This is a genomic window from Roseibium sp. M-1 (genome assembly GCF_054515675.1).
Window position 1 is genome coordinate 3041468 of sequence record NZ_CM137257.1, and the last position, 461373, is coordinate 3502840.

The 461373-nt window shown below is 60.7% G+C and carries 406 protein-coding genes, 3 tRNA genes and 3 pseudogenes (2 of these 412 only partly in view); 193 read left to right on the forward strand and 219 right to left on the reverse strand.

Annotated features, from left to right (window positions below):
* The 3 genes from ACX3M4_RS13710 to ACX3M4_RS13720 all read right to left on the reverse strand — a co-directional run.
* Positions 1 to 255, reverse strand: the 5' portion of a protein-coding gene (locus ACX3M4_RS13710; RefSeq protein WP_459359107.1) for an ABC transporter ATP-binding protein. 807 nt of this gene lie to the left of the window's left edge; only the first 255 of its 1062 coding nucleotides appear in the window; it begins with the start codon at positions 253 to 255; the stop codon falls past the left edge of the window.
* A 17-nt stretch (positions 256 to 272) separates the two neighbouring features.
* Positions 273 to 2459 carry an ABC transporter permease gene (locus ACX3M4_RS13715; protein WP_459359108.1) on the reverse strand — a complete coding sequence of 729 codons (2187 nt, stop codon included), beginning with the start codon at positions 2457 to 2459 and terminating at the stop codon, positions 273 to 275.
* A gap of 85 nt (positions 2460 to 2544) precedes the next feature.
* Positions 2545 to 3570, reverse strand: a complete 1026-nt coding sequence (locus ACX3M4_RS13720) for an ABC transporter substrate-binding protein (protein ID WP_459359109.1) — start codon at positions 3568 to 3570, stop codon at positions 2545 to 2547.
* A gap of 421 nt (positions 3571 to 3991) precedes the next feature.
* On the opposite strand from ACX3M4_RS13720, the gene ACX3M4_RS13725 reads away from it, so the two are divergent.
* The 4 genes from ACX3M4_RS13725 to ACX3M4_RS13740 all read left to right on the forward strand — a co-directional run bounded on the left by ACX3M4_RS13725 (position 3992) and on the right by ACX3M4_RS13740 (position 12166).
* Entirely contained in the window at positions 3992 to 4723 is a 732-nt protein-coding gene (locus ACX3M4_RS13725; protein ID WP_459359110.1) for a response regulator, read from the forward strand.
* The gene (locus tag ACX3M4_RS13730; protein WP_459359111.1) at positions 4714 to 7278 is read left to right on the forward strand and encodes an ATP-binding protein; all 2565 of its coding nucleotides are present in this window, start codon (positions 4714 to 4716) and stop codon (positions 7276 to 7278) included. Before ACX3M4_RS13725 ends, ACX3M4_RS13730 begins: the two co-directional genes overlap by 10 nt.
* 185 nt (positions 7279 to 7463) lie before the next feature.
* On the forward strand, positions 7464 to 9359 hold the full coding sequence (locus tag ACX3M4_RS13735) for a methyl-accepting chemotaxis protein (RefSeq protein WP_459359112.1): 1896 nt from the start codon (positions 7464 to 7466) through the stop codon (positions 9357 to 9359).
* Between the two features lie 440 nt (positions 9360 to 9799).
* The gene (locus ACX3M4_RS13740) at positions 9800 to 12166 is read left to right on the forward strand and encodes a methyl-accepting chemotaxis protein (protein WP_459359113.1); all 2367 of its coding nucleotides are present in this window, start codon (positions 9800 to 9802) and stop codon (positions 12164 to 12166) included.
* A gap of 80 nt (positions 12167 to 12246) precedes the next feature.
* Here the strand turns inward: ACX3M4_RS13740 and ACX3M4_RS13745 are convergent, their stop codons facing one another.
* The 3 genes from ACX3M4_RS13745 to ACX3M4_RS13755 all read right to left on the reverse strand — a co-directional run bounded on the left by ACX3M4_RS13745 (position 12247) and on the right by ACX3M4_RS13755 (position 14560).
* Complete coding sequence (locus ACX3M4_RS13745; protein ID WP_459359114.1) at positions 12247 to 12981, reverse strand: TetR/AcrR family transcriptional regulator; 735 nt, start codon at positions 12979 to 12981, stop codon at positions 12247 to 12249.
* 77 nt (positions 12982 to 13058) lie between these two features.
* Complete coding sequence (locus ACX3M4_RS13750) at positions 13059 to 14096, reverse strand: aldo/keto reductase (protein ID WP_459359115.1); 1038 nt, start codon at positions 14094 to 14096, stop codon at positions 13059 to 13061.
* Between the two features lie 2 nt (positions 14097 to 14098).
* On the reverse strand, positions 14099 to 14560 hold the full coding sequence (locus ACX3M4_RS13755; protein ID WP_459359116.1) for a MaoC/PaaZ C-terminal domain-containing protein: 462 nt from the start codon (positions 14558 to 14560) through the stop codon (positions 14099 to 14101).
* 107 nt (positions 14561 to 14667) lie between these two features.
* Here ACX3M4_RS13755 and ACX3M4_RS13760 point away from each other — a divergent pair, with 107 nt between their 5' ends.
* Positions 14668 to 16293 carry a GMC family oxidoreductase gene (locus tag ACX3M4_RS13760; protein ID WP_459359117.1) on the forward strand — a complete coding sequence of 542 codons (1626 nt, stop codon included), beginning with the start codon at positions 14668 to 14670 and terminating at the stop codon, positions 16291 to 16293.
* A 10-nt stretch (positions 16294 to 16303) separates the two neighbouring features.
* On the opposite strand, the gene ACX3M4_RS13765 is transcribed toward ACX3M4_RS13760, so the two are convergent.
* The 3 genes from ACX3M4_RS13765 to ACX3M4_RS13775 all read right to left on the reverse strand — a co-directional run bounded on the left by ACX3M4_RS13765 (position 16304) and on the right by ACX3M4_RS13775 (position 19648).
* A complete protein-coding gene (locus ACX3M4_RS13765) occupies positions 16304 to 17179 on the reverse strand; it encodes a sugar phosphate isomerase/epimerase family protein (RefSeq protein WP_459359118.1) in 876 nt (291 codons plus the stop codon).
* 12 nt (positions 17180 to 17191) lie between these two features.
* On the reverse strand, positions 17192 to 17959 hold the full coding sequence (locus ACX3M4_RS13770; protein ID WP_459359119.1) for a 3-ketoacyl-ACP reductase: 768 nt from the start codon (positions 17957 to 17959) through the stop codon (positions 17192 to 17194).
* Positions 17960 to 18160: 201 nt separating this feature from the next.
* Complete coding sequence (locus ACX3M4_RS13775; RefSeq protein WP_459359120.1) at positions 18161 to 19648, reverse strand: aldehyde dehydrogenase family protein; 1488 nt, start codon at positions 19646 to 19648, stop codon at positions 18161 to 18163.
* Between the two features lie 36 nt (positions 19649 to 19684).
* Between ACX3M4_RS13775 and ACX3M4_RS13780 the strand changes: the two genes are divergently transcribed.
* Together ACX3M4_RS13780 and ACX3M4_RS13785 are read left to right on the forward strand one after the other, a co-directional pair.
* Entirely contained in the window at positions 19685 to 21364 is a 1680-nt protein-coding gene (locus ACX3M4_RS13780; RefSeq protein ID WP_459359121.1) for an acyl CoA:acetate/3-ketoacid CoA transferase, read from the forward strand.
* Between the two features lie 22 nt (positions 21365 to 21386).
* Positions 21387 to 22679, forward strand: coding sequence for a glycerate kinase type-2 family protein (locus tag ACX3M4_RS13785; protein WP_459359122.1), 1293 nt, complete (start codon positions 21387 to 21389; stop codon positions 22677 to 22679).
* A 76-nt stretch (positions 22680 to 22755) separates the two neighbouring features.
* Here ACX3M4_RS13785 and ACX3M4_RS13790 read toward each other — a convergent pair whose 3' ends face one another.
* Complete coding sequence (locus tag ACX3M4_RS13790) at positions 22756 to 23610, reverse strand: hypothetical protein (RefSeq protein ID WP_459359123.1); 855 nt, start codon at positions 23608 to 23610, stop codon at positions 22756 to 22758.
* Between the two features lie 455 nt (positions 23611 to 24065).
* Between ACX3M4_RS13790 and ACX3M4_RS13795 the strand changes: the two genes are divergently transcribed.
* Positions 24066 to 24710, forward strand: coding sequence for a TetR family transcriptional regulator (locus ACX3M4_RS13795; protein ID WP_459359124.1), 645 nt, complete (start codon positions 24066 to 24068; stop codon positions 24708 to 24710).
* A gap of 229 nt (positions 24711 to 24939) precedes the next feature.
* Here the strand turns inward: ACX3M4_RS13795 and ACX3M4_RS13800 are convergent, their stop codons facing one another.
* Together ACX3M4_RS13800 and ACX3M4_RS13805 are read right to left on the reverse strand one after the other, a co-directional pair.
* Positions 24940 to 26106 (reverse strand): dihydrodipicolinate synthase family protein, encoded by a 1167-nt coding sequence (locus tag ACX3M4_RS13800; RefSeq protein ID WP_459359125.1) that lies wholly within the window; start codon positions 26104 to 26106, stop codon positions 24940 to 24942.
* A gap of 29 nt (positions 26107 to 26135) precedes the next feature.
* Entirely contained in the window at positions 26136 to 27734 is a 1599-nt protein-coding gene (locus tag ACX3M4_RS13805) for a GMC family oxidoreductase (protein ID WP_459359126.1), read from the reverse strand.
* Between the two features lie 217 nt (positions 27735 to 27951).
* On the opposite strand from ACX3M4_RS13805, the gene ACX3M4_RS13810 reads away from it, so the two are divergent.
* The 3 genes from ACX3M4_RS13810 (at position 27952) to ACX3M4_RS13820 (ending at position 31443) form a co-directional block, all read left to right on the forward strand.
* A complete protein-coding gene (locus ACX3M4_RS13810; protein WP_459359127.1) occupies positions 27952 to 28857 on the forward strand; it encodes a sugar ABC transporter substrate-binding protein in 906 nt (301 codons plus the stop codon).
* 52 nt (positions 28858 to 28909) lie between these two features.
* Positions 28910 to 30388 carry a sugar ABC transporter ATP-binding protein gene (locus tag ACX3M4_RS13815; RefSeq protein ID WP_459359128.1) on the forward strand — a complete coding sequence of 493 codons (1479 nt, stop codon included), beginning with the start codon at positions 28910 to 28912 and terminating at the stop codon, positions 30386 to 30388.
* Positions 30389 to 30456: 68 nt separating this feature from the next.
* The gene (locus ACX3M4_RS13820; RefSeq protein WP_459359129.1) at positions 30457 to 31443 is read left to right on the forward strand and encodes an ABC transporter permease; all 987 of its coding nucleotides are present in this window, start codon (positions 30457 to 30459) and stop codon (positions 31441 to 31443) included.
* Positions 31444 to 32876: 1433 nt separating this feature from the next.
* Here ACX3M4_RS13820 and ACX3M4_RS13825 read toward each other — a convergent pair.
* The 3 genes from ACX3M4_RS13825 to ACX3M4_RS13835 all read right to left on the reverse strand — a co-directional run bounded on the left by ACX3M4_RS13825 (position 32877) and on the right by ACX3M4_RS13835 (position 37280).
* A complete protein-coding gene (locus tag ACX3M4_RS13825; RefSeq protein ID WP_459359130.1) occupies positions 32877 to 34862 on the reverse strand; it encodes a methyl-accepting chemotaxis protein in 1986 nt (661 codons plus the stop codon).
* 772 nt (positions 34863 to 35634) lie between these two features.
* Positions 35635 to 36321 (reverse strand): HAD family hydrolase, encoded by a 687-nt coding sequence (locus ACX3M4_RS13830; RefSeq protein ID WP_459359131.1) that lies wholly within the window; start codon positions 36319 to 36321, stop codon positions 35635 to 35637.
* Entirely contained in the window at positions 36321 to 37280 is a 960-nt protein-coding gene (locus ACX3M4_RS13835) for a sugar-binding transcriptional regulator (protein ID WP_459359132.1), read from the reverse strand. The genes ACX3M4_RS13830 and ACX3M4_RS13835 overlap by 1 nt, the downstream gene beginning before the upstream one ends.
* A 203-nt stretch (positions 37281 to 37483) precedes the next feature.
* Between ACX3M4_RS13835 and ACX3M4_RS13840 the strand changes: the two genes are divergently transcribed.
* The 9 genes from ACX3M4_RS13840 to xylB all read left to right on the forward strand — a co-directional run bounded on the left by ACX3M4_RS13840 (position 37484) and on the right by xylB (position 46327).
* Positions 37484 to 38896, forward strand: coding sequence for an ABC transporter substrate-binding protein (locus ACX3M4_RS13840; RefSeq protein WP_459359133.1), 1413 nt, complete (start codon positions 37484 to 37486; stop codon positions 38894 to 38896).
* Positions 38897 to 38970: 74 nt separating this feature from the next.
* Positions 38971 to 39846, forward strand: a complete 876-nt coding sequence (locus ACX3M4_RS13845) for a carbohydrate ABC transporter permease (protein WP_459359134.1) — start codon at positions 38971 to 38973, stop codon at positions 39844 to 39846.
* A complete protein-coding gene (locus tag ACX3M4_RS13850) occupies positions 39843 to 40694 on the forward strand; it encodes a carbohydrate ABC transporter permease (RefSeq protein WP_459359135.1) in 852 nt (283 codons plus the stop codon). The genes ACX3M4_RS13845 and ACX3M4_RS13850 overlap by 4 nt, the downstream gene beginning before the upstream one ends.
* A 4-nt stretch (positions 40695 to 40698) precedes the next feature.
* Positions 40699 to 40884, forward strand: coding sequence for a DUF2160 family membrane protein (locus ACX3M4_RS13855; protein WP_459359136.1), 186 nt, complete (start codon positions 40699 to 40701; stop codon positions 40882 to 40884).
* Between the two features lie 3 nt (positions 40885 to 40887).
* A complete protein-coding gene (locus ACX3M4_RS13860) occupies positions 40888 to 41934 on the forward strand; it encodes an ABC transporter ATP-binding protein (protein ID WP_459359137.1) in 1047 nt (348 codons plus the stop codon).
* Positions 41934 to 42701, forward strand: coding sequence for an SDR family NAD(P)-dependent oxidoreductase (locus tag ACX3M4_RS13865; RefSeq protein ID WP_459359138.1), 768 nt, complete (start codon positions 41934 to 41936; stop codon positions 42699 to 42701). The genes ACX3M4_RS13860 and ACX3M4_RS13865 overlap by 1 nt, the downstream gene beginning before the upstream one ends.
* A 12-nt stretch (positions 42702 to 42713) precedes the next feature.
* On the forward strand, positions 42714 to 43805 hold the full coding sequence (locus ACX3M4_RS13870; RefSeq protein WP_459359139.1) for an alcohol dehydrogenase catalytic domain-containing protein: 1092 nt from the start codon (positions 42714 to 42716) through the stop codon (positions 43803 to 43805).
* The gene (locus ACX3M4_RS13875) at positions 43805 to 44836 is read left to right on the forward strand and encodes an NAD(P)-dependent alcohol dehydrogenase (protein ID WP_459359140.1); all 1032 of its coding nucleotides are present in this window, start codon (positions 43805 to 43807) and stop codon (positions 44834 to 44836) included. The genes ACX3M4_RS13870 and ACX3M4_RS13875 overlap by 1 nt, the downstream gene beginning before the upstream one ends.
* 18 nt (positions 44837 to 44854) lie before the next feature.
* Complete coding sequence (gene xylB / locus ACX3M4_RS13880) at positions 44855 to 46327, forward strand: xylulokinase (RefSeq protein WP_459359141.1); 1473 nt, start codon at positions 44855 to 44857, stop codon at positions 46325 to 46327.
* A gap of 41 nt (positions 46328 to 46368) precedes the next feature.
* On the opposite strand, the gene ACX3M4_RS13885 is transcribed toward xylB, so the two are convergent.
* The 9 genes from ACX3M4_RS13885 to ybaK all read right to left on the reverse strand — a co-directional run bounded on the left by ACX3M4_RS13885 (position 46369) and on the right by ybaK (position 56000).
* Entirely contained in the window at positions 46369 to 46968 is a 600-nt protein-coding gene (locus ACX3M4_RS13885; RefSeq protein ID WP_459359142.1) for an ANTAR domain-containing response regulator, read from the reverse strand.
* The gene (locus tag ACX3M4_RS13890) at positions 46968 to 48098 is read right to left on the reverse strand and encodes a transporter substrate-binding domain-containing protein (protein ID WP_459359143.1); all 1131 of its coding nucleotides are present in this window, start codon (positions 48096 to 48098) and stop codon (positions 46968 to 46970) included. Before ACX3M4_RS13890 ends, ACX3M4_RS13885 begins: the two co-directional genes overlap by 1 nt.
* Positions 48091 to 49452 carry an amidase gene (locus ACX3M4_RS13895; RefSeq protein WP_459359144.1) on the reverse strand — a complete coding sequence of 454 codons (1362 nt, stop codon included), beginning with the start codon at positions 49450 to 49452 and terminating at the stop codon, positions 48091 to 48093. Before ACX3M4_RS13895 ends, ACX3M4_RS13890 begins: the two co-directional genes overlap by 8 nt.
* Positions 49436 to 49591 carry a hypothetical protein gene (locus tag ACX3M4_RS13900; RefSeq protein WP_459359145.1) on the reverse strand — a complete coding sequence of 52 codons (156 nt, stop codon included), beginning with the start codon at positions 49589 to 49591 and terminating at the stop codon, positions 49436 to 49438. The genes ACX3M4_RS13895 and ACX3M4_RS13900 overlap by 17 nt, the downstream gene beginning before the upstream one ends.
* Before the next feature lies 1 nt (position 49592).
* Positions 49593 to 50291, reverse strand: a complete 699-nt coding sequence (locus tag ACX3M4_RS13905) for an ABC transporter ATP-binding protein (RefSeq protein WP_459359146.1) — start codon at positions 50289 to 50291, stop codon at positions 49593 to 49595.
* Positions 50284 to 52101 carry an ABC transporter permease subunit gene (locus tag ACX3M4_RS13910; protein WP_459359147.1) on the reverse strand — a complete coding sequence of 606 codons (1818 nt, stop codon included), beginning with the start codon at positions 52099 to 52101 and terminating at the stop codon, positions 50284 to 50286. Before ACX3M4_RS13910 ends, ACX3M4_RS13905 begins: the two co-directional genes overlap by 8 nt.
* 9 nt (positions 52102 to 52110) lie before the next feature.
* Positions 52111 to 52977, reverse strand: a complete 867-nt coding sequence (locus ACX3M4_RS13915; protein ID WP_459359148.1) for an ABC transporter permease subunit — start codon at positions 52975 to 52977, stop codon at positions 52111 to 52113.
* A 52-nt stretch (positions 52978 to 53029) separates the two neighbouring features.
* The gene (locus ACX3M4_RS13920) at positions 53030 to 54235 is read right to left on the reverse strand and encodes an urea ABC transporter substrate-binding protein (RefSeq protein WP_459359149.1); all 1206 of its coding nucleotides are present in this window, start codon (positions 54233 to 54235) and stop codon (positions 53030 to 53032) included.
* A 1294-nt stretch (positions 54236 to 55529) separates the two neighbouring features.
* Entirely contained in the window at positions 55530 to 56000 is a 471-nt protein-coding gene (gene ybaK / locus ACX3M4_RS13925; protein WP_459359150.1) for a Cys-tRNA(Pro) deacylase, read from the reverse strand.
* A 109-nt stretch (positions 56001 to 56109) separates the two neighbouring features.
* Here ybaK and ACX3M4_RS13930 point away from each other — a divergent pair, with 109 nt between their 5' ends.
* The 8 genes from ACX3M4_RS13930 to ACX3M4_RS13965 all read left to right on the forward strand — a co-directional run bounded on the left by ACX3M4_RS13930 (position 56110) and on the right by ACX3M4_RS13965 (position 64356).
* Positions 56110 to 56793, forward strand: a complete 684-nt coding sequence (locus ACX3M4_RS13930; protein WP_459359151.1) for a GntR family transcriptional regulator — start codon at positions 56110 to 56112, stop codon at positions 56791 to 56793.
* 233 nt (positions 56794 to 57026) lie between these two features.
* Positions 57027 to 58319, forward strand: a complete 1293-nt coding sequence (locus ACX3M4_RS13935) for an ABC transporter substrate-binding protein (protein WP_459359152.1) — start codon at positions 57027 to 57029, stop codon at positions 58317 to 58319.
* Positions 58320 to 58396: 77 nt separating this feature from the next.
* Complete coding sequence (locus ACX3M4_RS13940) at positions 58397 to 59290, forward strand: branched-chain amino acid ABC transporter permease (RefSeq protein ID WP_459359153.1); 894 nt, start codon at positions 58397 to 58399, stop codon at positions 59288 to 59290.
* The gene (locus tag ACX3M4_RS13945) at positions 59287 to 60327 is read left to right on the forward strand and encodes a branched-chain amino acid ABC transporter permease (protein WP_459359154.1); all 1041 of its coding nucleotides are present in this window, start codon (positions 59287 to 59289) and stop codon (positions 60325 to 60327) included. Before ACX3M4_RS13940 ends, ACX3M4_RS13945 begins: the two co-directional genes overlap by 4 nt.
* Complete coding sequence (locus ACX3M4_RS13950) at positions 60324 to 61073, forward strand: ABC transporter ATP-binding protein (protein WP_459359155.1); 750 nt, start codon at positions 60324 to 60326, stop codon at positions 61071 to 61073. The genes ACX3M4_RS13945 and ACX3M4_RS13950 overlap by 4 nt, the downstream gene beginning before the upstream one ends.
* The gene (locus ACX3M4_RS13955; RefSeq protein WP_459359156.1) at positions 61073 to 61786 is read left to right on the forward strand and encodes an ABC transporter ATP-binding protein; all 714 of its coding nucleotides are present in this window, start codon (positions 61073 to 61075) and stop codon (positions 61784 to 61786) included. Before ACX3M4_RS13950 ends, ACX3M4_RS13955 begins: the two co-directional genes overlap by 1 nt.
* Before the next feature lie 100 nt (positions 61787 to 61886).
* The gene (gene ilvD / locus ACX3M4_RS13960; protein ID WP_459359157.1) at positions 61887 to 63545 is read left to right on the forward strand and encodes a dihydroxy-acid dehydratase; all 1659 of its coding nucleotides are present in this window, start codon (positions 61887 to 61889) and stop codon (positions 63543 to 63545) included.
* 106 nt (positions 63546 to 63651) lie between these two features.
* Entirely contained in the window at positions 63652 to 64356 is a 705-nt protein-coding gene (locus ACX3M4_RS13965; RefSeq protein WP_459359158.1) for a haloacid dehalogenase type II, read from the forward strand.
* 423 nt (positions 64357 to 64779) lie between these two features.
* Here ACX3M4_RS13965 and ACX3M4_RS13970 read toward each other — a convergent pair whose 3' ends face one another.
* The 5 genes from ACX3M4_RS13970 to ACX3M4_RS13990 all read right to left on the reverse strand — a co-directional run bounded on the left by ACX3M4_RS13970 (position 64780) and on the right by ACX3M4_RS13990 (position 69793).
* The gene (locus ACX3M4_RS13970) at positions 64780 to 65175 is read right to left on the reverse strand and encodes a DUF4365 domain-containing protein (protein WP_459359159.1); all 396 of its coding nucleotides are present in this window, start codon (positions 65173 to 65175) and stop codon (positions 64780 to 64782) included.
* Positions 65176 to 65640: 465 nt separating this feature from the next.
* Positions 65641 to 65717, reverse strand: a tRNA-Arg gene (locus tag ACX3M4_RS13975).
* A gap of 221 nt (positions 65718 to 65938) precedes the next feature.
* The gene (locus tag ACX3M4_RS13980) at positions 65939 to 67411 is read right to left on the reverse strand and encodes a sensor histidine kinase (protein WP_459359160.1); all 1473 of its coding nucleotides are present in this window, start codon (positions 67409 to 67411) and stop codon (positions 65939 to 65941) included.
* A 95-nt stretch (positions 67412 to 67506) separates the two neighbouring features.
* Complete coding sequence (locus tag ACX3M4_RS13985) at positions 67507 to 68937, reverse strand: dihydrolipoyl dehydrogenase family protein (RefSeq protein WP_459359161.1); 1431 nt, start codon at positions 68935 to 68937, stop codon at positions 67507 to 67509.
* A gap of 34 nt (positions 68938 to 68971) precedes the next feature.
* Positions 68972 to 69793, reverse strand: coding sequence for a TVP38/TMEM64 family protein (locus ACX3M4_RS13990; RefSeq protein ID WP_459359162.1), 822 nt, complete (start codon positions 69791 to 69793; stop codon positions 68972 to 68974).
* Between the two features lie 324 nt (positions 69794 to 70117).
* Between ACX3M4_RS13990 and rpmH the strand changes: the two genes are divergently transcribed.
* The 3 genes from rpmH to yidC are packed head-to-tail and all read left to right on the forward strand — an operon-like array spanning position 70118 to position 72585.
* Positions 70118 to 70252 carry a 50S ribosomal protein L34 gene (gene rpmH, locus ACX3M4_RS13995; protein WP_006934271.1) on the forward strand — a complete coding sequence of 45 codons (135 nt, stop codon included), beginning with the start codon at positions 70118 to 70120 and terminating at the stop codon, positions 70250 to 70252.
* Between the two features lie 59 nt (positions 70253 to 70311).
* Positions 70312 to 70713, forward strand: a complete 402-nt coding sequence (rnpA, locus tag ACX3M4_RS14000; RefSeq protein ID WP_459359163.1) for a ribonuclease P protein component — start codon at positions 70312 to 70314, stop codon at positions 70711 to 70713.
* 9 nt (positions 70714 to 70722) lie between these two features.
* Positions 70723 to 72585, forward strand: coding sequence for a membrane protein insertase YidC (gene yidC / locus ACX3M4_RS14005; RefSeq protein ID WP_459359164.1), 1863 nt, complete (start codon positions 70723 to 70725; stop codon positions 72583 to 72585).
* Between the two features lie 87 nt (positions 72586 to 72672).
* On the opposite strand, the gene ACX3M4_RS14010 is transcribed toward yidC, so the two are convergent.
* A complete protein-coding gene (locus tag ACX3M4_RS14010; protein ID WP_459359165.1) occupies positions 72673 to 73668 on the reverse strand; it encodes a hypothetical protein in 996 nt (331 codons plus the stop codon).
* A gap of 411 nt (positions 73669 to 74079) precedes the next feature.
* On the opposite strand from ACX3M4_RS14010, the gene ACX3M4_RS14015 reads away from it, so the two are divergent.
* The 7 genes from ACX3M4_RS14015 (at position 74080) to ACX3M4_RS14045 (ending at position 80240) form a co-directional block, all read left to right on the forward strand.
* Entirely contained in the window at positions 74080 to 74766 is a 687-nt protein-coding gene (locus tag ACX3M4_RS14015) for a CatB-related O-acetyltransferase (RefSeq protein WP_459359166.1), read from the forward strand.
* Between the two features lie 9 nt (positions 74767 to 74775).
* Complete coding sequence (gene yihA / locus ACX3M4_RS14020; RefSeq protein WP_459359167.1) at positions 74776 to 75423, forward strand: ribosome biogenesis GTP-binding protein YihA/YsxC; 648 nt, start codon at positions 74776 to 74778, stop codon at positions 75421 to 75423.
* 515 nt (positions 75424 to 75938) lie between these two features.
* Positions 75939 to 76826, forward strand: coding sequence for an acetylglutamate kinase (argB, locus tag ACX3M4_RS14025; RefSeq protein WP_459359168.1), 888 nt, complete (start codon positions 75939 to 75941; stop codon positions 76824 to 76826).
* Positions 76823 to 77566: a pyrimidine 5'-nucleotidase gene (locus ACX3M4_RS14030; RefSeq protein WP_459359169.1), complete on the forward strand. Its 744-nt coding sequence runs from the start codon at positions 76823 to 76825 to the stop codon at positions 77564 to 77566. The genes argB and ACX3M4_RS14030 overlap by 4 nt, the downstream gene beginning before the upstream one ends.
* 575 nt (positions 77567 to 78141) lie before the next feature.
* Positions 78142 to 79005: a LysR substrate-binding domain-containing protein gene (locus ACX3M4_RS14035; RefSeq protein ID WP_459359170.1), complete on the forward strand. Its 864-nt coding sequence runs from the start codon at positions 78142 to 78144 to the stop codon at positions 79003 to 79005.
* A gap of 52 nt (positions 79006 to 79057) precedes the next feature.
* Positions 79058 to 79681 (forward strand): LysE family translocator, encoded by a 624-nt coding sequence (locus ACX3M4_RS14040; protein WP_459359171.1) that lies wholly within the window; start codon positions 79058 to 79060, stop codon positions 79679 to 79681.
* A gap of 178 nt (positions 79682 to 79859) precedes the next feature.
* Positions 79860 to 80240, forward strand: a complete 381-nt coding sequence (locus ACX3M4_RS14045) for a hypothetical protein (RefSeq protein ID WP_459359172.1) — start codon at positions 79860 to 79862, stop codon at positions 80238 to 80240.
* 305 nt (positions 80241 to 80545) lie between these two features.
* On the opposite strand, the gene rimK is transcribed toward ACX3M4_RS14045, so the two are convergent.
* Together rimK and mgtE are read right to left on the reverse strand one after the other, a co-directional pair.
* A complete protein-coding gene (rimK, locus tag ACX3M4_RS14050; RefSeq protein WP_459359173.1) occupies positions 80546 to 81451 on the reverse strand; it encodes a 30S ribosomal protein S6--L-glutamate ligase in 906 nt (301 codons plus the stop codon).
* A 279-nt stretch (positions 81452 to 81730) separates the two neighbouring features.
* Positions 81731 to 83104, reverse strand: a complete 1374-nt coding sequence (gene mgtE / locus ACX3M4_RS14055) for a magnesium transporter (protein WP_459359174.1) — start codon at positions 83102 to 83104, stop codon at positions 81731 to 81733.
* Positions 83105 to 83189: 85 nt separating this feature from the next.
* Between mgtE and ACX3M4_RS14060 the strand changes: the two genes are divergently transcribed.
* The 3 genes from ACX3M4_RS14060 (at position 83190) to ACX3M4_RS14070 (ending at position 86248) form a co-directional block, all read left to right on the forward strand.
* Positions 83190 to 83456, forward strand: a complete 267-nt coding sequence (locus tag ACX3M4_RS14060) for a hypothetical protein (protein WP_459359175.1) — start codon at positions 83190 to 83192, stop codon at positions 83454 to 83456.
* 208 nt (positions 83457 to 83664) lie between these two features.
* A complete protein-coding gene (locus ACX3M4_RS14065; protein WP_459359176.1) occupies positions 83665 to 84957 on the forward strand; it encodes an MFS transporter in 1293 nt (430 codons plus the stop codon).
* A gap of 76 nt (positions 84958 to 85033) precedes the next feature.
* A complete protein-coding gene (locus ACX3M4_RS14070) occupies positions 85034 to 86248 on the forward strand; it encodes a GGDEF domain-containing protein (RefSeq protein ID WP_459359177.1) in 1215 nt (404 codons plus the stop codon).
* A gap of 35 nt (positions 86249 to 86283) precedes the next feature.
* On the opposite strand, the gene ACX3M4_RS14075 is transcribed toward ACX3M4_RS14070, so the two are convergent.
* The 4 genes from ACX3M4_RS14075 to ACX3M4_RS14090 form a co-directional block, all read right to left on the reverse strand.
* Positions 86284 to 87795 (reverse strand): TIGR01777 family oxidoreductase, encoded by a 1512-nt coding sequence (locus ACX3M4_RS14075; RefSeq protein ID WP_459359431.1) that lies wholly within the window; start codon positions 87793 to 87795, stop codon positions 86284 to 86286.
* Positions 87796 to 87849: 54 nt separating this feature from the next.
* Positions 87850 to 88497 carry a DUF4166 domain-containing protein gene (locus ACX3M4_RS14080; protein ID WP_459359178.1) on the reverse strand — a complete coding sequence of 216 codons (648 nt, stop codon included), beginning with the start codon at positions 88495 to 88497 and terminating at the stop codon, positions 87850 to 87852.
* Between the two features lie 266 nt (positions 88498 to 88763).
* Entirely contained in the window at positions 88764 to 89324 is a 561-nt protein-coding gene (locus tag ACX3M4_RS14085) for a GbsR/MarR family transcriptional regulator (protein WP_459359179.1), read from the reverse strand.
* A gap of 188 nt (positions 89325 to 89512) precedes the next feature.
* Positions 89513 to 89896 carry an ArsR/SmtB family transcription factor gene (locus ACX3M4_RS14090; protein ID WP_459359180.1) on the reverse strand — a complete coding sequence of 128 codons (384 nt, stop codon included), beginning with the start codon at positions 89894 to 89896 and terminating at the stop codon, positions 89513 to 89515.
* Positions 89897 to 89945: 49 nt separating this feature from the next.
* On the opposite strand from ACX3M4_RS14090, the gene ACX3M4_RS14095 reads away from it, so the two are divergent.
* From ACX3M4_RS14095 to ACX3M4_RS14115, 5 genes are all read left to right on the forward strand, one after another.
* On the forward strand, positions 89946 to 90392 hold the full coding sequence (locus ACX3M4_RS14095) for an SRPBCC family protein (RefSeq protein ID WP_459359181.1): 447 nt from the start codon (positions 89946 to 89948) through the stop codon (positions 90390 to 90392).
* A 26-nt stretch (positions 90393 to 90418) separates the two neighbouring features.
* A complete protein-coding gene (locus ACX3M4_RS14100; RefSeq protein ID WP_459359182.1) occupies positions 90419 to 90757 on the forward strand; it encodes a hypothetical protein in 339 nt (112 codons plus the stop codon).
* A gap of 799 nt (positions 90758 to 91556) precedes the next feature.
* Entirely contained in the window at positions 91557 to 92174 is a 618-nt protein-coding gene (locus ACX3M4_RS14105) for a hypothetical protein (RefSeq protein WP_459359183.1), read from the forward strand.
* Positions 92171 to 94690, forward strand: coding sequence for an AAA domain-containing protein (locus tag ACX3M4_RS14110; protein ID WP_459359184.1), 2520 nt, complete (start codon positions 92171 to 92173; stop codon positions 94688 to 94690). The genes ACX3M4_RS14105 and ACX3M4_RS14110 overlap by 4 nt, the downstream gene beginning before the upstream one ends.
* 292 nt (positions 94691 to 94982) lie before the next feature.
* Positions 94983 to 95117 carry a hypothetical protein gene (locus ACX3M4_RS14115; protein WP_459359185.1) on the forward strand — a complete coding sequence of 45 codons (135 nt, stop codon included), beginning with the start codon at positions 94983 to 94985 and terminating at the stop codon, positions 95115 to 95117.
* Positions 95118 to 96021: 904 nt separating this feature from the next.
* Here ACX3M4_RS14115 and ACX3M4_RS14120 read toward each other — a convergent pair.
* Both ACX3M4_RS14120 and ACX3M4_RS14125 read right to left on the reverse strand, forming a co-directional pair.
* The gene (locus ACX3M4_RS14120; protein WP_459359186.1) at positions 96022 to 96360 is read right to left on the reverse strand and encodes a hypothetical protein; all 339 of its coding nucleotides are present in this window, start codon (positions 96358 to 96360) and stop codon (positions 96022 to 96024) included.
* Between the two features lie 484 nt (positions 96361 to 96844).
* Positions 96845 to 97378, reverse strand: coding sequence for a Crp/Fnr family transcriptional regulator (locus ACX3M4_RS14125; RefSeq protein ID WP_459359187.1), 534 nt, complete (start codon positions 97376 to 97378; stop codon positions 96845 to 96847).
* 68 nt (positions 97379 to 97446) lie between these two features.
* Here ACX3M4_RS14125 and ACX3M4_RS14130 point away from each other — a divergent pair, with 68 nt between their 5' ends.
* Entirely contained in the window at positions 97447 to 98031 is a 585-nt protein-coding gene (locus tag ACX3M4_RS14130) for a hypothetical protein (protein ID WP_459359188.1), read from the forward strand.
* A 464-nt stretch (positions 98032 to 98495) separates the two neighbouring features.
* On the opposite strand, the gene ACX3M4_RS14135 is transcribed toward ACX3M4_RS14130, so the two are convergent.
* From ACX3M4_RS14135 to ACX3M4_RS14145, 3 genes are all read right to left on the reverse strand, one after another.
* Positions 98496 to 98660 (reverse strand): hypothetical protein, encoded by a 165-nt coding sequence (locus ACX3M4_RS14135; RefSeq protein ID WP_459359189.1) that lies wholly within the window; start codon positions 98658 to 98660, stop codon positions 98496 to 98498.
* A 5-nt stretch (positions 98661 to 98665) separates the two neighbouring features.
* Entirely contained in the window at positions 98666 to 99538 is an 873-nt protein-coding gene (locus ACX3M4_RS14140; RefSeq protein ID WP_459359190.1) for a DUF305 domain-containing protein, read from the reverse strand.
* A 322-nt stretch (positions 99539 to 99860) separates the two neighbouring features.
* A complete protein-coding gene (locus tag ACX3M4_RS14145; RefSeq protein ID WP_459359191.1) occupies positions 99861 to 100067 on the reverse strand; it encodes a heavy-metal-associated domain-containing protein in 207 nt (68 codons plus the stop codon).
* A gap of 161 nt (positions 100068 to 100228) precedes the next feature.
* Between ACX3M4_RS14145 and ACX3M4_RS14150 the strand changes: the two genes are divergently transcribed.
* The 14 genes and pseudogenes from ACX3M4_RS14150 (at position 100229) to ACX3M4_RS14215 (ending at position 111923) form a co-directional block, all read left to right on the forward strand.
* A complete protein-coding gene (locus tag ACX3M4_RS14150) occupies positions 100229 to 102736 on the forward strand; it encodes a heavy metal translocating P-type ATPase (RefSeq protein ID WP_459359192.1) in 2508 nt (835 codons plus the stop codon).
* 10 nt (positions 102737 to 102746) lie between these two features.
* Entirely contained in the window at positions 102747 to 103142 is a 396-nt protein-coding gene (cueR, locus tag ACX3M4_RS14155) for a Cu(I)-responsive transcriptional regulator (RefSeq protein ID WP_459359193.1), read from the forward strand.
* On the forward strand, positions 103139 to 103558 hold the full coding sequence (locus ACX3M4_RS14160; protein ID WP_459359194.1) for a c-type cytochrome: 420 nt from the start codon (positions 103139 to 103141) through the stop codon (positions 103556 to 103558). Before cueR ends, ACX3M4_RS14160 begins: the two co-directional genes overlap by 4 nt.
* Positions 103559 to 103568: 10 nt before the next feature.
* Positions 103569 to 103922: a hypothetical protein gene (locus ACX3M4_RS14165; protein WP_459359195.1), complete on the forward strand. Its 354-nt coding sequence runs from the start codon at positions 103569 to 103571 to the stop codon at positions 103920 to 103922.
* Between the two features lie 53 nt (positions 103923 to 103975).
* On the forward strand, positions 103976 to 104575 hold the full coding sequence (locus ACX3M4_RS14170; protein WP_459359196.1) for a c-type cytochrome: 600 nt from the start codon (positions 103976 to 103978) through the stop codon (positions 104573 to 104575).
* Between the two features lie 3 nt (positions 104576 to 104578).
* A complete protein-coding gene (locus ACX3M4_RS14175) occupies positions 104579 to 105469 on the forward strand; it encodes a c-type cytochrome (RefSeq protein ID WP_459359197.1) in 891 nt (296 codons plus the stop codon).
* 166 nt (positions 105470 to 105635) lie between these two features.
* A complete protein-coding gene (locus ACX3M4_RS14180; protein WP_459359198.1) occupies positions 105636 to 105983 on the forward strand; it encodes a hypothetical protein in 348 nt (115 codons plus the stop codon).
* A 214-nt stretch (positions 105984 to 106197) separates the two neighbouring features.
* The gene (locus ACX3M4_RS14185) at positions 106198 to 106419 is read left to right on the forward strand and encodes a DUF2933 domain-containing protein (RefSeq protein WP_459359199.1); all 222 of its coding nucleotides are present in this window, start codon (positions 106198 to 106200) and stop codon (positions 106417 to 106419) included.
* Complete coding sequence (locus ACX3M4_RS14190; protein WP_459359200.1) at positions 106412 to 106876, forward strand: DUF411 domain-containing protein; 465 nt, start codon at positions 106412 to 106414, stop codon at positions 106874 to 106876. Before ACX3M4_RS14185 ends, ACX3M4_RS14190 begins: the two co-directional genes overlap by 8 nt.
* A gap of 261 nt (positions 106877 to 107137) precedes the next feature.
* Positions 107138 to 107512: a hypothetical protein gene (locus tag ACX3M4_RS14195; protein WP_459359201.1), complete on the forward strand. Its 375-nt coding sequence runs from the start codon at positions 107138 to 107140 to the stop codon at positions 107510 to 107512.
* Positions 107513 to 107821: 309 nt separating this feature from the next.
* Entirely contained in the window at positions 107822 to 109333 is a 1512-nt protein-coding gene (locus tag ACX3M4_RS14200; protein WP_459359202.1) for a TolC family protein, read from the forward strand.
* A gap of 26 nt (positions 109334 to 109359) precedes the next feature.
* A complete protein-coding gene (locus tag ACX3M4_RS14205) occupies positions 109360 to 110763 on the forward strand; it encodes a multicopper oxidase family protein (RefSeq protein WP_459359203.1) in 1404 nt (467 codons plus the stop codon).
* 31 nt (positions 110764 to 110794) lie between these two features.
* The gene (locus tag ACX3M4_RS14210) at positions 110795 to 111082 is read left to right on the forward strand and encodes a copper-binding protein (protein WP_459359204.1); all 288 of its coding nucleotides are present in this window, start codon (positions 110795 to 110797) and stop codon (positions 111080 to 111082) included.
* Between the two features lie 208 nt (positions 111083 to 111290).
* A pseudogene (locus ACX3M4_RS14215) lies at positions 111291 to 111923 on the forward strand (tyrosine-type recombinase/integrase).
* A 261-nt stretch (positions 111924 to 112184) separates the two neighbouring features.
* Here the strand turns inward: ACX3M4_RS14215 and ACX3M4_RS14220 are convergent.
* From ACX3M4_RS14220 to ACX3M4_RS14230, 3 genes are all read right to left on the reverse strand, one after another.
* Positions 112185 to 113348 carry a mandelate racemase/muconate lactonizing enzyme family protein gene (locus tag ACX3M4_RS14220; protein WP_459359205.1) on the reverse strand — a complete coding sequence of 388 codons (1164 nt, stop codon included), beginning with the start codon at positions 113346 to 113348 and terminating at the stop codon, positions 112185 to 112187.
* 111 nt (positions 113349 to 113459) lie between these two features.
* Positions 113460 to 114362: a LysR family transcriptional regulator gene (locus tag ACX3M4_RS14225; RefSeq protein ID WP_459359206.1), complete on the reverse strand. Its 903-nt coding sequence runs from the start codon at positions 114360 to 114362 to the stop codon at positions 113460 to 113462.
* A 68-nt stretch (positions 114363 to 114430) separates the two neighbouring features.
* On the reverse strand, positions 114431 to 115369 hold the full coding sequence (locus ACX3M4_RS14230) for a LysR family transcriptional regulator (protein WP_459359207.1): 939 nt from the start codon (positions 115367 to 115369) through the stop codon (positions 114431 to 114433).
* 221 nt (positions 115370 to 115590) lie between these two features.
* Between ACX3M4_RS14230 and ACX3M4_RS14235 the strand changes: the two genes are divergently transcribed.
* The 5 genes from ACX3M4_RS14235 to ACX3M4_RS14255 are packed head-to-tail and all read left to right on the forward strand — an operon-like array spanning position 115591 to position 122017.
* The gene (locus ACX3M4_RS14235; RefSeq protein WP_459359208.1) at positions 115591 to 116547 is read left to right on the forward strand and encodes a Bug family tripartite tricarboxylate transporter substrate binding protein; all 957 of its coding nucleotides are present in this window, start codon (positions 115591 to 115593) and stop codon (positions 116545 to 116547) included.
* A gap of 12 nt (positions 116548 to 116559) precedes the next feature.
* Complete coding sequence (locus ACX3M4_RS14240; protein ID WP_459359209.1) at positions 116560 to 118563, forward strand: tripartite tricarboxylate transporter permease; 2004 nt, start codon at positions 116560 to 116562, stop codon at positions 118561 to 118563.
* A 13-nt stretch (positions 118564 to 118576) separates the two neighbouring features.
* Positions 118577 to 119659 carry a tartrate dehydrogenase gene (locus ACX3M4_RS14245; RefSeq protein ID WP_459359210.1) on the forward strand — a complete coding sequence of 361 codons (1083 nt, stop codon included), beginning with the start codon at positions 118577 to 118579 and terminating at the stop codon, positions 119657 to 119659.
* Between the two features lie 8 nt (positions 119660 to 119667).
* Positions 119668 to 120738 (forward strand): tartrate dehydrogenase, encoded by a 1071-nt coding sequence (locus ACX3M4_RS14250; protein ID WP_459359211.1) that lies wholly within the window; start codon positions 119668 to 119670, stop codon positions 120736 to 120738.
* A complete protein-coding gene (locus tag ACX3M4_RS14255) occupies positions 120725 to 122017 on the forward strand; it encodes a glycerate kinase type-2 family protein (protein ID WP_459359212.1) in 1293 nt (430 codons plus the stop codon). Before ACX3M4_RS14250 ends, ACX3M4_RS14255 begins: the two co-directional genes overlap by 14 nt.
* 323 nt (positions 122018 to 122340) lie before the next feature.
* Here the strand turns inward: ACX3M4_RS14255 and ACX3M4_RS14260 are convergent, their stop codons facing one another.
* The 10 genes from ACX3M4_RS14260 to ACX3M4_RS14305 are packed head-to-tail and all read right to left on the reverse strand — an operon-like array spanning position 122341 to position 130963.
* Positions 122341 to 123276, reverse strand: a complete 936-nt coding sequence (locus tag ACX3M4_RS14260) for a beta-keto acid cleavage family enzyme (RefSeq protein WP_459359213.1) — start codon at positions 123274 to 123276, stop codon at positions 122341 to 122343.
* A gap of 15 nt (positions 123277 to 123291) precedes the next feature.
* Positions 123292 to 124314: a branched-chain amino acid ABC transporter permease gene (locus ACX3M4_RS14265; protein WP_459359214.1), complete on the reverse strand. Its 1023-nt coding sequence runs from the start codon at positions 124312 to 124314 to the stop codon at positions 123292 to 123294.
* Entirely contained in the window at positions 124314 to 125177 is an 864-nt protein-coding gene (locus ACX3M4_RS14270; RefSeq protein WP_459359215.1) for a branched-chain amino acid ABC transporter permease, read from the reverse strand. Before ACX3M4_RS14270 ends, ACX3M4_RS14265 begins: the two co-directional genes overlap by 1 nt.
* A 1-nt stretch (position 125178) precedes the next feature.
* The gene (locus ACX3M4_RS14275; protein ID WP_459359216.1) at positions 125179 to 125889 is read right to left on the reverse strand and encodes an ABC transporter ATP-binding protein; all 711 of its coding nucleotides are present in this window, start codon (positions 125887 to 125889) and stop codon (positions 125179 to 125181) included.
* Positions 125876 to 126604, reverse strand: coding sequence for an ABC transporter ATP-binding protein (locus ACX3M4_RS14280; protein ID WP_459359217.1), 729 nt, complete (start codon positions 126602 to 126604; stop codon positions 125876 to 125878). Before ACX3M4_RS14280 ends, ACX3M4_RS14275 begins: the two co-directional genes overlap by 14 nt.
* 57 nt (positions 126605 to 126661) lie before the next feature.
* Positions 126662 to 127948, reverse strand: coding sequence for an ABC transporter substrate-binding protein (locus ACX3M4_RS14285; protein WP_459359218.1), 1287 nt, complete (start codon positions 127946 to 127948; stop codon positions 126662 to 126664).
* A gap of 37 nt (positions 127949 to 127985) precedes the next feature.
* Complete coding sequence (locus ACX3M4_RS14290; protein WP_459359219.1) at positions 127986 to 128912, reverse strand: 3-hydroxyacyl-CoA dehydrogenase family protein; 927 nt, start codon at positions 128910 to 128912, stop codon at positions 127986 to 127988.
* Positions 128913 to 128915: 3 nt separating this feature from the next.
* The gene (locus tag ACX3M4_RS14295; protein ID WP_459359220.1) at positions 128916 to 129716 is read right to left on the reverse strand and encodes an SDR family NAD(P)-dependent oxidoreductase; all 801 of its coding nucleotides are present in this window, start codon (positions 129714 to 129716) and stop codon (positions 128916 to 128918) included.
* The gene (locus tag ACX3M4_RS14300; protein ID WP_459359221.1) at positions 129713 to 130063 is read right to left on the reverse strand and encodes a cupin domain-containing protein; all 351 of its coding nucleotides are present in this window, start codon (positions 130061 to 130063) and stop codon (positions 129713 to 129715) included. The genes ACX3M4_RS14295 and ACX3M4_RS14300 overlap by 4 nt, the downstream gene beginning before the upstream one ends.
* 60 nt (positions 130064 to 130123) lie before the next feature.
* The gene (locus ACX3M4_RS14305; protein WP_459359222.1) at positions 130124 to 130963 is read right to left on the reverse strand and encodes a cyclase family protein; all 840 of its coding nucleotides are present in this window, start codon (positions 130961 to 130963) and stop codon (positions 130124 to 130126) included.
* A 160-nt stretch (positions 130964 to 131123) separates the two neighbouring features.
* Here ACX3M4_RS14305 and ACX3M4_RS14310 point away from each other — a divergent pair, with 160 nt between their 5' ends.
* The 8 genes from ACX3M4_RS14310 to ACX3M4_RS14345 all read left to right on the forward strand — a co-directional run bounded on the left by ACX3M4_RS14310 (position 131124) and on the right by ACX3M4_RS14345 (position 139710).
* The gene (locus ACX3M4_RS14310; protein ID WP_459359223.1) at positions 131124 to 131894 is read left to right on the forward strand and encodes an IclR family transcriptional regulator; all 771 of its coding nucleotides are present in this window, start codon (positions 131124 to 131126) and stop codon (positions 131892 to 131894) included.
* Between the two features lie 981 nt (positions 131895 to 132875).
* Complete coding sequence (locus tag ACX3M4_RS14315; RefSeq protein WP_459359224.1) at positions 132876 to 133877, forward strand: helix-turn-helix transcriptional regulator; 1002 nt, start codon at positions 132876 to 132878, stop codon at positions 133875 to 133877.
* A gap of 476 nt (positions 133878 to 134353) precedes the next feature.
* On the forward strand, positions 134354 to 135088 hold the full coding sequence (locus ACX3M4_RS14320; RefSeq protein WP_459359225.1) for a hypothetical protein: 735 nt from the start codon (positions 134354 to 134356) through the stop codon (positions 135086 to 135088).
* 87 nt (positions 135089 to 135175) lie between these two features.
* On the forward strand, positions 135176 to 135709 hold the full coding sequence (locus ACX3M4_RS14325; protein ID WP_459359226.1) for a hypothetical protein: 534 nt from the start codon (positions 135176 to 135178) through the stop codon (positions 135707 to 135709).
* 87 nt (positions 135710 to 135796) lie between these two features.
* A complete protein-coding gene (locus ACX3M4_RS14330) occupies positions 135797 to 136810 on the forward strand; it encodes a DUF1214 domain-containing protein (RefSeq protein WP_459359227.1) in 1014 nt (337 codons plus the stop codon).
* Between the two features lie 144 nt (positions 136811 to 136954).
* Positions 136955 to 138595, forward strand: coding sequence for a DUF1254 domain-containing protein (locus ACX3M4_RS14335; protein WP_459359228.1), 1641 nt, complete (start codon positions 136955 to 136957; stop codon positions 138593 to 138595).
* Between the two features lie 93 nt (positions 138596 to 138688).
* Positions 138689 to 139108, forward strand: coding sequence for a hypothetical protein (locus ACX3M4_RS14340; RefSeq protein WP_459359229.1), 420 nt, complete (start codon positions 138689 to 138691; stop codon positions 139106 to 139108).
* 23 nt (positions 139109 to 139131) lie between these two features.
* Positions 139132 to 139710, forward strand: a complete 579-nt coding sequence (locus ACX3M4_RS14345; protein ID WP_459359230.1) for an OmpA family protein — start codon at positions 139132 to 139134, stop codon at positions 139708 to 139710.
* A gap of 516 nt (positions 139711 to 140226) precedes the next feature.
* On the opposite strand, the gene ACX3M4_RS14350 is transcribed toward ACX3M4_RS14345, so the two are convergent.
* The gene (locus tag ACX3M4_RS14350; RefSeq protein ID WP_459359231.1) at positions 140227 to 142902 is read right to left on the reverse strand and encodes a bifunctional diguanylate cyclase/phosphodiesterase; all 2676 of its coding nucleotides are present in this window, start codon (positions 142900 to 142902) and stop codon (positions 140227 to 140229) included.
* Between the two features lie 180 nt (positions 142903 to 143082).
* On the reverse strand, positions 143083 to 143988 hold the full coding sequence (locus ACX3M4_RS14355; RefSeq protein ID WP_459359232.1) for an EamA family transporter: 906 nt from the start codon (positions 143986 to 143988) through the stop codon (positions 143083 to 143085).
* 266 nt (positions 143989 to 144254) lie between these two features.
* Here ACX3M4_RS14355 and dapD point away from each other — a divergent pair, with 266 nt between their 5' ends.
* Complete coding sequence (gene dapD, locus ACX3M4_RS14360; protein ID WP_459359233.1) at positions 144255 to 145109, forward strand: 2,3,4,5-tetrahydropyridine-2,6-dicarboxylate N-succinyltransferase; 855 nt, start codon at positions 144255 to 144257, stop codon at positions 145107 to 145109.
* Positions 145110 to 145341: 232 nt separating this feature from the next.
* Here the strand turns inward: dapD and ACX3M4_RS14365 are convergent, their stop codons facing one another.
* From ACX3M4_RS14365 to ACX3M4_RS14375, 3 genes are all read right to left on the reverse strand, one after another.
* Entirely contained in the window at positions 145342 to 145938 is a 597-nt protein-coding gene (locus ACX3M4_RS14365) for a hypothetical protein (RefSeq protein WP_459359234.1), read from the reverse strand.
* Positions 145935 to 147101: a succinyl-diaminopimelate desuccinylase gene (gene dapE, locus ACX3M4_RS14370; protein ID WP_459359235.1), complete on the reverse strand. Its 1167-nt coding sequence runs from the start codon at positions 147099 to 147101 to the stop codon at positions 145935 to 145937. Before dapE ends, ACX3M4_RS14365 begins: the two co-directional genes overlap by 4 nt.
* Before the next feature lie 68 nt (positions 147102 to 147169).
* Complete coding sequence (locus ACX3M4_RS14375; RefSeq protein WP_459359236.1) at positions 147170 to 147595, reverse strand: DUF805 domain-containing protein; 426 nt, start codon at positions 147593 to 147595, stop codon at positions 147170 to 147172.
* 225 nt (positions 147596 to 147820) lie between these two features.
* Between ACX3M4_RS14375 and ACX3M4_RS14380 the strand changes: the two genes are divergently transcribed.
* Together ACX3M4_RS14380 and ACX3M4_RS14385 are read left to right on the forward strand one after the other, a co-directional pair.
* The gene (locus tag ACX3M4_RS14380; protein ID WP_459359237.1) at positions 147821 to 150079 is read left to right on the forward strand and encodes a mechanosensitive ion channel family protein; all 2259 of its coding nucleotides are present in this window, start codon (positions 147821 to 147823) and stop codon (positions 150077 to 150079) included.
* 371 nt (positions 150080 to 150450) lie between these two features.
* Positions 150451 to 151278, forward strand: coding sequence for a DUF2189 domain-containing protein (locus tag ACX3M4_RS14385; protein ID WP_459359238.1), 828 nt, complete (start codon positions 150451 to 150453; stop codon positions 151276 to 151278).
* A gap of 80 nt (positions 151279 to 151358) precedes the next feature.
* Here the strand turns inward: ACX3M4_RS14385 and truA are convergent, their stop codons facing one another.
* Genes truA through fmt form a run of 3 tightly spaced genes read right to left on the reverse strand, consistent with a single transcriptional unit; the run spans position 151359 to position 153690 of the window.
* Complete coding sequence (gene truA / locus ACX3M4_RS14390) at positions 151359 to 152180, reverse strand: tRNA pseudouridine(38-40) synthase TruA (RefSeq protein WP_459359239.1); 822 nt, start codon at positions 152178 to 152180, stop codon at positions 151359 to 151361.
* A gap of 8 nt (positions 152181 to 152188) precedes the next feature.
* Positions 152189 to 152728: a GNAT family N-acetyltransferase gene (locus ACX3M4_RS14395; protein ID WP_459359240.1), complete on the reverse strand. Its 540-nt coding sequence runs from the start codon at positions 152726 to 152728 to the stop codon at positions 152189 to 152191.
* Positions 152729 to 152751: 23 nt separating this feature from the next.
* Positions 152752 to 153690: a methionyl-tRNA formyltransferase gene (fmt, locus tag ACX3M4_RS14400; RefSeq protein WP_459359241.1), complete on the reverse strand. Its 939-nt coding sequence runs from the start codon at positions 153688 to 153690 to the stop codon at positions 152752 to 152754.
* A 363-nt stretch (positions 153691 to 154053) separates the two neighbouring features.
* On the opposite strand from fmt, the gene ACX3M4_RS14405 reads away from it, so the two are divergent.
* On the forward strand, positions 154054 to 155001 hold the full coding sequence (locus tag ACX3M4_RS14405; protein WP_459358795.1) for an IS110 family RNA-guided transposase: 948 nt from the start codon (positions 154054 to 154056) through the stop codon (positions 154999 to 155001).
* Between the two features lie 69 nt (positions 155002 to 155070).
* On the opposite strand, the gene ACX3M4_RS14410 is transcribed toward ACX3M4_RS14405, so the two are convergent.
* Together ACX3M4_RS14410 and def are read right to left on the reverse strand one after the other, a co-directional pair.
* Positions 155071 to 155703 (reverse strand): MarC family protein, encoded by a 633-nt coding sequence (locus ACX3M4_RS14410; RefSeq protein ID WP_459359242.1) that lies wholly within the window; start codon positions 155701 to 155703, stop codon positions 155071 to 155073.
* Between the two features lie 41 nt (positions 155704 to 155744).
* Entirely contained in the window at positions 155745 to 156263 is a 519-nt protein-coding gene (gene def, locus ACX3M4_RS14415) for a peptide deformylase (protein WP_459359243.1), read from the reverse strand.
* A 125-nt stretch (positions 156264 to 156388) separates the two neighbouring features.
* Between def and ACX3M4_RS14420 the strand changes: the two genes are divergently transcribed.
* Together ACX3M4_RS14420 and ACX3M4_RS14425 are read left to right on the forward strand one after the other, a co-directional pair.
* Positions 156389 to 157576 (forward strand): DNA recombination protein RmuC, encoded by a 1188-nt coding sequence (locus tag ACX3M4_RS14420; RefSeq protein ID WP_459359244.1) that lies wholly within the window; start codon positions 156389 to 156391, stop codon positions 157574 to 157576.
* Positions 157577 to 157656: 80 nt separating this feature from the next.
* Entirely contained in the window at positions 157657 to 158211 is a 555-nt protein-coding gene (locus tag ACX3M4_RS14425) for a hypothetical protein (protein WP_459359245.1), read from the forward strand.
* Between the two features lie 196 nt (positions 158212 to 158407).
* On the opposite strand, the gene ACX3M4_RS14430 is transcribed toward ACX3M4_RS14425, so the two are convergent.
* From ACX3M4_RS14430 to ACX3M4_RS14440, 3 genes are read right to left on the reverse strand one after another with little or no spacing between them, the layout of a single operon-like run.
* On the reverse strand, positions 158408 to 159289 hold the full coding sequence (locus ACX3M4_RS14430) for a C40 family peptidase (RefSeq protein ID WP_459359246.1): 882 nt from the start codon (positions 159287 to 159289) through the stop codon (positions 158408 to 158410).
* A 32-nt stretch (positions 159290 to 159321) separates the two neighbouring features.
* Positions 159322 to 159672, reverse strand: a complete 351-nt coding sequence (locus ACX3M4_RS14435) for a MarR family transcriptional regulator (RefSeq protein ID WP_459359247.1) — start codon at positions 159670 to 159672, stop codon at positions 159322 to 159324.
* A gap of 60 nt (positions 159673 to 159732) precedes the next feature.
* Positions 159733 to 161124: a leucyl aminopeptidase family protein gene (locus tag ACX3M4_RS14440; protein ID WP_459359248.1), complete on the reverse strand. Its 1392-nt coding sequence runs from the start codon at positions 161122 to 161124 to the stop codon at positions 159733 to 159735.
* A gap of 187 nt (positions 161125 to 161311) precedes the next feature.
* Between ACX3M4_RS14440 and ACX3M4_RS14445 the strand changes: the two genes are divergently transcribed.
* A complete protein-coding gene (locus ACX3M4_RS14445; RefSeq protein ID WP_459359249.1) occupies positions 161312 to 162085 on the forward strand; it encodes a tetratricopeptide repeat protein in 774 nt (257 codons plus the stop codon).
* A 205-nt stretch (positions 162086 to 162290) separates the two neighbouring features.
* Here the strand turns inward: ACX3M4_RS14445 and ACX3M4_RS14450 are convergent, their stop codons facing one another.
* The 5 genes from ACX3M4_RS14450 to ACX3M4_RS14470 all read right to left on the reverse strand — a co-directional run bounded on the left by ACX3M4_RS14450 (position 162291) and on the right by ACX3M4_RS14470 (position 169330).
* Positions 162291 to 163121: a TolB family protein gene (locus ACX3M4_RS14450; RefSeq protein WP_459359250.1), complete on the reverse strand. Its 831-nt coding sequence runs from the start codon at positions 163119 to 163121 to the stop codon at positions 162291 to 162293.
* A gap of 95 nt (positions 163122 to 163216) precedes the next feature.
* A complete protein-coding gene (locus tag ACX3M4_RS14455; protein WP_459359251.1) occupies positions 163217 to 164668 on the reverse strand; it encodes a YcaO-like family protein in 1452 nt (483 codons plus the stop codon).
* A 68-nt stretch (positions 164669 to 164736) separates the two neighbouring features.
* On the reverse strand, positions 164737 to 168117 hold the full coding sequence (locus tag ACX3M4_RS14460; protein WP_459359252.1) for a radical SAM protein: 3381 nt from the start codon (positions 168115 to 168117) through the stop codon (positions 164737 to 164739).
* 65 nt (positions 168118 to 168182) lie between these two features.
* Positions 168183 to 168413, reverse strand: coding sequence for a hypothetical protein (locus ACX3M4_RS14465; protein WP_459359253.1), 231 nt, complete (start codon positions 168411 to 168413; stop codon positions 168183 to 168185).
* A 323-nt stretch (positions 168414 to 168736) separates the two neighbouring features.
* Complete coding sequence (locus tag ACX3M4_RS14470; RefSeq protein ID WP_459359254.1) at positions 168737 to 169330, reverse strand: TetR/AcrR family transcriptional regulator; 594 nt, start codon at positions 169328 to 169330, stop codon at positions 168737 to 168739.
* 72 nt (positions 169331 to 169402) lie between these two features.
* Between ACX3M4_RS14470 and bdcA the strand changes: the two genes are divergently transcribed.
* Entirely contained in the window at positions 169403 to 170116 is a 714-nt protein-coding gene (gene bdcA / locus ACX3M4_RS14475; RefSeq protein WP_459359255.1) for an SDR family oxidoreductase, read from the forward strand.
* Positions 170117 to 170235: 119 nt separating this feature from the next.
* On the opposite strand, the gene ACX3M4_RS14480 is transcribed toward bdcA, so the two are convergent.
* From ACX3M4_RS14480 to ACX3M4_RS14495, 4 genes are all read right to left on the reverse strand, one after another.
* Positions 170236 to 171540: a TRAP transporter large permease gene (locus tag ACX3M4_RS14480; protein ID WP_459359256.1), complete on the reverse strand. Its 1305-nt coding sequence runs from the start codon at positions 171538 to 171540 to the stop codon at positions 170236 to 170238.
* The gene (locus ACX3M4_RS14485; protein ID WP_459359257.1) at positions 171537 to 172043 is read right to left on the reverse strand and encodes a TRAP transporter small permease; all 507 of its coding nucleotides are present in this window, start codon (positions 172041 to 172043) and stop codon (positions 171537 to 171539) included. The genes ACX3M4_RS14480 and ACX3M4_RS14485 overlap by 4 nt, the downstream gene beginning before the upstream one ends.
* 5 nt (positions 172044 to 172048) lie before the next feature.
* On the reverse strand, positions 172049 to 173038 hold the full coding sequence (locus ACX3M4_RS14490) for a TRAP transporter substrate-binding protein (protein ID WP_459359258.1): 990 nt from the start codon (positions 173036 to 173038) through the stop codon (positions 172049 to 172051).
* A 168-nt stretch (positions 173039 to 173206) separates the two neighbouring features.
* Entirely contained in the window at positions 173207 to 174373 is a 1167-nt protein-coding gene (locus ACX3M4_RS14495) for a LysR family transcriptional regulator (RefSeq protein WP_459359259.1), read from the reverse strand.
* A gap of 201 nt (positions 174374 to 174574) precedes the next feature.
* Between ACX3M4_RS14495 and ACX3M4_RS14500 the strand changes: the two genes are divergently transcribed.
* The 4 genes from ACX3M4_RS14500 (at position 174575) to ACX3M4_RS14515 (ending at position 178086) form a co-directional block, all read left to right on the forward strand.
* Positions 174575 to 175309 (forward strand): PIG-L deacetylase family protein, encoded by a 735-nt coding sequence (locus ACX3M4_RS14500; RefSeq protein ID WP_459359260.1) that lies wholly within the window; start codon positions 174575 to 174577, stop codon positions 175307 to 175309.
* A gap of 61 nt (positions 175310 to 175370) precedes the next feature.
* On the forward strand, positions 175371 to 176324 hold the full coding sequence (locus ACX3M4_RS14505; protein WP_459359261.1) for a VOC family protein: 954 nt from the start codon (positions 175371 to 175373) through the stop codon (positions 176322 to 176324).
* 9 nt (positions 176325 to 176333) lie between these two features.
* A complete protein-coding gene (locus tag ACX3M4_RS14510; RefSeq protein ID WP_459359262.1) occupies positions 176334 to 177005 on the forward strand; it encodes a 4-carboxy-4-hydroxy-2-oxoadipate aldolase/oxaloacetate decarboxylase in 672 nt (223 codons plus the stop codon).
* Positions 176998 to 178086 carry a 4-oxalomesaconate tautomerase gene (locus ACX3M4_RS14515; RefSeq protein ID WP_459359263.1) on the forward strand — a complete coding sequence of 363 codons (1089 nt, stop codon included), beginning with the start codon at positions 176998 to 177000 and terminating at the stop codon, positions 178084 to 178086. Before ACX3M4_RS14510 ends, ACX3M4_RS14515 begins: the two co-directional genes overlap by 8 nt.
* 109 nt (positions 178087 to 178195) lie before the next feature.
* Here the strand turns inward: ACX3M4_RS14515 and ACX3M4_RS14520 are convergent, their stop codons facing one another.
* The 9 genes from ACX3M4_RS14520 to ACX3M4_RS14560 all read right to left on the reverse strand — a co-directional run bounded on the left by ACX3M4_RS14520 (position 178196) and on the right by ACX3M4_RS14560 (position 187205).
* Positions 178196 to 179179, reverse strand: coding sequence for a type II secretion system F family protein (locus tag ACX3M4_RS14520; RefSeq protein WP_459359264.1), 984 nt, complete (start codon positions 179177 to 179179; stop codon positions 178196 to 178198).
* An 11-nt stretch (positions 179180 to 179190) separates the two neighbouring features.
* Positions 179191 to 180213 carry a type II secretion system F family protein gene (locus tag ACX3M4_RS14525; RefSeq protein WP_459359265.1) on the reverse strand — a complete coding sequence of 341 codons (1023 nt, stop codon included), beginning with the start codon at positions 180211 to 180213 and terminating at the stop codon, positions 179191 to 179193.
* Positions 180214 to 180220: 7 nt separating this feature from the next.
* On the reverse strand, positions 180221 to 181732 hold the full coding sequence (locus tag ACX3M4_RS14530) for a CpaF family protein (protein WP_459359266.1): 1512 nt from the start codon (positions 181730 to 181732) through the stop codon (positions 180221 to 180223).
* A 30-nt stretch (positions 181733 to 181762) separates the two neighbouring features.
* Entirely contained in the window at positions 181763 to 183070 is a 1308-nt protein-coding gene (locus ACX3M4_RS14535) for an AAA family ATPase (protein WP_459359267.1), read from the reverse strand.
* Between the two features lie 8 nt (positions 183071 to 183078).
* Positions 183079 to 183795: a CpaD family pilus assembly protein gene (locus tag ACX3M4_RS14540; RefSeq protein WP_459359268.1), complete on the reverse strand. Its 717-nt coding sequence runs from the start codon at positions 183793 to 183795 to the stop codon at positions 183079 to 183081.
* Positions 183796 to 183805: 10 nt separating this feature from the next.
* Complete coding sequence (locus ACX3M4_RS14545; protein WP_459359269.1) at positions 183806 to 185215, reverse strand: type II and III secretion system protein family protein; 1410 nt, start codon at positions 185213 to 185215, stop codon at positions 183806 to 183808.
* A 38-nt stretch (positions 185216 to 185253) separates the two neighbouring features.
* The gene (gene cpaB / locus ACX3M4_RS14550) at positions 185254 to 186018 is read right to left on the reverse strand and encodes a Flp pilus assembly protein CpaB (protein ID WP_459359270.1); all 765 of its coding nucleotides are present in this window, start codon (positions 186016 to 186018) and stop codon (positions 185254 to 185256) included.
* A 235-nt stretch (positions 186019 to 186253) separates the two neighbouring features.
* On the reverse strand, positions 186254 to 186769 hold the full coding sequence (locus tag ACX3M4_RS14555; protein WP_459359271.1) for an A24 family peptidase: 516 nt from the start codon (positions 186767 to 186769) through the stop codon (positions 186254 to 186256).
* Positions 186770 to 187022: 253 nt separating this feature from the next.
* A complete protein-coding gene (locus tag ACX3M4_RS14560; RefSeq protein WP_459359272.1) occupies positions 187023 to 187205 on the reverse strand; it encodes a Flp family type IVb pilin in 183 nt (60 codons plus the stop codon).
* Between the two features lie 528 nt (positions 187206 to 187733).
* Here ACX3M4_RS14560 and ACX3M4_RS14565 point away from each other — a divergent pair.
* From ACX3M4_RS14565 to ACX3M4_RS14585, 5 genes are all read left to right on the forward strand, one after another.
* Positions 187734 to 188195 (forward strand): pilus assembly protein N-terminal domain-containing protein, encoded by a 462-nt coding sequence (locus tag ACX3M4_RS14565; RefSeq protein WP_459359273.1) that lies wholly within the window; start codon positions 187734 to 187736, stop codon positions 188193 to 188195.
* Between the two features lie 103 nt (positions 188196 to 188298).
* Complete coding sequence (locus ACX3M4_RS14570) at positions 188299 to 188772, forward strand: TadE family protein (protein ID WP_459359274.1); 474 nt, start codon at positions 188299 to 188301, stop codon at positions 188770 to 188772.
* Positions 188773 to 188776: 4 nt separating this feature from the next.
* Positions 188777 to 189355, forward strand: a complete 579-nt coding sequence (locus ACX3M4_RS14575; protein ID WP_459359432.1) for a TadE/TadG family type IV pilus assembly protein — start codon at positions 188777 to 188779, stop codon at positions 189353 to 189355.
* Positions 189356 to 189554: 199 nt separating this feature from the next.
* Positions 189555 to 190970, forward strand: coding sequence for a bifunctional enoyl-CoA hydratase/phosphate acetyltransferase (locus ACX3M4_RS14580; RefSeq protein WP_459359275.1), 1416 nt, complete (start codon positions 189555 to 189557; stop codon positions 190968 to 190970).
* A gap of 2 nt (positions 190971 to 190972) precedes the next feature.
* On the forward strand, positions 190973 to 192157 hold the full coding sequence (locus ACX3M4_RS14585; protein ID WP_459359276.1) for an acetate/propionate family kinase: 1185 nt from the start codon (positions 190973 to 190975) through the stop codon (positions 192155 to 192157).
* A gap of 16 nt (positions 192158 to 192173) precedes the next feature.
* On the opposite strand, the gene ACX3M4_RS14590 is transcribed toward ACX3M4_RS14585, so the two are convergent.
* Complete coding sequence (locus ACX3M4_RS14590) at positions 192174 to 193139, reverse strand: phosphate/phosphite/phosphonate ABC transporter substrate-binding protein (RefSeq protein ID WP_459359277.1); 966 nt, start codon at positions 193137 to 193139, stop codon at positions 192174 to 192176.
* Between the two features lie 85 nt (positions 193140 to 193224).
* Between ACX3M4_RS14590 and ACX3M4_RS14595 the strand changes: the two genes are divergently transcribed.
* Positions 193225 to 193857, forward strand: a complete 633-nt coding sequence (locus ACX3M4_RS14595) for an HAD family hydrolase (RefSeq protein ID WP_459359278.1) — start codon at positions 193225 to 193227, stop codon at positions 193855 to 193857.
* 153 nt (positions 193858 to 194010) lie between these two features.
* Here ACX3M4_RS14595 and ACX3M4_RS14600 read toward each other — a convergent pair whose 3' ends face one another.
* The 7 genes from ACX3M4_RS14600 to ACX3M4_RS14630 form a co-directional block, all read right to left on the reverse strand.
* Entirely contained in the window at positions 194011 to 195039 is a 1029-nt protein-coding gene (locus ACX3M4_RS14600) for a histone deacetylase family protein (RefSeq protein WP_459359279.1), read from the reverse strand.
* A gap of 55 nt (positions 195040 to 195094) precedes the next feature.
* Positions 195095 to 196093 carry an aldose epimerase family protein gene (locus tag ACX3M4_RS14605; protein ID WP_459359280.1) on the reverse strand — a complete coding sequence of 333 codons (999 nt, stop codon included), beginning with the start codon at positions 196091 to 196093 and terminating at the stop codon, positions 195095 to 195097.
* An 89-nt stretch (positions 196094 to 196182) separates the two neighbouring features.
* Complete coding sequence (locus tag ACX3M4_RS14610; protein WP_459359281.1) at positions 196183 to 197682, reverse strand: phosphomannomutase/phosphoglucomutase; 1500 nt, start codon at positions 197680 to 197682, stop codon at positions 196183 to 196185.
* 63 nt (positions 197683 to 197745) lie between these two features.
* On the reverse strand, positions 197746 to 198258 hold the full coding sequence (locus tag ACX3M4_RS14615) for a retropepsin-like aspartic protease family protein (RefSeq protein WP_459359282.1): 513 nt from the start codon (positions 198256 to 198258) through the stop codon (positions 197746 to 197748).
* Positions 198259 to 198340: 82 nt separating this feature from the next.
* Positions 198341 to 199240 carry a ribokinase gene (locus tag ACX3M4_RS14620; RefSeq protein ID WP_459359283.1) on the reverse strand — a complete coding sequence of 300 codons (900 nt, stop codon included), beginning with the start codon at positions 199238 to 199240 and terminating at the stop codon, positions 198341 to 198343.
* Between the two features lie 254 nt (positions 199241 to 199494).
* A complete protein-coding gene (upp, locus tag ACX3M4_RS14625; RefSeq protein WP_459359284.1) occupies positions 199495 to 200124 on the reverse strand; it encodes a uracil phosphoribosyltransferase in 630 nt (209 codons plus the stop codon).
* Between the two features lie 63 nt (positions 200125 to 200187).
* On the reverse strand, positions 200188 to 201429 hold the full coding sequence (locus tag ACX3M4_RS14630) for a DUF1688 family protein (protein ID WP_459359285.1): 1242 nt from the start codon (positions 201427 to 201429) through the stop codon (positions 200188 to 200190).
* Positions 201430 to 201587: 158 nt separating this feature from the next.
* On the opposite strand from ACX3M4_RS14630, the gene ACX3M4_RS14635 reads away from it, so the two are divergent.
* Positions 201588 to 202844, forward strand: coding sequence for an MFS transporter (locus ACX3M4_RS14635; RefSeq protein ID WP_459359286.1), 1257 nt, complete (start codon positions 201588 to 201590; stop codon positions 202842 to 202844).
* Between the two features lie 343 nt (positions 202845 to 203187).
* Positions 203188 to 204225: an acyltransferase family protein gene (locus ACX3M4_RS14640; protein WP_459359287.1), complete on the forward strand. Its 1038-nt coding sequence runs from the start codon at positions 203188 to 203190 to the stop codon at positions 204223 to 204225.
* Positions 204226 to 204379: 154 nt separating this feature from the next.
* Here the strand turns inward: ACX3M4_RS14640 and ACX3M4_RS14645 are convergent, their stop codons facing one another.
* From ACX3M4_RS14645 to ACX3M4_RS14700, 12 genes are all read right to left on the reverse strand, one after another.
* A complete protein-coding gene (locus ACX3M4_RS14645) occupies positions 204380 to 205390 on the reverse strand; it encodes an adenosine deaminase (RefSeq protein WP_459359288.1) in 1011 nt (336 codons plus the stop codon).
* A 109-nt stretch (positions 205391 to 205499) separates the two neighbouring features.
* Entirely contained in the window at positions 205500 to 206720 is a 1221-nt protein-coding gene (locus ACX3M4_RS14650) for a phosphopentomutase (RefSeq protein ID WP_459359289.1), read from the reverse strand.
* Between the two features lie 79 nt (positions 206721 to 206799).
* Positions 206800 to 208116, reverse strand: coding sequence for a thymidine phosphorylase (gene deoA, locus ACX3M4_RS14655; RefSeq protein WP_459359290.1), 1317 nt, complete (start codon positions 208114 to 208116; stop codon positions 206800 to 206802).
* Between the two features lie 23 nt (positions 208117 to 208139).
* Complete coding sequence (gene deoC, locus ACX3M4_RS14660) at positions 208140 to 208922, reverse strand: deoxyribose-phosphate aldolase (RefSeq protein ID WP_459359291.1); 783 nt, start codon at positions 208920 to 208922, stop codon at positions 208140 to 208142.
* Entirely contained in the window at positions 208919 to 209728 is an 810-nt protein-coding gene (locus ACX3M4_RS14665) for a purine-nucleoside phosphorylase (protein ID WP_459359292.1), read from the reverse strand. The genes deoC and ACX3M4_RS14665 overlap by 4 nt, the downstream gene beginning before the upstream one ends.
* Positions 209729 to 209742: 14 nt before the next feature.
* Positions 209743 to 210141, reverse strand: coding sequence for a cytidine deaminase (locus ACX3M4_RS14670; protein WP_459359293.1), 399 nt, complete (start codon positions 210139 to 210141; stop codon positions 209743 to 209745).
* Positions 210138 to 211106, reverse strand: coding sequence for an ABC transporter permease (locus ACX3M4_RS14675; RefSeq protein ID WP_459359294.1), 969 nt, complete (start codon positions 211104 to 211106; stop codon positions 210138 to 210140). The genes ACX3M4_RS14670 and ACX3M4_RS14675 overlap by 4 nt, the downstream gene beginning before the upstream one ends.
* A 2-nt stretch (positions 211107 to 211108) precedes the next feature.
* Positions 211109 to 212215, reverse strand: a complete 1107-nt coding sequence (locus tag ACX3M4_RS14680) for an ABC transporter permease (protein WP_459359295.1) — start codon at positions 212213 to 212215, stop codon at positions 211109 to 211111.
* The gene (locus ACX3M4_RS14685) at positions 212212 to 213765 is read right to left on the reverse strand and encodes an ABC transporter ATP-binding protein (protein WP_459359296.1); all 1554 of its coding nucleotides are present in this window, start codon (positions 213763 to 213765) and stop codon (positions 212212 to 212214) included. The genes ACX3M4_RS14680 and ACX3M4_RS14685 overlap by 4 nt, the downstream gene beginning before the upstream one ends.
* A 75-nt stretch (positions 213766 to 213840) precedes the next feature.
* Positions 213841 to 214836 carry a BMP family lipoprotein gene (locus ACX3M4_RS14690; protein ID WP_459359297.1) on the reverse strand — a complete coding sequence of 332 codons (996 nt, stop codon included), beginning with the start codon at positions 214834 to 214836 and terminating at the stop codon, positions 213841 to 213843.
* 84 nt (positions 214837 to 214920) lie between these two features.
* A complete protein-coding gene (locus ACX3M4_RS14695) occupies positions 214921 to 215922 on the reverse strand; it encodes a BMP family lipoprotein (protein ID WP_459359298.1) in 1002 nt (333 codons plus the stop codon).
* Between the two features lie 68 nt (positions 215923 to 215990).
* On the reverse strand, positions 215991 to 216974 hold the full coding sequence (locus ACX3M4_RS14700; RefSeq protein ID WP_459359299.1) for a sugar-binding transcriptional regulator: 984 nt from the start codon (positions 216972 to 216974) through the stop codon (positions 215991 to 215993).
* A gap of 847 nt (positions 216975 to 217821) precedes the next feature.
* Between ACX3M4_RS14700 and ACX3M4_RS14705 the strand changes: the two genes are divergently transcribed.
* The 4 genes from ACX3M4_RS14705 to hrpB all read left to right on the forward strand — a co-directional run bounded on the left by ACX3M4_RS14705 (position 217822) and on the right by hrpB (position 222906).
* Entirely contained in the window at positions 217822 to 218673 is an 852-nt protein-coding gene (locus tag ACX3M4_RS14705; protein ID WP_459359300.1) for a DUF1194 domain-containing protein, read from the forward strand.
* A gap of 290 nt (positions 218674 to 218963) precedes the next feature.
* Entirely contained in the window at positions 218964 to 219395 is a 432-nt protein-coding gene (locus tag ACX3M4_RS14710; protein ID WP_459359301.1) for a methylglyoxal synthase, read from the forward strand.
* The gene (locus ACX3M4_RS14715; protein ID WP_459359302.1) at positions 219392 to 220423 is read left to right on the forward strand and encodes an ROK family protein; all 1032 of its coding nucleotides are present in this window, start codon (positions 219392 to 219394) and stop codon (positions 220421 to 220423) included. Before ACX3M4_RS14710 ends, ACX3M4_RS14715 begins: the two co-directional genes overlap by 4 nt.
* Before the next feature lie 11 nt (positions 220424 to 220434).
* Entirely contained in the window at positions 220435 to 222906 is a 2472-nt protein-coding gene (hrpB, locus tag ACX3M4_RS14720) for an ATP-dependent helicase HrpB (protein WP_459359303.1), read from the forward strand.
* A gap of 203 nt (positions 222907 to 223109) precedes the next feature.
* On the opposite strand, the gene putA is transcribed toward hrpB, so the two are convergent.
* Entirely contained in the window at positions 223110 to 226250 is a 3141-nt protein-coding gene (putA, locus tag ACX3M4_RS14725) for a bifunctional proline dehydrogenase/L-glutamate gamma-semialdehyde dehydrogenase PutA (protein ID WP_459359304.1), read from the reverse strand.
* A 141-nt stretch (positions 226251 to 226391) separates the two neighbouring features.
* Here putA and ACX3M4_RS14730 point away from each other — a divergent pair, with 141 nt between their 5' ends.
* From ACX3M4_RS14730 to ACX3M4_RS14745, 4 genes are all read left to right on the forward strand, one after another.
* Positions 226392 to 226847: a winged helix-turn-helix transcriptional regulator gene (locus tag ACX3M4_RS14730; protein WP_459359305.1), complete on the forward strand. Its 456-nt coding sequence runs from the start codon at positions 226392 to 226394 to the stop codon at positions 226845 to 226847.
* A gap of 139 nt (positions 226848 to 226986) precedes the next feature.
* Positions 226987 to 228201: an ABC transporter substrate-binding protein gene (locus tag ACX3M4_RS14735; protein WP_459359433.1), complete on the forward strand. Its 1215-nt coding sequence runs from the start codon at positions 226987 to 226989 to the stop codon at positions 228199 to 228201.
* Positions 228202 to 228211: 10 nt separating this feature from the next.
* On the forward strand, positions 228212 to 229915 hold the full coding sequence (locus ACX3M4_RS14740; RefSeq protein WP_459359306.1) for an ABC transporter permease: 1704 nt from the start codon (positions 228212 to 228214) through the stop codon (positions 229913 to 229915).
* Between the two features lie 8 nt (positions 229916 to 229923).
* Positions 229924 to 230601, forward strand: coding sequence for an ATP-binding cassette domain-containing protein (locus ACX3M4_RS14745; RefSeq protein WP_459359307.1), 678 nt, complete (start codon positions 229924 to 229926; stop codon positions 230599 to 230601).
* Positions 230602 to 230673: 72 nt separating this feature from the next.
* Here ACX3M4_RS14745 and bfr read toward each other — a convergent pair whose 3' ends face one another.
* The gene (bfr, locus tag ACX3M4_RS14750; RefSeq protein WP_459359308.1) at positions 230674 to 231159 is read right to left on the reverse strand and encodes a bacterioferritin; all 486 of its coding nucleotides are present in this window, start codon (positions 231157 to 231159) and stop codon (positions 230674 to 230676) included.
* 28 nt (positions 231160 to 231187) lie between these two features.
* Positions 231188 to 231430 (reverse strand): (2Fe-2S)-binding protein, encoded by a 243-nt coding sequence (locus ACX3M4_RS14755; protein WP_459359309.1) that lies wholly within the window; start codon positions 231428 to 231430, stop codon positions 231188 to 231190.
* A 134-nt stretch (positions 231431 to 231564) separates the two neighbouring features.
* Here ACX3M4_RS14755 and ACX3M4_RS14760 point away from each other — a divergent pair, with 134 nt between their 5' ends.
* The 12 genes from ACX3M4_RS14760 to ACX3M4_RS14815 all read left to right on the forward strand — a co-directional run bounded on the left by ACX3M4_RS14760 (position 231565) and on the right by ACX3M4_RS14815 (position 244969).
* The gene (locus tag ACX3M4_RS14760) at positions 231565 to 232314 is read left to right on the forward strand and encodes an SDR family NAD(P)-dependent oxidoreductase (protein WP_459359434.1); all 750 of its coding nucleotides are present in this window, start codon (positions 231565 to 231567) and stop codon (positions 232312 to 232314) included.
* 192 nt (positions 232315 to 232506) lie between these two features.
* On the forward strand, positions 232507 to 234942 hold the full coding sequence (locus ACX3M4_RS14765; protein ID WP_459359310.1) for a methyl-accepting chemotaxis protein: 2436 nt from the start codon (positions 232507 to 232509) through the stop codon (positions 234940 to 234942).
* Between the two features lie 143 nt (positions 234943 to 235085).
* On the forward strand, positions 235086 to 236039 hold the full coding sequence (locus tag ACX3M4_RS14770) for a class I SAM-dependent methyltransferase (protein ID WP_459359311.1): 954 nt from the start codon (positions 235086 to 235088) through the stop codon (positions 236037 to 236039).
* The gene (locus tag ACX3M4_RS14775) at positions 236036 to 236863 is read left to right on the forward strand and encodes a TrmH family RNA methyltransferase (protein ID WP_459359312.1); all 828 of its coding nucleotides are present in this window, start codon (positions 236036 to 236038) and stop codon (positions 236861 to 236863) included. Before ACX3M4_RS14770 ends, ACX3M4_RS14775 begins: the two co-directional genes overlap by 4 nt.
* A gap of 5 nt (positions 236864 to 236868) precedes the next feature.
* Positions 236869 to 237726: an SDR family oxidoreductase gene (locus ACX3M4_RS14780; RefSeq protein WP_459359313.1), complete on the forward strand. Its 858-nt coding sequence runs from the start codon at positions 236869 to 236871 to the stop codon at positions 237724 to 237726.
* A gap of 359 nt (positions 237727 to 238085) precedes the next feature.
* Entirely contained in the window at positions 238086 to 238556 is a 471-nt protein-coding gene (locus ACX3M4_RS14785; RefSeq protein WP_459359314.1) for a YtoQ family protein, read from the forward strand.
* A 257-nt stretch (positions 238557 to 238813) separates the two neighbouring features.
* On the forward strand, positions 238814 to 239014 hold the full coding sequence (locus ACX3M4_RS14790; RefSeq protein WP_459359315.1) for a cold-shock protein: 201 nt from the start codon (positions 238814 to 238816) through the stop codon (positions 239012 to 239014).
* A 79-nt stretch (positions 239015 to 239093) separates the two neighbouring features.
* Entirely contained in the window at positions 239094 to 240407 is a 1314-nt protein-coding gene (locus tag ACX3M4_RS14795) for a tetratricopeptide repeat protein (protein ID WP_459359316.1), read from the forward strand.
* 256 nt (positions 240408 to 240663) lie between these two features.
* The gene (locus ACX3M4_RS14800) at positions 240664 to 242265 is read left to right on the forward strand and encodes a B12-binding domain-containing radical SAM protein (protein ID WP_459359317.1); all 1602 of its coding nucleotides are present in this window, start codon (positions 240664 to 240666) and stop codon (positions 242263 to 242265) included.
* A 60-nt stretch (positions 242266 to 242325) separates the two neighbouring features.
* Positions 242326 to 243591: a TCR/Tet family MFS transporter gene (locus ACX3M4_RS14805; protein ID WP_459359318.1), complete on the forward strand. Its 1266-nt coding sequence runs from the start codon at positions 242326 to 242328 to the stop codon at positions 243589 to 243591.
* A gap of 15 nt (positions 243592 to 243606) precedes the next feature.
* Positions 243607 to 244275 (forward strand): alpha/beta hydrolase, encoded by a 669-nt coding sequence (locus ACX3M4_RS14810; protein ID WP_459359319.1) that lies wholly within the window; start codon positions 243607 to 243609, stop codon positions 244273 to 244275.
* 100 nt (positions 244276 to 244375) lie between these two features.
* Positions 244376 to 244969 (forward strand): hypothetical protein, encoded by a 594-nt coding sequence (locus ACX3M4_RS14815; protein ID WP_459359320.1) that lies wholly within the window; start codon positions 244376 to 244378, stop codon positions 244967 to 244969.
* 105 nt (positions 244970 to 245074) lie between these two features.
* On the opposite strand, the gene ACX3M4_RS14820 is transcribed toward ACX3M4_RS14815, so the two are convergent.
* On the reverse strand, positions 245075 to 245488 hold the full coding sequence (locus tag ACX3M4_RS14820) for a hypothetical protein (RefSeq protein ID WP_459359321.1): 414 nt from the start codon (positions 245486 to 245488) through the stop codon (positions 245075 to 245077).
* A 108-nt stretch (positions 245489 to 245596) separates the two neighbouring features.
* A complete protein-coding gene (locus ACX3M4_RS14825) occupies positions 245597 to 246655 on the reverse strand; it encodes a M42 family metallopeptidase (RefSeq protein WP_459359322.1) in 1059 nt (352 codons plus the stop codon).
* 269 nt (positions 246656 to 246924) lie between these two features.
* Here ACX3M4_RS14825 and ACX3M4_RS14830 point away from each other — a divergent pair, with 269 nt between their 5' ends.
* Both ACX3M4_RS14830 and mepA read left to right on the forward strand, forming a co-directional pair.
* Positions 246925 to 248010, forward strand: a complete 1086-nt coding sequence (locus ACX3M4_RS14830; protein ID WP_459359323.1) for a patatin-like phospholipase family protein — start codon at positions 246925 to 246927, stop codon at positions 248008 to 248010.
* Between the two features lie 110 nt (positions 248011 to 248120).
* Positions 248121 to 249251 (forward strand): penicillin-insensitive murein endopeptidase, encoded by a 1131-nt coding sequence (gene mepA, locus ACX3M4_RS14835; protein ID WP_459359324.1) that lies wholly within the window; start codon positions 248121 to 248123, stop codon positions 249249 to 249251.
* Positions 249252 to 249437: 186 nt separating this feature from the next.
* Here mepA and ACX3M4_RS14840 read toward each other — a convergent pair whose 3' ends face one another.
* Positions 249438 to 249953, reverse strand: a complete 516-nt coding sequence (locus ACX3M4_RS14840) for a GNAT family N-acetyltransferase (RefSeq protein WP_459359325.1) — start codon at positions 249951 to 249953, stop codon at positions 249438 to 249440.
* Positions 249954 to 250237: 284 nt separating this feature from the next.
* On the opposite strand from ACX3M4_RS14840, the gene lepA reads away from it, so the two are divergent.
* From lepA to ACX3M4_RS14860, 4 genes and pseudogenes are all read left to right on the forward strand, one after another.
* A complete protein-coding gene (gene lepA / locus ACX3M4_RS14845) occupies positions 250238 to 252043 on the forward strand; it encodes a translation elongation factor 4 (protein WP_459359326.1) in 1806 nt (601 codons plus the stop codon).
* 426 nt (positions 252044 to 252469) lie between these two features.
* Positions 252470 to 253054, forward strand: a complete 585-nt coding sequence (locus tag ACX3M4_RS14850) for a PhnA domain-containing protein (protein WP_459359327.1) — start codon at positions 252470 to 252472, stop codon at positions 253052 to 253054.
* Between the two features lie 260 nt (positions 253055 to 253314).
* Positions 253315 to 253539 (forward strand): type II toxin-antitoxin system CcdA family antitoxin, encoded by a 225-nt coding sequence (locus ACX3M4_RS14855; protein WP_459359328.1) that lies wholly within the window; start codon positions 253315 to 253317, stop codon positions 253537 to 253539.
* Between the two features lie 65 nt (positions 253540 to 253604).
* Positions 253605 to 253837 (forward strand): annotated as a pseudogene (locus ACX3M4_RS14860) (CcdB family protein).
* On the opposite strand, the gene ACX3M4_RS14865 reads toward ACX3M4_RS14860, so the two are convergent.
* Positions 253834 to 254673, reverse strand: a complete 840-nt coding sequence (locus ACX3M4_RS14865) for a LysR family transcriptional regulator (protein WP_459359329.1) — start codon at positions 254671 to 254673, stop codon at positions 253834 to 253836. The pseudogene ACX3M4_RS14860 and the gene ACX3M4_RS14865 overlap by 4 nt on opposite strands.
* Before the next feature lie 266 nt (positions 254674 to 254939).
* On the opposite strand from ACX3M4_RS14865, the gene ACX3M4_RS14870 reads away from it, so the two are divergent.
* Positions 254940 to 255344, forward strand: a complete 405-nt coding sequence (locus tag ACX3M4_RS14870; protein ID WP_459359330.1) for a tautomerase family protein — start codon at positions 254940 to 254942, stop codon at positions 255342 to 255344.
* A 151-nt stretch (positions 255345 to 255495) separates the two neighbouring features.
* On the opposite strand, the gene ACX3M4_RS14875 is transcribed toward ACX3M4_RS14870, so the two are convergent.
* Complete coding sequence (locus ACX3M4_RS14875; RefSeq protein WP_459359331.1) at positions 255496 to 255633, reverse strand: hypothetical protein; 138 nt, start codon at positions 255631 to 255633, stop codon at positions 255496 to 255498.
* Between the two features lie 135 nt (positions 255634 to 255768).
* Between ACX3M4_RS14875 and ACX3M4_RS14880 the strand changes: the two genes are divergently transcribed.
* The 4 genes from ACX3M4_RS14880 (at position 255769) to pheT (ending at position 261479) form a co-directional block, all read left to right on the forward strand.
* Positions 255769 to 256686, forward strand: a complete 918-nt coding sequence (locus ACX3M4_RS14880) for a LysR substrate-binding domain-containing protein (RefSeq protein ID WP_459359332.1) — start codon at positions 255769 to 255771, stop codon at positions 256684 to 256686.
* Between the two features lie 553 nt (positions 256687 to 257239).
* A complete protein-coding gene (gene pheS, locus ACX3M4_RS14885; protein ID WP_459359333.1) occupies positions 257240 to 258322 on the forward strand; it encodes a phenylalanine--tRNA ligase subunit alpha in 1083 nt (360 codons plus the stop codon).
* Positions 258323 to 258347: 25 nt separating this feature from the next.
* Entirely contained in the window at positions 258348 to 259001 is a 654-nt protein-coding gene (locus ACX3M4_RS14890; RefSeq protein WP_459359334.1) for a phenylalanyl-tRNA synthetase subunit alpha, read from the forward strand.
* Between the two features lie 60 nt (positions 259002 to 259061).
* Entirely contained in the window at positions 259062 to 261479 is a 2418-nt protein-coding gene (pheT, locus tag ACX3M4_RS14895; RefSeq protein ID WP_459359335.1) for a phenylalanine--tRNA ligase subunit beta, read from the forward strand.
* A 120-nt stretch (positions 261480 to 261599) separates the two neighbouring features.
* Here pheT and ACX3M4_RS14900 read toward each other — a convergent pair whose 3' ends face one another.
* The 3 genes from ACX3M4_RS14900 to ACX3M4_RS14910 all read right to left on the reverse strand — a co-directional run bounded on the left by ACX3M4_RS14900 (position 261600) and on the right by ACX3M4_RS14910 (position 262840).
* Positions 261600 to 261938, reverse strand: a complete 339-nt coding sequence (locus ACX3M4_RS14900; RefSeq protein WP_459359336.1) for a hypothetical protein — start codon at positions 261936 to 261938, stop codon at positions 261600 to 261602.
* Positions 261939 to 262140: 202 nt separating this feature from the next.
* The gene (locus ACX3M4_RS14905; protein ID WP_459359337.1) at positions 262141 to 262473 is read right to left on the reverse strand and encodes a hypothetical protein; all 333 of its coding nucleotides are present in this window, start codon (positions 262471 to 262473) and stop codon (positions 262141 to 262143) included.
* A 58-nt stretch (positions 262474 to 262531) separates the two neighbouring features.
* On the reverse strand, positions 262532 to 262840 hold the full coding sequence (locus tag ACX3M4_RS14910) for a hypothetical protein (protein ID WP_459359338.1): 309 nt from the start codon (positions 262838 to 262840) through the stop codon (positions 262532 to 262534).
* A gap of 138 nt (positions 262841 to 262978) precedes the next feature.
* Between ACX3M4_RS14910 and ACX3M4_RS14915 the strand changes: the two genes are divergently transcribed.
* Positions 262979 to 263626 carry a nucleotidyltransferase family protein gene (locus ACX3M4_RS14915; protein WP_459359339.1) on the forward strand — a complete coding sequence of 216 codons (648 nt, stop codon included), beginning with the start codon at positions 262979 to 262981 and terminating at the stop codon, positions 263624 to 263626.
* Positions 263627 to 263971: 345 nt separating this feature from the next.
* Positions 263972 to 264787 carry a substrate-binding periplasmic protein gene (locus tag ACX3M4_RS14920; protein ID WP_459359340.1) on the forward strand — a complete coding sequence of 272 codons (816 nt, stop codon included), beginning with the start codon at positions 263972 to 263974 and terminating at the stop codon, positions 264785 to 264787.
* A gap of 95 nt (positions 264788 to 264882) precedes the next feature.
* On the opposite strand, the gene ACX3M4_RS14925 is transcribed toward ACX3M4_RS14920, so the two are convergent.
* From ACX3M4_RS14925 to ACX3M4_RS14945, 5 genes are read right to left on the reverse strand one after another with little or no spacing between them, the layout of a single operon-like run.
* Complete coding sequence (locus ACX3M4_RS14925) at positions 264883 to 265875, reverse strand: HpcH/HpaI aldolase/citrate lyase family protein (RefSeq protein ID WP_459359341.1); 993 nt, start codon at positions 265873 to 265875, stop codon at positions 264883 to 264885.
* Between the two features lie 54 nt (positions 265876 to 265929).
* Complete coding sequence (locus tag ACX3M4_RS14930) at positions 265930 to 266901, reverse strand: 2-hydroxyacid dehydrogenase (protein ID WP_459359342.1); 972 nt, start codon at positions 266899 to 266901, stop codon at positions 265930 to 265932.
* Positions 266901 to 267791 carry a succinate--CoA ligase subunit alpha gene (gene sucD / locus ACX3M4_RS14935; protein WP_459359343.1) on the reverse strand — a complete coding sequence of 297 codons (891 nt, stop codon included), beginning with the start codon at positions 267789 to 267791 and terminating at the stop codon, positions 266901 to 266903. Before sucD (ACX3M4_RS14935) ends, ACX3M4_RS14930 begins: the two co-directional genes overlap by 1 nt.
* Positions 267788 to 268987 carry a malate--CoA ligase subunit beta gene (locus tag ACX3M4_RS14940; protein WP_459353798.1) on the reverse strand — a complete coding sequence of 400 codons (1200 nt, stop codon included), beginning with the start codon at positions 268985 to 268987 and terminating at the stop codon, positions 267788 to 267790. The genes sucD (ACX3M4_RS14935) and ACX3M4_RS14940 overlap by 4 nt, the downstream gene beginning before the upstream one ends.
* Before the next feature lie 48 nt (positions 268988 to 269035).
* Positions 269036 to 270280 carry an aminotransferase gene (locus tag ACX3M4_RS14945; protein WP_459353799.1) on the reverse strand — a complete coding sequence of 415 codons (1245 nt, stop codon included), beginning with the start codon at positions 270278 to 270280 and terminating at the stop codon, positions 269036 to 269038.
* 253 nt (positions 270281 to 270533) lie between these two features.
* Between ACX3M4_RS14945 and ACX3M4_RS14950 the strand changes: the two genes are divergently transcribed.
* Entirely contained in the window at positions 270534 to 271142 is a 609-nt protein-coding gene (locus tag ACX3M4_RS14950) for a response regulator transcription factor (RefSeq protein WP_459353800.1), read from the forward strand.
* 328 nt (positions 271143 to 271470) lie between these two features.
* Here ACX3M4_RS14950 and ACX3M4_RS14955 read toward each other — a convergent pair whose 3' ends face one another.
* The gene (locus ACX3M4_RS14955) at positions 271471 to 272169 is read right to left on the reverse strand and encodes a response regulator transcription factor (protein ID WP_459353801.1); all 699 of its coding nucleotides are present in this window, start codon (positions 272167 to 272169) and stop codon (positions 271471 to 271473) included.
* Entirely contained in the window at positions 272166 to 273626 is a 1461-nt protein-coding gene (locus ACX3M4_RS14960; RefSeq protein ID WP_459353802.1) for a sensor histidine kinase, read from the reverse strand. Before ACX3M4_RS14960 ends, ACX3M4_RS14955 begins: the two co-directional genes overlap by 4 nt.
* Positions 273627 to 274173: 547 nt before the next feature.
* Between ACX3M4_RS14960 and ACX3M4_RS14965 the strand changes: the two genes are divergently transcribed.
* Positions 274174 to 280938: an autotransporter outer membrane beta-barrel domain-containing protein gene (locus ACX3M4_RS14965; RefSeq protein ID WP_459353803.1), complete on the forward strand. Its 6765-nt coding sequence runs from the start codon at positions 274174 to 274176 to the stop codon at positions 280936 to 280938.
* Positions 280939 to 281017: 79 nt separating this feature from the next.
* On the opposite strand, the gene pabB is transcribed toward ACX3M4_RS14965, so the two are convergent.
* The 5 genes from pabB to ACX3M4_RS14990 form a co-directional block, all read right to left on the reverse strand.
* Positions 281018 to 282874, reverse strand: coding sequence for an aminodeoxychorismate synthase component I (gene pabB / locus ACX3M4_RS14970; protein ID WP_459353804.1), 1857 nt, complete (start codon positions 282872 to 282874; stop codon positions 281018 to 281020).
* A gap of 194 nt (positions 282875 to 283068) precedes the next feature.
* Complete coding sequence (locus ACX3M4_RS14975) at positions 283069 to 284556, reverse strand: methyl-accepting chemotaxis protein (RefSeq protein ID WP_459353805.1); 1488 nt, start codon at positions 284554 to 284556, stop codon at positions 283069 to 283071.
* Positions 284553 to 284876 (reverse strand): hypothetical protein, encoded by a 324-nt coding sequence (locus ACX3M4_RS14980; protein WP_459353806.1) that lies wholly within the window; start codon positions 284874 to 284876, stop codon positions 284553 to 284555. The genes ACX3M4_RS14975 and ACX3M4_RS14980 overlap by 4 nt, the downstream gene beginning before the upstream one ends.
* A 291-nt stretch (positions 284877 to 285167) precedes the next feature.
* Positions 285168 to 285833, reverse strand: a complete 666-nt coding sequence (msrA, locus tag ACX3M4_RS14985) for a peptide-methionine (S)-S-oxide reductase MsrA (RefSeq protein ID WP_459353807.1) — start codon at positions 285831 to 285833, stop codon at positions 285168 to 285170.
* Positions 285834 to 286004: 171 nt separating this feature from the next.
* The gene (locus ACX3M4_RS14990; RefSeq protein ID WP_459353808.1) at positions 286005 to 286331 is read right to left on the reverse strand and encodes a hypothetical protein; all 327 of its coding nucleotides are present in this window, start codon (positions 286329 to 286331) and stop codon (positions 286005 to 286007) included.
* A gap of 426 nt (positions 286332 to 286757) precedes the next feature.
* On the opposite strand from ACX3M4_RS14990, the gene ACX3M4_RS14995 reads away from it, so the two are divergent.
* Positions 286758 to 286847 (forward strand) — tRNA-Ser (locus ACX3M4_RS14995).
* 112 nt (positions 286848 to 286959) lie between these two features.
* On the opposite strand, the gene ACX3M4_RS15000 is transcribed toward ACX3M4_RS14995, so the two are convergent.
* Both ACX3M4_RS15000 and ACX3M4_RS15005 read right to left on the reverse strand, forming a co-directional pair.
* On the reverse strand, positions 286960 to 287934 hold the full coding sequence (locus ACX3M4_RS15000; protein ID WP_459353809.1) for a class 1 fructose-bisphosphatase: 975 nt from the start codon (positions 287932 to 287934) through the stop codon (positions 286960 to 286962).
* 280 nt (positions 287935 to 288214) lie between these two features.
* Positions 288215 to 289165, reverse strand: a complete 951-nt coding sequence (locus tag ACX3M4_RS15005; RefSeq protein ID WP_459353810.1) for an asparaginase — start codon at positions 289163 to 289165, stop codon at positions 288215 to 288217.
* Positions 289166 to 289485: 320 nt separating this feature from the next.
* On the opposite strand from ACX3M4_RS15005, the gene ACX3M4_RS15010 reads away from it, so the two are divergent.
* Entirely contained in the window at positions 289486 to 290088 is a 603-nt protein-coding gene (locus ACX3M4_RS15010; RefSeq protein WP_459353811.1) for a hypothetical protein, read from the forward strand.
* Positions 290089 to 290115: 27 nt separating this feature from the next.
* Here the strand turns inward: ACX3M4_RS15010 and ACX3M4_RS15015 are convergent, their stop codons facing one another.
* From ACX3M4_RS15015 to panC, 3 genes are all read right to left on the reverse strand, one after another.
* Entirely contained in the window at positions 290116 to 291180 is a 1065-nt protein-coding gene (locus ACX3M4_RS15015; RefSeq protein ID WP_459353812.1) for a bifunctional transcriptional activator/DNA repair enzyme AdaA, read from the reverse strand.
* Between the two features lie 179 nt (positions 291181 to 291359).
* Positions 291360 to 292169: a 3-methyl-2-oxobutanoate hydroxymethyltransferase gene (gene panB / locus ACX3M4_RS15020; RefSeq protein WP_459353813.1), complete on the reverse strand. Its 810-nt coding sequence runs from the start codon at positions 292167 to 292169 to the stop codon at positions 291360 to 291362.
* A 52-nt stretch (positions 292170 to 292221) separates the two neighbouring features.
* A complete protein-coding gene (gene panC, locus ACX3M4_RS15025; RefSeq protein WP_459353814.1) occupies positions 292222 to 293073 on the reverse strand; it encodes a pantoate--beta-alanine ligase in 852 nt (283 codons plus the stop codon).
* Positions 293074 to 293384: 311 nt separating this feature from the next.
* On the opposite strand from panC, the gene ACX3M4_RS15030 reads away from it, so the two are divergent.
* The 6 genes from ACX3M4_RS15030 to ACX3M4_RS15055 all read left to right on the forward strand — a co-directional run bounded on the left by ACX3M4_RS15030 (position 293385) and on the right by ACX3M4_RS15055 (position 302874).
* Entirely contained in the window at positions 293385 to 295178 is a 1794-nt protein-coding gene (locus tag ACX3M4_RS15030; RefSeq protein WP_459353815.1) for an FAD-dependent oxidoreductase, read from the forward strand.
* The gene (locus tag ACX3M4_RS15035; RefSeq protein ID WP_459353816.1) at positions 295175 to 297055 is read left to right on the forward strand and encodes a 2-oxoacid:acceptor oxidoreductase subunit alpha; all 1881 of its coding nucleotides are present in this window, start codon (positions 295175 to 295177) and stop codon (positions 297053 to 297055) included. The genes ACX3M4_RS15030 and ACX3M4_RS15035 overlap by 4 nt, the downstream gene beginning before the upstream one ends.
* Complete coding sequence (locus ACX3M4_RS15040; RefSeq protein WP_459353817.1) at positions 297055 to 298104, forward strand: 2-oxoacid:ferredoxin oxidoreductase subunit beta; 1050 nt, start codon at positions 297055 to 297057, stop codon at positions 298102 to 298104. Before ACX3M4_RS15035 ends, ACX3M4_RS15040 begins: the two co-directional genes overlap by 1 nt.
* Positions 298105 to 298271: 167 nt before the next feature.
* A complete protein-coding gene (locus ACX3M4_RS15045; protein ID WP_459353818.1) occupies positions 298272 to 299489 on the forward strand; it encodes a hypothetical protein in 1218 nt (405 codons plus the stop codon).
* 322 nt (positions 299490 to 299811) lie between these two features.
* A complete protein-coding gene (locus ACX3M4_RS15050; RefSeq protein ID WP_459353819.1) occupies positions 299812 to 300504 on the forward strand; it encodes a glycine-rich domain-containing protein in 693 nt (230 codons plus the stop codon).
* A gap of 522 nt (positions 300505 to 301026) precedes the next feature.
* Positions 301027 to 302874: an ABC transporter ATP-binding protein gene (locus tag ACX3M4_RS15055; RefSeq protein WP_459353820.1), complete on the forward strand. Its 1848-nt coding sequence runs from the start codon at positions 301027 to 301029 to the stop codon at positions 302872 to 302874.
* 407 nt (positions 302875 to 303281) lie between these two features.
* On the opposite strand, the gene ACX3M4_RS15060 is transcribed toward ACX3M4_RS15055, so the two are convergent.
* The 4 genes from ACX3M4_RS15060 to ACX3M4_RS15075 form a co-directional block, all read right to left on the reverse strand.
* Positions 303282 to 304898, reverse strand: a complete 1617-nt coding sequence (locus ACX3M4_RS15060; RefSeq protein ID WP_459353821.1) for a thiamine pyrophosphate-binding protein — start codon at positions 304896 to 304898, stop codon at positions 303282 to 303284.
* Complete coding sequence (locus ACX3M4_RS15065) at positions 304895 to 306184, reverse strand: CaiB/BaiF CoA transferase family protein (RefSeq protein ID WP_459353822.1); 1290 nt, start codon at positions 306182 to 306184, stop codon at positions 304895 to 304897. Before ACX3M4_RS15065 ends, ACX3M4_RS15060 begins: the two co-directional genes overlap by 4 nt.
* A 381-nt stretch (positions 306185 to 306565) precedes the next feature.
* A complete protein-coding gene (locus ACX3M4_RS15070; RefSeq protein ID WP_459353823.1) occupies positions 306566 to 307453 on the reverse strand; it encodes a CE1 family esterase in 888 nt (295 codons plus the stop codon).
* A gap of 118 nt (positions 307454 to 307571) precedes the next feature.
* Positions 307572 to 308357 carry an ion channel gene (locus tag ACX3M4_RS15075; protein ID WP_459353824.1) on the reverse strand — a complete coding sequence of 262 codons (786 nt, stop codon included), beginning with the start codon at positions 308355 to 308357 and terminating at the stop codon, positions 307572 to 307574.
* Positions 308358 to 308526: 169 nt separating this feature from the next.
* Between ACX3M4_RS15075 and ACX3M4_RS15080 the strand changes: the two genes are divergently transcribed.
* A complete protein-coding gene (locus ACX3M4_RS15080) occupies positions 308527 to 309288 on the forward strand; it encodes an SDR family NAD(P)-dependent oxidoreductase (protein WP_459353825.1) in 762 nt (253 codons plus the stop codon).
* 493 nt (positions 309289 to 309781) lie between these two features.
* On the opposite strand, the gene ACX3M4_RS15085 is transcribed toward ACX3M4_RS15080, so the two are convergent.
* The 3 genes from ACX3M4_RS15085 to ACX3M4_RS15095 form a co-directional block, all read right to left on the reverse strand.
* Positions 309782 to 314254 carry an ExeM/NucH family extracellular endonuclease gene (locus tag ACX3M4_RS15085; protein WP_459353826.1) on the reverse strand — a complete coding sequence of 1491 codons (4473 nt, stop codon included), beginning with the start codon at positions 314252 to 314254 and terminating at the stop codon, positions 309782 to 309784.
* A gap of 608 nt (positions 314255 to 314862) precedes the next feature.
* Positions 314863 to 315342 (reverse strand): DUF302 domain-containing protein, encoded by a 480-nt coding sequence (locus ACX3M4_RS15090; RefSeq protein ID WP_459353827.1) that lies wholly within the window; start codon positions 315340 to 315342, stop codon positions 314863 to 314865.
* 116 nt (positions 315343 to 315458) lie between these two features.
* Positions 315459 to 316628 (reverse strand): YeeE/YedE family protein, encoded by a 1170-nt coding sequence (locus tag ACX3M4_RS15095; RefSeq protein WP_459353828.1) that lies wholly within the window; start codon positions 316626 to 316628, stop codon positions 315459 to 315461.
* A gap of 256 nt (positions 316629 to 316884) precedes the next feature.
* Between ACX3M4_RS15095 and ACX3M4_RS15100 the strand changes: the two genes are divergently transcribed.
* Together ACX3M4_RS15100 and ACX3M4_RS15105 are read left to right on the forward strand one after the other, a co-directional pair.
* On the forward strand, positions 316885 to 318270 hold the full coding sequence (locus ACX3M4_RS15100) for a tetratricopeptide repeat protein (protein WP_459353829.1): 1386 nt from the start codon (positions 316885 to 316887) through the stop codon (positions 318268 to 318270).
* A 56-nt stretch (positions 318271 to 318326) separates the two neighbouring features.
* A complete protein-coding gene (locus ACX3M4_RS15105; RefSeq protein ID WP_459353830.1) occupies positions 318327 to 319607 on the forward strand; it encodes an OpgC family protein in 1281 nt (426 codons plus the stop codon).
* 296 nt (positions 319608 to 319903) lie between these two features.
* Here ACX3M4_RS15105 and ACX3M4_RS15110 read toward each other — a convergent pair whose 3' ends face one another.
* From ACX3M4_RS15110 to ACX3M4_RS15120, 3 genes are all read right to left on the reverse strand, one after another.
* The gene (locus ACX3M4_RS15110; RefSeq protein ID WP_459353831.1) at positions 319904 to 320188 is read right to left on the reverse strand and encodes a BQ00720 family protein; all 285 of its coding nucleotides are present in this window, start codon (positions 320186 to 320188) and stop codon (positions 319904 to 319906) included.
* Between the two features lie 31 nt (positions 320189 to 320219).
* Positions 320220 to 320648 carry an Hsp20 family protein gene (locus tag ACX3M4_RS15115; RefSeq protein WP_459353832.1) on the reverse strand — a complete coding sequence of 143 codons (429 nt, stop codon included), beginning with the start codon at positions 320646 to 320648 and terminating at the stop codon, positions 320220 to 320222.
* Between the two features lie 167 nt (positions 320649 to 320815).
* Entirely contained in the window at positions 320816 to 321670 is an 855-nt protein-coding gene (locus ACX3M4_RS15120; RefSeq protein ID WP_459353833.1) for a LysR family transcriptional regulator, read from the reverse strand.
* A gap of 103 nt (positions 321671 to 321773) precedes the next feature.
* Here ACX3M4_RS15120 and ACX3M4_RS15125 point away from each other — a divergent pair, with 103 nt between their 5' ends.
* The gene (locus tag ACX3M4_RS15125; protein WP_459353834.1) at positions 321774 to 322100 is read left to right on the forward strand and encodes a hypothetical protein; all 327 of its coding nucleotides are present in this window, start codon (positions 321774 to 321776) and stop codon (positions 322098 to 322100) included.
* Here ACX3M4_RS15125 and ACX3M4_RS15130 read toward each other — a convergent pair.
* Together ACX3M4_RS15130 and ACX3M4_RS15135 are read right to left on the reverse strand one after the other, a co-directional pair.
* Positions 322054 to 322542, reverse strand: coding sequence for a YybH family protein (locus tag ACX3M4_RS15130; RefSeq protein ID WP_459353835.1), 489 nt, complete (start codon positions 322540 to 322542; stop codon positions 322054 to 322056). The two genes, ACX3M4_RS15125 and ACX3M4_RS15130, sit on opposite strands and share 47 nt — an antisense overlap.
* Positions 322543 to 322633: 91 nt before the next feature.
* Positions 322634 to 323452, reverse strand: coding sequence for an RNA polymerase sigma factor (locus ACX3M4_RS15135; RefSeq protein WP_459353836.1), 819 nt, complete (start codon positions 323450 to 323452; stop codon positions 322634 to 322636).
* A gap of 169 nt (positions 323453 to 323621) precedes the next feature.
* On the opposite strand from ACX3M4_RS15135, the gene ACX3M4_RS15140 reads away from it, so the two are divergent.
* The gene (locus ACX3M4_RS15140) at positions 323622 to 323981 is read left to right on the forward strand and encodes an MmcQ/YjbR family DNA-binding protein (protein ID WP_459353837.1); all 360 of its coding nucleotides are present in this window, start codon (positions 323622 to 323624) and stop codon (positions 323979 to 323981) included.
* On the forward strand, positions 323971 to 325155 hold the full coding sequence (locus ACX3M4_RS15145; protein ID WP_459353838.1) for an MFS transporter: 1185 nt from the start codon (positions 323971 to 323973) through the stop codon (positions 325153 to 325155). Before ACX3M4_RS15140 ends, ACX3M4_RS15145 begins: the two co-directional genes overlap by 11 nt.
* A 12-nt stretch (positions 325156 to 325167) precedes the next feature.
* On the opposite strand, the gene ACX3M4_RS15150 is transcribed toward ACX3M4_RS15145, so the two are convergent.
* From ACX3M4_RS15150 to ACX3M4_RS15175, 6 genes are all read right to left on the reverse strand, one after another.
* Positions 325168 to 326913: a methyl-accepting chemotaxis protein gene (locus tag ACX3M4_RS15150; RefSeq protein ID WP_459353839.1), complete on the reverse strand. Its 1746-nt coding sequence runs from the start codon at positions 326911 to 326913 to the stop codon at positions 325168 to 325170.
* A gap of 287 nt (positions 326914 to 327200) precedes the next feature.
* Entirely contained in the window at positions 327201 to 328334 is a 1134-nt protein-coding gene (locus ACX3M4_RS15155; RefSeq protein WP_459353840.1) for a DNA alkylation repair protein, read from the reverse strand.
* A gap of 481 nt (positions 328335 to 328815) precedes the next feature.
* Complete coding sequence (locus ACX3M4_RS15160; RefSeq protein ID WP_459353841.1) at positions 328816 to 329892, reverse strand: sn-glycerol-3-phosphate import ATP-binding protein UgpC; 1077 nt, start codon at positions 329890 to 329892, stop codon at positions 328816 to 328818.
* Positions 329893 to 329905: 13 nt separating this feature from the next.
* Positions 329906 to 330748, reverse strand: coding sequence for a sn-glycerol-3-phosphate ABC transporter permease UgpE (gene ugpE, locus ACX3M4_RS15165; protein WP_459353842.1), 843 nt, complete (start codon positions 330746 to 330748; stop codon positions 329906 to 329908).
* An 11-nt stretch (positions 330749 to 330759) separates the two neighbouring features.
* Complete coding sequence (locus tag ACX3M4_RS15170; RefSeq protein WP_459353843.1) at positions 330760 to 331641, reverse strand: ABC transporter permease subunit; 882 nt, start codon at positions 331639 to 331641, stop codon at positions 330760 to 330762.
* Positions 331642 to 331926: 285 nt separating this feature from the next.
* Positions 331927 to 333237, reverse strand: a complete 1311-nt coding sequence (locus ACX3M4_RS15175; protein ID WP_459353844.1) for an extracellular solute-binding protein — start codon at positions 333235 to 333237, stop codon at positions 331927 to 331929.
* Positions 333238 to 333795: 558 nt separating this feature from the next.
* Here ACX3M4_RS15175 and ACX3M4_RS15180 point away from each other — a divergent pair.
* The 3 genes from ACX3M4_RS15180 to ACX3M4_RS15190 all read left to right on the forward strand — a co-directional run bounded on the left by ACX3M4_RS15180 (position 333796) and on the right by ACX3M4_RS15190 (position 339824).
* Positions 333796 to 334416, forward strand: a complete 621-nt coding sequence (locus ACX3M4_RS15180) for an ImuA family protein (protein ID WP_459353845.1) — start codon at positions 333796 to 333798, stop codon at positions 334414 to 334416.
* Positions 334385 to 335836 carry a Y-family DNA polymerase gene (locus ACX3M4_RS15185; RefSeq protein ID WP_459353846.1) on the forward strand — a complete coding sequence of 484 codons (1452 nt, stop codon included), beginning with the start codon at positions 334385 to 334387 and terminating at the stop codon, positions 335834 to 335836. The genes ACX3M4_RS15180 and ACX3M4_RS15185 overlap by 32 nt, the downstream gene beginning before the upstream one ends.
* 598 nt (positions 335837 to 336434) lie before the next feature.
* The gene (locus ACX3M4_RS15190; protein ID WP_459353847.1) at positions 336435 to 339824 is read left to right on the forward strand and encodes an error-prone DNA polymerase; all 3390 of its coding nucleotides are present in this window, start codon (positions 336435 to 336437) and stop codon (positions 339822 to 339824) included.
* Between the two features lie 60 nt (positions 339825 to 339884).
* On the opposite strand, the gene ACX3M4_RS15195 is transcribed toward ACX3M4_RS15190, so the two are convergent.
* From ACX3M4_RS15195 to ACX3M4_RS15210, 4 genes are all read right to left on the reverse strand, one after another.
* A complete protein-coding gene (locus ACX3M4_RS15195) occupies positions 339885 to 340439 on the reverse strand; it encodes a PRC-barrel domain-containing protein (protein WP_459353848.1) in 555 nt (184 codons plus the stop codon).
* Between the two features lie 194 nt (positions 340440 to 340633).
* Complete coding sequence (locus ACX3M4_RS15200) at positions 340634 to 341404, reverse strand: matrixin family metalloprotease (protein ID WP_459353849.1); 771 nt, start codon at positions 341402 to 341404, stop codon at positions 340634 to 340636.
* 236 nt (positions 341405 to 341640) lie between these two features.
* Positions 341641 to 342315, reverse strand: a complete 675-nt coding sequence (locus ACX3M4_RS15205) for a DUF2161 domain-containing phosphodiesterase (protein ID WP_459353850.1) — start codon at positions 342313 to 342315, stop codon at positions 341641 to 341643.
* A 184-nt stretch (positions 342316 to 342499) separates the two neighbouring features.
* Positions 342500 to 343210 (reverse strand): helix-turn-helix transcriptional regulator, encoded by a 711-nt coding sequence (locus ACX3M4_RS15210; protein ID WP_459353851.1) that lies wholly within the window; start codon positions 343208 to 343210, stop codon positions 342500 to 342502.
* 114 nt (positions 343211 to 343324) lie between these two features.
* Between ACX3M4_RS15210 and ACX3M4_RS15215 the strand changes: the two genes are divergently transcribed.
* A complete protein-coding gene (locus ACX3M4_RS15215) occupies positions 343325 to 343819 on the forward strand; it encodes a VOC family protein (protein ID WP_459353852.1) in 495 nt (164 codons plus the stop codon).
* 36 nt (positions 343820 to 343855) lie between these two features.
* Here ACX3M4_RS15215 and ACX3M4_RS15220 read toward each other — a convergent pair whose 3' ends face one another.
* On the reverse strand, positions 343856 to 344296 hold the full coding sequence (locus tag ACX3M4_RS15220) for a YHS domain-containing (seleno)protein (RefSeq protein WP_459353853.1): 441 nt from the start codon (positions 344294 to 344296) through the stop codon (positions 343856 to 343858).
* A gap of 256 nt (positions 344297 to 344552) precedes the next feature.
* On the opposite strand from ACX3M4_RS15220, the gene ACX3M4_RS15225 reads away from it, so the two are divergent.
* From ACX3M4_RS15225 to ACX3M4_RS15240, 4 genes are all read left to right on the forward strand, one after another.
* On the forward strand, positions 344553 to 345053 hold the full coding sequence (locus ACX3M4_RS15225; RefSeq protein WP_459353854.1) for a twin-arginine translocation pathway signal: 501 nt from the start codon (positions 344553 to 344555) through the stop codon (positions 345051 to 345053).
* A 38-nt stretch (positions 345054 to 345091) separates the two neighbouring features.
* The gene (locus tag ACX3M4_RS15230) at positions 345092 to 345718 is read left to right on the forward strand and encodes a ferric reductase-like transmembrane domain-containing protein (RefSeq protein ID WP_459353855.1); all 627 of its coding nucleotides are present in this window, start codon (positions 345092 to 345094) and stop codon (positions 345716 to 345718) included.
* Positions 345719 to 346113: 395 nt separating this feature from the next.
* Positions 346114 to 347280 (forward strand): GGDEF domain-containing protein, encoded by a 1167-nt coding sequence (locus ACX3M4_RS15235; protein ID WP_459353856.1) that lies wholly within the window; start codon positions 346114 to 346116, stop codon positions 347278 to 347280.
* A 182-nt stretch (positions 347281 to 347462) separates the two neighbouring features.
* Positions 347463 to 347963, forward strand: a complete 501-nt coding sequence (locus tag ACX3M4_RS15240; RefSeq protein ID WP_459353857.1) for a hypothetical protein — start codon at positions 347463 to 347465, stop codon at positions 347961 to 347963.
* Between the two features lie 52 nt (positions 347964 to 348015).
* Here ACX3M4_RS15240 and ACX3M4_RS15245 read toward each other — a convergent pair whose 3' ends face one another.
* Positions 348016 to 348378 carry a YciI family protein gene (locus ACX3M4_RS15245; RefSeq protein WP_459353858.1) on the reverse strand — a complete coding sequence of 121 codons (363 nt, stop codon included), beginning with the start codon at positions 348376 to 348378 and terminating at the stop codon, positions 348016 to 348018.
* Positions 348379 to 348566: 188 nt separating this feature from the next.
* Positions 348567 to 349400 carry a hypothetical protein gene (locus ACX3M4_RS15250; protein ID WP_459353859.1) on the reverse strand — a complete coding sequence of 278 codons (834 nt, stop codon included), beginning with the start codon at positions 349398 to 349400 and terminating at the stop codon, positions 348567 to 348569.
* A gap of 316 nt (positions 349401 to 349716) precedes the next feature.
* Here ACX3M4_RS15250 and ACX3M4_RS15255 point away from each other — a divergent pair, with 316 nt between their 5' ends.
* Positions 349717 to 349944, forward strand: coding sequence for a DUF4287 domain-containing protein (locus ACX3M4_RS15255; protein WP_459353860.1), 228 nt, complete (start codon positions 349717 to 349719; stop codon positions 349942 to 349944).
* A gap of 476 nt (positions 349945 to 350420) precedes the next feature.
* Here the strand turns inward: ACX3M4_RS15255 and ACX3M4_RS15260 are convergent, their stop codons facing one another.
* Positions 350421 to 352046 carry a thiamine pyrophosphate-binding protein gene (locus ACX3M4_RS15260; RefSeq protein WP_459353861.1) on the reverse strand — a complete coding sequence of 542 codons (1626 nt, stop codon included), beginning with the start codon at positions 352044 to 352046 and terminating at the stop codon, positions 350421 to 350423.
* A 364-nt stretch (positions 352047 to 352410) separates the two neighbouring features.
* The gene (locus ACX3M4_RS15265; RefSeq protein ID WP_459353862.1) at positions 352411 to 353358 is read right to left on the reverse strand and encodes a helix-turn-helix transcriptional regulator; all 948 of its coding nucleotides are present in this window, start codon (positions 353356 to 353358) and stop codon (positions 352411 to 352413) included.
* Positions 353359 to 353442: 84 nt separating this feature from the next.
* On the opposite strand from ACX3M4_RS15265, the gene ACX3M4_RS15270 reads away from it, so the two are divergent.
* On the forward strand, positions 353443 to 353928 hold the full coding sequence (locus ACX3M4_RS15270; RefSeq protein WP_459353863.1) for a DUF1579 domain-containing protein: 486 nt from the start codon (positions 353443 to 353445) through the stop codon (positions 353926 to 353928).
* Positions 353929 to 353980: 52 nt separating this feature from the next.
* Here the strand turns inward: ACX3M4_RS15270 and ACX3M4_RS15275 are convergent, their stop codons facing one another.
* On the reverse strand, positions 353981 to 355759 hold the full coding sequence (locus ACX3M4_RS15275) for an SLC13 family permease (RefSeq protein ID WP_459353864.1): 1779 nt from the start codon (positions 355757 to 355759) through the stop codon (positions 353981 to 353983).
* A gap of 317 nt (positions 355760 to 356076) precedes the next feature.
* Here ACX3M4_RS15275 and ACX3M4_RS15280 point away from each other — a divergent pair, with 317 nt between their 5' ends.
* Positions 356077 to 356475, forward strand: a complete 399-nt coding sequence (locus ACX3M4_RS15280; RefSeq protein ID WP_459353865.1) for a hypothetical protein — start codon at positions 356077 to 356079, stop codon at positions 356473 to 356475.
* A 21-nt stretch (positions 356476 to 356496) separates the two neighbouring features.
* Here the strand turns inward: ACX3M4_RS15280 and ACX3M4_RS15285 are convergent, their stop codons facing one another.
* Entirely contained in the window at positions 356497 to 356997 is a 501-nt protein-coding gene (locus tag ACX3M4_RS15285; RefSeq protein ID WP_459353866.1) for a GNAT family N-acetyltransferase, read from the reverse strand.
* Positions 356998 to 357190: 193 nt separating this feature from the next.
* Between ACX3M4_RS15285 and ACX3M4_RS15290 the strand changes: the two genes are divergently transcribed.
* The 3 genes from ACX3M4_RS15290 to ACX3M4_RS15300 all read left to right on the forward strand — a co-directional run bounded on the left by ACX3M4_RS15290 (position 357191) and on the right by ACX3M4_RS15300 (position 358801).
* The gene (locus ACX3M4_RS15290; RefSeq protein WP_459353867.1) at positions 357191 to 357373 is read left to right on the forward strand and encodes a hypothetical protein; all 183 of its coding nucleotides are present in this window, start codon (positions 357191 to 357193) and stop codon (positions 357371 to 357373) included.
* 340 nt (positions 357374 to 357713) lie between these two features.
* Positions 357714 to 358316, forward strand: a complete 603-nt coding sequence (locus tag ACX3M4_RS15295) for a glutathione peroxidase (protein WP_459353868.1) — start codon at positions 357714 to 357716, stop codon at positions 358314 to 358316.
* 134 nt (positions 358317 to 358450) lie between these two features.
* Positions 358451 to 358801 carry a carboxymuconolactone decarboxylase family protein gene (locus ACX3M4_RS15300; protein ID WP_459353869.1) on the forward strand — a complete coding sequence of 117 codons (351 nt, stop codon included), beginning with the start codon at positions 358451 to 358453 and terminating at the stop codon, positions 358799 to 358801.
* Positions 358802 to 358839: 38 nt separating this feature from the next.
* Here the strand turns inward: ACX3M4_RS15300 and ACX3M4_RS15305 are convergent, their stop codons facing one another.
* Positions 358840 to 359691: a LysR substrate-binding domain-containing protein gene (locus ACX3M4_RS15305; protein WP_459353870.1), complete on the reverse strand. Its 852-nt coding sequence runs from the start codon at positions 359689 to 359691 to the stop codon at positions 358840 to 358842.
* A 126-nt stretch (positions 359692 to 359817) separates the two neighbouring features.
* Here ACX3M4_RS15305 and ACX3M4_RS15310 point away from each other — a divergent pair, with 126 nt between their 5' ends.
* The 4 genes from ACX3M4_RS15310 (at position 359818) to ACX3M4_RS15325 (ending at position 363430) form a co-directional block, all read left to right on the forward strand.
* Positions 359818 to 360714: a DMT family transporter gene (locus tag ACX3M4_RS15310; protein ID WP_459353871.1), complete on the forward strand. Its 897-nt coding sequence runs from the start codon at positions 359818 to 359820 to the stop codon at positions 360712 to 360714.
* A gap of 54 nt (positions 360715 to 360768) precedes the next feature.
* On the forward strand, positions 360769 to 360972 hold the full coding sequence (locus ACX3M4_RS15315) for a hypothetical protein (RefSeq protein WP_459353872.1): 204 nt from the start codon (positions 360769 to 360771) through the stop codon (positions 360970 to 360972).
* Positions 360973 to 361240: 268 nt separating this feature from the next.
* A complete protein-coding gene (locus ACX3M4_RS15320) occupies positions 361241 to 362977 on the forward strand; it encodes a peroxidase family protein (protein ID WP_459353873.1) in 1737 nt (578 codons plus the stop codon).
* A gap of 15 nt (positions 362978 to 362992) precedes the next feature.
* The gene (locus tag ACX3M4_RS15325) at positions 362993 to 363430 is read left to right on the forward strand and encodes a hypothetical protein (protein ID WP_459353874.1); all 438 of its coding nucleotides are present in this window, start codon (positions 362993 to 362995) and stop codon (positions 363428 to 363430) included.
* A 140-nt stretch (positions 363431 to 363570) separates the two neighbouring features.
* On the opposite strand, the gene ACX3M4_RS15330 is transcribed toward ACX3M4_RS15325, so the two are convergent.
* The 4 genes from ACX3M4_RS15330 to ACX3M4_RS15345 form a co-directional block, all read right to left on the reverse strand.
* Positions 363571 to 365517, reverse strand: a complete 1947-nt coding sequence (locus ACX3M4_RS15330) for a BTAD domain-containing putative transcriptional regulator (protein WP_459353875.1) — start codon at positions 365515 to 365517, stop codon at positions 363571 to 363573.
* Positions 365518 to 365611: 94 nt separating this feature from the next.
* A complete protein-coding gene (locus ACX3M4_RS15335) occupies positions 365612 to 366796 on the reverse strand; it encodes a YcaO-like family protein (protein ID WP_459353876.1) in 1185 nt (394 codons plus the stop codon).
* A 299-nt stretch (positions 366797 to 367095) separates the two neighbouring features.
* Positions 367096 to 367171: transfer RNA gene (locus tag ACX3M4_RS15340), tRNA-Ala, on the reverse strand.
* A 151-nt stretch (positions 367172 to 367322) separates the two neighbouring features.
* Positions 367323 to 367715, reverse strand: coding sequence for a TIGR02300 family protein (locus tag ACX3M4_RS15345; protein WP_459353877.1), 393 nt, complete (start codon positions 367713 to 367715; stop codon positions 367323 to 367325).
* Positions 367716 to 368061: 346 nt separating this feature from the next.
* Between ACX3M4_RS15345 and aroA the strand changes: the two genes are divergently transcribed.
* From aroA to rpsA, 3 genes are all read left to right on the forward strand, one after another.
* The gene (aroA, locus tag ACX3M4_RS15350) at positions 368062 to 369417 is read left to right on the forward strand and encodes a 3-phosphoshikimate 1-carboxyvinyltransferase (protein ID WP_459353878.1); all 1356 of its coding nucleotides are present in this window, start codon (positions 368062 to 368064) and stop codon (positions 369415 to 369417) included.
* Positions 369414 to 370040: a (d)CMP kinase gene (gene cmk / locus ACX3M4_RS15355; protein ID WP_459353879.1), complete on the forward strand. Its 627-nt coding sequence runs from the start codon at positions 369414 to 369416 to the stop codon at positions 370038 to 370040. Before aroA ends, cmk begins: the two co-directional genes overlap by 4 nt.
* Before the next feature lie 267 nt (positions 370041 to 370307).
* On the forward strand, positions 370308 to 372005 hold the full coding sequence (rpsA, locus tag ACX3M4_RS15360) for a 30S ribosomal protein S1 (RefSeq protein ID WP_459353880.1): 1698 nt from the start codon (positions 370308 to 370310) through the stop codon (positions 372003 to 372005).
* Positions 372006 to 372200: 195 nt separating this feature from the next.
* Here rpsA and ACX3M4_RS15365 read toward each other — a convergent pair whose 3' ends face one another.
* Both ACX3M4_RS15365 and ACX3M4_RS15370 read right to left on the reverse strand, forming a co-directional pair.
* Entirely contained in the window at positions 372201 to 372866 is a 666-nt protein-coding gene (locus ACX3M4_RS15365; protein ID WP_459353881.1) for a hypothetical protein, read from the reverse strand.
* Between the two features lie 484 nt (positions 372867 to 373350).
* Positions 373351 to 375285, reverse strand: a complete 1935-nt coding sequence (locus tag ACX3M4_RS15370) for an FAD-binding monooxygenase (protein WP_459353882.1) — start codon at positions 375283 to 375285, stop codon at positions 373351 to 373353.
* A 296-nt stretch (positions 375286 to 375581) separates the two neighbouring features.
* Here ACX3M4_RS15370 and ACX3M4_RS15375 point away from each other — a divergent pair, with 296 nt between their 5' ends.
* On the forward strand, positions 375582 to 376049 hold the full coding sequence (locus ACX3M4_RS15375; protein ID WP_459353883.1) for a MarR family winged helix-turn-helix transcriptional regulator: 468 nt from the start codon (positions 375582 to 375584) through the stop codon (positions 376047 to 376049).
* 141 nt (positions 376050 to 376190) lie between these two features.
* Positions 376191 to 376619 (forward strand): FKBP-type peptidyl-prolyl cis-trans isomerase, encoded by a 429-nt coding sequence (locus ACX3M4_RS15380; protein WP_459353884.1) that lies wholly within the window; start codon positions 376191 to 376193, stop codon positions 376617 to 376619.
* A 53-nt stretch (positions 376620 to 376672) separates the two neighbouring features.
* Here the strand turns inward: ACX3M4_RS15380 and ACX3M4_RS15385 are convergent, their stop codons facing one another.
* The 5 genes and pseudogenes from ACX3M4_RS15385 to ACX3M4_RS15405 form a co-directional block, all read right to left on the reverse strand.
* Complete coding sequence (locus tag ACX3M4_RS15385; RefSeq protein ID WP_459353885.1) at positions 376673 to 377170, reverse strand: RES family NAD+ phosphorylase; 498 nt, start codon at positions 377168 to 377170, stop codon at positions 376673 to 376675.
* Positions 377167 to 377673, reverse strand: coding sequence for a type II RES/Xre toxin-antitoxin system antitoxin (gene parS, locus ACX3M4_RS15390; RefSeq protein WP_459353886.1), 507 nt, complete (start codon positions 377671 to 377673; stop codon positions 377167 to 377169). The genes ACX3M4_RS15385 and parS overlap by 4 nt, the downstream gene beginning before the upstream one ends.
* Before the next feature lie 219 nt (positions 377674 to 377892).
* Complete coding sequence (locus tag ACX3M4_RS15395) at positions 377893 to 378939, reverse strand: TRAP transporter substrate-binding protein (RefSeq protein WP_459353887.1); 1047 nt, start codon at positions 378937 to 378939, stop codon at positions 377893 to 377895.
* Positions 378940 to 378981: 42 nt separating this feature from the next.
* Positions 378982 to 380264 (reverse strand): annotated as a pseudogene (locus tag ACX3M4_RS15400) (TRAP transporter large permease).
* Positions 380261 to 380770 carry a TRAP transporter small permease gene (locus ACX3M4_RS15405; RefSeq protein ID WP_459353888.1) on the reverse strand — a complete coding sequence of 170 codons (510 nt, stop codon included), beginning with the start codon at positions 380768 to 380770 and terminating at the stop codon, positions 380261 to 380263. Before ACX3M4_RS15405 ends, ACX3M4_RS15400 begins: the two are co-directional and overlap by 4 nt.
* A 170-nt stretch (positions 380771 to 380940) precedes the next feature.
* On the opposite strand from ACX3M4_RS15405, the gene ACX3M4_RS15410 reads away from it, so the two are divergent.
* From ACX3M4_RS15410 to ACX3M4_RS15430, 5 genes are all read left to right on the forward strand, one after another.
* Positions 380941 to 381864, forward strand: coding sequence for a MurR/RpiR family transcriptional regulator (locus ACX3M4_RS15410; protein WP_459353889.1), 924 nt, complete (start codon positions 380941 to 380943; stop codon positions 381862 to 381864).
* 147 nt (positions 381865 to 382011) lie between these two features.
* Positions 382012 to 382998: a signal peptide peptidase SppA gene (gene sppA / locus ACX3M4_RS15415; RefSeq protein ID WP_459353890.1), complete on the forward strand. Its 987-nt coding sequence runs from the start codon at positions 382012 to 382014 to the stop codon at positions 382996 to 382998.
* A gap of 15 nt (positions 382999 to 383013) precedes the next feature.
* Entirely contained in the window at positions 383014 to 383313 is a 300-nt protein-coding gene (gene ihfB / locus ACX3M4_RS15420) for an integration host factor subunit beta (RefSeq protein WP_006940254.1), read from the forward strand.
* Between the two features lie 63 nt (positions 383314 to 383376).
* Complete coding sequence (locus ACX3M4_RS15425) at positions 383377 to 383742, forward strand: lipopolysaccharide assembly protein LapA domain-containing protein (protein WP_459353891.1); 366 nt, start codon at positions 383377 to 383379, stop codon at positions 383740 to 383742.
* Between the two features lie 12 nt (positions 383743 to 383754).
* Positions 383755 to 384663, forward strand: a complete 909-nt coding sequence (locus tag ACX3M4_RS15430; RefSeq protein WP_459353892.1) for an ornithine cyclodeaminase — start codon at positions 383755 to 383757, stop codon at positions 384661 to 384663.
* Between the two features lie 383 nt (positions 384664 to 385046).
* Here the strand turns inward: ACX3M4_RS15430 and ACX3M4_RS15435 are convergent, their stop codons facing one another.
* The 16 genes from ACX3M4_RS15435 to ACX3M4_RS15510 all read right to left on the reverse strand — a co-directional run bounded on the left by ACX3M4_RS15435 (position 385047) and on the right by ACX3M4_RS15510 (position 406475).
* Entirely contained in the window at positions 385047 to 385430 is a 384-nt protein-coding gene (locus ACX3M4_RS15435) for a VOC family protein (RefSeq protein WP_459353893.1), read from the reverse strand.
* Positions 385431 to 385512: 82 nt separating this feature from the next.
* Positions 385513 to 386124 (reverse strand): trimeric intracellular cation channel family protein, encoded by a 612-nt coding sequence (locus ACX3M4_RS15440; protein WP_459353894.1) that lies wholly within the window; start codon positions 386122 to 386124, stop codon positions 385513 to 385515.
* Between the two features lie 520 nt (positions 386125 to 386644).
* Positions 386645 to 387271 (reverse strand): nucleotide exchange factor GrpE, encoded by a 627-nt coding sequence (gene grpE / locus ACX3M4_RS15445; RefSeq protein ID WP_459353895.1) that lies wholly within the window; start codon positions 387269 to 387271, stop codon positions 386645 to 386647.
* 150 nt (positions 387272 to 387421) lie between these two features.
* Positions 387422 to 387742, reverse strand: coding sequence for a thioredoxin (trxA, locus tag ACX3M4_RS15450; RefSeq protein WP_459353896.1), 321 nt, complete (start codon positions 387740 to 387742; stop codon positions 387422 to 387424).
* 85 nt (positions 387743 to 387827) lie between these two features.
* Positions 387828 to 391337, reverse strand: a complete 3510-nt coding sequence (gene addA, locus ACX3M4_RS15455; protein WP_459353897.1) for a double-strand break repair helicase AddA — start codon at positions 391335 to 391337, stop codon at positions 387828 to 387830.
* The gene (gene addB / locus ACX3M4_RS15460) at positions 391334 to 394480 is read right to left on the reverse strand and encodes a double-strand break repair protein AddB (RefSeq protein ID WP_459353898.1); all 3147 of its coding nucleotides are present in this window, start codon (positions 394478 to 394480) and stop codon (positions 391334 to 391336) included. The genes addA and addB overlap by 4 nt, the downstream gene beginning before the upstream one ends.
* A 2-nt stretch (positions 394481 to 394482) precedes the next feature.
* A complete protein-coding gene (locus tag ACX3M4_RS15465) occupies positions 394483 to 395217 on the reverse strand; it encodes a nucleotidyltransferase family protein (RefSeq protein ID WP_459353899.1) in 735 nt (244 codons plus the stop codon).
* A 52-nt stretch (positions 395218 to 395269) separates the two neighbouring features.
* Complete coding sequence (gene tsaE / locus ACX3M4_RS15470; RefSeq protein WP_459353900.1) at positions 395270 to 396796, reverse strand: tRNA (adenosine(37)-N6)-threonylcarbamoyltransferase complex ATPase subunit type 1 TsaE; 1527 nt, start codon at positions 396794 to 396796, stop codon at positions 395270 to 395272.
* Between the two features lie 7 nt (positions 396797 to 396803).
* Positions 396804 to 399314: a PAS domain-containing sensor histidine kinase gene (locus ACX3M4_RS15475; protein WP_459353901.1), complete on the reverse strand. Its 2511-nt coding sequence runs from the start codon at positions 399312 to 399314 to the stop codon at positions 396804 to 396806.
* A gap of 246 nt (positions 399315 to 399560) precedes the next feature.
* Positions 399561 to 400949, reverse strand: a complete 1389-nt coding sequence (gene ahcY / locus ACX3M4_RS15480) for an adenosylhomocysteinase (protein ID WP_459353902.1) — start codon at positions 400947 to 400949, stop codon at positions 399561 to 399563.
* A 201-nt stretch (positions 400950 to 401150) separates the two neighbouring features.
* Entirely contained in the window at positions 401151 to 402461 is a 1311-nt protein-coding gene (locus ACX3M4_RS15485) for a class I SAM-dependent methyltransferase (protein ID WP_459353903.1), read from the reverse strand.
* 104 nt (positions 402462 to 402565) lie between these two features.
* Complete coding sequence (locus tag ACX3M4_RS15490; RefSeq protein ID WP_459353904.1) at positions 402566 to 402850, reverse strand: HPr family phosphocarrier protein; 285 nt, start codon at positions 402848 to 402850, stop codon at positions 402566 to 402568.
* 6 nt (positions 402851 to 402856) lie between these two features.
* The gene (locus ACX3M4_RS15495; protein WP_459353905.1) at positions 402857 to 403261 is read right to left on the reverse strand and encodes a PTS sugar transporter subunit IIA; all 405 of its coding nucleotides are present in this window, start codon (positions 403259 to 403261) and stop codon (positions 402857 to 402859) included.
* A gap of 140 nt (positions 403262 to 403401) precedes the next feature.
* Entirely contained in the window at positions 403402 to 403881 is a 480-nt protein-coding gene (locus tag ACX3M4_RS15500) for an HPr kinase/phosphorylase (protein ID WP_459353906.1), read from the reverse strand.
* Positions 403878 to 405692 carry a stimulus-sensing domain-containing protein gene (locus ACX3M4_RS15505; protein WP_459353907.1) on the reverse strand — a complete coding sequence of 605 codons (1815 nt, stop codon included), beginning with the start codon at positions 405690 to 405692 and terminating at the stop codon, positions 403878 to 403880. The genes ACX3M4_RS15500 and ACX3M4_RS15505 overlap by 4 nt, the downstream gene beginning before the upstream one ends.
* 84 nt (positions 405693 to 405776) lie before the next feature.
* The gene (locus ACX3M4_RS15510) at positions 405777 to 406475 is read right to left on the reverse strand and encodes a response regulator transcription factor (RefSeq protein ID WP_459353908.1); all 699 of its coding nucleotides are present in this window, start codon (positions 406473 to 406475) and stop codon (positions 405777 to 405779) included.
* A 602-nt stretch (positions 406476 to 407077) separates the two neighbouring features.
* On the opposite strand from ACX3M4_RS15510, the gene ACX3M4_RS15515 reads away from it, so the two are divergent.
* From ACX3M4_RS15515 to ACX3M4_RS15545, 7 genes are all read left to right on the forward strand, one after another.
* A complete protein-coding gene (locus ACX3M4_RS15515; RefSeq protein ID WP_459353909.1) occupies positions 407078 to 408688 on the forward strand; it encodes a phosphoenolpyruvate carboxykinase in 1611 nt (536 codons plus the stop codon).
* Between the two features lie 129 nt (positions 408689 to 408817).
* Positions 408818 to 409153, forward strand: a complete 336-nt coding sequence (locus ACX3M4_RS15520; protein WP_459353910.1) for an XdhC family protein — start codon at positions 408818 to 408820, stop codon at positions 409151 to 409153.
* Between the two features lie 6 nt (positions 409154 to 409159).
* A complete protein-coding gene (locus ACX3M4_RS15525) occupies positions 409160 to 409789 on the forward strand; it encodes a LysE family translocator (protein ID WP_459353911.1) in 630 nt (209 codons plus the stop codon).
* 5 nt (positions 409790 to 409794) lie between these two features.
* Positions 409795 to 410490, forward strand: a complete 696-nt coding sequence (locus tag ACX3M4_RS15530; protein ID WP_459359435.1) for an XdhC family protein — start codon at positions 409795 to 409797, stop codon at positions 410488 to 410490.
* Complete coding sequence (locus tag ACX3M4_RS15535) at positions 410487 to 412115, forward strand: NTP transferase domain-containing protein (protein ID WP_459353912.1); 1629 nt, start codon at positions 410487 to 410489, stop codon at positions 412113 to 412115. Before ACX3M4_RS15530 ends, ACX3M4_RS15535 begins: the two co-directional genes overlap by 4 nt.
* Before the next feature lie 289 nt (positions 412116 to 412404).
* On the forward strand, positions 412405 to 412611 hold the full coding sequence (locus ACX3M4_RS15540) for a hypothetical protein (RefSeq protein ID WP_459353913.1): 207 nt from the start codon (positions 412405 to 412407) through the stop codon (positions 412609 to 412611).
* A gap of 628 nt (positions 412612 to 413239) precedes the next feature.
* Entirely contained in the window at positions 413240 to 416608 is a 3369-nt protein-coding gene (locus ACX3M4_RS15545) for a PAS-domain containing protein (protein WP_459353914.1), read from the forward strand.
* 181 nt (positions 416609 to 416789) lie between these two features.
* Here the strand turns inward: ACX3M4_RS15545 and ACX3M4_RS15550 are convergent, their stop codons facing one another.
* The 7 genes from ACX3M4_RS15550 to ACX3M4_RS15580 form a co-directional block, all read right to left on the reverse strand.
* The gene (locus ACX3M4_RS15550; RefSeq protein ID WP_459353915.1) at positions 416790 to 417197 is read right to left on the reverse strand and encodes a F0F1 ATP synthase subunit epsilon; all 408 of its coding nucleotides are present in this window, start codon (positions 417195 to 417197) and stop codon (positions 416790 to 416792) included.
* A 93-nt stretch (positions 417198 to 417290) separates the two neighbouring features.
* Positions 417291 to 418715 (reverse strand): F0F1 ATP synthase subunit beta, encoded by a 1425-nt coding sequence (atpD, locus tag ACX3M4_RS15555; RefSeq protein ID WP_459353916.1) that lies wholly within the window; start codon positions 418713 to 418715, stop codon positions 417291 to 417293.
* Between the two features lie 120 nt (positions 418716 to 418835).
* Positions 418836 to 419720 carry a F0F1 ATP synthase subunit gamma gene (locus ACX3M4_RS15560; protein WP_459353917.1) on the reverse strand — a complete coding sequence of 295 codons (885 nt, stop codon included), beginning with the start codon at positions 419718 to 419720 and terminating at the stop codon, positions 418836 to 418838.
* A 31-nt stretch (positions 419721 to 419751) separates the two neighbouring features.
* Positions 419752 to 421281: a F0F1 ATP synthase subunit alpha gene (atpA, locus tag ACX3M4_RS15565; RefSeq protein ID WP_459353918.1), complete on the reverse strand. Its 1530-nt coding sequence runs from the start codon at positions 421279 to 421281 to the stop codon at positions 419752 to 419754.
* The gene (locus ACX3M4_RS15570; RefSeq protein WP_459353919.1) at positions 421281 to 421841 is read right to left on the reverse strand and encodes a F0F1 ATP synthase subunit delta; all 561 of its coding nucleotides are present in this window, start codon (positions 421839 to 421841) and stop codon (positions 421281 to 421283) included. Before ACX3M4_RS15570 ends, atpA begins: the two co-directional genes overlap by 1 nt.
* Before the next feature lie 325 nt (positions 421842 to 422166).
* Entirely contained in the window at positions 422167 to 422526 is a 360-nt protein-coding gene (locus ACX3M4_RS15575; RefSeq protein ID WP_459353920.1) for a DUF1428 domain-containing protein, read from the reverse strand.
* Positions 422527 to 422670: 144 nt separating this feature from the next.
* A complete protein-coding gene (locus ACX3M4_RS15580; RefSeq protein WP_459353921.1) occupies positions 422671 to 424866 on the reverse strand; it encodes a primosomal protein N' in 2196 nt (731 codons plus the stop codon).
* Between the two features lie 276 nt (positions 424867 to 425142).
* Between ACX3M4_RS15580 and fsa the strand changes: the two genes are divergently transcribed.
* Positions 425143 to 425796 carry a fructose-6-phosphate aldolase gene (fsa, locus tag ACX3M4_RS15585; protein WP_459353922.1) on the forward strand — a complete coding sequence of 218 codons (654 nt, stop codon included), beginning with the start codon at positions 425143 to 425145 and terminating at the stop codon, positions 425794 to 425796.
* Positions 425797 to 426061: 265 nt separating this feature from the next.
* Here the strand turns inward: fsa and ACX3M4_RS15590 are convergent, their stop codons facing one another.
* On the reverse strand, positions 426062 to 426577 hold the full coding sequence (locus ACX3M4_RS15590) for an Hcp family type VI secretion system effector (RefSeq protein WP_459353923.1): 516 nt from the start codon (positions 426575 to 426577) through the stop codon (positions 426062 to 426064).
* Positions 426578 to 427116: 539 nt separating this feature from the next.
* Between ACX3M4_RS15590 and ACX3M4_RS15595 the strand changes: the two genes are divergently transcribed.
* The 4 genes from ACX3M4_RS15595 (at position 427117) to ACX3M4_RS15610 (ending at position 430432) form a co-directional block, all read left to right on the forward strand.
* Entirely contained in the window at positions 427117 to 428076 is a 960-nt protein-coding gene (locus tag ACX3M4_RS15595) for a tyrosine recombinase XerC (RefSeq protein ID WP_459353924.1), read from the forward strand.
* A gap of 386 nt (positions 428077 to 428462) precedes the next feature.
* Positions 428463 to 428867: a serine/threonine protein kinase gene (locus tag ACX3M4_RS15600; protein WP_459353925.1), complete on the forward strand. Its 405-nt coding sequence runs from the start codon at positions 428463 to 428465 to the stop codon at positions 428865 to 428867.
* A 116-nt stretch (positions 428868 to 428983) separates the two neighbouring features.
* Positions 428984 to 429220, forward strand: a complete 237-nt coding sequence (locus tag ACX3M4_RS15605; protein WP_459353926.1) for a hypothetical protein — start codon at positions 428984 to 428986, stop codon at positions 429218 to 429220.
* A 267-nt stretch (positions 429221 to 429487) separates the two neighbouring features.
* Complete coding sequence (locus ACX3M4_RS15610) at positions 429488 to 430432, forward strand: metallophosphoesterase (protein WP_459353927.1); 945 nt, start codon at positions 429488 to 429490, stop codon at positions 430430 to 430432.
* 47 nt (positions 430433 to 430479) lie between these two features.
* Here ACX3M4_RS15610 and ACX3M4_RS15615 read toward each other — a convergent pair whose 3' ends face one another.
* Positions 430480 to 431118: a cation transporter gene (locus ACX3M4_RS15615; RefSeq protein ID WP_459353928.1), complete on the reverse strand. Its 639-nt coding sequence runs from the start codon at positions 431116 to 431118 to the stop codon at positions 430480 to 430482.
* A gap of 90 nt (positions 431119 to 431208) precedes the next feature.
* Between ACX3M4_RS15615 and ACX3M4_RS15620 the strand changes: the two genes are divergently transcribed.
* Both ACX3M4_RS15620 and ACX3M4_RS15625 read left to right on the forward strand, forming a co-directional pair.
* Positions 431209 to 431628, forward strand: coding sequence for a MerR family transcriptional regulator (locus tag ACX3M4_RS15620; protein ID WP_459353929.1), 420 nt, complete (start codon positions 431209 to 431211; stop codon positions 431626 to 431628).
* Positions 431629 to 431687: 59 nt separating this feature from the next.
* Entirely contained in the window at positions 431688 to 431984 is a 297-nt protein-coding gene (locus ACX3M4_RS15625; RefSeq protein WP_459353930.1) for an antibiotic biosynthesis monooxygenase family protein, read from the forward strand.
* A 49-nt stretch (positions 431985 to 432033) separates the two neighbouring features.
* Here the strand turns inward: ACX3M4_RS15625 and ACX3M4_RS15630 are convergent, their stop codons facing one another.
* The 11 genes from ACX3M4_RS15630 to zapE form a co-directional block, all read right to left on the reverse strand.
* On the reverse strand, positions 432034 to 433572 hold the full coding sequence (locus tag ACX3M4_RS15630) for a hypothetical protein (protein WP_459353931.1): 1539 nt from the start codon (positions 433570 to 433572) through the stop codon (positions 432034 to 432036).
* Positions 433573 to 433848: 276 nt separating this feature from the next.
* A complete protein-coding gene (gene lpdA, locus ACX3M4_RS15635) occupies positions 433849 to 435252 on the reverse strand; it encodes a dihydrolipoyl dehydrogenase (protein WP_459353932.1) in 1404 nt (467 codons plus the stop codon).
* 48 nt (positions 435253 to 435300) lie between these two features.
* Complete coding sequence (locus ACX3M4_RS15640; RefSeq protein WP_459353933.1) at positions 435301 to 436059, reverse strand: SDR family oxidoreductase; 759 nt, start codon at positions 436057 to 436059, stop codon at positions 435301 to 435303.
* Positions 436060 to 436069: 10 nt separating this feature from the next.
* Positions 436070 to 437491: an LIC10280 family protein gene (lfb1, locus tag ACX3M4_RS15645; protein ID WP_459353934.1), complete on the reverse strand. Its 1422-nt coding sequence runs from the start codon at positions 437489 to 437491 to the stop codon at positions 436070 to 436072.
* A 50-nt stretch (positions 437492 to 437541) separates the two neighbouring features.
* The gene (locus tag ACX3M4_RS15650) at positions 437542 to 438156 is read right to left on the reverse strand and encodes a LysE family translocator (protein WP_459353935.1); all 615 of its coding nucleotides are present in this window, start codon (positions 438154 to 438156) and stop codon (positions 437542 to 437544) included.
* A gap of 39 nt (positions 438157 to 438195) precedes the next feature.
* Positions 438196 to 439701 (reverse strand): 2-oxoglutarate dehydrogenase complex dihydrolipoyllysine-residue succinyltransferase, encoded by a 1506-nt coding sequence (odhB, locus tag ACX3M4_RS15655; RefSeq protein WP_459353936.1) that lies wholly within the window; start codon positions 439699 to 439701, stop codon positions 438196 to 438198.
* 72 nt (positions 439702 to 439773) lie between these two features.
* Positions 439774 to 442761, reverse strand: coding sequence for a 2-oxoglutarate dehydrogenase E1 component (locus tag ACX3M4_RS15660; protein WP_459353937.1), 2988 nt, complete (start codon positions 442759 to 442761; stop codon positions 439774 to 439776).
* A gap of 220 nt (positions 442762 to 442981) precedes the next feature.
* Entirely contained in the window at positions 442982 to 443887 is a 906-nt protein-coding gene (sucD, locus tag ACX3M4_RS15665; RefSeq protein ID WP_459353938.1) for a succinate--CoA ligase subunit alpha, read from the reverse strand.
* A complete protein-coding gene (gene sucC / locus ACX3M4_RS15670) occupies positions 443888 to 445087 on the reverse strand; it encodes an ADP-forming succinate--CoA ligase subunit beta (RefSeq protein WP_459353939.1) in 1200 nt (399 codons plus the stop codon).
* A 70-nt stretch (positions 445088 to 445157) separates the two neighbouring features.
* Positions 445158 to 446120 carry a malate dehydrogenase gene (gene mdh / locus ACX3M4_RS15675; RefSeq protein WP_459353940.1) on the reverse strand — a complete coding sequence of 321 codons (963 nt, stop codon included), beginning with the start codon at positions 446118 to 446120 and terminating at the stop codon, positions 445158 to 445160.
* Between the two features lie 173 nt (positions 446121 to 446293).
* Entirely contained in the window at positions 446294 to 447451 is a 1158-nt protein-coding gene (zapE, locus tag ACX3M4_RS15680) for a cell division protein ZapE (RefSeq protein WP_459359436.1), read from the reverse strand.
* Positions 447452 to 447635: 184 nt separating this feature from the next.
* Between zapE and ACX3M4_RS15685 the strand changes: the two genes are divergently transcribed.
* Positions 447636 to 448166 carry a GrpB family protein gene (locus ACX3M4_RS15685; RefSeq protein ID WP_459353941.1) on the forward strand — a complete coding sequence of 177 codons (531 nt, stop codon included), beginning with the start codon at positions 447636 to 447638 and terminating at the stop codon, positions 448164 to 448166.
* Between the two features lie 285 nt (positions 448167 to 448451).
* Here ACX3M4_RS15685 and ACX3M4_RS15690 read toward each other — a convergent pair whose 3' ends face one another.
* The 3 genes from ACX3M4_RS15690 to ACX3M4_RS15700 all read right to left on the reverse strand — a co-directional run bounded on the left by ACX3M4_RS15690 (position 448452) and on the right by ACX3M4_RS15700 (position 450407).
* A complete protein-coding gene (locus tag ACX3M4_RS15690; RefSeq protein ID WP_459353942.1) occupies positions 448452 to 449234 on the reverse strand; it encodes a DUF7662 domain-containing protein in 783 nt (260 codons plus the stop codon).
* Positions 449235 to 449308: 74 nt separating this feature from the next.
* Positions 449309 to 449833 carry a protease inhibitor Inh/omp19 family protein gene (locus tag ACX3M4_RS15695; RefSeq protein WP_459353943.1) on the reverse strand — a complete coding sequence of 175 codons (525 nt, stop codon included), beginning with the start codon at positions 449831 to 449833 and terminating at the stop codon, positions 449309 to 449311.
* Between the two features lie 118 nt (positions 449834 to 449951).
* Positions 449952 to 450407: an arsenate-mycothiol transferase ArsC gene (locus ACX3M4_RS15700; RefSeq protein WP_459353944.1), complete on the reverse strand. Its 456-nt coding sequence runs from the start codon at positions 450405 to 450407 to the stop codon at positions 449952 to 449954.
* Between the two features lie 229 nt (positions 450408 to 450636).
* Here ACX3M4_RS15700 and ACX3M4_RS15705 point away from each other — a divergent pair, with 229 nt between their 5' ends.
* The 3 genes from ACX3M4_RS15705 (at position 450637) to recQ (ending at position 454064) form a co-directional block, all read left to right on the forward strand.
* Positions 450637 to 451014, forward strand: a complete 378-nt coding sequence (locus ACX3M4_RS15705) for an MAPEG family protein (RefSeq protein ID WP_459353945.1) — start codon at positions 450637 to 450639, stop codon at positions 451012 to 451014.
* A gap of 140 nt (positions 451015 to 451154) precedes the next feature.
* Positions 451155 to 452048 (forward strand): GNAT family N-acetyltransferase, encoded by an 894-nt coding sequence (locus ACX3M4_RS15710; RefSeq protein ID WP_459353946.1) that lies wholly within the window; start codon positions 451155 to 451157, stop codon positions 452046 to 452048.
* Between the two features lie 114 nt (positions 452049 to 452162).
* Positions 452163 to 454064: a DNA helicase RecQ gene (recQ, locus tag ACX3M4_RS15715; RefSeq protein WP_459353947.1), complete on the forward strand. Its 1902-nt coding sequence runs from the start codon at positions 452163 to 452165 to the stop codon at positions 454062 to 454064.
* Positions 454065 to 454104: 40 nt separating this feature from the next.
* Here recQ and ACX3M4_RS15720 read toward each other — a convergent pair whose 3' ends face one another.
* Positions 454105 to 454626, reverse strand: coding sequence for a hypothetical protein (locus ACX3M4_RS15720; protein WP_459353948.1), 522 nt, complete (start codon positions 454624 to 454626; stop codon positions 454105 to 454107).
* Positions 454627 to 454753: 127 nt separating this feature from the next.
* Positions 454754 to 455410 carry a peptide-methionine (S)-S-oxide reductase MsrA gene (gene msrA, locus ACX3M4_RS15725; protein ID WP_459353949.1) on the reverse strand — a complete coding sequence of 219 codons (657 nt, stop codon included), beginning with the start codon at positions 455408 to 455410 and terminating at the stop codon, positions 454754 to 454756.
* Between the two features lie 99 nt (positions 455411 to 455509).
* Between msrA (ACX3M4_RS15725) and ACX3M4_RS15730 the strand changes: the two genes are divergently transcribed.
* Positions 455510 to 455995 (forward strand): hypothetical protein, encoded by a 486-nt coding sequence (locus tag ACX3M4_RS15730; protein WP_459353950.1) that lies wholly within the window; start codon positions 455510 to 455512, stop codon positions 455993 to 455995.
* A 67-nt stretch (positions 455996 to 456062) separates the two neighbouring features.
* Here the strand turns inward: ACX3M4_RS15730 and ACX3M4_RS15735 are convergent, their stop codons facing one another.
* The 3 genes from ACX3M4_RS15735 to creD form a co-directional block, all read right to left on the reverse strand.
* On the reverse strand, positions 456063 to 456440 hold the full coding sequence (locus tag ACX3M4_RS15735; RefSeq protein ID WP_459353951.1) for a VOC family protein: 378 nt from the start codon (positions 456438 to 456440) through the stop codon (positions 456063 to 456065).
* A gap of 42 nt (positions 456441 to 456482) precedes the next feature.
* Positions 456483 to 456866, reverse strand: coding sequence for a VOC family protein (locus tag ACX3M4_RS15740; protein WP_459359437.1), 384 nt, complete (start codon positions 456864 to 456866; stop codon positions 456483 to 456485).
* Between the two features lie 153 nt (positions 456867 to 457019).
* Positions 457020 to 458378, reverse strand: coding sequence for a cell envelope integrity protein CreD (creD, locus tag ACX3M4_RS15745; RefSeq protein WP_459353952.1), 1359 nt, complete (start codon positions 458376 to 458378; stop codon positions 457020 to 457022).
* 26 nt (positions 458379 to 458404) lie between these two features.
* Between creD and ACX3M4_RS15750 the strand changes: the two genes are divergently transcribed.
* From ACX3M4_RS15750 to ACX3M4_RS15760, 3 genes are read left to right on the forward strand one after another with little or no spacing between them, the layout of a single operon-like run.
* Positions 458405 to 458686, forward strand: a complete 282-nt coding sequence (locus ACX3M4_RS15750; RefSeq protein ID WP_459353953.1) for a hypothetical protein — start codon at positions 458405 to 458407, stop codon at positions 458684 to 458686.
* A gap of 20 nt (positions 458687 to 458706) precedes the next feature.
* Positions 458707 to 459897: a Rossmann-fold NAD(P)-binding domain-containing protein gene (locus tag ACX3M4_RS15755; protein ID WP_459353954.1), complete on the forward strand. Its 1191-nt coding sequence runs from the start codon at positions 458707 to 458709 to the stop codon at positions 459895 to 459897.
* Positions 459894 to 460682: a class I SAM-dependent methyltransferase gene (locus ACX3M4_RS15760; protein ID WP_459353955.1), complete on the forward strand. Its 789-nt coding sequence runs from the start codon at positions 459894 to 459896 to the stop codon at positions 460680 to 460682. The genes ACX3M4_RS15755 and ACX3M4_RS15760 overlap by 4 nt, the downstream gene beginning before the upstream one ends.
* A gap of 262 nt (positions 460683 to 460944) precedes the next feature.
* Here ACX3M4_RS15760 and ACX3M4_RS15765 read toward each other — a convergent pair whose 3' ends face one another.
* Positions 460945 to 461373 carry the 3' portion of a succinate dehydrogenase iron-sulfur subunit gene (locus ACX3M4_RS15765; protein ID WP_459353956.1) on the reverse strand. It continues 354 nt past the right edge of the window, so 429 of the gene's 783 nt are visible here — the last part of the coding sequence; the start codon falls outside the window, past its right edge; the stop codon is at positions 460945 to 460947.

A 461373-nucleotide genomic window follows, 5' to 3' on the forward strand; every position in this document is an offset into this window, starting at 1 on the left:
CACCATCGAAACCTTGCGGTAAGTGGCGCTAAGATGCGTTACATCTTTTCCTCCGATCAGGATCGTTCCCTCAGATGCCCCCTCCAATCCCGCAATTAAGCGTAAGGTGGTAGTCTTTCCGCAGCCGCTTGGCCCGAGCAGTGTTACGAGTTTGCCAGCATCGATCTTCAAGGACAGTTCTTTCAACGCGACAACCGGACCATATCTCTTGACGACATTGCGGAACTCCACGGTTCCCTTGACCACGTTGTCCATTTTCCACTCCGAGATATTCATGCAACCACAGCGCCTTCCACGCGGTTCGTGCGGCGCAGCCGGCGCTGGCCGACTACAAGCTGAAGCAAGAGTATCGCCGCGAGCATTGTAATGATCAGGACAGTCGAATAGGCGATCGCGAAACCGAACTCGCCGGCCTCGACGCGCCCAACGATGAAAGAAGTCGCCATGTTGTGTTTGGCGCTGACCAAAAAGATGACGGCGCTGACCGAGGTTATCGCTCGGACGAAGCTGTAGGTTAGCGCGGCCAGCAATGCCGGACCGAGCAGTGGTGCAATCACCCGTTTGACAGTCGTGAAGCTATTCGCGCCCAACATGATCGACGCCTCATCCAGGCTCTTGTCGAGCTGCGACATTGCCGCCACACCGCCCCGTACACCCACGGGCATGTTGCGGAACACAAAGACGATGATCAGTATGATGCTAGTCCCGGTCAGTTCGATCGGAGGAAAGTTGAATGCCATGATGTAGCTGACACCGATCACCGTGCCTGGAATGGCGAAGCTGAGCATTGTCCCGAACTCGAACACGCTCTTGCCGACAAAGCGCTGTCGGACAAGAAGATACGCAGTTGCTAGACCTATTAAGGCCGTTAAGGGTGCTGCGACGGTAGAAATGGTCAGCGTTGTGAAATAGCTGTCCCAGGCTGCTCCGGCAAAGCGAATACCTTGATCGAGCTCAATCCTAAAGGCCCGCACATAGTGTTCGAGAGTAAAGCTGTGGTCGTACCCCCAGAGTTTCACGAAGCTGCCGAAAACGATCATGGAATAGACAACCGCTGTCAGAGCCGCCCAAGGTAAGGTAAGACCGTAGCAAAAGCTTTTGACCAGCGGACTAAGGCCTGCGTGGCGGCCGGAATCCGCTTTGCCGGTCACGGTCGCATAGGATTTCTTGCCGAGCCAGGTCCGCTGCGCGAGAAACGCGCAGAGTGTCAGCAGGAGCAAGGTGAAGGCCAGTACAGCGGCTTTTGCAGGGTCTGCAACCGAGCCCACAATCGCATAATAGATGTCGGTAGAAAGAACGTCGAAATTGCCGCCCAAAACAAGAGGGTTGCCGAAGTCCGCGAGACTTTCGATGAAACCAAGAAGAAATGCGTTGGCAAGACCTGGTCGCATTAGTGGCAAAGATACATACCGGAAAGTCTGCCAACGGTCAGCGTCAAGAGTCTGGGAAGCTTCTTCCATCGACGGACAGACACCTTCCACGACACCGATGAGAACAAGGAAGGCAATCGGCGTGAAGGACAGCACTTGGGCGAAATAAACTCCCCAGAAACCGTAAAGCCAGCGCGATCTTTCCATTCCCGTCCAGTCCGCGACGAATTCGGTTACTGTTCCAGTCCGTCCAAAAAGCAAGATGAGCGCCAGCCCGATCACAAAAGGAGGCGTGATAATGGGGATAATTGTAAGGACACGCAGAAGTTTTTTTGCGGGAAAGTCCGTTCTCGTAAAAACCAGCGCGAATGACAAGCCAAGCACCGTTGTGCCGATGCCCGTAGCCGTTGCCAGAAAAATAGAATTGATTGCAACCCCGCAGGGATCCGTCCCCGTCAAGCACGCAAGGCTCCAGAGATCGACGGAAAAAAATTCGCTGACAAAGACGACAAGCGAATATCCACCTTCTGGAAGCTGAAATGCTCGAACGAGAATATGGAGCACCGGATAAAAGACGAAGACAAGGACAAGAGCCACAATCAGGCCGATCATCGATGTGATGAAGGCATCTCCTCGCCCCTTACTCACCTGGGAGATGGACGTCGTAAGCACGATTAGCGCGGAAAGTGCGAATATGGCAGCACCCGCCCCCATGCCGGCTTGTCCCGTTTGAGCGGGAAGACTATCGAAAAGACCATTCAGAAAGACCGGACCATAGCGCGTGAGAGCAAGCCCCTGCAGCGCGAACACAAACAGGGCTGAACCGGACAAAGTAGCGACTATCTTAGCTTTTCCAACATCATGCAGAGGCATGCACTGAACCGGCATCACGATCGCCAAAAGCACGAGGGGCGGAAGAAGCCACCAGTGTCCGTCGAAAAAAGCGCTCACGATACCCGAGGCATAATCCCCGGCAAGAGGTCCAGTTAGCAATGCTCCAGAGAACATCCCTTTATCTGTCATGTACCAGGGCAGCAGGCAAAAGCCTGCCAAGCCGGCCACCACCCACAGTGTTACCGTCCGTTCCATTTTAGGTTTTCCAGAGTTTATCGTTTGAGTTTCGACGGGCGGGGCTTCCGCCGCACGCTCCGCCCGCCTACTCAGAGAAGCCGCATCAATTGGCCGCCGGCTTCACTTCCTCATCCCATCGCGCCAGCAAACGCTTGCGGGTTTCGCTCGATCCGTATGTCGCAAAGTCGTAATCGATCAGCTTGATAAGAGACAATTCGGGAGAATTTTCCGATACTTCGGCATTGGAGTTGGAGGGAACTTGAAATTCTCCCGCCTCTGCTGAACGTGACTGAACTTCCGGGCGCAAGGCAAATTCCACCCACTTTCGAGCTTCTTCGAAGTTCTTGGCATCTTTGATAATGCTGACTGCGCCGACCTCGTAGCCGGTACCTTCACACGGGGCTACAATCTTGAGCGGAAAACCTTCGTTTGCCAATGCGACCATGCCATGCATAAAGGAAATCGTGATGCCGGTCTCACCTCGCGCAGCAGCTTTGGAAGGTGCCGAACCGGATTTGGTATACGAATTCACATTCTTGCCGATTTCCGCCAGCAACCGGAATGCCTCGTCCTCACCGAATAGCTGAACGAAAGTTGCCAATTCGGTGTAGGCTGTTCCGGAACTGTTTGGATTTGCGACCTGAATTTCACCGGCGTAGACAGGATCCACAAGGTCTTTCCAGCAAGCGGGAGGTTTAATGCCTTTGCTCTCGAAGATGTCGGAATTGTAACCGATACCGAGAGCACCCGCATAAATGCCGACGGTATTTCCGCCGGATATCTCGCTCATGTTCTGCGCCCAGCCAAGCAGTTGGCTCGTGTCAACGCCGGAAGGCTGCAGCAACCCCTCTTCCGCTGCGATCAGATGTGGGTCGCCAGTACCACCCCACCAGACATCAATCTTTGGATTCCCCGCCTCTGCACGAATTTGCGCAAGTGTTTCTCCTGTGCTCTTTCGCACCATCAGCACTTTCGTATCGGGATATTCTTTCTCGAAAGCGTTCGCCATCAGATCGCACCATGGCTGCTCTGTGCTGCAAACAACGTTCAACTCACCCGCCGATGCCGAACTTGCTAACCCCGCAGTGACAACAATTGCAAGAAGTATTCCTTTCCTGAGCGATGACATACTTTCCTCCCATTCCGTCGACCACTACCACTTCTCACCATTGAGGTGGCAGCCGTCATCTTGATAACAGGCAAGAATAAGAATTTCTTCGGATATTGTATTTTAAATACTAAAAATCGAAAGATTTATATCAAATATATTCAAAATATTACAAATATTTAAACTGGTATTTACAATTGAAATTTTAAAGACCGAGACCTTTCAATTTCAAACATCTAAAACTCCACAAATGGAGGAACGCTGTAAAGTAAGTGCCAATCTCGCGGTATCCATGTTGCGAGTAGGAAAATCTGACCTATGGTAAGTTGATTAGCCGTTGCCTGCAAATTGACTCTAAGGTCCGGCAATAACGTTTGCTCAACTATGCAGCAAGAGTCTTGCAGCTGTCGGCAAGTGTTGTTTCATTGGTAGGGGGAGATTAGTGGAGAAGAAACCGAAAATCGCCATAATCGACGACGATGCAGAGATTCGAGCCTCTCTTATAGACTTGATGACCGATAATGGGTTCGAAGCAGCCGCCTTTGAAGGCGGCAGCGACTTCGCGGAGTCTTTGTCACAAGGCAACCTAGCTCTTGCGGTAATCGATCTCAAATTGCGCGGGGAATCCGGGCTCGCGCTCGCTCAGCAAATCCGGATTACTCACGACTTGCCGATTGTGATGTTGACTGGCGTCGGTGACGATCTAGACAAGATTGTTGGCCTGGAGGCCGGCGCTGACGACTACATCATGAAACCTTATAATCCTCGAGAGCTTGTCGCGAGAATCCGGGCAGTATTAAGACGTTATGATATTTCGAAAGCAACAGAACCTAGATTACCAGTACCACCGTCTCATTCCATAGGTTTTGGTGATTTTTTTTTAGACCTGGAAAAGTGCGAATTGTCGCGCACCACAGGAGAGAAAATACCTCTCACAAATGCTGAGTTTCGTATTCTCGAATTCTTTGTGAGCAATCCAAATCACGTGATTACGCGACCCGAACTTCTTCAGACGCTTGGATCAGATTTGGATCGTTTTCTCGATCGCACAATCGACGTTCTCATATTGAGGATTAGGAGAAAGATCGAGAAGGCACCGTCAAAACCGCGCCACCTTCAAACACGTCGCAATGCAGGATATATTTTTGTAGCGGAAACGAAGCAGTGTTCGTGACGCGGCAATACAGGCTAGACGCGATTTCCATTCGCTCAAGACTCTGGGTTGCTTTGGCATTGCTCGCCTTGTCTACGATGCTGGTCGGTGGTGTCGCGTGGCTGACGCTAGACGAAACTGACCACGAACTGGAAAATCTACACAGTCAAACTCTTGCAGGTGTTGCAACCGCCATCAGGCTGTCCACTCGTTCGGCAGACATGGCTTCTTCAGCCCCCTTTCTACTGAATTTTGGATCTGTCGAACGAATTAGACAGGAAGGTGAAGTCCTCGTTGCGGCAATTTCGGAATCCATCGATCGTTGGAAATCCGCCTCCCAGGCACCATCCTCCGAAACAGTGATTTCGACGGTCTTTTCCGATGCTATGATTGCCATGCGGCAGTCGATACGCGAGTTGATCGAAGTTGCGATCACACTTGAGATGGCTCAAGAGAATGTTGTCAGGGTGAACACTGTGACGACTGCCCTACGTGACCGAATTTCTAATAAAATCGAAGATTCCAATGTAGATAGAAACATTAGACTGAATTGGATTTCTCTGCAATTCATTGCCAATACTTCAATATCCGCTGGATATTCCAGAAATCATCTAGATCTTGGCGAAATTAAACGAAGCTACAACAAGCGAATCCGTGAAATAAGAGCTTCCAGATTGACTGCCGAGCAAGAACTTCTTCTTCAGGATATTCGGACAAGCTCTGAAGGGGTGGGTGGAATTTTTTCACTAAGAAGCCAAGAACTAAAATTGACATTGGTTGCCAAGAACGCCCTGTTTTTAATCCGTCAGAATGCCAATGCAATTACCGATCTCACCGGTACGTTCGCGAGGGAAGCGGAAGAACATCTTAGCTTACGCCGGAAAGAGACTGTTGCTGCGATTAATTTCGCAAAATCGACAATACTCATTCTTGGTGTCGTCAGCATTGTGCTTGCTGCTTGTTCAGCATTTCATGTCGCCTCATATGTCACAGGCAATATCAGCCGTGTGGCCTCCGCTATGAAGCGTCTGGCAGAAGGGGACCGGAAGTCCACATTGCCACGCAGCTTTCGCAAGCGGGATGAAATTGGAGATCTCTTCAGATCGTTCCGGACCTTCCGGGCAAACGCGCTGCGCCTCGATCGATCCAATTCCCAACTTCATCAGCGAAATGCGCTCCTGGAAAAAGTATTCAACAACATGAGCGATGGTGTCGCGGTAACCGATGAGACAGGGAAAATTCGCTATCTCAACCAGAAATTCAGTCAGGTGTTGGGGAACGATGGCGATTTATTCGCAAGAGGTACAATATGCGATGCACTTCGAACCTACGGCATCTTGCGAGAGCCGGACACAGATCTCGACGTGCACTTCCAAGGCTCCGCTGAGTTGCGAAGTGGCGATGGTCAGGTCCTGACCCTCAGGGCAAACCAGCTGCCTGAAAACGGACGGGTCTGGCTTCTAACGGATATTACCGAAAGCCGGAAAGTCGACGAACGGCTGAACCAAATCCGCCGCATCGAGGCACTTGGAAAGGTGACGGGCGAAGTTGCACATGATTTCGGAAATATCCTGTCGTCCATATCAACCAATCTCCATCTGTTGGAAACGCGCGATGACGCGCAAAATGCCGCCTGTGTCCGGACGCGGATTGCCAATGCGGTGGAAATCGGAACATCCCTTACACAGCGTCTGCTGGCATTCGCTAAAAAGCAGCAACTTGTTCCGGAAATTGTTGAACTCAACAGCCTCGTAGAAGGCGTGCTCGACCTCATCAGCATTGGACTAAAGGACGGGGTTCAACTTGAAACCGACTGCGGTAGAGAGCCAGTCTACGTGAAAGCGGATCCCGGCCAACTTGAAAGTGCAATATTTAATCTTTGCTTGAATGCGAACCAGGCGATTTCGGAGACCGGTGAAATCAGGGTCAAGGTTCACGTCGACATGCCGGCAAGTGCCTCGATCACCGTCGCCGATAATGGCTCGGGAATGGACGAGGTGACTTTGACACAAGCGATGGAGCCGTTCTTCACGTCCCGGGATGATGGTGAAGGTACCGGCCTCGGACTTTCCATGGTCTACGGATTTATCAAACAGACCGGCGGTGACATTAAGATTAAGAGCCAGTTGGGCAAAGGCACGAGCGTCCAGATTTCCCTTCCAATCTGCTCTCCTCCGGTAACTGAGCGGTGGACGAATGATAGGGTTATGCGCGCACTTGTCATCGACGATGACAGTCACATACTGAAAAGCATCGGCAGAGATCTGGAACAGCTGTCCTTCTCCACGACGCTTGCCGCAAGCTTTGACAGTGCCCGAAAGGCACTGGCGGAAAATGCTCCGTTTGATCTTGTGTGCACAGACCTTCAACTGGAGAACGGCACATCCGGATGGGATCTGGCCGAACAGGCACTCAAGGCCAACATGTCAACGCATGTGTGTGTCATCTCCGGAAGATTGCCGGGACATCATCCAATCCTCACGGGTTATCCCAGCCGTGTCACCTGTTTCTCAAAACCCGCTTCCTTCGAAGATATACAGAAGCTTAACATTAGATTAAGAGCCTCTCAGAATTAGAATTCCGCAACGATACGTAGAGCATCAGAAATAATTCGAAGTTTGAAATTTAGTAAATATTATTAACAATTGAAATTTTTGTAATCATTTACTTTTAAATACATAAAAAGATTAACCAGTTTAAAATTAAGCCCAAGGAAAATTGGCCGCATCGACCTCATAACGATTAATGAAAGCCAACAGAAATGAAACTTCGCGGCAAATTTTTACTACCCTGCATGGGAATACTTGTTATTTGCATGACCGCTATGTCAAGTTTGGCGATCTACAGAGCGTCATCCTCCCTGCAAGACGCAACAATCGCGCAGTTCGAACAGACCGCAAGGCTACTGGCTTCCGCCGGCAACGACTGGATCCGCTCCCGTATTGCAGACACGGAAGCGTGGGCGGCAGATGAACTGCTTGCCAAAGCTGCCGGCAGTACTTTTTCAGCGGAGGCAGCCAGAACCGCCGCCGGAAAGAACTTTGAAAAATTCCTGAAAAGCTACGCCTATCTCAATCAGATTTCACTGTACAGCCCGGACGGTACGCCGGTGCTACAGAAGGCGAGAGACGGGATCGAGCGGCCTTTCCTCTCCGCGTCGTTCAAGTCCGGCCAACCTGAGGTGACAGCGGAAGTCATCCTGATTTGCCAACCGATCCTGAACAGGAGTGGTGATATGATCGCCTCAGTTGTTGCCGTCTTCGATCCGGCGGTGCTCGTGGATGAGAAATTCGCGCCCATCAACTTCGGCCAAACCTGCACGGCTTTGTTGCTCTCGGCTGACGGGATTTCGCTTAAGGACGGGAGCGCCGATTTCGCCGAATTTGCAAGTATCCCGGATGGCGCGACCGCAGGTCATTTTACCGCAAGCTTCGGCGACGAAGACGTGATTGCTGCCTATTCCTCCTTAACCGAGCTGGACTGGTATGCGTTGGTGCTGATGAACCGGGACGAAGTCATTGCCAAAACGAGCAACTTGACCTGGGAAATCCTGCTGATTTGCGCAACGACATTGCTGTTTGTCGGGGCGGCAATCCTCTATCTTGTTCAGAAATTGGTTCGACCTATAAACCGCATAACCGGACTGATGGGGTTATTGGCGGAGGGAAATGTCGACTTCTCGCTGCAGGAGTACCGTAGATCCGACGAAATCGGCGACATGGCAAGAGCCGTCGGGGTATTTCGGAATAACACCTGCGAAAAGAACCGGCTGAACGAGGAGCAACAGATGATCTTCGCCCAGGAGGAAAAAGAACGAGAACGGGTTACCCAGTTGATAGAGTCCTTCCGGCTGGAGACCCGCGAAAAGCTGCAAAGTGTCAGACGGCAGACCGAGGCCATGCGCCAGTCGGCTCAATCGTTGAACGACATAGCCTATGAGAGCACCGCCAATGCCAAGCAGACGGTTACCGCCACCGATCAATCGAAGGAAAACATTGGGTTGATCGCCGGCAGCGCGGCCGAACTCTCGGCATCTTTCGAGGAAATCGGCAATCAGGTCCTCAGAACCATCGAAGTTGTTTCAGAGGCCAACAGACATGCCATCGATACCAACAAGCGCGTCGACCGGTTGGCGGTCGTCGCGGATGAAATCGGCAACGTGGTCGGCCTCATTTCGGAGATCGCAGAACAGACCAATCTTCTCGCTCTGAACGCGACCATCGAAGCTGCACGGGCAGGTGAAGCCGGAAAAGGCTTTGCTGTCGTTGCCAGCGAGGTCAAGTCCCTTGCTGAACAAACAGCCAGGGCAACGGAGAGCATTGCCTCGCAGGTCGGCGAAATACAGGCCACCACGAAAGAATCTGTCGCAGCAATCGGATACATTACAGAAACGATGCAAGCCATTACGGAGCACACCGAATTCATTTCCAGCTCTGTGGAGCAGCAAACCGTCGCCACATATGAAATACACAAGAGTGTCTCTGAGGTTCTAAGCGGGACGGGTGTCGTTGCGACGACGATCGACAAACTCAATGCAGGCGTCGAAAAAACTCTGGCATCTGCTGGGACCGTCATGGATGCGGCCAACAACGTTGACAGCGAAGTGGGCACGCTCAACACTTGCTTTGAACACTTCATCGCACAAGTTTCGCGATAGTTTCCGTCAGCGTTGAGTGTTCAGCGGCGATGGATTGCCCAACGCAGTGCGGCCATTGCCGCTGACTTGGCTCTTTGGACGGTCTCCGAACGCCACGCCGGCGCAGCGTCAGACCGTGTCTCCGGTCAACCGGCAACGCTTTAATCGCTCGCAGACGTGCACTTTTTCTCGGCATTCATATTGGCCGAAATGCGCTGGATTACGTCATTTTTGGCTTGACCGGCCGTATCCTTCGACAGACTCGCAAGACCTTTGGCTACCTCACCCAACCATCTGCTAGGCGAGGCAGTTTCGTGCCGGACAGCAAGCTCGCAACTAGTTACACGCATCCCAACTTTCAATGTTAATCATTTTTTCAAATAAGTAATAATATTGTTATTTAAGTCCTCAACGAACCAGGTGCGCTCACAATGCAAGGCTTGATACGCTTTTTCGAAAACATGAAATTTGGCTTCAAACTCGGCGGCGGACTCGCCCTCATTCTGATGCTCACTATTGCAGTAGGAGCGGCCGGGCTCATCGCAACAACAGTCCTTGGCGGCCGTATTTCCGCGACCGAACGATCCTCCCAGGTGCTCGCGAAGCTGCAGGATGTCATGTCCGCACAGGATGCATTCCTCAGCGCGAGGACAAAACCCGAGGCGGACGAAGCTCTTGAAGAGATTTCCAGCCTGTCGGAACGGATCAAGTCGGCGGCCGATGTGTCGGACGGCACGAGCGGAGCGGCAACGGACAAAAGTGTTGCCGAGTACAGGACGTCCTTTTCGGAAATTGTCCGGGCGGTCGCAAGCGAGGATGCGGAGATAAACAAGATCGTTCGTGCTTCGGACGCGCTGAACGGTGTCGCGGGGGGTATCGGCACAGCCGCCGAAGATCAGAAAACCAAATCCACCCTCGTCCTACAGTCGAGCCGCCTCAAGATGGAAAAGGCCCGGGAAGCCAACGCCATCACTTCAGCCATTAAGAAACAACTCGGCCTCGTCAACGAAGAGCTGAATGCAAGTTACCGGGATGTTTCCAAAACAGTGTCCGTCAAGGCCAATATGTCCGAAACGCTGAACCTTTCCAAAAAACTCAAATACAAGAGCCTCGACGGCGTGAGCCCCAGGAAGCTTGCGCAGCTTCACGATCTGGCAAAAGACATCTCCAAGATAGCGGACCAGACCGAGGGAACCAGAAACAATCTTTCCTCTCTCAAGAATGCCCTTATCTCCATGACGTCCGCCATCGAAGACCTCGAAAAGCTGGTTGCCTCGAGTGTCGAGGCTGCCCAGGATACGATTGAGAACGCCCAAAGTCAGTTCATTCTGGTGTCCAGGCTTGCCGATACTGCCGCGCAACTGCAAACCCTGTCGGCCGAGGCCAAGGCCAATGCTTTCTACTTTGTCATGGGGGAGGAAAGCCTTGGCCGTGAGAATACCTACCGGCAAATCGAGGCGCTCCACACCGCCGTTGGAAACCTTGCCGCACAGGCACCTTCCGCTGGCATGACAGATGTGGACGAGAGCGTGCTGAAGGAAGAAATCGAGCGTTTCCGGAATTCGTTCGACGCGCTGGTGGCAAGCCGGACCGAATTTCAGGCGAAGAAACAGATCCTCGCCGGAACCTCGGCGTCGATCAGATCGGCGGTCATTACCGCGGTTGACGAAGAAGCTGCGGTTGCCAGGAAAGCCAAGACACTGGCTGACTATGTCATCTACGTCTCGATCCTGTTGACGGCGCTGGCCGGCGTTTGTGTCGCTTTCATTCTCACGCACGTAATCACCCGGCCCATCCGTCACCTGACATCGGTGATGTCGGAACTCGCAGGCGGTAACGTGGCGGTTGCGATCCCCTATGCGGGCCGGCGGGACGAAGTCGGCGATATGAGCGACACGCTGCGGGTCTTCAAGGAGAACGCGGAGGAAAAGCAGGCTCTGCAAGTAAGTCAGCAGGCTGAGGAGCTTGCTCGCCATGATCGCCAGCAGAAAATGGAACGCCTTATTGAAACCTTCCGGCCCGCCGCCCTGGAAGTACTGACCTCAGTGGAAAGCACCGCATCCGCGCTGGATAGCACGGCGCATTCGCTGACAACTGTCGCAAACAACAGTTCAGAACGGGCGATCAAGACGCTCGGAATGACGGAAGACACGACCCAAAGCGTCCAGACCGTCGCCAGCGCTTCGGAGGAACTGGCCGCATCGATAAATGAAATCAGCCGTCAGGTGTCGCGTACTTCGGAAATTGTACAACAGGCCGGAGAACGTACGGAACGTACCAACTGTAAGATCGAAGAGCTTGCAGCAACGGCCACCCGCATCGGAGAGGTCGTACGTCTTATCCAGGATATCGCCGAACAGACAAACCTGCTGGCGCTCAATGCTACGATCGAGGCGGCCCGCGCCGGCGAAGCTGGAAAAGGGTTTGCTGTCGTTGCAGCGGAGGTGAAAGGGTTGGCAAACCAGACGGCCAGGGCAACCGAAGACATCAGCGAACAAATCACTTCGATCCAGGGAGCGACATCGGACTCTGTTCTAGCTATCGAGGAAATCACGAAAATCATGGAAGAAATCGAGGCCCACACCTCTGCGATCGCATCGGCCGTCACCCAGCAGACGGCCGCCACGGAAGAAATCTCCAAGAACGTCTTGACGGCGGCAAACTCGACAAACCATGTCCTCGACGACGTGAGAGAACTCTCTGGAGCGGTCGATAAGACCAACGGCTCAGCTGGTGAAGTCCTTTCCGCCTCCACTCGCCTGAGCGACGACACTCACAGACTCAGAGACGAGGTCAATAGCTTTCTCGAAGGTGTTGCGGCGCTCTGACGAACTTGAGGGCCCGGTAGCCAGCATAAAAAATGCGCCGCAGACAGACCTGCGGCGCATGCAAATTAGAGAAAAGTCCTTTAGCTGGCAGTGGTTCCGGCTTTCAGATATCCGAGCACCATTTCCTTCATCAGCCTGCGTCTGGCGTCCAGGGCCTCCGGCTTCATATGGTCGTAGTTGTAGATGACGGTGTTCGTGAACCTGTTGTTCAGATAATAATATCCCATACCCGCAATGGCGTGATTGAGCTGGACGACATCGACATCGTTTCGGAAGATCCCTTGCGCTGCTCCCCGCTTCAAAATCGTATCCATCGTCTTGAAAAGCTGACCAGTTTCTCTGCGAACCAGGGATGACTTCTGTAGGTATCTTGCCTTCATCAGGTTTTCCTGGTTGATCAGCGCAAGAAAACTCGGATGCTCGATGAAATACTGCCAGGTCGCCTCAATGAATTTTTCTATCGCGTCCACAGGCTCGAGATCCAGAAGAGACATCTCCTCTTCCATGTGGCGGATGCCATGATAGGCGTTCTCCAGAACCGCTATGTAGAGCCCTTCCTTTGAACCGAAATAGTGGTAGATCATCTTCTTGTTGAGACCCGCCTTGTCAGCGATCTCGTCCACTTTGGCGGCGCTGAAACCGTGATCGGCAAAGACCTGTTCGGCCACGGCGATCAGGTCATTGGTTGCCGCTTCCGCGTTTCGGATCTGCTTTTTCGATTTTTTCCGGGCAACGATTGTTGGCGTCGCCGACGTCGCGGTCTTCTGCGTCCGACGGGATGATGGGGCTGTAAGCTTCTCGGTTCCGGTACTCATGTCTCAAATCTTCTCGATCTACCCAAGCCACACATCGTTGCAGACACTCTGCAACCTCGTTGACCGGCTCCGAAACTTCAGGACGACAGCATATGATCCATGCTCACCTGAATCAGGTTTTTATCATATAAGCACTTCCAGAGTTCTACCGGGATATCAACTTTGGCCAGCGCTACAGTTTCCGAAAGCTGCTTTGCCCTGCTTGCCCCTACGACGGCACTGGCGACAGCCGGGTGCCTGGTGACGTATTGTATGGCCACTGCGGCCAAAGGTGTCGCGAACTTTTCGCAGACAAGCTGAATAGCTTTGACCCGCTCCAGCACCGCCGGTTCCGCCGGCCGGTAGTTGTAAACCGCGTTCGACTTGGCTCCGGTTGCCAGAATACCTCCGTTGAAGACACCGCCGGCTATCAGGGAAACGCTTCTCGCCAGGCATCGATTGAGAAAAGGCTCAACGGATCTGGATCCGAGCAACGAGAATTCTCGTGCAAGCAGAAAACAATCGACCTCACCGAAATTCAGCAACGCGTCGCAGACCCTCCATTCGTTCACGCCCAGTCCGACCGCGCCGACAACACCGGCTTTCTTCAGATCGCGCAACGCTCGAAAGGCCCCTTCTGCGGCCTGCATGAAAACGGCAGGTTGATTTCTGCCATGGGTTACCACGTCACAATCATGGATCAGCGCTATGTCGATATAGTTCGTGCCAAGGCGTTGGAGACTGTCCTCTATCGACCGGACTGCGCCTTCGTAGCTGTAGTCGAAACGAATGTTGAAGGGCAGCGGATCGACATGGTCCGGCAGCGAGTTCGATATCTCGTTCTGCGGCTCGAGCAACCGGCCGACCTTTGTCGAAACAATATAGTCGGGCCGGTGCTGCCCTCTCAAAAACTCTCCCACGCGGTGCTCTGCCAAGCCCTGGCCGTACATGGGAGCCGTGTCGACATAACTGACAGCGAGCTGCGGTAAAAGCTCGCAAATATCTCGCGCATCGTTAGCGGAGATAGCCTTGAACCGATTGCCCAGAGGAGCAGTCCCGAACCCGATTTCGGATACGAAAAGATCCGTTTCTCCCAACTGGGTAAGCGACAACCGTTCTTCCTGCTCGACCGACATCGTCAAACTCGCATCAGGAGAAGGTTGTCGCCCTCCTGCAGCACTTCGCCGGCAGCGTCACGAAGCGAGAAGCCGAGACCAACGATGCCGCGATCGCCCTTGGAAGTCAGGCGCTTGCTAACGATTTCCACACGCGCTTGAATGCTGGTGCCGATATAAATGGGTTTGCGGAAGGCCCAGTTGTTCCAGCCGAGCGATGCGATCGCCGCCAATTGGGTCTTGGCCCGGTTTTTCAAACCGTCGGTTAAGATCAAACCGAGCAGTCCGTGGGCGACACGGCCTTCGAAACCGTCGTCGATTGCGAACTGGTCGTCCATATGCACATCGAAAAAGTCACCCGACAGTCCAGCGAACTGGACGATGTGACTTTCGGTCACGACCAGTCTTCCGGTTTCAAACCAGTTTCCAACCGCGACCTCTTCATAGTGATACCGGCCCGCCGGAAGCTGCATTTTTTCTGACATCGAACAACCCTTGTTGTAAGTAACTCACCAGTGAGTTATTTAAGTAACAATCTGGTCCGGTTGTCAATCCCGGCATTTGGGAACTTACTGCGTATGGAGGAGGAAAAATGATGTCGAGCGATCAGGGCAATCTGAATACCGGTACATTCGATTTTGTCATTGTCGGAGGCGGATCAGCGGGTTGCGTCCTGGCTGCGCGTTTGACCGAAAATCCGGGATTCAGTGTCTTGTTGCTCGAGGCAGGCCCGAGCGACTGGGATCCCTTTATTCACATGCCCGGAGGCTTCTACAAGGTGGCGCGCGGCCGGTTGACCTGGGGTTATGAAACCGTCGCGCAGGAGAGTTGCGGTAATCGGACAATCCCCCTTGCCCAAGGCAGGGTCCTTGGCGGTGGAAGCGCGATCAACGCGCAGGTCTATATCCGCGGCCATGCCTCTGACTACGACCGTTGGGCGAGCGAGTTCGGATGCCATGGCTGGAGTTATGAAGACATCCTGCCCTATTTCGTGGGTTCGGAAAAAAACGACACGTTCTCGAACCGCTTTCACGGCACCCGAGGCGAACTGGGTGTTTCCTCCGGCTCTCCCATCCGGATTTCGCGCAAGTTCGTGCAGGCCTGCCAGGAAGCGGGACTGCCTTTCAACCCGGACTTTAACGGCGAGCGTCAGACCGGCAGCGGATTTTATCAGACGACGACCTGGAACGGTGTCCGCAGTTCCACCGCAAAAGCTTTTCTGAAGACAGCAAGATCCCGCAGGAATCTGACGGTGATCACCCACGCTGTTTGCAGGAAAATCAATATCCGAGACAACCGCGCTGAAACCGTTGTGTTTGAACGCGGTGGAAAGCTCCATCAGGCGACCGCCTCGAAGGAAATCATTCTGTCCGCCGGAGCGATCAACAGCCCGAGATTACTGATGCTGTCGGGCGTCGGCCCGGCCGAGGACCTGAAGGCACTCGGAATTGACGTTCAACTCGCAAACGCCCGTGTCGGGGCGAACCTTCAGGACCACGTCAACGTTGACGTGGTCTATCAGCTCCGCAGTCCCGTGAGTTACGACCGATACAAGAAGCTACATGCCAAGGCGCTGGCAGGTATGCAGTACCTGTTGTTCCGGCAGGGACCGGCGGCGTCTAATATTGTCGAGGCAGGCGCGTTTTTTGCACTCGACGGTTCTTCTGACCTTCCGGATATCCAGATCCATTTTCTGGCGGGTGCCGGTGTAGAGGAAGGCATCGGTGACACGGGTACCGAAGCCGGAATAACCCTGAACTGCTACTACGTGCGCCCCAAAAGCCGGGGACATGTGAAGCTGATGAGCCGGGAGCCCGAAGACGGCATTCATCTGGATCCCGCGTTTTTCCAGAATCCCCATGACCTTGCCGTAACCGCCCAAGGACTCCGGACAATGGCCCGGATCATGCAGATGCCTTCAATCGCCCCGGAGATCAAGAAGCAGATCTCGGGCCTTGGCGACCTTGAGAACGATGCGGAGCTGGAGGCATATTGCCGGAGGAACGGCAGAACCGGATATCACCCTGTTGGTACTTGCAGCATGGGCTCGGACAACGGCATGTCAGTCGTCGGCCCCGACCTTTTGGTCCATGCGATGAACGGTCTGCGGGTTTGCGACAGTTCCGTCATGCCGACGCTTGTCAGCGGCAACACCAACGCGCCAACGATCATGATCGCCGAAAAGGCGGCGGACATGATCAAGGCTCACTGGAAATAGCAGCTGCGTTTCAGCAGCAGCTCAGAAAGCGGTCGACGCAGGTCTCCAGCACGGTGTTAGGATCCTGCTGCCACCAGTTTCGCGATGAGAAGATCTCGACTTCCTCGTATCCGCAGAAACCGTGCTCGTAGAGAATGTTTCTGAGGTTGCGGATGTCTGCCACACCGTCCCCCATCATACCGCGATCAAGCAGCATATCGCGTGTATCTGGCAGCCAGTCGCAAAGATGAAAGGCTTCGATCTTTTCCGGTGCGATACCAGTGATGCTTTGCGCAAGCTTCTGATCCCACCACACATGATAGACATCGATGGCCAGTGAAAGTGCGTGATGATCGATTTTTGCGATAAGTGAAATGGCATCTTGCGTAGTCACAATGCAGGACCTGCTGCCCGCATACATCGGATGAAGCGGTTCCAATGCCAGCCTTATACCCATTTCCGAAGCAAATTCGGCTGCGGTGGAGAGTTGCTCCTCAAGGACCGAGAAGGAATACGACATCCCCTTCGTCCCCGTGATTACGCCTCCGACGCAGACAGTAAGTGAGGGAGCTCCAATGGAAGCGGCGTTTTCGATGGATGCTCGGAATTCCTGATCGGTCAGCTCTCTGTCGGAAGCCAGTGGGCCAATCAGGAAAGGCGACCGGCATAGTCCGGAAACCTTCAATCCCGCAGCATTTACTGCATCGACGACCTTTCGAACGCCACCACGCAAATCGTTTCGCCAGAGAGTGATCGCGGAAAACCCCTTTTCGGCGCAGGCGTCAGTCAACTGGGCGATTTCCCAGTCATGCAGTGGTTGTTCCTGATTGTTGCCGATCGTCGCGGTATTGAATGAGAAGCGGTCAAGACAGTGCCTCGGCGAAAAATCCTTCGTTGAGCGTGTCATGCGAATGCGGGCTCAAAATCTTTGAACATGCATGCCGCCGTCGACCATGACGGCCTGACCGGTGCAGTAGGGAAACTGGCCGTCGGCAAGAACGGCAACTACTTCGGCAACTTCGCCAGAGCCGCCCATTCTAGGCATCAAGGTCAGACCGCGTTTGATACGCTGCTGATATTCGGACGTCACCGAGGACGTCATCGGCGTCTCGATAATTCCTGGACGGATGTCGTAGGTCGCAATTCCTTCCTCACCCAGACGGACTGCGAATAGTTTCGATATCATCGCGGTTCCGGCTTTTGAAATGCAATATTCACCTCGGGAAACAGAGGCGAACTCCGCATTGATCGAGCTGATGTTGACGACGGAGTAATGCAGGTCTTCGCGCTCTTCCACCGCGAGCACCCTTTTCGCCCAGGTCTGCGTGAGGAAGAAAGCTCCGCGCGTGTTCACCGATTGGCAGCGGTCATAGCTCTCCACTGACACATCGAGAAGGTCTCCTCGCGACAGGACCGAGACCCCCGCGTTGTTCACCAGCGTTGTCGGAACGCCGAACGCGTTTTCGGCAGCAGCTAGAATGCCCTGATGACTGTCCAGATCCGAAACGTCCGCAACATGGGGGACTGCCGCGACGCCGTTGCCGGCTGCAAGCGAGACGACGTCCCGAAGTTCGTCATTGTCTTCCACTGAGTTCAGCAGCAGATCAAAGCCGCGTTCGGACAACGCGATCGCGATGGAACGACCGATGCCTCGGCCGGCGCCGGTCACAATTGCACTTTTCCCCATTTTCTGGCCCTTTCAAAGCAGTGGCCGGCACTTCAGAGACTATGTAACTCACTGTAGAGTTACTTAATCCTAGAAAAATGTCAAACCATTTGCTGTTTCACTTGTATTGCGTTGCGGCATCGCCGGAACCGGCGACTTGCGCCTGGTCCGAGGCAGACTGCTGCGTTTGGATAGTCGTTGAGGGATACGGACAACCGCCGCTCAAACCCAGGGTGTACGATTGCCCAGGTCGACGATGACGGACTTGGTTTCAGTATATTCTGCAACCCCCACCAATCCGGTTTCGCGTCCAAGACCTGACTGCTTGAATCCGCCGATAGGCATCTCCGGCCCGCCGGTTATGGTGGTATTGACCCAGACACGTCCCGCTTTCAGCTTTCTCATGAAAAGTGCTGCCGACTGCAGACCGCTGGTCCAGACGGTTGCGGAAAGGCCGTATTCGGTGGCATTCGCAAGCCGCAGCGCCTCACAATCCTCCTCGTAGGAGAACACCGACAGGACCGGACCGAAGATCTCCTCCGAAGCGATCCGCATTCCTTCCCGGACGTCACGGAAAACTGTCGGTTCAATAAAGTGGCCGAGCCGGGCCCCGCCGGTCTCCCCGCCGCAGACCAAGCTTGCCCCCTCGTTCTTGCCTGATGCTATCAGGTCAAGGATCCGCGACTTTTGCGCAGGATTGACGATCGGCCCCATGTGCGTCTCCGGATCGAAGGGATCCCCAACCCGTATCTTGCGCAACAGAGATTCGATGCGTGCCAAGAGGTCGTCCCGGATGCTTCTGTGCACGATCAGCCGGCTGCCGGAGACGCAGCATTGGCCCGCATTGAAGCAAATACCGTAGACAATGCCGTCTGCGGCCTTGTCGAGATCAGCGTCGGGCAAGACGACGACCGGGTTCTTGCCGCCGAGTTCGAGACTGAGTTTCTTGATGTTGCGCGACGCGGCCTGCATGGCCAACTGACCGACGCGCGTCGATCCGGTGAAGGAAATCATCTCGACATCAGGATGCTCAAGCAGTGTTGAGCCAACGGGATCTCCCAACCCGGTCACGACGTTCACGACACCGTCTGGAAGACCCGCATTCTGAAGGATCTTTGCGGTCATCAGCGTCGTTGTAGAGGTGAATTCACTCGGCTTGACGACAACACTGTTGCCAGATGCAAGGATGAAAGGCAGTCGCTCGGAAAGAATGAATAGCGGGAAATTCCAGGGGGTTATCAGACCGACGACACCGAGCGGTTCGCGGAGTACTAGGCCGAGACTGCCCTCCCCGAGATTGTTGAACGTTTCCCCATGAAGCGTCTGTGCCTGGCCGGCAGCGTAGTTCCAAAGTTCGACCGATCCGTCGATCTCGTTCAGAGATTGCCGGTAGGGCTTGCCCGTTTCAAGCGTCTCCCAATAGGCAAGCTCCTCACGCTTTTTCGCGATCCCGCCGGCCGTGCGCCTCAGCAGGGCGGCGCGGCACGCTGCCGGTAATCCAGACCATCCGCCAGCGTCAAACGCCTTGCGTGCGGCGATCACCGCCCGTTCCACATCCTCCTTCGTTCCTGCCTGAATGGAACTTACGGGAATGCCATGTGACGGGCTTTCGCGAACGATCCGCTTGCCGTTTTCCCCCGTCCATTTGCCGTCGATAAATTGCCTGTTGTGCAGCACATCAGCGGGCACGCCCTTCACCCAGTAGTCCAAAACTCGTCCTCCGGTTAGTGCAACGGTCCAACAGGATTGTTGCAATCATACTCACATTTAATTATACAATTTTATTACTTAAGGCTCTTAGAGCGAAATTGCAACTTCAATCGCACCCCGGCGGCAAGGCGCCCAACCAAAGGCAAAACCATGACAGCTCGTTTCGTCGACAACGCTCAGCTGCTTAAAGAGATTTCGAACATCAGGAACGATGCGGTCATCGCCACGACCGGTTCAGGCGGAGGATTGTTGGAGCCAGATAAAATTCTGGCGGCCTTCGAAACTGCCTTTCTGGAGCGCCAAGCTCCCTGTGGGCTCACGCTCGTCCATGCGCTTGGCCTTGGAAACAAGAAGGATTCAGGCACCAATCACTTTGCCCATGAAGGCATGACCAAACGGGTGATCGGCGGGCATTGGACCTGGTCTCCAGCAATGCTTCGGCTCGCTAGGGACAACAAGATTGAAGCTTACAGTCTTCCAAGCGGGGTCATCGTTCATCTCATGCGTGAGATCGGCGCCAAACGCCCCGGACTGATCACAAAGGTCGGGCTGGGAACGTTTGTCGATCCGCACCAGGAAGGCGGCAAATGTAATGCGCGAGCGCAAGCCGACATCGTGGAACACATGCAGATTGGAGAAGAAGATTATCTGCGTTACCTGCCATTTCCGGTTGATATCGGCGTAATCCGGGGAACCTTCGCAGACGAATTCGGTAATATCTGCACGACGGAAGAAGCTGCGGATCTCGATATCTACAACATTGCGCTCGCGGCGCGGAATTCGGGTGGAAAGGTTTTTGCGCAAGTTCGAGAGATGCGGAAGAACAGTCAACTCAAGGCTCGCGAGGTGGCCGTGCCGGGCAGCCTAGTCGACTTCGTGCACGTCGTTCCCGACCAGCCGCAAACCTACCATGGCAGTTACGACCTGAGCCTAGCGGGACTGCAGAAGGCCACCGCCTCAAACGGCTTGCAGGCGAACAAGGACATCGCCCGCCACATTATCGCCAATCGGGCCGCGCTCGAGATGCGCAAGGACGCAATCGTCAATTTCGGATTTGGTGTCTCTGCCGACGTTGCAGGCATAACCAGCCAGAAACATGCGGATCTGAGGTACTGGGCGACCATCGAGCAGGGAATTCACAACGGTACGCTGATGGAAGGCGATCTTTTCGGCATCGCCAGAAATCCCATGGCAATCGTCTCTTCCTCCGAACAGTTTGATTTCTATTCAGGCGGCGGGCTCGACCAGACCTTTCTGGGAATGGCGGAATTCGATGCCGATGGGAATGTGAATGTTTCGCATATAGGCGCGTCGATCAGCGGGCCTGGCGGCTTCATCGACATTTCACAGGGCGCAAAATCGGTCATCTTCTGCGGCACGCTGACAACGAAGGGAATGACACTCGACTACCGGGCTGGACAGGTTATCGTGAACTGCGAGGGGCAGATAAGGAAGGCGGTCGGCAAGGTTGCAGGCATCACCTTCAGCGGCCGCGAAGCGCTTCGCCGCGGCCAGGACGTCACCTATGTCACGGACCGCGCAGTCTTCAAACTTACAGCAGCCGGTCTCACACTCGTCGAAATCGCCCCTGGGCTCGACCTGCAAAGGGATGTGCTCGACCAGATGGATTTCATGCCAGTCTTCGACACTGTCTGCTTGATGCCGGACATCGTATTCGCGGATCTTGCTACTCCAGCAACAGCAGCTGCTATCTGATCTCTACGAACGAAAGACATACATGGACGTCGCACACTCATATTCCGGCGAACCGACGCAGTTTCTCACCGAGTTGTTTCTGGAATCGCTGGCGCAAATGCAGCCCGACAATTGCCTGCCTGCGCATCTGCCCGAGAAACCCGCCGGGCGTACGCTTGTGATCGGGGCGGGCAAGGCGGCCGCATCTATGGCCGCCGCCTTCGAAAAGGCCTGGTCCTGGGATTATTCAGGGGCAGTCGTCACACGATACGGATATGGCCAGCCAACCAGCCGACTGAGGGTTTACGAGGCAGCGCATCCTGTGCCTGACGGGGCTAGTGTCAGGGCATCGGAAGAAATGCTCGCGATTGCGCGCTCTGGTTCTGCCGCCGATCTCGTGATCTGCCTGCTGTCGGGCGGCGGTTCCTCCCTCCTCTGCTTACCGGCCCCCGGAATTTCGCTGGAAGACAAGATCCAGCTCAATCGGCAGCTCCTGGCAAGCGGGGCATCCATTCAGGAAATCAACTGCGTCAGAAAACACCTTTCCGCTATCAAGGGCGGCAAACTCGCCCAGGCGGCCGCACCTGCTCGCATCGTGACGCTGGCAATTTCGGACGTACCTGGCGACGATCCGCATGTCGTTGCCTCCGGTCCTACGATCGCGGACGCATCCTCTTCTTACGACGCGCTACGCATCCTGAGAAAATACGAACTGAAACCCTCCGACACAGCTGTGAGGTTGCTTGAGCGGCAAATCCGTGACCAAAAGGACAGTCACCCCACGACTTTCGAAAACGCTTCATTCACGTTCATCGCAACCCCAGGAATGATGCTTGGGTTCACACGGAAACGCTTGGAAGCCAAGGGATACTACGTTGTCGATCTGGGAGACAGCATTGAGGGAGAGGCTCGTGAGGTAGCCCGTGCGCATGCCTTAATCGGCCAGGAGGCTGCCAGCCACGGCCGGCCGGTTGCAATTCTGTCAGGAGGCGAGCTCACTGTATCCATTCGGGGAAGCGGCCAGGGTGGCCCGAATCGCGAATATGCGCTGGCTCTGGCGATGGCATTCAATGGCGACAGCAGGTTTTATGCTATTGCCTGTGATAGCGACGGCGCCGACGGAGCAATGAATTCGAAGGGGCTCGATGTTGCAGGAGCAATTGTTACACCCGAAACGCTCATAGAAGCCGTTGCGCTCGCCAGAAATCCGGCGGATTTTCTTGAGGATAATGACGCGGGCGGATTTTTTGAGGGCTCGACGGGTGAAGTCATCACCGGTCCGACGCGAAATAATCTGAACGATTTCCGGTGTATACTGGTGAACCCGATCACTTAAAACTCATGAGGCATCCGGCTTGCCCCGAACAAGGCTGCGTCCTGCTAGGCCGCCGCGGAGCAGAGGTCCTGCGACCTTACCGGAGACTTTTTTGCTGCCAGTCTCCGCGCATGTCAGCGGCCTTTCTGAGACTGAAATTCTCAAAAAAACTCATATCGGCAATGCCTGCCGCTTTCGACAGGCAAACATGAAAATCATCTCTCCACACCTCCTGGAGGAAAAGGGATCTTGCCTTGATGCCTTGAAGTTCTGGACTTTCAAAGCCAGAGCCATATGCAATAACCGCATCGAGGCGCCCCAGATGCAGCATCTTCATAGCGGATTCGTTGCTGTCCAGAGGAAGTATGTAGTCAGCGCCAATCAGTTCCATTCTTTCCACAAAGGCGGTGTCCTGCAGCACCGCCCCAACGGCAAGTCCGGCAACAAGGAGTTTCCGCTGCGGGAAGGCTTTGACCTTTGTAAAGCCCTTCTCGGACGTTAAAATTCGAACTGAAGCCTGTGCCAGTCGGTCTGAAAAATGGAGCCCGTTTTCAATAGCTCTGGCTTTCGAACAGGCGCACAGCCCCTGGTATAAGCCGTCCTTGAGGCCTACCTTGGCCCGTTCCCACGGAACGGACACGAGTCTGGCCGACACGCCTATACCGGCGAACAAGTCTTGAACTGTGTTCAGATAGTCGGTTCTGCCCAGCCTTCGGCCGGCGCTATCCCGGAACTCGTCAGGGAGTGGACCACAAGCGATCTGTAGCTCGGGCGCTTGTAACTGTGAGACTGGTTCGAAGACCGGTCCTCCGGCCCCGTGCACTTGAACGGGCCAACAAGCAGCCAGGAAAAGCAATGCCCATTGTCGCACACAGCTTCTGCCCAAAGTCCCATCGCTAGTTAGTACCTGCGTGAAAACTTGGATCGGCAACTTGCCGGGAAACCCGAACATTCAGCACTCCTAGGCTCATTGAAATCACTCGATCAGTCTAACCGATCATTCGATGTAACTCTACAGTGAGTTAATTCTTTTGTTATATTCGACAATAATTTACGAAAGTCTTCTGCAAGCAAGAACACTCATTGCGATAATTTTTGAGAGATGCATCTAGAGGGAAATTTTTTAATTTACTTGCCAACAATTGCCGAGCCTGATCTAGGCGAATATCACTCGTTCTTCCGCGACACTTAGGAGGCATCTCCACGCATATATGGCCTTGACACCGAAGGCTCTAAACCGGGACGACAAAGTGGACACAGGAACGTAGTTTCAGGCGTGGCTCCATGACAGAAGTGCGAATAGAGCCTGCAGAAAATAGAATCTCGGGAAATCACTGTTTGATTCTTGATTACACAAAAATGTATAATTAAGTTGGAAAAATTGTTCACAGGTATTTGGCAATCAATATGGCGCGCGAAGAAGAAAAAATAAAACGACGAAATCCATTGGAAAGCAGAAACAAGATCCTGAGATCTGCAATGGTCCATTTCGGACGGGCAGGCCTCGATGGCGCCCGAGTGGTCGACATCATCAAGGATGCGGGCCTCTCGCACAGGATGCTCTACCACTATTTCGACAGCAAGGAATCGCTCTATCTGGCGACACTCGAATATGCCTACCAGTCCATTCGCTCCTCAGAAATGCAGCTGAGGCTCAGCCACCTGGAACCGGTCGATGCAATTGAGCGCTTCATTAATTTTACCTTTGACTACTACATCGAGAATCCGGAGTTCATGGGACTTCTGAACCAGGAGAACCTGAACGGTGGCGAGTTTGTGAAACAGATCCCGCATATCGAAGAACTGCAACGCCCCCTGCTGCTTCTCATCGACGATATCTTCCGTAGAGGCAAGGAGACAGGTGCCTTTCAGCACAACACGCCGAATCCCATGCACTTTTACTTCGACATTGTCGGCATGTGCTACTTCGCAATCGCCCACCGGCATACCCTTGCAACCGTATTCGACCCTTTGATCGCCGGGGACAGTTTCCTAGTCGAAAGGAAGAAACACATTATCGACTTCACTCTGAGTACGCTTGTCGCTGCGTAGCAACGTATCAGCCAGCTGAAGAAAGACGTGGTGATTGGGAAACGTCACGATTTCGCGGATAAGCGGATCCGGGGTGGAAATTGGCCGTCTGACCTTCGGGACGCTCGGGACTTTTCGACTCTACTACTCGGTCTGAGAGCGCCCAGTCGAATACGACCGAGCGCTCACAAGTAGGTTATTGCTCCCTTGTTTGAGCAACTTTTGCGTACTCTACGGTTCGCACGTTTCCTTAGGCGACCTGTGCAAAATTTACGTTGAGATAGGCTTTCATGCGGGCTGCCGCCAGGTCCGGGTCAGTGAAGAGATCGGCTTGATCCGCCAACTGGAACACTTCGCTGAAATGGACGACGCTCCGCGTAGTCTGGAAACCGTCCAGCATATCGAAATGGGCCTGCTGGCCGTTCAACCACGCCAGGAATACAACGCCGGCCTTATAGTATTGCGTTGGCGCTTCAAAAATCTTGCGAGCGAGCGGCAGGGTTGGGTTCATCAGCTGGAAATATGTTTCATCTTCGCCCCTTGCGAGATGTTCCAGCGCCCGGGAGGCAACGGGGGCAATCGGATCCAGAACGCCCAGAAGCGCATCGGAATAGCCCAATTCGTCGCCATGGATCAGATCCGGATAATTGAAATCGTCGCCGGTATAGAGTCTGACGCTGCCGGGCAACCGTCGCCGGAAGGCAATTTCATGATCCTTGTCGAGCAACGAGATCTTTATGCCGTCGACCTTGCTCTCGTGCCGTGAAATCAGGCTCAGGACAGTCTCATTCGCTTGGCCGATGTCGGGGCTGCCCCAATAGCCCTCAAGCATCGGATCGAAAGCCGCCCCAAGCCAGTGCAAAATCACCTGTTGCGGACAATTGGCGAGAAGGCGTTCGTACACAAACAGATAATCGTTCGCTGACGTTGCAATGTGGCGCAAGGCCCGGCTGGCCATGATGATTGGCGTCGCCCCCTGCCCCGCAACATAATCCAGCTGTTCCTCGTAGGCTTTTAGAACCTCGCTCAATGTTTCCGGCGCTTCACGCAGATGATCGGTTCCGACACCGCAGGCAACCGGCGCATTTCCGGTCAACTTTGATGCCGCGACCGTGTTCGAGATGATGATTTTCGCATCTTCCCAGCCGAGCCCCATACCGCGCTGTGCCGTATCCATCACTTCCGCGATACCGAAACCGAGCGACCAGAGGTGCTTGCGGAATGCGAGCGTTGCCTCGAAGTCGATCGGGGCCGCCCGGTCACCCGTTTTCCTTTTACCGGGATCCGCAACAACGTGGGCTGCAGCGTAGGCAACCCGATTGAAGACGGGCACATGATCCGGCTTTTCACAGGTATGTCCGCGGAGCTGGTAATCGAACAGGTTGCCGTTGACATTCGGCAAGCGGATGCTGGTCATTTTTTATCCTTTTCGAAACGGGGAAGAAATCAGCCGGCTGTATCCGACTTGATCAGGTCTGCGCCTTTTTCGGCAATCATGATCGTGGCGGCATTCGTGTTGGAGGATATAACTTCGGGCATCACGGAGCTGTCGCAGACCCGTAGCCCCTCCAGACCGCGAACCTTCAGGCTCGCCTGAGACACGACGCTGTCCCTGTCGCCTCCCATCCGGCAGGTGCCGACCGGGTGGTAATCGGTTTTTGAAAAAGTCCCTGCCAGACGCGCGATGTCGTCGTCCGTCTCCACCTTTGGTCCGGGCAGGTGTTCTCTTTTGAGGAAGCGGGAAATCGCGGATTGTTCGAGGATCTTTCTTCCCAGACGGAACCCGGCGATGGACGCATCTATGTCGTCCGGATGTCCCCAGAAGTTCGGATCGATTATCGGAGCGTCCTCTACCTGATTTGAGATCAGCCGGACACTGCCTCGCGCTTTCGGACGCATCACTGCGGTGTTGAGCGTCAATCCGCAGTTCCTGAGTTTGTCTGCGCCCGAATTGATGCCCGACCCGAGCATCAGGTGGAACTGGATTTCCGGATAGTCCTCCTGTCCGGAAACTGTCCAGAACCCGCCTGCTTCGCACAGGTTCGAGGTCACAGGACCGGTCTTGAAGAAAACATATTGCAGGCCGGCGACCAGCTTCTTGTACAGCCGATTATGCTTGTCATAGGTCAGGTCGCCATTGCATTCGCACACAATGTAAAGATCGAAGTGGTCGTGAAAGTTTCTACCGACGCCGGGAAGATGGCACTTCACCGGAATATCCAGCTTCTGCAGATCGTCGCCATCGCCAATGCCAGACAGCATCAGCATGCGTGGCGACCCGATTGCTCCGGCGCTGAGGATGACCTCGCGCCGGCAGCGGATCTGTTCCGGACGGCCGCTGCGGCCGGCGATCTCGATGCCTACTGCCTTTTTGTTCTCGATCAGGATCCTGCGAGTGAGGAAGCTTGTCCTGACCTCGAGATTGCTCCTGCCCCGCGCCTGTTTGAGATAGGAGGACGCCGTGGAGGACCTGCGGGCGTTGCGCGTCGTCGTCTGGTAGAGCCCCATGCCCTGCTGATGCAGCCCGTTGAAATCCCTGTTGTAGCGGATACCGGCCTGCTGGGCCGCCCGGATAAAAGCTTTGGAAATGGGGAGCGGATTGATCGGGTCGGAGACACCGAGCGGGCCGTCCATCCCGTGGAATTCGTCAAATAAAACCTCGTTGTCTTCCGCTTTCCTGAAATAGGGAAGCACGTCCTCGTAACCCCATTCGACACAACCATGTCGCTGCTTCCAGCCGTCGTAGTCGCGTCTGTTTCCGCGCGTATAGACTTGCGCGTTGATCGAGGAGCCTCCGCCGAGGATCTTGCCCTGCGGATACCAATAGACAGTGTCGTCGAGATGTTCCTGCGGCGCCGTCGACCAGCCCCAGGTGGTTTTCTCGCCAATCAGGTCCGCAAAGCCGGCCGGCATGTGGACGAGCGGATGCCGGTCTTGCTGCCCAGCTTCAACGAGCAGGACATTCACTCCCGGATCTTCACTCAGCCGGGCGGCAAGCACGCACCCCGCTGACCCTGCTCCCACGACTATGTAGTCGAATTCCATTCCGGCCAACTCCTCCACTATTTCATTTCACAAAGCGCTTGACATTCATTCAAGTCGAGTTTTAAGTGAACAAAATTATTACTTACATAGAATTCACGGTGCTGCAAGGAGGAAATTGCAGTCCGTCGAATAGGTCCACGAAATGGGCCACTTGTGGAGGAACCCTGGAACTGGGCTTGTGCCGGTTCCAATTACGACCGTCTCAACGGGAGGAGAAATGTTGAAAAACTCTTTGAAAACTCTGGTATTTGCCGGAGCGATGATGCTCGCAACCGGCGTAAAAGCCGAAGAGCCGAAAATCTGCGTAAGCACCTTTGATCTCACCAACCCCTATTGGGTAAATCTGGTGAACGGTGCAAAGGAGCGTGCAGCGGAAGTCGGGGCCGAATTGGTTGTGAACGACCCGGCGAACGACAACACGAAACAGATCGCCGCTCTTGAAAACTTCATCACCATCGGCTGCAAGGCAATCATCGTTGCCTCTTTGGATCCCGCGTCAACCGAAGGTGTTCTGACCGATGCGCGGAACGCTGGTGTCAAGGTAATCGCGCAGTCGATGGAGACACCCGTCGCCGATATTTGGGCCTCTGCTGACGAGTACGACATGGGCTACACCATCGGTGTCGAAGCCGGCAAGTGGATTGCCGAAAAGCTTGGTGGCGAAGCCAACGTCCTGGTGCTGAACAACGACCGGATCCCGCAGATGATCGCCCGCAAGGAAGGCATCGTCGCCGGCATCAAGGAAAACGCGCCGAACGCCAAAGTCGTTGCCGACCAGGCAGCCATCAACACCGCGGAAGCCATGGCCGTCACGGAATCGGTTTTGCAAGCCAATCCCGATCTCAACGTCATTGTAAGCATCAACGACGCGTCCGCGCTCGGTGCCTTGGCCGCGGTCGAATCCGCCGGCACGGACACGACCAACATGTTCATCGGTGGTGTCGATGCCACCCCTGAAGCGCGCGAAAAAATCGAATCCGATACCGCGTTCCGTGCCAGCGTGGACAATGTTCCTTATGAGAACGGAATTCTGGACGTAGACTTCGCCATGAAGCTGATCAATGGCGAGGAGCTCGAATACCGGCAGGTCATTCCCGTGAAGAACTACACCGGCGAAGAATAAGGAACTCAAGACGCCTGGCCGGGGCGGACCCGGCCGGGCGTGGAGCAGTGCTATGTCGACGACGATTTTGGAAATGCGGGGTATTTCGAAATACTACCCCGGGGTGAACGCGCTGGAAGGCGTGCATCTGAAAGTGGAAAAGGGTGAGGTGCACGGTCTCATGGGTGAGAACGGCGCCGGAAAATCCACGCTGATCAAAGTATTGGCCGGTGCGATCGAGCCTGACGAAGGCAAGTTGGTCATCGATGGACGAGAATTCACCTCTCTCGACCCGAGACAGGCCATCGACCTGGGGATCGGCGTCATCTACCAGGAACTCAACCTCGTTCCGTTTATGACCGTTGCCGACAATATCTTCCTTGGCTGCGAACACGCTTTCGGCCTGTTCACGCGCCCCTCGGCAACCAATCGCGCGGCCAAGGAAATACTTGACAGCCTGGGCATGGACATCGATCCGACCGCACAGGTCAGCGAACTGACCGTTGCCTACCAGCAGATGGTGGAGATCGCCAAGGTCGTATCGAAGAATGTGAAAATCCTGGTGATGGACGAGCCGACAGCGCCCCTGTCCTCCAAGGAAGTCGCTCAACTCTACAGGCTGATCGAGCGCCTGAAGAGCAGAGGGATCACGATCATTTACATCTCTCACCGCATGGAAGAGATTTTCGAACTCACCAACAAGATCACAGTTCTTCGGGATGGACGCTACATCCAGACGGTCGGCACCCAGGAGACAACTCGTGCCCAACTCATCTCCGCGATGGTCGGGCGTGAGATCAACGAAACCATTCAGAAGAACCACACCAGGCGCGGCTCACCGATCCTGGATGTGAAGAACCTGTCGGGACAGAAGTTCTGGGATGTTTCCTTTACCGCATATGAAGGGGAAATCCTCGGCTTCGGAGGACTGGTCGGAGCCGGCAGAACCGAAGTCGCCCGGGCGATCTTCGGCGCCGACGACATCAAGTCCGGCGAAATGTGGATCGGTCAGTCCAGGTACGCGCCGCGCTCGCCGAAGCATGCCACCCATCGGGGCGTCGCGCTCATACCCGAAGACAGGAAGCAGCAGGGTTTGCTGTTGTCGATGAGCGTCAGGGAAAACGCAACGTTGGCGTCGCTTCCTGACTATCAGAACCTCGGGCTCATCAGCTCCCGCCGGGAAGATACCGCGGTACAGACGAGTGTCGATAGACTCGGAATCCGCACTCCGACCATGGAAAAGGCTGTCCGGCTCCTGAGCGGCGGCAACCAGCAGAAGGTGGTCCTGGCCAAGTGGCTGCTGACAAATGCCCGCATCCTTATTCTGGATGAACCCACACGCGGCATCGATGTCGGTGCAAAGCAGGAAATCTACGGACTCATGCGGGAACTGACCGCCCAGGGACTGTCCATCATCATGATCTCTTCCGACATGCCGGAACTCATCGGCGTTTCGGACCGGATCCTTGTCATGGCGCGCGGACGCATCACCGGAGAACTCGAAAGAGACGCGTTTTCCCAGGAGCGTGTTCTGGATCTCGCCGCACAGTAAGAGGCACCAAAATGCAAATAACCGAGACAAAAGAAGAAATGCCCTTGCCGGTACCGAAGGTAGGAAACATGATCAATATTCAAGGTTTCGTCACCAGATACGGAATGGCCGTCGTTCTGGTCGGACTGGTGATTTTCTTCTCGATCTTCTCCGAAGTCTTTCTCACGCAGCAGAACCTCACGAACGTCTTCAGGCAGGTCGCAATGCTTGGCATTGCCTCGGTCGGGATGACCCTTGTGGTGCTCACCGGCGGCATCGACCTATCCGTCGGCTCGACGATCGCTCTCGTCGGCGTCGTCGTTGCCATAGCCATGACGGCACTCGGGCTCGATGTTTATTCCGCGGGAGCCCTCGGACTGGTTGTCGGAGCCGGGGTCGGCCTCATCAACGGCACTGCCGTTGCGCTCTTCTCCATCCCGCCCTTGATCGCCACTCTAGCGATGCTGACAGCGGTCCGCGGCGTTGCCTATATCCTCACTGGTGGTTTGCCTGTCTTCGGTTTTCCAAAGGAGTTCAGCTTTCTCGGTCGCGGTATGGTCGGTTTCGTGCCGGTTCCCGTCATCATCATGTTCGCTGTCATCGCGATAGGCTGGCTGATCCTCAACCGCACAAGATACGGCCGCTTTATCTATGCAATCGGAGGCAACATGGAAGCCGCGCGCCTCTCCGGCATTTCGGTAAAGCTCAATCTGATTGTCACTTATGTCATTGCTGGGATTTTCTCGGCGGTCGCCGGCATCATCATGCTGTCGCGGCTTAACTCTGCCCAACCCAATGTCGCGACTGGCTTTGAAATGGACGTGATCACCGCGGTCGTTCTGGGAGGCATCAGCATATCGGGAGGTGAAGGCCGCTTCACCGGCGTCGTGTTCGGGATATTTGTCATTGGTGTCCTGAGCAATGGCATGATCCTGCTGAATGTTCAGGACTACTGGCAACTGGTGATCAAGGGCATGGTTCTGATGTTTGCTGTTGGTCTCGACCAGTACTACACGCGCCTCAGCCACCGGGCAGCGCAAAAGGCACAGGCAGCAGCCCTCGCACAAGGAAAATAGGAAACTTTCAAGCTTCCTACCCGGTTGATGCAGCGGGCCTAACCTCCCCAACTTGCCGCGGCTCTTTAGCCGCGGCCTCTTTTTTGCCGACGAAAGTCAGGAACTGAGACCCTGTTGGCAATCACTTCTGAAACCGGAAAGCAGTCGTAAATTGTCGTCTGAATGTGGGAAAACTGGTCTAGGTCTATCTTATGAGCCCTTCAGATGACTGAAATCGCCTGGAAACAAAACACCCGCCTAGCACCGCAATTTTGATCGCTCACCTCGCTACAAGCGCCGCACGTGAGCTGTCATTCGTTGCAAACTTTTTGAATGACTAATTTAGGAGGGACGCCGGCGTTCGCTGCACGGTAACTGAATTCCGTTCGGCGAACTTTCAAGGCATTCGCTTTGCTAGCTCCCACGACACGTCTTTGAACTGCATCAGGTTCGCCCGATGCTCCGGCTCCTTGAGTAACATGGAATATGATGAGAAAATCGGCGAATACGTTCTCGCCTGAAATACGCAAACAAGAGTTTCTTCCTGCTCTGGTGATTTAGATCCAACTTGTATCCCGCCGGCAGGCGACTGTTTCGATACCCCCGGCTTTCAACTGGGACAAAGGGCGCTGCTTCGGGAATGTCATGCAGAAAAAATCCCTGGCCTTCCGGCCAGGGATAAGTGTGACGGCATTCTGCCGGTATGGGGAGATATCGATTGAGCACCCATCTGCTTCAATCAGATTGAGTTTACTACATATCAAAACATATGTGAAAATCTTTTTACATATGTTTTGATATGCAGGAGAGCTGAAAAGCCCTATCGACCCTAACGCATCCCGGCAGGCCGATCCCTACCCTTTTTTTGTTCGAACCTCGCTGACGTGTTCCACAGTCATTGGCGAGAAACTCACTTTGCATTATCTGCGCTTTTTTAGACCCTGTCCTTTCAGTTGCAAGTGGGCCCGGTGATTTTCCGCTTTGACAAGAACGTGTTTGCCGCGTCGCAAAAAGGCAATCTTCGAAAACAAGGAACAGCATAATCAAATAAACAATACTCGACCAAGAAATCAAAAAAACCAGTACTATCCCCCTAAAAAGCTTCACCTCTCCACCAAGAACGCAGAAAATAGCCTCTGGGACAATCAAACATCCGAATGGATGCAGAATAATCCAAAACAGGACAAAGATTACTTTTAGCACGCAACGTAGCATTGGCGCGTCCAGTATTTCGATTGAATAGAATTTCTACGCTGCACTTCTGAACGAGGTGCAAATTAATACTATCAGAAATGTAACTTTTGTAAAATTAAAAATACTTTTGTAAAATGCGGTAGAGTCCTTATTCGGTACTTGTGGCGAGGACCCGCCGCTGCAAATACTTTCTGCCAGTGAGGCTGGGAGTTTTTGTTCCGTGCCCCCAATTGTCTGCATCCGCAGTCGTCTATCAGATCCTATGCATGGGAGACTTCAGCAAGGAAGTTTGCGACCCGGTCTTTGAGTCTCACGGTATTCGAGTTCAGCTCCGACGCGGTCGTCAGCACCAGTTCGGCGGCAGAACTGGTTTGTTCGACCGTGCTGGAAACGGTGGACATTGCATTTGAGATCGACACTGTCCGCTCTGCAGCTGACCCTGCGTTGTGCGAGATTTCCTGTGTCGCTGCACCTTGCTGCTCGACCGCGGAGGCAATCGCGGAGGTAAACTGGTTCACCTCGCCCATGATCTGGGTGATCTCAAAAATAGCATCTACCGACTCCCTGGTGGATGCCTGGATCATTGAGATCTGCCGGGTGATCTCCTCGGTCGCCTTGGCTGTCTGTTGCGCAAGACCCTTGACCTCCGCAGCGACAACATTGAACCCCTTGCCTGCCTCTCCTGCCCGCGCGGCTTCGATAGTGGCATTGAGTGCAAGCAGATCTGTCTGTTCGGCGATTTCCTTAATGAGCGAAATGACTTCACCGATCTTGGAAGCAGACTCGGCCAGCGACTCGATTTTCGCGTTGGTCGAAATCGTCCTGTCATTGGCCTGTTCGACTACGGACAAGGTCTTGCTGACTTGCCGGGAAATCTCCGAGATCGACGCGGACAATTCTTCTGCGGCCACAGCGACCGTTTGAACGTTCTGCGAAGCTTCGGTCACTCTGTCCAGGGCGTCTACGGACTGAGCAGCACTATCGCGCGCTGAGACATTGAGCTCATTTGCCGTGTGGTCCAGTTGATGCGCGGTCATTGCAACTGCGGACAGAACATCCTCCGCCGCGGCTTCAAACTCGCTGATCAACGCCTCAACCTTCTGCTGCCTCTGCACACGGTTCTGAAACTCCGTCTCGCTTTCGGCCTGAAGCCGCAATCGTTCAACAGCGTTGTCCTTGAAAACCTTGACGCTTCGGTTCATTGCACCTATCTCGTCGCCCCGGTCCGTCCCTGGGATCTCCAGATCCGTCTCTCCACCGGCAAGCCGGTTCATCACGGAAGTGATCATTCGAATTGGCTTTGAGATCGCGATCGTAAGACCGAACGCGAGGAGCCCTCCCAGAATGACTGCGACCACAAGGCAAGTACCAATCGCCACATAGGCGCTCCATCCCGCCAGGCGCGCCCGTTCAGATTGTTCCGTGGAAAGGTTTTGGACGAGCGAACGCACGTTGCCCGAGAACACCGCCAGTTGCGCCTTCTTTGTCGTCAGGTCATTCGAAACCGCCTCCATGGACGAGAAGGTCTGTCGAAGTTTTGCAAGGCTCACACCGGCAATGTCGGTTTTCAGCGAGATTGCACCAAAGTCCTGCGAAAGCGCCTTGAGGTTTTCAATATTGGTTGCAAGGGCGTCAAACCGGTCAAGGATAACGTTTCGGGATCGCGCTTCGAAGCCGCTAAAAAACCCGATGATGTCCGAGCCCGCCGCAACAGCGAGCGTTCGCATCTGGCCTGTGGCGTCGGAAATTCGGCTCAAATGCAGCAGGCGATCTTCTGCGTCCTGGAGTTCGACGACCACACGGTCGACTGCTTCATAGGACTTGACCCGTGTTGCCGTGGTGATGTCCGTAATGTCTTTCAGAGCCTTTTCGATGCTGTTTCGCGCGATGTAGATCTCTCGAATGTCGCTTTGTTTCAGCAACCTGCCCATCTGCGCCGACAGGTCGGCAATCTTCAGGAGCAAGTTGTTCACGTCCTGAGGAGAAATTTCGTCGAGCGTAACATCCTTGAGCTTTCTGGCCCGCGCCGTCATCCCGCGCGTCAGCACCAGCAGTTCCTTCAGCTCAGCCGGCTTGTAGTCCTTGACCGATTGCGAGATGTACTGCTGGATGGTTTGCACCTCTTCCTGAAGTTCAGCCGCGTTGCGAGAGATCTGGTCGACGTTCGCCCGCGTCCCGCGCGCGAACAATGCACCCCGGCCAGCATCCTGTTTTAGTCGATCCGCTTCCGCATCGATCTCGTTCATGGTTGTCCTGATGTCTTCGACAGACTGGCTCAGGATGCGTTCCTCGGTAATGGACCTGGCCAGAAGGTCTCTGATCTCCTGGAAGACTTCGGCGAAAGTACCGACGGCCGCGAGCGCTTGTTGCACTTGCGCTGCATCGTCAGGCGTTCCATTCGTCCTCTCGCCAAGTGAGACGAGCCCATCTTTTAGCGTCTGGATTTTGGCGACGGTTTCCTGCGCCGTAGCATCGTCCTTGCCGGATAGGTAGCGCTCGCGCGCATCGGAAAGATCTTCGAGATTTTCGGTGACTGCCGCCACCTGATTGGCAAGGGACATACGGTCGATCAGGAAACTTATCGCAAAAACTCCTGCCGCTCAGACAGCAACGGTCAACAGCAGAACAGCGCCAAAGCCCCCGATCACCTTTGATTGGAAACTCAGATCGTTCAACGCTTTCAGAAGTCTCTTCATTGCCTGTCCCTCACAGTCGGGAATGGAGCGCTTGGTCTCCAATCAATCTTCTATAATTTTGTAAATAAAAAATTACATATGTAAATTAGCTAAATTGACAAGCCTCGGCCAAGTCCACAAATTTCCTGCAGCTGGCACCATAAATGCCAGCAGTACGCTCCTGTTTCAGCTATGATTTCAATGAAATAGAGAGATCGCGTCCACAGCTACCCCAAAGGAACCGGTGAACGCAAAAGGGGTACAAACCTGATTTGTTAAACGTCTCTCACCGATGGCAAAACGCTGCAACTACAAAGGATGCCGATTGCCCGATGTCTGTCGGCTAGGGCCTGGCTACGACCAACTCCAGTACGTCCATGAGTCGCGTGATCGTCGTGGTGGCGCCGGCGGCCTCCAGTCGGCTTGCATGCTCTTCACGGCAATCGTTGAGATGACTGCCGCCGACGTAGCCAACAGCGTCCATCTCAGCTTTTTTGGCAGCCTGTACGCCGGCTATTGCGTCTTCGACCACAAGACAGTCACGGGCTTCCACTCCCATTTTTTCCGCGGCAAAGAGGAAGACATCTGGCTCGGGCTTGCCTTTGGAAACTGAATCCGCGCTAAAGGCCCGACCGTTGAAGACTTCCGACAACCCGATCAGGCTCAAGGCAAAATTGAGCCGGCGATAGGAACCGCCTGACGCGATGCAGAACGGGATTCCGCGATCTTGCAGATGCGCAAACAGGTCCTCCGCCTCGGGCATGATCTTCAATTCGTCTTCATAGCGGCTGAACAACCTTTTGTACCAGGAGTTCCTAAACTCTTCGACATCGACGGGTCCCACTTCCCGTTCGACATATTTGGCGATGTCCTCAAAGGAAGATCCCAGGAACCGGCCAATCATTTCGCCTTGCGCAACATAAAGGCCGAGGTCTTGCAGACAGCCCTGGAGTTCCTTCAATGCAATGACTTCGCTGTTAGCCACAACACCGTCGAAATCGAAAATAATGGCTTGAGGCACTCCTGGCATTACGGAGTTTCCTTGAGCAACAGTTCTGCCGTCACATCGTCGGTGATCAGGGTGTTGACGATGCCGCGCCGGATTGCCGCCCGAATAATGGGCACCTTATAGGGGCCTGCTGCAGCAAGGATAATCTCCGGAACCTTTTTCAAGTCATCGAGATCCAGTCCCACTGTTCGTTGATTGAGATTGTGCTCTACGACATTCCCGTCCTTGTCTAGAAATCGGCCTAGAACGTCACCGACGGCTCCGCAGGCTTCAAGGTCGGCAATGGAAACGTCGGATGGAAGGGCAGAAGAAACCAGATAGGAGCGTGATGACACGTCGCCGGCAACGAGGATTGCCGCGTCCAGTCGCTCAAGTTTGGTCAGGTGGTCTTCGAACACTTCTTGCGCAAAAAAGTTTTGAACATCGGACCGCTCGGACAGGTAGAGCGGCGCGGCAAAAAGCGAATAGTTGGCACCGAGTTTTTCTGCAAACCCGGAAGCAACGCTGAACGCATTAAACGAGCTGCCGGTCGTGGTCCCGCCGATCATCGATATGATATCGAGCTCAGGCAGCTCCATTTTCGGCAGCTTCAAAATCGCGTTCTGGAGCGTGGCGCCCCATGAAACGCCAACTGAGTTCCAGGAATCTTCCTTGAGACGTTCCACCATGTAGCTGGCAAGTGCGGCTCCAACGGCAATATGGGCATCATACTCGGCTCGGTTTGCGGGCACGACACTTGCTCCCGTCAGGCCAAATCGCCTTTGCAGCGCTTCTTGCAATTCGTGCCGTGCGAGAAACGGGGAAGTGATCTCGATCCGTACGATACCGGTGGCCTTGGCCTGGCTGATCGCCTGATTGACGCGCAGGCGCGTGACGCCAAGCAACCTGGCAACGTCCGCCTGGGTGAGTTCATTGACGAAATAGTGCCAACACACCTCGCAGAGAAACGCTTCGTCGTCTTCTCTTTTTTCCGCCGGCATTCCTTCCTCCAGTTCGCAGCAGCTCCTCGCCCTTAAGCTGGCGGGGTTCATTTCTTTCACCACACATTTGATCTCTTGTACATACAAATGTAAAAAACACTTGCAAAATAAAAATTACATTTGTAAATTCGAACCAGGTTGGCGATGGCCTACCTAAGATTTGAGCGCTCCCGGCCGTTCCCGGGGGCAACTGGGAGGATGAAATGATCAAGAAACTGCTCGTCAGTACGGCAGTCGCCTTTGCGCTCGTTGCGCCGGCAAAAGCCGATTTCTGGTCCGACGCTGCTGCCGACCTGAAAGGGGTCACCATTCGCGGCGTGACCGAAAGCACCCCACCGTCAAATTACGTTCGCGACGTCCTGGCACCCGCATTCACAGAAGCCACGGGCATCAACGTCGAACTGGAAACGACATCCTGGGATCAGATGTTTGACAAGGCCATCAAGGACATGGAGGCCAATTCCGGGATCTATGACTTCGTCTATATCGAACAGGACATTATCTATTCGTACCTTGCCCGCGGTTTTCTCGTCGACATCACGGCAGCCCTCGATGAAAACCCTGCTCTGAAGGCCCCGGACTTCGACTTCGCGGATTTCACCACCTTTATCGACAATTTCCGTGGTGAAAACGGCGATATTTTCGGTATCCCGATGGAAGCCTTCGTCAAGGTTTACCTCTACCGCAAGGACCTTTTCGAAGATCCGGCGCACCAGAAGGCCTTCAAGGAAAAATACGGCTACGATCTCGGCCCGGCGGTGACGTTCGACCAGTGGCGCGACAACGCAGAATACTTCTCCGAACTCGATCCGAACGACCAGCTCTGGGGCACGACCGTCCAGGCCGCTTCCGGTCACGTCGCCTCGTTCTACGAGTTCTTTGAATCGATCGCTCCGACTTTCGGGCTCTACGATTGGGGCGTCAACCTGGAAAAGGGTGCCGCTTCGGTCGAAAAAGGCGGATCGATGAATTCGGACAAAGCCAAGGAGGCCCTCGCTTTCTGGGTTGGTCTTCTGGATTATGCACCGCCTGAAGCAACCTCATCGACCTGGGACGAAGTCGCCTCGAGTTTCGCCGCAGGACGTGCAGCCCAGGGCTGGGTCTATGGTGAAAACGCTGCCTGGATCGCGACGGACCCCAACAAATCCTCTGTTGTCGGCAAGGTGGGTGTGACGTTGCCCCCCGTGGCTGACGGCGTCATGGAAGAAGCCGAAGCCGGCAAAGGTTACATCGGCTACTACGACGGTGGCGCATTCGGCATTCCGCATTCGTCCCGGAACAAGGAAGCTGCGATCTTGTGGCTCCAGTATATCGGTCAGCCGTCGGTTCAAGCGGATTGGGCAGTCGCGGGCTCTCGTGTTGTGCACCAGGCAACCTACGATGATCCGAAGGTCCAGGCTCAAGATGCGAAGGCCGACGGCTACTACACGCTGATGAAGGACAAGGGCTACCTCTTCAAGGGCGCACCGGAGTATCCGTTCCACGCCCAGGTAAGAGAAGCGGTCGCGCCGTTTATTTACGAAGCCATCATCGGCTCAATGAGCCCGGAAGAGGCTCTGGACAAGGCAGCCGCAGCGGCAGACGCTGAACTCAAACAGCTCGGTTACGGACAATAGTTTCCTCCCCATGACTGCGCTGCCGGCGGGGTCGAGAGACCTCGCCGGACCTTTCTTTCCAACTGGTGATACCGATGCGGAACACGACAACCGGGTGGCTGCTGCTGGCACCAACCCTCTTCATCCTCTTCATTACCGGGTTTGTGCCGTTCATCTATGTGCTTGTTGTTTCGTTCTTCGACTGGAACACCTTCGCGCTCAACCCGGACCCACAGTTTGCTGGCGTCAACAACTTCCGGCGCCTGGTCTTTGACGAGGCCTTCCTGAAATCTATCTGGCTGACACTCAAGTTCACTTTCTTCGTCGTGATCAGCCAGCTGATTGTCGGCTTCTTTCTGGCAAAGATGCTGATGCGCAGCTTTCCGCTGAAAGGCTTCTTCCGCACCGTTCACACACTGCCGCTGATGATTGCGCCGATCGCGGTCGGAGCCACCTGGCGGCTCATGACCGTTCCCGGTCTCGGCCCGATCCCGCATTTCCTCGGTCAGTGGTTCGACGTCAATTACATCCTGTCGCGCTTTCCCGACCAAGCCTTTGCGACTGTCGTCGTGATGGACATTTGGCACTGGACACCGCTCGTAACGCTGACGCTACTCGCCGGCCTCTCCAATGTTCCGGAGGAACCGCTGGAACAGGCTCGCATTGACGGTGCGCGCGAGTGGCGGATCTTCTGGGACATCACGCTTCCATTCTTAAAACCCGTTCTGCTGACGACCATTTTCATCCGGTTGATGGACGCCCTGCGAACCGTCGATGAGGTTTGGATGCTGACCGGTGGGGGTCCTGGCGCCGAGACCCGTTTCATCGGCCTCTACATCTGGAAGATCGTCTTCCCAAAGACCGACTACGGCTACGGCTCGGCCATGTCCGTCCTCACCCTCTACATGACCATCGTTCTGTGCTGGCTGCTCTACGTCGCCATGACCGGCATGAAGGAGAACAACAAATGAGAACCGGCTTCTTCCAATCCCGCCTGGTGACGGTTGCCTTCTGGATCTGCATGTCGCTGCTGACACTTATCCCGGTCTGGTGGATGTTCCTGGTGTCAGTGAAGCAACGGGTGGATCTCTTCGGCGCGCCGAGCTTTTTCCTCGATTTTTCGAAGATCACCTGGGAGAACTACGCGCTTGTACTCGGCAATCCGGTGTTCCGGAAATACATGGTGAACTCGCTCATCGTCGCGAGCTCCAACGCGGTGCTGGTTTCGGTATTGGCGCTTCTCGCCGCCTATGCCATGTCGCGCTACAAGCTCCCCGGCAAGGACAACATCTTCTTCTGGGTGCTGACGAACCGCATGGCTCCGCCGGCGGTGTTCCTTCTGCCGTTGTTCCTGCTTTACACGACCGTCTTCGTGATCGGGGACTGGAGCCTCTTCGACACGCGCATCGGTCTGATTCTGCTTTACTGCGTCTTCAACCTCCCCTTCGCCTTCTGGCTACTGCAGGGCATGGTCGACGGCATTCCGAAGGAACTTGACGAAGCTGCCTATGTGGACGGCGCTTCGACCTTCTACGTGCTCTGGACAGTAATTTTCCCTCTGGCCCGACCAGGGCTTGCCGTCACTGCAATTCTCACCTGGGTCTTTGCCTGGAACGAATACCTCTTTGCCTCGACGCTGACATCCGTCAACGCCCGCACAATCACCACCGGCCTCGCCGAATTCGTGACCGTAACCGGCACCAATTGGGGTCAGCTCGCAGCGGTCGCCATTTTGACATTGCTGCCAGCCGCGCTGGTGCTGGCAATGGTGCAGCGCCACATCGTGGCGGGCCTGACCTTCGGTGCGGTGAAAGGATGAAACGATGAGCGAGAAAAACGAGGGTTTCCTCCCGATCAGAACCAACCTCTTCGACCGCGTCTTCATCTCCGTGGTCCTGTTTATCGCAATCGAACTGCTGTGGATGCGGTTCCTGGAATACGCCCTGCCCCTGTGGATCGCGACCGCCCTGTCGGTCCTCCTCGGGCAGTGGATTATCAGAAAGGGCTAGCTAATGAGTTCCGTCATTCTAAAAGACGTCACAAAATCATACGGTTCTCTGACAGTTCTGAAGGAAATGAACCTGCGGATCGAGGACGGCGAATTCCTCGTTTTGCTCGGGCCTTCTGGCTGTGGCAAATCCACGACCATGCGCATGATCGCGGGACTGGAAACCATCTCCTCCGGCACGCTTTTGATGGACGACAGGGACGTCACCCATGTGCATCCGCGCGAGCGAAATGTCGCGATGGTGTTCCAGAACTACGCCCTCTATCCGCACATGACGGTATTCGACAATATCGGCTACCCGTTGAAAGTTGCCCGTGTCGACCGGGAAAGCCGCCGCAAACAGGTCGAGGAAGCCGCGGAGAAGGTGGATCTCCTGCCGTATCTGAAGCGGTATCCGCGCGACCTCTCCGGAGGTCAGCGCCAGCGTGTCGCTCTGGCCCGAGCACTCGTCCGCGATCCGGAGGTCTTTTTGCTCGACGAGCCCCTGTCCAACCTCGACGCAAAGCTCCGGGTCGCCATGCGCGCTGAGATCAAGCACCTCCAGCGCTCGCTAGGCGTCACCATGATCTATGTGACCCATGACCAGATCGAGGCAATGACGCTTGCGGATCGTGTTGTGCTGCTCTCTCACGGCGAAATCCAGCAGGTCGGCACTCCGGATGAGATCTACGACGACCCGGACAATCAATTCGTGGCCGGATTCATCGGCTCACCACCAATGAATTTTATCAGCGGGATCTCGGAAGGAGGCTCCTTCGTTGCTGAAGGTGTTTCCAATCTGAGCGCGCCTGTCGACGGCCACCTGACGCTGGGGTTCCGTGCGGAAGACGCCGTCCTTGCAGAGAACGGGCGTTTCAAGGGAAAGGTCTTCGAGGTCGAGCCCACGGGCGAAGCCACCTATGTTGTGCTTGATCTTGGCAAGGCGCGAACGATTATTCGCGCCGACAAAAAATTCCGGCCGGAAATCGGCAGCGAATTGCGGTTTGAACTTCAGGACGCACACACGCTTTATTTCGATACAGCCGACGGCATTCGGGTGAGGGCAAGCTGATGTCGGTTCTGGAGAAATTCAAACTTAACGGCAAACGCGCGCTGATCACCGGCGCTTCGCAGGGCATTGGGCTGGCCTGCGCTGAGGCGCTTGCCGAAGCGGGAGCTCATGTAATCCTTGCAGCCCGGGGTAAGGACTTATTGAAAGATGCAGTCACCGGGCTGAAGCGGGCTGGGCATTCAGTGGAAAGCCGGTCGCTGGATGTGACGGATTCTGCCGCGGTCGAAGCATTGGCAGCCGAACTTGGCGCTCTCGACATTCTTGTCGTCAATGCCGGGATCTCACGCGCGGGCGTTGCCGCCGAAGCGGTCTCAGACGAGTTGTTCCTCGACGTTATGAACGTCAATGTGAACGGGACGAAATGGTGTTGCCGGTCTTTCGGGAAACGCATGCTGGAGGCCGGCAGAGGGAGCATCGTCAATGTCGGCTCCATATCCGGCTTCATCTCCAACATCCCTCAGAACCAGAGTTACTACAACACCTCCAAGGCCGCGGTGCATCACCTGACCAAGTGTCTGGCGGCGGAATGGGCTCCTCGCGGCGTGCGCGTCAACGCGGTGGCCCCCGGCTACATCGAAACACCTATGACCCGCTTTGGCATGGAGGAAAACCCCGAAATGGCGAATGTCTGGCTGCAGCAGACACCCATGCGCAGGGTCGGCCAACCGGAAGAGGTGGCGTCCATCGTCCTGTTCCTCGCTTCGGAGGCGTCCAGCTACATGACCGGATCCATCGTCGTGGCCGATGGCGGCTACACCACCCTTTAGGAAGGGAAAATCATGACACAGATCCCAACCGAGATGCGCGCCGTCGTCTGTTACGGACCGGGAGACTACCGTCTTGAAACGCGGCGGGTGCCAGTGCCCGGCCCCAGGGAAGTGCTCGTCAAGGTGCATGCAGCCGGCATTTGCGTCGGCGACGCCAAATGTTATTCCGGCGCACCTATGTTCTGGGGCGATGAAAACCGCAAACCCTATGCGGAAACCAATGTCATTCCCGGCCACGAATTCGTTGGCCAGGTCGTGGCGCTTGGCAGTGGGGCGGAAGCCCATCATGGCCTGAAGGTCGGTGACTTTGCCGTTTCAGAACAGATCGTCCCTTGCGAAGAATGCCGCTATTGCCGTGAGGGTTCCTATTGGATGTGCCAGCCCCATGATCTTTACGGCTTTCACCGGGTGACTCAGGGCGCCTGGGCGGAATACATGATCTTCCCGGAAAAGTCGCGGAACTACCGCCTGCCGGACTCCCTCGAACCGCGGGACGGTGTCTTTGTCGAGCCGCTGGCCTGCTCTATTCACGCGGTCAACCGGGGCAACATCAAGCTGAACGATGTCGTGGTGATCGCCGGTTGCGGCGCGCTGGGTCTTGGCATGGTCGCCGCCGCACGCATGAAGAACCCGGCGAAACTCATTGCTCTCGATCTCAATAACGATCGGCTGGAACTCGCCAAACGCTGCGGCGCCGACATCACGATGAACCCGTCCAGGATCAATGTGGTCGATGCCATCCGCGACATGACGGACGGCTATGGCTGCGATGTCTATATCGAGGCCACGGGCGCACCGAAGTCAGTGGAACAGGGCCTGCATGCGATCCGAAAGCTCGGTACCTTCGTCGAATTCTCTGTGTTCAAGGATCCGGTCACGGTCGACTGGACGATCATCGGTGACAGCAAGGAACTCAATATTCATGGCGCTCATCTGAGTCCGGACACCTATCCGACGGCAATCCGTATGCTGGAGGAAGGACGTGTGCCGGTTGACGAGATCATTACTCATTGGCTGCCGCTGGAGAAGTTCAAGGAAGGCATCGATCTTGCCAATGACGGTTCGAAATCGCTGAAAATCGTTCTTGATCCGGGAGTTCTGTAATGCGTGCACTGGTTCTAGAGGAAAAGGGGCGTCTAAGCCTGAGGGACATCGACCTTGCCAACGAGCTGAAGCCGGACGATGTCAGGGTCAAGATCCACACCGTCGGCGTTTGCGGGTCGGACATTCACTACTACACGCATGGCAAGATCGGACATTTCGAGGTGCATGAACCCATGGTGCTCGGACACGAGGCGTCGGGTGTGGTGCTGGAAGTCGGCCGTAACGTGACGCACCTCAATGCCGGCGACCGGGTTTGCATGGAGCCGGGCATTCCGGATCCGGCCTCGCGCGCGAGCAAGCTCGGCATTTACAATGTGGATCCGGAGGTTCGTTTCTGGGCCACGCCGCCCATCCATGGCTGCCTGATGCCGGAAGTCATCCATCCAGCCGCCTTCACCTACCGCCTTCCCGACAGCGTCTCGTTTGCGGAGGCGGCGATGGTCGAACCGTTTGCCATCGGCATGCAGTCCGCATTGAGGGCCAGGATACAGCCGGGTGACATTGCTGTCGTCTCCGGCGCAGGCCCGATTGGCATGATGACTGCCCTTGCCGCCCTTGCCGGTGGTTGTGCAAAGGTATTGGTGACGGATTTCGCTCAGCCGAAACTGGATATCATCGCACGCTACGATGGCATCGAGACACTCAACTTGCGGACCGATACCGCCAGGGCGGGGGTCAAGCGCTTGACTGACGGCTGGGGCGCCGATGTGGTGTTTGAATGTTCCGGTTCGGCTCCTGCGGTTCTTGATGTCTCGAACCTCGCCCGACCAGGTGGAACAATTGTCCTGGTCGGTATGCCGGTCGATCCCGTGCCCATGGATATTGTCGGTCTGCAGACCAAGGAACTGCGCGTAGAGACCGTCTTCCGCTATGCGAATATCTATGACAGAGCGATCAACCTGATTGCCTCCGGCAAGGTCGACCTGAAGCCTCTCATCTCGGCGACCTATCCGTTCGAGCGCAGCATCGAGGCCTTTGACCGGGCTGTTGAACAAAGACCGGAAGATGTAAAGATACAAATTCAACTTTGACCGGGCGGCGCAATCCAGATGCATTTGGGACTTGATATCGGCACATCGGGTGTCAAAGGCGTTTTGCTTTCAGACACCTTCGATGTCGTCGGAACCCGCTCCTCTCCCCTCAGCGTCAGCAGACCGCATCCAGGCTGGTCGGAACAAAATCCGGAGGATTGGATCGATGCCTGCAGGAAAGTGATCCTGGCGCTGAAGCACGATTACGGCACCCAATTTTCCGCGCTCAAATCCATTGGCCTTTCCGGCCAGATGCACGGGGCGGTTTTTCTCGATGAAGCCGACCGGGTGTTGAGACCCTGCATTCTTTGGAACGACAGCCGCTCGCATATCGAATGTGCGGAACTTGAAGCCGCCGCCCCCTTCCGGAATATCGGCGGCAACATCGTCATGCCCGGCTTCACCGCACCAAAGGTCCGCTGGGTTGAAAAATTCGAGCCTGATGTATTCCGCCGGACAACCAAGATCCTCGTGCCAAAGGATTTCATCCGGCTCTGGCTCACTGGCGAGCATGTTGCGGAAATGTCAGATGCTGCCGGCACGCTTTGGCTGGATGTCGCCAACAGGCGATGGTCTCCTGCTCTGCTCGACGCGACCAACCTCGATATCGACGCGATGCCACGGCTGGTGGAAGGCACTGAGCAATCCGGCCTGCTGCGGTCCGAACTTGCCGCAGACTGGGGCACAGGCCAGGTTCCGGTTGCCGGGGGCGGTGGTGACAACGCCGCGACGGCCTGCGGTCTCGGCATCCACCGGCCCGGAACCGGTTTTCTGAGCCTCGGCACATCGGGCGTGCTCTTTGCGGCTTGCGACAACTATTCGCCCAATACGGATGCGGCCGTGCACACCTTCTGCCACGCCATTCCGAAGACCTGGCACCATATGGGAGTGGTCCTGTCGGCGGCGGACAGCCTGACCTGGCTTGGAAACATCACCGGCCGGACGGCGCCGGACCTGACCGGCCTGTTGCCGGACAGGATCGAGCGTCCCTCCCCCGTTCTTTTCCTCCCCTATCTGTCGGGCGAGCGTACCCCTCACAATTTTCCCTACGCTGCGGGAACGTTCACCAACCTGTCCATGAATGCGGGCCTGACGGATCTGGTGCAGGCGGTCCTGGAGGGTATCGGCTATGCCTTCGCAGACTGCAAAAATGCGCTGGAAGCAGCCGGAACACAGATCTCGGAAGCCTTTGTCGTCGGTGGCGGCACCCGCAGCAGGCAATGGCTACAGATCATCGCCAACATAACCGGGATTGATCTTCTCGTTCCTGCGGATGGGGACTTCGGGGCAGCTTTCGGGGCAGCAAAGCTCGGAATGGCGTGCCTCAGCCGCATGCCGCTGGAGAGCATCGTCACAGCACCGGCCTATGACCAGGTCATCCGGCCTGAGGAGACCTTGAAGGAAGCCTATGCCGAAGGTTTGCAATGCTATTCAGGACTTTTCGCGGGTCTGCGTGGACAAATCGAGACGTGGAACACTCGCAGCACATAGAGTATGGCTCTGCCCGGCAAACGATTGCTTTGCGTGTGCCATTAGAGATCGCTCGCTGCAATGATCGCCTCAGCGATGACGGCGATACTTTCCTTGGAGTTCATCGATTTCTCGCGGATCCGGCGATAGGCCTCTTCCTCGCTTATTGAGCGGTTCTTGGCGAGAATTTCAACCGCCGCCTCGATTTTCCGCCGGGCTTTCAGCGTTTCGTCGAGCGACTTTACGCGTTTCTTCAAACGTGTCTCGTGCCGGGCGAGGCTGATCGCTGTGGTCAAGGCAGCGAGCACGCCAAAAATCCGGATTGGTTTGGTCAGTACCCCGTGAACGTTCAACCGTCCGAGCTCCTCCAGAATTTCTGGGGTTTCAAAGGAGATGATCGCGATCCGGGCGAATTCGTCATCCGTCGTCATCCAGCTCAGGGCCCCCTTGTCGTGAATACGGTTGATCAGGAAGACAACCACATCGAACCTGTCGGGAAGAACCGGCGGTGCGGGCCAGATGCACTCAGCCTGGCACCCGATGCGCCGCAGATGTGCAAGGAAGCTGGTGCGTTCCCCGTCATCAGGATGGATGACAAGAACCCGCATCCGCCGGAGGCGGCGAAGAAGGTTCTCGTTCCTGTGCGGCAAGCCATCGGTCATTAGGCCATGCGTCCCGTTACTGTCCGGTCGTAGGCAACCAGATAGGGATCAGGAAAGACGTTCTTGCCCTTGAAGACAATGTCGAATTCGCCGTTATTCCGGGCTCTGCCAATCAGCGGCCGGAAGGTCAGGTGATTGGTTTCGATATCGAGGAACAGATCTCCTCCCGGGCTCTTGAACACGGCGCCTGAAAGCGCGGGAAGCAACAAGTCCGTCTCGTCGCTGCCGCATTGTCTTACCGCATTTGCGAAGAGATGAACCTGAGAATAGCAAACCTCGCTATAGACACCGGGAATGATATCGCTCCCAAATCTTGCCGAAAAGGCTTCCCGGAATTTCCGGTTTGCAACTGTCTCCAGGGTCGAGAAATAGGGTGCGACCGATATGTGGCCGGGACGGGCTGACGGATCGATCCTGGCAAGTTCGGACTCTGTGGTTGTCAGCGAGGCGATCGGCAGATCCGACCCAGGGATGCCGGCGGCGTGAAGCGCATTGTAGAAGACGACGCTGTCCTCGCCGACGACTGTCGAGATCACCGCGTCGGCACCGTCCGCGCCAAGCTGCTCGAACAGGGCGGCAAAGGTATCCAGATTGGTGGAGAATGGCAGGTACTTTTCCAGCACGACCTGCCCGCCGCTTTCGGACAAGAACTCGTTCACGATCCGGTTGACCTCGCGCGCATAAAGCGTGTCGGACCCGATCAGTGCGATCCGGCGCCCCAGATTGTGAAAGATATATTCGAGCAGCGGAATGACGACCTGGTTCGGGACAGCGCCGCCATAGATCACGTTTGGAGAATATTCGAACCCCTCGTAGACCGAAGGATAGAACAAGACGCCGTTGAACCGTTCGACCACCGGGACAATCGCCTTGCGGCTGGTCGAGAGGCAAGCGCCGAAGATGACATTCACCTGGTGCTTGACGAGTAGCTCTGCGGCGAGATCCGCATAGCGGTCGTCGGAGCCTGCAGGATCTAGGATGAGCGGATCCAGGTTCCGTCCGGCTATCCCGCCGGCTGCATTGATTTCCTCGCATGCCAGCAAGATGCCCCGGATATGGGCATTCTCCGAGACGGCCATCGGGCCGGACTGGGAAAACAGGACACCTATCCTGATCGCTTCGTCACTCAACGGCTTCAAGCTCCCTGACCTGCTCCTCCATATATGCCGCAACCGCCAGAAGCGCCTCATCGCCTCCAGGCTTGCCCATCAACATCAGGCCGACGGGCATTCCTCCGCCAGGGTTTGGAACAGGTATCGTTACGCATGGTAATCCGGCGAGATTTCCAAGCCAACAGAACCAGGTCATGCTGTCCTGCGTTGTCACCCGCCGGTCTCCGAACTGCTGCCAGTCCTCGCCTTGCATGGGTGCGATCACCGGCAAGGTCGGGAGAACCAGAGCGTCCCAAGGTGGAATCTCGTCCAGCAGAGTTTTGAGAAGATGCGCCCGGATCGACTGTGCGTGCAGGAATTCCACCGCCGTGATCCGTTCCCCTGCCATGAGGTGGGCAGCTGTTACAGGCGAATACCCGTCAAGCGGCCGACCGGCATGATAGGCAGTCGCCTCACAATGCAGGATCGCCTCCCACGCAGCGAAATAGCTCGAGACAGAGCCGAGTTCGAAGTCGGCAACACGCGATGGTCCGGCCAGTAGCGCACCCGAAATCGCCCGGTCCACTTCGGCTGAACATTCCAGTCCCTTTCCACGCAAACGGATTATCCTCGGTGCTTCGACACTAGGGATGGATCCGTATGCCTTCGCATGTGCCGTGGATGTATCTGCAGGGTCTTGGCCGAAGAAATAGGGTAACAGCAGCGGGATATCGGCAAGTGCCCGCGTCAATGGCCCCGGTGCATCCAGCGACCAACTGAGTGCCAGGACCCCGTCTCGGGAAGCCCTGCCGTAGCTTGGCTTGAACCCGTAGATGCCGCAGGCTGCAGAAGGGATACGGACAGACCCGCCCGTATCGCTTCCCAAGGCTGCAGCGACGACCCCTGCGGCGACTGCTGCCGCGGAGCCGCCGCTGCTCCCGCCCGTGATCCGGTCTGGATCGAGCGGATTTCGGGTTGGGCCGAAGGAAGAGGTGCTGTTGGTCGCGCCGTAAGCCCATTCGTGCATGTTGGTCTTGCCGAAAATGACGGCACCTGCCTGCCGGAGCCGCGCGACGATGGTCGCGTCCTGCCCCGCCGGCTCCAGAGGACGCGCATTCGAGCAGGCAGTCGTCGGATAATCCCGCGTGAGGTAGTTGTCCTTGACGGCAACGGGAATGCCGTCGATAGGGCTCTGCGGCTTTCCGGCCTGCCAGCGTTCGGCCGCCGCCCTCGCCTGGTCCAGAACGATTGCGGGATCGAGGGCGACGAATGCATTGAGGTCCGCCGTGCATTCAGCCCGGGTGAGCGCCCGCTCGGCAAGAGCAACCGGCGTGATCGATCCGCTTGCGAGAGCAGCGGCCTGTCCTGAAAGACTGTCAGGAATGCCTGTCATTGAAAGCCTCCGCGTTAAAGGTCGTGGCAGGCTCTTGCCCGCAGGTTTTCCTGAAAGCGGCCAGTCCAGCGCGGATGCGCGTCAGCGTCGCTTCGATCCGCGCCAATTGGTCGGCGGTGAGATTAGACGTGTCAGCCATTTCAAACTCCCAGAAGTTCGTGCTGAAGTGCCGTATCTGATTTCAGGCTGTCGCGATCGGTTTCCAGGCGCACAGCGCCCTTTTCCATCACGTAGGCTCTTCCGGCGATGGACAGGCAGAAGTCGAGGTCCTGTTCGGCCACCAGAATTGAAATGCCCCGTTCCCGGTTCAGACGTTTGAGGACCCCGGCCATTTCGTCGATGATGGAGGGCTGGACCCCTTCCGTCGGCTCATCGAGGAGCAAGATCTTCGGCTGTACAGCAAGGGCGCGTGCAAGTGCCAATATTTGCTGCTGACCACCCGAGAGACCGCCGGCAAGATCCTTGAGCTTGGGCTTCAGCATCGGAAAATCCGTCAGCGCCGTTTCAACCGAGGCCTTGCCGTCATGGCCGTTGCTCGCCGCGGCAACCGCAATGTTTTCGAATACGGTCATGCGGGGAAACACGAAGCGGCCCTGAGGCACATATCCAAGCCCGAGCTTCACCCGTCTGGCGGTTGAGGCCGGGGCCTTTTTGCCGTCGATTTCCGTCTCCCCGGCCATCGCCGGGATCAGTCCGGTCGCATACCGCATGAGGGTCGACTTGCCGGTTCCGTTTCGGCCGAGGAGAGCGACAATTTCCCCTTCTCCGACATGGAGACTGACATCGCGAATGATGACGGTCTTCCCGTAACCGCCGGTCGCATTGTTGATCCTAAACATGCTCCCGCCTCCCGAGATAGATATCGAGCACCCTTTCGTCGCGGCGCAATTCGTTGATGCAACCGTCCGCGAACACCCGGCCCTGGTGCAGCACCGTCACATGACCCTCGAGTGTGCGAACGAATTCCATGTCGTGCTCGACGACGATGACCGTGGTGAACTTCGCTAGGATGCGCACTAGCCGGGAGAGCTCCCGTGTCTCCTCCTTGGTCATTCCTGCAGCGGGTTCGTCCAGCAGCACGACGCGTGGGGCAAGGCACAGGACCATGCCGATATCGAGCCATTGCTGCTGACCGTGCGAAAGTGCTGATGCCGCGACATTTGCCTGTTCCGCCAGGCCGAGCATGTTAAGGACGGTGCCGGAAACCTCCTGCGCGCGGGCCTTGTCTCTTACGCGCGAATAGGCTGCGATCCAGAGATTGTCCTTTACGCTAAGCTCTGAAAACACCTGCGGTTTCTGGTTCTTCACGCCCATCCCGGCGTGAACACGCGTGAAGATGGCAGCCTTGGTAATTTCGGCCTCGCCAAGCTTCACGGTGCCGCCATCCGGACGGTAGATGCCGACGCAGGTCTTCAGGAAAGAACTTTTGCCCGCCCCGTTCGGCCCGATGAGGGAATAGGGACGCCCCGGTTCGAACGTGAGAGACACTTCGTTCACCGGTACCACACCGCCGAACCTCTTCAGGAGATCGAGCGCACGCAGCGGTTTCGCCTTTCCCGCCTGATCTTCGGCATCCAAGAGGATGGCTTCCAGATCGCCGGTGTCGATGGAAACGGCCCCTGCATTCCGGGCGGCCTCGTTCGGATCGGGCAGCATCGCCCGTAAAGCCTGTTGCAGGGCACCCAGGATCCCGTTCTTCAGAAAGAGCACCAGCAGTACCAGAATGATGCCGAGGATGAGCGTCGTCTGTCCGCCGACGGCCCCGCCGCCGAGCCAGAAGGACAAACCTCCGATCGCCAACGCGCCAACGAACGGACCCGCAAGCGTTCCCAGCCCACCGACCAGGACATAGATCGGCACCAGCAGAGCTTCCTGGACGGAAAATATTGAAGGGTTGAGATAGTTCGACCAGGCACCGAAGAGCGCACCAGCCAACCCCGCCAACGCTCCGGCCAGGGCGAAATTCAGCACCTGATACCGGCGCACATCGTATCCCAGCAACTCGGCTTTTTGGATGTCCAGCCTGATGCAGTCGATCACCCGGCCGAATGTTCCGGCCATCAGCTGTCTTGTAACGAAATAGGCGGCCGCGGCAACAATCATCGTGAACATGAGCGCCCCGGCCGGCTCCAAAGCAGTTGCATCCGGACCAAAACCGAGGACGATGCCGGGAACTCCCGACATGCCGTTGTCGCCACCGACGACCGCTTCGCCGACGCGGGTCTTGAAGGACTGCGAGAGGGACCAGAGAAGAAGCGTAAACGTATAGGACAAGATGGTGCTTTGAAGCGGTCCCATCCGCGCGAAGAAGACGATCATGCCCAACCCGCCGGCTATTGCCGCTCCCGTGACCGCGCCAAGGGGTAGGCTCCAGAAAACGCTGGCACCCAGAATTGGCGAGAGGTTGATGGCGGCAATGCTGCCGGCATAACCGCCCAGTCCGTAAAACGCGGTCTGCGCCAGGCTCAGAAACCCACCCCTGCCCCAGGCAACGTCGAGACTGAGACCGAGCAGACCAAAAATGATCCAAGAGGTCGCGACATAGGCAAGATAGGGGTCGATATTCCCTGCCAGGACCAACCCGCCGAGCAGAGCCAATGCCGGAAGGACAATCCCGGCCTTGTCGTTGAGTGTTTGCAAAAGGTTCATCCGACCAGCTCACATCTTGCGGCGCCAGCCTGCAGTGATCCCGAGCGGGAAAAGCCAGAGCAGAGCGGCGGTTGAAAGGAAAAAGAAGACGTCGCCGGCAACCGATGTCAGGAAGCTGGCTGTGAAGGAGGCTCCGCCCCCGAGACCAATCGCCGTGAGAACGCTGCCGGTGAGTGTGACTGGACCTGCGACAACAACCGTCAGGAAGGCCTTAATGACAAAGGCAAACCCCATGGAGGGCGTTGCCGGAACGATTGGCAGGAGGACAGCACCCGCGAACCCGGCCAGTCCGCAACCCAGCGAGAATGTCATCGTGTTGACGCGTGAGGATTCAATACCGACGGCGCGGGCCATTTCGGGCTCTTGAATGGAGGCCCGAGCCTTCATGCCGTAGACTGTGCGGGTCATCAGGACATAGACGAAGGCCGCCATGAGCACCGCCACAAGGATCATCAGCAGCGAGTATCCCGCCAGCGTATAGTCGCCGATGCTGACGGTGTATTGCGGCATGCCTATCCCTGGCGTGACCGTGCCGAAAATCAGAACCGCAAGCTGGTAGAAGGCGATGCTGATGCCCCAGGTCGCGAGCATCGTATCGAAAATCCGGCCATAGAGCCGGTTGATGACGAGAAGCTCGACAATCGCACCGATCGCCATGGTCACTGCGACCGCGATCGGAATCGACAGAAGAAACGGTACGCCCGCCTGCGTCGCAGTCAGCGCCGCATAAGCGCCGATCATCAGAAACTCGCCATGGGCCAGGTTGATGACCCCCATCAGTCCGAAGACGACGGCAAGGCCGATCGTGGCAATAAGCAGAATGGATGCGCTGGCGAGCGACGACAGCAGAACTGTCGCCAGGTAATCGAATTCCATGGGATCCCCCTTCAGCCGGTGCACCCCGCGGACGGGGCGCACCTTTCTGGGATTAGTTCTGTTCAGGAGTGAAGTGTTCGGCCACGTCCGGGTTTTCGATCAGATCGCATTTCAAATCCTCGTAGGACGGCTTGATATTCGCGAAGTCGTCGACGATCCTGAACCCGTGGTTGTCGTCGCCTTCGGCGACGAAGATGTTCTGGATCAGGTGATGGGATCCGGGAGACAGTTTTACCGGACCTGTCGGGGAATCGAACACGATGCCGCTTTCCAGAGCTTTGATGACTTCGTCAGCGTCGGTCGTACCCGCCATGACGACAGCCTGTGCCCATAGGTTGACGGCGTTCCAGGTATCCACTGCGCCGGAGACGATCGGCGTGTCGTCGCCATAGGCCGCCTGCCACATCTCTACGAATTTGGCGTTCGCAGGATTTTCAACCTGCTGAAAATAGCCCTGGCTCGCGATCAGCCCTTCGCCTGCGGACGGCGAGACGACCACCTGCTGGTTGCCGGAGCCGTAATTTGTCGAAACAACGCCGATCTGATCCTTCAGGCCGGCGGCCGCAAACTGCTCGAGAAAGCCGGTCTGGTTCGCCCCGACGGGGAGCGCGACGACGAAATCGGGCTTTGCCGCCTGAATTTTCTGAATGGTCGGTGCATAATCCGTGACGGTCAGGGCCAGGAAATCCTCGCCGACCACTTCGCCGCCGTTTTGTTTTGCGAATTCGTGCACCCAATGTGCGGAGATGGTGCCGAAATTATAATCCGGTGCCATGATGTAGATCTTGGGACCATATTTGCGGATGCCCCATTCGATCAGGACTGACAACTGTTGGGATGCGGAAGTTCCGGTTACGAAGGTCTGCTTGTCGCAAGCGCCGCCTTCGTAGAGGGAGGCATAGAAATACGGAATGTTTGCCTTGCGAACGATTGGCCGGATCGCCTCTCTGGACGAACTGGTTAGGCCCGCGAACAATGCGTCAATCTGGTCCTTCAAGATCGCCGTGTTGACGTACTGAGTGTATTTCGAGAGCTCGGACTGCGCGTCGTAGCTGACAACCTCCACCTGCTCACCGAGGAGACCACCATTCGCGTTGATATTATCGACGGCAAGCTTCAGAGCATTGTTCTGCTGAATGCCGTAAATGTTCAACCCGCCGGTGAGATCGTAGATGGCCCCGATCTTGATCTCCGCATGCGCGGCCGAGGCCAGGCAGACGGTGGCTAGAAGCCCGATTTTGATTGCTGTTGTTCTCATAACTGCCGTTCCCTTGGTTTTTGAAAGGGACTGAACGTCAGTTACCGCAAAAAAATGGAAGCGGTTGCTCAACGGACGTTCAGCAAACTCGCTTCCAATTTTTAGTGCATCTTTGCACTTTGGTTAGGCTACGATGACGTTCTCACTGTGTCAAGACTGAATAAAATTACGCATACCGCAGTAATATTACCGTATTGATTGCATTTGACAAAACACGCATGGGATCTCACCCATCACTCAAAGTAAACTTGCGAAAATGACTGAAAGATAAGTCGCGAAATGCGTTCCTGATCAAACGTCACGCTTAAAAGAAATACCCCCGGAGATGTGCGTTCCGGGGGCAAGTTGGAGCTCATACAGCAGCTCTGGGGAGAAAGGTTTCGTGGAGGATCAGATCAGGTCCATTACATAAATTCCCAGCGCGATCAGGAACGTAGTGGTAGCGGAAAACATCATCCACGCGAGGAGCTTGCTATCGTTGCAGCAGGGTAGGTAGTCCAAGCTTAGGACGCACAGTTCAGTGAACATGAAAATGAGCGGACAGGCTGCACACGCGAACAGAATTCGTGCAGTTGAAAATCTGCACCTTCGCCGGATCCCCGGCCCTCGAATAGTTTCAACTCCCCTTTCGGTTACCAGCGAATGCGCCGAGTGAACTGGGGCAGGCGCACACGGGTCTCCAACTTCCGAATTCCGACGGTCAGTTTCCGCTGCAACTTTCAGCATCACCTATCCTTTTCGCACGGCCAGTATTGCGAATGCCGCCTATTTCTTTGGTGAGCTGTGCTGGACCGGACCAGCTTTCGTAAAAAAGACAGGCATCCGATCCACTCGGTTACGCGGATCTTTGAAGAGCTCATCTTTTTTGGAAGTAGGAAAGGAGACGCCAAGCTTCCGATTAGTGTATGCAAACAAAAAGCGATTGGCCGACATCACACTGTCCAGCACAATCGCTCGGAATTTTCTTGGCACCTTCGCCTATCCAAAGCGTATCGCAAATAGTCGACCTGTGAAGAATGGTTGCGATCCAGTGGCAGTATTAACCTGCTGATCTGGACCGAAATGTCCGTTTCGTTGTGATGCTCCCAGATGTCGGGCAAACGCCCGCCGGCATGGCAGCAAAGCACCCCCTAAACGGTCATCCAACGCGTCATCCACCTTGGCTAAGAGCGGTCATTAAATCAACTAAGCGTCAATCGGGTGTTACAAGCGCAACGCGTACCGGTCTGCAAAAAATGACGCCAATCTTATGAGGAGCTCGACAGGCGTAAGGTACCATCAAAACTGGCTGCAACTAGCCAGTAATATCCTCAAATCGCGCCTCGCATATTTCGGCGATAGCGTGGGGGGATACCTTAATTTGAAGGCCGCGCCTGCCGCCGTTCAGGACAATCCAGTCATAACCAGCAACGCTTCTGTCGATGACCGTTGTCAGTTTCCGCTTTTGGCCGATCGGGCTGATACCCCCGATCAGGTATCCGCTTATCCGCTCCGCAGCCGGTTTGGGCATCAGTTTGCAAGTCTTCGTCTTGAGCGCACCGGCAAGTGCCTTCAGATCTAGTTGTCTGTCCGTAGGAATGACCGCAATCAGGGCTTTACCGGCAGCCTCCAGCATCAGGGATTTGAGCAGACGGGAAGGGTCGATTCCCAATGCCTCCGCCGCCTGCCGGCCTATTTCAGCTGCAGAAGGATCATACTCGTAAAAAAGTAGCTCAAATGGAACGCCGGCGCGCGTTAGGACCTGCGTTGCTCTTGTCACTGTCATGGACTGCCTCCGGAAAAACACCAAGCCAGATTTGGCTTGAGGGACGGACGGATTTGTGGCAGGTGAAACATAATTGTTGACAATTGGCAATAACAGAGCAGGCAAAGACATGTCGGGAGCTGCAGAAATTCAGCGCACCACCCTGGACAACCAGGCTGCCAGTGCGATCCGCCGGCGTATCGTAGAGGGGCAGATTGCTCCCGGTGAACGACTTACCGAGATCGGTCTTTCCGAACAATACGAACTGTCGCGGGGAACCATCAGGTCTGCGCTTCGCCAGCTCGTTTCGGAAGGCCTCGTGATTCAAGTTCCCTATACGGGGTGGGAAGTTGCACCCCTAACAGCGAAAGACGCGTGGGAGCTCTATACCCTCAGAAGTGCTTTGGAGGCGCTTGCCGCCGGACTGGCCGCAGACGCGATTGCGCACCGCGGCAAGAACCGTCTGAGCAAGGGAATGGAGGAAATCCGCCGGGCCTGTGAAAAACGGGACAAAAAGGCCGCGGCCCTGGCCGATTTCAATCTGCACCTGATGGTCATTCGCCTTAGCGGGCACACACGCCTGGAAGAACAGTACAATCTGATTTCCCGCCAGGTTCAGCGATACATAGTGACTTCGGACGCATTGCTCCCCGACCAGTTCGCATTGGTCGAGCAACACCAGCCGATGGTGGATGCGATCCTTGCTGGCGACCGAAAACGGGCTGAGCTGCTTGCCCGCGCCCACAATGAAAAAGAAGGTCAGGCGTTGGTCAAACACCTCCAAAAGATGGAGGAAAAGTCCGGGAATAACTGATTGCCCGGTCTCCCGCATCGATTTCTCGCCGCATAACCGCCCCCCCGAACGCACCGTTCCGGATTAAAACGGAGCGGTTAAGCACTTAAATTTAAGAGCCTTTTTCATGTCACACGCTGATGTATGCATAGATAGATAATCATTGATTGTTGACAATTATCTTTTAATGATCTTTCTATGATGAAGCCACCGCAGCCGCTTCGAGGTGCGGACAGGCCGAGAGGGGAAGAGCAATGGCAAAAATTACAGATCAGAAGTGGGATGGAATTCTCGGCAGCATCGACCGCCGCAAATTCCTGGTGACATCGCTGGCCGCCGGCACCATGACCCTGGCACCGCGCATGGTCAGCGCAGCCGCCGGAGAAGACTACAATCTCGGCGTTTTGCTGCCGAGCACCGGCGCGGGCGCCAATTGGGCCGAAAGCGCCATCAAATCCATCAACATCGCAGTTGCCGACATCAACGCCCGAGGAGGCCTACTCGGCAAACATCCTATCAGGATCCACTACAGGGATACGCAGACCAAACCGGATGTGACAACCCGCGAAGGTCGGTCCATCATTCTCGATGAAAAGGTCGGCGCCATTATCGGCACTTATTCCAGCGCCTGCGCACTGGCACTGCAGGAGATCACCTACGAGGCAAAAGTTCTGCAACTTGCATCGATCTCCAATTCGGCAACGATCAACGGTGAAAATTTCAGCCCGTACACATTCCAGTTCGGCCCGAACACCCGGATGATGGCCTCGGCAATTGTGATCGCTGTTGAGAAGCTGGCTAAGGAGAACGGTTGGAAAAATTACGTCACCATCGGTCAGGACTATGAATGGGGACGCGGCACGCAGGCCGGTTTCGTCGATGGCCTGAAAACCCGGTATCCGGAAGCCGGGCTGCAGCGCGAACTCTGGTTCAAACTGGGTGAAACCGATCTCGGCGCCTACATTTCCGGCATCATGGCACAGAAACCGGATTTCGTGTTTCCGGCAATCGCGGGCAAGGACGCGCGCACGTTCATGGAACAGGGGCAGGCTATGGGGATGCTGCATGTCACGTCCGTTGTCGGCGGCCAGATCACGACTGTCGAACTCCAGCAGCAAAAAGACACGCTGCCCCGCGGTCTCGTTGGGGTTTCCCGCTGCGCCTTCTTCGCCCATCTGGACGAACCGGTCATGCAAAAATACATCGAAATGTACCGCAAGGCGGAAAACGCTTATCCGACCGATATGGCGTGCATGAATTTCGATGTCGTCTACGGCCTGGAACAAGCCGTGGAAAAGGCGGGCTCCATAGAGACGGAAGCAATCAAAAAAGCGCTTACGGGTGCAACTCTCAAGACAGGCCGTGGAGAACGTACCTTCCGGACATGCGACAATCAGCTCAATGTTCCGACCTATATCGGCCAGGTCTATGACGACCCGGAGTTCGATTTCCCGATCTACAAGCGGGGCGCGATGATCGAAGTCGCCGCAGAAGAGGTCTGGGGTTCATGCGAGGAAGTATCGCAGGGCCGCAAACAGCGCGGCTGAAGCAGCCTCGGTCACAATGTGCCAGCCCGCCGCGCCGTTGGCGGGCTTTCTAGAAAATTCCAGACGGAACACTCAAGATGGATTTCGGTTTCGATTTCATCTTCCCGCAGCTCATGGCCGGATTGTCACGAGGAATGCTTCTTTTTCTCGTGGCATCCGGGCTCTCTCTCATCTTCGGGGTGATGAATATTCTCAACTTCGCGCACGCGACCTTCTGGTTGCTGGGCGGATATATCGGCTACACGGTCTTGACGGCGTTCGCGCCGGCTGCCGGGGCCAACCCGGCCTGGATGATACCTGTCGTCCTCGCCAGCGTCGGCGCGCTCACGCTGCTCGGCTTCGCGCTCGAAAAGACCCTGGTTCAGAAAATGTACCAGCGGGCGGTGCCCGAACAGCTTCTGCTGACCTTTGCCCTAGTCCTGATTTTCGGCGACCTCATCAAGCTGGTCTGGGGTGTCCAGGACCGGTCGGTCTTCCTGGGCCTGCCACCGGTCCAGATCGCGGGTTCCTTCGTGAACGCCTATTACTTCGTGATTATCGTTGCCGGCCTTCTTGTGCTGGCCGGCCTTCATCTCTTCATGACCAGAACCCGTCTCGGCCATATCGTGCGCGCCGCGGTGCACAGCCGCGAAATGGTTGAAGCGCTCGGCATCCGCATCTCGACCATCTACATGGTCGTGTTCGGCATCGGCGTCGGCCTCGCAGGCCTCGCCGGTGCGGTCACACTGCCCCTGACGCCGCTCGCACTCGGAGCGGATATGGATCTCATCGTCCAGTGTTTCGCCGTCGTGGTCGTTGGCGGTTTCGGCAGCATCTTCGGAACCTTCGTCGCTGCCCTTTTAATCGGCATCACCTACTCGTTTGTTATTCTGCTCTGGCCCGACGGCGCTCTGGCGACAGTGTTCCTGTTCGTGATCGCGACCTTGATCTTCCGGCCCTGGGGCCTCTTTGGAACGGAGTTGCGGGTATGAACCAGACACTCTTTCTCACCGCTGCACCAGCCACCCGCTTCTCCACCATCTCATGGGTGCTGGCGGCCTGCCTGCTGGCAGCTTTCGGCCTGGCGCCGATCCTACTCAGCGAATTCTGGCTGCACGTGATCAACGAGATCCTGATCCTCGGGCTCTTTGCCATGAGCTTCAATCTCATCTTTGGTTACATGGGCCAGATCTCGTTCGGACATGCCGCGTTTTTCGGTGTCGGCGCCTATACGACCGCGATCCTCATCCGCACGCCGCTGGCAGCAACCGGCGACATTGGCTGGGGTGTGTTTCTGCTGGCGCTCTTCGCCGCACCCGCTGCCGCGGGGCTCGTTGCCGCCGTTGTCGGCTGGTTCTGCGTCAGGTTGACCGGCATCTACTTTGCCATCCTGACCCTCTCGTTCGGCGAACTCCTCTATTACATCGTCTTCCAATGGTATTCCTTCACCAATGGTGACGACGGCATTCAGGGGCTGCGGCCGCCGGAGGAGCTGCTGGCGACGGACGCCTATTACTATTTCACCTTCGCAGCTGTCGCCGCCGCCGCCCTTCTGATGTACGCCATCACGAGGTCGCCGTTCGGTTTCACCTTGCGGGCGTTGCGCGACAACCAGCGCCGGGCGGCCTTCCTCGGCATCAATGTCAAGTTCCACCAATGGCTAAACTTTGTCATTGCAGGCGCATTCGCAGGCTTTGCCGGCGGGCTTTGGGGGCCGTTCAGCCGAAGTGTGGCACCGAGCCTGCTCGGCTGGCAGAAATCCGGGGAAGCTGTTTTCGCCGCGCTGATCGGCGGAGCCGGCTATTTCCTCGGACCGCTGCTCGGCAGCAGCGTGTTCACCTTCCTGCATGCTTTCGTCACCAAATACACGGAGTTCTGGCCGCTCGCCATCGGCACCGTCATTCTGCTTCTGGTGCTGTTCCTGCCCGGCGGCCTGCTCAGCCTTCTGCCGCAGAGGCTCGTTGAGTCGCAGGAGCGTGTGGAGAACCGGCAAAATTCCTCCTCCAGCGAAAGGGGACACCAAGGATGACCGGCCTGATCCTCGATGTACGTGATCTCAGAAAGTCCTTCGGCGGCATTCATGTCACCCAGGGCGTCACGCTTGACCTCAAACACGGAGAAAAATCCGCAATCATCGGGCCGAACGGCGCCGGCAAGAGCACCTTCTTCAATCTGCTGACCGGCTATTACACGGCCGATGCAGGGGCAATCGTCTATAACGGTTCGGACATCACGTCCTGGTCGCCCCACCGCATCGTCAAGGCAGGTGTCTCCAGGGCGTTTCAGGTCAGCAATGTCTTCACGGGCATGAGTGTGTGGGAAAATGTCCGCACCGCGGTTCACGCTCATGCCGGAAAAACACTGCACCTCCTCAGGTCCGCCGCCACCCTCGGCAGCGACCGGACGGCGGAAGTTCTCACTCTTTGTGGCCTGCTCGACCGTTCTGCCGTCAATGCCGGAGAACTTTCGCAAGGTGACAAGAAGAAGCTTGAGCTCGCGATTGCGGTTGCCGGCCAGCCCAAACTGCTGCTGCTCGACGAGCCGACCGCAGGCATGTCCGTCCGGGAAACCGGCGAAACCATGGACCTGGTCGACCGGCTCAACGAGGAGCTCAAGGTCAGCGTTCTCTTCACCGAGCACGATATGGGTGTCGTCTTCAATCATGCGGAGCGGATCAGTCTTCTCCACCGGGGCCAGTTCCTGGTGACCGGTTCGCCGGAAACCATCCGCGCCGACGAAACGGTCCGCAAAGTCTATCTCGGGGAGGAAGTGTGATGCCAACCCTTCAAGTTCGGGATCTGGAAGCCCATTACGGCACGAGCCATGTCCTGTTCGGAATTACGCTCGATATAGAGGACCGGACCACCGTCTGCCTGCTCGGACGGAACGGTGCGGGCAAGACCACGACCCTGAAATCGATCATGGGCGTCCTGAAGCCGACACGGGGATCCGTGCGCTTCAATGGCGAGGAGCTCGCAGGCAGGAGCTCGGTGGATATTGCGCGTCTCGGTCTGGGCTATGTGCCTGAGGAAAGGATCATTTTTCCTGATCTCACCGTCCGGCAGAACCTGGAAGTCGGCATTAAACCCGCAGCCTCCCAGGCTGCCGCCAGCTGGTCGATCGAAGCAATCTACGAGCTCTTTCCGATGCTCAAGAAACTCGACAAGCGCGTTGGTGCATATCTCTCCGGTGGCGAACAGCAAATGCTGTCGATCGGCAGAACTCTCATGGGCAATCCGTCCCTTCTGCTGCTCGACGAGCCCGTTGAAGGACTGGCGCCTGCCGTGGTCAGCGCCCTGTCGAAGCAGATCAATGTGCTGAAGAACATGGGTCTGACGCTGCTGTTTTCAGAGCAGAACCTCGCCTTTTCGGAAGCGATTGCGGACAAGGTCTACATCATCGAGACCGGCGAGGTTCGTTACCACGGCGATTTCGACGACCTCAACAGCAACGACGATCTCAAACACAAATACCTGTCCGTCGGCTGACGGGCGGTAAGCGGAAAACCGGCCAGCGTTGGCAAGCCCGGTCAAACAGGCGCTTGACCAAATTGTCAACAATCAACAATCTTACTTGTGAGGAAGAAACATGCGCAGCAAGAAGCAATTCCAGGGCACGGAACGCTCCCTGCAAAGGGCTTGGGCCAAGGGAGCCGGATTGATCGACGAAGAGTTCGAACGGCCGATGATTGCAGTGGTCAACACCTATCAGGACTTTTCGCCGGAAAACGCCCATCTGCGGCAAGTAGCGGACGCGGTCAAGGCCGGGATCCGGATGGCGGGTGGAACGCCGTGCGAATTCAACACCTTCCATGTTACCGACAGCGAGACCTTCGCTTCCGTCGGTATGCGCTATGTTCTTCCCAGCCGCGATGTTGTCGCGGACATGATCGAACTCATGGTGGAAGGGCATCGGTTGGATGCCATGGTGCTGATCGGTTCCGGCGACAAGGTCATGCCCGGCATGGTCATGGCCGCCGCCCGTCTCGATATTCCGGCAATCCTGATCTATGGCGGCCCAACGGAAGCCGGCATCTACAAGGGCAAGAAGGTTTTCCTTGAAACCGTCTATGACGCTGTGGGCGAACATATCCTTGGCAAGGTATCACGCGAGGATCTCAAAGGTCTTGAAGATCACCACTTCCCGTTCGCCGGGGCGTGCGACACGGCCACATCGGGGAATACCGCCGGTATCTACACCGAAGCACTGGGTCTTGCACTACCCCACTCTGGTACGCTTCCGGCGGGCAGCAACTATCAGCTCCGGGCGGCAAAATACACTGGCATGCGGATCATGGACTTGCTCCGCGAAGACATTCGTCCGTCCAAGATTCTGACCAAAGAAGCATTTAAAAATGCCATGCGCGTCGGCATGGCTGTCGGTGGCTCCACCAATATGGTGCTGCACATGATTGCCATGGCACAGGAGGCCGGTATCGACCTGTCGTTCGACACCTGGGACGAATTGAGCCGCACGACACCGACGCTCGTGAAACTTGCCCCTTCCGGCCCATGGGGCGTTACGGAACTCGGAACTTCCGGTGGCGTACCGGCAGTGATGAAGGCCCTCGGCAGCCGCATTCATGCTGATGCGATGACCGTATCGGGCCAGACAGCCGGTGAGATTGTTGCCAAGGCCGAGATTTCGAACAGCGACTGCATCCACTCCGAAACGAACCCGGTCGAAAACGAAGGTTCGCTTTATATTCTTAAAGGTTCACTCGCCCCTGGAGGCGCGGTCGTGAAAGCATCCGGTGTTGCCAAGTCGATGTGGGATGTGACCCTGACGGCCAGGGTCTTCGAAGACGAAGAAGCCGCAATCGAGGCAATTCGCGGCGGCAGGATTGGACACGGCACCTGTATCGTGATCCGCAACGAAGGCACCAAGGGTGGACCGGGCATGCGCGAAATGCTCGGCGCGACTTCGGCCGTGATGGGGGCGGGCCTCGGCGAAACTTGCGCTCTCGTGACGGACGGCCGGTTCTCTGGTGCGACACACGGACCGGCGATCGGATACGTCACGCCGGAAGCTGCCAGGGGTGGACCGATCGCGGTGGTACGTGACAATGACAAGATCTCCGTCAACCTCGCTGAACGAACACTCGATCTGGACGTAAGCCCGGAAGAAATCGCAAGGCGCTTCGAGGGTTATGTCGCTCCGGAACCCCGTGTCTCCCGCGGCTATCTCAAGTTCTATTCCGAACACGTCGCGCCAGCATCCGAAGGAGCCGTCATGCCCCGTTTCTAGACGATCCTGCGATACGCTGTCCACGGTCAGGACGAACTCACGCATTTCAATCAACCTGGCGTCCGGCCCGCTCCGGCCGGACGCCTCAGAGATCCCGGAGACGATCATGCAGAATTCAGGCAAAAGGCCAAAATGGCTGACGTTCGACTGTTACGGAACCCTAATCCAGTGGGACGAGGGCCTTGTCGCGGCCGTCGAAAACATCCTTCAGAGACAGGACAAAACCAAGGTCGACGTCAAAACGCTGATTTCGGTCTACGACAGATATGAACACTCACTGGAACAGACACCGCCCCACCGGAAATTCCGGGACGTTGCCGGAACCGCTCTGCAACTTGCCATGAAGGAACTGGGCCTCAGATACGGTCCCGGCGACATTGAGATCCTGACGGAAAGCATATCGAAGATGCCTCCCTTCCCCGAGGTGCCCGGCGCACTCCACGGACTCAAGGAAATGGGTTTCAATCTCTGTTTCATTTCGAACACCGATGATGACATCATCGCCGGCAACGTTGCCCAGCTAGATGGTCATATTGATCGTGTTATCACGGCGGAACAGGCCGGTGCCTACAAGCCCTCAAACAAAATTTTCGAATTTGCCCACAAGTCGCTTGGGGTTTCACCTGAGGAAGTTCTCCACATTTGCGCAAGTCCACACCTAGATCTGGTTGCTGCGCGAGAAATGAAATTTCGCTGCATCTGGGTCGATCGTGGAACCGGTCGCAAACCGTTGCCAGATTTTACGCCCGAGGCGACGGTTCCGACACTCGACAAGGCATTGGCTTATATGCGGGAACAGCCAATCTCTTAAACAAATGAGATGGCTGCTCTGATATTCAAAGCCGCCATCCGCCAACTCCAAGGGTTCATCAGTGGCTTCAGTATTATGAGCCCTTGAACAGTGCGCTCTCAATTCTGACGATAAAGCTGCGTTGGTTGGGTTTCAAAAACGGACTCTTCCGAGGGCCCGAAATGTGAGTTTCAGGATGATCTTCTGGAGCTTGCATTGCCCTCAATGCTGGCGCTTTGCAGACTTCACGCGAAAGCCGAAGGCCAGATCTTATTCAACAGATCAATATCAGCGCGCGATCGTCATCAGCAGTTCGTCCAGTTTCGCGACCATCAGGTTGTTCGGGTCTTCTCCAGCGTCCCACCCACGCAGGAGGTCACATAGCTCTTTCAACGTGATGCACAAGACCAGTTTGCCGTGTTCCCGTAGCGCACCTTGGATTGTCTATTGGGCATTTTTGTCAGCGCCTTTGCGGGCGATGATGACCGGGATGTTGTATTTGCGCCAATATGCAAGGTCGGCGGCCTTAATCACATATTCAAACTGCTGATCCGTCTCCCGCACATATTTGCCATCAGCCGACGACTTAACCTGCACACCCAACAGCTTTCCTAGCGGCGCACCGTTTCTCCGATCGCGCAGCTCAATCAAGCCATCGGTTCCAGCCTCAAACCTTCCTCTGTTTTCATAAATAAAGCCGGTTTCGAGTACGATCTTCTTGACCGCAGTCTCCCCCAACTCTCCCAGAACCTGGCTATCCGTGAATCTTTTGTCCATAGGGTGAGTATAGGCCCATTCATTCCCGTTGCGAATAGTCCGATCCTGTTGTGTTTCCCGCACCCGCTTTTCACATCAACCTGCTTACGTATGCGTCCATGTCATTACCAAAAAGGACGACACATATGGCCTCCAGTGCCGCTCTGTTTGCGGTACGTCAGCTATTCTTCTACTCATCCCAGGAGCAGTCAGTCCGCAGACCGCCCCAAACGAGACATGCCAAGGACCTATCTACACTGCCAATTGAAGCGAGAAAAAACGCAGCCGATAACGCGCTTCGCATCGATGGGCGGATCGACGGTAGCGGTCCTCCGCTACCAACGCCCCTCCGCGATCGCGATAACAGCATGTGACAAGTCGCGGCACTTGCCGCACCGCCGGAATGACAACAACAACAACAACACGGCGGAGACGTGGGCCGAGAGTGACCAATCGAACGCTTGGACGGGCTCGTATTGAGGTTGGACGCCACTTGGACGCCACCAAGTTTCGACGAAATTCATCCACAGGCTAAGTCATTGAGAAGATTGGCGCACCGGGGAAGATTCGAACTCCCGACCCCCAGATTCGTAGTCTGGTGCTCTATCCAGCTGAGCTACCGGTGCTTATGTGCGAAGATCGTGTCATCCTGGGGTTTCCCTGAAGACCGTCTCGGCGCTGCGGGGCGTCGTAGTGTGCCCCGGACAGGGCGCTTACCTACTGCGGTCCCGAGGGGATTGCAAGAACCTTTTTGAACTTTTTTTCAAGGAATTGTCACATTGTTCCGAAAGCCGCAGAAATCCTTGAGACTTAGCCGTGCATAACGGAACCCCGGGTTGAAGCCGGGTCACGATTTGCGGTCCGGCACCTCCAGGCAGAAGCAAGTGCCCGAGCGGGTCTCGTCGAGGCGGATGCTGCCACCGTGGGCGCGCAGCAATTCGGCGACGATGGCAAGGCCAAGGCCGATGCCGCCGTTCTTGGAGCCGCTGTGGAACGCCTTGAAAAGGGCCTTCTTGATATTGTCCGGAATGCCCGGGCCGGTGTCGGTGACGCGCACGCGGACGCATTGTCCCTCGCGCTCGGCTTCCAGCGTGATGCGGCGCACCAGCGTCTCGTCCTTTTCAGTTTCGAGCGCCTGCAACGCGTTGCGCACCAGATTGAGCAGCACGCGGAAGATCTGTTCCGGATCGGCGTCGATCTCGAATTCCGCCGGCACCTTGTTGTCGAAGGTGATGGTGCCGCGGTCGGCCAGCGCCAGAACGTCGGCGACGTCGTCCCCCACACGGCGCAGCGCCAGCAGCCGGCGCTGCGGTGCCCGTTCCTGGGCCTTGCCGTAGGACATCACCGCCTGGGTGTAGCCGACGGCACGGTCGAGGGTTGCCAGGATCTTCGGCGCCAGGCGCTTGACTGTCGGATCGGGCACATGTTCCAGGCGCTCCAGGAACAGTTGCGCCGAGGCCAGGAGATTGCGCAGGTCGTGGTTGATCTTGGAAACGGCAAGGCCGAGATCGGCAAGGCGCTGTTTCTGGTGCAGCGCCCGCGACAGGGCCTCCTCCATGGTCGCAAGGCGGATCTCCGCGTCGCCGAGCTCGTCGCGGCGGCCGGAGACAGACATGATGAGCGACGAATCCTCCGGGCTTTCGGCGAACCGTTCCATGGACCGGGTCAGCCGGCGCAGCGGCCGGATGAAGAGCGCTCGTAGCGTCACATAGACAAGGCTGGCGGTAATCACCGAAATGACCAGCGACAGGGCAAGGATGCGGCCGGAAAAGGCGAGCATGTCCTTTTGCAGAAGCGCCACAGGCAGAACCACGTCGACATGTTCGGTATGGCCCATCAGGCCAACACCGATCACACGGATGGCGCCATCGCCGCGATAGGTCAGGATCTCGAAACTGTTCAGGATTGCCGACCAGGGCGTGACCTCCCTCATGTCGACGACGAAATCCATCTCGGAGGGCACGTTGCTCATGGCGATCAGGCTGCGGCGCGAGCCTTCGTCGAGGGAAATCGCCAGGGCACCGGTGGTGCGCAGCAGCTCTTCCTGCAGCCTGGGGGCAATCGTGTTGGTTTCCGCCAGTACCGAGGCGGCAACGCCAGCCGTCGTCAGGCGGTCCATAAGCCAGGTGTTGCGGAAATTGGCGATCGACGGCACGTAGATCAGGATTTCGGCCAGCATCACGAAGACAACGGTCATGAGCAACAGCTTGCCGGAGAGGCCGCCAAAACGGTAGCGGCCAAAGCCATCCCCGGACCGGCCGCCTGCGGTCTCTTCTTCCGGCGGAACAGCGGCGCCTTGCGGCGCGCCCTCATGCTTCATGTTGCGTCTTCCCAAAGTGCCGGACCGCGCTCTTTAAAGCCTGCCCGGCGCATTCCGTCTCGCGCCGGCCCCTCATGCCGGCAATGGGCGACAGCTCAGCCGAAAAGGCGCAGCAATGCGATCACCCGGCGCACCCAAGCATTTTTGGGAGCTTCCGCATAGTAAGAAATTGCCGCACGGCGCACCAGCTCTCCAAGTGTGGGATAGGGCGCGATGAAACCGGCAAGGTCTTTCATCGTCATGCTTTTGGAAATCGCCAGCGACAGAAGATTGACGATTTCGCCGGCCTCCGCTCCGGCGATACCGGCACCGAGAAGGCGGCCACGCGGACCGGCGATCAGCTTGAGCCTTCCGATCGTCTTTGCCTCGGCCTGGGCCCTGTCGTTGCCGGCATAATCCGCGCTCAGCACCTTGACCCTGTCGCCGTAGCGCGCGCGCGCCGCGGCTTCGCTCAAGCCGACATGACCCAGCTCCGGCGCAGTGTAGGAAACCCAGGGCACAATGTCGCTGTTCATGGAAACCGGCAGGCGGAACAGGATCGAGCGGATGACGAGGCCCGCCTGATAACCGGCGACATGGGTGAACTGCAGACCACCGGCGACATCGCCGATGGCATAGACGCGCCGGTTGGACGTCCTCAGTCCCTTGTCCACCCTGATGCCCTTGCGGTCATGATCGATTCCAGCCCTGTCGAGCCCCAGCCCTTCGACATTCGCCGCCCGGCCGGTTGCCACCAGAAGGTGGGAAGCCGGGATCTCAAGAGCGTTGCCATCCGGTCCCCTTGCCGAGACAGTGACACCGTCGCCCGAGGCGGCGACACCCTCAACCGCCGTGTTCTCCAGGATCTCGATGCCCTCGCCGCGAAGCTGCTCCAGCACGATCCCGGCCAGGTCCGGATCGTCCTTGCCGAGCGCGGCCTGGGCTTCGAAGACCGTCACCCTGGAACCCAGCCGGCGATGGGCCTGCGCCATTTCCAGGCCGATCGGACCTCCGCCGATGATGGCCAGATGCTCCGGGCGGTCGCGCAGCTCGAACAGGCTCTCGTTGGTGAGGAACGGCACCTGGTCCAGGCCCGGGACCGGCGGCACGAGCGGCGAGGAACCCGTTGCAACGACGAAGCGCCTGGCCCTGATCTCCGTGCCGCCCATCGTGACGGTGTCCGCCCCGGTGAATTCGGCCTCCCCGCGCAGGACAGTGACGCCCAGTCCTTCGAACCGCTCCTGCGAATCGTGCGGCTCGATGGCCGCTATCACCTGGCGCACATGATCGTTCGCCTTGGCAAAGTCGATCTGCGGGCCTTCAAAACGGATACCGAAGCGATCTGCCGCGCTGCCGGACCGGGCAGCCTTGGCCGCCGCCAGCAAGGCCTTGGAAGGGACACAGCCGAAGTTGAGGCAGTCGCCGCCCATCAGGCCCTTTTCTATCAGCACCACATCGACACCGAAGGCGGCGGCAGCCGCGGCGACGGACAGGCCGGCGGAACCGGCGCCGATCACACAGATGTCCGGGGTCAGCAGTTTGGCCATGGAGAGCTCCGATTCGGCATGGGACGGCGGCAGTTTAGCGGGCACGGAGCCGTTTCAGAACGACCGGAATGAGGCTGGCGATCCCGAGAACGAAAAAGGCGGCAATGAGCTGCGGTGTCACCAGGGCGGCAACGTCGATGTGGCAGCTGCCAGCGGCGGCACAGCCGGGGTGTGCTGCCTCCTGCGCCGCGATTACGCTGTCGAGCCCGCTGCCGATGAAGGTGTAGGCAAAGGTGCCCGGGATGATGCCGGCGAAGGTCGCAAGTGCGTAGGGAAAGAGCGGCATCCTGAAGATGGCCGGGGCGATATTGACCAGCCAGAAGGGAAACACCGGCGTCAGCCGCAGGAAGAGAAGATAATGAAAGGCATCTTCGCGAAAACCCTCCGCCAGACGGGCAAGAAACGGACCGGCACGGTTTGTCAGGATCTCGCCGAAGGAGGACCGCGCCACAAGAAAAACCGCGCAGGCGCCGATTGTCGCACCGGCGACGGTCACCACGCCGCCGGCCAGCCAGCCGAACAGAAAACCGCCGGCAATGGTCAGGAACGAGGCTCCCGGAAAGGACAGTGCGACCGCAACCGCATAGGTGGCGAGATAGGCAAGAAGAGCGAGCGCCAGATTCTGATCGACGAAGGCAGCAAGATCCTGGCGCTGCATGATCAGGTTGGAAAGCGACAATTGCCGGTGCAGCCCGAAGGCGAATCCCAGGCCCATCAGCGCCAGCAGCACCGCCAGGGGCCCCCACTTGCGCAAGATGTGTGTGAATGAGCGGGTATCCCCTTCCCCGGCAGCCGGCTCCCTGTCCCTCGGCGGCGTCATCTTCTCGGCCTCTTCACCCTGCATGAGCGTTTCCATCAGCTGTTCATTTTGAAAGGCCGAGGCCCGGGTTTTTCTCAACTGATAGGCAGGTGTACCTTAAACCTCGTAAAAAGAACCGTGCTTCACTGATAAGTGACGCCCGGCCATTTTCGCTTCACCAGTGTGTGATCGAGAGGAAAACGCAGAATCTTGGCCTCGTAAAGTTGACTTGGCGAAGCATGGCCCTTATAAGCGCGCCGATCGGGACATGCATTCGGACCCAGGCTTAAGGAGCCGCGCTCTTTGAAGCGCTTCGGGTGCTTCCTCCAAAGAATTTAAAAATGAACAAGGGCCGCGCATTAAGCCGCGCGGGGAAGAACAATGAAGCGTACGTATCAACCGAGCCGTCTTGTCCGCAAGCGCCGCCACGGCTTCCGCGCACGTATGGCCACCAAAAATGGCCGTCAGGTGCTTGCTCGCCGCCGCGCGAAGGGCCGCAAGAGCCTCAGCGCCTGATAGGCGACCAGCCCGCAGCGCGCCGGGTTGGCGGCGTCTGCCAACACCAATCCGCCGCTATGGACACTTTGAAAAAGCGCTCCGAATTCCTGGCGGTCGCCAAAGGCGGCCGGCTGGGCCGGCGCGCTTTTGTCGTTCAGGGCTTGAACCGCGACAGCGACGACGCGCCGCGGGTCGGATATACGGTCACCAAGAAAACCGGCAATTCGGTCATCCGCAGCCGCATCAAGCGGCGGCTTCGCGCCGCCGTGGCCGAACTCATGCCTGAGGATGTGCCGCAAAAGGCGGATTTCGTCCTGGTTGCCCGCGACACCGCCCTCACTCTTCCCTTTCAAAAACTCGTTGCAGACCTTAAGTCTGGCCTTGGCGAGGTGCTGGATCCGCAAACGCCGCGCGGACGGGGCAAGCCACGCAGGCCGGGCCAGAAGAGGCACGCGGCATCGCGCAGAAAACAGGGGTAATTCCAGTTGATGTCTGATAATCGCAACATGATTCTTGCCGTCGTCCTGTCGGTGATCATTCTGATAGGGTGGCAGACTTTTGTTGCCGGACCGGAACTGCAGCGCAAGCAGGCCGAAATCCAGGCTCAGCAGGAAATGAGTGGACAGACAGCCACCGGCGGCGCCAATCCGTCCGCTCCGCAGCCGACCACCCAGGGTCCCGGAACACAGGGCCCCGGAACACAGGGCGCCGACGCCACCGCCCCGGCGGCCGGTCAGCAGACCACGTTCGCCAACCGCGAGGCTGCCCTTGCCGCCACCAAGCGCGTCGTCATCGACACGCCTCACCTGGAAGGCTCGGTCAACCTGACCGGTGGCCGGCTCGACGACCTGCGGCTGAAGGACTACCACGAGACCGTCAAGAAGAGCAGCCCGACCGTCGTGCTGTTCTCTCCGTCCACGGCACCGCAGCCCTATTATGCCGAATACGGCTGGGCTCCCGATCCGGGCTCGGACGTCGCTCTTCCAGGCCCCGCCACGGTCTGGACCGCCGATGGCGACGCGAAGCTGACCCCGTCGACACCGCTGACCCTGAGCTGGGACAACGGCGCGGGCCTGACTTTCAAGCGGACTTATTCGGTCGACGAGAACTACATGTTCACGATCGAGCAGTCGGTCGTGAACGCGACGGACAAGGACCTCACGCTCTACCCCTACGGCCTCGTCGCCCGCCGCAACCTTCCCGAAAGCCAGAGCATCTACATCCTGCATGAAGGCCTCATCGGCGTCTTCGGCGAGGAAGGCCTGACGGAGATCGGCTATTCCGATCTGGCCGAGGACGGCGGCGTCCGCCCGGCAAAGGTCGACCAGGGCTGGCTCGGCATGACCGACAAGTACTGGGCGGCAACGCTGATCCCGCTGCCCGGCGAAGCCTTTCAGCCGAGCTTCAAGTACTCGGCTGAGACCGGCTATTACCAGACGGACTATCTCCTGGATTCGGTGACCATCGCCGCCGGAGCGACCGGCGAGACGAGTTCCTATCTCTTTGCCGGTGCCAAGGAAACCAAGCTCCTCGACGGTTATGAGGAAGCGCTCGGCATCAAGCGGTTCGAACTCCTCATCGACTGGGGCTGGTTCTATTTCCTCACCAAGCCGATGTTCTTCGGTATCGACTGGTTCTTCCATCTGACCGGCAATTTCGGCATCGCCATCCTGCTTGTGACCGTTATCGTCAAGCTGATCTTCTTCCCGCTGGCCAACAAGTCCTACGTCTCCATGAGCAAGATGAAGCTCGTGCAGCCGCAGATGACGGAAATCCGCGAGAAATATGCCGACGACCGGCAGAAGCAGCAGCAGGCGCTGATGGAGCTCTACAAGAAGGAGAAGATCAACCCGCTGGCCGGCTGTCTGCCGATCCTTGTCCAGATCCCGGTGTTCTTCGCCCTCTACAAGGTGCTTTACGTCACCATCGAAATGCGCCACGCGCCGTTCTTCGGCTGGATCCAGGATCTGTCCGCGCCGGATCCGACGAACCTGTTCAACCTGTTCGGCCTGCTTCCCTACGATCCGACCAGCCTTCCGATCATCGGTTCGCTGCTGGTGCTCGGCGTCTGGCCGCTGGTCATGGGCATCACCATGTTCATCCAGATGAAGATGAACCCGGCTCCGCCCGATCCGACCCAGCAGATGATCTTCACCTGGATGCCGGTGATCTTCACCTTCATGCTGGCGTCGTTCCCGGCCGGTCTCGTGATCTACTGGGCATGGAACAACACCCTGTCGGTGACGCAGCAGTATGTGATCATGCGGCGCCAGGGCGCCAAGGTGGAACTGTGGGACAATCTCGGCTCCCTCTTCAAGAAGAAGAAGCCGGCCGCCAACGACAAGAACTGACGCTGCATCCGCCTGCAGCAAAAACGAGAAAGGCCCCGCCATCCGGCGGGGCCTTTTCTAATTCCGGCGTCTGATGCCTGGAGAAAGTTACACGAGGCGTATCGGCTGCCCTCCCACAATCGGCATACCCCGAACGGCATTCCGGTCCGCCGAGAAGCCGATGTCGTGGTTGTTGCCGAGAAGAAACATCGACAGCGATTGCATGATCCGCGACCGTGCCGTGTTGTCCTGGAAACGCATGTTGCGCAATCCGTTGACATAGGCCGTAAAGGTCGGGTCCGGCGCATTCGGGTTCGGGCGGAACCCGATCTGCTTGTCGCCCAGCTTGACCTCGTAACCGAACATGGACAGACCGAGCAATTCGCGCGTGAGGACACGCGGTACGTTGTGGTTCGTGTCCCAGAACATCTTCAGGTTCCAGTTGAAGAACTTCTGCCAGACCATCTGCCTGTATTCGTCGGTGCTTTTCAGAAAGGATTCAGGCGGATTGCCGCCAAACCGCGCCGCATAGCGGGTGCGCATCCGCGCCAGTTCCGGCTTCAGCGTGGCTTCACATTCGCGCCAGATGCCCTGCTCGTAACGGTCAAGTGCGATCACGAAATCATGCTGGGCGGTCGCCGAACCGACGATCAGCGCGTCGTTCAGGATCGGTGTCCAGCGGTCCTCGCTGAGGATGCTGCCGACGCCGTTTACCGGGACGATGCGATTGTCCGGATTTGCAGGCGCAGGAAGCGGCACGCCGTTCCGGTCCACCGTCGGTCGCGGCGCGTTGCGATCGGCTTCCGCTGCGCGGGCTGCAACCACCGTCGGGGCATCCTGGATGCCGTTCAGGCCGGTGATCCCGAAGGCGAAGATCAGGTCCCGCGCCATGCGGATGCTGGTGCCGCCCAGAACGACGATTTCAAGTTCGTTTCTTGCCGTGGCCTCGTAAAGCCGGAAAGCAGCCCGGATATAGGCAGGCATGACACAGGCGTTGTTCCAGGAGGCATGACGCCACCAGCCAACCCATGTGTTGTCCTGCCGGTAGATATCCTGCAGCGCTTCGACTTCCCTTTTGAAAGCATTCCATTGCATGTGTGGCATCGTCGTCTCTCCTCTGCGTGGAGACAGGAACCCTGTCCGATGGCAGCAAGATAACGACGGGAACCGCAGGAACCCTGTGACGGTGCGCACAGCAAAAACCGGCAAAAACCGCTGGTGTTTTCCTCTCCGGCCGGCATTCAAAACGTTCCAGTTGCTGTTTCTGGAAAGACACAGCGGTTTTCAAAACCGAGTATGGCAAAACACCTGGCTTGACCTCGCCGCGCGGGCCATGTTTCATTCCGGCTTCGAAGGCCCGGCTTGCGGTGCCAATCCCGTTCTTAAAAGGAGTGCACGGACCAATGATCCACTAAGGCAAGACCTTTCCCGCAAGGCGAAGCGCCAACCGGCAGGTCGACCGCGTCAAGGAACGCGTTTTCCCTCTTCCCTTGTCTTGCTTTTACTGGAGGCTCCATGCACGGACCGTCCCCCGACACGCTTCATCCCTTTCACGGCGAACCACACACGGTTTTCCTGAAGAACGTCGTCACCCGCCCGACCATCGAGATCGGCGACTACACCTATTACAATGACGAGACCCACGCAGCGGAGTTCGAGACCCGCAACGTGCGCTATCATTTCGACTTCGTCGGCGACAAATTGAAGATCGGCCGTTTCTGCGCGCTGGCGCAGGGAACGACCTTCATCATGAGCGGGGCCAACCACGCCATGACGGGGTTCTCGACCTATCCCTTCAACATCTTCGCCAACGGGTGGGAGCAGGGCTTCGATCCGGCGACGATCTTCGATCATCTGAAGGGCGACACCGTCGTCGGCCATGACGTCTGGTTCGGGACCAATGCCACCATCCTGCCCGGCGTCACCATCTGCTCAGGTGCCATCATCGGCGCGCATGCGGTGGTCGCCTCCGACGTGCCGCCCTATGCGGTCGTCGTCGGCAATCCGGGCCGCGTGGTGAAGCTGCGCTTCGACGAGGCCACGATAGAGCGCCTTCTGGAAATCGCCTGGTGGGACTGGCCCGTGGAGAAGATCTCCCGGCACCTCGATGCCATCCGCGGCGGCGACATCGCCGCACTGGAGGCCGCTGCCGGGACCGACGACGGCAAGGACGTGCTCGACGCCGCCAGAAAGGCAGGGTAGAAGGCGCTCATGAGCGACGATCAAACCTATACCAACGAAGCCCTGGAGGCCGGCCGGCTGATGTTCTGCCGGCCCTGGGACTTTCTGACCAGCGTCACAGACATGGCCAACCTGCCCGAAGCCACCGGCACGGAGATCGCCTTTGCCGGGCGCTCCAACGTCGGCAAGTCGAGCCTCATCAACGCGCTGACCGGCCGCAAGGGCCTTGCGCGCACGTCGGCAACGCCCGGGCGCACGCAGATGCTGAACTTCTTCATCGCGCCGGAAACGCCGCTGACCATCGTCGACATGCCCGGCTACGGCTATGCCCAGGCACCGAAGGAGCTGGTCGAGGCGTGGACGAAGCTGGTGTTCTCCTACTTGCGCGGACGTCCGAACCTGCGCCGCGTGATCCTCCTGATCGATGCCCGCCACGGCATCAAGAAGAACGATCTGGAAGCCATGGAACTGCTCGACAAGGCCGCCGTCGTCTATCAGGTGGTGCTGACCAAGTCGGACAAGATCAAGCCGACCCAGCTCACACGGCTGATCGACGAGACCAAGGAAATCCTGAAGAAGCGCGTTGCCGCCTATCCGGAGATCCTTGCGACCTCGTCGGAAAAGGACAAAGGCGTCGACGAGCTCCGCGCCGAACTTTACCTGCTGGCAACGCAGTAGGCGGTCTTGAGCCGCAGACATTAACGACCTTGCAGCTTGCTTCCCTCTCCTACCATGCGGAGCAGGGCGATCGCATTTGAAATAGTCATTCAGAAAACACTGGTGTCACCCCGGGCGAGCATCGCGAGACCCGGGGCCCACTCGTTTCCAGAGAGCTGGAGTGGGGGCCACGTCTTCATGAAACCTTGCTTGTTTTGGCAAGTGGCTCTGCGAGTAGGCCCCGGATCTGCGCTTCGCTCGTCCGGGGTGACACCGTTGTGATCTGTCAAACGCACCGAACAAGGATATCCTCCAAATGCACTAGCTCTACCATGAAGTTGAGAGTGCGGGGTGTGGCAAAGCTCCGCAACAAACAACAGATCTATCGCACAGTAGCTGAACTTTGCAGAACGACGTCGATGAGATCTGCGTTCCTTGACTCACTCCACGCTTGTCATTGTGAAGGCAGGGGAAACCCGCTATAGCAGGGGTCTTTCGCGAGACCCTTCTCAGCCACGCAGAGATTTCAAGCATCCATGACCACGCCCGACACCGCCACCCGCGCCAATATCATCGCCCATGCCCTGCCCTATATGCAGCGCTATGACGACAAGACCGTTGTCGTGAAATATGGCGGCCATGCCATGGGCGATCCGGAACTCGGCCAGGCCTTTGCGCGCGACATCACGCTGCTGCGCCAGTCCGGCGTCAATCCGGTGGTGGTTCATGGCGGCGGGCCGCAGATCGGCAAGATGCTTCAGCGGCTCAACATCGTCAGCGAGTTCAAGGGCGGCTTGCGCGTCACCGACAAGGCGACCGTGGAAGTGGTCGAAATGGTGCTGGCTGGCTCGATCAACAAGGAAATCGTGCAGCTGATCAACGCTGAAGGCGGCCGGGCCGTGGGCCTGTGCGGCAAGGACGGCAACCTTGTGACCGCCCGCAAGCTGACCCGTACCGTCGTCGATCCGGACAGCAATATCGAGAGCGTTCTGGATCTCGGTTTCGTAGGCGAACCGGACAAGGTCGACCCGACCGTCCTGAAGCTCGTCCTGAAGGAAGACATCATTCCGGTTGTCGCCCCCGTCGCCCCGGGAGAAGACGGCGAAACCTATAACATCAATGCCGACACGGCAGCAGGCGCCATTGCCGGCGCGCTGAATGCCACACGGCTGCTGTTCCTGACCGACGTCCCGGGCGTGCTGGACAAGGAAGGCAACCTGATCAAGCAGCTGACCGTTGCCAAGGCGCATGAACTGATCGCCGACGGCACGATCTCCGGCGGCATGATCCCGAAGGTCGAGACCTGCATCGAGGCTCTGGAGCGCGGTGTCGAAGGCGTCGTCATCCTGAACGGCAAGGTGCCCCATGCCGTGCTCCTGGAGCTTTTCACCGACGGTGGCGCCGGGACCCTGATCCGCCCGTGACCGGAAAACGCCCCCTGCCCGGTGAAGGGCCCCACGCGCACAAGAGCGACCTGCGCCTGTTCAAGGGCGTCGAAGCCTGGGTCTTCGACCTCGACAACACGCTTTATCCGCATGAATGCGACCTGTTCGCCCAGATCGACGAACAGATTGCGCGTTACCTGCAGAAGCTTATGGATCTTGGCCGCGACGAGGCGATGGCGCGGCAGAAGGAACTCTACCGCGAATACGGCACGACGCTGCGCGGCCTGATGACGACCCACAACATCGATCCGGACGATTACCTGCATTTCGTCCACGATATCGATTATTCGGGTCTGGCGCCGAACCCGGATCTTGGCAATGCCATCGAGGCATTGCCGGGCCGCAAGTTCATCTTCACCAACGGCGACCGTCCGCACGCGGAACGCACCGCGGCGGCCCTCGGCATTTCGAACCATTTCGAGGATATCTTCGACATCGTCTCCGCCGATCTCATTCCGAAACCCAACCGCGAGACCTACGACAAGTTCCTTGAGCGCACTGGCATCGCACCGGCCCGCGCGGCCATGTTCGAGGACCTGTCCCGAAACCTTCAGGTGCCGCACCAGCTCGGCATGTGCACGACGCTGATCATCCCGTCCGGGACTCGCGAAGTGTTCCGTGAAGCGTGGGACCTGGAAGACGAGCCGACCCCCTATGTCGACTTCGTCACCGACGACCTGACCGGGTTCCTGAAGGCTGTGCTGGGCGCCTTGGGTTAGGGTCTGGCGTTTGGTATCTGCCCGAAGGGAAGCCTCGAGCGGCTTAAATCCGGAAATTTCTTAATCTTGCAGGTTCGGGACGCAATCGGCTCTCGACTTACTCCCCTCTCTCCTTTGAGGGCAGGGCAATCGGATTTGAAAGAGGCCTGCAGAAAACACGGGTGTCACCCCGGGCGAGCATCGCGAGACCCGGGGCCTACTCGCTTCCAGAGAGCTGGAGTGGTAGCCACTTCTTCATGAAACCTTGTGCGTTTGGACAAGTGGCTCTGAGAGTAGGCCCCGGATCTGCGCTTCGCTTGTCCGGGGTGACACTGAAGAGGTCATCTGTCATACGCACCGAATTGGATATACTCCAAATACGATTGCCCTACCCCAAAAGGGGGGAGCGGGGAACAAGCGGCCGAGTTGCGGTCTGACGCGATCATCGTTCGAGCGGATTTCGGAAGGGCCGTGGCCGCCATAAGCGAAGCTCACACCAAAAGTTCCGCCGGCAAAGCATGACGTTTCGTCTGTGGTCTCGACAGAACCTCCGCGCTTCATTATTGAAGAATATTCAACTGTCCCGGAGACCTGCGATGGCGTCCCTGCGCGCGCTTCATGCCTTTTCCCTGCTGGCCCGACACGGCCGCGCGTCGCTGGCGGCGGAGAAGCTCGGCGTGTCGCCGTCAGCGCTTTCCCACCTGATGCGCAAGCTGGAAAACGAGCTGGGTGCGACGCTGGTCAACCGCGACGGGCGCGGGCTGACCCTGACCGAGGAAGGCCAGCGCCTGGCGCTCAGCCTCGGCGATGCCTTCGACCGGATCGAAGACGCCGTCGACAGCTTCCGCCGGCGCGGGCGCACGGAACTCAGGATCAGCACCGTCTCGACCTTCGCCACGCGCTGGCTGATCCCGCGCCTGCCGGATTTCCAGGCGAACCAGCCGGATGTGGAACTGCTGCTCTCCGCTTCCACCCGGATGGTCGATCTCGACCGTGAGAATTACGACTGCGCCATACGCCTCGGCACCGGCAACTGGCCGGGCGTGGAAAGCAGGCTTCTGTGGAAGGAACATCTGGCCGTTGCGCTAGCCCCGGGCCTGCTGCGGGGCAAGGATGCCGCCGATCCCACCGTCCTGACAGGCCTGCGCCTTCTGCACAGCGCCTCGCGGCGCGGCGACTGGGTGCGCTGGCTGCAGGAGGCGGACCTCGCCCATCCGGAAACCAAATCCGGCACCGTGCTGCAGAGCCGTGACCTTGCCATCCAGGCGGCGATTGCCGGCATGGGAGCGATCGTGATCGACCGCCGTTTCGTGTCACAGGAGCTGGCCGCGGGCCATCTCGTCATGCCGGACTGGAAGCTGGTTGAACTCGACACAGGCTACTGGTTCGTGCGCTCTCCGGCCCGCACCCTCACCCGTCCGGTCGCCGCCTTCCGCGACTGGCTGCAGGAAACCGCTTGAAAAAACAGGTATCACATCCAATCATGACATCCTCGATTGGGAGAAGCTCGTTGTGATTCAGGACGTTAACTTGCCGCTCATTCTGCTGGCCGCGCTGATTGCCACCGTCAGCCCGGGACCGGCGACCCTGGCTCTGGCCGGGACCTCCATGGGGGCGGGACGCAAGGCCGGGCTTTCGCTCGCCAGCGGCATTACCACCGGTTCCCTGATCTGGTCGATTGCGGCTGCAGCAGGCTTGAGCGCGGTGATGGCGGCCAATGTCTGGGTGCTGGAAATCCTCCGGTATTTCGGTGCCGGATATCTCCTGTTTCTCGCCTGGAAATCCGCCAGGTCGGCTCTCGCGGCAAAAGGCGTGAAACCGAAACAGATGCAGGGTTCGTACAGAACGCTCTATCTGAAAGGACTGGCGCTGCACCTCACCAATCCAAAAGCGATCCTGTTCTTCGGGTCCCTTTATTCAATCGGGGTCCCTGCCTCCGCATCGCCGCTGCAGCTTGCTCTCGTTGTTGCAGTGGTGGGGGTGCAGAGCTTTGTTCTCTTCCATGCCTATGCGCTGCTGTTTTCCGTTCCGGTGTTCAACAGAGGATACCTGAAGCTGCGCCGGTGGTTCGAGGCAGCCTTTTCGATCGGCTTCGGGCTGGCAGGCCTCAAGGTCATGACCGCGAAACTCCAATAGCACTCCCCCGATCAGCCGGAAATCGCGACGGCCCTGGACATTCCGACGGATACGCGTGAACCGGCGCGGGTCCAAGGGCGCTTGATTTTCGCGTACAAAAAGCCCCAAACTTCCTCTCACGCGGTGAGCACATTGCGTGGTCATCAGGCTCTCAATCACTTCTTGGGGGAGAAGTATTATGCGCAAGGGGCTTCTTGGCGCCGTTTTGCTGGCGTTCACAATCATTTTTACAACCGCGGCCACCCGGCCTGCGTCGGCAGAAACACTGCTTTGGCGGTTTGAAAGCCACCATTCCAACATCGTCGACGTGGAACTTTATTCCGACACCAGACGCGGTCATGTCTGGCCCGGCAACAACAAGATCTATGTGCTCGACGACTATGCGGTGAAGACCATCAGCATTTCCTGCCAGCGCGGCGAAAGGGTCTGTTACGGCGCCTGGGTGCGCAACCGCTCCAACCTCTATTGGGGTGTCGGCTACAAGAACCGCAATCGCTGTTCCAGCTGCTGCTATACCTGCAACGGCGGCCAGACCAAGGTGATCGTTCTCAATCCCTAGAGCATCGTGCGTTCAAGTGAACGCACACAAGATGCTCTACCACTTCAAGATCGATCAGCTTTTGGACGCTCAACCGATGCCGGTTGGGCGTCCGCTGATCTGAAGCATCGTGCGTTCAAGTGAACGCACACAAGATGCTCTACCACTTTAAGATCGATCAGCTTTTGGACGCTCAACCGACGCCGGTTGGGCGTCCGCTGATCTGAAGCATCGTGCGTTCAAGTGAACGCACACAAGATGCTCTACCACTTTAAGATCGATCAGCTTTTGGACGCTCAACCGATGCCGGTTGGGCGTCCGCTGACCTAGCCCTTGCCCTTTGTTTTGGTCGCACCGGCCTTGGCGTTCTTCTCCAGGTACTCGATCATCTTGCCCGCGATATCGAGACCGGTCGCATTCTCCACGCCTTCAAGGCCCGGGGAGGAATTAACCTCCATGATCACCGGGCCATGGTTTGCGCGCAGCATGTCGACGCCGCAGGCGTTGAGACCGAGGCTCTTGGCTGCGCGGACGGCGGTCGCCCGCTCTTCGGCCGACAGTCTGACCACCTGAGCGGAGCCGCCGCGGTGGAGGTTGGAGCGGAATTCCCCTTCCGCGCCGGTTCGCTTCATCGCCGCGACCACCTTGCCGCCGATGACGATGGCTCGAATGTCTGTGCCGCCGGCTTCCTTGATGAATTCCTGCATGAGAATGTTGACGCCTGCGCCCCGGAACGCCTCGACAACAGACTTTGCCGATCTGTCTGTATCGGCGAGGACGACGCCGATGCCTTGCGTTCCTTCGAGCAGTTTGATGACGATGGGCGCCCCGCCGGCAAGTTTCAGCACTTCCTCGGTCTGCTTCGGATCATGGGCGAAGGTTGTTACCGGAAGGCCGATGCCGTCGCGGGCGAGGAGTTGCATCGACCTCAGCTTGTCGCGGGAGCGGCCGATGGCGACGGATTCGTTCAAGGGAAAGACACCCATCATCTCGAACTGCCGCAGAACGGCCATGCCATAGAAGGTAACGGACGCACCGATCCTCGGAATGACCGCGTCATACCCGGTGAGTTTAGCGCCGTTGTAATAGACTTCGGGCCGTCGCGAAGCGATGTTCATGTAGCATCTCAAGGTGTCGATAACATCAAGTTCGTGACCGCGTTCCTCGGCGGCTGTCTTGAGCCGCTTGTGGGAATAGAGATTTGCATTCCGGGCAAGCATGGCAATTTTCATGATGCTTCCTTTCTTCAGATCCATTGCAGTTTGAACTTGCGATGCGACTTCCTTGCTATCTAGAGCTGATCAGCGACAAATCAGCACCTGGCCTTCATTTGGGTCAGTCGGACAAACCCTCCGGCAAGTTAAACATTCCGAACACATATATAAGTAAAATTTCGTACTAAAAAATTCATGGCAATATTATTTTAAATTATTTAATCATTACACCAAATATAAAACAAGATACCTCACCCGCCTTCTGCACGCTCCATTTTAACTGATGAATTAATTTATTCAAATCAGCCATGGCATCAACATGGTTGCAAAGCTCAGCACGAAGAAAAAGCCCGCCATGTCCGTGATGGTGGTCAGCAACGGTCCACTTGCGGCAGCCGGATCCTGTCCCAGGCGCTTGAGAAGCAACGGGACAATTCCACCGATCGAGACCGCCAGCATCGTGTTGAGAGAAAGAGCGCCGCCAATGACGAGCCCCAGAGCCGGATTGCCTTTCCAAAGCCAGGCGACCAGGCCGATCATCACACCCAGGGCAACACCGTTGATTGCTCCGACCGAAATCTCCTTGATCCAGACCCAGAAGGCATCGACCGGCCGGACAAGCCCAAGGCTGAGCTCCCGCATGGTGACGCCGACCGCCTGGTTGCCCGAGCAGCCGCTCATGTCCGACACCATCGGCAGAAAAACCGCGAGGGCAATGACGGCGGCAAGGGTCTCTTCGTAAGCGGAAATGACGCTCGCCGCGAGAATGTTCAGAACGATATTTGCCGAGAGCCACGCCAGACGCCGGCGGGATCGAATCCACAGGGGCATCGAACGCAACTCGTCGCCGACGACCCCCTGGCGCTTCAGGCTCTCCGTCTCGGCGCGCTCAAGCACCGCATCCGCGACCGCCGTCCTTGAAACCACTCCCACAAGAATTCCGTCGGCGTCCACAACGGGAATACCCAGAAAGGGATGCTCTTCGAAAATATCTTCCAGATCCTCCAGCAGCATGTCGACCGGAACCGTCTGCGGCTCGACCATGATGTCGGAGAGGAGCTGCGAGCGTTTCGCGGTCAGGAGACTGCGAAGCGAGACAACACCGACCGGGCGCCGGTCCTCATCGATAATGTAGGGATGCTGGCCCCGGTATCTTTCAAAATCGTCATCTGCCGTCGCCACATGGCGCAAGATCTTGCCGACGGTTTCATTGACGTTGAAGCAGAAGACTTCCGACATCATCAATCCGCCGGCTGTGCCGTCTTCGTATGTTGCCAGCCGGCGGACATCCGCAGCGTCTTGGGCGTCCATCTCCGACAGGATGGCCTCGGCGTCCTGTTCGTCGAGTTCACCGATAACATCCGCCTGAATGTCGGAATCCAGTTCCTCAAGGATGATGGCGGCACGGTCCGGCTCCAGGCGCTCCACCAGATCGACAGCCATGTCATTGGGCGCTTCGCCGATGAGCTGCGCAGCCAGCTCTATCGGGACAATTTCCAGGACCTTGTCCCGGTCATCGGCAGACAGGAACAGGACTTCCCGCAACGCCTCGCTGTGGGAAAGCGGATCCAGAATTTCCGTAATCTTGTCCGCGTCCGAAGCTCCGACCGCGTCCAGAAGCTGTTCCGAGAGATCCTTCTCGTCCAGCAAGGCTGCCGCTTCTTCCGCCACCTACCGCCACCTCTCTAACTTGAAAAGAATGAGATATGATGATATTTTTTGCCTATAGACAAAATATTATAACAGACCGACAGCAATGAACACCTCTGAAGCAGCACAAAAACTGGCAGAGCTCTACGGTCTGGAATTCGGCGGGAAAAAATCCGGCCGTTACAGGCTGCCTCAAAAGCTCCTGCGTGATCTGCTCGGCAAAAAGAGGCTCTATCCCGAGGATATCGTCAGCCTGACCCGCGACCTTTTCGAAGAAGGCTATGTGCTTATCGATATGGACAATTATTTCGTCGTGATGAGCGCAAATTCCTTCGTCAACTATCGGCGGGCCGGCAGGAACGAATTCGACTGACAAGACAGCTGTGGTGGTGGCTGCGCAGCAATCAGACCCCTCCTTTTCCGGCACCGGCTCTGTCGCGTTCACGTAGGCCGGCGTCGCTCCCCGGCGTTGTGCTGACTGGAACCATATAGAGAATGCGGGTTAGGTGGACGCCGTTCGCCGCGCTTTGCATCGTCCCGCCTCCCTTCGGAAGCACCCTCGACCAACCGGAACCGCTCGCATGACCACCGACACAAGGGGAACCCTGACGCTGTTTCTCGGCATGGCGTTCCTGATGGTGAGCAACGGGCTGCTGGCAACGCTCCTGACCCTGCGCGGGGCGGCGCTCGGGTTTGACGAAGCTTCCATCGGCCTGATGCAGTCGGCCTATCCGCTGGGGGCATTGCTCGGCTGCATCTATGCCCCCCGGCTGGTGATTGCCTCCGGTCACGCGCGCAGCTTCGCCGCCCTGGCTTCGATTGCCAGCACTGCCTCGCTCGTTCATCTCATCACCAGCGATCCCTGGAGCTGGAGCGCCATGCGGGCCCTCTCCGGCTTCTACTTCGCCGGCCTTTATGTGGTCGCGGAAAGCTGGCTCAACGGCCAGGCCTCGAACCACAACCGCGCCAGCCTTCTGTCGGTCTATTTCATCATCCAGAGCGGCGGCATTGCCGCCGGGCAGGCGCTGCTCAATCTTTCCAGCCCCGACGGGCCGCAGCTTCTTGTGCTGGTCTCCATCCTGATCTCGCTGGCCCTGGTGCCCCTGCTGCTGGTGGCGCGCGACGCACCACTGTTCGAGGTCACCGAACGCGTGTCGCTGCGGGAACTGTTCCGGATCTCTCCGATGGGATTGAGCGGCAGTTTTCTCAACGGCATCAGCCAGGGCGCGCTGTATATCGGCCTGGCGCTTTACGGCACTGCGGTCGGCCTCGATCCCGGTGCCGTCGGGGCGCTGGTCGGGGCCTGCACCATCGGCAGCGTGGCGGCGCAGTTTCCGATCGGCAGGCTCTCCGACCGGATCGACCGGAGGCTTGTGATCCTCGGCTGCGCCGGGCTTGCCCTGCCGCTGTGCCTCGCACTGACCTATCTCACGCGCACGGACGCACCGTCCCTGATTGTCATTGCCGGCGTCGCCGGTCTCGGCGGCCTCGTGCTGCCGATCTACTCGCTCTGCGTCGCCCATGCGAACGACCATTTGCGGCCGTCCCAGATCGTCGCGGCCAGCGGAACGCTGGTGCTGGTCTTCAACGGTGGCATCGTGCTCGGCCCCGCTCTCAGCGCCTTTGCGCTGCAGATCTTCGGCCCCACGGGCATCTTTCTCTTCGTCGGCTTCGTGCAGGCCCTCACCGTTCTGGCCACCCTCTACCGCCTCTGGCGCGGCCATGAGCGGCCTGACACCACCGGCACGGCCATGCCCTTGCCTCAGGCGGCAACGCCCTATGCGACGCATCTCACACCGGAGGCCGCCGGTACAAATGATGCGACCCTAGCGCCAGGAAAACCAACTTCATCGCCAATTTTAACAGAGCACTAACGGGCCTTTGTCAGGATGGACGAACGGATCCGACGCCACTCGTCTGCTCCGGATCGAACCGACACGGGCCCCCACGATGAACCTGGATGTCTTGACCTTGCTGCTGATCCTGGGGACGGGATGCATCCTCATCGGCACAGCTCTCCTTGTCATCTGGTTGCAGAAGCGTTCCGAATACGGCCTCTTCTGGTGGAGCATGAGCCTCTTCATGCGCAGCGTCACCTTTGCCTTGATGCTGCTCCGCGACCGCATCCCGGACTGGGCCTCGATCGATCTTGCCCTTGCCCTCCTGGTGCTGGGGACAGGCGTCTCCTGGGCGGCGGCGCGCCTGCAATCGCGCCGGACCGTCAGCATTGCCGTGGTGCTGGGCCCGGCCGCGCTGCTGCTGCTGGCCCTCCAGGTTCCGGAGATCCGGCAAAGCATGAGCAACCGCCTCGCATTTGCTTCGGTCGAAATCGGCTTCCTGGCACTGGCGGTCGCCTGGGAATTCCGGCGGCAGGCACGGTTCCACGGGCGCCTGCGGACAGGCCTCGCCGCTATCTTCGCGATCTCCGGCATCGTTCATCTGGCCCGCGCGGTTTATGCGCTGGTTCATCCGCTGCCGGAGCGGTTGCCCGAAATCGGCAACCTCATGGCAGGCTCGCTCTATTTCTACCTGCTGGTGCTGTTTCTCGGTGGCATGATCGGCATCGGCTTCCATTGGGAACAGCTTGTCCGCTCGCTGAAATACGAGGCCGACTGCGACGTCCTGACCAAAGCGAACAACCGCCGAGCCTTTGCCGCGCGCGCCGAGGGGGTGCTTGCCGCCGGATCGCGGACAGGGAAGCCCGCCACTCTGCTGTTGTTCGACCTTGATCACTTCAAGTCGGTCAACGACCGTTTCGGACATCCGGGAGGAGATGCGGCGCTGCAGGCATTTTCCAATCTGGTGCAGAGCCAATTGAGGAATGTCGACCTGTTCGGGCGCATTGGCGGAGAGGAATTTGCCGCCCTTCTGCCCGACCTCAGCAGCGAAGATGCCTACCGGGTGGCGGAACGGCTCAGGCAGGCCGTTTCGCAGCTTGAAATCACTTATCCCAAGGGGCCGATATCCCTGACGGTCAGCATCGGCGTGGCCACCTCCGGCGAGACAATTGCGACCCTCGACGACCTGATGCTCCAGGCCGATGCTTCGCTCTATGAAGCGAAGCTCCGGGGCCGCGACCGGGTTCATGGTCCGGATATCGGCCGGGTTGCCGCCCTCATGCGTTATCCGGACGAGGGCCACCCGCGCGAATTACTGACCGGGTGACCCCGGCCGCCTCTGTCCTGACGACCGCGGTCACATCACCCTTCTTCAACCGGATGCACGGATGACCGCCCGGCTTCTTTGGCAGAGGCGTTTTTCGCGCCCGTGATCTGCCGCAGCATCGGCGCCAGTTCGGGATGCCGGAAGGTGAAGCCGGCGGCTGTCAGCTTTGCCGGAACCACGCGCTGGCTGCCCAGCATCGTTTCCCGGCCCATGTCGCCGAGTGCCTTTGACAGGAACCACGCGGGGATGCGCAGCACCGCGGGACGATGCAGGGCAGCTGCCAGTGCACGAGTGAGGTCGGCGTTTCGGGCGGGCTCTGGAGCGGTGGCATTGACGGGGCCTTCCAGGCTGTCATCGGCGATTGCGCGGGCAATGACGCGGATGAGGTCGTCCCGTTCGATCCAGGACATCCATTGACCGCCGGAGCCCATCACGCCGCCGCCACCGAATTCGAACGGTGTCAGCAACCGGGCAAGCATGCCGCCCTCGACGCCGAAGACCAGCCCGATCCTGAGGCACACGACGCGAGTGTTTTCGCTGGCGATCTTCATCGCGGCCTTTTCCCAGGTGTCGCAGACCTCGTGCACGAAAGCCGGAGCCGGACCCGCCTCTTCGTTCAATATCTCGTCGCCGCGCAGGCCGTACCAGCCGATGGCCGACCCAATGACGAGGCAGGTGGGCCTGTTTTCCAGACGCTTGACCAGAGCCTCCAGGGCCTCGGTCATGGCAACGCGGGAGCCGACGATGCGGGTGCGCTTGCGCGCGGTCCAAAGGCCGTTGGCGATCGGTTCACCGGCGAGGTTGACGATGGCATCGATCCGGTCGGCGGCATGGATCTGGTCGAGGCTGGAGATCACGCGGACGGGGTGGGCGAGTTCTTCCGCATGGTGCGGATTGCGGGTCAGCACCGTCACGAAGTGACCGGCCCTGACCAGCGCCTCCACCAGCCGGCTGCCGATGAACCCGGTGCCGCCGGTCACCAGAACATGCCGGCGCGGCGGCAGGCCTGCCACAAGCATTGCCGGATCGCCCCGCCCAAGGCGCTCGCTGCGGGCAGCCGCCAGGAGGTCGCGAGCGCTGAAGAGACCGACGCCGATGGCCGAGACCGTTGCGAGCGCGCTCCACCAGCCGTAGTTGACGGGCACAAGCGCCGTCGGCAGGAAGGACCAGGTCCAGAGATAGGGCGCGGCCAGGGCAAGGATCGCACCGTAGTTCAGTGCCAGCAGTGTATGGTTGATCCGCTCCGTCCAGGGCAGCTTGCGCGTCAGGTCTTCCTCGACGAAATCCCACAGGGTGATCAGAACTTCCGCAAGCAGGATCGCCGCCAGCGTGACGGTGAAAGCGCCGTGCGGCACCAGCCAGCCGAAACACAGGAAGATGACGGCGTAGAAGAAGTTGCGCACGCCATGCAGCCGCAGTTCCGTTTTCTGGGAGGCGCGCCAGGCCAGCCGCTCGCTGCCTTCGTGATGCACGAGCGTGTCGAAGGCCCCCATGAAGATCTGGATGGAAATCAGCGTCCAGAGGACGGGACTGTCCAGTCCCGTCATTTCCGTGCCTAAAGTGTCCGGCCCCCAAGATACCGGGCCAATATTGGTCATGGGTCAGTCCTCGCTGTCTTGAAAGAGCGCATCCTGGTGAACCAGTTCGCCGAAGAAGCGGCTCTTGAGGGAAAGGGAAAAGAGGAACCGGTTTGCGCCGAGGTCGCGATGGGTGATCGTCAGCCTGCCCGGCCGCAGCCAGGCCGGCAGCCGCAACCGCCAGGGACCGGCCTGCAGGAAATAGTGGTCGCTCTGGAAGGTGATGCCATTGTCGTCGGCGCCAACCTTCAACGCGATACCGATGCCGGCACCGATATATTCCTCGATGCCGGTGGGGCCGTCGAAGCGCTTGGAGCTGTGTATGACCTGCGGAAAGCCGGAGGCGCGGCCATACTGGCGGATCCAGAACTGGCCCTCGCCTGCGATGTCCTCGGTGACCGAGACGACGGCCGACTGCCCCAGAGAGCTTAAGTCATGCGGCAGCGGCCCGCCGACGATCCGGGCGAGCTGCGCCAGAACCCGACCGGCGACATTCATGCGCATCGACACGACACGACCCTGATAGACGACACTCGCCCCACCGCTGAGACGCTTGCCGAACCTGCGGCGGACGGATGCGGGCAGCGTGTTCCAGGCGGCCTCGCCGAGGAGATCGCGAAAGCGGCGGTCGGCCAATGCGGGCCGAAGCTGCAGGGCGCCATCGCTCAACATTTGCACTTCCTCCTGTATAATCCGTTATTTCTGTATAAAGAGAAATAACTAATCAAAAAATTTTGGACCTGACCTGCCGGATTACCGGTTCCCGCAGACCCGTTTCCGCGAGAGAGCACCGGCTTCCCGTGGAGACTGCCCTGGGGAGCTCCCCACCGCTCCAGAGCCTGCCACCCCAGCCGCATCGCCATCAGGCCAGAGGCCTGCCGGGGTCCACCGAGCCAGCCAGGGCCAGCCCGGGCCAGCCAGGTTCGGCCCTCCTGGCCTCAGTCCGATTTCTTGCCGCCAAGCTTCAGGAGCGACAGCACCTTGTCGCCCATCTTCATCAAGGTGGCGAGTTTCGATTTCGGCAGGGCCATCATCTGGCCCGACCAGCGGTCGGCCGTCTGCAGAAACTGGTGCATCTCCTGCATCCGCTTCAGGACGACGGGATCGAGGGTCTTCTCGTCCTCCGCCTGGCGCACGCAGATGTCGATGGCGCGGATCGCCGGATCGATCTCCCGCTCCTTGCGGCCCCTGGCAATCAGCAGCGCCATTTCCCAGACATCGGTCTCGGCGACGAAGTGCTCCCGACGGTCACCGGCGACCGGCACCCGCTGGATCAGCTTCCAGCCGACCAGTTCCTTCAGCGAGTTGGAGACATTGGAACGCGCGATCCCGAGCTCCTCGGAAATCTGCTCCGCATTCATCGGTTCCCTGCTCAGGAACAGAAGCGCATGGATCTGGGCGACCGACCGGTTGACGGACCACTGGCTGCCCATGTCCCCCCAATAGAGGATGAATTTCTCCCGTGCGGACGGGTCGGATTTATCGGTAATTTCTGTCATAACAGAATTATGTGACAATTGCGAATTGGAGTCAAGCCTTGCAGTGGTAACGTCTCGACTTTGATTTTCGGAATTTTCCGTGAGCGAACGCCGGACAGCCCCGTGAAGTCAACGGCTGCCGGAAACGGGCAGACCTGCTCCGGGCTCAAAACCCGTCATATGCGCGGATATGAGAGACAACCGGCGGCCTATGAGCCTTTCACTCCGTCCAGCCCCTCCTCCTCCTCCGGCACACTCTCCCCGCCCGGCATTCCCTCAACATTCCGCTTCAGATTGGCCAGCATCTGCACGGCATGCGCGGCATAGGGGCCGATCCAGCGCTCGTGAACCTCGTGAATGGGCAGGGCATCGAGATGGTTCCACCGTTCCCTGCCCCGCCGCTCGACCACAATCAAGCCCGCTTTCTCAAGGACCGAGAGATGCTGCATGACGGTGCAACGGTCGATCTGCGGCAGGCACTCACACAGGTGCCCGGTGGTTTTCGGACCATCTTTCAAAAGGTCGAGCATCTGCCTGCGAACGCTGTGTCCGAGCGCCTTGAAAAGCGCGTCATAGTGATCTTCTGTTGACATGTTATAATTCTATAACATAATACCCTCACAGAGCAAGGAGCCTCACGCCATGGATCTGAAATTCACCGTTGCCGGCCGGATATCAAAGCCGGTTGCCGATGTGTTCGAGGCCGTCGTCAATCCTGAACGGCTGTCGGCGTTCTTCACCACCGGCGGCGCGCGCGGCCGGATCGAGCCGGGCGCGGAAGTCACCTGGGACTTTCACGACTTTCCTGGTGCGTTCCCCGTCCTGGTGCAGGACGTCGTCCCGAACGAGCGGATCGTGCTGCAGTGGGAAGCTGACGGCGATGCGTCCACCTGGACAACCGTAACCATGACCTTTCAGGCGCTCGAAGACGGCCGAACGCTCGTGCGGATCAACGAATACGGATGGCCTGAAAGCGAGACGGGTCTGAAGTCCTGTTTGAACAATTGCGAAGGCTGGACGGGAATGCTTTGCGCAATGAAGGTCTGGCTCGAACACGGCATCAACCTCAGGGACGGATTTTACAAGTAACCGCTAAATGTTGGGAGTATCTGGAAATGGAACCGGGCAAGAACATCGCGATCAAGGTGCCGATCTATAAGTGGGACGAAACAGTCGCCTTCTATCGTGACAAGGTCGGACTGAAAGTGACGCGCGAACTCAAGGAGAGCACGGGCTTCGCCTTCGGCGCCATGACGCTCTGGATCGACCGCGTCCCGCACCAAAGCCAGACCGACGTATGGATCGAAATGTTCGACGACGATCCCGGTGCGGCGCTGAAAACACTGGGCAGCCCGAGGCGCGACGAACTGGAGCCGTTGACCGACGTGGTGGGTCACTGGACCTGCGACCCGGCAGGAACGGTCATCCTCGTCAGGCAGGAGGCAATGAAGTGACCTGTCCTTGCCGGGGCCCGGTCCTAACCCGGGTGACAGGCGATCAGTCGCAAGAACAGTCTCTTCGCTCCTGAACAGGATGGGGGTGCGTCCAGACCAACCACCGGACGCCTCCCCTCACGCCGCCTGGCACAACCTTTCCTCGCGGACGAATTCGATCAGTATGTCTAGGGCATCGGGGCGGCGAAGGTGTAGCCCTGGAGGACGTCGCAGCCGAGATCGCGCAGGTTCCTGGAACTCCCTCACCTAAACCGACATTCGTTAGGACAATTTCTGCAGTAACTTTCGGCCCATTGCGGACCTTGGAATAGTCGCCATCGCTGCAGCTCAGCCCGCCGCAACCAGAAATTGGCACCCCGTCGACTTGACGACCAAACTTCTTAGGGACAATTTTGGCGGATACGGTGCGGAACCGTGGTTCGCCGGACAGACCGGCACTTGTGTTCCTTTTATCAAAAGCACACTAATCAGGAAAACAGTGGGCGAACTATGGCGCTTGCTCAGTTTTCATCTGTGATGGTTCCGAGGCGTCCATTTAATGTCCACATCACTTTCCAACGTCCTTCGGTATTGGCGGACATCACTAGCAGATGGTGCACTCGGCGAAGGGACCTTTCGGCAGGCAGATCGAAAACGCTTCATTGAGCTCCCGAAGGGCGCGCTCAAGACAGGCTGCTTGCCAAAGCAGCTGGTTCAGACGCTGTTTCGTGGAAACGAGGGCGCTGGGACAGTCTCGGTTCGGTTCTGGCCCTTGGTAACCGCCCGAAGGACCTCACATGCCGCGTCGCGTGCCGATGGCATGCCGGAGATAGTAGCCCCGGTTGTCACCGAAGGCTTCGTAGACCGGGCGGGAAGAATCTTACCGACGCGCAATGCCATAGCGCGAGATCTGCTGACACCGTTGCCGCGGGGTGCCTTTGCTCTAGGATCGGTAGAAGCGCTTGACGAATTCCTAGCGACGACACCCCTGCCGGAAATGACGACCCCAGACGGCTGGCAGGACTACCGCCAGCATTGCCGCCTGATGGTGGACGCCCTGTCGCCGGGTTGGCCTTCAGACGAAACCGAATATTTGCCTACGGGGAGTGGTTTCATCGAAGTGTCTGAGGGCGCCGATGCAACGGTGCGCGGTATGCTTGATCTTTACGACAGTCTGCTGGCCGAAGAACCAGATACGCCGCTTCTGCACCAAATTGCCCTGCCTCGCTTGTCAGATGAGGCGCCGGATTGTCTTATCGAGCAGGAATTCGCCCGGCGCCTTGGACATTCGAACCCGCATTTCCCGTTGGCCGAGCACCAACGGCAAGTCTTGGCATGGCTCGATGCCGCGAAACCCGGCGAGGTGATCGCGGTGAACGGCCCGCCGGGGACCGGCAAGACAACCATGCTGTTTCGGCAGTCGCCGGGCTCTGGGTGAAAGCCGCGCTCGACGGAGGTGACCCGCCGGTCATCGTGGCAGCGTCGTCGAACAACCAGGCGGTTACCAACATCATTGACGCCTTCGGCAAAGAATTCGCAGCGGGCGAAGGTGTGTTCGCCGCGCGCTGGTTGCCGGACATCAAGAGCTTCGGAATGTTCCTGCCGTCGCATTCCCGGCGCATGGAGGCCGCGCAGCGCTACCAGACGGAGGCCTTTCAGGCGGAATGCGAGTCCGTAGCCTACGTCGAACGCGCCAAGGCCGCTTGGCTGGAGGCGGCGGGAAAGGCTTTCCCCGATTCTGACGGGAAGGACGCCACCTGGTTTGTCGCAGAGTTGCGGACACGGTTGACCGAAGAAGTTAGTAAACTCCGTGACCTTGACACGGCATTGGACCGCCGCAGATCCTGCGCTGCCGCCCTTTTGGCGGAACTCGGCGAAGACCCCGATGCAGAGCAGGCCCGACGCGCAAATACAGTCCACGCCAGCCGCACAGAGGCTGATCGTCTGGCGGCCGCGCACGCGGCTCTCACCCATTATCTCGCCTCCGAGTCCTGGCTCACCGGCATGTTCGGGTTCTTGCCTTCGATCAAGCGCAAGCGCGTGTTGAGGGCGCGACTGGCCATCGGAGAGAACCTGGACGTGTTCCAGGACGTTACCCGCGTCGAGGATATCGAAACGCGCGTCATGGACGCTCTGATAGACCGCAAGCAAGCCCTTTCTATCGCCGAGCAGAGCCTTTCTCGCGCCGAAAGCCTGCAGGAACAAGCCAAGGTCAGCGAATTGGCGTGGCGCAAGGCCGCGGAGAGCTTCGGAGACCCAGAGGATCTGAGCGAGCTGGAACGCCGCGCGGACATCGGGACACGTTTCGACCTATTCTTGCTCGCTACCCACTATTGGGAAGGGCGGTGGCTCATGGCGATGGAGGCAAATCTGGCGACCATTGCGGCTTCGCACGAAAAGACCGGGCGAAAGGCTGTCGAGCCGCGCTGGAAGCGACGGATGATGCTTACACCCTGCGCCGTGGCCACCTTTGCCAGCCTGCCGTCGAAGCTGTCCTGCAGCCGGTTCCAAGGCGGCAAGTTCGCGAGTGATAGCCTATACAACTTCATCGACCTGCTGATCGTTGACGAGGCCGGGCAGGTCTTGCCAGAGGTTGCGGGTGCCTCTTTCGCCTTGGCCAAGCGCACGCTGGTCATCGGCGACACGCAGCAGATCGAGCCTATCTCTGCCGTGCCCGGACCCGTCGATGTTGGCAATCTGAAAGACAGCGGATTGATCGACGGTGAGGAGGTGCCGGACCAGGTCAACGCCAGCGGTATACGCTCGACCCGTGGCAGCGCAATGCGCCTCGCGCAACAGGCTTGCAAGATCTCACCTTGGCCCGAGCTGGACCGCGGGCTCTTCCTGTTCGAACATCGCCGCTGCCATGACGAGATCATCGGGTTTAGCAATGCGCTGTGCTACAAAGGCAAACTGCGCCCGATGCGCGGCCTGTCACCGGCGGATGCTCCGCTTCCTGCGCTTGGCTATTTGCATGTCGAAGGTCGTGCCTTCACGAGTGGCGGAAGCCGCGCCAACCCTGTCGAGGCGCGCACCATCGCCGCGTGGCTGGAGGACAGCCGTGCCTTGCTCGAAGGCCGCTACGGTCGCCCGCTGGAGCAGATTGTCGGGGTCGTCACCCCTTTCGGCCAGCAAGTGCGCGCAATCCGTGACGCCTGCACCGCGCGCGGCATCACCGTGTCGGGCCGAGACGGCATGACCATCGGCACCGTGCACGCGTTGCAGGGCGCTGAACGGCCCGTGGTGATCTTCTCACCGGTTTACTCCAAGCACGCAGATGGCGGTTTCATCGACGCCTCGCCCAGCATGTTGAACGTGACCGTATCGCGCGCCAAGGACAGCTGCCTCGTCGTCGGCGACCTGGACGTCCTCGCCACGGCCCGCAGCGGTTCCCCCCGCGCATTGCTGTCCGAATTCTTGGCCGCCAAAGGCAAGGCGTTGGATTTCGCCATGGAACCCCGCGAAGACCTGACACGGGGCGAGGCAAGGATCGAAATGCTCCAGCAGGCGGCAGAGCACGACGTATTCTTGCTGGATGCACTGAGAAGCGATGGTCGTAGATACATGATCGTCAGCCCCTGGGTCGTTGCCGGAACGATTGAACGGACCGGTCTACTGGACGCTATGGCAACCGCACGCCAGCGTGGGGCAGAAATTGAGGTCTTTGCCGACCCATTGCTAAATACCGGCCCTGCAGCGGGCGGGGTCAGCCAGATGGAAGCTGTTGAGGGCAAGCTTTCAGAAATTGGCGTCGCGATGCACAGGGTCCCTAAACTGCACAGCAAGATCGTGACCGTGGACAAAGATCTTCTCTGCGCAGGATCTTTCAACTGGCTCAGCGCGGATCGCAATGGACAATACGCCCGGCACGAAACTTCCTTTGTTTACCGCGGCGCTCACCTCGAAGATGAAATCAAGATCATCCGCGAAGGCCTTTTACAGAGGGCAAAGTAGCATTCGGCCCGGCGTGGTCGTTAGTCCGGCTCCAGGCCGCTGTGGTGCGGCCGGTCAAACCGGCCATTCGCTGCGGCTGCGTTGTCTGCGCTCTTGCCAAGGCCTCACTGTGCGGGACATTGCTGCCGTCGTCATAGATCAAGTGAGTGTCCGCTTGCATGATTGATTGAACACGTCGATAAGGGCGAAGAAATCTGAATGTTCCGCAGCTCAAAGTGCTGATCAGAAAGAACCGCGGTGCGCGCAGTCTAGTCGAAGCTTTGACGTTTTGGTGGCCAGGAAAGGATCCCATATGCCCCATCTCGCGATTGAGTTTTCCGAGGGGCTCGAGCGAAACTATGATATGCAATTAGTCTGCGAGAAGTTGTTCACGAAACTTTCCGAAAATGCAGTTTTTGAAGCCTCCGACATAAAAGTTCGAGCGTAGGCGGTGGCATATTTTCGTATTGGCACTGACCCACAGACTTTTGTTCACGCCACCCTCCTATTGATGGAGGGTCGCGATGAAGCGACTCGAAAGAAGCTGAACAGAACGATTATTGAGACGCTGCGAGAGCTTCTTCCAGGCGTAGGTAGCATCACAGTGCAAGATCTGGAAATCACGCGAGCCACTTACTTAAAGAATCTATCGTAGGCACTTTCGTACGCGATTACCTACGTTTGGTGCCTCACCTGTTTTGAATAGCAAATGAACACGAAGCGGACATTTCTAGACCAGTAGTAATGTGGAGGTTGGGCTCAAACCGGGCTTTCGCTGCAATCAAAACGAACGGCAACTGTAACGCGCAAGAACACATGGCCCAAAGGGCGTTTCCGGGATTAAGTGGGATCAAACGGTTTTTGGCGATTTTCTGCCGATTTGGGCGGAGTAAATGGAAACGGGCCGCGCAACTTCACTTGGCGCGCCGAACCACGAAAACCCGTCGCGCGATTTGCGTCATTTGAAAAATGAGCAATGAATTCAACCGCCGCGCAATTTCAAGGTAGCAACTTTTTCGTGTTATCCAGGGCAAATTGCTACGTTGGGAAAATCCGCAGAAACTTGCGATGTAAGTAGAAACCGCCTCGTATTTGCCGGACGCGGAGGTAGCAACTTTCAAGATCGGTTGAATGGGCGCTTCAGAGCACGTCAACCGATAGTCAAAAACCTTACCATTATGCCGCGTTTTGGATTTTCACGTCACGAAAACTCGGCCCCAAGGTTAGCCAAGCGGCCGAGTTGAAAACTTTTTGGAGCATGGCCTATCTTTCCCGGCAAGGTGGAAATTCAAGACCCCTAATTGAAAGCTCTTTTCGGACTGCTACTCAAAGTCTCTCAATCAGCGCTACGATCAGTAGTGGTATTCGACGACCACTATACCTGTTTTGCCGTAACCTTTTACGACCTCTACGGTTGTAATTTGACCGCCAGTGGTTTGAACAAACTCACACGTCTTTCCCACACTGTTCGCGTTCTTAACATGCGTTGACCCACCGCCATTAATAACTTCGATTTCCGTGCCTTCCCCAATCAAGCAAACCGTCATCACTTGTGAATCTGATACTTGCCCAAGATCACCTACATCTTCGATTTTCTTAATCTTTCCTTCGCAGGCAAGAGACGGCGCCACTCCTACCCCAAGTAATACAGAGGCAAAAACCAGAGCCAAAACACTTCTTTTCTTATACATTCCCAACCCCCAAATTTCTACTTACACATTAAGAACTATATTTTACGCATGCCATCAATCAACTCAACCAAAAATTGGTAATGACAAAAATGTCAAATTTAAACAGACTAGACATTGGCTTGTCTTAAACCAAGGCTTTGTACGTTTGAAGGGTTCCATATTCTACGTTATGCAAATCCCGCCTGTAAGCGCCAAGCTAGAATGTCACGGTTGGTCTATTCAGGAATGTCACACTTCCCGTTCTGACAACACCGCCCCTGATGGCCGCAGACCGGGCTCGTGGCCTTTCCAGGGCGCAGAAGCCGAATGACGGATATCCAAAAACTGCCGTCACTAGTCAAAATCCTCCAAAGCGGACTGTCGACCTTCTTCTCAGGACTGGCAGCTATGCGGCCCCTATCCGGACGTTCATTGTGTTCGAAGACCGTCTTAAAAGCGGACATCCGACATCGCAGCCTGCCTCAAAAAAATGCGTACGATCTTACTATTTCTCGCGCCGTACTCCCATTTCCCGATAAAGCGCCTCTGGGCTAACTGCGATCTGTTTGGCGATCTGGTTCCATTCGCCTTTCGGCGGCAGGTCTCCATGCCACGCCAACCACGCGTCCAGTCTCTCCGCCACCGTTCTCAAAGAAAGAATCTCGCTGCGCAGCCGGGTGTGCTGAATTTCCCGGGCGAGCCGCGCTGCCCATGTTTCGGCCAGATCCGGATCACGACGGAACTGCATCAGAAAAATGCTCTTGGAAATGCCCCGGACGAAGGCGTCGGTGCGCGCGACCGCATCGCAGTGATAGACGGAAGCAAAGACAGATGCTTCGGCCAGAATATCGCCCGGCCCGGCTCTCTGCAGCACAAGAGCCGCGCCACCTTCCTGATGGCGGATAAGCTGCACTTCTCCCATGGTGACGAGAAAGAGGCTCCTTACAGGGGAATCCTGGTGAAACAGATAGCTGCCGGCGTTTAGCCGGCGGTTCCGGCCCCGGTTTGTTTCGAACAGCGAGGAAATTTCATCGGACATGATGGCTATCATGTCGTCATTGCGGTGATCGCTGCAAGCTTGTGCTTCAAATCGGGAAAGGAATTATTATGATCAGATTCGTTTTCGCTGCTTCCATTGCGACATTTGCTCTGGCGACAGAAACAGAGGCGCAGACCAACAGCCATCACATGCATTCCGGCCAGGCGCTTGCAATGGATGATGCCGGCGCTGCGCAGGCTGGCCTCGCACCACAGCAGGCGGGCCAGTCGGCATTTGCCGCCATACAGGAAATCGTCGCACTGCTCGACGCGGATTCGCGGACGGACTGGTCGGCAGTCGATATTGACGCCTTGCGCAGCCATCTGATCGACATGAGCAATGTCACGTTGTTTGCAAAGGTACAAACCACACCGGTCGAGGACGGGTATCGATTTCTCCTTTCCGGAGATGACGGTGTTCGCGACTCCATCCGCCGCATGGTCAGTGCCCATGCCGCGACAATGAGCGGTGTTCGCAGTTTTCGCTACCAGCCAGAAACCACGCCGGACGGAGCCGTCATGATCGTGCGCGCCGGCAAGCCCTCGGACCTGAAGATGCTTTCCGGGCTCGGCTTTTTCGGCGTGATGACGCTTGGCGCACATCACCAGGAACACCACCTGGCGATTGCCTCAGGTCATGCTCCTCACGAGTGAGGCCTCGGACTTGAGCCCGTTCAAAGCCCGTGGCTCTTGTCTTTGTCGAAATATCAAGAGACGGTGTTGGTTTGTCAGTGCGGACTTCCGCGTCAAGTAGCGAGAGAAGTGTGGAGGCGATCTTGGCCGCGGTGAGGTCCGGCTGACAGCCGCCGACAAGTTGGCAGCGCGCTTGCCCGATCTTATAACTGGGCAATTACCGCCGCTCTCCCGCTGTCTCTGCTCAAGCGGAGTGCCCGGGAGGGCCGGGCGGATTGTCGTGCAGAAGGGTTTTCGCGAACGCAAAAGCCACTGCGATCCCGGCGATGGCATAGAGGACGATTGCCGCATCCTGCTGCCAATTGAAAATACCAAGGCGATCAGAACCATGGCGTCTAGGCTGATGGAGGTGGTCCCACCTGGTGAGACAGTTTGGCGGCTTAGCTAAAGCGGATATGGTTCGCTTTACGCCGCCGTTTTCGTCGTCACATTTTCTTTGGCTTAGACCACCTCTGGTGTCCTGCCTTGCGGATCGCGTGCGCGATCGCCTCTTCTTCTGCAGATGTGCCGATTTCGACGAGGATGTGTTCAATGCCGCGGGAGACATTTGCAGAGGCCGCGACGGTCTTGGTCAACCCGGTGAGAAGCATTGATGTCAGCTGTTGCAGCCGAAAAAACCGCGAAAGCCTGCAGTAAGGCTTTCGTCCAGTTCCATCACCAGATCCGTCATTTGCCTTTCTTCGACTGCAGCACTGTCAAGGTTTCCGCCCTCCACAGGGGAGAGAGGAATCGAAATTCCTGGAGTAGAGACCATGAGCTTTCCATCCCCGGCGGCCTGATCGACGGAAAGGGCGACGAGGTCACCACTGATTTTCAAAAGAGCGTCTTCACCGCTCAAGACAAGCACAGGGGGGCTTGTCTTCGTGTATGTGAAGGTACAGATCGAATTGCTCGGGAAAACCGAATTCACTTCGTCGGTGGTCAGGAATTCCGGATCGACCGTTTCGATTGCTTCGGTGCTAAGAGCTTCTTCCGCACTGACAAGATTTGCCTTTTTGCCGGAAGCCGTTTCCCTTCTTTCCCCCGCCTCTTCGATATCAGCAATGAGATAGCGCATTTCGGCGATTTCCTTGTCCTGGGCATAGACGATCTCATCGGAGAGCTTTTTGACCCGGGCGTCCGAAATGTTTGCGCGGGATGAAGTCATGATCGCTATGGAATGATGTGGGATCATGGCGCTCATGAAGCTGCGGTCCTCAACGGTGACCTGGCTTCTCACCAGCCACAGCGAGCCGGCAAACAGCACTGCTGCACCGGTGAATATCGCAAGGTTCAAATTCCGGCTGGGATACATGGAAAACATAAAGCCAAGCATCACGATCGCCATCGCAGCGCCCATAACCACCGCCATGTATGCTCTCGTCTCGGACCAGAAAACGTGTTCGAATAGGTAGGTATTGAAATACATCAACGCGAACATCACCAGCGTTGAGGTAATGATCATCGCGAAAAAGCGCGGGTAATTCATGGCAACCACTCCCCGTTTAACTAGGGTGCAAACGCCACGGCCACCGGATGGTTGCAAGCTTCGTTATCTCTTAAATTCTCGACCGGTTGCAGCTTTACTGCCGGAAACCTGATCAGTTCAACGTTTGGCATGAACATTATGCCGGGACCCGGTTTATGCTGCGTAACAATCAGGGCGTCGATGCCTCCTATTGGCCAAATGACATCCAATCAGAACAAACTTCCGAACCTCGTTTCGATACGTCTGGGACGGAGAGGAGAGCCTTCCGGGCTTCATGTCTTTTCCAAGACCGCGGCGCGCTGCCGGAAGGCTCTCTGTGTAGTTAACCCCAGGCCTTGAGCGCGTGGATATCGTAACCTGCCTTGCGGATCGCGGTCGCGATCGCCTCCTCCTCTGCAGACGTGCCGATGTCGATGAGGCGATTTTGCAGATCGCAGGCGACGTCCGCCGAGGCATCGACGGTTTTGACCGCCTTTTCAATAGATGCGGCGCAGTGGCCGCAGTTCATGTCAGGAACGCTGAATTTCATGATAGGCTCCGTTGGTTGAATTCCGACGGTTTCCTCGTTCCAGTTACAGGAAGGTCAAGCGAAAAAAACGTCTTGAAAAAAGTTTTGACGCGGCCTTGACCTTCCAGTGACTGGAAACTCCATCTGAGGGACATCGATTAATTCATGCTGGAGTTGGACCCATGTCCGTCCATCCGAAATTCACCCTGTCGGTACAGGGAATGACCTGTGCATCCTGCGTGAGTCGCGTTGAACGCGGCCTGGCTTCCGTCGAAGGTCTCGGCGACGTTGCCGTCAACCTGGCAACGGAGAGCGCCCGGTTTTCATCCGCGCCGGAAAACGTTGCGGCGGCCGTGGCCAAGCTAGAGGATCTCGGTTATCCGGCGCGGACGCAGACGGTCGCCCTCAACATTGAATCCATGTCATGCGCGTCGTGTGTGGGCCGTGTCGACAAGGCGCTAGAAGCCGTGCCCGGTGTGCTGAGCGTCAGCGTGAACCTGGCAGCCGAAACGGCAACCGTTGTCTATGCGGAAGGTATCACGTCTGTTCAGGACCTTATGAAAGCCAGCGCGGAGATCGGCTACCCGGCGCGCGTCGCGGAGGCGGGTGCCGCACAGGACCGGAGCGAGCGCAAGGCGGAAGAGGCACGCGAGCTCGCCCGGAAAATGGCGATTGCCGCCGCCTTCGCCCTGCCGGTGTTTCTGATCGAGATGGGCGGCCATCTGATCCCGTCGCTTCATCATCTGATCGCGGCCTCCATCGGTCAGGAGGCAAGCTGGGTCCTGCAATTCGTGCTGACAAGCATTGTTCTCTTCGGTCCCGGCCGTGCCTTTTATACGAAGGGCATTCCTGCGCTGTTGAAAGGCGCGCCGGACATGAACAGCCTTGTGGCGGTTGGCACGGGGGCAGCCTTTCTCTACTCCGTCGTCGCGACGTTCCTGCCGCAATTCGTGCCGGACGAGGTGCGTGCCGTCTATTTCGAGGCAGCGGCGGTGATCGTCGTTCTGATCCTGCTCGGGCGTTTTCTTGAAGCGCGCGCAAAGGGGCGCACAGGAGCGGCCATTCAGAAGTTGCTTGGCCTGCAGGTAAAGACGGCCCGGGTACTGCGCGGCAACGAGATGACAGAAGTTCCGATCGAGACGCTTGCCATAGGTGACGTGGTGGTGGTTCGCCCCGGCGAGCGCATCGCCGTCGATGGTGAAGTGGTTGAAGGATCGTCTCATGTCGACGAGAGCATGATCACCGGCGAACCGATCCCGGTTGCGAAGTCCTCGGGAAGTGCGGTGACCGGCGGTACGGTCAACGGTGCCGGCGGGCTTCAGTTCAAGGCAACGCGCGTCGGGGCGGATACGACCCTTTCCCAGATCATCCGTATGGTCGAGGAGGCACAGGGCGCCAAGCTGCCGATCCAGGGGCTGGTTGACCGCATCACGTTGTGGTTCGTGCCGGCGGTCATGGCTGTTGCCGCGCTCACGATCCTCGTGTGGCTTGTCTTCGGTCCTGATCCCGCCCTCACGCTGGCGCTTGTTGCCGGTGTATCGGTGCTGATCATCGCGTGTCCCTGCGCCATGGGTCTGGCGACCCCGACCTCCATCATGGTGGGCACAGGCAGGGCTGCGGAAATGGGTGTTCTCTTCCGCAAGGGGGACGCACTCCAGCAGCTTGCGCAAGTCGGCATCGTCGCGCTGGACAAGACCGGCACCGTTACCGAAGGCCGGCCTGAACTCACTGATCTGGTGCTTGCGGAGGGATACGAGCGATCCTTCGTTCTCTCGCGGATTGCCGCGGTCGAGGAACGCTCGGAGCATCCCGTTGCCGAAGCCATCGTACGGGCTGCAGCCAATGAAGGGCTGGATCGGCCTGACGTCGACGCGTTCTCCTCGATCACGGGGCATGGCGTCAGCGCTCTGGTCGGAGGTCAGAGGATTCTGGTTGGAGCAGACCGGCTGATGGCCCGGGAAGGGATTGCGATCGAGTCTCTTGCAAGCGAGGAAACCCGGCTGGCCAGACGTGGCCGGACGGCACTCTTTGCGGCCATCGACGGAAAGATCGCCGCTGTCATCGGTGTCGCCGATCCGGTAAAGGCTTCGAGCCGCGCCGCCATTGCAGCGCTCCATGCCCAGGGCCTGCAGGTTGCGATGATTACCGGCGACAAGCGGGAGACCGCCGAGGCGATTGCTGCGGAAACCGGCATCGATACCGTCATCGCCGGCGTGTTGCCCGATGGCAAGGTTGCCGCCTTGAACGAACTCAAGGGAAAAAGCGGCCGGATTGCCTTCGTTGGCGACGGGATCAACGATGCCCCGGCACTGGCACATGCCGATGTCGGGATCGCGATCGGTACCGGCACGGATGTGGCCATCGAATCCGCCGATGTGGTGCTGATGTCGGGCGACCTGCGCGGTGTCGTGAATGCCCACGAGGTTTCCCGCAGGACCATGCGCAACATCAAGGAGAACCTTTTCTGGGCCTTTGCCTACAACACCGCCTTGATTCCCGTTGCCGCAGGCGCACTTTATCCTGCATTCGGAATGCTGCTTTCGCCGGTCCTAGCGGCAGGTGCCATGGCGCTGTCCTCGGTCTTCGTTCTGACCAACGCCCTGCGGCTGCGTCGCATCCGGCCGGCCATGGATGAAACGAAACCGCATGTTTCCGTCGCGCCGAACACGGCTGCCGTGCCGGCGGAATAGGAGGTTTGTCATGAATATCGGAGAAGTCTCCCGTCAGTCCGGGCTCCCCGCGAAGACCATTCGCTACTATGAGGATATCGGCCTCATCAGGCCGCTGCGAACAGGCAATGGTTACCGGGCCTTCCAGGACAAGGACCTCGACCGGCTCGCTTTTCTCGGGCGGGCAAGGGCGCTCGGTTTCAGTATCGAGGAATGCCGCACGCTGATGACGCTTTACAACGACGACAGGCGTGAAAGCAGTCAGGTGAAGAGCATCGCGGAACACCACTTGCACAGGATCGATGAAAAGATCGCGCAGCTTCAGGCGATGCGGACAACGCTCGCCGACCTCGCGAAAGCGTGTTCCGGAGACCACAGGCCCGAATGCCCGATCCTTGAGGACCTCGCGGGCGAACGCGTGCGATGAGCCGGAACAGGGGCTTGCGCGTTGCCGTCATCGCGGTTCTCGTGATCGCGGGATATTTCCTCCTGTTCCGCCAGGAACCGGAAAAACCGGCATCCGGAGCTGTCATGGTTCAGGTGAGCGTTCCGCTGCTCAATGGTGCGGCAAGCGAAGGCGAACGGGTTTTCAACGATTATTGTGCAGCCTGCCACGGCCGCAAAGCCGCGGGGCAGGAAGGGATCGCACCGCCCCTGATCTACAGGATTTACGAGCCGTCGCACCACGCAGACGGTTCGTTTTTTCTTGCAGTCAGGCAGGGCGTGCGCGCTCACCACTGGCCGTTTGGCAACATGCCGCCCGTCGAAGGCTTGACCGACAGGCAGGTTGAACAGATTGTTGCCTATATTCGGGTGTTACAAAGGACCAACGGGATCCAATAGGCCATTGTTGATGAAACGGCGTACCTTCCTTGCAGCAGTTTTGAACACCATCCTTGCGGTGGCTTTCATTGTTGCCGGCGGATCGTTCAGCCACACCCTTGCCAGCCCACCTCACGAACATACCCATGAAGCTGCCGTCGACGGCAGTCATGTGCACGATCATGCGGAAGCAAATACGGACCGGCTCGTGGCGGAGAATGAAACCGTCCATTGCGGCGCCAACCTGCTTGCCCTGACACCGGACGATCGCCTGATAGTTCCGGATTTTCTGGATGACCCCCTCGGCACATCCCCTGCGACGGCCATCTCGCGCGTTGCAAAGATAGAAACTCCTCCTCCGCGACCGACCTTCCTGTCCCTTTGAAATCGCTGCTTTCGGCGGGCGAACCGCCGGTAAATGGATACAGGAATAGATCGATGAAATTTAAGGTTTTGACGGTCGCAGGCACGCTCCTGCTGACAGGTGCTGTTGTTGCTTATGCCCACGGCGGTGCGTCGGGCGTTGTCAAGGAACGCATGGACGCCATGGGAGAGATGGGGGAGGTAATCAAGTCCCTGTCGGCGATGATGCGCGGTGAAACGGCGTATGATGCAAATGCCGTGCGCAATGGCGCGGAGGTGATCCGGTCCCATTCGGGCGAAGCCATGACCACGCTCTTCCCCGAACACAGCACGGACGGGCCCTCCGAGGCCAAGCACGAGATCTGGACCGAATGGGAGCAGTTCACGGCTCTGGCTGGCCAGTTGCAGCTTTTCGCGACCGGTCTCGAGCAAGCCGCAGACAACGGTCTTGCCCATTCCGGCAACTCTGCCGGCATGGACCAGGGAAGCATGATGGGCGGCAATTCCATGATGTCTGGAGGGGGCATGATGGGGGGGGCACCGATGATGATGGGCGATGCGGGACATATGGCCGACCCGGAGATGATCGCCCGGATGCCTGCAGACGGCGTCTTCAACATGCTGGTTCAAACTTGCTCGGCGTGTCACTCCAAGTTCCGGGTCGAGAAGAAATAGGCAATGTTCCAATGGATCATTGTTGCGACGGCCGGTCCCGCGTTAGCGGGAGCGGTCTTCGCTGCGCTGCATTTCTGGCCGATAGGCAAACCTGAGGAAATCGGAAATCTTGCCGGAGATGCGGGACGGGGTGCGTACCTTGCCAGGATGTCGGGCTGCATTGCTTGCCACACCGACGTGAGCGGGGGTGGCAAGCCGCTTGCCGGTGGCGTGCGACTGCCGACCGAATTCGGCACCTTTTATTCCCCGAACCTGACCACGGATCCTGAACACGGCATCGGCAACTGGACCATCGGAGATTTTGCCAGGGCATTGCGCCAGGGTGTCTCGCCGGAGGGAACGCCTTATTATCCGTCGTTTCCCTACACGTTCTACAGCACCTTCAGTGATCAGGACATCGCGGATCTCTGGGCAGCCTTCAAGACCGTGCCTCCCGTCGACGAAGCCTCGAAGCCGCACGATATGATGCCACCGTTCAACCTGAGGGCAGGCCTGAAGGTCTGGCGGGCGCTCTATCACGAACCGGAACCCTTCATGCCGGAGCCGGACAAGGATGAGCTCTGGAACCGGGGCAAGTTCATCGTGGAAGGTCCCGCCCATTGCGGGGCCTGTCATACGCCTCGCAACCTTCTGGGCGCCACTCAGGCCGAACTGGCCCTGCACGGCGCGCAAGGACTGCCGGACGGAGGAAAATCCCCGCCCATTACGAGCACTTCGTTGAAACGGGAGGGGTGGACTGTCAGCACGCTTCAATACGCCCTCAAGACAGGGATCATGCCCAACGGCGATGTCTTCGGGGGATCCATGGGCGAAGTTGTCCGCGACGGAACGGCCTTCCTGACGGAAGAAGACCGGCAGGCGATCGCAACCTATCTGCTCGAAAGGGACGAATGAGGACATGGTGCCGGGATGCGGTCCGCTTGAACAGGCTGATGCGTGCGCAACGCCTGTGCCTGTCACGGCGCACCCGCGCTTTCTTCAGCCGGGATCGCACCTGCCTGCGCTGTTCTGTCCAATTTCAGTTGTGGCTTTGCGGTGGTGTGTGAGGTATCCAGAGTACATGCGCAAGATTGTAGCGACATTGCTGATTATCCTGTTCGCGGGGGTCCATACGGCCGCCGCCTACGGCGATGTCGAAGTCGCAATCGTCGCCGAAGATCAGATGGCTCCGGTTGATGTCTCCGATGAAGCGCAATCTTTCCCCACACATCACGTCAAATGCTGCGAGACTTCCGGTAAACCCGGAGCAGCCTTGAAGATTTCCGGCTGCAGCGCGGATTGCGTGTCCCTTCATGTGGACTTCGTGATCCTGCAGTTCCAGGACAGTGCGGCGCTTGAGATCGCCCCTCAGCCTGCCTATTCCGGCGGCACGCCGGTTCCGCACCTCCGACCTCCGAGAAACGTCTGAGCCTTCGCTCCGGAGCGCCTCATTGCGCTCTTCAATAGACATTTGTTGGAACCGGTGAACGGGAATATTTGCGCGCTTCAGCATCTGCAGGGCAGCGACCGTTCACCCTGAAACGGAAGGTGAATGCTCAATGAGCTCACATGATTTTCTGACCGCCAGATCCGTGTCGAGATCTTCGATGCGGCAGGGCGGAACGTCCGGAGTGTCACCCCGCATGCGTTTGAACGGACACGTTCTTTTCATGCTGGCCTGCTGCGCTGTCATGCTTGGTGCGACCGGTGTGCTGATTGCCGGCGCGCCGGCCGGGCAGTCCCCGCTGCAGACGCTGCTCCTGGCAGCTCCGATGCTAGCCTGCTTGGTCATGCATCTTTTCATGCACCGGCTTGCAGGCAAGACGTACGATGCACATGCGGGAAAGGACCGGAACAATGATTAAGCAGGGTCTTGCGCTTCTCATGCTCGGAAGCGTCCTGTCGCTTTCACCGGCTGCCTTTGCCGACGAGGACAACACGATCACGGTCTACAAGTCGCCCTGGTGCGGATGCTGCGAAATCTGGACAGATGCCGCCAGGGAATCCGGCTTCCATGTTGTCATAGAGGACATGGAAGACCTCTCCGGGATCAAGCAGCAGGCGGGTGTGCCCGATGATATGCAGGCGTGTCATACGGCAGTCATCGGCAAGGACCGCAAATACATCATCGAAGGGCACGTGCCGCTGGAAGCGATCCGGAAGATGATGACGGAACGGCCGGACATTCGCGGCATCGCCGTGCCGGGCATGCCCCAGGGCTCGCTCGGCATGGGCTACGATCCGGAAGCCAGGTATACGGTCTTCGCGCTTGGCAAGAATTCATCCGATGAACCGCAGCCCTATATGACCATGGGCGAATGATCCTCGGATGATGAAGCTGACAAGAAGATTGTTAATTGCCGGGACGGTGAGCCTCACAGGGCTCGCCGTCAGCGGCTGCCGCCGCCTCATGAACCGGCCATCTGCGAAATGATCGACGACCAAGTCTTGGAACATCGGTTGCCAAGCTCCATATGACGCAGGGTCACTGCAATGGTGGTTAAATGCGCCTATCACGGACATTTCAGTTGCCGCCTTCCGGTGCCCTCGTTACAGAATATCTGTTTCCCGGTTAGGTGGTCCGTGCGCAACCTGCTTCAGATAATCATTGCAGGCATCTTTCTTCTCGGAACCGTTCTTCCGGGAGCAGATGCGCATGCTCGGGTTGCCGCCGATCAACTGGTGTCGCACCAGGCCGCACAGTCCATGGGGCACATGCACCATGTCCAGCATCACGCCGTCACGAGCGGCCAGTTGGCTGACTGCCCCGCCGCCATGGCGAAGAAGAGCGGAAAAACCTCTACCGAGACCTGTTGTCCGTCCTTCTGTTTTCTCGATCTGGCGGTCCTGCAGGTGCCGGTCTTCTCCGGTTGGGGAATGCTGCCGCCCTATCAGCCATCGGCCGGTTCGCTTTCCGGCGCTTCCGATTACAGCGTAGAGCGCCCTCCCAGACGCTGATCTCGACCCGTTTCTATCCGGGCAAGTCATGCGCCGTTTTCCACGGCGACATTTGCACAATCGAGATCAGTGAGTTTCAATGAAGCTAAGCGTTATTGCAGCGCTCTCGCCGCTATTGGTCGGGGGCTGCGCATCGACAGCATCCCTGCCGAGCCTTTCCGCCGGCCCGGGCCCGGAAGATCCGGGCACGGCCATCCATGCCATTTATCCGTCTTCTGTGACCGCAGGTTATACAGCGCGCGGCCCGGTAGAACCGGGCTCCTGGCGCAAACTCAATGACGATCAGGCCTCCGGTCACGGAGGTGGGTCGTGAAGACACTTGCAGTGAAGTCGCTCCTTGTTGCCGCATCTGCCGTTTTGCTGGCCGGATGTGTTTCCCCGGATCAGGTTGCCTCCTATTCCGAAAGGCAACCCGGTTTCCTGACGGTTTCTTCCGGAGCCGCCACACGAACGGGCAACAAGGAAACCGTCTGGATCGAGAACGCGGACCAGGCCAGGGTGGTCTCCGACCGTGTCCGCGCAATGGTGCACAAGAAGACGATCGGTGCGGATACCGCGGTCCAGGTTGCCCTTCTCAACAATCGCGGCCTTCAGGCATCCTACGCGGCACTCGGCATGAGCGCTGCGGAGGCGTGGCAAGAGACAATGCTGGAAAACCCGGTCGTTTCCGTCGGCTTTCTCGGCCTTGCCCATCCCGAGATCGGCGGACTGCGCACGATTGAAAGCACGATTGTCGCCAACCTGCTGTCGCTTGCGACGCAAAAACAGCGGGTCGACATCGCGGATACCAGGTTCCGCCAGGCGCAGGCCATTGCGATCAGCGACACGCTTTCCCTCGCCGCGGAAACCAGACGAGCCTGGATCGACGCGGTGGCCGCCTTCGAGACGGTCGCCTATCTCAACCAGGCGCAGGTCGCGGCGGATGCGGCATCGCAGCTTGCCCAGAAACTGGGCGAGACCGGTGCCATGCCCAAGGCCGGTCAGGCGCGTGAACATGCTTTCTATGCCGAACTGACCGGCCAGAAGGCGGAAGCACGGCTGGCTGCGGCCCTGGCAAAGGAGCGGTTGACGCGCCTGATGGGGCTGTGGGGGCAGGATGTACAGTATTTCGTACCCGACAGCCTGCCGGGCCTGCCGAAAGCGCCGCGCGGCAATCCGTCGATCGAGGCCGATGCCCTGCGCAACCGGATCGACCTCCAGGTTGCAAAGCTTGAGCTCGAGGCCGTCGCCAAAAGCTACCGCCTGACGGAGGCAACCAGATACGTCACCGATCTGGAACTCATCGCAGGCGTAGAGGCGGAGCGGGAGGTCGAGACCGAGTACGAGCTCCATGGAGCAGAACTCGAGGAGAAATCCAAGTCCAAGACCATCGTCACGCCGCAGATCGAGCTGGAATTTGCGATCCCGATCTTCGACAGCGGCAAGGCAAGACAGCGCAAGGCGGAATACGCCTACATGCAGGCGGCAAACAAGCTTGCCGAAAAGGCCGTGAACATCCGTTCGGAGGCCCGCTCGGCCTACACGGCCTACAAGTCCTCGCACGAGATTGCCCGGCATTATCGCGATGCCGTCCTTCCGCTGCGCAAGTCGGTCGAGGAGGAAAGCCTGCTCACCTACAACGGCATGATCACCAACACCTTCGATCTGCTTGCGGACACAAGGGCGCGTATCGACACCCAGCTTCTGGCCGTCAATGCGCGGAAGAACTTCTGGCTTGCCGATGCGGATCTGGCGGCGGCCATTTTCGGCGGCGGGATGGACGGGGACGCTGGTGGCTCGGCGCCCGTGAGAACCGCCGAAGCCGGAGGCGGCGGCCACTGATGATGCCACACGAAAGGATCATGACGATGATGAACAGACGTCAGCTTCTGGGGGCGGGTGCAGGCGGTGCCGCACTCGTGTCCACCGCCGCGTGGGCAAAGACATCCAACGTGGGGTTGCCGGAAGCCGCCCTCATGGACGGGCCGTCGACACAGGCGCCGAAAGCGCCGGCGACGGGAACGCCCTACAATCCCGTCGTCACGCTGAACGGCTGGACGCTGCCCTTCCGGATGAACAACGGCGTGAAGGAATTTCACCTGGTTGCCGAACCGGTGGAGCGGGAACTGGCGGACGGCATGACCGCCTATCTCTGGGGATATAACGGCCAATCCATCGGACCGACCATCGAGGCGGTCGAAGGCGATCGTGTCCGGATCTATGTCACCAACAAGCTCCCCGAGCATACCTCGGTCCACTGGCACGGGATCATTCTGCCTTCCGGCATGGATGGTGTCGGCGGCCTGTCGCATCCCGGCATCCCGCCGGGTAAAACCTTCGTTTACGAGTTTGATCTCGTGAAGTCCGGCACCTTCATGTACCACCCGCATGCGGACGAGATGGTCCAGATGGCGATGGGCATGATGGGCTTTTTCATCGTGCACCCGAAGGATCCGTCCTTCATGCCGGTCGATCGCGACTTCCTGATCATGCTCAACGCCTTCGACATCGATCCGGGCTCCTACGTGCCGAAGGTCATGACCATGACCGATTTCAACCTGTGGACCTGGAACAGCCGGATCTTCCCCGACATCGATCCGCTTGTGGTGTCGAAGAACGACCGGGTGCGGGTGCGTGTGGGCAACCTCACCATGACCAATCACCCGATCCACATGCACGGTTATGACTTCGAGGTCACCTGCACCGACGGCGGCTGGGTGCGTCCGGAAGCCCGCTGGCCGGAGGTCACCATCGACATCCCGGTCGGAGCGATGCGTGCCTACGAGTTTGATGCGGTGCATCTTGGCGACTGGGCGATCCACTGCCACAAGTCGCACCACACGATGAACGCCATGGGCCATGACGTGCCGACCTTCATCGGTGCGGACAAGTCTGCGTTGACCCGCAAGATCCGGCTGTTGCAGCCCGAATACATGCCCATGGGCAGCAACGGCATGGCGGAAATGGCGGAAATGTCCATGCCATTGCCCGACAACACCGTGCCGATGATGGCCGGCTGGGGGCCTTTTGGCCCGCTCGAAATGGGCGGCATGTTTTCCGTCGTGAAGGTCCGCGAAGGCATTTCAGCCGGCGATTACAGCGATCCCGGCTGGTACGAAAACCCGCCCGGAACCCAGGCCTGGGAATGGACCGGCGACCTGCCGGAAGCCAGCCGCGCAGTGCCTTCTTCCGAAGCGGTCCCGCCGGCATCGGGTGGGGCGGCAACCAGCGACCCGCATGCCGGTCATGCCGGCCATGCCGGACACAAATGATCGAAATCACTCTCAAAAACAGGAGAATGGAATGAACAAGCTTATCGGTCTCATCCTTGCAGGTGCTCTCGGCACCGCTCTTTCGACCGCTGCCTTTGCCACGGAATACACCAAGGGTACCGTGAAGAAGATCGACCTGAAGGGCAAGAAGGTCACCATCATTCACGAGGAACTCAAGAACCTCGACATGCCCGCAATGACCATGGTCTTCCGCATGGCCGATGACGCCATGCTGGAGAAGGTCCAGGAAGGCCAGGAAATCGAGTTTTCGGCGGACCGGGTCAATGGCAACTTGACGGTCATAGAGTTGAAGGAATAAGCGGTATTTGCGATTGGCGTCGGAAAGGGGCGGGTGAGGAAACGCACCCGCACTTTCCGGCACTTTTCGCTATCAGGATACGGAGCATCCGGATTTGGACGTGGCCGTATTTGACTTTTTCAAATGATTAGCGGCCTGCCCCCTCACGGCCCCCACGTTGAACTCAAGTGTTCTCCAGATGACCAACGTTGGTCAAAGGAGAACAGAAATGGGTACTGCACAATTTGATCCGAATGCATTGGGGCGCCCGGCATGGAATGCCGGTCGAAAGGTCGGCGTCAAGAAGCCGTTGAAACAACGTCAGATCTGGGCAATCCGCTTCTTTCTCGATCGGGAAGGGCGCATGAGAGATCGTGCGTTGTTTGATCTTGCGATCGACAGCAAGCTGCGCGGCTGCGATCTCGTGAAGATGAAGATTTGAACGCTCGTCACTGGAACCGAAATCCGATCCCGAGCGATGGTCGTTCAGCAAAAGACCGGCCGACCAGTTCAATTCGAAATAACTCCAGATGTGAGGGCGAGTTTGCTCGCGTGGCTCGAACGGCGCGGCGGATCGATCGACGACTATGTCTTCCCCAGCAGAGTTGACCACACCGATCATTTGAGCACTCGCCAGTATGCCCGCCTGGTGGACGAATGGGTGACCGCGATCGGACTACGCCGTGAAGACTACGGCACCCACTCGCTTCGGCGCACCAAGGCCGCGATGATCTACAAGGCGACCGGCAATCTTCGAGCCGTACAAATCCTTTTGGGGCATACCAAGATCGAAAACACGGTCAGGTATCTGGGCGTGGATATCGAAGATGCCCTGGAGCTAGCGGAACATACTGAGATTTGAAAACGTGCGGCCCCGCACACTGCGGGACCGCGCACAACATGGCAATTTCCTACGTGCAGACTGCCGCCAACCAGCGGATTTGCGCGCCCATTTTTGTCATTTCGGCCTTTTGCTCATAATCTTGAGAGCGGACATTCTTCACGACTATCCGCAAGGCCTCCGTTGAAAGTAACCAACCGGTAGCGAGGGCTTGCCATTCAATGTGATTGCGGCATTGTCAAACCGAGCCTGAAGACTGCTCCAGGCTGCAGTCGAGCAAACTTAACGTGCCAGGTTGTGCATCACCTTTATCAGGTCCGACTTGCCCTCAAACCCGATGCCCGGCAGTTCGGGCATCACGATATGGCCATCTGAAACCGCAACGCCATCCGGAAACCCTCCATAGGGCTGGAACAGATCCGGGTAACTCTCATTGCCCCCAAGCCCCAACCCTGCCGCGATGTTGAGCGACATCTGGTGTCCACCGTGGGGTATGCAGCGCGACGGGGACCAGCCAAGCTCATCGAGCACATCGAGGGTGCGCAGATATTCCACAAGGCCGTAGGAAAGGGCGCAGTCGAACTGGAGCCAGTCCCGGTCCGGACGCATCCCGCCGTAGCGGATCAGATTGCGGGCATCCTGGTGCGAGAACAGGTTTTCTCCCGTTGCCATGGGACCAGGATAGAATTCCGGCATCGCGGCCTGAAGCTGATAGTCGAGAGGGTCGCCGATTTCCTCGTACCAGAACAGCGGATATTGCCGCAGCATCTTTGCGTAGGCGATGGCGGTTTCAAGATCAAACCGCCCATTTGCGTCCACGGCAAGCCGGGCCTCGCCGTCGATTTCAGCCAGCACTGCTTCGATCCGGCGCTGGTCTTCTGCCAGCGTCGCCCCGCCGATCTTCATTTTGACCACGTTGTAGCCGCGGTCGAGATAACCGCGCATCTCCTTGCGCAGGGCACTGTCGTCCTTGCCGGGATAATAGTATCCGCCGGCGGCATAGACGAAAACGCGCGGGTTGGCCTCGAGGCCCTTTCGCTCGGCGAGCAGGCGGAACAGCGGCTTGCCCTCGATCTTCGCGATCGCGTCCCACACAGCCATGTCGATCGTGCCGACCGCGACAGAGCGCTCTCCGTGCCCGCCCGGCTTTTCGTTCTGCATCATAGCCGCCCAGATCCGGTGGGCATCCAGGTTCGTTCCTTCGTCGTTCAAAAGCGACGCGGGTTCGGCTTCAAGCACGCGGTCGCGAAACCGTTCGCGGATGAGCCCTCCCTGCCCGTAACGGCCGTTGGAGTTGAAGCCGTAGCCCACGACCCGATGCCCGTCCCGGACGACATCGGTCACAACGGCCACAAGACTTGCCGTCATCTTGCTGAAATCGATATAGGCGTTCCGGATTGGCGAGGAGATCGGTTTTGTGACCTCGCAGATATCGACAATGCGCATTGGCGTTTTCCTGTGTTGCTGCAAGCGTGGGCGTTGACGGGGAAACTAGACGAAGACAGCTTCAGCCGGCCAATGCCGTTTCCGGGTATAATTATGCATAAATGACATAAATCAGATGCCGTCGGCATTCACCGCCTTCTGCCAGAACGCTTCGCTGTGAGCAGACAGGCGCGAACGTGGCCGGTAGATAACGACTTCAACCTCGATGTCCCGGTCTTGCCCGCCCGACCGCACGAGACTGCCACGGGAGAGTTCCGGCTCTGCAAGCGAAAGCGGAAGGAAGGCGACGCCCTGACCTTCCTTTGCCATTTCAAGATTGGCGGAAGCGAGAACGGAACTCATGGCGACGCGAAAGGGTGGGCGCCCATGGACCGCCCAGTAGGATTCCAGGATGGTGTGCAGCCCTGAGGCCGCAGCGTAGGAAATGAACGGGATGTCCGGCAGTCCGGCTTCCAGGCTCCAGATTGGGTGCTCGCCGGAATCCGGCGCACAGAGCGGGACGAGACAGTCTCTTCCGATGGTATGGTAGGTGAATTGCCTCTCCGGCAAAACCGCAGGACCAACCGGTCCTCTGTGACAAATGAAGAAATTGACATCACCGCTTTCCATCAGCCGGATGCATTGTCGATGTGTGTCCGAAACCATGTTGAGCGTGCCGACTTCGCCGGGTCCCGCCACCTGCATCAGCCAGCGGGGTACGAATGTGTAAGACAAGGCATGAGTGGCAGCGAGATTGAGGAAGCGCTGCGCCTGCCCCGCAGCTTCCAGAGCTTCCAGACGGGCGTCGGAAAGCAGTCTGACGATTGCTTCCGCCCGGGACTGGAACGCCTTGCCTGCCGGCGTCAGAGCGACCTGCCGCGTGGTGCGAACGACAAGGGGGGTCTGGATGGCGCTCTCGAGTGCGCGGATGCGGCGGCTGAATGCGGGTTGGGTCAGGTTCCGTTTTTCGGCCGCGCGTGAAAAATTCATTTCGCGCGCCAGTTCGAGAAAGTCCTCAAGCAGCGCCAGGTCCATAGGCCGACCTTCCTTCCAATCCATGCGATTTCTGCATTAGTAGCAGGTTGTCGCATTCAACGCGATGCCTACCGCCCGCGATTGAGATGATGACCGGAGATCTGGAACGGTTCGGCTGCATTGGCCTTTTGCAACCGCTCGGCAAGCGCGTCGACGAAGAGGCGCACCTTTGCGGTCAGGTTGTGACGCTCCGGATAGATGGCCGAAATGTTCGCTGTCTGGAAATAGTCCGGCAGAACGACCCGTAGACGTCCTTCCCGAACGTGGCTCGCAATATCCCACTCGGACCGAAGCATGATGCCATGGCCTGCCAGCATCCATTCGCGCGCAATTTCGCCGTCGTTCGAACTCAGCCTGCCGTTCACGCGCGCCGAAGCGGCTTCTCCTCCCAGGTCGTCGAACCTCCAGATATCGTAGATGTCATGCTCCTGTCTGAGCACGATGCATTCGTGATCCTTCAGGTCCTTCAATACTTTCGGTTCCCCATGCGTTTCCAGGTAAGAGGTCGAGGCACACATGAAGCGCCGGTTCCTTTGCAGAAGACGCTGGATCAGGTTGCTTGTCGGCGGATTGCCGAACCGGATGTTCAGATCGAAGCCCTGCTCGATGATGTTCATCGGCGCATCGGTCACCACCAGCTGGACGTCGACGTCGGGATACCGGTCCGAGAATTCCGCAACGGTCGGCGCAATATAGGCCCGGCTGAAACCGAAGGTGGCGTTGATGCGCAGCAGACCACTGGGGCGCTCCCGTCCCACGCGGAGGCTGTTTTCCAGTTCCTCTATCTCGCCCAGCAAGCGAACCGCCTTGCGGAAATAAACCTCCCCCTCGCCTGTAAGGCTGACCCTGCGCGTCGTGCGGTTCATGAGGCGAACGCCCAGCCTCTCCTCGAGCCGGGCAAGCCTGCGGCTTACAGCCGATGCAGTCACCCCGATTTCCCGAGCCGTCTCAACGAAGCTTTCGTGCCTTGCGAGCAGCACGAAAAATCCCAGATCGCCCTCGTTCATTGATTACCTCTACGCAATAATGAAGTGCAAAATCTGAATTTAATTATTCCAACGCAGCAGTCTAGGCTCTTCTTGCCGGTCTGTGAGGAGTGACCGGACCCTGGGCGCAGCCGACCGTTGCTCCCGGGATGGAAGCAGATCGTGTCTGCAGGCCACGGCCAGTGCGGCGTGCTGCTTCAAATTCCGCCGTGCCGCGCGCGGCATTCCAAGAGGAGGAAACCATGAAGAAAACAGTCGCAACCATTCTTGTCGCGTTGCTGGGGGCGGCGGGCTCCGCTGTCGCCCAGTCGCCGGCGGATTTCCCGAACAAGCCGATGACCTACATTATCCCGTTCAATGCAGGCGGGGAATCCGACATCTCGGCCCGGTTCCAGCAGTCCGAATGGGAGAACGTGACCGGCCAGCAGGTCGTCATCCAGTATCAGCCCGGCGCGGGCGGTGCGCAGGCCTGGTCCCAGCTGAATTCTCTGCCCGGCGACGGCTACACCATCATGGGCATCAACATGCCGCATACCGTGCTTCAGCCGCTTGCCGGTTCGGTGGGATATGCAACCGAGGACCTGACGCCGGTGCACTATTTCCATTACACACCGGACGCCATCTTCGTGCGCGCGGAAAGCCAGTTCAACACGCTTGGCGAGCTGATCGAATACGCCAAGGCCAATCCGGGCCTCGTCACCTTTGCGGGGTCGGGCTCCAATTCGTCGAACAATCTCGCCGCGATCCGCTTCAACAGTCAGGCTGACGTGGTGACGACATATGTTCCTTTCTCAGGAACAGGCCCCTCCATCACCGCGGTTCTTGGCGGCTCGACGATGGCAGGTTTCAACTATGCGACTTCCGGTATCAGCCAGGGCGATGCGCTCAGGATGCTTGCGGTCGCGGCGGAAGAGCGCCTGCCCGCCTTCCCCGACGTGCCGACTTTCAAGGAACTTGGCTATGACATCGTCGGCGGAGCCTACCGCGGCGTTGCGGTTCCGGCGTCGACCCCAGAAGATCTGCGCCAGCGCATTTCCGACATCGTGTCACAGATCAATTCGCAGCCGGATTTCGTCAAGAAGATGGAAGACGGCGGCTTCGTTCTGACCGACATTGGCTATGACAAGATGGATGACTTCGTCGCCAAACGGGTCGAGGAATATACCGAGGGCGCGAAAGCGCTGGGTATCATTCAGTAACGGCATGCGAAGATGGACATTCTCGGCTACCTTCTGGACGCCCTGACGCCGTTCAACCTGATGCTCGCGCTTGTCGGCGTGGTCCTCGGAACGGTGATCGGCGCGCTGCCCGGACTCTCGGCGACCATGGCGGTGGCCGTGCTTGTCCCCTTCACATTCACGATGGATCCCGCCGCGGGCCTGATTGCCCTCGGTGCGATCTACACGGGCGCCATCTACGGCGGAGCCTTTGCCGCAATCCTTGTGAATACGCCCGGAACACCTTCGGCGATCGCGACGACGTTCGACGGCTTTCCCATGGCCAAGCGCGGCGATGGCGGGCTTGCAATTTCGCTGGCAACCATCGCGTCGGTTGCCGGCGGCATTATCGGAGCGCTTGCGCTCCTGATGCTGGCACCGCCACTCGCCAAGGTCGCGCTTGCCTTCGGGCCCACGGAATATTTCTGGCTGGCAGTCTTCGGACTGACCCTCATTGCGGCCCTGTCGGTCGGCAATACGATAAAGGGGCTGATCGGCGCCTGTATCGGCCTGTTCCTGTCGATGGTCGGCGTTGCCGTTGTCGGCGGAGACGTTCGCTACACCATGGGGATGCAGCGCTTCCTGTCGGGGATCGATCTGACCTCTGCCATCATCGGCCTTTATTGCGTGCCGGTGATCCTCGATCTCGTCGCGACCGCGGACCCGCACCTGAAACCCTCAGTCACCGGCGGCCTCAGGCTGATGGAAGGCACGCGCAGGGCGATCGCGAGCAAGGTAAATATCCTGCGCTCCTCCATCATCGGTACCGTCATCGGCATCCTGCCGGGCGCAGGCGGTTCGATTGCAGGTCTCGTATCCTATTCCGAGGCCCGCCGCTCCTCGCGCGAGCCTGAAAGCTTCGGCAAGGGCAACCCAGACGGTGTCATTGCGACGGAGGCTGCCAACAACGCGACCGTCGGAGGCGGCTTTATCCCGACACTGGTCCTCGGCATTCCTGGAACACCGCCGGATGCGATTATCCTGGGCGCTCTCCTGGTCCAGGGGATCAAGATAGGCCCGACACTGTTCACCACCGACGCACCCGTGGTCTACACCTTCATCTGGGGACTGCTGATCGCCACGGTGCTGATGCTGCCGATGGGACTTCTGATCGGACGCTACGCCTACAATTCCATCATCAAGTTGCCCAAGACCGTCCTTGCTCCGACCGTCGCTCTCCTGACGATCATCGGCTCCTTTGCGATCCATTCCAACGTGGAGGACTCGCAGCTCATGGTCGCGCTCGGGATTCTCGCCTGGATCCTGAACCGCTACGGCTTCCAGCCTTCGCCGATCGTGCTCGGCCTGGTACTCGGCTCGATCGCCGAACAGGGCTTCGTGCAGACCTGGCTCATCGGCAATGCATCCGGCCGCATTCCCGAAATGTTCTTCGGGCGGCCGATCAGCATCGGCATCATCTGCGTCGCGCTCCTGACACTCCTTTTCCCGATCTGGTCGGAATGGAAGGCAAAACGCCGTCGCCAGCTCAAGGCAGCCGGTACCGTGGTGGAGGACACCGGTGCGGGGATCGAGCCCGAAGGAAAGACCCGCAACCTGCCCTCAATGGTCATCGCCGCCCTCTTCATCGCGCTCGGCGTGTGGATCTACACCGTTGCTGGCAGCATGTCGCCCTTGGGCTCGGTGTTTCCGAAAACCATCTCCGTCGCCCTGATGGTCTTTTCCGCAATGCTGATCGTCCAGCACATCCGCCGTCCGGCAGCCCCGGCAAGTGCAAACCCGGCCTTTGACGGCGGCACCCGCCGCAGGACGGCACTCGGCGCAGTGATGATGGTGTGGGTCATTGCGATGCCCGGGATCGGCTTCCTGGCCACCAGCCTCGTTGCCTTCGGACTGATCATGGCGATCGCGGACTACGACCGTCCGGCGGTTCGTGTCTGGCTGATCTGGTCTGCCGCCGGCATCGCGATCTGTACGGGCTTCTGGTGGCTTATGGCGAACGTGCTGCTGTTGCGCATGCCCGCCGGACTGCTTTTCTGAACTGGAGTAAATCATGAGCAAGAGAACGCACAAGATCGCCGCCATCGGCGGCGACGGGATAGGCGTGGAAGTCGTCGATGCCTGCCTGGAGGTGCTGGAGGCGCTGGCCGGCCGGGAAGGCAGCTTCGAATTCGAGGTCGAGAACTTCGACTGGTCGACCGATCGCTACAAGCGCACGGGCGAATTCATGCCCAAGGACGGCGCCAATCTGTTGCGAGCCTTCGACGCGATCCTCTTCGGTGCGGTCGGCGCACCCGACGTGTCCGATCACCTGACCCTCTGGGGACTGCGCCTGTCGATCTGCCAGCCGCTCGACCAGTACGCAAATGTCCGCCCGACCCGTGTCCTGCCCGGCATCCGGTCGCCCCTGCGCCATGTGAACGGTGGAGAGCTCGACTGGGTCATCGTTCGCGAGAATTCGGAAGGCGAGTATGCGGGACAGGGTGGCCGGTCCCACCCGGGCCTGCCGCTGGAAGTCGCAACCGATGTCTCGATTTTCACCCGTGCCGGTATTGAGCGTATCATGCGCTTTGCCTTCCGGCTGGCGCAAAGCCGTCCCCGCAAGCTGCTGACCGTGGTGACGAAATCCAACGCGCAACGGCATGGCATGGTGCTCTGGGACGAGATCGCTGCCGAAATCGCACGACAATTTCCGGACGTAACCTGGGACAAGATGCTGGTGGACGCCATGACCGTACGCATGGTGATGAACCCGTCCTCGCTGGACACGATCGTCGCGACCAACCTGCACGCCGATATCCTTTCCGATCTTGCCGCCGCTCTTTCCGGCTCGATCGGGGTCGCGCCCACAGCGAATCTCAACCCCGAACGGGACACGCCATCGATGTTCGAGCCGATCCACGGCAGTGCCTTCGACATCACCGGCAAGGGCGTCGCCAACCCGGTGGCGACTTTCTGGACGGCCGCGATGATGCTGGAGCACCTCAACGAAAAACCGGCAGCCGAACGGCTGATGCGAGCAGTTGAAACCGTCACCGCCGATCCCTCGCTGCACACCCCCGATCTTGGCGGCAAGGCCACCACGCGCATGGTCACCGACGCAGTCATCGCTGCAATCCGCGGCCGCAACGACTAGGAAGCGCCATGAACAATCACTTGAAAATCGCAGTTATCCCTGGAGATGGCATCGGCAAGGAAGTCGTTCCGGAGGGGCTCCGCGTTCTCGAAGCCGCCGCCAAACGGCACGGCATCGGCATGGATTTCGACGAATTCGACTTCGCGTCCTGTGACTATTACGCGAAGCACGGGCAGATGATGCCCGACGACTGGAAATCCCGGATCGAAACCCACGACGCCTTGTTCTTCGGCGCGGTGGGGTGGCCCGACACCGTTCCGGACCACGTATCGCTCTGGGGATCGCTGATCCAGTTCCGCCGCCAGTTCGACCAGTATATCAGCCTGCGTCCCGCCCGCCTCATGCCCGGCGTGCCCTGCCCGTTGGCGGGGCGTGCACCCGGCGACATCGACATGTGGATCGTGCGCGAAAACACCGAAGGCGAATATTCCTCGATCGGGGGCAAGATGTTTGCCGATACCCCGCGCGAGGTGGTCCTGCAGGAGACCGTCATGAGCCGGATCGGTGTGGACCGGGTGCTGAAATACGCTTTTGAACTGGCCGCGAAGCGTCCGCGCAGGAGGCTGACCTCGGCCACCAAGTCAAACGGCATCTCGATCACCATGCCCTATTGGGACGAGCGGGTTGCGGAGATAGCCAAGGCCTTTCCAGATGTCGATGTCGACAAGTATCACATCGATATCCTGACGGCACATTTCGTGCTGAACCCCGACAGGTTCGACGTGGTGGTTGCCTCCAACCTGTTCGGCGACATCCTCTCCGATCTTGGCCCGGCATGCACCGGAACCATCGGCATCGCTCCGTCCGGGAACATCAATCCGGAGCGCACGTTTCCCTCGCTGTTCGAGCCTGTCCACGGCTCGGCTCCCGATATCGCGGGCAAGGGCATTGCAAATCCGATTGGGCAGATCTGGGCCGGCGCCATGATGCTGGACCACCTGGGCCACAGCGAAGCCGCGTCGGACATCGTTGCCGCAATCGAACGGGTCTTGGCCGAACAGGCGCTCAGAACCCGCGACCTGGGCGGGTCGGCGGACACGATAACCTGCGGCAAGGCGGTCGCCGATGCACTTTCCTGACAGGGGTCCGGCTGCACGTCCCGAAGGCGGCCGGCACGGCACCGTCCTGAAGGAGCTTTTCGATGTTGCTGTCGCGGCTGCGGACCCGTTGCGCGTCGTACCTTCAGCGTTGCCGCCGCGTCCGGAAGGACGCGTCGTCGTCGTTGGCGCCGGCAAGGCATCTGCCAGGATGGGCGAGGCCGTCGAGGCGGTCTGGGGGCCCTGTGAAGGCCTGATCCTGACCCGTGACGGATACGCCCGGCATCTTGAGGGAATAGAAGTCGTATGCGCCTCGCACCCGGTCCCGGATCGTCGCGGGCTAGCCGGAACGCGGCGTCTGCTTCAGCTTCTCGAAACTTGCGGAGAGGATGATTTGGTCCTAGCTCTGATTTCGGGCGGAGGCTCCGCCCTCCTCACCTCTCCGGCTGGCGATATTACCCTTGAAGAAGAGCAGGATCTGACCCGTTCGTTGCTCGCCTCGGGCGCTCCGATCTCGCAGATGAACACCCTGCGCAAGCACCTCTCCCGTGCCAAGGGAGGCAGCCTCGCCGCCGCGGCCTGGCCTGCGCGCATGCTGTCCCTGATCATCTCGGATGTTCCAGGAGACGATCCGGCAATGATCGCCTCCGGCCCGACGGTTGCCGATGAAACGTCCCCTGAAGACGCAAGGAAGATTGCCGCGTACTGGTCGATCGGGCTGACCGCGTCGATGCAGGCCGTTCTTGCCGGCCCGGCGGGTACGTGGCCTTCGGCTGCGCCCGAATTGTCGCGGGTGGAAAATGTCATGATCGCCGCACCGGCCATGTCGCTCGACGCGGCAAGGCAACATGCGGCCCGGCTGGGCATACGGGTCAGGGTGCTCGGTGATGCGATTGAAGGCGAGGCGCGCGACGTTGCGGCTGATCACGCCAGGACGGCACTCGAAGAACTCGCCGCCCTCGCTCCCGGCGAAATGTCCTTGCTGCTTTCGGGAGGTGAATGCACGGTCTCGAGGCGTGGCCGGGGAACCGGAGGACCGAATGCCGAATTCTGCCTCGCCCTCGCCTGCGCGCTGGACGGCGCCAAGGGCATCTCGGCCATCGCCTGTGACACCGACGGTGTCGACGGTGCAGCGGAGGTCGCCGGTGCCGTGATCGACGAAACGACACCTGCCCGTGCCCGGGCACTGGGGATTTCGATGCAGGCTGCACTCGACCAGAACGACAGCCATTCCTTCTTTGCCGCGCTTGGCGATCAGGTCATCTCCGGCCCGACCCTGACGAATGTCAACGATTTCCGGGCCATCCTTGTTTCGCGATGACCGAACGTCCCAATGTGTCACCTTTGCGGCCCGAACCGGTCATTCTCCTGATAATAGGGTGCTGCGATGCAGCCTGCCAACGCCGCCATTCGGTGCATTTGCGAAGAAGAGAGGCCGCCAGATGTCGGCTAAGCGGCCCCAATTCGGACTATCATCATTTTTCGGCTTACCCCTATGAGCAGCCTTTCATTCAAACTGAACAAATGATTGAAAAGAGTGGCAAGCAGAGGTGCTGCCAGGATCTCCAGAATGCCATAAAAGTGCGTCAAGTGACCTGACAGCATTTAGAACACTTTATAAAAGGGCAACTGATCGTCCCGGTCTTAAAACGACACCCGGTCGGCCCCCTTCAGATCAAGGATTTCCCTGGCTTCGTCGGGCGTTGCGACTTCGCTGCCGAGCTCTTCTACAATCCGGCGGACCTTGGCGACCTGCTGCGAATTTGACTCCGCCAGTTGTCCCCTGCTGATGAAGAGGCTGTCCTCAAGACCGACCCGGACATTGCCGCCCATCTGGCTGGCAGTTGTTGCCAGCGGGATCTGGGCATTGCCGGCTGCCAAGACCGACCAGCGGTAGGTGTCGCCGAAAAGCTTGTCGGCCGTCTTTTTCATGAAGACCAGATTGTCGATATCCGCCCCGACCCCGCCCAGGATGCCCATGACGAATTGGATAAAGACCGGTGCTTTGAACAGCCCGGCCTCCATGCAGAATTTCAGATTGTAGAGGTGGCCGACATCGTAGCATTCGTGCTCGAACTTGATGTCATGCGGCGCAAGGGTTTCGGCGGCTTCGCGAATATCCCTGAAGGTGTTGCGGAAAATGTTGCCGTCGGACTTGGCGACATAGTCCTTTTCCCAATCGAATTTCCAGCTGTCGTAGCGCTTGGCCAGCGGATGGAACGAGAAATTCATGCTGCCCATGTTCATGGAGCACATTTCGGCACTGAAGGTGGCAGCCGGCCGGATCCGATCCTGGATCGACAAGGTCAGCGAACCGCCGGTCGAGATATTGATGACCGCGTCACTTGCCTGTTTGATACGCGGCAGAAACGGGGCGAAATCGTTCGGATCGACCGAGGGAGCGCCGGTCTCGTTGTTGCGGGCATGCAGATGCAGGATCGAGGCGCCGGCCTCAGCTGCATCTATCGCCTGGCGGGCGATGTCTTCGTAGGTATAGGGCAGAGCATCCGACATTGTTGGCGTATGAATGGCCCCTGTGACCGCGCAGGTGATGATGGTCTTGTTGCGTGTGCGGGCCATGGCCGCCTCCCGATGTTAGAATTTCTTCTTCACGACCCGCCGTGCCAGCGGGAACAGCTCCAATCCGGTCCGTTCCTTGAGCGTTCCCCAGAGCCCCTTTGGCGCTTTCAGCATTACAGCGATCGCCACAACGCCGAGGATCAGCAAATAGGTCGTACCGAGATCCGAGAGTGTTTCACGCAGCAGGAAGAACACGATCACGCCGATGATCGGGCCTTCAAGGGTGCCGATGCCGCCGATCACGACAATGAAGATCACGAAGGCCGTCCAGTCGTTGACGCTGAAGGCGGCATCCGGCGAGATCCGGAGCTTCTGGAGGAAGATCAGGGCTCCAGTCATCGCCGTCAGGCCGGCGGTGAGGACGTAAACGACGAACTTGTTGCGCCAGAGGTCGATGCCGAAACTTTGCGATGCCAGCTCGCTGTCGCGGATCGCGGTCAGAGCCAGCCCGCTTCGGGATCGCAGCAACAGATAGATCACCGCAAGGACGATCACGGCCATGGTGAGCGCCAGCCAGTAGGTGGTTGCCTCGCGCAGGTCGCGGCTGGAGGCCATGTCCCGGACAATGGCGACGGGCAGGCTGGTTCCGGAGCCGCCTCCCAGCGCGGTAATCTGCGCAAAGGACAGCCGGAACACCTCGGCGATCACCCAGGTACCGATGGCAAAGTATGCTCCGCGCAGTCGGAAGATCAAAAGGGCGACCGGCACGGCGACGAGAGCACCAAGGAACCCGGCGAGCGGGATCGCGACCAAAGGAGAAAGACCGGCAAAGATCGCCAATGTGAACAGCATGTAGCCGCCGAAGCCGACAAAAGCCTGCTGGCCGACGGAGACGAGCCCGGCATAGCCGGCCAGGAGGTTCCAGAGGCAGGCGAGCGACAGGTAGAGGAACAGCTCGCTGAAAAGCCGCATGTCGGCCCGGCCCGCCCACCACGGTGCCGCGATCAGAAGGACCAGCACCAGCGTGCCCGCGACAGCCGCGATCCGGCTCGCCGTCGAGGAGCGGGAAATGGAATAGGTGTTCGGCAACGTCGTCATCAGTCGATCCTCGGAAAGAGGCCGCGCGGGCGGACGGCAAGGACGATGAGGAAGGCGATGTGACCGGCCAGCAGCTGCCAGCCCGGATTGATCTGGGCGCCGATATTCTGGCTGACCCCGAGGATGATGCCGCCGATCAGCGTGCCCCAGAGATTACCGAGACCGCCGATGATCACCGCCTCGAAGCCGAAGATCAGGCGGCCGGGGCCGATCGAGGGATCGAAGCTGGTACGGATGCCGAGAAAGACGCCTGCCAGGCCGACCACCGCCAGCGACAGGGCCATGGCGAGCCCGAAGATATGGGCCTTGTTGAGGCCCATGAGCTGGGCAATGTCCTGCTTGTCGGAGACCGCGCGGAAGGCGCGCCCAAGCGCGGAGCGGTAGAAGACCCATTGCAGGCCGGCGATCACGGCGACCGCCACAGCAAAAATCAACAGTGGCAGGAGGCCGATATTGAGGTCGCCGGGCAGGGCGAGGCTGGCGGTTTCCAGTGCGCCGGCGCTGATTTTTTGCGGGTCGGCGCTGTAGATCTCCAGAAGGCCGTTCTGGATGATGACGGAGAGGCCGAACGTGACCAGAAGCGGCGGCAGAATATCGTCGCCAAGGGTCTGGTTCAGGATGAGACGCTGCAGCCCATAGCCGATCCCGGCCATGACCGGAACGACGAGCGAAAGGGCAAGCAGTGGCGACAGGCCGAGTGTCGTCGTAATGGTCAGGCCGAGAAAGGCCGCGAGCACGATGAAGTCGCCATGGGCAATGTTCACCAACCGCATCACGCCGAAGATCAGCGACAGGCCGGCGGCGAAGAGTGCGTAGAGCCCGCCCAGAAGAATTCCCTGTAGGATTGCGTTGATCCAGTCCATCTTATACTCCGAAATAGGCGGCGCTGATGGCTTCGCGGCTCAGCTCGTCCGGCCGGCCCTGCAACGAGACCCGGCCTTCCTGAAGGCAGTAGACCCGGTTTGATACGCTCACCGCCTTGGCAATGTCCTGTTCCACGATGATCGCGCTCATGCCTTCGCCGATGATGGCGGGCAGCGCCTCATAGATGGACTTGATGATGATCGGCGCGAGCCCGAGGCTGATTTCGTCAAAAAGCAGAATGTCCGGATTGGACATCAGCGCGCGGCCGATGGCGACCATCTGCTGCTGGCCGCCGGAGAGCGCCGTGGCCGGCACATGACGGCGTTCTTTCAGGATCGGGAACAGGTCCTGGACGGTCTTCAGCGACCAGGGTCCCTTGCGGCCCATCTGACCGCCGATGATGAGATTTTCCTCCACCGACAGGGATTGGAACAGCTGCCGTCCCTCCGGCACCATCGCGATGCCGAGATGGGCCACCTGGTCGGCCCTGAGCGCGCCGACGGGCTCACCCTTCCAGATTACCATCTCCGGCTTTGTCCGGATCAGTCCCGTGATCGACCGCATCAAGGTGGTCTTGCCGGCCCCGTTGGCCCCGATGATCGCAACGACTTCCTCCGGCAGAACGTCGATTGAAATCCCGAAGAGGGCCTGGAAATCGCCGTAATGGGCTTCCAGCGCCTTTGTGGAGAGCAGGGCGTCAAGCATCGGCATCCACTCCCATGTAAATCTCTTGCACAGCCTGGCTGGCCATGGTCTCCTTCGGATCGCCATCGGCGATCTTGCGGCCGAAGTCGATGACGATCAGCCGGTCGACGACGGACAGGAGCGCATGAACGATATGCTCGATCCAGATGATCGAGAGGCCGGTCTTGCGGATGGTGTTGATGGTGGCCACAAGCTCGTGGCATTCCTTTTCGGTCAGACCGCCGGCGATCTCGTCCAGAAGCAGGATGTCGGGGCGTGCGCAGAGCGCACGCGCCAGTTCCAGGCGCTTGCGTCCGAGCAGGGTCAGTTTGCCTGCAGGCTCGTTGGCCTTGTCGATCAGCCCCGTGAGCTCCAGAATCTCAAGACAATGGGCGTTCGCCTCGGCGAGCGATCCGGCCGTGCCGTGGATCGCCGCCACCAGGGTGTTTTCAAAAACGCTCATACCGGCGAAGGGTTGCGGCACCTGAAACGACCGGGCGATACCGCTTCGACAGCGCCGCGCCGCCGACTGGCGGGTGATGTCCTCACCTTTAAGCAGGATCTGGCCGCTGTCGGCGCGGATTGTGCCGGTGATCAGGTTGAACATCGAGGTTTTTCCGGCCCCGTTCGGTCCAATCACGCCAAGCGCCTCGCCGTCACTCAGCCGGTAGCTCAGGCCATCGGCCACGGTGACCGCGCCATAGGCTTTGGAAACGCCCTTGAGTTCGAGAACAGCAGTCATGAAGACCTTCGTGTCTGTTGGCGGCGCACAGGTGAATGACCGTGCGCCGGACCCGGGTCAGGACAGGAGTTTCAACTCGCCGGTGGTGGCGATGAACGGCGCGCTGCGGTTTGCGGTGATCACCAGATCGAACCCGTTTGACCCTTTCTGCCACTGGCCGGCGACAAGGGGCGTCTTGGTCACGTTCCGCACCGGTCCGTTGCTCCAGTCCACCGGGCCGACCACCGTGGACAGTTTCGTGCCCTTGATGGCATCGAGGATCGCACCCGGATCGTCGAGATCGGCGCTGCGCCGGATCACGTCCGTCGTGACCTCGAACAGCGCGTGTTTGAAGCCGATCGGCTGGGTCCACGGCCGGCCGGAGGCGGCCATGTAGCCGTCCGCCAGTTCCTTCGCCGACACGCCGGTCAGCGACGACGAGAACGGGTGGTCGGGGGACCACCAGATCTCGGATGTCAGGCCGTCGCCGCGGTCGCCAAGAGACTCGATCACCGACGGGAACAAGAGTGCCTTGCCGATGGTGACAACTTTGGGCGCAAAACCCTGCTGGGCGCACTGGGCCCAGAAGGTCGCGAAATCCGGCGGGATCATGTTGCCCGTGATGATGTCGCAACCGGCTTCCTTGAAGGCTGAAATCTGGGACGAGAAATCATCCGTCAGCGGTTGATAGCGGCCCGGGTTCGTCAGTTGAAAGCCCTGCCCGGCAAGGGCTGGTGGGAAGCCGTGGATCTCGTCTCCCCAGGCGTTGCCGTCGGCGTCGTTCGGGAACAGGCCGCCAACCTTTTTCTGCACACCGCTTCTCTGCCAGAGATCCAGGAAGGCATTGATGACGTCCTCAAGACCCCAGAAGAAGTGGTAGGTGTAGTCGAAGCCGGTCTGCGGATCGCCGTTGCGGCCGAAGAAAAAGGGTTGCCAGGGGCAATCGGTGGTGATGCACGGAACTTCGTTGAGTTCCGCCTGGTCGGACACAGGGTTGGTGGTGTCCGGAGTGGACGCGGCAACGATGATGTCGACCTCGTCCCCGAGCAGCAGCTCGGAGGCAACTTCCGCGGCCCGGTTCGGATTCGACTGGCTGTCCTTCGAGATGATCTCGACCTGATAGGTCTTGCCGTTGTTTTCAATGCCGCCGGCAAGGGCTTGCCTGATGCCTTCCAGCACATAGTCATCCGCTTCGGCGAAGCCGGCAAGCGGTCCGGTGCGCGGGCTGACGTGGCCGATCTTGATGACCGGGTCGGCAGCATAGGCGCGCGTGCGGGTCAGGATTGCGGGCGCGGCCAATCCGGCCGATGCGCCGGCCAGGAACAGGCGGCGGGAAATACCGTTTGTCTTCCGAAATTGCGTCATCTTTTCTCCTCCCAGATGCGCTTGATACGGCGGCCTTCTAGTCCTTCAGGATCGTTTCGAGCCTCCGCAGATGAGCCGCGACGCGCTGGCGGACAGCATCCGCTTCCTCCGGCGTCCAGCTCATGAACCCTTCGCCTGTTTTCATTCCGAGCTTCCCTGCCTCCACAAGGCCGCGCAGATAGGGTGAAGGGGCTGGCCGGTTGTCCAGATCGGCCAGAACGTTTTCGTGAATATCAAGGGTGAGGTCCGTGCCGACCAGATCGGCATTGGCGAGCGGCCCCAGAACCGACAGGCGCCGGCCGAAACTGGCATTGACCACCTGGTCCACCGCTTCCGCGGTGCAGACACCGCTTTCGACGAGGTAGATAGCCTCGCGCCACATGGCGTGCTGCAGGCGGTTGCCGATGAAACCGGCAACGTCCTTTTCCACCCGCACCGGCGTTTTGCCGACGCTTTCCAACAACGCCACGGCCTTGTCGATGGCTGGTTTCAATGTCCATTCGGTGCGGATGACCTCCACCAGCGGGATCATGTGCGGCGGGTTCCACCAGTGGGTCCCGAGCGCCCGGGTCCTGTCCGCAAGATCCGACATGATGGTGGTGATCGGAATGACGGAGGTGTTGGACGCCAGGATCGCCGTTGCCGGCGCGTGCTGTTCGACTTCCTTGAACAGAGACCGCTTCAGCTCGGGTTTTTCGGGGGCCGCCTCAAAGACGATGTCCGTGCCGGCGACAGCCCGAGAAAGCTTAGGCTCCGTTGCAATCCGGGCCAACGTTTCCTCGATGGCGGGGCCGGTAACGCCCATGGCCTCAAGGCTGGAGCGTACCCGGTCCTGCAGGATCTCAAGCCCCGCCGGATAAGGGTCATACACGCGGACCTTATGTCCGGCCCGGGCAAAGGTCAGGGCAATGCCGTGTCCCATGAGGCCGGCGCCGAGAACGGCGATGATCTGTGTGTCCGCCATCGCCTAGCCCGCCGTGTAGCCGCCGTCGGCATAAAGAATATGCCCGGTGTAGAAATCCGACGCCCTGGAACTCAGGAACAGCAGCGGCCCGATCAGGTCCTCCGGTTCGCCGAGGCGTCCTTTAGGAACGCGGGCCAGGAAGCCGTCGCGGAAGCCGCGCGCCTTGTCGTCCTCTTCGAACATCCAGGCGGTCAGCGGCGAGCGGAACACGGTCGGGGCGATGGCATTGACCGTGATCCCGTCCTCACCGAGTTCGCAGCCAAGCGCCTTGGTGATGCCGTCGACCGCGGCCTTGGAGGCGCAATAGGCGGTGTAGCCGGCGGGATGTCCAAGCAGGCCGCGGGCGGAGGAGACCAGTACGATCTTTCCGCCGCTCGCCTGGGTCTTCATCTGTTTGGTCGCGGCCCGCGCCAGCAGCCACGACTGGGTGACATTGGCATCCATGACATTTTCGAAATCGCCTGGGGTCAGCGCGTCGATTTTGGCAACCTTGTTCATGCCCGATGCCACGACCAGGATGTCGAGAGCGCCGAACCGCTCCGCGGCAAGCGCGACCAACCGGTCGCAGGCGCCTTCGTCGTTCGGGCGGATGGCAAGGGCAGCTACGTCCGCGCCCAGCCCTTCGCACGCGTCCTGGACCTCAGCCAGGGCGTCGGCGTTGCCGGCCGCCAGTACCAGCTTGCAGCCCGCGCCCGCCAGCGCCCTGGCGGCCACGGCGCCGAACGCTCCGGAGGCCCCTGTGATCAAGGCGACTTTGCCGGCCACGTCGAACAGGCCAAGTGGGTTGCTCCAACTGTCGCTCATCGAACTGCCTCCGGCGGATAGGGAATGACGACCAGCAGGGTGCAGGTGTGGTTCGAGCGGTTCTCAATGGTTCTCACCTCGCCCGGCGCGATCGTGCAGCTGTCGTATTTCTTCAGGACGGTTTCCGTTCCGTCCGTCTCGACGGTCATTTCACCCTCAAGAACGACATAGACTTTTTCGAATGGGGTCGAATCCGGTCCGGCGCCGCCGCCGGGCAGAAACTGGCTGAGGCCGACCCACTGGTTCTCGGGGCCGCCAGGCTCAAATCCCTGGAGCCGCAAACCGACCACCGCCCGGTGGTTCGGTGCCTCATAGGGTTTGGCGTCCCTAAAACGTTTGACATGCATCGGCGTCCTCCCAGATTCCCGCATGCGGTGCCGGACGCCGAAACGTCCGGCACCGTCAGGTCAGAAACTCGCGCCGGCCTCGATCCGGTATTGCTGGCCCTTGTCGATCATCGCCACGAGGCGGATGATGCAGCCATCGCCGCGATCCCAGTTCCACGGGAAGAAGGCGAAGGTACAGCGCTTTCCCGTGACGGCGTCGAGATCACCGCCGGCATTCTCGATGCCGAGAATGCCGTTGCTGAACAGCTTCTGGTGCACCGGTTCCCATTCCGGGAAATCCTCTTCCCAGCCGCGACCACCGGACCATTCCCTGTATTCGGCTTCGAGATGGGGCAGGATCGGGCCGTTGCGCTGAGGACCGATGGCCGTTGCTAGCGGATGGTCGTTGGCCTGGGTGTCGTGCCCGACCACTTTGACGCCCTTTTCGACGATCCAGTCGGCGGCCGACGGGACCAGCCCCGGGCAATAGGCGAAATAGTCGCCGTCTTCATATTGCTTATGCCAGCCGGTGTTGATGATCAGTACATCGTTCTTGCGGATGGCATGGCCGCAGGCCTTTTCGAGATCGTCGCCGGTGATCTGCTCCCACTTCTTTTTCGGGATCGACACAACAAGGCCGGAGCCGAAAAAATGCGGCAGCGGCACCTCGTCGATGAACGGCGTGCCCTGCACCACATGCGCCGGTGCATCGATATGAGTCGTGACATGCATGGTGGTGGTGATGGTCTGCGACAGGACTCCAGACTTCGCCATGTAATGCTTCCGGTCAATCTGGACGTCCTGGAAATAGGGCCAGTTGGGACACTGGAAGCCGTAGCGGTGTGAGAGATTGTAGAACTCCACGCCCATGTCGTTGTCCAGGTTGCCCTGAAACTCGATCCCGCGAATCGTCACTGACATATGTGTTCCTCCCGAAGGTCAGTGATTGCTGTATTGCTTTACGGTACGATTGTATCATAATACGGTCAAGCAATTTCTCGACAGATAGTGTTTCTTTGCCTATATGCCCTGATCAACACCAAGCAGAATTGGACGCTACGACAGGGAAAGCGGGTGGGCGATGGCAGCGGACATCATGAATATCGAAAGAAAAACGCAATCAAATCAGGGCATCCAGGTCATTTCTCGGGCGGCCGAAATCCTGCGTATTCTCAAGATAGACAATTCCGGACTGAGCCTCGGACAAATTGCGGACCGCGTACATCTGCCCCGCTCTACGGTACAGCGGATCGTAAATGCACTGATCGCGGAGCGCCTCGTGATGGCCAGCGCTGCAGAAGGAGGACTGCGACTGGGCCCGGAAATCCAGTCCCTGGCCGCGGCCGGGAGGATCAACGTGGCTGAACTGGTTCGGCCGATACTGACGAAACTCTCCAAGGAGACAAAGGAGACGGTCGATCTGGCGGTCTTTCGCGAGGATCACATGGTTTTTGTCGACCAGGTCATCGGCTCGCATCGATTGCGCACTGTTTCCGCCGTGGGTGAAGTTTTCCCCATGACAGACACGGCCAACGGCAAGGCGGCGCTTGCCCTGATGGAGGACGATGTGCTGGTTGCGATCGCAGCGCCGGAGTTCAAATCCGAAAGCCAGAACCCAAAGCCGCTGTCGGAGTTCCTGAAGGAAATAGAAGATGTCCGGAAAACCGGAATTGGCTGGGATCTCGGCGAGCACACGGACGGCATATCCGCCGCCGGTTTTGCCTTCAAGGACCCGATGGGCTTGATCTATGCCGTTTCCATTCCCGTGCCATCTCACCGGTTTGACAAACTGAAAGACAAACTCGTGGAGCTGCTTCTGAACGCTCGGAAGTCAATCTTGCAGCTTATTTGATCAATGACTGGATTAGCTTCCGCTTGCGATCGACATCGACCCACAGTTTAGTGGAGGGGAACAGAAGAGTAGGGTCACATCTTACCTCTTGGAGTGACAAGTCATCTCAAAGAAAAGTGCTTTTGGATGACACGAGCACCTCTTGGGGGGCAAATTTGATGACACATAAGGAGTTTGCATTCGGACAATGAACACGTTTGGTTTGAGCTGGGAGCGCCGGCATTTCAGCGGTGGGTGAATGTCTGCATAACAGATTTGGTGCCCAGCAGCCGAAAGTCTCCTTCCGGCCCCATTTTGGCCATTGGTGATCACCGCAGCTAACGTCCACTTCCCGCCCTCAATAGACCTTCGCTCGCCCCGCGACGAACGGTAGGTTCAGGATCAGGCCGAAATCCTGCAAAGGTCCGCCTTGGAAACGCCAGGCAATCAATGTACCGCCAACGCGAACGGAACGCCCTTCCCCCACACGACGCCTCGCGCCACCGTTCCTCGCGGACGAACTCGATCAGCCACTCGGAGGGCATCGGGGCGGCGAAGGCGTAGTCCTGGAGGGCGTCGCAGCCGAGGTCGCGCAGGTTTCTGGCGTGTTCCATGGACTTCGACGCCCGGGACGGCCTTGATGCCGGGCGGCTGGCCGCTCTTGATAGTCACCCGTTAGAACAGCGCCGGGAAGGCACAGGCGGGTTCAGGCTGGTGGAACCGCAAACGCTGTCAATCGACAGATAACCTATCCCTCGCGAGTGCGCCTTTTGATGGTGCACATTTTTGAACCTTCATCCCTTGGTTCGCTGAATATGCGGGCCCCGAACGCCAACACAGTTGTTGTCCAAATCCCGATTAGTCGTTTGATACGATTTTGAATGGGGTGTCGGGGTGTGTTCTTCTCTCCTCAGTCAACCGGATCAATTCAAGATTGTATCGTCTTGTGTCTGATGTAAACGCTCCGTAATCTATTGGGTGCCGTCTTGTGTGAGGTGCAGAATGACCCCGGTGCCGTTGGTGCGTGGCAGTGCCTATTTACCGTTCGTCGAGTTTCTGGATGCTGCGGGTGTCGCAGTGGATCAGGGTATGGAAAACGAGCTGGTACCTGCCGTCGTCCGCCGGGACGGTGAGGCGTTCGTTCCGATGCATTTGGCGCACCGATATCTTGCACGCGGGGCGGAAAGACTTGGTCGGGACGACTTCGGGGTCCTGGTCGGAAAGAAGCTCGGGGTCGAGAGTCTGGGGGCTTTTGGCCGAAGCCTGCGCCGCTCGCTTTCTTTGCATGACGCCTTGGGCAAGTTCTACTCGACGTTTTCTCTCTACAGTTCAGCAGAACGGCTCTGGTGGAGGCGTGACGGTGAAAATCTTGCCTTTTTCCTGCATGCCTATTTGCAGGAAACCGAGGCCGGCAGCCGCTACGCCCGCGACTGTGCACTGCTTTTGATGCGAGATTTGATCAGGCTCGCTGCCGGGTCCGACTGGCAACCAGAAATTCTTTTGCTGAACGATCTCGAGAAAAGTGCTGCCCTGCGCCAGGAGTTTGGCGAGCCGGAAATTCGCAGATCGAAATTTAGCGGGATTTCTTTTTCCGCTGAGCTCCTTTCTGCACCGCTGCGCCAATGGAACCGTGCTGGCTTGACCGCACCCGAGTGTCAAGAACTCGGAGAGACGACACCGAGTACCGAGTTCCTGGGCTCTCTACGGCAAGTGATTGCGACTTTTCTGCCCGAAGGGCAATGCAGTCTCGTGCAGGTCGCATCTGCGCTGGGTATGAACCAACGCACCTTGCAAAGGAAACTGGCGGCCATCGGACAGGATTATTCCGAATTGCTCTCCCAGGTTCGCTTTGAGAAAACCCTGCACCTGTTCGGGAATTCCGAGCTGAAAATTCACGACATCGCTCTGGAACTCGGGTTCCAGGACGCATCCAATTTCTCGCGTTCCTTCCGGCAATGGACCGGTATGACGCCATCGCAGTTTCGAAATCAACGCAGGAATTAACTTCGCCAACAGGCTGTCAAAAATACTGGGTTCGTGTCGCGAAATGACGATACGTAAGGGCGAAGCCGGTGTAGCTTGCAGGCAGGTTTGGACATCGCTGATGGCTTCGCAAGGGGGCAGGCAATCGCCTTGAAAACGTCGACACTTTTGCAGTCCTGGCCTGTCCCGTCCCTGAAGTAGCAGTTGTTCTGGAGCAGGTGCATTAAACGCGGCTTTCTCGCCGAAAAGCGGAAACAAATAAGTATGACTTTTATCAGCTTTTCTATTGATGTAGAGGTGACGCTGGGTAATAGTCGCTACGGTAGAAATGCGTTTGTCAGAACAACCTAACAAGGCTGGCGCTGGACCAATCATTTCAATCGATTTAAATCAAATTGTAGGGAGCGCAGCTAATGCGAAAAAATCGAACAAGAGCTGCTCTTTTCACAATCATTGTCTACTGCAGTTCGCTTGAGGCGCATGCCGCGGATGTCGCGGTGCCAATTGTATCAACGCAATCATCTGAGGTCGCGTCGGGCGACAAATGGGAAGTCCAAACAACGCTTTATCTCTGGGCGACTGCACTTGAAGGATCGCTAGGCACAGGCAATCTGCCCAAGGCCGATTTCGATGTCTCCTTTTCCGATATTCTGGAAAACCTCGATGGTGCGGTCATGGGCGACATTCTGGTCCGCAAGGGCGACTGGATGTTCCTGGGAGATATCGTCTGGGCGACGCTATCCGATAAAGTTACGTTGAATGTCGCCAATTCTCCGACGCTGAAATACGATCAGCAACTCCTGATCCTCTCTGCCATCGGTGGATACGAACTTCCCCTGAATATCAACGCACTTGATCTCAGCGTCACGGCGGGTGTGCGTTACCAGCAGCTGTCTTCAGAGACGACTTTGCAATCCGGAACCTTTCCGGTGAGCGTCAACCGCGACCGGACGGAAGACTGGATAGATCCGGTGTTTGGATTGGCGCTTCAATACGAGATCAACGACCACTGGCAGATCAACGGACTGACCGATATCGGCGGCTTCGGTGTCGGGTCCCAACTCACTGCACAGGGCTTTCTTGCCGCCAGCCATAATTGGAATGACAGGGTTTCCACCGCACTTGGCTACAGGGCCATTTACACCAACTACGAGTCCGGCTCCGGATCAAACACCTTCGACTACGAAGGGACACTCCACGGTCCCTTCATGAGCCTCGGCATCCATTTTTGATCGTCCAGATTTCGAGCGGTTGACAGCGTCGGGATTGAAAAGCGGCGCACGTTTGATCCTCTGGCATGACGTGAGGAGGAATGAAACTTGGGTATTGGGAAGCTGAACAGGCGTGAAGCCATTCTGGCAACAGGATTTGTTGCCGCAAGTTCGACGATGGCCCCAGCTATCGCCGCCGACGAAGAAGCTGAACTGCTTTTTGTGCAAAGTAGTAGCGGAGCCAAATTGTCCGGCGGCAAGCTGACCCTTACGGGCACAAGTGCGAATACCTTGTACTTTACCGACCGGCCGGAACGCATCGTTGGCCGTGTGACGACGAAGGAGTTCGTAGATCACTGGGCAACCGGTGACGACAGCTTCAAGCAGGACCCGCCCAATGCGGTGTTGACCGCTGACAATGGCGGAGAGGCGGTCGAGGTAACACTGGTGCTCAAGAACCCAACGCTGGAAGGCAGCGACCTCGTTTACGAGGTGGAAATTCTTGATGGACCGTCAGAGGTCTCCGGCTCATGGGCATCGCTCTTCATTGACCTGATTGGCGCGCCCCTCACTCCCTTGTCTTATGCGGGAGTTGCACGCCGAACCGGGCGCAGAACTGCAAGACGGGTCATGTGGCGGTAGTGCCTGACCGGGCTGGCGACACGAACATTGGTCAGATTTTTCCGGACAACAAACATTTGAATGAAGCTCTAATAAGAGGGCATTTTCATGAGTTCAATTCTTAGAGTGGCCGTAGTGGGTGCATTCACGGTGTGTGGCGCCCAGGCACATGCAGAAGGCATTCACGTCGATGCGCTGAACTTCATCGAAGTCGAAACCGCAATGCAATTCGGGGTTTATCAGAAAAACGCTGGCGGCGTGAACAAGGTGCTCAATATCCGTGAGCCGACGCCCATCGACAAGCAGACGACCATCCGGATGAACCGCGACACGCTCTACAGTTTCATCGTCGTGGATATCAGTGAAGGAGCAACGCTCACACTGCCCGACGCGGCGTCTCGCTACAGATCGGTAATGGTCGTCAACCAGGCCAATTATATCAACGCAGTCTATCTCGATTCTGGAGTTCACGAGCTGACGAAACAGGAATTCGGTTCAGACCATGTCTGGATCGTCATGCGAACGCTTGTCGACTCGAACTCGGAAGAAGACATCAAAAAAGTCCATGATTTGCAGGACGGGATCAAGATCGAAGCCAAGTCGAGCAAGCCTTTCGTCGTGCCCGACTACGACATGGCCAGCTACAAGGCAACGCTTGAAGGCCTGCTTGCCCTCGGCAAGGGCGTCCCGAATTCGCACGGCTGGTTCGGGTCCAAGGAAGATACCAATCCAATCGGCCATCTCATCGGCACAGCTGTCGGTTTCGGCGGGCTGCCCGAGAAACACGCCTTTTACCTCAACATCAACCCGGACCTGCCCGTCGGTGAATATACGCTGACTGCAAAAGACGTCCCTGTTCGCGCCTTCTGGTCGGTCAGCCTCTACAACAAGGAAGGCTATTTCCAGAAAAACCCCGAGGACGCCTACAATTTCAACAGCGTAAACGCAAAGAAGAACGACGATGGCTCCATCACCATCAATTTCGGCGGATGCGAGGATGGGCGGGTCAATTGCCTGCCGGTCATGGAAGGCTGGAATTACGGCGTCCGGATGTATGAGCCGGAAGAATCGGTTCTGGATGGTAAATATCAATTCCCGAAAATCGAAGCTGTAGTGAAGTAGACCATGACAGATGAAGAGGTGGCAAAACCAATTCACAATATAATCAGGATAAAATTCTTTCTGAAATATCTTGATTAAATTTGAAAAGAGGAAAACTGCCAAACATCTTCAATAAACAATATTGACTTTCGAATGGAGAGTAGAATGAGTTCCAGTTATCACTATAGTATGATCGGTGTCGCAGCGGCGCTGATGACCTCAGCCTCAGTATGTTTTTCCGGCACAGCACAGGCGGATGTTTCCGCTGAAGTCGTCAAATCCCTCTCGGCGCCGGACTCCGTCGAAACCCGCATCGGCACGCTGGAATTCAACAAGGGTGTGCCGACCGACAAGACGGCCGAGACGGTCTTCGACACCATCGATTTCACCCGTGCCCTCAACGCCTACAACAACAGTTTCCGCGGCGCCTCAGCGCTCGCCATCAAGAAGGGGCTGGAAAGCGCCGGCCTGGGGAGCGGTGACGTCATCATCTTCTCCGACCTGATGGATTCCGCGTCGCTGTTCCTGACGGCGAATGCCGACACGGTCTATTACCTGGCCTATATCGATCTGTCCGACGGTCCGGTGGTGATCGACCAGCCGACCGATGGTCTCGGCGCCATCAACGACATGTGGTTCCAGTGGGTTACCGATGTGGGCAAGCCTGGACCGGATCGTGGCCTCGGCGGAAAGTATCTGGTCGTCGGCCCGGACTATGACGGCCCTCTGCCTCAAGGCGGCTATTTCGTCTCCCACTCCAGGACCAACACCGTTCTTTATGCAATGCGGGCCTTTATCTCGAATGGCGACGATCCGAAGCCTGCGGTCGACAACATCAAACAGAACCTGAAGATGTACCCCTATGTGCCCGGCAGTTACGGCACGCCGATTGCCGAAGCGCTCGAAGGCAAGGTGCGGCTGGCCGGCGAGCCGAAAATTCCGGAGATGAAGTTCGTCGAGGGCAGCGGACTTTCGTTCAACACCATTCCGCCGAGCGACGCAGGCTTCTTCGACATGCTCAACGAGAATGTCCAGAACGAGCCTGCGACGAGCTATGATGTCGAGCTTGCCGGGCAGCTTGCCGCCATCGGCATCGTGCATGGCAAGGAATTTGCTCCGGACGAGCGGATGAAGAAGATCCTTGCGGATGCAGCCCAGGCGGGCCAGGCATTCGGACGGGCGCTGCAGTGGCAATTTGCCATGAAGCACCCAGAATGGGCCTATTACAAGGAATCGAACTGGGGCAACATGTTGTTCGAAGGCGGAGCCTTCTTTGAGACGCCGCCGCCGCTTTTTGAAGACGGCGTGTTCAAGCCCTTCCCGCCGACGGGGGCCCGCACGCTCGACAGCCGGACGGCCTTCTACTACGCTTATACGCTCGACAGCCCCGGCATGATCATGCGCATTCCTGAAGTCGGCTCTCAGTATCTGATGAGTTTCGCCGATGCCGGAGGCAACCCATTCGATGGGTCCAAGACCTACAAGGTGACGTTGCCGAAAGGCATTCCGGCCGCCGCCTTCTGGTCCTTCACGCTCTACGACAACCAGACCCGGTCGATGCTGCAGACGCCGCAGAAATATCCGCGGGCCGGCAGCCAGTCCTATCCGAGCCCGGCAGCGGTCGCGGCCGAGGACGGCAGCACGGTGGTCTATTTCGGTCCCGAACAGCCGGAGGGTGTTGAGCGCGGTAACTGGGTCCAGACCGACCCGGACAAGGGCTGGTTCACCATCCTGCGCTTCTACAGCCCGCTTCCTGGCTTCTTCGACAAGTCCTGGCAACCGAGCGAAATAGAACTCGTTCAGTAAGGATTGATCATCGTGAGGGCGAGTGATCCTGTTTGGTCGCCCGCCCGTCCAAAGTGCGTCGTCGATACTCGAACTAAAATGGGGGTAATTATCATGAAATTCAGAAGGTTAACTATCGCGGCAAGTATCTTGTTGCTGTCGGTATCCGCCACATTCGCGCAGACCGTCGGCTTTGCCGACGCCATCAAGATCCTGGCGGCAAGCTGCGGCAAGGACATCCAGGCCCATTGCCAGTCCGCTTCGCTGGCAAACAACGGCATCATGACCTGCCTGGACAAGAACCAGTCCAAGGTATCGCAGAAATGTAATGCCGACCGCGCGGTCGTCGTTGGCCTGATCCAGGCCCGGCTGGCTGCCCAGTCTGAAGTCGCCAAGATCTGCAATCGCGACATGGCCCAGTATTGCAAGGGCGTCAAACCCGGCGCGGGCCATATGCTGCGTTGCCTCTTGAAGGCACAGCCGTCCGTCAGCAGCAAATGCAACAGCGCGATCGACCTCGCCGGTTACCGTTAAGCCAGGATCAAGGGGCAAATTCCATGAACAAGTTTCTTCTGGCCGGTAGCATTGCCGCGCTCATCGTCTCGACGACGGCAGCCTTTTCCCAGACCAAACTGAGCCGCAACGAAATCATCAATTCCCTGCAGGGGGCGCAGCAGGAAGTCGACATCAGTGCCGACGCCTTGCAGAAGGCAGCCATCGAGAACATCGAGAAATACCCGGGAGCCAATTCGCCGCAGAGCCTGCCCCTGGCAGACAAGCTGGCCTCGCTGCGCCAGTTCAACGTCGAAATCACGTTCCATTTCGACTCCGCGAACATCGCGCCGGAATCCTATGAAACCGTGGGTCTGATCGCGGACGCGCTGCACACGCCCTATCTGGCGGGCCAGACCTTCTTCATCGTCGGTCATACCGACGCCAAGGGAACGCGTGAATACAATCTCGAGCTTTCCATCAAACGGGCCCAGGCCGTTCGCGAGGCACTCGTCACCACATTCCGGGTGCCTGGCGATCATCTCTTTGCCGTCGGCCTTGGCGAAGAACAGCTGCGCGACCCCGCGAAGCCGGACGCTGCGGTCAACCGGCGCGTTCAGTTGATCAACCTGGGTTACAAGTAAGTCAAAAGTTCCTTGCGCCTGATACTGCTTCGGAAAAGGCAGCGTCGGGCGCTGAGGGACGTGGTATCAAACTTCAGGACGTGCTGGTGCACATACGCCAGCGTGTCGCGAGACTCATTTCAAGTAAGTGGAAAGCATCATGTCGCCCATTCGCATCTTCAGCGCGCTGATCTTAATCCTGGCAACGGTGAGTGCCTGCCAGTCAAACACCGGTTCGGGAGGAGGGCTCGGCGAGCCGGGTGTCGACGTCGTTTTTGGCGCAGAAGGACCTGATAGTCCTCCGGGGGAATGCCTGGATGACGGTTCAGAAGGCACGTCTAACACGCTGGGGTGTCCTTGAAGCCGGTCTGAAAGTTGACGACTGTTGCCCGATGTCACGGTAGCGCACGTTGAGTGAGATTTTGTCAGTCAATCGTGTCTCCCGCCATGGCGGACTGGCAATTGACAATTGCAGGAGAGACAGATCAATCAGGCCGTGCACAAACCGGGTCAACGCGTAAGAGGTTCCCCTCCCCCTCACGACGCCTTGCGCCACCGTTCCTCGCGGACGAACTCGATAAGCCGGTCGGAGGGCATCGGGGCGGCGAAGGCGTAGCCCTGGAGGGCGTCGCAGCCGAGGTCGCGCAGGATCCTGGCGTGTTCCATGGTCTCGACGCCTTCGGCGACGACCTTGATGCCGAGGGACTGGCCGATTTCGATGATCGACGCGACTAGGCGCTGCTGGCCTTCGGAGTGGGTGATCGGCAGGATAAGCTGGCGGTCGATCTTCAGGCGTTTCGGGCGCAGGTGGATGAGGCTGACGATGGACGCGTAACCGGTACCGAAATCGTCGATCTCGATATCGATGCCCATGTCCCTCAAATGCTCGAAATTCGTGGCGATAAGATCGTTCTTGTCGTCCAGGAAGATCGATTCCAGGAGCTCGAAGGAGAGCGTGCCCGGCTCGAAGGCCAACCCGTCGAGGCTCTGCATCAGGTTGGCGTCATTCAACCGGCCGGCAGACACGTTGACCGACATTTTCGGGATCTCGATCCCGGCCGACTTCCAGCGGGTTGCCTGCCACAGAGTCTGTTCCAGGATGACGCGGTCGATCAGCGGCACGACATTGAGCTCGTCCGCAGTCCTCAGGAAGACGTCCGGCGTCAGGATGCCCTCGCTCGGATGGTTCCAGCGGGCCAGCGCCTCGACCCCGGTGATCGCCAGCGTCCTGGCGCAGAACTGGGGCTGGAAGTAGGGCAGGAATTCCTGCCTCTCCAGACCGCTCAGAATATCGTCGGCAACCTGCTTGTTGCGGACGATTTCCGATTTCAGCGTGTCGGAGAAGAATTCGAACCGGTTGCGGCCGTTGCTCTTGGCCCGGTAAAGCGCCAGATCCGCATCGACAAGCAGGTGCCGGCCATAATCGGCAAGCGTGGTATCGGCCATGGCGATGCCGATGCTGACACCGATGCGGCACTGATGGTTCTCGTAAGGCACCGGCTGGCGCATTTCCTCGATGATGCGGCCGGCGAGCATCGCCAGTTTCTTCTCGTCCGCAGGCGTGGTGACGGCGATGACGAACTCGTCTCCGCCGATGCGGGCGACAAAATCGCTACCCGAGGCATTTGCCTTCAGGACGGCGGCGGCGTGGATGAGCATGGCATCGCCTGCCGCATGGCCAAGTGTGTCGTTGATATGCTTGAAGCGGTCCAGATCGATATGCAGCAGGGCCGTCGGCTTGTGCGGCGCGTGTTCGTCCAGCAGCGCCTGATCCAGGAAACGGCGGTTCGGCAGGCCGGTCAGGCTGTCATGCAGGGAGTGATGCTCCATCAGCGAACGCGCGACTTCCAGATCGCGGTTGCGGTCCTCCGCGCTCTGCTTTGCCTTCATCAGCCGGGTCTTCAGCTGGATATCCGCCGAAACGTCCCAGTTGACACCGAGCACGTAGCGCTGGCCGCGCTGGTTGGTGTGGACGGCGCCGATGGCCCGTATCCAGCGCGTGGAACCGTCCTGCAGAATGACACGGAAGTCGGAATGATACATGCCGCCGGCTGCGATCGCGTCCCAGTATTCCTTCTCGGCACGCACCCGGTCGTCCGGATGCAGGGTCTCGGACCAGACGTCGTATTTGGTGTGGTCGCGATCCTTCGGCACATCGTAAAGCTCGAGCATGCGGCTGTCCCAGGTCAGCGTGCCCGTATCGAGATTGAGTTCCCAGATCCCGATCTCCGACGTGTCGAGTGCAAGCTTGAGGCGCTGCGACAGGCGTTCCATCTGGTGCTGACGGCGTCTCAGCTCACGGATATGACCGCGGCGTTGATCGTAGAGCTGACCGGCGATGAAGATCGGCAAAAGGACAAGCGCCGCCCCCGCCAGGATGAGAAGGCGAACCTGCCACGCATTCTCGGGAGTTGTGGACCAGCCGCCGCGCGGGATCGCCGCGATCCGCCAGCGTCCGGACGGCATGCTCACTTCCGAAACGACCGGGTTTTGATCCAGGATGCTCTCGTCGCCGAAGAAGACGGTCCTGTCGTTCACATTCGCGTCGCGCCCGGAGATCGCGATCTCGATCGGCAGAGCCGGGTCCAGAAGGCCGCTGTCGGCATAAAGACGGTCGGCATCGACGACCGCCGCGATGAGACCCCAGAGACGTTCCGACCCGTCCTCGTTGTGCGTGAAGACCGGAAAGCGGCCGATGAAACCGATGCCGCCCTGCAGCAGGTTGACGGGTCCGGCCAGGATCATCTCGCCGGATTCGACCGCGCGCATTGCTGCGTCCCGCTGCTGTTCGTTCGTCCGGTAATCGAGCCCGATGGCCTTCTCGTTGCCTTCCATCGGATACATCAGGCTGACGACAAGGTCGGGCGCACCGGCAATGTTGCGCAGCTGCGAGTGTTTGCCGACGAGGCTGCTGGCAATGCGGCCGAACTGGTCCTGGTCGATATCCGACTGGACGGCGATCAGTGCCACCAGACCGCGCACAAGCTGCAGATTGCTGTTGATGTTGCCCTCAAGCCGGGCCCGGACAAGGCCGAGTTCCTCGCCGACATCCGCGCGTGCACTCTGCATATGCACAGACCGGTTCTGCATTTCGGCAAAAATACCCGCGGCAACGGTAACGGCAAAGGCAATGCCGACGGCAGCTACACTGGCCAGGCTTGGCCGCGTCAGCAGCTGGCCGACGCCAATTCGGGAAAGAAAAGTTTTCGACATCGCATTCCGTTAGGGCGAGACCTCCACTGCACTTTCAGCAGTATGGCCGGGAAGTCTTCGATTTAAATTCAGAATATCGTTAAAAACGAAACAAATGCCTAAAGGTAAGTTTTTGCACTGCCTCTACGGCAAAATGCGGGGCGGAAAAATTCTCCCTGATCTTGCCGCAGAGGACGCTCGTCACCTGAGCAGGATCACGCCCACCACCGCGGCAACAATCAGAACGCAGCCGAAGATTTCCGAGCGGGCGATGGCTTCCTTGAACACCAGCCAGGAGGCGAGGAAGGTGAAGACCAGTTCGACCTGGGCAAGCGCCCTGACATAGGCAACGTTCTCAAGGGTCATGGCGGTGAACCAGCCGATGGACCCGGCGACACCGGCGGCCCCCACAAGAACGGCGGGACGCCACGCCCGCAGGCTGGCACGCAGCTGGTCCGGTTCGCGGACGGTCATGTAGGCGGCCATGACAAGTGTCTGGAAGAGGGTCGCATAGACCAGGGCGGCGGCGGCCTGCATCGGCACGCCTGTTCCTTCCAGCGACAGCGAGGCGGTACGGTAGGCGACGGCGGAGGCGCCAAAGAACGCCGCCGATGCGAGCCCGATCAGTGCCGGCCGGCCCACCAGCGAGGTGCGAATTGCGGCAAGCGTTAGCGGCACGCGCGCCAGAGAGATGACGACCACGCCGGCGATACCGACCAGAATGAAGAAACCCGCGGCCGCCGAAATGTGCTCGCCGAGGATGATGAAACCGAAAAGGGCCGCCTGGATCGGTTCGGTCTTGGAATAGGCGGTGCCGACCGCGAAATTGCGGAACGAGAACAGATGGATCAGCAGGAAGGTGCCGAGGATCTGCGCCAGACCGCCGAGAGCCCCGGCAATCAGCAGCGTGGCATTGGGTGCGGGCAGCGGATAGGCGAAAACCAGATGCAGCACCGTGGCATAGGCAAGCGCGAAAGGCACGCCGTAGAAGAAGCGGATGAAAGTCGCTCCCGTCGTGCCCAGCCTGCCCTTCAGGTGCTTCTGCAGCGCCGTGCGCAGGTTCTGGCAGAAGGCGGCGGCAATGGTGATCGGGATCCACAATTCCACAGGACGGCACTCACATTAAATATCTTGAACGGATTTCATCCTACCCGTTCGGGCACCGCATTAAACTGCCGAGACTGCAACCGATCTTTTATTTTTTCTCAAGTCTCCCGATTCAAACCCACAGACATGCCTGCCGTTTCGGGGCCGGGAAACGCCGCCCCCTTGACGGCTTCAGGACAGCTGCGGACCCTCCCGTGCTTGACAGCACCTTGCCGGGCGGCTTAGGTCCGCGCCAGACAAGTTAACGCCCGGAGACCTTCTGCCTGATGACCCACGATCTCGCCTCCCTCGCCAAGATCATCGACGCCGCCTTCGTAGACCGTGCGGCCATCGACACGACGACCACCGGCGAGATCCGGGACGCGGTCGAGGAAACGCTGAACCTGCTCGACCGCGGCAGGCTGCGCGTTGCGGAAAAGAAGGGCGGCGGCGACTGGACAGTGAACCAGTGGGCCAAGAAGGCCGTGCTCCTGTCTTTCCGCCTCAACCCGATGGACGTCATCAAGGGCGGCGCCGGCGATGCCACCTGGTGGGACAAGGTGCCGTCGAAATTCGACGGCTGGCGTGGCATGGATTTCGAATCTGCCGGTTTCCGCGCCGTGCCCAACTGCATCGTCCGCCGCTCGGCCTTTATCGGCAAGGGCGTGGTGCTGATGCCGTCCTTCGTCAATCTCGGCGCCTATGTGGACGAAGGCACGATGGTCGACACCTGGGCCACCGTCGGCTCCTGTGCGCAGATCGGCAAGAACGTGCATCTGTCCGGCGGCGTCGGCATCGGCGGAGTGCTTGAACCGCTTCAGGCCGGCCCGGTGATCATCGAGGACAATTGCTTCATCGGCGCACGCTCGGAAGTCGTGGAAGGCTGCATCGTTCGCGAGGGCTCCGTGCTCGGCATGGGTGTCTTCATCGGCCAGTCGACCCGCATCGTCAACCGCATGACAGGCGAGATCACCTATGGCGAAGTGCCGCCCTATTCCGTTGTTGTCGCCGGCTCCATGCCGACCTCCAGCAAGATGGGCAATGGCGAACCCGCCCCGAACCTTTATTGTGCGGTGATCGTGAAGACCGTCGACGAAAAGACCCGCTCCAAGACGGGCATCAACGAACTGCTGCGCGACTAGTGGAGCGAACTTGACATTTGAGTCCCGCTCGCGGCTAGGCTGATGCTCAAATGTCAAATTCAAAAGCTCCACTAGAATCATATATTTATCTAGTGGTTCTTATGATTCTGACATTTGCTCCAGCGCTAGCAGCAGGGGGATGCAAATGTCAGAATCGAACCACTAGAGCGTTCACGGTCAGCAAAAAGCCCCCGGTCGCAAGGCCGGGGGCTTTTTGCATTTGAGGGAGGTGTCAGCCCCAGAGATGGCCGACGGCTTCGTCGATGAACAGCGACAGCACCACGTCCAGAACAACGATGCCGATGGTGATCCCAAGGCCGGCCTGAAGGGCTATCCGGGTGACCAGGTAGCTGTACCAGATAAGCACCGGCAACAGGAGCAGCGACAAAAACAAGGTCAACTCGGCACCAAAAATACCGAGAATGTAGAGCGTGTAGATGATGAGGTAGGGTGTCGACGCAAGCAGGCTCGTCCAGTTGCGCGCCACGACGAACGGTACATACCGGTGCGAAACGCCGAGCGGGATCGCAAGTGCGGCCAGGAGCAGCGGCAGTGTCAGCCAGTCGGCCGCCAGGCCGAACATTTGAGCGAACCAGAAAGCGCCATCGGGAAACATGTCCGGATGATATTCGTTCGCCGCGAACATGAACTTCCGTTCCGCCAGACCTCCTGCGAGGTAAGCGGGGATCAGCAGCATGACGACGCTGAATGAACGCCAAAACCCGGGGATCGACTGGTCGAACAGCGCCATACCCTCGGGACGGTTGCGCAGAAGCAGCAAGGAACCGTCCCATGCCGCGCGGATTTCGCCAAACCTGATCAAAGTCACGCCGCTCCAGAAAAGTAGCTTTCCAGGAATTTTTTGTAGATTGCCGCCAGCCGGTCAAGATCGGCAACCGCGACACATTCATCTACCTTGTGCATTGTCTTGCCGACGAGGCCGAATTCCACCACCGGACAGTAGTTCTTGATAAACCGTGCGTCGGACGTGCCCCCACCGGTCGACAGCTCCGGTGTCCTGCCCGTTTCTGCCGCGACAGCCTCGCCAAGCGAACGGATCAGGACCTCGTCTTTCGTCAGGAAGGATTCGCTGGCATCGCGCCGGAACTCGATGTCGAGGCCGAGACCGCCGAGATCGACGGTGTTGAGCACATCGGTGATCCTGGCCTTGAGGCTTTCCAGCGTCCATTCGTCGTTATAGCGGATGTTGAAACGGGCTTCGCAGCGCGCCGGTATGACGTTGAAGGCCGGATTGCCGGTGTCGACCGACACGAATTCGAGATTGGACGGCTGGAACCGGTCGTTGCCCTTGTCGAGTTCCAGTGCGTCGAGCGCTGCCATCAGGCGGACAAGGCCGGGGATCGGATTGTCGGCCAGATGCGGATAGGCCGCATGGCCCTGGACGCCGCGCACGGTGACGATGCCGGAGAGCGACCCGCGCCGGCCGACCTTGATGACATCTCCAAGGGCGTCCGGATTGGTCGGCTCGCCGACGATGCAGGCATCGAAGCGATGCCCCTGTGCTTCGGCCCACTGCAGCAGTTTGACGGTGCCGTTGACGGCCGGTCCCTCCTCGTCACCCGTGATCAGAAAGGAGATGGCACCGCCGAAACCCGCCCCCTTCTCCGCGACGAAGTCCAGCGCCGCGGCGGCAAAGGAGGCGATGCCGCCTTTCATGTCGGCTGCGCCACGGCCGAAGAGATAACCGTCCGCGATCGCGCCTTCGAAGGGGGCATGGCTCCAGTCGCTCTCCGCGCCGGCCGGAACAACATCCGTGTGTCCGGCAAAAACAAAATGCGGGTGGCCGCTGCCGATCGTGGCAAAGAGGTTCTCGACGTCCGGCGTGCCCTCGTCCTGGAAGGTCACCCGCGAGACGGCAAACCCCGCGTCCGACAGCAGGCTTTCCAGTGTAGCCAGTGCACCGGCCTCGGCGGGGGTCACGGAAGGGCAGCGGATCAGATCCTGGGCGATGCGGACAGCGGGTGACGTCATTGGATTTCTCTTCGGGTCTGGTTGCCCTTCAAACCGGGCTGGACCGGCGGCAGGCGGGGATCGGCTAATCAGGCTTTGCGCCAGTAGCTGTTCGACAACGGTCCGTGGCGGTTGGGCACAGCCTGCCCGGGCACGACTCCGAGGATGATGAGCATGATGATATTGATCAGCGGCACGAACATCAGCAAGGCCAGGAAGCCGCTTTGCCCGATATCCTGCAGGCGCTTGATCACCACGGCCAGCTCGATCCACTGCAGGACGAGGAACAGGATCGGAAACAGGGGATTGGTGCCGATATACTCGCCAGCGATCAAGGATTCCGGTGCCGGCGTTTCGGGCATGGACAGCCACCAGATCCGGATCGGGATAGCGAAGATGATCCAGCTGAGAACAAAACACAGCCAATAGGGTTCCCGGCCGATGCGGCCGATCGGGCTTAAAAGGGCCCAAACGGGTCCAGGGGAAATATTCGCGCTTCTTTGCGGCGTGGTCATCAAGAGGTGCTCGGTCAAAAAGGTCTGGCATGGAGGTAGACGCATAAGCGGGCCGGATCAAGCTTTGTCATTCGCCCTCTCCCCTTCCCCTGGCTTGCAACGACGACGACAGTGCCCTTCGCCGAAGCGAAGTCTCTGATTACGCCGGGTAATTTTGATGGATTTTACACGTCCGGCGTGTCTATGGTTGGCACGAGGGATCAACGCAGATGAGGGGGCTCGCCAATGACCGGTGCCTGGAATAAAAAACTAACCGCCTGTGCGACCATCCTTTTTCTTGCCCTCTCCAGCTTCCTGCCGCTGACCGCCGGCGCTCAGGACAAAGCCTCTTCCCTGCCGCCCGAACTGCAGCCCGCCGCGATGGAAAAACTGGTCTCCGATCTCGACCCGGAGCAGGTCAAGGCCTTGAGCGAACTCATGACGCTGCTCCAGACATCCGCATCGGAACGGGGTCAGCCGCAGACGGCGGCCGAAGAGGAAGCAGCAATTCTCGATAAGCTGCAGACCGGGGCCGATCGCTTAGGGGCCATGGTCGTCGAAAACTTCAAGAACCTGCCGGCACTTGCCACAGCTATTGTCTCCAGCATCGGCGCGCTCCTCACCGGCAACATCGCCGAACCGGTGCATATCCTTGCCGGAGGCATTGCACTGATCCTTGCCGCCGGTTTTGCGGCGGAGTTTCTGTTCAACCGCCTGTTCTCGTCGCGGCGCGACAGCATCCAGGCCCACCATCCAAAGAGCCTCTTCGAAACGGTCAAGCTCGTCTCCTTAAGGGCCGGACTGGACCTCGGCGGGCTGGTGGTGTTCGCCGTGGTTGCCTTTCTCGTCGGCAAGGTCGCCATCTTCGACCCGGTCACACGCGCCTTCTCCTTCCAGGCGGTCTACTGGATGGTGTTCCTGCCGCGGCTGGTGGCGGCCCTGCTGCGCTTTGCCCTCGCGCCGCACCGGCGCGAATTGCGGCTGGTGACCGCCGACAATGCAACAGCCAAGTCGCTTTATCGCAGCTTCACCAGCCTCTTCATTTTCATCGGCGCCTCCTTTTTCCTCAGCAAAACAATGGTTGAGGCCGGCGAAAGCGCAGTTGCCGAAACCTTCCGCTTCTTCATCGGTTTCGGTGTCAATCTCTGGATCATCCTCGTCATCTGGAAAGCCCGTCACGGCCTCACCAGCATCATCCTGGGCGACGAGAACGAACCCACGAGCGGCCTGGAACGCATGGCCCGGTTCTGGCCCTATTTTTCCATGCTTTTCATCGCGTTCAACTGGCTTCTCGTGACGGTGACCGCCAGCATGGGCATCACCGCGCTCACCGCAGGACGTTCGCTCGGGGTCATCGCCCTGGTCGTCTTCGCGCCCTTCCTCGACACGATGGTGCGCGGCATCGTCTCGCATATCGTGCCGCCGATGCGCGGCGAGGGACCTGTCGCGGAAGCCGCGCATCTGCAGACGCGGCACAGCTATGTCCGCATTGCCCGCGTCGCATTGCTGGCCTTTCTGGTACTTTCGGTCGGCCGGATCTACGGATTGAACCTGCTGGCGCTCGGTGCGGATGACGGCTCTGCCGTCGCGCGCCACACGGTGGTGTTCCTCCTGATCCTGGCCGCGGGCTATCTCGCCTGGGAAATTACCAATCTCTGGGTCGCGCACCAGCTTGCCAAGGATGCGCCGCCGCCGTCGAACGAAGACGAGGAATCGGAAATGGGCGGTGCCGGCAAGTCGCGGCTGGCGACCATCCTGCCGCTCATCCGAATGGTGGTGCAGATCACCATACTTGTTCTTACGACGCTGCTGGCGCTCAGCCAGCTCGGCATCAACATCACACCGCTTCTGGCAGGTGCCGGGGTCGTCGGCCTCGCCGTCGGCTTCGGTGCGCAAACCCTGGTCAGGGACGTCGTCTCCGGTGTCTTCTTCCTGATGGACGACGCCTTCCGCATGAGCGAGTTCATCGACGCAGGCGGTACACAGGGCTCGATCGAGAAGATCTCCATCCGTTCGCTGCAATTGCGCGGCACACGCGGCGCGGTGCATGTGGTGCCCTATGGTGAGATCAAGAAACTTACCAACCTCTCCCGCGACTGGGTGATCATGAAGCTGAAATTCACCGTTCCCTTCGATACGGACGTGGAAAAGGTGCGCAAGCTCTTCAAGAAGATCGGCAACGAAATCATGGAGATGGAGGAGTTCAAGGACGACATTCTGGCGCCGTTCAAAGGCCAGGGCGTCGCCGATGTCGACGATGTCGGCATCGTTGTGCGCGGCAAGTACACCACCAAGCCCGGCAAGCAATTCGGCGTGCGCAAGGAGATCTACAAGCGTGTCCAGAAAGAGTTCGACGAGAACGGCATCCAGTTCGCCCGCAAGGAGGTGCGTGTGAACATTCCGGAAAACGCCAAGCTGGACGACAAGCAGAAGGAAACCGTCACGGCCGCCGCCGCAGCAGCAGCTGCTGCCGTGGACACGAGCAAGAAACCGGCGGCGGAGTGAATTCACTATGAGGGCATATCTCCTGTTATTCGAACGGTGGGAGAAATGCTTCGGGTTTTGAACAAGCGGCCCATCCTTCGAGACGGCCTTACGGCCTCCTCAGGATGAGGTTGATTGTGTTTGTTGCAGCCGCAGTTCTTGTTCCACCTCATCCTGAGGAAGCACGAAGTGCTGTCTCGAAGGGTGGGCCACTTGCTCGGTAAAAACTGCTCATTTCATGCTGAAATAGGTGTCATCCCTTCCTGTTCCTCACAAAAAGGGTGCCCGCATAAGCCCTTCTCCCGATTGAGCGCGTCGTGTTTCCATGCCTAAGATTGTCTTGTCCGCGGAAGGCGCGCGGGCATTTCGGGCTTTTGGGAGGAAGCTGCCTGATGAGCGACAATATCTCGACCCCGGGCGGCAGCGGAGCACCGGCGAACAACGGATTGAGGCCCATGCCGAAGGTCCGGGCAATCACCATCAACGACGTCATCGACGCGCTGGCATTGGGCCTCGCCGATTTCCGCAGAGCCCCCCTTTACGGTATCGTCATTGGCGCAGTCTTTGCCCTGGGCGGTCTCTTCGTGATCCTGAGCGCGGCGGCGCTCAACATGAGCTACCTTTCCTATCCGGCGGCTGCCGGCTTCGTACTGATCGGCCCTTTCGCCGCCGTCGGGCTCTATGAAATCAGCCGCCGGTTGCAAACCGGCGAACCGCTGTCCTGGGGCAAAATCCTCGGCACCATGTGGGACCAGAAAGGCCGGGAACTCTCCTGGATGGCCTTCGTCGTGCTTTTCATCCAGATCATGTGGATGTATCAGGTGCGGCTGCTGCTGGCGCTTTTCCTGGGGTTCCGCTCCTTCGCCTCGTTCGGCGAGTTCCTGAACGAGATTGTCTCGACACCGGAAGGCCTGATGTTCCTGGCCGTCGGACACGTGGTCGGGGCGATCCTGTCGCTGATCCTGTTCTCGTTGACGGTTGTCTCCTTCCCGCTGCTGCTGGAAGAGGACCGCGACTTCATCACCGCCATGATCACCAGCGTGCGCGCCGTCGCAACCTCGCCGATCCCGATGATCGGCTGGGCCTTCGTCGTCACCGCCGTCCTCATCGTCTCCATGGCCCCGGCCTTCCTCGGCCTCGTCGTGACGCTGCCGATCCTCGGGCACACGACATGGCATTTGTACAAGAAGTGCGTGGTGTTGCCGGAAGAAGCGGAGTAAGGGGCCAAGCCAGAGCACCACCTTCCCGCCCTCATCCCGGACGACCGAAGGGAGATCCGGGACCGGGGAGCGGGAGTTATTTAGGCTTCGCCCTCGTCTTCCACGTCCATCGCCGCCTTGCGGGACTGCCAGTCCAGCATCAGCTCCCGGTCCTTTTCCACCGAGCGGTAATCGACGCGGGTGAGGTAGAGGCCATCCGCCGGGGCGACCGGACCGCAGGCAGCACGGTCGCGGGCTTGAAGGGCCTTGGTGATGTCTCCCCCGCCCCATTTGCCCTCACCGACAAGACGCAAGGAACCGACCATCGAGCGGACCTGGTTGTGCAGGAAGGAACGCGAGGCGCATTCGGCAATGACGAACTCGCCTTCGCGGTAGACACGGAATTCCTCCAGCGTCTTTTCCGGGCTTTTCGCCTGGCAGCGGGTGTGGCGGAAGGTGGTGAAGTCGTGGTGGCCGACGAACTCCTGGGCGGCTTCGTGCATCGCCTTTTCGTCGAGATCCGGTTTCACGTGCCAGGCAAGGCCGCGCTGGTGGGTCAGCGGCGGCACGCGGTTGTGGATGCGGTAGCGGTATGCACGGCGGATGGCGGAGAAGCGGGCGTCGAAGCCTTCGTGCATTTCTTCCGCATCCAGGATCACCACAGGGTCCGGCAGGCAGTAAAAATTGAGCGCGCCCATAACGGTCCTGACCGGCCAGGATTTCGAGAGATCCGCGTGGCAGACCTGGCCCGTCGCATGGACGCCGGTATCTGTGCGCCCGGCTCCGCCGATGCTGACCTCCTCGCCGGAAAACGCCTTGATAGCGCGTTCGATCACGGCCTGAACGGACGGGCCGTTCGCCTGGCGTTGCCAGCCGCAGAAAGGCCGGCCGTCATATTCCACCGTCAGCTTGTAGCGTGGCATCTGAGGATCTATTCGAATTCCTGGAAGGGCGTGGCAAAAGCCACTTCGATCGGCAGATCTCGGGAGCCGGCTTCGGTCAGCGCCAGCGCCATGAAGGCATCGCCGGCGTAAGGTGCCTGGACCTTGCGGGCCAGCACCGGGTCGAAGCCGAAGCGCGGATAATAGGCGGGGGGCCCAAGCACCAGCACCAGATCCTCGCCCAGATCCTTCAGCTTTTCCAGCGACGCCCGGATCAGCGCCGAACCGATACCGGATTTCTGCCGGTCGGGCCAGACCGAGACGGGCGCAAGACAGGCGATCTGCATTCCCTGTCCGGGACCGACGGCTGCAGGCGTCACCCGGCTAAAGGCGACATGGCCGACGATCCTCCCGTTTTTGTCAACGGCAACCTGTTCCAGCACAAGCGCGCCGCAATGGCGCAGCGTATGCACCAGCCTCTCCTCCATGTCGGACGGAAAGGCGGCGGTCACCAGATCGCGGACAGCGGTCTCGTCATCCGGGGTGACATTGCGGATCGTGAGATTGGGGGCTTCAGCGGTTTGACTCATGAAAGGTCTCCTGAAACTGGAGCTTAGTCCAGTTTGGTGCCGTCAGAAAGCGAGACGCCGCGCAGGAAATCCGCGACGCTCATGGGCTTCTTGCCGGCCCGCTGCACTTGCTCCAGGCGCACGGCACCTGTGCCGCAGGCGATGACGGGAGCCTCCTCCGTCATAAGAACAGTGCCCGGTATCCCCGCGCCTTCGGCGAGAGCACTGCGCAGGATCTTGACCCGCTCCGGCTTGCCGCCAAGCGGCATCTCGCACCAGGCACCCGGGAACGGGGAGAGGCCTCGAATGTGGTTGTGGACCTCGCCGGCCGGCTTCGTCCAGTCGATGCGGGTTTCCTGCTTGGAAAGTTTCGCCGCATAGGTGATACCGTCTTCCGCCTGGGTCTGTTCGCCGAGCGCGCCGCGCGACAGCGCGGCCAGCGCACGCACCATGAGGTCGCCGCCAAGCGAGGACAGGCGGTCGTGCAGGTCGCCGGCGGTCATGTTCTCGGATATCGCCAGCGTCTCCGACATGCAGACCGGGCCGGTATCGAGCCCTTCCTCCATGCGCATCACCTGGACGGCGGTCTCCTTGTCGCCCGCCATGATCGCCCGGTTGATCGGCGCAGCACCGCGCCAGCGCGGCAGCATGGAGGCATGGAGGTTCAGGCAGCCATATTGCGGCGCTTCGAGAATGGCCTTCGGCAGCAACAGCCCATAGGCGACGACAACGGCGACATCAGCCTGAAGCGCTGCAAAGGCTTCCTGTTCGTCGGCACCCTTGAGGCTCAGCGGCGTGAAGACCGGAATGCCGAAGGATTCGGCTGCCTCGTGCACCGGCGACTTCTTCAGGTCCATGCCACGGCCGGCCGGGCGCGGCGGCTGGGAATAACAGGCAACCACATCGTGGCCCTGGCCGACGATTTCCATCAGGGTCGGCACCGAGAAATCCGGGGTGCCCATGAAGATGACGCGAAGGGACATGAGGCTCCTGAGGGGTTTTGACAATCTGCGCCCTTATTGCGCTTCGGGCCGGGCGTTGCAAGGGGGCGGTGGCCGTGTTTGCGGTAGCTGGGGCTCCTCCACCACTCGAACCTCATCCTGAGGAGCGAGCTCGCTCGCGTCTCGAAGGATGGGCCACGTACTCCGGAACAAGCGGCCCATCCTTATCTGTTCGGACTTTGGTAGAAGTTGACTTGGGAGAGCCTTTGAGGGCTCTCCCAAGCGGGCCGGAGACCGTACCATCCTCGGCACCTCGCAGTCCGTTCGAAGCAAGGCTCCCGGTCCGCTTTCCAACTTATCCCGAATGGTTGCTCGCACAAGAGTGCGTAGATAAGGCAGGGACAGATGGACGAGACAGTTTACTTTGTTGGCATTGATGTATCGAAAGCGACGCTGGATGTGCATGTGCTCCCGGGAGATACGCGAGAGCGCTTTGGCAACGACCCTGCCGGATGGGCAGAGCTTGTCGCGTTGTTGTCGCCCTTTGCCGTCGAACGCGTGGTGATGGAAGCGACCGGCGGCTACGAGCGCAAAGCAGCCCGGGAGCTTCAGAGGTGCGGGCTGCACGTTTGCGTGGTCAACCCGCGCCGTGTCCGGGACTTTGCCAAGGCTGCGGGCATTCTGGCCAAGACCGATCCGCAGGACGCGGCCGTTCTGGCCCGTTTCGCGCAGGTGTTCGATCCGCCGGCAGCTCCCCAGCCCGACGAGGCGGAAGCCAAACTGGCGCAATACGCCACCGTGAGAGAGACGCTGGTGGCCGAAAGGACCCGCCTTTCCAATCAGATCGGCCTCAATGACGATCCCGCTCTGCTGCAGTTGCTTCACAGGCTGCAACAAGCAAACAAAGCCGCAATCGCTGATCTGGACCGCATGATCCGGAGCTGCATTCGCGAAAAGGCTGACCTGCTCCGGCGCTACGAGCAACTGCAGGGCGTTCCCGGCATCGGGCCGGGCGCGGCTGTCTCGCTCCTGGCTTTCATGCCCGAACTGGGCCAGGTCTCGCGCCGTGCCATTGCCGCCCTCGTCGGCGTTGCCCCCTTCATCCGGCAAAGCGGTACCATGCGCGGTCAAAGCAGGATTGCAGGCGGCCGTGCCAGCGTGCGGCGGGCTCTCTTCATGGCAAGCCTGTCCGCAGTCCGCTTCAACCCGATCATCAAAACCTTCTACCAGCGCCTCACCAAAGGTGGCGCCAGCAAGAAAAAGGCAATCATCGCCTGCGTCCGTAAACTCATCACCATCCTCAACGCTATGGTCCGAGACGGTAAGGACTGGAGCCAAAAATCAATCTCATAAACATGGTTGCTTCGAGACGGACCTGTCGGCCCTCCTCAGGATGAGGTTTCAGGGTAGCTAGCTCCTGCCCTAAGCCAGGCCCGGCCACAGCACCTTCAGGCTGTCGACCATCATTTCCATCGCGATCGCCGCCAGGATCATGCCCATGATGCGGCTCATGACGCTGGTTGCCGTCTGGCCGAGGAAGCGCGCCAGGAACGGTGCGGCGAAGAACGTGCCCGCTAGGACGATGATGGCAGCCGCAATGGCGGCGATATAGGCAATTTCCGTCGAGAGATTGGTTACCTGGCCGCGATAGATGATCATGGTCGAGATCGAGCCCGGGCCCAGAAGGATCGGTATGGTCAGGGGATAGATCGCCGGATTGTCCTGCTCGGCATGGTGCTCCTGCTCTTCGTCGGTGCCGTGATGGGCCTTGCTCTTTTCACCGGAGATGAGATTGAGCGCGATCAGGAGGATCAGGAAACCGCCGGCGAGGCGGAAAGCGTCGACACTGATGCCGAAAACCTTCAGCAGCATGTCACCGGTCAGGCCGATGATCGCGGATCCGGCGGCAAGGCCGATCAACACGGTAAGAGCGACCTTGCGCTCGAAGCCCGGCCCCTTGCCGGCTGTCAGCGACAGGAAGACCGGCAGGTTGGCGATCGGGTTCATGATCGCAAAGAGCGCGGCGAAAAGCTTCAGGAACAGGACCTGATCCAAATGTGCCGCCCCCATAACGGTTTCAGGCAGGCGGATCCGGATCAGAGCTTTCCGGCGAGCTTTGCCTGCTTGGTGAACTTCTTGACCACCCGGTCGCGTTTCAGCTTCGAGATATAGTCAATGAACAGCTTCCCGTTGAGATGGTCAAGCTCGTGCTGAATGCAGGTTGCCAGGAGGCCGTCGGCCTTGATCTCCTGTTCCGCGCCTTCGCGGTTGAGGAACTGCACCGTCACCTCGGCCGGGCGCTCGACGTCCTCGAAGTAGTCGGGGATCGACAGGCAGCCTTCCTGATAGATCGAGATATCCTCGCTCGACCAGACGATCTTCGGGTTGATGAAGACCATCGGCTCCTTTGGAGCTTCTTCCTTGGCTACATCCAGCACGAAGATGCACTGCAGTATCCCGATCTGGCTGGCGGCAAGGCCGATGCCGGGCGCATCGTACATGGTTTCCAGCATGTCGTCGGCGAGCTTGCGGACGGTGTCGTCGACGGTCTCGATCGGCGCGCAGACCTCGCGCAGGACCGGGTCGGGAATGGTGATGATCGGGCGTATTGTCATGCGCCTGACATAGAAAATCGTGAAGCGCCGGTCAACGCGGAAATCGCGCGGTCCCCTCCCGTTTTCAACGCCTCTTGCCCTGCACGCGGATGGGCCTTCGCCCCGAATCGTTCTATGTTTGTTTCATGAACGAGATCCTGTTTGAGTTGAGTGGCCGTCCGGTGACGGTTCTGGAAGCTGCGATTGCCGGCGGCCTGATGCTGCTGGCGCTGATTTTCTGGCTGGGGCTGAAGACCATCCGCGAGATCCGCCTGCGGGCGGAGGCGGATACGGCCGCCACCGAGCGCATCCACGAGCTGGAAAGCCACTTGTCGCAATTGCTCAAGAGCCAGGGCGAGATGACCGGGCGAATGCAGACCATGGCCGAGGTCTTTGGCTCGCGCCAGTCGGACATGATGCGCGCCGTCAACGAACGCCTCGACGGCATGGGACACAAGCTGAACCTGTCCATGGCCGATACCAGCAAGCGAACCCAGGATGGCTTGCGCCACCTGCATGAGCGCCTCGCCGTCATCGACCGGGCTCAGCGCACGATCACGGACCTTTCCGGCCAGGTCGGCCAGTTGCAGGCGATCCTTTCCAACAAGCAGACCCGCGGCGCCTTCGGTCAGGGGCGGATGGAAGCGATCGTCCAGGACCAGATGGCGCCAAGCACCTATTCCTTCCAGGCGACGCTTTCCAACAACAGCCGCCCGGACTGCCTGATCCATATGCCGAACGGCGCACCGCCACTGGCGATTGATGCTAAGTTTCCGCTGGAGGCCTTCAATCTCCTGCGCAAAGCGGAAACGGACGATCAGCTGAAATATGCGCAGGCCCAGTTTCGCCGCGACTTCACCAAGCATATCCAGGATATCGGCGAGAAATACCTGCTGCCGGGCGAGACCCAGGACACGGCTTTCCTGTTCGTGCCCTCCGAAAGTGTCTTTGCCGAACTCAACGAAAGCTTCGAGGACCTGATCCAGAAGGCGCACCGGACCCGGGTGGTGATCGTGTCGCCGTCGCTCCTGATGCTGTCGATCCAGGTGATCCAGTCGGTGCTGCGCGATGCCAAGATGCGCGAGCAGGCACATCTGATCCAGGCCGAGGTCGGGCACCTGATTTCCGATGTCAGCCGCCTCAACGACCGTGTGGGCAAGCTGCAGGCGCATTTCGCCCAGGCCAACAAGGATATCGACCAGATCCTGATTTCCTCCGACAAGATCTCCAAGCGCAGCCGCAAGATCGAGGATCTGGAACTTGGAGAGATCCAGGGCTCCCCGGAGGAGGTCACCCGGGCCGAACCGCAACTGGCATTGACGCCGAAGGGGTAAACCCTTTCAGTCCTATTGCGGGGAGACCAGCGGAAACCTACATTCCCGGCGGCTCGATCCGAGTCGCGTTGGAGACTGTCATGGCGTTCCGGAATTTTCTTTATTCAAAGACACTTAAGCTGATCGGCGCTGGCATCGCGCTCGTCGCTCTCAGCCTCCCGGCCATAGCCGAAGACTGCACCCAATCGGTCGAGGCGGTCTGGCTCGACACCTACTCTGTCGAAGCCTCCGCGCAGGGCGACTGCAGCGCCGCCGAAGTGTCGCTCGCGATCTTCAACCAGAATGGCGGCGTCGAATATCAGGCCTCTTTCGATCCGAACGAACTCTTCGGCTTCTACGATGTTGCGACCCTTACCGACATGCAGGCCGCGCTTCTCGACTGGATCAGCGGCTATGCCGACATTTCAAGCGCCGCCAAACTGCCCGCATGGGCACAGGGCGCGGACGGCCCCGATGCCGGCGAGTTTCCGTTCTATGTGGAAGAGGGCGTGACTCGTGAGACTTACGAACGGGCCCGAAGCGAAGACCGACCGATGGTCTGTTTCATTCAGGGAACCGAAAGCCAGCTGTGCCTTTTGAAGAACCCCAAGTCCGGCGCGCTGGAATCCATCGGTGTGCAGACATTCCCAGGGTGATTGGGGGCGGTGCGTTACACGAAACGCCACCACAAACGACGATGTCACCCCGGGCGAGCAACGCGAGACCCGGGGCCTACTCGTTTCCAGAGAATTGATCTGTAACTGCAGTCTTTCAGAACATTGGCCGCCCTAACAAGCTGACCTGCGAGTGGGCCCCGGCTCTGCGCTTCGCTTGTCCGGGGTGACGCTTCAATCAATCAGCTAGCACTGCCGGCAACCGCCGTGCCTTCGTGATCTGGCCCCATTCCGTCGCCGCAATGCGGGCGATGGCGCTGTCGAGCGGCTCGTAGGCGACCGACATCGTGAAACCGTTGGCGTGCAGCAGCATGTTCGGACCGGTGACGATGCCGACATGGCCCTTCCAGAAGATCAGGTCACCCCGGATGAGAGAAGACGGATCGTCATGCGCGATTTCCTCGCCGGCTTCCGCTTCCTGCATGTCGCTGTCGCGCACGATGTCATGGCCGCCGGCCTGGGCAGCGAGCTGGACAAGTCCCGAACAGTCGAGGCCGAGGCTGGAACGGCCGCCCCAGAGATAGGGCGTGCCGAGAAATTCCTCGGCGACCGCCACCCAGTCCGTCTCGACGGCGTCGAGCGGCACCAGATGCCTGGCAACGACGGCCGACCCGTCGCTGAGGAGCGCATAGACAAGTCCCCGCGTGACCGCCTCGCCCACCACCGTCACCTTCGAGCCGATGGAGAGCAGCCCGAGCGGCGGGAATTTCAGGTCCGCAACCGGATAGCGGTAGGTTCGGAGCGCCCGCACCCGGTGCGTTGCCGCCGTGACCGGGCCGAGCCCGTCGGAGGAAAACCAGCCGACATAGCCGTCCGTGTCGAGCTGCCCCCAGGCCCAGCCTTCAGGCGTCTGCTCATAGACCGTGACCCACTCGCCGCAAAGCGCTTCGGTATCGATCGGCCGGTCGCGGCGCGGCTCCGGCGAGATCGCCAGCCGGTCGGCGGTCACCTGGAACACCTCGCCCTCGGCAAAGCGGGGTGCCTCTACTCTGCCCTCATAGTCGATGGCGGCGAGGTCGGCACGGACCGGATGGCGGCGGCGGTCAAAGACTTGAGTCATGATTCAGCTTGGTACCGGACAGGAGAAGAGGTTCAGCGCGGCAGTTCCCTGGCCTTTTCGACCACGAGATCCCCGAGCTGCTCCAGATAGAGCGCGCCTTCCACCGTGCGCGTGATGATCACGTTGCGTTTGTCGGCGTCGTCGCGCTTGCGTGAGAGAAGCCGCAGACTGCCCAGCGTGTCAAGCGCGCGGGTGATGGCCGGTTTGGTGACGTTGAGCTTCGCGGCAAGACCGCGCACCGTGTGCGGTGGCGGCTCCAGATAAACGGTCAGGAGAATGGTCAACTGGCGCGCGGACAGATCCTGTTCGCTATCGCGCACCAGCGCCAGGTTGACCTCATGCATCAGCTTCAGCGCCTGGGAGGCGCGCAGTTCGATGGCCATGTTTCTCCAGAATCACATCCCGTTGAAGGACCATCGAACCACAAAAACGTTTCGGAGCCGTTATTTTTTTCCGTAGCGGTCCGTGAGAAGGTCGAACAGGCAGCGGATGCCCTGGGCCTCGCCGCCCATGGGTTTTCCGGGCTTCTCGATCGGGGTCCAGGCGAAGATGTCGAAATGGGCCCAGCTGCCGGCATTCTCCACGAATCGCGACAGGAACAGCGCTGCGGTGATGGACCCGGCAAAACCGGCGCCGCTGGTGTTGATGTGGTTGATGTCGGCAACCTTGCTGTCGAGATATTTGAGGTAGGGCTTCCACAGCGGCATCCGCCAGAGCGGGTCGCTGGCGGCCTCGGACATGACGTTGATATCCTCGGCCAGTTCCTCGTCGTCGGTGTAGAAGGGCGGCAGGTCCGGCCCGAGAGCGACACGGGCCGCACCCGTCAGGGTCGCCATGTCGATCAGAAGTTCCGGAGTTTCCTCGTCGGCAAGGGCCAGCGCGTCGGCGAGAATCAAACGGCCTTCCGCATCCGTGTTGCCGATTTCGACCGTCAGGCCCTTGCGGCTCTGCAGAATGTCGCCCGGCCGGAAGGCGTTGCCGGCGACCGCGTTTTCAACGCAAGGGATAATGACGCGCAGGCGCACGGGCAGCTTCGACGCCATGATCATGGACGCAAGGCCGAGCACGTTGGCGGCTCCGCCCATGTCCTTCTTCATCAGGGCCATGGAAGAGCCCGGTTTCAGGTTAAGGCCACCGGTGTCGAAGATGACGCCCTTGCCGACAAGCGTGACCTTCGGGTGGCTCACGTCGCCCCAGGTGAAATCGGCAATGCGCGGCGCCCGCGTGCTGGCCTTGCCGACCGCATGCACCATCGGGAAGTTCAACTCCAGCAAGTCTTCGCCGATGACGATCCGGCCGGTGCCGTCATGCTTCTTGAAGAGGGCAGTCACCGCTTGGGCAAGTTCCGCGGGCCCGAGGTCGTTCGCAGGGATGTTGACGAGATCGCGCGCCAGCTGGACACCGTCCAGGACCGCGCCGAGCCGGTCAAGATCGACCGCATCGCCGACCGCCAGCCGGCGGGTCTTGCCGCCATTCTTGAGATAGCGGTCGAACTGATATGTGGACAGCGCGAAGCCGAGCGCCGCTTGCTCCGGATCCGGGAAGGCATCCGCCAGGTGATAGTCGCCCTCCGGCAGTGCGTTCACCAATCCGCCGAGCGCCAGCGGATGGGACAGGCCTCCCTCCTCGACACCGAAGAGCACCGCGGCGCCGCTGCCTCCCGTGTCGGGCACAAGCTGGAAGGTCGCCGCTTTGCCCGTGAAGCCATTGACAGTGCACCAGTTTTTCGCAAGTTCACCCAGGTCCGCCAGAAGCGCAGGCAAGCCCGCTTCGGTGACGGCATGGATCGGGGTGGAACTGGCAACTTCGCTTTTGCGAACAAGGCTGGCGCGCACGGGAAGAACTCCGTTTGAGGTGGGATCGCTACCAAAGAGGTAAGCCGAGGCGCTGTGAGACGCAAGCTGGAGCGCTGCGTGGTGCACCGCTTCTCGCAAATCGCAAAGCCGCTTAACCAACCATTAGGGTTAATTATCTACTTCTGTAGGGGACACAGGACTTTCGCCGACAACAAGGATGTTGGACATGACTTCGCCCAGAACCGGTTCCCTTCACCGTCGCACTCGCCTGGCGACGACGCTGATGGCCATGACGGCGGTTGTCCTCCTGGCGGGCTGCTCCTCCAACAAAGGCGCTACCGGCAGCCATTCTCCCGCGTCCGGCTACACGACACCCGGCTCCTCTCATGCGATCGCCCAGGTCTCCAGGTGGTCGAAATCCTATGAGAGCGACCGCAAGAACCGTGGCGCGATCCTTGGCTATGCCGATGCGCTCAGCCAGAACGGTCAGATGCCTCAGGCCATGGCGGTGCTGCGGTCCGGCGTCATCGCGCATCCGCAGGACCGGGAAATCGCTTCGGCCTATGGCAAGGTTCTGGCGATGAACGGCCGTTTCGAAGAAGCCCTGAACGTGCTGCAGCGCGCCCAGCGTCCCGATACGCCCGACTGGCGGCTGATGTCCGCGGAAGCTGCGATCTACGACCAGACCGGCGACCACCTGAAAGCGCGGAGCCTTTACAAGCAGGCCCTTCTGATCGCTCCGGACGACCCGAGCCTCCTCAACAATCTCGGCCTTTCCTATCTGCTCTCCAACGAGCTGCCGGATGCCGAATACACGCTTCGCAAGGCGGCCTCCCTCCCCGGCGCCGACAGCCGTGTGCGCCAGAACCTGGCCCTCGTCCTCGGCATCCAGGGCAAATACGACGAGGCCATCCAGGTAGCCCAGGCGGAAATCGACCCGCAGCAGGCCAAGGCCAACATCGACTACCTGCGCCACATGATCCAGAAGCGGCAGGGGTGAAGCACCGGGCCAGTCGCCGTCTTGCAATGACGGGCGACAGGTGGTGTTTGCGGGCCTCGGCATGCCATCGAGACCTTTTTCGCAACCTTCACATGGACAATTGCTGTTCGTGAGAAGCCTGCAGCTTTCGCGATACTGATTGCCAGCGCGAATGCGTTTTTCGGTTTTTCGCGCACCATTCCGCAGGTAGCAGAACGCCGGGCTATTAACTGGCGTATCGCATGAAGGCAAAGCGCCGGCTGTCCGGTGCCCAGGACGGCACATTGAGCGTGCCCTGGCCGCCGAAGAGCCTCAGCAAGACCCTCGGTGTCCCACCTGCTGCTGGAAGCAGCCGCAGCTCGACATTCCTGTCAGCCGGATGCCCTGTCGTACCGGGCTCATAGGCCAGATAGGCAACATGGCGTCCATCCGGCGAAGGATGCGGAAACCAGTTGACCCGCTCGTCGTTCGTCATTTGCTCCAGATCGCTGCCGTCGGTCCGCATACGCCAGAGCTGTACCGATCCGGCGCGCTCGCCGTTGAACCAGATCCAAAGACCGTCCGGTGAATAATCCGGCCCGTCACAATGGTCGAAGTCCCGGGTCAGTTGCCTTTCGCCGGTTCCATCGACATCTATCGTGAACACCTGAAAGCTGCCGTCTGTCTCCGGCCGCTTGCCGACATAGGCAAGCTGTTTGCCGTCCGGCGACCAGCCATGCCAGTAGGACGGGATTTCGGTGGTAACCCTTTCTGGGACCCCGCCAGCCGCGGGAAGGATGTAGATGCAGCTCGCGCCCAGTTCGCTCTTGTCGCTGATCGCGAGGAGCTTTCCGTCCGGCGACAGGCCATGGTCGTTATTGAGGCTGGTTGCGAACCCCGTATCGATCTCCTCCAGCGCCGGGCTGTCAAGCCGCACCCGGTATAGACGACCGCCACCATTGACGATCAGGGCCGTTCCATCCGGCGTCCAGTTGGGAGCTTCCAGATGAAGATCCGTTTCGAAATGGACGGTCTCGGTTCCGGTCTCGATGTCGATTTCGGCAAGTATGCTTTTCATTCGGGGGCTCCAGGTTCCGGTGGAGCTTGGCACGAGAGACACGAGAAAGGAATGGACACAGAGGGCTCCACTGCAGGCCATAAAAGATTGCGGGACTAGCGATAGGGATGCGGCATGGGAGCTGGCGGGAGCTCGTGTTCGGCCAGGAACACTTCAGGTGTCCCAATCCTGCCGAAGGAATAGATCGGCAGATGCGGCGCAAGAACCCGGACAACATGAAATCCGCACAATGCGCAGTCGACCGGTGTCATGTCCACGACGGCAGCGCCGTCCCCCAGGACCCGGGCCACCGCTCTTTTGGCTTCCTCTGGCGGCAGATCCCTGTTCACCCGATCCGGTAGCTCCCGCGTTCCTGCCATGATTGCCCGAAGAACACGCTGCGATCTTTCCAACCCGGCATGAAAGCGGTGATGACCCCGGCTTTCTTCCAGCTGGCGCAAGCGGGGCCTGCGCAGCAGAGCCTCGGGACGAAGGACAAGAGCCATCCAACCGCTGCAAGCTTCCGTCAGGGCGGCTTCCGCAGCACTGCCCAAGGTCGCGTCCGCGCCGGCGCCGATCATGTACCAGGGCGCCCGGGGAGCCGACAGCACCGCGAGAACCATCGGCGGCATCCCTGAAGGGGTAACGCATGCCAGGTGAAGCGAGATCCCGGCTTCACGAATACATTCGAGCATCGTCCCGCACCTGTCGGGCAATTCACGTTCAAAGATGCGCGTGCCGAAATCCTGGCAGTGCCAGGACCGGGTCATCCAGTAGCGCTCGAAGAGCTCGAAAGCCGCATGATCCGTCGCCGCTTCCAGCGTGCGATGGGCGGCGATGCCATTGGATACGGATCCGCAGAAGCGGGGCTCATCCAGGTTCCATTCCCGGCTGAGATAGACAGCGGCAGCCGGCACCCAGACACTCTCGCCACCGGTCAGCCTGTTTCCGCGGATCCAGCCGATGCGTTGTCCTTCACGCAAGTCGACATAGTTCGCGCTCTCTCTCTGGCGGGGCGAATAGCCGAACAGATCTGCGCCTGACAGGGTCGTCTCGTCTGTTCCGGGCCTATCCGCTTCGATCACCCGACCCGGATCCGGGCGGAACGCGGCATAGCGTTCCACCGTCTCGCCGAAATGACCGAGGAGGGCGCGTTCCATGGACAATCCCTGGCCTCGGGCGTTGATCCCGTGCCGGTTTCCAGGGGTATGAACCTGCCCTGACACCGAGTGGCAGAGCGCACCCTCCCCCTCCCCCTGCTCGACCTTCTGGAACCAGGACCCGATGCCGAGCAACGGGTCCAGCAGCCAGTCCGCAGGCAAAGTGGCACGCGTGGTGTTGCGACGAAGTCCGGCTTGCCGATCAGCACAATCGGGACAGGCCGGAACCGGCAAGAGACGGTGCACAATTGCGCCGGCTTCCTCGAACCGGACGACGGGAGCAAACCCATGGCATTCGGGACGCTGTGCGGTCTCCATGATCCCCCGAACTGCCGGATCGTCCTCGACCTCGAACGGTCCCTTCGGGGCATATCCCGCTTCAACCAGCCGGGTCTTGAGACAGGTCATGCAAGGTGCGGCATCCCCGTGATGCTGCATCACGCAGATCCCGGCCTTAGTCTTATAAGCGAGCAATGTCACCCTTGCGAAAACCTTGCCGGTCCCCTGGCGACCTCCCTCCGGAAGGACTGTTTCATCATCATGCAGAAATAATCGGCCGACTTGGATGAAAGCGAGCCTGTGGTCATCTGGCCCTGCGCCATGCAGCCACCGCCGCATAGCCCTTCCACTTCGCAGCCGCTGCACCCGTCCACATTGCCGGCATGTCTGGTGGCAATATGCTCGGGGACGGGAATACGGTGTTCGGCGGCAACGGCACTCAGGTCCGCATAGTCGCTTCCCTGCAGCGCGTGACAGGCCATCAGGCGGCCTTCCGGGGTTACATAAAGTTCCCGCCCGCCAATTCCGCAGAAATGACCCGTCGGGTTCCAGTCGCCGAAGAGCAGGTGTGCGGCGCGCATGGCTTCGCCGCCGACGTCCAGGTCCAGTTCCTCGCCGAGGTCGAATGCACGGGGCAAGGCCGCGGCCATTTTCAGGGCATCCTCGTGTGGGACACCTGTGCCGATTACCGACTTGATGCTGACGCTGATCGGAGCGCCCGGATGTGCGTCACGCAGACCTGCGGCATAGGTGACCAGATCCTCAAGTCCGTCGGCACTGGCCGGTGTCAGGACGACCGAGAAGTTGAGCGGCACTTTGGCGGCAAGCAGCATGCGCGCCGCCCGGTCCACATGGGCAAAGGTTCCGCGGCCGTTGTTGAAGACCCTTTCCCGGTCGTTCGCCGTACCGACCCCGTCAAGGCTCAGATGAATGAGCATGTTTCTTCCGAACCGGCTCAGGACCTCGACATGCTCGGGACGAAGAAGCGTGCCGTTGGTATTGACCATCCAGAGAATGCTGCCCTCCGGCAGGCCTTTGGCCGCGGTATCGAAGACATGCTTCATCAAGGGCCAGTTCATGAAGGGTTCGCCGCCGAAGAGCCGAATGGATGATCCGGGCAGGTCGCGCGGCTCCAGGAGATCGCGCCAGGCGGCGATCGCTTGATCGGCTGTTTCCACTGTCATCGCCTGACGCTTCTTCTCGCCCTCGTAGCAATAGGAACAGCTCATGTTGCAGCCACCCTCGACCGTCAGGCGGAGATGGAAGCCCTTCGGTTTTGAAAGGTGTCCCGCATTCCATCTGGCAAGCAGTTCGTCGCGGAGCGGATGCGTTTGCAGAAAGGGCGCAACATCCGCCACGTCGAGATTGCGGTTGGCAAGCGGCGCGACAAGAGCCTCGTTAGCGCCGTCCAGCCAGACGTAACCGCCAACGATCCGGTTGTAGATCAGGAAGTGATCTCCGGAAGGAACAATGCGGATCGGCTGCGAGAAGGCGACCGGGGCCGGGAAGCGAGACTTCAGGTCCCTGGCCCAGCGAGCGAGTATTGAGGGAAGATCTTCCCCCAGGATTCCAGCATCACCGGGCGACAATGGAAACGGCTGCAAGCGAGCGCGAAGACCGCGGTCCGACAGGGCATCAAGGAGCTCGTCCGTCCCCACGGCCTCGGAAAGATATCTGACGAAGTCATGTGCGAGCGCATAGCCCGGGTTGTCATCGACAGGCTCGGTCGAAAAACGGACGAGTGCCGTTTCGGGTGTCCAGCCGGACGCTCCCGAAGGCTCCATGCAGGCAAGGACGAACTCCCGGAACTGGCCGGCATGGGCGAGCGTTTCGGCAAGTCTTGCCTCGTCAAGGGTCGCGCCTGACAGAAGTTCGCAGAACCCTTCCTCCAGCCAGACCGGCAGGCGCAACCCGCGTCGCCGCAGCATGAGATGCATCAGTTCGTGGGCCAGCTGCTGTTCGAAGGCCTGCAGCCTGGCCCGTCCCCCTTGCGCGAGAATGGCGCGGCAGGCCTCGCCGTTCAGCACCACAACGGACCCGATCACGGTTCCTGCTATCCAGTCGAGTTCGTCCGCATCCGGCGAGAGGCCGGTCACCTCCGCAAGACGCGCCCGGCCGGGCAGGATTGCGATGCGGCAGCGATCGACCAGCGGCTTGAAGCGGGCCGGCAACCGGTCGACCGCCGCCATCAGGTGCGGCTGCAGCGCGCTCAGGAGATCCAGCTCGGACGGGCCCGTGACGCCGGCGAGCAGGCCTGCGAAGGCGGTCACGTCGCCATGCGGCAGAACCAGGCTCTCGAGAAATCGCTGGTCGTCGTTTTCATTGGCCGGACGCAGGAGCCCGTAGTGGAGAAGCGTATCGAGTGTCTCCCGAAGCTCTTCACCGGCGAAGAGCGAGGTCGCAAAATCCGGCGTCGATCCGGGGAGGAAGTGGTCGAGGAGATCGACCGTGCCTTCGGACACTTCGATGGGTTCACCGGTCAGCCAGGGATGCGTGAGCAGGTAGTCTTCACCGTCTCCTTGGCTGACCGAGAGCAGCAACGACGTCTGAAGCATCGTCTGTTCGGACTCGGAAAGCTGCATCGCTGCCGAACGGGCAAGGGCGCATTCTGCGTCCGCGACTGCGGCCTCGCCGGAATGATAGCGCGTCATCATCTTCATGTATCCCTGACAGCCTTCTTCGATGGGACATCCTTCACAGGACTGGAGAACCGACGCCCATTCCACTTCCAGACGGGCAATGGTCTCGGGCCTTGCAAGTTCGGCGACGCCCGGTGCGGGACTAGCCGGGAAATGGGGCAGGAAAGCCTGGCCGTTGACCCGCACAATCACGTTCAAAGGCAGGCCGGCAACGCTCGTGCCGTTTCTTGTACCGACAGCCCAGGGACCGATCGCACGGATGCCATGGCGCCACGCAACCGTCCTCGCCTGCAGCAAGGCCGAGAGGCTTCTTTCAGGGGGCAGAACCAGGCAACCATCCGTGTCATCAGGCTGGGCAAGAAAGATCTGTTCGACGCCGTAGGATCGTGCCAGTTCGACGACCTGCTCAAGCGCGTCGCAATTGGTTTCCGTCACCACGACATTGAACTGGATCGGAACGTTGGCCGTTTTCAGCGCATCGAGACCCCGGCAGACCGCGGCGAAACTGCCTTTGCCATTGGGGAGAACCCGCTCGGCGTTTGTCTCCGCATCGAAGCCGTCGAGACTGATATGCGCCCTGGCACCCGCTTGGGAAAAGCTTTCAGCCCATGCGTCGGTCATAAGGGTCGCGTTGGTGTTGACGATCGGCGTGATCTGGAAGCCGTCGTTGCGCAGTTCCTCAACGACCGCGAAGGCAACCTGGAGCGCCTTCGGATTGACGAGCGGCTCGCCGCCGTAAAGGCTGAGATCGAACCGTGCCAACCCGCGCCGGCGCGCCTCGGACGCAAATTCGCGCAATGACCGCTCGACCGTTGCCGTGGACATCACCCGGCTTGCGGTACGCGTGCCTCCGTCCTCAGATACCTGCCGCGCCAGATCGGCATGGAAATGGCAATAGCTGCAACGCAGATTGCACCCGTCCGCGAGCAGCAGTCGCAAGTGTGCTCCGCGCGCGCCTCGCGTTTCATCAGGGTCACCGGCTCTGCCTGAGGAAATCGGACGGCTCAGCCCCGAACGCAGCAGCAATTGACGCAATCATTGGCGCTGACGCTCTTCTTGCGCAGCCATTCGGCAGACTTGTGCGTCGTGAGGTCCATTTCCATCGTGGTTTTTGTAGAGACGGTTTTGCCGGGCGACATATGCAGCGTCGTATTGCTGCCAGCCGGAACCAATTCCGTGACGACCTGAACGTTCGGAGGAACCTTGATTTTCAATTTAACAATTTTCATTGTCATGCATCACCTCAACAAACACCAAGGGTTTATTTGATTTCAGGGAGGCTCAACTGCGCGAATTTTAGTTAAGTATTACCGGTGCAATTTTTTAATCTATACTTCTGCCGAGCCGCTATTCATGGCTCCTCAAAGTACCTGTCGCTGACATTAGCAGAGGATTCCCTAACGTCAATGTTCAAAATCTTTGTAGACCCTTGATTACCTGAACTAAATCCGCCCTCTCTTGTTGTGTGTCTCGGTAGTACGACGACCGGAATCCGTATTCGCGCCCCTTGGACGGAACGGCCTTGCAACCCCGAGCCCTCTTGAACACGGGTGACGGATCATTCGGAAAGGGTCTGCGCGATTGCCAGGCTTGCGAGCCGGGCCGAGGCCAGAAGACGGTCGAGGGAGTAGCCGTTTCGCGACATGGCCGAGAGCCCGGTCATTGTCGTGCTCATGAAATCGGCCAGGTGTCTTGCCTCGTGCGGATGCCGTTCGGCGATGAACCGGTAGATCACCTCTTCCGCATTCGCGTGGTAGCCATGGGCGGCAGCGCGCGCCTCCGGATCGTTGCTGCGCAGACCTTCAAGGACCATGCAGCCGGCCGCATCGGGATCGGCGGCGTATCGCCGGGCAGCCTCGTCCAGAACGGCCGCCAATCCTTCCGCAACAGGGCGGTCCGCACGCAGCAGGTCGCAGATCGGGATAGCGCCGGTGACTGCATATCTTTCCAACACGCGCGTAAAAAGCCCGCCCTTGTTGCCGAAGGCGGAATAGAAGCTGGGCGGCTTGATGCCGAGTTCGTCGGTTACGTCCGATACGCTGACCGCGTCATAGCCTTTCTTGTGAAAGAGCTCCTGCGCGACAGCAATCGCCTCTTCGGGATCGAAACTGCGGGGCCGTCCGCGCGGTCGAGATTTATTTTTAGTGGCCACTACAAAAATCCTTGAATGTGTCCTTTCGCATATTATGTAGCGACTATTACATTAATCAGCAAGGAATGTCCGATGTCGAACTTCAAAGATAAATCCGTCCTGGTCCTCGGCGGCAGCCGGGGCATTGGCGCGGCCATCGTGCAGCGCTTCGCGAATGACGGCGCTCATGTCACCTTCACCTATGCCGGCTCCCGCGACGCGGCGGAGCAGCTTGCCAAAGACACGGGAAGCACCGCCGTCCAGACGGACAGCGCGGACCGCGATGCGGTGATTGCACGGGTACGCGAGGCCGGTCCTCTCGACGTGCTCGTGGTCAATGCCGGCATTATTCTCTTCGGGGACGCGCTGGAGCAGGATGCCGACGCAGTCGACCGGCTGCTCAAGATCAACGTTCATGCGCCGTACCACGCCTCGGTTGAAGCGGCACGGCTGATGCCGGAAGGCGGGCGCATCATTATAATCGGTTCGGTCAACGGCGACCGCATGCCCGTCGCGGGCATGGCATCCTATGCGCTCAGCAAATCCGCCCTGCAGGGACTGGCGCGCGGGCTGGCGCGCGACTTTGGACCGCGCGGGATCACCATCAACATTGTCCAGCCCGGCCCGATCGACACGGACGCAAACCCGGAAGACGGCCCGATGAAGGACCTGATGCACAGTTTCATGGCCATCAAGCGCCATGGACGGCCGGAAGAAGTCGCCGGCATGGTTTCCTGGCTGGCTGGTCCGGAAGCTGGTTTCGTCACCGGTGCCATGCATACGATCGACGGCGCTTTCGGCGCGTAAACAGGCAGGGCGCGGGGCAGTCGTTACCTGCCGGCCCCGCGACAATTTTCCGGCACGTCCCGAAGTTGAGATGACTGAACACGGCTGTTGCCGCGCTTGAACCGGAGCTTCTCGATCCCTCACCCGAACATGCTGTTGGGCAGAAGCAATGCTATCTGCGGAAAAAGAACGATCAATGCAAGGCAGAGGATCATCGCCAGCAGAAACGGGGCTACGCCCTTGAAGATCGTCGCCATCGGCACGTCGCGGGCGACGGAGCGGATGACAAAGACATTGAGGCCGACGGGCGGCGTGATCATGCCCATCTCGATGACGATCACCGCGACGACACCGAACCAGATCGGATCGAAGCCCTGCTGCAGTACGATGGGAAAGAAGATCGGCAGGGTGATCACCAGCATGGCAAGGCCATCCAGGAACATGCCGAGCACCACGTAGCACATCAGGATCAGGAGCAGCGTCCCATAGGGTCCGAAACCGAGCACGGTCAGGAGATCGGAGAAGGCGACCGGCAGCTTGGTGACGGCAAGCAGCGGATTGAGCACGTTGGCGCCGATGACGATCATGTAGAGCATCGCCGAGGTCTGTACCGTTTCCAGCACGGCACTTGTGAAGGTCTTCAGGGTCAGGGCACCGTTCGCGAACGCGATCAGTATGACGAGGCCCGCACCGATCGCGGAGGCTTCGACGGGCGTAAAGATCCCGGCATAGATCCCGCCGATGGAAAGCAGCATCACCGCTATCAGCGGCAGTGCGGCTCCAAGGATGCGCAGACGGCCGGAAAAGGCCATCGGATCGCCCGGACGTCCGGCTTCGGGCTTTCTCAAGACAGTCAACCAGACAGCGGCGATGAAGAGCGTGGTCATAAGCAGGCCGGGCAGGATGCCCGCCATGAACAGGCGGCCGATCGATTCCTCCGTCAGGATGGCATAGAGCACGAAGCCGGTGGACGGCGGGATAAGAAAGCCAAGAGTGCCGCCGGCAGCAATCGAACCGGTCGACAGACCATCGGCATAGCCAAGCCGGCGCATTTCCGGCAGGGCAACCTTGCCGATGGTGACGGCGGTCGCGACAGAAGACCCGCTGACGGCGGAAAAGGCAGCGCAGCCGAGCACGGAAGCCGATGCCAGACCGCCCCGGAACCGGCCGACCCAGGCATAGGCGGCATCGTAAAGCCCGCGGCTGAAGCCTGCCGCGGAGGCGACATTGCCGAGCAGCACGAACATCGGCACCACGACCAGCGAATAGTTGGTAACCGAGGAATAGGTTTCGGTCACCAGAACTGCCCCTGCCGTGCGGAAGCCGCCCTGGAGCGCCATGCCGAAAAAGCCGACCGCCAGCATGGCGAGCGCCACCGGCATGCGGAAGATCATGAGGCCGAAGAGGGCGGCGAAGGCCAGGATACCGAGCGTCAGATCCGTCATTTCATTTCCTCACCCGTCATCAGAATGACGGCGATCTGGAGGACCAGCACGAGAACGCAAAGACCGATACCGGCTACCATCATGCCGTAGAAGGGCCAGATCGGCAGGGAGAGCATGTTGGTGACATCCTCGAACTCGCGCGCATCGAGCAGCTTCAGCCAGGAGCGGTAGACCAGTACGGACAGAACGAAGGCACTGAGGCATCTGGAAAAGATGTCACCGGCAAAGCGGCCATGACGGCCGATGGCCCCGTCAAAGACATCAGCGCGCACATGCCCGTTCCGATCCGTGCACCAGGGCAGCGCCAGCATGACGACGGCCACCGCGACGAGTTGCACGATTTCGTTGATGCCGAGGATCGGGCTGTTCGCCACGTAGCGTAGCAGCACTGCGACAAAGACCAGGGCGACCAGGAAAAGCAGGAACACGCCGGCCAATGCGGCGAGGGCCAGGGTGGCCCGGTCGACAAGCGCCGGCCAGGCCTTTTTGGATAGGGGAGACATTGCCGTCACTGCATCTGAAGGGCGTTGACGACATCGCCGGCTGCAATCCCGCTGGCGGTGGCCTCCTCGATGGCCTTGGCACGGGCCTCGTCCGCAAGTGCGTTGAAGGCGGCAGCTGCTTCATCAGAAAGGCGGATCACTTCCTTCCCGTCCATTTCGGCAAAGGCGTCAATACCTTTGTGGGCGGCAGCGAGCTGAACCGCATTCGCGGTCACGGAGATCTCCTTGCCGATCTCCTCGACGGCTGCCTTTTGCTCGTCGCTCAAGGAGGCGAAGCTGTCGCGGTTCATGACGATGAAAAAGGGTGAAATCGTCGTGTCGAATCCGACTGTGAGATACTTGGCGACTTCTCCGAGCTTGAAGGCCTTGGTGCCCGTGCCGTCGATCAGCGCGCCATCGATAACGCCGGTCTGCAGGGCGTTGTAGATTTCCGGAACGGGCATCGAAACCGGTGTCGCGCCCCAGGCCTCGACCAGCAGGCCGGCATTGCGCGAGGGAACACGGATCTTCAGGCCCTTGACGTCGTCAGGTGTGCGCACTGCCTTTTCGCGGGTGTAGAGCACATTGTCCGCGTTGGACCAGAGGCTCACCAGCACCGCGCGTTTGAATTCGGGTTTGAAGAGATCGATGTTCTTCCAGATGACGGCAGTGCCGGTTTCCTCGTCAATGACACCGAGCAGTTCGGTCAGGAGCGTCACCGGGAACTGGGAGGCAGTATAGCCGGGCAGGCCGACGGCAAAGTCGGCGACGCCGTCAACGGCGCGGGCGAATTGTTCAACCGGGCCCGGGCCAAGCTCGCCGCCGGCATAGATGTGCACGGTAATCTCGTTGTCGGTCGCGGCGGCCAGCTTCTCGGCGAAAGGCTCGAAGGCACCCGCCTGATACGGATTGGCCGGCGGCATGAAATTGGCGAATTTCAGCTCGCCTGCCTGTGCTGTGGTGGAGAAAAGGCCGAGCGCCAGCGCGGCCCTGGCAAGTGCCTTGGACATTTTCATGGACGGATCCTCCCGTTGGGCGTTACCGGAACCGCAATGGGTTCCCGATCGCTCCTTCCTTCTCATCTGAGAGGTCCGTACTCCATTTGAAAGCAGCCCCGCTGCCATCAGTTTTTGCTATAGCAGTCAAGGAAAATCGCTAGCTTTGCTAGAATTTCGCCTTTGTTTTCAGTGCTCATAGCGGTGCAGCAGCGCCAGAAGTGCCTTCTGGCTTGCGGTCGGTTCCCAGCCGGTGCGTGTGGTGATGCCTATGGGACGTGAGGTATCGGGCAATCGGAACGGAAGGGCGACAATGCGGCCAGCCGCGATTTCCCGCTCTGCCTGGAGACTGGAGACGCAGGCAAGATGATCGCTCAGGGCCAGGAGTTCACGGGCAAAGATCATCGAGCCGCTTTCAACGACACTTTCCGGCAACTGGCCACCGTTTTCCGTGAACAGGCGGTCGAAATGACCGCGGGTCGGTGTGCCTCGGGCAGCAACGATCCAGGGACAGGACCTCAAGTCCTCCACGGTTAGGCCTTTCCTGCCGGCTAGAGGGTGGTCCTTGCGGGCCATCACCGTCAGGCTGTCGTTGAAGAGCGCGCTCTGTTCCACATCCTCGATCGGCAGCGGATTGCGCAGGGCGCCGACGAGGAAATCGACGGCACCGCGTCGCAACTCCCGGATCAATTCGTCATAAGGTCCGTCGAGCACCTGCAATTCGATACGCGGCCAGTCCTTGCGGAACGCGGCGACCACCGACGGCAGGATGTAGGCGCGTGACAAAGGCAGTGCTCCGATGACAATACGGCCACTTTCCCGCCCCTTCAGCTCCGACATTTCCATTGCGGCCTGGGAAAGTTCGGCGAACATCAGGTCGGCGGCGCGGGCAAGCCCCTGCCCTGCGCGGCTGGGAACGATACCGTTGGACGTGCGCTCCAGCAGGGGTTTGAGTGCTTCCTTTTCCAACTGGCTGACGGCCCGATGCACGGTCGGCTGGGCAATACCGAGCCGCCGGGCGGCCAGGGTGAAGTTGGCGCAGTCGCAGACGGCGACGAATGCCCGGAGCTGGGCCACCGTAGCGGTCACCTGCAGGCGGGGGGCTGTCGCCAGAAAACTGGCATCGATCAGGCCAAGTGCTCTTTCAACCCGGCGTCCGAATACCTTGCCGACCTGGGAGACGAAAACGCCGTGGGCGGAGCGCTGGAAGAGTACCGTTTCCAGCAAGTCTTCCAGCTTGTTGATCGCCTGGGTCACCGCCGGTTGCGACAGACGGCTTTCCTCCGCGGCCTTGGTGATGGACGAGTTCCGCGACGCAGACAGAAACACGCGCAGGTGACGAAGATTGAATTCCAACGCTTTCCTCTTTCCAGCCCGTTGCCGGCAGCATTTTTCGCGCCACCAGCTGCAGCACCCCTGCTTCGCAGATTGCCTGCCGAGACGCGGTGACGGAAGTCCTTATAGCTAAAACTTATGAACTGCCACCGCCCTTTGAATTGGCGCTCAGCCTGCGAAGAAAGGAAAATCCGGCCAAGCAACAGTTACAGGAAACCGGAAATGCCAGCCTCCAAGACCGCTCTTGTCATCAGCGCCCATGCGGCCGACTTCGTCTGGCGCTGCGGCGGTGCGATCGCGCTTCATGGCGCGCTCGGCTACGACGTCACCGTGCTCTGCCTTTCCTTCGGCGAGCGCGGAGAAAGCGCAAAACTCTGGAAGCAGGAGGGCATGACGCTGGACCGCGTCAAGGACGTGCGGCGCAAGGAAGCGGAAACCGCCGCCGAAAAGCTCGGCGTGCATGACCTCGTCTGTCTTGATCTCGGCGACTATCCGCTGGAGCTGACACGGGACGACAAGACCCGTGTTGTGGACGTGATCCGCAAGGTGCAGCCGCACTTCATGCTCAGCCACTCGCAATACGATCCCTACAACACCGACCACATGTATGCGACCCAGGTCGCACTGGAATGCCGGATGATCGCCCAGGCCTGGGGACATAAGCCGGGCGAAAAGGTGCTCGGTGCGCCGCAACTCTATCTCTTCGAGCCGCACCAGACCGAGCAGATAGGCTGGAAGCCGGACACGTTCCTGGACATCACCCCCGTCTGGGAGAAGAAACGGGCGGCGATCGAATGCATGGAAGGCCAGGAACATCTCTGGGACTATTACACACGTGTCGCGATCAACCGCGCCAACCATTTCAAGCGCAATTCCGGCGGCCAGTCCGGTGGCCGGGACTGCAAATATGCGGAAGGTTTCCAGTCGATCTTTCCGCGCACCGTCGACGAACTCTGACGGCCCCATCGACCAATAATGCCGGGCAAACCGGCGAAGCCCCGACACGTGGAGGACTGCAATGCCGGATCATTGCCAAGACATCGCCCATCTCGGTCATGTCGAAATGTACACCGACCGCTACGAGGAAAGCCTCGCGTTCTTCACCCAGGTCTACGGACTGACGCTTTCCGGCGAGGACGAAACATCCGCCTACCTCCGGGCCTGGGACGACTACGAGTTTCATTCGCTGAAGCTCACCCGGCATGCCACCACCGGCATTGGTCATGTCGCCTACCGGGCCAGCTCGCCGGAAGCGCTCAACCGACGGGTTCGTGCCATCGAAGTCTCCGGCTACAAGGTGCATGGCTGGGTACCGGGAGACCTCGGCCACGGCCGTGCGTTTCGTTTCGAGGATCCGTTCGGCCATGTCTTCGAGATCTACTACGACACCAAATGGTTCAAGCCGCGTGAGGATGCGGAGAAGGCGGCACTGAAGAACACGGCCTCCGCCTTTACCGGCGCGGCGCCCCGCAGGCTCGATCACCTCAATCTCCTGTCGGAAGACGTCAGCGAGTTCCGCCGGTTCATGGAGACCTGTCTCGGCAGCCGGGTGACAGAATACATCCAGCTCGACAATGGCCGGATCGGTGGCTGCTGGTTCACGGTCAACAACAAGACCTACGATCTTGCCTGCACGGAAGAGCATGGCGGCGGCGCCGGGCGGCTGCATCACGTCACCTATGCGACCGACCAGCGCGAGGACATCCTGCGGGCGGCGGACATCTTCCTGCAGAACGGTGTCCATATCGAAACCGGACCGCACAAGCATGCGATCCAGGGCACCTTCTTCCTCTATGTCTGGGAACCGGCCGGCAACCGGGTCGAGCTTGCCAATGCCGGCGCCCGGCTGATTCTCGCGCCCGATTGGGAACCGGTCTGCTGGACGGAGGCGGATCGCAGGAAGGGCCAGGCCTGGGGCCTGAAGACCATCGAAACCTTCCACACCCACGGCACACCGCCGGTCAGAAAATAGGACTTTGTCATGGCTATTGTCCGCACCAATATCGAGCGCGCCGACTGCGCCGTGATCAGGGCCCTCGGCGCGGCAGGTGTTGCGACCGTGCACGAGGTCCAGGGCCGGACAGGTTGTCTTGCCAGTTACATGCGTCCGATCTACCGGGGGGCCCGCATCGCCGGCTCCGCCGTTACCATTTCCGCTCCACCGGGAGACAACTGGATGCTGCATGTGGCGATCGAGCAGCTCCGCGACGGCGATCTTCTGGTGCTTGCTCCCACCAGCCCCTGCGACAACGGCTATTTCGGCGACCTCCTGGCGACCTCGGCAATGGCCCGGGGCTGCAACGGGCTTGTCATCGACGCCGGCGTGCGCGACATCGCCGACCTGACGGAGATGGGGTTCCCTGTCTGGTCGAAAGCGATCTCCGCTCAAGGGACAGTCAAGGAGACGCTCGGCTCGGTGAACGTGCCCATTGTCTGCGCTGGGCAACAGATTGACGCTGGCGACATAATCGTCGCCGACGACGATGGCGTCTGCGTCGTGCGCCGGGAAGATGCCGGACGGGTTCTTGCCGCAGCTGAAAAACGTGTTGCCGCAGAAGAGGCCAAGCGAAAACGGCTTGCTGCGGGCGAACTCGGGCTCGATATCTATGACATGCGTCCGCGCCTTGCAGAGAAAGGCCTGAAATATGTCTGATACCCTCGATGACGGCAGCATCCCCTGCCTCTGGATGCGCGGCGGCACATCCAAGGGCGCGTTCTTTCTCGCCGAGGACCTGCCTGCCGATCCGGCGGAGCGTGACCGCCTGTTGCTGCGGATCATGGGTTCTCCCGATCCGGTCCAGATCGACGGGATCGGCGGGGCCGATCCCCTGACGTCCAAGGCGGCGGTCGTCGGCAGGTCGGTGCGCCCCGACGCGGATATCGACTATCTCTTCCTGCAGGTCTTTGTCGATCGTGCCGTCGTCACCGACGCGCAGGCCTGTGGCAACATCCTGGCCGCCGTTGCGCCATTTGCGATTGAGCGCGGACTGGTGGAAGCAGAAGACGGTGAGACGCCGGTACGCATCCACATGGTGAATTCCGGCGAGACGGCACTTGCGCGGGTGACAACACCCGGCGGGCGGGTCAGCTATGCAGGATCAACGTCGATTGCAGGCGTACCGGGCCGGCATGCGCCGGTTCCGCTGTTCTTCCAGAACATTGCCGGGGCCATGTGCGGTGCTCTGCTGCCGACCGGCAACGAGATCGATACGATCGACGGGGTCGAGGTGACCCTGATCGACAACGGCATGCCCTGCGTGATCCTGCGCGCTTCGGATTTCGGACTGACGGGAAGCGAAAGCCGTGAGGAGATCGACGGCAACGAGGCGCTGAAAGCCCGGATCGAGGCCATCCGCCTAAATGCCGGACCGATGATGAACCTAGGAGATGTCAGCGACAAATCCGTCCCGAAGATGACCCTGGTGTCGCCACCGATCAATGGTGGCACGGTCTCGACTCGCAGCCTGATCCCGCATCGCTGCCACGCGTCCATCGGTGTCTTTGGCGCCGTCACGGCTGCCACTGCCTGCACGCTTGCGACCGGCCCGGCAGCGGACTGCGCACTACTGCCCGGTGACGGCGTCTTCAAGATCGAGCATCCGAGCGGCGCTGCGGAGGTCCTGATCGAACAGGACGCTTCGGGAAATGTCTCCGGTGCCGGTGTCATGCGCACGGCGCGCAAGCTTTTCGATGGCCGGGTATTTCCCGCTCCTTGCACCAGCCAAGAAGAGTAATCCCGGCCGGCTCTTCCTGAGCCTCGCCCCCCTCAACACGCCGGGGCCCACACGCAAAAACGCCGGGTATTGCCCGGCTTTTTTTGTGATTTAGAGCCTTCCCGGAGGTCTATGGTCCGCCGAAGATTTCGATCACCTGCATGATGGCCGGGCTCATGATGATGAAGAACAGGACCGGCAGGAAGAACAGGATCATCGGCACGGTCAGCTTCGGCGGCAGGGAAGCGGCCTTTTGCTCGGCCATTTGCATGCGCTGGTCTCGAGTGTCGTCGGCCATGGTCCGGATGGCGGTGCCGACCGGCGTGCCGTAACGTTCGGCCTGGATCAGCGCCATCATCACGTTCTTGACGCCGTCGACGCCGGTGCGCTTGGCAAGGTTCTCGTAGGCGGTGCGCCGCTCGCTCAGGTAGGAGAGTTCGGCGGTGGTCAGGGACAGTTCTTCCGCCAATTCGACGGACTGGACACCAATTTCCTCGGCAACACGCTGAAACGCACCCTCGATGGACATGCCGGATTCAACGCAGATCAGCATCAGGTCGAGTGCATCCGGCCAGGCGCGCTGGATCGTCAGCTTGCGCTTGTCGACTTTGTTCTTGAGGTAGATGTTGGGAATGAAGGCGCCAACGCCCGCCAGGCCGAGACAGATGCCGATCTTGGAAAAGGTCGGCAAGTCGTAGGGTACGACCACGAACGCATAAAACGCCGCAACCACGAAAATGATGCCCGGCAGCGCGATGCGCGCAGTCAGATAGTAATAGAGCGGTGCGGAGCCGCGATAGCCCGCCATGCGCAGCTGATCGAGTGTGGTTTCGTCAGACAGGGCTTCCTTCAGGTTCAACCGGTCGACGAAACTCTTCATCTGCGCCTTCGGCTGATTGCGCAGCGAGGCGCGCGCGTCGGCCTGGCTCGTCTGCAGGCGCGCTCTTTCCCGGGCACGCAGCTTGTCGCGTTCCAGCGCCACTGTCTTCATGCGAGATTTCAGCGTATCGCGCGACAGCAGCGGCATCACCAGTGAGAAGATGGTGCCGGTGACCGCCACCATCGCCAGGAGTGCCGCCAGAAACTGAGTGGATGCGAGCGTTTCGAGGTTCAACGGTCCGCCTCCTAGAAATCGAAGTTGATCATGTTGCGCATGACCATTACGCCGATGAACATCCAGAACAGACAGCCGGCGATGATGATGTTTCCGGTCGTCGTGGTGAACAGCAGGCTGATATAGTCGGGCGCAATCAGGTACATGATCCCGCCAACGGCAAAGGGCATCGAACCGATGATGCCGGCGGAGGATTTCGCTTCCGCGCTGAGCGCCTTGATCTTGCCCTTCATGGCCTTGCGGCCGCGCAGAACCTTCGAAAGGTTGCCAAGAGCTTCGGCAAGACCACCGCCTGATTTTTGCTGGATGGCGATCACGATGGCAAAAAAGTTCGCCTCGGCAAGCGGCATGCGGTCCGGTAATTTGGCAACCGCTTCAGCAAGGGAGATGCCCATGACCTGGGTCTCGGTGATCTTGCGGAATTCGGTTGCGACCGGTTCACGCGCCTCGCGGGCGACGACCTTGATGCAGTCGCCGAGCGGCAGGCCGGCTTTCACACCGCGCACGATGATGTCGACGCCGTTGGGCAGCTCGTTGAGAAACGCATTGAAACGGCGCTTGCGCTTGCTGCCGACATACCAGCGCGGCACACCGAAACAGCCGGCAAAGCAGAGACCGGCGGCGATGAGCATGTTGCCGTTGCTGACCACGAGGCCGACAAAGAAGCAAACGATGCCGCAGATGACACTGAAGATGATGAAATGCTTCATCTCCCACTCCAGCCCGGCCTGCTCCATCTTGACCTTGAGCGAGACGTTTTTCTGCCTGTTCTGCTTGGCTTTCTGCCGTTCCTCGAATTCCTTCAGCTGATCCTGAATCGAGCGCTTGCGACGGTCGACGTCGCGCATTGCCTTGCGCTGGTTTTCGCTTTGCGGGCGCGCAGAAACCGCCTGCACGCGCTGGTCCCGCCGCTTGTTGCCCGAGAGCGAGGGCTGAAAGATACTGTAGATGATGCCACCGACGGCCAGCATCACCAGAAGGGCGACGGCCAGTCCGGTGACCTGAGGAGTGAGAAATGCTTCAAAGCCGGACATGAAATCCTCAATCCCTGATATATTCGGGCGCTTCCGCGGCATCGAGAGCCGCGGCGAGACGGGCTTCCTCGCCGAAATAGCGGGCGCGCTCCCAGAATTTCGGCCGGCCGATGCCGGTGGAGCGATGGCGGCCGATAATCTTGCCGTTCGGATCCTCACCGATCATTTCGTAGACGAAGACGTCCTGGGTGGTGATGATGTCGCCTTCCATGCCCATCACTTCCGTCACATGCGTGATGCGGCGCGAGCCGTCGCGTAGACGGGCAGCCTGAACCACGACGTCGATCGACGAGACGATCATTTCGCGCAAGGTTCTGGAGGGAAGCGAGAAACCGCCCATGGTGATCATGGATTCCAGACGCGACAGGGCTTCGCGCGGCGAGTTGGCGTGAAGCGTGCCCATGGATCCATCGTGACCGGTGTTCATGGCCTGGAGGAGGTCGAAGGCCTCCGGGCCGCGCACTTCGCCGACGATGATGCGTTCAGGACGCATACGCAGACAGTTCTTGACGAGATCGCGCATCGTGATCTCGCCCTCGCCTTCCAGGTTCGGCGGACGCGTTTCCAGACGAACCACATGTGGCTGCTGCAGCTGCAATTCAGCCGAGTCTTCGCAGGTGATGATGCGTTCGGTGGATTCGATATAGGCGGTCAGACAGTTCAACAGCGTCGTCTTGCCGGAACCGGTACCGCCGGAAATCAGGACGTTACAGCGCGAACGGCCGATGATCTGAAGGATCTGCGCCCCTTCCGGCGTGATGGATCCGAACTTCGTCAGCTGGTCGAGGGTCAGCTTGTCGCGTTTGAACTTACGAATGGTGAGTGCCGGGCCGTCAATGGCCAGCGGCGGCGCGATCACGTTGACACGAGAGCCGTCGGGAAGACGGGCGTCGCAGATCGGGCTTGAATCGTCAACGCGGCGGCCAACCTGGCTCACGATACGCTGGCAGATGTTCATCAGCTGCGCGTTGTCGCGGAATGTGACGCCGGTCTGTTCCACCTTGCCGGAGGTTTCGATATAGACCGTGTGGGCGCCGTTGACCATGATGTCGGCGATGTCGTCGCGCGCCAGCAGCGGCTCGAGCGGACCGTAACCGAGCACGTCGTTGCAGATGTCCTCCAGCAGGTCTTCCTGCTCGGAGATGGACATGACCACATTTTTCAGCGCGATGATGTCGTTGACGACGTCGCGGATTTCATCGCGCGCGTCTTCCGCATCAAGGCGGGCGAGCTGAGACAGATCGATGGCTTCAACCAGCGCGTTGAAGATCTGGGCCTTGGTCTCGTAGTATTCGCTGTTCTTCTTCCGCTGAGCGGGGGCTGCCTGCGGTTCCGGTGCAGGAGGAGGCGCAGGTGGGGCTTTTGGCTTGGGCGCGGGTTCGCTCTGGCTCTTTTGCGGCACAGGTTGTTCCTGCCGGGCAGCCGGTGCCGCCGGCTCAGGCATGTCCTGCAACCCGGGAACACCGCCCGGCCGAAGGGTCTGGGATCCAGACGATGAACTGCCACGTCTTCCGAACATAACGAACTATCTGCTCCGCTCTCGGGCCGGTCAGCCGGCCTTCCGCTTCAGTTTCGACAAGAGCCCGCCAAGGCCCGGACGTGCGCTTTTGGCCGGCGCCGCCTTGCCGGACACGGACTGTGCCAGATTGTCCAACATGCGCGCGATCGCGTGCTTGCCATCAACCTCGCCAATCATCTGTCCGTTGTTGGCCGCCGTGCCGAAAAGCTGCGGCTCGAACGGAATGGCTGCCTGGACCGTCAGGCCGAGGGCGCCGGCAAATTCATCCGGCTTGATTTCCGGGCGCTTGGGCACATTCACCTTGTTCATGACCAGATGCGGCGGCCTGTCGTTCGGCCGCATCTGCTTCAGAATATCGACGGCGTTCTTGGCATTGCGCAAATTGGCCAGATCCGGTTCGGCCACCAGAACGATCTCGTCAACATTCATGAGCGTGTTCTTGACCCAGGCATTCCAGGCGTGTGGGACGTCCAGCACCACATGCGGAACGCTGGCGCGCATTGTATCCGTCAGGAGCTCGAAGGATTTTTCGCTCTGGTCATATGTGCGTTCGAGCGTTGCCGGAGCAGCCAGCAGGCTCAGATGCTCATTGCACCTGGAGAGAATCCGGTCGAGGTAGGTTTCGTCCAGGCGTTCGGGCGACGAAATGGCTTCAAAGACGCCCTGAAGCGGATCCTGGTTGAAATCCAGGCCGGCCGTGCCGAAGGCCAGATCCAGGTCGCTCACCACGACCTCGCTCTGGAAGCTGCGGGCCAGCGCCCAGGCGCCGTTATGGGCGATCGTCGACGCACCGCAGCCGCCCTTGACGCCGAAGAAGGCGATGGTCCGCCCGAGCGGTTCCGCATCCGGATCGGTGTAAAGGTTGCTGACGGAGCCGATCAGCTGGAAAACGCTGACGGGCGTGATCAGGTATTCGCTGACGCCGCGGGTGATCAGCTCGCGGTAGAGCATCACATCGTTGACGTCGCCAATGACGATCACCTTTGTGCCGGCATCGCAATACTCGGCGAGGTGATCGAGACTGGTCAGGAGGTCTTCCCGCCGGCCAGAGGTCTCGACGATGATCAGGTTGGGTGTCGGCGCCTGCTCGAAAGTCTCGATGGCCGCCGGAATCCCGCCCATGTCGATCTTGAGGTGGGCCTTTGCCATGCGGCGGTCTTCCATCGCGGCTTCCGCGATGCGCATGGTCGCGTCGGTCAGGCAGAAGGCATGCACAGTGATGCGCGGAATGGATCCGATATGAACGTTTTCTTCGCTGCCCGCATATTGATGCTCAGCAGGTTCCGAATAAGGATCCATGTAGCCTGACATGTCTTTCAGTTCCGAATTGGCACTCATGCTCTCACCTAGTTGTCTGAGACCTCTGTCCCGACCCCTTCCTTGAATTCGGCAGCGGTAATCTCACCCTTGCGATACTTTTCGAACACCGTCGCGCGGCGCATCTGATCTGCCGGCGTGGAGGCACGCGGGGTCAAAAGGTCGGACGGGTTTTCGACCATCACGGCAAGGTTCGCCTGTGTCGCGCAGCCAAAATTCTCGTAATTGACGTTGGGGCCGAACCCGCCGCCGATATTTCGGGGCCAGTCCCCGCATTCACCGGCGGTCGCCTGCATCCGGGCAAAGGACAGCCGGATCGGCGCGTCGGCACTGGCGTCCTGCACCGCGTAGGTGCGTGTGCTGATGCGGGTGCGCGCGAGGCCGCCACGTTGCAATGCTTCCCGGATTTCCGGTGTTACGGAATGCACCGCCGCTTCGTTGGCGCCACCCGACGGCACCAGGATTTCGACCGACCCGTCGCCCCGGCGGCGGCTGTCGGCCGCAAAAGCGGTGATCGTGTCCTCCACCGGACCATGGAGCCGACGCGTGTTGCGGCCGATCGGCAGGTCCAGCGTTTCGGGTTCCTCCGTCACCACGATCGGGTGCTGGAGGCGGTAATCGTTCGAGGCAAGCAACTGGCTCGACGTCTGGTTCTGGTTCTGGCAACCCAGCACCGCGAGACATCCCGCCAGGGCGAGGGCGGATTTGGAAACGGTCGCCAGCCGGACTGTTCTCTTGCTAATCATCCGTCCGTCCTCACTTGTAGATGAACCCGACCTGGCCGTGATACGTGCCCTCGGCCACGGCACCTGCGGGGTTGTAGATCTTGTTGAGCCGGTTCAGGAAAATGGTTTCCGCATCGTTCGGCGGCATCAGGTTCTTGTCCGGGCGCTGCAGTTTGCTCACTGCAACCGGCTGCACGACATAGGGCGTCACGAAGACAACCAGTTCCGACTGCTGCTTCAGGAAGTCACGGCTTTTGAAGAGCGCGCCAAGGATCGGGATCTGCATCAGACCGGGCACACCGTCGACAGCCTGCTGATAGGATTCCTTAAGAAGGCCTGCCATGACCAGCGTACCGCCTGAAGGCAGTTCCACGGTCGATTCGGCCCGGCGCACCTTGAGTGCCGAGATCGAGATCCCGCCAAAGGCAATCGCACCGTCGTTGCTGAGCTCGCTGACCTCGGTCTTGATCCGCAGGCTGATCCGCCCGCCGGACATGACAACCGGGGTAAAGTCGAGCCCGACACCGAATTTCTTGAATTCGATCGTGACTTCACCATCCTGCTGAGCAACGGGGATCGGAAATTCACCACCGGCCAGGAAGCTTGCATTCTCGCCCGAAATAGCGGTCAGCGTCGGCTCCGCCAGCGTCCGGACCACACCCTCGCGCTGAAGCGCCTCGATCTCTGCCGTGATCGACGTGGTGCCGCTCAGGAAAGAAAGCTGGGCAACAGTCTGGTTGACGATATTGGGGTTCACCGTGAGTTCAGGTGCCTGAAGGTAGCCGGGCGTGAAGTTGCCTGTGCCGATCGACGCGCCGAGCTTGACACCAAGCTGCTTGATGACGGAGCGCTCGACTTCGGCGACATTCACCTTCAGGTGTACCTGATCCTTGCCTTCGACGGAGATCAGGTTGACGATTTCGGTCGCGCCGGCCGCACCCTGGAACTTCGCGGCAATGTCACCTGCCTGCTGTGCCTCGATCGCACTCTTCGCCGTCCCGCTCAGGATCACGTTGCCATTGACCGATTCGGCCGAAATCTGCGTTCCTGGAATCAGCTTGCGAATGATGCGGGTCAGATCGGACGTATCCTTTTCGACCCGGACGTCGAAACTTGCCAGTTCGCGGCCGCTGCGGCTGAAGAGAACCAGCCGTGACTGCCCTGCGGTGTTGCCGATGACGAAGATCCGCCGCGGTGTTCTGAGGACCGCATCCGCGATTTCCGGGTTAGAGACCAGGACGTCGGCGGCATCTTCGGCGAGGTTGATAACCACCGACCGGCCGATACCGACATTCAGGATGCGATCGGTTGCCCGTTCGCCCGCCGCCACATGGACCTGGCTGGGGAAGTTTTCTTCCGCCAGGACGGCTGGACCGGTAAGCCCGAGCAGTGCGCCCGTGAGACAGGTCGCAACTGCCATCTTCTTAAGAAAGTTTCTCATCGCGCCCCTCGCGCTGGACGTTCTTTTGTCAACCGGTGTCATTGCGTACCTGCCTGGCTGGTCACGCCATATTTGACGAAGTTCACACCGCGCCGGCGGCTGTTATCCGCTTCCGCATCATCAGCGGAATCCTGCGCGCTCCTGAGAGCCAGCGCGATCGTGCCGACCTGCTGGGACTGGGCGACGAGTTCCGACTGCGCCAGTGTCAGTTCCAGGGTTGCCGTCCGCTTCGGGCTCAGGTTCTTTTGATCCTGTTCCCCGGCCGTGGTGGCATCGATGGCGAGCACCCGGATGTTTTCCAGGAACGTCTCGCTGCGCGCGCCATTGTCGGACTTGCGGGTCAGGATGAGGTCGACCTTGTCACCCGGCAGGATGAACCCGCCTGCGGTTGTCTCGGCTTCCACGCTCACCGCGATCGCCCGCTTGCCCTTGGGCAGGATGGCCGACATGAAGCCCTTGTCGGTGTTGATCAGGCGTTCAGGCCGGATTGGTTCGCCGGCAAAGATCGGGGCGCGTGCGATTCGCCCATCAAATTCTTCGTCGGCGGTCGGACTTGCCTCGCGTGTCACCGATCCGAATGGGATGGAGTCCGCCGGCCAATTGGCCCAGGAGAGGTCGTCCTTGGATAGCTTTCCACCGAGATTGATGTCGTTTTTTGCGACAAGAACCTGGCTTTTCTGCTCAACGACAGGTGTTTCCACCACAGCAGGCGCAGGCGTACCGCCCGACATCATCACCATTCTGAAGGCGATGATGCCTGCTGCGACTGCGATTGCCAGTACGAAGATTCGAGCGAATTTCATGACCAAGACCCAATATTCCTAGGGGCGCATGCGCCGTTCTTTCCTAGGATGAGGGGTAATTGGTCAAAACATGGTTAACCAGGTGTAGATGTTTTTGGTTAATATCTGTTAACTTTACTGAACGCTTTCTAAATACCACTGCAATTTGAAAAATGTAGAACCAAATCATGCCGTCATCGACATGAAAAGCAGGCGCACCATGGCACCTGCCCTTACGCGATTTGAAATTTCAAGCTTAGAGAGACTGGCCGATCAGCTTGAACCAGGCGGTCGACGGATAGACCTGCAGGCCGGCAACGGCGATCGCAATGCCGTAGGGAATGCCGCTGCGGTTGTCGTGAAGCCTGTCGAACCACTCCTGGCGCGCCAGTATATGCGGGAAACCCACCATTTGCCGCATCGACATAATGCCGAGTGTCAGCACGGCCCCGTAAAGAGAGACAAGAATCATGAAATGACCGAGTTCCGGGGTCAGGCCGATCCAGAGCGAAATCGCGCTGATGAACTTCACGTCACCTCCGCCCATCCAGCCGAAGGCAAAAAAGGTGAAGCCGACGACGAAGACCGGAAGGAACCCCAGGAGATGCGTGCCCCAATCCGACAGCGGCAGGCCCGTTCCGATCGCAACAAGCGCAAAGCCTGCCACCAGGAGCAGGGAGACCCGGTTCTGGATCGTCATCGTCAGAAGGTCCGAAGCGCCGCCGAAAGCGACGAGCATGGGAAAGATCACAAGGAGTGCAGCCTCAACCATCGGACATCCCTCTTTATTCTATGGGCCCGGGAACCTTCGGGCCGATAAGTCCGGCGTCCCGATGGCTGACCCTTGCCAAAGTCATCGGGCATTCTGCAGGCATACGACCGCCCGCGAGACCCGCTGTCAGCGAACTTAACTGCCGAGAGTTAACGGTTCGCAGACAAATTGGATTGCAGATAACAAAAAACAGGCAGCAAGCTGCCCGTTTTCTGTAAGCGTTAGAACTTAGCGTTCGCGCCTCTGCCCACCATTAGCTTGCAGTAGCAGCGGTGCTCAGCGTCGTCTGGATCTTCGTGAAGACGCTCTTCAGCGAAGTACCGGTCAGCGACAACGCGGTCAGGATGACGATGGACAGGAGGCCAGCGATCAGGCCGTATTCGATTGCGGTTGCGCCGGATTCGTCTTTGGCGAAACGATTGATAAGAGACTTCATGTGTTTGCTCCAAGTACCACTGAGTTGACAGCTTCAAAGTCCGCCGGATCTTCTTTTGTCCGTTCGAACATGTGATCACCCTAGGGCAGAGAGCTTTCCAAGCAGTTAAATTTACCATCCGCCATCAAAAAAATCCTGACAAATATCACTATAGTTAACAATAGGTATAGATAAAAAATGATTAATACCTCACAAAAACTTTAAAATAAATCTCAATAAATAAGTATATTTCCTCGACCGATTTTCCCCTGACTGTAATTCTCTCTTATCAGTACTGTTCTATCATTCAGTATTGATTAATTTCCCGCGTGAAAGTCTAGATAATCCCACCCGCCAAGACAGGGCGCCATGAGGTCCCGCTCGTATTCCCAGCAATGCATACAATCCGAATACGCTCGGAACGCATTTATCATCAAAAACACCAAAGAAGCGCCGGTTTACACTTCTTGAGCCCCTGCGTTAGCAGATCGTTCACCACGTTTGCTGCATGCTGTCGCAAGAACAGATATATATGGAGTACCCATAGGCATGTTCACGAACATACTCAAATGGACCGGCGTGCTTGTGCTGGCGCTTCACGCAGGCGCAGCAGCGGCGCAGGACGGTCCGGTAATGGTAACTGTCGACCGCGCCAAGATCTTCCGCATCGCGGAAGGTGCTTCGGCTGTCATCGTCGGCAATCCCTTCATTGCAGATGTCGCCATGTTCGACCAGAACACGGTCGTCATCACCGGCAAGAGCTACGGAACGACCAATCTGGTCATCCTGGATGCGAACAACAAGCCGATCGTGGATGAAGTGATTACGGTGCGGGCGTCGGAAGACGATGTGGTGTCGGTCTATCGCAAGGCGGAACGGACGACCCTGTCCTGCAGCCCCAGTTGCGAGCCGACGCTGCGACTTGGCGATTCCGATCCCGCCTTCAAGGCAACCGCCGAACAGGCGACCTCCAGGAACAGCCTCTCGCTTGAAGCTGCGGGCGTTCAATAGGCGTGGTTGAGCACGGAGTGTGCAAGGAATGATCCGGAAGCTGCGTAGTCTTTTTTGCTTGAAAGGCAGAAATGGCCGGTCTCTGGCCGAAGACCGCGGTGGCGTGACCGCCGTCGAGTTCGCCCTCGTAGCGCTCCCCTTCTTCACGCTGGCCTTCGGGATAATCGAGGTCGGTCTTGTGCATTTCGCCAACCGGATGCTGGACAATGCGGTTGTCGGTTCCGCGCGCCTGATCAGAACCGGCCAGGCGCATGGCAAATTGAGCCAGGAACAGTTCAAGCAGCAAGTTTGCGACTACATGCCGTCCTTCATGTGCAATATCGACCGGATTTATGTCGATATCACCGCCGTCCCCGATTTTGCTTCTGCAAATTCCACGGACGTTCTCTACGACGAAGACGGTAATCTCAAGGACGAAACCAATTACGACATTGGAGATGCCAGCGAGATTGTTGTCGTGAATGTCATCTACAAGTGGCCGATGATGACCTCCATTTTCAATTTCGATCCAGCGGACAAGAATGGGGAACGTCACCTGACCTCGACAATGGTGTTTCGAAATGAACCCTGGAACTAGACCCTTGCGTCCGTCAGGGAAACTGTGGCGCCGGCTTGCCGCATTCCGGCGGGATGCGAGAGCTGTTGCAGCAACCGAATTTGCGCTCATCCTTCCTTTCATGCTCCTGCTTCTCATCGGAATGGCGGAAGTTACCGGCGCCATGAACGAAGACAGGAAGGTGAGCCGTATCGCCAACGCCGTCACCGACCTTGTCGCCCAGGCCCAGACCGTGACGACGACCGAACTCAAGGCCGTTATGGATCTGGGCGAGAAAATCATGGCGCCCTACCCCGCCACCGATCTGGTGACGACCATTGCAAGCATTTCCTTCGACGAGGACGGAGATGCCAGCGTCGACTGGAGCTACGATTCCAAGGGTTCCAAACCCTGGGCCAAGGGCTCCAAGCCACCGGTCACGATCCCGGACAATGTCGCAAATCCCAACACGTCGATCGTTCTGGGCAAGGTTTCCCTGGACTACACGCCACCGTTCGCCGGTGTGTTCACGGATTTCTTCAGCCGGGAAAGCGAGATCACCTTGAGCGACACCTATTACCTCCGGCCCCGGTTGACCGACACCGTCGACTGCACAAACTGCTGAACCGGTTCATCTGCCTCCAAGCCACTTCCGCTTGGAAGACCGCCAGGCATGAGCATGCGCCAGGTGTCCCCTGTCCGGTCTGGCTCACTCATGGTTTGGCGTCCTAAGCCCTCTCCCTTATTCCTTATGTCGCATAATATCTCTATTCTCCGCCTGAATGCTGCGCTGCAAAATTTTTCAGTATGGGAATACCCGACAGATGGCGACCAACAAGACCTATGATCAGATCCAGGTAGGCGATAGCGCTGAAATCGTCCGCGAATGCTCGTCCAACGACCTCCTGGTCTTTGCCCATGCCTCCGGCAATCACAATCCGATCCACCTGCCCGATACCGACTGGACAGGCGACGGCCATATCGACAAACCGGTCGCGCCGGCCATGTGGGTCGGCTGCCTTGCCTCCGCGGTGCTCGGTAATATCCTTCCGGGCCCAGGAACGGTCTACAGGTCCCAGTCCTTCCGCTTTCTGGCGGGCGCTGCCGTCGGCGACAAGCTGCATGTGAAGGTCACCGCCACCGCCAAGAAGCCGGACAATGTCGTGACCTTCGACATGACGGTCACCCGCGGCGACGGAACCCGTCTGGTCGAGGGCGTGGCGGAAGTCGTGGCGCCGGTCGAGACCATAGAATTCGATGCCAGCAACATTCCGGCCCTGCTGGTGCAGCGTCACCGGCATTTCAACAGCATGATCCAGCGGGCCAAGACCTTGCCCGCCCTGCCGACCGCGGTTGCCGCGCCGGACGACCCGAATTCGCTCGAAGGAGCGCTGATGGCTGCGCGAGAAGGCCTGATCCAGCCGATCCTGATCGGCGCGCGCGAGCGGATCGAGGCCGCCGCAAGGGAGCTTGGCGAAGACATCGGTTCCTATGAGCTGATCGACATCGAGGACGAGATGGAGGCCGCGGGCCGTGCCGTTGCCCTTGTGCACGAAGGCCGGGTCAAGGCGGTCATGAAAGGGCATCTGCACACCGATCACCTGCTGCACCACGTGGTCAAGCGCGACGGCGGCCTTCGGACAAAGCGCCGGATCAGCCATGTCTTCGTCATGGACATTCCGGGCCGGAAAACGCCCGTGCTGATTTCGGACGCGGCGATCAACATCTCTCCGGACCTCAACACCAAGGTCGACATCACCCAGAACGCCATCGACGCGGCGCTGGCCCTTGGTCTTGAAACGCCCCGGGTGGGCGTTCTATCCGCCATCGAAACGGTGAACCCGGCGATCCCCTCCAGCCTCGACGCGGCGGTGCTTTCCAAGATGGCCGAGCGCGGCCAGATCACGGGCGCGGTCGTCGACGGTCCGCTTGCCATGGACAACGCCATCGACGTCCAGGCGGCGCGTACCAAGGGCATCACCTCGCTGGTGGCCGGTCATGCGGAGGTGCTGATCGTACCCAATCTGGAGTCCGGTAACATGCTGGCCAAGGAACTGACCTTCATCGCCCATGCGGAAGCCGCCGGCCTTGTGATCGGCGCCAAGGTTCCGGTGATGCTGACCAGCCGTGCCGATGACGGCCGCGCACGCCTTGCCTCCTGCGCCCTCGCTCTGCTTTACATGCACTGGCAGACAACCGGCACACCGGTGGCGCTGCTCGACCGGAACGGGGAGGAATAAGCGTGGGGCCCGTCATTCTCGTTCTCAACTCCGGCTCTTCGTCGATCAAGTTCACCCTCTTTTCCGGCGCTTCGGAGCAGTTGAAGGGTCAGATTTCCGGCCTCGGAGCGGAGCCGCGCATCGCTCTGGCTTCGATGGTCACGGACACAGGGATCGACAGGTTGCTGACAACAGCAGAAGGCCAGTGCCATGCCTCTGCGCTGGCTGCCATCCTGCCGGTGCTGGAACAGGAGCTGGATGGACACGCAGTCGACGCAGTCGGTCACCGTGTCGTCCATGGCGGCATCGCCCATACGGCGCCACTCGGAATTACCGAGGAGGTAATGGAAGATCTTAAAGGCCTGGAGCCCCTTGCGCCGCTGCACCAGCCGCATAATCTCGCGGGCATCAGAGCCGCGCGCGAAGCTTTTCCCGAAGCACTGCAGGTCGCCTGTTTCGACACGGCCTTTCACCGCAGCCATCCCTGGGTGAATGATACATTCGCTCTGCCGCGGTCCCTTTATGAGGAAGGTGTACGCCGCTACGGCTTTCACGGTCTTTCCTACGAATATATCAGCAGCTACCTGAAGCAGTCCCGGCCGGAAGCCTATGCGGGGCGCGTGGTCGTTGCCCATCTCGGCAACGGCGCTTCCATGTGTGCGATCCGCGACGGTCAGAGCATCGGCTCGACCATGGGCTTCACCGCTCTCGACGGCCTGCCCATGGGCACGCGCTGCGGCCAGCTCGACCCCGGTGTCGTGCTCTATCTCCTGACGACGAAAGGCCTCTCTCCGGACGAGGTGTCGGACCTGCTTTACAAGTCCTCCGGGCTCAAGGGTCTCTCGGGCATAAGCCAGGACATGCGCACCTTGAGCGAAAGCGACGATCCGCGCGCAGCCGAGGCCATCGAGTATTTCGTCTTCCGCATCCGCCGTGAGCTTGGCGCGATGGCGGCCGTTCTGGGCGGTCTTGACACGGTCGTCTTCACAGGCGGCATCGGCGAGAACTCCGCGCTGGTGCGCAGGAAGGTTTGTGAAGAGCTGGATTGGCTCGGTCTGTCGATCGACCAGGACGGAAACCAGGCCGCGGCCGAAGACATCTCCGCCAGCGGGTCAAAGGTCAGCGTGCTGGTCATCCCGACAAACGAGGAAGAAATGATCCGCCGCCACAGCGCCGCCCTGCTGATCCGGGAAACGGTATCGGCGTGAGGATGCTTGCGGCATGTTATTGCCGTGACGGGTCCAGCAGTGCGGCAAACTCGTCCTCGTAGGTGCGCAGAACAGGCCGGAAATCCGCATGGACCACCGGCTCGAAACCGCCGGGAAGATCCGGTTCGATGGCAAGATAGGCATCCGGCGCTTCGCGGCGCAGATCCATCAGCCCGGCCCGCAGGCGCCGCTTGAGATCGTCGGGCAGATCCTTGCGCAAGCTGTGCGCCGAATAGGGAATGGGCAGCGACCGCCAGACGATTTCGAGGTCGTTGAAACTTCGGCCGCCAGAGACATAATAGTCGTTGAGCGTGCCGGCGGTGTACCCGTTCTTGGCTTCGCCTGCCAGCGTCGACCAGCCGAGCGTTGCCTGGACCCGGCCATCAAGCACGGCACGCACGCCCTCCAGCAGGTCCTGCACTTCCACCAATGCGCTGAAATGGGTGCGTGCATCGACGCCGTCCGCTGCGAGATTGGCGATCGGTACCCTGTAACCCGTAACCGCATGCGTGCCACCAACGGCAAGGCGCGTCCCCTTGAGTTCCGCAAGCGTGAGTTTCTCCGCTCCCCGGCGGGCAATCAGAACCGCATAGAACCGCGCGGGAAAATCGTCCGGTGCCGCTGTGACCAGAGGCTCGACGCAGGCACAAAGCTGATGGGTCGCAGCGTAGGCGGAGGGCGACAGGCGGACATAGTCGATGCGCCCCGCTGCAATCGCCTCGACCGCATCGGCCATCGTCTCCATCAGGAACAGGTCGACCGGCAGATCCGCGATCTCCTCAATGGCCAGGCGGAACGGCTCGACCCGGTCACGGGCACCGTCATCTCCGGCAACGACGACGCCAAGGCGCAACCGGTCCGGCAGGCTTTCGCCGTTCTGTGCCTGTGCCGTTGCGGACAACGTGATCAGAAGGGCAGCCTTCAGCAGCCAGGAAACCGTTGCCTGGAATGCTCTACGGGCCGGGATCGGGAAAAGTGCCATAATGCGGACATAACCTTCTGATGAAACTCGTAAAATTCTACATTGCCCCGTAAACACTTTCCGTCAGACAATCCGGACCGGCCCAATGCGCAATTCTATCACGACCGTCGTCTTCGATATAGGTAATGTCCTGATCGAATGGAATCCTGAATATCTCTATGTTCGACTAATTCCCGATGCGGCGGAACGGCACCGGTTTCTGGAAACCGTCTGCAATATGAACTGGAACCTGCAACAGGACCTCGGCCGCCCCTGGGAAGAGGCCGTCGCCACACTGACGCTGCAGCACCCGGACAAGGCGGAGCTTATCAAGGCCTATTCGGAGCGCTGGCACGATATGGTTCCGGGCGAGATCGAAGGGACGCCGGCGCTCCTTGCCGAGCTCAAGGCCCAGGGCACCCCGCTTTATGCCATCACCAATTTCTCCGACGAGAAATTCGCCGAGGCACAGGCAAGGTTTCCATTTCTGAAAACCAGCTTCCGGGACATCGTCGTGTCGGCGGCAGAAAAGCTGATCAAGCCGGACCCGCGCATCTATCAGGTCCTGCTCGATCGCAACGGCCTGGATGCCGGAGCCTGCCTCTTTATCGACGACAGCGAAAAGAACGTCGAAGCCGCCCGCCAGGTCGGCATGGCTGCGCATCATTTCAAGGATGCGGACGGCTTGAGGTCAGAACTCGAGCGGCTTGGGCTATTGGGTGTTCACGCTGAGGTTTGAGCGAGGGGCCCATCCTTCGAGACGGACCTAACGGTCCTCCTCAGGATGAGGTACAACTTTTTGCATAGCCTGTCATACCCCGCGACCTCATCCTGAGGAGGCCGCCAGGCCGTCTCGAAGGATGGGCCGCATACTCTGCCCGGCCAATTCCGCCTAGCCCTCGAACCCTTCCAGCACGTTGACGCAGTTTGTACCGAGCGCATCGACCGCGTAGCCGCCTTCCATCAGGAAGATTGTCGGGACGCCGACCCGCTTCAGCCGCTGGCCGAGACGGGTGAAGTCCTCGCTCTTGAAGCGGAATCCGGATATCGGGTCATGCTCGTAGCAGTCCATGCCGAGCGAGACGATCATCGCCTCCGGCCTGTAGACCAGCAGCCAGCGGCAGGCTTCCTCCAGCGCAGGGCTGTAGCCTTCCCAGTCGGTGCCGAGCGGCAGCGGCCAGTTGCGGGTGAAGCCGGTTCCGGCATGTTCACCGGTCTCGTCGGCAAACCCCAGGAAATAGGGGTATTCGCTCCTGGGATCCGCGTGGATCGACAGGAACAGGATGTCCGGCCGGTCATAGAACAGCGCCTGGGTGCCGTTGCCGTGGTGATAGTCCACGTCGAGGATCGCTATCCGGTGCAGACCGTAGTCCCTGAGGTACTGGGCAGCGACCGCGGCATTGTTGAAGAAACAATAGCCGCCGAAGAAATCGTAGCCGGCGTGATGCCCCGGCGGCCGGCAGAGACCGAAGACCGACGTCTCGCCGTCAAGGATCATTTTGGCGGCGGTGAGCGCCGTGTCGGCAGAGGCTCGCGCCGCGCGGTAGGTGTGCTGGCCGAGCGGCGTTCCCGCATCCATGGAATACCGGCCGAGCAGCCCGTCGATATGGTCCACCTCCACATCCTGGCGCAGGCTGCGGATCGGCCAGACGAACGGAAAGGCCTCGCGGCTGCGGCCCGCCGCTGTCCATTTTTCCCAGAACCCCTCCAGAAAGGACACGTAGTCCGGGGCGTGGACCCGGTGCAGCGGGCGGACCGGAAATTCCTCGGGCGCAACGACCTCGCCGACCTGACGTTCCCGGACGGTCTTCAGCACGATTTCCGCACGACTGGGAATCTCGACGGCCGGCTTCAGCTCCCCATCCGAGATTTCCTGTGCCGGCGCGTGGGCGAGCTGGATGTCCGAAAAAACCGTCTTCACGAGATGCCCCCAAGTCCCCTTTGTGCCTTACACGACAAGACCAATGTACCTGAAATCAGGAAAAACGGAATTCCGTAACGTGACTATAAGTCTCTGAGGGCTGTAACAAAACCCGCGTGAACCCGTCGTGATGAACACTGTCGGGCCAACGCTGTGCTTCCAGGCAGAGACCGCCATGGGAACCGTAGCGCTTGCCGCCGAGACCGGGCACCGGAACCGCCATCATGGGTGCATCGAAGAGCTGCAGGCCCGGCTCGCTGGTCCACACTTCCATGCGCCGCTCACCTGCACCATCCTCCAGCGCGGCGGCAAATTCAACCGTCTCACGCGGCGCGTCGGCCAGGCAGAAATTGTGGTCGTAGACCACGGCCTCTTCCCCGGCCTTGCGGCGCAGCTTGCGGCCGTCGCGGAAGTCATAGGGCGTCCAGGCGACCTTGCGGATCTCGCCTGTCGGGATCAGGTCGTCATCGACCGGCAGGTAACTCTCGGCCGCGATTTCCAGCGTGTGGTCTAGAATGGTGTCGCTGCCGTCGAGGTTGAAATAGGCATGCTGGGTCAGATTGACCGGTGTGGTCTTGTCCGTGGTCGCCGTCATCTTGAGGCGCAGCCCCCCGGTGCCCGTCAGCGTATAGCGCGCCAGCACTTCCACCCGGCCCGGATAGCCCATGTCGCCATCCTCGGAGACCAGTTTCAGTAGCACGCTTGCCTTGTCTTGCTGTTCGACCTGCCAGACCCGGTGGCCGAAGCCGCCCGTACCACCGTGAAGGTGATGGCGGCCGCGTTCATTGATATCGAGGTGGTACTCTTTGCCGTCGATCGCCAGGTGTCCGCCGGCAATGCGGTTGGCGCACCGCCCGGCGATGATGCCGAAGGCGGGCGAATGATCGAGGTAGCTCTGAAGGTCGTCGAAGCCGAGCACGACACTTTCCCCGTCCACCTTCAGGTCGCGGATGATCGCGCCGAGGGTCAGGATCGAGGTTTCCAGGACGCCTTTTTTCAGCACGATTTCCTGAATGGCAGTTCCATCGGGAAGTGTGCCAAATTCCTGGATCATGAATGTCTCCGCAGAAAGGCCCGGGCGGGCGGAAGAGGGGAGCAGAAGCGGCGGAACTATCCGCCGCTTTTCAGAACAGCGTCAAGTATTCAGATCGTCTGATTGTAGGCACCGACTTCGCCGTTCTCGCGCAGGACACCGTCAACGGCCTTGAACATGGCGTGCAGGCGCTCCTCGGAGACCGGGCTTTCCACGACGACGACCAGTTCCGGCTTGTTGGAAGAAGCGCGGACAAGACCCCAGGTGCCGTCCTCGCTGACGACGCGCACGCCGTTGACGGTAATGAGATCGGTGATCGCCTGGCCGGCAACCGTCTCGCCCTTGGCCTTCATGTCCTGGAACCTCGCCACGACCCGGTCGACGACATCGTATTTGGTCTCGTCGGCGCATTTGGGCGACATGGTCGGCGAGCCCCAGGTCTTGGGCAATGCGCGGCGCAGGTCCGCCATGCTCTTGTCCGGATTGCGGTCGAGCATGTCGAGGATCGCGATCGCCGAGACGAGACCATCGTCATAGCCGCGCCCGATGGGCCGGTTGAAGAAATAGTGGCCGGACTTCTCGAAGCCGACGATGGCATCGAGATCGCGGACACGGCGCTTGATATAGGAGTGACCGGTCTTGAAATAGTCGGTCTTCGCGCCGTTGGCCGCAAGCACCGGATCGGTGTGGTAGAGCCCGGTCGATTTGACGTCGACGACAAACTGGCAGCCCGGATGCAGGGCGGAAATGTCGCGCGCCAGCATGACGCCGACCTTGTCGGCGAAGATCTCCTCGCCTTCGTTGTCGACGACACCGCAGCGGTCGCCGTCGCCATCGAACCCGAGGCCGACCTCCGCGCCGGTTTCCAGAACCTTGTCCCGCAGCGCATGAAGCATCTTCATGTCTTCCGGGTTGGGATTGTAGCGCGGGAAGGTGTGGTCGAGTTCCGCGTCGAGCGGGATTACCTCGGCGCCGAGGGCCTCCAGGATACGCGGGGCGAAGGCTCCCGCCGTGCCATTACCGCAGGCGGCAACCACCTTGATCGGCCGCTTCAACTTCGGCCGGTCCGTCAAATCCTTGAAATAGATTTCCGGAAAGCCCTCGACAAAACGGTAGCTGCCGCCCCCCTTCATGCTGAAAGCTGCCTCCAGAACGATCTCCTTCAACCGGCTCATTTCGTCCGGGCCAAAGGTCAGCGGCCGGTCGATGCCCATTTTCACGCCGGTCCAGCCATTGTCGTTGTGAGACGCGGTGATCATCGCGACCGCCGGCACATCAAGGGCGAACTGGGCAAAATAGGCCATCGGCGACAGGGCGAGGCCGATATCGTGCACATTGATGCCCGCGGCCATCAGGCCGTTGACGACCGCCATCTTGATGGTCGAGGAATAGCTGCGGAAATCGTGACCGACAACGATGTCCGGCCGCACGCCGCGCTCACGCATGAGCGTGCCTATGCCGAGCCCAAGCGCCTGCATCCCCATCAGGTTGATTTCGGCCTCGAACAGCCAGCGAGCGTCGTATTCCCGAAAACCCGTCGGCTTCACCATGGGCAGGGATTCGTATTCAAAGGTGTTCGGCGTCAAACTCGGGAGGGGTTTGGGAAACATAAATGCCTCTCAACGCATTGAGATGAAAATGGGCTGCGGGTACGGCCCTGCAGGATTACCGGGTCACTGCACCAGTACTAGCGTGCTGCCGCTGATGTCAAACCGTTGCAGCTGGTTCAGCGCGGACATGCCGAGCAGTGGTTCGGAGAGACTCTGGTCCTTCAGCACAAGCGCGTCCACATTGCGCAGCCGGATTGAACCGAGACGAAGATCATCGATGTCGGCCCTTGCCCCATAGACCGTGCCGTTGGCGGTCTGGATGGGATATTTGTAGTCTGCAGGTTTCAAAAAGATACCGATGTCCTCGGCGAGGGATTCCGGCAGCGCCGTTACCGTGGCGCCGGTATCGACCAGCATGTCGACGGACCGGCCGTTGAGATAGGCATCGGCAACGAAATGTCCCTGCCGGTTGCGGGCGACCCGATAGGTTCGTTTGCCCGTCTCCGCATCGGTTTCGCTGCGCGCAACCTCCAGCTCCGCACCGCCGTCGGAAAGTCCCCGTCCGCGCTCGACGATCAAGGGAACGAGAGGGCCGACAATCATCAGGGCAACTAAGACGACGATGAACCGAGACATGCCTGATCCGTGAAGAAGGTGGAGATCCCGGATAGCACAGTTTTCTTAGCGGGCTGTAAAACCGGCCGGAAAATCCGAAGCTTCAAGCAATTTGATCCGCCAGGCGGCTGATTTCCTCACGATGTGGCGCGCTGGACTGGGCGCCGGTGACCGTGCAGGCCAGGGCGCCCGCGGCCACGCCCTCCTTGACCGCCCGCTCGAACGAAACGGACCTGTCGAGCGCCGCCGCCAGCGCTCCGCAGAAGGCATCCCCGGCACCGGTGGTGTCGACGGCATCAATGCGGGGGGACGGAAAGCGGAACCGGGTCTTGTCCGAACGGGCGAGGACGCCGTCAGCGCCGAGCGTGACGACAATCGAGCGAAAGGAGGTTGCCAGCCGGTCCGCAAAGGATTCCGGATCGCCGGCAATTCCGAGACGGGCGCCGATGGCGGCGGCTTCGCTGACATTGACCACCACAGTTGACGCCACCTCGAAACACGTGCGCAGATCACCTTCGGGGACAGGCGCGGGATTCCAGAATACGAAGCCGTCGGCCTGCCGAGCCAGAATGGCGGCTTCGGTTCCCGTGGCATAGGGAACCTCGCCCTGGAGCATCAGCGTGTCGCCTGCCCCCAGACCACCTGCCAGCCAGCCAGCCTCGACCCGGGCATTGGTGCCGCTCGCAACGATGATCTGGTTCTCGCCGGCCGGGTCGATGCCGATAAAGGCAAGTCCCGTGGAGCCGCCAACCTTGCGTACGCCCGACAGATCAACACCGGCGTCGTGCAGGTTCTGCAGCGCCAGTTCCGCAAAGCCGTCCTGTCCGACAGCCCCGACCAGCTTTACATCGGCCCCGGCCCTTTTGGCGGCCAGCGCCTGATTGGCACCTTTGCCGCCGGGAAACGTCTGGTGATCGCGGCCGCTGACCGTTTCGCCGGCTGTCGGCAAGCGTGGCACCGCGACCACAAGATCCAGATTGATTGACCCAAAAACCGTGATCATGCCACCCTCCCCCAACTTGCTGAAAAGGGTAGAGCGAATTCGTCAAAAAGTCGCCAATCGGGATTTTCTTTTCGCCCTGCAACACCCAAGGACCTCATCCTGAGGAAGCGCGTCAGCGCTGTCTCGAAGGATCGGCCGCTTGTTCACGAGTGTGCGGCCCATCCTTCGAGACGGACCTATCGGTCCTCCTCAGGATGAGGTTTGAGTGTTCGCCGAGGACTCCAGAGGCTTCAGCGGGCTGCAGTTTGTTGAGATTACTTGGTGCCGTACATGCGGTCGCCGGCGTCGCCGAGGCCGGGAACGATATAGCCCTTCTCGTTCAGTTTCTCGTCGATGGAAGCCGTAAAGACCGGCACGTCCGGGTGGTTTCCGTTGAAGTTGGCGACACCTTCGGGAGCTGCCAGCAGGCAGAGGAAACGGATGTTGTTGGCACCGCGTTCCTTCAGCTTCTGCACGGCGGCTATCGCCGAGTTGGCGGTCGCCAGCATCGGATCGACGACGATCACCAGGCGCTCGTTCAGGTCTTCCGGCGCCTTGAAGTAGTATTCGACCGGCTGCAGCGTCGTCGGATCGCGATAAAGGCCGATATGGGCGACACGCGCGGAGGGCACCAGGTCGAGCATGCCTTCAAGAAGGCCGTTGCCGGCACGCAGCACGGAGGCGAAGACCAGCTTCTTGCCGGCAAGCGTCGGCGCCTGCATTTCGGCGAGCGGTGTCTCGATGGTCTGGTAGACGAGCGGCAGGTCGCGGGTGACCTCGTAGCACAGCAGCGTGGAGATTTCCCGCAGGAGCCGCCGGAAGCCCTGGGTGGACGTTCCCTTGTCGCGCATGATGCTGAGTTTGTGCTGAACCAGCGGATGGCTGATGACGGTGGCTCCGGACATGTCTGCCTCTCTTTCAATGGCCCGTCGTTCCGGGCTCGTTTTCAAATTTCCGATGTTCTGGACCTATGCCCCGAACGGCAACCAAAAAACAGACCCCGGGTTGACGAATTGCCCGAGTTTTTTCGCCTTTTCACCCTGGCGGCTCAGGACCAGGGCCCCCGCCCGGACCGTGCCCGCTTCCAGAATGCAGGTCAGCGGCAATTGCTCTGCCGGGACCTTCAACTCAGCCCGCAGCCGGTCGGCCAGACGGCCGGTCAGGGCCGATGCCGCAGCCCGGATCTCGATCATTCTGTCTCGTGCTTCAGGCTCGGCAAGAGCCGCGCCGGCGTCAAGGATTGTCAAGGCACCGCATTCCTGGAACAGCGCCGCGTGGACGACGTCGGCGGGAGGTAAAAGGGCTTCCAGGCCGGCGACCTCAAACCCGGCCCAAGCGAACGGCTCCAGAAGAGCGTAGACCATGTCCTGGGCCGCCAAATGGAACGGCACGATTTCGGCGCCCTCCCCATCCGGCAGACCGGAATGGGTGAAGCTGTCGCCGTAGCTCAGATCGCCTTCGGCGGCTCCGCCGTCCCAGACGGGTGCGAAGGTCTCCAGAAGGTGATCGAGCAGCTTGACCGCGTCGACTTTCCCGTCGCTCTCCCGCGCCATGCGCACGGCCAGCAAACCCGGGCGGGTGACATCGCCGTCGGAAAAGAGATCCGGCCTGAGGGCCAGCGCTTCGCCGAAGCGCTTCAGGTGCCGCTGCATGGCTGCGACAAGCGCGGCATCGCCCTCGCCGTGCCATTGCAGCCCTTCAGCAAGTTCCTTGCCGTCAAACTGGACAAGAGTTTCCGCGTCGACCCGGTAGGGGTCCGTCATTTCCGCTGAAAAGGATCCGGAGGCGAACATGTGAAAGGCGGCAAGCACCGAAGCCTGTCGCCCGGTCACCTCGCTGCCGGTCATCCGGTCTTCGAACACCCAGCCGTCCGGATGGCGCGTCGTCATGAAGACCCCGAGGATTGCCAGGTCAGCCGCCGCCTCCAGCATTTCCTCGGCGGTTTCGAAACCGCGCGCATTGGCGAGTGCGCCCCAGCGGTCGATGCCGCCGGTCTCCACATCGCGCCAGAAACCGTAGGGCGGGATCTGAAAATCCGGATAGTTTTCCCGGGCGGTTTCCAGGACGGTTGCCAGCGCCGTTTCCAGTTTTTCCGGAACCACGGCCACATGGGCAAGTTTTCCGGCTATTGCCAGCGCCAGCAGCCGCTCCGAGGTTTCCCGGACATGTTGCGGCTGGAACAGGGTCAACGAGGAGGAGGTGTCGCTCATGAAAAGCTGCCGGATCCGTGGTGTCGGGACTGAAAGGATTGGGTGAAAACAAACTGTCCCCGCCTATCCGTCCACCATAACCTTGTCAAATCGGTTCGTCATTGTTCATCATCCGCACATAGCCAACCAGATCTTTCAACCGTCCGCCTGGAAGTTTCATGTCAGCCGTCGTCTCAATCGCCGCTCTTCTCATAGGCTCCGGCCTTCTTCTGCTCGCCGGCGGCCTGCACGGCCTGCTGCTGCCGCTGGCCGGTCTCGCGAACGGTTTTTCCGACGCATCGCTCGGCCTGCTGGGCACGGGCTGGGCGGCCGGTTATGTCAGCGGCTGCCTGGCGGTTCCCGTCATAGTGAAGCGGGTGGGGCATGTCCGCACCTTCGGCGCCCTCGCTTCCCTGGCGGGCATCACCGTGCTGCTCAACCTCCTGTTCCAGGACGCCGTCGTCTGGATCGTCTTGAGGGCGATCACCGGGTTCTGCTTTTCCGGTGCCGCGATGATCGTGGAAAGCTGGCTCAACGAGCGTTCGACCAGCGAGAACCGGGGCAGGATCTTCGGCATCTACACCATGATCAACCTTGGCGCGACCACGGCCGGGCAGATGCTGCTGACGCTTGGCGACCCGAGCGGCTACGTCTTCTTCGTGGTTGGCTCGATCATCTATTCGCTGTCGCTGCTGCCGACGGCGCTGTCGACGGCAGCCTCGCCGCAGCCGCTCACCCAGGCAAAGCTCAATCCGAAGAAACTCTGGAACAACTCGCCGATCGCCGTCGTCGCCGTCTTCATGGTCGGCATATCCAACGGCACCTTCGGCACGCTTGGCGCAGTCTATGGCCGAAGGATCGGACTGGACGTGCCGGACATCGCCATCATGATGAGCCTTGCACTCCTGACCGGCGCGGCGGTGCAGATCCCTGTCGGCATGCTGTCCGACCGCCTCGACCGGCGTCTTGTGCTCGTCGGTCTTGCGCTGACCGCCATGGCCTTCGGGTCGAGCCTTTCGTTCTTCGGTGGTGTCGATCCGACACTCACCATCCTGCTCATCGCCGGTTTCGGCGGCGTGGTCTATTCCATGTATCCGGTCATCGTCGCCCATGCGAGCGACCACGCGGAACCGGGAGATTTCCTCAGGATCAGCGGCGGCCTTTTGCTCATCTTCGGTGCCGGCACCATGCTCGGACCGCTGCTGGCGTCCGTGCTGATGACCTACACCTATCCGGGCGCGCTCTTCCAGGTAACGGCTGCCGCGCATCTCTCCATGATGCTCTTCGCCCTCTGGCGCATGCGGGTGCGTGCCGCGGTCGCGCCGGAAGCAAAGTCCGGCTTCGTCATGGCCGTGGCGACGGCGCAGATCACCACGCCGGAGACTGTCAGCCTCGATCCGCGCACGGAAGTCGACGAGACGGGCGGGGATATCTAGAGCGTTTCACGATTAGCTTGAAGCAATCTGTTTGTCGTCCGGCGAGAGGACTGCGCGGAGGGTCGTGAAGCCCATAGCGGGGCTATGGGTGAGCGGCCCGACAAAGAAGGAGTCCGCCGGACGTGAACCCCGCGTTGTTTGCCGGAGGCAAACACGCAAATTTGAATCTGAAGATCATCCGCAGTGCGGATGATCGGGGGCCGTGCCGGCAAAGCGCACCGGACGTTACCGGCACAAGACTTCGCCGGAAGGAATGCGCAAGGCACCTGAGGATACCGAAGGCAACAGAATCTTAACTCCCATCGAGAAAATTGAAGCGTAATCAATTTTCTGGCGAGCTTCCGTGAAGTATAATCCCGCATTGGACGGCCTCCGGGCGCTCGCCGCGCTCAGCGTAGTTTCCTTTCACGCAAGGTTTAACGTTACCGCGGGCGGCTGGATTGGAGTCGACATCTTTATTGTCTTAAGCGGATACCTAATCACATCCATCATCCGCAAGGAGCTGATTGCAACCGGAACGCTGGATTTCAAGAGGTTCTATGTAAACCGGCTAACGCGCCTCATGCCTCCACTCGTTATTGTGATGGCATTTACGTATCTTCTATTCCTCGTACTCGCACCAGAGCTCGATCTGACGAAAGACGTGATCTTCAGTGTTTTGTATATTTCCGACTATGGCCATGCCATTTGGGGAATTCCGGAATATCTGAAACACACATGGTCTCTCGCGGTCGAGCAGCACTTCTATCTGATTGCGCCTGTGCTGCTTCTGTTTTCCAGACGGCTGAGTGACAGCGATCTCTTCAAGCTGCTGCTTTGCCTGTTTGTGGCTGCAACGCTGTGGCGCGCGCTGGACGTCGTTCTCTATCACGACTGGACCTTGACCTATTACAGGTTCGACACGCGCCTGAGCGGGCTCATTCTCGGAAGTGCACTAGCTGTCTGCCCATGGAAACCGTCGCAGAAATCAATAGAAACCGTATCCAAGATCGGCCTATACGGAACACTGTTCGTAATTGTGTTTCCCTCGTGGGACTTCCTTCCCTTCCTTGTGATCTTCCCTTTGCTGGCTGAAATGTTCACGTTCTCGCTGATATCGGCGTTGACGTCCGATCATGAGAACGTTTCGAAGAGCATTTTTTCCAACAGAGTTCTGGTCTATATCGGAACCATCTCCTATTCGATCTACCTTTGGCATTACGGCTTCGCGTTTTTCCTCCGGGACATGTTGCCCGCGCCCGTCGCCTTCGTCTGCATTGCGGGGATTTCGATCACCCTGGCAGCCGTCTGTCACAGGTTCATCGACGCCCCGGTCAAAAATGCCTGGCGCGGCAAGTTGAGCGACAGCGAAAACCGAAAGCCCGCCTTCAATGCAAGCTAGATCCGTGGACGCTCAACCGGAATCGATTGAGCGTTCAAACGCTGATCGATCTTAAAGTGGTAAGAGCAATTGCCACCCCTGCGGCACCTGTATCCGCGTTTCGGAACGTTTCACGGCGCCGCGGTTCCTGTGGAGGATGATGGTGGGCGAAAGCCTATGCGCCACCCACCGGTGTCTGCTTCGCGCTGTCCAGCCGGACAAGCAATCTCTTCCGGGTCGGCTCGTCGCAGAAGGCGGCCTCGATCGCCGTGCGGGTGACGTCCATCTGGTCCTCGAAGGTCCAGCGGAAGGTTTCCGCCACGGACGCATATTCCTTGCCGAGCGTGGTGCCGAAGAAGGGCGGATCGTCGGAGTTCAGCGTGATCTTTACGCCTTCCTTGCGCAGCATGTTGACCGGGTGGAACCGCAAGTGCGTGTAGACGCCGAGGGCGATGTTCGAGCCCGGACAGACTTCCAGCACGATCTCCTCGTCCACCAGCCGCCTGATCAGGTCCTTGTCCTCGATGGCGCGCACGCCGTGGCCGAGCCGCTTGACGCGCAGGAATTCCAGCGCGGCTACGACGCTGTCCGGGCCGCCGAATTCGCCCGCATGGGCCGTTGTCCCAAGACCGGCCTCGGCCGCCATACGGAAGGCCTTGGAGAAGTTCGCCGGATGGCCGGAGCGTTCGTCGCCGGCAAGGCCGAAGCCGGTGACCATCGGATGCGGATTGCCGATGACTTCCTTGATGACGCGTTCGACGGATGCGGAGCCGAAATGGCGCACGCCGATGGCGATCATGCGGCCTTCGATGGCCGTATCCGTCTTGGCGCGTTCGATGCCTGCAGCCAGGCCCTCGACATAGGAACGGTAGGAGAGACCCGCCGCCTGGGCGTGGTCCGGCGAGATGAAAATCTCGCCATAGATGGCCCCTTCCGCCGCCAGCATGCGGAAATAGGTCTCGGCGAGGAGCGCATAGTCGGCCGGGGTCCGGAAAACGGAACTGGCGACGTCATAGGCCTTCAGGAACGTGGTGAAGTCGGACCAGACATATTTGCCGTTGCCGTCGAGCACGCTCGAGACGTCCTCGCCGCGCTTTTCGGCCAGACGCTTGACCAGGGTCGGCGGCGCCGCCCCCTCGATATGGCAATGCAGTTCCGCCTTCGGAACCGTGATGGCCTCGCTCATGTCCCGCGGGTCCCCGTAATTTCCTGATACCGGCACCGTCCGCCCCGATGAACGAACGCGCCAGCGACTATTGTGCCCGATTCACTGCTTTGTCGATATCGGCTGCCTGTCAAAGAAAGCTGGTGCCGTTCGGACCCTCTTCGATGCCGAGATGATCGGCGATGCTTTCGCCGATATCGGCGTATGTCTTGAGGCCGCCGACGCTCCTGCCGGCAATGCCGGGGCCTGTCGCGATCATCGGCACGTGCTCGCGGGTATGGTCGGTGCCGCGCCAGGTCGGATCGCAGCCGTGATCGGCGGTGAGGATCAGGAGATCGCCTTCCTTCATGCGGCCGACCATCTCCGGCAGGCGCCGGTCAAAATGCTCCAGCGCCGCGGCATAGCCGGGCACATCACGGCGGTGGCCGTAAAGGGAATCGAAGTCGATGAAGTTGGCGAAGATCATGTCGCCATCCTGTGCCTGGTCCATCGCCTCCAGCGTCTTGTCGAAGAGCTGGTCGTTGCCGGCGCCTTTCAGGACCTTCGACACACCCTGATGGGCAAAGATGTCGGATATCTTGCCGATGCCGTAGACGGTGCGGCCTGCTGCCGTCAGGCGGTCGAGCAGGGTCGGCTCCGGTGGCAGCACGGAATAGTCGCGCCGGTTGGCGGTGCGCTCGAACGTCTCCGCGCTCTCGCCGGTAAAGGGCCGGGCAATGACGCGGCCGATATTGTAAGGGTCGGCAAATTCGCGCGCGATTTCGCAAAGCTCGTAAAGCTTTTCCAGGCCGTAATGCTCTTCATGCGCGGCGATCTGGATCACCGAGTCAGCAGATGTATAGAAGATCGGCTTGCCGGTCTTCACATGCTCCTCGCCGAGCTCGGCGATGATTTCCGTACCGGATGCGTGCTTGTTGGCGAGGATACCGGTTAGGCCAGCCTTCCTGGAGATTTTCGCAATCAGGTCTTCCGGGAAGGTGGGGATCTTTTCCGGGAAATAACCCCAGTCGAAGCGCACCGGCACACCGGCAATCTCCCAGTGGCCGGACGGGGTGTCCTTGCCATTGGAGACTTCCGCCGCATAGCCCCAGAGCCCTTCCGGTTCACCGGAAAACTCAAGCCCCGGCACAGGTTTTCCGGTGGACAGGCGCCCGGCAGCCCCAAGGCCAAGACGGTCCATGTTGGGAACGGCCAAGGGGCCGGACCGCAGGCCGTCCCTGTCGCCTTCGCCTGCGGCGCAGCGGGCCGCGATATGGCCCAGGGTGTCAGACCCGGCATCGCCGAACTCGGCCGCATCCGCGGCGCCGCCAATGCCGAAACTGTCCAGAACGCACAGGATTGCACGAGGCATGGGCATCTCCTCAGATTATCATTGCCGGCCCAGGCGGCCGGAGGGCGCCGGGCAACCATTCGCCCGGCGCGTCTTTCTGTCAGGGAGCAATACGCTCGACGACGCTCGGCCGGTCGATGACATCCGCCGCCGCGCCGATGGTGTAGGCCTTGCGGACGGCGATTGCCGCTTCCTCGGCATCGGCTTCGGACTTCGCGTGGACGATCGCCAGCGGCGCGTCCGCATCCACCGTGTTGCCGACACCGGCCAGACTGGTGAGACCGACGGAGGGATCGATAACGTCGGCCGCAGCACGGCGGCCACCACCGAGGGCGACGACGGCGACACCGACTGCACGGGCATCGATGCCGGTGACGACACCGTCCCGCTCCGCATAAACCGGCGCTTCCACCGGCGCTTTCGCCAGATAGACTTCCGCCTTTTCCATGAAGTCGGCCGGACCGCCGAGGGCGTGGACCATCTGGGCGAATTTCTCCGCCGCCTTGCCGCTCTGGAAGGCCTCCCGCATCATCTCGCAACCGGCTTCAGCGGTGGCCGCGATGCCGCCAGATGCCAGAAGTTCGCCCCCCTGGGCCACAGTCACATCCCACAGTCGGTTGTCGATGGCAGTGCCTTTGAGGAAATCGACGGCGTTTTGCATCTCGACAGCATTGCCGGCGGCCGAGGCCAGCGGCTCGTTCATGTCGGTCAGGAGAGCCGTCGTCTTGAGGCCGGCACCGTTGGCGACCAGCACCAGGCTCTCGGCCAGGGCCCTGGCTTCGTCCAGCGAGGCCATGAAAGCACCTGTGCCCCATTTGACATCCAGCACCAGGCCCTGAAGGCCGGCCGCCAGTTTCTTCGACAGGATCGAGGCGGTGATGAGGTCTATGCTTTCCACGGTCCCCGTCACGTCGCGGATGGCATAGAAGCGCTTGTCGGCCGGGGCGAGGTTGCCGGTCTGGCCGATGATGGCGCAGCCGATCTCCTTGACCACCTTCTTGAAGAGGGCATTGTCCGGCTGGGTCTTGTAGCCCGGGATGCTGTCGAACTTGTCCAGCGTGCCGCCGGTATGGCCGAGGCCGCGGCCGGAGATCATCGGCACGGCAGCGCCGCAGGCCGCGAGCGCCGGGGCCAGCATGAGCGAGACGTTGTCGCCGACACCGCCGGTGGAGTGCTTGTCGAGGATCGGTGCGTCGATGCCGGACCAGTCCATCACGTCGCCGCTGTCGCGCATGGCGAGCGTCAGCGCGACACGTTCGTCAACGGTCAGGCCCTTGAAGAAGATCGCCATGGCGAGCGCGGAAACCTGGCCTTCGGTGACAGAACCGTCGGCGAGCCCCTTGACGAAGAATTGGATCTCCGCCGCGTCCAGCGTTCCGCCGTCGCGTTTCTTCCGGATGAGTTCTTGCGGCAGCATTTTTTGTCCTTCTTGAAGCCGTCTCAATAACCGTGATGCGAATGGTCGACGATTTCCTGGCCTTCGATCACGGAGATCAGGGCATCGAGCAGACCGCTGGCGCCGAAGCGGAACGTGTGCGCCGAGACCCAGTTCTGGCCCAGGATCTTGTCGGCAAGCGCCAGGTAGGCAGCCGCGTCCTCAGCAGTCTTGATGCCGCCGGCCGGCTTGAAGCCGATGACACGCTCGGCATTGTCCCGCCGGGCTTCCTCGATGGCGGTCAGCATGATTTCGGCAGCCTGCAGGGTCGCGTTGACGGGAACCTTGCCGGTCGAGGTCTTGATGAAATCCGCCCCGGCAGCGATTGCGAGATTGGAGGCGGCATGGATCAGGAGCGGGTCCTTGATCTCGCCGGTTTCCAGGATGACCTTCAGGATCGCCGGTTCCGGGATCGCTGCCTTGACGCGGATGATCTGTTCCTCGGCGAAGCCCTTGCGGCCTTCACAGAAGGCCCGGTAGGGCATCACCAGGTCGATCTCGTCGGCTCCGTCCGCCAGTGCCTGCATCGTCTCGGCGACAACGGCCCCGGTGTCCTCACCGCCGGACGGGAAATTGACCACGGTCGCCACCTTGACGCCCGTGCCCTTCAGTTCCTGCGCCGCCTGGGCAACGAAACGCGGCCAGACACAGACCGCGGCAACGGAACCGTGGGAGGTAACGGTGCGGCCGGTCAGCTTGGTGATGTCCGCAGCCGTGCAATCGTCGTTGAGATTGGTCAGGTCGACCAGTCCAAGGGCACGTATGGCAATTTCGATCATGTCGCTCATTCGCCGATCTCCTTCACAAAGGCCCGCACCAGCTCCTTCATGCGCTCTATGCCCAGAAGGGCGACGGACTTGGTTTCGTCGTGAGACAGGCCATGAGCCTGCATGCCCGCGCCGTAGTTGGTTATGATCGACATGGCCGCGACGCGCATTCCGAGGAACCGTGCCATGATGACCTCCGGAACCGTCGACATGCCGACCGCATCCGCGCCCAGGAGTTTTGCCATGCGGATTTCCGCCGGCGTTTCGAAAGACGGGCCGGAGAACCACATATAGACGCCTTCGGCAACCGGATCGCCGGTTTCAGCTGCGACCTTCTTCATGGCTGCGCGCAGGTCCGGATCATAGGCCGCGCTCATGTCGAGAAAGCGGCGCTCGTCTTCCTCGCCGATCAAGGGGTTCTTGCCGGACCAGTTGATGTGATCGGAAATCAGCATCGGCGAGCCCGGCGCCACTTCCTCGCGCAGGGAGCCTGCGGCATTGGTCGCCAGCAGGATTTCGCAGCCGAGCTCCTTCAGCGTTTCCACAGGGGTGCGCATGACGGTCGGATCGCCGCCTTCATAATAGTGCGCCCGGCCCGAGAGGATCACCACCGGCACACCGGCCAGCGTGCCGGCCACCAGCTCGCTGGAATGGGAGGTCACGGTGGAGACCGGAAACTCGGTCAGGTGGGAATAGGGAATGCGCACGGCATCCTCAACCTCCTCGGCGAGTGCGCCGAGGCCGGAGCCGAGGATCATGCCAATCTTGTACGAGCCCTCACGGGCAGCGCGGACGATATCCGCGCATTCACGGCCGAAACCACTCATGTGGGTCAGTCCTCTTATTTTGTTCTGTATTCCAGTTCGAAGGCAGCCGGCAGCAGCTCATCCATGGTGAAGCTGCGCCGGATGCCGTTGAGATCCGCGACATGGACGACAAGATCGTCCGTGCCGAATTCCTTCAGCCGCTGGCGGCAGATGCCGCAGGGCGTACACAGCGACGCATCGCCGATGACCACCGCCTCTGCGATTTCGCGGTAGCCGGCGGCGATCATGGCGCTGACCGCCCCGCCTTCGGCACAAACGCTCACCGGATAGGAGGCGTTCTCGACATTGCAGCCGGTAAAGACGGTGCCATCCGGCGTGCGGAAGGCCGCCCCGACCAGAAAGTTGGAATAGGGGGCGTAGGCCTTTTCGCGGACCGCCTTGGCGGCTTGAAACAGGGCGTCCAGATCGCTCATGAGCGCTCCTTGAGATAGGGAATGCCGGAGGCCTTGGGCGGGATCGCCTTGCCGATGAAGCCGGCGAGCAGGATCACGGTCAGCACATAGGGCATCGCCTGGAAGACCTGCAGCGGCACTTCACCGATAACGGGGAAGGAAACACCCTGCAGTCGCGTGCCGGCGGCATCGAGGAAGCCGAAAAGCAGGCAGGCGAACATGGCGTTGAGCGGTTTCCACTTGGCGAAAATGAGCGCAGCGAGCGCCATGAAGCCCTGGCCTGCGGTCATGTTGACACCGAAGCCCGATCCCGCGGCAATGGAGAGATAGGACCCGGCAATGCCGCAAAGCACCCCGCAGGCGATAACGGCGCGGTAGCGCAGCCAGGTGACGGAGATACCTGCCGTATCGACCGCGGCCGGGTTTTCGCCGACGGCCCGCAGCCTGAGGCCGAAGCGGCTGCGGAAGAGCACCCACCAGGTCAGCGGAACGGCAAGAAACGCGACATAGACCAGGATCTTGTGACCGGAGAGAAGCTCCGAATAGATGGGGCCAAGGAAAGGCACGCTGCGCAGCTGGTCCGCGAAGGGCCAGACGATTTCCGAAAACCGGCCACCTTCGGGCAGTGCCGGCGTGCGGCCGCCTTCCCGGAACCAGGTCTGCCCCAGAAGCGCCGTCAGGCCCGCCGCCAGAAAGTTGATGGCAACGCCCGAGACGATCTGGTTGCCGCGGTTGGTGATCGAGGCAAAGCCGTGCAGCAAGCCGAGAGCGACGGAAACGCCGATACCGGCAAGCAGGCCCAGCCAGGCATTGGCGGTGAGGTAAGCCACCGCACCGGCGCCGAAGGCGGCGCCCAGCATCTTGCCTTCCAGGCCGATATCGACGACGCCGGAGCGTTCGGAATAAAGACCGGCAAGGCAGGCCAGCAGCAGCGGGGTGGACACGCGCAAGGTGGAGTCCAGGATCAGGATGATGGTCTCGAACATGATCATGCCTCCTTCGTGGTCAGGGCCCTGGAGGGCGTGAACAATCGGACGATGGCGGGCCGGAACATGTGCTCAAGCGCACCGGCAAAGAGGATCACCAGACCCTGGATGACGATGATCATGTCGCGGGTGATGTTCGGCATTTCGAACGAGAGCTCGGCGCCGCCCTGGTAGAGCATGCCGAAGAGGATCGAGGCCAGGATGATGCCGACCGGATGGGCGCGGCCCATGAGGGCGACCGCGATGCCGACGAAGCCGTAGCCCGTGACGAAGTCGATCAGCAGGCGGTGCTGCGATCCCATGATCTCGTTGATTGCCATCATGCCGGCGAGACCGCCGGAAATGAGCATGGTGACGATGATGATGCGCACCGGAGAAATACCGGCATAGATGGCCGCGGTCGCATTGGCGCCGAAGGAGCGGATCTCGTAGCCGAGCTTGGTGCGCCAGATCAGCAGCCAGACGAGAATACAGGCAGCGAGCGCCACCATCAGGGACAGGTTGACCGGTGCATAGCCGAAGCCGAGCGAGGGAAAGAGGTCGTTCAGAAAGGGAATGCGGCCGCCATCTTCGAAGGTGCGCGTTTCCGGCTGCATCGAGCCCGGCTTCTTCAGCGCATTGTTGAGCAGATACACCATCAGCGAGAAGGAGATGTAATTGAACATGATGGTGGTGATGACGACATGGCTGCCGCGCTTGGCCTGCAGCCACGCCGGGATGAACGCCCAAGCCGCCCCGGCCAGTGCCGAGCCGATGATCGCGAAAGGCAGCGTTATGTACCAGGGCACGTACTGGTCCAGCGCCAGACAGGCGATGGCAACACCGAGGCCGCCGACATAGGCCTGCCCCTCGCCGCCAATATTGAAGAGCCCCGCATGGAAGGCCACCGCAACGGCAAGCCCCGTGAAGATGAAGTTGGTGGCGTAGAACAGCGTGAAACCGAAGCCCTCGGCATAACCGAGCGAGCCCCAGAGCAGGATCTGCACGGCATCGAGCGGGTTCTCGCCGATCAGGACCACGACCAGGCCCGAAACCAGAAAGGCTGCTGCCAGGTTCAGGAACGGGATCAGGCCGTAATCGACCCAGCGGGGGAGCTGACCGGCACTCATAGGGCGACTCCTTCAACGGCGTTCTTGTTGTCTTCCACGCCGGCCATCAAGAGGCCGAGTTCGCCTTCCTCCGCATCGGCACCGCGTTCGCCGACGATCCTGCCGTCGAACATCACGAGTACACGGTCAGAGAGTGCCCGGATCTCGTCGAGTTCCACCGAGACAAGCAGGATGCCCTTGCCCGCGTCGCGCAGCTCGACGATGCGGCGGTGGATGAATTCGATGGCACCGATATCGACACCGCGGGTCGGCTGGCCCACCAGCAGCACTTCCGGATCGCGCTCGATCTCGCGGGCGAGCACGATCTTCTGCTGGTTGCCGCCGGAGAAGTTGGCGGTCTTCAGCATCGGGTTGGGCGGACGGATGTCGTATTTCTCGATCTCGGCGACCGCGTTCTTCCTGATGGCGCCGAGGTCCATCAGAAGGCCCTTCGAATAGGCCGGGTCGCGGTGATAGCCGAGAATGGAATTCTCATATTCGGCAAAGCTGTTGATGAGCCCCATGCGGTGCCGGTCTTCCGGCACGTGGCCCATGTTCTTGGCCCGCATGTCGGCGGCGTCCAGAGTGCTGGTGCCCAGATCAATAGTCTCGCCGTTGATCTTCAGCGTGCCCCTGGTTGCCCGGCGGATGCCGGAGAGGGTTTCCAGGAGCTCCGACTGGCCGTTGCCGGAGACGCCGGCAATGCCGACGATCTCGCCGGCGCGGACCTGGAAGGAGACATCCTTGACGACCTTGACGCCGCGGCTGTCGGTCACCGTCAGGTTTTCGACTTCCATGACGGGCGCCTTGGGCTCCGCCGGCTTCTTGTCAACACGAAGGAGTACGCTGCGACCGACCATCAGCTCGGCAAGCTCTTCCATGGAGGTCTTGGCCGTTTCGCGGGTCGCCACCATTTCGCCGCGGCGCATGACGGACACGGTGTCCGTCGCCTTCATGATCTCGCGCAGCTTGTGGGTGATCAGGAGAACCGTCTTGCCCTCGTTCTTCAGCACGTCGAGGATCTTGAAGAGGTGGTCGGCCTCGGCCGGGGTGAGGACACCGGTCGGTTCGTCCAGGATCAGCACCTCGGCGCTGCGATAGAGCGCCTTCAGGATTTCCACGCGCTGCTGCAGGCCCACGGGCAAGTCCTGGATCAGGGCGTCCGGATCGACGCGCAGCTCGTATTCCTCTTCCAGGCGCTTCAATTCCACGCGGGCGCGGCTGAGGCCACCGGCGAGCAGTGCGCTGTCCTCGGCGCCGAGCACCACGTTTTCCAGGACCGAGAAATTATCGACCAGCATGAAGTGCTGATGCACCATGCCGATGCCCATGCCGATGGCGTGCTTGGAATCGGAGATGGTGACTTTCTTGCCGTTCACCAGGATGTCGCCGTCGTCGGCGTGGTAGAAGCCGTAGAGAATGGACATCAGCGTGGACTTGCCCGCGCCATTCTCGCCGATGATGCCGTGGATGGAGCCCTTCTTCACCACAAGGTCGATATCCTTGTTGGCGTGTACGGGTCCGAAGCGCTTGTTGATGCTGCGCAGTTCGATTGCCGGCGTATCGCTCATGCCGTCCCCCAGGCGTGACTGTTTTTCTTTGTCATTGTTGTTGCCCCTTCGCCGCTTCCGGCCGTGCCTTTCCCCTCAGAAAGGACACGCGCCTTCGGTGACGACATCGTGAACCTTGATGGTTCCGTCCGAAATACCGGCCACCGCCGCGTCCGCCGCGGCTTTCATGTCCGGCGTGATCAGATCCTTGTTGTTGTCATCGAGCACCCAGTCCATGCCGCCGTCGGCGACGCCCAGAACCTGGATGCCGGGCGTGAAGCTGCCGTCCTTGGCCGACAGGAAACTGTCAAAGACAGCATTGTCGACACGTTTGCGGATCGAGGTCAGCACCTTGCCGGGATGCAGGCCGTTCTGGTTGCTGTCCGTGCCCATGCCCAGAACGCCGGCATCAGCGGCAGCCTGAAGCACGCCAAGACCGGTGCCGCCTGCAGCCTGGATGACCACGTCCGCACCCTGCTTGATCTGGCCGCGCGCCAGCTCGCCGCCGCGCACCGGATTGGCAAAAGCGGCCGGGGTGTCGCCGGTCATGTTGAAAAGCACCTTGATGTCCGGATTGACGGACTGAGCACCCTGCTTATAGCCGCACAGGAAACGGTGAATGATCGGAATGTCCATGCCGCCGACAAAACCGATGGTTCCGCTTCTGGTGGCCATGGCGGCAAGCACGCCGCCGATATAGGCGCCTTCCTGTTCCTTGAAGACATAGGAGCGCACATTCGGTTGATCGACGACCATGTCGACGATAGCAAAGTCGGTTTCCGGAAAGTCCGGCGCCACCTGTGCGAGCGCATTGGCCTGGTTGAAGCCGATGGCAACGACCGGCGAATTGCCCTTGGCAGCAAAATTGCGCAAAGCCTGCAGGCTCTGGGCATCGCGCTCAAGTTCGAATTCGCGCACCGGCTCGCCTGCCGTCTCCTGGAACCGCTTGACGCCGGAAAAGGCGCTCTCGTTGAAGGAGCCGTCGAACTTGCCACCGACGGAATAGACGATGGCCGGTTCGGCCAGGCTTGCCGTCGCGGTCATGACGACGGCGCAGGCCGCGGCAGCGACCCCTGATGTGAAACGGAACATCCGGTCCCCCAAGACTGGCTGGGCGCAAGAACATTAAATTAAAGCCAGGCCCCGCGCTGGCGCGCGGGGCCCAGTACGACTGCCTTACATCGGGCAGGCCTGGTCGGCCATGAAGTCGTGGACTTCGATCTCGCCGGAGATGATCTTCTGGGTCGCTTCTTCGACCTTGGCTTTCATCTCGTCGCTGACGAGTTCGGCATTGTTGTCGTCGAGCGCCCAGTCAACGCCGCCTTCCTTGAGGCCGAGGACTTCGAAGCCGGAGGACCAGCTGTCGTTCTGTGCATCTTCGAACGCCTGGTAGACGGCGATGTCGACGCGCTTCAGCATGGAGGTCAGGACGGAACCCGGATGCAGGCCGTTCTGGTTGCTGTCGACACCGATGCCGAGCTTGCCGGCGTCGGCAGCTGCCTGCAGGACGCCGATGCCGGTGCCGCCAGCTGCGTGATAGACGACGTCAGCGCCGCGGTCGAACTGGGACTTGGCAAGCTCGCCACCCTTGACCGGGTCGTTCCAGGCAGCGCCGGTGGTGCCGGTCATGTTTTCGAACACTTCCGCGTTCGGGTTGGTGGCCATGACGCCCTGCTTGTAGCCGCAGGCGAACTTGCGGATGAGCGGAATGTCCATGCCGCCGACGAAGCCGACCTTGCCGGTTTCGGAGGACATCGCGGCCAGCATGCCGACGACGTAGGAGCCTTCATGCTCCTTGAAGAGGATGGACCGCACGTTCGGCAGATCGACGACCATGTCGACGATGGCGAACTGGGTGTCCGGGAATTCCTTGGCAACCTTTTCGACCGCGTTGGCCTGGGAGAAGCCGATTGCGACGATCGGGTTCATGCCGCGCTTTGCGAAGTTGCGCAGGGCCTGTTCGCGCTGGCTGTCGTTCTGGATTTCGAAATCGCGGTATTCGACGCCCGTGTCTTCCTTGAACTTCTGGGCGCCGTTGTAGGCGGCTTCGTTGAACGACTTGTCGAAACGGCCGCCCAGGTCGTAAAGCACTGCCGGCTGAATTTCAGCTGCCAGTGCGCCCGCGACAGAAAAGGCCAGTCCGGCAAGCGCAGTGCCGATGGTAAGAAGCTTTTTCACGTTTATGTCCTCCGACATGCGGGGGCCTGCCTTTTGGCCGGCCCATTTCCCCTCGAGACCCAGCCGCGTTATGCGGACTGTGCCAGCTGCAATCCGGCCCGTGCGCTCAGAGCCCTCGCAAGGGTCTCGTCGCTCACAAGGTCGGTAATGACACCGGTGCGCAGGGCCGCAAGCGTGGCATCCACCTTGCTCTCCCCGCCCACCAGCGCAATCACTCGGCGCCCGCGCACTTCGTCGAAATGCAGTCCGACGGCGCAATCGCCGAGCGGATCGGGTGCCAGCTTGCCTTCGATCGTCAGGAAGCGGCCCATCAAATCACAGACGGCGCCTCCCGACAGCAAATCTTCCTGTTCCTTCTTGGAAATCATGCCCCGCTGCACGAGGTGACCCTCGTTCTCCACCGAGCCGATGCCGATGAGGAAGGCTTCCGACTGGCGCGCGCGCTCCATCAGGTCCTGCACGCTGCGCTGGGTCAGGAACATCGCCTTTTCGTCCTGATTCTCGGCGAAATAGGGGACCGGCAGATAATAGCCGATGCCACCGGTGCGTTCCTGCATCTTCTGCACGATGTCGTAGGGGTTGGCGGCGAGCGTGCGGGTCAGCGAGCCGCAGATCGACATGATTTCAAGGTCCGGACGCGCGATCTTCGGCAGGGCCTCCACCGCCGCCGTCAGCGTGCGGCCCATGCCGACGCCGAGGCGGGTGACGTTCTGACCGCTCAGGAGACCCGACAGGAATTGGGAGGCCGACACCGCGACCGCCCTCAAGGCACTGTCGTCATCGCCGCCACCGAGATCCGGCGCGATGATACAGTTGGTCAGCTGGAAATGCTGGGTCAGTTCCTTTTCCAGTTGCAGGCACTCCATCGGACGGCCGTCGACCTGGAACTTGACGAAGCCTTCGCGCTGGGCATGGGCAATAAGCCGGTGTACCTTTGCAGGAGACACACCGAGCTGGGAGGCAATTTCTCCCTGCGTGCGGCCGCCAACAAAGGAGAGCCATGCCGCACGGATCGCCATGTAGGATCCCCAGTCATCGTCGCGCGCATGCATATCGCGTCGGAACCTTCCCTCTGGCCGGACCTGCGGAGAACCGCCGGCAGCCGGCACTGCCTCGCCCTCTTTCGGGGCTTTCCTTCCCGGAGCGCCCGAGAGCGTCTTCCGAAAAATTATTCACCTAGTGAGAATTTCTTCAGATCATGACCAGCCTCGTGGCTGCCGTCAACTAAAAAAACTGCTGATATTCTGGCGGTATGATGCATTTCTGGGCAGCAAACCGGACCGGTGACCACTTCTGATCGTCGGCAATTTCTGCCTTGCGGCGATTCCGGTTTATGCAAAACCGGCAAAAATTGCCTATTTGTTCGGCAATTTATTCCTAGCATCGGAAAAAGCAGTTTCGTGAACGCGCCCTTTCCGGACGGCTCGCCCCTGTTCCCGCAGACGAAATTTGGCCCGACCGGCGTCTACCGGCTGCCCAGTTTTTGGCCATGCCTTTTTGTGCAACAGGGCCGAATGCCTGCCTGCCAGGCTATTTCCGGCCAGGCTTCACGAAAAATTTCATGCGAAATTTTCCGAAGGATTCGTCTTACAAATCACGATCTTACGTTTACGTAAGCCGCTACCCAGACCCGCATGGAGAAGAATTTGCCTAGCATTTCCGGAACATAGACACCATCTGTGGATATTATACGCACTCCGTGCACATTCACTTTGTCGGCAAAGATTATTCCGTTACGTTTGGCATGTAGCTTGCTAAGTAAATTTCCAAGCACATGCAAGGCATTCAGCCAATGCCTTGTTAGGAATCACGAGAAACGAAAAGATAAGGAATCCAATAACAAAATAAACAGGGGAGACGTGGCACCACAGCCGGAAGGCTGAAATAAGGAGAACGACCATGCGTCTCGACATAACAAAAAAACACTGTGCACTGACAGTTGCGGGTTTACTGTCTCTCATCTGCGCGGCCACCTTGACCGCCGCCCCTGCCGCAGCCCGGGATTACCGAGCGTTGCTGGCATCGTCGCAATTCAGCTACGACCCTGCCAACGAAGTTGACGTTGAGCTTGTCCTGGCTGTCGACATCTCCCAGTCAATGGATACGGAAGAACAGGAAGTGCAGCGCGCTGGTTATGTGGCCGCCCTCACCTCCCAGGAATTCCTCGATGCCATTCAAGTCGGCCCGATCGGCCGTGTCGCCGTTACCTATATGGAATGGGGCGGAGTGGACGAGCACTTCATCGTCGCCGAGTGGATGGTGATCCAGGATGCGGGCTCAGCCGCCCATTTCGCTTCCAAGATTGCAGAAGCGCCGCTCCGCCAGGTGCAGCGCACCTCCATCGCCTCGGCACTCGAAAAGTCCGTCTTCCTGGTCCAGAACAACCAGTATCAGGGCCTGCGCCAGGTGATCGACATTTCCGGCGACGGCCCGAACAACCAGGGCGGATCCGTCACCGCCATGCGCGATCGCATGATTGCCGCAGGCGTGACCATCAACGGCCTGCCGCTGATGATGAAATCGAACAAGAACACCTGGCAGGCCATGCTGAACCTCGATCATTACTACGAGGATTGCGTGATCGGCGGCCCGGGCTCCTTCGCGATCCCTGTCCGCAGCCAGGAAGGCTTCGCAGATGCCATCCGCATGAAGCTGGTCATGGAAATCGCCGGCCTGCACATGCCGGAACCCGATGCCTATTTCCAGAAAGCCTCCGGGCGCGAACCGATCCGCTGCAATCTGTTCGACTAGGCGCACATCTCCGTTCTCCAATCAGACTGCCGCGTTCCGGACCGGAACGCGGCTTTTTCTTTGTCCGTCTGGTTCCCGGTTTCCGCTGAGGCACAACTTCCCTGCCGCTTCCCTTCATCTTCCTTTGCCTAAAGCGCTTTGAACGGCTAAACACGTCCCGCCGTCTCCGCTTCGCACCCAAGCAAACCGTGTCCCGCACGAAAGGCCTGCTGCGCGGCACTTTGGAATCGGCCGGCTTTCGGATATTCAATCGATCCAGATTGACTTTCCGCGGACTTAGAGGATGACCGATGCCCGCCACGCCTACCCTTGCGCTCGTCGCGCATGACGCCAAGAAAGACGCCATGGTCGAATTCGCGATGCGCCACATGGACAAGCTGGCCGCCTTCGATCTCGTCAGCACCGGCACCACAGGCGGCCGTATTCTGGAAGCCTGCCCGCAACTCAACATCACGCGGCTGAAAAGCGGGCCGCTCGGCGGTGACCAGCAGATCGGCGCCATGATCTGCGAGGGCAGGCTGCAGGGTCTCTTCTTCTTCGTCGATCCCCTGTCGCCGATGCCGCACGATGTCGACGTCAAGGCGCTGATGCGGCTTGCCCTTGTCTATGACATGCCGATGGCGCTCAATCCGTCGACCGCAGATATCCTGCTGCGCTCCGCCCGCCTGCAGGGCCTCAAGACCACCTCCGCGACCCCAGAAGTTGGCGCCGTTTCCTCATGAGTTTTTCAAGCAGCCCCAAATCCTTTGCCTATCCGGTTCTGGTGGCCGACATCGGCGGCACCAACGCCCGCTTTGCACTGGTCGACAACGCCGAAGCGCCGACCCGCATGTGCGGCAAGACGGCGACCGCAGACCATCCGGATATCTCCTCCGCCATTCGCGAGGTCGTCCTGCCTGCGACCGACCCCAGGCCCCGCACCGCGATCATTGCCGTTGCCGGCCCTGTCACCGGCGACCGGATCCCGCTCACCAATGCGGCTTGGGTGATCGAACCGTTGAAAATGATCGCCGATCTCGGCCTTGAGGAAGTCATCGTTCTCAACGATTTCGAGGCCCAGGCGCTGGCCCTTCCCGGCTATAGCGGCGGCGACATAGAACAGATCGGCGGCGGCGCGATCCGCACCGCGAGCGCCAAGTTCGTACTTGGCCCCGGAACAGGCCTTGGCGCTGCCGCGATGATCTATGCCTCCGACACCTGGATCCCGGTACCTGGCGAAGGCGGCCATGTGGAACTCGGCCCCGTGTCAGCGGAAGATGTCGCCATCTGGCCGCATATCGAGCTGGTCGGCGGCCGCCTCGGCGCCGAACAGATCCTCAGCGGCACCGGCCTGCCCCGGCTCGCTCGCGGCGTTGCCGCCTCCATGAAGGCGGAGCGAACCTTCACGACAGCCGCAGACATCACCACCGCAGCAGAAGCCAACGACCCCGTTGCGGTGACGACGCTAGAGGTTTTCGCCCGCGCGCTCGGCCGTGTCGCCGGCGATTTCGCCCTGACCGTTCTGGCGCGTGGCGGCGTCTATCTCACCGGTGGCGTAACGCCCAGGATCAGCCGTTTCCTGACCGATGGCGGGTTCCGTGCGGCTTTCGAGGCGAAGGCCCCGCATGAAGCGCTGATGGCAAAGATCCCGACCTTCATCGTCCGCCATCCGGACCCGGCCCTGGAAGGCCTTGCTTCCTATGCCCGCGCGCCGGAGGCCTTTGCCGTCGACATGCAGGGCCGGCACTGGCCCGCAATCAACGCAGGCTGACGCGGTCCGCGATGCCCTACGTCCCCGCCTTCGGGACACCGCTGCCGATCGACGGTGTCCTGCCGCAACTGCTGCAGGTGCTCGAGAACAACACGAACGCGGTGCTTGTCGCGGAACCCGGCGCCGGCAAGACGACCCGTGTGCCGCTGGCGCTCCTGAATGCGAGCTGGCGGGGCGACGGCAGGATCCTCGTGCTGGAACCCCGGCGCCTGGCAGCACGGGCAGCCGCACGGCGGATGGCGAGCGAACTCGGCGAACAGCCGGGCGAGACTGTCGGTTACCGGGTGCGCATGGAGACGAAAGTCAGCGCCAAGACACGGATCGAAGTCATCACCGAGGGGGTCTTCACCCGCCTCATTCTGGACGACCCGGAACTGACCGGTGTCGCCGCTGTCCTCTTCGACGAATTCCACGAGCGTTCGCTCGACGGCGACCTGGGCCTCGCACTTGCCCTCGACGTGCAATCCGCTCTGCGAGAGGATCTGCGTCTGTTGCTGATGTCCGCGACGCTGGACGCGGCCGGGATCTCGAAGCTGCTGGGTGACGCGCCAGTTATCGAAAGCAAGGGTCGCAGTTTCCCGGTCGAGACGCGCTATCTCGGCCGCACTCCGACCGAACGCATCGAGCCGCAGATCGTCAGGGCCATCCGCCAGGCGATTGCGGAAGAAACCGGTTCAGTGCTCGTTTTCCTGCCCGGTCAGGGCGAGATTCGCCGCACGTCGGAGATGCTGGACGGCAAATTGCCCGGCAATTGCCAGGTGGCGCCGCTTTTTGGCGGGCTTGATGCCAAGGCCCAGGATGCCGCCATCCGGCCTGCGGAGCCAGGAACCCGCAAAATCGTGCTGGCCAGCGCCATCGCCCAGACCTCTCTCACCATCGAGGGTGTCCGCGTCGTCATCGACAGCGGACTGGCGCGCGTGCCGAGATATGAACCGCAGACAGGTCTGACGCGTCTGGAAACCGTGCGCGTCTCCCGCGCCTCCGCCGACCAGCGCCGCGGCCGTGCCGGCCGGACCGAGCCCGGAGCCTGCTACCGTCTGTGGGACGAAGCCCAGACCGCCGCCCTGCCGCAGGCCGAGGCGCCGGAAATCCTCGAAGCCGATCTCACCGGTCTTGTCCTTGATCTCGCTGCCTGGGGCACCTTCGATACCGCCGAACTCACCTTCGCCGATCCTCCGCCGCAGGCCGCGTGGTCCGAGGCCAAGTCCCTTTTGACCGACCTTCATGCGCTCGACGGCAGCGGCCGCCTGACTGAGGATGGCAAGGCCCTCGCCAGGTTGCCGCTGCATCCGAGGCTGGCGCATATGCTGATCGAAGGCTCCGCCAAAGGCCTCGGCTATACGGCTGCCCTTATCGCCCTCCTTCTCTCCGAACCCGGCCTCGGCGGCCGCGACCAGGATCTGCGCGCCCGCCTTCAATCCCTGCGGCACGACAAGAGCCAGCGGGCAAAAGATGGCCGGATGCTGGCCGAACGCTGGCGGAAACAGGCCGGCGGATCAGGGCGCGACTTGGAGACCGAAAGCGCCGGCCTGCTGCTGGCGCTTGCCTATCCGGACCGGGTCGCGCAGCAACGCGGCCAGACCGGCCGTTTCCGCCTCGCCAATGGACGCGGAGCAGAACTGGAAGCCGAACACGGCCTCGCGCGGGAAGCTTTCCTGACGGTCGCCGATATTCAGGGCAAGGCCGCCAGCGGCCGCATCCAGCTCTGCGCGCCGATTTCCAAGGCGGATATCGAGGACCTTTTTGCTGCCGACATCGTCACGGAAGACGAAGTGCAGCTCACCGGCGAAGGCACGTTGAAGGCACGGCGCGTGACGCGCTACAAGGCGGTCGAACTGAAATCGGTGCAGATCCAGTCCGCCGATCCGGAAGCCGTGGAAAGGGCCCTGATCACCGAGATACGCCGGCGCGGCATTACCCGCCTGCCATGGAGCAAGGATCAGGAGCGCCTGCGGAAGCGGGTCGCCTATGCACGGGAGAACGGCTCGGAAGACCTGCCGGATCTCTCCGACGCCGCGCTTACCGAAACGCTCGAAAGCTGGCTGCAGCCCTATCTTGGCGATGCGACCAGCCTCAACGCCATCGACGCAGCCATCCTCGGCAACGCGTTGTCATCCCTGCTGCCTTACGACGTGAACGCCAGGCTAGACGACCTCGCCCCGTCCCACTTCACCGCTCCGACGGGCAGCAAGGTGCCGATCGACTACGGCGCTGCCGCCGGCCCGACGCTGTCGATCCGCGTGCAGGAACTCTTCGGCCTCAAGGACCATCCGAGCGTTTGCAACGGAAAGCTGCCGCTGATCCTGGAACTGCTCTCCCCGGCGCAGCGGCCGATCCAGATCACGAAGGATCTCCCCGGCTTCTGGAAAGGCTCCTGGACCGATGTGAAGGCGGACATGAAGGGGCGCTATCCGAGGCACCCGTGGCCGGACGACCCGACGGTGGCCGAGGCGACGCGAAGGGCGAAGCCAAGGGGGAGTTAAGGTCAGCCCTTCAACTTTTCACAGCATAGTCCCCCTCCCCCTTGTGGGGAGGGGCTAGGGGTGGGGGTATCATCGAAAGCCAATATTACCGCTTCGCGGTTCACCCCCATCCCTAACCCTTCCCCACAAGGGGGAAGGGAACAAGTCTGAACTCGTGGCAAAAGTTTGAACTCCAAACGCCTTCACGAACCGCGACTTGGAAATCAATCGTCCGACGCCGCCACCAGGCTGGCGTTGCCGCCGGCGGCCGCGGTGTTGATCGACACCACCTGTTCCAGCGCAAACCGCGTCAGGTAGGCCGGGCCACCGGCCTTGGGGCCGGTGCCGGAAAGGCCGGAGCCGCCGAAGGGCTGGGTGCCGACCACCGCGCCGATGGTGTTGCGGTTGACATAGACGTTGCCGACGGAGAGCCGGTCGACCACACGCTTCACCGTGGCATCGATGCGGCTGTGAACGCCGAGCGTCAGGCCGTAGCCGGTGCCGGCGATCTGGGTCAGCACCTTGTCGAGGTCGCCCGCCTTGTAGCGGACGACGTGCAGGACCGGGCCGAAGACCTCACGGGTGAGCGCTTCTGCCTTGTCCAGCTCGATGATGTGCGGCGCGACCCAAGAGCCGTTGGCGAGCTTGCCTTGCGGCGTCTTGCCCGCATAACGCAGCTTCTGGCTCTCCTTCATGTCGTCGACATGGGAGAGGATGTTGTCGCGGGCTTCCTCGTCGATGACCGGGCCGATATCGGTCGACGGCAGGCGCGGGTCGCCGAGGGCAAGCTCCTTCGCCGCGCCTTCCAGCATGTCCAAGAGATGATCGGCGACATCCTCCTGCACATAAAGCAGGCGCAGGGCCGAGCAACGCTGACCGGCGGAGCGGAAAGCGGACATCATGACGTCGTCGCAAACCTGTTCCGGCAGCGCCGTCGCATCGACGATCATGGCATTGATGCCGCCGGTCTCTGCGATCAGCGGAACGATCGGGCCGCGCTTGGCTGCCAGCGTCCCATTGATGGCCCAGGCGGTTTCGGTGGAGCCGGTGAAGGCAACACCGGCAACCGCCGGGTGGGAGGTGAGTGCCGCGCCGACATCGCCTTCGCCCGGGATCAGGTAGAAGGCATCCTGCGGAATTCCGGCCTGATACATCAGCCTGGCGGTCTCATAGGCGATCAGCGGCGTCTGCTCGGCCGGTTTGGCGACGACGGCGTTGCCTGCCATCAGGGCGGCACTGATCTGGCCGAGGAAGATCGCCAGCGGAAAGTTCCACGGCGAAATGCAGACGAAGACGCCGCGGCCGCGATAGCGGTAGCGGTTTTCTTCGCCTGTCGGCCCGGGCATCAACCGGCCTTCGCCAAAGAGATTGCGCGCTTCGGCGGCGTAGTAGCGGCAGAAGTCGACGGCCTCACGGATTTCGGCGATGCCGTCGGTGAGGCACTTGCCGGCTTCCAGCGACAGGATGGTCATCAGCCGGTCGCGGTTTTCTTCCAAAAGGTCGCCGACCTTGTCGATCGCGGCGGCTCGCTCTTCCACCGGCTTGCGCGACCAGGCCTCGAAGCCCCTCTGTGCGTTCTCGACCGCCAGGCGTGCCGTTTCCTTGTCGGCAAAGCGCACCGTGCCGACCTTGGTGGACCCGTCTATCGGCGAAAAAACGGGATTTGCATCGCCTGCCGGCTTCAGCCCTGCGCCAAGCGGACCGGCTTCGGTAAAGGGTGCCGTCGTCTTGGCCATGCCGGTGGTCAGGAGGTTGCGCTCCGCTGCGCAACCGAATTCGACGCCGTCCGAGTTGCGGCGGCTGTCGCCATAAAGGTCCTTCGGCATCGGGATCGAGCGGTTGGCGGCGTGGTGGCCGTTGTCGAGGATTTCCTTCGGCCGCTTCAGCATCTTTTCAACCGGCACTGAGGCATCGCCGACGATTGTGACGAAGGACGAGTTGGCGCCGTTTTCCAGAAGGCGGCGGACGAGATAAGCCAAGAGGTCCTTGTGGCCGCCGACGGGTGCGTAGATGCGGCAGGGGAAGCCGTCGCGCTCGACGACAGATTTATAGAGGCTCTCGCCCATGCCGTGCAGGCGCTGGAACTCGTAGCCCTCTGCCTTGCCGCCGGCGAGTTCGATGATCTGGGCGACAGTCAGCGCGTTGTGGGTCGCAAATTGCGGGTAGAGCACGTCGCGCGCTGCCAGCATGCGCTTGGCGCAGCACAGATACGACAGATCCGTGGCCGCCTTGCGGGAGAAGACCGGATAGCCTTCGGCGCCACCTTCCTGGGCATGCTTGATTTCCGTGTCCCAGTAAGCGCCCTTCACGAGGCGCACCATCAGCTTGCGCTTGGACTTGCGGGCGGCGTTCACAAGCCAGTCGATCACGTGGACGCCGCGCTTCTGATAGGCCTGGACCGCGAGACCGAAGCCGTCCCAGCCCTCGGTGACCGGATCGGTGAGCATGGCGGCGATGATGTCGAGGGAGATTTCCAGGCGATCGGCTTCTTCCGCGTCGACCGTGAAGTTGAGGTTGCGGTCCTTGGCCATCTGGGCCAACTCACGCAGCTTCGGCAGCAGTTCGTCACGCACGCGATCGCCATTGACGGCCTGGTAGCGCGGATGCAGCGCGGAGAGCTTGACCGAGATGCCCGGGCGGTTCGGCAGCGGCTTGTCGCCGGCGGCCTTGCCGATGGCTTCGATCGCCTTGGCGTAGGACTTGAAATAACGCTCCGCATCCTTCTGCGTGCGGGCACCTTCGCCCAGCATGTCATAGGAATAGCGGTAGCCCTTGGCTTCCTGGGTCTTGGCCCGGTCGAGCGCCTTCTGGATGGTTTCACCCAGCACGAACTGGTGGCCGAGCAGGCGCATGGCCTTGCGGGTGGCAACGCGAACGGTCGGCATTCCGAGGCGCTTGACGAGGCTGGAGAGGATCGACTGCGGCGTGTCGCCCGGGTGCAGCAGGCGGGAGGTAACGCCCAGCGCCCAGGAAGAGGCGGAGACCAGCCAGGTGTCGGATTTCGGACCGGACGGATCGTCGAAACGGGCAGCGGCAAGCTTGTCCTCGATCAGCTTGTCGGCGGTCTTGGCATCCGGCACGCGCAGCAGGGCTTCGGCGAGCACCATCATGGCGAGGCCTTCGCGGGTGGTCAGGCCGAACTCGCGCATGAAATCTTCGACGCCGCCAAGACCCACCTGGACGGAGCGCATGTCCTCGATATAACCGCGGGCGCGCTGGTCGATCAGCTTTTCAACGACGGGATCGGTCGCGGCCTCCTTCAGGAGCGCTTCGACAAGCGGCTTGTCATCAGGGGCATAGGCCGCACGGAACGGCTCGAGTTCGGACGTATCGATTGTCTTCATGGCTGCAGACGTTGCGGTCATGAGAACCTCCCAAAGGGGCCGCGCAGGGCCGGGTCATTAGATTTCGCCAAAATATCTGAATTTGAGGGCCGATTTTCGCTATTTTTAATTCAAACTTCCGTGTATTCCTTTGCCAAACTTGAAACCGGAGAGAAATTCACTGTGCTTGATGCAATCGACCGGCGCATCCTGAAAGTGCTTCAGGAAGACGGCCGCATAACCAACACGGACCTCGCGGAAAGAGTAAACCTGTCAGCGACCGCAACGGCCGAACGCATGAAGCGTCTGGTTCGCGAAGGCTACATCGAACATTTCTCCGCCAGCCTCGATCCGAAGAAGGTCGACCGGGGCCTTCTGGTCTTTGTCGAGATCCGGCTGGAGCGCACCTCTCCGGAGATTTTCGAAGCCTTCAAGATCGCGGTGGAACGCTCACCCGATATCCTGGAATGCCACATGGTGGCCGGCGGTTTCGATTATCTCATGAAAAGCCGGGTCAAGGACATGGAAGCCTATCGCGCCTTCCTCTCCGACGTGGTTCTGGCCCTGCCCGGGGTGCGCGAGACCCACACCTACGCGGTGATGGAGGAAATCAAGGATACGCATATACTTCCTGTTTGATCCGGCCAGTTTGATCCCGCCGGTTTGATCCTGCTTCAGGGGACCGCGTTCACAAAGCCTTGTCTTGACCGTGCGCCGTGGCACGGGCGAGGGAACGGAAACCGGACAGATCCGCAACAGGGGAAAACACATGAGACGCATCCTTGCCGCCGCGCTCGGCCTACTCGCCACCGCAGCTCTACCGATTGCCGCCGGGGCGCAGGACACCACCACGGACGCCGCCTGGCAGAAGGTGCTGGACGATGCGAAGGGCGAGACCGTCTATTTTCACGCCTGGGGCGGCGAACCGCGCATCAATGCCTATATCGACTGGGCTTCGCGAGAGGCGGAGCGGGACTTCGGGGTGCGCGTCCTTCAGGTGAAGGTCAGCGACACGGCCTCCGTCGTCTCGCAGGTCCTGGCGGGAAAGTCCGTCGGCAAGACCTCCGGCGGTGCAGTCGACCTCATCTGGGTCAACGGCGAGAATTTCGCCGCCATGAAGACCCAGGGCCTTCTGGCGGAACCTGGCTGGGCCGAGACCCTGCCGAACTGGCAATATGTGGACGTGGAAAACAAACCCACCGTCAGGATAGATTTCACCGTGCCGACGGACGGCCAAGAAAGCCCCTGGGGCATGGCCAAGCTGGTCTTCATCCACGACAGCACCCGCCTTGGAACGCCGCCTGCGACCCTCGATGATCTACTCGCCTACGCCAAGGCGCATCCCGGCCGGATCGCCTATCCGCAGCCGCCGAATTTCTACGGCACCACCTTCCTGAAACAGGCCCTCATCAACACCGTGAAAGATCCCTCCGTGCTGTCGAAGCCGGTTGACGAGGCAAGTTTCGAAGACGTCACCGCACCACTCTTTGCCTGGCTTGACGATCTTCGGGGAGCGCTCTGGCGCCAGGGCAAGGCCTATCCGAAGGATGCTGCCCATATGCGCCAGCTGCTGGCTGACGGCGAACTGGATATTGCATTCACCTTCAACCCCTCCGACGCTTCCGCCGCGATCGCAAACGGCGAGCTGCCCGAGACAGCCCGCAGCTTCGTGCTGGACGGCGGCACCATCGGCAACACCCACTTCGTCGCCATTCCCTTCAACAGTTCCGCCAAGGCCGGGGCGAAGGTCTTAGCCAACTTCCTGCTGTCGCCAAATGCGCAGGCGCGCAAGCAGGATCCGGAAATATGGGGCGATCCGACGGTGTTGAATGTTGCCGGGCTGCCGGCGCAGCAAAAAACCTGGTTCGACGAGGTGGATCTCGGACCCGCAACCCTGACGCCGGAAGAGCTGGGGCCCGTTCTGCCCGAGCCGCATCCAAGCTGGGTCAGCGCGCTGGAAAAAGCCTGGATTGCCCGCTACGGCGCCGAGTGAGCACCGGGCCTTGCGCATACGGCACAGAAGCCTTCCGGATCTTCCCACTGTCCTGGTGACAATGCTGCTGGCAGGTCCTGTCCTCGCAGGTCTCGCCGGCACGATCCTTCCCGCCTTCGGCTACCTGCCGGCCATTGGGCGAGACGCCTTCTCGCTCGGTCCGGTCCGGCAGCTTTTCGCAAGTCCCGGGCTGGCGACCTCGGTTGCCCTCAGCTTCGGCACAGGCCTTGCCGCCTCTCTGCTGTCGCTGGCCATCGTGCTTCTCTTCACCGCCGGCTGGGCGGGAACGGCGACATTCCGGCGCCTGACCCGCTTCCTGTCGCCGCTTCTCTCCGTGCCCCATGCGGCAGCCGCCATCGGGCTTGCCTTCCTGATCGCGCCCTCCGGTTTTCTGGTGCGGCTTTTCTCGCCCTGGGCAACCGGCTGGACGCGCCCGCCGGATATTCTGATCCTGAACGATCCCCTCGGCATAGCCATGACCCTCGGCCTTGTCGCCAAGGAGGTGCCGTTCCTGTTTCTGATGGTGCTTGCCGCACTCAACCGGCCAAACCTCACGGACTTTGCCAAGGCCGGCAGCAGCCTCGGGTATGGCCGCATGGCGACCTTCTTTCTGGTCGTGCTGCCGCAGATCTACCCGCTGATCCGCCTGCCGATGCTGGCGGTCATCGCCTATGCGACCTCCGTGGTCGATGTCGCCCAGATCCTGGGCCCCACGACCCCTGCCCCGCTCGCGCCGCGACTGGTCACCTGGATGAACGATCCGGACCTCACAGGACGGCTGATGGCCTCGGCCGGTGCTCTGCTGCAGCTTTTGGTCAGCGCGGTGGCACTCTGTCTTTATCTCATTCTGGAGCGTGTTGCTTATGGCGTCCTGCTGGGCGGCTTTGTCAGGGGACGCCGCTTCCGGCAAGAAGGCATCTTCAGGGCCACAAGTGTCCTGCCGATGCTGACGATCATCGCCGGCATGGTGCTTTCTCTCGGATTACTCGCCCTCTGGACCTCGGCCCGCTCCTGGTGGTTTCCGGCGGCCCTGCCGCAAAAATGGGACCTGATGCAGGTGACGGAAACGCTCGCCATGAGCACGCCGCTCATGACCGCGACGCTGGCGCTTGCGGGCTCAGCAGCGGTGCTTTCAACCGCATTGACCCTTTGGCTGCTGGAAGCCCGCAGTCACCGCGGCAAAAACACCGAACGGCGGTTGAAAGCCCTGATCTTCCTGCCACTGCTCGTGCCCCAGGTCGGGTTCCTGTTTGGACTGCAGATCCTGTTTCTGCTGCTGGATCTCAGCGGTACGTTCCTGTCGGTTCTGTGCGTGCATCTGGTTTTCGTCGTACCCTACGCGGTGCTCGCACTCAGCGATCCGTGGAACCGGCTCGACCCCCGTTATGCCAAGGCGGGCGCGTCTCTTGGCGCCTCACGCTTGCGAATCTTCTGGCAGATCCGTCTGCCGCTGCTGCTGCGTCCGGTTCTCGTCACCTTCGCCGTAACGGCGGCGGTGTCCGTCGGCCAGTATCTGCCGACACTCATGATCGGTGCCGGCCGCATCGCCACCGTCACGACGGAAAGCGTTGCGCTTGCCAGCGGCGGCAACCGCCAGCTTGCGGCACTCTATGCGCTATTACAATTGCTTGTGCCGCTGGCCGGTTTCACACTGGCCGCACTCGTTCCCGCCGTTGCCTTCCGCAACCGGGCGGCATTGCGGCTGGAAAGATGAGGCCAGGAATGTCCGTTTCTTCCGAATTGCCCGGTCTCGTTCTCGAGAATGTCCGCTTGTGCCTTGGAGGCATGCCGCTGGTCGAAATCGACTGCCGGATTGCGCCCGGCACAGTTTTGACGATCATGGGCGAAAGCGGCAGCGGCAAGTCGAGCCTGCTCGATTTCATCGCCGGGTTCCTGCGGCCCGATTTCGACGCCGACGGACGCGTGTTGCTGGACGGCTGCGATCTGACCGGATTGCCAGCCCAGGACCGTCACATCGGCCTGATGTTTCAAACGCCGCTGCTCTTCCCGCACATGTCGGTGCTGCAGAACCTCATTTTCGCGATCCCGCCGGAGATCGGCAAGAGGTCGCTGCGGCGCGGAATGGCGGAACAGGCGCTAGAAGACGCAGGACTTGCCGGTTTCGGCAGCCGAGATCCGGCGACGCTTTCCGGCGGACAGCAGACCCGTGTCGCGCTGATGCGCACGCTCCTGGCCGAGCCGAAGGCACTGCTTCTGGACGAGCCTTTTTCGAGCCTCGACAGAGCCCGGCGGGCGGACATTCGCGCACTGGTCTTCGAAGCAGCCCGGCAGAAAAGCCTGCCGGTGCTGCTCGTCACCCACGACGAGGACGATTCAGAGGCCGCCGGCGGCAAGGTGCACTACCTGGATGGAAGTGGAACAGGGAACGGGTGCGGGTAAGAAGCAGCGGTTCGCATGGACAGACGAACCGCTTGCGAGAGGACGTCATTACCCGATTGCCGGATTTGAAGCCTACTCCGCCATATCCGCGGATTTCGCCTGCAGAAGCGAATAATTGTCGATGCCGATGCGCTCGATCAGGTCCAGCTGGGTTTCCAGGAAGTCGATATGGCTTTCCTCGTCGCCCAGCAGTTTTTCAAACAGCGCCATGGATACGTAGTCGCCGAGTTCGCGGCAGACTTCCCGGGCCTCGTGATAGAGGGCGCGGGCGACATATTCGGCTGCAAGGTCGCCCTCGATGCATTCCTTCACGGACTGCCCGATGCGCAGAGGGTCGAGGGTCTGCAGATTGGGCAGGCCTTCCAGGAAGATGATCCGGTCCATCAGGTCCTGGGCGTGCTGGCGTTCCTCGTCGGCTTCTTCAAGCTCCTTGGCTGCGAGCTTGCCGAAACCCCAGTCGGCTAGCAGCCGCGCGTGGACCCAGTACTGGTTGACGGCGGTCAGTTCGTGTTTCAGGGCCTTGTTGAGGTAATCGATGACTTTCGGTTCGCCTTTCATGGCCCTCTCCCAATCAAATCCAAGAATGTTACCCGCTGACCGCCTGCTTCACGGGCGCAGGTGCCGTTTCGGTTTGCGCTCCGTCTTCAGAACTCTTTTGGTGAATAATGTCAATGACGGACGGGAAACAACCGCCGCAGCGTGGCCGGCAGCCCAGATGCCGGAAGACAGCGCCCGGCGTCGGCACCTTGCCGTTCGGGTCCGCACGCATTTCCTCCGCGGCCTCGCGGAGCTGCTTGTCAGACAGAACGTTACAGGAGCATATGATCATTGTAGGATCCGGCGAGCGTCCTCAATTAGAAGCATATCGGCGTTGACGAATTCCAGCGCAATAGCGAAACTCGACTACAAGAGTCAACTTTTTCACGACTCCAATGGCCCGGCTAAGGAACACAAATGAGCGGCATGGCACTCTCTGACGACCGTCCGACAATCGTGCTGACGGGGGCCAGCCGGGGGATCGGCCACGCCACGGTAAAACGGTTCTCCGCGGAGAACTGGCGGGTGATCACCTGTTCCAGGCAAGCATTTTCCGACAAATGCCCCTGGCCGATGGGACCGGAGGATCACATCCAGGTGGATCTTTCCGATCCGGAAAACCTGGGCTTTGCCGTACAGGAAATCCGCAAGCGGCTGGAGCCGAACGGATCGCGGCTGCATGCGCTGGTCAACAATGCCGGTATCAGCCCCAAGGGACCGGAGAAGGAACGGCTGGATTCGCTCAACACTCCCATGCACGAATGGCGGACGGTGTTCCAGGTCAATTTCTTTGCGCCGATCCTGCTCGGCCGGGGCCTGTTTCAGGAATTGAAACGTGCGGCCGGATCCGTCGTCAATGTGACCTCCATCGCCGGCATGCGGGTTCATCCGTTCGCAGGCACCGCCTATGCAACCTCGAAGGCAGCGCTTGCTGCCCTCACCCGCGAGATGGCCGCCGACTTCGGGCCGCACGGCATCCGCGTCAATGCCATTGCACCTGGAGAAATCGATACCTCTATCCTGTCGCCAGGCACAGAAAAACTGATCGAGGATATTCCTCTGCGCCGCCTGGGCCTGCCGAACGAAGTTGCGGACACGATCTATTACTTGTGCTCCACAAAATCTTCTTACGTCAGCGGAGCGGAAATACACATCAATGGCGGACAGCACGTATAAAAAAGATTCGCAACCTGAAATTACGACACGGTTCCGGCGCAGGAGTACCGCTTCCTAATCTTTTGATATGTCTACGATTCTCGCGCAGCTAAATAGTACCTGAAGATAAATCCCGCGATTTACCTAATGTTCACTGGCCTCCGCAATACTGACGAAACGACAATGCAGTTCTTCCGGCTGTGCGGGGATCATATGAAAAAAGTTCTGAAAGTGCTGACCGACCTCAGGTTCGGCTACAAGGTCGGTGGCGGTTTTCTGGCAGTTCTGCTGCTGACGGCCGTGGTCGGCGGGGTTGGCTTCCTTGCCATTCATTCGCTTTCCTCGCGCTTTGTTGTCGCGGACACGGCTGCGAAGGCTGCCGGTCAGGTCCAGGCAACTTCGCTGCAACGTGAAGACTATCTGAACAATCCCACTGACGATCTCAGCAAAGCCGTCCAGCAAGAAATCGCCAACCTGAAAACCGAGCTCGACAATCTCGCAACCGAAGTTGCAGGGGACGCCGCCTCGGAAGAGCAGGTTGCCGGAGCCGTGACCGCTGTTAACGAGTTTGCGACAACCTTCGGCGAAGTCACCGAGCAGATGACCCAGCAGGCAAACAGCCTGGCGTCGCTGCAAAAAAGCACGACCGACCTGGAGGCCCTTGCCCACACGATCAGTGACGCTGTTCTGACGGAAGAAAAGAAGATCAGCGCGGAAGTGTTTTCTGCCAACAGCCGGCTCGACGATGCCAACCACCTTCAGCTTGCCGTCTTTCAGTTGAAGGACGAAGTTGTCCAGATTCACATGCTATACCTGCAAGGCAGCGGCAATCTGGATGGTGAGGCGCTTACCAAGGCCATCGACATCTCACGGGATCTGGTCGCCTCGACCAAGCAGATGAAATACATGCAGATCGAGGGCATCGACAGCAAGACCGTCAGCAAACTGGCCGCCCAGTCCAACAAGCTGAAAGCGGCGGTGGAGAACCTCACCAAGGACCTCGGCTTCTCCGAAGCTTATGACGCCCGTCTCGCCGTCGGCACGAACATCAAGGGCATGAACGACCTCACGCTGGAGATCCTGGGTCAGGCCTCTCCGGTCGTCTCCAAGGCGAAGACCGATGCCCTGACGGCCTCGACCCGCCTGGCAACGGTGCGCACCATCGCGGACAAGGCAACCGCGCTTAACGAGCTTTCGCTGGCGGCGCGTGCGGAAACGCTGCTGCTCTTCGGCGCATACGGCGTTAACGACCAGACGGCCGTGGAAGCACGCATTGCCGGCCTGGAGGCGCTTGAGAAGGACATGGTCAAATATGCGACGATCCTGCCCTCCGCCGCCGATGCCATCAAGGCGATCCCGGACTCGGTCGCAACGCTCAACAGTTCCTATCAGCAAATGCTGAGCGCTAAGGCGAACCTGATCGCCAAGCGGGCATTGCTGGACGGCCTGACCCGTGAAGTCAGCGCCAATATCACCGAAATCTCCGACGACCAGTCAAAGGCCGCCAACGGTGCAGCAACTGGCGCCAAGGCTCAGATTGCCGTGACGATCCTGTTTGCCATCCTCGGCGGCGTCGGCCTCGCGGTTGTGCTGAACCTGGCGATCACCCGTCCGATCCGCACCATCACCGGTGTCATGGACCGGCTGGCAAATGGCGACAACGAAGTCGACATTCCGGGCATCGACCGCGGCGACGAAATCGGCGAGATGAGCCGCACCGTTCAGGTGTTCCGCGACAATGCCGTGGAGCGGACCCATCTGCAGGAGCAGAACGCCCGCGAGGAATCCGCCCGCCAGGAACGCCAGGAGCGTATCGACGCGATGATCCAGACGTTCCGCTCCAAGGCGGAAGAGGCCCTCGGATCCGTGGAATCGACCGCCGGCAGCCTCGACACCACGGCGCAGGCTCTCACCGAGATCGCCCGCGACAGCGCCGGCTATGCCAGCGAGACGCAGGCTTCGTCCAACGAGACCACCAACAACGTTCAGACCGTCGCCAGCGCGGCGGAAGAACTGGCGGCTTCCATCGGTGAAATCTCGCGCCAGGTTGCCCAGACGACCGAAATCGTCGACCGCGCCACCACCGGCACCCGTATCACCAACCAGAAGGTCGAAGGTCTGGCGGAAGCCGCGACCAAGATCGGCGAGGTCGTCACACTCATCCAGGCCATTGCCGAGCAGACCAACCTGCTGGCGCTGAACGCCACGATCGAGGCCGCACGTGCGGGTGAAGCCGGCAAGGGCTTCGCGGTCGTCGCCGCAGAAGTCAAGGAACTGGCCACCCAGACCTCCAAGGCGACGGAAGAGATCTCCAGCCAGATCACCGAGATCCAGAACGCGACCAAGGACTCCGTCGTTGCGATCGGCGAGATCGCCGAGACCATGACGGAGGTCAATTCCTACACCACCGCGATTGCCTCCGCCGTCGAGCAGCAGGGTGCGGCGACTGCTGAAATCTCGCAGAACGTCCAGCGTGCTGCCGAGGGTACCGGAGCGGTGTCCGCCTCCATGACCCAGCTGTCTCAGGCGGTCGACCAGACCTCGTCCTCCGCGGACATGGTGCTGTCGGCCTCCGGCGAACTGACCCAGAAGACCCACGAGCTGAAGCGCGAAGTCGAACAGTTCCTCGCAGAGGTCGCCGCAGCTTAAGGTCAGGTCTGTCCAGAAACGAGGGCGGGACGCTTCGGCTTCCCGCCCTTTTCTTTTTTAAGCTTCGACGCTAAGCGTTGACCTTCGACCGCCAGACGAATATGGCGGGATGACTTTCCATCTAAAGACAACGAGTGACCATCGTGGCGGATCAGACCAGCGCCCTCTCCTATGCCCCGCGCGGCAAAGCTCCGGTTCAGAACTGGCCGGTGATCCTGGAAACGAAGGGTTGGCAGGACTACCGGCTGCTGGACATGGGTGCGGGCGAGAAGCTGGAGCGCTATGGCCGCTTCACCATCGTGCGCCCGGAACCGCAGGCCATGGGTGCGCGGCGGCAGAAGGAAAGCGTGTGGAACCGGGCAGATGCGGTCTTTTCCGGCGATACGGAAGAGGAAGGTCCCGGCCGCTGGAAATTTTCCGGCAATGTGCCGGAAACCTGGCCGATGACCTATGGCCCGGTGCGCTATAACGGCCGCTTCATGTCCTTCCGCCATGTCGGCGTCTTCCCCGAACAGGCCGCCCACTGGGACTGGGTCAACGGCAAGGTCCGCGCGGAGCGCCAGCGCGCACCGGAAAAGCCGCTGAAGATCCTGAACCTCTTCGGCTACACAGGTCTTGCCTCGCTGCTGCCGGCAACCGAAGGCGCGCAGGTGACCCATGTCGACGCCTCCAAGAAGGCGATCGGCTATGCGCGCGAGAATCAGGAAATGTCCGGCCTCGACGACCTGCCGATCCGCTGGATCTGCGAAGACGCCTCCAAATTCGTCGCCCGGGAAGTCCGGCGCGGCAATACATATGACGGCATCATCCTCGACCCGCCGAAATACGGCCGCGGTCCCAAGGGCGAGGTCTGGGACATCTATACCAGCCTGCCCGGCATGCTGATGGACCTGAAGCAGCTTCTGGCGGGCGACGCCCTGTTCATGATCCTGACCGCCTATGCGATCCGCTCCAGTTTCGTCTCCATCCACGAACTGATGGCCGAAACGCTGGATACGGAAGGCGGTCTGCTGGAGTCCGGAGAACTCGTCATTCGTGAGGAAGACGGCAAACGCGCCCTCTCCACCTCGCTCTTTTCCCGTTGGAGCAGCCGATGAGCGAGAAACGCCAGGGTGCCGTCAAGCAGGTCACCAGCCATTCCAATCCGATCGTCAAGGAAATCAAGGGCCTCGTTGCACAGCGCAAGCACCGCAGCCAGACGGGCCTCTTCGTTGCCGAGGGTCTGAAACTGGCAACAGATGCGCTCGAAGCCGGCTGGGGCGTGCGATATCTCGCCATCGGTCCGGAAGCCCGCGACAATCCTGTCGCCCAGAAAGCTGCCGCCACCGCCAAGGCGCGCGGCGCGCTGATCCTGGAGGTTTCGACTGCCGTCATGTCCGCGATGACCCGCAAGGACAATCCGCAGATGGTCGTCGGGGTCTACGAGCAGCAGCTTCTCGGACCCAGGGACATCGACCCGACGGGCGCCACGCTCTGGGTCGCATTGGACCGGGTGCGTGATCCGGGCAATCTCGGCACCATCATCCGCACCGTCGACGCGGTCGGTGGTGCCGGTGTCATGCTGGTGGGCGACTGCACCGATCCATTTGCCGTGGAAGCGGTGCGCGCCACCATGGGGTCGCTCTTTCACGTGCCGCTGGCAAAGCTCTCCAAGGACGAGTTCAAGGCGCTCGCCGGCAAATGGCCCGGCACCGTTGCCGCCACCCACCTCAAGGGCTCCGTCGACTACCGCACCCCGGACTATGCGGCGCCTGTCCTGCTTGTGATGGGCAACGAGCAGAAGGGGCTTGAGGACGATATGGCGGCCGCATGCCGTACTCTCATTCGCATTCCGCAGGTCGGCCAGGCCGACAGTCTCAATCTGGCGGTCGCCACAGGTGTCGCGCTTTATGAAATCCGCCGCAAACATCTGGAGCTTTGATACGCATGCGTCTGTTTGTTTTCGGCGTCGGTTTTTCCTCCAAGGCTTTCATCAACGAAGTGCGTGGCCGCTTCGACTGGATCGGCGGCACGACGCGCTCTCCCGAAAAGGCGGAGGCGTTGCGCGAAATGGGTGTCGAGCCGTTTCTCTTCGACGGCGAGACCAGAGGTGCAGGGATCGAAGCTGCACTGGCAGACGCGACCCATGTGCTGATTTCCATTGCCCCGAACGAGGCCGGTGATCCGGTCCTTACCCAGCACGCCGATGACATTGTGGCCGGCCGGCCGAACTGGATCGGCTATCTTTCCACCGTCGGGGTCTATGGCGATCATGATGGCGCCTGGGTGGACGAGGAAACGGCCTGCAAGCCGGTCTCGAAACGCTCGGTCCAGCGGGTCCTGGCCGAACAGGACTGGCTGGAGTTTGCCGGAAAGAACGATCTGCCGGTGCAGATCTTCCGGCTTTCCGGCATCTATGGCCCCGGCCGCAATGCATTTGAAAACTTCAGGAAAGGCACGGCCCGGCGCCTGGTAAAACCCGGGCAGGTGTTCAACCGCATCCATGTTGCCGATATTGCCGGAGCCTTGAACGCGGCGATGCAACACCCCTCGACGCGAATCTTCAACGTCACTGACGACGAGCCCTGCCCACCGCAGGATGTCGTCGCTTTTGCCGCCGGTCTCCTTGGCGTTGAAGCTCCGCCGGAGATCCCGTTCGATACAGCCGAGCTGTCGCCGATGGCGCGGTCCTTCTATGGCGAGAACAAGCGCGTCTCCAACCGGCGGATCAAGGACGAACTCGGCTATGCCTTCCGCTATCCCGATTACCGGGTCGCGTTGAAGGCCTTGCGTGAGACAGTTTGAGTTTTTTCCTGCCGCTTGAGATCCCGATAGCCTAAGCCATTGCACAGCGTCACCCCGGGCGAGCATCGCGAGACCCGGGGCCTACTCATTTCCAGAGCGGTGGTATGGATCAGCCGCCATCAGAAGCAATCCGTTTTTGCGCAAGCCGAACTGAGAGTAGGCCCCGGCTCTCCGCTTCGCTGCGGCCGGGGTGACATTGCGAGTGCTGCCCTGGCTGCTTCTCAGGTCAGTAACCTCATCCCCCTTTCCCCTCGCCATTTCCCCCCAGGGGTTGACGCCTTCGCTCCCAGGCCCCAGCTTCAGGACAGGTTGGCAAATCAATTTGTCCGATAAATCATAAGCTTGAGTGGGTGGAAATCATGAGCAACTGGCGCGTTTACCTGTCCGGGGAGATCCATACGGACTGGCGGGAAACCATCATGAAGGGGGTGCAGGCACTGTCCCTTCCTGTCGATTTCTCCGCACCCGTCACCGATCACGATACCAGCGACGATTGCGGTGCCGTCATTCTCGGCGGTGAACACAACAAGTTCTGGTATGACCACAAGGGCGCCAAGGTGAACGCGATCCGGACAAGGTCCCTGATCGAAAAGGCCGACATCGTCGTGGTCCGCTTCGGCGACAAGTACAAGCAGTGGAACGCCGCCTTCGATGCCGGCTATGCCGCAGCGCTCGGCAAGTCGCTCATCGTCCTGCACGATCCGTCGCTTACCCATCCGCTGAAGGAAGTTGACGCAGCTGCGCTCGGCGTCGCCGAGACGCCGCAGCAAGTGGTCGATATCCTCAGATATGTCATTTCCGGCGTGCTCGATCGAAGCCCACGGTCTTGAAATTAACGAATAAGTCACCATACTAGATGAGACTATTGTAAAGCCCGCTGAAATTAGCCGGGCAAACGGACCCCAACTTAATCGGTTCTGCGTTTCAAAGCGATACGGTCAAACTTGACTGCGTGCAACGATGATTAGTTCCGGTTGGAGTCCGACGAGTACTTTAGGCTTAATGACACAACTGTCATCAAGACGTTGAAAAAGACGGCTATGCGTGCCGTCGTATGACTTGATGCGATAATTGGAAAGAAGACTCCATGCTGCATGGAAACGTGAAATGGTTCGACAAAAGCCGTGGTATCGGCACGATCGAACCCCAGGACGGGGAAGACATCCTCGTCGACATCGTGGCTCTCCGCCGCTCCGGCATCGACACTCTGAAGGAAGGCCAGCTCGTGGCTTTCGATCTTGAGTGGCGCCGCGGCCAGATGGTGGCTGAAGACCTGAAAGTCCTGTAAGGTCACTTTCAAGGTCATTGCCGGGAACAAGGGCGGTTCGACCGCCCTTTTTTGTGCCCAATTCATTGCGGAGCATTCCATGGAACTGGACGCCAGGCTGCAGGAAGGTATCGCTGCGCATCGCAGCGGCAATCTGGAGGCGGCACTCGCGGCCTACAAGGACGTGCTGACCGCCGACCCCGACCATGCCGACGGGCTCCACTTCCTGGGACTTCTTCATTTCGATGCCGGCAAGGCGGAAAACGCCGTGATCCTGATCCGCAAGTCGCTGGAGCAGAACGGCCGCAATGCCTCGGCCTACAACAATCTCGGCAACATCCTGAAGCTGTCGGGCCACTCCGACGAGGCGCTCAAGGCCTATGTGCACGCGGTGGAGATCGAACCGCGCCACGAGGACGCCTGGAGCAACATCACCGTGATGCTGGAAGGGGCCGCCAACAATGACGACCTGTTGCCGATCCTGAGGGAAGTGGTGCGGCTCGATCCGGACAATCCGAATGCCTGGCACAATTACGGCCTGTCGCTCATGCTGGCCGGACGCCGGGACGAGGCTGCAGACGCGCTGGAACGCTGCCTGGAATTCGGCGCGGATGTGTGGTCCGACAAGATCTGGCATGCGCGTGTCCTTTGCGCGCTCGGCCGCAAGGACCGGGCGATCGCGCATCTGGAAAGCCTCGTCACCGCCGATCCGGACAACACGGTTGCCCGCTACCAGTTGGCAGCGGTGCGCGGCGACAACATGGACCATGCGCCGGAAGACTACGTCAAAACCCATTTCGACAGCTTTTCGGACAGCTTCGACGAGGTCTTGAAAAATCTCGGCTATCGCGCCCCGGAACTGGTCGCCGCCGACGTGGCGGAGCTCGCCGCCGGTCGGACGGAGAAGTTTCGGGACGTCGTCGATCTCGGCTGCGGCACCGGCCTGTGCGGCCCGCTGATCCGGGAGCATTGCGTGCGGCTGACGGGCATTGATCTTTCCCCCGGCATGTTGCGCAAGGCGGCCGCCTTGAACGTCTTCGACTTTCTGGTCGAAGGAGAGCTGGTGGGTTTTCTCACCTCCGACCTGCCGGCAAAATTCGATCTCGGCGTCTGTGTCGATACGCTCTGCTACATCGGCGACCTGCACCCCTTCATGACGGCACTTTATGCAGCAATGAAGCCCGGCGGCATCCTGGTTGCCAGCGTCGAACATCTGGCAGATCCCTCGGGTCCGGACTACCGCGTCGACCCGACCGGCCGCTATGCCCACACGCCTGGCTATCTCAGGCGCTGCACCGAAAGCGCCGGTCTTGTCTACGAGAGGGAAAAACCTGTCGTATTGCGCCAGGAGCTGGGCAAGGAAGTACATGGACTTATTTTCCATGTGCGCAAGCCTGACACCATCCCCGGCTGAAATGCTGCTCAGGGAGTGAACTTGCAAGAGCCGGCAGCCTCATCCTGAGGAAGGCCAAAGGCCTGTCTCGAAGGATGGGCGGCATATTCCGACGCAAGCGGCCCATCCTTCGAGACGGACCTGACGGTCTTCCTCAGGATGAGGGATTTGGCACGGCACGGAATCTATCAGGTCATACCTATCAAGGCGGTTGTGCCGGCACGGAAAGTTGCTAGGTTGTCGCCAGTGGCAAGGCGTCCGTGAGGAGGGTCCGTGAATGTCGACATGTAACGTTCTGCTGGTTTACCCGCGGTTCAATTCCGGATCATTCTGGAATTACGGGGCAACCTGCGAACTGGTCGGCGCCAAATATCCGGCCCCGCCGCTCGGCCTCATCACCGTCGCCGCCATGCTGCCGGCAGACTGGAACGTCAGGCTGATCGACCGCAACACCGGCACGCTCACCGGCGAGGATCTCGCCTGGGCTGACATGATCATGACCGGAGGCATGCTGCCGCAACAGGCGGACTGCCTCGCCGTGATCCGCCGGGCGCAGGACAAGGGCATTCCGGTCGTCGTCGGCGGCCCCGACGCGACCTCCTCGCCTGAAGTCTATGAAGCCGCCGATTTCCTGGTTCTGGGCGAAGCGGAAGGCATTCTGGAGACTTTCGTCGAAGCCTGGCAGGAAGGCGTACGCAACGGCCGCTTCACGGCGGAAAAGTTCAAGGCGGATGTCACATCCAGCCCGATCCCGCGCTTCGACCTCCTGAACTTCAAGGATTATGTCCAGATCGGCGTGCAATATTCGCGCGGCTGCCCTTTCACCTGCGAATTCTGCGACATCATTGAACTTTACGGCCGGGTGCCGCGCACCAAGACCAACGAACAGATGCTGGCCGAACTCGACCGTCTTTATGAACTTGGCTATCGCGGCCATGTCGACTTCGTCGACGACAACCTGATCGGCAACAAGAAGGCGGTGAAGGGCTTCCTGCCCGAACTCGCCGCCTGGCAGAAGAAGCGCAGCTATCCGTTCGAAATGTCGACCGAAGCCTCGCTCAACCTTGCCGACGACGAAGCCTTGCTGAAGATGATGCAAGAGGCCAGTTTTTTCTCGGTCTTTATCGGCATCGAAAGCCCGGACCCGGATGTGCTGGTCGCCACCCGCAAGAAGCAGAACACCCGTCGCGACATCGCCAAGAGCGTTCACAAGATCTACGACGCCGGCATCTTCGTGCTGGCCGGTTTCATCGTCGGCTTCGACGAGGAAAGCGACAAGGTTGCCGACGAAATCTCTGCCCTGATCGAGGAATCGGCGATCCCGGTCGCCATGACCGGTCTTCTCTACGCCCTGCCCAACACGCAGCTGACGCGCCGGCTTGCCAAGGAAGGCCGCCTGCATGCGGATTTCGGCACCGACGATCCCGACACGGCAGATGGCGACCAGTGCACGGCCGGATTGAACTTCACCACCGTAAGGCCGCGCGAACAGATCCTTGCCGACTTCAAGACCGTGATCGAGCGGGTGTTCAGCCCGGAAGCCTATTTCGGCCGGGTGCAGAAAGTGGCGTCCATGCTCGACATGAACGGTGCCAACGGATCCATTTTCGGCGCAGGATTTTTCCACGACATCAAGATGTTCGGCCGCCTGATCCTGGCGATGACCTTCACCAACACCACCTATCGCGGCCCGTTCTGGAAAACCCTGATCTTCACCGCCTTCACCAATTTCAGGGCGATCAAGCCCGTGATGATGATGTTGGCGCTCTATGTCCATCTCGGACCGTTCTCGCGCTTTGTGATCGCCCAGATCGACAAGCAGATTGCCGATATCGAAAAGGGACATTGGGAGCAGCCCGCACTGGTCGCGGCCGAATAGTTCGGTTATTAAGGCCGGGCCGGTTACCGGCGGAAGTCAACCATTCATCGGGTAGAATACGTGCGGTCCGGCCTCAGCAAGCGCAGCGCGCTTGGCTTCATTCTTGTCACTCTGACGCTCAATTCCATGGGCATCGGCCTGATGATGCCGGTGATGCCGTCGCTCCTGACCGAGCTCACTTCCCTGCCCGTCAGCGACGCGGCCCGCTGGGGCGGCGCGCTGACGGTGGTCTATGCGCTGATGCAGTTCGCCTTCGGCCCGACGCTCGGCAACCTGTCGGACAGGTTCGGCCGGCGGCCCATATTGCTCGTGTCGATGTTCGCGATGGCCCTCGACTACCTGCTTATGGCACTCTCCTGGCATCTGGCTGTGCTGTTCATTGGCCGCACCCTGTCGGGCATCTCCGGCGCGACCTTTTCCGCAGCCTCCGCTTATATCGCCGATGTCTCCTCCAAGGAGGAACGGGCCAAGAATTTCGGCCTTGTGGGCGCAGGCTTCGGCGTCGGCTTCGTGCTCGGTCCCATGATCGGCGGCTTTCTCGGTGAATATGGGCCGCGAGCTCCCTTCTACGCCGCCGCTGCTCTTTCCTTTGTCAACTTCCTCTTCGGCTATTTCGTGCTGCCGGAAACCCTGAAGCCGGAAATCCGCCGCACCTTCGAGTGGAAACGCGCCAATCCGTTCGGCGCGCTCAAGCAGCTTGCCGCTCATCCGCAAGTTCGCACGCTGCTGCTGGCCGTCTTCCTGTTCGACATCGCCCATTACGTCTATCCCGCCGTCTGGAGCTACTATTCGGAGGAAGTCTTCGGCTGGTCGCCAGCGGATATCGGCCTGTCGCTTGCCTGTGTCGGCATCGGCTTCGCCGTTGTGCAGGGGTATCTCATCCGTGTTCTGGAGCCGAAGATCGGGCCGGAACGGACGCTGCTGATCGGCCTTGCCGCTAACCTTTTGGCCTTTGCCGGACTGGCGTTCGCGACCTCCGGAACCGTGGCCTATGCAATGATCTGCTTCGCCGCGCTCGGTGCGCTGGCGACACCGGCCTTTACCGCACTCATGTCCAATCGCATCGAGGACAATGCGCAGGGCGAATTGCAGGGTCTCATCGCCAGCGCGGCGGGCCTGTCCATGGTGGTCAGCCCCTTCGTGATGACCCAGGTCTTTGCCGCTTTTTCAGGACCCGATGCAACGATCAGCTTCCCCGGCGCCCCCTTTGCGCTGGCCGGGTTCCTGATCCTTGCGTCCCTCGCAATCGCCCTGCCCTTCCTCCGCCGGCGGGAACCGCTGCAAACTGCATCCAGCCTGGGCGACCAGGAAAACCCGGCGGAATAAAGAGCCAGCCAGCCGATGACCTCTTCCCTCGATGGCCCCCGTTTAGCCCCTGCCTCTGGTGGTCCCGCGCGCCAGCTCGTCGTGATCCTGCATGGCTATGGCGCCGATGGTGCCGACCTCATAGATCTCGGCCGGGCCTGGCAGGGCCAGCTTCTCGATGCCGCCTTCATCGCCCCCGATGCACCGGAGCACCTGCCCTTCGAAGCCCTTGGCGGGCGGCAGTGGTTTGCGCTTGATGAGCGCTCGCCAAACGAATACCGGATCGGCGCTGAGGCAGCCCAGCCGATATTGGATCGGTTCATCAACGATGAGCTCGCGCGGCTTTCTTTGAACGAGCAGTCGCTCGCACTCGTCGGTTTCAGCCAGGGTGCCATGATGACCTTCCAGTGCGGTCTGCGCCGGAAGGTGCCGCCAGCCGCATTGGTCGGTTATTCCGGTCTTTTGCCGGGCGCTGACAGGCTCGCCGGCATCACCACGGCAAGTCCGGTGCTGATCGTCCACGGCAGCGAAGACGATGTCGTTCCCGACTATCATGCGGAGGCAGCGCGCGCGGCCCTGACCGCTGCCGGTGTTTCGGCGCAGATGCATCTTCTGTCCGGTCTCGGCCATTCCATCGACGAACGCGGCATGGTCCTGGGCGGACGGTTCCTTGAGAAGGCTTTCGCTGCCACGCGGAAAGACTGAGCCCTCTCTCGGATGGTTAATGGCCTGTTAACGGTTTTGCCGGATGCTTTCAGCACCTATGCAGAACCAGAAAGGTTCGCAAACGCCAGGATCCGAGGCCATGCAGATTTCCGTCGAGACCACCACCCAGAGCACGAGCCTGTTCTCGGCGTCCTTTTCAGGTGGCGGTGCCCGGGGCGGCAAACAGGGTCCCGACGACGGGATCGACGGCAACAGCCCGGCCAAGACACCAGCCGTCAGCGTACTGGAAGCGGCCAGCAAGAAGGCCGAGGAAGACGCGGTCGTGATCGCCGCCCTTCAGGACGCGGTCGAAAAGGGCAAGGGTGAAGACGACGAAACAAAGGATGGTGCGCTTGCGACCGTCGAGGACTACCAGAAGACCGCCGGCAAACTGAAGGCCGCCCTTGGCGAAGGGGACACAGGTCCCCAGGGCAATGTCGCCTATGAGGGTGCGACGATCTCCACGACCACGATCGAAGCGGAAATCGGCGGTGAGACGATCTCGGCCCAGTTCGTTTCCTTCGAACGGGTGTCCTACAACAGCGAGACCGGCCTCTCCGTACGCTCCGCCAGCGCCTCGGCCATCGAGGGCGATTTCAACGGCGGTTCCTTCAGCTACCAGAGCGCCTCGGTGAGCGAGCTTTATGCCGGGACCGGCGAGCAGGTGTCGAACGTGCTGGGACTTGTGGCCTGAAGTCCCACGCAGCCACCTTGCAAATTGATCTCATCCCTGGCGCTGTGAATGCTTTTGTTGATCAGATGTGTGCGGTGGATATCCAGACCGCCTTTTTGCCGGCTACTACTGGTATGATCCCTTTTCGTCTAACGACACCAAGTCTGTGACCACACCGTCCTTGAGAGTGGCTCTGAACGAGACTCTCTTCCCGATGTAGTAGTCATAGAAATCGATATAGCCCTTGAAGTCTACAGGCACCTCAATCAGTCGCTCGACTTTATTGCTCTGCCGCGATTTGGTCTTCTTATTCGACACCAAGAAAGAAAATACTCTTCTGAAGACGCTTTTTTCTTCGGCTGAAGCCGGAATTTCAATTTCCTGAGTTCTGGAAATTCTTACCAATCTCCCGTCTTTACGAATTTTGTAGAGGTGCAACTCGCACTCAAGATCCTTGGTTTGAAAATCGGTGAGGCGAAAGTGGGCAAGCTCTCTTACCGGTAGGTGCATTTCACATTGGATGTAGTCGAACATACCCAAGGTCATACTCCGAAGAAAAAGAACACGAGAGCCTGAAATATTTATCTGTTCCGATCCGGAATGAACCAAGAGAAGACTAACTTCTCTTGGTCGCAAACAACTCCAGCCTCAAGCCTTCTTCAGATAGGCGACCATGATGTCCAGCGCGGCCTGGAGATCGTCCTTGTGGATCATCTCGGTGACCGTGTGGATGTAGCGGGTGCCGACGACGATGCCGATCGCCTTGGCTCCGGCCGCGGCCTGCTGGGCGGCAGCGCCGTCCTGGCCACCGGCGGCGAGCATGGTGCGCTGGAAGGGGATCTTTTCCTTCACCGCGATCGCCTCGATTTCCTTCACCAGGTCACGGTCGGCAATGAAGCTGGAATCCTTCACATGCAGACCGAAGCCCTTGCCCTGGACGGTGGTGCGGTCTTCTTCCGGGACGCCCGGCGTGTCGCAGGCAAGCGTCGTGTCGATGCCGAGGCCGATATCGGGGGCAATCGCGAAGGATGCGGTGCGGGCACCGCGCAGGCCGACTTCTTCCTGGCAGGTGAAGGCGACATGGATCTCGCATTCATGCTTGGCCTTGCCGAGGCCCTTGATCGCCTCGATGCCGAGCCAGCAGGCAATGCGGTTGTCGAGCGCCTTGGAGACGACCTTGTCGCCGATCTCGATCAGCGGTTCGTCCATGGTGACCATGTCGCCGACCTTGACGATGTCCTTGGTCTTCTCGCCAAGGCCCAGATCGATGACGAAGTCCTTCGGTTCCGGGATCTTCTTGCGCTCTTCTGGCGACGAAATGTGGATCGGCTTGCCGCCCGGGTTCATCACACCCTTGAAATCGCCCTCGTCGGTGGAGACGAGAACGCGGCGCGAAAAGAGGTTGCGCGCATCGAAACCGCCGACCGGTTGCACATGCACGAAGCCCCTGTCGGTGACGTGGGAGACAAGAAAGCCGATCTCGTCCATGTGGCAGAGCAGCATCACCTTTTTCGGCGCGCCCTTTTTCGGCGCGCCCTTTTTCGGTGCCTTGCGGCTGTCGCGCCGGCAGAGCAACGAGCCCATCGGGTCGACGGTGACCTCGTCGAAAAGGTCCTTGATCTCGGCCGTGATGAGGTCGCGCACCCGGTGCTCGTGACCCGGGACGCCAGGGGTTTCGCAAAGGCGGCGAAGCAGATCGATATTCATGGAAGTTCCTGTGGGGTTGAAATCGGAGCGATCCTAGTCCGAAAGCTGTACCCGGATAAAGGGCCAAGACACAGGCTTTGCCGTGAGACGTGCAGATTGCAACTTCGTCTTTAACCGATTGCTCGCCAATTTCGAAAAATCGGCCTCTCCCGGTCGCTTTGCCATTGCAGTGTCGCATTTGATGACAACATTCTTGAGGAAACAAAAAGCGTCTCCCGCGGTGGCGGAAAGGCGCAGCCCCTTCCTTTCGACCATTTCGGGGAGCGATCATGGCCCAGAAAAAGCGTTTCATACTTTCCATTGACGGCGGCGGCGTGCGCGGCCTCATTCCGGTGCGCCTGCTGGAAACCCTTGAAAGCCGGCTCAGCCAGCGCGGTGTGACCACCCCCTTCTACAAGATCTTCGATCTGATGGCCGGAACGTCCTCCGGCGGATTGACAGCAGCCGGCCTCAGCGCCCCGCGTCCGGGTGGCAGCGCCCATGAGGCAGCCGCAACCATCGCCGAACTCAGGACCTTCTTTGAACGCGAGTCGCGGGAGATCTTCAAACCGTCCATCACGGGACGGCTGGCACGGGCCGTGACCAATCCGCTCGGCCTCTTCGACGAGAGTTATGACGCCCGTCCGCTGGAAAAGCTCCTGAAGGAGCGGTTCGGCTGGACCTCGATGGCGAGCGGCCAGACAAAACTCGTGCTGACCGCCTATGACATCGAACAGCGCAAGGCCGTCTTCATGACCAATGGTCTTGAGGAAAACGGCAGCCGGCCGGATGATTATTACTTCTGGCAGGCAGTCCGTGCGACCACCGCCCTGCCGGCCTATTTCGAACCGGCCCGCGTGGAGAACCTGACCCGCCGGCGCGAAGAGGCCCTGATCGACGGTGGTGTCTTCATGAAGAACCCGACCATTCCTTCCTATCTCGAAGCTCTCAAGCTCGGCTGGCAGGAGGACGAGATCGTCATCCTGTCGCTCGGCACCGGCCGCGCGCAAGGCCGGCCGTTCCCCTACAAGGACGCCGTCGGCTGGGGCGCGCTCGGCTGGATGCAGATGTCGAAGGGCGTGCCGCTGCTGTCGATCCTGGCCGACGGTCAGGTCCAGACCGCGGATTACGCGGCCGAGCATCTTTTCGCCGCGCTGCCGAACGTCACCTATCACCGCCTGGAAGCCGATCTTCCCGCCGATGCGGAAGACCCGGACAATGCCCGTCCGGGCAACATCATCGCCCTCAACGGTGCCGCCGACCGGGTGATCCGCGACAACACGGTGTTCCTCGATGCCTTCGCAGACATGTTGACAGCTCACCTTCAAAGCCCGGAAACGGATGCGGAACCGGCCGATTTGGTGCATGCTGCCTGAAGACTGAGCCGGCCGGCGCGAATTGAGCCGCTGTCAGCGGACCGTTTGCCGACTTCGCCGGCCCGGGCATTGCGACAGGCACATGAGGTTCCGTTGTGACTTTAGGGAGTGTGAAGACGGGGAAGACCACCGCGACCGGCGGCGGCATGACACGGGCGCGACGGTTTGCAGTGCTGGCAGCATTTGCCGCGCTGCCGCTAACCGGCTTCCTTTCGTCCGAAGTTCGGGCGGCAGGCGCACCGGTCCCCGTCTCCAAGCCCTCCTCCACCTCCACCGTTGCGACACCACCGGCCGACGAGACCTACACACCAAGCGTCGAGCTTATTGCCGGGGTTCCCGTTCCTGAGAAAAAGCGTGCCGTGCCGGAAGGCTACGCTGCCGAAAGGCCGAGGCTCGTTCTTCGCAGCGACCAGCCGGCCAAGGATTACTTCGGGGCAGCAAACGGCCCGGCAAACCTGAAGGCCCGTTCGATTGGTTCCTATGCCAAGGGCTGTCTTGCGGGCGGCGCTTCGCTGCCGGTCGACGGCAAGACCTGGCAGGTGATGCGGCTGTCACGGAACCGCAACTGGGGCCATCCGGCCCTGATCGACTATCTCGAGGACCTCGCCAACGACGCGCCGAAAGTGGGCTGGAACGGTCTCCTGGTCGGCGATCTTGCCCAACCACGCGGCGGGCCGATGACATCCGGCCACGCCAGCCACCAGATCGGCCTCGACGCGGATATCTGGCTGACGGAAATGCCCGGCCGGCGCCTCTCCAGTCAGGAACGCGAAGACATTTCCGCGATCTCCATGCTGATCGGACCCATGGACGTCAAGGGTGCCGACAGACGGGTCGATCCGAGGAAATGGACAGACACCCATGCAAGGCTGATCCGGCGTGCGGCATCCGACAACCGCGTTGCCCGCATCTTCGTCAATCCGACCATCAAGAAGGCCCTATGCGATTTCGAGCGGGGTTCTGACCGGTCCTGGCTGCGCAAGGTGCGGCCCTGGTGGGGGCATCATTATCATTTCCATGTCCGGCTTTCCTGCCCGGCCGGCAGCGCCGGCTGCGAAAACCAGAACCCGCCGCCTCCCGGCGACGGCTGCGGATCGGACCTGACCTACTGGCTGTCGGACGAACCCTGGGTGCCGAAAAACCCGCCGAAACCGGGTGAGAAACCGAAGGTGGTCAAGAAACGCCCGATGGCCCTGGCAGCGCTGCCCAATGACTGCCGCGAGGTACTGACCGCGAATTAGAGCTTTCCCCCTCTTGTCTCCCCAGCCTGAGCGAAGCGAAGACCCGGGACCCAGGTTTCCCGGGCGGTTGGGTTTGCGCGCAACAGCAGTCGATGAAGAAACCTGGGTTTCTGCTGGAGTTTATGCGCGCGAAAGCGGGTGCGGAGATGACACTTTTTTGGGGGGGCGTGCCTCGTCGCGAAAAACCTACCTCTCCGGCGCTTCCATCGTGCCCAGAACCTTCGTCAGCAGCACCAGGTCCAGCCAGCGGCCGAATTTGGTGCCGGCTTCCGGCAGGCGGCCGGTCACTTCGAAGCCGAGTTTCCGGTGGAGGGCGATAGAGGCCGCGTTTTCGCCATCGACGACACCGACGAGCAGATGCAGGCCGCTGACCTTGGCAATGCCAATCAGTTCGCTCAAAAGCAGAGCACCGATGCCCCGGCCGTGAACTCCCGGATCGACATAGACGGAATGCTCCGCCGTCAGCCGGTAGCCTTCGCGCGGCCGGAAAGGACCGAAACTGGCAAAGCCCTGCACGTCCCCAGCATCGCTCAACGCGACCAGAACCGGCAGTCCGTCACGGATACGGCCCTCGTACCAGGTCAGGCGGTCGTCGAGGGTTTCCTCGATATTGGTCCAGGCGGCCGTGGTTTCGCGGACGGCCTGATTATAAATGGCAAGCAAAGCAGGAATGTCGCCGGGCTCGGCGTTGCGGATCTTCATTGAGGTCCCTGAGAAAGCGTTGTCCAAATGGTCTAAACAATTGCTAACACAGGCGGTAACCGCCTTGAAGGCCTTTCGCAGCTGGTGGGCTGGCCGGCCTCGCCCTTTTGGCGAAAATGCACCTCGACAGGGCGCGATCGGAACCCCGGCCCGCCTCCATGCAGGCCGATTTTGCAACTCGCCTGCTTCCAACGGGCGAACAAAGACGAAAAACCCGCCGATCCCGGTGCATGGACGCATCAAATCCCTTTGCGAACAGGCGGCTCGGTGATAAACGGGCGGCCATGACGACGCAGAAGCTTTCCAACATCCGCAACTTTTCCATCGTGGCCCATATCGATCACGGCAAGTCGACCCTCGCCGACCGCCTGATCCAGATGACCGGCACGCTGACCGACCGCGAAATGACCGAGCAGGTCCTCGATAGCATGGATATCGAGCGCGAGCGCGGCATCACGATCAAGGCCCAGACCGTGCGCCTGATCTACAATGCCAAGGACGGCCAGCAATATACGCTGAACCTCATCGACACCCCGGGCCATGTCGACTTCGCCTATGAAGTGTCCCGCTCGCTGGCGGCCTGTGAAGGTTCGCTGCTGGTGGTCGATGCCTCGCAGGGCGTGGAAGCGCAGACGCTCGCCAACGTCTACCAGGCGATCGACAACGACCACGAGATCGTCACCGTCCTCAACAAGATCGACCTGCCCGCGGCCGAACCGGACCGCATCAAGGAACAGATCGAGGACGTGATCGGCATCGATGCTTCGGAAGCCTGCATGATCTCCGCCAAGACCGGTCTTGGTGTCGACGACGTGCTGGAAGCGATCGTCGCCAGACTGCCGGCGCCGGAAGGCGACCCGAACGACACGTTGAAGGCGATGCTCGTCGACAGCTGGTACGACACCTATCTCGGCGTCATGGTTCTGGTGCGCATCATCGATGGCTCCCTCAAGAGGGGCCAGCGCATCAAGATGATGGGCACGGGCGCTGCCTATGACGTCGACCGAGTCGGCGTCATGACGCCGAAGTTCCTGCAGGTGGACGAGCTGAAGGCCGGCGAAATCGGCGTCATCACCGGCTCCATCAAGGAAGTGGCCGACACCCGCGTCGGCGATACGATCACCCTGGAAAAGAAGCCCTGCACGAAGGCCCTGCCGGGCTTCAAGCCGGCCCAGCCGGTCGTCTTCTGCGGTCTCTTCCCGGTCGATGCCAACGACTTTGAGGACCTGCGCGCTGCCATGGGCAAGCTGCGCCTCAACGATGCGTCCTTCTCCTATGAAATGGAAACGTCGGCCGCGCTCGGCTTCGGCTTCCGCTGCGGTTTCCTCGGACTTCTGCACCTGGAAATCATCCAGGAGCGGCTCTACCGCGAATTCGACCTCGACCTCATCGCGACCGCACCGTCGGTGGTCTACCAGATGAGCCTCACGGACGGGTCCGACGTGGAGCTGCACAATCCGGCCGACATGCCGGACGTCGTCAAGATCAGTGAAATCCGCGAGCCGTGGATCCGCGCCACCATCATGACGCCGGACGACTACCTCGGCGGCATCCTGAAACTGTGCCAGGAGCGGCGCGGCGTCCAGGTGGATCTGTCCTATGTCGGTTCGCGTGCACTCGTCGCCTATGACCTGCCGCTCAACGAAGTCGTCTTCGACTTCTACGACCGGCTGAAGTCGATCTCCAAGGGCTACGCCTCCTTCGACTACCAGCTTTCGGACTACCGCGCCGGCGACCTCGTCAAGATGTCGATCCTCGTCAACGAGGAACCGGTCGACGCGCTGTCGGTTCTCGTGCACCGCAGCCAGGCGGAACGCCGCGGCCGCGCCATGTGCGAGAAGCTGAAGGAGCTGATCCCGCGGCACATGTTCAAGATCCCGATCCAGGCGGCCATCGGCGGCCGCGTGATCGCCCGCGAGACGATCTCGGCCCTGCGCAAGGACGTGACCGCCAAGTGCTACGGCGGCGATGCCACGCGTAAACGGAAACTGTTGGAAAAGCAGAAGGCCGGCAAAAAGAAGATGCGCCAGTTCGGCAAGGTCGAAATCCCGCAGGAAGCCTTCATCCAGGCCCTGAAGATGGATGAGTGAGCCTCGGTCACGCTTCGCGTGATCGATTGATCCAGTGGATCAATCGAAGAGGCGAACGCACGCGAGGGTAAGGCGCAAAGCGCCGTCGAGCGGGCAGTTGCAGTCAGGCTTTGCCTGACGCAAAGGTCTGGTGGACCTTTGCGAGCTGCGAACGCACGCGAGTGCAAGGCACGAAGTGCCGTCGAGCGGGCAGACGCGCTCACATGGAATGTGATCGATCGATCCAGTGGATCGATCGAAGAAGCGAACGCCTGTGAGTGTAAGGTGCGCAGCACCGTCGAACAGGCAGACCGCGGTCAGGCTCTGCCTGAAGTGAAGGCCCAGTGGACCATTGTGAGCCTCGAACGCACGCGAGTGTAAGGCCCGAAGGGCCGTCGAGCGGGCAGACGCGGCCGAGTTCTGCACGACAAATAACAAGGAACCGCCATGAGCCTCGAACAGACCCTCCGCGACCGCGCCTCCAACGCCTGCGAAATGTGCGGTTCCACCGAGGCCCTGCAGCCGTTCGACGTCGGCCTTGACGGGGACGGCTCTGAGGCAATGGCGATCTTCGCCTGTTCCACCTGCGCCGACCAGATCGGCGGTCAGTCGGAGGTCGACCCCAAGCACTGGCTTTGCCTCAACGAGGCCGCGTGGAGCCAGGTTCCTCCGGTTCAGGTGACAGCCTATCGACTGCTGACGAAGATGCCGAACGAAAGCTGGGCCCGCGACCTCCTCGACATGCTCTATCTGGATGACGAGACCCTTGCCTGGGCAAAGGCGGGACTGGCTCCCTCGGCAACCGCCGAAGACGGCGGCGTCGTCCACAAGGACACCCACGGCGCCGTCCTTGCCGCCGGCGACACGGTGACCCTGATCAAGGATCTCAAGGTCAAGGGCGCCAATTTCACCGCCAAGCGCGGCACCGCCGTGCGCAACATCAGCCTCGTCGCGGACAACCCGACCCAGATCGAAGGCCGGGTGAACGACCAGCGGATCGTCATTCTGACCGAGTTTGTGAAGAAGGCCTGAGGCGCTTCTTCATTGTCAGGAGCCCTCCATCGTCATCCCGGCCAAGCGAAGCGCGAGCCGGGACCGGGGAGGCAAAAGACTTGCTTTCATTGGAATTTACTTCGTCTGCCCCGGTTCCCCGGTCCCGGATCTCCGCTTCGCTGCGTCCGGGATGACGCGCTGAGAGGTTTTTAGAGGTCTGTGACCTCACGTCCTATCCGTTCCCTCCCTTGCCTATTTCGTCCGCCAATGTAATCTCGTTCCGGTTGGTGGAGAGCAGTATGGCACCCAGGACAACAGTCACAGTTTCAGTCGATCCAAGGCTGGCAAAACAAGCCGGCGACCTCAAGGTCGACCTCAACAAGGCCGCCGAAGAAGGGCTGAGCCAGGCCATTCGTGCCGAGCGGGAACGGCTGTGGCGCCTGGAGAACGCGGCTGCGATTGAGGCTGCAAATGCTTTTGTCGAGGAACATGGCCTTCCCTTCGGACCGCACCGGCAGTTCTGATGGCAAGATTCGACGTTCACCGTCTTGAGAATTCAACAACGCTCGCGCTAGAGCTTCAGGCCAATATGCTCGGCGGCTTCAACTCGCGGGTCGTTGCACCTCTGGTTCCGACCAGCGACCTCTCAGCCCATATTTCGCGATTGAACCCGGTTTTGCCATTAATGGCCAGAACTTTGTGATGTTGACACAGCATCTGGCTGCCGTCCCGGTGCGGGAACTCGGTGATGTTGTGTGCTCGCTGGCTGATCGCCGTGACAGCATTACCGGGGCAACCGATTTTCTGTTCCAAGGCTACTAAAGCGTTTCCTGAAACGCTCTCAGGATTGCCGAGCCGATCGTCGGCTTTTCGCGGCAGAAAAGCGTCATCTTCGTCTTCGGTAAATCCGGTAGCTTAAAGAGATCTCCAACCTCCCGGCAGCCGTCCGGAATATTGCGCCGGTCGAGGCAGCCGATGCCGAGGCCGGCGGAGACGGCGGCCTGGATGGCCCCGACGCCGGTGCCCGTGAAGGCATCCTCGTAAGGGATCCCCGCCTCTTTCAGGGTTTCCGTCGCCAGGCGCCGCAAGGCGCAGCTCTCCGAAAGCGCCACCAACGGAAAGGGAGCGCCGGTCTTCCAGGTGAAATTACGCGCAGCGACCCAGGTCAGGTCCTCCTCGAAGGCGACCTGGCCGGTGCCGTCAACATCCTCCGAGCGGACCATCACAGCGCTGTACAGACCGGCCTTGAAGTCGTTGTAGAGCGTGTCGGAATAGCCGACGGAGACATGCAGGCGATGCTCGGGAAGTGCACGGCTGAGGCCGGCGACGATAGCGGGCAGGCGGCCGCCGGCGGCGTGATCCGAAATGCCGAAAAGGAGGCGCTTTTGCACTTCAGGTCCGGAGACGCGCGCGGCAACCCGGTCGTGCAGGTCGATCAGGCTTCGGGCGTCGCTTAGAAAACGGGCACCGAAGCTCGTCAGCCGTACCGAGCGCGGCGAACGGCTAAGCAGGACATCGCCGAGCCTTTCCTCCAGTTTCTTGATTTTCAAACTGACGCCGGACTGGCTCGCACCGGTCATCTGGCCCGCGCGGGTGAAGCTGCCGGTTTCGGCGACGCGCACGAAGGCGCGCAGAAGGTCCATGTCGAGATCGGTCATTCGGCCATTATAATTTCTGATTTTTGAAATATCAAAGATTTGTTTTTCTAATTAATCCCGAGCCATTAGGTTTGTTTCACCAACCCACAATGCAGGTTAGCCCCCTCTCCCATGGGGAGAGGGCTGGGGTGAGGGGTTCAGGCGCCGCTTGTTGATCGAAAGGTCTGCCCCCTCACCCGGACCTACGGTCCGACCTCGCCCAATGGGAGAGGTAATTTGGGTCAACGATACGAACTGGCTGGGCCGACCAGCCGATGGAGAGCACGATGCCGCTGACAAACGTTTCCATTCTGAAGGGCACCCGGACGGATGCCCAGAAGACTGCCATTCTCGACGAGATTTACCAGGCGATGCGCGAGACCTTCGACGTGCCGATGGACGACAAGTTCATGATGATCACCGAACACGGCCGGTCAGACTTCCTGTTCGGGCGCCACTATCTGAATATCGCCCGCTCCGACGATCTGATCATCATCCAGCTGACGGTCAGCGACACCCGCACGGCGGAGAAGAAGAAGGCTCTCTTCAACCGCATCGCCCGGGGCCTGGCGCGTGAGGTTGGCATCCGGCCGGAAGACATCTTCATCAATCTGATTGAGACAAAAATGGAGAACTGGTCCTTCGGCAACGGCGTCGCGCAATATGCGGACAGGCTGCCGGTTGCTGTCTGAGACAGAAAGCGGACCCCCTTAAAACAGAAACGGCGCCGGGCTGTCCGCCCTGGCGCCGTTTTCTGGTTTTCTCGTTTGGTCCAATCGGCCGCTCCATCAGGGAGGGTCGATCAGAGGATCTTGTGACCGGCGTTTCAGCCGGTCGTTAGCCTTAGCGCCGGTTGAGCGGCAGGTCGGCGAGTTCGCGCTGGGACATGCGCACGATTGCCGGATGGGACAGCGGGTCGGTGCGGTCGTAAGCGGAAGCCGGACGAGCGGTGAGCTGGCGGCGCATAAACAGTTTCATCATGAGTTTCACTTTCCTTATTGTTGTTTTTTGCATGGCCAAATTCCTTTGTAATGAATTTAGCTATGCTCCCTATATACGTGCCTGCGCCTCAGAAAAAAATCGACTTCTTCTGCGTTTCGATTTAGCTTTTCTAAAATGAAAAACCTCAACCAGATCCATCTCTCGGGCCTGAGGGCCGTGGAAGCCGTCATGCGCCTCGGTTCGGCAAAAGCGGCAGCGGACGCGCTCGGCGTCACTGTCGGCGCCGTCAGCCAGCAGGTGCAGAAGACCGAGGCCCAGCTAGGCGTGCAGCTTTTCGAGCGGCAGAACCGGATGCTGCTGCCAACCGCGCATATGCTGGCGATGCAGCCGCATCTGACCAGCGCGATGTCGTCTCTGGCGACTGCAATTGCCACCACCCAGCGCGGCCGCGAGGATGCGCTCACGATTTCGGTCGCGCCCGTCTTTGCCGGCAAGTGGCTTGTCTGGCACCTGAAGGATTTCAGCAAGGCCCATCCGGGCATTCGCGTCCGGGTGGAGGCAACTGTCGATCTTGTCGATCCGGACACAAGCGATGTCGACCTCTGCATCCGCGTCGGCAAGGGGCCCTATCCCGGCGTCAAGGCCGAGCAATTGCTACAACAACGGGTGTTTCCGGTCATGAGCCCGGCGCTGGCCAGACAGGTCGGGGAGCCGAAAGACATCGGCAAACTGCCGATCATCCGCGATCCGGGACAGATGTTCACCTGGAAGACCTGGCTCGATCTTTTCGGTCTCGACGAAAGCATCCTGCAGGATGGCCCGACCTTCTCCGACGGCTCGCTGTGCCTCGACGCAGCCATTGCCGGCCAGGGCGTCTTTCTCGCCTGGGAAACGCTTGCCGTCTACGCCGTCAAATCCGGCCAGGTCATCGCCCCCTTCCCCGAGCGCCCGGCGACGGGCAGCGCCTACTGGCTGATCAGCGGCAGGAATGCTCCGCAGACCAAGGCCAAGAAGGCTTTCGGCGACTGGCTGCGCAAGGAGCTGCAGGCCTCGATCGGGAGACCGAAGGGGGCGGATGTGGTGGTGGATTGAGGCCTTGCCCCACTTCCGTTCATTCCGGACAAGTCTAGCATAGCTGCGCTTGTCCATACATGACAGTGGGGTCGCGAGCGATCGTGCCCGAAAATTCCTCCTCATCCTGAGGAAGCGCGTCAGCGCTGTCTCGCAGGATGGGCGGCACGCTTAGAACAAGCGGCCCATCCTTCGAGACGGACCTGAAGGTCCTCCTCAGGATGAGGGTAAGAATGCCTGAAAACGTCTCCCCCATTTCCGCTTGCCTTCCCCCGGCCTTTCGCTACATTGGCGGCCCATGAGTAACCGCGCCGCATATCTCTGCCTCTCCTGCCCAGGCCATGACACCTGCCGGCTTGATGTCGATGCCGTGCGCCTCATCGAGCTGCAGGGCCCAGCCTGCGGGCGATTTACGCGCTAACGCGCTTTATTCCCGGCACTTTTCCCGTCTCCGGGTTCTCACGCAATAATGCATATCTGGCCGTGGCAATCGGCGTCATTATTCGCTAAAAGACCCCGACTTTCTGTTTCGACTTGAAGCGCGCGCCGCGCGCGAACCGACGACCGAGTACGCATGTCCAATCTCGACACACTTGAATCCGATCTTCTGGCCGCAATCGAAGGCGCCGGGACCGAAGCCGCCCTGGAAGAGATCCGCGTCGGCGCGCTTGGCAAGAAGGGATCGATCTCCGAGCAGATGAAGACGCTCGGCAAGATGACCCCGGAAGAACGCCAGGTGATGGGCCCGGCCCTCAACGGCCTCAAGGCCAAGATCACCGACGCCATCTCCGCCCGCAAGGACGTGCTGGCGGAGGCGGCCCTTGAAGCTCGCCTTGCCAGCGAGAAGGTCGACATCACCCTGCCGCTGCGCGCCTCGCCGACGGAAACCGGCCGGATCCACCCGGTCAGCCAGGTTGTCGACGAGTTGACGGCGATTTTTGCCGACATGGGTTTTTCCGTCGCCGAAGGTCCGGATATCGAAACAGATGAGCTGAACTTCACCGCGCTGAACTTCCCCGAAGGCCATCCGGCGCGCGAGATGCACGACACGTTCTTCTTCAATCCGAAAGAAGACGGCGAACGGCTACTGCTGCGCACTCATACCTCGCCGGTGCAGATCCGCACCATGCGTGAGCAGGAACCGCCGATCCGCGTCATCATTCCGGGCCGAACCTATCGCTGCGACAGCGACCAGACCCACACGCCGATGTTCCACCAGGTGGAAGGCCTCGTCATCGACAAGGGCAGCCATTTCGGCCATCTGAAATGGGTGCTGCGCGAGTTCTGCAAGGCCTTCTTCGAAGTCGACGACATCAAGATGCGCTTCCGCCCGAGCTTCTTCCCCTTCACCGAGCCGTCCATGGAAGTCGACATCCAGTGCGACCGCTCCGGTGGCGAGGTGAAGATCGGCCAGGGCGAGGACTGGCTGGAGATCCTTGGCTGCGGCATGGTCCATCCGAACGTCATCCGCAATTGCGGCCTCGACCCGGATGTCTACCAGGGCTTTGCCTGGGGCATGGGCATCGACCGCATCGCCATGCTGAAATACGGCATGCCCGACTTGCGCGCTTTCTTCGACGCCGATGTCCGCTGGATCCAGCACTACGGCTTCCGCCCGCTCGACCTGCCGACGCTGTTCGGCGGCCTGTCCAGTTAACCGCCTGATTTGGGGGCGTTCATCCATGTCATTCATGATCCGCATCGTCGTCACGACCGTTCTGCTGATAGCTGCCGTTCTTCCCGCGGCAGCCCAGACGGCTGACCAGGACACGCGTGTTGCAACGCCGACTTCTTTCCTCGAAGCCTGCGCGGAAAAGATCGAGGAACGGGGCCGGCTGCGGTTCTGCGACACCTATTTCAAGGACAAGCTCGGCACAGAGGCCGACGCGCTGCTTTACCTGCGCGACCGCATCACACGGCTGCGGGCCGGTCATGAAGCGAGTTCGGCAGAGAAATACCAGAGCTTCCTGCAGGCGATCTATATCGTGGCGTTTCTGACGATCGCCTCGATCGTCCTGATCGCCAGCGACCGGCGCATCGGCGGCACCGCCAAGTGGGCGGGCCTCACCAGCACGGCTGCGCTTCTGGTAATGGTGGTGATCGTTGCCATGGGCTGGCTCGGCAAATACCGGGCCGAGTATGCCGCCCAGATCGAGTTTGGCATCCTGCGCGACCGCATAGAGACGGAGGCTGCCCAGGCAATCGCCACCAAGCAGCAGATCACACCGCAGATGGTGCGTGGCTGGACGCAGGACTTTTCCGAGATCGGCCGCCGCTTTGCCCAAAACTACGGCGCGGCAACGATCCTCCCGGAAGTGGACCGCCTTGGCAACTGACACCTTTCGACCCGTTTCGCGGTCTTCGCGTGCCGCACCCCGTTTGAAGAGACTTGAACAATGAAATTCACCCTTTCCTGGCTCAAGGAGCATCTGGAAACCGACGCCAGCCTGGAGGAGATCGTAGACCGTCTCACCCTGATCGGGCTTGAAGTCGAGGAGGTCACCAACCAGGCCGACCGCTTGAAGCCGTTCCGGATCGCCAGGGTTCTGGAAGCCGAGCAGCATCCGAATGCGGACCGCCTGCGGGTTCTGAAGGTCGACACGGGCGAAGGCGACCCGGTGCAGGTCGTTTGCGGCGCTCCCAATGCCCGCGCCGGTCTCGTCGGCGTGCTCGGCAAGCCGGGCGACTATGTCCCTGGCCTCAATGTCACGCTCTCGGTCGGAAAGATCCGGGACGTCGAAAGCTTCGGCATGATGTGCTCGGAGCGCGAACTGGAACTGTCCGAAGAGCATGACGGCATCATCGACCTGCCGGAAGATGCGCCCGTTGGCATGTCATACGCCAAGTGGGCGGGCCTCGACGAGCCGGTGATCGAGATCGGCCTCACGCCGAACCGTCCGGACTGCACCGGTGTCTACGGCATTGCCCGCGACCTCGCGGCCGCCGGCCTCGGCAAGCTGAAGGAACGCAGCCACGAACAGATCCGCGGCAGCTTCCCCTGCCCGGTCACGGTGACGCTCGATTTCGGCGACACCAAGCCGATGTGCAAGGCCTTCGGCCTGCGTCTCGTCAAGGGCGTCAAGAACGGCCCGTCGCCGAAATGGCTGCAGGACAGGCTGACGGCCATCGGCCTTCGCCCGATCAATGCCCTCGTCGACATGACCAACTACATCACTTTCGACCAGGGCCGGCCGCTGCACGTCTTCGATGCCGACAAGGTGCACGGCAATCTCGTCGTCCGCCGCGGCAAAAAGGGCGAGACGATCGATGGCCTCAATGGCAAGAGCTATGAGCTCGACGAGACGATCTGCGTCATTTCCGACGACAACGGTGTGGAAAGCCTTGGCGGCATTCTCGGCGGCGAGCCGTCCGGCTGCACCGAGGACACCGTCAACGTCCTGATCGAGTCCGCTCTCTGGGACGAAGACGGCATTGCCTCAACCGGCCGCAAGCTTGGCGTGAACACCGATGCGCGCTACCGGTTCGAGCGCGGCGTCGACCCGAACTACATGATGCCGGGGCTGGAATATGCCACCCGCATGGTGCTGGACCTGTGCGGCGGCGAACCGTCCGAAGCGATCCAGGCCGGCGAGGTGCCGGACAGCAGCAACATCATCAATTTCCCCTACTCCGAGATCAAGCGCCTCTCCGGTGTCGATATTCTGCCGGCGGAAGCCAATGTCACGCTGAAGGCGCTCGGCTTCTGGATCTCCGGATCCGGCGAGACAGTGAAGGTCGCAGCTCCCAGCTGGCGGCCGGACATTGAGGGCAAGGCTGACCTCGTGGAAGAAGTCGTGCGGATCATCGGTCTGGAACGGGTGCCATTCACGCCGCTGCCGCCCACCGGCACTGTCGGCCAGAAGGTCCTGACCACCGGCCAGATCCGCCGCGGCAAGGCCCGGCGGGCGCTTGCCACCCGTGGTTTCAACGAAGCGGTCACCTGGTCGTTCATCGCGAAGGATCAGGCGGCGCTTTTCGGTGGCGGCAGTGCCGCACTGGAGCTAGCCAACCCGATCTCCAGCGAGATGACCGACATGCGGCCAAGCCTGCTGCCGGGTCTGCTTGCCGCCGCACAGCGCAATGCCGACCGCGGCCACGGCGACGTTGCCCTCTTCGAAATCGGACAGGTGTTCGAGAACGATACGCCGGAGGGCCAGAAGATGGTCGCCGCCGGTGTGCGCCGCGGCACGGCAAAGCTCGCCGGCGCCGGCCGTCATTGGTCGGGCACATCCAGGATCGTGGACGTCTTCGACGCCAAGGCGGACGCCGAAGCGGCACTGGCCGCCATCGGCGCGCCGGTCGACAAGCTGATGGTGATGGCAGATGCTCCGGCAACCTTCCATCCGGGCCGCTCCGGCTGCCTGAAGCTGGGCCCGAAGAACACGCTTGCCGTCTTCGGCGAAGTTCATCCGCGCACGCTGGCAGCGCTCGATATCGAAGGACCGCTGGTGGCGTTCGAGATCTATCTCGATGCACTGCCCGAACCGAAGGGCAAGGGTGGCCGCTCCAAGGGTGCGTTCAACGTCAGCGGCCTGATGCCGGTCCAGCGCGACTTTGCCTTCCTTGTCGGCAAGGATGTCTCCGCGGAGGCCCTCCTGAAAGCTGCCCGCGGTGCGGAGAAGACCCTGATCGAGGACGTTACGCTGTTCGACATCTATGAGGGCCAGGGGGTACCGGAAGGCCAGAAGTCGGTCGCCATCGACGTGACGCTGCAGCCGCGCCAGAAGACCCTGACCGACGAAGAAATCGACGCGGTCGCGAAGAAGATCATCGCCAGCGTCGAGAAGGCAACCGGCGGCACGCTGCGCGGATAGGATTGAAGCGGCTCAAGATCGGCGGACGCACAACCGGAATCGGTTGAGCGTCCAAAAGCTGATCGATCTTGAGATGTGCTGGAAAACGGCCGCACGGAAATTCCGCGCGGCCGTTTTCGTTTAGCGGTTGTTCTGGCTGGGCTCGACGCAGACCTGAACCGAGCATCTTGGACTGTCGGTCGTCGGTACGTGGGTGGTGCGAACCGCCTGGCCTGCAAAACAATGGTTCCGGCTCACCACATAGCGGTCGAACTTGTGGGGCCCGGTCTTCAGGTTGATGCCGCCGAACCGGCGGATCAGGTCGTGGGTCTGGGCACAGGTCAACTGCGTGGTGTCCGGCTGCCGCCGGGTCTGGGCTTCCGCCGGCATGGCGGCCCAAAGCAGGGCGCAAAAACCCAGGCCCGCGAGCGACGTCCGCCCTGCAATCGATAGCTGTGTCTCAGTATTATTCCCGATCATCGCAAGACCTTTCCTGAGAACTCAGGCCAATCCATGTATTAAAGGGCAGTGATTTCCAGAATTAGGCAATCCCGGTTTCATAATTGTGAAGAAGCCCGGAATTGCAACAGGTTAATGCCCCCGGATCCTGCAAAGCCCGGAAAAGAGCAAAATGTTTTTTGACAAAGTCCCGCCACCGCAGCGCTTTGGAGTATCGATGCTCTCACCTTTGTCCGCGGTTCTGGTAACACCGGTAGCCGACAGAGCATTGGGGATTGTCCTTGGTCGGTGCGAATTTTGCCCGCACCTGCGCGTTCCTCGGCTCGCAATAGCGGCCGTTGGCGACGAAGCGGTCAAAGGTGGACGGTCCGGTTGTCAGCACAATCGTGCCGCGCTGGCGCACAAGGTCCTGGGCCTGGCTGCAAGTCATCCGGCGTGTGTCCGGACGAGCTTCCTGCGCCTGCACCGTCACGCTGGCCCCGGCAAGAAGGCACCCGGCTGTGACCAGCGCAGCACCCCTCGTCCGAAGCCATCTCCTGTTGCAGTTGCCAAACATTACAAGCTCCAGCCATTCAGTCTTCAATGATTTCCAGAAGGTGATCCCTCGGCGTGCCTCAGTCGAACCTCCACGGCTGTGGATCGATGCAGCGGGAGACCCTGCACTTTCTTGCGTCCTTTGTCGGTACATAGTCCCAGCGTGTTATCTGGCCATGCTGGCAAAAATTCGTGTTCGACACATAGCGGTCGAACGTATACTGCCCGGTGCTCAAAACCACGGCGCCGTTCTGGTTGATCATCGACTGAACCTGGGCGCATGTCATCGCGTTGGAATTGGGCCGGGCGGCGGCTGGACCTGTCGTGACAAGGACCGATGCAAATCCGAAGAGGACCGCGCGGGCCAGTTTGTTCGAGAAGCTGCTCATCTAAAAAATCCTGAAAGAACGAAGTCACCTCAAGGAGATGGCGCTGGCCGCCGCCGAGTCAAGGTTTTCTGCGTGCCTGCTGCTGGTTCCGGCACGATCAGAATCGGGTAACTTGCCCCCTTGGACGAGGAGCTGCAGATGAGCATCGAAACGACCTTTCAGGACAGCGACTTGCCACTCGGTGATCCCTATGCGGTTCCGGAAGAAACCCGCCTCGCCCGCCTGGAAAATATCCTGCGGTCCGCGCCGCATGTCATGGAAATCCTGACGGCGATACGCGATCTCGGTCTGCCCGATGCCTGGCTTGTGTCGGGAGGTCTCTACCAGACCGCCTGGAACGCGCTGACGGGACGGCCGCTGATGCATGGCATCAAGGATTTCGATGTCATCTATTTCGACGGCACCGACCTCTCCTACGAAGCCGAGGACGCGATTATCAAGAAGGTCAACGCCGCCCTGCCCCGCCTTGCACCGCTGCTGGAAGTCAGAAATCAGGCCCGTGTACACCTCTGGTATCAGCAACGCTTCGGCCGCCCCTACCGGCCGCTCGACTGCTCCATGGACGCGCTCACGACTTATGCGGCCCGCACGCACGCCGTCGCCGCAAGACTGAAGGCGGAGGGAGGGATGGCGCTGCATGCCCCTTTCGGCCTCGCCAATCTCTTCGCCATGCGGCTGGTGCCGAATTATTCCCAGCCCAACCCGGAGACCTACGCGGAAAAGGCCGCACGGATGCAGGCCTTGTGGCCTGAGCTGTCGGTGGAACCGTGGAGTGAGCAGGCGTAGTTCGCTCACCACCGCTGTGCGAACTGTGCCCACAGCGTTTGGTTCTTGTTGCAGTTGATATTTGTCCAAACCGGGTTTCCGGAGGGCAACATCGATCACAATTGCGAGTTCGGCGGGGCTTTTAGCAACTTCAGATAGTAAATTTGTAGAAAACTACTGATATTGATATCCATATTTTCTGCAGCTATAAATCGTATCAAGACATAAATTTACCCAGTCACGCATATTCAGTTTACGCTTCATTATTTTGCAAATAATAATCTATTTTTACTTTTCTAACTCCTGAAGCAATTTGTTCGTGCCCCGGCTTCAGGCCTGCAAAGCGCAGCGGGACGGAATTTGAATATGGCAGATCAAAAAACCCCGAAAGGGTTTGCGAACAACTTGGCCAATCTATTGGAAGCGGTCGTTGTTGCCTGCCTGATAATGTTCACCGCCCCGGCATTCATTCCACCCGCAGCTCAGGCTGAAGCCTTCCCGAACCTCAAACTACTGACCGAGGAGTGGCGACCGTATCACTACGTGGATGACGGTGTGGCGAAGGGGCAAACAGTCGATCTTCTGGTCCAAATCTTGCGGAAAGTCGGATCGAAACAGGGCCGCGAAGATATCGTTGTTCTCCCATGGGCGCGGGCCTACCTGCAGGCACAGCATGAACCGAACACGGTCCTTTTCTCGACGAGCCGCACGCCTGAAAGAGAAAGGCTATTCAAGTGGGCAGGCCCGATCCTGAAGTTCGAATCCTACTTCATTGGCAAAAAAGAAAGAAACTTCAGAATTCAGAAGTCTGAAGACCTCCATAAATACAAGGTTGGCGTAATCATCGACAGCGCAAGCGCCCTTATTGCCAAGCGGCACGGGATACCGGAAGCGAACACGACAGTAAACAGCCAGGGTATTTTCAATATCAAGATGCTGGCGGCCGACCGAATTGATTTCATTCCGATCCAGTGGGAGAATTTTGAAAGGCTCGCTGCCGAGGCAGGCGTCGATCCCACCGAATATGAGACCGTGTTTCTTGCGGACACCGTTCAATTGAACTTCGCCTTTAGCCTCAATACGCCGGATTGGGTCGTGGAACGGTTTCAGGAAGCTTTTGAGGAAATAACCCTCAAGGAACAGGAAGACAGTTCCGGCGAAAGCACCCGTGAACTCAACTAAGCCGCTCCAAACGACCCAGGAGAGCAACTGACAGACAGTGTTCGAGCGCTCCACCGGGTCCGATCAAACGCCCTCTTTTCCAGCCCTCACCGCCCTCAGGCCAGCGCGGCAACACCGTTGGAGATCTGTCCGGCCTTGGCCACAAGCACTTCGGCCTGGCGGATCGAGGCATAGTCGATCAGACGGCCGTCGAGCGACACAGCGCCCTTGCCGGCCTCGGCGGCAGCGGCCATCGCTTCCAGGATGCGCTGCGCCTTGGTGACTTCGGCATCCGACGGGCTCATGACCTCGTTTGCCAGTGCGATCTGGCTCGGATGAATGGCCCATTTGCCTTCGCAGCCCAGAACCGCGGCGCGGCGGGCGGCGGCGCGGTAGCCGTCCGGGTCCTTGAAGTCGCCAAAAGGCCCGTCGACCGGCCGCAGGCCGTTGGCGCGGGCGGCGACCACCATGCGGGCGAGCGCGTAGTGCCACATGTCGCCCCAATGGGTTTCGCGGGCTCCGTCTCCGGCCGGATCGGTCAGGACCGCATAGTCCGGATTGACACCGCCGATGATCGTGGTGCGCGCCCTCGTGCTGGCGGCGTAGTCGGCAACGCCGAAATGCAGGCTTTCGTTGCGCTTTGAGGCCGAGGCGATGGCGTGGACATTCTGCATGCCGAGCGCGGTCTCGATAATGTGCTCGAATCCGATGCGTTTCTGGTAACCCCTGGCCGTCTCGATCTGCGTCACCAGCATGTCGAGCGCATAGACATCCGCCGCCGTGCCGACCTTGGGGATCATGAGCAGGTCGAGATGCGCGCCTGCCTGTTCGACCACATCCACCACGTCGCGGTACATGTAATGGGTGTCGAGCCCGTTGATGCGCACCGACATGGTCTTGCCGTGCCAGTCAATGTCGTTGAGGGCCTGAATGATGTTCTTGCGCGCCTGGTCCTTTTCGTCCGGCGCGACGGCGTCCTCCAGATCGAGGAAGATGACGTCGGCAGCGGAAGCAGCCGCCTTCTCGAACATCTCCGGCTGGCTGCCGGGAACGGCGAGTTCGCTGCGGTTGAGGCGCGCGGGTGCCTGCTCGACGGAATGAAAGCTCATGTCGGGTCTCCAGAATATCGGGGCCGGCTGACCAGCCAATGTCATTGATGCGGTTCAGATCACCCGGTCGCGCGGATCGCGGCCGGCGAAGAAGTCGCCGAGATTGTCGAGAACACGGAAGCCCATGGCCTCGCGCGCCTCGCGGGTGGCGCTGCCCAGATGCGGCAGCAGCACCACATTGTCGCAGTGCAGGAGCGCCGGATTGACCTTCGGTTCACCGTCGAAGACATCGAGGGCAGCCCCGCCGATCGTCTCGAAGATCAGCGCCTGCACCAGCGCCGCTTCGTCGACCACCTCGCCGCGGGCGGTGTTGATGAGGAAGGCATCCGGTTTCATCAGGTCCAGCCGCCGCGCATCGATCAGATGCCGGTTGCCGACGCCGCCCGGACAGTGCAGCGAGACGAAATCGCACTCCGGCAGCAGATCATCGATGGAAGAGGCCTGCACCGCGCCGAATTCCGCCAGAACCGCGGGATCCACCCGGCTGCGATTGTGGACGACGATCTTCATGCCGAAGCCGAAATGGGCCCGGCGCGCCATTTCCCGGCCGATGCGGCCGAAGCCGATGATGCCGAGCGTCTTGCCGCTGACCTTGGTGCCGATCAGATGCGTTGGCCGCCAGCCCTGCCATTTGCCCGCCCGCAGCTCGCGTTCGCCGTCGCCGGCTCGGCGGGCGGCCATCAGCAGCAGCGTCATGGCAAGATCCGCCGTGCATTCGGAAAGAACGTCCGGCGTGTTGGTGACGGTCAGACCCAGGTTCCGCGCGGAAGCTTCGCAGATGTGGCTGTAGCCGACGCCGTAATTGGCAAGGATGCGTGCCTTTGCGCCCGATTTCTCCAGCACCTCGGCACCCAGCCTGTCGGTCACCGTCGGCAGCACCGCATCGTGGGCCTTGAGGGCTTCGCGCAGATCGGCAGGCCCTAGGGGCCTGTCGCTGGTGTTGAAGACGGCATTGTAGCTTTCCGCAAGCTGTGCCTCGACGGCCGCGGGCCAGCGCCGGGTGACGAAGACGGAGGGTTTCACCATTACGCGGCCCTCTTCCACACATTGGCGATGGTCTCGCCGATGACGGCCGGGTTCTCGGCGACGATGACGCCGGCGGCGTTGAGGATCTCGACCTTCTCCGACGCGCTTTCGCCGAAGGCGGAGATGATCGCGCCCGCGTGGCCCATGGTGCGTCCCTTGGGCGCCGTCAGGCCCGCCACATAGGCAACCACCGGCTTGGTGACGTGGCTGCGGATGAAATCAGCTGCTTCCGCCTCCTGCGGCCCGCCGATCTCGCCGATCATGGCGATGATATGGGTGTCATCGTCCGCCTCGAACTCGGCCAGGATATCGCGGAAGGACGACCCATTGATCGGATCGCCGCCGATGCCGACACTGGTGGAGACGCCGATGCCGCGCTCCTTCAGCTGTGCCGCGGCTTCATAACCGAGCGTACCGGAGCGGCTGACGATGCCGACATGTCCGGGCAGGTAGATATGCCCCGGCATGATGCCGAGCAGCGCCTTGCCCGGCGAGATCGTGCCGGCGCAGTTCGGCCCGGTCAGCACCATGCGCCGCTCCTTGGGATAGCGGTACATGTAGCGTTTGACCCGGATCATGTCCTGTGCGGGAATGCCGTCGGTGATGCAGACACAGTAGCGGATGCCCGCATCCGCAGCTTCCATGATGCCGTCGGCGGCAAAGGGAGGCGGCACGAAGACGAGGCTGGTGTCTGCGCCGGTGGCGGCCACCGCCTGCTTTACGGTGTCGAACACCGGAATGCCGTCGACAGTCTCGCCGCCCTTGCCCGGGACGACGCCGCCGACCACGTTGGTGCCGTAGCGGGTCATTTCCCTGGTGTGAAACTGCGCGATCCGCCCGGTGATGCCCTGGACGATGACACGGGAATTGCGGTCCAGAAGAATGCTCATAACGCGGCCCTCACCTCGGTTGCTTGTGCCAGATCGTTTTTCCAGGCGCCGACCACCCTCTGGGCGGCTTCCATCAGGTTGGAGGCGCGGATGACGGGCAGCCCCGACTGGGCCAGGATCTTCTGCCCTTCCTCCACATTGGTGCCCGCGAGGCGGACCACCACGGGAATGTCGATCTGCAATTCGCGCAGAGCCTGCACCACACCTTCGGCGACCCAGTCGCAGCGGTTGATGCCGGCGAAGATATTGACCAGCACCGCCTGCACCTTGCTGTCGCTCAGCACTAGGCGGAACGCCTTGGCGACACGTTCGGGCGAAGCGCCGCCGCCGATATCGAGAAAGTTGGCCGGGGCGCCACCCGACAGCATGATCGTGTCCATGGTCGCCATGGCGAGGCCCGCGCCGTTGACGATGCAGCCGATGTTGCCGTCGAGACCGACATAGGAGAGCCCCCTGTCGGCGGCGCGGCTTTCGCGCGGGTTTTCCTGGCTTTTGTCGCGCAGCTCACTGACCTGCGGATGGCGGAAGAGGGCGTTGTCGTCAAAACTCATCTTGGCATCGAGCGCCAGGATGCGGCCGTCACCCGTCACCACAAGCGGGTTGATCTCGACCATGGTGGCGTCAAGTTCTGTAAAAGCGCGGTAGCAGCCCTGGAGTGTTCGGACCATCTGCTGCACAAGCGCCGGTTCCAGCTTCAGGGCAAAGGCGATCTCGCGGGCCTGGAAATCGCGCAGGCCAACGGCCGGTTCTACCGTCGCCCGAACGATGCTTTCAGGCTTTTGCGCAGAGATTTCCTCGATCTCCATGCCGCCTTCGGCGGAAGCAACGATCATCACCCGCTGGCTGGAGCGGTCGAGTACGAAGCCGAGATAGATCTCGCGTTCGATCTGGACGGCGGATTCCACATAGACCCTGTAGACCCCCTTGCCTTCCGGACCGGTCTGGTGCGTCACCAGCTTGCTGCCGAACATTCCCTCGCTGACGTCGAAGATCTCGCTGTCGCTTGCGCACAGCTTGACGCCGCCCGCCTTGCCGCGGCCACCGGTATGCACCTGCGCCTTCACCACCCAGTGGTCGCCGCCCAGTTCACGCGCCCGGTAAGCGGCCTGTTCGGGGCTGTAGGCGAGCGCGCCCGGGGGCACCTCGACGCCGAAACCCGACAGGATTTCCTTGGCCTGATATTCGTGAATATCCATGCTTTCCTCCCAAAAGGGCCGCCCCATTCGGCCGTGTTGTTATTCGCGTTATTCGGCTGCAACGGCTCCTGCGTAGTGATCGTCGAGACAGGCTGCGGCGGCTGCCGGGTCCGCCTTCCCTCCGAGCGCCTGCATCGCTTCGGCGAAGCGGCGGACAATCTCCCGGATCGCTGCCGGGTTCAGCTGGTTGAGAATGCCGATGCGGATCTGCACGGGGGCCGACAGGGTCGGCCAGATCCCGAAGCCGTTCGCGCGGCAGGCCTGCACCAGTTCCATCTCACGGCCAGCCAGTTCCTTCGGCAGGTTCAGCACCACCAGGCTGGTCATGTCGGACGTAACTTTACAGCCGAGGGCAATCACCGCTTGGCGCAGGGCGGCTTCGTGATGCGCATAAGCGGCGGCGCGGCGGGCAATGCCTTCCTCCAGCGTCAGGCGCAGGGCTTCATGGAAGGCGGCGACCGCATAACCCGAATGGGTGCGGTGGTAGGTGCCCTTCTCGACGTCCTGTCCGTCGACGATGCCCCAGTGGCGGGCCTCGAAGATTGGATTGTGCACATAAGTATAAGCACCTGATGCCTTCAGCGAGGCGATATAGGCATCGGTGAAGCTGACCGGGGCGTAGGTGAGCGGCAGGCAGCACAGGCCCTTTTGCGGGCAGGAGGCCCAGCCGGCGACACCCGGATAGTCGTCGATCGAGAAGTCTTCGACGCCAAGCGAAGAGACTGCATCGACCAGCCCCAGGACACCGTGACGCTCACAGGCTTCCGAAAAGCCGCGAATGTCGTTGATGCAGCCGGAGCCGGTCTCCCAATGGGCCATGAAGGCCCATTTCGGCTTCCGGGCGGCAAGGGCTGCATTGACGACCGCGCCCGTAACCGCCTCGCCGTGCGGCACCTCCACCACGGTGACACCGGCGGCCTGGGGGTTCAGGGCATCGGCGGCGAGTTCTTCCCGCGTTGCAGCCTTGATCCGAAGCGTCAGCGCGTCGATGCCCGAAAACGTACCGTTGGTGAAAGCGACGACCGTGTCTCCCGGCATCACTGCTGAAAACATCGCATCGAGGGCGCTGAAGCCGGTGCCGGCGACCGCGAAGGTGTAGGTGTTCCTGGTACCCCAGATGGAACGCAGCATGTGCTTGCACTCGATCATGCCGCGCAGGACGTCGCCCTGCATATGATCGGCGACGCCCGCGCCGGCAAAGGCTGCCAGCACACGCGCATCGGTGTTGCCGGGACCGGGGCCGGCTGCCAGCGTTTCGGGGATGGTGAGCGGCGGGAAGATCTGGGCTGTCATCGGTCTGGGTCCTCGTCTGGAACTTCGGTCTTGAGGATCGAGGGCAGCGGAGCAGCCGCCCTGCCTCTTTCCTGAGCATCAGAAAATCCGAAACGGACCACTTGACACAACGTAACTTGCTACTGCTTTTGGGTATCTAATTGGGTGGGGTTTTACCTACCCGTATGTCGGGAATCTGATAGGATGTCTTCAAGGCTACCTACCCAGATGGGTAGTTTTTGACAATCAACGCCGGAATGAGGCCTGTTTCGTCATGAAACCGATCGAAATCATGCTCGCCGACAGCAACCCGCTGGTCCTGTCGGCCATGTCGGAGATCTTCGACCGGGACCCGCGCTTCTCGCTGGTGGCGACCTCGGCAACGGCGGAAGGGTTTCTGGGCACCGTCATGCGCGTGCCCGTGACCGTCGGTGTGCTCGACTGGAACCTGCCGGTGCTGGGCGCGGCGAAATTGATCGAGGTGCTGCGCGAACAGGCCTCCGCCCCGAAACTGGTCGTCTATGGCGACAATATCGCCGAGCTGCCACGCCTTGCGATGCAGGCGGGCGCCGCCGGTTTCGTGCCCCGCTCCGGGCCCGTAGAAAGCTTGCTGCAAACCTGTGCCGAAGTGGCGGCCGGAAAAATGGTGTTTCCGTTCATCGACGTGCGCACCATGCAGCAGGACCCGATCCACAGCCTGTCGCAGAAGGAGCGGGCAATCCTGGAAGCGCTTTCCAAGGGCCTGTCTAACCGGGACCTGTCGAAACAGCTGGAGATTTCCACCAACACGGTGAAGTTTCATCTCTCCAACATCTACGACAAGCTTTCGGTCAAGACCCGCGCACAGGCCATTGCCTACTACTATTCGTCGAAGACCCCTTAGGACGAGACGCAAGCCTGCCGGGGCTAAATCAGCGGACGCACAACCGGAAACGGTTGAGCATCCAAAAGCTGATCGATCTTGAAGTGGTAGTGCATCTTAGGTGCGCTCTCCCGAACGCACGATGCTCCAGATCAGCGGACGCACAACCGGAAACGGTTGGGCGTCCAAAAGCTGATCGATCTTATAGTGGTAGAGCATCTTAGGTGCGCTCTCTCGAACGCACGATGCTCCAGATCAGCGGACGCACAACCGGAAACGGTTGGGCGTCCAAAAGCTGATCGATCTTATAGTGGTAGAGCATCGTGCGTTCTCCCGAACGCACGATGCTCTAGCTGTCCACCTTGCACACCGCGCTGAACGAATAGCCGACGCCGTAGACCGATTTGATCGGCGGCTCCACGCCGGTCTGGTCCTGGATCTTGCGCCTAAGACGGCTGACGACCGCATCGAGATGCCGGTTGTCGAACTGGGTCTGGCGGCTGGCCAGCTGGCGGGCAAGGTCCTCCCTTGTGCAGGTCGCGCCGGACTTGACCACAAGCGCCTCGAGGAAAGTCTTTTCCGTTGCGGTCAGCTTGATGGCCATGCCTTCCGGCGGCCGCAGCTTCCAGGAGACACTGTCGAGAACCCATTCGGGCCCGCCGCCCCCTTCACCGGAGCCGCTCGGCAGCCTGCGCAACAGGCTCTGGACCGCGGCCAGGATTTCCCGGAGGCTGGTGTGCTTGACCAGATAGATATCGGCGCCGCTGTCGAACCCCCGCACCCGGCTCTCCGTATCGCCATGGGCGGTCAGCATGATGATGCCGCAGGTGTCGTGTTTTTCCCGCAGCTGCTCGGCGAGATCGAAGCCGTTGCCGTCGGGCAGCGTGATATCGAGAACCAGCACATCGGGAAGCCCGTTCTCCGCAAGCGTCTGCCACATCTCTGCGGCGCTGCCGGCGCCGGCAACGTCAAAGCGGTTGAGGCTCATATAGTCCACCAGGTCGGCGCGCAGGGCACTTTCGTCCTCCACGATCAGGATCCTGCTCATACCGGTTCCTCCTCCCGCAAGTTTACCGATTCATCTGTCTTTTGCCCGGCACCGGGCAGATAAACGCTGGCAATCGTGCCACCGCCGTCACGTTGGCGCAGCTCCATGTGTCCCAAATGATAGCGCACCAGTTGCCTGCAGGTGTGAAGCCCGAGGCCGCTGCCGCCGGTGCCGCTGGTGTTCGACGCCCGGTAGAAGCGGTCGCCGATCCGGTCGAGTTCCTCCTGGGGCACGCCGATGCCCCGGTCCGAAACCTCGATGACCAGCAGGTCGTCGCGCACATGTACCGAAACATCGACCACGCTGTCCCCGGCGGAATATTTGAGCGCATTGTCGATCAGGTTGAGGACCACGGTGCGCAGCATTTCCAGATCCGCCCGGAAATCCGGCAGATGGGCGATGCTGCTGTAATGCAGGCGGTCTCTGAGACCGGCATGATCGAAATGCCGTTGCACGTCTTTGACGAGCTCGGGAAGATCGATCCGTTCGAGATTGAGAACCCCCTCCAGTTGCCGTTCACCGGCCAGGAACCGGTCGATCAGCATGGTCATCCTGGAGACGGCCTGGTCGATGCCGCGCAGCCGCTTGGCGATTGCCTCGGAGGGGTTTTCCAGCATCACCGACAGCATGTCGCTGGCATATCGGATTGCTGCCAGCGGGGTGCGGAATTCATGGCTGACCATGCGCATGAGCTGGCGCTGTTCCTGGCGGGCGGTCTTTTCCCCTTCCAGACTGGCAGACAATTCCCCTTCCAGCCGGCGGCGCAGGGACACTTCCCGGGCGAGTGCGCCGTTGCGGTCGCGCAGATCCATCGACAATCGCATGCCCACCATGAAGACCAGGCAGATGAAGAAGCCGACGATGAACATGTGGCCCTGGAAGAAGTACCAGGCGTTGATGTCGCTGAGCACCCGGCTGTTGGCGACCGTCGCCGGATGGAGATAGACGAGCGCACTTTGCAGGAGGCTCGCCCCGACATATTCCGCCAGCAGTGCAATGGTGATCCAGCGCAGAAACCGGGGCTGGCTCCGGTCGATAACGAGCGTGCGGATCATCAGGCTCATCATGACGACGGTGAACGCGGTCGAGGCGTGAATGCGGAAGGCCAGGTCCGAGGGAAAAGAAAAGACTGCCCAGGTCCAGGAGAGAAACTGGGCGGCCAGGCAGACAAGGCCGATCCGTAGCAGGCTTCGCTGTCCGAGAAATCGCGCGAGACCATCCGCCCACAGCACCAGGCCGAACTTGATGACCATGTTGTCGGTAACGATGCGGACAAGCGACGGGTCAGGCCCGCGCTGCAGATAGAGAAAAAGACCCGCGGCGACCGCGATGAAACCGGCCGCAATCACCTTCAGCTCAAAGATCTGCCGCCAGATGATCCAGACAAGCATCCACGCCACGGCCATGAAGGCCGTTGTCGCGAATTCCAGAAGGAGCATTGTCTTCAGATCGATCATCAACCTGTGATGGCCGATCGGCCTGGGCCGTTCAAGTAACAGATTTGTGGCAGCGAAGAGGGTCGCCCGTTTTTTGGGCAGGTGTCACCGAAAGGAAGCAAGTCTCGTTAGAATCCGTCAGAATTGATTAGTATTGATGGGTGGAATCCGGGCAGTGAGACAATTGTAATCACGCCAATGTTTGCAGTCGTGGGCACGACGATGCTGCATTGGGGGATTTACGGAAAATGGCCTCTTCGACCCGATATCCCGGTTTGGCAATCACCGCGGTTGCGGCCGCCTATCCGCCAGGAACACATCCTGGCGCCTCGCCCGATATTTCCAGCCTTACGTCCCGGCCAGACCGGTGGGGCCACGCTGGCGTGTGCGGGCAAGCCTGTCTTCATCCCGACCGCCTGAAGCCTTCCAGATCACAACCGCACGGTCTCCCGAAAGATGCCGGGTTCTGTATCCCTGCAGCCGTCAGAACAGCTTCGGCCATCAACCTTCTCCCTGCCGCCGCGGACAGAAAGCAATCGCTTCCGGGGTCTTGCTAAAGGAAATTGTCATGCAAAGCATTTTTGGAAAGCAGGACCGGGAAAGCACGGCGAACGCTTCAATTTTAAGGCGAAAGGCGCTCCTGTTAACAACTGTCTCCGTTACCTGCCTGATGAACCTTCAAGCCGCATATGCCGACGACTGTGTCGAGAGCAGTGAGTCCGTCACTTGCACGTTCCTGGGATCGAATTCAGCCGTTGGGATCTATTACGAAAACGTCGGAACCCAGACAGATGGAGACGGCAAGGACATTTCCATAACGAACTACGCCACGCAGCAGATGAATGTGCCCTATTCGCACAGCGACTACACGAGTTTCTCAGCATGGTACCTGAGGACGGAGGGCGACGACGGCGTGGACAGCGGCGCTGCCAAAAATGGCGGCGACATCACGATCTACAACGACTCCGGATTTATCATCAATGTCGACCAGGCGGATACGCTGATTGCGGCGCCGACCTATGGCGTATCGGCCTTGTCCTATGGCGGCGAAGGCGATCAGGACAACGGCGACAACAATTCGAATGGCGGCACCGGCGGACACGGGGGCGATATTTCGGTTTCCATGTATTCCGGATACAGCGACGCTTTCAGCTATTCGGTCTCCGGCAGTTCGATCTATGGCTTCACGCTCTATGGCCTTGAAAGCCGTGGCGGTCTGGGTGGCGCCCAGAACAACTTCGTCGTCGACGATCAGCTTGGCGGCGACGGCGGCGACGGAGGCTCGATACATCTGGACATTGCTTCCGACTTTCCGTTCCTGATCGGATCGAGCTCGAACCGTTTTACTGGTGCGGGCACCGGCGGCGGGTTTGTCGCAAGTTCCTTTGGTGGCAACGGCGGCCAGAGGAACGGCAATGCGGGGTCCGGTGGCACAGTCGAAATATCGAACGACACGGCCGGATCCATCTATTGGTACGCCACCGCAACCGAAGGAACCGGCCTCTTCGCTCTGGCCGGGTACAGCCTTGGCGGCAACGGTTCCGCGTCCACGGACAACAGCGACAACGGCGGCAACGGCGGTGCCGGTGGTGCCGTGACAATTGAAAACAATAATGCGCTTCTGCTCGATGTGAGCGGATCCGTCTACGAGCCCGGCGCGGCGATCCTCGCCAGGAGTGCGGGCGGCGATGGCGGAACCGGTCCCTCGGAAGACAAGTCCGGAGGAGACGGCGGACAGGCGGGCGCGGTTACGGTCACTCTTTCCGAAAGTGGAAGCGTGTCCACAAGGGGCGACAACATCTTCGGCATCGTCGCCCAGAGCATTGGCGGCAACGCAGGCGACGGCGGCGACGGGACGGCCCTTGCCGGAACCGGGGGCGGCGGCGGGTTCGGTGGCGATGCCGGCAGCGTAACGGTCACCATTGACGATTTCGATCTTCATGCTCCTGCCATTCAGACGACAGGCGACTATTCTTCCGCGATCATCGCGCATTCCGTCGGCGGGGGTGGCGGCACCGGCAGCGACTTCGTCAGTGTCCTCGGCGGGCAGTCCGGAAATGGCGGTAACGGCGGCAACGCGGGTGACGTGCTTGTCTCCATCGATCAAGGCGATGCCGTGTCCATAATGACGACTGGTGATCACGCTTTCGGAGTGGTCGCGCAATCGATCGCCGGCAGCGGCGGTGCCGGCGGCGTGAATACGTCCACCCTCGTGAGCCTCGGCGGAGACGGCGCCGGTGGCGGCGCCGCAGGCACCGCCACGGTGAACTCAAACGCCGCCATCTCGACGCAGGGTTTCAACGGACTGGGCATTGTCGTCCAGTCAATCGGCGGTGGCGGCGGTGCTGCGGGGTCTGCCTCCGGTTTCGTCAGTGTCGGCGGCAATGCGGCCGGTTCAACCAAGTCCGACGGCGGCGCTGCAGGACTGTCGAACACCGGAACGGTGACGACCAGCGGCGAGGCTGCGGTCGCGACAATTGTCCAGTCCATCGGCGGTGGTGGCGGTTCGGGCGGCGACGCGTCCGGCATTGCCGGCGTCGGCGGCACGGGATCAGCCGGAGGTGACGGCGGCACTGTCGCAATCTCCAACATCGGTACGCTGCTGACATCGGGCGACTGGTCCGCGGGCGCGATCTATCAATCCATCGGCGGCGGCGGCGGTAACGGCGGCAGTTCGCAAACGCTTTCGAACATCGTCTCCATCGGCGTTGGCGGCGCGGCATCCGGGGGCGGTTCGGGCGGCACCGTCTGCGTGAACAACACCGTAAGCTGCGACATTGCCGATCTCCCGGATCTCGACGCTTCCGAAGACGACGGCAATGCCAACGTCTTCACCTACGGCGATTTTGCGCCCGGCATGATCGCGCAATCGGTTGGCGGCGGCGGCGGCAACGGCGGCAGCGACAAGAACTACAGCGTCAATTCGTTCATTGCGTTTCAGACCGGTGGCATGGGGGGTGCTGGTGGAGCGGGCGGCGACGTCTCCATTCGTCAGAACAGCCTGTCTATCTCGACGGCAGGTGCGCAGTCTGCGGGCCTGATCGCACAATCGATTGGGGGCGGCGGCGGCACAGGCGGCAGTGCTAGCTACTTCGATGCAACGATCGGCTTTAATGCTGCACTGATCCTCGGCGGCAGTGGCGGCGACGGCGGCAACGGCAGTTCGGTGACTGTCGACCTTTCCGGCAGCAGCATCGTTACGGGTCTCGCCGCCCAGTCGACGGACAGCAGCGCGCCCAACAATTCGATCGGCGTTCTCGCCCAATCGATTGGCGGAGGCGGTGGCTCCGGCGGCGCCGTTTCGGCAAAAGACCTTCTGGTTGCCGCCCCGACCGGAACGGATGTCCCGGTCGCCTTCAATTTCCAGGCGGCAGTTGGCGGGAACGGAGGCAATGGGGGCTATGGCGGACGTGTCAGGGTGAAGCTCGACCAGAACAGTGCCGTCACGACAATCGGCGATGCTGCGCACGGTATCATGGCCCAGTCGATCGGCGGGGGCGGAGGATCCGGCGGCGATGCCTCGGTCCTGACGACGACTTTGGGAGACAAGGACACGGTCGAAGTGACGGCCGGAACCGCCTTGGGAGGCGGAACCGGCAATATCATGCACGACATCAACAACAACTATGATTTCAACACCTCGAGCGGCGGCAACGGCAACGACGTCACTGTCGCGCTCGGGACGGAACGTGCTGGCACCAACTCAACGGATACAAGCGCATCGCGACTGACATCGGCTGCGCCGGCCGGAACCCTTCTGACCGTCAGCGACGGCGCCCACGGCGTTCTTGCTCAATCCATCGGCGGTGGCGGCGGCAATGGTGGCATTGGCAACAGCAACGCGTATTCACAAGGCGGCGTCGCAAGCGTCAAGGCCCAGATAGATCTCGGCGGGCAAGGCGGTTCTGGTGGTTTTGGCGGCGAAGTCGACGTCTATAACTATGCCGGCTACACGATCCAGACCCAGGGGTCCGGTTCAAAGGGTCTCGTCGCGCAATCGATTGGCGGCGGCGGGGGGAATTCCCAGGGCGGCACGCTCTATGTCGCAGCCGATGTGAACGGCTATACCGGGCGGCTTGATGTCGGTATTGGCGCCATCGGCGGCGACGGAGGCAGCGGTGGTGTTGTCTATGTCGAACAACGCGGTGTCATCGAGACGTTCGGCGGCGACGCGGATGGTGTCGTGCTTCAGTCGATCGGCGGCGGCGGCGGTATCGGCGGATCGCTCGGCAACGACGCGTCCTCGCACAAGATCCTCGACCTTATCGGCAACCTGGAAGACGATATCAGCCGTCTGACGGACGCCGGCACCACCTACCAGCTGACCGTGGACGTCGGCGGCAAAGGCGGAAGCGGCGGTGCTGGAGATCCCGTACAATATTATCACGCCGGCCGGATAACGACTTACGGTGATTGGGCCGACGGAGTGGTGTTGCAATCGATCGGCGGCGGCGGTGGCCAGGGCGGATCGTCCGTTGCCGCAGGAAGCACGATCACGGCGAATGTCGAAATCAGCGTCGGCGGCCGCGGCGGCACGGGCGGCGATGGCGGTCAGGCCGAGATCTGGATCGACGGCAGTAACGCCAATTCCATCAGCACCTACGGATACGGCGCTTTCGGCATGTTGTTGCAGTCCATCGGCGGCGGCGGCGGTCAGGGCGGCGACGGGTCGGACAGCCAGACGGGCACGATGGCCATCGGGGGCGACGGCGGCGGTACGGGTGGTGCCGGCGGCAATGGCGGTCAGGTTCAAACCTCTGAAAGCAGCAGCATTACCATCACCACAGCCGGAGACGACGCGTTCGGCTTCGTGGCGCAATCCATCGGCGGCGGCGGCGGCACGGGCGGTGTCGGCAGCAGCAGCGAAGGGACAGCCATACGCAGCGGAGAAATCAGCGCTTCCATCGGCGGCAAGGGGGGCGTTGCGGGCGACGGCGGCGAGATCGATCTGGATTTCGACGCCAGCATTTCCACCTTAGGCAGTCGCGCTTCAGGCATTCTTCTGCAGTCGATCGGCGGAGGCGGCGGTCTTGGTGTCGTGGGGAGCGTCCAGAACAATCTCGATCTTGCGATCGGCGGCAAGGGTGGGGCGGCCGGCGACGGCGGCGATATCACACTCGATCTTACCGGCGGCGCGGGCATTGTCACCAAGGGCAATGGTGCGCACGGCATCATCGCGCAGTCCATCGGTGGCGGCGGCGGTCTTGGCGGCGATCCGACCGGTGGCCTGCTGACCTTGCGAACCGGTGCGGGCAGCGAAGTCTCGGACGGGGCAAGTGGCGACGGCGGAACGGTCACGCTGAACATCAATGCCCCGGTCTATACCTACAATCCCGAATCCATCGGTATCCTCGCACAGTCCATCGGCGGCGGTGGCGGTTTCGGCGGCACCGGAAACGGTGCTTTTGCCGGCGTGACGGCTTCAGACAGTTCCGGGAGCGGTGGAGACGTTGCTCTGACCGTTACCAATGCCGTCTCGTCAACCGGTGAACGTGGGATCGGCATATTCGCCCAAAGCCAGGGACCCGACGGAAACGGCCAGATCGATATTGCCGTCAACAACGGCGGAACGGTGACCGGCGGATATGACAACCACGCAGCCGCAATCCGTGTAGCCGGCGGAAACGACAATGCCCTTGTCCTCAATGGCGATGCCGTGGTGCAGTCTGGCGCCTATCGAACCGGCATCGATTACGAGGAGAACTATGCGGTCCATTTCAACGGCTCGGGAACGAGTGCCGACGGCGCGCTCCTCAATGTGACGGTCAATGACACTGCGTCCCTTTCCGGCGACGTCCTGTTGAGCAACGACGACGGGAATACGGCAGGCACGGTTACCAACAACTCGCCCAGCACACTCGCCGGCGGTTATTTCTACGGTGCAAATGTCGTCAACAACGGCCGCTTCCTCCTCAACCGGGAAAGCAGTGCGGGAACGACCGTCGTGACCGGAGATTTCCAGCAGTCCGCCCTGGGCACATTGGTCGCCGATATCGACCTCAGCAACGCACAGTCCGACCTTCTGGACGTCCGCGGCAACGCGGTGCTGTCCGGAACGCTCGGGATCCAGGCGATCAGCCTGCTGCCAAACGTGCAAACCCGCTTCCTGACCGTGAGCGGGACGTCTACGGGCACGCTGACGCCTCAGGCTTCTCTGATTTTCGACTATGAAGTAAGCAATATAGGACCGGATCATTACTTCTCGATCAATTCCGCCGATTTCACACCAACGGACAAGGTGAAGCTCAATTCCGACCAGAGTGAACTTGCCGGGAACCTGCAACAGATCTGGGATGCAGGCGGCAACGACGCATTCGGTGCATTGTTCGGTGTCCTGGCCAACCAGGTGGACAATTCTTCGGCCAGCTACGCGGCGCAATTGAGCGAACTGCTTCCGCAGACCAGCCTTGCACCTGCTGTCGAACAGGGCTTCCAGTCGCTCAGCTTCAGCAACAGTCTCATGAGCTGCCCCGTTTTTGAGGGTGACAACGCTCTCCTGTCGGAAGGGTCCTGTTACTGGGCCCGCGCCGCGGCCGGAACCGGACATCGAAATGCGATCGGCCGTTCCCCAAGCTATGGCGTCGATGCGCTGACCTATTCGATGGGCGCTCAGGGGGAAGTTGCGCCGGGCTGGTTTGTCGGCGGGGCGGCCGCCATAGCGCAGAGCTGGTTGAGCCAATCGTCTGGCAGCGTCAGCGGCAAGGGAACCAACGGCTTCCTCGGCCTCAGCCTCAAGCATGAAATCGGGAACTGGACGCTGGCCGGAGCTTTGTCCGGTGGTTACGGCACCTACGACATCAACCGCAGGACCTCTCTTCCCGGGATCTCGGAGACACTTTCAAGCTCGCCCGATATTTTCACCGGTGGCGTTCGTGCAAGGATCGCCCGGACTTTCGCCGCCTCCAGTTTCTATGCCAAGCCCTATGTCGATCTGGACGCCGTCTACACCCATGTCGGCGCACATCAGGAAACGGGAGTCTACGGGCTGAAATATGACGGTTCCGGAGACTGGATCTTCGCCGCCTCCCCTTCCCTCGAGATCGGCAGCCGCTACACCTCAAAGGACGGAACCGGCCTGCGCCTTTTCGGACGTGTCGGCATGACCTTCCTGTCGGATGACAGCTGGGAAACGAGTGCCCGTTTCGCAGCGGCTCCCACGGGTACGGGATCCTTCAGGACGTCGCTCGATCACGAAGATCTTTTTGCATCGATCGGGGCAGGTCTGGAAGTTTCCAGCACATCAGGCTTCGATCTTCGTGTCGAATACGAAGGCAACTTTTCAGACAAGCTTGCCACGAACAGCGGCTCGCTCCGCCTGAGCATCCCGTTCTGATGCCGGGCGAAGCTTACGTTCTCACGTCACGCGAAGCGAAGTACGGCAGAAAACCTGGCCTGACCACCTGCTGGTGTCTTCACCCGGTCCTGCGCTGCGCCTCTGACCCGCCCTGCGCCTGCATGTCCTGTTGCAACGCCCCGCGCCCGGCCAGCAGCCGCGCCCGTACCAGTCCACGCACCGAGTTGCCGACATAGATCTCGTCCGCTGTCTGCAAATCCGTCGGCGTCAGGTCCGCTTCCACCGCAAGGCCGCGTTCGAGCAGGCCCGCCCGGAGCGTGCCGGGCAACAGGCCATGGCGAAGTGCGGGCGTCAGCAACCGGCCCTGCCGCTTGACGAAGAGCGTCATGTAGCTGCCTTCGGTCAGATAGCCATGTTCGTTCAGGAACAAGACCTCCTGGCAGCCGGTCTCGGCCTGATAGCGCATGCGTGTGTCGTCGTAAAAGGCGCGGTTGGTGGTCTTGTGATAGAGGAACCGGTCGGCGGAACTGGTCGTCTCGCTGGCCAGAACCAGGTTGAACACCGTGCCCTGATCCACCGGGGCAAGGTCCGTCGCAGTGATCGACAGGCCGCCACCGGCATCCAAGAGCAGGCGCACCCGCATCGGTGCGGCAAAGCCGGAGGCCCGCTCTGCGAGCGCCATCCGCACCCGTTCTTCCAAGAAGGCAAAACCGAAATAGGCCGCCGACATCTGCAGGCGCTGCAGATGGCGCTCCAGCAGCAGGTAGCCTTCCCCCGGATCGAAGGCCAGCGTCTCGATCAGCTCGAAGTCCGGCGTCGCCTCGGTCAGGAATTTCAGTTTCAGCGCGCATTCGTCATATTCGGGCGCCGCGCCGCTGTCGAAGACGACACCGGAGCCTGTGCCCGCCTCGCCGCTGCCGTCCTGCCGCAGGACCAGCGTTCTGATGGCAACGTTGAAGCGGAAGTCACCACTGGGCGCCAGATAACCGATCGAGCCTGTATAGACACCGCGCGGGCCGGTCTCCAGATCGTTCGCGATCTGCATGGCGCTCAGCTTCGGGGCACCTGTGATCGAGCCGCATGGAAAAAGGTTTTCGATCACCTCGGCAAAGCCGACGGATAGCGGCACATCCCCCTCCACGGTGGAGGTCATCTGATGGAGACTGCGGTAGCGCTCCACCTCGCAGAGCTTCGTCACCCTGACCGTTCCGGTCTCCGCAATACGCGACAAGTCGTTGCGCATCAGGTCGACGATCATCGTGTTCTCGGAGCGCTGCTTCGGATCGCTCGCGAGAATGCGCGCAATTGTGCCGTCCTCTGCAGCGTTTCTGCCACGCGGTGCGGTTCCCTTCATCGGCTTGGTGCGCAGCAACGTGCCTTCGCGCTGCAGGAATAGCTCCGGCGACAGCGACAGGATCGTACGGTCTTCCAGGCGCAGGAAGGCGGCGAATTCGACCGGCTGACGGCGCAGAAGATCCAGGAACAGCTGCTCCGGCGGCCCGTCATGGCCGAACCTTGCCCGCATGGTCAGGTTGACCTGGTAGATGTCACCCTTGGCCAGATGATCCTGTACCTTGGCAAAGGCAGCGTCATAGCTATCCCGGTCCATGTCGAAACCCGGCTTGCCGAAGGCTGCCGCCTGCCCGTCGCTTGCATCCGCCAGCAGCGCCCGCGCATCGTCAAGAGACATTTCCCGTGGCGGATCGTAAAGACCGAACCAGAGCAAGGGTTCGCCGGTTTCCTCAAAACGCTGGCTGAGCTTTTCCTCAAACGCAAAGCCGAGCTCATAGGCGAGATATCCGGCTGCGTGACGCCCTGCCGCCTGGGCGTGTTCCAGTCGCCGCAGACAGGGCCGGACGTCTTCCAGGCGCGTGCAGGAGATAATCTCGCTCGGAGCCCTGAAACAGAGCGCGGACCGCTTCTTCAGAAGATCCAGAAGCAGGATCGATCCAGGCTGTAACGCGCGGTCAGGCATCGGGCGCAGGGTTCCGGTTCGGGTAATCAGGACGCCAGTGTGCCGCGTTTTCGTCCGCGCCGGTGGCCTCTCATGGGCGGCTCATGGCATCCATGCGACATCAGGTCAAGCGGAGAGCAGGATTTGAATGGCAAAAGACCGGCGGAAAACCACCGGCCTTTTGAAACTTGCCAGAGTGCCACGCCGGCTTTCGATCAGGCGGCAACGTCCTTGAGGAAGATGTCGATGGCCTGGCGCATGTCGGCGGTTTCCCGGTCCAGCGTCTCGGCGGCACCGATCATGGATCCGACCGACCGTCCGGTGTGTTCGACCGATTCGCGCACACCGCCGATATTGGCCGCGACCCGGCCGGTGCCGTTTGCGGCTTCGGCGACATTGCGTGAAATTTCCTGGGTCGCCGCCCCCTGCTCGCCGACAGCGGCGGCAATGGCGGCGGTGTAGCTGTTGACCTCGTCCATGATGGCGGCGATCGCACCAATGGATTCGACCGCGCCCTTGGTCTCTGCCTGGATGGCAGAGATCTGCGCACCGATTTCCTCGGTCGCCTTGGAGGTCTGGGTAGCCAGTTCCTTGACTTCCGCCGCCACGACCGCAAAGCCCCTGCCGGCTTCCCCGGCGCGGGCGGCTTCGATGGTGGCGTTGAGCGCCAGAAGGTTGGTCTGTTCGGCGATCGCCTGAATGAGCGTCACCACCTCTCCGATGCGGCTCGCGGCCTCGGCAAGGCTTGCAACCTTGCGGTTGCTGGTCTGGGCATTTTCCGTCGCCTTGTTGACGATGCCGGTTGTCTGTTCCACCTGCCGGGAAATCTCGGCGATGGACGAGGACAGTTCCTCGGCGGCCGAAGCCACCATCTGCACATTGGAAGAGGCGGTCGCGGAGGCGTCCGAGACGGAAGCTGCCTGACCGGTCGTCGCCTCGGCCACGGATCCCAGCTCCTGGGCGGAGGCTCGCATTTCGCGGGCCTTCACGCCGACCCCGTCGAGCTTGGCGGAAATATCGCGCCGGAAGGCGGCAATCCGGTCGCCGACGGCGGCCTGCTTGCCGCGTTCGATCTCGTCCTGCTCCCGGGAGCGCTCCTGCAGCGCCAGGGCTTTCTCGCGCGCGCTCTCTGCATCGTGCAAGGCGGCATCCGACATCGCGAAGGCACGGGCAATGCAGTCGGTCATCCACCAAAGGACACCAACCTCGACAACCACGATCAGCGCGTGGAAAACGACACGGCCAAGATCGGCTCCGTTTGGAAAGACGGCCCAGGGCAGGACGAAATTCAGCGCCAGATGGTGCACGGCGACCACGGCCGCATAGGCGGCAAGCGCACGCCAGTCGACCCAGGCAGCAAGAATTGCCAACACGGCGAAGAAGTACATGTGCCCATCCAGCTGATAGCTCGTCTCACCTGCCGGCACCGAAAGGGAGGCTACGAAGAGGGCCACAAGACCCGCAAGGGACATGGCACTTGCAAGGCGTGTCTCAATTCCTGCCCCGAACTTCACCCAGGCCGCCGTCGCGGCAACACCCAGCAGCAGCGCGCCGCCGCAAACGGCCACCAGCGACACGTGCCCCACCCACCAGGCGGTTCCCATGACCAGAAACACATTGAACCAGGTAAAGTGGATCACCATCCTGGAAAACCTCTCGCGGAACATGTCCAGCGCGGAGAGTTGTGCTGCTTCAGTCTTCATATTGCCTTCTCCAGAGAAACGCCGTTCCAGCGCGCGCAGGCTGCGGCCGCGGTGGAAGACGCCACAAATCCTGCTCCCGACGCATAGAGCCTGGCGATGAAATCCTCATCCCTGGCCATTGTGACCGCAACGAAGTCATGGTCACCGGCGCTGACGATCCGTCCGCCGGCCGCGGCAATCACCTCGACCGCGGATTTGCCGTAGGGACTTGCGAAGACCGCGACAGGCCCTGCTCCTTGCGGCAACAACGCAGCCAGCAGCATCACAAGGACGCATGCCAGGAAATAGGCTGTCGCAAACAGTTTCTGGGAGCCGGTCACCGTGTCCAACCTCTGTGGGGGTCCAACCTCTGTGCGGGAGCGCATAGGGTTAACAATGACACAGCGGATTTAACAAAGATTGAAACGCGTCACTTAGACCGTTGAAAAACAAAGCCTTATTCCTGATTGCACTGCGTATCACACTGCAAGTGGAAGCATTTGCCGCAACGGAAAGGCCTTGCACTTCAAACCGTTGGCGCAGGCATGGAAACCTGCGCGGATCGCTGATCCTGTCCAGATCCGGGGCGAAAATCCGTCCCGGAAGCATGCCTGAAAACCGTCACAGGTCTCTCAGGCGCTTTGTCCGAGCCCGACCGGGCAGGCGATGCCGGTTCCGCCGATGCCGCAATAGCCGGCGGGGTTCTTGGCGAGATATTGCTGGTGGTAGTCCTCGGCAAAAAAGAATTCTTCGAGCTGGCGGATTTCCGTCGTGATCGACGCCGGATGGCCGCCTGCCTTCAGCGCAGCCTGATAGGCCACCTTGGACTGTTCGGCCTCGGCAAGATCCTCCGCCGACTTCGCATAGATCGCCGAGCGGTACTGGGTGCCGGTGTCGTTGCCCTGGCGCATTCCCTGGGTCGGGTCATGATTTTCCCAGAACACCTTCAGGAGATCGGAGAAGGATATTTCGGCCGGGTCGTATGCCACGAGCACTGCTTCGGTGTGTCCTGTGCGGCCCGTGCAAGTCTCATGATAGGTCGGGTTGGGCGTATGCCCCCCGGCATAGCCGACGGAGGTGACATAGACCCCGGGCAGCTGCCAGAACAGGCGCTCGGCCCCCCAGAAGCAGCCCATGCCGAAGAGCACTGTCCGCACCGTGTCCGGATAGGGACCGGTCAGCGGCCGGCCGCTGACGAAATGCGGTTCCGCCGGGCGGATCGCGTCTGCTCGTCCAGGCAAGGCCTCGTCCCTGGCCGGCAGCGAGAATTTCTTGGTCAGCATGGTCATGAAGGACATGGCAGGTCTCCGCAATGACCGGGCGGGTCGATCCCTTTGGCCTGCCCGGCATGTTTACCCGCGTAATGTGGCGCAGCCGGCCGGACTTTCCAAGGGCTGGCAGGAAAGGCTTGGCATCCTATCACGCAGTGGTGTTCCGAAGTGTCCGTTCTTCAGCCTGCCCGCGTCCCGTCAGGCGAATTGCGCCTGCTGCCGGCGGCGCTTGGCGCCGAGCCAGAGAAGCAGCAGCCCGAGCGGGGCAAAGACGGCCCAGACGGGCCAGGTCATCACGCTCTGCTGCAGGGTTCCCCAGAGCAGCGGATGGACATGGTCGGTGAGAAACACACCTGCCGCCTCGAAGCTCAGCGGCGACAGATCCATCCAGACCTGTCCCATGGGAGCAAGGTGCAATTGGGAAAGCGCGATCGAGGAACTCGCGTCGGCAATGCCCGCGATAATCGCGACGGCCAGAAAGCCGTACCCCAGAATACGGAATAAAAATTTGACAACAGTAATCATCGCTTTGTCTTAAGCCTTGTATTTTATATGTATCTGCCCGCTTCCGGCCGGGCTTTGAAACAGGATAGCCGCCGGAGGTTGAGCATTCCTTAGGGTAATAGCACGCCGAAAATGTACAAGAATTGATGCGCAACACATTTTTGTGACCTTTTCGCCCCATTTCAGACAAGCGGTCAACGTTCGGGTCGCACTTAAAGTTCCCTTGCCCCACCCATTCCGGCCCCGGCCTGTTGCCTCACCGCGACGCCCAGGGCGTTTCCCTGCCACCTTTCACCTGGCATGAGGTTGAAATCACGCCGTTTTCAGGCCGGAAACGGCCCTGTCATCCACAGTTGGCGAGCGGAATAAAAAAAATGTCTTCAGGTGCTTGCGCTTGATCACGCCATGGGTATATTGCGCCCCACTCAAGCGGGTGACGCTTGCGACGGACAGGTGGCCGAGTGGTTGAAGGCGCACGCCTGGAACGCGTGTATACGGGCAACCGTATCGAGGGTTCGAATCCCTCTCTGTCCGCCATTTCCATTCTTGCGCTACCGCCTCCGGCTGCATGAGCTCACGGCTCGGACTTTGTCTTCGCTCCTCCGCCAGTTTTCCAGATTCGCGCGCTTCAGCGCACGGCGCTCAAGCCTCATCCCTCCCCGAACATCCGCCGGATCTCCTCCACGTCCTCCCGCGCTCCCAGCACAGCGCCGTTGCGCTGGTGGAAGTCGTCGATGTCGAGCGACAGGATGTCGTGGCGGCCGTCGGTGGCCTTGCCGCCGGCGGTTTCGATCAGGAAGGCGATTGGGTTCAGTTCATAGACGAGACGCAGGCGGCCGCTGCTCTGGGCGTCTTCCGGGTAGAGGAAGATACCGCCGCGCATCAAGATGCGGTGGATGTCGGCCACCATGGACGCCGTCCAGCGCATGTTACTTTTGGCAAGGCCTTTCTCGCCGGGCGAGAAACACTGGTCGATATAGCGGGTGATCGGCTCCGGCCAGAGCGGCCTGCGCGAAGCGTTGATGGCGACTTCCCTGGAACGGGGGTCGATCCGGATCTCCGGGTGGATCAGCCGGAAGGTGCCGTCGTCCGGTTCAAGACAATAGCCGTCGACCTGCTTGCCGTCCGAGACCACCAGTTCCGTCGCCGGGCCGTAAAGAGCATACCCGGCGAAGACCTGGTCGCGGCCGCTCAGTTCCTGCTGCAAGGCGGCCGGATCAATTGCTTCGTGCAGACGGAAAACGGAGAAGATCGTGCCGACGCACATGCCGACCTCGATGTTGGACGAGCCGTCGAGCGGATCGAAGCAGACGACGAAGTCGCCCGCTTCCGGGCTCTTCAGCCAGATGACCTCGTCCTCTTCTTCCGAAACAAGCGCGGCGACGCGGGCGCTGGTCCTGCAATGGGCCGTGAAGATGTCATTGGCGATGATATCGAGATGCTTCTGCGTATCGCCGTGAATGTTCTGCTTGTTGGTGCTGCCCCGGCCGCGCTGGAACGCACCATGGCGGACCTCGGCCGCAATTTCCTTGCAGGCTTCCAGGATATGGAGAACGAGCGCGGACAGATCGGGATCGAGATCCGAGAACTCCGTCAGCGTCATGCCAAGTGTCTTTTCGCTCATGTCATCTGTCCTTCAATCCCGCGCTTTTCCAAGCTGCGGTCAGGGTAGTCCGAAAACGCTTCAGGGATGCGGCAAAATAAGCGGCAGCAACTGCCGTACGAATAGGCGGCGGCCCTCTAGTCACCCGAATCTGAAGTTCGTCTCATTTTTCGGCATGTTCTGAACGAACTTCAGATTCAAAGAGGGTGACTAGCAAATATATGTTTCTAGTGTGGTTTTCGAATTTGAAATACGCTACCGCGGTTGCTGCACCAGTGAAGCGTATTTCAAATTCACCACACTAGGGCGTGAATTCACCGCATAGGCACGCTTCCAGCCGCTCCCGACGCCGCGCGGGATCATCGGAATAGGCAAGCGTGTGGGCGAGCTTGGCGTAGGCCGCCTCGACGGTCATGTCGCGGCCGTCGACGACGTCGTGGTCGAGCAGGATCCTCGCCGCCGCGTAAGTACCGAGCGCCATGCCGCCTTCCGGGCACTGGCTGACGCCGACGACCGGGATCCGGCGTGCCTGGGCAATTTCAAGCGCGATCTTCAGGCCGTCGGTGTCCGGCGCCGTGCCGGAGCCGAAACAGCGCAGCACCAGCCCGTCGCAGGTCTCCGCCGCGTGCTGCAGCAGGGAGGCCGGCATGCCAGGCGCCATGGCAAGGATGCCGATGGCGGGCACCCCGACTTCATGCAGGCGCGGTGCGGCAGCCTGTTGAAGCGGCGGGATGTCGCTGGGATCGGCGTTGAAGCCGTCGAAGGCGCGCGAATGGGATTTGCGCACGCGGCCGCCATGCAGCTTCTTGCCGGCAAACTGCACCCAGACGCCCGGAGCTGCTACCTGCACAAGCGCAAAGGCATCGATGATGTTGCGCACCCCGTCATTGCCCTCGACCGTCAGCGGCAGCATCGCGCCGGTCAGGACAACGGGAATGGTCAAGCCTTCCAGCGCAAAACAGAGTGCGGCGGCGGTATAGGCCAGCGTGTCGGTGCCATGGGTCACGACAACACCGCCATAGTTGCCCTGGCTGGCGTGAATTACGCGGGCAATGCGGTTCCAGTCTTCCGGCGTCGCATTGGCGCTGTCGATCAACGGCTCCAGCACGTCAATGTCGATCGACGCGGCAAGCCGGCCTTCCGCCTGCAAGGCAACGACCGCATCCTCGACAACGCCCCGGCGCGGCGCAAAGCCGGCGCCTGTCGCCGCCATGCCGATCGTACCGCCGGCATGCACCAGCAAAATGCTCATAGGCCCTCCCGTTTCCGGCGCTCCTCCGTCGGCGGCCCCGGTTCGCCGCGTCATAACAGGAATTGCGGCAAGGTCACCAGCGAATTGGAAGAATTTCGGCGATCTGTCCTGCGCGCCTCGTTCCGACGGCCCGTTTGTGACCGACATCACTGGCTGACGCTCTTTCCAGTCATAGGCTTTTCCCCAAGAACGGACGGCCGCGATGAACGCCATCGACCGGCTGCAACCGGGGCCTTTCGCGGCCTGCCCCAGGCCTGCGGCGGGGACCGGTGCGAAGTGCGGGCTGGACATGTGCAACGCGACTTGGAAAGGACAGGTCGATGATCACGATTACTTCGCCGTCTATGTGTCTCAACGACAGCCGGGCGGCCGTGAACTACACCATGGACGTTACACGAACCGTGCAGACCAGCGACACGCAGCAGCAGATGGTCGACCGGGTGGTCGCCGCCGCCGGCAATGCCACGGGCGGGCGGATCGACAATCTCATATTGACGGCGCACGGGTTTCCCGGCTCGTTCCAGATCGGCACCGGGCTCAACAAGAACACCATGGCCCCCTGGGCCAGCGTTCGCGGCAAGGTCTTCAAGATCTGGTTTCGCGGCTGCCTGGTGGCGCGCATCGCCGGGCCGCATACCTCTTCTCACGGCGACCATGCGGCTCTGGTGGCCGTTGGAGCCACAAGCGGCAACGGCCATGAGTTCATCCGCGACTTTGCCCGGCTGACCGGCTGCTATGTGGTTGCCCCGACGGAGATCCAGGCCAGCAACCGGCAGAGCTATCCGTCCGGCCAGATGGACAGCTACGAAGGCCTGGTGCTTTCCTACGATCCGCAGGGCACGATCAGCTGGCAGCGCCGCTATCCCTCCTGTTGGGGCTACAACGCGGCCAACGGCACGATCCACGTGCCGAACCGGGAGTAAAGCAGTCCGGCAATTTCCAGCCGGCGGTCACGCCGCCGGCTTGGCCCGGTAGCCGCGTTCCAGTTCGATCAGCCGCTGTTTGCGCCAAAGGCCGCCGCCATAACCGGTGAGCGACCCGTCCGCACCGATGACCCGGTGGCAGGGCACGATCAGCGCCAGCTGGTTGGCACCATTGGCCCGGGCGACGGCCCGCACCGCCGCGGGTTTGCCGATCGCCTCGGCGATCTGGGTATAGCTGCGGGTCTCGCCCGCCGGAATGGTCAAAAGCTCGCGCCAGACGTCGCAGGTGAAAGGTGAGCCATGCAGGGCGAGCCGCGTTGAAAAGGCTGCGCTGGTGCCGCCAAAGAACCGGTCCAGCTCCTCCTGGATCTGGTCGGTGACGGCGGTGCGGCCAAAGCCGATCTCGCCCTTGGCGCTCGCCTGCAGTTTCCTGAATTCGGCCGGGAAGGCCTTGCGGTCGAGAAACTCCAGCAAGTGAAGCTGGGTCTTGTCGGCGACCGCAATCAGCGGGCCGAGCGGCGAGGCCACCCAGTCGGCGAAGAGCAGCGGCTTTTGCGAAAACGCTCCCGGCGCCTGGCCGAGTATCCTGGCAAAGGCCTCGCGGAAAGCACTTGGAGACTCGAAGCCTGCGGTCAGCTGCGCGTCGATGACCTTGCCGCCGTCGGCCAGTGTCGAGAAACCCTCCTGCAGACGGCGCTGGCGGGCCATTTCCAGGAAAGTCATGCCGAAATGGCGCTTGAAGGCGCGGCGCACGGTGGAGGGGTCCAGGCCCATGCGCACCAGATCCGGCTCGCCCCAGCGGTAGCCGGGGCGCTTTTCCAGTGCCTCGACCAAGGGTTTCACCACCGGGTCGGCGCTTGCCTCCGGCGTTGTCGGCCGGCAGCGCTTGCAGGGACGGAAACCCGCGTCGAAACATTCCGAGACGGTGTCGTGGAAGGTGCAGTTTTCGCGCTTGGGCTTGCGCGCCGGACAGGTCAGCCGGCAGAAGATACCGGTGGAGGCCACGCAGACGAAGACGCGGCCGTCATAGGACGGATCTCGGTTGAGGAGCGCTTCATAGAGCGTGTCGAAACTGGGTCGTATCATCAGCATTCAGCGAGACTACGCGCGATCCGACGAATGTGCAGCCGGAAATCGGGCGTTTATTTATTCTTCCTCGCGCGTTCAGGAAACCCTGATCACACCTTTGCTCAGCCGTCATCCCGGATCTGCGTTCGGCTTCGCCTCGCTTGTCCGGAATGACGGTTGGGGCGATGTCTGGGTCAACCTCTCTACCGGTAAACCTGACCATCGCCAGGGAAGCTGCGGTCCTTGACTTCGTCGGCATAGGCCTTCACCGCCGCCTCGATCTGGCCGCCGAGATTGCCGTAGACCTTGACGAATTTCGGCGGTGCCGGGTTGAGGCCGAGCATGTCCTCCAGCACCAGGATCTGGCCGTCGCACTCGGCTGAGGCGCCGATGCCGATGGTCGGGATCGGAATTTCCTTCGTGATCTGGGCCGCCAGCGGTTCGACCATGCCTTCCAGCACCACCGCGAAGGCACCCGCCTCGGTCACCGCCCTGGCGTCCTCGAAATGCTGTTCCCAGTCGCTTTCGTTGCGGCCCTGCGTCTTGAAGCCGCCCATGACATGGACCGATTGCGGCGTCAGGCCGATATGGGCCATCACGGGTATGCCGCGCTCGGTAAGGAAGCGGATGGTTTCGGCCATGCGCACGCCGCCTTCCAGCTTCACCGCGCCGCACTGGGTTTCCTTCATCACCCAGGCTGCATTCCTGAAGGCGATGGACGGGCTTTCCTCGTAAGTGCCGAAGGGCATGTCGACGACGACCAGCGCCCGGCTGGTGCCGCGTACCACGGCCTTGCCATGCATGATCATCAGTTCCAGCGAGACGCCGACGGTGGATTCCATGCCATGCATGACCATGCCGAGGCTGTCGCCGACCAGAATGAAGTCAGCGTATCTGTCGACGATCGCCGCCGTGTGGGCGTGATAGGAGGTCAGCGATACGATGGGTTCGCCGCTCTTCTTCGCGGTAATCTGGGGCGCGGTGATGCGGCGGACCGGTTTCTGGCTGCTCATGCGGCGTCCTTTCGGAAAGTGATGTGAGACAGGTGCCTCAGATGGATTGCGTTCAGGCGGTGGGTGCAATCACGCGCTGGTCGATCAGGAGAACGGTGCCGAAACGCACCGCCAGAAGCACCACGGCCGGACGGTCCAGCTTGCCGGATAGCCCGGCCAGCGTTTCCGCGTCGCGGATATCGACGCTCTCCACCTTGCCGGAGGGCGCTTTGGCCAGCGTGTCGCGGATGGCGGCATCAAGGTCAGCAATCGCCGGTGCCGATTTCGCCAGTTCCTCCGCAACGCCCAGGGACCGGCTGAGCTGAACGGCTTCCGCCCGGTGTTCGGGCGTCAGGCGCACGTTGCGCGAGGACATGGCAAGCCCGTCGGCTTCTCGCACCGTCGGGTGGGGCACGATCTCCAGCGGCATGTCGAGATCCCGGACCATCTGCCTGATCATCGTGATCTGCTGATAGTCTTTCTCACCAAAGACGGCGATGTCGGGCGTGACGATGTTGAAGAGCTTGGTGACGACCGTCGCAACGCCTCTGAAATGACCCGGCCGCAGCGCGCCCTGCAGAATGGCGGAGAGCCCTGGCACCTCGACATAGGTATCGCCGCCCGCGCCATACATCTCGGCGACATCCGGCGCGAACACCGCATCGACGCCCTCGGCTTCCAGCAATGCCAGGTCGCGGGCCTCGTCGCGGGGGTAGGTGGCAAGGTCTTCGTTGGGGCCGAACTGGGTGGGGTTGACGAAGATGGTGGTGACCACGCGATCGGCCTTTTGCCGCGCCAGGCGGACAAGCCCCAGATGGCCTTCGTGCAGATAACCCATGGTCGGCACCACACCGACGCTCGCGCCTGCCCGCTTCCAGCCACGCACGGCACTGCGCATCTCCGCCCTGGTCCGGCAGATGATCATTTCAGTTTCCTCCCGCGGCCGTTGTTCCCGCACCGGCCGTTCTTTTCGCGGGTGCAGCATAATGAGGAAGGGAGGAATGTCTAGGAGAAACAGCGCGCATCATCCCTCCGGCGTATGATCTGCCAGCGCGGTGCGGCATGGAACGGGACCTATTCCGGAGCAGGCCCTTGCCTGGACAGGTGAACGGGAAATGCCATCACCCGGCCGGTCACAAATCCGTCACAGCCACGCATTGCAACCTTTACACAAGCGATTTCAGCGAGCTTTAATTCGGCAAAGATGCATTGACCTTGAGGGGAGAGGACAAGGACATGCAAGCAACAGACGCGACGAACCCGGAATATTTCCATAAGGTCGTCGACTGCCAATATGCCTGCCCGGCACACACGCCGGTGCCTGCCTATATCCGCCTGATCGCCCAGCAACGCTATACGGATGCCTATCTGATCAACTGGGAGAGCAATGTCTTTCCAGGTGTCCTCGGCCGTACCTGCGACAGGCCCTGCGAGCCGGCCTGCCGGCGTGGCCGCGTCGAGAAGGAACCGGTGGCGATCTGCCGGCTGAAGCGCGTCGCAGCCGATTTCAAGGACGAGGTCGCCGGCATGCTGCCCAAGGCCGGCACGCCGAACGGCAAGAAGATCGCCCTGATCGGTGCCGGGCCTGCCTCACTGACGGTCGCCCGGGATCTGGCACCGCTCGGCTACGAAATCCACCTCTACGACCAGCAGGCCAAGGGCGGCGGCTTCATGCGCAGCCAGATCCCTTCGTTCCGGCTGCCGGAAAGCGTGCTGGAAGAGGAGATCGGCTACATCCTCGACATGGGCATCACGACCGTCTTCGACACCTATGTCGACAGCATGGCCGCGATGCTGACCAAGGGCTACGACGCGATCTTCGTCGGCTCGGGTGCGCCACGTGGGCGCGATCTGCCCAAGCTGCCCGGCCGCAAGGAAGCGGACGCCAACATCCATATCGGCATCAACTGGCTGGCCGGTGTCGCCTTCGAGCACATCAAGGAGATCGGCAAGCGCGTGATCGTGCTGGGCGGCGGTAACACCGCCATGGATTGCTGCCGCACTTCCCGCCGGCTCGGCGGCGAGGAGGTGAAGGTCATCGTGCGCAGTCCCTTTGCCGACATGAAGGCGTCGCCCTGGGAAAAGGAAGACGCCATGCACGAGGGCATCCCGATCCTCGACAACCATGTGCCGCGCGAATTCGTGATCGAGGACGGCAAGCTTGCAGGCATGACCTTCGACACCGTGACGGCGGTCTATGGCGGCGATGGCCGCCGCGAGCTGGTGCCGACAGGCGACGAACCCGTCTTCGTTCCCTGCGACGACGTCCTGATCGCGATCGGCCAGGAAAACGCCTTTCCCTGGATCGAGAAGGAAACCGGCATCCGCTTCACCAGCTGGGGCACGCCGATCATCAACGACGACGAAACCTTCCAGTCCACCCGCAAGGAAGTGTTCTTCGGCGGCGACTCTGCCTTTGGTCCGTCGAACATCATCACAGCCGTTGCTCATGGCCACAAGGCAGCGGTTTCGATCGACCTTTATTGCCAGGGCAAGGACCTTTCCAAACGGCCGCCGCCCCATGTGACGCTTGTCGGGCAGAAGATGGGCATTCACGAATGGAGCTACGATTCCATTCCCGTGACCGACCACCGCAAGGTCGTGCCTCTGGAGGACCTCAAGAAATCCCTCAGCGACCGGCTGGTGGAGGTTGAACTCGGCTTCGACCCGGAAACCGCCTTCATCGAGGCCGAGCGCTGCCTCAACTGCGATGCGCAGACGGTCTTCACCGACGTCAACTGCATCGAATGCGATGCCTGTTCCGACATCTGTCCGACAAGCTGCATCACCTTTACCGGCAACGCGCCCGAACCGGAGCTGCGCGCCAGGCTGCTGGTGCCGGCGGAAAACCTCGACCAGGACCTTTACGTCTCCGGCACGCTGCCGACCGGACGGGTGATGGTGAAGGACGAGGACATGTGCCTGCACTGTGGCCTGTGCGCCGAGCGCTGTCCGACGGCCGCCTGGGACATGCAGATGTTCTTCTACAACATGGCCAAGGCGACGCCCAACCTGGTGCAGGTCAAATGAAACAGATCCAAGGCATCAACGATTTCGTGGTCAAGTTCGCCAATGTGAACGGCACCGGCTCGGCCTCCGCCAACCACCTCTTCGCCAAGGCGATCTTCCGGATGGGCATTCCGGTAAGCCCGCGCAACATCTTTCCCTCAAACATCCAGGGCCTGCCGACCTGGTACGAGGTCCGCGTCAGCTCCAAGGGCTATCTCGGCCGCCGCGGCGGCGTCGACCTGATGCTCTGCGTCAATCCGCAGACCATGGCCGACGACATCGCCAGCGTCGAGCCCGGCGGCTATTTCGTCTACGATTCCACGCGGCCGCTGGCGCCTCAGCTGAAGCGCGACGACATCAGCTATTTCGGCATTCCGCTGACCGCGCTATGCATGCGTGAATTCAAGGTCGCGCGGCTGCAGCAGCTCCTGAAGAACGTCGTCTATGTAGGCGCGCTGGCAGCCCTGCTGGATGTCAGCTTCCCGATCCTGAAGGATCTTCTGAACGACCAGTTCAAGGGCAAGGAAAAGCTGATCTCACCGAATATTCATGCGCTGGAGATGGGCTATCAGTTCGCCCAGGAAAATTTCACCTGCCCGCTGCCGATCCGGCTGGAGCAGGGCGTCAACGACGCACCGCATATCCGAGAAAGCCAGCACATCCTGATGAACGGCAACACGGCCGCTGCGCTCGGCGCGATCTATGGCGGGGCAACGGTTGCCGCCTGGTATCCGATCACGCCGTCGACTTCCGTTGTCGATGCCTTTTCGAAATATGCCGAACGGATGCGGATCGACCCCGGCACGGGCAAGCGGAACTTCGCGATCCTGCAGGCCGAAGACGAGCTGGCGGCGATGGGCATGGTGGTTGGCGCCGGCTGGAACGGCGCACGGGCTTTCACCGCGACTTCCGGTCCGGGGCTTTCCCTGATGAGCGAGTTTCTGGGTCTGGCCTATTTCGCCGAGGTTCCCGTCGTCCTGATCGACGTGCAGCGCTCCGGCCCCTCGACCGGCATGCCGACCCGCAGCCAGCAGTCCGACATTCTGGCCGCCGCCTATGCCAGCCATGGCGACACCAAGCATGTGCTGCTTTTTCCGGCAACGCCGCGCGAGTGCTTCGACATGACCGTCCAGGCCTTCGATCTAGCCGAACAGCTGCAGACGCCGGTGATCATGATGTCGGATCTGGATCTTGGCATGAACGACTGGATGTCGCCGCCGCTGGAATGGGACGACAGCTACGAGATGAACCGCGGCAAGGTTCTGGATGCCGATGCGCTGGACCAGGCGGAAATCTGGGGACGCTACCGCGATGTCGACGGCGACGGCATCTGCTACCGCACCCTGCCCGGGGCGCATCCGGACAAGGGCGCTTTCTTCACCCGCGGCTCCTCCAAGAACGAGATGGCTGTCTATTCCGAAAAGGGCGAGGACTATGTGCAGAATGTCGACCGGCTGTTGCGCAAGTTCGAGACCGCGAAATCCTTCGTCCCCAAGCCCAAGGTCCATGACCCGATCCCGGTGAAGAATCCGAAGACCAAGCGCAAGCTCGGCGCGCTCTTCTTCGGCACCTCTGCCTCTCCCTCTTATGAAGCTGTCGAGATCCTGGCCGAGGAAGGTTACCCGATCGACGTCATGCGCATTCGCGCCTTCCCCTTCCACAAGAGCCTGGATGCCTTCGTGCACGAACACGACCAGGTTTTCGTGATCGAGCAGAACCGCGACGGCCAGATGCGCCAGCTCATCATGAACGAGTGCCAGATCGCGCCTGACAAGCTGACCTCGGTTCTGAACTATTCCGGCACGCCGATCACCGCGCGCACGATTGCCCAGCAGATCCGCAAGGCGCTCAACGCCGCCAGTGCCGACATCGTCAAGCTGCATCCGGAGACCGCCTGATGTCCTATTACAAGCCGAAATTCCAGCATCCCAATCTGCAGAAGAATGAGCTGGGCTATACGGTCGCCGATTATGACGGCGCGGTCTCGACGCTGTGTGCGGGCTGCGGCCATGACAGCATTTCAGCTGCGATCCGGTACGCCTGTTTCCTCTCCGCCCTGCCCCCGCACAGGATCGCGAAACTCTCCGGGATCGGCTGTTCTTCCAAGATGCCCACCTATTTCCTGGGACGCAGCCACGGTTTCAATTCCGTACACGGGCGCATGCCCTCCGTCGCGACCGGGGCCAGCGTTGCCAACCGGGATCTGATTTATCTCGGTGTTTCCGGCGACGGCGACACTGCCTCCATCGGCATGGGCCAGTTCCTTCACCTGATCCGGAGGAACGTCAACATGACCTATATCGTCGCCAACAACGGCTGTTATGGCCTGACCAAAGGCCAGGACAGCGCGACGGCCGACCTCGGTTCCGTCGGCAAGTCCGGGGTGAAGAACCTCTTTGAAGGCATCGACCTAGCCAGCCTCGCGGTGCTGCAGGGGGCAAGTTTCGTCGCCCGCAGTTTCTCCGGCGACAAGGAACAGCTGGTGCCGCTGGTCCGTGCCGCCATGGCACACAGAGGCTTTGCCTTCATCGATATCGTCTCGCCCTGCGTCACTTTCGCCAACAATCCCGGTTCCACCAAGAGCTATGCCGCAACGCGCGAACATCTTGACGCCATGCCGGTCGACTTCGTGCCGATGCACGAGGAAATCCGCACGCAATACAAGGAAGGCACCAGCCAGGCGGTGACGCTGCACGACGGCTCGATCCTCCACCTGCACAAGGCGCGCAAGGACCAGCGGGCCGACAGCCGGGAAGACGCCCTGATGACCCTGCAGGCCGCCCACCGCGACGGCAAGGTGCTCACCGGCCTCTTTTATCTGGAGCCCGACAGCCAGGACCTCAACCAGACGCTGAACCTCGCCACCAAACCGTTGAACAGCCTCGGCAAGGACGAGCTCTGCCCCGGCAGCCGGGTGCTGAACAGCATCAACGAGGGGCTGCGGTAGGGGCTCTTACAAAGCCGGAACAGGATCACGCGTCGACCGGGCTCCCGCCTGCGGTCTCAAGCCATCTGCAGTTGAAGTATGCGGGGAAACCGGAATAGGGGGGTGGACCTTGGGTTCCCTCAAGCTGCAAACTGACAAGGATCTGGTCAGGGGAGAGCGACATAGCAGTGAAATTGAAGCGGCTGGTCTTCTATTTTCCTGGCTATGACCTGCGTCCGGAACACCAAAGTTTTCGTCTCATCCGATCCGAATTCGAGAAGTTCCTGATCATCCGCAAGGTAAAGGGCTCGCTGTCCGAGCTCAACCAGGCCCGCGTGCCCGGCAGCTTTGCCGCAAATTGGAGCGGTTGGGTGGATTGGCCGGAGACGGCCACCCGCACGCGGTTCGTGCAACTTGGCTGGCGGGATGTGATCAGGGCTGATTTCGAACGGTCCTGGCCCCGGACCGTGCTGGATGCGATCCGCTCTTTCTGGCTTTATGCGCGGGCCGGCGGTTATGGCACCGCCTTGAGAAGCAACCTGTTTCACGGAGTATTCTGTCTCTATCCGGCGGTCGGCCTCCTGCTTTATCTGGCGGCCAGCCTGTTGCCGCCGGTTCTGCTCGCGCCTTCCATCCTTCGCGGCGTTGCAGCGGCTGCCCCGCAGGACCATGCCGGCCTCCTGGCCTGGTCGTCCATCCTTGCAGGCAGCGGCGTCTGGCTGCTGGCCATCTATCTGCTGATGACCTGGCTGGAACCGAAAACCTACTTTCGCTACCTCGTCAACAGCTGGCATTTCATGGCGCTGCTTGCCCGGAACGACCACGACGAGATGATCGCCCGGATCGAGGAATGCGCCGGGCAGATCGTTGCCATGGCCGCCGAGGCGGATGAAGACGAGGAGTTGGTGTTTGTCTCACACAGCTGCGGCACGTTCGTGGCGATCTACATCATGGCCGCCGTGCTCCGCCGACAGCCGGACATCGGACAGCGCCCCGGCGGATTTGCCTTCGTCACGCTCGGCCCGGCCTTCGACTGCCTCGGCGGCTACGGGGCGGAACACGGCTTTGGCGAAGCGATGGCGACGGTTGCGCGTGCCAGGGTCGACTGGACGGATCTTTACGGGCCCCATGACCCGCTCTGCGGTGGCCGCACCCCGCCCGTTGCGCGGTATGCCCGGCCTGCAGCTTCATGCGGCAAGTTGGAGGAACCCAGGCGGTTCAGCGTGTGCATTCCGGACAGAATGACAAAAGCGGACTTCCGCCGCCTGCGCTTCCGCTTCTTTCCGCTGCACTTCAATTATTTCTTCGCTTCGGTGCGTCCGGGCTTGTTCGACTTCTACCGTCTGACCCTTGGCCCCCGACGCGCCGTCGACCAGCTCAAGGCCTGGGATGATGGGCAAGACTAGAGCACCTTGAGATCAATCAGCTCTTGGCGGGGTACGGACAGAAAACCGGTTCGTCCCAGACACTCCACAGGATCGTCGCCCTCGGCACGTCGCCTCTGCGTGAGCTAAACGTGACCCGGGCGTTATCGAACCGCTATTAAGCCCAATTCTTCCGCGAAACGTCGGCGCACACACTCGCGCTTGCAGAAATTTGTGCTACTCTCCCCTCACCGTCGCTCAGTCGCCAATTTTACTTAATTCAGGCAACGAACGACGCGAAAATTGCACGTCAACAATCAGGCAATCTTGCAACCTTCTTTGATTTTCAGAGGGAGTACTCATTATGTCGAAAACCAATGGTAAAAAATACTTTTCCGAGGACCAGATCGAACGCACGCTGGAGATGTCAAGGCGTCAGTTCGAGGCAGCCCGGCGGCCGAACTACCGCATTTCGGACGAGCGCATCCTTGAGGCCCTGGCCCATATCAACGATGCCGCCGACTACGACAAGATCATCTGGCGGGTCCAGCAGAGCGAAGACAGCCGCGAGTATTTCGATATGGAGTATCTCGCGGGCGCTCTCACCAGCCTGAAGATGTACTATTCGCTCGAGGTCATCGACGGCAAGAACCTGCACTCGCTGTCGAAGACGCTGGACGTCTTCTGGCACGCCCACCAGGACTTCACCTTCGACTACACGGCCTTTTGCGAAAAGGTCTTCGGCCCCGGGCAGTTCCTGCACCACCTGCCACTCGACCAGCGCAGCGAGGAACAGCAGAAGGTCATCGCAAGGCGTTACGAATACACCCGCACGATGATCGACCGCGTCTACAGGATCGACAACACCTTCTGGGGCGATGGCCTGCCGATCTGCTGCAGCTACGAGTCGCCCGTTGCCGAAGGGTTCATCTACTGGCGCCCGGCGCTGATCGCGATGGAACCGGCCTGCAACATCTACAACGACAACGCCCTGAACATCGAAATCCAAAAGAAGACGAACCTCGTCCTGGATGGGTTTGCGGCGTTGGCGAGCTGAATGCGGCCTGATGGCCGACATTGTCTGAGCCATATTGCCCGGCGGCGACCATGCGGCCGGGCGATTGCCGGAAGGCCGGCCTTGAAGGGACCGGCCCTGGCGACTTTCTCGCACGACCCGTTGCTGAGGCTCATGCTTACCGCCAGCAAGGTCCGGCACGTTCGAAAGCAGTGTTTGCTCACACTGCTCCGAAAGGTGTGGCACAATTCACACGTGCATAGAATGCTCGCCTGTCCCCTGCCACTTTCAGCTTGATCTCCCCCAAACTGCCGCTAGGGTGATGCCGGTCTACAAGCGCATTTTAGCGCGTGCGGCCGCTTTCAGTTTCAGAGCAATCACAACCCGAGAGATCCCAATGCGCCATTCCGGTCTAAACTAGACCGGCACGCAGACCAAGTTCGGTTCCCGTGTCGGTATCAGCATTTCATCCGTACCGCCCGCGACCCGTTTGTCTCAAAGAGTGTCTCCGTGCCGGTACGATTCCTTTCCTGAATCTCTACCTCAAAACGGAGCACCGGACCGATGAACACGGTCTTCTCTTATCTTGAAAACATTGTTTCTCCCTTCAAGCACCATGACGGAACGCCGCCGCCTTCCGACTTGAGCGCGTTTTACTGGCATTTTGTCCGCCAGATCTGGAAGCCGCTTGCCTGGCTGATGGCGTTCGGCTTTGTCGTTTCGATCATCGAGGTTGCCCTCTTCGATTATCTGGGACGGATCATCGATTATCTGAACACGACCAGCCCCGATCGGCTGCTCGCCGAACACGGCGGCGAACTGATCTGGATGCTGGTGGTGGTCGTGCTGCTGCGCCCGCTCTTCGGCGCTGGCCACACGATGATCAAGTTCCAGATCATCGAGCCTGCCATGACCAACCTCATTCGCTGGCAGACGCACAAACACGTGCTCGGGCAGTCCCTGTCCTACTTCAACAACGATTTCGCCGGCCGGATCGCCAACAAGATCATACAGACGGGACCGTCCTTGCGCGGCTCCGTCGTGTCCCTGATCGATGCGATCTGGTTCGTGCTGATCTATGTCGCGGCGGCCATATATCTGTTTCTCGGCGTCGATGCCTGGCTGATCCTGCCGCTTGCCGGCTGGCTCATCATTTACGTCGCGCTGCTGAGCTATTTCGTTCCCAAGATCAAGGAGCGCTCGGCGATCATGTCAGAGGCGCGGTCAAGCCTGACCGGACGGATCGTCGACAGCTACACCAACATCCTGACCGTCAAGCTGTTTGCCGCGGGCCGGAAAGAGGAAGCCTATACCCGCGAGTCGCTGGAGGACCATACGAGGAAGTTCTACGAAATCCTCCGGCCGCTGTCGCTGATGGTCATACTGCTCTGGATCGTCAACGGGTTCTTCATCGCGTCCTTGAGCGCGCTCGGGATCGGCCTGTGGCAGAGCGGCCTCGTCACCGTCGGATCGCTGACACTGGCCATCACCTTGTCGGTGCGCATCGTCAACATGTCCGCCTGGATCATGTGGATTACGACAGACATCTTCGAAAATGTCGGGACTGTTCAGGAAGGCATGCAAACGATCTCCCAACCCCACACGCTGGTGGATCGCGCGAGCGCCAGGCCGCTGGAAGTCTCCAAAGGCGAGATCGTCTTCGACGGGATCCGGTTCCACTATGGACAGGACAAGGGCGTTATCGAGGACCTGTCCCTGCGGATCGCACCCGGCGAGAAAGTAGGGCTGGTCGGACGATCCGGTGCCGGCAAATCGACCCTGGTCAACCTGTTGCTGCGCTTCTACGACCTTGAAGGCGGACGCATCCTGATCGATGGCCAGGACATTGGAGCCGTCACGCAGGATAGCCTCAGGGCACAGATCGGCATGGTGACCCAGGACACCTCGCTGCTGCACCGGTCCGTGCTGGACAACATCGTCTACGGCCGGTCCGGCGCAAGCCGCGACGAAGCCATGCAGGCAGCGGAAAAGGCCCACGCCATGTCCTTCATCCCGGATCTTAAGGATTTCAGGGGACGGTGCGGACTTGACGCGCATGTCGGCGAGCGGGGCGTCAAACTGTCCGGCGGCCAGCGCCAGCGGATTGCCATTGCCCGGGTGCTTCTGAAAGACGCACCGATCCTGGTTCTGGACGAGGCGACGTCGGCGCTCGATTCCGAAGTCGAGGCCGCCATTCAGGAAAGCCTGTTCGATTTGATGAAGGGCAAAACGGTGATTGCCATTGCCCATCGCCTGTCGACCATCGCCGCGATGGACCGGCTGATCATCATGGATCAGGGCCGGATCATCGAAGAGGGCACTCACCAGACATTGCTGCAAAAGGGCGGGGTTTATGCCCAGCTCTGGAACAGGCAGTCCGGTGGTTTCCTGGACCCCGCGGCCGTGGCCTGAATGAGAAAGCTTCCCGTGGGGGTGAGTAAACCTTCACGGGAAGGGGCCTGCGGGTGCCGGGTGAAACTAGATCCGAGATCTACAAACGAACCGAGCCACTTGTTCCACTCGGTGGGCAAGGCAATTGCGTTTGAATTTCCTCGTCAAAACCGAGGTGAAAGACGTCACCATCTGCGTCATCCCGGCCAAGTGCAGCGCGAGCCGGGACCCACTCACAGATCCGCTTGCCAAAGCGTACAATGCGTCTTCAAGGGGTGTCCTTGTTCCTTCTCTCTGCAAACGAGTAGGCCCCGGGTCTCACTTCGTTCGCCCGGGGTGACACCAGTGTTTGTGGCGTGTTTTCTTCGATTGAATTGCAGGGGAAGAAGGGCGCAATCCGTCTTCGCAATGCACTGTCAATCCGCCCCCTAAAATGCCCCGTCATAGGCCCGCCGCTCGATCCGGCAGGCCAGCAGCGTGAATCCGTCCCGCCGCAAGGCGGCCTCGGCTTCCGAGCGGAGCGTTGCCGCGTCTTCCACCCACAGGCCATGGCCGCCATAGGCGCGGGCGACGGCCGGGAAATCCGTTTCGCCGAAATCGACACCGACATTCGGGCGCTGGCTGGAGCGCTGTTTGAGTTCGATCAGGGCAAGGCTGGTGTCGACAAGGACGCAGATGATGACCGGGATCTTCAGGTCGCGCAGGGTCGAGAGTTCGCCGAGGCACATTTCAAGGCCTGCATCACCGACAAAGGCGATGACGGGAGACTGCCCCTCCACCACCCGGTGGCCCATGGCGAGCGGCACGGCGCAGCCCATGGTGCAGAGCGCGGAGGATTGCAGCATCTGGCGCGGCATCGGGCAGCGCCAGATCTGGCTGACGAGAATGCGGTGCGCGCCGCTGTCGGCGGTCGCGACCGTGTCGGCCGGCATCACTTCGCGCAAGGTGTGGAAGACCGTGCCCGGGCCCCAGCCTGATTTCTCAGGCGCGAAGGCAGCGTCGAGCTCGGCGCGGATCTTTTCCGGTTCCCCCCCGGGCCAGGAGGGTTTGGCCTGTTCGCGCGCTTCGCTGAGGAGATCAAGCGCCGGTTTGACGGCGCAGCGCAGCGTGGTGCTGACCGAGTGCATGCCATGGGTTCTGAGCACCGGCGTCACATCGATGACCGGCGCATCTTCTGCCCACGGGTTGCGCCAGTTGACGCGCATCTCGATCGGGTCGTAGCCAAGCAAAAGGATGCAGTCGCTCTGGTTGATCAGCGGCAGCAGGTGACCGTCCGCCTTGGGCGAGAGCCCCGCACCACCCAGAGCCAGCTTGTGGTTTTCGTCGAGGAGACCCTTGCCCTTGTAGCTGGTGACAAGCGGTATCCGGAACGTCTCGCAGAAGCTGGTGATGGCGGCGGATGCGTTTTCGTTGACGGCATCGACGCCGGCAAGGGCGATCGGCCGTTCAGCCTTTGCAAAGAGCTGGAGTGCGGTGGCAAGGTCCGTCCCGGCAGCAGGGGCGCTTGCGACGGGCGAAGACTGGAAGCTGCTGCTCCAGGCTTCCTTTGTCCCGGCCTCGGCAACGCGGATCGGCACGTCGATATGAACCGGGCCCGGCTGGCCGTCGAGGGCAATTGCCAGCGCCTTTTCCATCATCACGTCGAGCGCGCCGAGGCGGGCGGAGAAGCTGGCCTTGACGATGGGGCGCAGGAGCTGCTGGTGATCGAAGACCTGATGGGTGTAGCTTTCGGCCTCGGCCTGGTCGACGCAGCCGGTGAGGAATATCAGCGGCACACGGTCCTGCCACGCATTGGCAACCACGTTGACGGCATTGGTGGCGCCCGGACCCAGCGTTGCCAGCAGAACCCCAGGCGCGCCGTCCGCGTGCCAGCCGCCCTCGGCCATGAATCCACCGGCATTTTCATGCTTCACCAGCACGAATTTGAGCCCCGCCTCGTCCAGCGCCTGCATCAGCGCCAGAACCTCGCCGCCCGGAATACCGAAGGCGTGGCGGCAGCCCGCCGCATGAAGTTTGCCCGCGATGATATCGGCACCGGTGGTCATTTGCTGCTGTGTCCTGTTGTGGCCGGTTTTGGCGAGATTGGTCCAAGGTCGAGAATGCCCCGCGCGGCAAGATCTTCGAGCGTTGCCGCCTCAAGGCCGAGATGGCGGGTCAGCACATCCACCGTGTCCGCGCCCACAAGCGGCGGTGCGGCACGGTAGGTGACGGGCGACTTTTCCAGATTGATCGGCGAACCGATGAGATCCACCGTTCCGCTTGAAGGATGCGGCAGCGTGATGCGCATTTGCCGGGCGAGGATCTGCGGGTCGGCGAAGACCTGTTGCAGATCGTTGACCGGGCCGCAGGGAACGCCGGCAGTCTCAAGCTCGGCGATCCAGACGGCGGCGGTCTTCTCGATGGTGAGGCGGCGCAGGATCGGGATCAGCTCCGTGCGGTTGCGCACCCGGTCGGCATTCCTGGCAAAGCGCGGATCCGTTGCCAGCTCCGGCGCTCCGGCAACCGCGCAGAATTTTTGAAACTGGCTGTCGTTGCCGACGGCCAGGATGAAGGAGCTGTCGGAACCCGGGAAGGTTTCGTAAGGAACGATGGTCGGGTGGCCGTTGCCGAGCCGGCCCGGCACCTTGCCGGAGGCGAGATAGGCAACACCCTGGTTGATCAGCCAGGAGACCTGGGCATCCAGAAGCGAGATGTCGATATGCTGGCCTTCGCCGGTGGTGTTGCGATGGTTGAGCGCCGCGAGGATCGAGACGGTGGCATACATGCCGCACATGACATCGGCGATGCCGGTGCCGCATTTCGTCTCCGTGCCGCCTTCCTCGTCCGGGAAGCCGGTCAGCGACATGATCCCTCCCATGCCCTGGATGAGGAAATCGTAGCCTGCCCGGTGAGCGTAGGGGCCCGTCTGGCCAAAGCCGGTGATGGAGCAATAGATGAGCTTCGGATTGCGGGCTTTCAGCGTCTCATAGTCAAGCCCGCGGCGCTTCAGGTCGCCGACCTTGAAATTTTCCACCAGGATGTCGGCTTTTTCAGCCAGATCCGCGATCAGCCTCTGCCCCTCGTCGCTCGCCAGATCGACAGCGACGGACGCCTTGTTGCGGTTGGAGGAGAGGTAATAGGCGCTTTCCGCCGTCTCGTTGCCCTCGGCATCCTGCAGGAAAGGCGGTCCCCAGCCGCGGGTATCGTCTCCCCGCCCCGGCCGCTCGATCTTGATCACCTCCGCCCCGAGATCGCCCAGGATCTGGGTGCAAGTCGGACCGGCAAGGATGCGGGAAAGGTCAAGGACAACAAGGCCGGCAAGAGCGCCGGGCGCGGCAACGGGGTCTGACAAGGCTCACCTTTTCAAGAATTCTTTCCCGGTAAAGGCCACGGCGGACAATCGGCGTCAATGGGGGCGGCACCGGTGTGCGGACAAGCCAACTCACATTGTCGTTAGAAAGAGGCTGGGACCGGCTGGTCTATTCGGGTCTCGGCCCATAACGGCTTCGCCGTTCACCCCCATCCCTAACCCTTCCCCACAAGGGGGAAGGGAACCCGCTGCGGGCTGTGATGGCGCGATTTTTCCGGTTCCGAGTTCCGACCGCGCAAGGGTATTTCTGTCCTATTCACACAAGCGGCTTTGTCGGCAAGGCCCCCTCCCCCTTGTGGGGAGGGTCGGGGTGGGGGTACCGGCGCAGCCGAGAGGCCGATTCCTACACAGTTCTCACCCACCTCAACTCCACCCCTTCATTTCAGCCAGCTCCTTCCAGGCGCGTTCGATCCAGATGGCGCGGACGCTGTGGCCGCCGGTGTGGAGGCAGAGTTCCAGGAAGCCTTGTTGCGGCTGCCAGGTCTCGCAGGAGAGATCGTCTTCCGTGTAGGTCTGCGGCTTGGTGTCGGCGAGGCCGGTCTGACGGCGCCAGACGTCGAAGCTCTTGAAGACGTCGCCCTGTTTCCATCTGCCGCCGCCAAGCCAGCGGCCTTCCAGCGGCACCACGGTGTCGGTCGTGCCATGCACATGGAAGAGATAGGGCGTCTCAGCCGGGCATGATTGGGGCAGCGGCTCCCAGAAGGCGCCGGCGATCGGCGCATAGCCGGCAAAGAGCTGCGAATCCTCGCAGGCCGTGTACCAGGTCATGAACCCGCCGGAGGAGAACCCGGAGAGCATGGTGCGGTTGCGGTCGATGCCGAAACGGTCGGTGAGATCCTTGAGGACACCTTCGAAGAAAGCGGGCTCGTCGCGCAGACTGCGCGGCGAGGTCGGGAAGGACCAGCGTCCCTCCCTGCCCTGAACGGCGACAAAGGCAACGCCGAGTTCGTCCGCCATGTCGCGGAAGCTCTTGTTGCGGATCTCGTTGATCGCCTTGCCGCGATGACCGTGCAGGAAGAAGATCGCGCCGAGCGGCTTGTCGGCCGGAGGGTTTGACGGCAGGTGGATGTAATATTCCCCGTCCTGGACCTCGCACGGCATCTCCTCGCCACAGCTCGCAGTTGCCGCGGCTTTCGCAGACGGCCCATAGGCGGTTGCGGCGAACGCGAATGCGCTCGCCAGCGCTCCAAGGCCAAGGGCCGCGTTCACGGCAGTTTTTCGTGTCAGAAGAGAAAGTATCGCCGCCGGCATGAAGTGCTCCTTGCGCGGATAAAGACAATTGCCCCGCTCCGCGAGTAAGGATGGCTTTCGGGCGGCATTTGTCCAGCAGCCGGTTTTCACAAATCGGCGAGATGCCGGATCGAAGACCCTAATCCCACGCACCTTCCGTCGGGATGTTGAGCACCCGGCCGCAATGCTTGCAGTGGACCGCGTCGGGGTCGTGGCGGCTGAGGCCGCAGTCGGGGCACGGCAGGTTAACCTTGCTCGGACGGAAGATCGTCTGCACCAGCCGCAGGAACAGCGCCACACCGAAGATCATGATCAGGACAGTGAGCAGCCGGCCAATGCTGTCGGTCATGGTGATGTCGCCGAAGCCGGTCGTGGTCAGCGTGGTGACGGTGAAATAGAGCGCGTCGAGGTAATTGTTGATGTTCGGATTGCGGTCGTCCTCGACCACGAACACGATAGCCGTGACGACGAAGATGAACACCATGAGATTGATCGTCGACTGGAAGATCTCCTCGTTGCGCCGGAACCAGCTCGATGCATCGCGCAGCTCCTTGAGGAGGTGATAGGAGCGCATCAGACGCAGCATGCGCACGACACGCAGGAACGCGAAGTTTTCCAGGAAGGCCGGCGCGATCAGCGAGGCGACGACGACGACATCGGCCAGCGACGTGAAGCTGAAGACATAGCGGGCGGGCCGGACGGCGGCGATCAGCCTGGCGACATAGTCGAGCGCCAGGACGGCGGCGATGATGAAGTCCAGTTCGTGGTGGTGCCGTGCCGGATCCAGCACCGACGAAACGATGAAATAGCCGATCGTGATCAGGTCGAAGGCAAGGAGAACATAACGGAAGATGCGGGAGCTGGTGGCATTGCCATAGTAGAGGCGACGCAATCGGGACTGCAGATTCCGTTTTGTTTCCGCCATTCACCGTTCCTCTGCCTTTGTCCGGCCGTGCCGGCTGGAAACAAGGTCATTCGTGCAAGTGCCGCACGAGCTTGCTGCAAACAAGCTGTTTATTCTCAAGCCCGCCCGAACTAAGGTCCGCTCACAACCAAATAGGGCCATCAGGACCCTATCAGAACGGGAACGTTACATGTTTGATTTGACGGGACAAGTTGCTGTCGTGACCGGTGCAAGCCGTGGCATCGGCGAAGCAGCCGCGCGCAGCCTTGCCAAGTACGGCGCCAAGGTGGTTCTGGCGGCCCGCTCCAGCTCCGACATCGAGCGCATCGCCGGCGAAATCAGGGCCGGCGGCGGAGAAGCGGCAGCCGTCACCTGCAATGTCGCTGCCTTTGAGGAAGTGGTCAAGGCCGTGCAGTTTGCGGTGGAGACCTTCGGCGGCCTTGACATCCTGGTCAACAATGCCGGCGTCATCGAGCCGATCGACCGCATCGAGGATAGCGACCCCGAGGCCTGGGGCGAGGTCATCGATATCAATGTAAAGGGTGTCTATTACGGCATCCGTGCCGCCGCGCCGCACATGCTGTCGAAGGGCGCCGGCACCATCGTCAACATCAGCTCGGGCGCCGCCGTCGGCGCGCTGGAAGGCTGGAGCCATTATTGCGCCTCCAAGGCAGCGGCCCTGTCGCTGACCCGATGCGCCGACAAGGAATTCGGCGACAAGGGCGTGCGCGTCGTCGGCCTCAGCCCGGGCACCGTGGCCACCCAGATGCAGGTCGACATCAAGACCTCCGGCATCAACCCGGTCAGCCAGCTGGACCCATCCGTCCATATTCCGGCCGCGTGGGTCGGCGAAGCCATCTCATGGCTCTGCACCAGGGCGGGCGACGCCTATCGCGGCGTCGACTGCTCGTTGCGCGACGAAGACGTGCGCAAGTCGGTCGGGTTGATCTGACTGCTTCTGGAAGCAGATGCGGACAACTCGCGTTTGCCCAATGTTTGATCCTCGAAGCCGTACTACGGCGTCGCCGTGTACCCCCATCCCTAACCCTTCCCCACAAGGGGGAAGGGGACCAGCTGCGATCCAGAATAGAAGCGTTGCCCGAAATTCAGTCGAGCGATGCAGAGAAACTTCAGCATTTGCAACCGATGAGGCTTTTCCGGCCAGGTTCTCTCCTTTTGTGGGGAGGGATTTGGTGGAGGGCAACGGCACAGCCGAACCTATGTTCGGGAGCTCTGCCGAGATCACCTAACTCTCCTGCGTCATCCCGGACGCAGCACAGCGGAGATCCGGGACCGGGGTGCCGGAGTGTTTCGAGGTTGTTTCAAACCACTCAACACCTGGGCTCCCCGGTCCCGGCTCGCGCTGCGCTTGGCCGGGATGACGGAAGAGAGTGAAGCAAAACGGCGGCCGAAGCCGCCGTTTTCTTCATGCTGATGCCGATTGATCAGGCAAGCACGGTGTCCTGGCTGGCGCCCAGATTGAGGCCGAGAATGACCGGGTCGTGGTCGGAGGCGGCGAAGGGGTCCTCATTGTAGAAGCCCGCATCCGTGAAGCTCTGGTCGTAGTTGAGCAGATCCGGCTCGTCGGCATTGATGTGCCATTCGGTGAGGCCGGTCACCTGGGAAGCCAGGCTGCCCGTTGCCAGTGCCTGGTCGAGCGTGCCCTGCTGGCCGTCGAAGACATAGCTGTAGGCCTCGTCCTGGCCGATGAACAGGTCGACAAGATCCGTGTATCCGGCACCGTCGCGTACGGCCTGGACCGGATCTTCCTCGGCATAGGCATTGAAATCGCCCATCAGCAGATAGTCCGCATCGTCAATGCCGAGGCCCGACAAGGCATCCTTGTAGGTGCTGTCGAGCCAGGCGGTGAGCTCGGACGCTGCGTCCGCACGCACCTGGTTCCAGAAACCCTGGCCGTTGCCCTGATCATAGTTCGGATCCGCCAGAAGGCCGGCGAGCGCCGCCTGGACGGCCGCGACTTCGCCTGCGGGAACGGATCCGTTGTCGAGTGCCGACTGGACGCCTTCGGCCAGATCCACAAGGCCGCTGTCGCCCTTTGACTTGAAGTGGTTGGAGGCGAGCGTGAACACTTCGCCATTCTCGTCCTGGAAGGTCGCGACGGTGGTTGGCCGGTTGCGCTGGAAGTTGCCGAGCTGGTCGCTGGAGGAAACATAGCCGTTCAGGAATTCGGCGATGGCCCAGGTGTCCGAGGAAGAGCTCTCCGCGAAGGTGAGCGCGTCTGCGTGAATCAGGGACAGCTTGGTAGTGTCGTAGATCATGCCGGTCATGATGGCATCGGTGCCGAGATACCCGTCACCACCCAGCGGATTGACATAGTCGTAGACAGCACCCGTACCGTCGGCCAGGGCCTTGGCGTTGAGGGCATCGACCAGCGCGGCGATGGCGGATGCATCGTCAAAGCCGTTGTTTTCGATCTCCTGCAGGGCGAAGACTTCGGCGCCGGTCTTGATCATCGCGTCGACGATCTTGGCGGTCTGGCGGTCGAACTCCGCCTGGTTATCGGCCCCGCGCGGATCGAGATCGCCATTCGGGCCGGTGCCGCCGGAGAAGGTGGTGAAGAAGTTCAACACGTTGAAGCTCGCCACCTGGATTTCGCCGCCGACATCGTCCGGCGTCTGCTGCCGGGCACCGGAATTGGTCGCCTCGTCAATATCGAGCGTGCCGTCGACCAGGATCTTGTATTCGCCGAAGTCGTAGGTCAGCACACCTTCGATGGCGGAGTTCAGCTCCGCGCCGAGACGCAACGTCGGGCCGCCGGCGGTGAAGTCGTCGCCCGCACTCAAAATGCCGTCGCCATCGTCCCCCGCCGTGGTGTTGGCGACATAGGCATAGCTGTCCGGGTTCTGGATCGAGACACCGTCGGAGATGACGATCCGGTTGTTGGTGTTGGCTTCCACATGAGCCGCAATCTCGTCCGCCTGGGTCTGGGCGTCATAGAGCTGGGTCGCCTGTGTCTGGGTCCCGGCGCTGACGGTGATCTCGCCGTAGCGGTCGAAATTGAAGTTCTCGATGATGGTGAGCCGCTCGTCCGTAACACCGCTCGTCACCGAGATACGCATGCCCTCGTATTGCTCGAAGTTCTTTGAAATCTGCGAGAGCTGGATGGATGCGGCCGTCGGCAGGGTGGTCGTGCCGGTCTTGGTGATGCCGGTGACGCCGCCAAGCTGGGTAAGGCCGAAGAACTCCTCGACCGTGCCCGCCACATCGACGACGTCGCCGGCAATTACGGTGGGCGCGCCGCCGGTAAAGACGAAAATACCTTCCGAGGTCAGGGCGTTGCCGTCGGCATCCACATCCTCTTCCTGCAGGAAGAAGCCGTTGCCTGTGGTATAGGTGACCACTGCCGAGACCAGCACATAATTGCCGACAAGCAGGCTGGCCGAACCGGAGCCCTGGATTTCGGAGATGAAGTGGGCTGTCGGATCGGTGCCGCCGCCGCCGCTATTGGCTGCGCCCTTTGTCTCTGCAGCCGGGTTGTTCCAGCTGCCGTCCTCGTTGCGCTGGAGAGAGAAGCCCACTTCCGTGGAATTCGTCTCGCCAACTCCGATATCGGTGGAGGTGACCGTCGTCCCCGCAATCTCCGCGTCGAAGCTGCCTTCATAAGAGAGGAACTCGACCACGTTGTTGCCGTTGACGAGTGCGACGCCATCCGGAGAGCCGTTCTGGATGCTCGCAGGCTCCCAGACATAGTAATCGTAGGTCCCGTCGCTCGTATGGTTCAGTGCCGCCAGATCGATGCTCGAATAGGAAGCGCCGTCGTTGCCGTTGATCAACTGAACCTGAAGGCCGGAAACGTCGGCATTTGCATTGACCCGAATCTCGACGAACTCGCCAACATCGACGCCGGCGTTGTCGTAGTGCAGCTCGTTGATCCGGGCCTCGGTCAGCGGCACGGAACCGCCGCTGTTATCCGCGCCCTTCGTTTCCGGTGCGGCTGCGTTCCAGGAACCGTCGCCGTTTCGCTGGAGGGAATCGCCGATGGCCGTGTCGCCATCCTCGGCAACGCCGACATCGGTGGACGTCACCTCCACGCCTTCGATGACCGTTGTGATCGCGCCCTCATAGGACAGGAACCCCACCACCTCACCGGCATTGACCAGCGCGATGCCGTCCGGTGCCCCGTTCTGCATGCCGTTCGCCGGAAGATCCCAGACGTAATAGTCGTAGGTGCCGTCGGTCGTCATGGTCAGAGTGGAAACTGCGGCCAGATTGTACGCGGCCCCCCCGTTGCCGTTGATCAGCCGTACGTCCAGCTCCGAAACATCGGCGCCGGCATTGACGCGGATTTCGACGAACTCGCCGACATCACCACCGGCATTGTCGTAGTGGAATTCGTTGATGCGGGCGTTGAGCTCAACACCAGGCGCCTCGTTTGCAGCGCCTTTGGTTTCGGCGGAAGCCTCGTTCCAGCTGCCGTCCTCGTTGCGCTGGAGCGAGAAGCCCACTTCCGTGCTGCCGCTTTCCTCGACGCCGATATCGGTCGAGGTGACAAGCTGGCCGCCGATGGAGGCTTCAAAGGTGCCCTCATAGCTGAGGAACTCCAGCACGGCGCCGCCATTGACAAGGGCGATGCCGTCCGGAGCCCCGTTCTGCAAGCCGTTTGCCGCCAGGTTCCAGACGTAATAGTCGTGGGTTCCGTCGGAGGTCTTGTCGAGCGTGGAAACGTCGATGCGACCATATTCCGAACCGTTGGAACCGTTCATCAGCACGATCTGCAGGAAGGAGACGTCATCGCCCGCCGCGGTGCGGATCTCGACGAATTCGCCGACATCCCCACCGGCATTATCGTAGTGGAACTCGTTGATGCGTGCGTCGACGTCCGGAATTTCCTGAACGTCGGTGACATTGACGGTAAGCGCCTGGCTGCTGGCGGCACCTTCCGTGTCCGTCGCGGTGACGATCAGATCATAGGAATTGTCGCCGTCCGTATCGGACGGCACTTCATAATCCGGAGCCGATTTGAAGCGGATTTCGCCGCTTACAGGGTCGATGGTGAAGAGCTCCGCATCCACACCTGAGAGCGAGAAGGTGACGCCGTCGCTATCGACATCACTCGCCGTGGCTGTTGCCACGACTTGCGTTCCGTTCTCGGCATAGTCGGTGCTGGAGACAAGCTCCAGAGCCGGAGCATCATTGGTACCGGTGACGGTGACGAAGACAGTCGCCGTCGTTGCACCGCCGCGGCCGTCATCGACGGTGTAGGTAAAGCTGTCGGTGACGCTCTCGCCCTCCTTCAGGGCGTCGAAGCTGCCGGCCGGCGAATAGACGATCTGGCCATCGGCAAATGTGATCGCCGCTCCGAGCGCGCTCACCGCATCGCCCCCCGTGACGGTCAGCATGTCGCCGTCGAAATCCGTGTCGTTCGCCAGAAGATCGGCCGCGGCTAGCGTCAGGGCCGTGTCTTCATCCGTTGCGGCCACGTCGTCCTGCGCCAGGACCTGGTTGTTGCGGCCGTCGAGATAGAGCGTGTAGTCCTCTTCGGCGAAATGCAGGGCTTCGACATTCGTGAGGTAGTCGACCTCCACCGGTCGGCCGGCGTTGCCGAGACGGGTAACGAGCGCTGTGGTGGAGAACCAGTTGCGGCACAGGTTGATGTCATAGTCGAAGATCGACCCGTCGAAGGCGGCGGTGTCGAAGCCGCGGCCGCCATCGATATAGTCATTGCCCTTGCCGCCACGGATCCAGTCGTCGCCGCTGCCGGCAAAGACCGTGTCATCCCCCTTGCCCGCGTCGATCCGATCGTTGCCCCGGCCGGCGAAAACGGTGTCGTTGCCGCCCTTGGCGCGAATGATGTCATCGCCGTCGAAGCCGATGATGAAATCGGACCAATTTGTGCCGTTCAGAATATTTGAGCGATGATCGCCAAACACGAAACCGAAAGGAAAATGCCAAGCCATGTTACTCCACCCCGAATTGTCGACTGAACTGGGGCGGTAGGTAGTCCATGCCCCGTGTCAAATTCGTGTCAGTCTTCTGACTTTTGACCGCATGGACAAGAGAAATTTAGCCGGGAAAATAATGCTTTAGCCGTAAAAGGATTAAGAAAACTCAACTATCGGCAGGTGGCGCAACCTGATCGCCGCGTTTCAAGACACTGTCCCAATTAAGATATTCCGCATCCGCAGATTTACGCATACGTCATGCGACTTAAAGTTATCTAAACTAAATCTACAACTGAAAAATTTTTTACGCGGCGGAGAAATTCGCAAAATATAGACCTGAACCCAAGGCTCCGGAATCAAAAGAGGGCCGCATTGCGGCCCTCCCATGAGATCGACGTGACTTGTTGTCCGGATCAGATCCCAGCGAAACCGTTCAATACCAGAGGCTGCTCCAATACCGTTCCGTTCCGCCCAGACACATGGGCCACGCACCGATACTCATTAGACATGGGCACACCTCCTTTCATTTGTTGACGATAAGAAGAGTGTGGGGTCGCTGTCGCGGTTTCACAAGCCCAAAATCTAACCGTGGTTGCCAATCGATTACGCTATGCACAGGAGTGTCACCCTGGTGCCACAGCCTTGTCCGCGATCGCGCGGAAGACGATATCCAGCTCGGCGGCAAGATCCGTCAGGTTCTGCCCTCCTTCCACCATGTAGGGCGCGAAGACGAAGCTCGGCGTTTTCCAGGAGAGCGTCCCGGTTCCGTCACTGTTTTCCGTCACATAAAAGCGGATCGGAGCCTCGATACCGGCGGCAACCGACGCCTCCAGCATCCGTACGGCATAGTCATTGCGGTAGACCCCAATGACCCGGTTGCCCGGGATGGTCAGGCCCCGCCCTTTCGCGCCGTCGGACGCGCTGGCCTGGGTGATCAGCCCCATGCCTTCGTCCTTGATGGCCGCTTTCAGGTCCTCGAGAAGCCCGGAATAGCTCTTGGACGTTGCCACCACTTCCCAGCCCTGCCGGCTGGACAGGCTTTCGGCACGGGCACCTGCGACAACGGCAAAACTCAACAGAACAAAAAGAAGGAAGCGATGCATGGCGGTCTCCGGAAAAAGTTTGACTGGCGGCGGTCACCTTAGCCCCGGCCGGGTCACGGAGACCTCACAATGAGGTGTGGCGATGGCGCCAAGTGACCGCAGGCGCATGGGAACCGTCAATCCATCCCCAGCTTCAAACGCAGGTGGGTGCCGGCGAGGCTGCCGATAAAGCCGAAGACCAGCCACAGCCAGCCATGCAGCGACCCGGAGACCAGACCGCCGAGATACGCACCGATGTTGCAGCCATAGGCGAGCCGCGCCCCGTAACCCATCAACAGCCCGCCGGCGATTGCCGTCAGCACGTCGCGGCGGCTGAGATGCCAGACCGGCGCAAACTTGCCGGCGAGCGCGGCGGCCGCCATGGCTCCGAGGATGATCCCGAAATCCATGACGGATGTGGTGTCGCGCAATACAGAATTTTCCAGCGCGCTGCTCTGCCATTGCCAGGAAGGCCAGTCGGCAACCGGAATTCCGACCGCCTGAAAGATCTTGGCGCCCCAGAGGGCAAACGCGGAGGTAATGCCCCAGGGCCGCCCGACGACAAGGAAGGTGGCAATGCCGACAAGAGCCAGCATGATTGCACCCAGCATCGGCGACCAGGGGCCCATCAGGATCGACTCCGTCGGACGCTGCGGCGCAAGGGTGCCGTGCGTCCGCCGCTCGATGGCGATGGTTGCCAGCGTCAGGGCCCCGAGCACTGCCGCGGTCAGCAGAAAGGCGCCGATCGCGCCGAATTCCTGGACTAGCGAGAGCGGCTTCAGGCTCGGCAGCCTCCCCCAGAGATGCAGGTGCGCGGTGGCGGCGACGGAGCCGAGCACGAAGGCGGCGAGCGTAATCATCATGCGGGTGGAGCCTCCGCCGGCAGTGAACAGCGTACCGGAGCCGCACCCGCCCCCCAGCTGCATGCCGAGGCCGAACATGAAGGCGCCAAGCGCCGCGGCATAGCCGAAGGGAAAGACAAAACCGTTCGTCTTCCAGCCGACCGTTTCCCCCCAGTAGATCAACGGAAAGGAGACGGCGCTGGTCAGAAGGATCAGAACGAACTGGGCGCGCAATCCGCCGCCGCGCCTTTCGGTGACGATCCGCCGCCAGGCCGCCGTGAAGCCGAAACTGGCGTGATAAAGCGCAAGACCTGCAAGGCCTCCGATCAGCGTTGCCAAGGCCTGTCTCGGTCCGGCTTCGCCATAGGCGCCCAGCGCCACCAAGGCCAAAAGCACCGCGGCAACGCCGGCAATCCCGGCCTGCGATTTTCGAACGGCAATAGTCATTGTCTCAAGCTTACCCATGAAGGTGTTTCATCTTTCGGGCGCAGGCAGATATCGGCCAGCGGGAAGAAAATGCCAAGTTCGCATTTCCGGCCATAATTTCGCAACGGAGCTCACATAAGCCGTTCTACACAATGCCAACACCTTTTTGTGTTTTGCAGTTCATGAGCCACCTGCGGAAATTTTAGCATGAACCAATCATACAGCTGGACGTTTGCGACCAAAGTCGGCGGGACCGGGTCCGGCAAGCTCAGCCTGGAAAACAAAAAGGCCTCTCATGCGTCTTAGTGATCAATTCGGATACGAGCTCACACTCTCGGACAAGGACGCGCTCGCCGCCTGGAACGAGACCGTCAGGGCCTTTCTGGCGCATGGCAAGGCCACACCGCAGCATCTGGAAACCTGCCTCCGCTTTGCGCCCGATTTCGCTCTCGGCCACGCCGCCCGCGGCCTCTTCTGCCTGCTGCTGGGCCGCCGGGAACTGACCGGAACGGCAAATGAATGCCTGGCAATCGCCCGCACCTCCGCCTCGCATACGCCGCTGACCGCGCGGGAAACGGCTGTTATCGACGCGCTTGGCTCCTGGCTGCAGGGCTATCCGACACGCTCGGCAGACCTCCTGGACGCAATGCTGGTCAAGGTGCCGGAAGATGCCCTGATCATGAAGCTCGTCCATGCGATCCGCTTTGTGCTCGGCGACGCCACCGGCATGCGCCAATCGATCGAGCGCATCCAGGCGGCCTACAGCGAAGACCACCCGGCCTATGGCTACCTGCTCGGTTGCCGGGCCTTCTCGCTGGAGGAGACCGGCGCCTATCGCCAGGCGGAAGCCACCGGCCGCCGGGGGCTCGAGTTTGCCCGCGACGATGCCTGGGGCCTTCATGCCGTTGCCCATGTCCACGACATGACCGGCCGCTCCGAAGAAGGCGCCGGCTGGCTGGAGAACCATCCGGACGGCTGGTCCCATTGCAACAATTTCGGCTACCATGTCTGGTGGCACCTGGCATTGATGTATCTGGACCAGGGCGATGCCGACAAGGCGCTGGCGCTCTACGACAGCGATATCCGCAAGGACAAGACGGACGACTACCGCGACATTTCCAATGCCGCCTCGCTGCTGGTGCGCCTGGAACTGGAAGGCGTCAATGTCGGTTCCCGCTGGGACGAGCTGGCGCTTCTCTCCGACAAGCGCGCCGAGGACGGCTGCAACGTCTTCGCCGATCTGCATTACCTGCTGGCACTGCTCAACGGCGGCCGCCGCATGGGTGTCGAGCGGCTGCTCACCGGCTTCCGGCAACGCGCCCTGAGCGAGACCGATATCGGCGGCATCACCACTGAAGCGGGCCTGCCAACGGGACTTGGCCTGGAACAATACCGCAAGGGCAACTACGCCTCCGCCTTCTCGCTTCTGAGCACTGCAAGAGACAGTCTCCATACGGTTGGCGGCTCGCACGCCCAGCGCGACGTGTTCGAACGGATCACCATTGACGCAGCCCTTCGTGCCGGATTGCCGGACGATGCGGAAAGCCTTATTAGGAGCCGCTCCCGCAAGCGCGGCGCTCTTGACCGGTTCGCCGAGCAACGCCTTGACACCTGCGAAAAAATGCATCGCGCCCAGCGGGTCATGGAAGACAAAAAACTCAGGGCAACCGGCTCGGTCTGATCCCGGCCCGGTAAGCCTTCTCCTTGCCTGCTTTCAGGCCTACTTCTGGAACCGACGTGAACGCTCACTCTCAAACGAAACGCCCCCGCGACCCGCGGCTCGATTTTTTCCGCGGGCTCGGCATGTTCATCATCTATGTCGCCCATCTGCCCAATAACTGGTGGACCCTCTGGATTCCCGCCCGGTTCGGCTTTTCCGACGCAACGGAAATCTTCGTCTTCTGCTCGGGAATGGCCTCGGCCATCGCCTTCGGCAAGATCTTCGACATTCACGGCTGGGGCATGGGCGCGGCGCGCATCGTGCACCGCATGTGGCAGGTCTATTGGGCCCATATCGGCCAGATCCTGGTGATCGCCGTCGGCCTTGCCCTCGTGCATTACAGCGGCTACCTCACCGAATGCTGCAACCTGACCGAAAACTATCTCGCCTCGCTCAATATCCAGCACCTTTACGACAACACCGAGCAGTCGCTGCCCGGCTTGCTGACGCTGACCTGGGTGCCGAACTATTTCGACATCCTGCCGATGTATATCGTCATCCTGGCGCTGGTTCCGGCGATCATGCTGCTGGCGCGCTACTCGGTTCCGGCGGCGTTCGCGTTCTCGGCCGGGCTCTGGCTTGCTGCCCAGTTCGACTATCTCAGCCTGCCGGCGGAACCCTGGTCGGACCGGGAATGGTTCTTCAATCCCTTCGCCTGGCAGATGCTGTTCTTCACGGGCTTTGCCTTCATGCGCGGCTGGATACCGGCCCCGCCGGTGAACCGGTCGCTGATCGTGCTGTGCGCCGCGGTACTCGTGATCACGCTGCCCTTTGCCTATTTCCGCTTCTACAGCGAGCACCATTGGGACTTCGCTCTTGCGCGGGAGATCCGTGCCGCAATCCAGCCGCTGTGGATCAAGACAGAATTCGGCCTCTTCCGCTATCTCCACTTCCTGGCGCTGGCCTATCTCGCCTGGGTCGCCGCCGGCGAGCACGGCAAGCGCCTCATCGGGCATGGCGAACTCTCGGGCCGGTTCGTGCGCGTTGTCCAGAAGGTCGGCCAGCAGTCGCTGCCCGTCTTCATGGCCAGCCTCGTCATCGCCCAGGCGGCCGGCATCCTGCGCGACATGGTCTGGGGCCGCGGCGAGTGGATCCCGCAGATCCTTGCAAACCTGCTCGGCTTCCTGGCGCTGATCGCCGTTGCCTATGTGGCCGGCTGGTTCAAGAGCAATCCCTGGCGCAAGCCGCCGGCAACCTCGTCCTCCGGCCCGTCGGACCGGCCGAAGTCGCCTCCGGCAGACGACAGCGACCAGATGGCAAGGACCAGGGCAGGCGCCCGGGAACCGGCCCTCTCCTGAGGCTGTCTCCTGAGGCTGTCCGGGTTGCCGGTCACTTATACCAACCTCAACAAATATGAGCCCATCTGATTGCGCTGTTCCGGTTTTCCGGCAAGGCGCGTTGCGCAGGACGGCCTGACTGGCCGTTCAAGCGGCGCTACGCGATCCGGCGATCCGGAACAGGCCACCCAATCGCGGTCAGATCGGCTCCAATTTGTTGAGGTTGGTATCATTCCTGTCATCGCATTCCGAAACAGAAACGCCCGGGGAAGTCAGCTTCCCCGGGCGTTTTCGTAAGACTTGCGTTGAGGCTTGGCTCAGTGCAGCGAGGCCATTTCCAGATCGGCCTCGAAGGCGTTGGCAACCGCCGCCTCGCGGCTGTCGGCGAGAAGGATCGGCGTGCCGTCGGCATTCAAAAGCGCATAAAGCGTCATGTTGTCATGCAGCGGCGGGACGTCCGGGAACATCTCCTTGAGGTCGCGTGCCTTGATCGGCTTGATATAGGCAACGTCACCCGTGCCGAGTTCGGTCAATTCGTCGACCGACATGAATTCGGACCAGCTGGTCTTGTCTGCCCATGACGGGCTATCGGGCTTGTGCATCAGTATTCTCCATCTGTTAGCCGACGAGGGTCTATTCGCCGCTGGAGATTTCTATTTTTCGTATGACACGCTCGGGTTCCGGGCGGGCCAGGTCGATGGACAGCAGTCCATCCTTGAGGTCGGCTCCAAGGATCTCGATCCCCTCGGCCAGGACAAAAGCCCGCTGGAACTGACGGGCTGCGATGCCGCGATGCAGGTACTGCCTGGTCTTGTCGTCCACCTGACGGCCCCGGATCACCAGCTGGCTCTCCTCTACGGAGACTTCAAGCTGCTCCCTGGTGAATCCGGCCACTGCGAGAGTGATCCGGATGACATCGCCCTGGCCTTCGGTCTTCGGAAGCCGTTCGATGTTGTAGGGTGGGTATCCGTCATTGGCTGCCTTGGAAACGCGATCGAGCACGCGCTCGATGTCGTCGAACCCAAGCATGAACGGGCTAGAAAACGCTGACATGCGTGACATCCTCAAAGTCCTTGTCGAAGCGACCTTGCGCCCGGACCCTTTTCAAGGCATCCGGACTGGAACCAACCGGTTCCCTTCGTAATTAAATATGGAGCTTCGTTAAAATTGATTCAAGGAGCCCGGATTTCGCACGGTTCCACCATCAATGTTCTGTGAATAGTTCAGGGTCAGGGAACCAAAAGCGGGTTCTGTTTCAAGAACTTCGTCAATGCTGAGACAGCCTGGCGAATGGAGGGCTCATGACGCTCGTCCTGGTGCATGACCAGCCAGCGTTCGGTCTCCATCGCCTCAACCGGGCCCGAGAGGCGCATGAGATCCCCAAAGGCATCGCCGACAAAGGTCGGCAGCAGCATGCGGGCCTGGCCCTTGCGGACCAGGGACAGCGCCAGCGAGGCCTTATTGACGGTGATGCTCGCCTCTGCGCCATGATGCTCTTTCAGCCAGAGCCCCGTCGGCGAATGGGCGTCGTCCTCGACCAGCCCCACCCAGCCGAGTTCCACGTCTCCAGGAAGGCTTGCCGCCTGATAGGCAGCGTATTGCACGACACCGACCTTCTGCCCGGCCAGCCAGGCCTGCTTGGGGCGGCTGTTGCGGATGCCGATATCGATCTGGCGCCGCGCAATGTCCCGGTTCCTGAGATCGGCCAGGAATTCCGGCACCCAGGAACAATCCGGCCTCCAGAAGGCCGTGAGGTTGTCGATCAGCAGGCGGGTGGTCCAGTCTCCGGCGGAAATCCGGATCCGCCGGCGCACCCGGTCGCCCTCCTTCCAGGCCTCGATGCTGCGGGCGGTCTGGTCCATGTCCTCCAGATAGCGCAAAAGATCCTGCGCCGCGGCGGTGAGTTGATAGCCCCGCGCCCCACGCTCCACCAGGCGCAGGTTGAGGCTCTTTTCAAGGGTAGTCACCCGCCGGCCGAGCGTTGCCGGGCTGACGCCGGTCTTCTCCGCGGCACCTGCAAGCCCACCTGCTTTCGCGACGGCCAGAAAGAGCCTCAGATCCTCCCAATCGATATTTCGTTTCATTTTTGAAATCTCGTTTTCAATTAGAAAACATGGAAATAGCCCGTCTCCATGAAACTATCTGCATCATTCCTGAAAATGAAATCAAATCTGAAGGGAGCTGCAGATGCTCATTCCCTATTCCCTGCCCCTGGACAGGAGCGGCCACCAGGCGGCGTCGCATCCCTGGGACGATCCCGTGCGGGCGCTTTATCCGCATCACCGGGAGTTCTGGCCGGCGGACATCCCCGAGCATGTTCTTCTGCAACAACGGAGCCTGCGGCTGGCGCGCAAACGGCGGCGGCTGAAGGTTCTCAAAATCCTGAGGTGGTTTTTCTGGCGCATGCCTGCCTGGACCGGCGGCGGGATCCGGCCGCGCCTTCATTCCAAAGCGCGGCCGGATGCGGTCAGTTTGCCGCTGGCAGCAGGCGGCTGCCGTGCGGATTGTCAATGACCATCTTCCAGCTGCCGTCCGGCTGGCGGCGCAGCACCGCGATGGAAAGCCCCTCACCGGCGATCGCCTTTCCTTCCGGATCGGTGCCGGTCATCGTCCAGGGGGCGATGTGGACGGCAAGATCCCCCTCCACGATCACCTCGTGGCCGGAATAGGTAAATTTCGGCGACACCGAGCGGAACTGGTGAAAGAGGTCACGCGACTGCGCGGCGTCGGACACCGGCTGCCCGGGCTCGAAGGCGATGCTCTGGCTGCTTTCATAGGTTTGCATGACTGTATCGATGTCACCCTTTTCGAAAGAGTCCGTCATCTTTTCGATCAGGGCGACGACATTCTGTTCTTCCGCACTCATGGTTCTGTCTCCTTCTGCAAGGCTGGAATGGGTCATCGCCAGCAGGGCTGCACCGGCGGTGATAAGGGCTCGGATTTTTGTGTTCGGCATGGGTTTCTTCCTTTCGATCGGGCAAGGCGGTGCCAGTCCCGCCCGCTGCCGGGCTGGTTGGTAGGTGTTGAGATACTGGCGGAACTTTCGATCAGATGCCGGGTGAGAGGATCTCGGTCAGCTTCACCCGGATGTCTTCCGGGCATCGCTGCGGCGGAACGGCGTTCTGAAGCTCAAAAGCCTTGAGGCTGTCGATCACCGTGCCGACACGCCGTTTCACCTCGGCGTAGCTTTCAGTGGCCCCAGAGGAATTCACATAGACGCCGGGCGTCAGCCGCCCGGTTGCGACCGCTGCCGGAAGCCGGCGGAGGCAACTGCACTTGGCAGCCTCCGAAACGACGCCGCAATGACGGGAGGTGAAAGCCATGACATCCTCGCGTGCCCGGGACAGACGTTTCCGGTAGGCGGCAGGCGCGATCTCCAGGATGCTGGATGCCTCGCCATGGTCGAGTTCCAGGATATCGCCGAGCACGTAGGCCAGCCGCAGGTCCATGGTGAGGCACAACAGCATCGCCATGGTGCAGGAGACCCTGAGCTCGTTCAGCATCAGCACGTCGTCCGGCGCTTTCGGCGGCTCGGCCACAAGCCCGTCCTCAAGATCGGCTGCGAACATGCCGAAGGTCAGCCCGAGATCCCGGTCCCTGATCTTCTTCGTCGATACCAGGTAGCGCACCGCGACCCGGTAGACCCAGGTCGAAAAGCTGCTCTCGCCCTTGAAGGTGGAGAGTTTCGTCAGAACCAGAATCAGGATTTCCTGGGTTGCTTCCCGGGCATCTTCCGGATCGACCAGAATACGCCGGGATAGCGCATGAACCTGATCCTGGATGCCGTCCAGGACTTTTTCGAGGGCCTTGCCGTCACCCTCCGTGGCAGCCTTGATCAATTCCATTTTCACGCTGATCGCCGTCATATTTTTCAACCCGCTCTTCGGTCTCTTGATATGTTAGAGGGGTTGGGACCTGCATGTGTGACATGTTTTTTTCATTGCCTCGCGACTTGCACCATTTTGAGCAAGGGGCCACTGTGCGCCTCCATTCCTTCCCCTCGAACCACCCGCCCTTCCAAGACGAGCTTTTCAGATGACCCGAGACGACTTTGATGCCTTCTGCAAACAATTGCCTGCGACCTCGAACGTCATCCAATGGGGAAATGCCTCGGTCTGGAAAGTCGGCGGCAAGATCTTTGCAATCTGCTCCGGCTGGGGTGAAGGCGACTTTCCGCGCTTCAGCTTCAAGTGCTCCGACATCTCCTATTCCCTGCTGACCCAGCAGGAGGGCCTGATCCCGGCCCCCTATCTCGCCCGGGCCAAATGGGTGCAGATGGAAGAGGAAGGCGCGCTTTCCGACGACGATCTCAAGGCCTATATCGAGGCGGCGCACAAGATCATCGCAGGAAAGCTCACAAAGAAGCAGCAAAAGGACCTCGGCCTTGCCGGCTGAGATGACGGGCAAGTGGCGCTCGCTCGCCCTGCTCATGCTTGCCGAGATTGCCGGAATGAGCCTCTGGTTCATGTCCGCCGCCATCCTGCCGGATCTGACGCGCGAGTTTCCCATTTCCGACTTTGCCCAGGCGGCGCTCTCCAGCGCCGTGCAGATCGGCTTTGTTGCCGGCGCGGTGACCTCCGCGCTTCTGGGACTTGCGGACCGGATCGACCCGCGCCGGTTTTTCGCCTTCAGCGCAATCCTGGCCGCGGCCTTCAATGCAAGCCTTCTCGTGGTCGAGCCGGGTGGTGTCCTATCCATCCTTGCGCGCTTTGCGACCGGTGTGCTGCTGGCCGGTGTCTATCCGGTCGGCATGAAGATCGCCGTCGGCTGGGGGCGGGATGATCGCGGCTTTCTGGTCGGCACACTGGTCGGTGCCCTCACCTTCGGCTCCGCGGCGCCGCATCTGCTTGCGCTTCTCGGCGGCACGGACTGGCGCTGGAGCCTTTCCGTTGCTTCGATTGCGGCTGCCGCCGGTGGCGTGCTCTGCCTCTTTGCCGGGCTCGGGCCGTTCCACGCCAAGGCACCGCGCATGAAGATCGGCGCCATCCTGACCGCCTGGACCAACTGCAAGATCCGTTACGCCTATGCGGGTTATCTCGGCCACATGTGGGAGCTTTATGCCATGTGGGCCTGGATCGGCGTGGCTCTAACCGTGTCCTTTGCCGGACAGATGGCACCGGAGGAAAGCGTCTCGCTGTCCCGTCTGATCACTTTCCTCACCATCGCTGTCGGGGGAGCCGCCAGCATTGTCGCCGGGATCGTCGCCGATCGGGTCGGCAAGGCCAATATCGCGATCCTCGCCATGGCCGTCAGCGGCTCCGCGGCGATTGCCTCGGCGCTTACCTTCGGTGGCCCGGTGTGGCTGACGATCTTCTGCGTTCTGGTCTGGGGCGCGGCGATCCTGCCGGACTCGGCCCAGTTCTCCGCCCTTGTCGCCGACTATGCCCCGCCGGACCAGGCCGGCAGCCTGATGAGCCTCCAGACCGCCCTCGGCTTTGCCCTCACCTTCTTCACCGTGCAACTGACGCCACTCGGCGCGGAGCTGATCGGCTGGCCGGGCATGTTCGCCCTGATGGCGATCGGCCCGGCGCTCGGGATATTGGGAATGCTGCGGTTGAAGCGGCTTTAGGACGGGCCGCGCTTACGCGGCACGGACCTGCTCTATGAAGGCCTTCACCTCAGCCTGCAGCTGAGCCGCCTGCTGGGACAGTTCGGAAGCGGAGGAAAGCAACGAGTTCGACGCGCTGCCGACTTCTTGCGAGGCCGCAGTCACCGAGAGAATGTTCTCGTTCACCTTTCGGGTTCCGTCCGAAGCAAGATGGACGCTGCCGGCGATTTCCCTGGTTGCGTCGCCCTGCTCGGCCATGACACCGGCAATGGCCGAGGAAATCTCGTCAACGGTTCCAATTACCATGCTGACATTTTCAAGCGATATCGAAGCCTGCCTTGTTGCATTCTGGATGTCTTCGATTTGCTGGACAATCTCTTCTGCCGCCCGCGTCGTCTGCCCTGCAAGTTCCTTGACCTCGCTGGCCACCACCGCAAAGCCGCGACCGGCTTCGCCCGCTCGGGCGGATTCGATCGTCGCGTTGAGCGCAAGGAGATTGGTCTGTTCGGCGATCCCCGAAATCAGGCCGATTACTTCACCGATCTTGTTGGCGGTTTCGGCAAGCTTGTTCATCTGGGTATTCGAACTTCCAACTTCGATGACTGCCTTTTTCGAAGCTTCGGAGGCGTTGGCAACCTGCTGTGTGATTTCCTCGATCGTCTTGGACATTTCCTCCGTCGCCGCGGCCACGGTTTGAACGTTGTTCATGGCATCGTCGGACGCCGTTGAAACGTAGATGGCCTGCTGACTGGTCTTGTCCGAAATTGCCGCCATGGACCTTGCAGTTTCGTCCTGCTGCCTGGCAGCCCGCGCGACCGCCTCGACAATGCCACCGACCTTTTCGGCAAAGAGTTCGATGGAGGTTTCCAGCCTGCGGCGCTCTTCCTCTTTCTCAGCGTGTTTCTTGTCTTTTTCGGTTTCGAGGTCTCTGGCTTGCTGCAAACCGTTTCTGAAGACCGCAAGCGCAGAAGCCATCTTTCCGATTTCGTCCCGGCGCTCGCTGCCCGGAATGTTTGCGTCCAGATTTCCCTCGGCGATCCGTCCCATTGACCTGGTAATGTCGCTGATCGGTCCAGACATGCGTTTTGCGCCCACAAGAACCATGCAAAGGATTCCGATTCCGACGACCGCCATCCCGATTATGATGTTCGTCGTGACAGAACTGGCCTCGGCGAGATCCTTGCCGATATCTGTATCGACTTCCAGAACGCCGCGAACCTCACCCAGCTTCCAGTCTGTCTTGGGTGACTGGGGATGGGCATTGTGGCAGCTGACACAACCTTCTGCACTCATCGTGTCCGCAATGGCGACACGCATAACCGTCTTCCCGTTCCGGATCTCCTCTTTGGAGAAGGTCGCTTCGGGATTTTTCCTCAAGTAATCCCAGGCTTCCTGCTGGAACCCGTCAAGCTTGCGTGTCTGCCTGTTGGGAAACGGATAGGCGCTGTAGAGCGCGATGCTGGTGCTGTTGTTCTCCAGCAGCTTGCTCAGATCGTGGATCATCGTGGCCGGAAGCGGGATCGCGTCGGAAACATTCGTGTGATCGATAGAAGGCTTCAGCGCTCCACTGGCCTTGGCCTTTGCCACCACGTTGCTGGTGTAATAACCGCGAATGGTCTTGAACTGATTGGCGGACTGCACGCCGTGCCTGGTGGCGCTCTCGCGCGCGTTTTCGACAACAGCCTGGGGTATGAGCCACCAGGCCGCAGCAATGCCTATTATGACCAGAACCGGTATCGGAAGAACCAGTTTCCAGACAAGCGAATTGCGGATCGACATTGCCGCGCCCCCTAGAGATTTGAAGATTACTTCAAAAATATCTCGAGGATTTTAATATTGTTTTACTTTGTATTTATTGCCAATACCCTCTTCGCATCTGAAGTTGCATAGAATTACCTCGTTATCTTCAGTTGAGTGTCAATTTCACCACCACTTGTAAGCAGTTAGGTGTCTATTTCCAAGGAGATCGATCCTCCAGCCGATAATTCGGAAATGGCGGCGACTCACCTGGCTTCCCTCATCGTCCCCGACTCAGACCGGTGCCGCGGAGCCTTTTCAGATCGGCTCTAATCCGCCCCGGGCATTCGAAGCTCGAACTCCGAAAACCCGAAATCACGGCCATTGATCCTGAGGCTCACCGCCTGGGTTCCGCCGTAATAGACCCGCGTCGTGATCGGCCGGATGGCGTGCGTCCGTGACAGAGTAACCCGTTCGCCCGGCGCCAGCGTCAGCTTCGACCATTTGAAGACTTTTGGCGCCAGCGTACCGTTGGCCTTCTTGAAGTGCACAAGATAGTCGAGCACCAGCTCCTGAGGTTTTCCGCCCGTCGATACCAGATCAACGTCGAAGCCGAGAGCGTCGCCGTAGGCAACTCTGGGCGTGCCGATGCGTGGCCCGTCGACCTTGATTTCCGGCGGATTGAGGCCGAAGGCTTCGAGTGTTGGCGTGTGCCCCTGCTTGATCAGGGACCGGCAGGCATGGCGGACGAGTTTCTCGCGGTTCTTGTCCGCCCCCTTCAGCCAGCGCGCGGCGATCTCCGCCGCCAGATCCGGATGGTCTTTGGCTATGTCGTTGAGATGGTTGGCGACGGAGCGGCGGACATAGTCTTCCGGGTCGTCCTTCAGGGCTTCCAGCAGCGGCAGCACCGGGGACGGGTCGTCCACCAGGCGCTTCAGGCGCAGCCCCCAGGGCAGGCGCGGGCGCGTGCCTTCGGAGACAAGGCGGCGCACATGAACGCTGTCGTCCTTTACCCAGGGCGCCATGATCGCCAGCGCCCTCTCCTGGTCCCTGGCCAGGAACGCGCGCACATCGAATTCCGCGGTTGCGCGCTTGGTCATTTCCTTCAAAAGCGCAAAGGACGCCTCGAAATCATCGAGACCGCAATCGGCGACGACCATGCCGAGCGGCATGATGCCCCAGCCGCGAATGCCCTGCGCGTCGCTGCCCCGGTCGAAAGCCACTTCCATCGCCGGATGCAGCACTGCCTTCAGGACCGCAAAGCGCTCCTCGAGTTTTTCCGGCAAGTGCCGGCCGGCAACATCGGCAATCAGCCTGGCGCGCTGCTTCAGCTCCAGAGCGTCCAGAGAAGAAAGGATCTCCGCCTCGAACCCAGGCCGGTCGAACCCCTTGATGTGTTTTTCAAGATGGCCAGCGAGGCAACGCACGAGGTCCGGTGAAATATTGTTCTTGAAGGGTTCCAAAAGTCTCTCCCTGAAACGGTCTTCAAGGTGTTTGCCAGAGGGGTGGCTGGAGATCCAGACAACTCCTGCCACACTCCTGACAAGCACCGTCAGGAGGGTCCTAATCTGGAAGGCCCGCAACGTTTTAAGACCTCATCCTGAGGAAGCGCGTCAGCGCTGTCTCGAAGGATCGGCAGCACTCTCCGGAGCAAGTGACCCATCCTTCGAGACGCCGCTCTCGCGGCTCCTCAGGATGAGGGAGAGTGGGTGATGCTGCTTACGGAATACGGAGCCTGAATGCTTGCTCCTTTCACTTCCGCAAACAAAAATGCCACCCCGGTTGCCCGGGGTGGCAGTTCGGGTCCGGCGGCCCTCGTTACGCCGCCTCGCCTGAATTTCGGAGCACATCGCGAAAAAGCGGATACCGGTTTTTCGCAACGTGCGTCAAAAGGAGTGTCAAAGCGGGCCTCGAGAAATCGAATGACGTGGCCCGCTTTAATTTTCAGTCGATCCGGCGGCCGGTCTCCGCGTCGAAGTAATGCACGTTTTCGGGTGCCGCACGCAGATAGAGCTTTTCACCGGCCTCGTGCCGGGCGTGGCTGGAAACGCGGATCAGGATTTCCGTTCCGCCCTCTCCAAGGCTGGCATAGAGATAGCTTTCCGCACCGACTGGCTCGAGCACATTGACGCTGGCTTCCAGATGGACGCCTTCGCCCTCGCCGGGCGCCCCGACGACGTCCAGATGTTCCGGCCGGATGCCGAGCGTGTAGCGGTCGCGACCCTTTGCATTTGCGCCCTTGAGGCCGGAGCCCTTCACCAGCGACAGGCCTGTTTCGTCCGCCTTCACGTCCATGAGGTTCATCGCCGGAGAGCCGATGAAGCTGGCGACGAAGGTGGAGGCCGGCTTGTCGTAGACGTCGATCGGCGCGCCGATCTGCTCGATGTTGCCGCCGCTCAGGACCACGAGACGGTCGGCCAGGGTCATGGCTTCCAGCTGGTCATGGGTGACATAGACGCTGGTGGTGCCGAGCGAACGCTGCAGGCGCTTGATCTCCACACGCATCTGCACGCGCAGCTTGGCGTCGAGGTTGGAGAGCGGCTCGTCGAAAAGGAAGGCGGCCGGTTCGCGCACGATGGCGCGGCCCATGGCGACACGCTGGCGCTGGCCACCGGAAAGGGCACGCGGCTTGCGCTCGAGATAGTCGCCGATTTCAAGGATGCGGGCGGCTTCCTTCACGCGGCGGTCGATCTCGGACTTGGCCATGCCACGGTTTTTAAGGCCATAGGCCAGGTTGTTATAGACCGACATATGCGGATAGAGCGCATAGTTCTGGAACACCATGGCGATGTCGCGGTCGGCCGGGTCGACCCGGTTGACCACCCGCTCGCCGATCTTGATGTCACCCGTGGTGATTTCCTCAAGGCCCGCAATCATGCGCAAAAGCGTGGACTTGCCGCAGCCGGACGGGCCGACGAGTACAATGAATTCGCCGTCGGCGATATCGATGGAAACGCCTTTGACCGCTTCCACCTTGCCGCCATAGACCTTGCGGACCGTGTCGAGAGTAATCGTTGCCATTTATCCTAAAACCTCACTTGTCGCTCTCGACGAGCCCTTTGACGAACCAGCTCTGGAAGATCACCACGATGAGCACCGGTGGCACGATGGCGAGGATCGCCAGGGCCATGGCTTCGTTGAATGCCGGGATCTGCGCCCCCACCCAGACCTGCAGGATCTGCTTGATGCCGCGCACCAGGGTGAAGAGGCTTTCGTCGGTGGTGATCAGGGTCGGCCAGAGATACTGGTTCCAGCCATAAACGAACATGATGATGAAGATCGCCGCGATCATCGTCTGGGACAGCGGCACGAGGATGTCCTTGAAGAATTTCCACGGTCCCGCGCCGTCGATGCGGGCGGCTTCCAGAAGCTCGTCCGGGACCGACATGAAGAACTGGCGGAAGAAGAAGGTGCCCGTCGCGGAGGCGATCAGCGGCACGATCAGGCCGCTATACGTATTCACCATGCCGAGCGACTGGACGATTTCGTAGGACGGCAGGATGCGCACTTCCAGCGGCAGCAGGAGCGTCGCGAAGATCACCCAGAAGCAGAGCGTTGCCATCGGAAAGCGGAAATAGACGATGGCATAGGCCGCCAGCATGGAAATCACGATCTTGCCGATGGCAAAGCCGAGGCCGAGGATCAGCGAATTCTTCAGCATGACGAAGCCGTCGACCTGCTTGGTGAAACCGCCGGCCTCGAACAGGACCGTCTGGTAATTCTCGAAGAATTTGCCGCCCGGCGTGAACTGGATGCCTTCCTTGTAGATGGTGATCGCGTCATGGGTGCTGGTCAGGAAGGCCAGCACAACCGGTGTCACCATGAAGAAGACACCGAGGAGAAGGATGACATGATCGGAGATCTGAAGTTTTTTCATTGCCGCCTCCCTCAGGTGTAATGCACGCGCCGCTCGATCAAGCGGAACTGGATGATTGTCAGGATGAACACCATCGCCATCAGGATGACGGACTGGGCGGACGAACCGCCAAGGTCATTGCCGCGGAAGCCGTCCAGGTAGACCTTGTAGACCAGGGTCACCGGGTTGTTGCCGGGCTCGTTCTTCACGATGACGTCGATGATGCCGAACGTGTCGAAGAAGGCGTAGGTGATGTTGATGATGAGCAGGAAGAAGCCCGTCGGCGCCAGCAGCGGGAAGGTCACCGTCCAGAACCGGCGGAAGCCCGACCGGCAGTCGATGCTGGCGGCTTCCTGGACGGATTTGGAGATGCCCTGCAGGCCGGACAGGAAGAAGATGAAATTCACCGGGATCTGCTTCCAGACCGCTGTCACGATCATGGCGAAGCTGGTGTCGAAATAGCTCACGCCGATCTGCATCTTCCAGCCGAAGAGAGCGAAGAGCTCGACGATGGGGCCGACATGCTGGTCGAACAGAAGCACGCCGATGAGGCCGGCAACGGGCGGGGCGACCGCATAGACCCACATGAGCAGGGTCTTGTAGGAGGATGCACCGCGCAGGACCTTGTCCGCCTTGACCGCCAGGAGAAGCGCAAGCCCAAGCGAGAGGAAGGTGACGAAGAACGTGAAGACCGCCGTGAACCGTGCGACCCGTCCGTAGTCGGTCGAGGTCACCATGTCCTTGAAATTGTCGAGCCCCACAAAGGTCGAGCCAAAGCCGAACGGGTCCTCGAGGTAGAAGGAAGACTGGATCGCTTGCGCGGCCGGCCACAGGAAGAAGACCGTCACGATACCGAGCTGCGGCAGAAGCAGCAGGTATGGCAGCCACGGAGACTGAAACTGGACTTTTTTCATTATTTCGTTTCTCGACCACCGGGTACGTTTGGCGCCGGCTGCGCCTTGCGGAACAACCTGCCGGAAACATCAGGCATTGGTTGGATGCCCAAGGCTTCACTCATTTCGCTGCGGATCGACACCGGACCATTTGAGGTCAAAACATTCAAGCCTGCCCGGCTGAATGTCGGCGTTTCCGGACCATAAACGCATACATCCGGGTGAATGGGTATGTGTATACGGCCGCGCGCAAAGGTCGATAGGGGCGCCAGGGCGCCCCTATCGGTCTGGCGACTAAGCCCAGGCTTAGTTGCTGGTGGTCTTGGCGAAACGCTCCAGGAGCTTGTTGCCGTCCGCCTCGATGGTGGCAAAAGCCTCATCGACGGTGGTTTCGCCGGACATGATCTTACCGTATTCGCGGTTCATCACGTCGCGGATCTGGACGTAGAAGCCCATGCGGTAGCCCTTGGTCCACTCACCGCCCGGCAGGGTCAGCTGCTTGATGCCGATTTCGGCAGCCGGGGTGGTTTCGTAGTAACCGTCCTTCTTGGCCAGTTCATAGGCGGCGTTGGTGATCGGCACATAGCCGGTGTCCTTGTGCCACTTGTACTGGACTTCCGGAGAGGTCAGGTATTCGAAGAAGGAGGCAACGCACTTGTTTTCCTCGTCCGCCTTGCCGGACATGGCGAACAGGGCCGCGCCGCCGATGAAGGTGCCGGTGCCAGCGCCTTCAACTGCGTTCCAGTACGGCAGGTAAGTTGCGGAGAACGGGAATTCGACCGTCTCGGCAATGCCGCCGAAGGAACCGGAAGACCCGAGCCACATGGCGATCTTGCCTTCGTTGAACGGGGTCTGGTTGTCACCCCAGCCGGTGCCGTAGTAGCCGAACAGGCCATCGTCCAGCCAGCTCTTGACGGCCTTGAAGTGGTCCTTGATCGGCTCGCCGAAGACCAGCGTGGTGCCTTCCGCGCCGTCGTAACCGTTGTTGTTGGTTGCGAACTGCAGATTGTGGCGAGACATGAAGTTCTCGGTGAAGATCCACGGCAGGTGCGACTGGGCAAGCGGCACGTAACCGGCTTCCTTCAGCTTCGGAGCGATTTCCTGGAACTCTTCCCAGGTCTTCGGAGCTTCGACGCCGGCCTTCTTGAGGGCTTCCTCGTTGGTGTAGAGGATCGGCGTCGAGGAGTTGAACGGCATGCCGATCATCTTGCCTGCGCTGTCGGCATAGAAGTAGCGAACGCCGTCGATGTAGTCTTCGATGTTGAAGGCAACGCCGGCATTTTCCAGGATGTCCTGAGCCGGAACGACCGCACCCTTGGCACCGATGATGGTGGCGGCGCCCGCATCGAACACCTGCAGGATGTTCGGCTGTTCGCCAGCGCGGAAGGCGGCGATGCCGGCCGTCAGGGTTTCTTCGTAGGTGCCCTTGAAGACCGGGGTGATCTGGCAGGCGTCCTGCGATCCGTTGTAGCCGTTGGAAATCTCGACAACAACTTCACCGAGCTTGCCGCCCATGGCGTGCCACCAGGTGATGTCGGTCGCCGCATAAGACGCGGAGGACGTGCCCAGGAGGGCGGCCGCAGCAACGAGGCTGGCGACGGTCTTGCGATAAGCCATGTTCATTTGCTCCCATCTAGCAGGGCCGATGGCCCCGATCAGCAGTTGGTCTTCTTCACGATGCCGAAATGGCTTCATCGGCATCAGAAACGATAACGCCTGCGTTTCGTATTGTTTTCATATGAACGTTATATGACGCTCATATGAACATTAAAAGACGCCTTGACCGCGTCCGCAAGAGGGAAAGATGCAAATTCGGAAAATCCCGGCATCCGGCAGATTGAGGAGCGGGTCTTTCCGCGGGTTTTGGGGGTTTTCCGGCACCGCACGGACCGCCTCAAGTCAACCTGCCCGGGCACAGGGGAAACGTCCTGGCCTCGTCTCATGATTTCGGAGAGAAATTTCTCCGGCTCACATGAAACCACTGCCAAGCTCGAATGACTTAACTGCGGCTTTTTCAAAGGACAGCCGTGCCGGTGATCGCCCCCACCCCGGGACAGATTCAGGGATGGATGCCGGGCAGACACCGGACTGGCGCCCGCCACCGGGCGGAACCCGGTTCCACAAGCGGCCCCAATCCATTAGGCTTCTTCCCGTTGAAGGCTGAATCGATCCCGCATGACCCTGAAATTCTCCTCCGTCTATCCGCTGAAACATGCCCGTGCCCACGAAGTCTGCGGCGACGGCGCACTGGCCTTTGCGGCGATTGCCGCCGGGACGGCCAAGGGCGCGGTCGTGTGGATTTCCGAACGCTGGCGCCCGACCGTGCATCCTGAAGGCCTTGCCCCCTATTGCGATCCTGGCCGGCTGCTGCTGACCCGGGCCGACAGCCAGCTCACCGTTCTGGCGAGCGCGGAAACCGCGCTGCGCTCCGGCGCCGCCGGACTGGTGGTGGCGGAGGTTTCCGGTGCCATCGGCCTGACGGAAGGCCGGAGGCTGCAGCTCGCCGCCGAGGCCGGCGGCACCACCGCCGTCCTGCTGATCCCGGAAGGTGCGGGCAGCAATGCCGCCGAAACCCGCTGGCGCTGTGCCGGTGCAGCCGGTCCTTCAACTGCCGTTTCCATTGCCTCTTCCGGCACCTCTTCCAGCTCCCCTATTGGCCCTCGTCAAAACGGCCATGACTCGACTCACTGGCGCTGGTCGCTTATAAAGAACAAAATAGGAACATTGTCGGAATGGGTTGTGCGTTGGGATGCAGCGTCGCATCGTGTCATTGTGGTTTCCGAGGCTGGCGGCTGAGCGGTGCTTACGCGCCCGGCCCGTCGACGCGCCTTTTGCCTTAAGCCTGTTCGACCGCAATTCCGAACGCCTTTACGACCTGTGCCCGCGCGCTGAAGGCTTCGGCCTCAACCGCGGCATGACGCTGGTGCATGCGCGCAGCTTCTGCCCCGGCCTGTTGACGCGGCCGGCGGATCCCGCCGCCGACCAGCGGTTCCTGAAGGTGCTCGCCCGCTGGGCGACCCGCTACTGCCCCTGGGTAGGGGTCGACGGGCGGGACGGGCTTTTTCTCGACATCACCGGCTCGGCTCACCTCATGGGCGGCGAGGAACCGCTTCTGGACGATATCCGCGCCCGCCTTGCCCGCGCCGGCCTTACTGCAAGGCTCGGCCTTGCCGGCACGCCGGGGATGGCCTGGGCGCTGTCGCATTTTGCCGAGGGCATCGCCGCGCCCGGCGAGACCCTGGCCCGGATCGGCGCCCTGCCGCTGTCCGCCCTCCGCCTTGCCGACCAGACCTGCACCGCGCTGGAACGGCTCGGCATTGCCACCGTCTCTGAGCTCTACAATCTGCCGCGCGCCACCATCGCCCGCCGGTTCGACCGGGACGTGCTTTCCCGCCTCGACCAGGCGCTGGGGGATCTGCCCGAACAGATCTCGCCGCTTGGTGAGGAAGCGGCCTTTGCCGTGCGCATCACCCTGCCCGACCCGATCGGCCTCCTGGACGACGTGATGGCTGCCGCCCGCCGGCTGACGGAGCATCTCTGCCGCCGGCTCGACACGGCACAGAAGGGGGCGCGGGAGCTGAAGCTGACCTTCCGCCGGGTCGACCAGGAGAACCAGGCGGTGGAGCTGAAACTCGCCCGGCCGATGCGCGACGGCGAGCGCATCCTCGCCCTTTTCGAGCGCGGCGTGAGTTCGGTCGACGCGGGCTACGGCATCGACATGATCCGCCTGGAGGCGGTGGTGGTGGAGCCGCTCGGCCTGCGCCAGCTCGACCGCTCCGAGGGCCTTGCTAAAGACAATCTCGACGATCTGATCACCCAGCTCGGCAACCGGGTGGGGCTGGAGAACATCCTGCGCTTCCAGCCGGTCGACAGCCATATCCCCGAGCGCAGCTTCAAGCTGGTGCCGGCCGCCTACAGCCGCGCCGTCGCCGCCTGGCCGGCACACCGGCCGCGCCCGATCCGTCTGTTCGCGCCCGAGCCCATTACGGGTGCCGGTTTCGAGCCGCCGCAACGCTTCCGCTGGCGCGGCCGGTCGCTCAGCATCATCGAGGCGGAAGGCCCGGAACGGATCACCCCGGCCTGGTGGGAGGAAGACGGCAGCTGGGCCAAGGGCCTGCGCGACTACTGGCGCATCGCCACCCACCAGGGCCAGCGCCTGTGGCTGTTCCACACGCCCCAGCACCCGGCCTGGTTCGTGCAAGGGGAGTTCGGCTGATGAGGTTCCGTGCCTTTCCGACCGCCCCCGGCCTTTCCATCGTCATCCCGGACGGAGCACAGCGGAGATCCGGGACCGGGGCGCCCGGATTTGCCGGTTTAAGGGCATTCATGCCGCAAGGGCGTCCGGCTCCCCGGTCCCGGCTCGCGCTGCGCTTGGCCGGGATGACGATGGAGAGGTTTGGTGCAGTCTCCCGCTCCTGCAATTACCCTGAGCCTTGCGGCAAACTCCCCCTCTCCCCCCTTGCGGGGGAGATGTCTCCGACAGGAGACAGAGGGGGGTGGCAGCCCCTCGGCAGGACACGCCATCTCCGCAGTCCGCGGCAGCGCTTCACCCCCCTCTGTCCGGTTCCCGGACATCTCTCCCGCAAGGGGGGAGAGGGGTGCGAGCGGCAGGGCCGTGCCATGTCTCAAGTCCGGTCTTGTTTCTCCGTGTCTCCCCGGACGAGCATCGCGAGATCCGGGGCCCACTTGCTTCCAGAGCGGTGTGGCAGGGGGACAGCGCTTCCGCTTCGACAAGCGGACCGGCGAGTGGGTCCCGGCTCGGCGCTGACGCTTGGCCGGGATGACACCGGAAGAAAGACCCGGGAGCCCAGCCAATGAGTTCTCTCCCGGACCCTGACAGTTTTCGCCTGGAACCGGCGCGTTATGCGGAGCTGGCGGTGACCTCGAATTTCACCTTCCTGCGCGGGGCCTCCCATCCGGAGGAATTGGTGACGCGGGCGGCCGCGCTCGGGCTCGATGCGATCGCCATCACCGACCGCAATTCGCTGGCCGGGGTCGTCCGGGCGTATTCGGCGCTGAAGGAGATCAAGCGGGCGGCGACGGAGGAAGGCGTGCCGATCCGTTCCCATTCGCAGATCGATACATCCTCCCGCCAGGAAACCAATACGACCCCGCCGCTGCCTGCACCGCAGACGCTGAAGCTGCCGCGGCTGATTGTCGGTGCGCGCCTCTGCCTGCAGGACAGCCCGCTGGACTGGATCGCGCTGCCGACAGACCGGGCCGCCTATGAGCGGCTCAGCCAGCTCCTTACCCTCGGCAAGCGCCGGGCGGAGAAAGGCGATTGCCATCTCGGATTTGCCGACCTTCTGAGCGCCTGCAAGGGACTGATCCTGATCGCCCTGCCGCAGGGCGCGACCGTGGAGACAGGAATTTGTGCGACAGCTAAGGACCATGTCCGCCGTCTCCGCCAGGAAGCGCCCGGCCATGTGTTTCTGGGCGCCGCCCCCCGCTATGACGGCACCGATCAGGCCTGGTTCCGCCTCTGCGCCCGCGCCGCCCATTCGCTTGCCGCGCCAATGGTCGCCGTCGGCGACGTGCTGATGCACCAGGCCGGAAGGCGCCGGCTTGCCGACGTGCTGACATGCCTGCGCGAAGGCTGCCGCATCGACGAAATCGGGACCAGGGCGCTGCCCAATGGCGAGCGGCGGCTGAAGTCCCCGGGCGACATGGCGCGGCTCTTCCGCCACCACCCGGCGGCGCTCCGGCGAACGCTGGAAATCGCCACCCGCTGCAGCTTCGATCTCTCCGAGCTTTCCTATGAATATCCGGACGAGATCGTGGGCGGCGTGCCGCCGCTGGAACGGCTGGAACAGCTGACCCGCGAAGGTCTGGAAAGACGCTATCCGGCCGGCGTGCCCACCCGCGCGCAGGACATGGCGGAAAAGGAACTGCGGCTCATCGCCAAGCTCGACTTCGCCGCCTATTTCCTGACCGTGCACGACATCATCCGCTTTGCCCGCAGTCAGCACATCCTCTGCCAGGGGCGCGGCTCGGCCGCCAATTCCATCATCTGCTACGCGCTCGGCATCACCGATGTCGGGCCGGAGACCATCACCATGGTCTCCGAGCGCTTCATCTCCGAGCACCGGGGCGAGCCGCCGGACATCGATGTCGATTTCGAGCATGAGCGCCGCGAGGAGGTGATCCAGTATGTCTACGAGAAATACGGCCGCCACCGCGCCGGGCTCTGCGCCACGGTGATCCACTTCCGCACCCGCGCGGCGATCCGCGAGGTCGGCAAGGTGATGGGTCTGAATGCGGATGTGACGGCCGCGCTCGCCGGTCAGATCTGGGGCAGCTCCAACAAGGGGCCGGAGGAAACACGGGTGAAGGAACTCGGCCTCGACCTTTCCAACCCGCGTGTGCAACTGACCATCGAGCTGATCCGGGAGATCATCGGCTTTCCGCGCCACCTCAGCCAGCATGTCGGCGGCTTCGTCATCACGCAAGGCCGGCTCGACGCGCTCTGCCCGATCGAGAACGCGGCCATGGAAAACCGCACGGTAATCGAATGGGACAAGGACGACATCGACGCCCTCGGCATCCTGAAGGTCGACCTTCTCAGCCTCGGCATGCTGACCTGCATCCGCAAATGCTTCGACCTGATCGATCATCATCACGGCCGGGGATACACCCTCGGCTCCGTGCCTCAGGCGGACACAAAGACCTATGACATGCTCTGCGTGGCCGATGCGATCGGCGTTTTCCAGGTGGAAAGCCGGGCGCAGATGAATTTCCTGCCGCGCATGCGCCCGCGTGAATTCTACGACCTCGTCATCGAGGTGGCGATCGTGCGCCCCGGCCCGATCCAGGGCGGCATGGTGCATCCCTATATCAACCGCCGCCAGGGCAAGGAGAAGGTCTCCTTCCCCTCAAAAGCGCTGGAGGAGGTGCTCGGCAAGACGCTCGGCGTGCCGCTCTTCCAGGAGCAGGCGATGCAGATCGCGGTCGTCGCCGCCGGGTTCACGCCCTCGGAGGCCGATAAACTTCGCCGGTCCATGGCGACCTTCCGGCGCATGGGCACGATCGGGCAGTTGAAGGAGAAGTTCATCACCGGCATGCTGGCCCGCGGCTACGAACCGGAATTTGCCCAGAACTGCTTCAGCCAGATAGAGGGCTTCGGCGAATACGGCTTTCCGGAAAGCCATGCGGCGGCCTTTGCCATGCTTGCCTATGTCTCGGCTTACCTGAAATGCCATTTCCCGGCCGAGTTTGCCTGCGCGCTTCTGAACTCCCAGCCGATGGGCTTTTATGCCCCGGCGCAGATCGTGCGCGATGCCCGCGATCATCAGGTGGAGGTGCGCCCCATCTGCGTCAACACCAGCCTCTGGGACAACACGCTGGAACGGCGCAGCGACGGCGCGCTGGCGCTGCGCCTCGGGTTTCGGCAGATCAAGGGCATGAGGGAAGAAGACGCTGCCTGGATCGTCGCGGCGCGCGGCAACGGCTATCCGGACACGGAAACGCTGTGGCTCCGGACCGGAGTTGCGCCGGCAACGCTAGAGCGGCTGGCCGAGGCCGACGCCTTTGCCGGCATGGGCCTCAGCCGCCGCGCCGCGCTGTGGCAGGTGAAGACCATCCGCAGCCCCAAGCCCTTGCCGCTTTTCAACGATCCGATCGACGGCGAGGCGATCTTCGAGCCGGACGTCATTCTGCCCGCCATGCATCTTGGCCAGGAGGTGGTGGAGGATTATCTGTCGACCCGCCTGACCCTGCGCGCCCACCCGATGGAACTGCTGCGCCCGCATATCGCGCATCTGACCCCGCATGACCGGCTTGCCGCGCTTTCCCCCCGCGAGGCGCGGCGCGTCTCCGTCTGCGGGCTGGTGATCACCCGCCAGCGCCCCGGCACCGCGTCGGGCGTCATTTTCCTGACGCTGGAGGACGAGACCGGCGTTTCCAACGTGGTCGTCTGGCCGAAGATGTATGAAAAATTCCGCCCCGCCGTGCTCGGCGGACGGCTGCTCAAGGTCACCGGACGGCTGGAGCGCGAGGGGCTCGTGGTGCATCTCATCGCCGACCACATCGAGGACCGCTCCCGCGACCTCTCCCTCCTCGGCCACCCGAGTGACAGCGTGCTGGGTGAAATGGGTCCCAAGGCCGACGACGTGCCAGTGCACCTGAAATCGGACGCCCGGAAAACCCGGGCCATGCACCCGAGGGAACAGGCGAAGCGGCTGTTCCCGAGCCGGGATTTTCATTGAGGGGCATGGCCGGACCACAGCCTTGCAGCCCGGCAACGCGGTGCTATCCAACAGACAACGTCAATTGCCCGTGACGGGCTCAGGCAGCGCCGGAGGTGCGGTCTGTTCCATTTCCAGGCGGGCCTTCGCGGCCTCTTCGGCCTGAAGGACCTGCAGCCTCGTCAAAAATTCCGGTGCAGCCTCGATCTGATCCTGTGAAGCCTTGATCACCAGTTTCTGATCGCCGGGATCGGTCCTGGTATGTTCGACAGCTTCGTAAGGAACGCCGATCAGCTTGGTGCCGAGGCCCAGAAAACCACCGGCCTCGATAACGACGCCGACGACCTTGCCTTCGGAATCAATTTCAAGCGCAGCCACTTCGCCGAGGGTTTCGCCGGCTGGATTGGTGACTTCGAGGCCGACAACGTTGCTGGTCAGCCAGTGATCGGACTTCTGCTCGGCAAGGAAAGGCGTCGCGCCTTCGGCGAATATTCCGGCAGCCTCGCCACTGGCCTCCGGCAAGACTTCCTGGGTCATTGGAGAGGCGTCTTCCGGCTGAGGGGGCTCTTGCGCCAGTGCAGGACTGAGCGACAGCGCCAGGGCCGCAACCGCGGTCAAAACGATCTTGCTAGTCATGTTATTCTCCCTTGTTGTCGCGCCGGAAGAGCGAAGATCCGCTCGCCCTGTCCGAGGCACAGCTTCGAATATAGGGAGCAAAACGGACCTTTTCGGGAGACAGGAGCTGGAAAAAATCTTGTTTTAAATCAATAAATTATCCAATATCAGAAACCAGAGACATACGCGTAAACCGTGTCGGATTGATGGCAGACTCAATCCATGCGCGAACCATAAAGCCACTGCACGCCTTCAATGTCGCTCGGTTGCAGTCCGCGGAAGTTTTCCCGGTACTTGAAATGCATGATGGAACTTTCGCGCACATAGTGATCGAGACCGATCGCATGGCCGATTTCATGGGCGAAGGTATAGCGCAGGTCGTAGGCTCCGAGATCTCCGTCAAATCCGATTTTCCATTTGTGAACCGGGTTCAGGCAAATGGCGGACTGGGTGATCCTGGCGAGTTTCAAAGCACCGGTTATTCCGCCACGATCCACCGGTTGCCGCTCAGGCTTGCTCAGCCCGCGGTCCGCGACGTCATGCACTTCCGCCCCGTCGGCCGGTTCCGGTTGAGAGCGCACATTCGTGAAGGCAAATCCCCTTGGAACGGATTGAGTGCCCAGAAGAATATCCGCACCGGCGGTATCCTGAACTTCCCTAAAGGACAGGCCGCTCACATCCTCCCAGAGCCGGAAGGCAAGCCCGACCTGTTCCCGGATTGCATCCATCGACAGGTGGTTGATCCTTGCGAGGCGGGCAAGACTGTCCATCGACTTGCAATTGCGCGCCTGCTGCAGAACCGTCGGTTCCTGCACGAAGGCGTAGGTCACCTGAGCGGGTGTGCCGAGTTCCGCCTTTCCCCATTTCACAAGGTTGCCGTCAAGCTTGAGGGGAGCGAATCCTGCGCCGTCCGCAAAGGCGGAAGAATAAAAACCAAAGGACAGCACTGCAGAAATGAGAAAAATGAAACCAGCCTTCAATTTCACACTCTTCGGTCCAGGGATCTAAGGAAGACTGCCCATCGCGCGGACAAACCGCGCAATCACACAGCCCATGGCAGCGGCGCTGCCCTGGCGCCGCACCGGCAATTCGCATCCTTGCCGGAATTTCCTGGAACGCAGCATTGCTGCGTCGCACTTGCATCCCAAAAGCTACGTTACTGAAGTTACCAAGCAAATAAGGGAAAGCCCGTTATCCTGACCTATTACCAAGAAAACTGCAGTTATCCACCTTCCGATTTCCCCGAAGGCAGGTCAGCCCGCCCCTTAGGCGTCAGGGCGAAGACACCGCGCTCGACACGCTCGAACCAGCCGTAGTGATCGTCGGCCATCATGCGGGTGGCGTTGGCGACGCCGGTTGCCCTGGCGACATCCGCACCGCGGCTCGGGCCGTTTGCAATCAGATGCTCGGCGCAGCGGATGGCGTCCTGGCGGTAGGCGGTGACGAGGGTTGTCTTTGTCGAGCCGCCGACATTCGGATCGCCGACACGGCGGGAAAACTCCCGGAGCAGCCTCTCCTTGCGCGGTTTCGATTTGCGCGGTGTGAAGGGCGCCGGGTCGAGATGCACCTCCACCACGCCATCCGGCAGGCGAACGGTGATGACGCCGAGGCCGAGCCGGCGGGCGAGCTGAAGGTTCTTCTTCAGCGACTGCAGAAATTGCCGTCCCTTTCCCCGTGCAACGGCCACGTACACCGCGTCGGTCATCGACTGGCGCGCGACCGCCTGATGAAACAGGCTCAACGTAAAGCCGGTCTTCAGCTCCACGATCACCGGATCTTCATCGCCCCGGCAGGCGACAAGATCGGCGGAACCGACCTCGGCCTTCACCTCGTAGCCCTGTGCCAAGAGATAGTCTTTGACCGGCAGATAAAGCTCGGTTTCCAGAATGCGCCCCATGCAAACATCCTAAGGTTCAATCGGAGACGGGGCAATCAGCCGGCGGCCGTTGTCCCATGCGATGCGCGGTGCCTTGATCCGCCGCGTCCAATTGCCGGGCACAACGACCAGCGCCCTAGTGGAGCGAATTTGACATTTGCTCCAGCGCTAGCAGCAGGGGGATGCAAATGTCAGAATCGAACCACTAGGATGCGCCGCGCGAATAGCGTTCCCGCTCCGTGTCCATGGCAATCCGCCAGCGCTTTTTAAGGGAAGCGGGGTTCTCGGGATAGCGCTCTTCAAGAAGCGCCGCAAACGTCATCCGCTCCGTCCGGAAGTAGCGGAAACCCTCTCGCAATTCACACCAGGCAGCCAGGATCCGGCCTTCGTCGCGATACCCCAGAAGCACCGGCCAGACGATCCGCTCGCTTGTCTGCCCGTCCTTGCCGCAATAGCCGATCGTGATTTTCCTGCCGTCCAGGATGGCCTGCCGCAGCAGGCCGGCATCGACAGTGTCCTCCGCCGCCGGGCCGACAGGCCGGACACTCATTGCGCTGCCGGTGATATTGCGGCGGAGGGGTTCCGGGGCAATGGCTTCGATCTTCGCAATCAGGTTTTCCGCTGCCCGGGCCAGCCTCGGTTCGCCGCGCGTCGACACCCAGAGGGCTCCCAGAACGGCCGCGTCGATCTCGTCGGCAGTCAGCATCAAAGGCGGCATGTCGAAGCCGCCTTCAAGCACGTAACCGACCCCGGCCTCTCCCCGGATCGGCACCCTCCGGGCAATGAGGGTGGCAATGTCCCGATAAACCGAGCGCTTCGACACTTCCAGTTCGCCGGCAATCGCCTGTGCGGACACCGGAGCGCGGACCCTGCGCAGGATCTGGATGATTTCAAACAACCTGTCCGCGCGCCGCATAGTCCTCTCCCGGGATCCTGGCCCTGGGGTCAGGGCCTGGACACAATGCTGCCACCACGCTGTCAGCATAGGCCCGTTATAGGACCCGGACACCCAACTTGGAAAGCGCCGCACATGCCGAAACGAATGATCACCAGACACCTGCCGAAAATTCTTGCCGTTCTTTTGCTGACATCCAGCACCGCCCTGAAATCCGAGGAGACAGCCATGCAGACCACCCACCCGGCGCCCCTGGAAAGACTTGGCGTCTATGTCCTTTCCACTGACATGAAACGCTCGGAGAGCTTTTACCGGAAAGTCTTCGGCCTATCCCCCTCGGTGCAGACGGACGCCTTTATCGGTTTCGACATTGCCGGCGGCCTCTTTGCGGTGGTGTCAAAACAGACTTTCGCACCGGACGCGGTGCTGGGCGGCAATGCCATCCCCTATATCAAGGTCGGCGACGCCGAAGCGGCCTACCGGCATGTGAAGACGGTTGCGCCCGAGGCCCTCGCAGGTGCGGGCGCCGGCGTCATCCACGAAGGCCCCATCAGCCTCTTCAAGTTCAGGGATCCCGACGGCAACATGATCGAATATTTCTCGCTTCAAACACCTATCGACGGGCTTTAGCGCCCGCCTCCGCCCGAAGGGTCACTCTCGCATCTGTTATTGAAGGCCAGGCCAGTTCCGGTTCGCCTCGGCGATGAAGCCCGGAATATCCTCGCTCCAGGTGCGCTGGACGGATTTGGAATAGTTCACATAGAGCTTGCCTTCCACGACCCTGTAGGCAAGCGGATCGACGCCGACCTTGTAGCCGCGCGAGACGCCATAGGCGCAGTAACCGTCGAATTGCGGCGCGTAGCGCGCGGGCTCGGCCAGGAAGACGTCGCGGTTTTCCGCGGTCGCGAAGCGGTAGGTCAGGCCGTTATGCTGTGCGGTGAACCGGGCCTGACCCTGCCGCGGCGCTTTACCCGAGAAATAGGAGACCGGATCGTATCCGGTCAGCGCCAGCGGGCTCTTCGCAAACGAGGGAACGGCATAAAGCGCTGCCGCCGTGCCAGCTGCGGCGACCAGTGCAAGCCCGAGAAATCTCCTGCGGTGGTTCATGACGTTTCCTCTTGAAGCGACTTCATAACAAGATGCCGGGCACAATCCCGTTCCGGCTGATGACATTCAATCAACAATCGCTTGATCCCGGATCGCCACCCGGGCTTCTCCGCCACCTCACGCAAGCGTGAGCGGGATTGTCATCCGCGCGTGGGCCTCTGCCTCGAAATTGCCGGCAAACGCGCTATGATTTGTCAGCGGATGCGCCCGGTCCGTTCGAGCGGCCGAGCAGAGACTGCCCGACAGGAGAGATCCCATGACTGCCGCGCTCATCACCCGCCGAACCCTTCTGACCGCCAGCGGTGCCGTCTGCGGGCTGGCCGTTGCGGCGGGTGCTTCCCGGCTGCTACTTCCCGCCGAGGCTTCTGGCCTCGCGCCGACACGGACAATGCGGGGCGGCGCCAACAATTACCGGCCCGGCGCGCCGATCGTCGACAGGATCGGCGGCGGCGGCTTCTGGATGACCGGCACGGTTCGCCGCGCTGGGGACGGAGCGCCCCTGGCTGGCCAGCGCATCCAGATCTGGGCACATACGACGGAAGGCAACGAGCGCGACCAGCGCAGCCATGGCGCGACGCTGACGGACGCAAACGGCGTTTTCCGGCTGGAAATGCCGCAGATCGTCCCCGCCTTCGGCCAGCCGCACGGGCATCTGGCCTATGACAGCGGCGACTTCGAGACGGTGTTTCTGCGCCCGGTCATGAAAAGCGCGCGCGACACCAGCCTGGAGGCGCATTTTGTGCTGCAGCCCGCCTGAGCGGATCGCCGGGGACAGCTTGAACGGAGCCTTCCGGGATGCCGCCTGAGGCGAGCGGCCGGGCCCGGCCGAGCCTGATCTGGGCGCTCGTCGCCGCGGCGATCCTTCTGCCCCTCGTCTTTGCTGCGGCAAGCCCGTTGCTGCAATGGCGCCAGCCCGTCTATATCGCCGCTGGTTTTGCCGGCATTCTCGCTCTCGGCCTCATGCTCCTCCAGCCTCTTCTGGCCGCTGGCCTGTTGCCCGGCCTTGGCGGCCCGCGCGGCCGCAGGCTCCATCGCTGGACAGGAGCGCTTCTCGTCACGTTCGTCCTCCTCCACATCGCCGGCCTTTATCTCACCAGCCCGCCGGACGTCATCGATGTCCTTCTCCTGCGTTCACCGACCCCATTTTCTCTCTGGGCGATGATCGCCCTGATCCCCCTCCTCGCCGCCGCTCTGCTGGCGGCGTTCCGCCGGCGCCTGAGGCTGGCCCCTCGCACGTGGCGGCGAATGCATCTCGCGCTGGTGTCGATCGCAATTCTCGGCACCGCCGGACATGCACTGCTGATCGAGGGGACGATGGAGTGGTGGACGAAGCTGGGGCTGTGTGGGGTGGTCGCCGGGGCGACGGGGTGGGTGGCGGTGAGAGCGTGGAGAGCATCTCGCAGGAGGGATGCAGGTCCATAAGTAAGGGATATCCTGAAAGCGCGGGATGGGCCGGACGGGATCTGCAGGATTGCGTTTTCAGCAAAGATCCACGATGCCATCGTGCAAGCAAAGCCGTAAAGCCACTCCGCCACCAAAGAACAGTGCGTCAACAAAAGCCACCTTTGATAAAAAATATCTAAACATAAAATCTATAGTTGTGCATTTTTCGAATGAAAATATGCAATTTTGTTAATAGGGAGCTGCTTTCCTGTTCATCCGAAATAGTGCTTTCCTTTGACTAATCAGATTTGATTAGTATCCTTTTAGCAAAAGACTGATATTTCTTGTCTACCTCTCTTTGACAACTGAAGGGAATATCAGCGCTGGACCTCGATATCCGTACCCTATCCTATTGTGCCGTCCTGAACGCCTTCATGTTCAGCATCGGCATCTATGCAGTCGGTCGAACATGGGTTCGGCTGCCCGGTATGGGTTGGTGGGCCGGGGCACTTATGACAGAGGCTTGCGGGTTTGCGTTGCTTGCCCTGCGCGGCCAGATCCCCGACTTTTTGTCCGTGGTGGTTGCCAACACCCTGATTGTTGGCGGCATGTGGCTCTCGCAGGCAGGAGTTGCCGATTTCAAGCAGGAAAAAATTCGTTATCTCCCCCTGGGCATCATCCTGCTGACGCTCCACTCCGTGCTCTTCGTCTGGTACACCTATATCGATCCGAATGTGGATGCCCGTATCATTATCGTAAGCTTGGTGATGACAGCCGGCACCGTAGTGGTCGTTGAACAGTTGCGCACAATGCCTCACGCAGACCTGCTGCTTCCGAGCCGGGTTACTGCGCTGTTCTACACCGTCTTTGCGATCTTTCTGCTGTTCCGGGTTGCATGGGTCGTGACGCATGAACGGTCACCCGACTTCATGCAGGCCGGCACTGTGCATGCCCTGGCTTTTGTTGTCTTTATCATCTTCACCAACGGCCGCACCTTCGGGTTCCTTTGGCTGACGACCCGAAAACTGAGCATCGAACTGGAGGTCAATGCTGCCACCGATCCATTGACCGGCCTTTTGAACCGACGTGCCTTTGACATGGTCAGCACCCGCGAAATGGCCCTGGCCGACCGGCAAGGCCTTGGGTTTGCACTTTTCATTGCCGATCTTGATAAGTTCAAGTCGATAAACGACCAACATGGCCATGGCGTCGGTGACCGCGTCCTGACCCTGGTCGCCGAACAGTTGAACGCCATTCTGCGCCAGGGCGATATCGTTGCCCGTTTTGGCGGCGAGGAGTTCGTCGCATTGCTACCGTTCACGACCCCGGAACAGTCATCCGAAATTGCCGAACGTCTGCGCCAAGCCATTGCCGACATCCAAGTCAGCGGTGTCCCACCCGTCACTATCAGCATCGGTGTCACCTACCGGGAACCAGGCAGCGAGCTCTCGCTGATCAGCTTGCTTGATCGGGCGGACGCTGCCCTCTACCGGGCCAAGGCGGACGGGCGGAATCGCGTTGTGATTTGCCTGCCGGACTCCACCGCGCTTCCGGCAAGGGGTGATCAACGATCCCCCGATACGCACAGCGACACGCCCTGAACGATCCCGGCGCATGCCATTCGTATCTGTGACGAAATATCAACCTTCATCCAAACACACCTCTGCCAGCCACAAGCCGGCGTTCGATGAACTTTAAATACTTTATCCAAAATCTATCTACTTTAAATTGCATATCAAGTATGAATACAGTTACTCCGTGGACCAAATACGGAGTTACCGCCATGAATCTCACCAAAACTTCCACGCTTGCTTTCACCATTTCAGCAATTCTGACGAATTCAGCGCTTTCCGACTCGCAAACTGTCGAGGGAAAGCTGACCTTGGAGGGTTTCATCAACAACTCGATATCGATTTCTATCCGGACGTCCGACTTCGGCGCCGCCTATCACAGCTGTTCGCCAAACAATACGAATGGTTGCAACGTACAGGATCCGCAGTCATCGATCCCCAAGAACATCGGCAACATCCTGTGCCTGCCTTCGGCGATGAACTTCACCATCACTGACGGCTGCCAGAGCCTGCTCACTGCGGGATCGAGCGACGACTGTCAGTCGAACTCGGCGAAGGACTTCTGCCACAACGGCGTTGCGCCGGCCTGCAATTACCGCACGACCAACAATGCCAGCACCACGGCGGAATGGGACTGGATCTTGACCCAGACGGCACACGGTCTTGTGCAGGTGGACTGCAAGGAGACCGGCTACCAGGGCTACACGGAGTAACCGTACGAGGACTTACTTGAATGCAACGGGCGGGCCGGACGCACCGGCCCGCTTAAGCACCGGGTCCGTGATCCGGTCCCGTCACGAAGGGCATGATCTCGACCCCGTCGCCCGGAAAGACCGTGAAATGTGGATGGTCTTCGAAGAGGCGGGCGGCGGCTTCAACGGTTTCGGCCTCGACGACCAGATAGCCGCAGACCGGGTTGACGGTCCCGGCAATGCCGTCTGCCGTCACGCGCAAGGTCTTGCCGACCATGCCGCCGCCGTCGACGATCGAGGCGGCGTTTTTCTCGGTCCACGCCATCCATTGTTTCAGGCCGCGTTCGTCGATCGCATCCTGCTCTGCCCTGGGCAAGGCACGGAAGCGAACGACGGCATCGGGCTGCATGGTGTAGACGGCCAGAAAGCGGGGCATCTTCTGCGGTTCCTGCTGGTCACGGATGAACGCCCGAGCCTAACCTTCCGTGCGCAGGAAATCACCCGGAAGATACGGCGCAAAAGCCAGACCGGTTGCCGGCGCTCGACTGACCCGGCCTAGTGGTTCGATTCTGACATTTGCATCCCCCTGCTGCTAGCGCTGGAGCAAATGTCAAATTCGCTCCACTAGTACCAGAACCCTTCGCGCCGCCAGATGGTGAAGTGACCGCGCACGGGCGGGTTCGGGGTGCCGCCGAGGATGGTGAACTCGCAGCCGCCGTGCAGGCCCTTGCCGCCGGTCCGGCGCAGGGTGACATATTCGTTACATTGCGGGCCACCGCTCGAGCTCTGGCACATGTCGATCTGGGCATTCTTGTCGTCGATCAGTTTCCACACCCAGTCGACGATCGCCACATGGCCGTTCCAGACCATGAAATCGAGCGGCCTGACATCTTTGATGTCGTCGATATTGATCTTGGCGACGTGCTTCGGATAATTCTTCGGAGAGACGCCGTAATACTTGTCCCACTCGCCGGTATAGATGAGGAAATTGGCGACGAAGCCGATGCAGTCCATGCCGAAGAAGCGGTCCTGGACCATCTGCTGCAGCGCGGCCTGGTCGGACATCTTGTCGAAATACATCTGCTTGATCTTGCCGGTCTTCTCCACATCCTTGGAGCCGTCCTTGTTGGCGCGGCCACAGACCTCGACCTTGTATTTGTCGAGGAGATCCTTGTTCTTCAACATGAAGTTCCAGATCTTGACGAAGGCCTTGTCGTTACCCTGGCCCTTCAGCGCCAGGTCGATGGCGGTTCCGCCGACATGCTGGTTCAGCGTGATGCCGTCCTTGTCCTTGATCCAGCGGAAATTCTTGTAAAAGCTCGTCGCGCTGTCATTGCCGCCATTGCCGCGGTCCTTGCACAGATACTGGTTGAGCTTGACGGGCCCGGCGCTGGTCGCAAGCCCCGGACTGGTGAGAAGGTCGACATATTCGTAAGGCAGAAAAAAAGACTCGGCCACTTTACTCTCCGTTGATCGGCCCCCTCGGCTGGCCTCAAAGTGCAGTGTGCCTGCCGTTGCGTCTGTCGTGCGGATCACACAATCTATCATTGTTGCCGGCGAAGACTTCGCGGCACCTCGGAAAGGGTCCTCTACGTCACTATGCAGATCTATTCAGACAACACGCATGAACGGGTTGCGGTCCCTTCGAGCGCGATCTCACGCCCGCTGAAATACCTTGCCCGCGTCATGGAGTTCGGTATCGTGGCACACGCAAAACGTGTTCCTGCGGCCCCGTAAAGCGCCGCTGCGATTTCATTTCTCAAGGAGACTTCCGATGTCCGACAAGCCTTCTGCCGATGCCAAGGTGAAAGGACCCGCGTCCTATTTTCCGTCGATCGAAAAGAAATACGGCAAACCGATTGCCGAGTGGCAGCAGCTGATCCGCACCCAGACGGACAAGAAGCACATGGAAATCGTCGCCTATCTGAAGTCCGAACACGGCCTAGGCCACGGGCATGCCAATGCCCTGGTGGCAGCGACCTTGGCGGAGGACAGGGGCTGAAGCCGCAAGTCCGGCCAGGCAGTTTGCAAATTTCTTCGCAGAGCGCGGGATCCGATGTGAACGACATCTTCCTAAAGCGTGTCGCGTTCATTTGAATTCATGTGACCCGCTTTAACTCTTTTTGACGCACGTATTTTTTACGAAAAACCGGAATCCACTTTTCGCGACGTGCTCCAATTCGCGTTTGTCTGGATCGCTTCCATGGGTCACCCCGGACAAGCGAAGCTCAGATCCGGGGCCTACTCGCAAAACCGCTTGCTGAAACACATGACGCTTCTTGAAGATGTGCTGCCCTTGCCACCCCTCCGAAAGCGAATGGGCCCCGGGTCTCCTTGCGGTCGCCCGGGGTGACTCCGATGTTCTCAGCAAGTCCTTTCCACTTCCGAATGCCTACCCATGCTGGATGGGGAAAGGCATCCTCAAAGGAGGCAACACCAGTGAAACATCGTTGAACGAAACCCGCAGCAATCGGAAAATCAGATCCGCATGCGCGGGACGTCGTTGGGGTCAAGCCGCAGTTCGATCAGGAGCGGTTTGTCGCGGGTTTCGATCGCCTGTATCGCCTCTTCCAGCGCGGCCGTCGACGTGACCTCTATGCCCTTGCCGCCGAGGGCCGTGGCGACAGCTGCGAAGGAGGGCCAGTCGAACATGGCAAGGCCCGGGTCCATCTTGCGGTCGAGGAACTGGATGTGTTCGGCGCCATAGGCGCTGTCGTTGGCGACGATGACGATGAGGTCCTGCTTCAAGCGGACTGCCGTGTTGAACTCGTTGATGCCACCCATCATGAAGCCGCCGTCGCCGGTGAAGAGCACCACGGGCCGGTCGGGCGCGGCAAAGCCTGCTCCCAGCGCTTCCTGCAGGCCAAGGCCGATGGAACCGAAATTGGCGGTGACGAGAAAGCTTCTGGGATCGGGCGCGGAGATGCGGCACCAGACCTCGGTCATGAAGCGGCCGCCGTCCGTCGTCAGGATCCGGTTCTTCGGCAGCACCTCTTCCAACCGTTCAAGGGCGTGCACGTAGTTGACGAAGCCTTCCCTGGCATCATCCGGATTGCCTTTGGGGTGGGCGGTCAGCGCCGCCATGTCGAGCTCTTTGGTAAAGCCGCTCGGCGGAATTTCCGCTTCATCCAGCCAGTAGACGAAATTGTCGGCCGTCAGCCCGGCATCGGCGACCAACGCCGCATCGGCGTGGTAGTTCTTGCTGACCTCTGCCACCGTGTCGTTGACCTGAACGACACGCTTGCCCTTCATCAGCGCCCCCTTGTCGGTGGTGAAGTGGTGCAGGCTGGCGCCGAAACAGACAATGCAGTCGGCCTTGGCGATGATGTCATAGGCGGCCGGCGTGCTGAGCGTGCCGAAGATGTCCATGTTGTAGGGATGGCCGTTGAAGAGGCCCTTGGCCTTCAATGTCGTTGCCAGCGGGGCTTCCAGCCGGTCAGCCAGCCTGATGATCTTCTCACGGGCATCGATGGCACCGCCGCCGGCCAGGATCACCGGGCGGCGGGCCGAGGCGATCATGCCGACAGCTTCATCGAGATCGTCACCCTCCGGCACAAAGGCCGGCGCGCCGAAGGCCTTGAAGACCTTCTTTTCATGGGTCACTTCCTGCCACATGAAGTCGGCAGGCATGTTGAGCACGATCGGCCGCTTTTCGACCCGGGCTCGGTAGAAGGCATGGGCTACGTCATAGGCGGCGGTTTCCGGTGCGCGCAGCTGCTCGAAACCGGCGCCCGTCACCTTGACGAGCTCCCGCTGGTCGATGTTCTGCAGGTTCTGAGGGTTCATCACCGGCGTATCGCCTGCAAGCAGCACCATCGGGATGTGGCCGCGCGCGCCCTCCGTCAGCGCCGTCACGCAGTTCGTCAGCGCCGGGCCGTGCGTGACCGTGGCAACCCCCATCCTGCCGGAGACATGCGAATAGGCGAGCGCCATCAGAACCGCGCTCCCCTCGTAGGAGACCGGCACGAAGGTCGCCTTGCCGGCGCGCACATAGTGATCGACCATGAAGAGATTGGCATCGCCCATCAGCCCGAACATGGTGTCGATCCCCTGGTCCAGCACCGCTTGGGCGATCGACTGATAGGTGTAGCTCTTGTCGGTCATTCTTGTCTCCCAGGCCGATCCGCAGGCCGTCTCCCGAGGCCACTCCGCAGTCAGTTACATTTGCAACTATCTCTGTGTCAACTGGAGAGGCTGTTCAATTGCCTTGGCGAGGCAGAGCATACCTTGAAAAGAAGACAGCGGCGTCCGCTCCACGAGTATACGCCCCCTCTCCCAGTGCTGGGCTATCGCATTTGGCCGAAGGTGGCAGCCGTGCCCCCATCTATCTCTCCCAACGGGCGAGGGAGCCGATCTTGCCATGTGCGATCGCCCAGCACCGGGAGAGGATGAAGGATGCCTGAGACTTCGACCTATCCGCCCAATATCGCCACGAAAGTCTGGTGGATCCTCGACAGACCCAACGTGGTCAGGCGTAGAGACCCTGCATGTTTTGAAGTTCCGCGAGGAGCGCGTTGCGCAGCGCAGCCGGGGCGAGCACTTCTGCTTCCGCTCCGAGCGACAGCAGAACTCGAACCGTGTAGGCGCCCTCCTCCATGGCGACCCGGATCTCTGCCCGCCGGTTCGGGCCGGAAAACGCAGGGGTTTCAGCCGGTTCGAACCCCTGCTCGCCCAATCGCCGCAGGCCCTCAGCGCTCACACGCAGGGTGACCTGTTGCCGATTCAGCCGCGCCTCGAAATCCGCGATCCAGTCCGCCCAGAAGCTTTTGAGGACAAAGTCCACCGGACGGGAAAATCCCTCGTCCAGAACCTTAAGCTCCCTGATGCCGTCAATCCGATAGACGCGGGGCGTTTCCACCCGGGCCACCAAGTACCAGGTGCCCGCCTTCAGGACGATCGCAAGCGGGTCTGCAACGCGTTCGACCTCGCCCTTCCAGCTTTCGTAGGTCAGCGCCAGCTTGCGCTCCGCCCAGACGGCCGCGGCCACCTGGCGTACGAGCGGGCTTTCCTGCCGCGAGCGATACCAGGCCAGTGGATCGAGCAGGAACCGGTCCGCAACAGTGGCGGCCTTTTCACGCGAAGGCTGGGGCAGCGCCGCAAGCACTTTCCGGGTCGTCTGGTCGGCAGCTTCCGTCAAGCCGAGATCGGCAAGCGCAGGTCCAAGGCCTGCGAGTAGTAAGGCTCCGGCCTCGTCTGCATCAAGCCCGGTCAGTCTGGTCTGGTAGCCGTCCAGAAGCCGAAACCCGCCCTGACGCCCGCGTTCCGCATAGACCGGAACACCGGAATAGCTAAGCTGATCGATATCCCGATGGATTGTCCTCACAGAGACCTCGAATTCCGCTGCCAGATCCTCGGCCGTCATCTGCCCGCGCGCCTGCAGCAGCAAGAGGATCGACAGAAGCCGGGAAGATTTCATGCGGGCTCCAGAATATATGACATTCCTTGTCATGTTATCCGGAATAGGATCGCCTGTCACCAAACCTCGAAAGGCAGGGATCGTATGGATCAGACAACGAGCGGCACTCGACCGGCGGATGATTTCAACTTCATGTTCGGCAGATGGACCGTCCGGCACCGGCGGCTGAAGGAAAGGCTTTCCGGATTAGATGACTGGGATCATTTCGATGGAACGTCGGAAACGCGTCCGATCCTCGGCGGGCTCGGCAACGTCGAGGACAATTTCCTGGATCTGCCGGACGGCGGCTACCGGGCTGTTGCGCTGCGCAGCTTCGATGGGGGGTCAAACCTCTGGTCGATCTGGTGGCTGGACGGCAGGGCACCCCAGGCACTCGACACGCCTGTCCGGGGCGGTTTTGACGGCGAAACCGGTGAATTCTTCGCCGACGACAGCCTTGAGGGCCGGGTGATCAAGGTCCGTTTCCGGTGGCTCCGGGGCGGGAAGCCGCGCTGGGAGCAGGCCTTTTCGGAAGATGACGGCGTAAGCTGGGAGACAAACTGGATCATGGAGTTCACGCGGGCGGCGTGACCGGCCTCGGTCAGAAGAGAGGAAAGGCAGGTGCGGCCGAAAGCCTGGTCTTTCACGGGGTCAGCGGCCAGATCAACGGCGCTAGCAACACCGTTACGAGCCCGGCAACGAGGTTCATCGGCAGACCCAGACGCAGGAAATCGCCGAAACGGTAGCCACCGGCATTATAGACCATGGTGTTGGTCTGATAACCGATGGGCGTTGCGAAGCTGGCGCTGGCACCGAACATCACGGCGACGATGAAGGCACGCGGGTCGAGCCCGAGCTGGGTGGCAATGCCGGCCGCGATCGGGGTCATCACCACGGCGACGGCGTTGTTGGTGACCACTTCCGTCAGCACCGACGTGACGGCATAGATGACGGCAAGGGCGACAAGTGGCGGCAGTCCGGCCAGATACGTCGAGAGCACTCCGACGATCATCGCCATGGCACCCGTTTTCTCCAGTGCCGTGCCAAGCACGAGCATGGCGACGATGAGCAGCAGCAGGCGCCCGTCGATGGCTCCCAGCCCCTCGTCCGGATCGACGCAGCGGGTTGCCAGAACAACTGCCGCGCCAATGATGGCAAGCGGCAGAATCGGGGCGAGGTTCAGGGCGGCGCCAATCACCACGGCCACCAGCACGGCAACCGCGACAGGTGCCCGGCGCGTGCGGAAGGCACGTGCGGTGACGGGCGCCAGCAGGATCAGATCCTCTTCGCGGGCGGCCTGCTCGATATCCTCTGCCGTGCCGTCGAGAAGCACCGTATCGCCAGGCTCCAGCGTTTCCTCCCTGTCGCGCATGTCGACTGCCGACCCGCGCCGGTGAACAGCCACCGGATAAACGCGGTAGAGGCGGCGCCAGCCGAGATCCGAAAGCGGTCCCTTTGCATCTCCGACAAGCGCTTCCATGACGATGTTGCGTTGTGCGCCGGCCAATTCGGCACCGGCGATTTCCAGGCCCGCCCGGGCCTGGTCCCTATAGGCCATCACTTCGGCGTCGCTGGTGCGCAGCACCACCCGGTCCCCAGCCTCCAGCTGCACGTCCTTGAGCCTGTGCCGCAGCGAAATGTCATGGCGTATCAGGTCGGCAACGCGGGCACCGCGGCGCTGAAAGTCGCGAATGTCGAGCACCGGCTTGCCGATGAGAGGCGAACCCGACGGAACGAAGAGTTCGATCCGCCAGGATTTCGGCTCGCGCGGGGTCGTGAGTTCGCTCAAGGAGAGGCGATGCGGCAAAAGACGCGGTGCGGCAATCGCCAGAAAGACGCCGCCGGTGAGTGCCAGCACGATGCCGAGGGGGGCGATCTCGAAGAGGGAAAACGGCGCAAACCCAAGATCACGCGCCACGCCGTCGACCAGGAGGTTGGTCGAGGTGCCTATCAGCGAACAGGTGCCACCAAGAATGACGATGAAGGACAGCGGCATCAACATCCGCGAGGCACTGAGCCCGAGTTCCCGCGAGATGCCGAAGACAACCGGGATCAGGATCATCACCACAGGTGTGTTGTTCATGAAGGCGGAGGCAGCTCCTGCCAAAGCGAAAAACAGGACGAGCGTTGCTTTCGGAGACCGGACAAGACCTTTTTTGACCCAGTCAGCGACACTCTCCAGGACACCTGTGCGCACCAGTGCGGCACTGATGACGAACATCGCGCCGATTGTCGCCGGAGCCGGATTGCCGAGCGCCTTCAGAACATCGTCGACCGACACCATACCGAGAAGAAGCGCAGCGGCGGTCCCGACCAGTGCAACGACTTCGGCCGTATATGCCTCCCTTAGGAACAGGGCGAAGACGGCACACACCAGTAGAAGCGCCCCGTATGGTGCGAAATTCCCAAGATCGAACAACATCCGGCAAGCCCCCTGGATGCGCCGTACTTTTAATATGCCGACGGTGAAGCACGTTGTTTCGGGAAGTTCAGAGAGGCTTTCGGCTGAACCTTTACCGTTGCAGCGGGCCATTCAGCCGCTTGCCAGCCGGTCTTTGCTGCCCGTCGGACACGCTCGCGTTTCCAGAGCGCCGAGGATCAACAAGGCGCAAGACAAGAGTATAGCTCAGCCACAGACGGCAGCAACGGCTTTGTTGCAGCGCGCAATGGCGATGCATGGTCGGAACACCCCTCCTCAACTTGGTTTGCAAGCAGCTTTTGCGGCCGTAAAATCCTCCCATGTCCCGCGTTGTTCCCGCCGCCCTGGTCTATGCCGTAACCGTCTTTGCCATCGGGTTTGTTCTTGGTGCCGCCCGCGTGCTTGTCCTGGCACGCAGCATCGGTGCTGTCGGGTCGGTGCTCGTCGAGTTGCCGCTGATCCTGGCGGCCAGCTACTTTGTCGCAAGGCGGGTTTTGCGCTTCTGGAACGTTCCCGCGCGCACGATGCCCAGACTGTTGATGGGTGGTCTCGCCCTTGCCGCACTGCTCACCCTGGAGGTGACGCTCTCCCTGACCCTGTTCGGCAACAGCCTGGATCAGTTTTTCGCGCATTTTCAAACGCCCGAAGGCCTTCTGGGGCTTTGCGGCCAGTTGATCTTTGCCTGCATTCCCGCCCTTTTGCTGCTAAGTCCGCGATGATGCGACGTTCCTCTGCGGGTCTCAAACGTCGCGTGGGCCCGGCGTCTCCAGCCGGTATTTCAGGAACCGCGATCCTGCATAGTCCACCTCGGTGACGAAAGCCGCGCCCAAGCGCTTCAAGGCGCCGAGGTTTCTGCGCGAAGGCGGCAGCAGAAAGGTCACGAACGGGATCCGCTCGTCGGCGGCGGCAAAATCGAGCGCCTGCCGTGTGATCCGGGCTCCGAGGCCAAAGGCATCGGGCGTCAACACCAGACCGAAATCCCATTCCTCGTCCTCTTTCTGGAAACCGCCCCAGCCCACATAGCGCCCCTCATCCAGGAACGCCCAATGACCGAGGCCGTCCCGTTGCCAGCAGGCTTCCTTGGCGGCGATAAACCCTTGTGCCATGTCCCAGTCCCAGGTGACGGTCAGCAGCGGCATATGCTCCCCCACACGCGGATCGGACATGTGGGAGACCAGGAGCTCCGGCGCTATGTCCGCAAGGCGGGTGAAGGTGATGTTCGAACGTGACCTGACAGACATCGTTTCCGGTTCCTGAAAAAGTATCGCTGTCTTCCACGCCATTTGCCCGCGCAGATCAAGAAAAGACACGGCCGTGGGCGTTCAAGTCTGCGTGTGCCGAGGCTGGGGGCGGACCCATTAAATTGAACTTTGGGAACCATACCCCGACCCAACCCGTTGAATCCCTGGATCCAAATCAAACAAGGAGGATCGTATGACCGACGAAATGACTGCACTCAGCCCCAAACGCCGCAAGGAAGCGGAAGAGGAAGCCAGGAAGATCCTGAAGATGGCTGACCGGAGCAATGCGGGCGGACAGATGGGCGGAACGTTTTTCGGCCAGGAAGCCGACGACGGCATGGCGCCGCCAAGATCCACGCCTGCCGGCAGAAGCTGAGGCCCTAGTGGTTCGATTCTGACATTTGCATCCCCCGCTGCTAGCGCTGGAGCAAATGTCAGAATCATAAGAACCACTAGATAAATTTATGATTCTAGTGGAGCTTTTGAATTTGACATTTGAGCATCAGCCTAGCCGCGAGCGGGACTCAAATGTCAAATTCGCTCCACTAGAGTTCAGGCGGCTCTTTGCAGCGCCTGTGAACCGGCCGGCGGTCTGGAGCGTAGGAATAATCAAGAAGCAACAAGAGGCTGCGCCCGGCCGCCAGGCCGCGTTCATCGCCAGTTGTTTTGGCGATGGGCGAAATTGACGAGCTTCCGGGCTTTGCTGAGGACCGATCATGACCTGGCTTGACACGCTGCCGCACTTTTTCACAAGCGCCATGAAGGCTGCCGCTCTGGCGGCCGTTGCCATTTTGGCCTGTCCGTTTGCCCCAGCAATGGCGGAGGACAAGGGTAATGTCACCGCCCATTCGTTCACCTTCGACATGCCCTATGGCGAACCGCTCGCCTTGAACGATTTTGCCGGCAAGGCGGTGCTGCTGGTGAATACGGCTACGGAATGCGGCTTCAGCGGCCAGCTCTCCGGTCTGCAGCGGCTGCACGAGACCTATGGCGGCAAGGGCCTCGTCGTGATTGGCGTGCCCTCGAACGACTTCGGCGGCCAGGAGCCGCGTGCGGACGGCGAGATCGCAAAATTCTGCGAATCCAAATACGGCGCGGAATTCCTGATGACATCCAAGACGACCGTCAAGGGCCAGACAGCCCATCCCTTCTACAAATGGGCGATCGAGACACTTGGCCCAACAGCCCGGCCCTACTGGAACTTCCACAAATACCTGATCGGTCCGGACGGCCACATCAAAGCCTGGTTCCCGACCCCTGTGCCGCCAATGTCGCCCGAAATGACCTCCGGGATCGAGGCGCAACTCGCAGGCATGTAGACGAAACCGCCGTCTGCAGATCCTTGATTTCCCGCTTCTTCTCTTCTCCTCCACCGTCTTGCGCCAGATCAACGACCCGTCGCAGCCGTCCTCCTATGTTACTTTCGAAAGTTCATACATAGAGGAGCCATCCGATGGCCGTATCCGACTGGAATGCATTCGTAGCGCAGACGGACGAGCGCATGGCGGCAGTGCGCAAGGGCATTCCCGAGGTCGCCAAGGGCTTCGGGGCACTGGCCAAGGCGGCAACGGCGCCGGGCGCGCTCGATCCCAAGACCAAGGAACTGATAGCGCTTGCAATCGGCATCACTGCGCGCTGTGACGGCTGTCTTGCCTATCACGCACGTGCCGCGGCGAAGTTCGGTGCCAGCCGCGAGGAGATCCTGGAAGTCATCGGTGTCGCGGTCTATATGGGCGGCGGGCCGTCGATGATCTACGGCGCCGAGGCACTTGCTGCCTATGACGGCCTGAAGGACGGTGGCTGAGCACCGCTCCCGCCTCTCCATCCGCAATAGGCTACCAGCTAAACGGGCAGCCCTGCCCCTTCCAGCAGGGCATCCGCCAGGGCGTCGCACGCAGCGCTGCGGGAAGAGAGGCTGCGCACCAGGATGATGTCCAGCGGCTCGATCCGCGGCAGACCCTGCGCCTCTCCGACGATGCTGACCGTCGGCGGCACGGCCATCTGTGCGACGGCAGCAACGGCCAGCCCCGCTTCCACCAGCGTGACCAGCGCCGAGTGGCTGAAACTGGAATAGGCCGACCGGTACCGCAAGCCGCTGAGGCCGAGGGCGGCGAGCGTGACAGTGCGGGCCTGACTGCCGGGCTCGTAAAGCGCGACAGGCAGGGGATCCCGTTCCAGGGCAAGGCCGTCCTTCGAGGCAATCCAGACCATCGGCTCCTGCCGGATCGGCCGCCCCTCCATGCTGCCCGAGCGGGTGACGATGGCAAGATCCACACGGCCATCCTTGACCTGGGGCAGCAAGGCCGTCGACTGGGCGCAGACCACGTTCAGCTCCACCCTCGGAAACAGCGCTCCAAACCGTCGCAAGACATCCGGCAGCATCGCGGCAATATAATCGTCCGGCGCGCCGATGGTGACAGCACCTTCCATTTCCGGACGGCGGAAGGCTTCCACCGCCTCGTCATGTAGGCGCAGGATCCGGCGTGCATAGACTTCCAGCTCCTCTCCCGCTGGCGTCAGCGCCAGATTGCGCGTGTCGCGCAGGAATAGCGCCTTGCCGATCCGCTCCTCCAGGCGCTGGATCTGCATCGATACGGTTGCCGGCGACTTGTGCACCTGGGCCGCGGCGCGCGAGAAGCTCATCGCGTCGACGCAGGCGAGAAAGGTTCGAAGGAGGGTGTGGTCGAGCTGCATTATTCTTCAAAAAAGCTGAATAGTTTCTTCAGACTATATTGTTTGACCGAAAAATGAAAGCGAAGGCATGCTCACGTTCAAGCAGGCGCTTCATTCCGGGCGCTCTTCGTAAGCAGGACCAGCCCCATGTTGAGCAGACAGACCGAAGGCATGATCGGCGTGATCGCGGCACAGACGCTGCTCGGCACGATCGGGCTCTGCGTCCTGGAAAGCGGTGCGGACCCGGTCTCCGTCACGTTCTACCGCTGCGCCATCGGCGGGCTGGCGCTGGTCCTCTATTGCTATTTGCGTGGAGATCTCGCCCGCATGCGCCAAGTCCCGATGCGGACCATTCTTCTGGCGGTTGCGAGCGGTGTGCTGATGGCGGGGAACTGGGTGCTGTTCTTTGCCGGCATTCAAAGAACAGGCATTGCGGTCGCGACCATCACCTTTCACGTCCAGCCATTCCTGGTGGTGCTGCTGGGAGCCGTTGTCTTTCACGAAAGGCTTCGGCCGGCGACACTGCTGTGGATCGGCCTGGCCCTCGCCGGGCTCGCCCTCGCCTCGGGTCTTGGCGGCATCGATCCCGTTGCCGACAGAGCCTATCTGACCGGTCTCGCGGCGACACTTGCCGCCGCCTGCCTCTATGCCGGCGTGACAATCGTTGCCAAGGCGATGACCGGCCTGTCGGCACCGCAACTGGCCGCGATCCAGTTCCTGACCGGCACGTTGCTGCTGGCGGCGGTCACGCCGCTCGGGCCCACCGATCTTTCGGCATCGCAATGGGGCTGGCTGGCGGTCATTGGCCTCGTTCACACCGGCGGCGTCTATGTCGTGCTCTACAAGGCCCTGCCGAAACTGACGACGCCCCTGATCGCTGTCCTGTTGTTTCTGTATCCCGCGACCGCCGTGGTCGTCGATGCCCTTGCCTATGGCCACCTGATCCGCCTGGCCCAGTTTGCCGGTCTTGGACTGATCATCCTTGCAAGCCTGGCAGTGACGCTGAAATGGGGGCTGCGCTCAAGGGGGCAGGCCGCCGCCTGAACGGCCTTTCCTCCCAGCCGTACGGCCGCCGGAAAGCAATTCCCGGGCACCCCGATGCGTGCTGGCTTCGGGCCGCAGACCATCCGCAGCAATCACGATGCGATCACGCAGGAAACCGTTTACTCTCAACAGGTTTTCAAGACACGGCGCGACCAGTGTCGCAGACGAAAAAGAACGAATGGTACCCTCACGGTTGCTGACGGCAATTCTGCCGGCGCCGCGATTGCCATCGACATGCAACAGAGCCAAGACTCATGACGCGGAAGGGGATATCCGATGGCAGGTCTACGAGGCGCTTTGTCCGGCGTCTTTGCTTCCGGACGTTTGAAACCGGGCGCTCTTCTGTGAGCCTTCGGCAACAACAAGCGGTCTGCTGAGCCGCGGAACAGGCCGGAGACGGTTCAACGTAACAACACCCCTCGCACCGGGCCCCATCGCGTCTGTTGGCAAGTGAATAACATTTCACGATGCTCCTGAGGTTCTCCGCGGTAGTCTTCCGGGGAGAATGGTAGGGCGGGGTAGGGAAATGCATAACACCAGAAACACTTTCAGGCTGGAGACAGCCTACCAGGATTTATTTCCAGCACTTTCTATCAACAAATCTTCGCCCTACCCCGGCTTGCCTGTCAGCGAAAACCCGCGGCCTTCCGATTATTACGCGGGCATTCAGACCGACGGGCGGCTGGACATCGAGAAGACGGATCTTCTCTTCAAGAACCTCGCACATCTGATGCTCTATCAGGGCGCACAGACGCCCTACGGCTTTTTTGGCGACAACGAGGCCATTCCCGCCGGTTACACCTATCTCGCCCAGTTTGCTGCCCATGATCTGACGATCAACAGCGAGATGCGCCCCAATATCGACGGTGCCCACATTCCGGTGAACATGCGCACCGAGGCCTTGATGCTGGAAACGCTCTACGGCAGGGGGCCCGTGGTCTGCGCCCACTGCTACGACTATGCCGACAGGTTTTCCGGTGTCGATGCCTGCCTCAGCCTCAATCCCGTCAACGTCCCTGCCTCAGGCGTTGGTGCGGCAGCCACGGAGACCCAGCCGCATCGGGATATCGCCCGCCATCACGACTACAATGCCCAGCACCGCAAGCGCCGCGGGCGGGCCCTGATCGCGGATGCCAGGAACGATGCCCACTCGGTCATCGCGCAGCTCACAGCCCTCTTCTCCCAGTTTCACAATCTGGTGGTCGCGCAGTCGAAACTGCAGCACACGGATGGCGACATCGACACGCATTTCAACTATGCGCGCGCCGTCGTCACGGTCGTCTACCGCTCCATCCTGCGCAACGACATGCTCAGGCGGCTGCTCGATCCGGAGATCTACGGCTACTACAACAAATCCGCCAATGAGGACCGGTTCCTGTTCGCGCTCGACAAGAGCTCCCCCATCAGCAGCGAATTCGTGCATGCGGCCTATCGCATCGGCCATTCCATGGTCCGCCCCTTCTACCGGATGTCGGACCGCAACGGCGGAGCAGCCTTCCCGCTGGAGGAAGTCCTGCACCAGAACTCCGACGGCGATGCGAGCAAGACCCCGCTCGACCCCAACTGGATCATCAGCTGGTCGCATTTTTTCCCGCTGGCGGCGGATGGCGAAGCAAGCCCCACCCAGGCAAGCAGCCTGATCGGGCCCCTCTACATGCAGAAACTCAATTCCAAGCTGACGACGGGCCTCCATCAGGCAGGCGATACGCTCGCCTATCTCGATCTCTTGCGCACGATTTCAGCTCCCGTCCTGCGTGTGGATCGCCTCAGGGCGCATATTGCCGACGCCAGCCAGAAACCCGGCTTTCCTGACGAAAGCCGGGCCAGGATCGCCGATGCCGGAGCAGCCGAGGCGGCTGTCAGAGCTTTTGCCGGCAGGCGCACCAAGGCTTTCAGCCGCGAAACGCCGCTGCCGCCCCGGCTCGACGACGCGATGCTCGATGACCTCTGCACCAATCCTCCCCTCGGCCTCTACGTCCTCATCGAGGCCAACAGCGGCCCAGGACAAGGCCGTCATCTCGGCCCGCTCGGTTCCATCCTGCTTGCCGAAACATTTTTCCGCATCCTGGACGACAGCGGCCGCCTTGACCGGATGCCGCTTCCCGGTGGCATGACCCCGCAGATCGCGGCCAAGCTCTTCTTCGAGCAGAAGGGGCCGGACCCCGTTCCGCAGAGCATGCCGGAGCTGATCCGCTGGATTGACCGCAATCTGCCCCAGAGCGAGAAGGAACTGGGCGACGGCAGTCCGTTGCCGTTCATTTGAGGAGAGGAGAAGACGATGTCTGATATTCACGAAGGCGACTTCGGCCGTTTCAAGATCATCAAGCCGAAGGAATTCGGCGAACTCATTCGCGATTGGGCCCTCGGCGCAACGCCGCCGCCGGAAACGATCTGCGAGCTGCGCGCAGCGCTGGAAGGTCCCGACCCGATCGCACTGGTTCCGACACGATGGAAGGACGAGAAAAAGATCACCGTGGTTCAGCCCGAAGCGGACGAATTCATACTGCGCCTTCCGCCGAAGAAGATGCTGCAGAACACCCTGGACGAACTGGCCGGCGTCGGCTCCGCCGCGGAATATGACGTTCCGAGGTTCTACAAGATCAAGCTGCGCGGACAGACGGACGGCCAGGAATCCAAGCCCTCGAACGACCACCTGAGCAACCTGGATTTCTTCTTGTGCCGCGTTTCGGACTATACGGTGTCCGTCTGCCGTTAGAGCACGTCGCGAAAAAGTGGAGTCCGGTTTTTCGCAAAAAGACGTGCATCAAATAAGAGACGAAGCGGGCTACGTGAATTCAAAAGAAGGCGACACGCTTTAGCTTTTCGGGTTCATCGGCCAAGCGGACGGCAGAGGGGTTACAGGCCCGCGTCCGCCAGCCAGCGCCGCAGGCGCTGGCGCAGGTCGGAATTTCGGATCGGGAACATGTGCGCCAGCCAGTCGCCCGCCAGTTCCGGCGTCGGCGGCGCCTGGCCGAACCAGTCCCGCTCCAGGTCAAGATAAAGCTTGCCCGCCACTTCTCGTGCCTCGTCCTGCCGGCCGAGCTCCGACAGGGCCGAGATGGTCCAGGCCCGCATGCCGTAATAGCCCTCACCCGCCCGCCGCGCGGCCGCGAGGCAGCCCTCGAAATCGCCGAACAGATAGCGGATCCCGGCGAGAAAACTCCAGTGCTCGGGGGCAAGACTGATGTCCAGATAAAAGATCTGCTCGGTTTCAACGTCCCCCGTGCCGTTCTTGCGGCAGAACGCCTGTCCGTGCAGGCCGGAGACCAGCACCCAGGGATCGTTCGGGTTGAGCTGGATGGCCGAGGTGAAGGCATCCCGTGCCTCCTCGAACGCACCGAGCAGCGCCTGGCTCCAGCCGAGGCACAGATGCGCCCTCGCATCCAGCGGGTCGAGCGTCTTTGCCGTCTGCGCATGCTTGAGCGCAAATTCCGCATTGGCGCGCTGGTGAAACAGGCCGGGACAGACGATGTGGCGGCCATTGGCGAACTGGGCCATGGCGCTGTGGGCCGGGCCGAAATTTGGCGCCCGCTCGATGATGAACCGCAACAGTTCCAGCGCCTTGCCATCGTCCGCGTCGCGCCACTTGTACATCAGCTGCTGGGCGTGGTTCCAGGCATCGAAGAGGCCCGGCGACAGCGAGTTGCTGACATCGGCCTTGCGGATCTGGTCGGCCGACAATTCGATATGGACCGCAAAGGCGAATTCCCTCAGGAAATCCTGCTGCTGAAACGGCAGCTCACCTTCTTCCTGGCGCACGGTCTGGCCCCAGACGAAGGCTCCGGTGCGGTCGTCGCGCAGGTTGAGGGAATTGGCGACCGCCCGCTCTTCCCGCCAGGCGGACAATTGCACGGAGTATGTCGGGCGGCGGCTGCCCTGCTGGTTTCCCGTCCAGTCGACGACGGACCATTCCCGGAACCGCACCAGGCGCGAAATCAGCTCCGAGCGAAGCCCCTCCAGATAGGCAAGCGACGTTCCACCGGCGGCCTCCTGCGAAATCGGGGCGATCACGAGGATCGGGCATTCGGAAATGTCCTTGACGGAAACACTGCCCCCTGCCACGCGCGGGCTGACCGGCTTGCCGAGCTTGATGTCCGCAATGATCTCCTGCGTTTCCTCGCTCGGCTCGGTATCGAATTCGTCGGCAAGCGTGTTCCAAAGGGCGTCGTAGACCGCGATCGCTCCCGTAAAGTCGCCTTCCGCGGCACGGGCAACCATCAGATGCCGCGCGGCCGGTTCGTTCGACGGATCGAAGCTCAGAAGGGCATGGGCCCATTTGTCGCCGACGCCCGGCACACCCCGGGTCTCGGCGAATTTTCCCGACAGCGCTTCCATGAACCGGTCGCTCCAGAGCTGCCTCTGAACTCTCAGCCAGTCGGTGAAATTGGCGTCGAATTCGTCGCAACCGGCGAGAATGTTATGGGAATGGCGCAGGCCGTGCAGGCTGGTCGCGGGTGGAACGGCTGACTGTTCGATCGTATCGAGAAGTAGCTGGGCATCGGAGAGAATGCCGTTGTCCCGGAGTTCGACACTCCGCTTGTCGGCATGGAAGTGGCCATAGCCCACCCGGTCGAACTTGACGCGAATGGAGCGGATCACCTGGCGCAGCGACATGCGGGCATGCGCTTCGCTCGATTCCGACCAGAGCAGACCCGCCGCGGCCTCGCGGGTAAGGGACGTCGTTCCGCTGACGGCCAGATAGGCCAGCAACGCATCCCCCTTCTTCGAGGAGGTGCTGAAAAGCCCGTCGTCCACCTTGAACATCGGCGCACCGATTATTCTGACGAATAGCGTTTTATCCACTCACCGCCCCACCCATCTTCCGCGTCTTGGGGTCCGTAACAACCCGGTTGTTTCAGCGCCCGGCTCTGCCTCACCAGCCCCGGGCAAGTGATGTTCAGACCGGCCGGTGCCTCGATGCGGCGCCGGTTCTGGGTCCGAACCTTTGCAACGCCGACCGGAATCGCTCCGTTCGATAGTCCATCGATATTGTCTGTAGCCCCGGACAGAGCACCTTCGCAACCGGAACACCCAGACGCGGCGACGTCAGATCGACGACAAAGCGCTCGATCCCGTGTTTGGCCAGCGCCGTGTCGAGATCTACGACGACCGTTTCAGTTTCGCCCCGGTCTCCGTTACCGGCAGCCACCTCGAACAGGCCGTCCTGCAGGATCAGATCCCGGCAACGTTCCAGCATCTCTGCCTCGCTTTCCGAAAGCTGCATGCCCCTCTGCCGCTTTGCCGCCGCCAGCAAATTGGCGAATTCCATCTGCGCCAGTTCCAGGACCGCCGCACGCGCCGCGTCGCCGGCCTCCAGGCGCGCCGCAAACCCGAAGGCGATGTCCTTGCCTTCTTCATTGGCCGAAACGGCGGCGACGACCGGAATGCCGATTTCGCTTGTCAGATCGAGCAAGACCAGTTGGCGCTCCGTTCGTCCGGCACGCATGGCTGAGACGACCTCAAGCAGGCCCGGCACCTGACCGGCCTCCAGCGCTCTCGCTGGCGTTCCACCAAACCACCATAGCGCGACCGCATCGCGCTCTATCAACTCAAGCGTAGCAGTTTGTACAGCCGCCGCAAGGGTTTGCCCGGCCGCGAAGCCCGTGCTGAAGGCTGGCACAGGTTCAATCGTTTCTCTCAGATCACGGAAACAGAGGATAGCCGGAACAAGCCCCGGCGCCCCCGCCAGCGCTTCCCGGCAGGCGACCCAGCCTCGAGCCGCAACGGCCTCCCCGAAGACCGCAGCAAACTTTCTGGCGACGTCCAATTCGGCGGCCTCTTCAGGAAGAAGGGCCAGGCCGTCCGGCCTGAAACGGGAAAACTGGGAAAGGGTCTCTGCGACTTCGCCGAGGCAGCGAAACACGGCGCGCTCCGGATCCAGATCCGCGGCACCGGCCGAGAAAATTCCTGCCCCATCATCACCGGAACCGCACTTTTCACTCCCGGAAAACCGTGCCCCGACAAATGTCATGCCGGGAGAAAACGGAAGATCGGCACCAAACAGGTCGTCGACAAAGGCAAGCGTGTTTCGAAGCGCTTCATTGCCCGAGAAGTCGATATCAATTTCTTCCGCAGTCTGCATTCGTTCGACGGCCCGGTAAGAACATAAAATTGCAACAGGCCTGCTTATCCCTAGAGATTGCGGACACGGAATGCAATTCCCTAGGGGAAGCACTTCGACAGGGTTTCAGAGAGTGGAACCGGATGATGTATGGAGAGAGGTGTATTGAAACGCCGGAAAGTCTTCACCGTCTCGGCGTCACAGCGACTGGAGAACGGACCATGGCCCCCAATCGCAGCGGCAAACCATGGTGATTTCGCACAGACAAACGCTGCCCGTTAAGGGCTACATTCAGGTTTTCAGAGAGGTCTGCGAAGGAATGGTGGAGCCAAGGGGAGTCGAACCCCTGACCTCTACAATGCCATTGTAGCGCTCTCCCAACTGAGCTATGGCCCCATGTTCCATATGCGCACCGGCTTGGGTTCCGGCGTCGATGGAGGCGGGTTATAGTCACACCTCCCCACAAGATCAAGCAGAAAATATCAGGAAATTTTCCGCTGCCTGTGGAAAAGCCCGGACAGAGCAAAAAGCCTGCCCGGGCAATAGCTTAGCGATCCGGATCTTCGTCTACTTCGATCTGGATGCCGGGGACGGAATCCTCGTCCTCGTCCTCGTCGTCGATGAAAACATCGTCGTCGTCGCTGTCGTCGTCACCGAGGTCGACATCGTCGTCTTCCAGGTCCGGCACGTCGTCGCCGTCGCCTTCGGCTTCAGCGTCCGCTTCTTCCAGCGTTACGATTTCCGGAGCCTCGACGTCGTCCTCGTCCTCGTCTTCCTCGACGACTTCAGCCACCTTGGCAGCCTTCGCCGAGCGGGAGGTCATGACCGCTTCGAAAATCGTCCCGCATTTGGGGCAGGTGATCGGGTCGCGGTTGAGATCGTAATATTTGGCGCCGCAGCCCGGGCACAGCCGCTTTGTGCCAAGTTCAGGTTTTGCCACTGTGCTCACCCTTCTTCGTTATGTAGCCGACTTGAATTCGTGGGTGGCCCCATAGCGTCAAGCCGTTCCGGTGTCAAAGGCAAATCAACGAAAATCAGTCGTGCCGTTATTGTTCTGCACGTTGCGCACCAAAATTCAAGCACCTGACCGGGTTACCCACATCACGGACATCCGGACAGGGAACGGCGAGGACATAAGGTAGCGGCCTGAAATCGTGGTGCCTTCGCCGAAGCCGGGAAACGGCGGCAAGTGCGGTTTTGGCGGCTTCAGACGGATGACGCGGGCGCATCCGCGTGATAGGACGTGTCACCTTTTGACAACCGATCCAATTTGCGGACATTCGAAAATGTCACACGATACTGCGCCCACGCCTCTGACTTCCAGCCTGGGCAGCCCGCTGACCGGCACGATCCGCGTGCCGGGCGACAAGTCCATATCCCATCGCTCGCTGATGTTCGGCACGCTTGCCGTCGGCCGCACCACCGTCAAGGGTCTTCTGGAATCGGAAGACGTTCTGGCGACCGCCGATGCCATGCGCGCCGTTGGCGCGACCATCGTCAAGCGCGAAGACGGCAGCTACACGGTCGACGGTATCGGCCTCGGCAGCCTGCTTGAGCCCGAGCATGTCATCGACTTCGGCAATGCCGGCACCGGCGTGCGCCTGACCATGGGCATTTTCGGCAGCCACAACATCGCCGCCACCTTTGTCGGCGACGCGTCGCTCTCCAAGCGGCCGATGGACCGCGTCCTGAACCCGCTGCGCGACATGGGCACCAATGTCATCGCCCGCGACGGCGACCGGCTGCCGGCCTCCATCCGCGGCCCGGAACAGGCGCTGCCGATCACTTACCGCGTGCCGATGCCCTCCGCCCAGGTGAAATCCGCCGTGCTTCTGGCCGGCCTCAACGCCCCGGGCGAGACGACGGTGATCGAGCCGATCCCGACCCGCGACCACACCGAGAAGATGCTGAAGGGCTTTGGCGCCGACATCTCCGTTTCGATGAACGAGGCCGGAGAACGGGTGATCAGGCTGAAAGGCCAGCCGGAACTGAAGCCGCAGGATATCGACGTCCCCGGCGATCCGTCGTCCGCCGGGTTTCCGATGGTCGCCGCGCTGATCATTCCGGGCTCCGACATCACCATCGAGAACGTGCTTTTGAACGAGCACCGCACCGGCCTCATCACCACCCTGATCGAGATGGGCGGCGATATCGAGATCGTCAACCGGCGCGAGACCGGCGGCGAGGAAGTCGGCGACCTGCGCGTCAAGGCCAGCAAGCTGAAGGGCATCACCGTGCCTGCCGGCCGGGCGCCGTCCATGATCGACGAATATCCCGTGCTGGCGGTAGCCGCGGCCTTTGCCGAGGGCGACACCTTCATGCCGGGCCTGGACGAATTGCGCGTCAAGGAAAGTGACCGCCTGGCGGCCGTTGCACGCGGGCTGGAAGCCAACGGCATTCCCTGCGTGGAGACCGAGGACACGCTGACGGTGACCGGCGGGGCCGCCAACATTGGCGGCGGCTCTGTCGTCACCCACCTCGACCACCGAATCGCCATGTCGTTCCTGGTGCTGGGCATGGCAGCCCACAAGCCGGTGACCGTCGATGACGGCGCGGTGATCGCGACCAGCTTCCCGACCTTCACGTCGCTCTTCGAAGGCCTAGGCGCCCGGTTCTCCGCACCCTCCAGCGAGGCCGCATGATCATCGCTATCGACGGACCGGCCGCGTCCGGCAAGGGCACCCTGTCGCGCCGGCTGGCCGATCATTTCGGCCTGAGGCACCTCGACACCGGGCTGACCTACCGGGCAGTGGCGGCGGCCCTGCTTGCCAAGGGCCTGCCGCTCGGCGACGAGGCGATTGCCATCGAGATCGCGCATAACCTGGACCTTGCCCAGATGGACAAGTCGGTTCTCTCGGCCCATGAAATCGGCGAGGCGGCATCCCGCATCGCCGTGCTCGGGGGCCTCCGCGAGGAACTGGTCAACCTGCAACGCCGGTTCGCCAAAGTGCCACCGGGCGCTGTCCTCGACGGGCGCGACATTGGCACGGTGGTCTGCCCGGATGCAACGGTGAAGCTGTTCGTGACGGCCTCGCCGCAGGCCCGTGCGCGCCGCCGGACCGACGAGATGGTCTCCAAGGGGCAGGAAGCGAACTACGCCTCCGTGCTCGACGACTTGAAGCGCCGGGACGAGCGCGACGCCAAGCGAACTGTGGCTCCGATGCGCCAGGCGGACGATGCGGTCTTGCTTGATACGACAGAAATGGATATAGAGACCGCGTTCCAGGCGGCCGTGGATATCGTGTCCCGCGCCCAGAATGCATGATCAGGACAGGGGTTCACCTTTGGTGCGCCCCTCTTCGTGCATCCGGAACCGCACCGGCGAAGGGCCGGATGTTCTTTTTTAAGAACGATAGAGAATTTCGGCAGGGCGCCTTTTGGGCGGCCTGTGACGAGACCGGATTTTCCGCCTCTCGCCCCGCCGGCCCGCGCAAGCGGCAGGATCAGCGCAAAGCGCGATCCCGGGAGAAGGACAATCCGGAGTGCAACACCAACCCGCCGGCGGCGCGCCAAAAGGCGCTCAGGAGCATTTATGTCTGATTACAATCCGTCCATGGAAGACTTTTCCGCTCTTCTCGAAGAGTCTTTCGTCCAGAACGACCTCTATGAAGGTGCCGTCGTCAAGGGCACCGTCGTTGCCATCGAAAAAGACCTCGCCGTCATCGACGTCGGCCTGAAGGTCGAAGGCCGCGTGCCGCTGAAGGAATTCGGCGCCAAGGGCCGCGACGGCGAAATGAAGGTCGGCGACGAAGTCGAAGTTTACCTGGAGCGCGTTGAAAACGCTCTCGGCGAAGCTGTTCTGTCGCGCGAAAAAGCTCGCCGCGAAGAAAGCTGGGTCCGCCTGGAAGTTGCTTTCGAAGCCAACGAAAAGGTCAATGGCCAGATCTTCAACCAGGTCAAGGGTGGTTTCACCGTCGATCTGGACGGCGCCGTTGCCTTCCTGCCGCGTTCGCAGGTCGATATCCGTCCGGTTCGCGACGTGACCCCGCTGATGCACACCCCGCAGCCGTTCCAGATCCTGAAGATGGACAAGCGCCGCGGCAACATCGTGGTCTCCCGCCGTGTCGTTCTGGAAGAAACCCGCGCCGAACAGCGTTCGGAACTGGTCCAGAGCCTGGAAGAAGGTCATACCGTGGAAGGCGTGGTCAAGAACATCACCGACTACGGTGCGTTCGTCGACCTCGGCGGCATCGATGGCCTGCTGCATGTCACCGACATCGCGTGGCGCCGCATCAACCATCCGTCGGAAGTTCTCTCCATTGGCCAAACCGTCAAGGTGCAGATCATCCGCGTCAACCAGGACACGCATCGCATCAGCCTCGGCATGAAGCAGCTTGAAACCGATCCGTGGGATGGCATCGAAGCCAAGTACCCGATCGAAGCCAAGTTCTCCGGCCGCGTGACCAACATCACCGATTACGGCGCATTCGTCGAACTGGAGCCGGGCATCGAAGGCCTGATCCACGTTTCCGAAATGTCCTGGACGAAGAAGAACGTCCATCCGGGCAAGATCGTTTCCACTTCCCAGGAAGTCGAAGTGATGATCCTGGAAGTCGACCCGGTGAAGCGCCGCATCTCGCTTGGCCTCAAGCAGACCCTGCAGAACCCGTGGGATGCTTTCGCAGAGCAGTTCCCGATCGGCACCGAAGTCGAAGGCGAAGTCAAGAACAAGACCGAATTCGGCCTGTTCATCGGCCTCGACGGCGACGTGGACGGCATGGTCCACCTCTCCGACCTCGACTGGAACCGTCCGGGCGAGCAGGTCATCGAAGAGTTCAAGAAGGGCGACATGGTCAAGGCCGTCGTTCTGGATGTTGACGTCGAGAAGGAGCGTATCTCCCTCGGCATCAAGCAGCTCTCCGGCGATCCGATGGAATCGGGCGCTGCGGGCGAGCTGCGCAAGAACTCCGTCGTGACCTGTGAAGTCATCGAAATCAAGGACGGCGGCCTGGACGTCAAGATCGCAGACAGCGACCTGACCGCCTTCGTCCGCCGTGCGGATCTTTCCCGCGACCGCGAAGAACAGCGTCCGGAAAAGTACTCCGTCGGTGACAAGTTCGATGCCCGCATCACCCAGTTCGACAAGAAGACCCGCCGGGTCACCGTGTCGATCAAGGCCCTGGAAATCGCCGAAGAGAAGGAAGCTGTCGCTCAGTACGGCTCTTCCGACAGCGGCGCCTCCCTCGGCGACATTCTGGGCGCGGCTCTGAAGCAGCAGTCCGAAGACTAAGAGTTCAGGTCTTTCCGAGACCCGAAACACGAAAGCCCGGCAGCAATGCCGGGCTTTTTGTTTGTTCTGAGCGAAAGCGCCAAGCAAGGCCTTCGATATTCCTGCATCTCGCCAGCCGGGTGTGAGCAGGAATTGTCGGCAGATGGCAATTGAGTGCAGGCCTGCTCCCCGGTCAGCGGCTGCCGGGGCCTTGTGTCACCGAACGATTTGTGTCGTCCAGGTACCGTTCGCGTTCAGCATCACGTCGATGGCGGAGTGGCCACCTGTGAAATCACATATGGCCGAATTGGGACTCGACTGCGCGAAGTTAATGACCGTCCCCGGCACGTAATTTCCTCTCTGGACATAGAATTTCAGGATCGGCTTGCAGTCGATGTTGATATTGGGATTGGCGGCGACGAAGTTTGAAAGAACGATGCCGCCATTGGCCTGCACGGCGGAACCGACATTGTAGACGGCCGGAGGTGAAAAAGAGGGCATCGTGACGCGGAACGCCCCGGGCTGAATACCTTGTCCGGGTGAAGGCTGGGAAAGACCGACCGGATTGACGCTCGCCTTCACCGAGTCATTTGCGGTACCCGTCGCGGGAGCAAGATCGATGGCGCGCCATACGGAGGAATATCCGGACTGCTGGCCGACGTGAGGCAAACTCTGTGCCTCCTGGATAGCCGCATAGTACTGAAGGTTGACCTGGAACGTCAAAATCGCGCCGGTCTGACTGTAGCTGGACAGGTTCTGAGCAAAGAGGCTGTTGCTGTAGATCTGACCCCCACCATTAAAGATCGACGGCTGCTGAAAGAAAAACAAACTCTCAGTAGAGCTTTCCATGTTCTTTACATTTATTGTCAAGAGCGTAGACATATCTCGGTTCTCCAACCTGAATCAGCGAAAATCCTGAACAGATCAAAATTTCGCAGAAAATTTTGTCTGCTTGATTTCTGTAAGATTTCGCCAGTTTTCGGGGACACAGCAACATAATTGATCAGATTTTATATTTTGTTTTTCCTCAAAGTCAGAATCGACATCTATCATAAATAACTTTTGATTGCCAATTTGATTTGCGCACCCTTTGATAGATTCCGCATCTGCACAAGGAGCGGCAGCAGCCTTCCGAAGCGGTCAGGCCAAGAACAAATTTTCAATTGGGTCCGGGCTTGAGCGCGCTTCCCTCACGTGGAGCGGAAGGGAACCAGCAAGGCGTCTTCTTTGCGTACGCGGCCGATCGAGGGAACTGCCGGAAATCCGGTCAGATCAGCGAACGCACAACCGGGATCGCTAGAGCGTCCAAAAGCTGGTCGATCTCAAGATGCTTCGGGTCCTGGCCGGATATCTCAGGGAGCGTCGTTCAGGCCCGGATCTTCAGGATGTCCGCAAAGAACGCCGACAGCTCCTCATGCCCGTCCAGCGGCAATACTTCGGCGACATACTGGTCGGGCCGGACAATGACCAGGCAGCCCTTTTCCCGGTCGATGCCGTGCAGATCGAAAATGTCCGGACCGGTTTTCAGATCCGGGCAGAACATCTTTTCATAGTCCAGGAGGCCATAGCGGCCTTTCGCGGGAAGCAGGAAAGCCGGCATCTTTTCAAGGGCAAGGTCGCGGTGGTGCTGCTGGAAGATGGCGCGGACATCGATAACTGAATCCGGATCCTCGCCGGGTGCCGTGTGGCGCTGGACGGGCGAAGCCGGGTTGTTCTGGAGGAAAGTGCAGAGCCGGTTGATGGCAGAACCGTCGGCAGCCGGGTCGGCCCCATCGGCAAAGGCAAAGATCCGCCAGCGTCCGTCAGCCTTCACCGTATGGCCGAGCTGCACCGGCCTGGCATCCGCCAGCCGGATCACCGGGGCGGAATGAAAGCGCATGCCGATCGGGAAACCCGTTGCCAGCTGCTGATGCGTGCCGTCACCGGTGAGCTTGGACGGCTGATAGCGGGAGGCCGTGCCGGCGGTATAACGGCCGTGCCTGACGAAATATTCCTGCACCTGAGCCGGCTCGACACCGTCCGGATGTGTCTCCGATTTCACGGGCGCGCTCAGCATCCTGGCCCAGTCCCGGTCGAAATCGATCAGGGTCTGGGCAATTGCCTGGCGTTCATCGGAATAAGTGGCAAGCAACTCCGGGCCGCTCAAACCCTTCAGCACGTGGGCCAGCTTCCAGCCGAGATTGAACGTGTCCTGCATGGAGACATTCATGCCCTGCCCGGCCTTGGGGCTGTGAGTGTGGCAGGCATCCCCGGCAATGAAGACACGCGGCAAACGCGTGCCGGTTTCCGCTTCCGGCACATCGTCGAACCTGTCGCAAATGCGCTGGCCGATCTCATAGACCGACCACCAGGCGACCTCCTTCACGTCGAGCGTATAGGGATGAAGGATGCGTCCGGCAGCGGCGATCAGGTGATCCACCGTGATGTTGCGGCTGGCAACGCGCTCATCCGGCCGGAGCTTTTCCATCTCCACATAGATGCGCACCAGATACCCGCCCTCGCGCGGAATGATCAGGATACTTCCCTCACCTGCCGATTGCACCAGCGCCTTCAGGCGAATGTCAGGAAAATCGGTGACGGCGAGCACATCCATTACGCCCCAGGCCTGGTTGGCGCTGTCGCCTTTCAGCTCGCGGCCCAGTGCCTTGCGCACGGAACTGCGCGCCCCGTCGCAGCCGACCACATATTTCGCCCGCACCGTCTCGATTTCGCCTTCGTGACCGGCATCGAGCCGCTCCAGCGTCACGGTGACGGGATGGTCCTCCATGTCTGCAGCTTCGGCGATGCCCAGACCAGCGAGACGGCGGCAATAGGCCGGTTCCAGCCGGTTGGGCGCATTGCGCATGATCTCCAGGTAGAAGTCATGCACCCGGGCCTGGTTCAGGATCACATGGGGAAATTCGGAGAACCCGTCCTCGACATCCTGAACCCGGCCGCTGCGGGCGATGTTCTTAGGAGCCTCTGGATCCGGCTTCCAGAAGGTCACCTCGTTGACCCAATAAGCTTCCTTTTCCAGCTTTTCCGCAAAGCCGAAGGCCTGGAACATTTCCATGGTGCGGCAGGCGACGCCGTCCGCCTGACCGAGTTCAAGAGGACCGGGCTTCTGCTCGACGATGCGGGTACGGATTTCCGGAAAGGCGGCAAGTTGCGCGGCCAGCGTCAGGCCGGCCGGACCGCAGCCGACAATCAGGACATCGACCTCTTCAGGCAAGGTCTGCGTATTGGCGAGGGCCGCCTCGTCCGGGGTCTTCTCAAAATGCGCCGGATCGCCTGCCTGAAAGCCGTTCAAATGAAATTGCACAACGCCTCCTCTCCCAGCCGGTGGAGCCCCGCCTGGATGGCAGCCTTTCCTCGTCCGGGTTCGTGGGGTGCCCGCCGATCCTCCAGGACCGACGAGCGCCGTTTGATGGGGCCACGCGAAAGATCCGGTCTTTGTGAATGCCGCTTGCCGCGCCTTGCCGGCGCTGTCTTTCACTCAGGCGTTCCGCCTTTCGAGGATGAGCTCTCTCGACAGCGAACAATTACAAAGTATACTGATCATCAGCATGCTGTCAAATATAATCAGCATACTTCCTAATTTTGTACCAGGAGAGGCGCATGACAGATCTCAAGGACATGCCAGGCCATCTGATCCGCCGGATGCAGCAGGTTGCGGTGGCCATCTTCCATGCGGAAGTCGAGGCGATCGGCATCGACATCACGCCGGTACAATATGCGGCGCTTGTCAGGGTGCGCGGCCATCCGGGCATCGACCAGGTGACGCTGGCCGGGCTGATCGCCTATGACCGCACCACTATTGCCGGGGTGGTCGACCGGCTGGTGCAGAAGGGTTTCCTGTCGCGGGAGACAAGCCTCACCGATCGTCGCGCCAGGGTTCTGCATCTGACGGAAGCGGGCGAAACCACTCTTGGCATCCTGACGCCAGCGGTCGAGCGGGCCCAGGCCCTGATGCTGCGCGGACTGGACGGAAAAGAGTCCGATCAGTTCATGCGGCTGCTGCGCAAGGCGACCGACGCCGTCAACGACCTCAGCCGCGCCCCGCTGAAGCCGCCCCTCAGGGACTGAGATCAGACAGGCCTCTATCCACACGAAGGGACTGAAACCTTTACATTTGCGGCCCGTCCATTAGGCTTGATTCCACGACGAGCACCCGCCAGTGACACGCGGCCTCAAAACTCACCCCAAGACAGAATTGCGAAACGCACCATGACCGAAGCCAAGAGCGGCGACACGGTTCGTCTTCATTACAAGGGCACCCTGGATGACGGATCGATCTTCGACAGTTCCGAAGGCCGCGATCCGCTAGAATTCACGGTCGGGTCCGGCCAGATCATTTCAGGCCTTGACCGGGCCATTCCGGGCATGAAGATCGGCGACGAAAAGACCGTCCGGATCGAGGCGGACGACGCCTATGGCGCGGCCAATCCAGCAGCACGGCAGGCGGTGCCCCGGTCCAATATTCCGGCAAACATTCCGGTCGAGGTTGGCATGCAATTGCAGGCACAGACGGAAAACGGGCAGATGATGACCGTCGTCGTGGCCGAAGTCTCCGAAGAGGAAGTGGTGCTTGACGCCAATCACCCGCTGGCAGGCAAGGCGCTGACCTTCGAAATCCAGCTGACCGGCATCAACTGATCAAGACCACGCAGTTGGCGGCACCCGAGGCTGCCGCCAATGCACCTCTCAGCTCATCGATGCAGACGCGGGTCGAGCGCGAAACGCTCCTGGGCGATATCCTCATAGTGCCCGGCGGCCCGGTCCGCGTCGAAGATCAGGTTCCAGCTGTGCCGGGAAACGGTTGAAGGCACCAGGGAAAAGACGTGATCTTTCAGCAGTTGGTCGCCATAGGTCTGCTGGCCCGGTCCATGGCTTCCGGGCGCGAGCCAATTGGGGTTGGGAAGGTCGTCCGGATAGACGACATGAACCTTTGAGATGTCGATGACCCGCGCCGATGTCAGCACATGCGGCGCCGTGTCCAGGACCTTGAAGCCCTTGTGAACCGCAACTTCCATGATCGCAGTCGCAGGATCAATCGAGGTGTAGACTGCGCGAACTCCCCTCGAGTTCCAGCGTCCGCCGACGAGATAAGCCCCCTCGCCCAGGTTCCAGGAACCTGCATGCCGTTCCTGATCGAGTCGCCAGAACCGGAGCATGCCGGGTTCGAGCGGCGCCGGAAGTGGCGTCACGTGTAGACACCGTATTCCAGCCGCGTCAGGTACGTCTCGACAGCTTCAGCGCCTGCAGCCGACGCCAGAAGATCGATCGGCCGGCGGTTGTTGAGCCCGATCGCCGGCTCCAGGATCCAGGCCTCGGCAGCTTCCTGGCTTCCCATGATCTCGGTCGCCTGGGCGATGATTTCGGCAAAACGCCAGGCCCTGCTGCTCTGCTCCGTCGACAAGACCTTCTGCTTCGCGTCGGACTTGCGGCGCTGCAGGGTGCGCAGGCTGATGCCAATCGCCTTGTTGAGGACGTCGCCGGTGGAAAGAACGCGCACGCCTTCCACGAGGTGCAGCAGGGATTTCGCAGGGATGCCCTGAACGATCACATCATGAGCGTCGAGCGAATCGTTCACCGCGCGCTTCATGATCTTGCGTCCCCCCAGCAGCCGGAAGGCCCGGGTGACTTCGTTTTCCTGCACGGCCGGCCCGCCCAGGGCAACCGGCCCTCCTGCCTCGGCAAATGCCGTCATCAGAGGCCTCCTGTGTCATGTGTCGCCATTAATATGACACCTGTCGCCCCAGGTTTCAAGAAAGGCAGGACCTCAATGACAAAGCGCGGCCTTGCGGGCCGCGCTTCATTTTCTTGCCCCTCTGACAGGCATCCCGGATCTCCGCTACGCCGCGTCCGGGATGACGACAGTGGATTTGCCTGTTTTCCGGTCCGGAACCTCCCGGCCACGGGCCAGCCGTCAGTCCAGATAGACGCTGCCGTTTGCCTTCTGAACTTCGTCCTTGAACATGCCGAGCAGCTCGTTTGCCTTCGGGTCGAGGTTTTCAGCGACATGTGTCTCGAATGCGGGCTGGGCGGCCGCGGCCATTGCGGCGCGCTGGTCGGCGCTCAGAGCCGTCACTTCCATCTTGTCCATGAGGCCGGCAAGGCCCCGGTCAGAGGCTTCGATGATGCGCGACAGACCGCGGCTGGCGGTGACGCAGCTCTGGGCGGCGTAACGCAGGGTCTTCTGCTGATCCTCGGTGAGTCCTTCGAAGAACTCGCGGTTGACCATGAAGGTGTAGGGCGAGAACAGATGGTTGGTGAGGGTCAGGTACTTCTGCACCTCGGAGAAGTTGGCGAAGGAGATGATCGGCACGGGGTTCATCTGGCCATCGATCACACCGGTCTGCAGGCCGGAATAGACCTCGCCCCAGGAGAGCGGATAGGCCTGTGCGCCGAGCGCCTGGACGATGGTCTGATGCGAGGGCAGCGTCATGGTGCGGATGCGGATGCCGTCGAAATCCTGAAGGTTGGCGATCGTGTGCTTGGAATTTGTGACGGCGAAGAAACCGCCCGTGTCCGGGAAGCCGAGCACGACGACGTCGCCGAGGGTTTCCTCGATATCGGCGGCAAGCGCCTCGCCGAACGGGCTGTCGAAGACTTCATAGGTGGCCGCGTTGTCGGCGAAGGCGAAGGGCAGGTTCAGAACGTCGATGCGCGGGTAGTAGCTGGCGAGCGCGCCGGTGGATGTCAGGGTCGCCTGGATGATGCCGTCGCGCACGTGCTGCACGTGTTCTGCCGCGGACCCCAGCTGGTTGGAGCCGAAGACCTCCACTTCGACAGCGCCGTTGGTATCCGCGTTGACGATGTTGGAGAACACGGCTGTGCAGGCATGAGCCGGATTTTCGAACGGGTCGGTCTTGTTGTCGTGACCGAATTTCAGAACCTTGCTGTCGGCAAGTGCGCTGCCTGCCATGAGCGATGCGACGAGGCCGACGGCCAGTCCTTTTGCGATGGATTTCATGTCTTTCTCCAGTTCCTCTGTCAGGTGTTGTTTGTTTTATGGTTAGGGGGCGAACCCGAGAGCGCGCGGCAGGAGCAGGGCCGCGCTCTCCCAGAAGGCGAACAGAAACAGGACCGCGATCTCGGCAATCAGGAAGGGCCAAAGCTTGATCGCGATCCGTTCCAGCTTCTCACCGGTGACCGATGAGAGAACGAACAGGCAGGCGCCGACAGGCGGCGTCATCAGCGAGATATTGAGCGCCAGCACGAAGATGATCCCGCATGGATCGGCTCCAGCCCAACCTGGGCGGTCAGCGGCACCAGCACCGGTGCAAGGATGATCAGGATCGCGGTGATATCCATGACCATGCCGACGATGAGCAGCAGGCCGATGATGATGGCGATCACGGCAAAGCGGTTGTCGGAGAGGCCGAGGATGGTCGAGGCCAGCATCTGCGGGATCTTCTCGAAGCTCATCCACCAGCCGAGAATGCCGGCAAAGGCGATGATGACGAAGATCACTCCGGTGATCCGCGCCGTGCGCACCAGCATCTGGTAGAGCGCCGGCAGGGTGAGCGTGCGGTAGACGAAGGCACCGATGAAGAGGGCATAGGCGACCGCGATGGAAGCAGCCTCCGTCGGAGTGACGACGCCGCCCAGAATGCCGCCGAGAATGATCACCGGCATCAGCAGGGCCGTGATCGAGGAGACGAAGACCTGCCAGATTTCCTTGAGGTTTGCCTGGCGCTCTGCCTTGGGCAGGCTGTTTCGGGTCGCCCCCAGCGCGATCACCACCATGCAGACGGCGCAGATGATGAGACCGGGCAGGATGCCGGCGGCAAAGAGCCCGCCGATCGAGACCCCCATGAGGGAGCCATAGACCACCATCAGTCCGGACGGCGGAATGGTCGGGCCGATGATGGAGCCGGCGGCGGTCACCGCGCAGGCATAGTCGCGCTTGTAGCCTTCCTTGACCATTGCCGGCACGAGGGTGCGGCCGAAGGCGGCGGCATCGGCGGTTGCCGAGCCGGTCAGCCCGGCAAAGAAGACCGAAGCCAGCATGTTTGTATGCGCCAGCCCGCCGCGGAAATGACCGACCAGCACCTGCGCCAGCTTCACCAGGCGGCCGGTGATGCCCGTCTGGTTCATGATCTCGCCGGCCAGGATGAAGAAGGGCATGGCAAGGAACGGGAAAATGTTGAGGCCGTTGAAGATGCGGCTCGGTCCGATGGCGAGGAACTGGTCGCCGCCCATGGAGATGAGACCGATGACACCCGCGGCGCCGATGGCAAAGCCGATAGGCATGCCGAGCAGGATGAACCCGATGAATACAGCAGCGACGATCATTCGACGGCCTCCTGGAAGGGCGGGTTGTCGATGTGGTCGCCGCCGTCGCGGATCATCGCCAGCACGGTCTGCACCGAAGCCAGGAAGGCGGCAGCCGGAATGGCGGCATAGAAGGGTTGCAGGCTGATGCCGAAGATCATGGCCTGGCGCTTGGCGCCGCTTTCGGCGAAACCGAGCCCGTACCAGAACACATAGACGAACAGCGCCAGCACGCAGAGATCGATGATGACGAGCAGTTTCCGGCGCACCTGGATGGGCAAACGCTGGATCGCCGCCGTGAGACCGATATGGTCGCGCCGGGCGATGCCGGAGGAGACCGCCAGCATCGCTGCCCAGATCATGAGATAGCGGGCAACGATTTCCGGCCAGGGAAGCTGCCAGTGAAAGAAGTACCGGTCGACCACACCGAGCCAGACGTCGAGCACCAGAAGCGCCATCAGGATGGCTATGACAGCTTCGACACCCCTGTTCAGCCCGGCACTGAGTTTCGCAGCCCGTTCCCGCATTCCCCTCACTCCCAATATGTACCTTAATTACATTTTCAGAGGAGAATTGGCGTTCAGTCAAGCTAATTTTGTTTTTTAGTTACATTTTTGCGGAAGATTGGGCTATATTCCGACCCGGATTGACGCGTTTCTGTAATCTAATTACAAATTCCGCAACCAGGGAGAGATATGTGCAGGCAAAAATCAGAACCCCATCCGGCGACAGTTCCGGTGGCCAGGCGGCCATCGATCTCATCTCCGCCCTGCGCGATCACGACGGCCGCTTTCCGGCGCGCGAGCAGAAGGTCGCGACCTATGTCGAGGCACATCTGGCACAAATCTCGGACATGACGATTGCAGAACTCGCCAAGGCTTGCGGCGTCAGCACACCGACGGTGGTGCGCTTCTGCCGGACCCTGGGCTGCGACGGGTTCCGGGAGTTCAAGCTGCGCCTTGCCCAGAACCTTGCCGTCAGCCTGCAATATATATCTGCGCCGCAGCCGAGCGAGCAGGCTGCCAGCGACACGGCCATCGACCGGGTGCTGGGCGCGCTCTATGCCACAGCCAATGTCATGCGGCAGCAGGTGGATCCCGAGCAGCTGGAACTGGCGGTTCAGGCGATTGCCGGCAGCCGCCAGCTGCTGGCGGCCGGGATCGGCGGGGGGTCGTCGATGGTGGCCACCGAAGCTGCCAACCGCTTCTTCCGCCTCGGCATTCCCTCCATCGCACTGGAGGACAGTTATCTCCTGCAAATGCGGGCGGCGACGCTCGGGCCACAGGATGTACTTCTGTGCGTCTCGGCCAGCGGCGAAGCGGAGGAACTTGTCAGCGCGGCCGAGATTGCGGGAGGCTATGGCGCCAAGACGATTGCGATTGCACCCAAGGGATCGCGTCTTGCCTTGATCTCCAAGATACCCGTTCTGGTCGATTTGCCGGAAGATCCGGATATCTTCAAGCCGACCGCCTCCCGCTATGCCCATCTGGTCATCGTCGACGCGATCGCGATGACCGTCGCGCAGATCCGGGCGACGGCCACCAGTGAGAACCTCCGGCGCATCCGCGCCTCGCTGACGGCCTTTCACGGACGCACCGGACCGCAGCCTCTCGGCGACTGACATCAAAGAAGGACAAAAACAGCTTCTGATTGCCTGAAACTGCCGTATTGTGATGCGATTGTTTTGAAAGGCGATTGCATTTCCTGCCGGGGTCACCCTATGTAGGTTATTGGTTTTCATACGTTCTTGTGCAGGGACACCGAATTCATGTCTGTTGATATCGACGCCTTGGTGGATAGACGGCGGCTCAGGCGCAAAGTGACCTTCTGGCGGATCGCAACCTTCCTGGTGATCGCAGCCGCTCTGGTCGGTGGCCTGCTCTACGTCTCCGGTGCTTCGGACCTGTCCAAACGATCGGCCCATGTGGCTCGTATCCCTATCGAGGGCGTGATCATCGAAAGCCGCAAAACGCTGAAGATGATCGAGAAGATCGGCGAGGCCGAAGCGGTCAAGGGCGTGATCCTTTCCATCAACTCGCCGGGCGGCAGCACCACGGGCGGAGAGGCACTCTATGAAGCGCTGCGCAAGCTGTCGGAAAAGAAGCCGGTCGTCGCCGAAATCCGCACGATCGGAACATCCGCCGGCTACATGGTGGCCCTTTCGTCCGATCACATCGTCGCAAGATACAACTCCATCACCGGCTCCATCGGCGTCCTCTTCCAGTTCGGCAACATCGCCAAACTGATGGAGTCGGTCGGTGTGGAAATGGAGGCGGTCAAGAGCTCGCCGCTGAAAGCCGAGCCGGACTTCTATTCGCAGGCCACCCCCGAAGCGCGGGCGATGCTGGAAACCCTGGTCAGGGACTCCTACGACTGGTTCGTCGCCCTGGTGGCCGAACGGCGGTCGCTTGATCTGGCCAAGGCACGCGATCTGGCGGACGGCCGCATTTTCTCCGGCCATGACGCCATGGAAGCCAAGCTCGTCGACGCCATCGGCGGCGAGGACGCGGCCATCGCCTGGCTGGAGAGCGAAAAGGGTGTCAAGGAGGACCTTCCGGTCGTCACCTGGACCACAAAGGACAATCTGGAGGAACTCCCCTTCGCCTCCCGGGTCTCACGAGAATTCGGAAAAGGCATCGGATCGGCCCTCCTGGACCCGATTCTTGACGCTAAGGGGCTGATTTCACGAGGGCTTACGCTTGACGGGCTCGTATCCGTTTGGCAGGCTTCTGACGCGGCAGACAATAATCCGTAGGCGAGGGGGCACTTCATGATCAAATCCGAGCTCGTTCAGCACATAGCCGAACAGAATCCGCATCTTTACCAGCGGGACGTTGAGAACATCGTCAACGCCATCCTGGACGAAGTTACCGAAGCCCTCATGCGCGGAGACCGCGTCGAACTGCGCGGCTTCGGCGCGTTTTCCGTCAAGAACCGCCCTGCCCGCGTCGGCCGCAATCCGCGCACCGGCCAGAAGGTGGAAGTGGACGAAAAATTCGTGCCGTTCTTCAAAACCGGCAAGGAAATGCGTATACGGTTGAACGATGGTGTGGACCACGGCGACGACTGATTGCGTCGGCGGCCGCCTGCCATCTAAAACCGTTCCCTGATCAGCCAAACCCGGGAGACCACCGTGACCCGCTTCCTCAAGAACCTCATCTTGTTTGCAATCGCGGTGATCCTGATCCCCCTGTCGGTCGCAAACCGGCACACGGTCTCGCTGTCGCTCAATCCGCTGGATCCGCAAGATCCCCGGCTGACCATCCCTGACATTCCGCTGTTCTGGGTGATCTTCGCCAGCCTCGGCGTCGGCATCATTGTCGGCGGCCTCGGTGCCTGGGCCAAGCAGGGCCGCTGGCGCAAGGAAGCTCGCATGAAGCGCCGGGAAGCTGCCAAATGGCACAAGGAAGTCGATCAGTTGCGCGAAATGCAGACAACCAACCAGCCGGCCAGCGGCCTCAAGGGACTGACCGGGCCAGGCAGCCGCTCGGCCGCATAAGCGGCGGCCCAAATGCGCATCATCTCAAGCGACGAAATCGATGCCTGTCTGGAAGACCGGGCCGTCCTGGAAACACTGCGCCGCGCCTACAGATCCAACACGGTTGCTCCGGCAAGCCCCGCCCTTCCGATCAGCCGGTTGAACGGACTTTCAGGCAGCCTTTCGATGCAGCCTGCCTGGACCGATTTCACCTCCCAGGGGGACGTGAAACGCGGTTACATCGGCTGCTCGCTGACGCTCGCCTTGCCCGAACAGCCGGGTCTCGCCTCCAACCTTTATGTCCTTTTTTCCGGTTCAGGCGGCCAGCCCATCGCCCTACTGGACGGCATGCGCCTGACAACCTGGCGGATTGCCGGCTTGCACGCTCTTGGAGCCGGTTATCTGTCGCGGGAAGACACGTCCCGCCTTCTCATCATCGGCGACGATCCACGGCTGCCGAGGCTGGTGTCCGCCTATGCAACCGTGCGCAATTTCACCTCGATTCTGCTCGCCGGCGTTTCGCCCGAACTGCAGAAGCGGATTGCCGGTCTGCCTGCCCTCAAGGGCGTGAACGTGGGCATGACAAGCGAGATCTATGCGGCGCAAGAAGGCGCCGACATGATCTGTGTCGCCGGCCCGGAAAGCGGCACCGGGACCTACCACGCGCTTACCTATCTCGATCCGCCCGCCGGCTGCCACGTGGACGTGCTCGATCCGGAGGCACAGCTGCCGACGGAACTGCTGCAGGAGGCGCGCCTGTTCACCACTGATCTTTCCGAGCCGCCCCGGACCGAGCTGGAATGGGCCGCGGACCTGAAGGAACTCGCCCAGGGAAACAAGGCGGGGCGCCGCTACTACGGTCAGCGGACACTGTTTCTGCCCGGCCCGCGCACGGGTCTTGCCGACTACGCGCTCGCCGCACACGTTTTTTTGAGAACCTGAGCTCTGGAACTCGGGCGGGCGAACCCCATATCCGGGTCCAGCAGGGGGTAACCTCGAAAGCGAAAACCCGGGACGTTTGAGAAATCGCAACGTTCAAAAGGGATGTCCGGCGGCCAGATGGCCCGCACGGGCCCGTTTTCACCATACAGTCGTTCTGCAAAGGAGCATGACATGCTGACGACGCTTGCCTATTCGGCAAGCCTTCCGGCAATTGCACTTGGCCTGATGTACTACGTGTCGGCCACGACGGGGCTTGTCTATTGATTTTCAAGCGGCGGCGTTTTCCGAAAACGCCGTCCCAATACGAAGCACGAAAAAGCCGGTTCCTCGGAGCCGGCTTTTCGTTTGCGCGGTCTTATTGGTACAAGTGTCCGGGACCGAGTTTAGCCGGCCATCTCCGCGGGCGTCATCCAGCCCTGTACCGCGCCGCCGGCATCCTTCAGGATCGCGATCCGGCCGATGCCGGGAACATCGAACGGCGGCCGGATGACTTCGCCACCGTGGGCTGCCGCCAGTTCCAGGCGCTCGTCGACATTATCGACGGCGATATAGGACATCCAGTGTTCCGGCACGCCGTCAAACCGGGGGCCGGCCATGGGAAATATGCCGCAGACGGGTTTCTCGCCGAGATTGGCCACCACATAGGTGCCCTCTTCCATCGGCATCTCCGTGAAGGTCCAGCCGAGCGACTTGCCGTAGAATTCCCGCGCCTTCGACGTGTCCCGGGTCATCAATTCGTTCCAGTAAAAGGTACCGTGCTCGGCCATGGCCGCCTCCACCTCGTCAATTCCCACGATGCATGAGACTAACGCCGGTGTCGGGACAAAATCGTGACACGGCGGTACTCTTTCAGTCGGCCTTGCGGTGGCGGTAGCCCGGCAGTGTCCAGCCGCGCTGGATGGCGCCACCGCGCAACACCAGGGCAAGAGCGGCTGCAACGACCGCCGCGACGACCGGCAGTACACCAAGCTGCACCAGAACGACAAAGCTGCCGGAGCCTGCGAAAGCTGCGCTCACATAAAGTTCCGGTTTTACGATAGAGGACGGTTCCCGGGCGATCGTGTCTCGCAGGATGCCGCCGAAAGTTGCCGTTGAAACGCCCATCAGAATTGCGACGAGAATCGTGTCGCCCACCGACAGTGCCTTGGCTGCTCCCATGACCGCGTAAGCGGCGAGACCAACCGCATCTGCCCATCTGAGCGGCTTGTGGAGCTTCTCGATCCAGTCGGCAAAGAACCAGACCAGCACGCTGACGACCAGGCAGACCAGCAGATAGTATTCGTTCTCAACCCAGAAGACCGGCACGCCCAGCAGCAGGTCGCGCATTGTGCCTCCGCCGATCCCCGTCAGCATCGCAAAAAACAAGAAGGCGATGATGTCCAGCCGCATGCGCGAGGCGACAATGCCACCGGTCACGGCAAAAACCGCTACCCCGAGATAATCCAGCAACTGCAGCAGCATGATAGCCCTCCCTGTCCCTTTGCCTGTCTTCCGGGTTTGCCGTGTCTACGTCAAGGGTTGCCTCTACTTTCGGGAGAGTACGCCGAGGTCGTCCACTCCCCATCACCTCAAGGGCTATCGCATATGGCAAGATCAGCTCCCTCTCCCGCTGGGAGAGGTCGGGGTTAGGAGACAAATCTTTCCATCTCACGCTAACGTTTGTCCCCTCACCCGGTGCTGTCGCGCCGACCTCTCCCAGGGGAGAGGTAAATTGGGGCCCCGCTGCTTCCTGCAAACCTATGCAATTGCCTGCTGTCGCCCCGGACAAGCGCAGCGAAAATCCGCGGTCCGCCCGCAAGTCAACCTGTCGAGGCGCCAACGCCGGCGCAGCCAGCAACGGAAAACCGCTTCTCTGGAAACGAGTGGGTCCCGGGTCTCCCTTCGGTCGCCCGGGATGGCTCCACATTTCCGGCAGATGCAGCAAAAAAGCCGCCCCATCTTCATGGAGCGGCTTTCGATTTTCAAAGCTCTGTTTTGAGCCTCAGGCGCTCTTGTCGACCGTCTGGCCGGCATCGGCTGCCTGGGCAACTTCCTTCGGGCCGCCCTTGGAAACACCCACCATGGCCGGGCGCAGGACGCGGTCGCCAATGACGTAGCCGGCCTGCATGACCTGGACCACGGTGTTGTTCGGCACTTCGGTGTTCGGCACTTCGAACATGGCCTGGTGGAAGTTCGGGTCAAACTTCTGACCTTCCGGGGTCAACTTGCGGACGCCGTTCTTTTCCAGCTGGTTGAGGAGATCGCGCTCGATCATCTCGACGCCCTCGATCAGGGCGGCAACACCCGCATCGGCGTTCTTGCGGTCGTCTTCCGGCAGGGCTTCGAGGGCCCGGCGCAGGTTGTCGGAGACCGTCAGCATGTCGCGGGCAAAGCCGGAGACTGCATACTGGCGGGCGTCCTTGACTTCCTTTTCCGTGCGGCGGCGCAGGTTTTCCATCTCCGCCATGACACGCAGGGCGCGGTCCTTGAGATCGGCGTTTTCGGCTTTCAGAACTTCGATCGGATCGACACCGGCCGCCTCGACAGCTTCCGGCTGTTCCGCTGCAGCGGCGGTTTCCGGCGTGGCTTCAGCCGGCTGCTCTTCCGGGGTTTTGTTTTCGTCGCTCATGAATGTTCCGTTTGCTCAGACTGTTTGCGGTTGCTTATAGAACCGGTCGCGGCATTTTTCAAAGAGCATCGGCGGATAGGCTCTCGCTTACCCGCCGGACGCGTTCGGATGAACCGCAGCCGGACAGCCGCAGGACGTTTCTTATAAGGATTAAAGCGCGCTCTTGATCCAGTCGGAGAGCTTGCCCTTCGGTGCGGCACCGATCTGGGTTGCCATCGGCTCACCATCCTTGAACAGGATCAGCATCGGGATGGACCGGACGCCGTATTTCATGGCCATGTCCTGGTTCTCGTCGATGTTGAGCTTGGTGATTTTCACCTGGGCGCCCATCTCCTCGGAGATTTCCTCCAGAGCCGGGGCGATCATCTTACAGGGGCCGCACCATTCGGCCCAGAAGTCGACCACGACCGGGCCGTCGGATTTCAGGACTTCGGCTTCGAAGGAAGCATCGGTAACTTGGGTGGTAGCCATAACTATATCTCGTAGGTCAAGGGATCACGCCTACCCGATGTAAGCGCGTCGGTTGGCAAGAACGTAGGAAGCCGAAGGCCCGCCGTCAAGCCGATGTGCCGTCAGGACGCAAGCTTGCGAAAGTTTCTTCCAGGACGCTTGCGGGGATTTCCATCAGGGATGGCCCCGCCGTCCACAGAAGCTGCGCGGAAATCTCCCGTCCGGGGTAAATCTGCTTCAGCATTTCCCTGTAAACACAAAGCTGTGCGCGATATTCCAGCGGCACGTCGGCGCTTGAAGCCGGTGGATGGAGATTGGTCTTGTAATCCACAATCACCACCCGGTTTTCCTCAACCAGCAGCCGGTCGATCTGGCCGGAAATCTCCACTTCCGTACCGTCGCTCGCTCGAATCGTTCCGACCAAAGGCACCTCCGCGCGGGCATGGGGTGCAAAGAGCGCTGCAAATCGCGGCGCGTCCAGAATTGACGAAACCTCCTCCAGCAAAAAGCGCCGCCGGCCTTCGAATTCCGGTTTCAGAACCTGGCGCAGATAGGTCTGCGCCGCGGCCATGCGCTCACCCTCGGCAAGATCCGGCAGGAGCTCCAGCAGCCGGTGGATCAGGCGGCCGCGTTCCAGCGGCCAGGAGGCCGGATCCCTGCCCGCCTGAAGGCGCGAGACGGCCGGCACCGGCTCGATGCCCTCCTTTTCTTCCATCGCTTCGAAGGCTCTCGACGGCTGCAGGCGCTTTTTCTTCGGCAGAGGTTTGACCGGTGTCGTCAGCCAGGCCGGCAACGATACCTCGTCTTCGTTCGCGGGGCTGGCGGAGGCATGCCCCGCTGCAGAGAAAGCCGCAGTTCCACCACCTTCCTTTTGCCAACGCCAGGCTTTGAGCGAACCATCGGCCGCAGACAATTCCCGTGCCTCGGGCTTCAGCGCCCGCGAGACCATGGAATACCAGCAGTTCTCATGCGCACCGCGTTTCGGTTCCCAGCCGCAGACAATGAGCCGATCCTCGGCCCGGGTCAAAGCCACATAGAGCAGGCGCCGGTATTCCTCTTCCTGGGCTTCGCGCAGGGCATCGACGGCCTCGTCATGCCAGGGTGTGCGGTCCGCTTTTGGCGGCAGCCAGACCAGTGCCGGCGGCAGCAGGTCGTTTTCCAGCCTGCGGCGCGGCAGGAAAGCCGGATCGTGGATTGCGCTGACGGGCGCAGCGCCCGGATCGACCAGGATGACGATCCGCGCTTCCAGTCCCTTGGAGCCGTGCACGGTCATGATGCGGACCATGCCCTTGGTGTTGGTCAGTTCGCGCTTGATCTCGGTCGGTGCCGCCGCCATCCAGGCCAGGAACCCTTCGAGGCCCGGAGTGCCGGCCTGTTCATAGGCCATGGTCAGCGCCAGGAACTCATCCAGAACATCGTCCACTTCGACGCCAAGCCGCGCACGGAACGCCCGGCGGCCGCCATCGGCGCCAAGAAGCCGCGCGTAGAACTCGTAAGGCGGCACGAAATCGGCGCGCCCGCGCCAGTCTTCGAGCCTTGCGCGCACCGACTTCCACTTGTCCGAAGTATCGGACCGCTTGACCAGCATCTGCCAGAGCGTGCCCGGACGGACCCGCTCCGGCGTCTCGCGGGCGACCTCCAGAAGGTCCTCGTCGGTCAGGTCAAACAGCGGGCTCTTCAGCACGCAGGCAAGCGACAGGTCGTCTTCCGGCAGCAGCAGGAAACGGCCGAGGGCGGCGAGATCCTTGACGGCGATGTGGTCGGTCAGCACCAGCCGGTCGCTGCCGGCGGCCGGGATGTTCTGTTCCTTCAGTTCCCGGTTGAGTGCTTCGACAAAAGGGCCGCGCTTGCGGACCAGGATCATGACGTCGCCGGGATTGGCCTCCCCTTTGCGCATCCAGCCTGCAATTTCCGACGCGATCCGCTTCGCCAATTTCAGCATCGGGCTGCCGGAGCCGACATGATCGATCGGCTGGCGCCAGTCGTCCGGCTCGTCGATCTCGACTTCCGCTTCCAGCGGCCAGAGATCGACGATGCCGGGGTCGCGGCGGATCGCTTCGTGGACCGGCGCCTCGACGTTTTGCGACAGGCCGCGATGAGCGCTTTCGTCCTTGAACACCCTGTCGACAGCGCCGAGCACATCCGGTGTCGAGCGGAAGGAGAGCTGCAGGTTGACGGAATGGAATTCCAGGTCCGCGGCCTCGGCCCGGTCCTTGAATTCCCGCCGCATGGCATCGAAATAGGCCGGAACCGCCCCCTGGAATGAGTAGATCGACTGCTTCTCGTCGCCCACCGCGAACAGCGTCCGCACCCGCTCATGTGCACCGGTGCCGGCAAAGAACTCGGAAGCGAGCGAGGTGACCACATCCCACTGGCGCGGGCTGGTGTCCTGGGCTTCGTCAACGAGGATATGGTCGAGGCCCTGGTCGAGCTTGTACTGTACCCACTGGGCCGCATCGGATTTCTGCAGGAGAGTTGCCGTCTTGACGACCAGATCCTCGAAATCGAGATAGCCGCGCGCCGTCTTGGCGCGCTCGTAGTGGCCGATCACCGCATCGGCGAGGCGAAGCAGCGACGACGTTCCCTCGAAGGTCGCCACCTTGCGGCGTTCGTCCAGGAGGGCCATCAGCCGAAGCTGTTCTGCTTCGAGCGCTTCCATCATCTGCGGGAAGGTCTCGACGATCTTCTTGGTGCCAAGCGACTTGCGCGGTTCAAGTTTCGCCGTCAGGAAGATCGCCTGCCAGGCATCGCGGAAAGCGGATGGCGCGGTCAGCCGGATTGCCGCCTCCAGGTCGTCCGCCCTTGCTTGGTCAGTCTTTGCGCCCAGACGGAAGGCTTCGCCATAGGCAAGACAGGTGTTGAGATCGAACGGGCATTCGTCGCGGAAACGCAGGTCGAATTGGCCAAGCCGCTGGGACGCGTCGACCTCCAGAAGCCGCGCAAGTTCGGCAAGAGCCGTGTCGAGACCACCGGCGTCCACTGTCCAGCGGCGGAAGGCGTCGCGGCTCTGAATCAGTTCGTCCAGCGCCTTCTGCGCCCCGCCGTCGCTCATCAGGTCGATGATGGAGGCAAGTGCGCGGCCGAAAGCACTCTCCGGATCCATCTCGGCCGCGTGAAGCACGGTGGCGCGGGATTCCGCCATCAATTCGGCCGCGACCCTGTCGTCCAGAACGGCGAAGTGCCCGGCGACATTTGCTTCCAGAGGAAACTGGTGCAGCAGGGATTCGCAGAAGCCGTGGATGGTCTGGATCTTCAGGCCGCCCGGGGTTTCCAGCGCACGGGCGAAAAGGCGTCTTGCCATGGCGACGCGGGCAGCACCCGGCGCGCTGCCCTCGATGTCCTGCAATTCCGCAGCAAGCGCCGCGTCGTCCCTGGTCACCCATTCACCGAGGATCTTGAAAACGCGAGTCGCCATTTCGGCGGCGGCGGCCTTGGTGAAGGTCAGGGCCAGAATGCGGGAGGGATCGGTGCCGTCGAGCAAGAGCCGCACCACCCGGCGCGACAACACGAAGGTCTTGCCGGAGCCGGCATTGGCACTCACCCAGGCGGATGCCTTCGGCCGCGAGGCACGGTCCTGACGTTCGCGGGTCAGCTCAGGGATCTGGAAACCGCTCATGCCGGTTCCTCCGATCCGAGCGCCCATTCCTGAGTGCGGGCGAGATGGTCGTAATCACCGTCCATTTGGCGCTCGCGCATGACCCGGGCGCGGGAGAGATAGCCCGTCTCGGGTTTCACGTAATGGGCAATCAGCTGTTCCAGCCGCGCCCACGCGTCCTCGACCAGATCCTCAAGCGCGGTGTCCTTCGGATTGCGCGGGGCCTCGATCACCGGCTCCGTGCCGCCCTTTAGCTGGAGGTAAAGCAGTTCGGAAACCGGGACATCCGCAGGCACGTCCTTGAAGCCGAAGCGCCGGATCATCGCGGCTTCCAGCGGCAACTGAGGCGATAGCAGCGCATCGACCTGTTTTTGAGACGGCACCTGCCCGGTCTTGTAGTCGATCACCGAGAGGCCGCCATTCGTCAGAAGATCGATCCGGTCGGCCCGGCCGCGCAGACGGAAATCAAACCCGGGCAGCTTGAGCTCGACGCCGCCACCGATCTCCAGGAACCGTTTATCCAGCAGAGGCGCACGCCGTGCTTCATAGGCAACGAAACCGGCGGCTATCTTCTGGAAGCGGGGCCACCACAGGGCCCGGATTGCCGGGAAGGCATCGAGCGGTTCGAACAGCTCCTCGCCGATCTCCGTCAGCGCCGTCACTGCGTTGTCGTCGAAGGGACCCGTCCAGGTCAGCAGGAAATCGGCCAGGGCATCGTGGATGAGGTTGCCCTTGTCGGCTGCACCCGGCTCGCCGCCGATGGGATCAACCGGCTGCAGGTCCAGGACATGGCGGGCGAAGATCGCGTAAGGGTCGCGGATCAGCCGCTCGATCTCGGTGATCGAGAGCGACTTCGGCCGCGCCGCCAGCTCGGGCCTCGGCTGCGGCCGGCTCGCGGGCCGCACCGGTCCGTCCGGCCTGTCGAGTTGGGAGGCAAGGCGCGAATAGATGGCGCCGCGCTGTTCCAGCACCTTCGTCAACTCGCCACCTGCCAGGGTCGTCAAGCGCTGCAGCCAGCGGGAGGCGACGGTGGGCGCGCCATCGGAACGTGCTGCCCGGGAGAGCAGGACGCGGGCAGCACCCATCCCTTGAACGAAATCATGGGCCGCGGCACCGAGGCGGCGTTCCGGCGGCTCCAGCCCCATGTCCCGTTTCATCGGCCGGTTGAGCCAGGGGTCGTTGCGAGTGCGTTGCGGCCAGATGCCCTCGTTGAGCCCGCCCAGGATGACGAAGTCGAAGGCCTGAAGCCGCGCTTCCATGGGACCTAAGATCTGGACCCGCTGGTCTCCCGGCAGTCTGCGCCGCACCGCCTGACCGGACATCAGCGCCGGCAGCACGGAGGGCCATTCGCCGGGCGGGATTTCCAAACCGCTCGACCCGGCCTCCAGAAGGCCGGTCAGAAACTGCGCCAAAGCCTCGCCGGGCTCGCCCGCATAAAGCTCGGCGAAGGAGCCTGCATCGTCGGTCGCGACAGCTTCCACCACGTCGACATGGAGCCGGGCAAGATTGGTCACGGAGACCGGCTCAGCGTTGCCTGCAAGATCTTCCAGCGGCTTCAACGCGGCCGCCAGCCGGTCGACAAGCCCGGCGATCACCTCCCAGTCCGCTTCGTGGATCTTTTTCCAGCGCGGCGTATGCGCATCTTCCGCCGCCTGCCTGCTTGCCTCGACCGCCTGCCGCAGGCCGTCCGTGCCTGTGCGGGCTCTTGGGCCACGGATAACGCCGCGCTCAAGCGCGCGGGCAGCAGACCGGATGTCCTTTACCGGCAAACCAAGCCGGGTCAGCGGATGCTTCAAAAGCGCCAGCAGGTCGATGGGCTCGCAACCGCTCAGCGCCAGTTTCGCAGCAAGGATCGCAAGGATGGCCGGGGCCGTCTGGTCGAGCGGCTTGCCGGCACTGTCGTCGACCTGGATGTTCCAGCGCGCCAGTTCGGCAGCCACGCGGCGGGTCAGCATCCGGTCGGGCGAGATCAGCGCAGCGGCCTGCCCGCGCTCGATTGCCTCGCGCAGCGCGATCGCGACGCTCAAGGCCTCATCCGCTTCGTTGCGGGCGGTCATGAGGGCGACATTTGCCAGCGCTTCCGCCCTGTCGGTCTCAGGCCGCTTGTCCAGATACCCCGTCCAGCCATCGGAGGTATCGGCCGGTCGCAGCGCCTCGGAGACAAGTTCTTCGCGCAGCAGCATCTCCCGGGACGGTTCCGGGCCGAGCGTTGCGACATCCGTGCGGGTCACGCCAAGGCGGCCGAGAAGCTGCTTCAGGGAATATTGCGGATGGGAGGGCAGTGTCGCCAGGTCCTTGAGACCCGGTTTGCGCGGCGCGGCAGCTTTCCGCGAACGCTCCCCCAGCGCCAGCCACGAGCGGTCGTCCAGAAAGCGGTCGAGACCCGGCAGCACGATGACACCGGTCTCGAGCCCGGCAACCACCTTCAGCAGCTCCGCCGTTGCCGGCACCGAGCCGGTGACACCGGCGACGATGACGGGGCCGCGCGGCGGCGTGTGGGCGAGGCGCTCGGCCTCACGGCGGATCAGTGCCGAGCGCCGGGCTTTCGGGTCCATCTGCTTCAGCTCGACCAGATGCGCCGGCCAGGCGGCCTGCACGATCTGCAGGAAGTCCAGCGTGATCTGCCAGTAGCGGGCATGGTCTTCCGGAACCAGGCCAGAGAGTTCCGACCAGTCGGCTTCCTCGGTCTCCACCTCGTCCATCAGCGTCAGCAGGTCGGCGGCAAGCCAGGCAGCATCGGCGGTGGAAGCCGGCAGGCCGAGCGGTTCGTCGGATCGGAGGCTGAGCGCTTCCCGGCGCAGCATGCCCTTCCAGGCTTTCACAAGCCGCGTCATCGCAAGATGACGTTCCAGCAGGGGCATGGCAGGCGGCAGCGGTTCCAGATCCGCATTGCCGGTGAGGCCCTGTGCATCCTCGTCGGCATCGCCCACCGGCCGGATAACCGGCAACAGCACGGGCTTTCCCTCAAAACGTTGCTGGAACAGCTCCGGCAAAAGCCGCGCCGCGCGCCGCGTCGGCAGGTAAAGCGTTGCCCCTGCCAACAGCAGCGGATCGTCCAGCGGCCGGAAGCCGGGGCTCAGCGTGCCGTCGACCAGCGCCTCGACAAGGGTTTTGAGAAAGGGAACGGACGGAGGAACGGACCAGAGATGCGCGTGGCCGGGCATCCTCAGGCGGCACTCTCACGCACGGCATATTCTGCTGCGTGGATCGCTTCCGGTGTGCCGATGTGCAGCCACAGGCCTTCCATCTGAACGCCGAACAGGCGGCCCTTCTCGATGGCCCGGTCGAAGAGCACATTCATCGAGAACGGTCCTTCCGGGGTATCTTCAAAGAGGCGTGGATGCAGGATCGTCGCTCCGGCATAGGCGAAAGGTGTCACGCCTTTTTCCAGGCGGCGCGTCAGAGAGCCGTCGCGCGCCATGTCGAAATCGCCGCGGCCGGAATAGCCGACCGCCTTGACGGTCTCGGCGACGAGCAGCAGCGCGTCCATGCGGCTCTCGTCCCAGGCCTCGATCATGTGCTCCAGGTTCGGCTTGACGCCCTCGATCCAGTAGCAGGTGTCTGCGTTGAGCTGGAAGAACGGTTCCTCCCCCAGAAGCGGCAGCGCCTTCTTGATGCCGCCGCCGGTTTCCAGAAGCTGCTCGCGTTCATTGGAGATAAGAATGTCCATGTCCTTGCGGTGACGGACATGAACCTCCACCAGGTCGGCGAGATAGTGCACGTTGACGACACAGGTCTTCACGCCGGCGGCTGCGAGCCGGTCCATGCCATGGTCGATCAGTGCCTGGCCGTTGACTTCGATCAGGGGCTTGGGCGTCGTCGCCGTCAGCGGACGCATGCGCTTGCCGAGGCCGGCGGCCAGGATCATGGCTTTGGAGGGGCGGAACCGCGTGTCTGTCATTATCGTTTCTCAAATTGGCGACCGGCCGGGGTCGGCGACTCAGGTCAGCGACTCAGGGCCGGAAACGAGCATACCAGCTTTTCAAATCCGGCAGACCGGGCCTGTCAAGCACCCGGTCCAGATAGCTTTCCATGCGCGGCAAAAGGCCAAGATAAGCCGGCTTATGATCGCGCCTCGCAAGCCGCACGAAGATGCCGAGGATCTTCGTAATCCTCTGTGCCGCCATGATGGCATAGGCACGTGAAAAGCCGGCTTCGTCAAAGCCCGGGGTCTGCATTTTCCTTGCCGAGACATAAGCATCATAAAGCTCCGTTTCCAGAGCTTCGGTCATGTCCGTGCGTGCGTCCAGACACAGGGCCGCGACGTCATAGGCGACCGCCCCGATCACCGTGTCCTGAAAGTCGATCAGGCCGATCCGGTCCGTGCCTGACGCCCCTTGCTGCCAGAGCAGGTTGGGGGAATGGAAATCGCGCAGCACCCAGCCGGTCTCGGCATCCCCGATCGACCGCAGAGCCGTTCGCCAGAGCGTTTCGAACTCTTGCACCAGGCCCGCGTCCGCGGGTTTTCCGGTCATCTCCGGCACATACCAGTCGGTGAAAAGCGAAGCTTCGGCGACCAGAGCGTCAATGGAATAGGACGGGACCCGGTAGATATCGCCATCTTCAAGCGTCACCGTCTCCGGCCAGCTCTCGCCATGCATCTTCGCCAGTATGTCGACTGCGGCGTGATAGCGCTCCGGAACCGGTTTGCCGTCGACGACAATTGTTTCCCGGCCGAGATCGGAAGACAGAATAAATCCTGCTTCCAGATCCGCCGCGAGGATCTCCGGGGCAAGCAGACCGTGACGGCGCAGTTCCGAGCCGACGGCAGCCACGGCGCGGCTGCTTTGCGCCAGATGCACCTTTGCCATGTAGGCCCGGACCGCTTCGGATACAGAAGTGCCCTGGAACGGCCAGCGCATCAGGACAGCACGGCGCGCTCCGACTTCGACAGTCTCGAAACTGCGCAAGGACGCATCGCCCGCCAGAAACCGGCGTTCGGCACCGGCAAAATCCGTCGATTGCAGGAATGCGCGTGTCGCCAGCGTCTGGGCAATCCGGTCCGGCCAGGCGGGGTTTTCGGAGGCGAAGGTGAAGCTGCGCCGGTCACCGTCCTCGTCCGGCTGCGTGATCTGGATCCAGAGAGCGTTTCCAGGCAGGAGTTCGCCGCCCTTTTCCGGCCACTCGATCAGTGCCGCACCGGTTTCCAGAAGATCGTCCAGGCCAAGCTCTTCCAGCTCTTCCGGTTCTTCCAGCCGGTAGAGATCGAAATGGGAGAGGTCGAAGCGATCGAGCGCATAGGTCTGGACCAGGGTGAAGGTCGGGCTCGGCACTTCAAGTTCGGGATCGCCGGCAAAGGCCCGGATCAAGGCGCGGGTGAAGGTGGACTTGCCGGCGCCGAGATCACCGGAAAGGCAGACCGTGTCGCCGGGCCGCAGCGCCATGGCAATATCATTGGCAATCTGCCTGGTGCCGGCTTCGTCGGCGATCTCTATTATCTGGAAAGCACCCGTCAGGGTCTGCAAGGCATGGTCGTCCATGAGGCGCCTACTCGGCCGCTGCCTGGTCTGCCAGTTCGGGCCGTGCCGGGAAGACGCAGGTCACCGTGGTGCCCTTGCCCTCGGCGGACTGGATGTCGACCGTGCCGCCGTGCAGTTCGACGAAGCTCTTGACGATGGCAAGGCCGAGGCCTGCGCCCTGACGGCGGGCGCCGGTGTCGTGGCCGACAAAGCGGTTGAAGACCTGGGTCAGGATTTCCGCCGGAATGCCGTAGCCATGATCCTGAACGATGAAGGTGACGTGGTCTTCTTCCCGCTTGCAGCTGACATCGACAACACCGTCCGGCTCGGAATAGCGCACGGCGTTGGAGATCAGGTTGAAGAGCACCTGGCGCAGGCGCTTCTCGTCGGCGACCATCATGCCGATGTCGTCCGGCACATGGGTGCGCAGGTTGATGCGCGCTTCGGCGATCCGGTCCTTCAGGCCCTCGACTGCGGCCGAAACCGTGGAGGCGACATCGACCTCGCCGAGGTCCAGCTCCATGATGCCGGCGTCGAGCGTCGCCAGATCCAGAATGTCGTTGATGATGGCCAGCAGAGCAGAGGACGACGACTGGATATAGTCGGCATATTCGCCCTGCTTTTCGGACAAGTCGCCGAATTTCGGATCGGCCAGCAGCTGGGCGAAGCCGATGATGTTCGTCAGCGGCGAACGCAGTTCGTAGGAAACGTGCTGGATGAAGGCGTTCTTGATCTGGTCGGCCTGTTGCAGCGCCTCGTTCTTTTCCAGAAGTGCGCGCTCCACGTTGACGCTGTCGGTGACGTCGACAAATGTCACCAGCGTGCCGCCGTCCGGCAACGGAACCGTGGCGTAGTCCAGCACGTCGCCATTGTGGCGCTCCAGGCGGCTGACCTTCTGGGTGCGGTTGTCGAGAAGACCGGTCACATTGCCGGCAAGCTGTTCCCAGGCCTCACGCTCGATGTCGTTCAGCGTACAGGCCGAGACCACTTCCTTGACATGCGGCAGTTCGGACAACTGGTCTTCTTCCAGACCCCAGATGCGGCCGAAGGCCGGATTCCACAGGCGCAAGCGGCCATCGGAGCCGAACACGGCGACGGCTTCGGACAGATTGTCGAGCGTTTCGCCCTGGACCCGTGTCAGCGCATTGTAACGGCTTTCAAGGTCCAGCTGCTCGGTGACATTCTCGTAGATATAGGTGACGCCGCCCTGCGGATGCGGATTGGCGATGACGCGCAGCGTGCGGCCGTCCGGCAGGTGCCACCAGCTTTCGCGTGCTTCCAGCGACTGGTAGCTGTCGAGCATCTTGTTGCGCCAGACCCGGTAGTCGACCTGCTCGGGCAGCTTGCGGGAGGCGCGCAGGGCATCGAGCACAGCGCCATCTTCCGGGCGGCTTTCAAGGAAGGACGGTTCGAGATCCCAGAGTTGCTGGAAGGCGGCATTATAGAACTGCAGCTTGCGTTCAGCGCTGTAGATGGCGACGGCAGCGGCCAGTTGGTCGAGCGTACGGCCGTGGAAATCCTCGGCGCGGCCGAGTTCCTTCTGCGCCTGTTCCAGTTCGCTGATGTCGACGGCAATGCCGGCACCGCCGACATTGGCGTTGACATCGGTGACCTCGAACACACAGCGTTCGCCGGAGGCAACGATCGGAATACGCGCGTTGAAGCAGCCGTCCTCGTTGCGCTGCACGGCCATGGCCGTGCGGGCGGCGGCGTCAAGGAAGGTCGCGCCTTCCTTGATTGCGCTGTCGGCATCCGGCATGTCGACGGCTTCCGCATAGGCCTGGTTGGCCCAGATGAGATTGCCTTCCGCATCGCGCTGCCAGGCGGGCGCGGGCATTGCATCCAGCAGGGCATGCAGCATGTGCAGCTCGCCGGAAATGCGGGCGTTGCGGGCGGCGAGTTCCGCCTGCATCTGCCGTTCGCCGGTGAGGTCCCGCAGGCGCAGGACAACGGCGCCGCCTGTGGTGCGGCCAAGCGCTTCCACATAGGTGCCGGTGCGGGTCTTCAAGGTGGTGGTAAAGGCTTCGCCGGTGCGGAACAGCATGTCGAGATGGCGTTCCAGATCGCCTGCACACTTGGCCGTCAGCCAGCTGCCGAAAGCCAGCAATTGCGCAGGCGGGCGCGGCACGCCGGATTTTTCCGGCAGGATGCCCCAGATCTGCGGCATGGCGCCGTTGCCAGTCCACACGATCACCCGCTGCTCGTCGGTGTTGAGCATGGCTTCCAGACGGTCGACGCGGAACTTGAGGTCGCTCTTTTCCTTTTCCAGCGTCCCGGTGAGCTGGGCGGACTGCTTGCGCAGGCGCACGAGCGCCACGGCGGCCGTGATGGCGAAGGCACACATACCGCCTAACGCACCAAAGAGAATCATGCTATCGGGAGAAATGGCAGCGGTCGTATCGGCGAGCATACTGGCCGCCGCAGCCCCGCATGACAGGCTCCAGCCTGCCAGCGCGGTTCCACCGAGCTTGACCGATTTCAGACTCCAATCTCGCCACGCCGCGCGTGGCCGCGCGTCGTCCCTGCCGCCTATCGGCATTCCATGATCCCCTTGTGCCGCCTTGCCCTGTTCTTGCGGGCCGCAGCTCCCGGTTTCTGGGAGCAAATCAAAGACATCCGCCTCCTGGCCTTTGATTCGTCTAAACCATAACCTTTTTGAGAATCACGCAGAAGAGTCCGTTATTGAAAAGTTAACAGGACCCTTAAAATTGGAGGGTCCTGCTTTTTTTTGTTCACAGAGCCGAATCGGGGCGCTCACTACATCTAGTGGTACCCCTCTCCGAAATCAGTATTTGTAGTGTTCGGACTTGAACGGACCGGACTTATTAATCCCCAGATATTGAGATTGGTCGTCCGACAATTCGGTTAACGTCACGCCGAGTTTCTCCAGATGCAGGCGCGCGACCTTTTCATCCAGGTGCTTCGGCAGGACATAGACCTCGTTCTTGTACTGGTCGCCCTTGGAGAAGAGTTCGATCTGCGCCAGCACCTGGTTTGTGAAGCTGGCGGACATGACGAAGCTCGGGTGGCCCGTGGCGTTGCCGAGGTTCACGAGGCGGCCCTGGGAGAGCAGGATCATGCGCTTGCCATCCGGGAACACATACATGTCGACCTGGTCCTTGACCGGGCGGCGCTGGGTGTTCTTGAGGGAAGCAACCTGGATCTCGTTGTCGAAGTGGCCGATGTTGCAGACGATCGCCATGTCCTTCATGCCACGCATGTGGTCGAAGGTGATGATGTCCTTGTTGCCGGTCGCGGTAACGTAGATATCGCCTTCCGGCAGCGCCTGCTCGATGGTCTTGACTTCATAGCCGTCCATGGAGGCCTGCAGGGCGCAGATCGGGTCGATTTCGGTGACGATGACGCGGGCGCCGGCACCGGCCAGCGACTGGGCGGAGCCCTTGCCGACATCGCCGTAACCGCAGACCACGGCAACCTTGCCCGACATCATGACATCGGTGCCGCGGCGGATGCCGTCGACGAGGGATTCACGGCAGCCGTAGCGGTTGTCGAACTTGGACTTGGTGACGCTGTCGTTGACGTTGATCGCCGGGAACGGCAGCTGGCCCTTCTTCTGCATTTCATAAAGACGCAGAACGCCCGTGGTGGTTTCTTCAGAGACGCCCTGGATCAGGTCGCGCTGCTTGGTGAACCAGCCCGGGTTGGCGGCAAGGCGCTTCTTGATCTGCGCGAAGAGGCATTCTTCCTCTTCCGACTTCGGATTCTCGATCAGGCTCGTTTCACCGGCTTCGACACGGGCGCCGAGCAGGATGTAGAGCGTGGCGTCGCCGCCATCGTCGAGGATCATGTTTGCGCCTTCGGGGAAGTCGAAGATCTTGTCCGCGTAATCCCAGTATTCTTCCAGCGTCTCGCCCTTGACGGCGAAGACCGGAATGCCGGCGGCGGCAATCGCGGCGGCTGCCTGGTCCTGGGTGGAGAAGATATTGCACGATGCCCAGCGGACTTCTGCACCGAGAGCCACCAAGGTCTCGATCAGAACGGCGGTCTGGATGGTCATGTGCAGCGAGCCGGCGATGCGGGCACCCTTCAGCGGCTTGCTTTCACCGAATTCGGCGCGGCAGGCCATCAGGCCCGGCATTTCGTGTTCGGCGATTTCGATCTCGGTGCGGCCCCAGTCTGCGAGCCCGATGTCTTTGATAATGTAGTCGGTCATGAAAGTGTCCTGCTGTTGTGCCGCTTCCGGCGTCAGGCCTTGAATGCAGCCGTCTTGACGATCGAATGCCCTGAAGGCATCCGGACGGCCACGGGTCGACATCCGGCGGACCCGGACATCGTTGGCTGGCGTTATAGCGTCAGGAATGAAATCACGCAATAAAGATATAAAGAATTCTTTATATCATGTGCTCGCCAGGTTCTATCTGTAGAGATCCGCGCGCGTCGGCGGCATGCCGGACGTGCCCTTGGTGCGGCGGGAGGAAACCGTCTGGAAGATATTGATGGAACCGCGTTCGAAGCCGAGCGAGACACCGATGAGGTAGGCGAGCCAGAGGCGGTACTTGTGCTCGCCGATCTCGGCAATGGCCGCGTCCTTCACCTGCATCAGGTTCTCGGCCCACAGCCGCGTGGTGCGGGCATAGTGCTCGCGCCAGGCCTCGACATCGTGCACCTCGAAACCGTGGGCCTCCAGATTGGTCAGCGTCCAGCCGATATGGTCGACCTCACCGCCCGGAAAGATATAGCGTACCAGCGCCTGGTATTCCGGCTTCTTGCGGCGGAAGGCTTTCAGGTCCTTTCTGCCGCGGCGGGTGATGGCGTGGTGCAGGTAAAGCCCGCGCGGCTTCAGGAGCCGGTGCACGCTCTGGAAATAATTGTCGTAATTGTCGAGCCCGACCGCCTCGAACATGCCGATCGACGAGATCTTGTCGAACTGGCCGCTCTTCAGGTCGTGGTAGTCGACAAGCTGCACGGAGACCTTGTCCTCAAGGCCGCGCTCCCGGATGCGTTCCTCGGCCAGCTTCAGCTGTTCCTCGGCAAGGGTCACGCCGAGCGCAGTGACACCATAATGCTCCGCCGCATGGCAGATCAGCGCGCCCCAGCCGCAGCCGATATCGAGCATACGCTCGCCCGGCTTCAGCCGCAGCTTGCGGCAGATCATGTCGAGCTTGTCTTTCTGGGCCGTGGCAAGGTCGTTCGACCAGTCCGTGAAATAGGCGCAGGTATAGACCATCTCGGGATCGAGAAAGAGCCGGTAGAAATCATTGGAGACGTCGTAATGAAACGCGATGTCGTCCTTGCGGCTGCCGGAACTGCGGTCCGCCGCCTCACCGGCATCGAGCCCCCCGGGATCGGCCGATGCCTTGGCGCTGCCGGCCCCGCGCCACAGGGTGAAGGCGTTTTTCAGAAGAAGCGACTTGTTGAGGCGCTTGCGGATCTCACGCCATTTCAGCGACGGGCGTCTTTCTGCAAAGTCGAAAATGCTGCCGCCGCGGGGGTCGATGTCGCCGTTGGCATAAAGATCGATCACCGTCTTGATCTTCGGCCTGCGCAACAGCCGTGTCAGCGATGTCTGGGACAGCGCCAGCCGGAGGCCATCGTCCGGGGCGTCTGCCGGAATGCGCGTTCCGTCCCACAGCTCGAACGCGAATTGCAGCTCCAGGGCCTGGTGCACATGGCCGAGCGCACTGCGCGCAGCGTCGATCAACCGGTCCTGAGAATGGCTCGCCATATCGGTCCCCGTTTGCAGGTAAGGAAGTGACCGACGCCGGGAAAAATGGGGGATCGGCCGTTGCGGACTATGTCACGGCATCGTGGCGGCGACTGTGGGTAAAATCAATCTTCTTCGCCGAAGCCGCTCTCGACCAGTTCGGAGATAGCGGCCAGGGCCACGTCGGCATCGGAGCCTGAGACGCTGACCCGGATGCAGCAGCCGGGGCTGGCGGCGAGCATCATGAGGCCCATGATCGAGGTGCCGCCGACGGTCTGCCCGTCCTTCGACACCTGCACGTCCGCGGTGAAGGTTTCGACCAGTTTTACAAGCTTGGCGGAGGCCCGGGCATGCAGGCCACGCCGGTTGACGATGGTCAGGTCTTTTTCGAACACGGTCTGGGCTGTCATTCTTCGTCAGTTCTGTCCCGACAGCACCTGACTGGCAACGGAAATGTATTTCTGGCCGGCCTGGCGGGCTTCGTCGACCGCTTCCGCGAGGTCGCGGTCGGAGCGCACGCTGGCCAGCTTGATAAGCATCGGCAGATTGACGCCCGCCACCACTTCGACGGACTTGCTGTCCATGACCGAGATGGCAAGGTTCGACGGCGTGCCGCCGAACATGTCCGTCAACAGCACCACGCCCTGGCCGGAATTGGCCGCTTCCACCGCCGCCAGAATATCCTGGCGCCGCTGTTCCATGTCGTCATCGGGGCCGATGGAAATGGTTTCGACCTGTTCCTGGGGACCGACGACATGTTCCAGCGCTGCCTTGAATTCTTCGGCGAGGCGCCCATGGGTCACAAGTACAAGTCCGATCATGCGTCAGTTGGCCTGATTATCGAGTGCGGTGAGCTCAGTCCCGTTCCCTTTCGGGACCGGTCGGGAGCCGGGCGTTTATCAGTCAGATGCACTCTCTTCAACCGTTTCGTCAGTTGCAAGTAAAAAACGTCCGCGCTGCCTCAAATATAATCGGGCGTCCCCGGGAAGAGATGACGGAAAGCCCAGCGAATCAGCCGCAAGGAATGCCCCGGCGCGGTTTGCGGGCAGATAATGACCGGCAGGCGCACACCTTGCAGGCAATCTTCGGCAAGGGGCGTTTCGGGCAGCCGCTCGATGTGGTCGTGAAGCGTCAGTTCGACGATGACGTGCACCTCGGCCGCCGCCAGGAAATCCGTATCGACCAGACCGAAACCGCGCAGTTCCATCCGCCCCTTGATGGTCTCCGGCACGTGGGCAACGAGCCGGTTGCCGGAGCCCTTCAGGTAAACGTAGTCGTCCGCGACCATCCGGCCGAGATTACCCCTTGCATGCGCGGCTTCGACCAGGACGTCCGCCAGCGAAGACTTGCCGCTGCCCGAGCCGCCGCGGATCAGGATGCCGCGCGTTCCGACGACAACACAATCGGCGTGGACGGCCGGACCTGACGGCTCGTATGTCACTTGGTCTGTCCGGCCGGCAGATAGATGGTGAAGCGGGCGCCGGCGATCTTCTTGGACCCATCCGCCTGGGGCTCGAGCCGGTTGGTGGCGGTGATGGTGCCGCCATGGGCCTCGATGATCTGCCGCGAAATCGAGAGGCCGAGACCGGAGTTGTTGCCGAAGCCCTCGCCGTCGGGCCGGTCGGTATAGAAGCGTTCGAAAATGCGCTCGGTGTTTTCCGCCCGGATGCCCGGGCCGTCGTCATCCACCATGATCTTGATCATCCGCCCTTCGCGGCTGAGATCTACACGCACGGTGCCCTCAGTGGGCGAGAAGGAGCGGGCATTGTCCAGGAGATTGCTGACCACCTGGCCAAGGCGGATGTCGTGGCCCTGCATGTGATAGGGCTTGGAGCCAGCCGCATCGGCGACCGCCAGCTTGACGCCGGCTTCATCGGTGCCCGAGCGCTGGTTGGCGGCATTCGCCATGTTGCGCAGAAGTTCAGCCAGATCGATGGGCTCTGCCTGGATGCGGGCCAGTTCCGCGTCGAGACGGGAGGCGTCGGAAATGTCGCTGATCAGGCGATCGAGGCGGCGCACGTCGTGCTGGATCACCTCCATCAGCCGGTCCTGCGAATTCTTGGACTTGGCGAGCGGCAGCGTTTCCACCGCGCTGCGAAGCGAAGTGAGCGGGTTTTTCAGCTCATGGGCGACGTCGGCCGCAAACTGCTCGATAGCGTCGATCTTGTCGTAAAGGGCATGCGTCATCTCGCGGAAGGCCCGGGCCAGGTGGCCGATCTCGTCCTGGCGGTCGGAAAAGTCCGGAATTTCCTCGCGCGAGTTCGACCCCCTGCGGACCCGGTCGGCTGCGGCGGCAAGGCGGCGGACGGGACCGGCGATCGTGCCTGCAAGCAAGATCGACAGAAGGATCGTCACGGTGGCGGCGAACAGGAAGACGCGGATGATGGCGATGCGTTCGGCCCTGACGATCGCGTCGATGTCGCCGCCCTGGGTCGACAGCAACAGTGCGCCGAGGACCGCCCGGAAACGCTGGATCGGCACGGAGACGGAGACGATCAGTTCACCGCGCTGGGAAATACGGGTCACGCTGGCGGGCGAGCCGGCAAGGGCTGCCTCGACCTCCGGATAGGCGCGGCCGTCACCGCCGCCGACTTCCTGATAGATCGGCAGGTCCCCCTGGCGCAACCAGCGCTTGAGCCATTGCCACGCTGAGTCCCAGAAGCCCTCTTCCTCCGCCGTCGGCGGCGGCAGGTCGAAGCGCAGGATCTGGGCATTGGTATAAAGGTGGCGGCTGTCGAGGATCAGGATGCCTTCCGGATCATAGATCCGGGCGCGGGTCTTGGTCGGTGAGATCAGCCGGCGCAGAACCGGTCCAACCCGTTCCGGGTTGATCGGAAAGTCGAGACTTTCCAGATCCTCCTGGGTCGGGGTGACGCTTTCGCCCGCCTGAAGTTGAAGCAGCCGCTCCGGATCGACGGTGATGGTGCCCGTATCGACCGTGGCAGAAGCGGCAATCGCCCCGGCAATGATCTCGCCCTGGGTCAGAAGGCTCTGGACGCGTGCGTCGATCAGGCCGGCACGGAACTGGTTGAGATAGAGAATGCCGATCACGAGGGCGAGCAGGCCGACCAGGTTGATCGCAATGATCCGCCGCGTCAGCGACGACAGCACATAGGTGCCGAAGATGCGGCCGAGCTGGCTGAGGAGGCGCCGGCGGATGCGCTTGTTGCCGAGACGGCGCAGCTTCGAGCGCTCCGAACCGCCCTGCGGTTCAGCGACGAGATCGTCCGCGCTTTCGCTCTCAACTGCCATACGGGCTCACATTAAACCAACGGCTGCTCAAACGGTATCGGTTGAACAGCCGCTGACAGATTGCAGAGATGTTCAAAGACCGATTCAGGCTTCCCGGAAACGATAGCCGACGCCGTAGAGGGTTTCGATCATGTCGAAGTCGTCGTCAACAACCTTGAACTTCTTGCGCAGCCGCTTGATGTGGCTGTCGATGGTGCGGTCGTCCACATAGACCTGGTCGTCATAGGCCGCATCCATGAGCGCGTTACGGCTCTTCACCACGCCCGGACGTTGTGCCAGGGCGGAAAGGATCAGGAATTCCGTGACCGTCAGCGTGACCGGCTTGTTGTTCCAGGTGCAGGTGTGCCGCTCCTGGTCCATCACCAGCTGGCCGCGTTCCAGAAGCTTGTCCGCATCGTCGCGTGGAGACGAGGCGTCCTTCGGCTGTGCCCGTCGCAGGACGGCGCGTACGCGTTCCACCAGAAGACGCTGGGAGAAGGGTTTGCGGATGAAATCGTCGGCGCCCATCTTCAGGCCGAACAATTCGTCGATCTCGTCATCTTTCGACGTCAGGAAGATCACCGGCAGGTCAGAGTTCTGACGCAGGCGCCGCAGGAGTTCCATGCCGTCCATGCGCGGCATCTTGATATCGAAGATCGCCAGTTCGGGCGGGTCGCTCTGCAGGCCGTCGAGTGCGGACGTGCCGTCGGTATAGGTCTGGACGCGATAGCCTTCCGCTTCCAATGCGATCGAGACCGAAGTCAAAATGTTGCGGTCGTCGTCGACCAGGGCAATTGTCGGCATGCTTTGCTTTCCATTTCCGGCAACGCACCGATGGCGCGCATAGGTAATTCTGCATTAATGTATCACACAGCCTTTGGCCTGCTAAATGCGCATAAATTAAGGCACTCCGCCCTTTGGCATGCTCGCAGGTGGCAAAGACCGCCCGGCCGGCCGAATTGGTGGGGATCGGCCGACCGGATTTCAAGAGAGCAACTCAACGTCAATTTCATAGAACTCGTGCAAGGGAATAGCGCTGAGTCTCTTTCGCAAGTGCGAAATGCACGCATTTTCTTTCGGTTCGCTCCATATATCGAACATTCCGAAAGTTTCGTTTTTTAGTTCGATGTCCAAATTAATCATCGGCATTTTATTGGCGGTTTTTAATCGATTAAACAAAGACATAGCACCTTTGGTAGTCTTGCTGCCCCATGGGCATTCCACTACGTTCGCAGCCCTCACGGCCGGATTTATCCTTTCTTAACGTTTCCGGACGCGACGAACTGCACCGAGGACAGTCCCGGCACGGCCCGGATGTCCCTCAAGGTCGAGAAAGTTATAGAGCGCTTATCTGCGTTCAATTGAACGCAGGATGCTCTAGCCCCCATCACGAGGACTGCGGGAACATGCAAGAAGTAGGTGTCAGGAATTCCTCCATTGGCTGCGAAACCTTCGGCTTCAAAGGCCTGAAGGCGCTCTACTGGAACCAGAACGAGCCTGCGCTTTATGAATATTCCCTCTCCCGCGGCGAGACGGAACTGGCCGCCGGTGGCGCGCTGGTCGCCGAAACCGGCATCCATACCGGCCGTTCGCCCAAGGACAAGTTCGTGGTCCTCGACGACGAGACCCGGGACAGCGTCTGGTGGGACAACAACGCGCAGATGTCGAAGGAAAACTTCGATCTGCTGCTGGCCGATTTCCTGAAACACGCCGAAGGCATGGGCCTCTTCGCCCAGGACCTTTACGGCGGCGCCGACGCCACCCACCGTCTGCCGGTTCGGGTCTTCACCGAATATGCCTGGCATTCGCTCTTCATCCGCAACCTGCTGCTGCGGCCGGAGACCTCCGAGCTCGCCGGTTTCGTTCCGGAAATGACCATCGTCGACCTGCCGAGCTTCAAGGCCGATCCGGCCCGGCACGGCTGCCGCACCGAAACGGTGATCGCCGTCGACCTGACCCGCAAGATCGTCCTGATCGGCGGCACGTCCTATGCGGGCGAGATGAAGAAATCCGTCTTCACCATGCTCAACCACCTGCTGCCGGCCAAGGGCGTGATGTCCATGCACTGCTCGGCAAATGTCGGCGACAACGGCGACACCGCCGTCTTCTTCGGCCTCTCCGGCACCGGCAAGACCACGCTCTCCGCCGATCCGTCCCGTACGCTGATCGGAGACGACGAGCACGGCTGGAGTGAAAGCGGCGTCTTCAACTTTGAAGGCGGCTGCTACGCCAAGACCATCAAGCTTTCCTCCGAAGCCGAGCCGGAGATCTATTCCACCACGCAGCGCTTCGGCACGGTGCTGGAAAACGTCGTCCTCGACGAAAACCGCGTCCCGGATTTCGACGACGGCTCCAGGACGGAAAACACCCGCGCGGCCTACCCGATCCACTTCATTTCCAACGCCAGCGACACCGGCTGCGCGCCGATGCCGAAGACGATCATCATGCTGACGGCAGATGCGTTCGGTGTCATGCCGCCGATCGCGCGCCTGACCCCGGCACAGGCGATGTATCATTTCCTTTCCGGCTACACCGCCAAGGTGGCCGGCACCGAAAAGGGTGTGACCGAGCCGCAAGCGACCTTCTCCACCTGCTTCGGCGCTCCGTTCCTGCCGCGCCATCCGTCTGAATACGGCAACCTGCTGAAGGACCTGATTGCCAAGCACAATGTCGATTGCTGGCTGGTCAATACCGGCTGGACGGGCGGCGCCCACGGCACCGGCCACCGCATGCCGATCAAGGCGACCCGCACTCTCCTGACCGCCGCCCTCAACGGCAGCCTGAAGGATGCGGAGTTCCGCACGGATGCCAATTTCGGTTTCGATGTGCCGGTCTCCGTGCCGGGTGTCGACGAAACCATCCTGACACCACGCGAGACCTGGGCCGACAAGGACGCTTATGACCTTCAGGCAGCCAAGCTGGTTGAAATGTTTGTCCGCAACTTCGCAACCTTCGAAGCTCATGTCGACGGCGCGGTGCTGAATGCCGCTCCGGCCCTGCGCATGGCCGCTGAATAAGCCTCAAGAAGCATACCCCGCACAAACTTTGGCGGCCCTTCCTCATGGAAGGGCCGTTTCTCTTTTCTGCTCTCTTTCATCACTAGGCAAAAGATCTATATTGAAGCGTCGACCTGAAGGGACGAGCCCATGCCAATGAATGAGACCTCCCCCCTCCCCGATGTCCTGAAGACCGCCGAGGCCTGGCGCGGAGCGGGACGCGCTGTGGCAATTGCCACTGTCATCGAGACCTGGGGCTCCGCCCCCCGGCCGGTGGGCTCTCACCTTGTGATCGACGCCGAGGGCAATTTCGAAGGCTCTGTTTCAGGTGGCTGTGTCGAAGGTGCCGTCGTTTCGGAGGCCATCGACGTGATCGAAACCGGCAAACCGACGACGCTGGAATTCGGCGTTGCCGACGAAACCGCCTGGCGCGTTGGCCTTTCCTGCGGCGGCCGCATCCGCGTCTATGTCGAACCTGTCAGCTAGGGCTAATTGATGACAACGGAAACCTTTCTCGCCTTCATCGCCGCGACCGCGGTCTTTGCCTATATGCCTGGCCCGGCCCTGCTCTATACGGCCGCCCAGACCATTTCCCGCGGGCAGCGGGCGGGCTACATGGCGGCCGCCGGCATCCATCTTGGCTGCTATGTCCATGTGCTTGCCGCTGCCTTCGGCCTGTCGGCCATCTTTGCCGTGGTGCCGGCGCTCTATTTCGCACTCAAGCTGATCGGCGGGCTCTACCTGATCTATCTCGGCATCCAGATGATCCGCACCCGCGTTGCCGCCGGGCCGGTTCCCGATCTGCCGCAGAAATCCGCACGCCGCGCGTTTGCCGACAGCGTCCTTGTCGAGGTGCTCAATCCCAAGGTGGCGATCTTCTTTATCGCCTTCCTGCCGCAATTCGTGAGCCCGGAGGCGGGCTTGCCGATCTGGGCCCAGTTCCTGATCCTCGGCACCATCGTCAATTTCGCCTTCACATCGGCGGACGTCGTCACGGTCCTTTTTGCCTCGGAAGTGAAGAAGCGCCTCACGAGGACCTCCAGATTTCAGGACATGACCCGATGGATCGGCGGATCGCTGCTGGTGGGCCTCGGCCTGAAGCTGGCAACGGACCGCGCCTGACTGCCATGGACCTTGCCCTGCTCAAGACCCTGAACGAGGACCGCGCCAACCGCCGTGCGGCGATCCTGGTCACCGGAATGCCCGACGGCACCCAGCGGCTGGTGCGCGGAACCGACGATTATGCGGCCGATCCGCTGGCGGAAGAATTCGCCAAGCGCTTCCGATCCGGCAAGTCCGGCATGGTTGCGACGGCAACGGGTGAGGCGTTCCTCAACGTTTCGCTGCCGGCCCCGCGCCTCGTCATCATCGGGGCCGTCCATATCAGCCAGGCCCTGGTGCCGATGGCGGAGATTGCCGGGCTGGATGTTACCGTGATCGACCCGCGCACCGCCTTCGCAACCGATGACCGGTTTCCGGGTGGAAACCTGAAGGCCGAATGGCCGGAAGACGCCTTGAGCGAAGCACCGCTCGATGCCTACACGGCGGTCGCAGCCGTCACCCACGATCCGAAGATCGACGATTTCCCGCTGATCGAGGCCCTCAAGGCAGGCTGTTTCTATGTCGGTGCCCTAGGCAGCCGAAAGACCCACGCCAAGCGCCTCGAACGGTTTCAGGAAGCCGGTCTCGACCCGGCCTTGTTCGAGCGTATCGATGCCCCGATCGGCCTCGACATCGGCGCGGCCTCACCGGAGGAAATCGCCGTTGCCGTGCTCGGTGCCATCATCAGGGCGCTGCGCCAGGTGCCTGGGGCAGCAGCATGAAATTCGGGCCCTTGCCGCCGGCCGAGGCCGAAGGCTGCATCGTGGCGCACCGGACCTCGCTGAAAGACCGGGTCCTGAAGAAGGGGCATGTGCTCACAAAGAAGGATTGTGCCGCGCTCGGCGAGCAGGGGGTGGCGAACATCATTGTTGCCCGCCTTGAGCCGGGCGATATTGGCGAGGACGACGCAGCCGGGCGGCTTGGACGGGCGGCTGCCGGCAAAGGCCTTGAAACGGATACCGCCTTTACCGGCCGCATGAACCTTTACGCGGATCGAAGCGGCGTGCTTGTCGTCGATGCGGCCGCCGTGACCCGCACCAACCGCATCGATCCGGCGATCACCTTTGCCACCCTGCCGAATTTTGAAAAGGTACTTGCCGGCCGTATGGTCGCAACGGCGAAGATCATCTCGTTTGCGGTTCCGGGCGCGCTCGTGACTGCGGCTGAAGCGGCTTTGAGGGGCGCTGTCCGCGTAGCGGCGTTTCGCCCCCGCAAGGTCGGCCTCGTGGCGACGGAACTGCCGCATCTGAAACCTATCACACTGGACAAGACCCGGCGCGTTCTGGAAGACCGGCTGCGCCCGAGCGGTTCGACGCTGATCGCCGAAAAGCGGGTGCCGCACCGGCAGGACGCCGTGGCACAGGCCTTGAAGGAACTGGTAGCGGAAGGGGCAGACTTGCTCATCCTGTTCGGAGCATCTGCTGTCGTTGACCGGCAGGACGTGCTGCCGGCGGGGCTCGACATGGCGGGCGGCAGCGTCACCCATCTCGGCATGCCAGTCGACCCGGGCAACCTTTTGATGCTTGGCACGCTGGACGGGATGCCGGTTCTGGGCGCCCCGGGCTGTGCCCGGTCGCCCAAGGAAAACGGTTTTGACTGGGTACTGGACCGGCTTCTCGCCGGACTTGACGTCAATCCTGACGACATCACCGCGATGGGGGTTGGCGGGCTGCTGATGGAAATCGGCACCAGGCCCCAGCCGCGCGAGGTCAAACGGCCGGGTGAGGAGGCCGGCGAGGCGCCGAGAATTGCCGCCATCATTCTGGGTGCCGGCAAGTCCTCGCGCATGGGTGGGCCCAACAAGCTGCTCGCCACCCTGGGCGGCAAGTCCCTGATCCGCCACGCGGCCGAGGCAGCAACCGGTGCAGCGCTTCATCAGACCATACTGGTGACAGGTCATCTTGCTGAGAAGATCGGCGCCGAAGTCGCAGATCTCGATCTCGCCCTGGTCCACAATCCCGACTATGCGGATGGCATGGCCGGATCGATCCGGTCCGGCATGAATGCGCTTGATCCTGAGACCGACGCCGTGATCGTCCTTCTCGGCGACATGCCGGGCATCGACGCGAACGTCCTCAGGAAACTGATCAGCGCCTATCGGAAAGACGCGAACAGCCTGATCGTCACTGCAACGGCGGACGGCAAGCGCGGCAATCCTGTCCTCTGGGACCGCCGCTTCTTTGAAGCCCTGAAAGGCCTCAGCGGCGATGTCGGCGCACGGCATATCATTGCGGAAAATTCCGGTTTCGTGACCGAAGTCGAGATAGGGGCTGCGGCAAGACTCGACCTTGATACGCCCGGGGCGCTGGCAGCTGCTGGTGGCAGTTTGCCGCAGGAATCCAGCTAAGCGATTGCTGCCGAATAGTAAGTTATCGCAAGAAAACCAAAAGATAACATCGCATTAACCCGGTATGCACTCAGTGCAATCCGGAAATGTCAGCTATTCTATTGCATTTTTGTGACATGCCGCTTATGTAATGCCTGCGCTTGCTGCAGAGCACCCTCTCGGGTTGGACAACGGATGACGTCCCGGGCGCCGCTTACATCCGATTCCTGTCGAAAGCTGTTCGGATCCTCTCCTCCCGAGGATGCTCGAGCGCTTTTGTCGCTTGGTTTAAAGAACAAAGGAAAGAAAAATGGCTGACTTGTCTCTTCCGCGTCCGGGCTGCTGCAAATGGGCAGAGGGCGATTCCGGTAACTACATCTTCCCGTGCAACACGCGCGTCGAAGCCGGTGTCTCCTACTGCGCCGATCACAGCGCCATCGTCTACATTCCGCCGGAAGAGCGCCGCCGCAGCCGGTCCGGTGGCGGCATGAGCCTGTCTTTCCGCCGCGCGGCATAAGATCAGAACTGCTTCAAGCGAAAAAGCAGACAGCGTGGGACACCCACGAAACTTGAAACCCGGTCTTCAGGCCGGGTTTTTTATTGCCGGCTCGAAGGCAAAAGCCTCCGGACACCTCGCCCGTCTTCACTCAGGACGTTTTGGCTTGAGCACACCCTCTAAAGCGTGTCGCGTTCATTTGAATTCACGTGACCCGCTTTATCTCCTTCTAGTCGCACGTCTTTTTGCGAAAAACCGGAACCCACTTTTTCGCGACGTGCTTTAAAGCGTGTCGCGTTCATTTGAATTCACGCGACTCGCTTTTTCTCCTTTTTGACGCACGCCTTTTGCGAAAAACCGGAACCCACTTTTTCGCGGCGTGCTTTAAAGAAGAGCCGGTGCAACACGTTGCAACTTATTCTACATATTTTCTAGAAATACATCCGATTGACTTCGAGGATATCGGTATTCTTGCAGATATTCGGCAATCGGCTGAAATCCAAAAACGGATCTGTTCAAACAATCCTGTATTCGTAGACAATTCGACTAAACTTGCTGAGTTTAATCCTTTGTTGCCATTCTTCTCGTAAGGTCAACCTGAACTAGGGGCAACGCCTGGGCAGAAATCCTTCGGGAGACGACGCACATCATGACCTTTGTGCAGGGCATCAACGAACAGGAACGCCTCGATGCGCTGAATGCCTTGCGGATTCTGCGGTCTGAACGTCTGCCGGAATACGATGCGGTCGTGAACACGCTTGCCGCAATCTTCGACTGCCCGATGGCCTTCATCTCGATCGTTGGCGAGGACGAGCTCTGGTTCAAGGCCAAACACGGCATACCCAATGACAGTTCCCCGAGACGCGGCACTTTCTGCGACCAGGCCATACTGTCGCGAGAACTTACCGTCGTTCCCGATGCCTCGCAGGACGCCCGCTTCCGCGATACCAAGCTTGTAGCCGGCCCCCCCTTTATCCGTTTCTATGCCGGCCATCCGCTGACCCTCGACGGTGTTCATCCGCTTGGCACCCTCTGTGTCCTCGACACGAAGCCGAGGCAGCCGGATGACAACCAGCTCGACCAGTTGCGCAACCTTGCGACTGTCGTTCACGGCCTGATGAAATCCCACCAGGCGCAGCGCGAAACCAGTATCGCGCTGGAAAAGGCCGAGGATCTGCATCTACTGGCCGTCCAGAAAGGTGATTTGCTTGAGGAAATCACGCAGGTTTCCGGTGTTGGCGGCTGGGAATACGATGTTCAATCGGATCTGGTCACCTGGACCGCCAAAACCCGCGAAATTCATGAAGTCGACGACGAATTCGAGCCAACCGTCGACGTGGCCTTGTCATTTTATGCGCCGGACTGCCGCCGCCAGATTTCCGATGCTGTTTACAAGAGCATCAAAGAGGGGACGTCGTGGGACCTGGAGCTTCCCTTCGTAACGGCAAAAGGGCGTGAAATCTGGGTTCGCTCGGTCGGTAGACCCGTCAGCGAAAACGGGCGTGCGACCCGGTTGATCGGTGCATTTCAGGATATTACCGAGCGCAAGCTGTCCGAAAGCGCAGTGCTCCATGCCGAGGCAATCCAGCGCACGACATTGGAAACATTGCGTGAAGGAATTCTCGTCTTGGACCAGGCGGGCTGTATCCAGGCAAACAACCCTGCCGCCGCCGCGTTGCTGGGGTTCGCACAAGAAGATCTCAAGGGCAGGAAAGTCCAGGATCTGGACCTTAAATTCCACCACGAGAACGGAGATCGGGATCCGGATCTGCTTCTGCGATCGGCCCGCAAACCGGGCACCATCAACAACCACATCGTGAAGCTGATCCGGAAGGGCGCGTCTCAACCTGTCTGGCTGCGCATCGACGCCAATGCCACCGACAGCGCCAGCGGCATCGGCCTGGATACCGTTGTCGTGTCGCTTGCGGACATCACCGAGACGAAGCGCCAGACAGAGACCATGCAGCTTGTCTTCAACAACCTGCCGGGCGGTCTCGTCTTTTATGATGACCAGCGAAGGCTGGCCGTGTGCAACGAAGACTTTCAGAACCTCCTGAAACTGCCGCAAGAGTTCATCGAGCGAAAAGCTCCGCTACTCGAGGTCGCCACCTATCTTGCCAATCGTGGTGACTATGGGCCGGGCGAACCGGCAAAGCTTGTCGAGAGCCGGTTCAAGCTGTTCGACAGTCAGGAGCCGCATGTTTATGAGCGCACAACCCCCGACGGAAGGGTGCTAGAGGTTCGCGGCATTCCGCTGCCGAGCGGTGGACTGGTCTCGAGCTTCTTCGACATCACCGAACGCAAACGCGCAGAACAGGTGGTGCGCCACTCCGAGGCGGTTCACCGCACCACGCTGGAATCCCTGAGCGAAGGCATTTTGCTCCTGACCCATTCCGGTGCAATCCAGGCCGCGAACCCCGCTGCCACCACTCTTCTCGGCTTCGAGGAAGGCCAGCTTGTCGGCCGCAATGTTGGCGACATCGAGTTTGGAATTCACTGCGAAATCGAAGGCGTCGGCGAATGCAAGACGCCCCTGAAGCGGGCGGCACAGGACCCGCTGTCCCTGCAAAATGTGATCGCGCGCATGATGCCGACAGACGGCAACCCCGGCCGCTGGCTGCGCCTGAGCGCAATGCCCATCGACGAGGACCAGGAGTTCGATCTCGACGGCGTCGTCGTATCCCTGACCGACATCACGGAAACGAAGCAGCAGGCCGATACGCTGCAGACCATCTTCGACAACTTCCCCGGCGGCATCGTTCATTACGACGAAACATTGCGCCTTGCCTCCAGCAACGAAGAATTCCGCCGGCTGCTCAACTACCCCGAAGAACTGATTGCCGGACGCCCCTACCTTTACGACTTCTTCCGTCTGAACGCGAAGAGGGGCGACTACGGCTCCGGCGACCCCGAAGCACTTGCCCTGGAGCGTTTCAAAAAATACGACCTGAGAAAGTCCCAGGTTTTCGAGCGGCAGGCAGCGGACGGTAGCTATATCGAAACCCGGAGCACACCTCTTCCGTCCGGCGGCCTGATCCATAATTTCTACGACATCACCGAGCGCAAGCGGATGGAGGAGCAGCTTGAGGAAAACGAGCGCCAGGCCCGTCACCGCTCGGAGGAACTCGAGGCGATCCTGGCCAACATGCGCCAGGGCGTCAGCGTCTTCGACGCGCGTGGCCGGCTGACCCTCTGGAACAAGCAGTATATCGAGATCTTTGGCAAGCCTGAGGGCGACGTCTATGAAGGCGTCAGCCTGATCGAGCTGATCGAGGCGGAAAAGTCACGCGGCGAATTTGAAGGCGACGTGCAGGAACATGTCATGGATCTGATGATCCGCCTGTCCGCCGGCGAGGTTGTACGGTCGAAATTCCGCCATCCGAATGGCAAGATCGTCAGCGCGGTGCATGCCCCGTTGCCCGCGGGAGGCTGGATCGGAACGCATGAGGACGTCACCTTGCGCGAACAGGCGGCGGCCGAGATCCAGCACGCCGCCCACCATGACACGCTGACCGGTCTTGCGAACAGGACGCTGTTCAATACCAGGCTTGATGAAGCGCTGGCCGAAGTGATCGGCGGCGGCAAATCAGGCGATTTGCTGCTGCTCGACCTCGACAAGTTCAAACCGGTCAACGACAACTACGGCCACGATGTCGGTGACGAATTGCTGCGCCAGGTCTCGCAACGGCTCAAGGAATGCGTTCGCTCCTCGGACCTCATTGCCCGCCTTGGTGGCGACGAATTCGGCATCATTCTGACCGGCACCGGACCCTCAAGCGCAGGCACCGCCGAGATTGCGGAACGTATCGTGCGCAAGCTCGCCACGCCCTTCGCCTTGATGGATCACCTGATTTCGGTTGGCGTCAGTGTGGGCATCGCTCCGATCACCGGCGATGTCCTCGACCCTAATGCGATATTCAAGCGCGCCGATCTTGCCCTCTACGAGGTCAAGAAGAATGGCCGCAACGGTTTCAAATTTTTCGAACTGGCAATCGAACAGACAGCTGCCCGCGCCTAGAGCGTGTCGCGAAAAAGTCGATTCCGGTTTTTCGCAAAAAGACGCGCGTCAAAAAAAACATAAAGCGAGTCACGTGAGTTCAAATGAACGCGACACGCTTTAGATCGTTTCCCGGTCTGAAAAGCAAAACGCGGCCCGTTTCCAGACCGCGTTTCAAAGGTCAGAGCTGAGTTGCCCGTCATCAGGCCTTGTTGAGGGCCTCGGCGACGTCCTTAAGCTGAGCCAGCGTCATAGCGGCTTTCTGCTTGGCCGCGTCGTCCTTGGCATCCGCCAGGTCTTCTTCCGCGTCCTTGATCGCCTGCTGCAGCTGCGCGCGGCTGATCTCGCCGACCGGTACTGCCTGTTCGGCAAGCACGGTCAGACCGCCTGCAGCCACGTCGGCAAAGCCGCCGCGGACGAAATATTCATCCCAGTCACCGGCCTCGCGGCGCACCTTGAGGATGCCCGGCAGGATGGTGGAGATGAACGGGGCATGGTTCTTCAGAACGCCAAACTCGCCTTCGGAGCCCGGCACGACGACCTCGGCAACCTGTTCGGAGAGGAGCTGGCGCTCCGGCGAGACCAACTCAAACTGGAAAAGTTCAGCCATTTGGCGTCTTCCTTGTCAGTCTATTTCTGATGGCAAGCCATCGATCATGAGAAGACGGACGCCCGGGTGGGGCGTCCGGTCCGGTCTCGCCGATTAGGCGGCTTCAGCAGCCAGGCGCTGTGCCTTCTCGATGGCTTCCTCGATGGAGCCGACCATGTAGAAGGCGGCTTCCGGCAGGTGGTCGTACTCGCCTTCCACCAGGCCCTTGAAGCCCTTGATGGTGTCTTCGAGAGCGACCAGCTTGCCCGGGGAACCGGTGAAGACTTCAGCCACGAAGAACGGCTGCGACAGGAAGCGCTCGATCTTACGGGCACGTGCCACGGTGAGCTTGTCTTCTTCAGACAGTTCGTCCATGCCCAGGATGGCGATGATGTCCTGCAGGGCCTTGTAGCGCTGCAGCGTCACCTGGACGGCACGGGCCGTGTTGTAGTGATCTTCACCGATGATGCGGGCGTCGAGCATGCGCGACGTGGAGTCCAGCGGATCCACTGCCGGGTAGATGCCCTTTTCGGCGATGGCGCGGTTAAGAACCGTGGTCGCGTCCAGGTGGGCAAAGGTCGAAGCCGGTGCCGGGTCGGTCAAGTCGTCGGCCGGGACGTACACGGCCTGAACGGACGTGATCGAGCCCTTGTTCGTGGTGGTGATGCGTTCCTGCATGCCGCCCATGTCGGTGGCCAGCGTCGGCTGGTAGCCCACTGCGGACGGGATACGGCCGAGAAGTGCGGACACTTCGGAACCGGCCTGGGTGAAGCGGAAGATGTTGTCCACGAAGAACAGCACGTCCTGGCCCTGGTCACGGAAGTGTTCTGCAACGGTCAGACCGGTCAGGGCAACACGTGCACGGGCTCCCGGGGGCTCGTTCATCTGGCCGTAAACGAGGGCTGCCTTGGAGCCTTCGCCGCCGCCTTCCTTGTTCACGCCGGATTCGATCATTTCCCAGTAAAGGTCGTTGCCTTCACGGGTCCGCTCGCCGACGCCTGCGAACACGGAGTAACCGCCGTGCGCCTTGGCAACGTTGTTGATCAGTTCCATGATGAGAACGGTCTTGCCGACGCCGGCGCCGCCAAACAGGCCGATCTTGCCGCCCTTTGCGTACGGAGCAAGAAGGTCGACGACCTTGATGCCCGTCACGAGGATTTCTGCCTCGGTGGACTGTTCGACGAATTCGGGAGCATCCTGGTGGATGCCACGCTTGGTGTCGTGCTTGATTTCACCAGCTTCATCAACCGGCTCACCGATCACGTTCATGATGCGGCCGAGCGTGCCGTCGCCGACCGGCACCGCAATGGAGCCGCCGGTGTCGACCACTTCCTGGCCGCGGACCAGACCTTCGGTCGAGTCCATCGCGATGGTACGCACGGTGTTTTCACCGAGGTGCTGAGCCACCTCGAGAACAAGGCGCGTGCCCTGGTTGTCTGCTTCAAGAGCGTTCAGGATCAACGGCAGGTGGTCATCGAACTTGACGTCGACAACGGCGCCGATGACCTGGGTGATCCGTCCGACCTGTTTGTCAGCCATATCCCTAATCCTCGTCTCGATCCGGTTAGATCAACCTGCTTTCAACTGGTCGAAAGCGGAAAGTTGATCGACATTAAAGTTTACCGGCATCTTTCTGCGCCCCGAAGGGCGCAGGATGCCTTAGAGCGCTTCCGCGCCCGAGATAATTTCAATCAGTTCCGTCGTAATCTGTGCCTGACGCTGGCGGTTGTAGTTGATCGTCAGCTTGTCGATCATTTCGCCGGCGTTTCGGGTAGCGTTGTCCATTGCGGACATGCGCGCACCCTGTTCGGAAGCAGCGTTTTCCAGGAGAGCCCGGAAAATCTGGACGGAAATGTTCCGCGGAAGAAGATCCGCAAGGATCTCGGTTTCTTCCGGCTCATATTCGTAGACGGCGTTCGCACCGGCTCCCGCATCAGCTGCGCTGGCCTCGAAATGGGCCGGGATCAGCTGCTGGGCGGTCGGTTCCTGTGCGATCACCGACTTGAATGTCGAGTAGAACAGCGTGCAGACGTCGAACTCGCCATCGTCGTACATGGCAAGAACTTCGCGTCCGATGTCGGCGGCATTGTTGAAGCCGACATTCTTCACGCTGCGCAGGTCGACCGTCTTGATGATATGCTGGCCGAGCTCTCGCTTCAGGGCGTCATAGCCCTTCTTGCCGACACAGATGATCTTGACCGTCTTGCCCTGCTTCAACAGGCTGCGCGCCTTTTCGCGCGCAAGCTTGGCAATGTTGGTGTTGAAGCCCCCGCAAAGACCGCGTTCGGCGGTAGCAACGAGCAGGAGGTGAACCTGATCGTTGCCGGTGCCGGACATCAGCTTCGGAGCGTCGTCGCGCCCCTCGAAGGCCACCGCGAGATTGGCCAGCACCGCGCCCATGCGTTCCGCATAGGGACGGGCAGCCTCCGCAGCTTCCTGGGCACGACGCAGCTTCGCCGCGGCCACCATCTGCATGGCCTTGGTGATTTTCTGCGTCGCCTTCACGGAAGCGATGCGGTTTCGTAAGTCCTTCAGGCTCGGCATGGCCGCCCCTGCTCCTTATCCCGGCGTGGTCTTAAGCGAAGTTCTTGGCGAACGCGTCGATGGCAGCCTTCAGCTTGCCGGTCAGCTCGTCGTCAAGTGCCTTCTTCTCCCAGATGGCGTCGAGCAGGCTCTGGTGCTCGCCGCGCAGGAACAGCAGCAGGCCTTCTTCGAAGTCCTTGACACGGTTCACCGGATGGCTGTCCAGGTAGCCGTTCACGCCGGCGTAGATCACGGCGACCTGTTCCTGGGTCTTCAGCGGCGAGAACTGCGGCTGCTTCAGGAGTTCGGTCAGGCGGGCACCGCGGTTCAGGAGGCGCTGGGTGGTGGCGTCGAGGTCGGAGCCGAACTGGGCAAAGGCCGCCATTTCGCGGTACTGCGCCAGTTCGCCCTTGATCGGGCCGGCAACCTGCTTCATCGCCTTGATCTGAGCGGAAGAGCCCACGCGGGACACCGACAGACCGACGTTCACGGCCGGGCGGATACCCTGGTAGAACAGGTCCGTTTCCAGGAAGATCTGACCGTCGGTGATCGAGATCACGTTGGTCGGAATGAACGCGGACACGTCGTTGCCCTGGGTTTCGATGACCGGGAGAGCGGTCAGCGAGCCGGCGCCGTGGTTTTCGTTCAGCTTTGCAGCGCGTTCCAGCAGACGGGAGTGCAGGTAGAAGACGTCGCCCGGGAATGCTTCACGTCCCGGCGGACGGCGGAGCAGCAGGGACATCTGACGATAGGCCACGGCCTGCTTGGTCAGGTCGTCGTAACCGATCACGGCGTGCATGGAGTTGTCGCGGAAGAACTCGCCCATCGCGCAGCCGGCAAACGGTGCCAGGAACTGCAGCGGAGCAGCGTCGGAAGCGGTCGCGGCGACGACGATGGAATATTCCAGTGCACCGGCATCTTCCAGGGTCTTCACGAACTGGGCAACGGTGGAGCGCTTCTGGCCGACTGCGACGTAGATGCAGTAGAGCTTCGCGCCTTCGTCGTCACCAGCGTGCAGCGGCTTCTGGTTCAGGAAGGTGTCGAGGATGATCGCGGTCTTGCCGGTCTGACGGTCGCCAATGACGAGCTCGCGCTGGCCGCGGCCGACCGGGATCAGGGCGTCGATGGCCTTGAGGCCGGTCGACATCGGCTCGTGCACGGACTTGCGCGGCAGGATGCCCGGCGCCTTCACGTCCACGCGGCGCTTTTCGGTGAACTCGATCGGGCCCTTGCCGTCGATCGGGTTGCCGAGCGGGTCGACGACGCGGCCGAGCAGGCCCTTGCCGACCGGGACTTCCACGATGGCGCCGGTCCGCTTGACGGTGTCGCCTTCTTTGATGTCACGGTCGGAGCCGAAGATAACGACACCGACGTTGTCGGTTTCCAGGTTCAGGGCCATGCCCTTGATACCACCCGGGAACTCGACCATTTCACCGGCCTGGACCTTGTCCAGACCATACACACGGGCGATACCGTCACCGACGGAGAGCACCTGACCGACCTCGGAGACTTCGGCTTCCTGGCCGAAGCTCTTGATCTGGTCCTTGAGGATTGCGGAAATTTCCGCGGCCCGAATATCCATCAGCCGACCTCTTTCATCGCGAACTTGAGTGAATTGAGCTTGGTACGCAGCGAAGTGTCGATCATGCGGGAGCCGACCTTGACCACGAGGCCACCGATCAGGGCAGGATCAACCTTTGCCACGATGTTTACGGTTTTGCCCGTGGTTGCCGAAAGGGCTTCCTTGAGGGCAGCGACATGGTCGTCGGACAGGGCGGCCGCGGAGGTAACCTCGGCCGTTTCCTCGCCCCGCTTCTGTGCCAGCAGAACGCGGAACGCCTTGATCATGTCGGGAAGAACGAAGAGGCGCCGGTTGCGGGCGGCCAGCTTCACGAAATTTGCAGCCAGGCCCTTGATGCCTGCCTTGTCGAGAAGTGCGGAGAGCGCTGCAAGCTGCTCCTCCGTACTGAATACCGGGCTTTTCACGAGACGGACGAGATCCTCGCTTTCGGCAAGCATGCCTTCGAAAGCGGTCAGATCCCGTTCCACGTCAGCCGTGACGCCTTCGCCCTCTGAGAGGTCGAGGAGGGCGGACGCATAACGCTGTGCCACGCCGGATACGAGAGATACGTTGTCAGTCACCAGGTCCGTGCTCTCTGACGTTTTTCATGCCCACCAACGAGGACCGTTCGTAAGGCATTGAAAAAATGAAGGATTTCAAGGTCAGAAGGTATGACGGTTAAACCGCTGCCCCCAAAGCCGCGCCTCAATTAGCACAGGGTTTCCCAGTGTGCAACTTCACCTAAAGACTGTTCTTGCCGATTCCTTGGTGTTTTTTGCGGGGGACCCGCAAAAAGCGTTGCCAATCAACGTTCCGGCATCGTCATAAACCTTTAGACGGTTTTGTGGCAGCGGCCCCTGAGCGGATCGCCTGAAGGTTTCCGCTCGGCGTCCGGAGCAGTCCGTTTCAATAATTCACGAGCGTCTCGAACCCGCCGAAAATCATCCGCTGCATGCTGAAGACTTCGGACGCATTCCCCATCGCCTCATCCCAGCGCGGATCCGTTCCCATGGTTGCGACACAGGCATCGGCGGTTTCCTTGTCGGGCCAGACGATCCAGGAAAAGACCACGGTTTCGTCTGCCTCCTTTTTGACCGCCATCGGAAAGGACGTCACCTTGCCGTCCGGCACATCGAAGCCCCAGTTTTCGCAGCAATGAAGAGCGCCGTATTCCTTGAAAAGCAGCCAGGATTTTTCTGCGATCTCGACATACTCCGTTTTCTTGGCCGTCTTCACCGGTGCCAGAAATCCTTGAACATAGGTCATCGGCAAACCTCCCGTTTTTGAAACGGTCGCAAGGGTGCCATTGCCGGCAAGCGGAAGCAACCTGGAGGAGCAGCATTAAAGAGGAGGTCGCGGTGGTCGCGATCGCTATGCCTGACAGAAAGCCGGTGCAGAAAACCAAGGCTGTCAGAGGAAATGCTGCGGATCGATGTCGACCTGCAGTCTCAGACCCCGTGTCGGTTTCGGGCCGGTCCCCAGCCAATGGCGCAAATAGGCCTGCAGGTCGAATTGACGCGGGGCCATGGCAAGCAGGCGGAAGCGGTAGCGGCCACGCACCATGGCAAGCGCCGCTTCCGCCGGGCCGAGCAGCGTCACGGCACCTTCCTCAGGCGCAGCGCGGGCGAGCGCACGGGCATAGCCCTCGGCAAAGGTCCTGTCCGGTCCTGAAATAATGACTGCCGCCATGCGACCAAAGGGCGGCAGACCGGCAGCGCGGCGCGCGTCGATCTCCGCCCGGTAAAAAGCAGCCTTGTCGCTGGAAAGCAGTGCCCGGATCACGGGATGGTCCGCATTGTAGGTCTGCAGGAACCCCTTGCCGCCGCCTGTGACACGGCCGGCACGGCCGGTCACCTGAGCCAGCAGTTGAAAGGTCTTTTCCGCCGCGCGCGGGTCGCCATGGGCGAGACCCAGATCCGCATCGACGACGCCGACCAGCTTCATCTTCGGGAAATTGTGACCTTTCGCCACAAGCTGCGTGCCGATGACGATGTCGGCACCGCCCTCTTCCACGATCTTCATCTCGCGTTTCAGCCGCTCGGGCCCGCCCATCATGTCGGAGGAAAGCATCAGCACCCGCGCCTGCGGAAAGAGGTCGGAGACCTCCTCGGCGATTCTCTCCACGCCCGGACCGCAGGCAACAAGGCTGTCCGTGCTCTGGCACGACGGGCAGGCCTGCGGCACGGGTTCCTGGTGGCCGCAGTGATGGCAGACGAGCTTTTTCTGGAAGCGGTGTTCCACCAGCCAGGCGCTGCAATGGGCACACTGGAAGCGATGGCCGCAGGTGCGGCAGAGGGTCAGCGGTGCATAGCCGCGCCGGTTGAGGAACAGGAGCGACTGGCTGCCTTCGGCGAAAGTGTCCTTGATGGCATGCACCAGCTCCGGCGCCAGCCAGCGGCCCCGCTCAGGCCCCTCGTGGCGCATGTCGATGGCCCTGAGATCGGGCAGGTCCGCTCCAGAGGCGCGCTCGGGCAATTCGAACAGCCGGTAGCGGCCGGTTTCGGCATTGACGACGCTTTCTACCGACGGCGTTGCGGAGGCAAGAACCACGGGAAAGCCGGCGAGATGACCGCGAACGACCGCCATGTCGCGGGCACTGTAGGGGACCCGGTCGTCCTGTTTGAAGGCGGCATCGTGCTCCTCGTCGACGATGATGAGCCCCAGTTCCTTGAAGGGCAGGAAGAGCGACGAGCGCGCCCCGATGACGACACGCACGTCACCGGAGGCAACCCCGCGCCAGACGCGGGAGCGATTCTTGACGGTAATCTGCGAGTGCCATTCGGCCGGATAAACGCCGAATCGCTGCTCGAAGCGGCGCAGGAACTGTTCGGTGAGAGCGATTTCCGGCAGCAGCACCAGCGCTTGCCTGCCCCGCCGGAGCGCTTCGGCAATGGCCTCGAAATAGACTTCCGTCTTGCCCGATCCGGTGACCCCGTCGATCAGCGCGACGCTGCCGCCTTTGTCGAAGCATCCGGCCAGTCCTTCGGCCGCGGCTTCCTGGGCACTGGTCAGTTTTTTCTGCGCAAAATCGAGCTGCGGCTTCGGCGGCGGCGGCGAAGCCGGCATCAGCACCGTTTCCAGGACCTCCTGTTTCAAAAGGCCATCGATCACGGACGACGAGACCCCGGCCGCGTGGGCGAGCCCGCTCTTCGTCCAGGCGAAGCCCTCTTCCATCGTTGCCAGGATGCGCTGGCGCGCCGGCGTCAGGCGGTCGGGCTCTGCACCCTCCACCCGGCGCACGCCCGGAACCGGGGCTTCAGGTTCCAGCGCTTCTTCCGAGCGCAGCACCATGCGCAGCACCATGCCCGGCGCGCCGAGGGTCCAGTTGGCCACCCAGTCAACGAAACGGCGCAGCTCCGCGTCGAGCGGCGGGGTCGACGCATAAACGTGGGAAATGGACTTCAGCTTTTTCGGGTTGATCGCGGCGTCCGGTTCAATGTCCCAGACAGCGCCAATGACTTCTCTCGGACCCAGCGGTACCCGGACGATGGTTCCCGGCACGACACTCTGGCCCGGCGGCACCTTGTAGGTATAGGCACCGGACACCGCCACCGGCACCAGCACGCTGGCGATCGTTTCCTTGAATTCCGGATCGTCGAACAGCACGAAACCTCAACTCCCTACGGGCGCAACGGGCGACCTGCCCGAGGACCGTTCCACTCGCCAGACGCGCCCAAGGTGATCGCCCGCACGGGAGGCGGACGCAAGGGGGTCCGTTTTTTGAGGTACGTACCACATTTTTTTGATCCACCGGAGAATCAGGGGTTCTTCTCGTCCTCATCCTAGGGTAAAGAGGGCGCAGCTGACCATTCAATCGTTTTGACCCGGAACGGGTCAGAGCTTCTGGCGACCTGCAGGGCGCCCCACAGGGAGTAGACACGCATGAAATTCTTCGTCGACACCGCCGACACGGCGGAAATCAAGGAACTGGAAGCAACCGGCCTTCTTGACGGCGTCACCACCAACCCGTCCCTGATCGCCAAGTCCGGGCGGGACTTCAAGGAAGTGATCGCCGAAATCTGCGCCATCACCGCAGGCGATGTCTCGGCGGAAGTGGCCGCGACCGATTTCGACACGATGATCAAGGAGGCCCATATCCTCAGTGCCATCGCCGACAATGTGGTGGTCAAGCTGCCGCTGACCTTCGACGGCCTGAAAGCCTGCAAGCAGCTGACCGAGGAAGGCACCAAGACCAACGTCACTTTGTGCTTCTCGGCCAACCAGGCCCTGCTCGCCGCCAAGGCTGGCGCAACCTACATCTCGCCCTTCATCGGCCGCCTCGACGACATTCACGCCGACGGACTGGAGCTGATCCGCGAAATCCGCGTGATCTACGACAATTACGGCTTTGAGACGGAAATCCTGGCCGCCTCCATCCGTACGCCGAACCACGTCAAGGACTGCGCCATCATTGGTGCCGATGTGGCCACCGTGCCGCCGGCAACGCTGAAGGCACTGGTCAAGCATCCGCTGACCGACAAGGGCCTGGAAGCCTTCCTCGCCGACTGGGCAAAGACCGGCCAGAGCATTCTCTGAGATCTGCAACCCTATGAAATACGAACGGCCCGGAAATTTCCGGGCCGTTTTACTTTCCGCTGCAGCTTATCAGCTCGTCATCCTTGCTCGCGCTTCGCTTGGCCGGGAGGACGGCGGAGCGGTGTGCCTTTCGGGAGAGCCATAAAGGATTTCCCAAAAGCCAACCGCCCGGTGGTGGGGCCGGGCGGTTGCGGCCGTCGGGAGGGGCATCCCGTCCGGCCGGGCGGGCCGCTCGCAGAATGCGGCCCGGTGGGGATTGGTGAGGTTACGAGGTCTTCGGAGCGCGGTAGTCGTCGGAAGCGCTCGTGCCGGCCTTTTCGTGGGTCCAGTCGGCCTTGCGGTAGGTGAAGGACCACTTGTCGACATCGCCGCGGGAAGCGTTGGCTTCGTCGTTGACGTCCGGCAGGATCGTCTTGCCTTCCACCAGCACCGCATCGGTGAACTTGATGGTGAAGTAGTGTTCCTGGACGCCCGAGGTGGCGGTGCGCCAGAAGTGAACTTCGATTTCCAGGCTCTCACCGGTGGCCAGGGCCTGCCACAGCAACGGGGTGGCCTTGTCGACCGGCTTCATGAAGGTGGTCGGCATGTGGCGGCGGGTGGCGATGATGGAACCGGACTGCGGGTCGCGGGGAACAACGGCGTTCTGCTCGAAGGCATAGACCAGGGATTCGGCCTCATGGCCTTCCTGCCACAGGTTGCCGACACTGTCGGCGGTGGTTGCGTCGGAGGTGATGTCGCCCTGGGTTGCGCCCTTGACGGTGATGTAAGCGATGTTGGACATGGTCTTAACTCCTGGTGACTGTGACTTGACGGACTGTCGTCGTTTCGATTTCCGGGGCACCCGGGTTTGGTCCGGTGCCGATGCTGAGGAAATTGCAACGGCCGTGCCAACTTGGCCTGAACAGGTCAAGATATTGAAAACGCAGCGTTTAAACTTGTTTCTGGGCAAAGGTTAAAATGTGGCACTGTGCAGAAATCTGCACAGTCCACCCGAAGATGCGAACAGACCTGCGCAACACACGTGTGACGAACATCACAAAATGACGATCGGGAGGGTTTGACGCGGGCCGGAACGAGTGCGGAAGAGCCGGCTGGAGCCTCGGAAGCAAGCCTCAAGGCATGCATCGGCCCTCCCCCGACCTCATCCTGAGGAGGGCTGATAAGCCCGTCTCGAAGGATGGGCCGCTTGTTCGGAGTGTGCCGCCGATCCTTCGAGACAGCGCTGTCGCGCTTCCTCAGGATGAGGTGGCAGGGAGAGGATAGACCGGCCCCATCCACGCGTTAACCGATCCGTTGCAGCTCTTGAGGCAGTGTGGCGGCATGTGTGCCACGTCCACCAGATCCGATTCTCTGCTTGTCACCGCCCGCCCGGAGCTCAACCGGCGGGTGGATCAATGGCTTGATCATCTTTCCGACGAACGCCGGCTTTCGGACAAGACGCTGCTAGCCTATGAGCGGGACCTGCGCCAGTTCCTGCGGTTTCTGACAAACCATCTTGGCGGGGCGCCGGACGTGAAGGATATAGCGGCGCTGCGGCCGGCAGATTTCCGCGGCTTTCTGGCCAACCGGCGGCGTGCCGGCGTGCAGAGCCGGTCGCTCGCCAGAGGCCTTGCAGGTATCCGCTCGTTCCTCAGGTTCCTGGAACGCCGCGGCGAGGTGAATGCGGCCGCTTCCGCTGCCGTGCGCCCGCTCAGACAGGCCCGTTCGCTGCCCAAACCGGTCTCCTCCAAGGATGCGCTTGATATCACCAGCGGCGATCTGGCGATGGAGACTGAGCCCTGGCTGGAGGCCCGCAATGCCGCCGTCCTGACCCTGCTTTACGGCTGCGGCCTGCGTATTTCCGAAGCCCTGTCGCTGACGGGCCGGATGGCGCCAAAAGCCGGGACCCGGACGCTGCGCATCATCGGCAAGGGCGGCAAGGAGCGGATCGTGCCGATCCTGCCTGCCGTCTGCGAGGCGGTCGAGCTCTACCTGAAGCTCTGTCCCTACGCGGTAATGCCGGACGGACCGCTGTTTCTGGGAGCGCGCGGCGGACCGCTCAATCCGCGCATGATCCAGCTGGCGATGGCGCGCCTGCGCGGTGCGCTCGGCCTGCCGGACAGCGCCACGCCACATGCACTGCGTCACTCCTTCGCAACCCACCTGCTTGCTGGCGGCGGCGACCTCAGGACCATCCAGGAACTGCTCGGCCATGCGAGTCTCGCTTCGACGCAGATCTACACCGAGATCGACAGCGCCCATCTGCTGGCCGCCTACGACAAGGCCCACCCGCGGCGCTAGTGGAGCGAATTTGACATTTGAGTCCCGCTCGCGGATAGGCTGATGCTCAAATGTCAAATTCAAAAGCTCCACTAGAATCCTATATTTATCTAGTGGTTCTTATGATTCTGACATTTGCTCCAGCGCTAGCAGCAGGGGATGCAAATGTCAGAATCGAACCACTAGATCAGCGGACGCGGAAAACCTCGTTCCTCGGGCAGGCGCAGCCTGAATCGTCCGGTCTCAAGGATCTGCCTCGCAAACCTCTGACGGTCTTAAAGGAATCACTTTCTGCTGGCATGATACCGGGAACGCGGGTGTGGCAGCTCGTTCACCAATCGGTTAGGTTGTCGAGCCACGAAAGGCTTGGCCAATGCCGATGTCTTTGCCCTGCCGGGAGAACATGCATGCGTCTGTTGATCCTCGCTGCCGGTTTTCTTCTTCTGACCGTAGCGCCCTCGCTCGCACAGCGCGTCTACTGCCCCCTGCCGGAAGACGGGATCTGGGTCTATCCGGATGCCAAGCCCAAAGAGATTTCCAGGGTTGAGATCGAAAGCCGTTGCGAGAACGATGCAGTTGACGTGCGAGTGCGGGCCTTTACGTCCTGCATTCCCCGCGACTGCAAGTGGGGCTGGACTCAGGCGGAGCTGCGCTCCGATGGAGCTGTCCAGGTGCTGCTCATCGGCTTTCTCAGCAGCAAGCAACTGACCATCAAGGCCTTCGGCGATCTCCTGGACGTACGTGTGGTCAATGTCGTCAACGATCTGTCCGAACCGCGCACGCAAAACACCTATAATCTGAGACGCAAGTGAGACCGGCTTGACCGAGACAACAATCGGCCCTGGGTTTTTCCTTGCCTTGACGGCCCTTTCACTTACCCTACGTAATGCTGCATTGATCCATGCAGTGAACCGGACGGAGGGAAAACATGCGTCTCTTGAACACCGGTGTGGCGGCCCTTGCCCTGACCACGCTAACCGTCTTGCCGGCCAGCGCCTGTCCCTGGGACAAGACCGCGCAAGCCGATAACAACATGACAGTCGCCGAAACGGTCGTCGTTCCCGACATCGACACGGATGTGGCCATCGCGACCAACGACATCAGCGATGCGGTTCTGCCGGAAGCGACCGTCTTGCCGGTCCCCGGGGATAAGCCGGCGGAATAGTCCAGACTTCCGGAGTGTCGGGCATGCAGACGCATGCAATCATGATGCTCCGGCACTTTCAGGTCGATCAGCCTTGGGCATTCAAGCCTTCCCGGTTGAATGCCCACCGATGTCGAATTGCTCCAAGCCATTGCCCGCTGCCGCGCAGCGGGCTTTTTTTGTTGCAGAGAGACATCTGCACAAAATTTGCTGAAACCTGTCATGCCCCGGCCTCAACCGGATTGCAGAACGGAGCGACATTCTGATCGCAACCGGATCCGGGACGCCATGATTTCCAGACGCCGTTTTCTGCAAGGAATTGGCATTGCCATGCTGGGCGCCGTCACCGCGCCGGCCTATGCCGTCGGCATCGAGCCCTTCCGCCTGCGCATCGTTCACCACCACCTGAGACCGCCGCGCTGGCCACGGGACCTGGAACTGACCGCTGCCCTGATCGCCGACCCGCATGTCTGCGATCCCTGGATGGGGCTGGACCGGGTGCGCTCCATCGTCCGCCAGACCAATGCGCTGAAACCGGACATCATCCTGATGCTCGGAGACTACGTTGCCAGTCACACCTGGCAATACGACCCGATCCCGCCCCAGGCCTGGGCCGACATCTTCGGCGGATTGGGCGCGCCGCTCGGCGTCCACGCAATCCTCGGCAATCACGACTGGTGGGACGATGCCGATGCGCAGCTTTCAGGCCAGGGCCCGACGAAATACGGTCAGGCCCTGCTTAATGCCGGCATTCCGCTCTACCAGAACAGGGCAACGCGCATCGAAAAGGACGGCAAGGCCTTCTGGCTGGCCGGGATCGACGATCAGATCGCTCTTGCTCCCAATCGCCAATTGAAGCGCCGGCGCTGGAAAGGCCTGGACGACCTGACCGCCACGCTTGCCCAGGTCAGCGACGATGCGCCGGTCCTGCTCATGGCGCACGAGCCCGACATCATCGGAGAAGTGCCGTCGCGGGTCAGTCTCACGCTCAGCGGTCATACCCATGGAGGCCAGATCAACTGCTTCGGCTACCTGCCGGCGTTCCCCAAGAAAAAGGGCAAGAGCTATGCCTATGGCCACATCATCGAGCAAGAGGGCACGACACTGACCCGTCACCTGGGCCTTGCCATGGACCCCAGGCACCTGATCGTCTCCGGCGGTCTCGGCTGCTCCATCCTGCCTGTCCGCTTCGGCGTGCCGCCGGAAATCACCATGGTGCATCTGGGTGGATGAAAAGCCGGTGCCGCGATCTCCTGAGCGCCCCGCCGGCTCTTCAAGCGCTATTCCGCAGCAGCCTCGTGCACGGTCTTGTGCCGGTATTCCTTTAGCGACTGGGACAGGATCTGCACCGCGGAACTGAGGAACAGCCCTGCCATCAGTCCGGCGACGATCAGGTCCGGCCAGGCGGTCGCCGTGCCCCAGACACCTGCGGCGGCCAGCATGACGGCGGCGTTGCCGATGGCATCGTTCCGCGAACACAGCCAAACGGAGCGCACATTGGCATCGCCGTCCTTGTAGCGCACCAGCAGCAGAACGCTGGCAAGGTTGACGGCAAGCGCCAGGAAGCCGACCGAGCCCATGACGGCAGCCTGCGGCACACCGAGGACGAAGACCTGGTAGAGGGTCGAGGCCGCCACCCACAGGCCCATCAGGAAGAGGCTGGTGCCCTTCGCGAGCGCCGCCATGGCCCGGGTCCGCAGCGACGCACCGATGACGGCAAGCGAGATGCCATAGGTCACCGCATCGCCGAAGAAGTCGAGCGCATCGGCCTGCAGCGCTTTCGAGCCCGCCGCCTGACCCGCAATCATCTCGACCGCAAACATCCCGCCGTTCAAGGCAATCACCAGCCACAGGCGGCGGCGATAGTCTTTCGACATGCCGTCGAAGGTTCCGTGTGACTGGCCGCAACAGGCTCCCATAATTCGCTCCTTGCCTCTCGAAGGCATCTTGATTTTCAGGGTCGAACAGACTTTTAATTGCTATAGCGACTAGAGGTTCAAGAGGGTTTTATGGATTTTTCGATAGGCGATTTGTCAAAGCGCACCGGCGTGAAGGTGCCGACCATCCGCTACTACGAGAAAGAGGGTCTGCTGGAGGAGCCCGTGCGGACGGAGGGCAACCAGCGGCGCTACCGGCGGTCCGACCTGGAGCGGCTCGGCTTCATCCGCCACTGCCGCGATCTCGGCCTGCCGATGCCGGCGATCCGCGATCTGATCGAGCTCGGCCAGCATCCGGACAAACCCTGCGCCGCAGCCGACCGGATTGCCAAGGACCAGTTGAGCGCGGTGCGCCAGCGCATCACGCATCTGAAGAAACTGGAAGCGGAACTCAAGCGGATCGCAACAAGTTGCGCGGGCGATCATACGGTGACGGAGTGCAATGTCCTGAAGGCCTTCAGCGATCATAGCCTGTGCATGGAGGAGCACTGACGGGGACGGGTGCTCCGGTGTGCTAGACTGGAGAATGACCGACACGGGAGGTTCTCCAGATGATCATGCGCATCTTTCAGGTCGTCATCCGGCCCGGCAAGGAAGCGGACTTCAGCCGCTTCTTCCATGAGACGGCAATTCCCCTGATGAAGGGCACGCCGGGGATCGTGTCCGTTCTTCCCGGAGCCGCAAGGGCTGACAGCCCGCGCGAGTTCAGCTTCGTCATGGTCTGGAAGGATCTGGCGTCCCTGAAGGCCTTTGCCGGTGAGGACTACAAGAGCCCGCATATCGACCCGGCCGAAGCCGAACTCGTCGAATCCCGGACGATCAGGCACTATGATCTGGTCGAAGCCTGAACCTTGGAAATCCGTCCTTCGATAGCTGATCCGGCGATCGGGAAAGTCCCTATCTCCGGGCCAACGCTCTCGGCGCTGCATCCTCGCCCAGCTCCTGCACGGTGACGGCCCCGTCCTTGCGCTCCAGGCGCATAATGGACCAGCGGGTTTCAGGCAGATTGCAGGAATGCCGGCCAAGGAGGCAGGGGAGCTGCGGCACGCGGCGATAATCCGGATCCGGCCACACCTTCTCGGCAACGTCGTGCCGGCCTTTCAGATACCCGAGCAGCGTATATTCGCTGACATACCAGACGTCGCCTTCCAGGAGATCGTCCATGCTGGTGGCCCGGCCTTTCGGGAAGGTTCCGCCCCAGGTCCAGGAGAGCGCACCGTCGGTCTGATGGTCCAGGTAATGCTGTGCCATGACCTCGTCGATGAAGACACGTTTGCCGTCTTCAAGATCCTGACGGTAGGCAGAGGCGACCGCCTCGCCATTTCCGGCCTCTTTCGAGAAGAGGTAGAAACTGGCGAAATTTGCCGAGAGCAGCAGGAACAGCAACAGGGAGGCTGTTATCTTCAGCTTGGTCCAGCGCGCGCTCAACACCGCGTCCATCGCGACCAGGAAGACCATGGAAGCGGCAAGGTTCCGGATCAACGCCTTGTCATGAAGGAAGGCGCCGATGGCCTGGCCGGTGGCCAGCGCCAGGCAGAGCGCGGCCGGGACGCGCGCATTGCGCCAGAACAGGACTGCCGCAACTGCCCCAAAGGCCGCCGCCCGCACCAGTGCCTCGTCGTTGACACCGCTTCCGGTGGACCGGCTGGCGTGATAAGCGAACTGCTCCAGAAACTCGGAAAACTCGAAATCGCTCGAAACGGCGAAGACCGCGAGCGCCAGGGCCAGCGCCACCAGCCCCTCTGCGAGGACCCGCAGGATTGATGCCTGTCGGCCTGCAAGACGCCATATCTCGATGACGGCAATCGCCCCGAGGCTCCAGGCAAAGAGGGCGGGGGCGGCCAAAGGCGCGATGCCGAAAAGCGCCTTGCCGAGAATGCTGCCGGCCGTTTCCGCAGCCGTGCCGAACCTGATACCGATGACCGCCTTGATCAGAAGCGGCGCCGATATCAAAAGCGCCAGCATCCAGATCAGCGATCCGGTCACTTCCAGGCGGAAGCCCGCCACCACATACATCGGTGCGAACAGAAGCGGCGTGAAGAGAGCCGCCAGCCGCAAGTTCACCCTCAGGCAGACCATTGTGAAAGCAAGGCTGGTCAGCGCATAACAGAGGAACTCGTAGAGGACGAGCGCCGCGGTGCCCTTGCCCGCGACGGCAAATAAAAACCCTGCGAACATCAGATGCAGGCGCGGCTGCAGGTGATAGCTCTCAAGCCCAGGAAACTGCACGGCCAGCAGGGAATTCCAGTGCCGGCCGGTCGCCGCGAATTCCTGTGCCCAGGGCACGAAGAAGAGATCGTCCACATTCGGGATCGTGTGCGACGGCCAGAAGAAGACGAGACCGCAAAGGACAGTCAGGATCAGGCTGCCGAAGACGATTTCCCGGCTGCGGGACGGAACGGGTTCCGGAGCTGAATGCGCTGCGGCCTTTGTCAATTCGGTTCGCCTTCTTAAGAGACTTTCCGGAGGCTCATAACATCAAAAGCCGGTCTGAGGGGAAATGTCTGTTGGCCATCTCCCCTCAAGCTATCTTCCCCGCCAGGCGCAGCGCTTGCCGGAAGCCAGGACACCCGGGCAGATGCCGTCGCGCACCAGCAACCAATGAAGGTTCCCGGGTCCCCACCTTCGCGGGGATGTCACCTGACGTAACAAGGGGCCTCCAAGGTAAATCAGTCAAAAAACGCCCCGCCGAAGCGGGGCATTTTCGATCCCTCAGGAATGTATCGACTTCGCGAAGGCGCCGAGGGCGGCTTCCTTGACGGCTTCCGACATGGTCGGGTGGGCGTGGCAGGTTCGGGCGAGGTCTTCCGAGGAGCCGCCGAATTCCATCAGGACGGCAGCCTCGTGGATCATCTCGCCGGCGCCGAAGCCGACGATGTGAACGCCGAGCACCCGGTCGGTCTTGGCATCGGCCAGAACCTTGGCAAAGCCTTCGGTCTTGTTCATGGCGCGAGCGCGGCCATTGGCGGAGAAGACGAACTTGCCGGACTTGTAGTCGACGCCGGCTGCCTTCAGCTCTTCCTCGGTCTTGCCGACGGAGGCCACTTCCGGCTGCGTATAGACGACGCCCGGGATGACGTCATAGTTCACGTGACCGGCCTGGCCGGCGAGAATTTCGGCAATCGCAACGCCTTCATCCTCGGCCTTGTGCGCAAGCATCGGACCGATGACGACGTCGCCGATTGCATAAATGCCGTCGACACTGGTCTTGTAGTGGTTGTCGATCTTGACGCGGCCGCGCTCGTCCAGCGCGACACCGGCGCCATCGAGACCCAGGCCCTCCGTATAAGGACGACGGCCGATGGCGACGAGGACAATGTCGGCCTCGATTAACTGTGCATCGCCGCCCTTGGCCGGTTCAACTGTGACGGCAAGGCCCTTGCCCTTCTTTTCAACGCCGGTGACCTTGGAGGACAGTTTGAACTCCATGCCCTGCTTCTTCAGCATGCGCTGGAAGTTCTTGGAGACGTCGCCGTCCATCGGGCCCAGGATCTTGTCCATGAACTCGACCACGGTGACTTCAGCCCCGAGGCGGTTCCAGACCGAGCCGAGTTCCAGGCCGATCACGCCGCCGCCGACCACGACCAGCTTGCCTGGGACCTTGTCCAGTTCCAGCGCGCCGGTGGAGGACACCACCTGCTTCTCGTCGATCTCGACACCCGGCAGCGGCATGACGTCGGAGCCGGTGGCAATCACGATGCTCTTCGTCTCCAGAACACTCGCCTTGCCGTCTTCACCGGTCACCTCGACCTTGCCCTGGCCCAGGACCTTGCCGGTGCCGGTGTGAACGTCGATCTTGTTCTTTTTCATCAGGAAGGCAACGCCATTGACGTTGGCATCGACCACGTCGGTCTTGTGCTTCATCATCGCCGGCAGGTCGAGCTTCGGCTTTGCCACCTTGATGCCGATCTTTTCAAAACCGTGACCGGCTTCCTCGAACATTTCCGAGGCATGCAGCAGGGCTTTTGAGGGAATGCAGCCGATATTGAGGCAGGTGCCGCCAAGCGTAGTGCGTTTTTCGACAACGGCCGTCTTCAGGCCAAGCTGCGCGGCCTTGATCGCGCAGACATAGCCGCCCGGGCCGGTTCCGATGACGACGAGATCATATTGGGACATTGTGGTCGCCTTTGCCTCTTTCATTTCTGGTTCGAACAGGATGTTGGTTCAAGGAAGGATCGCCCGGCCGCCGGAGACATCCAGAATGGCGCCGGTCGTATAGCTGGACTGGTCGGAGAGAAGCCACAGAACCGCCTCGGCCACCTCGTCGGCGGTGCCGGCGCGTTTCATCGGCAGTTTGGACTTGAGCTGGGCCACCCGGTCGGGCAGGCCGCCGGAAGCATGGATATTGGTGTCGATGATGCCGGGCCGGACGCCATTGACCCGGATGCCCTCGTCGGCGACTTCCAGCGCCAGGCCGACGGTCATGGTGTCGATCGCGCCCTTGGAGGCGGCGTAGTCGACATATTGTCCCGGCGAGCCGAGTTTTGACGCGGCCGATCCCAGATTGACGATAACCCCGCCCTCGCCGCCATGACGGGTTGACATGCGCTTGACCGCCTCGCGGGCACACAGGAACGCACCAATTAAGTTGATGGAGAACATCCGCTGCAGCCGGGCCATCGACATCTCGTCGACCCGCTGCGGATAGTCGACGACGCCCGCATTGTTGACGAGGCCCTTGAGGGTGCCGAGCCGGTCCGCCTCCGCGAAGAGATGAAGGACATCGGCCTCGTTCTGGACATCGCCCTGCAGGACGGCGGCCTTGCCCCCAGCCTGGATGATCTCGCCCGCCAGGGTATCAGCGGCCTCGCGGTTATGGGAATAGTTGATGAGAACCGTATGGCCGAGCGCCGCGGCCTTGCGGCTGACCGCCGCGCCGATCCCGCGGCTTCCGCCTGTCACCAGAACAACCGTGTCCGTCATCCTTGCCCCCCTATTGCCCGCCGACGCGCGTCAGTTCTTCCGAGCCGCGCCCTCCGGCCCAGAGCCCTTGCAGGCGTCCATCCCCCGTCAGGGCATAGACGACGGGGGTCTTGTCGCCCCAGTCCACCGTCAGGACATTGCCGTCCAGTTCGCCGACGCCGCGATAGCTGCTCGTGCCGACCTGCCAGACGAGCGTGTATTTGCGGCCCTGCTGCGACAGCTCGACCTTGCCCTCGTAGGTGCTGCCGTTCGGGTTCTGCCCCGCAACCGCATAGGTGCCCTGAAGAAGCTCCTGGCTGGTCTCCGCGGCGCGGGCATAGATCGTCAGTTTCTCGGCCGCCGAGCCGTCGGCCCATTCACCGTCCAGGGTTTCGTCGTTCAGGAATGAATAGACGACCGGATGCTTGTCCCCCCAGTTGACCACCAGCATGCGTCCGGCAAATTCGCCGACGCCGGTAAAGACGCTGCTGCCGATCCACCACGTGAAACGCGCATTGCTTCCCTCGGGCGTGATGGCCAGCATGCCGGTATAGACCGTGCCATTGGGGTTGATGCCCGCCACCTTGTAGACCCCGGAAATATGCCGAGCCGGGCCGTTCCGGGCAGCGCTGTCCCGCAGCGCTGCTCCCACGGAGGAAAGGGCACTGACCTTCACCGCGTTGGCGGCCGGATCCGAGGAGCTGCCTGCCACAAAGGTGAAGTCACCGAAGAAGGACGAGGAGATCCACGGCGTCTGCTGGCCCTGGGTTTCCTGGTAGACACCCTTCAGGGTCTGCTTGAAGGTTTCTTCCAGCGACAGGGCCGGTGTCGCGATCGCGTTCGCAAGATATTTGGTATAGGGGCTGTTGCTCCCTTCCCCATCAAGCGCGACCGCGCCAGGCGAGGTGGAATAGGAAACGAACAGGCTGGCATTGCTGTCGATGCGCGACAGGCCGGACGCCTCACCGCCCAGCGGATTGGTGCGGCAGGCGTCGAGCACGACGATGTTGAGCCCGTCATGAGCCTTCGTCATCGCCCCGACCGCATCGCTGACGGCGACCAACTCCCGGCGCAGGTCCGTTTCGTCCGGTGCGTCGGCACCGACAGGCAGAAGATAGTTCTCGCCCTCGATCTGAACGCCATGGCCGGCAAAATAGAAAAGCCCGACGCCACCCTGCTGCTTCAGCGTTTCGCCGAAAGCCGCGATCGCCTGTTCCATGGATTCGCGGCTGGCATCGGTCTGCAGGATGACCTTGAACCCGGCCTTGTCGAGCGCACGGGCGATGGCAACGGCGTCGTTGACCGGATTGGAGAGCGGACCATAGGTATATTGTGCGTTGCCGATGACCAACGCGGTGCGCGGCTCCGCGGCAAGAGCAGAGGCTGCACCGAGGCAGAGCACGGTCCAGATGACAAGAAGAAGCGCGAGGGCGCGATGCAGCACTGTGCTCATTGTCTCGAAGATCCTCCAGCTCGTCCCGGTCACTTTGCCTGCGGTTCCGGTTATTGCTCCGCCAGAGCCAGCCGCAAGCCGAAGCCGGCGAAAGTCACCGCAACCGTGCGGCGCATCCAGACCATGACGCGGTCGCTCTTCAGCACCTTGTCGCCGACCAGCGATGCAAAGGCGCCGTAGACAACGAAGACGGCAAAGGTCATCGCCATGAAGACGCCGCCCATCATCAGCATGTCGAGTGTCGGATTGACGGCTGCCGGGCTGACGAATTGCGGCAGGAAGGCGAGGAAAAACACCGTCAGCTTCGGATTGAGGATGTTGATCAGAAAACCGGTTCGAGCCGTGGCTAGAAAGCCTTTGCGGGTCTGTTTGTCCGCCTTCAGCTCCATCGGACCGCTGTCCTTGAGCGTCTGCCAGGCGAGGTAAAGCAAATAGGCGACACCGGCATATTTGACGAGCTGGAACACCAGGGCGCTGGTATGCATCAGCGCTGCCAGTCCGACGACGGAAGCCAGGATGGCCGGAATGATGCCGAGCGTGCAGCCGAAGGCGGCAGCAACAGACGCCTGCCGCCCTCGCCCAAGCCCGACGGCGACCGTGTAGACAACGCCAGTCCCAGGGATCAGAACCACGATCAGGGCGGTAATCAGAAATTCCAGGCTCATGATCCGGATCCTCCGGGCTTGGCGGTCAACGGTTCCGGATCAGAGATCCAGAACCAGGCGTTGCGGGTCTTCCAGGCTTTCCTTGACGCGCACCAGGAAGGTCACGGCTTCCTTGCCGTCGACGATCCGGTGGTCGTAGGAGAGCGCCAGATACATCATAGGGCGGATCACCACCTGGCCGTTCACGGCCATCGGCCGTTCCTGGATCTTGTGCATGCCCAGAATACCGGACTGCGGCGCATTCAGGATCGGCGACGACATCAGCGAACCATACACCCCACCGTTGGAGATGGTGAAGGTGCCGCCGGACATGTCAGCCATGCCGAGTTTGCCGTCCCGGGCCTTCTTGCCGAGATTGCCGATTTCCTTTTCGATTTCGGCAATCGACATCTGGTCGGCATCACGCACAACCGGAACCACCAGGCCCTTGTCGGTGCCGACAGCCACGCCGACGTGGCAGAAGTTCTTGTAGATGATGTCGGTGCCGTCGATTTCGGCGTTGACGGCCGGGATTTCCTTCAACGCGTGGCAGACGGCCTTGGTGAAGAAACCCATGAAGCCGAGCTTGACGCCGTGCTTCTTCTCGAACAGGTCCTTGTACTGCTTGCGCAGCTCCATGACCGGACCCATGTCCACCTCGTTATAGGTGGTCAGCATGGCGGCCGTGTTCTGGGCGTCCTTCAGGCGGCGCGCGATGGTCTGGCGCAGCTTGGTCATGCGCACGCGTTCTTCGCGCACTTCGTCCTGGGCCGCAACCGGGCCGCGGGCGACGGCGGCCGGTGCCGGAGCGGCGGCGGCCGTCGCGCCGGAGGCGATCGCGTTGATGACGTCTTCCTTCAGCACCTGACCGCGCTTGCCGGAACCGGCAACCTGATCGGCGGAGAGATTGTTTTCGGCCATCATCTTCTGAGCGGACGGAGCTGCCGGCATGGACGAGCCGGAGCTCTTTGCCGGAGCGGCCGGAGCAGCGGCTGCGGCGGGAGCAGCAGACGCTGCCTCACCGGACGGATCGATCTGGCAGAGCAGAGTGCCCGGCTCGACCGTCGTGCCGGTTGCAGCGGCGATCTTGACGACGGTACCGGCGACAGGAGCGGGAACTTCCTGCGCTGCCTTGTCGGTTTCCAGTTCCACCAGCGTGTCGTCGGCCTTGACTACGTCGCCGACCTTCACGCTCCACTCGCCGACTTCCGCTTCGGTGACGGATTCACCGGCGCTCGGCGTCAGGACGTCGACCAGTTCTGCCTTGCCTGAGGGTTTGGCGTCGGATTTTGCTTCCTTCTTGGCCGGTGCGGCGGCGGCTGCCCCCGCGCCTTCGGCGATCTGGCCGAGCAGAGCGCCGACCTCGACGGTCGCGCCTTCCTTGACCACGATGCTTTCCAGCGTTCCGGCTGCCGGTGCCGGAACTTCCACGGTCACCTTGTCGGTTTCCAGCTCCACCAGCGGTTCGTCCTGGGCGACGGCGTCACCCGGTTTTTTGAACCACTGCGCAATGGTCGCTTCAGAAACGGATTCACCCAGCGTGGGCACGCGAATTTCGGTTGCCATGGTCGCCTTCTCTTAAAATTACCTGGCCAAATTTTGTGAAGAGGGCCCGCAGGCCCTCTTGAACGGGGACGTCTAGTTTCCGAGCGCCTCTTCGAGGAACGCCTGCAGCTGCGCCAGATGCGAGGACATCAGACCGGTCGCGGTCGAGGCCATGGCATTGCGGCCGGCATAACGCGGGCGTTTGTGCTTGGCATCGATCTGCTCCAGCACCCACTCGATATAGGGTTCGACGAAGAACCAGCTACCCATGTTCTTGGGCTCTTCCTGGCACCAGACCATCTCCGCCTGCGGGAAGCGGGCGAGTTCCAGCATCAGGGCCTTTTTCGGGAACGGGTAGAGCTGTTCGACGCGCATCAGGTAGACGTCGTTGACGCCGCGCTTTTCGCGCTCCTCGAACAGGTCGTAATAGACCTTGCCCGAGCACATCACGACGCGGCGGATCTTGTCGTCCGAAACCAGCTTGCCTTCCGAGGACAGATTAGAGCCCCAGTCGTCCCACAGGACGCGGTGGAAGGACGAATTCGGTCCGAGTTCCGGCAGTGTGGACACCGCGCGCTTGTGGCGCAGAAGGGATTTCGGCGTCATCAGGATCAGCGGCTTGCGGATGTCGCGGCGCAGCTGACGGCGCAGGATGTGGAAGTAGTTCGACGGGGTCGAACAGTTCGCCACCTGCATGTTGTCTTCCGCGCAAAGCTGCAGGAAGCGCTCAAGGCGCGCGGAAGAGTGTTCCGGTCCCTGGCCTTCATAGCCATGCGGCAGCAGGCAGACGAGACCGGACATGCGCAGCCACTTGCGCTCGCCCGAGGAGATGAACTGGTCGAACACCACCTGGGCGCCGTTGGCGAAATCGCCGAACTGGGCTTCCCACAGGGTCAGCGCACGAGGCTCTGCCAGCGAGTAGCCGTACTCGAAGCCCAGCACCGCTTCTTCCGACAGCATCGAGTTGATGACCTCGTAGCGCTGCTGGCCGGAGGCGATGTTGTTGAGCGGAATGTAGCGGCTTTCGTCTTCCTGGTCGTAGAGCACCGAATGGCGCTGGGAGAAGGTCCCGCGTTCGCAATCCTGGCCGGACAGACGCACCGGGTGGCCTTCCTTGAGGAGCGACGCAAAGGCGAGCGCTTCCGCGGTCGCCCAGTCGATGCCTTCACCTGTCTCGATCATCCGCTCGCGCTGGTTCATGAACCTGGCGATGGTGCGGTGGATGTTGAAACCTTCCGGCACATGGGTCAGCGCCCGTCCGAGGTCCTTCAGTTCTGCAATCGGCAGGCCGGTTTCGCCGCGGCGTGGATCGTCCTCGTCGTCGGCGCGCTTCATGCCGGCCCACTTGCCGTCCAGCCAGTCGGCTTTGTTCGGCTTGAAGGCCTGGCCCGCATCGAACTCGTCGTCCAGATGCTTGCGCCAGTCGGCCTTCATCTGCTCGACTTCGTCCGTCGACAGCACGCCTTCCTTGACGAGGCGCTCGGAATAGAGCTGCAGCGTCGTCGCGTGCTTGCGGATCTTGCGGTACATGATCGGCTGCGTGAACGCCGGCTCGTCGCCCTCGTTGTGGCCGAAGCGGCGGTAGCAGATCATGTCGATGACCACCGGACGGTGGAAGGTCTGGCGGAACTCGATGGCGATTTTGGCCGCAAAGACAACCGCTTCCGGATCGTCGGCATTGACGTGGAAGATCGGCGCTTCGATCACCTTCGCCATATCCGACGGATAAGGCGAGGAGCGCGAGAAACGCGGGTTGGTGGTGAAGCCGATCTGGTTGTTGATGATCACATGGACCGAACCGCCGGTGCGGTGGCCGCGCAGCGCGGACAGGCCGAAACACTCCGCCACGACGCCCTGGCCGGCAAAGGCCGCATCGCCATGCAGCAGCAGCGGCAGCACGGTGCCACGATCGATCTCGGTGGTGTCGACGAAGTTGCCATTCGCATTGGCGGCCAGCTGATCCTGCTTGGCGCGGGCCTTGCCGAGCACCACCGGGTTGACGATTTCCAGATGCGAGGGGTTCGCCGTCAGCGACAGGTGCACCTCGTTGCCGTCGAAGGACCGGTCCGAAGAGGCGCCGAGGTGGTATTTCACGTCGCCGGAGCCTTCCACTTCGTCGGGGGCGTAGGAGCCGCCCTTGAATTCGTGGAAGATGGCGCGGTGCGGCTTGCCCATCACCTGGGACAGCACGTTCAGGCGGCCGCGGTGGGCCATGCCGAGCACGATGTCCTTGAGGCCCATCTGGCCGCCGCGCTTGATGATCTGTTCGAGCGCCGGGATCAGCGCTTCGCCGCCGTCGAGGCCGAAACGCTTGGTGCCGGTGTATTTGACGTCCAGGAACTTCTCGAAGCCTTCGGACTCGACCAGCTTGTTCAGGATCGCCTTCTTGCCTTCATTAGTGAAGGCCACCTGCTTGTCCGGACCTTCGATGCGCTCCTGGATCCAGGCCTTGGCCGCCGGATCGGAAATATGCATGAACTCGACACCGAGGGTCGAGCAGTAGGTCCGCTTCAGGATGTCCAGCATCTCGCGGATGGTGGCGTATTCGAGGCCGAGAACATGGTCGATGAAGATCTTGCGGTCCCAGTCGGCTTCCACGAAGCCATAGGAGGACGGGTGCAGTTCTTCATGGTCGCCCTTGCCGGCGATGCCGAGCGGGTCGAGATCGGCGTGCAGGTGACCGCGCATGCGGTAGGCGCGGATCATCATCAGCGCGCGGACGGAGTCGCGAGTGGCCTGATGCACCTCGGTGTCCGATACCGGCGCGCCCTTGGCAACCGCCTTTTCCTTCAACTTGTCGCCGAGCTTCTGCTCGATCGGCGCCCAGTTGCCGTCAAAGGCATTGACGAGATCGCCGTTGGCTTCGATCGGCCAGTCCTTGCGCTTCCACGGTGCCCCGCGCGCTTCCTTCAGGACGGCTTCCTTCTCGTCCTGAAAGGCAGCAAAGAAGTCCTGCCACTCGGCATCGACCGAGTTCGGATCCGTCTTGTACTGTGCGTAGAGGTCTTCGATATAGGCTGCGTTGGCGCCGTAAAGCAACGACGTCAGTGCGAATACGTTGTTCGCTTCCTGCCGTGCCATGTCCTTTAGCGGAGGGTCGCTCCGCCCTTTTTGTTTGGCGGGTCCAATCAAAAATGACCCGCGGCCGGTTTCCCTATACGGCCGGTGCCCGGGAACGCCCGCTGGCACCAACCCCTCGAAAAATGGTCGCGCCGCGCAATCGGCGCCGCAACCCATCCTTTCACCATGCGACAGGAAACGTAAACAGTTTCGGTCCCTGTCGCCAAAGATTCTTGCAGAATCAGCCCTTCAGGACTTCCAGAAGGGTCTCGCCGAGCTTCGCCGGAGATGGTGACACCTTGATGCCAGCAGCCTCCATCGCAGCGATTTTGTCTTCCGCGCCGCCCTTGCCGCCGGAAATGACGGCACCGGCATGGCCCATGGTGCGGCCCGGAGGCGCTGTGCGGCCTGCAATGAAGCCCGCCATCGGCTTGGACCGGCCGCGCTTGGCTTCGTCCTTCAGGAACTGAGCTGCGTCTTCTTCCGCGGAACCGCCGATTTCGCCGATCATGATGATCGACTGGGTCTCGTCGTCGGCCAGGAACATTTCCAGGACGTCGATGAACTCGGTGCCCTTGACCGGATCGCCACCGATGCCGACGGCGGTCGTCTGACCGAGGCCCGCATTGGTGGTCTGGAAGACGGCTTCATAGGTGAGCGTGCCGGAGCGGGAAACGACGCCGACAGAGCCCTTCTTGAAGATGGAGCCCGGCATGATACCGATCTTGCACTCTTCCGGGGTCAGGATGCCCGGGCAGTTCGGACCGAGCAGGCGCGACTTGGACTTTTCAAGCCTGGCCTTGACCTTGACCATGTCGGCGACCGGGATGCCCTCGGTGATGCAGACGATGAACGGGATTTCCGCCTCGATCGCCTCGATGATCGCAGCGCCCGCGCCTGCCGGTGGGACGTAGATCACGGAAGCGTCCGCGCCGGTTGCTTCCCGGGCTTCGCCGACGGAGGCATAGATCGGCAGCTGGGCAGAGCCCTCGACGCTGCCCCAGGTCTCGCCACCCTTCTTCGGATGAACGCCGGCAACCATCTTGGTGCCGTAATATTCAAGTGCCTGTTCGGTGTGGAACGTGCCGGTCTTGCCGGTCAGGCCCTGAACGATGATTTTCGTGTCTTTATTGACGAGGATGGACATTTACGCGCCCCCCTTCACGGCTTGCACGATTTTCTGGGCGGCGTCGTCGAGATCGTCGGCGGCGATCACGTTCAGACCGCTTTCATTGATGATCGTCTTGCCGAGTTCCACGTTGGTGCCTTCCAGGCGCACGACGAGCGGAACCTTGAGGCCGACTTCCTTGACTGCTGCAACCACGCCTTCCGCGATCACGTCGCAGCGCATGATGCCGCCGAAGATGTTGACCAGGATGCCCTTCACGTTCGGATCGGAGGTGATGATCTTGAACGCCGCCGTCACCTTCTCCTTGGACGCGCCACCACCGACATCGAGGAAGTTCGCCGGCTCGGCGCCGTAGAGCTTGATGATGTCCATGGTCGCCATGGCAAGGCCGGCACCGTTGACCATGCAGCCGATGTCGCCGTCGAGAGCTACATAGGCGAGGTCATACTTGGAGGCCTCGATTTCCTTGTCGTCTTCTTCGGTGACGTCGCGCAGTTCCATGATGTCCGGATGACGGAACAGCGCGTTGCCGTCGAAGGAGACCTTGGCGTCGAGGACGCGCAGGCGGCCGTTCTTCATGACGATCAGCGGGTTCACTTCCAGAAGGCTCATGTCCTTCTCGACGAAGGCCTTGTGCAGGATCGGGAAGAGCTTCATGCCGTCTTCGCGGGCTTCACCGGAGAGTTCCAGCGCGTCGCAAAGCTTGCCGGCATCGGCAGCGGTGACACCGGTGTCCGGATCGATCGGCAGGGTGACGATCTTTTCCGGGGTCTCTTCGGCAACGGCCTCGATGTCCATGCCGCCTTCGGTGGACACGACGAAGGCCGGACGGCCGACGGTGCGATCCACCAGGATGGAGAGGTAAAGCTCGCGCTCGATGTCGGCGCCGTCTTCGATGTAAAGACGGTTGACCACCTTGCCGGCAGCTCCGGTCTGCTTGGTGACCAGGGTGTTGCCGAGCATTTCCTTGGCATTGGTCGTCACATCGTCCAAAGCGAAGGCAAGGCGCACACCGCCCTTGGCATCGGGGCCGAGTTCCTTGAACTTGCCCTTGCCGCGGCCGCCGGCATGGATCTGGGACTTCACGACCCAGAGCGGGCCCGGCAGGCTCTTTGCGGCGGCTTCCGCTTCATCGGCGGAGAAGATGGCGACGCCTTCGGCGACCGGCACACCGTATTCCTTCAGGACGGCCTTGGCCTGGTATTCATGAATGTTCATGTGTTTCCCCCGTTGTCGGAGGACCGTCCCCAGGTTTCCAAGGGACGGCCGCTAATGCATTGGCAGGCGCTTAACCGAGCGCCGGCTGGATCTTCTTGCAGGCGTCGACGAGACCGGCGACGGAGCCGACGGACTTGTCGAAATTGGCCTTCTCGTCGCCCTGAAGGTCGATCTCGATGATGCGTTCGACACCACCGGCGCCGATCACGACCGGCACGCCGACATAGGTGTCCTTGAGGCCGTACTGGCCGTCGAGGGCTGCCGCGCACGGCAGGACGCGCTTCTTGTCCTTCAGGTAGCTCTCGGCCATCGCGATTGCGGAAGAGGCCGGGGCATAGAAGGCGGAACCGGTCTTCAGGAGGCCGACGATCTCCGCGCCGCCGTCACGGGTGCGCTGGACGATCTCTTCCAGGCGCTCGGCCGTGCACCAGCCCATCTTGACAAGGTCCGGCAGCGGAATGCCGGCAACGGTGGAGTAGCGGGTCAGCGGCACCATGGTGTCGCCGTGGCCACCCAGCACGAAGGCGGTGACGTCTTCGACGGAGACGTTGAACTCGTCGGCGAGGAAATAACGGAAACGGGCGCTGTCGAGAACGCCGGCCATGCCGACGACCTTGTTCTTCGGCAGGCCGGAGAATTTCTGCAGGGCCCAGACCATCGCGTCGAGCGGGTTGGTGATGCAGATGACGAATGCGTTCGGGGCGAACTTGGCGATGCCGGCACCGACCTGCTCCATGACCTTCAGGTTGATTTCCAGAAGGTCGTCGCGGCTCATGCCCGGCTTGCGCGGAACACCGGCGGTCACGATGACGACGTCGGAGCCTTCGATGGCTTCGTAGCTGTTGGCACCTGCGAGCTTGGCGTCAAAACCGTCGACCGGGGAGGACTCGGCAAGGTCAAGCGCCTTACCCTGCGGAACACCTTCCGCGATGTCGAAGAGAACGATGTCTCCCAGTTCCTTCAAACCTGCCAGATGCGCGAGCGTGCCACCGATTTGTCCAGAGCCGATCAAGGCAATCTTGTTCCGAGCCATTTCGAAAGTTTCCCTTTACGTAAGATGGAACTCTATGCCATCCTCTGATGACCGAGGATGGCACTACTCCCTTTGGTTCGCCCGCGCAACCTCGCCAAAAGATTATTGCGCGATCCCGGGCAAATTTTCTCATATCTTCCCGCCTGCATAATTCTCCTATACGGAATGCAGACCTATGCGTGTGTATGCCGCCTTTCTCCCGCAAGGTACGCCTCGGAGCGCATCTCGATCAACCTTGAGGCTGTGCGGTCGAATTCGAAGGCTTCCGTGCCGTCCTCGCCGACATAAAGCTGCGTCGGTTCTGCTTCGGCCGAGATCACCAGCTTGATGCCGTTGTCGTAAAGCGTATCGATCAGGTTGATGAAGCGCTTGGCCTCGTTGCGCCGCGCCTTGGAAAGCACCGGTACGTGGTCGATGAAAACCGTGCCATAGGCATGGGCGATACGCAGATAGTCGCTTGCCCCGAGCGGCTGCATGCAAAGATCGTCGAAGGTGAAGCGGGCGGCACCTGCGGCGACAATGGGCACGGCGATCTTGCGGCCCTTGTTCTCCAGCTCTTCTTCATGCGAGTCCATGCCGTGGGTGAGCTTGGCAAAGAGCGTATCCATCTGCGCGTCCGCTTCCGGTCCCAGCGGCGTCACATAGACAGGAGCCCCGGCAAGCTTTTCCAGCCGGTAATCGGTCGGCGAATCGAGATGCAGGATCACGACGCGGTCCGACAGCATGCGGATGAAGGGCAGGAACAGCTGGCGGTTGAGCCCGTCCCTGTAGAGCTTCGAAGGTTCCACATTGGACGTCGCGACCACGATCACCCCGAGTTCGAAAAGCTGCGTGAACAGACGCCCGAGGATCATCGCATCGGCAATATCGGTCACGGAGAATTCGTCGAAAAGCAGCAGCCGGGTCTCGTCGGCAATCTGAGCCGCCACCGGCGGGATCGGATCGTCGCCCTTGACCTCGCCGCGCTTGTGCGCCTGACGGTGCGCGTGGATGCGCTCGTGCACCTCGGTCATGAATTCGTGGAAATGCACCCTGCGTTTGCGGCGGATAACCGTGACCTCGTAAAAGAGGTCCATCAGCATCGTCTTGCCGCGGCCGACGCCGCCCCACATGTAGAGGCCTTGCACGGACGCCCAGAGCTGGTTCTTCTTGTTGGCGAAGAGCCAGCCGAGCGAACTTTTCTTGGAGGCAAGCCTTGTCTCGGCGAGACGCGTGTTGAGCAGGTCGAGCTGGCGCACCGCCTCCCGCTGCACGGGATCTTCCTTTATCTCACCCGATGCGATCAGGGCATCGTAGCGGGCGCTCATCGCGCGGTTGACCGGCAGTTCCATCTTCAAGGGTGCTGCTCCCTCCATGAGAACTCATGGGGTCGTGGACAGGAATATTTGCACGGCGGAATAAGGTCAAAACGTCGCAGATGCAAGTCATGATATCGTCTTAGGTAACCATCCCCTTTCACACTTTCGTATTTCAACCGTTTGAAATTTAAGGACTTCCCCGATAGCGATTCAATTGATGCCACATGATCCGGATTGGCATATCCAGGCGGAAATTCTGATCACGGATCTGAAAACCCTGTTCGGCCCGTTCGCTGAGCGGATCGATCATGTCGGCTCCACAGCCATTCCCGGCATTGCCGCAAAACCAAAGCTGCATCTCGACATTCTTTTAAGGAGGGGCATTTCGATTGAAGAAGGCAGGGGTAGGCTCGACGGTCTCGGCTATTTCGATCACGGACCCCGCTTGTGGGATGATGAAATCCAGCTGACGCGTCCCGTCGGATCACCTCTCGGCCCGTGCGGCGCGAACGGCGTGCCCACGGTCATGCCGCACCGCCTCTGCCTTTGCCTCGCCGGATGCGCGGCACCGCTCGACCGGCGGCGCTTTCGCGATGCCCTTTTAAGGGACAGGACGCTGGCGCAGTCCTACGAACAGTTGAAACTTCAGCTGGCTTCGCAAAACGCCCCTGCCGAAAACTGGCAAGAATATACCGCAGGCAAGTCGACATTCATCGCCGCCGTACTGGCCAACGAGGGTCAGACCTGACGATAAAGCTTCTTTGAAAATCCGACGCCCGCAACCGGTGGGTAGGCTGCGGGCGCTACGGGCACGAGGGGGCTTGCCCCGTGCGGGAGGATTCTGCCGCGCCCTGCCCAGAGGGGGAAATCTGCAGGAAGCCAGAACACTCCAAAATCAAATTACTGCCGTCTGCGCACCGGGATAGCGGAACTGCCTGGGCTCAATGCAAGCCCCCTCTCCCGACAGGGCTACATTCACGGCGTACCAGGCGGCGGGCTGATATAGCACCTTGCCGCCACCGCGTGCCCCGACCTAGCGCAGGAACAGGGTCGTCTTGCGCCCGTTCTGGGCTTCCTGGAGATAGAGCAGCTGTGCAACCAGGTAACATTCGGACTGATCGTCCAGGTTGGCCTTGCGGCCGCGCCCGTCCGTCAGCAGCCAGGCATTGCCGGACTTCACGACATCGCACTCGATCGGAGAGGACGGATCGAAGCCTGCCTTCTTGACCAGATCGCGGCCAACACGGCTGTCCGTGTCGTTGTCGAGGCCCTTCATCTCCATGCGCAGGCTGCGATAGGCCTTGTGCACGGACAGGGTTGCGACGATGGCGGTGACAATTTCGTCGCCGTCCAGGGTCGCGAAGCGGATCACACCGCCTTCCTGGGGGATCGTCGAATTGGAGCAAGGCGTTTTCTGCACGTCGCCGAGAGGCGTCCATTCGGAGCGAAGGGTCACGGTTGCGGGCTGGCGCAAGGCAGCCATTTCCTTGCTCAGGCGCTTTTCGGCGGTTTTCTGGGGGTTCTTCAAGGCCCGGTCGGCCCGGGCCGCGCTCCCCATGATCGTGCCGCCGATCCGCAGACGGCGGAAGACAATCACGTCACGCATCAGGTCGGTGCGTTCCACCCGCCACCCGGCGTCGAGCCAGGCATTCTGATGGACCAGGCTACCGCCTGAATTCGCCCACCAGGTGCGGTGTTCCCGCGCGCTTTTGGGAAGGGAGGATCCGAGGATCTCCTCGACTTCGTTGAGCTTGGCAGCCCAGACCACGTCTTCCAGACGCGCAAGGTGTTCCCGCAACGGTTCATATTTCGACATTTGCACAGCCTTTCCGGTAGCCATGCAAATATACACCTATAACGTGTCGTGTCCAGAAAAAATACGGAGGAACTTTAACGGTAGAGCGAGATCGGCGATCCGGTCGAGGTCTGCCCGTTAAACTGCCCGGGAGCGCTGGAATAAAGCTGGGCGACGATCAGGCCGGTGCCGTCCTTCAGAACCACCTGATTGCCGTTGAGATCCCATGCGGCGATGCCGGACAGGGCAGGAGTACCACAACCTCTGGTATTTGCCCGATAGCCGCCGGACCAGGTTGTCAGGGTCATAAAGGCCATGCAGCTGTCGCCAGCGGAGGAGATTTTCCAGCCGCCGAGAAGATCCGTCCGGCCGACTTCCTGGGCACCTGCGGGCGCGGTAACAGGATTGCTGGCAAGATCCGTCGACTGCGCGTTCGGGTCGGTGACACCGGTTCCGGGAACCGCGTTCGGGTCAAGCGGCGACAGATTGCCGGCGCCGACCGGTGTTGTCGGGGTCGCCGGCAGAGGTTCGGCATAGTTCCGGTTTCCCGAAGTCCGCTGACACCCCGCAGCCAGGACCACCAGTCCGGCAACCAAAGCAATCTTTCCCGCACGCTTCATGACGAATCATTCCCTTACCTTCGTCCCATTATGGAAGCATCCTTAGCCCAGAATTTGTCGAAAATCCAAAATCCCGAGATTTTCCGCCCCGTGCAGCCCTTTTACCCATGGACCAGGTTCAGACAAGGCTGCCTGCAATCGCCTTGCCGACACTTTGGGGAGGTTCCAGCAAACGGTCGATTGCGTCTGCGATACGGTCGAAATAGGCGGCACAGGCGGCAAATGTGTCCGGAAAGGGCGGCTTGTTGGCAATGCTCCACCAGTGGCTCGAGGTCGTCGCTTTCCAGTGAGCCGGCAGGATGACCGGTTCCAGCTCCGACAGATAGACCAGCCTGTCGGGAACCTCGGCATGCGGCATCAGGAAAATGTCGAGAGGTTTCGGCGCAAGTCCCTCCGCGGCGATGCCGCGCGCGGACAAGAGCCGCGCCACATGCCGGTTCAAAGGCCGCGACGGATCGAGACCGGCGGAGAAGGCCCGCATCAGCCCTTTCGCGCTGGCGTTCAGATAGGCTTCCGCCAGGGGCGAAAGCAGGCTGTTGTCCGGACACACGAACAAGACGGTGGTTTTCGACACGGGGCACAGATCCTTCACGGACAGGATACGTTTCGTATTCGCCTTCCGGCGCGCTCCCACTACCTCTGCGAGAGGAAGACTTTATGACAAAGCCGGGGCAGACCCGAATTTCATGAGGATATCTTCTCGACCCCTGTTAAAGATGCGCAGGAGCGCTGCGTAGGCGCGCTCGCCGCCGTCGCCGCAAACCGGTAACGGCCCCGACGTCAGATCCCGTGAAGGAGCCCTCATGCCGATCGCCCTCTGGTGTGTCCTAGCCGCCGCTATCCTGCCGATCCTGTCGGTCCTGCCCGCCAAGATGAACCGCGAGTTCGACAATTCCCGCCCGCGCGACCCGGACTACTGGCGTGAAGGCTTCCGGGCTCGGGCTCAGGGCGCCCAGGCGAACGGCTTCGAAGCCTTCCCATTTTTTGCCGTCGCTGTTTTCGTCGCCATCAGCCAGGGTGGCTCCCCCGACTGGATCGACCGGCTGGCCGTGCTTTTTGTCCTGCTCAGGATCATCTATATCTTCTGTTACTGGGGCGACCGCGCCTCGCCGCGCTCATTCGCCTGGTTCGCAGGCTTCTTGACAACGCTTGCGCTCTTTACCAGTTCCCTTTGGAGTTGAAGCCGCACAAACGCTGGTATTTTGCCAAGTTGGCACTCCCTTCGGGCAGGAAGGGCGTTCAACGAGCATTTGCACCAAGCGGCTGATTTCGCTAACGATGCTGGGAAGAGACGCAGTTTCCCGAAGGGCAGAGGTGCATTGTGCGGACGACCGACCAGACGACAGACACCTTGCCGGCGCGCCGTCAGACGGCCTCCCAACGGCTCGTTGCCGACCCGCATATCGTCGATGTCCTGATCGCAGAACGCGGCAAACAGGTGATGGCGAGCCCCTGGTGGCCGATCATCAGGCCCTTCGCGCACAAGATCCTGCGCTACCGGTCCGCCGTCGACATGGCCGACACGATCGCGCCCATGGAAGCGCAGGACGTGTTCGCACACCTGAGCGACCTTCTAACCCTCGACGTCACCACGCTTGGCCTCGACCGTGTGCCGCAGGAAGGCCCGGTGGTGCTGGTCTCCAACCATCCGACCGGAATTGCCGACGGCATCGTGCTCTACGATGCCATCAAGTCCCGCCGCAGGGATCTGGCGATCTTCGCCAACCGGGATGCCATCCGCATCAACCCGCGCCTTGCCGACATGATCATTCCGGTGGAGTGGCGGGCGGATTTCAAGAGCCACGAGAAGACCCGCGAAACGCTCAAGCTTGCCTCTTCCGCCTTCAAGACGGAACGGGTCGTGGTGCTGTTTCCCTCCGGTCGCCTCGCCTATTGGCACGAAGGCCGGCTGACCGAGCGTCCCTGGATGACCTCCGCCCTGACACTGGCGCGCAAGAACAAGGCGCCGATCATCCCGATGCATATGGGCGGGCGCAACTCAGGCCTCTTCTATTTCCTCGCGCGGGTGTCGACGGAGCTGCGCGACATGACCGTCTTCAACGAGCTGCTCAACAAGAAAGACGCCAAATTCCGCGTGCATTTCGGCAAGCCGATCCGGCCGGAACGCCTCGAAGGCGACATCGGCGTTCTGACCGAGCAACTGCGCGTTCACTGCGCCGAGACCCTGGCAGAAGATCCCGACGCGGAATTCTAAAGAACCGCCAGCCGGCAGTCATCCACAGGCTCACGCCCCGCTGGCCGGGCTCTAGATTGCCCTTGGCCTGCGAATAAGCCATGGTTCGGGAAACCTGAAGGAACCGTCTGACCCATGTCCGTTTCGCCCGCGTTTGCCGCGGAAGAAGCCCTATCCGCACACTCTGCTGCAGCTCCAGCCGTCGCCCCGGACGTGCGTGTCGAGCCCAAGCCCTTGGCGGTGCTTCAGAAAATTTTCGGCTACAGCAGCTTTCGCGGCAAGCAGCAGGCGGTCATCGAAACGCTGGTCGATGGCCGGGATGCCGTCGTGCTGTTTCCGACCGGTGCCGGCAAATCCCTCTGCTACCAGATCCCGGCTCTCTGCCGGCGCGGCGTCGGCATTGTCGTCTCGCCGTTGATCGCGCTCATGAAGGATCAGGTCGGTGCGCTGCGCGCCGCCGGCGTAAAGGCCGAGGCCCTGAATTCGACCCTGTCGCCCGAAGAACAGGACGCCGTGCGCGGCGCATTGCGCCGGGGCGAGGTGGACCTTCTTTACGTCACGCCCGAACGGCTCGGCACCGAAAGCTTCCGCCGCTTTCTCGATACGCTGAAGATTTCGCTCTTCGCCATCGACGAAGCCCATTGCGTCAGCCAGTGGGGGCATGACTTCCGGCCGGAATATCTTTCACTCTCCTGCCTGCGTGAGCGCTATCCGGGAGTGCCGCGCGTGGCGCTGACCGCCACCGCCGATCCGCATACGCAAAAGGACATTCTGGCGCGGCTGCAGCTGGAAGACGCCCAGGTCTTTTCCACCAGCTTCGACCGCCCCAACATCCGCTACGAGATCGTCGAGCGCACCAACCAGCGCCAGCAGCTTCTGGATTTCCTGAAGAAGCACGAGGGCGAGAGCGGCATCGTCTATTGTCTGTCCAGGGCCAAGGTCGAGGACATCGCCAACTGGCTGTCGTCGAATGGCATCAAGGCCCTGCCCTATCATGCCGGGCTTCCCGCCGAGCAGCGCTCCGCCAACCAGGACGCGTTCCTGTTGGAAGAAGGCCTTTGCCTGGTGGCGACAGTTGCTTTCGGCATGGGCATCGACAAGCCGGACGTGCGGTACGTTGCCCATCTGGACCTGCCCTCCTCCGTCGAGGCCTATTACCAGGAAACCGGGCGCGCTGGCCGGGATGGCGCCCCTTCCGAGGCCTTCATGGCCTATGGCATGGCCGACCTGGTGCAGCGCCGGCGCATGATCGCCGAAGGCGATGCACCGGAAGAGGTCAAGCGGGCGGAAAACGCCAAGCTGAATGCCCTACTTGGCATCTGCGAGACCTCCGGCTGCCGCCGCCAAGCGCTTCTAGCCCATTTCGGCGAGACCTACCCGAAGCCCTGCGGCAATTGCGATACGTGCCTGTCACCGGTGGAGACCTGGGACGGCACGGAAGCAGCGCAGAAGCTGATGTCGGCGATCTACCGGACAGGGCAACGTTTCGGCGCCGGGCATGTCATCGACGTGCTCATGGGCAAGAGCAACGAGAAGAGTACCCGCTTCGGCCACGACAATCTCTCCGTCTTCGGCATCGGCCAGGATGTGGCGCTGAAGACCTGGCAATCGATCGCGCGCCAGCTTGTGGCCGCCGGTTATGTCGATGTGGACCATGCCCATTTCGGCGCGCTGGTGCTGACGGAAAAGGCGCGGGGCGTCTTGCGCGGCGAGGAACGGCTTGCTCTGCGCAAGGACCGCAGCGCGGCAGGCCTCAAGAAGACCCGGACCTCGCGCACGGCCTCCATCGCCGACGAGCTTGGCGAAGAAGACAAGCTCCTGTTCGAACGGCTGCGCCGCCTGAGAACCCAGATCGCCCGCGATCAGGCCGTGCCCCCCTATGTGGTGTTTCCGGATGCGACCCTCGCCGGCATCGCCGCGGCGCGCCCGGTGAGTGAAGATGCGCTGCTGGCAGTTTCCGGTGTCGGCCAATCGAAGCTGGAAAAATACGGCCGCGCCTTTCTGGATCTTGTCGAAGCCTTCGAGGCCGGTGTCTAACCGCGTCGGGACGTCACTGGCAAACCAAGAACTTTACGCCTCAATTGTCCCGTCGCAGACAGAGTTGATAGGCCGATGCCAGCAACGCCAGTGTCTCGTCGTCCGGGTGGGACAGGAACTGATCGATAATGTCCTTGAGCGTCAGATGAATTTGCCGGTGCTGGCGCAGACGCCGGTAGGACGAACCGAGCTTGTAAATCTGGTCGACCTCTTCGCGGGAAAACAGATCCAGACCGGCGATACCAAGAACCACGCCAAGATCGGCATTGGTGCGACGGCTGAGATTGTGGGCAATCAAAAACCCGAAAAGCCCGGTGACGAACCTGTTTTCATAGGACAGGCCGTCAAAGTCGCGCCCGGCCGTTTGCAAAACAAGCTTCATGATCGCAACGGTCGCGGAGGCTGCGAATTCGGTGGGGGTGTTGGTGTCGCAAATCTCCAGCCCGGCGGCCTCAAGCAGGTCGGCCGTGTGCTTCCTAAGGCGGTCTTCGGTCTCGACGGCTCTCAATTCGGATATGAATTCCGGCTCTGCTGCTTTGATACTTCCAAACAGGTTCAGCATGATACCGTCCTCTCAGACGAAAGCCCACCTGTTGAATGTAGGGTCAAAGTTCCGCTACGGCAAACAGCTGCCTGAAATTTGAGCGACCACGCCTGCAGGCGGCCCGCAGACGCCGGCAGGACTTCTTTTACGAACCAGCCTTGGGCAGTCCCTTGTAGGCTTCCGCTCCCCAGACCGCTTTCACTCGCGCATCCCGGCCGCAGCCCTTGCGATACCCCTTGTAGGCGTCGGCCCGGGTGACGAACCCAAAGCGGGTGAGGGTCCGGACCTGGCTCTTGTAATAGTCCTGGTGATACTCCTCTGCCGCCCAGAACAGAGCAGGGGCTTCCACCGGCGTCACCACCTTGCTTCCAAGCGCTTTTTCCGCCTTGGCGATTTCGGCCTTCGCCTGTTTTGCCTGGGACTCGTCGAGCGGATAGATCGCCGTGGAATAGGAATAGCCGCGATCGCAGAACTGGCCACCCGGATCGGTCACGTCGACTGTGCGCAGGAAGATCGCGACGAGATCGTCGTAGCTGATCCTGGTTTCGTCGAAGTCGACCTTCACCACTTCGCGGTGGCCGCCTCGTTCATAGTCGTCATATGTGGGGTTCTGGGTCTTGCCGCCGGCATAACCGGAAACGACATCACGTATGCCCGGAAGATCTTCCAGATCGGATTCCACACACCAGAAACAGCCTCCGGCAAGGATGGCCGTTTCGGCCTGTGCAGCGGACAAAGGTGCGAGAGCAGCCAGGGCGAAGACTTCAGCGGCGAAAAGAGCAAGCGGCAGCGGGCGCTTCATGGTAGGTCCTCCAATGTTGACGCAAGAGGTAACGCATCCGGCTGCCATGACAATTCAACATCGCCTTCTTTTCCCGCACATGCGCGTGAGCCCGTTGTGATGAAAGACGCTTCTGCCCACTCCCAAGCACCCCTGCACATCGTTATCTGCGGCTCGATGGCGGCGCTCCAGGAGATGGAGCACATGGCTGACTTCCTGCGGGCTGAGGGCTACAGAGTTTCAACACCGGTGCGCGAAGAAAGTGGCTTTAACTGGGAGGCCCTCTCCCTTGAAGAGGCAATCGCGCGCAAGCGGGACTTCCTGAGCGGCTATTTCGCCACGATCGCCAAGGGCGACGTGGTGCTTATCGTGAACGCCGAGAAGCACGGCATCAATGGTTATGTCGGCGCAAACACGCTTATGGAAGCTGCCTGTGGCCATGCGCTCGGCAAGCCGGTTTACTATCTCTACCCGATCGGCGATCAGGCCTGCCGTCTTGAAGCCGCCGCGGTTGCGGCCGGCATTCTGGAGGGCGATATCAACCGCCTGCCGGGCCTGCTCGCCAGCCGTTGCAGGCATCAGGGTCAGGAGAAACGGCCTGGTTGAAAACCTGGCCGACCGTTCCCGACGACCTCAGTCAGTCATAGGATTATATGATCCAAGCGCCGGTGGCCTAGCCACCCCAACTCCGCACCGTGTCACCCGCTTCAGAGAGGTCCACCCGGACGACGCAGAAGCGGTGACCGGAGACGGCTTCCATGACTGTCCAGTTGTCGAAGACCCCGACAACCTTCGCCCCGAGTTTTTCCAGGCGGGCGACCTCCTTGTCGCGATCGTCGGTCTCGATGTCGAGATGCACCCGAGGGGCGTGGTCTGTCGCCTGCAGCAGGACGCCAATCTCGCCATCCCGGCCGAGCAGGCGGCGGTAGCGCGGGTTCTTTGGTATCGCCTCCACCGTGCGGCCGAGGGCATTTGCCCAGAAATCAGCATGGGCGTCGATGTCGCCGCCCTCGCAATCGATGACCAGTTCTCCCAGCCGGCTTTTATGCATCTTGTTCTCCGATATTCCGCGCCGGTGACATTCCCGCCGGCGTCATTCCGGTATATGGCAGACAGCCTCGATGTTCATCCCGTCCGGATCGAACACGAAGGCGCCGTAATAGTTTTCGTGGTAGTGCGGCCTCAGCCCAGGGGCACCGTTGTCCTTCGCTCCCGCGGCCATCGCGGCGGCGTAGAAGGCATCGACAAGCGTCCGGTTCGAGGCCGAGAACGCCACATGCAGCGGCGCCCCCAGCGGCACTCCCTCGCCGATCCAGAAATCCGGCTTGTCGGCCCCGAAGCCGCAATAGGCCGGCCCGCCGGTCATTTCCGGTGTGACTTCCATCAGCACCTTGATGCCGAGGGGAGCAAGGGCCTTTTCGTAAAAGGTTTTGGACGCCGCATAATCGCTGACAGCAAAACCGATGTGATCGAGGATGGACATGTCAGTCTCTCCGAAATTATGAGAACAAATAAGGAACAAATTTCCCGCCATTGCAAGCGGAATTTGCAGAGACTGCCCATGCCAGTCGAGGGAAGCCGCTGATACGCCGGTGGAAGAAGAGCCCTTTCCACCGGCCTATCAGCCAGGTCAGACCGGCTCGGCCACCGGCTTTCCGCTGTCATCCGACTGCCCGGACCAGTCGATCCGCTGGGTTGCGAACATGGTGACGGCGAGCGCCAGGAACGCAATGACGGAACCGATCAGGAGGGCGTAGTCCTGTTCCTGCATCAGCGCGTAGAGCACACCGAAAATGACCGCGAGAACCGCGAACATTACAGCCCCCGCCATCCGACTGCGCAAGGACGAGCCGATATAGACCGCATTCAGCACCGTCGCGGCGGTGGCAGCGCCAAGATAGGCAATCGCGTAACCGACATGTTCGGCAAAGGCGAGCAGCATCACATAAAAGACGATCAGCGCGAGCCCTACCAGGCCGTACTGGATCCAGTGCACCTGCCAGCCGGAGCGCTGTTCCAGCACGAAGACTGCGAGAAAGGCCAGACTGATAAAGCAGATCGCGTATTTCAGTGAACGGGCGATGGTCTGGTAGAAATCGACCGGTTCGACGAACTTCACGCCGAGCAGCGTCTCCTGCAGCGGAAGACTGTCTGCTTCCACCACCTTCGGAATGCCCCGGGCCAGCGAGGGAATGCTCCAGGCGGCCTCGAAGCCCGCCTCGGAAATCTCGCGATTGTCGGGCAGGAACGCACCGGTGAAACCCGGGTGCGGCCAGTCGGAGGAAAGCTGAACCTTCGTCGTCTGGCCAGCCGGAGCGACATAGAGCGCCGTCGAGCCGTTGAGTTCAATGGGCAGGTTGAAGGCGAAGCCCTTGCGCAGGTCAGACGCCGGAACGGCGGCCGCGATGCCGGAGGGAATGGCGGCATGGCCGACACCAGATGTCTGCCGCCCGGCCAGCGGGCCGAGGCCAGGCTCGAAGTCAACCGACCGGCCGTCCGCCAGTTTCAGGGCCACTTCGCTCTTGAGGGCCCTGATGTCGCCAATGCCGATCACGAGCACCGCCTCATCCGCCTTGACGTCTATTGTGCCGCCCTTTTGCGGCCTGATCAGGCCTTCCTGCAGCGGGGCGAAATTGCCGCTTAAGGAGAAGCTGCCGGAATAGACGGGGAGCGAATAGATGGATTTCCGGCGTTCCTCGACACCCACCTTGCCGGTGACCTCCAGTTTCTGGGGCAGGAACAGGGCCTTGCGCCACTGAACCTCGGTTCTGCCCTTTTCGCCGGTTCCGATCGTGACCGTCTCGCTGAAGGGAACAACCAGATAGGGACCGTTGATCTGCTGCACGCCGCCCCAGGAGCCGGCAATATCCCGTGCGACATCCCGGGCACGCTCCGCCCGCTCCTCAACAAGGACCCAGACGAAGACGCTCGGGATGAGCAGGACGATCGTCAGCGCACTGATCAGCACGAATTTGACGGCCGGTGCCAATGGGGCTGTGAGGCGCGGGAAGCGGGATGGTCTGTCTCATCAGTCATGAAAAATCCTCTGCCACCGGGCAACTGGTGCGCCCGGTCAACGTGCCGATCATCAAGGCGCAAAGCGCAGATCCCGGGGCAGAAATCCGGATTGTTTCAGCAGTGACGATGCAGATTTTGTGCAGAGGATTTCGGGCTGGCTCCGAGGTTACGAAGGCTGATTTCCCTCCGGCGGAAGGTATTGGAATTGTCTTCGTTTTTTACCGTTCTATTTCACAACTCGGGCTTGTGCGCGGCCGTGGCGCAGTGCCAGAATGGTAAAGCCCTTGGAAAATATGACAATGCATTCATTAGACAATCTGGCCCTGAAGGCTCCGCCCGTCTGTGCCCGGCGTGCCGAATACCTGCCCGCGCTGGTGAAGCGGCTGGACCTCGTTCGAAGCGAACGGCACCGTTATCTCATGGTCGCCCATCTCTTCGACGATACGCGCCGCATGGTCGATGCGCTGAAGGGTGTCATGGAGTTCGATGCGATCATCGGCGTTCCCTATTCCTCGGGCAGCGAGGCGACACGACAGAAGTGGCAGGCGATCTATGGCGACAGGGTCGCGTGCCCGAAAACGGAAGACGAGTTCCGCAAGGTGCTTGCCTTGGCATTGGAGAGAAGTTTTTCCGCCTGCCGCAGATCCGGCCAGAAACTGGTCATCCAGGAAGTCGGCGGTTATGTGGTCGAGCTGTTGCACGAGGCCTTCCAGGGCGACCTGCATCTGGTCGAAGGCGTTGTGGAGATCACCAAGCAGGGGGTGTGGCGGGCCAGGCAGACGCCGCTGAAGTTCCCGGTGCTGCATTGCGCCGACAGCGAATTGAAACGGCTGGAGGCGACCCGTTGCGGTGAGACTATCGCCCGCTGCCTCGATGGGCTGATGCGCGATCTCGGCAACACGCTGGCCGGGCGCCGGGCCGCGGTCTTCGGCGCCGGCTGGATCGGCTTTGGCGTGGCCCGGGCCCTCAGGCGACTGGATGTGATCCCGGAGCTCATTGACGTGGACCCGCTGAAAGTGGCCGAAGCCCGGCTTAGCGGCTATCCCGCCAGCCTGACGCCCGCGGATCTTGGCGGCTGCGACCTTGTCGTCGGCGCGGCCGGGCGGCTTTCCATCACGCAGGATGTGCTTGGTCGTCTCAGGAACGGCTGTCTCGTCGCCAGTGCCAGTTCACGCCGGATCGAGATCGATGTCGATTATCTGGAACAAGTGTCCTCCGACCACATTCACCCGTCGATCCGGGCTTTCCAGATGCCGGATGGGAGGGGCGGCGAGACGCAGATCTGCCTCGTCAATGACGGCTATCCCGCAAACTTCATTCCGGGTTCGGGCAGCGTCGCCGACGAGATCGTCGAACTGATCCTCGGCGAACTGATCGTGCTGATGGCGGACCTGACCACCTACACCTACGAACCCGGCATTCACCGGCTCGACTCCGAAGGAGAGGCAACGTGCACCAGGTTATGGATCGAACAGAGAGACGGGATGTGAGTGCCGGAGCCGAGCCTGCCTCCCCGGTGCATTCACCCTATCTGGTCCGCAAGCTGACGGCTGCACAACGCAATCTCTATGGCACGGTGAAATTCGACATCGTCTCCCGGGTCATCCGCAAATGGGCTCATGATCTGGACCGGCCGCCGCGCATTCTCGACATCGGCTGCTCCACCTCGATCTCGAAGGACTATCTCGCCGCGACCGGGCTCACTTTCGACTATTGCGGCGCCGACTATGAGGCTGCGTTCGAGCCGGACATCGTGCTTGATGCCACCAAGCTCGCCGAGCATCGGGACGACCTGCCCTGGCAGCCGGATGTCATTACGCTTCTGGACGTTCTGGAACATCTGCCCGGACAAGGCCCGGCGATCGAATCGGTGATGCGGCAGTGCGGCGAGGTGGTGGCACCGGGCGGGCTGATCCTCGCCGTCGTGCCGCAGCTCTACCGGCTGGACCGGCTGAAGCTGAAGCATCTCCACTATCCTGAACATCATGTGCGCATGACGCTTGGCGAATGGTCGGCGATCATCGAACAGGCGGTGGAGATCGCAGCGATCCACGGCATCGGTTATCTCTCGTGCCTGCCCTACCTGCCGATGCTGAGTCCCTGGTACGAGGAACACAACCGCCACGGCAGGCTGTTCCACCATTTGCGCGGCAAAACCTTCGAATGGAGCCCGTTGAAACCCGCCGAGATCGCCCTCACCCGCACCCTCGGCCGCCTGCCGGGCCTGCGCGGCTGGTGCAACAGCTCGCTGCTGGTGTGCCGGGCGAAGGGGTGAGAGGTTCATTCTCAATGCGCTCCCCACCGCCGTCATTCCGGACAAGTGCAGCCTGGCTGCACGCAGATCCGGAACCCAGAGATCAGCGTGAGCAAAGCGAACACCGAAATTATACAAGGCCGCGCTAATCGCGTGAAACATGTCTGGCTTCCGGATCTGCGTTCGACTTGCGTCTCACTTGTCCGGAATGACAGACGGAGAAGTCAAAACAAAAAGGCCGCCCCGAAGGACGGCCTTTCGCAATAGTTCAGTTATACGCAGGTTACACCCGGCGTTCGACCATCATCTTCTTGATCTCGGCAATTGCCTTGGCAGGGTTGAGGCCCTTCGGGCAGGCTTGGCTGCAGTTCATGATGGTGTGGCAGCGGTAGAGCCGGAACGGGTCTTCCAGGTTGTCCAGGCGCTCGCCCGTGGCCTCGTCGCGGCTGTCGATCAGCCAGCGGTAGGCCTGCAGCAGGATGGCCGGGCCGAGGTACCGGTCGCCGTTCCACCAGTAGCTGGGGCACGAGGTCGAGCAGCAGGCACAGAGGATGCACTCGTATAGACCGTCGAGCTTGACGCGGTCCTCGTGGGACTGGCGCCATTCCTTTTCCGGCGGCGGAGAAACGGTCTTCAACCACGGCTCGATGGAGCGGTGCTGGGCGTAGAAGCGCGTCAGATCCGGCACCAGGTCCTTGACCACGGACATGTG

Excerpts from the sequence above, each read along its gene's own strand:
- ACX3M4_RS13715 (WP_459359108.1), bottom strand. The coding sequence starts at position 2,459 with ATGGAACGGACGGTAACACTGTGGGTGGTGGCCGGCTTGGCAGGCTTT.
- ACX3M4_RS13720 (WP_459359109.1), bottom strand. The coding sequence starts at position 3,570 with ATGTCATCGCTCAGGAAAGGAATACTTCTTGCAATTGTTGTCACTGCG.
- ACX3M4_RS13735 (WP_459359112.1), top strand. The coding sequence starts at position 7,464 with ATGAAACTTCGCGGCAAATTTTTACTACCCTGCATGGGAATACTTGTT.
- ACX3M4_RS13740 (WP_459359113.1), top strand. The coding sequence starts at position 9,800 with ATGAAATTTGGCTTCAAACTCGGCGGCGGACTCGCCCTCATTCTGATG.
- ACX3M4_RS13745 (WP_459359114.1), bottom strand. The coding sequence starts at position 12,981 with ATGAGTACCGGAACCGAGAAGCTTACAGCCCCATCATCCCGTCGGACG.
- ACX3M4_RS13750 (WP_459359115.1), bottom strand. The coding sequence starts at position 14,096 with ATGTCGGTCGAGCAGGAAGAACGGTTGTCGCTTACCCAGTTGGGAGAA.
- ACX3M4_RS13755 (WP_459359116.1), bottom strand. The coding sequence starts at position 14,560 with ATGTCAGAAAAAATGCAGCTTCCGGCGGGCCGGTATCACTATGAAGAG.
- ACX3M4_RS13760 (WP_459359117.1), top strand. The coding sequence starts at position 14,668 with ATGATGTCGAGCGATCAGGGCAATCTGAATACCGGTACATTCGATTTT.
- ACX3M4_RS13765 (WP_459359118.1), bottom strand. The coding sequence starts at position 17,179 with ATGACACGCTCAACGAAGGATTTTTCGCCGAGGCACTGTCTTGACCGC.
- ACX3M4_RS13770 (WP_459359119.1), bottom strand. The coding sequence starts at position 17,959 with ATGGGGAAAAGTGCAATTGTGACCGGCGCCGGCCGAGGCATCGGTCGT.
- ACX3M4_RS13785 (WP_459359122.1), top strand. The coding sequence starts at position 21,387 with ATGGACGTCGCACACTCATATTCCGGCGAACCGACGCAGTTTCTCACC.
- ACX3M4_RS13790 (WP_459359123.1), bottom strand. The coding sequence starts at position 23,610 with ATGTTCGGGTTTCCCGGCAAGTTGCCGATCCAAGTTTTCACGCAGGTA.
- ACX3M4_RS13795 (WP_459359124.1), top strand. The coding sequence starts at position 24,066 with ATGGCGCGCGAAGAAGAAAAAATAAAACGACGAAATCCATTGGAAAGC.
- ACX3M4_RS13800 (WP_459359125.1), bottom strand. The coding sequence starts at position 26,106 with ATGACCAGCATCCGCTTGCCGAATGTCAACGGCAACCTGTTCGATTAC.
- ACX3M4_RS13805 (WP_459359126.1), bottom strand. The coding sequence starts at position 27,734 with ATGGAATTCGACTACATAGTCGTGGGAGCAGGGTCAGCGGGGTGCGTG.
- ACX3M4_RS13810 (WP_459359127.1), top strand. The coding sequence starts at position 27,952 with ATGTTGAAAAACTCTTTGAAAACTCTGGTATTTGCCGGAGCGATGATG.
- ACX3M4_RS13815 (WP_459359128.1), top strand. The coding sequence starts at position 28,910 with ATGTCGACGACGATTTTGGAAATGCGGGGTATTTCGAAATACTACCCC.
- ACX3M4_RS13820 (WP_459359129.1), top strand. The coding sequence starts at position 30,457 with ATGATCAATATTCAAGGTTTCGTCACCAGATACGGAATGGCCGTCGTT.
- ACX3M4_RS13825 (WP_459359130.1), bottom strand. The coding sequence starts at position 34,862 with ATGAACGAGATCGATGCGGAAGCGGATCGACTAAAACAGGATGCTGGC.
- ACX3M4_RS13830 (WP_459359131.1), bottom strand. The coding sequence starts at position 36,321 with ATGCCAGGAGTGCCTCAAGCCATTATTTTCGATTTCGACGGTGTTGTG.
- ACX3M4_RS13835 (WP_459359132.1), bottom strand. The coding sequence starts at position 37,280 with ATGCCGGCGGAAAAAAGAGAAGACGACGAAGCGTTTCTCTGCGAGGTG.
- ACX3M4_RS13840 (WP_459359133.1), top strand. The coding sequence starts at position 37,484 with ATGATCAAGAAACTGCTCGTCAGTACGGCAGTCGCCTTTGCGCTCGTT.
- ACX3M4_RS13845 (WP_459359134.1), top strand. The coding sequence starts at position 38,971 with ATGCGGAACACGACAACCGGGTGGCTGCTGCTGGCACCAACCCTCTTC.
- ACX3M4_RS13850 (WP_459359135.1), top strand. The coding sequence starts at position 39,843 with ATGAGAACCGGCTTCTTCCAATCCCGCCTGGTGACGGTTGCCTTCTGG.
- ACX3M4_RS13855 (WP_459359136.1), top strand. The coding sequence starts at position 40,699 with ATGAGCGAGAAAAACGAGGGTTTCCTCCCGATCAGAACCAACCTCTTC.
- ACX3M4_RS13860 (WP_459359137.1), top strand. The coding sequence starts at position 40,888 with ATGAGTTCCGTCATTCTAAAAGACGTCACAAAATCATACGGTTCTCTG.
- ACX3M4_RS13865 (WP_459359138.1), top strand. The coding sequence starts at position 41,934 with ATGTCGGTTCTGGAGAAATTCAAACTTAACGGCAAACGCGCGCTGATC.
- ACX3M4_RS13870 (WP_459359139.1), top strand. The coding sequence starts at position 42,714 with ATGACACAGATCCCAACCGAGATGCGCGCCGTCGTCTGTTACGGACCG.
- ACX3M4_RS13875 (WP_459359140.1), top strand. The coding sequence starts at position 43,805 with ATGCGTGCACTGGTTCTAGAGGAAAAGGGGCGTCTAAGCCTGAGGGAC.
- xylB (WP_459359141.1), top strand. The coding sequence starts at position 44,855 with ATGCATTTGGGACTTGATATCGGCACATCGGGTGTCAAAGGCGTTTTG.
- ACX3M4_RS13885 (WP_459359142.1), bottom strand. The coding sequence starts at position 46,968 with ATGACCGATGGCTTGCCGCACAGGAACGAGAACCTTCTTCGCCGCCTC.
- ACX3M4_RS13895 (WP_459359144.1), bottom strand. The coding sequence starts at position 49,452 with ATGACAGGCATTCCTGACAGTCTTTCAGGACAGGCCGCTGCTCTCGCA.
- ACX3M4_RS13900 (WP_459359145.1), bottom strand. The coding sequence starts at position 49,591 with ATGGCTGACACGTCTAATCTCACCGCCGACCAATTGGCGCGGATCGAA.
- ACX3M4_RS13905 (WP_459359146.1), bottom strand. The coding sequence starts at position 50,291 with ATGTTTAGGATCAACAATGCGACCGGCGGTTACGGGAAGACCGTCATC.
- ACX3M4_RS13910 (WP_459359147.1), bottom strand. The coding sequence starts at position 52,101 with ATGAACCTTTTGCAAACACTCAACGACAAGGCCGGGATTGTCCTTCCG.
- ACX3M4_RS13915 (WP_459359148.1), bottom strand. The coding sequence starts at position 52,977 with ATGGAATTCGATTACCTGGCGACAGTTCTGCTGTCGTCGCTCGCCAGC.
- ACX3M4_RS13920 (WP_459359149.1), bottom strand. The coding sequence starts at position 54,235 with ATGAGAACAACAGCAATCAAAATCGGGCTTCTAGCCACCGTCTGCCTG.
- ybaK (WP_459359150.1), bottom strand. The coding sequence starts at position 56,000 with ATGACAGTGACAAGAGCAACGCAGGTCCTAACGCGCGCCGGCGTTCCA.
- ACX3M4_RS13930 (WP_459359151.1), top strand. The coding sequence starts at position 56,110 with ATGTCGGGAGCTGCAGAAATTCAGCGCACCACCCTGGACAACCAGGCT.
- ACX3M4_RS13935 (WP_459359152.1), top strand. The coding sequence starts at position 57,027 with ATGGCAAAAATTACAGATCAGAAGTGGGATGGAATTCTCGGCAGCATC.
- ACX3M4_RS13940 (WP_459359153.1), top strand. The coding sequence starts at position 58,397 with ATGGATTTCGGTTTCGATTTCATCTTCCCGCAGCTCATGGCCGGATTG.
- ACX3M4_RS13945 (WP_459359154.1), top strand. The coding sequence starts at position 59,287 with ATGAACCAGACACTCTTTCTCACCGCTGCACCAGCCACCCGCTTCTCC.
- ACX3M4_RS13950 (WP_459359155.1), top strand. The coding sequence starts at position 60,324 with ATGACCGGCCTGATCCTCGATGTACGTGATCTCAGAAAGTCCTTCGGC.
- ACX3M4_RS13955 (WP_459359156.1), top strand. The coding sequence starts at position 61,073 with ATGCCAACCCTTCAAGTTCGGGATCTGGAAGCCCATTACGGCACGAGC.
- ilvD (WP_459359157.1), top strand. The coding sequence starts at position 61,887 with ATGCGCAGCAAGAAGCAATTCCAGGGCACGGAACGCTCCCTGCAAAGG.
- ACX3M4_RS13965 (WP_459359158.1), top strand. The coding sequence starts at position 63,652 with ATGCAGAATTCAGGCAAAAGGCCAAAATGGCTGACGTTCGACTGTTAC.
- ACX3M4_RS13980 (WP_459359160.1), bottom strand. The coding sequence starts at position 67,411 with ATGAAGCATGAGGGCGCGCCGCAAGGCGCCGCTGTTCCGCCGGAAGAA.
- ACX3M4_RS13985 (WP_459359161.1), bottom strand. The coding sequence starts at position 68,937 with ATGGCCAAACTGCTGACCCCGGACATCTGTGTGATCGGCGCCGGTTCC.
- ACX3M4_RS13990 (WP_459359162.1), bottom strand. The coding sequence starts at position 69,793 with ATGGAAACGCTCATGCAGGGTGAAGAGGCCGAGAAGATGACGCCGCCG.
- rpmH (WP_006934271.1), top strand. The coding sequence starts at position 70,118 with ATGAAGCGTACGTATCAACCGAGCCGTCTTGTCCGCAAGCGCCGCCAC.
- rnpA (WP_459359163.1), top strand. The coding sequence starts at position 70,312 with ATGGACACTTTGAAAAAGCGCTCCGAATTCCTGGCGGTCGCCAAAGGC.
- yidC (WP_459359164.1), top strand. The coding sequence starts at position 70,723 with ATGTCTGATAATCGCAACATGATTCTTGCCGTCGTCCTGTCGGTGATC.
- ACX3M4_RS14010 (WP_459359165.1), bottom strand. The coding sequence starts at position 73,668 with ATGCCACACATGCAATGGAATGCTTTCAAAAGGGAAGTCGAAGCGCTG.
- ACX3M4_RS14015 (WP_459359166.1), top strand. The coding sequence starts at position 74,080 with ATGCACGGACCGTCCCCCGACACGCTTCATCCCTTTCACGGCGAACCA.
- yihA (WP_459359167.1), top strand. The coding sequence starts at position 74,776 with ATGAGCGACGATCAAACCTATACCAACGAAGCCCTGGAGGCCGGCCGG.
- argB (WP_459359168.1), top strand. The coding sequence starts at position 75,939 with ATGACCACGCCCGACACCGCCACCCGCGCCAATATCATCGCCCATGCC.
- ACX3M4_RS14035 (WP_459359170.1), top strand. The coding sequence starts at position 78,142 with ATGGCGTCCCTGCGCGCGCTTCATGCCTTTTCCCTGCTGGCCCGACAC.
- ACX3M4_RS14045 (WP_459359172.1), top strand. The coding sequence starts at position 79,860 with ATGCGCAAGGGGCTTCTTGGCGCCGTTTTGCTGGCGTTCACAATCATT.
- rimK (WP_459359173.1), bottom strand. The coding sequence starts at position 81,451 with ATGAAAATTGCCATGCTTGCCCGGAATGCAAATCTCTATTCCCACAAG.
- ACX3M4_RS14060 (WP_459359175.1), top strand. The coding sequence starts at position 83,190 with ATGAACACCTCTGAAGCAGCACAAAAACTGGCAGAGCTCTACGGTCTG.
- ACX3M4_RS14065 (WP_459359176.1), top strand. The coding sequence starts at position 83,665 with ATGACCACCGACACAAGGGGAACCCTGACGCTGTTTCTCGGCATGGCG.
- ACX3M4_RS14070 (WP_459359177.1), top strand. The coding sequence starts at position 85,034 with ATGAACCTGGATGTCTTGACCTTGCTGCTGATCCTGGGGACGGGATGC.
- ACX3M4_RS14075 (WP_459359431.1), bottom strand. The coding sequence starts at position 87,795 with ATGACGGGACTGGACAGTCCCGTCCTCTGGACGCTGATTTCCATCCAG.
- ACX3M4_RS14080 (WP_459359178.1), bottom strand. The coding sequence starts at position 88,497 with ATGTTGAGCGATGGCGCCCTGCAGCTTCGGCCCGCATTGGCCGACCGC.
- ACX3M4_RS14085 (WP_459359179.1), bottom strand. The coding sequence starts at position 89,324 with ATGACAGAAATTACCGATAAATCCGACCCGTCCGCACGGGAGAAATTC.
- ACX3M4_RS14090 (WP_459359180.1), bottom strand. The coding sequence starts at position 89,896 with ATGTCAACAGAAGATCACTATGACGCGCTTTTCAAGGCGCTCGGACAC.
- ACX3M4_RS14095 (WP_459359181.1), top strand. The coding sequence starts at position 89,946 with ATGGATCTGAAATTCACCGTTGCCGGCCGGATATCAAAGCCGGTTGCC.
- ACX3M4_RS14100 (WP_459359182.1), top strand. The coding sequence starts at position 90,419 with ATGGAACCGGGCAAGAACATCGCGATCAAGGTGCCGATCTATAAGTGG.
- ACX3M4_RS14105 (WP_459359183.1), top strand. The coding sequence starts at position 91,557 with ATGCCGGAGATAGTAGCCCCGGTTGTCACCGAAGGCTTCGTAGACCGG.
- ACX3M4_RS14115 (WP_459359185.1), top strand. The coding sequence starts at position 94,983 with ATGCCCCATCTCGCGATTGAGTTTTCCGAGGGGCTCGAGCGAAACTAT.
- ACX3M4_RS14120 (WP_459359186.1), bottom strand. The coding sequence starts at position 96,360 with ATGTATAAGAAAAGAAGTGTTTTGGCTCTGGTTTTTGCCTCTGTATTA.
- ACX3M4_RS14125 (WP_459359187.1), bottom strand. The coding sequence starts at position 97,378 with ATGTCCGATGAAATTTCCTCGCTGTTCGAAACAAACCGGGGCCGGAAC.
- ACX3M4_RS14130 (WP_459359188.1), top strand. The coding sequence starts at position 97,447 with ATGATCAGATTCGTTTTCGCTGCTTCCATTGCGACATTTGCTCTGGCG.
- ACX3M4_RS14135 (WP_459359189.1), bottom strand. The coding sequence starts at position 98,660 with ATGCTTCTCACCGGGTTGACCAAGACCGTCGCGGCCTCTGCAAATGTC.
- ACX3M4_RS14140 (WP_459359190.1), bottom strand. The coding sequence starts at position 99,538 with ATGAATTACCCGCGCTTTTTCGCGATGATCATTACCTCAACGCTGGTG.
- ACX3M4_RS14145 (WP_459359191.1), bottom strand. The coding sequence starts at position 100,067 with ATGAAATTCAGCGTTCCTGACATGAACTGCGGCCACTGCGCCGCATCT.
- ACX3M4_RS14150 (WP_459359192.1), top strand. The coding sequence starts at position 100,229 with ATGTCCGTCCATCCGAAATTCACCCTGTCGGTACAGGGAATGACCTGT.
- cueR (WP_459359193.1), top strand. The coding sequence starts at position 102,747 with ATGAATATCGGAGAAGTCTCCCGTCAGTCCGGGCTCCCCGCGAAGACC.
- ACX3M4_RS14160 (WP_459359194.1), top strand. The coding sequence starts at position 103,139 with ATGAGCCGGAACAGGGGCTTGCGCGTTGCCGTCATCGCGGTTCTCGTG.
- ACX3M4_RS14165 (WP_459359195.1), top strand. The coding sequence starts at position 103,569 with ATGAAACGGCGTACCTTCCTTGCAGCAGTTTTGAACACCATCCTTGCG.
- ACX3M4_RS14170 (WP_459359196.1), top strand. The coding sequence starts at position 103,976 with ATGAAATTTAAGGTTTTGACGGTCGCAGGCACGCTCCTGCTGACAGGT.
- ACX3M4_RS14175 (WP_459359197.1), top strand. The coding sequence starts at position 104,579 with ATGTTCCAATGGATCATTGTTGCGACGGCCGGTCCCGCGTTAGCGGGA.
- ACX3M4_RS14180 (WP_459359198.1), top strand. The coding sequence starts at position 105,636 with ATGCGCAAGATTGTAGCGACATTGCTGATTATCCTGTTCGCGGGGGTC.
- ACX3M4_RS14185 (WP_459359199.1), top strand. The coding sequence starts at position 106,198 with ATGCGTTTGAACGGACACGTTCTTTTCATGCTGGCCTGCTGCGCTGTC.
- ACX3M4_RS14190 (WP_459359200.1), top strand. The coding sequence starts at position 106,412 with ATGATTAAGCAGGGTCTTGCGCTTCTCATGCTCGGAAGCGTCCTGTCG.
- ACX3M4_RS14205 (WP_459359203.1), top strand. The coding sequence starts at position 109,360 with ATGATGAACAGACGTCAGCTTCTGGGGGCGGGTGCAGGCGGTGCCGCA.
- ACX3M4_RS14210 (WP_459359204.1), top strand. The coding sequence starts at position 110,795 with ATGAACAAGCTTATCGGTCTCATCCTTGCAGGTGCTCTCGGCACCGCT.
- ACX3M4_RS14220 (WP_459359205.1), bottom strand. The coding sequence starts at position 113,348 with ATGCGCATTGTCGATATCTGCGAGGTCACAAAACCGATCTCCTCGCCA.
- ACX3M4_RS14225 (WP_459359206.1), bottom strand. The coding sequence starts at position 114,362 with ATGGACCTGGCGCTGCTTGAGGACTTTCTCGAACTGGCGCGCGAAATG.
- ACX3M4_RS14230 (WP_459359207.1), bottom strand. The coding sequence starts at position 115,369 with ATGAACGAGGGCGATCTGGGATTTTTCGTGCTGCTCGCAAGGCACGAA.
- ACX3M4_RS14235 (WP_459359208.1), top strand. The coding sequence starts at position 115,591 with ATGAAGAAAACAGTCGCAACCATTCTTGTCGCGTTGCTGGGGGCGGCG.
- ACX3M4_RS14240 (WP_459359209.1), top strand. The coding sequence starts at position 116,560 with ATGGACATTCTCGGCTACCTTCTGGACGCCCTGACGCCGTTCAACCTG.
- ACX3M4_RS14245 (WP_459359210.1), top strand. The coding sequence starts at position 118,577 with ATGAGCAAGAGAACGCACAAGATCGCCGCCATCGGCGGCGACGGGATA.
- ACX3M4_RS14250 (WP_459359211.1), top strand. The coding sequence starts at position 119,668 with ATGAACAATCACTTGAAAATCGCAGTTATCCCTGGAGATGGCATCGGC.
- ACX3M4_RS14255 (WP_459359212.1), top strand. The coding sequence starts at position 120,725 with ATGCACTTTCCTGACAGGGGTCCGGCTGCACGTCCCGAAGGCGGCCGG.
- ACX3M4_RS14260 (WP_459359213.1), bottom strand. The coding sequence starts at position 123,276 with ATGGCCCGCACACGCAACAAGACCATCATCACCTGCGCGGTCACAGGG.
- ACX3M4_RS14265 (WP_459359214.1), bottom strand. The coding sequence starts at position 124,314 with ATGACGACGTTGCCGAACACCTATTCCATTTCCCGCTCCTCGACGGCG.
- ACX3M4_RS14270 (WP_459359215.1), bottom strand. The coding sequence starts at position 125,177 with ATGGACTGGATCAACGCAATCCTACAGGGAATTCTTCTGGGCGGGCTC.
- ACX3M4_RS14275 (WP_459359216.1), bottom strand. The coding sequence starts at position 125,889 with ATGCCGATGCTTGACGCCCTGCTCTCCACAAAGGCGCTGGAAGCCCAT.
- ACX3M4_RS14280 (WP_459359217.1), bottom strand. The coding sequence starts at position 126,604 with ATGACTGCTGTTCTCGAACTCAAGGGCGTTTCCAAAGCCTATGGCGCG.
- ACX3M4_RS14285 (WP_459359218.1), bottom strand. The coding sequence starts at position 127,948 with ATGACGCAATTTCGGAAGACAAACGGTATTTCCCGCCGCCTGTTCCTG.
- ACX3M4_RS14290 (WP_459359219.1), bottom strand. The coding sequence starts at position 128,912 with ATGGCGGACACACAGATCATCGCCGTTCTCGGCGCCGGCCTCATGGGA.
- ACX3M4_RS14295 (WP_459359220.1), bottom strand. The coding sequence starts at position 129,716 with ATGAGCGACAGTTGGAGCAACCCACTTGGCCTGTTCGACGTGGCCGGC.
- ACX3M4_RS14300 (WP_459359221.1), bottom strand. The coding sequence starts at position 130,063 with ATGCATGTCAAACGTTTTAGGGACGCCAAACCCTATGAGGCACCGAAC.
- ACX3M4_RS14305 (WP_459359222.1), bottom strand. The coding sequence starts at position 130,963 with ATGTCAGTGACGATTCGCGGGATCGAGTTTCAGGGCAACCTGGACAAC.
- ACX3M4_RS14310 (WP_459359223.1), top strand. The coding sequence starts at position 131,124 with ATGGCAGCGGACATCATGAATATCGAAAGAAAAACGCAATCAAATCAG.
- ACX3M4_RS14315 (WP_459359224.1), top strand. The coding sequence starts at position 132,876 with ATGACCCCGGTGCCGTTGGTGCGTGGCAGTGCCTATTTACCGTTCGTC.
- ACX3M4_RS14330 (WP_459359227.1), top strand. The coding sequence starts at position 135,797 with ATGAGTTCAATTCTTAGAGTGGCCGTAGTGGGTGCATTCACGGTGTGT.
- ACX3M4_RS14335 (WP_459359228.1), top strand. The coding sequence starts at position 136,955 with ATGAGTTCCAGTTATCACTATAGTATGATCGGTGTCGCAGCGGCGCTG.
- ACX3M4_RS14340 (WP_459359229.1), top strand. The coding sequence starts at position 138,689 with ATGAAATTCAGAAGGTTAACTATCGCGGCAAGTATCTTGTTGCTGTCG.
- ACX3M4_RS14345 (WP_459359230.1), top strand. The coding sequence starts at position 139,132 with ATGAACAAGTTTCTTCTGGCCGGTAGCATTGCCGCGCTCATCGTCTCG.
- ACX3M4_RS14350 (WP_459359231.1), bottom strand. The coding sequence starts at position 142,902 with ATGTCGAAAACTTTTCTTTCCCGAATTGGCGTCGGCCAGCTGCTGACG.
- dapD (WP_459359233.1), top strand. The coding sequence starts at position 144,255 with ATGACCCACGATCTCGCCTCCCTCGCCAAGATCATCGACGCCGCCTTC.
- dapE (WP_459359235.1), bottom strand. The coding sequence starts at position 147,101 with ATGACGTCACCCGCTGTCCGCATCGCCCAGGATCTGATCCGCTGCCCT.
- ACX3M4_RS14375 (WP_459359236.1), bottom strand. The coding sequence starts at position 147,595 with ATGACCACGCCGCAAAGAAGCGCGAATATTTCCCCTGGACCCGTTTGG.
- ACX3M4_RS14380 (WP_459359237.1), top strand. The coding sequence starts at position 147,821 with ATGACCGGTGCCTGGAATAAAAAACTAACCGCCTGTGCGACCATCCTT.
- ACX3M4_RS14385 (WP_459359238.1), top strand. The coding sequence starts at position 150,451 with ATGAGCGACAATATCTCGACCCCGGGCGGCAGCGGAGCACCGGCGAAC.
- truA (WP_459359239.1), bottom strand. The coding sequence starts at position 152,180 with ATGCCACGCTACAAGCTGACGGTGGAATATGACGGCCGGCCTTTCTGC.
- ACX3M4_RS14395 (WP_459359240.1), bottom strand. The coding sequence starts at position 152,728 with ATGAGTCAAACCGCTGAAGCCCCCAATCTCACGATCCGCAATGTCACC.
- fmt (WP_459359241.1), bottom strand. The coding sequence starts at position 153,690 with ATGTCCCTTCGCGTCATCTTCATGGGCACCCCGGATTTCTCGGTGCCG.
- ACX3M4_RS14405 (WP_459358795.1), top strand. The coding sequence starts at position 154,054 with ATGGACGAGACAGTTTACTTTGTTGGCATTGATGTATCGAAAGCGACG.
- def (WP_459359243.1), bottom strand. The coding sequence starts at position 156,263 with ATGACAATACGCCCGATCATCACCATTCCCGACCCGGTCCTGCGCGAG.
- ACX3M4_RS14420 (WP_459359244.1), top strand. The coding sequence starts at position 156,389 with ATGAACGAGATCCTGTTTGAGTTGAGTGGCCGTCCGGTGACGGTTCTG.
- ACX3M4_RS14425 (WP_459359245.1), top strand. The coding sequence starts at position 157,657 with ATGGCGTTCCGGAATTTTCTTTATTCAAAGACACTTAAGCTGATCGGC.
- ACX3M4_RS14430 (WP_459359246.1), bottom strand. The coding sequence starts at position 159,289 with ATGACTCAAGTCTTTGACCGCCGCCGCCATCCGGTCCGTGCCGACCTC.
- ACX3M4_RS14435 (WP_459359247.1), bottom strand. The coding sequence starts at position 159,672 with ATGGCCATCGAACTGCGCGCCTCCCAGGCGCTGAAGCTGATGCATGAG.
- ACX3M4_RS14445 (WP_459359249.1), top strand. The coding sequence starts at position 161,312 with ATGACTTCGCCCAGAACCGGTTCCCTTCACCGTCGCACTCGCCTGGCG.
- ACX3M4_RS14450 (WP_459359250.1), bottom strand. The coding sequence starts at position 163,121 with ATGAAAAGCATACTTGCCGAAATCGACATCGAGACCGGAACCGAGACC.
- ACX3M4_RS14455 (WP_459359251.1), bottom strand. The coding sequence starts at position 164,668 with ATGACCTGTCTCAAGACCCGGCTGGTTGAAGCGGGATATGCCCCGAAG.
- ACX3M4_RS14465 (WP_459359253.1), bottom strand. The coding sequence starts at position 168,413 with ATGACAATGAAAATTGTTAAATTGAAAATCAAGGTTCCTCCGAACGTT.
- bdcA (WP_459359255.1), top strand. The coding sequence starts at position 169,403 with ATGTCGAACTTCAAAGATAAATCCGTCCTGGTCCTCGGCGGCAGCCGG.
- ACX3M4_RS14480 (WP_459359256.1), bottom strand. The coding sequence starts at position 171,540 with ATGACGGATCTGACGCTCGGTATCCTGGCCTTCGCCGCCCTCTTCGGC.
- ACX3M4_RS14485 (WP_459359257.1), bottom strand. The coding sequence starts at position 172,043 with ATGTCTCCCCTATCCAAAAAGGCCTGGCCGGCGCTTGTCGACCGGGCC.
- ACX3M4_RS14490 (WP_459359258.1), bottom strand. The coding sequence starts at position 173,038 with ATGAAAATGTCCAAGGCACTTGCCAGGGCCGCGCTGGCGCTCGGCCTT.
- ACX3M4_RS14500 (WP_459359260.1), top strand. The coding sequence starts at position 174,575 with ATGCCAGCCTCCAAGACCGCTCTTGTCATCAGCGCCCATGCGGCCGAC.
- ACX3M4_RS14505 (WP_459359261.1), top strand. The coding sequence starts at position 175,371 with ATGCCGGATCATTGCCAAGACATCGCCCATCTCGGTCATGTCGAAATG.
- ACX3M4_RS14510 (WP_459359262.1), top strand. The coding sequence starts at position 176,334 with ATGGCTATTGTCCGCACCAATATCGAGCGCGCCGACTGCGCCGTGATC.
- ACX3M4_RS14515 (WP_459359263.1), top strand. The coding sequence starts at position 176,998 with ATGTCTGATACCCTCGATGACGGCAGCATCCCCTGCCTCTGGATGCGC.
- ACX3M4_RS14525 (WP_459359265.1), bottom strand. The coding sequence starts at position 180,213 with ATGTCCGGCTTTGAAGCATTTCTCACTCCTCAGGTCACCGGACTGGCC.
- ACX3M4_RS14530 (WP_459359266.1), bottom strand. The coding sequence starts at position 181,732 with ATGTTCGGAAGACGTGGCAGTTCATCGTCTGGATCCCAGACCCTTCGG.
- ACX3M4_RS14535 (WP_459359267.1), bottom strand. The coding sequence starts at position 183,070 with ATGAGTGCCAATTCGGAACTGAAAGACATGTCAGGCTACATGGATCCT.
- ACX3M4_RS14540 (WP_459359268.1), bottom strand. The coding sequence starts at position 183,795 with ATGATTAGCAAGAGAACAGTCCGGCTGGCGACCGTTTCCAAATCCGCC.
- ACX3M4_RS14545 (WP_459359269.1), bottom strand. The coding sequence starts at position 185,215 with ATGAGAAACTTTCTTAAGAAGATGGCAGTTGCGACCTGTCTCACGGGC.
- cpaB (WP_459359270.1), bottom strand. The coding sequence starts at position 186,018 with ATGAAATTCGCTCGAATCTTCGTACTGGCAATCGCAGTCGCAGCAGGC.
- ACX3M4_RS14555 (WP_459359271.1), bottom strand. The coding sequence starts at position 186,769 with ATGGTTGAGGCTGCACTCCTTGTGATCTTTCCCATGCTCGTCGCTTTC.
- ACX3M4_RS14560 (WP_459359272.1), bottom strand. The coding sequence starts at position 187,205 with ATGAAGTCTCTTATCAATCGTTTCGCCAAAGACGAATCCGGCGCAACC.
- ACX3M4_RS14565 (WP_459359273.1), top strand. The coding sequence starts at position 187,734 with ATGTTCACGAACATACTCAAATGGACCGGCGTGCTTGTGCTGGCGCTT.
- ACX3M4_RS14580 (WP_459359275.1), top strand. The coding sequence starts at position 189,555 with ATGGCGACCAACAAGACCTATGATCAGATCCAGGTAGGCGATAGCGCT.
- ACX3M4_RS14590 (WP_459359277.1), bottom strand. The coding sequence starts at position 193,139 with ATGGCACTTTTCCCGATCCCGGCCCGTAGAGCATTCCAGGCAACGGTT.
- ACX3M4_RS14595 (WP_459359278.1), top strand. The coding sequence starts at position 193,225 with ATGCGCAATTCTATCACGACCGTCGTCTTCGATATAGGTAATGTCCTG.
- ACX3M4_RS14605 (WP_459359280.1), bottom strand. The coding sequence starts at position 196,093 with ATGATCCAGGAATTTGGCACACTTCCCGATGGAACTGCCATTCAGGAA.
- ACX3M4_RS14610 (WP_459359281.1), bottom strand. The coding sequence starts at position 197,682 with ATGTTTCCCAAACCCCTCCCGAGTTTGACGCCGAACACCTTTGAATAC.
- ACX3M4_RS14615 (WP_459359282.1), bottom strand. The coding sequence starts at position 198,258 with ATGTCTCGGTTCATCGTCGTCTTAGTTGCCCTGATGATTGTCGGCCCT.
- ACX3M4_RS14620 (WP_459359283.1), bottom strand. The coding sequence starts at position 199,240 with ATGATCACGGTTTTTGGGTCAATCAATCTGGATCTTGTGGTCGCGGTG.
- upp (WP_459359284.1), bottom strand. The coding sequence starts at position 200,124 with ATGTCCGGAGCCACCGTCATCAGCCATCCGCTGGTTCAGCACAAACTC.
- ACX3M4_RS14630 (WP_459359285.1), bottom strand. The coding sequence starts at position 201,429 with ATGAGCGACACCTCCTCCTCGTTGACCCTGTTCCAGCCGCAACATGTC.
- ACX3M4_RS14635 (WP_459359286.1), top strand. The coding sequence starts at position 201,588 with ATGTCAGCCGTCGTCTCAATCGCCGCTCTTCTCATAGGCTCCGGCCTT.
- ACX3M4_RS14645 (WP_459359288.1), bottom strand. The coding sequence starts at position 205,390 with ATGAGCGAGGCCATCACGGTTCCGAAGGCGGAACTGCATTGCCATATC.
- ACX3M4_RS14650 (WP_459359289.1), bottom strand. The coding sequence starts at position 206,720 with ATGCCTCGTGCAATCCTGTGCGTTCTGGACAGTTTCGGCATTGGCGGC.
- deoA (WP_459359290.1), bottom strand. The coding sequence starts at position 208,116 with ATGCTGCCGCAAGAACTCATCCGGAAGAAACGCGACGGCGGAACGCTG.
- deoC (WP_459359291.1), bottom strand. The coding sequence starts at position 208,922 with ATGAGCGACATGATCGAAATTGCCATACGTGCCCTTGGACTGGTCGAC.
- ACX3M4_RS14665 (WP_459359292.1), bottom strand. The coding sequence starts at position 209,728 with ATGAGTGGTTTCGGCCGTGAATGCGCGGATATCGTCCGCGCTGCCCGT.
- ACX3M4_RS14670 (WP_459359293.1), bottom strand. The coding sequence starts at position 210,141 with ATGAGCGATCTGGACGCCCTGTTTCAAGCCGCCAAGGCGGTCCGCGAA.
- ACX3M4_RS14675 (WP_459359294.1), bottom strand. The coding sequence starts at position 211,106 with ATGTTCGAGACCATCATCCTGATCCTGGACTCCACCTTGCGCGTGTCC.
- ACX3M4_RS14680 (WP_459359295.1), bottom strand. The coding sequence starts at position 212,215 with ATGAGTGCCGGTCAGCTCCCCCGCTGGGTCGATTACGGCCTGATCCCG.
- ACX3M4_RS14685 (WP_459359296.1), bottom strand. The coding sequence starts at position 213,765 with ATGAGCGATACGCCGGCAATCGAACTGCGCAGCATCAACAAGCGCTTC.
- ACX3M4_RS14690 (WP_459359297.1), bottom strand. The coding sequence starts at position 214,836 with ATGTTCCGTTTCACATCAGGGGTCGCTGCCGCGGCCTGCGCCGTCGTC.
- ACX3M4_RS14700 (WP_459359299.1), bottom strand. The coding sequence starts at position 216,974 with ATGCATGCGCGCGACGATGACTGGGGATCCTACATGGCGATCCGTGCG.
- ACX3M4_RS14705 (WP_459359300.1), top strand. The coding sequence starts at position 217,822 with ATGCGTCTCGACATAACAAAAAAACACTGTGCACTGACAGTTGCGGGT.
- ACX3M4_RS14710 (WP_459359301.1), top strand. The coding sequence starts at position 218,964 with ATGCCCGCCACGCCTACCCTTGCGCTCGTCGCGCATGACGCCAAGAAA.
- ACX3M4_RS14715 (WP_459359302.1), top strand. The coding sequence starts at position 219,392 with ATGAGTTTTTCAAGCAGCCCCAAATCCTTTGCCTATCCGGTTCTGGTG.
- hrpB (WP_459359303.1), top strand. The coding sequence starts at position 220,435 with ATGCCCTACGTCCCCGCCTTCGGGACACCGCTGCCGATCGACGGTGTC.
- putA (WP_459359304.1), bottom strand. The coding sequence starts at position 226,250 with ATGACCGCAACGTCTGCAGCCATGAAGACAATCGATACGTCCGAACTC.
- ACX3M4_RS14745 (WP_459359307.1), top strand. The coding sequence starts at position 229,924 with ATGTCCGTTTCTTCCGAATTGCCCGGTCTCGTTCTCGAGAATGTCCGC.
- bfr (WP_459359308.1), bottom strand. The coding sequence starts at position 231,159 with ATGAAAGGCGAACCGAAAGTCATCGATTACCTCAACAAGGCCCTGAAA.
- ACX3M4_RS14755 (WP_459359309.1), bottom strand. The coding sequence starts at position 231,430 with ATGATCATATGCTCCTGTAACGTTCTGTCTGACAAGCAGCTCCGCGAG.
- ACX3M4_RS14760 (WP_459359434.1), top strand. The coding sequence starts at position 231,565 with ATGGCACTCTCTGACGACCGTCCGACAATCGTGCTGACGGGGGCCAGC.
- ACX3M4_RS14765 (WP_459359310.1), top strand. The coding sequence starts at position 232,507 with ATGAAAAAAGTTCTGAAAGTGCTGACCGACCTCAGGTTCGGCTACAAG.
- ACX3M4_RS14775 (WP_459359312.1), top strand. The coding sequence starts at position 236,036 with ATGAGCGAGAAACGCCAGGGTGCCGTCAAGCAGGTCACCAGCCATTCC.
- ACX3M4_RS14780 (WP_459359313.1), top strand. The coding sequence starts at position 236,869 with ATGCGTCTGTTTGTTTTCGGCGTCGGTTTTTCCTCCAAGGCTTTCATC.
- ACX3M4_RS14785 (WP_459359314.1), top strand. The coding sequence starts at position 238,086 with ATGAGCAACTGGCGCGTTTACCTGTCCGGGGAGATCCATACGGACTGG.
- ACX3M4_RS14790 (WP_459359315.1), top strand. The coding sequence starts at position 238,814 with ATGCTGCATGGAAACGTGAAATGGTTCGACAAAAGCCGTGGTATCGGC.
- ACX3M4_RS14795 (WP_459359316.1), top strand. The coding sequence starts at position 239,094 with ATGGAACTGGACGCCAGGCTGCAGGAAGGTATCGCTGCGCATCGCAGC.
- ACX3M4_RS14800 (WP_459359317.1), top strand. The coding sequence starts at position 240,664 with ATGTCGACATGTAACGTTCTGCTGGTTTACCCGCGGTTCAATTCCGGA.
- ACX3M4_RS14810 (WP_459359319.1), top strand. The coding sequence starts at position 243,607 with ATGACCTCTTCCCTCGATGGCCCCCGTTTAGCCCCTGCCTCTGGTGGT.
- ACX3M4_RS14815 (WP_459359320.1), top strand. The coding sequence starts at position 244,376 with ATGCAGATTTCCGTCGAGACCACCACCCAGAGCACGAGCCTGTTCTCG.
- ACX3M4_RS14825 (WP_459359322.1), bottom strand. The coding sequence starts at position 246,655 with ATGAATATCGATCTGCTTCGCCGCCTTTGCGAAACCCCTGGCGTCCCG.
- ACX3M4_RS14830 (WP_459359323.1), top strand. The coding sequence starts at position 246,925 with ATGGCCCAGAAAAAGCGTTTCATACTTTCCATTGACGGCGGCGGCGTG.
- ACX3M4_RS14840 (WP_459359325.1), bottom strand. The coding sequence starts at position 249,953 with ATGAAGATCCGCAACGCCGAGCCCGGCGACATTCCTGCTTTGCTTGCC.
- lepA (WP_459359326.1), top strand. The coding sequence starts at position 250,238 with ATGACGACGCAGAAGCTTTCCAACATCCGCAACTTTTCCATCGTGGCC.
- ACX3M4_RS14850 (WP_459359327.1), top strand. The coding sequence starts at position 252,470 with ATGAGCCTCGAACAGACCCTCCGCGACCGCGCCTCCAACGCCTGCGAA.
- ACX3M4_RS14855 (WP_459359328.1), top strand. The coding sequence starts at position 253,315 with ATGGCACCCAGGACAACAGTCACAGTTTCAGTCGATCCAAGGCTGGCA.
- ACX3M4_RS14865 (WP_459359329.1), bottom strand. The coding sequence starts at position 254,673 with ATGACCGATCTCGACATGGACCTTCTGCGCGCCTTCGTGCGCGTCGCC.
- ACX3M4_RS14870 (WP_459359330.1), top strand. The coding sequence starts at position 254,940 with ATGCCGCTGACAAACGTTTCCATTCTGAAGGGCACCCGGACGGATGCC.
- ACX3M4_RS14875 (WP_459359331.1), bottom strand. The coding sequence starts at position 255,633 with ATGATGAAACTGTTTATGCGCCGCCAGCTCACCGCTCGTCCGGCTTCC.
- ACX3M4_RS14880 (WP_459359332.1), top strand. The coding sequence starts at position 255,769 with ATGAAAAACCTCAACCAGATCCATCTCTCGGGCCTGAGGGCCGTGGAA.
- pheS (WP_459359333.1), top strand. The coding sequence starts at position 257,240 with ATGTCCAATCTCGACACACTTGAATCCGATCTTCTGGCCGCAATCGAA.
- ACX3M4_RS14890 (WP_459359334.1), top strand. The coding sequence starts at position 258,348 with ATGTCATTCATGATCCGCATCGTCGTCACGACCGTTCTGCTGATAGCT.
- pheT (WP_459359335.1), top strand. The coding sequence starts at position 259,062 with ATGAAATTCACCCTTTCCTGGCTCAAGGAGCATCTGGAAACCGACGCC.
- ACX3M4_RS14900 (WP_459359336.1), bottom strand. The coding sequence starts at position 261,938 with ATGATCGGGAATAATACTGAGACACAGCTATCGATTGCAGGGCGGACG.
- ACX3M4_RS14905 (WP_459359337.1), bottom strand. The coding sequence starts at position 262,473 with ATGTTTGGCAACTGCAACAGGAGATGGCTTCGGACGAGGGGTGCTGCG.
- ACX3M4_RS14910 (WP_459359338.1), bottom strand. The coding sequence starts at position 262,840 with ATGAGCAGCTTCTCGAACAAACTGGCCCGCGCGGTCCTCTTCGGATTT.
- ACX3M4_RS14915 (WP_459359339.1), top strand. The coding sequence starts at position 262,979 with ATGAGCATCGAAACGACCTTTCAGGACAGCGACTTGCCACTCGGTGAT.
- ACX3M4_RS14920 (WP_459359340.1), top strand. The coding sequence starts at position 263,972 with ATGGCAGATCAAAAAACCCCGAAAGGGTTTGCGAACAACTTGGCCAAT.
- ACX3M4_RS14925 (WP_459359341.1), bottom strand. The coding sequence starts at position 265,875 with ATGAGCTTTCATTCCGTCGAGCAGGCACCCGCGCGCCTCAACCGCAGC.
- ACX3M4_RS14930 (WP_459359342.1), bottom strand. The coding sequence starts at position 266,901 with ATGGTGAAACCCTCCGTCTTCGTCACCCGGCGCTGGCCCGCGGCCGTC.
- sucD (WP_459359343.1), bottom strand. The coding sequence starts at position 267,791 with ATGAGCATTCTTCTGGACCGCAATTCCCGTGTCATCGTCCAGGGCATC.
- ACX3M4_RS14940 (WP_459353798.1), bottom strand. The coding sequence starts at position 268,987 with ATGGATATTCACGAATATCAGGCCAAGGAAATCCTGTCGGGTTTCGGC.
- ACX3M4_RS14945 (WP_459353799.1), bottom strand. The coding sequence starts at position 270,280 with ATGACAGCCCAGATCTTCCCGCCGCTCACCATCCCCGAAACGCTGGCA.
- ACX3M4_RS14950 (WP_459353800.1), top strand. The coding sequence starts at position 270,534 with ATGAAACCGATCGAAATCATGCTCGCCGACAGCAACCCGCTGGTCCTG.
- ACX3M4_RS14955 (WP_459353801.1), bottom strand. The coding sequence starts at position 272,169 with ATGAGCAGGATCCTGATCGTGGAGGACGAAAGTGCCCTGCGCGCCGAC.
- ACX3M4_RS14960 (WP_459353802.1), bottom strand. The coding sequence starts at position 273,626 with ATGATCGATCTGAAGACAATGCTCCTTCTGGAATTCGCGACAACGGCC.
- ACX3M4_RS14965 (WP_459353803.1), top strand. The coding sequence starts at position 274,174 with ATGCAAAGCATTTTTGGAAAGCAGGACCGGGAAAGCACGGCGAACGCT.
- pabB (WP_459353804.1), bottom strand. The coding sequence starts at position 282,874 with ATGCCTGACCGCGCGTTACAGCCTGGATCGATCCTGCTTCTGGATCTT.
- ACX3M4_RS14975 (WP_459353805.1), bottom strand. The coding sequence starts at position 284,556 with ATGAAGACTGAAGCAGCACAACTCTCCGCGCTGGACATGTTCCGCGAG.
- msrA (WP_459353807.1), bottom strand. The coding sequence starts at position 285,833 with ATGTCCTTCATGACCATGCTGACCAAGAAATTCTCGCTGCCGGCCAGG.
- ACX3M4_RS14990 (WP_459353808.1), bottom strand. The coding sequence starts at position 286,331 with ATGATTACTGTTGTCAAATTTTTATTCCGTATTCTGGGGTACGGCTTT.
- ACX3M4_RS15000 (WP_459353809.1), bottom strand. The coding sequence starts at position 287,934 with ATGAGCGAAAAGACACTTGGCATGACGCTGACGGAGTTCTCGGATCTC.
- ACX3M4_RS15005 (WP_459353810.1), bottom strand. The coding sequence starts at position 289,165 with ATGAGCATTTTGCTGGTGCATGCCGGCGGTACGATCGGCATGGCGGCG.
- ACX3M4_RS15010 (WP_459353811.1), top strand. The coding sequence starts at position 289,486 with ATGATCACGATTACTTCGCCGTCTATGTGTCTCAACGACAGCCGGGCG.
- ACX3M4_RS15015 (WP_459353812.1), bottom strand. The coding sequence starts at position 291,180 with ATGCTGATGATACGACCCAGTTTCGACACGCTCTATGAAGCGCTCCTC.
- panB (WP_459353813.1), bottom strand. The coding sequence starts at position 292,169 with ATGAGCAGCCAGAAACCGGTCCGCCGCATCACCGCGCCCCAGATTACC.
- panC (WP_459353814.1), bottom strand. The coding sequence starts at position 293,073 with ATGATCATCTGCCGGACCAGGGCGGAGATGCGCAGTGCCGTGCGTGGC.
- ACX3M4_RS15030 (WP_459353815.1), top strand. The coding sequence starts at position 293,385 with ATGCAAGCAACAGACGCGACGAACCCGGAATATTTCCATAAGGTCGTC.
- ACX3M4_RS15035 (WP_459353816.1), top strand. The coding sequence starts at position 295,175 with ATGAAACAGATCCAAGGCATCAACGATTTCGTGGTCAAGTTCGCCAAT.
- ACX3M4_RS15040 (WP_459353817.1), top strand. The coding sequence starts at position 297,055 with ATGTCCTATTACAAGCCGAAATTCCAGCATCCCAATCTGCAGAAGAAT.
- ACX3M4_RS15050 (WP_459353819.1), top strand. The coding sequence starts at position 299,812 with ATGTCGAAAACCAATGGTAAAAAATACTTTTCCGAGGACCAGATCGAA.
- ACX3M4_RS15055 (WP_459353820.1), top strand. The coding sequence starts at position 301,027 with ATGAACACGGTCTTCTCTTATCTTGAAAACATTGTTTCTCCCTTCAAG.
- ACX3M4_RS15060 (WP_459353821.1), bottom strand. The coding sequence starts at position 304,898 with ATGACCACCGGTGCCGATATCATCGCGGGCAAACTTCATGCGGCGGGC.
- ACX3M4_RS15070 (WP_459353823.1), bottom strand. The coding sequence starts at position 307,453 with ATGCCGGCGGCGATACTTTCTCTTCTGACACGAAAAACTGCCGTGAAC.
- ACX3M4_RS15075 (WP_459353824.1), bottom strand. The coding sequence starts at position 308,357 with ATGGCGGAAACAAAACGGAATCTGCAGTCCCGATTGCGTCGCCTCTAC.
- ACX3M4_RS15080 (WP_459353825.1), top strand. The coding sequence starts at position 308,527 with ATGTTTGATTTGACGGGACAAGTTGCTGTCGTGACCGGTGCAAGCCGT.
- ACX3M4_RS15085 (WP_459353826.1), bottom strand. The coding sequence starts at position 314,254 with ATGGCTTGGCATTTTCCTTTCGGTTTCGTGTTTGGCGATCATCGCTCA.
- ACX3M4_RS15090 (WP_459353827.1), bottom strand. The coding sequence starts at position 315,342 with ATGCATCGCTTCCTTCTTTTTGTTCTGTTGAGTTTTGCCGTTGTCGCA.
- ACX3M4_RS15095 (WP_459353828.1), bottom strand. The coding sequence starts at position 316,628 with ATGGGTAAGCTTGAGACAATGACTATTGCCGTTCGAAAATCGCAGGCC.
- ACX3M4_RS15100 (WP_459353829.1), top strand. The coding sequence starts at position 316,885 with ATGCGTCTTAGTGATCAATTCGGATACGAGCTCACACTCTCGGACAAG.
- ACX3M4_RS15110 (WP_459353831.1), bottom strand. The coding sequence starts at position 320,188 with ATGCACAAGCCCGATAGCCCGTCATGGGCAGACAAGACCAGCTGGTCC.
- ACX3M4_RS15115 (WP_459353832.1), bottom strand. The coding sequence starts at position 320,648 with ATGTCACGCATGTCAGCGTTTTCTAGCCCGTTCATGCTTGGGTTCGAC.
- ACX3M4_RS15120 (WP_459353833.1), bottom strand. The coding sequence starts at position 321,670 with ATGAAACGAAATATCGATTGGGAGGATCTGAGGCTCTTTCTGGCCGTC.
- ACX3M4_RS15125 (WP_459353834.1), top strand. The coding sequence starts at position 321,774 with ATGCTCATTCCCTATTCCCTGCCCCTGGACAGGAGCGGCCACCAGGCG.
- ACX3M4_RS15130 (WP_459353835.1), bottom strand. The coding sequence starts at position 322,542 with ATGCCGAACACAAAAATCCGAGCCCTTATCACCGCCGGTGCAGCCCTG.
- ACX3M4_RS15135 (WP_459353836.1), bottom strand. The coding sequence starts at position 323,452 with ATGACGGCGATCAGCGTGAAAATGGAATTGATCAAGGCTGCCACGGAG.
- ACX3M4_RS15140 (WP_459353837.1), top strand. The coding sequence starts at position 323,622 with ATGACCCGAGACGACTTTGATGCCTTCTGCAAACAATTGCCTGCGACC.
- ACX3M4_RS15150 (WP_459353839.1), bottom strand. The coding sequence starts at position 326,913 with ATGTCGATCCGCAATTCGCTTGTCTGGAAACTGGTTCTTCCGATACCG.
- ACX3M4_RS15160 (WP_459353841.1), bottom strand. The coding sequence starts at position 329,892 with ATGGCAACGATTACTCTCGACACGGTCCGCAAGGTCTATGGCGGCAAG.
- ugpE (WP_459353842.1), bottom strand. The coding sequence starts at position 330,748 with ATGAAAAAACTTCAGATCTCCGATCATGTCATCCTTCTCCTCGGTGTC.
- ACX3M4_RS15170 (WP_459353843.1), bottom strand. The coding sequence starts at position 331,641 with ATGAAAAAAGTCCAGTTTCAGTCTCCGTGGCTGCCATACCTGCTGCTT.
- ACX3M4_RS15175 (WP_459353844.1), bottom strand. The coding sequence starts at position 333,237 with ATGGCTTATCGCAAGACCGTCGCCAGCCTCGTTGCTGCGGCCGCCCTC.
- ACX3M4_RS15180 (WP_459353845.1), top strand. The coding sequence starts at position 333,796 with ATGACCCTGAAATTCTCCTCCGTCTATCCGCTGAAACATGCCCGTGCC.
- ACX3M4_RS15190 (WP_459353847.1), top strand. The coding sequence starts at position 336,435 with ATGAGTTCTCTCCCGGACCCTGACAGTTTTCGCCTGGAACCGGCGCGT.
- ACX3M4_RS15195 (WP_459353848.1), bottom strand. The coding sequence starts at position 340,439 with ATGACTAGCAAGATCGTTTTGACCGCGGTTGCGGCCCTGGCGCTGTCG.
- ACX3M4_RS15205 (WP_459353850.1), bottom strand. The coding sequence starts at position 342,315 with ATGGGGCGCATTCTGGAAACCGAGCTTTATCTGCCGGTCAAAGACTAT.
- ACX3M4_RS15210 (WP_459353851.1), bottom strand. The coding sequence starts at position 343,210 with ATGCGGCGCGCGGACAGGTTGTTTGAAATCATCCAGATCCTGCGCAGG.
- ACX3M4_RS15215 (WP_459353852.1), top strand. The coding sequence starts at position 343,325 with ATGCCGAAACGAATGATCACCAGACACCTGCCGAAAATTCTTGCCGTT.
- ACX3M4_RS15220 (WP_459353853.1), bottom strand. The coding sequence starts at position 344,296 with ATGAACCACCGCAGGAGATTTCTCGGGCTTGCACTGGTCGCCGCAGCT.
- ACX3M4_RS15225 (WP_459353854.1), top strand. The coding sequence starts at position 344,553 with ATGACTGCCGCGCTCATCACCCGCCGAACCCTTCTGACCGCCAGCGGT.
- ACX3M4_RS15230 (WP_459353855.1), top strand. The coding sequence starts at position 345,092 with ATGCCGCCTGAGGCGAGCGGCCGGGCCCGGCCGAGCCTGATCTGGGCG.
- ACX3M4_RS15235 (WP_459353856.1), top strand. The coding sequence starts at position 346,114 with ATGTTCAGCATCGGCATCTATGCAGTCGGTCGAACATGGGTTCGGCTG.
- ACX3M4_RS15240 (WP_459353857.1), top strand. The coding sequence starts at position 347,463 with ATGAATCTCACCAAAACTTCCACGCTTGCTTTCACCATTTCAGCAATT.
- ACX3M4_RS15245 (WP_459353858.1), bottom strand. The coding sequence starts at position 348,378 with ATGCCCCGCTTTCTGGCCGTCTACACCATGCAGCCCGATGCCGTCGTT.
- ACX3M4_RS15255 (WP_459353860.1), top strand. The coding sequence starts at position 349,717 with ATGTCCGACAAGCCTTCTGCCGATGCCAAGGTGAAAGGACCCGCGTCC.
- ACX3M4_RS15260 (WP_459353861.1), bottom strand. The coding sequence starts at position 352,046 with ATGACCGACAAGAGCTACACCTATCAGTCGATCGCCCAAGCGGTGCTG.
- ACX3M4_RS15265 (WP_459353862.1), bottom strand. The coding sequence starts at position 353,358 with ATGAAATCTTCCCGGCTTCTGTCGATCCTCTTGCTGCTGCAGGCGCGC.
- ACX3M4_RS15270 (WP_459353863.1), top strand. The coding sequence starts at position 353,443 with ATGGATCAGACAACGAGCGGCACTCGACCGGCGGATGATTTCAACTTC.
- ACX3M4_RS15275 (WP_459353864.1), bottom strand. The coding sequence starts at position 355,759 with ATGTTGTTCGATCTTGGGAATTTCGCACCATACGGGGCGCTTCTACTG.
- ACX3M4_RS15280 (WP_459353865.1), top strand. The coding sequence starts at position 356,077 with ATGTCCCGCGTTGTTCCCGCCGCCCTGGTCTATGCCGTAACCGTCTTT.
- ACX3M4_RS15285 (WP_459353866.1), bottom strand. The coding sequence starts at position 356,997 with ATGTCTGTCAGGTCACGTTCGAACATCACCTTCACCCGCCTTGCGGAC.
- ACX3M4_RS15290 (WP_459353867.1), top strand. The coding sequence starts at position 357,191 with ATGACCGACGAAATGACTGCACTCAGCCCCAAACGCCGCAAGGAAGCG.
- ACX3M4_RS15295 (WP_459353868.1), top strand. The coding sequence starts at position 357,714 with ATGACCTGGCTTGACACGCTGCCGCACTTTTTCACAAGCGCCATGAAG.
- ACX3M4_RS15300 (WP_459353869.1), top strand. The coding sequence starts at position 358,451 with ATGGCCGTATCCGACTGGAATGCATTCGTAGCGCAGACGGACGAGCGC.
- ACX3M4_RS15305 (WP_459353870.1), bottom strand. The coding sequence starts at position 359,691 with ATGCAGCTCGACCACACCCTCCTTCGAACCTTTCTCGCCTGCGTCGAC.
- ACX3M4_RS15310 (WP_459353871.1), top strand. The coding sequence starts at position 359,818 with ATGTTGAGCAGACAGACCGAAGGCATGATCGGCGTGATCGCGGCACAG.
- ACX3M4_RS15315 (WP_459353872.1), top strand. The coding sequence starts at position 360,769 with ATGCGTGCTGGCTTCGGGCCGCAGACCATCCGCAGCAATCACGATGCG.
- ACX3M4_RS15320 (WP_459353873.1), top strand. The coding sequence starts at position 361,241 with ATGCATAACACCAGAAACACTTTCAGGCTGGAGACAGCCTACCAGGAT.
- ACX3M4_RS15325 (WP_459353874.1), top strand. The coding sequence starts at position 362,993 with ATGTCTGATATTCACGAAGGCGACTTCGGCCGTTTCAAGATCATCAAG.
- ACX3M4_RS15335 (WP_459353876.1), bottom strand. The coding sequence starts at position 366,796 with ATGCAGACTGCGGAAGAAATTGATATCGACTTCTCGGGCAATGAAGCG.
- aroA (WP_459353878.1), top strand. The coding sequence starts at position 368,062 with ATGTCACACGATACTGCGCCCACGCCTCTGACTTCCAGCCTGGGCAGC.
- cmk (WP_459353879.1), top strand. The coding sequence starts at position 369,414 with ATGATCATCGCTATCGACGGACCGGCCGCGTCCGGCAAGGGCACCCTG.
- rpsA (WP_459353880.1), top strand. The coding sequence starts at position 370,308 with ATGTCTGATTACAATCCGTCCATGGAAGACTTTTCCGCTCTTCTCGAA.
- ACX3M4_RS15365 (WP_459353881.1), bottom strand. The coding sequence starts at position 372,866 with ATGTCTACGCTCTTGACAATAAATGTAAAGAACATGGAAAGCTCTACT.
- ACX3M4_RS15375 (WP_459353883.1), top strand. The coding sequence starts at position 375,582 with ATGACAGATCTCAAGGACATGCCAGGCCATCTGATCCGCCGGATGCAG.
- ACX3M4_RS15380 (WP_459353884.1), top strand. The coding sequence starts at position 376,191 with ATGACCGAAGCCAAGAGCGGCGACACGGTTCGTCTTCATTACAAGGGC.
- parS (WP_459353886.1), bottom strand. The coding sequence starts at position 377,673 with ATGACGGCATTTGCCGAGGCAGGAGGGCCGGTTGCCCTGGGCGGGCCG.
- ACX3M4_RS15395 (WP_459353887.1), bottom strand. The coding sequence starts at position 378,939 with ATGAAATCCATCGCAAAAGGACTGGCCGTCGGCCTCGTCGCATCGCTC.
- ACX3M4_RS15405 (WP_459353888.1), bottom strand. The coding sequence starts at position 380,770 with ATGCGGGAACGGGCTGCGAAACTCAGTGCCGGGCTGAACAGGGGTGTC.
- sppA (WP_459353890.1), top strand. The coding sequence starts at position 382,012 with ATGTCTGTTGATATCGACGCCTTGGTGGATAGACGGCGGCTCAGGCGC.
- ihfB (WP_006940254.1), top strand. The coding sequence starts at position 383,014 with ATGATCAAATCCGAGCTCGTTCAGCACATAGCCGAACAGAATCCGCAT.
- ACX3M4_RS15430 (WP_459353892.1), top strand. The coding sequence starts at position 383,755 with ATGCGCATCATCTCAAGCGACGAAATCGATGCCTGTCTGGAAGACCGG.
- ACX3M4_RS15435 (WP_459353893.1), bottom strand. The coding sequence starts at position 385,430 with ATGGCCGAGCACGGTACCTTTTACTGGAACGAATTGATGACCCGGGAC.
- ACX3M4_RS15440 (WP_459353894.1), bottom strand. The coding sequence starts at position 386,124 with ATGCTGCTGCAGTTGCTGGATTATCTCGGGGTAGCGGTTTTTGCCGTG.
- grpE (WP_459353895.1), bottom strand. The coding sequence starts at position 387,271 with ATGAGCGACGAAAACAAAACCCCGGAAGAGCAGCCGGCTGAAGCCACG.
- trxA (WP_459353896.1), bottom strand. The coding sequence starts at position 387,742 with ATGGCTACCACCCAAGTTACCGATGCTTCCTTCGAAGCCGAAGTCCTG.
- addA (WP_459353897.1), bottom strand. The coding sequence starts at position 391,337 with ATGAGCGGTTTCCAGATCCCTGAGCTGACCCGCGAACGTCAGGACCGT.
- addB (WP_459353898.1), bottom strand. The coding sequence starts at position 394,480 with ATGCCCGGCCACGCGCATCTCTGGTCCGTTCCTCCGTCCGTTCCCTTT.
- ACX3M4_RS15465 (WP_459353899.1), bottom strand. The coding sequence starts at position 395,217 with ATGACAGACACGCGGTTCCGCCCCTCCAAAGCCATGATCCTGGCCGCC.
- tsaE (WP_459353900.1), bottom strand. The coding sequence starts at position 396,796 with ATGGACGACCATGCCTTGCAGACCCTGACGGGTGCTTTCCAGATAATA.
- ACX3M4_RS15475 (WP_459353901.1), bottom strand. The coding sequence starts at position 399,314 with ATGCCGATAGGCGGCAGGGACGACGCGCGGCCACGCGCGGCGTGGCGA.
- ahcY (WP_459353902.1), bottom strand. The coding sequence starts at position 400,949 with ATGACCGACTACATTATCAAAGACATCGGGCTCGCAGACTGGGGCCGC.
- ACX3M4_RS15485 (WP_459353903.1), bottom strand. The coding sequence starts at position 402,461 with ATGGCGAGCCATTCTCAGGACCGGTTGATCGACGCTGCGCGCAGTGCG.
- ACX3M4_RS15490 (WP_459353904.1), bottom strand. The coding sequence starts at position 402,850 with ATGACAGCCCAGACCGTGTTCGAAAAAGACCTGACCATCGTCAACCGG.
- ACX3M4_RS15495 (WP_459353905.1), bottom strand. The coding sequence starts at position 403,261 with ATGATCGGACTTGTACTTGTGACCCATGGGCGCCTCGCCGAAGAATTC.
- ACX3M4_RS15505 (WP_459353907.1), bottom strand. The coding sequence starts at position 405,692 with ATGGCAGTTGAGAGCGAAAGCGCGGACGATCTCGTCGCTGAACCGCAG.
- ACX3M4_RS15510 (WP_459353908.1), bottom strand. The coding sequence starts at position 406,475 with ATGCCGACAATTGCCCTGGTCGACGACGACCGCAACATTTTGACTTCG.
- ACX3M4_RS15515 (WP_459353909.1), top strand. The coding sequence starts at position 407,078 with ATGCAAGAAGTAGGTGTCAGGAATTCCTCCATTGGCTGCGAAACCTTC.
- ACX3M4_RS15520 (WP_459353910.1), top strand. The coding sequence starts at position 408,818 with ATGCCAATGAATGAGACCTCCCCCCTCCCCGATGTCCTGAAGACCGCC.
- ACX3M4_RS15530 (WP_459359435.1), top strand. The coding sequence starts at position 409,795 with ATGGACCTTGCCCTGCTCAAGACCCTGAACGAGGACCGCGCCAACCGC.
- ACX3M4_RS15535 (WP_459353912.1), top strand. The coding sequence starts at position 410,487 with ATGAAATTCGGGCCCTTGCCGCCGGCCGAGGCCGAAGGCTGCATCGTG.
- ACX3M4_RS15540 (WP_459353913.1), top strand. The coding sequence starts at position 412,405 with ATGGCTGACTTGTCTCTTCCGCGTCCGGGCTGCTGCAAATGGGCAGAG.
- ACX3M4_RS15545 (WP_459353914.1), top strand. The coding sequence starts at position 413,240 with ATGACCTTTGTGCAGGGCATCAACGAACAGGAACGCCTCGATGCGCTG.
- ACX3M4_RS15550 (WP_459353915.1), bottom strand. The coding sequence starts at position 417,197 with ATGGCTGAACTTTTCCAGTTTGAGTTGGTCTCGCCGGAGCGCCAGCTC.
- atpD (WP_459353916.1), bottom strand. The coding sequence starts at position 418,715 with ATGGCTGACAAACAGGTCGGACGGATCACCCAGGTCATCGGCGCCGTT.
- ACX3M4_RS15560 (WP_459353917.1), bottom strand. The coding sequence starts at position 419,720 with ATGCCGAGCCTGAAGGACTTACGAAACCGCATCGCTTCCGTGAAGGCG.
- atpA (WP_459353918.1), bottom strand. The coding sequence starts at position 421,281 with ATGGATATTCGGGCCGCGGAAATTTCCGCAATCCTCAAGGACCAGATC.
- ACX3M4_RS15575 (WP_459353920.1), bottom strand. The coding sequence starts at position 422,526 with ATGACCTATGTTCAAGGATTTCTGGCACCGGTGAAGACGGCCAAGAAA.
- fsa (WP_459353922.1), top strand. The coding sequence starts at position 425,143 with ATGAAATTCTTCGTCGACACCGCCGACACGGCGGAAATCAAGGAACTG.
- ACX3M4_RS15590 (WP_459353923.1), bottom strand. The coding sequence starts at position 426,577 with ATGTCCAACATCGCTTACATCACCGTCAAGGGCGCAACCCAGGGCGAC.
- ACX3M4_RS15595 (WP_459353924.1), top strand. The coding sequence starts at position 427,117 with ATGTGTGCCACGTCCACCAGATCCGATTCTCTGCTTGTCACCGCCCGC.
- ACX3M4_RS15600 (WP_459353925.1), top strand. The coding sequence starts at position 428,463 with ATGCGTCTGTTGATCCTCGCTGCCGGTTTTCTTCTTCTGACCGTAGCG.
- ACX3M4_RS15605 (WP_459353926.1), top strand. The coding sequence starts at position 428,984 with ATGCGTCTCTTGAACACCGGTGTGGCGGCCCTTGCCCTGACCACGCTA.
- ACX3M4_RS15610 (WP_459353927.1), top strand. The coding sequence starts at position 429,488 with ATGATTTCCAGACGCCGTTTTCTGCAAGGAATTGGCATTGCCATGCTG.
- ACX3M4_RS15615 (WP_459353928.1), bottom strand. The coding sequence starts at position 431,118 with ATGGGAGCCTGTTGCGGCCAGTCACACGGAACCTTCGACGGCATGTCG.
- ACX3M4_RS15620 (WP_459353929.1), top strand. The coding sequence starts at position 431,209 with ATGGATTTTTCGATAGGCGATTTGTCAAAGCGCACCGGCGTGAAGGTG.
- ACX3M4_RS15625 (WP_459353930.1), top strand. The coding sequence starts at position 431,688 with ATGATCATGCGCATCTTTCAGGTCGTCATCCGGCCCGGCAAGGAAGCG.
- lpdA (WP_459353932.1), bottom strand. The coding sequence starts at position 435,252 with ATGTCCCAATATGATCTCGTCGTCATCGGAACCGGCCCGGGCGGCTAT.
- ACX3M4_RS15640 (WP_459353933.1), bottom strand. The coding sequence starts at position 436,059 with ATGACGGACACGGTTGTTCTGGTGACAGGCGGAAGCCGCGGGATCGGC.
- lfb1 (WP_459353934.1), bottom strand. The coding sequence starts at position 437,491 with ATGAGCACAGTGCTGCATCGCGCCCTCGCGCTTCTTCTTGTCATCTGG.
- ACX3M4_RS15650 (WP_459353935.1), bottom strand. The coding sequence starts at position 438,156 with ATGAGCCTGGAATTTCTGATTACCGCCCTGATCGTGGTTCTGATCCCT.
- odhB (WP_459353936.1), bottom strand. The coding sequence starts at position 439,701 with ATGGCAACCGAAATTCGCGTGCCCACGCTGGGTGAATCCGTTTCTGAA.
- ACX3M4_RS15660 (WP_459353937.1), bottom strand. The coding sequence starts at position 442,761 with ATGGCACGGCAGGAAGCGAACAACGTATTCGCACTGACGTCGTTGCTT.
- sucD (WP_459353938.1), bottom strand. The coding sequence starts at position 443,887 with ATGTCCATCCTCGTCAATAAAGACACGAAAATCATCGTTCAGGGCCTG.
- sucC (WP_459353939.1), bottom strand. The coding sequence starts at position 445,087 with ATGAACATTCATGAATACCAGGCCAAGGCCGTCCTGAAGGAATACGGT.
- mdh (WP_459353940.1), bottom strand. The coding sequence starts at position 446,120 with ATGGCTCGGAACAAGATTGCCTTGATCGGCTCTGGACAAATCGGTGGC.
- zapE (WP_459359436.1), bottom strand. The coding sequence starts at position 447,451 with ATGGAACTGCCGGTCAACCGCGCGATGAGCGCCCGCTACGATGCCCTG.
- ACX3M4_RS15685 (WP_459353941.1), top strand. The coding sequence starts at position 447,636 with ATGCCACATGATCCGGATTGGCATATCCAGGCGGAAATTCTGATCACG.
- ACX3M4_RS15690 (WP_459353942.1), bottom strand. The coding sequence starts at position 449,234 with ATGTCGAAATATGAACCGTTGCGGGAACACCTTGCGCGTCTGGAAGAC.
- ACX3M4_RS15695 (WP_459353943.1), bottom strand. The coding sequence starts at position 449,833 with ATGAAGCGTGCGGGAAAGATTGCTTTGGTTGCCGGACTGGTGGTCCTG.
- ACX3M4_RS15705 (WP_459353945.1), top strand. The coding sequence starts at position 450,637 with ATGCCGATCGCCCTCTGGTGTGTCCTAGCCGCCGCTATCCTGCCGATC.
- recQ (WP_459353947.1), top strand. The coding sequence starts at position 452,163 with ATGTCCGTTTCGCCCGCGTTTGCCGCGGAAGAAGCCCTATCCGCACAC.
- ACX3M4_RS15720 (WP_459353948.1), bottom strand. The coding sequence starts at position 454,626 with ATGCTGAACCTGTTTGGAAGTATCAAAGCAGCAGAGCCGGAATTCATA.
- msrA (WP_459353949.1), bottom strand. The coding sequence starts at position 455,410 with ATGAAGCGCCCGCTGCCGCTTGCTCTTTTCGCCGCTGAAGTCTTCGCC.
- ACX3M4_RS15730 (WP_459353950.1), top strand. The coding sequence starts at position 455,510 with ATGAAAGACGCTTCTGCCCACTCCCAAGCACCCCTGCACATCGTTATC.
- ACX3M4_RS15735 (WP_459353951.1), bottom strand. The coding sequence starts at position 456,440 with ATGCATAAAAGCCGGCTGGGAGAACTGGTCATCGATTGCGAGGGCGGC.
- ACX3M4_RS15750 (WP_459353953.1), top strand. The coding sequence starts at position 458,405 with ATGGTCTGTCTCATCAGTCATGAAAAATCCTCTGCCACCGGGCAACTG.
- ACX3M4_RS15755 (WP_459353954.1), top strand. The coding sequence starts at position 458,707 with ATGCATTCATTAGACAATCTGGCCCTGAAGGCTCCGCCCGTCTGTGCC.